The organism is Candidatus Binatia bacterium, from assembly GCA_026415395.1.
Lineage (GTDB): Bacteria > Desulfobacterota > Binatia > HRBIN30 > HRBIN30 > HRBIN30.
This window is the reverse complement of sequence record JAOAHD010000007.1, coordinates 519,044-980,416: the sequence shown is the minus strand read 5'-3', so window position 1 is coordinate 980,416 and position 461,373 is coordinate 519,044. Positions and strand designations below refer to the sequence as shown.

Genomic DNA, 461,373 nt, shown 5'->3' with positions numbered 1-461,373 from the left:
GGCAAGATCCTCCCGCGTGAGATCCTTGAGATTCCACCTCATGGATGTATCAACGTGCACGCGTCCCTGCTACCCCGCTACCGTGGCGCTGCACCCATTCAGTGGGCGCTCATTCGCGGGGAGAGCGAAAGCGGCATCACGATCATGTTGATGACCGAGGAAATGGACGCCGGGCCGATCCTTTTGCAGCGGCGCGTGAGCATCGCCTCGGAGGAAACTTATGGCGAGTTGCAGAAGCGACTTGCTCATCTTGGCGCCGCGTGCTTGCTCGAAGCCCTGCACGCCTGGCATAAGGGCGTGCTCCAACCTCGTCTCCAGGATGCGGCGCAGGTTTCTTTTGCCCCTTTGATCCGCTCCGACTTAGGGAAGATCGATTGGCAGAAACCAGCGGCGGAGATCGCCCAATTAGTTCGGGGACTTAGCCCATCCCCCGGAGCATACTTCTTATGGAAGGGTCGGCGCGTGAAGGTCTACCGGGCACGGGTCCAGAGCAGCGAGGAACAGCTTCGGCTCGATCCCGGCACGATCGTACGTGTAGACCCACGACTCGAAGTTGCCTGTGGGGATGGGGTCCTGGAGCTCGTCGAAATCCAGGTTGAAGGACGTCGCCAGGGCAAGGGCAGCGAAGTTGCCCGCGGTTTGCGCTGGCAACCGGGGCATCGCTTGGCCTAAAGGGCCTCCATGAGCGGGGAGCAAAGGGCGCCCACGAACACAAACCCACGGCTACTCGCCTGGCGCGTGCTCCAACGCGTTGAAACGGGTGCTCACGCCGACGCCGTCCTGGGGCGAACCCTCTCGGCAGCGTCACTCACCGCCAAAGACCGCGCACTCGCGGTTCGCCTCGTGTACGGGACCCTCGCGTGGCAGTTGTATCTCGACTACTTGCTTCAGCAGTTTTGCCATCAGCCGCTGGAAAAATTGGATCCGCCAATTCGCGTCCTGCTGCGTCTTGCGCTCTTTCAAATCTGCTTTCTCGACAAGGTTCCGCCGTTTGCCGCGGTCGATACCGCGGTGGATTTGGCGAAAACTCACAAACACGGCGCCGCCGTGCCGCTCGTCAACGCTGTGCTCCGCCGTGCCGCTCGAGGATGGAAAGATGTTCCATTGCCAGAGCGAGAGCGTGATCTCGCCGCCTACCTCAGCGTCCGCTACTCGCATCCACGCTGGCTCGTCGAAGCCTGGTTAAGCCAGTACGACGAGATAGAAACGGAGCTCCTGTTGGAGGCAAACAACCAGGTGTCCCCCACCGCCCTGCGGGTAAACCGGCTGCGGGGAACACGAGAGCATCTTCTGCGGGAGTTCCGGGCTCAGGGTCTAGAGGCGGAGCCGGGGAATTACTCCCCGGATGCGGTGCTGGTGCGCGGCTTCGACCCGTTGCACCATCCCCTCTTCGAGCAAGGCGTGTACTCGGTGCAAAGCGAGGCCGCACAACTGGTCAGCTACTTAGTCGCACCGCAGCCAGGCGAGCTCGTGTTGGACCTGTGCGCGGCACCCGGAGGGAAGGCAACACACCTGGCCGAGCTGATGAGCAATCAAGGCATCGTCGTCGCGGTAGACGCGAGCCGCCCGGGCATCGAGCGAGTGCAGCAAGAATGCAGCCGTTTAGGCATCGGCATCGTCGAACCCTACCTGGCCGACGCGCGGCTTTGGGAACCCCAAGCACAGCAGCGATTTGATCGCGTATTGCTCGATGCCCCCTGCTCGGGGCTTGGCACCTTACGGGAGCATCCAGAAATCCGCTGGCGGCGCACTTCGGAGTCGGTACGAGAATTGGCGCAACTGCAACGAGAGCTCTTGCAGCAAGCCGCCCGTTGGACCCGGCCTGGAGGTCTTCTTGTTTATGCGACCTGTACGCTGCTCCGGGAAGAAAATGAAGAGGTAATCGCGCACTTCCTGGCGGAGCGACGGGATTTCGCCCTCTCCCGCATTCCCGAGCAGCTCCCGCCCTCAATCCAGGCACTCGTCGATTCGCAAGGTTTCTTTCGCACCATGCCGCATCGACACGATGTCGATGGCTTTTTTGCTGTGCGGTTGCAGCGCCGCCACGACGAGGGTAACGTCGCGCCGTGATTCGCATTGCCGCTTCGATTCTTTCGGCTGACTTTGCTCGCCTAGGCGAGGAAGTGGAGGCGGTCACCCGTGCCGGTGCTGATTGGATTCATCTTGACGTGATGGACGGCCACTTTGTGCCCAACCTGACCATCGGGCCAGACGTGGTTCGGGCTGTACGCCGCCACACACCGCTTCCACTGGACACGCACCTCATGATCGAGCATCCCGAGCGCTTTCTGGATGCGTTCGCCGAGGCCGGGAGCGACTACATTTCGGTGCACGTGGAAGTGGCGCACGACACCCGGGCACTCGTCGAGCACATCCGGGCGCTCGGGAAGCACCCGGCGGTCGTGGTCAACCCGGAAACTCCCTTGCAGCGAGCTTTCCCAGTGTTGCCCATTGTCGATATGCTCCTCATCATGAGCGTTCATCCGGGCTTTGCCGCACAGCAGTTCATTCCGCAGGCGTTGGACAAAATTCGTGCGGCAGCCGAGTTTCGCGCTCGCCACGGTTTGTCGTTCCTCATTGAAGTTGACGGCGGAGTCAAAGCGCACAACGCGGCGGCCGTAGCGGAAGTAGGAGCGGATGTATTGGTATCTGGCTCCGGCATTTTCGGAACGCCCGACTACTCAGCGACGATTGCCGAAATGCGGAGGCGGGCTGAAGAGGCTCAGGCCAAGAGAACTTCCTAGGGGGCAATGCCTAGACCATGACGAGTCAGACGTGTCTCGTTCCACGCGGCAGCGGGAGTGGCTCACGCAAAACATTGGCTCGCCAATACGGAACTCGCCGGCCTGCCGCGTCTCTCTAAACAAATCGTTGCTCCATCGCTTGCCTGGGGTTGCGTAGAGTGGCGCCTCCACTGTCCTCTGATCGCTCACGCCTAACGAGTGCCCCTTCACCAGCACGAGGGAGACCAAGAGCACGGCGACCGTAGCCAGTTCGGTCACATCTGCCCTTTGCCGACTCGTTGCAAATTCTCACCCCTATGTTATGAGCGCCCGTCGTTCCTGTTCGCCGGTTCAACATCGCGCTGCAACGGGGTGTAGCTCAGACTGGTAGAGCGCACGGTTCGGGACCGTGAGGTCGCTGGTTCAAGTCCAGTCACCCCGACCATTCTACAGATAGTGTCTCTTCTGATGTCACAACCGAGCCCACGGATGACCAACCAGGCACGATCGGAGCGATGGACCCAGCGGATCCAGCGTCACCTTGTTTCCCTGATACTGTGGTGCCTTGCCGCTCTCGCTTCTCTGCACGCCGGTGCGAACCCTGCTCAAGCGCGCACAGCAATTGTGACCGGAACCGAGTGGGTGTTCATTCGGCGAGGACCGGGAAACCAATTTCCGCCATTTGCGCGGATCCCCAGCGGGAGCACAGTTGAAGTGCAAGAGGTACGCGACGACTGGGCGCAAATTATCACTGCGAGCGGCCAAGTGGGCTTTATCCACACGCGTTTTCTTTCTTTCCCGGAGGCGCCCCATCCCGGCCTGGCGACCGTGACGCCGCGGGACCAACCCGCAGGAATGTCGGATCTTCCACCCACGCCTTGGCACCAAGGCGTGCGTTCGGAGGTCGCGACGATCATGCCGACCCCTGTCCCCACCCGCACGCCACCGCCAACGCGCACGCCGCGTGCGACACGCACCCCGTTTCCAACGCGCACCCTCACTGCAACACGCACCATCACGCCCACCCGTTCCCCGAGTTTGACCCGCACGGCTCCGCCCACACGAACCCCTTCGCCTACCGTAACCTCTCCAGCGGTCGGCAACATCACGCCAACTGCTCCCGCTACACAGGCAACCAGACGAGAAACTGCTACTCCAACGGTAATCGGCGAAGCATTGCAGCAACTCAGCGAATTAGAGGCAGAGTTGCTGGCCACCCGCCAGCAATTAGCCGCTTGCCGACAGCAAAACCCCTCATCTTCCCTGGCAACTTGCCCGCAGGAACTCCGCGAAGAGCTCCTGCGTTTGCGCGCGCTGATCGAGCAGCGTAACGCAGGCACCGAGCTCATGCACCAAGATGGTGGAGGTAACGCAGGGGGCACCGGTTCCCCAGCCGCAAGTGCAGATAACCACGTGGTGACGCCGCTCGCCGTGCTCCTAGGGTCGGTCGGTTTCATGCTCGGGTGGTTTGGCGGCAGCCGCTATGCCCGCCGGGCTGAACGACGCCGCATCGGGCGCTTGCGATTCCAATGACTGAGAGCCTGCTCTGGCTAGTAGTGGGCTATGCCTGCGGGAGCATACCGTTCGGGTGGATCCTGGCCCGCGCTCGAAGCGTGGACGTGCGGCGGGTTGGCAGCGGCAACATCGGAGCAACCAACGTCGCGCGAGCGTTGGGGTGGGTTGCCGGACTGGGCACGCTGCTCGCGGACGCTGCCAAGGGCGCCATTCCCGTCCTGTTAGCGGAACGGAGCGCTGCCGATCCCGCTGTCGGGGCTTACGCCGCACTGGGTGCCGTTGGCGGGCATGTGTTTACTCCGTTTCTCAAGTTTCGCGGTGGCAAAGGTGTGGCGACTGCGGCTGGTGCAATGCTGGTGGTCGCGCCGGGCCCTCTGCTCGGTGCAATGCTTGTCTTCTTCGGAACCGTGTATTGCACCGGCTACGTATCCGCTGGCTCTTTGAGCGCCGCACTCGTGCTACCCTTGTTCGCGTGGCTGTATGGCTGCCCGAACATGATCGTGCTGGCCTCAGCGCTCATGTCAACCCTCATTTGGATCCGCCATCGCGACAACCTCTACCGCATTGCGAACGGCACGGAGCCGAAGATCGCGTTCCGACACTCCTAGTCACCCTGTCGTCTGCTCTTACCGCGGGCACTGCCTGTTGGTTGGGCAGCACTTTGCTTTGTGAGCAGCACCTAGCTCAGTATCGAGGACTACGCCCTCCCGTGAACAGCTTTGGCCCTCGATTTGCAGCTCCCGGGAAACCCGGAGGACGGAGCTGAACGAGAGCGAGGAAGGTCATGGAAAAAAAGCGCACGCAAGTCGTTGGACAAGTGCTCACTAGTGTCAGCGTGCAATTCTTGCTTGCTGCGGCCGTGCGGGCCGAAAGCGGTGTGGACTCGGGAGACACTGCGTGGGTCCTGACTGCCTCAGCCCTCGTGTTGATGATGACGTTGCCGGGCCTCGCGCTCTTTTATGGAGGGCTGGTACGCGCGAAAAACGTCCTCAACGTCCTCATGCAATGTTTCATCTCCGCTGGGATCGTCGGTCTCCTGTGGGTGTTGGTGGGTTACAGCTTGGCGTTCAGCGGCGGTGGGCCGTTCATCGGGGATCTTGCCAAGGTCGGGTTGCGGGGGGTCACGATCGACTCCACTTGGGAAAACCTCGCGTCTCCCCCGCGACAAATTCCCGAGTACGTGTTTGTGATGTTTCAGGCGATGTTTGCCATCATCACCCCAGCGTTGATCCTTGGGGCAATCGCGGAGCGGATGCGCTTTAGCGCTTGGGTGGTGTTCCTCACGTTGTGGTTTCTTTGCGTTTACTGCCCCTTGGCCCACATGGTGTGGGGTGCGGAAGGATGGATCTTCAAGTCCGGCGCGATCGACTTTGCTGGTGGCCTCGTCGTCCATATGTCGAGCGGGTTTTCGGCGCTAGCGGCTGCCATCGTACTTGGTGCCCGGCGCGGCTACGGGCGCGAGCCACTTCCCCCGCACAATCTACCACTTTGTCTCACCGGAGCAGGCTTACTGTGGACGGGGTGGTTCGGCTTCAATGCTGGCAGCGCTCTTAGCGCCAGCGGGCTTGCCGCGCTGGCCTTCACCAACACGAACACCGCCACGGCAACCGCCGTCGTAGCATGGGTGCTCCTCGAATGGCTTCATCGCGGTAAGCCCACCGCCCTGGGAGCGGCAACTGCGGCCGTTGCTGGTTTAGTGGCCATCACACCCGCGTGTGGGAACGTCAGCCCTCTCGGAGCCATTGGCGTGGGGCTTGGAGTCACTTTCATCTCCTACTTTGCACTCACTTGGCTCAAGCCCGCCCTCGGCTACGATGATTCACTGGACGTCTTCGGGGTGCACGCCCTGGGCGGGGCTTGGGGTGCCCTCGCCTCAGGTATCTTCGCTGTCACCCTTGGCAGCGGGATCGAGAGCAATTGGCAGCAAATTGGCGTGCAGCTCAAGGGAATCGTTTTCGTTGCCATTTTCGCGCCTCTCGTCTCGCTGCTTCTCCTAGGAATCACCCGGTTAATTCTGGGCTCCCTTCGTGTGGCGGACGAAGAGGAAGTCGAAGGACTCGATTTCTCACAGCACGGCGAGAGTGCGTACTCCCTGTGAGGCTGCCGAACTTTACTCCACCACAGCCCTGGCGTATGTGAGGGTGCAACACAAACCGTATCGGCTGCAAGCCCAGAGGAGGCAGCATGAAGAAGGTCGAGGCAATTATCAAACCGTTCAAGCTCGACGAGGTGAAGGAAGCTTTAAGCGCTGTCGGCGTGCAAGGAATTACGGTCAGCGAGGTAAAAGGGTTCGGGAGACAAAAGGGCCACACGGAGCTCTACCGTGGTGCTGAGTACGTCGTCGACTTCCTGCCCAAGGTGAAGTTGGAGATCATTGTCAAAGACGAAATGGTGAGCCAAGTCGTGGAAACAATCATGAAGGCGGCCAAAACAGGCCGCATCGGAGACGGGAAGATCTTCGTTCTGCCCGTGGAGGAAGTCGTTCGCATCCGCACCGGCGAACGGGGGCCCGACGCCCTTTAATATCGCGCGAAACCGCCTGACGGCGGCGCATTTCATAACCATCGAATAACTTGGCAAAGGAGGAGGAAGCTCGGCATGACGCCGAAAGAGGTGATCAAGTTTGCAAAAGAGAAAAAGGTCACGATGGTCGACATTAAGTTCAACGACTTTCTTGGGATCTGGCAGCACTTCACCATCCCGGTGAGCGAGTTGGACGAAAAATTGTTCGAAGAAGGATCGGGCTTCGACGGCTCATCTATCCGTGGTTGGCAGCCGATTCATGCTAGCGACATGCTCGTCGTCCCGGACCCCACGACCGCTGTGATCGACCCGTTTTTCCAGGAACCGACGCTGTCCTTGATTGGGAACATTGTGGATCCGCTCACCAAAGAAGATTACTCCCGCGACCCGCGGAACATCGCGCGCAAGGCAGAAGCGTACCTCAAGTCCACGGGCATTGGCGATGTTGCCTATTTCGGCCCAGAGCCCGAATTTTTCATCTTCGACGACATTCGCTACGCGCAGGACCAACACTCGGGCTACTATTTCCTGGACTCCATCGAGGGGCAGTGGAACACCGGGCGCGAGGAGAAGCCGAACCTCGGTTACAAGCCGCGGTACAAGGAAGGCTATTTCCCCGTTCCCCCCACCGACAGCCAACAGGATATTCGCTCCGAAATGGTGCGAGTGATGGAACAGGTTGGCCTGCGCGTTGAAAAGCACCACCATGAGGTGGCCACTGCGGGCCAAGCCGAAATCGACTTGCGTTTTCTTCCTCTCGTCAAAATGGCCGACGCGCTGAACTGGTACAAATATATCGTCAAGAACGTCGCGCGACGGCACGGGAAAACCGTTACTTTCATGCCCAAACCGATTTTTGGCGATAACGGTTCCGGCATGCACACCCACCAAAGTATTTGGAAAGGCGAGACACCGCTATTCGCGGGCGACCGCTACGGAGGCCTCAGCGAACTCGCCATGCACTACATTGGGGGGATCCTCAAACACGCGCCGGCCCTGGCAGCTTTCACGAACCCAACGACGAATAGCTACCGCCGGCTCGTGCCGGGGTTCGAAGCACCGGTGAACCTCGCCTACTCCAGCCGCAACCGCTCGGCCGCCGTACGCATCCCGATGTACAGCCCGAGCCCAAAAGCGAAGCGCATTGAAGTTCGCTTCCCGGATCCGACTGCCAATGGTTACCTGGCATTCGCGGCGATGTTGATGGCTGGGCTCGACGGTATCCAAAAGCGCATCTCTCCTGGGGACCCGCTGGATAAGGACATTTACTCGCTCACACCGGAGGAACTCAAAGACGTTCCGAGCATGCCGGCAAGCCTGGAAGAGGCTCTGGAAAATCTCAAGCGCGACCACGAGTTCTTGCTGCAAGGCGATGTCTTCACCGAAGACGTGATCGAAACGTGGATCGAGTACAAAATGGCTAACGAAGTGAGCGCCATGCGGCTACGCCCACATCCGTGGGAATTCGCGCTCTACTTTGACTCGTGATTTGAACGATTCCCAAAGTACGAAGGGGCGAGAGCGCGCAAGCTCTCGCCCCTTCTTTTTTGCTCAGCACGCGCTCCAAGACGCTCAGCGGGCGTAGCGCAGGAGGAAATCGATCGCACGCCGGTGCCAGCGGCGGTACGGCGGGTACATGAGCCGCAACAGGGAAAACCGCGGCGCGTGGAATACCGGGCGCAACTTGCTGAATTCTAAGAAGCCTTCGTAAGCGTGATATTGGCCCATCCCACTTGCGCCGATGCCGCCGAACGGCAGGTCGTGCTGCGCCACGTGCAAGATGGTGTGGTTGATTGTCACCCCGCCGGACAACGTTCGATACAGGATTTTTTCCTGTTTCGCCTTGTCGTGTGTAAAAATGTAAAGGCCCAAAGGCCGGTCGCGCTCATTGATGTAGGCAATCACTTCGTCCAGGTCCTCGTACGTTTTCACCGGGAAGAGCGGTCCGAAGATCTCCTCCTGCATGATCCGCATATCGTCGGTAGGATTCAGCACCAAGGTGGGTGGAATCTTGCGCAGCAACTCATTGAAGCTTGCCTTAGGCACCAGCGGGACGATTTGCGCACCCTTGCGCTCAGCATCCTCCAACGTCGCTCGCAGGCGCCGGAACGAGCGCTCGTCGATTACCGAAGTGTACGACTCGTCATCAGGATCCGGGTAACGGCGACTCATGATTTGCTTGGCGATGTTTACGAACTGGTCCCGCTTCTTCGCGGGCACGAACAGGTAGTCGGGAGCCAAGCAAGTCTGCCCCGCGTTGATGTACTTGCCGTAAAGAATCCGCTCCGCTGCCTCTTCTAAGTCGAAGTCATCACAAACAATCGTCGGCGACTTGCCGCCGAGCTCCAGGGTGATCGGAGTCAAATGCTCCGCCGCGTTGCGCATCACGGTCTTTCCAGCATCCGCCGAGCCCGTGAAAATCAAATGGTCGAACGGCAACGTCGAAAACTCCTGAGGCCGCACCCCAGGGAGAATCGCCACGGTATCTTCGGGAAATACTGCGCGAAATTTCTCCGCCAACAGCCGGCAAACGGTTTGCGAGTTGCTCGCCATTTTGATCATCGCACGGTTGCCAGCCGCGAGCACACTCGTCAGCGGGCTGATCGTGAGGAACACTGGATAGTTCCACGGCGAAATAATTCCCACGACACCCTTTGGCTGAGGAATCACGCGATTGCTGCCCGGAAAAAACATCGGCGAGACTTTTCGCCGTTGCGGGCGCACCCATTTCTTGAGCATCTTGCGGGTGTACCGGATCCCGTCCACACAACCGAACAACTCGAGCATTTTGGTTTCCTCTGCACAGCGGTGCCCAAAATCCTGCCGCACGGCGTCGGCAATCGCGTCCGCGTGATCAAGCAAGATCCTCTCAAGCTTGCCCAGGTTCTCCAGCCTTTCCTCGAGGCTAGGATACGGTTGCCGCAAATACGCCTGCCGCTGCAGTAAAAAAATCCGTTGCGCCTCGTTTTCTACAACCTCGAGTTTCCGAACTTGTGCCGTTTGCGCCATGGTTCGCCTCCTTGCTCCGGTGGTCGCTCGCCGCCTGTGGCAAGCCTACACATGGACTCCCCTTTGCACTGCTGGGGTTCAGACTCAAGCAGACCAAGGCGTTAACGATCCGCCGATTCGGCCGAGCAGTCCCGCGCCCCCACGCAGCCGCGCTATTTTCGGGAACGACACCAAATCTAGAGGCAAAGCTAACCGTTTTCCTTTGAGGCGGCGGTCTCCGTCCGCCCGGTGCGCAAGGATTGCCACACCAGTACCGCGACCCCGATGGAAATAAACGAATCGGCCACGTTGAATGCTGGCCAGTAATACTCCCGCCAATGCAGGGAAATGAAATCCGTCACTGCACCCACACGGACACGATCAATGAGATTGCCCACCGCCCCACCCAAAATACTGCCCACCGCAAACAAAACCCCTTTTTCCTCTGAACGTGCCCGCCGGACGACTTGCCACAACAACAATATGGCGACGAGCGAGGCCCCCAAGAAGAACGGGAGCCGCCATGCTTCATGAGCTCCGGCCAAAAAGCCAAACGCGCCGCCGGTATTTTTCACATGGGTCAATTCGGCAAACCCTGGGATCACTGGAATCGTCGTGTGCAATGGTAACCAGGCCACCACCATCCACTTCGTGACTTGATCGAGAACGGCGATCGCCGTAGCGAGCCCCAGAACGAAACCGTACTTACCCATGCGGCAGGGCCCTGACCACTTCGACGCACCGCTGGCAGAGTCCAGGATGATCCACATCCTGCCCCACGGACTCGCTGTAATTCCAGCACCGCTCGCACTTCCGACCTCGCGCGGGCTCAACTCGGACACGGACGCCTTGGAGCACGGGACTCGCGGCGTCTGCATCCAGCTCCGGAGCCCATTCTACTTGCGACACGATAAACACGGCAGGCAACTCCGGAAGATAGCGCTGGACAAGGTCTCCTAACGCCCCACCAGCGTACAGCCGAACGCGAGCATCCAGCGAGTGCCCAATCATCTCTGCCCGGCGGGCGTCTTCCAATGCCTTGGTCACTGCAGCCCGTACCTCGAACAATTTCTCCCACCGCGCGTTGAGCTCTGCGTCTCGCGGCAAATCTTTACGGAAACTGAGCAGAAACACGCTCTCCCCTTTCCGGCCCGGAACATAACTAAAGACCTCTTCCGCCGTGAACGACAGGATCGGTGCCATAACCCGAACTAACGTATCCAAAAGTTCGAAGAGCACCGTTTGCGCAGCACGACGGGCACGCGACGCAGGAGCGGCTGTGTACAGGCGGTCCTTCACAATGTCGAGGTACAGGGCACTCAAGTCCACCGCGCAAAAGTTCACTAAATTTTGCACGACCTGGTGGAACTGGAACTGCTCGTAGGCACGCTGCACCCGCTCGTTGAACTCGGCGGCGCGGTGCAAAATCCACCGATCGAGCTCTGGGAGATCGCGCACAGGCACGCGGTCCGTTTCGGGATTAAAGTCGTACAAGTTCCCCAACAAGAAGCGGCACGTGTTGCGAATCTTCCGGTACGATTCCAGCAGTGGCGCCAGTAAGGCTTTTGAGAACGAAACGTCTGCCGTGTAATCCACGGATGCAAACAAGAGGCGGAGCACCTCCGCACCGTGCTGGCGAATAATTTCCTCGGGCGACACCACATTGCCCAACGACTTAGACATCTTCTTCGCCGCTTCATCCAGAATAAGCCCGTGCGTGAGCACTGCTCGATACGGCCCAGCCCCCCTCGTCGCAACCGAGGTCAAGAGCGACACTTGAAACCACCCGCGGTGCTGGTCGACCGCCTCGACGTACAGCTCTGCCGGCCAGTGGAGCTCTGGGCGGCGCTCCAACACTGCCACGTGCGAGCACCCAGCGTCGAACCAAACGTCGAGGATGTTGTGATCCTTTTCAAAGGAGCTGCCCCCACAGCGGCAGGTTTTCCCTGGGGGAAGCAGCTCGTTAGCCGGGAGCTCGTACCAAGCGTCCGAACCACGCTCGGCAAATACGCCCTCGACGTGGCGAATTGTGTCCGGGTCGAACAGAAACTCGCCACATTGCACGCAACGGAAAGCTGGGATCGGCACTCCCCAGGCACGCTGCCGCGACAAGCACCAGTCGGGCCGGTGCTGCACCATGTTGTAAATCCGATCGTGCCCCCAGGCGGGAATCCATGTAACCTGGTCAATCTGCCCGAGCGCACGCTCGCGCAACTGTTGATGATCCACGCGGAAAAACCACTGCTCGGTGGCGCGAAAAATCAACGGCTCCTTACATCGCCAACAGTGGGGGTAGGCGTGACTCAGCCGCTCTCCTTTCAGCAGGTGCCCCTTCTGCACCAGCAAGCCCACAATGTCATCGTTGGCCTCGAACACCTGCCGCCCGGCAAACGGCCCGGCCTCATCTGTGAACCGGCCAGCGCCGTCCACAGGTGTCAGCACCGGCAAACCATACTTTTGACCGACCGCGAAGTCCTCGTAGCCGTGGCCGGGCGCCGTATGGACACATCCCGTGCCCACGTCTGCCGTCACATGGGATTCGAACACCAGTCGGGCCGCACGATCGAAGAAGGGGTGGCGGAAGATGTCCCGCCCATCGAGCGATCGTAAATCTACAGGGATGCGGGCCTTGGCCGAGCGGCCGACTGCGGCGAGAAACGCATCGGCCAGCCGTTCGGCTACGACGTACAAGGCGTCGTCAATTGCCAGGGCTACATAGTCCAGGTGCGGATTCAAACAAACGGCCAGGTTTGCAGGTAGGGTCCAGGGCGTAGTCGTCCAAATGACCACGAAGAGATGGTCTGCATGGTCCCGCAACAGGGGGCGATCCTCCGGGCGCTTGGCAAGGGCTTCCGCATCCTCGCGTGAGCCAATAAACGGGAAGCGCACGTAAATCGAGGGAGATTCATGCTCGTGATATTCAACCTCGGCTTCGGCCAGCGCCGTCCCGCAGGTTGTGCACCAGTGCACTGGCCGCAAGCCGCGGTAGATATATCCGCCCTCGACGAGCTCACGAAACACGCGGACAATCTGTGCCTCGTAATCCGGAGACATGGTCAGGTACGGCTGTCCCCAGTCCCCAACCACGCCTAAGCGCTTAAATTCTTCACGCTGAATGTTGACGAACTTTTCCGCGTACTCCCGGCAACGGCGACGAATTTCCAGTTGGCTCAACGATCGCCCCTTCGCACCGAGCTCTTTCATCACTTGGTGCTCGATGGGCATACCGTGGCAGTCCCAACCCGGCACAAACGGCACCCTGTACCCGGCCATGAGCTTCGATTTGAGCACAATATCTTTGACAACCTTGTTTAGAGCGGTACCCAAGTGCACATGCCCGTTGGCATAGGGCGGACCATCGTGCAGAACGTACAGTGGTCGATCAGCGGTGGCCTGCAACAGCCGTTCGTACAAGTGCTCCTGCTCCCATCGCTCCACCCACCCAGGCTCGCGCTCGGGGAGGTTAGCACGCATGGGAAAGCTTGTCTTCGGTAGGTTAAGGGTCTCTTTGTAATCCATCCCGGTGTCTCGCCATCGCGAACCAGCAGGAAAAAATCTGAAGCGCGCGTTCTAGCAGGGCGGCCGCCGAGATTTCAAACGCATCATGGCCAAGGCTAGGCATAGTATCCGACATCCATCTCGCGGCGTTGTACCGGTAGGGATCCTACAAAAGCTCGTCGCTGATCCTGAACCCTGATCCCTGATCCCTGATACCTCGGGAGCCGCGCACCTCCATCGATTCGCCGTGCAACGAGACCACACCCACCATCTCCTTGTCTCCTTGGGGTTTTTCTTGGTAGTACGCCGAAGTCGTGAAAGAACATCGCCTCGATCTCCTGGAGCAAGCCGTTCGCTCCACCTTCGGCAGCTACACCCAAATTGATCAGCGACACCCGCTCGCCGGCGATGCTTCCACTCGCAGTTACGAGCGGCTCCGGCTCTCCGGCCCTGAGGCACCACCAACAGCCGTGGTTATGTGGCTTGCTGACCGAGGCGTTTCCATTTCCTCTGATGAGCTCGCCATGCTGCCCGAAACCCTCACCGAGTTGCCCTACGTAAATGTGTACCGCTTCCTGTGCCGGGTGGGGGTGGATGTGCCCCTCCTCTATGCGGATTGGTCGCACGAGGGCCTTCTTCTACTCGAAGATGTCGGCGACCGCACACTGTGGCATGCTGTTTCCGAGACTTCGGAAGAAGACCGCATCACCGCCTACTTTCAGGCGGCGATCGACCAACTTCTCCTTCTCCAAATCAAGGGAACCGCGCAGCGGACGGCCGACTGTATCGCCTTCCAACAAGAATTCGATGCCCGCCTCTATCTTTGGGAGTGCCATCATTTTCTGGAGTGGGGCCTTGATCGGCAGGAACGCACACTCTCCCCGAGCGAGCGACAGTCTCTCGAGACTGAATTCGAGGAGATAGCGTCGCGCTTAGACGCTCAACCGCGCTATCTTGCCCATCGAGATTTTCACTCCTGGAACCTGTTCGTTCAGCCCGAACAAAGGCTACGCGTGATCGATTTTCAGGATGCCCTGCTCGCCACCCCAGCTTACGATCTAGCCACGTTACTGGGAGATCGAGACACGCCCACGGTACTCACAAGCGAACGCGAGCGTCGCTTGATCGACTATTACCTCACGCAATGGCACGCACACGGCGGGCCACCACTCGATCCCACCCATTTCACGCAAACCTACTACCTCTGCGCCTTACAAAAGGCGCTCAAGGTTGTCGGACGGTTCCATTACCTGGCAGAGGCGAAACGCAAGCCGCAGTATCTGCGCTACATCCCCGGGACGTTGAGGCAAATTCGTCGCCTTTTGCCCCGCTTCCCGGAATTTCCCACGCTGGCTCGGGCCGTCCACGTCCATTTCCCGCACTGAACTATGCGCGCCATGATTCTCGCCGCGGGATTCGGCACGCGGCTTCGCCCCCTCACCGAAAAAGTGCCTAAACCGCTCCTCGAGGTTGCCGGCCGCCCCATGATCGCATACGCGCTCGAGCTGGTTGCGGGCGCGGGCATCCACGAGGTCGTCATTAACCTGCACTATTTAGGCGACCAAATTCGGGCGCTTCTCGGCAACGGTGAGAGGTACGGAGTGAAGATTTTCTATTCCGTCGAGCCCCAACTCCTGGACACAGGTGGAGGCATCGCAGCGGCTCGAGAGTACCTCTGTGGGCAACCCTTCGTTGTCGTGAACGCTGACGTCTACCTCGAAGGCGATCTCCGTAGCCTCATTGACTTCCACCACCGCTCCTCTGCACTCACGACTCTGTGGGTGCGGCCCGACCCAACGGGTCGCCGTAAGGACGACGTACGCGTGGATGCCGATGGGCGGGTGCGCGGCATTTTGGGCCATACACCTGCTCCCGACCTTGCGCGCCGCTGTCAACGCTACTTTTACGCTAGCGTCATGGTGTGTAGCCCAGAAATCTTCGAGTTTTTGCCTTCGGGCATTTACAGCCTCACCCGCGACGTCCTACCCCACCTACTTGCGGAGAACAAACCGGTGTTTGCCAAGGAGCACACTGGCTACTGGCGGGTTCTCGATACTCACGAAGACTTTGAGATTGGCTGCCGCGAAATCGCCGCGCGCCGCGCCGGATTGCCCCCGTCTTGACACACCAGATGGCGAGGCCGAAGTTTTGCATTGCTGTTGCCTAAAGAACAGCGAGGTTTCATGGGAATCACCATTGTTCAAAAAAGCAATCTCAGCGAACGCAAGCGTAAGGCCAAGGTGGCCCTGGTTCTAGCAGGAGGGGCTGTCACTGGGGGCGGGTTCAAGCTGGGCGGGCTCAAAGCCCTGGATGACTTCCTTGTAAACCGGAAGACGACCGACTTTGACACCTACGTTGGCCTGAGTGCTGGTGCTGTGCTCTCCGCACCTTTGGCTGCGGGGGTGAGCCCAGCGGAGATGATGCGCAGTCTCGCAGGGGAGTCGGAGCACTTTAGCCCGCTGCAAGCGTGGGACTTTTACTACCCAAATTTGCGCGAGTTCCTCAGCAAGCCCGCGCAATTTGCACTCGATGTGGCCTGCTACCTCCCGAATCTGCTGGCTGACGTATTGCGCTCCTTGCCGCGCCTCAAACTTGAACTCGAGGACTCCCTTGATCGGGTATGGAAAAAACCATCGGTGAAAAATCTACAAGCGGCACTAGCCCCGATTGGCACCCTACTGGCCAAACAGCGCGGACTTCCCTCCCCGCTCGATTACCTACCCTCGGGGTTGTTCGATAACAGCCCGATTGAGCGCTACTTGCGGCGCAACTTCGAAGCTGCCGGTATGCCGAATGATTTCGTGGGGCTCTATCGGCGGACCGGCAAAGAACTCTACATCAGCGCCATGAATCTGGACACCGCCGAGCGGGTGGTGTTCGGGCATGATGAAGATACGTCTTTGACGATCTCCGAGGCAGTGCAAGCCTCTACGGCATTGCCCGGATTCTATAAGCCCGCTCGCATCCGGGGAGTGGACTACGTCGACGGTGGGGTACGCCGCACGGCGAACATCGATGTTGCCATTGAGCATGGGGCGGACTTGGTGATTTGCTACAACCCCTTCCGCCCGTTCAACAACCGCGTGCGCCGCATCCGCGAGAACGGTACGTACCGCATGGAGGGAAAGCCTCTGGCGGATATGGGTTTGTTTACCGTCATCAACCAAGTGTTCCGCACGCTACTCCACTCACGCCTGCAGTACGGGCTGCGGCAATATCAGGACGACCCCAACTTCCGCGGAGACATCGTGGTGATCGAACCGCAGGAGACCGACCTGCACTTCTTCGAGCTCAGCGCACTTGCCTTCTGGCAACGAGTGGCGGCCGCGAACCATGGGTACATTTCCGTTAGCGAGTCCATTGAGCACAACTACGATCTCATCAAGCAAATTCTTGCCAGCTACGGCATCTCGATGACGCGCAAGCAGGTGCGCGCAGGAGTCGAGCGCATTCGGGAGGCGGGCGAGGAAGAAGCCTCTCCGGTCCTTACCGAAGAGTCGCCACGGCGCCAGCTTCATGTCGCCTAGCTGTCAGCGTGCGGTCTCCGGGTCAGCTTCTTCGCAAAATTTTCCGCCGGGACCACGCGAACACTGCGGTTCCGGCCGGTTTATTTACCTGCTTCCTCTCTCCGCGCCCGACTCAGAAAGCCTCGGGTGGGCCGTATGGCAGCACATGAATCGCGCGGCGTTCTTCGGTAAACGAGGAAGGCTACGAAAGTTCTTCCTGACCCGCTGGTGCGGAAGCGGGCGGCCTTCGGAACGACCCGCGCCCGCGCTTTGAGGGAACCACCGTTCAGCCCGCACCCAATCTCCTCGGTTCACCAGTCTTTTGGCAGAGACTGGTCACACACGCTCAATGATCGTGGCAATGCCCATGCCCATGCCGATGCACATGGTCACGAGCCCGAAACGCTTGTTTTGACGCTCGAGTTCATCGAGCACCGTGCCGATCAACATCGCGCCTGTGGCTCCCAATGGATGCCCCAAAGCGATGGCGCCACCGTTCACGTTGACCTTTTCGGGGTCCATCCCCGTCTCCCGCATCACACACAAAGGCACCGAGGCAAATGCCTCATTGATCTCGATCAGATCGATGTCGTCGATCTTCATACCCGCCTTGGCCAACACCTTTTTTGTCGCCGGGATCGGCCCGGTGAGCATCAAGATCGGGTCGGAACCCACAATCATTTGTTCCACGATGCGAGCCCGCGGGCGCAGCCCCAGTTCCTGCGCCTTCTTTTCCGATGCAATGAGTACAGCCGCAGCACCGTCGACGATCCCGCTCGAGTTGCCCGCCGTGATCTTCCCACCGGGTTTGAAGCTCGGTTGCAGCGCAAGCAAGCCCTCTAAGGTCGATTGCGGGCGCACATGCTCGTCGGTGTCGAACAAGCGGGACTCTCCGTTTTGGCTCACCGGTACAGGGACAATGCTTTTTTTGAACCGTCCCTCTTGGATGGCCCGCCACGCTTTCTGCTGACTACCTAAAGCAAATTCGTCGAGTTCTTCGCGGCTCAAGTTCCACTTGTCAGCAACCAACTCGGCCGACAAGCCCTGCGGGATTAGATTGTACTTGTCGAGCAACGACGCAGGTAACGGCCCCATGTCGGAGCCCATGGGCACACGGGTCATGCTTTCCACGCCACCTGCAACAACCAAGTCCTGCGCACCCGAGCGCACGGCCATCGCCGCAAAATTCACGGCTTGCTGTCCGGAGCCGCAAAAGCGGTTGAGCGTCACCGCCGGGATATCTACCGGCCAGCCAGCCGCGAGCACGGTGCCCCGGGCGATGTTCGTGCCTTGCTCGCCCGTTTCCGTAACACAACCGATCACCACATCGTCGATGTGGTGGGGATCGAGTTGGTTGCGCTCCACGAGCGCTCGCAGAGGAACGCACAACAGGTCAATCGGATGGACCTCCGCCAGGCTTCCCTTGCGCCGCCCGCGCGGTGTTCGACAGGCATCGATAATCAAGGCTTCTCTCATGAAATGGGCAACCTCCCAAAATCAGTTCTCTAAAGCTGCTGCCAACGGGGCATCGCTCAGTCAAGGAAGGGGGGTGGGAAAGGACTCGCTAACGACGCAAGGTACGCATCTCGGCCAATGCCTCACGAATTTCCGCACCGCGCTCGCTATCCCCTGGCCACAGTGGCAAGGCCCTCTCCCAGTAACTGACCGCCTGCTCCAGGTCACCGCGCAAGTAAGCTGCTCGGCCAAGGTAATACAGGCCTTTCGCTTCCTCGCCTCGCCTTCCAGCTAGCGTTCCCAATGCTTGTGTCGCCTCCTCGAAGTTCGGCACCAGGGCGACCGCTCGCTCTAAAGCATGCTCCGCCGACCCATCTTCCCCCAATGCGCGCAGCGCTTGCGCGAGCTCGTAATGCGCGACGGCATCTTGCGGATCCTTTTCCACCGCCTGCAGTAGCCACTGGGCTGCCTTGGCTGGATCGCGGCGCGCGAGCCAAGCGCGACCAATTTCTCGCTCTCCATTGGTCAATCCGAGCTCCCGTGCTTTCTCGAAGGCCGTCATGGCCAGGTCGGGCTGTCCAGCGAACAGCAATGCCAGCCCCCACAGGTACTGGCTCGCGGCGTCCTCAGGTTTCTCCGCAGCGCGCCGCCGGTATTGCTCCACAACGTCCGCCGCGGGCTCTAGCAATGTCCGCAATCGAACCTGCACGCGGGCAAGTAACAGATTCGGCGAGCTCTGAGATGTGCCCTCCCAGCCATGCTCTTTGAGCAGCGCCTCGAGATTCGCGAGGCGCGTTTCTGTCAGCGGATGCGACAGCAAATACGGCGTCGCCACTGCTGCCGACCCACGCTGGTCCTCCGACAACTTTCGGAAAAACTGCAGCATGCCGCGGGGGTTGAACCCTGCCTGCTTCATAAAACGGGCACCTTGGTAATCTGCCTCTTGCTCGAACTCGCGTTGGTAACGGAGTTGCGTTGCCGCCTGCAGGGCGACGGCTCCAGCACCGACGGCGGGCTGCACCGTCGACAACAATATGCCCAGCAATGAAGTATAGTTAAGAATCTGGGTTGCCTCCTGCTGGCGTGCCAAATGGTGCGCGTGAACGTGCGCGATTTCATGGCCGAGAACGCCAGCCACTTCGTCGTCCGACTCGGCGCGTAGCAGCAGGCCCGCGTTGACGTAAATGACCCCTCCCGGTACCGCGAACGCGTTCACCCGCGCATCGCGGGTCACGTAAAACCGGTAAGAAATCGGTTGCGGCCCCAAACTAGCCACAATGCGCCCACCGATTCGGCTCACGTACTCGAGTGCCTCGACGTCCGAAACCAGCGGCAGCCGAGCCCGAGCTTGCAACTCGAACCGCCGGGCGAGACGAATCTCCTCGCCCGTGTCCCACGCCCCAACTCTCACTGCGCCCCCCAAGCTCCCGACGGCACACACAGCAACGACCGCAAAACGAGTCTGTGCGGAGCTCCACCTCATAACCAACGCTCGGCGTAGCGCAGCAGTCCGTCGAGGACGGCAACCCGCCGGCGCCACACGTCTTGCTCAAAGCCCACGGCGACTTCACACATCTGCCGAGCAAACGCGCAATTGCACCGGAGAATTCTCACGCATTCTTCGTGCACCCCGCGTGCTTGCTGGCGCGCCCGTCGTTCGATTAGTTGCTGAAACGGAATGATCGTGGCCATGATCGCTAGCCCCTCTGACTCAACTGTTGTCACCCGAGTGCGCACGCGCCCCCTGATCCTGTGCGCCTTTTCGCACCTTCCAGCCCCCCGCACCGTACCATTCAATCTGCCGCGCCAACCCGAGAAGGATTTTGACGTCCCGTGCTTCCAAACCCGCCCGGCCGAGGATGCGGCGGAAGGCAAACAAAATGTGATCGGGATTTTGGGGGTGCAAATAGCCAATGCGTAGTAGCGCCGCACGCAGTCGCTGGAACATGAACTCGACATCGCGCGCGGGGGCGAGCTGAAGCGCCGGCTCTACACTTCGCCCCTCCTGTGCGGCAAGAAACAACTCGTAACAGACGACCATCACTGCTTGCGCCAAGTTGAGCGATGGATAGGCTGGGCTTGCCGGGATCGTGAGCAAGCGGTGGCACAGTTTGATGTCTTCATTCGGAAGACCATGATCTTCGGGTCCGAACACCAGCCCGACTAGGTTGTTTTGGGCACAGCTCACGATCTGTCCGGCCAGCTCCCGGGCTGTTCCGGTGGGCGTTCGGTAGAGGCCAGCCCGGCAGGTCGTCCCAACCACCAACCCGCACTCCCCCACCGCCTCCGCCAGGTCGCTCACCACGCGCATCTGCTCCACAATGTCGCCTGCGTGCACCGCCATCGCTCGCACCCAAAACCGATTGCGAAAACGCGGCTGCACGAGCACGAGTTGGCTCAGGCCCATGTTCTTCATCGCCCGCGCCACTGCACCCACATTGGCAGCCCCCGCGGGACGCACTAGGATGATTCGTACACGGTCTAAGCTCATCGACGAGCTATTTAGCACGATCCGTGCGTGGCGCAGGCATGGGCTCAGTAATGGCGCGCCGACTACCGTACTCAAACTGATCCAGCCACGGGATCACGGCCCGCAAATCGTCGATCCATTGTCCGCGCGCAGGGCGCGTACGATCCACGCAGAGGGCCCACATCCGGGCAGCCTCCGCACCACCGACGTCGTCACCCCAGGAGTCACCGACATGCAAGCTCTCCTCGGCACGGGCTCCAAGTTCGTTCAATGCCCGGCGGAAGATCCCGGGGTTCGGTTTGGCAAAGCCCACCCGTGACGACACCACAATTGTGCGGAACACGGGCTCCAAGCCCAGTTCCGCGCATACGTTGAATAGGCGACTATCGAAGTTGGAAACAATGCCGAGGACGGCGCCCCGCTCCTGAAGGGCCTGCAGCGTGGGCCAGACGTCAGGGAACACGTGCCAAGCGGCTCCTTGTGCGTAGTGGGAAAACAAGCGCTCGAAGACAACGTCCACTTTGGCGGCAGGGAAGTCGGCGAACACACGGCCGACAATGTCGCGCCACCAACGCCGCTCGGCTTGCGCGAGTTCTGCCTGTGGAAGGCGGGGAAAACACAATGGTGGAGCGCTGCCATAGGCTTCGCGAAAGCGCGTCTCCAAAAGCTCCGCATCGACCGCGAGACCGCACGCGCGCGCGATCCGGGCGTATGTCTCCCCCACCGGTTCGCTCGGCTCGATCAATGTGCCGGCGGCGTCGAACGTGACGGCTCGAATCCGCAGTCCGCCTCCACGCAAACTCAAGGAATGACCTGTGTCTCCTTCAAGCGAGCGATGTCCTCCCAAGAGTAGCCGTGCTCCAGCAAAACCTCTTCGGTGTCTTGCCCCATCTCCGGAGCTACGCGACGGACCTCGGTCGGCTCCTGATCAAATTGGACCGGGCTCGAGACGACCTGAAATGGGCCGTGCTGCGGATGCACGTAATCCACCAGGTAGCCATTTGCCTTGACCTGCGGATCTTCGAGCACCTCCAAGGGCGTCTGCACCGGGGCGTGTAAGGTGTCAAACTGCAACAGCCGCTCGATCCAAGCAGCGCGTGGACGCGTGGCGAAGTGACGGTCGAGCTCCCGCACGAGTTCTTGGCGCACGGATTCATCCACCCACCGCGGAAGGGGGTATCTTTCCAACAAATCGAGCCGTTCGATCGCCTTGCAAAATTCCTCCCAATGCCGGATAGGGGTGAGCATCATGAGCATGAGCCACTTCCCGTCCTGGCAAAGGTAGGTGTTCATCAACGGGTTTGGGGCGCGACTTCGATCGCCGTGGGGCAGCTCCCGGCCCAAGGCGCGCGCGGCCAAAATGTCCGGGGCCATCAACCAGACTGCGGTGCCCAATAACGAAACGTCCACAACCGTAGGCTCTCCTGTCTTCTCCCGGTGATACAAGGCAGCAGCGATCCCGCCAGCGATGAAGGTGGCCCCGATCGTGTCGCCGAACGCGGCACGCTGCATGACCGGCGGCTTGCCGGGCTCCGTCAGCATGTGCGCCACACTGCCGCGACACCAAAACGATCCAGCATCGAACCCGCCGCGCTCGCCCTCGGGGCCGAGCGGGCCCTGCCCAGTGCCGCGCGCATAAATCAGCTTGGGATTGATCCGACGGAGATCGTCGACGTCGATCTTTAGCCGACGGCGTGCTGCGGGCAAAAAGTTGGTCAAAAAGACGTCCGCCTTTTCCACCAGGCGATACAGCACCTCGCGGCCTCGTTCACTGTTTAAATCGAGGCCTACACTGCGCTTGTTGCGGCTGCCGTTTTCAATGAAGAAGTTGAGGCCGCTCGCACCGGGAACCATACCAGAGTGGATCAAGCCGCGCAGAGGGTCGCCACGCACTGGGTGCTCGATCTTGATGACATCGACTCCCCAATCGGCCAGAACCGTCCCCGCGCCAGGAACGAAGAACCACTCGGCAACCTCGATGAGCCGAACCCCCTCTAACACCTTGCGCATGTGCACCTCCCGAGCACATTCGCACCCTGCCACAGTTCCGCCTGCGTTTGAAGAGAGCAGGAGACAACGCAACCCTGGTCCCCAGCATTCGCGGTTGTGCTATGGCGGGGCGTGGAGGTGGACATGCAACTCAAAAAGATTTTGGTGCCCGTGGATTTTTCCAAGGACTCTTTGCGCGCAGCCGAGTACGCCCGCAATTTCGCCGCCCCCTTCAAAGCCCAGCTCGTACTCCTGCACGTGATCGAACCGATTTATTACGCATCCCCAGCAGATATGTACGCGGCAAGCCCGAACCTCGCCTTGTTAATCGAAGAGCAACGCAAAGCGGCCGAGGCACAGTTGCAGGACCTCGCCACTAAATTCGCCAACCAGGGAGCCAAGGTGCAGACACTGATCAAGAGCGGCTCACCAGCGCAAGTTATTGCCGATACCGCCAAGCGCATCAAAGCCGACCTGATCATCATGGCCACACATGGCCGCACCGGCCTGGCTCATGCGTTGTTAGGAAGCGTCGCTGAGCGCGTGGTCCGGCTGGCACCTTGCCCCGTGCTGACCGTTCGGCGTGCTCGTCGCCGGTGAATTTCCGTAGCCTCGCGGCGACGCTGGGATGACCGCCCTCGGCAACCCTCAGTAAGCACCGCCTGCGGAGTTTGCTCCTCCTCGAGCGGCAGGAGCAGTCTGCGCTCCTTGCGCCCAGGTGGCGAGCGGCGACCTCTGCTTGATCTCACGAGGAACGGTGGGTCCAGCAGGCGGAAGTACGGCATCTCCTCTGGGCCAGGGCTTCGGCTGACCTTCGGTGCGCCCGGAACCTACTTACGTGCCGTGCGCCTCAAGCGGCGCTTCACACTTGCAACTTTGCTCTTCATCGTCACGACTTTGTCCCGCCGATCGTCCACGACGATCGTACTCAACACGCGCAAGGCCCCACGCTTGAAGGCGGCTTCGTGCATCTTTTGGATCAGCGGCAGGGCTTCCTTTAAAGTGGCCTCGAACAGAGTACCCATCGCGGAAATTTCGTAGGGCACACGAGCGTCATCCAACACGCGCACGGCATCCGCGATATAATCGCCGATGCTCGGGCTATTCGTTCCCACGGGTACGACACTCACTTCGATCAGCGCCATGACCACCCTCCTTAGAGCCAGCTTTACGGCCCCCAAGCAACGCCGTCAATTCGCAGTCCCACATTCCCGCACGGCATCTTGCCACAAACCCGCACCCCGCGTAGAGGAACACGCAACTTCACTTGGCTCACGCACTGAGCATGGACGTGCGAAATCTCACCGGAAAGACTGCCTTAGTGACCGGCGCCGCCAGCGGCATCGGCAAGGCCACTGCACTCGCTTTAGCAAGGCGCGGGGCCAACTTGGTGCTGTGCGACGTAGATGAATCGGGTCTCGAAGCCACTGCGGAGAGCATCCGTGACCTCGGACGCGAGGCGTATTTCCAACGGGTGGACGTGGCTTCGCGTCACGACATGCGCGAGTTCGCCGCGGCGGTACACGAGCGCGTCGCCGCCGTGGACATTTTGATGAACAATGCCGGAGTGGGCCTGGGAGCCAGCTTCCGCGACACGACGCTGGAGGATTGGGACTGGATCGTCGGCATCAACTTGATGGGAGTGGTGCACGGTTGCCATTTCTTCCTGCCGCAGATGATTGCCCGCGGCCAGGGTGGCCACGTGATCAATGTCTCTTCTGCAGCCGGCTACGTAGCCACCGAACCGTTGTGTGCGTACGCAACCACGAAGTTCGCCGTTCTCGGTTTGAGCGAAGCACTACGCGAGGAGCTTGCGCGCTACGGCATCGGGGTGACAGCGGTGTGCCCGGGCATCATCAACACGCCCATCACCCGCACGGCGCGTTTGCGCGGCCCCGGTGCGACCGAGGAAGCACGGCAACGCATGGTCGCCTTTTACGAACGGCGGAATTATCCGCCGGAACGTGTGGCAGAAAACATTCTCAAAGCGGTGCAGCGCAACCGTGCGGTGGCGCCCATCTCACCCGAAGCGTGGATCATGTATTACCTCAAGCGGTTGAGCCCCACACTCCTTCGCTCGCTCAATCGTTGGCTAGCACGACTCGCGGGTGCGCCTTCACCCTGACGAAGAGATCAGCGCGAGAGAATTCGCCGACCACGAGGCACTACGAATCGTCTCGCCACCGCGGCACCTGATAAATGCGGATGGTCGGACCGGCCACCGTCGCGCTCGGTTGAAACTCCGCGACCAAGGGAAGCAGGGCAAACACGAACTCGTACAAACCAAAGATGCTCGGCACCTGCCGGTAACGCTCATAAATTAGGCTACTGACGACGATGTAGTCGACACCCTCGCCGAGAAACCAACCATAGGGGCGCGTGCCCAAAACCTGAACAAAGGTTACTCGATGACGGCTACCGGACACTTGCGGGGTATACTCCTCACGAGCGATGTGCGCTCCGCTCGGCACATGTTCCTCAATCCACTGGAGAGCAAGCGTACGTGTGTCGGGAAGAAGAAACCGCTCCACCAGAGCCTCGCTGTGCCGCAGCGGAAGCCACGCCACAGCCACAAAAAGCAGCGCCAGCACGGCGCGCAGGCGGCGCCCAGAAACGACGACTAACTCGAGACGGGCTACTGCCAAGCCAAGGAACAGCAAGGCAAAGGGCAGGACTGGCAGAAGATTGCGCTCGAACCGCACCGACCAAGTCGACAAGTACACCACGTAGAGCCAGGGCAAGGCTGCACCCGCTACACGGCACGCCCCGCCGCCAACCGAGCGCGACCGCCACCAAACAATCATGCCAACCAGCGCTAAAACCGAGGCCGCTGGCCCTAACGCCGTGTGCCAAAGGTACGACAAGTAAAACCACAAATTCCAGGGCGACCAAGGACCGCTTGCGTAGTTGTGGCGTACGATGGAGAGATCGGCCCACGCCCGTCGTGGATCGAGTACGACATACGGGCTCGTCAGTGCAAAGGCAGTTACAAAGCAAACGAAGGATACGACCACCGCCTGCCATGGGCGCTGACTCGAAACCGCGGAAACGAGGACCACAAGCCACACCATCCCCGCGGGATACTTGGTTGACGCTGCCAACCCCGCAGCCACGGCAGCCGTTGCCAACGCCCTCGGCTGGTCCCTCCCGTAGGCGGACCAGAACAGTGCAAGCAGGACCCAAAGCATGGCTGGCACGTCGGTGGTCAGGTAGTGGCTGTGCTCCACATGGAGCGGGGACACCGCGAGCAACCCCGTGGCGAGCAGCGCCGCCGCAGAGCCGAACCACCTCCGCCATAACCACGCAAGCAAGATCACGGAGGCAATCCCGGCCACCGCGACGACCGCTCGACCAGCGAGAATGAAGGGAAAGTGCTCCGGGGGAACGTCCCACGGGCCCAATCCCCGCGCAGTGGGGTCGATGTGCAAGTCGACCTTCAACCACGGTTGCAACAGTGCCACCAGCGAGGCCTGCATGTACAGCAGAAGCGAAGGGTACTGGAAAAATCCCGGGTTGGGCGTGCCCTCCCGCACCATGTGGAGAGCGGCGTTGAGGATATAATGTTCGTCCGCGTGATAGACATACGGTGCGCCCCAAGCCAAACCGCGCAAGCGCAGCCACGCCGCGAGCCCCACCAGGAGCCCGTAAGCCACCCACGTCAGGGCCTTGTCCGGGAGTCGTTGACTCTGGCTTACGGGACTCATGGAACCTCGAGCTATTCCACCAGGTCTTCGAGCGGCATCTGCGGGAGGCCGACGGCGGCGGCAACGGCCGAGTGTACGACGTGCCCATCGAACACGTTGACTCCCCGCCGCAAGGGTTGATTTTCCCGCAACGCGCGCATCAACCCCTTGTCGGCAATTTCCAACGCATAGGCAAAAGTCACGTTGGTGAGGGCAAACGTCGAGGTGCGCGGAACGATGCTCGGCATGTTGGTCACACAGTAGTGCACCACGTTCTCCGCGACGTACGTGGGTTGATCCAAGGTCGTCGGTCGAGAGGTTTCCACGCAGCCGCCTTGGTCGATGGAGATGTCCACAATCGCCGATCCTGGCCGCATGCGCCGCACCATGGCGCGGGTAACCAGCCTGGGAGCACGAGCTCCTGGCACCAGCACAGCGCCAATCAGCAGGTCGGCACTGCGTACTTCCTCTTCAATGTTTGCACGGTTCGACATGACTGTCGTGATGTGCCCGCCGAGAATGTCATGGAGATAACGCAACTTGGCGGGGTTGGAATCAATCACACTCACGTGCGCCCCAAGTCCAAAGGCAATTTGCGCGGCGTTACTGCCCGCTGTCCCGGCTCCGAGCACGACAACCTTACCGGGGCGCACGCCCGACGCACCGCTCAGCAAAATGCCAATCCCCCCACTTTGTTTTTGCAGGCACCATGCGCCCACCTGGATGGCCAAACGGCCGGCCACCTCGCTCATCGGTGCGAGCAGGGGGAGCGAGCCGTCGTCGAGTTCCACGGTCTCGTAACCGAGCGCGCGCACCCCGCGACGGCAAAGCTCGCGTGTCAGCTCGGGATTCGCCGCGAGATGCAGGTACGTGAACAGCACCAGCCCGGGCCGCAGAAAGCGATATTCTGGGGGAAGCGGCTCCTTAACCTTGAGCATCAACTCGGCGCGCTGCCACACCTCGCGGCTCGAGCGCGCCACGTGCGCGCCTGCTTGCTCATATTCGCGATCGGACAAGCCACTGTTCGCACCGGCGCCGCGCTCGATCCACACCTCGTGGCCGTGTTGCACCAGCGCTGCAGCTCCGCTCGGCGTCAGCGCGACACGATTTTCCTCGGGTTTGATTTCCTTCACCACACCGATGATCATGGGTGCAACTTTGCCCGAAACCTGGGCGCCGAGCTAGCAAGATACTCCACGACCCTAAAGGAACTGCAACGGCTCATCGTCACGCGGCGACCTCGAGGAGACCACCCGCAATTTCCGCCGGCGGCCCGCACTTGCAGCAACGTCGCTGTGCGAGGCCCAATCTCGCGCTCCAGCGCGAAGAGCCCACTGCGCCGCTTTACTCGCTCCGGCACTTTCACTATGGCCGGGCACAATGGCAGAGCTCATCGACGGAAAGGCCGCTGCCCAAGAGGTGCGGGAACAAGTTCGGCAGCAAGTGCTGGAGTTCGAAAGCCACCATGGCATGCCGCCGGGACTTGCCACTGTTTTGGTGGGCTCGGATCCCGCTTCCGCCACTTACGTGCGGAGCAAACGACGCGCGTGCGCGGAGGTGGGCATTGCTTCGTTTCCCTACGAACTCCACGAACACACTACGCTCGACGAATTGCTCGCCTTAATCGGCGAGCTCAACGAGCGGGCGGATGTCCACGGCATTCTCGTGCAACTGCCGCTCCCCGCCCACCTGCCGCCGCAAACAGTGATTGGCGCCCTGGATCCGCGTAAAGACGTCGATGGGCTTCATCCCGTCAACCAAGGAAGACTTTTACAAGGGCTTCCAGGGCTGCGCCCGTGTACGCCGCTTGGAGTCATGGCTTTGCTAGACCGCACGCGGGTCTCGCTCACGGGAGCACACGCGGTGGTCGTTGGCCGCAGCACACTCGTCGGGAAGCCCACGGCTTTGCTTCTGCTCGAGCGCGACGCCACCGTCACCCTTTGCCACTCACGCACGCGCGACTTGGCGCGCGTCGTCCAAGGGGCTGAAGTCCTAGTGGTCGCCACTGGGCGGCCGGGTCTTGTCCGCGGCGACTGGGTGCGCATGGGCGCCGTGGTCATCGACGTCGGCATCAACCGCCTGCCCGACGGAACCTTGGTGGGCGATGTCGACTTCTCCTCTGCATCCGCCCGCGCAGCCTTCATCACCCCCGTTCCCGGTGGGGTGGGACCCATGACCGTCGCCATGTTGCTGCGCAACACCGTGCAAGCGGCAAAGTGGCAAGCAGAGGGGACACTCTAACACTCCGGGGCTTCGATACGGCCACCTCACTCGACTCATGACCGTACGCGAGAATACGAGCCTTGCGCGCTCACCGCTCCACGAACGCCACCGCGCGCTCCGGGCTCGCTTTATTGCCTTTGCGGGCTGGGAGATGCCGCTCCAGTATCGCAGCGTCACCGAAGAGCACCTCGCGGTGCGGCAAACGGCTGGCCTGTTCGATGTCAGCCACATGGGTGAGATCGAGCTTTGCGGCGCTCACGCTCTGGCGGCCGTACAACGTCTGGCAACGAACGATGCCGAGCGGCTCCAACCTGGCCGGGGGCAGTATTCGCTCCTTTGCCTTCCTAGCGGTGGAGTCATCGACGACCTCGTGGTTTACCGGCTCGAGATCGATCGCTTTCTCCTTTGCGTCAACGCCATCAACACCGAGAAAGACGTCCGCTGGCTCCAAGAGCACGCCGCCGCAATCACCTCGGTTGTCGATCGCAGTCGGGAGTATGCCTTGCTTGCATTGCAAGGCCCGCGTGCAACCAGCATTCTCTCCGCGGTGGCAGGGAATACGACACTTGCACAGACTCCACGCTACGGCTGCGTTACGATCGCGCCCGCCGGCAAACCAGCCTTCTGCTCCCGTAGTGGCTACACGGGCGAGGATGGATGGGAAATCTTCTGCTCGTGGGACGATGCACCCGCCATTTGGGATGCGTTGCTGGATTGTGGCGGCCCACTCGGGCTGCTCCCTTGCGGGCTCGGTGCGCGTGACACTTTGCGTATTGAAGCTGGGCTTCCCCTCTATGGCCACGAGATCGATGAGACCACCACTCCGATCGAAGCACAGTTGCAATGGGCCGTGCGCTGCGAGAAGCATGAATTCGTCGGCAAGGATGTCTTGTGCAGGCAGAAAGCTTGCGGCGTGGCTCGCAAGCTGGTTGCGCTTCTATTGACCGAGCCTGGTATTCCGCGGCAGGGATATAAGATCGTGAAAGACGGCAGCAGAATTGGGGTGGTGACCAGTGGTTGCAAATCTCCTGTGCTTGGCACAGGAATCGGCCTTGGCTATGTGGCGAGCGCCGAAGCTGAGGTGGGCAATCGCGTGCAGATAGAAATTCGCGAGCGGTTGGTGCCTGCAGAGATTGTGGCCCGGCCGTTCGTGCGACCGGATCGTTAAGGAGGTTTGGCGATGGAGTTCCCCGAAGACCTGCGGTACTCAAAAGAGCACGAGTGGGTGCTCGTCGAAGGGAACGTGGCAACCGTGGGCATCACCGACTACGCCCAAGAGCAACTGGGCGAAATCGTCTATGTCGAGCTTCCCGAGGTCGGTGAAAAAGTCAGCAAAGAAGATGCTTTTGGTGTGGTCGAGTCGGTGAAAACCGTCTCCGATGTGTACGCGCCCGTGAGTGGGTGCGTGATCGAAGTGAATGACGACTTGCCGAATAATCCCGAGCTCCTGAACGAGGATCCTTATGGCGACGGCTGGATGCTCAAGATTGAAATGAGTGATCCAGCGGAGCTCGAGGAGCTCATGACTGCCGAGGAATACGAGCGCTACGTCGCCGAACTCAAAGAGTGAACGTTGCTCTACCCCCGGCAGGGTCAATTCACGCGAGAGCGCTGCGCCGCCTCGGCCCAGCGCTCTTGAACGGAGTGCCAAACCTTGCGTTTTTTCCCCCACACACCTGCGGACATCCAAGCAATGCTCGACACCATCGGGGTGGCAAACGTGGAAGAACTGTTCCACGACATCCCTGCCGAGCTACGCGAGCGCGCAAAACTCTCGCTGCCACCGGGCTTAAACGAAATTGACTTGCGCTCGCGCTTCGAAGAGCTCGCCAGTCGCAACTTCGTTGCAGTGGACCGCTGCTTTCTCGGTGCGGGTGCTTATGCGCACTTCGTTCCCGCAGTGGTCGACCACATCCTTCAGCGCGCGGAGTTTTACTCCGCCTACACGCCGTACCAGCCAGAGGTCAGCCAAGGCACGCTGCAGGCGACGTACGAATTCCAGACGCTAGTGGCCATGCTGTTCGGCATGGAGGTAGCCAACGCCAGCATGTACGACGGCGCATCGGCAACCGCGGAGGCAGTCCTCATGGCTTTGCGTTTGCGTACTGGCCGCAATCGCGTGCTCGTCGCTCGCAATCTCCATCCCCAGTACCGACAAGTGATTCAGACTTACCTCGACGGACATGCCGGTTGTCATCTCGAAGAGGTACCGTTTGCACCTCAGGGGACAACGAATGTCGAGGCTCTCGAGTCGCAAATTGGCGAGGATGTAGCGGCGGTGGTGCTCGGTTACCCTAATTTCTTCGGAATTATCGAAGATTTAGACGCGCTTGTTGCCACCGTGCACTCCTCTGGGGCGCTGGCGATTACGGCGACAGCAGAAGCCCTGGCTCTCGGCATTGTGCGGCCGCCGGGAGAGTTCGGTGTGGACATTGCCGTGGGAGAAGGGCAAAGCTTCGGGATCCCACTCTCATACGGCGGTCCCGGTGTGGGGTTGTTCGCGACGCGCTTCGACTTCGTGCGCATGATGCCCGGACGCTTAGTAGGTGAATCCGTCGACAGTGCAGGCAGACGGGCCTTCGTGCTCACGTTGGCCACGCGCGAGCAACATATTCGGCGAGAACGAGCAACATCGAACATTTGCACGAATCACGGGCTTATGGCGTTGGCGTTCGCCGTTCATTTATCGTTGCTAGGGAAGCGTGGGCTACGAGAGCTCGCGCAAACCAACCTGGCGCGCGCCCATGCCGTGGCCGATGCACTCGAGCAACGCGGTTGGCAACGACGGTTTTCCGCTCCCTTTTTCAACGAGTTCGTCGTGCACCACCCGCAAGCCTCGGCTCGCTACCAGCGCGCCCTGGCACAAAATCTCCTTCCGGGAGTACCCCTTTGGCGCTGGTATCCTGAGTGTCCAGGCGCGCTGCTGCTGTGCGTTACGGAGCTAGCGAGCGCTCAAGCGATCGAAGATTTAGTCGCGGCGCTCGGATAGCAGGGTCTGAGGCAGGCTATGCGCGGACATAAGCAAGAAGGCTTGCTTCTCGACGAACCCCTCATTTTCGAACGCAGCCGTGCCGGGCAGTGCGGCATCGATCTACCGGCCTCGACCCCAGAAGCAGAGCGATTCCTTCCACGCCAATTGATTCGGGGTCCAATCAAAGGATTTCCGGAGGTATCGGAGCCCGAGGTTCTGCGGCATTTCTTGCGGCTTTCGCAATGGAACTACGGGGCGGCGACCACCTTTTATCCGTTGGGCTCGTGTACGATGAAGTACAATCCGGTGGCGAATGAGGGCTTTGCCCGCCTCCCAGGGTTTGCGCACCTGCATCCGCTCACGCCCGATGAACTTGCACAAGGCGCCCTGGAGCTTCTGTACGAGCTCGAGCAGTGGCTTGCTGAGGTTACCGGTATGGCGGCGGTCACGCTTCAACCTGCCGCGGGCGCCCAGGGCGAGCTCACCGGGATGAAAATGATCCGGGCGTTTCACCGCGATCGCGGGAATCCCCGGCAAAAGGTGCTCATTCCTGCCAGCGCGCACGGCACGAACCCCGCCAGTGCTGCTCTCTGCGGCTACACGACCGTAACTCTCGAGGGGAACCAAATTGGCCTCATCGAGCCAACTGCGGTGCGTAAAGCGATGGATCGCGAGGTGGCCGCCCTGATGATCACGAATCCGAACACCCTAGGGCTATTTGAACGGGAGATCGTCCAAATTGCCCAAATCGTGCATGAACAGGGCGGGCTCGTTTATCTTGACGGGGCCAATCTGAATGCACTCCTCGGAGTGGCGAAGCCGGCGCACATGGGCGCGGATGTCATGCAAATCAATTTGCACAAGACATTTTCCACTCCCCACGGAGGAGGCGGCCCAGGTGCGGGCCCCGTGGCCGTCGCCGCAGCGCTCGAACCCTATCTCCCGATCCCTCGCGTGGTCCGCGCGGCGGATGGATGGCGGTGGAGCGAGGACTTCCCTAAGTCGATTGGCCGGGTGCGTACGTTTCACGGCAATTTCGGCATGCACGTGCGCGCCCTGGCCTATATGCTGGCACTCGGCGGAGACGGGCTCGCACAGGTCAGCCGCCTGGCCGTGCTGGCCGCCAACTACCTGCGGGTGCGATTGTCCGAGGCTTATCACTTGGCCTTCCCCGGGGTGTGCATGCACGAGTGCGTGTTCAGCGACAAAGGCTTTGAGGGCACGGGGGTCAAAACCCTCGATGTCGCCAAGCGCTTGCTCGATCTCGGCTTTTATGCACCCACCATTTACTTTCCGCTCGTTGTGCCGGGGGCTTTGATGATTGAACCAACGGAAACCGAGAGCAAGGAAACCCTCGACGCTTTCATCGAAGCGATGCTGCAAATCGCACGCGAGGCGCGCGAGACACCCGAGACGCTCAAGGCAGCTCCTGTGCACACGCCAGTCGGGCGCATTGACGAAGCACGCGCCGCGCGGCGCCCGGTGCTACGCTGGTGGCCACGCAACGCACCTGCCGCAATCGGCAACCCGCCCGCTTCTTCTGAACAGAAGGAAGCCAACTGATTCCGAGCACCACCCGCCCGCTGAGTTGCCGACAGCTTCCACAGTGCGCTCGGAAGGCGTTCGACGAACTCAACCTAACCTGGCCCCACGCACGGCTCCAACGTTCCATTAGGGGACCACGTGAATTCGCAAGCTCTCGCCACCAATCGTTACGACGTAATCTCGGTTCGGCGGACCCGCTATCGCCCACCTCGCATGGAACTCGCCATCCCCAGCGACCTCGTCCGGCGGCAACCCATCGTCACGAAAGTTGAGCCGGGCAACAGATCCAATGAAGCCGCTGGCTCTTTGTACCTCAATGTCGCTGAGAGCAAGCGGCTCTGCGCAGTTGATGCTGAGTACGCGCAAATCCAACGTGTCGCCAGGCCGCGCAACGATATTGTCATCGACGGGGAGCAGGCGGCGGACCACAATTTGCTGCCTACAACTCAGCGCACCGTGGCCATCTGCACCCCATGCTTGTACACGGCGGCCCGTAACTAACGCACAAATCGGCTGATTCGCACACGTTACGAGCGGACCACTGCTCAATAATAAATTGCGCACCTGCATCCAAGTGCGACTTGGGTTCTGCGCATAGAGCAACGCGACCAGACCCGTCGCATGTGCTGCCGCCGGAGAACTCCCGCCAGGTATGACGCTCCGCCCGCCCCCGGGAGTGAGAACGGGAATGGCTATCCCGGGAGCCGCCACGTGCACGCGCCGCTTACCGTAGCGGTACAACACGTTTCCGTAACTGTCGGAACCGGTTACCGCCACGACATTCGACAGCGGGTAGCTTGCGGGGTAGAAGGGGCAGCTCTCCGCAGCATCGGCGTTTTTCCTCCCGTTGCCGGCCGAGGCAACGAACAACACACCGCGGTCGCGCAGTCGTGCCACGGCGCGCTCCATCTCGCAATCGCAGCAGTCGGAACCAAACGAAAAATTCACTGCGACAATGGGCACGCGCTGCTCGTCCATTAGCTTTTCCAACCACGCGAGACACGCGAGGGCCTTGGGCAGGGTGCCATTGTTTCCGCCGCCAACCTTGCAAGGGATCACCTGTGTACCCCACATGATCCCGTGGATCCCCACCTCGCCGTTGTCTCCGCGTGCAGCAATGATGCTGCTCATCGCAGTGCCGTGCGCGGAATCGGAGCTAACATCATCGCTCGGCTGCAATTCGGCAAAGCTTATCTGCCAAGGTGCGATGCGGCCCGACAAATCGGGGTGCGATGTGTCGACTCCGGTATCCACCACAGCGACGTACACCTTGTGCTGCGCCATCGCTGTCTGTGGCCAGCCCAGTGCCCTCCACGCTGGCTCGGCCCCGATCTGTATGAGGTTCCATGCCGCGCCCGGTAGGGGTGTGGGAGTAGATGGCAGGTTCTGCGGGCATTCTCCTTCGGCTACGGCCGGCGCCTGGTCCGTCGCCACTCGGCCCGGGTCCCCGAAGCGCGCGGGGGAGTTTCTGCTGCCTTGGCCAATCAGTGTGGCGGCGTCGAGCGGCGGCAAGATTTGACGCAAACCTACACCGTAGGGCTGATCCTCGGCGCAGCGGCAGCGAACCGGACAACTGCAAGTTGGTGTGGCGGTTGGCGAGGTCGTTTCCGCCTGACTAAAGCTCGCGCCACCGCTCCCAAGCTGCGGCGTGGGCGTCACCGTAGCCACCGCTATCGCACCCCCGGCACTTAGGACGCAGGCCGCAACCCTCACAACAACGAGGGTGGCCGCAGCCACGCCGCATAAAGGGTGGCTCATGTGCGCTCCTTTCCGGTGGCGCGACCCGCTCATACCGTCCCTACTCGGTGGTGCTATTCGAAATCGCGAGGAAAGAGCGCAAGATCGTCCACTCGAATGTTCTTGTAGGACGGATGGCAGCCCGGCGGCAAGGACCGAGCGGGTTTTTTGCCCTCTCCCATTGGCGTGCCTTCTAGGCGGAGCAAGAGTGGCAACGCGGGGAAAAAACACAGGCGTTCTGTTGTAGGCCACAAGCTCGGCGTGATAGCTGCAACGCAGAAGCAAATTCCCCGGAAAGGATGGACCCGATGCCCCTCACCCCACTCGCACTGCTCGTCACCAAGCTTACCGCGAACCCGCATGCCAGCGGGCTGACCAACCGCAAGCAGTTCAACCTCGACCCTGGAGCGGATCTCTCCAAGTTGTCGCCAGCGGAGCTCGATGCCTTCTTACAACTGCGGAAAGGCCCGATCAGCCTCCAAGTCCTCAACGATCTTATTGGCACAGATCCCACGTTGCGCGGCAATGCAGAAGACATTCGCGACTACGTACTTTGGCTCTACGAGTACTCGCGCTGGGACTGGGATCCGAACGAGGATACAGAATACGAAAAGGGTTTTTCTGCTCCTCAAGCGATCGTCGCCAGCTACCCCGACCCCGTGTGTCAGATCGAAGCCGTGGTGGTGCGCAAACCCAGTGCTGCCGGACCCACAAGCCTTGAAATCTATGGCGAGGGATTCCTCCCAGGACGCACGACGGTAGAAGTGCGCGCCGCCGCTTCTGGGAGTCCTGTGTATCAAGTCCGACGCGACCCCGAGCCCGGCTCCACATTCCGCGGCGGGAAGATTGTGGTGAGTCCTTTGTCCCTTCCTCCTGGGTCGTACCACGCAGTGGTCAAGATTGCACTAGGCAACGGCTGGGACTTTACGATCGACTCGCCCGTGGCGCAAACCCAGTTTTCGCTCTGATGCGCTCGAAGCCCTTCCGCCTTCTCACGCAGGCGTAAAGCACAACGATGGCCGACCCGCTGGCTTGGGTCGCCAAAGTCCCAAGCGCACTCTGCAGCTCGCGGCGCAAACCGGAGATCCGGCGTTTCCTGCAGCGATTGCCGGCGTGCAGTGAGGACGTCGGACTTGAATGCGGCTTGGAGAGACCAGGGACGCTTTACGCGGTCGGCATGGCAGTTACACCCCAGGCGCCGGCTACGCGCACACTTCTCCCAACGGGGGCGAACCTGCAACTGCATCGACTCGCTCTCCGATTTGCGTGCTGGCGGCGTCTGAGCGCCTTTATCCTACTGTGGTTGCAACGCGACCAGACCGCGCTCCGTGCACGAGTGCCGTTCTTGTTTCTCGAATTCGATCGGGGCCGGAACTGGGAGGCACAGCCCGGCGTGTTCCTTGCCCTCGACTGGCCCCTTGCCGAACTTGAGCCTGCACTCCGGCAGAACGCCTTCGCGGTTCCGGGGTTCCAGTTCATCTTACGGCTTTTGAGTCTGCTCGGCCGCCGGGCAACCGCTGAGGAGGCATCGCAGCTCGCCCGCGTGTGGCAGGAATTGCCTGAGGGCGGCGTGTGGGCACACGCGGGTGTTCTAACAAGCCGGCCTGCGGCCGGCCATCGCGTGTCGCTTCTCCTCCCGGCTTCAGCAGCACCCGGCTATCTGCAGCGCGTTGCACCGGGGGCAAACACGGCCGCGATTGCCGCGCTGATCGAGCGTTACGCGCGCGTGACCTGCTTCGGCTCGGGAGCCCAGCGAGCGCAACTCGACATGGATGTTGCGCACACCGTTTCCCCACGCATCGGCCTCACACTGCTGCCGCCTGCAGCGGGAGATTGGCTGGACTTGCTGGCTGCTTTGGTCCGCGATGGGCTATGCCACCAGCGCTGTGCTGAGGCTGCTCAGCACTGGGTTCACCAACCACTCGGGGACGATCCTGACGATGTGCACGTCGGTAGGCCCTACTTGAGTCACCTCAAGGTTGTCGTGCACGGCAACCACCCGCTGACCGCAAAACTCTACCTCGGCGCGCGCAGCCCACGCTCTGGGCAAAACAGCCCCGACACGAGTCCGGCGTGAGTGGGTTGAGCTGCAGCTCGGTGTGCAGGGGCAACGAGCCGAACACGGTTAACGGAGTACAGCCGCTCAGGTGCCGGCAAGCATCCAGTTTTCCGCTCCTACGAATGGGTACTGCCGATTTCCGTCCGTCCCTGCACCCCGGTGCGTCATCGCTGAATCAACCGTCGAGCCCATCTCCGCAAAGGCCAGGAGCGAGCATATGCACGAAGCGGCGAGGAGAAGCGATGTTGGCTGTGGAAAACAACGCTGAAGACTGCTGCCTGAGTTTTTCTGCCACCGGAGCCGCGCACTTCTGGGCAGCGCCGTAGCCACCAATGGCTGCTCCCACGCTCATACTGGCCGACTCGAACTTTTGTTGGGCTGCCGTGAGCCATTCCAGAGCCCGCTCCCCCTCGTCGGTCCAGTTCGCCAAGGTAGCGCGCAACACGAGCGACCAAGCGCTGCTATCCACGCGGCCCTCCTGGGCGAGCTTGTTGACCACGCGCTCCACCCGATGGCGAGCACGCGCGCTGCGTTTCTGCTCGTGCGCCAACTCTGCCAACAAGAGGCGGGCGCGCAAGGTTAACGCATCGATTCGGTAGATCGTGTGCCGCAAGAGGCCGCTCTGTTGCATCGCTCGCCAAGGCGCGGCGAAGCTGCGCACAGCTTCATCTGTGTGCCCTTCGTAGAGGGCACAGAGGCTTTTCAGCCGGGCAGCGTAAAAGTGCTGGACGTGAAACCCCTCTGTTTTCCACCGCCGGCTGCTCTCGTCAGCGAGGCGCCACGCTTCCACCGGGTCGCCCTGAGCCAATAGGCAAAAGCCCTCGTTTAAAAGACCCGTAACCTCAGCATAAAGGTTGCCGGTGCGCTCGGCCTCTTGAATCATGGCGACCGCCTGCCGGTGGAGTTCGGGCAAATGGCCCAACTCTTCCAAGGCACGCAGCGCGGCCATCGTTGCCACACTGACTTCCCAGGCTGAGCCCGGACACTGCTCCCGGAATATTGCACGCGCGCGCTCACAGAGGGTCAACATCTCTGCCCAGCGGCACTCCATCATGCGCATTTGGGCAATCGCTAATGCGGTCGTAGCTTCGAGGTAAGGCTCGTCGCTCATCCGAGCCAGGGCTCCCGCCCGCTCGATCATGTGGCTTGACCAACGCGCAAAGAATCCTCCCATGGGCAAGAGATTGCTGCCGACGAACGACAGTCCACGCGCCATGCGCCGGGGCCCTCCAGCAGCCAACGCCCAGCGCAGCGCGTGCATAGAAAAGTAGAGCCCTCGCGGTGGGTCCACAAACGACAAACCCTTGGCGGCAGAGTGGCACGCGTCACATCGCGCATCCGCTTCCGGAAGCACGGCTTTGTGCCCTCCCCGCCGCGCCCGCCTCTCTGCGAGCCAGAGCGGCAAGAGCCACAACAGGGAGCGCACCAACGCGCCGGCGGGGGACGCAGGCATGTTCACACCCACGCGCTGCAGCACAGCGCGCAATGCCGCTGTGCCCTCCCGCAGGTGGCCGCTCATCAAGTATTCTTCCGCTGCGCGGCGGCGCAGGTCGTGCGCAAACGCGGCGTCGCTCGCCTGCTCTGCCAACGCCAAAAAGATCGGCGCGGCGGCGGCTCCGCGACCAGCGTTCGCAAGCATCTCCGCACGCTTGCGTTCCACGTTGGCACGCTGTTCTGCGCCTCTGACACAACCCAATGCCAGGGCTTCTGTGTAAAGCTCCACCGCTTTTTCGAAAGCGAGTTGCCGGCCAGCTCGCTCCGCAGCCAACAGGGCCCACTCTGTCGCTTCGGTCAGACGGCCACCCGCGCGCCAGTGGTAGAACACACGCTCCTCTTCGACCACAGACTCGGTAGCCAAATGTTCAGCCAACAGCGCGTGGCATCTCTCCAATTCTGCTCTGGACAAACGCGAGCGAACCGCATCGCCAATGCGCTGGTGGTACGGCTCTACACACACCTCGCCACCTACGCGGGTACTCTGAAGTAAGCGGACTGCGTCCAGCAACGACACGAACCGCCGCCCGCCTTCGCCAAGCCCGGCCACGCGCAACAGCAAGCTCGAATTGATCGGACGCACAGCCACGGCCGCCAGGTCCAGAATTCGCCGCGCGGCCGCTGGTAAGCTATCGACACGCACACCCACCACCTGCGGTAGCGCCAATGAGGGCGATGGTGAGCTCATCGCAGACCTTCCCACGTGCTGCGCGAGTTGCGCAATCAGCAACGGCGACCCTTCCGCTTCTCTCAGGATCTGATCAGCTTCGAAGGAATTCTCCGCAAGTTTCGGAGAGCAGCCCAGCGCAAGCTCCCTTGCGGCATCCGCCGACAATGGACCCACAGGCACTTGCCGCACGAGCTCCGCCCAGGCGCGTGCGGAGGCGTCGTCGAGCAGGGGAAGCACCTCATCGGCTTGTTCCGAGCGCTGGCAAACGAGGATCAAGGCACGCGGTGCATCCGGCGACCGAAACACCGCGCTCAGTAGCGCCGCGCTGTCCGCGTCGGCCCATTGCCCGTCGTCAATCCACAGCACGAGCGGTCGCACGGTCGCAAGGTGCGCGAAGAGGAGCCGCATTGCTTCGAAGGCAACGCGCCGCACCTCGGCGGGGTGAAGCTGCACCTGCGGCTTTTCCGACAACTGTGGTGCATCGGGACCAAGCACCGGAAACATCCGCGCGAGGCAATCCTGCTGGAATTCTGTCAGTTCTCCGAGCAGGCCCGGATCGTGCGCCCGAAGCCAAAGTGCCAGCTCGTCCACAATTCCGTCTACGGCGTTGAACGGCACGGACTCCTGCCAATGGCAACGGGCTCGAAGGATCAGGGGTGATTCAGCGAGCGGAATCTCGCCCAGGAACTGCCGCACGAGTTCGGTTTTGCCGATCCCGCCGGGACCGCTAATGCGCGCGATTACGGTATGCCCTCGAACCGCTTGCCGGTAGGCATCAGCAAGCTCGTCGAGCTCAGCCGCGCGGCCAACAAACAGCCGATTCGAAGTTGCGGTGGCCGCTGCGCCAGTAAAGGGCGTTAAACCGGCAGTCGGGCTACGATCAGCCTCCGCCAACGCACGGCTCCAGCTTGCCCCGTCTGGCCGAGAGTTTGGATCTGGATCGAGTGAGGCCACAATGACTTCAGCAATGCCTTCCGGTACGCGTCCCGCCAAACGCAGACAGGAGGGGATCAGGCCCCGCTGCTTTGCTTGCCAAACTTCCGCAGCCGTTCCGGCAAACGCGGGCTGTCCAGTAATTGCCTCGAACAACAAAACCGCCAGGCTGTACCAATCGCATGCTGGAGTGGCAGCTCGCCCCAAGATCGCTTCGGGAGCCATGTACACCCATGTTCCTGCCAAGCCACGCTCGACCAAGGTGTCGATGCCGTCAGGATCACGGTGGGCGGCTAGGCCAAAGTCGAGGAGCACAACACCGCCGGCGAGCCGCTTAAGAATATTGCTCGGTTTGACATCGCGATGCACGATGCCCGCGGCGTGCACTAGGTTTAAAGCATCAACGAGCTCGCGGGCAGCCGCCAGCAGCTCTGCACAAGCGCTAGGATCCAGAGGCCGGCTGGTCGGCGATGGACCCGGAGCTGACGCTGCCGTACTCTCGCCCAAAAGCGGAGCCCCATCGACGAATTCCATCGAGAAGAACGTTCCCCGGCTCGGGCTCGAAAATAATTCGTAAAACTCTACTAAAGACGGGTGACGCAATGAGCGCAGCAGGCGGAACTCACGTTTGAGGCGATAGAGCTCCTGGGGGTTCCATCCTTCCAAAACCTTGAGTGCAACCTCTGTGCGTGTTTCGCGGTCGTAAGCCCGGTATACCACACTGTACGCGCCGCGCCCGACAACGCCACGAATTTGGAATCGGCCTTCCTCCGACTCAAACCAGGCTACTCTATGCGGGCTCATCAAGAGCCCTGCGCTTCTTCGGTGAGACCGAAATGGCGGATCAGTCGATGGACATGTGAGCGCGCCAGATCCAGACGGCGAGCTGCCTCGGTCACGTTCCATCCGGTGGCCTTCAAGGTACGGCGCAACAATTCCGTTTGAAATTCGCGCGTGGCCTGATGAAACGAGCCCTGCCAGAGAGAAGCCGCTTCGGTGTCGCTTCCCGGCGTTTCGATTTCCGCGCAGGCGGAAGCATCGGGGAACAAATGGAGCACCTCCACCGCGGAACTGCCCTCGCTCACCGCGCGAATAACCGCGGCTTCTACTACGTTAGCGAGCTGGCGAATATTGCCGGGCCACTCGGCTAGCTCGAGCCTCCGCACTGCCGTCGCTGACAAGCACAAGTCCCCGAGCTGATGTCGCTGACAAGCCTCGGTGCAAAAATACGCGGCCAGTTCCGCAATATCCTCGCGGCGCTCGGCCAAGCTTGGAAGCCCAATCGGCATGACCTCCAGGCGGTAAAACAAATCCTCGCGAAACCGGCGATCAGCAACTGCTTGCCGCAAATCCATGTTGGTTGCTGCAATGATACGCACATTCGCCCGAGCCGGACGGGCACTGCCCAGCGGATAGTACTCGCGGGTTTGTAGCAGGTGGAGAAGTTTCCCTTGCGCGCTGAACGGCAGATCGCCAACTTCGTCCAGCAACAGCGTTCCTCCCTCGGCCGCTGCCACTTTGCCTTGGATGGCGCGATTTGCGGTCGAATGGGCACCAGGTACGGCCCCAAAGAGTTCGCTTTCGACCAAGGTTTCCGGCAACGCGGCACAATTCAGCTCCACAAACGGGGCGTCAGCACGCGGACCGTTCGCATGAATGATGTGTGCCAATTGGCTTTTGCCTGTTCCCGACTCACCAGTGAGCAGCACGGTCACATCTAATGGTGCCACCATTTGTGCCTGTTGCAAAACCCGCGCGAGGGCTTGCGAGCGGCCGATGACTCCCGGAAGAGTCAGCTTGGTACGACTAGCGGCAGTCGGATCACCAATTTTGGCGTCCCGGTAGCCTTGAAGAATGCGCTGCGCCAAAGGGGCAAGCAAGCGGGCCACAGTCTCCACCGCATGGCAGCAGTCGTCAGACAACATCGGCAAATAATCCCCACCCTGGAGGTACACCACCCCAACAGTGGGATCGGTGCCAATCGGAGCGCAACACACTGCGCCAATTTGTGCCGAGGACACGCTGGCCCTTTGGTTGAACCGTGGATCGAAAACCGCCGCCGGAGTTAACACCGCTTTACCCGAGGCCAGCACTTCGGCAATGATCCCGCGGGATACCAACACACGCACCTGCTCGATCTCGACGGTGGAGAAGCCATGGGCACGGAACCACACACACTCGGCTTGCGCGCTGGCATCCGTGCGGTCCACGAGTTCCAAGTAACCTTGCCGCGCGCCGGTCATTCCGACGAGCAACAGCAATGCCTCTTGCAAAAAGGGTTCTATGGCCGTCTCGCGCCCAAGTTCGAGCAACCGTAGATAAAGGTCGCGTTCGCGTCGGACATGGGCCAGCTCCTCGCTGCCCGTCAGATTCATACGTCGTGCATCCTACGCCGATTGTTCCGCGGCCACAAGAGAAACGCGAACAATATCTGTAGGGCCAACACCAACCTCAAGGCCGCGCACGGACTGCGAACAGGAAAACCCCACGGAAACTCGAAAGTCGTTGCCACAAGCCTAAAATTGCAGGCCGGCCGCGGCTCCCGCAGTAATTCACCCGGAAGCAATACTCCTCCAATTCGGCCACAAGCGAACCGAAGGCGGAGCAAAATAGAGACAACCGCTGGCGAGATTCATTGAATCATCTCCTCCGTGCACCAGGTGATCAGTCGCCAGCGAGGCAGCACTCCCAAGTTTCGTTGGCACGATAGTTGATTCATGTTCGAGCATCGCAACCGGCTCCCACCGAGCAAACACTCACTGGCCAGACGAGATGCAAGGCGAGCCCAACGACCCAGAACAATCGAGGAGAAGGAGAGAGCCAATGAAACCAGCCACGACCCCAGTTCACCGCATCAGAACCCTGTCGACCGGAGCGCTCGTTGCCGCCGCACTGGTTGCGGTTGCCACCGCGGCCAGCGCAGCCGAACCACTGGGCTGCCAGGCCGCCAAGCTCAGCGCGCAGGTCAACCACGCCCGTTGTAGCGTACGCTGCGGGCAACGCCCGCCGGAGCGGGTGCAAGCGTGTCAAACCCGCTGTGACGAGCGGTTCACCCGCAAAATCTCGGTCTTGTCCGCATCGCCTATCTGTACGGGGCAAACGAGCGGCTCGGCTGCCAACAACGGCATTTGCGATTTGCAACTTCTGAAAGCGGCTTGGAAGCAGGTGAAATGCTACTTGCGCTGCAACCGCTTGGCGCAAAACTCAGACACCTTTGACAGCTCGCGCTGCAACGACCGGTGCGAGAGCCAGTTTGACCGCGCGAAGGCGCGTGTTCTGGCGCAACCGGTCTGCAGCCGCCACTCCGGACTAATGCCAAGCATCAACTAACCCCTCGCGCCGCGCAAAGCACCACTGCAACTCAAGCCACGTCGAGCATCATGCTCGGCGTGGCTTTATTTTTGGCTTGGCTAAAATTTGTGACCCGCAACGAGACCCAGCTCGCGCGCGACTTCCTGTGCCGGCCGTTTCTGCCCGCTTCCGAATCGCAGTTTCCTCACGATGATGGAGCCACCGTTCGCCGCAACCTTGAGACCGTCCGGCCCTACCTCGATCACGGTCCCAGGCGGGTCCCCGGAACTACCTTCAACTTTCCGAGCATCGAAAAAGCGCAACTTTTCGCCGTTCAGCAAGCTGTAGGCCCCGGGCTGGGGATCGCAGCCACGAATTAAGTTATAGACCTCGCCGACGGGCTTCGACCAATCGACAGCGGCATGCTCGTCGCGACAAAGCGGATCGTAGGTGGCCTGCGACTCATCCTGCGGCACGCGCGGAGCTACGCCGCGATCAATCAAACGCACCGCCTCAACGACGGCGTCCACCCCCAAGGGGAACAACTTGTTGAAGTACAGGGACGCCGCAGTGTCGTCCGGGTCAATGGTTGCCTCTTTCTGCAACAGGATCGGGCCAGTGTCGATTCCTGGATCGACCCAAAACACAGTGACACCAGTTTTTGTCTCGCCTTTGATGATTTGCCACGGGATTGCGCTGCCGCCGCGATACTTCGGCAGCAACGATGGGTGAAAACAAATGCTGCCCTGTTTGGGAACGGAAAAGACTTCGGGCGGTACAATTTGCGTCACGTACGCAAGCACGGCGAGATCCGCATTAAGCTGCTTCCATTCCTCGCGCACGGCTGGATTCTTGAGCGAGGGGTACTGGCGAACCGGTATCCCGAGCCCAAGCGCGCGCACCTTCACCGGGTCTGGCTTGTCTGGCGCAGCGTCCGGAGGGCAGTATACGGCCAGAACTTCGTGACCACCTTTCACAAGTCGATCTAACACCTCGGCGGCAAACGCCGCCTGCCCGACGAGAATGATGCGCATCGGTCGATTACTCCTAACCTAACTCTGGCATCCCTGCGCTGTGGATCGGAACTGCCGCGTGCAATTTTATGCCTTCACAAGTGACGGGCGAAAAATTCGAGCAAGCGCTTCCATGCATCAGCAGCGGCGTCGGGCCGGTAGGAGTCACGCTCATCGCAGAAAAAGCCATGGGGGGCACCCGGATACACCACAACGTCGGCTTGTTTTCCAAGCTCTTTGAGTCGGGCCTCGATGCGGCGAACGTCTTCCATGGGAATCAACGGGTCCGCCTCGCCAAAGAAGAGCAAGATGGCCCCGCGTAACTGCTCCGCATAATCCAAGGGTGCCTTGGAGCCTTGGTCATTCGGATTCATGACACTGGCGATGCCGCCGCCGTAAAACGCCACTGCAGCCCGTACATTTGGATTCCGACACGCGGTGAGGAAGGTCACTCGCCCACCCATGCAAAACCCTGTGACACCGATCCGATCGCGCTTCACCTCGGGCAATTTCTGCAAAAAGCCGATGGCGGCATTCATGTCACGAACGATATCGTCATCGCGTAAACTGGTTAGCAACCGAATTGCCTCTGGAACGTTGTCGTAAGGCACCACTGTGTTGGGGGCGATCCGGTGATAAAGGTCAGGAGCCAAAACGACGTAGCCCTCCGCGGCCAAGCGCTCCGCCACCCTCTTGATGTGCCCGTTCAGGCCAAACGCTTCCATCACCACGACAACTGCCGGGTACGGTCCGGCTCCACGCGGCTCGACCAAATAGGCGGGCATCGCCTCGCCATTTACAGCAACAGAAACCATCGTTCCGGACACTTCCATCGCTTGCCTCCTCGACTGGCGGGCGGGTATACGGCTGGTCCCGGATCAATGCAACACCCCAGCAAAACCCCGTTTGCAAGACTGCAGGCCCTCGACTACTAAACCGCGCTCGGCCACTCGGCAAGGAGGCTCACAGTGCGACGTGACAAGACCAACTACGTGATCCAGTCAGTGTCTCATGCCTTGGACGTCTTGGAGCAGTTTGCCGGCAACCAGGAGGAGCTGGGGGTCACGGAATTGAGCAAGCGCCTCAAGCTGCACAAGAACAACGTCTTTCGGATCCTGGCCACCCTCGAGGCCCGTGGATACATCGAGCAAAACAAGCTTACCGAGAACTACCGGCTGGGGGTTCGTTGCCTTTCGCTCGGTCAGCGGTACCTAAGCCAAGTGGGTCTGCTAAAGCCGGCGCGGCCAGTGCTGCAACAGTTGGCACAGGCCTCCGGAGAGACGGCTGTTATCGGGGTTGTGCGCCTCGGGATGGCCGTGGTGCTGGATGCTGCTCATGCGGAGCAACCGGTACGGGTGGTGGCTCGGATGGGGGAACCCATTCCGCTGCATTGTTCTGCGATCGGAAAGGTTGCCTTGGCCTTCGGCGAGACATCCCTGCGCGAGGGATTGACAGAGCCCCTGAAGCCGTGCACGGAGAAGACGGTTGTGGACAAAGAGCGGCTGTTCGCGGAGCTTGACCGTGTAGCCGCCCAGGGCTTTGCGACGGAGGAAGGCGAGCACGTGGCAGACGTGACTGCCGCAGCCACGCCGGTCCGGGACTACACTGGTTGTTTTGTCGCTGCTCTCGCCCTGTTGGGTCCAGTTCACCGGATGACCGAGCAGCGTTTGCGCGAACAAATCGTGCCGCTGCTTGCGCGTGCGAGTGAGGAGCTGTCCGCCCGCCTGGGGTTCGAGCCAAAGAAGTAGCTTCGCCGTCGCTCGCCGTGAGTTCCTTGAACGACTTCCAGCCCTATGGTACCGGGTGGGAGTTTCGCAATCCGCGTGAAAAGGAGGCACGTCTGTGAAGGTTCTCGTTACCGTAAAGCGGGTGCCAGATCCTAATGCGACGATTAGGGTCAAGCCCGACGGGACAGGCATTGTCACGGAAAACCTGAAATACGTCGTCAACCCGTTCGACGAAATCGCTATCGAAGAAGCGCTACGGATCAAAGAAAAAGGCGGCGGTGCTGAAGTGGTTTTGGTGAGCATTGGGGCAAAGGTCGCGCAGGAGCAATTGCGTACTGGCCTCGCCATGGGTGCTGACCGGGCCATTCTGGTGGTTGCTGAGCAAGAACTGGATCCGTTGGGTGTTGCTCGGATCTTGCAGAGGATCGTAGAGCAAGAAAAGCCTGACCTCGTGTTAATGGGCAAGCAGGCAATTGACGATGATGCGAACCAAACCGGGCAAATGTTAGCGGCGCTGCTCCAATGGCCGCAGGCGACATTCGCATCGAAAAAGGAAAGTTTGGAGTCGGAGGCGGAAAAAAGCGGCCTCCCCGGGATCCAACTTGCCAACGGTCGGGCTACCGTGGTGCGGGAGGTAGACGGGGGTTTGGAAACCGTGGAAATCCCGCTCCCTGGTGTGGTCACGGTCGACCTCCGGCTCAACATCCCGCGCTATGCCTCGTTGCCCGGCATCATGAAAGCACGGAAGAAGGAGCTTAAGGAGATTCCCGTGGCCGACCTCGGGGTCGACGTCACTCCGAAGCTCCGGGTACTCCGGCTCGACCCACCACCTAAGCGCAAGGCGGGCCGTAAGGTGAGCTCAGTGCAGGAGCTCGTTCATTTGCTGCACACCGAAGCAAAGGTCATCTGAGGAAATCTTCAATCCAGGGAGAAGCGATCCATGGGTAACGTATTGGTGTTTGCGGAGCATCACGGCGGAAAGCTCGTCAAGCCGAGCCTGGTCGCGATCCAGGCGGGAAGGACCTTGGCAGCAAAGTCGGGGGGCCAGTGTCAGGCGGTGATTCTCGGGAAGGCAATTGACGCGCTCGCGGTCGAGTTGGCTGAGTACGGCGTGCAGCACGTGTTCGCGTTAGAGCACGACGCGTTTGAGCATTACACAGCCGATGCTCACGCTGCCGCGCTTGCGCAATTGGTCCGGGACAAGAACGTAGAGACCCTCTTGGCTACCTCTACGGCGGTGGGCAAGGATCTGCTTCCTCGGGTGGCTGGCCTCCTCGGAGTTGGCATGGCCAGTGACGTACTTGCCTTTAACGACGATGGCACCATGACACGCCCGATGTATGCCGGTAACGCGGTTGCCACTGTCCGTCTCGAAAGTTCTCCGCGGGTGATCAGCGTGCGCGCCACGGCTTTTGATGCAGCAACGAAGGACGCACAAAAAGCACCTGTGGAGAAGCTGGCGGTGAACCTGGATGCCAACGCGCAGAAAATCCGGTTCGTCGAATTCAGCGAAACCAAGTCAGACCGCCCGGTGCTCACCGAGGCCCGCATCGTCGTATCCGGTGGACGCGCGCTCAAATCAGGCGAAAACTTCAAGACGATCCTCGAGCCCCTCTGCGATGTTCTCGGGGCCGCAATGGGAGCAAGCCGTGCGGCGGTGGACGCGGGCTTCGTGCCCAATGACTTGCAAGTCGGCCAGACGGGGAAAGTGGTCGCTCCGGAGTTGTATATTGCTGTTGGCATTTCTGGCGCCATCCAGCATCTAGCCGGAATGAAGGATTCAAAGGTGATCGTCGCCATCAACAAGGACGAAGAGGCGCCGATCTTCCAAGTTGCGGACTACGGCCTGGTGGCCGATCTGTTCAAGGCAGTGCCCGAGCTCACCGAGGAGATCAAGAAGCTTAAATCTTCTTAAGCCCCCCTCGCTGGTAACGAAGCGATTGCTGGGAGCTAGCCGAGCAAACGGCTAGCTCCCAGCAACGTTTTCTGCACCTGCATCGTAGAAAGCTGCGTGCTCTACTGGGACGGCATGCCTTCGCTGCTTAAACCGGCCCCGGTGACACAAAGGCAGCGGATCGGCCGCAATTACGACGCAGCGCTCTCCATCCGTTCGGCAACAATCTCCATGACGTCGAGGGCCTGCACCTTCTCTTCCAAGTTTTTCGACTTGATCCCGTCGTCGATCATGGTCATGCAGAACGGGCAAGCCACAGCCACAGCATCCGGATGGGTTTCGAGGAGTTGATCAACGCGGCGTAGATTGACGCGCTTATCCGGATCCTCCTCCATCCACATCCGGCCGCCTCCTGCACCACAACACATCCCGAAGCGGCGCGACCGTACCGGCTCTTTGAGTTGCACCCCAGGGATGCTCTGCAGAATCTGCCGCGGAGCCTCGTACACTTCGTTGTAACGTCCCAGGTAGCACGAGTCGTGGTACGTGACTGTACGAGTTCCGTTCGGAGCAAAGCGCAGCCGCCCATGGGCGATCAGCCGCTGCACAAATTCCGTGGCGTGGTACACCTCGTAATTGCCGCCGAACTGTGGGTACTCGTTCTTCAAGGTGTTGAAGCAATGGGGACAGTTGGTGATGATTTTCTTCACGCCGTACCCATTGAGCACCTCCACGTTCATTTGCGCCATAGATTGGAACAAGTATTCATTGCCAATGCGGCGCGCGGTTTCTCCATTACACAGTTCTTCTTTGCCGAGAATCGCGAAGTCCACGCCTGCTTGTTTTAGAATCTTAGCCACCGCCTGCGTGGTTCGTTTCGCGCGCTCGTCGAAGGCACCCGCGCACCCGACGTAGTACAGGTACTCAGCATCCGGCTTTTCAGCCATCGTGGGGATCCCTAAACCCGCCGCCCAAGCATCTCGCTGGCTCGCGTCCACCCCCCAGGGATTGCTTTGTGTCTCCATGGCTTTGAACGTGCGCGTAAGTTCGCTCGGGAATCGAGCCTCTTCCTGCACCAGGTGCCGGCGCATGTCGACGATCTTGTCCACGTATTCGATCAGCACCGGGCACGCCTCCTCGCACGCGCGACACGTGGTGCAAGCCCACAACACCTCATCGAGGATCAATCGCTCGCCGACGATGTTCTCGCCAACATTTGGCGCCTCTGACGGCCCGTTCGTGCCCAAAGCGGCATTGGGGAGCGCCAACATCGCGTCTTCATGCTCGTACAGATAATCGCGCAAGTTCAGCAACAATTGGCGAGGCGCCAACAACTTGCCGCTCTGAGTCGCTGGGCAGTGCGACGAACAGCGCCCACACTCGGTGCACGAATACATGTCGAGCACCTGCTTCCATGTGAAATGGTTGATGAAGGACGAACCAAAGCGCGTGGCGTTTTCTAAGTCTTGCTTGGAGAGAGCGCCCTTCGGTTGCGTTTTCAGGAAGAACACGTTGGGTAACGAAGTAATAATGTGGAAGTGCTTCGACAGCGGGAGGAGGTTCAGGAACACCAGGATGATCGTGTTGTGCAGCCACCAACCAAGGTCGCTGAAAAACTTCGCACCCTCGGTGCCGAACCAAGCAGCGAGGGCGTGCCCGACCATGCTGCTAAATGGTTGCCAAGCTGCCTCTTGTTGGACTTCAGGATTCGCCCCCGCGTAGATCATCCGCCCGCCATCGTAGAGTTTCCCCCCGATCATGATCCCGCCAATGAAACAAAGAATCACGTAGGCTTCCCAGTGCGACTGTTTGGCGAGCCGTTCTTCCGCTGGTAGAAAGCCGTACAGCCGTTTCGGGTGCGTCACTGCCCAACGCGTGAGGAGAAAGATGATGCAAATCAGCACCACCACCTCCATGATGTCCTTCAGCAAAAAGTACGGGCCTCCAAGCAATCCCGGGCTAAACAGGGGAACGTAAAAATGCTCCGAGTAGGCGCGTCCAAACATGGTAAGCACTTGAATGGCGAGGATCATGAATCCCCAGAAGACAAAGAAATGCAGCCACCCGGCTTTCCATTCGCTGATCGGCGAGGTGGGGGGCGGATCGGGGACGATGAACTTACGCTGTCCAAAGGCGTATATCAGTACCGCCTTGATGCGCTCCGGAATGTTATCGAAGCGCGAATCCGGCTGTGACTTGAGCAAGATCATCACTCGCCGGTACATGGTTCGCCCAAACCAACCGAGGGCGATCAGCATCATGACGCTGAAAATCAGCGCAGTCATGCAGAACCTCCATGGAGAGAGAAACAGTGGTGAGTAGGCCGAGTCCTAAGATAAAGGCATCCCAAACACAAGGTCGCGAGCCGCGTCCGGTCGTTCGTGCGGCGATTGTCGTTGCGCTCTGGTCGCTGTGCAGCACTGCGAGCGCCTGTGAGCAGCGTCCTGCGGTGATCATCGACACTCCAGATGGAGCGGTGAGCGTACCCGTCGAGATTGCCGACACGCCCGCGGAGCGGGCCCGCGGCCTCATGTACCGGCGAGACCTCCCAGCCAACGCGGGGATGCTGTTCGTGTTCCCCAAAGCCGAGGTCTTGCAGTTTTGGATGAAGAACACGCCCCTTTCGTTGGACATGATCTTTTTCGACAGCGAGCGGCGCATCGTCGGCATCGTAGAACGCGCCAAACCGTTTAGTACGCGCGCGTTGGGACCCGATACGCCCGCACAATATGTGCTCGAAGTGCACGGCGGCTTTGCCGCTCGACATGGAATTACAACGGGCCAACAAGCGCGGTTCGTAAACGTGCCTGCGGCGGTCGAGTAGCCGCTCAGCGGCCCTGCCTTGCGACTGTCAACTGACAAGGGCAATCGACCACACCCCGACCAAGCCGTACGGTGACCCCAGCGCTCGACAGGCAATCCTCGGGCTATGGGGGGCAGACAGAGCGCACGGTGCCGCTACGTAACGGTGCTTTGCGCGTGGCCGCCAAGCCTCCGCCCTCGATCCTCGATCCAATTTTTTCGCAGCCACCTCTTCTTTTTTTCCTCGAAACGAGTTCCCTTGCCGAATCCTCTGAGCTTGGTAAAGTAGAAGCTCCGCATGCACCTTTTTGGTGAGGAGGCTCGGGACCGACACACCGCGCGGATTCGGGTGCAAAGCTTGATTCCGAGGTGTGGCTGGGGCAGGGGATCTTTTTTCCCATTCTTGAGCCCGCGGTGCTGGTCTTTTTCGGTCGGAGTGTTGCCGGCCGCGCAGCGACGCAAAAAGAAAGGAACAGCGTATGGCGATCGCACCAAGTAAAGCAAAAGAGCATCGACTGCGAGCACGCGAGAAACTCGCGCTCGTGCCACCCGCGTTAGATGACCCATTAAGCGAACCGACGTCCCCCACAACGAACAAACCTGGGGGCCTTTACGAGGAAGCTCTCGAACAAGGCGAGGAACTTCGGCGTCGGCCCTACATTGCGGGGGGCGTTCTGCAAGTCATCCGCCAACATTCCAAAGGACGGATGACGGTCTGGGAACGGATCGAGGTTTTACAGGATAAAGGGGTGCAACCCTTCATCCTGTATCAGAACTGGGGCCGCAACCTCGATGGTGCGTCCATCGTCACCGCAATTCTCAAAATTCGCGGGCGCGATGTTGCCCTTTATGGGCACGATTTCACCGTACGTGCTGGCTCGATGGACGCGACCAACGGTCGCAAGCTTGCCAATCTCATTTACCTGGCGGGCAACCGCGGCATTCCACTCATCGGAATGAACGACAGCGCTGGCGCCTTTGTACCTGCGGGGGTCGGCGGGTTGGATGGTTATGCCGAAGCCTTCACCGCGCTGCGGAAAATTAGCGGCGTGGTGCCGAGCATCATGTGCATGTTCGGCTTCAACGCGGGCGGTGGCGCCTACCTGCCGCGCCAAGGGAGCTTCATGATTCAGCCGGCCAATACGTTTTTTGGGCTCACCGGTCCGGGCGTGGTGAAGAGCGCTCTCGGTGAGGACGTTACTCCGGACGAGCTCGGCGGCCCCAAGGTGCACGGTGCGAGCGGTGTGACAGACATTACGGTGGCGGACGAAGTTGCGGCCCTGCGCACGGCCCAGCGACTGTTAAGCTACTTGCCCGATTCCAATCGTGTCAGCCCTCCGTATCAGCCGACAAGCGATCCGGTGGATCGACGCACGGTGGAGATCGACACCCTGCTGCGCAAGGCCTTCAACTCACCGACGGGTTTCAATACGCCTTTCGACTCTTCGATCATCATCCAGCAAGTCTGTGACCACGGGGACTACTTCGAGCTTCAGCCTGACCGAGCTCGCAATGCGATTACTGCCTTTGGCAGGCTCGGTGGGCATGTTGTGGGCTTTGTCGCCAACAACAGCGCCGTCGCAAGCGGGCAAATCGATATTGACGCCGCCTACAAGATCGCCCGCTTCGTCCGCTTTTGCAGCATTTACAACATCCCGGTCATTTTCATGGAGGACACCACCGGCTTCCTACCGGGCCGCGATCAGGAAAGCCGCGGCATTGTGCAGGCTGGCCGCGCCATGCTCGACGCAATTATCGATTTGCGCACCCCGCGGATCCTCCTGATTTTGCGCAACGCCTTTGGCGGTGCCTATGCAGCGTTTAACTCGTACGCCACCGGGGCGGACGTGGTCCTGGCCCTACCCACCACCCGCGTCGCCGTGATGGGCACTGCGGGCAAGGAGTACACGTACAAGAAGGAGCTGCAGCAGGTACGCGCCGCGGCCGCCAAGATGGCTGAAGAAGGCACCCTTCAACGCATCGAAGCCGGTATCCCGGCGGACGAAGCAAGACAAGAAGCGGAACGCGAGGCCACCGAGTGGCTACGTGCCCAAGAGGCAGAATTCAATCGGCGCTACGAAAAAGAACTCATGAATCCCCGCGAGGCGCTGAGTCTCGGCTCGATTTCTGAAATCGTCATGCCGACAGATCTCCGCTGGGTTCTGTGGCGCAATTTGCAGTTCCTACTGGATCATTATCAACCTGGTCCGTGGCAATCCGTACAAAGGGAGTTTCATTGATGTTGCCGGCAACACCAATTCAACAGCCCGAATACTTCAACCCATTAGTCCACCGCGATCGCCGTTTGAGCTTGTCGCCGTCACCGTGGGTGCGCTCGTTTTCTTGCGAAGACATGCGCATTCTCATCGTGTGCCGGGGGCCGATTCGCAAAGAGGCGATCGACGTGTTCCGCGAGATGGGCGTGGCCAAGGTGGGAATGCTGCTTTCGGAGAAGGACAGCATTGTGTTCCCCCGCGCTTTGTCTCCAGAGCTGCGCATCATGGACCCGAAGTGCGTCCACCCCGTGCCCGATTACACGGGGGCAACGAAAGAGGAGCGCGAAGAGCGCATCCAACAAATCATCCAGATCTGCAAGGAACACGGCTACGAGTACGTGTTTGCGGGCTACGGCTTCATGGCCGAAGATGCCCATTTTGTCCGCTCACTCGAGGATGCTGGCATCAAGTTCATCGGCCCCTGCTCCTACACGCAAGAAGCGGCTGGTGCCAAAGACGAGGCAAAGCGCACGGCCATTGAAAACCGGGTATCCGTGACTCCCGGAATCAACAACGCCACGGCGCGGTTGTTGCTCCGCAAGTACCCCACCCGCGAAGCGCTAGCCGAAGTGGTGCAAAAACACGGACTCGACGTACCTCAAGTGCGCTCGACGAAGCTCCGGCTGGAGGAAGTCGCGGACTTGGTGCTCGACGCCGCCTATCGCAAGCACATCGACCTGTACACGATCGATGAACTCGCCGAGCACATCCAGCTTGAGGCGGAGGCGTTATTGCGGGAGTATCCCGGCCGCCGCTTTCGCTTAAAGGCCATTGGCGGCGGGGGTGGCAAGGGACAGCGGATTTTCTCCGACCCCAAGGCCGTGCCGAGCCTGGTGCGCGAAGTCCTGGCCGAGGTGAAGGCCACCGGCGTGGGCGACAACAAGAACATGTTGATCGAACTCAACATCGAAAGTACCCGCCACAACGAGATCCAGATGGTTGGCAACGGCGAGTGGTGCATCACACTCGGCGGGCGCGACTGCTCCTTACAAATGCACGAGCAAAAGCTCGTCGAGGTCTCGATTACGGTTGAAGGGCTGCGCCAGGCCATCGAAGAGGCCAAAGCACGAGGGGAACACCAAAAGGCAGCCGTCTTGGAAAGCGACCTCGGCGTGCTCCAACGGATGGAGGCAGAAGCTGAGCGGTTTGGCCAAGCGGTAAAGCTGGACTCTGCCTCCACCTTCGAGTGCATTGTCGAGGGCGACCGCCACTACTTCATGGAGGTCAACACTCGAATCCAAGTGGAGCACCGCGTCTCGGAGCTGTGTTACGCACTCCGCTTTACCAACCCGGAGGATCCGAACGATTATTTCGACGTGCACTCGCTCGTTGAGTGCATGGCGCTGATTGCGCGACACAAGCAACGGTTGCCGCGACCTACGCGCGTGCCGCGAGAAATGGCGGCAATTGAGGTGCGGCTCAATGCGACCGACCGAGCCCTGCAACCGGCTGCTGGAGGTGTAATCGTCTCCTGGTCAGATCCGATCCCAGGGGAAATTCGGGACGACCAAGGGATTTGCATCAAAAATCCCGACACGGGGCTGTTCATGCGGTACCGCCTTGCCGGTGCCTACGACTCGAACATCGCACTGCTGCTTGCTACGGGTCACAACCGCCGCGAGAGTTTCGAGCACATCGCCGAGGTGCTGCGGTGCACCACGCTGAGGGGCATCGACCTCTTTACGAACCGAGAGTTTCTTTACGGCGTGGTCATGTGGTTTTTGTCGCGCGACGTATGGGCAAAACCGACTACGAAGTTTGTCGTCCCCTACCTCACTGCCGTCGGTGAACTGGCCCAGGAGGCAAATCAGCTCGATCTCGACCATGCCTTCCAACGGATCGCTGAGCACTTTATCGACTTGCACGCTGCCGCCGGTGGTAAGGAGGCTGCGGCCGCGGCACGACAGGTGATTGAACTCAAAGAGACGCTCTTGGAGCGGCCGATCCAGGCTCTCTTCGAAGAGCCGCACTTTCTGTCCGCATGGTTGAGCCAGCATCGTCGAGACTTCGAGTATGTCGGCGACGGGATTCGCTGGCTGCGGAACCCGGTCGAGGTTCTCGCCGATACCTACCACCTGCTGCACCTCGATGACCGCCCAGGCGAGCCTGCCGCGCACCGGATTTGGAACCATGACCAAGCCTTGCTGGACAAGGCGCGCAGCTTTTACAGCAAGCTTGCTGCGCGTCCCGGTGTGCCCCAGAGCTGGCCGGAACTCGACTCCTTGCTGCGCCAAGCGGAACCGGCGCTTGGCTTTGCACCTGAGCTCTGGCAGCGAATCCGCGCGGCTCACGAAGGCCATCAAGCCGGATTGGAAATTTTGTCCTTGCTGCCACTAATCGCGAAGGCCACGGGCTTTTACGATTTGCGCCTGGCCGACGACCTCACCGTGCTTATTCCCGAACGGCTGCTGGATCCGCACCACCAAGACGCCATGCGCAAAGTTCTCGTGCCACCTCCCGCGGCAGCTTCCGACGAAATCGTCGCCGCGATGGGCGGAACGTTGTACCACCAGGAAGCGCCTGGGCTACCGCCATTTGTCCAAAAGGGCAGTCACTTCGAGCGCGGCGATCCCCTGTACATCATCGAGGTCATGAAGATGTTCAACAAAGTCTATGCGCCGTTCTCGGGAACTATTTTAGAGGTGCTGGTGCCCGAAAGCGGCGTGGTTGTTCGGAAGGGTCAGCCGTTGTTCAAAGTCCGGCCGGACGAAGAGATCCAGCAGGAGGACCCTGAAACCCAGGCACGTCGGCGACGCGAGCACACAGAGCGGTATCTCGAACGCATGCTTGGTTGAGCCCGACCCGGGCTCGACCAAGCCAGACTCGCTGCCCACCCTACTCGCGGGTGAGGTAGGTATATGCCTGCAGCCCCTGCTCGTAGTGGCGCCGCAAACGGGCAGACTCCTCCAAGCTGATCTGGCCTGCACGCATCGCGTCCTCAATGGTACGGCGCACCCGTTCAACCAGTGCACCCTTGTCGTACTCAACGTAGCGAAGAACGTCCGTAACTGCGTCGCCTTCGACCACGTGTTCCACTTCGTAGCGACCGTCAGCCCCGAGGCGCACGTGCACCGCGTCAGTATCCCCGAACAAATTGTGTAAGTCACCGAGGATTTCCTGATAGGCCCCGACCAGAAACACGCCAATGTAATACGGCTCGCCATTCCACGGATGCAATTCGAGGACGTCACGAACGTCCCGCGGGTCGATGAAGCGATCAATTTTCCCGTCGCTATCGCAGGTCAGATCGGCGAAAATCCCCCGGCGCGTGGGCTTTTCGTCTAGGCGGTGAATCGGCATCACCGGAAATAGTTGCTTGACCGCCCAGTGGTCCGGCGCGGACTGGAAGACGGAAAAATTTCCGTAGTACGTATCTGCCAGGCCTTTCTCCAACGGCTCCAACTCCTCCGGCACGTACGGGAGATCGCGGACGATCCGTAGGATCTTCTCGCAACAGTCCCAAAAGAGCCGCTCGACCCGGGCCCGTTCCCTAAGATCGAGGAATCCAAGCGTGAAAAGATTCGTGGCTTCCTCCTTTAACTGCAGGATGTCGTGATATGCTTCGAGGACGTTCTTTTGTGAGATCGTCGCGTAAACCTCAGCAAGGTTTTGCAGCACCCGCGGATCGCTCTCAGACACCGGCTCCGGTGGCCGCCCCGAGATCATTTCATGCACGCCGAGCACGTCGAAGATCAACACCGAGTGGTGGGCGGTCATCGCTCGGCCGGACTCCGTGACGATATCGGGGTGCGGGAGACCCTTGGCATCACAGGCTTCTTGGATGGTTGCCACCACGTCGTTCGCGTACTCCTGCACTGTGTAGTTCATCGAGGAGTGGAAATTCGTTTGCGAGCCGTCGTAATCCACCCCAAGCCCTCCGCCAACATCGAGGAAGCGCGGACGGGCACCCATCTCATGGAGCCCGACAAAGATCATGGAGGCCTCTTTGAGCGCGTCCTTATGTGCCCGGATCGCCGTGATCTGCGACCCGATGTGGAAGTGCAACAACTCCAGGCAGTCGAGCATCCCCTCCGCACGCAGCTTCTCCACAGCCTCCACGATCTCCACCGCGGTCAGCCCGAATTTCGACCGATCCCCAGTGGAGTCCACCCACTTTCCGGCTCCCCGGGTGCTGAGCTTGGCCCGCACCCCAATGTGCGGCCGAATGTTCAGCTCACCAGCCACTCGTAAGATGAGGTCGACCTCGTGCGCCCGATCAACGACGATAATCGGTGTTCGCCCAAGCCGTTGCGCCAAGAGCGCCGTTTCGATGTAACTCCGGTCCTTGTAACCGTTACACACGATCAAGGCTTCGGGCGTGTCCAAAATCGCCAAGGCAATGAGCAGCTCAGGCTTGCTCCCGGCTTCCAACCCAACTTTCATCGGAGCCCCGTACTGGACGATCTCCTCTACGACGTGGCGCTGTTGGTTCACCTTGATGGGGTAAACGCCGCGGTACTGTCCTTGGTAGCCATATTCCAGCATCGCGCGCTCGAACGCAGCGCACAGCCCCCGCACACGCGCCGCCAAGATGTCCGAAAACCGGATGAGCATCGGGGTACGGACGCCCCGCCGCTGGAGGTCCTCGACCAACTCCAGCAAATCCACCGCCGGCCCTTGTTCTCCCTGAGGGCGAACCTCAACATGGCCTTTGGCATTCACCGTAAAAAAGCCCGCACCCCACGCCGATACATTGTAGAGCTCGATGCTGTCCCGCACGGTCCAGCCACGAATCACCGTCCCGTTGTCCCGCACCCGTAGATTCATGCTCGCCCTCTTAGCACATTTCTGAAATTTGTGCGGTGGCTAAAACTGTTTCTGCCGAAAAAAAACGGGGACCGGGCTCGCGCCCGATCCCCGCAAGCTCCAAAAACCAAGGCGTGTTACAGGCCGGTCGGTTGTGCTGCAGGGAGAAGGATCACATCCGGTTGCCTACGCAACCCACGCTGGTGCACAACATTAGCGTCGCTCCCCCGGATCCCCTGGCCAGTACGGAACTGCTCGGTAATGGCCAACAAGCCGGTTCCACGCACTGGATCCGTCGTCTGTACGCCCCGAATAATTGTTTGCCCGGTGAACGTACCCTGCACAGCCACGTTGAAAATAGAGAACGCATCATCGCCAGCACCGGGCCGCGTATCGATATCCGACAATGCTATTTCCTGGAAGCAGGTAACACTACGGCTGGTGGAGAAACGCTGCTCGAACTCGTTGAACACCAGATACTGCGCAACCACCGTCCGCGGCGCCTGGAAGTTAAAGTCCTGCGAGCAAGGCACAAGCGTAAGGTCCGTATTGATCCTGCCGCCACCCGGCAAAACGCCGGCAACGCTAACTCCATCGAAGAAGTGGCTCACCAGCAGTAAGTTGGGACAGCCGTTGTACTCCTGACCAAGCACCAGCGTGTTGTCGCGATTGTTTGCACCCTCGATGGCCTGGATTCCATAGGCGTTGTAGGTACGAGTGTCGCCTTGCTCCACAATGCCAGCCTCGCCGATCAACGAGTTTTGGTCGACTGGTAACTCATCGTCACCCACCTGCACGCACTTGAGCTCACCAAGCATGGGGTCATCCGGAGAGGGCGGAATCGACCCCGAGTTAAACTCGCCCTTTGGGCCAGGCCGGTTTGCGAGCGGCAGATCCGGCAGGCCTTGCGAAACACGCCAGTAGATGGGCTGCTTTGAGGTCAGCCGGAATGCAAAATCTGTCTCCTGCCACCCCGGAACACAAATGCCTCCGGTGCTGCAGTCGTTGACCCCGTACGGATTACACACCTGAAACGGAAACGTGCTGCAGCGCCCGTTGGCGTTCACATAAAAGCACCGGACGTTGACCGGCTGATCCGCCACGTTCGAAATTTGCACGAACGTATCGATGCCGTTCGAAGTGTCCACAACGAGCTTTGGGAAAACTAGAATCGCCGCTGGATTGGTGGAACTCACATCGGCCCAGGCCGCCACCGCGGCATAGCCCAATATCCCCGCAACACCTGCGGCTACAGCGAGTTGCTGCATCCAACGCACCCTACGCATTGCCCTTCTCCTTTCGCTTGGCTGGGAGCCTTCAGCCACCATCAACCCCTCACCCTAGATGCTCGCGCCTCACTCGCGGGGCGCGAGAAAGATCGTGTCCGGTCCTGCGGGAGGCACAAAACTCCCGGTGGTGTGCAAGCTATACGCACCCGAACGGGTGCCACCGAAGACCTGCGCCACACCGATTACCCCACCAGAGGTTCCGTCCGTTTGAATGACCGGCGTAATCTCGGTCATCGCCACGTCGGTTCCAAGGACGTTTCGGTGGAAGACCGACGTCACCGGATTCGTTGGCGCATCAATGTCCGAGAGTTGCGTGTTCAGGTAGCAGGTCACCGTAGTGCTAGCCGAGAACCGCTCCTCAAATTGGTTGTAAACTAGGAACTGCAACGTCACGCTCCGAGGAACCTGGTTCTCTAGGTCCTGAGAACAAGGTACCAAGGTGAGTTCCGTGCGTGCGCCATTAAAACCCTCGGCCGGGTGATTCAGCCAGAGCTTCTCCGGACACGCTGCGTACATGTCCCCATCGAGCACCAATGGGTTCGTAGGCGAAACGTCAGGGTTACCCTCGATACCAATGGCGTTATAACGGGCCAGGTCGCCATTGGCCGAAGCCAGCACCGCTTGCCCGCGCAGGCGATTGCCCGTGACCGGCTCACCAGAGGCGCTGACCTCGACGCATTTCAGCTCGCCTTCAAAATCCGGCTTTGGAGGGATATGTCCTGGGTCGAACCCGGAGCCGTCGGCATTGAAACCGTCGGTCGGATCTACCCTGCGGCCACGCGCTACGGACCAGTGTGTCGGCTGTTGGCGAGTGAGCCACAAATCAAAGTCGGTTTCTTGCCACAGTGGCCGACAGGTCGCACTTTGCCGCTCGCATTCCTCACCCGTGACGATGTCGAACAAGCGCGCATCGACGTAGTTGCAGTGCACTTGGATCAGCGAGTTGCTCGCGTTCACGAGCATGATCACAGTGTCGGTGTTTTGATTTGCGACGACCTTTGGAAAGACGAGGATTGAAGCCGTCTTTTCCGATGTGACGTCGGCGCGCACCCCCGACGCCCCAACTCCCAGGACCGCCCAGGCACAAAGCCCTGAGAGGAACACATTCCACTTCACCGTTCGCATTGCCCTCCTCCTTTCCAGTCGACCGAACCTGCCTCACTCCCTCCGCCCATCTTTCCAACCCAGAGCGGATGCGCCACCCTCGGCACCGCGGAAGTGCGCGCATACATACTCAAAAAATCGCGGGCTTGTCAAGGAAGAATCGCAGGAAAAACACCACAATGCACTGCGACGGGCGCTGTGCGACCGCCACCACCGAACCACAGCTTCACCGGCACCTCGAAAACTTGCCAAGTGCCTACTTCTCCTTCTCCAACCGGCCCTCGCCCACATCAAGCACGCACGACTTTCTCCCGGCCGTTGCGCACATGGCGAGTCGCATTGCGCGTATCGATGACAAGCTGACTTGCCTCGACGATGAACTCATAGTCGAACACCGAATGGTCCGTCGCCACCACCACCGCATCCGCACGCTCCAGCTCATCCCGAGTCAATGGAACTGACGCCATGTTAAAATCATAATTTCGCGACCGCTTCAAGTACGGAACGTAGGGATCGTGGTAACTCACCCGCGCTCCTTTGCGGAGCAAGAGATCGATCAGTCTCAACGCTGGCGACTCGCGGGTGTCGTCGAGATCCTTTTTATACGCCACACCGAGCACGAGGATGCGCGCGCCCTTTAGGCTCTTTTGCCGCTCGTTCAACGCATCGGCCAGCTTCCCGATGACGAAAGCCGGCATGGCGTGGTTGATCTCACCAGCGAGCTCGATGAAGCGCGTGGTCAACTCGTACTCCCGCGCTTTCCAACTCAAATAAAATGGATCGATGGGGATACAGTGCCCGCCCAAACCCGGCCCAGGGTAAAAGGGGGTGAACCCGAAGGGTTTGGTTGCCGCAGCATCGATGACCTCCCAGATATCGATTCCCATGCGGTCGAACAGCACCTTAAGCTCGTTGACCAAGGCAATGTTCACGCACCGATAAATGTTCTCCAGCAACTTCGCCGCTTCCGCCACCCTTGCTGATGACACCGGCACCACCCGCTCGAGCACTGCCCCATATAAAGCCGCTGCCACGCGCGTGCAGGCCTCGGTAACGCCTCCAACCAGTTTTGGAATCGTGCGGGTCGTGAAGTGCGGGTTATTTGGATCCTCCCGCTCTGGCGAGAACGCCAGGTGCACGTCGACCCCGACGCGCAACCCGGATCGCTCCAGGATCGTTTTCAACACCTCGTCCGTGGTCCCTGGGTAAGTGGTGCTCTCTAGCACAACCAGCTGCCCAGGGCGCAGGTATTCCGCAATGGTCTCCCCCGTTTTCTCTACGTAAGACAGGTCGGGATCCCGGTTCGGGCTCAGCGGCGTCGGCACGCAAATCAGGATCGCATCGCAAAACCGGAGAAGCGCAAAGTCGGCCGTCGGGTAAAACTTCCCCGGCGAGGGTCGCGGCCCCTGATGGGCAACAATTTTCCCGAGCCGCTCGCTCTCGATGTGCCGGATGTAACTTCTCCCTGCCCTCAGCTCCTCCACTTTGCTCCGATCGATGTCGAAGCCCAAAACCGCCACGCCGCCCTCAGCAAATGTGGCAGCAAGCGGCAACCCCACGTAGCCGAGGCCGATGATGCCGACCAAGCCTTGCCGGCGCTCGAACCGCGAGATCAACTCCTCAACTGTCGGTCGCTTGTCCACCTCTGCGACCACACCCTCGCCCCAAACCGAGCGCCACGGTAAGTCGGACATCACCTCACCTTCTACCAATGAGTTCGCTTCACGCTACACCCAAGCGCCGGCGCCGCCACCTCAGGAAAAGAGCCGGCAGCAAGAGCCACGCAGACGACCAACCCGCACCCGGAGTGCCAGCCACGTTGCAATCACAACCGTTGCCTCCCTCACTGGGAGCAGGCCCCGTCGCCGTTCGCGTCGCGGTCGGGCTCCCCAGCGTTCGCGTGGACGTGGGCGTACCGATTGTTCCCGTTCCGGTTGGCGTGGCCGTTCTCGTCGCGGCCGGCGAGGTCACGGTCGCCGTCGGGCTCGGCGGCTGAGGCGTCGCGGTGTTGGTAACCGTCGGTGTGGGAGTGGGCGGCGGCTCCACACATATAAACCCGTCGCGACTACCGACTCCTGGAACCGGATCCCCGTTTGCGTCGCTCCCCACCACACCGGTCACATCGACACGCGCCTCCACATCCGTCAGCGTCGCTCGGCATGTGTACAACACCGCTCCATCGGGAATCGGATCCACGTTGTCCAGCGACACAACGACCGCACGGATTCCTGTGCACGCATCACCGCTGCATCCAGGGGGCAGGAACCCAAAGGTGGAACCGTTCTTGTTCAGCTCGGGATTCACTGTGCAGTCGGGGCGGCCGCCGGTACCGGCGTCGATGCGAATGCCACCAGTCAACGCCAGGTCGTTCTGTGTGGCCACAATCTGACGGTCACCTGCGGCGAGCTTGACCGTCACCGTCACGGGGCCACTCGCGGCAAGCACTACATCCTCGGCGTACACCGCGGGGCCTCCCGGCGCCGGGCGTGGCGAGGGACACGGCGTGCGCGGGATCGGCGTGCCGGGGGTAAGCGATTGCGTAGGAGTCGGCGTCTCCGTCGCCAGCGTGCCCGTTGGCGTTGCGGTGGGCCCAGTCGCAGTCGGCGTGGGCGAGGGCGTCGGTGTTGCTGTTTTTCGTGCTCCGGCCACAATTTGACCCAATTGCAAGACGATCTGCGAAGGAACCTCTCGCGCGGGCAACTGGTTGTCCGCCACCTGCAGCCTCTGGTAGGAGATGACCTGCGGGCCTGGTGAAGCGCTAGCCTGCGGCGGAAGGCTACACGTGAGCAACACCCCGTCGTCGATGACCGGCAAGGGGTTCGAGAAGGTCGTCGTCACCAATGCAAAGCGCAACCGATACTCCCCAGCCGGCACGTTCTGAAAATCCGGAGGTACAACTTCCAAGAGATGGTCCGCGAGCCGTGGATCCTTCTGACATCGAACTGGAACGAAGCGGCACGTTCCTCCATTGGGACACGTCTCTGAAAGCTGACACGGCGACTCATCCTCGCATGCTCCGGACAAATCGAACTGCGCTGTGCGAAAGATCAGGTCGAAGTTGACGGTCGTTGCCACCTCGCTCGAGTTTTCCCGCTCCAGACGTACTGTCATGGTTGCCGCCTCGGGCGGAGCACCATCCCCTCCCGTAAACGCATCGGATGTGGTGACACGAATCGTGACCACCCCTAGTGCCGGCAAGGCAAAGAAGCTCCAAATGCCAGCACAAGTCATCGCGGTCAAAAGGCTTGGCTTCCGTATCCCGTTTCTGCGAGCCTGCTGCGGCTGCACTTGCTGCCTCATTGGCGCCTCCTCCTGCCTAACACACCCACGCCTTTTCAACCTTCGCAGCCACGTCATGGACACCCCCGTGCTAAGCGGATGACCGCTTTGGTCACGTCGCCTACCGTGACCTCACCATCACCATCTGCATCCGCGTTCGGGCACGCACTCAACGGCAGGCGCGAAGCCATAATTTGCACCACCGTGGTGATCTCGTTGCCCATGACCTGACCATTGCCATCGCAGTCACCGGCACAACTCATTGTCGGTGTCGGCTCAGTGACCGTGGGAGCTTCCAGAGTAATCCCACCCGAAACAACAACAACACGATAGGTATCGGCTCGTTGGTCACCCACATTCGTACGGTCTGCACCAAATACTGCTTCGCCTGCGCCTCCCTGCACCCGGGAGAACGTACAGTGGAACACCGGGCCATCGGCAAAAGTCTGAATCGGGAACGCGAGATCGCCCGCGAACAGGCGCAATCGCTTGCGCCCCTCCGGTGCTGGCGGGTTTTGCGGCTGTGTGGCCAGCAACACGTGAGAGCCGCGAATGCGATCGTCCAAGCGACACGCGCGCCCTGGGTCCGCAATCCCCAACAGGGCGGGATCGTACAGCAAATCCAACTGCACGGTCGCTAGCTCGCCCTCGCCGCCGCTAGCCTCCACGCTGACATCCACCCGATCCTCGCCTGCGGCACGCGCGGTGATCATCAGCGTCACCGTTTGCCCGCGGTCGTGCGCAAAGGTGAGGGGCCTACCCTCCTGCACGCAACCTCGTGCCAAGTTCAACACGATCTGCGTAATCTCGTTACCCATCACCTGCCCATCTCCGTTGAGATCGGCGGCTGCACATTGCGAGAGCGGCAGCACATCGCCAAGGATGTACACAGCGTTCGATACCTCGTTCCCGAACACGAAACCATCGCGATTACAATCCCCGCCACACTCGCAAAGGCCATCGACACAGGCTTCGCGGTCAAAGCAATTCAGTCGGTCAATCGTCGGGTCGTTATCGTCACACTCGCGTTTCTTCTTGCACGTACCGCCACGGCAATGATGGTCCGGAGGGCAGTCAGCATCCGTCTCGCAGGGGCGGAAAGTGGGTGTTGGCGTGCGCGTATTCGTCGGGGTGCGCGTTTGCGTCGGCGTCGGGGTTCGCGTCACAGTTGGTGTGCGCGTCGGGGTCACGCAGAATCCCTCCACGCAAACCAGCCCCTCAGGGCAAAGCCCGTCGGGGCACGCGCCCGGGCCGAAAAACGGATTCTGAGCGACGTACGCCTGCCCTGTCGAGGCACCGCCCGGCACGAGATTGGTGGCAAACGAGACGAAGGCCACACGCGTGCCAGGCCCCGAAATCGCCGGCGCCGCATCGGGAACGCCGCCATTAGCCAGCTCGCCACGGTCGTTCACATCCACAATCAGCGTGCGCCCAATTTGGCGATCGCGCACGAACATATCCGACACGTGGTTCGAATCGTTAAAGATCAAGTTCGTTGCGGACGAACCGAAGGCCACGAACCGACCATCCGCCGAGATCGTCGGCGGGAAAGAGAAGTCGTCTGCGTTGCCCCCACGTACATTCACACTCACCCGCTCTGTCGTGCGGCTCTGCCGATCGAATACAAACACATCCACGACACCATTCCGATCATCCGGCACGAGGTTGTTCGCGAGCGACTTAAATGCGACGAACCGACCGTCCGCACTAATGGCCGGCAAGATGCTGTCGCCGTTTCCTTGAGTGCCGTCGGAGGCAATGCTCACAAGCTCGACGCTGCCGCGAGTCCGGTCGCACACAAAAATATCGAGCCGCCCATTGGTGTCGCCGTTGACCAAATTCGTGGCCGCCGAGGAGAACGCCACCACCGAGCCATCCTCGCTAATCGCCGGGTTGGAGCTCGGCCCGTTCGGCTGGACGTTGCACAGTCGCTCCGTGGTGCCGTTCACCAGGTCGCGCACGAAAATATCGGTGACGCGATTTGTATCGGCGGGGATCAAGTTTGTTGCTTCCGACTGAAAGGCCACCCAACGGCCATCGGCACTGATCGCTGCGTAGGTGCTGTGCCCGTTCGCCTGAGACCCGTCACTCGCCACACTCACCCGCTCCGTCGTTCCCGCATCTCTGCGGCGCACAAACACGTCTGCGCGAGCATTGGTGTCTCCCGGCACAAGGTTGGTCGCCGCTGAATAAAAGACCACGAGGCTACCATCGCCGCTCAGGGACACGTTGCCACCTTGTGCATGACTGGGCCCGTTCGCTTGGGCCCCAGTGGAACTTACGCTCACCCGCTCCGTCGCACCCGTCACAAGATCGCGCACGAACACGTCTCGCGTCTGGTTCGTATCAAGGACGACCAAGTTGGAGGCATCCGAATAAAAGCCGACCACCCGCCCCTCACGGTCCATCCCCACCCCGCCAGCGGTACCGTTGGACGCTTGGCCGGCGGGATTGACACTCACCAGCCGCAACCGCTCCCCTAGCTGCGCACTTCCCCGAGCTGCCACCACCGCCAACACGGCTACCGCGAAGGCACGCCATAAACGCAAGGATCGGCAAATGCACCCGACCCGGAAGCATCGATCGTGGACCGCCATGTCTTCCTCCTTACAATTCACCACACCCCGTGCATTACCCCCTTTGCGGTTCGAACCACTGGTCAAGAACCACTGCGTACAATCCTGTTGACGTACCCAACCTGCTAGCCGATGCCTACACGAAGGCCAGCACGAGCAACCTGCCATTCAAAAAAGACGAAGTCAATCGGAGTTTTGGTCTTGAACCCGCTAAATCAACAAGCACACAAGCGGCTTCGCTAGCTCTTCTCAGGTTCCCAGCCTCAAGGCGTCGAACGGCGAGGAGTGACTCGGGAAAATAAACAAGCAACGCGGCCGAGGAATTGACAGTAGGTGGACCAACTACCCGGCTGGCCGCGTGGGGTCGGGCGCAGAGAGGGTTCGGAGCTTGCTCTCTAGCTTACCATCCCCCCTAGGTAAAACCAGCACACTCGTGATACACGTTGGTAGCGGATTGTTTGCTTGGGAGGGCAATCATGCGCGCGAGCCAAGAAATTGTCGTCGCCTTTTGTGAAGCGTGGCGGGAGCGGAACATCGATCGTCTGCTGGAGTTCTTCCACCCAGACGCGGTCTACCACAACATGCCGCTGCCACCCTTACAGGGCTTAGATGCAATCCGAGCCACCCTCGAGACTTTTGTCGGCCCCGCGGAGTCCATCGAATTCGAGATTCTGCACCTCGCCAGCAAGGACAATGTCGTCTTCACCGAGCGGATCGACCGCTTTCGCTTCCTCGGCAAAGACGTGGAGTTGCCGGTTGCCGGGGTCTTCGAAATCGAAAACGGGAAGATCCGGGCGTGGCGGGACTACTTCGATATGCAAACGTGGCTCCGACAAACCGCGCCGGACTCCACCGGAAACCAATGAGGGGAGTGGCCGCCAAGCGGCCGTGCACATACCACGCCTTGCCGCCACGGCTGAACCTCGCGGCCTCGGAGCGAATCTACCCCTCGCCTAAAACTTCGCCTTGCGCGGGCTGGCTCAATCGCAGCGGGCGCTCCTGGAATGACCGGTGCCGAATTACCGACCTCGGATCGATGGCGTGCAAGCTAGCTGACGGTCACCACTTAGCATACTGCCACTCGGCATATCCGAGTTGGCGCTCCAGGTGCAGCGTGTCGCCATTTGCCCGCATTAACTCCCCGCTGTACCGGCCGATCAGTTGGCAAAAGTTCAGGCCGAGTATCCCCAAACGCATGCGCTCGCGATGGCATGCCTCGGGTTGGAACGACAGTTGGCAACGGCCATCGTTGGATGTCATTCGCCAAGGTCGCATGAAATTGGTGCGCTCGAAGTCGAAGTGCACCAACCACAGGTCCTCCCGCTGGCCGTCGACCCAGAAACAGTTCTCGGTAAAGCTCGTTTCGTTCACGCCGCACGAGATGTTGAGTCCAATCGCCTCCCCCGTGTTGGCACGTCCAGCCAAACACCCCCATAGCCAATGCGTTTCCCGGCGCATGTAGCCGGCGCTCCAATCGCGATGACCGAGCGTGCCCACACTAGCCAGGTCGACGCGACCATTTTTGGTCTCCAAGGTGCCGCGTACTTGCTGACCCGCAGTCTTGCGCGCGAACACCCAGCCGGCCGCGCCCGAACGCGTGCAAATGCGCATCGGCTTAGTGGGCGGGCTCTCTTCGTCCCACTCGGCCTCGATAACCAGGCGGCCGGGCAGGTCCGCGATCAGTTGCCGGCTTCGCGGAAGCCGACCCGCAGAGAAACGAATTCTGGCCCCGCCGCTCGCAAACTCCGCAAGGCCGTCCTCGGGGCGTTGGTCCATGGTCACACCCAGGGCCAGCGGACGCACGAAACTGAATTCGTCGAGGAGCTTTTGTCTCGGCCAATATACATACAAGAATGCCGAAGCAGCGTAACGCACATTCACTAGGGCGCAGCCAAAGACGACCTGTTCGCTGACCCCGCCGAGGAATTCGAATTGCTTAAAGCCAAAGTAACGGCGCCACCGTCCAGCGGGGCGATCGTACTCATCGATCAACCGGCAGCGGCGATAGTCGATTTCCTCCACCGGCTCTTCAAAGCGGCCGTAACGAACCCCACCGCGGTCATCACAGAGAAAGCGCATTTAACGGATCCGCGGCCACACTTCGCGTTCGAACAAGCGTAGGCTCTCCCAGGCTAACTCCGGCGCAATCCCTCCCATCAGCGGGTGCAACACCAGCCGCCCTTGCTCCCGTGCAAGCGCCACGCACTCTTCCGGGGTGAGCACCTGGTAAACCCCGGAGCGACGAACATCTTCGAGCGTACTCCCGTGCACATGCACCTGCGAGCGCTGATCCGGCGTTTGCCACGCAGCGTAGGTTGTGGCGTCGTACAACGCGTGCGGTCCGATGCGCTCCCAATCCCGCTCTGGATCCTGCGAAACATGTACGAACCCCGGCCCTCCTGGCATCATCACGAAACCTTGGTCGAAACCCACGCGCACACATTCCTCTTGGTAGATCGTCGCCAGTTGGGGATCCGCGATGGCGGGGAGAAACGCCGTCCGCAGCCGCGCCGCCCGGCGCGCCGCTGCAGGCGTGGAGCCACCCAAGAAGATCGTAATGGGATTGGCGGGCTTAGGTGTCACGCGCACCGTGCGGCCGCGGAACTCGAAGGGTTCACCCGTCCACGCTTGACGCAACACCTGGATCCCTTCTTCCAGCAGCTTGCCCCGCTGGGCGCGATCCACTCCAGCCATGGCGAACTCCTCCGGCCGGTAACCAAGGCCAGCAACCACGCTGACTCGTCCGCTGCTTACGAGATCCAACACGGCCAACTCTTCAGCCAAGCGAATCGGATCATGCAGCGGCACCAACAGTGCGGCAACATTGATCGGCAACCGTTTCGTCGCGCCCGCGATGGCTGCTGCTAATGTGAGCGGCGCTGGCAAGAAGCCATCTTCCACTCCGTGGTGCTCGGACAATACGCACATGTCGAGCCCCAATTCATCCGCCCAACGGCACATCTCCAGACAAGCCGCGTATTGCCGGGCGTGATCCGTGGTCGCAAAGGGCGGCACCCGCAAGTCAAAGCGCATGACGACGATCGCCATAGTTGCCTCCCGTTCCCTCAGTCCGCCGCGAACGCGGCGTTTGTTCCACCGCTGTTAACGATCGAGCAGTTCCAGTTTCTCCTGAGCCGCAAACTCGCGCCGTAAGCCCTCGTAGTCGTCGCGAGTAAATGGCCGGAACGTCGTATCGCCCCGGCGGCGCCAGTAAATGCGCGCATCAGGAATGCGATTGAGATCGAAGTGAACCTTCTTGTAGTTTCGCACCAACACCTTCTGCGTCTGCGTGTATTCAAAATCGTCGACAATCCGGACAAAGTCCGGGAACCATTTCCGATCCATGCTGCCGTGCGTGACCTGTTTCTCGCACCAATTGAAGAAACCCTGCGGATCGAATTCCGCTCCATCGCGCAGCTTGATTGCCGCCATCACCAACTCGTCGGAAATTGGGCAAGGTACGCCATAGGCGACAGCAAGTTGGATGTCCGGGTGCTCGCTCAGCAAGCGGCCTACTTGCGCGGCCGAGAAATTTTCCCCGTCTTTGCGAATCCAGTCATCCGTCCTGCCATCGAAGTACAAGTACCGCCGCCCATTGACGATCAGTATGTGGCCCAAGTCGCCGGAGTGGTACACCCCGTCGCGGTACTTTTCCTGGTTGGCCTGCGGATTGTCGTAGTAACCTTGGAACAGCGCAGTATCCGGCGCCACGCGGCAAATTTCTCCCACAGCTCGGTCGTAGTTGAGGAGCTTCCCGTCGGGGCCCAATTGCGCTGGCTCGCACTCGCTACCGTCTGGCGCCAAGATCTTCACGGCCGGATCGGTAATCTCACCTACGCACCCACGTGGATCCCCTTTTCGCCGGAACGTACTAATGGCCGCCTCGGTGGAGCCGTAAAGCTCGAACATGTCTTCGAGCCCGAGCCACTTCATGAACTTATCGATGTCTGGCGGGGCCGCTCCGTTGCCCACAGCATAGCGCAATTTGTTCCGAGGATTGTTGGTCACTTCCCGCGCAATCACCTCTTCGTCGCCGCCATAGCGCTTCTCGATTGCCGCCAGCACATAATGCACGGGCTCACCGACGTAATTCCAGAACGTGGAGCCATACGTAAAGATATCATCGAGAAACTGGCTCGCGCTAAAACGCTCGCGCAACCCCATGCTGCCCCCTACCCAAAACGCCGGCATAAAGCCGACGAACATCGAGTTCGAGTGGAACAAGGGCATGCAACCGTACCCGACATCCTCATACGTCAGGCCGAGGTTCGAAGAGACGCCGAAGCCGACCGCACAAAGCTTCATATGGTTGTTCAAGATCCCCTTCGGCAAGCCAGTGGTTCCGGAAGTGTAAATCACCATCAGGTTCGTGTCCGGCGAGACGGCGACATCCGGCGGATCCAATTCACGCTCGCTCGGCCCCACCTCGCGGTCGAGACACGCCACATAGTCCCGGGTGGCAGGCACCTCGCCGCCTTGCGTGCGCAACACCAAGATATTTTCAGACCCAAGATAGCGAAGCTGGTTTTGAATTCGTTCGACTTCCGGAAGAAACTTCTCGTCTACAACCAGCACACGAGCCCGCGCATGATTCAACACTCCAGCCAACACCTCGCCGCGCAGCCCAGTGTTCACACCGAACAACAGCAGGCCACCATAAGCGCACCCGCCGTACAGTGAGAGCAGCTCGAGGTGATTTTCGAGCAACATGGCAACGTGGCCGGGATGGTCACTGTCAATTTTACCGAGCCGCTGAAGCAAAAAATGCGCAGTGCGCACGCTTTCGTTGCGAAACTGCCGATACGTCCAACGCCGATCTCGGTGCATCAGCAATACTTTGTCCCGTGTTACCGGATGACGAGCACGGGCTTCGATGTGAGCGCTTACAGTGAATGTGGGTGCATCGAACATCAATGGTTCAGCCATTCGTCGGTGTGCCTCCCGGAGCAAGTTTTGAATTGCTGCTTTTAGTGGCGAGGCTGCTGTTCAGTCAATGCACCGCTGCCAACCACGGGCCCAAAGGCTCGCTGCGGGCCTGCCCCGCGCAGCCCTCGGCCATATCTCAAGTCCTGCGTGCAGAATGGAGCGCAGGCGCAAGGTCCCGCGGAGAAGAGGCCGTAAGCACTCAAGCGAGCGCTTCGAGGTGCCGCCGCAAATTCTCCGCGCGCTGGCGCAGCGCTGTTGCTTTCTCGCGCTCCTTCTCGACGATTTCGCGCGGTGCCCGGGCAACGAAATCCTCCCGAGCTAACTTACTTTCGACGAGCTCTAAATCTTTTCTCAATTTCCCGAGTTCCCGTTCCAAGCGCTGCCGCACCTCGGCGGTATCCACAAGGCCGCGCACCGGGAGAAATAGCTCGCCGAGCCCATCGACCATGACCGAAGGTTCCCCCACTGGGTGCTCACCCTTCTCCATGCGTTCGATGCGTTCTGCCCGTGCCAGCACTTTGAGATACGCACGCAACAGGGCTTCCATCTCGGGCGACACGCTTGCAGGAAGGCGTACCGTCAGGGCTTGCCCGGGAGGTAGACCCAGGTCCGCACGCAAATTTCGCACGCCGCGTACCGCCGCAAGGATTTGCGCAACGCACTCCTCGGCGGCAGAATCTCGCCAAGCCTGATCCGCCCGCGGGAATGGCGCCACCATGATACTGGCCGCTGGTCGCTCGACCGGCAAATGCTGCCAGACCTCCTCTGTGACAAACGGCATGATCGGGTGCAGGAGCCGCAACGCCTGATCCAACACCGCCACCAATACCGAGCACGTACGCCGAGCTTCTGCGGAGCCAGTGTTGGAAAGCGGCAGCTTGGCCATTTCGATGTACCAATCGCAGTACTCGTGCCAGAGAAACTGGTAGATTCCTAATGCGGCATCGTTGAAGCGGAACTGATCGAGAGCGCTCCGCGTGTTTTCGATCACTTGTTGCAGGCGGGAGAGAATCCAACGGTCTGCAACCGCAAATTCCTGCGAGCGGTAGGCCGCAAGCGGAGCCACCTGCTCCCCCGGCTTCACCTGTCGCAACACGAAGCGCGCGGCGTTCCAGATCTTATTGGCGAAGTGCCGCCCGAGGTCGGTTTTCTCCTTTGCATAGCGGACATCCTCACCGGGAGGCGCCAGAGCCACGATCGTGTAGCGCAGCGCATCGGCACCGAACTCCTGAATCACCTCCAAGGGGTCTGGGGAATTGCCCAGCGACTTCGACATCTTACGGCCCTGCAGGTCGCGCACGATGCTGTTGAAGTACACCGTGCGGAAGGGCACCTCCCCCATGAACTCGCACCCTGCCATGACCATCCGGGCCACCCAGAAAAAGATGATGTCTGCTCCCGTCACGAGAACATCCGTGGGATAGAAGCGCTCCAGAGTCCGCGTGCGCTCCGGCCAACCCATGGTCGAAAACGGCCACAGCCAAGAACTAAACCAAGTGTCGAGCACGTCGGGATCTTGTACGATCTCCGTCGAGCGACAGTGAGCGCAGGCAGTCGGGTCCGTGCGGGCGACCGTCTCCTTGCCGCATTGGGCGCAATACCAAACCGGGATTCGGTGCCCCCACCAAAGCTGGCGGCTGATGCACCAATCACGGATGTTTTCCAACCAATGGAGGTACACTCCAACCCAACGTTCCGGAATGAGCCTCAGCTTGCCCGACCGCACCGCTTCGATCGCCGGCCCCGCCAAGGGTTTCATGCGCACGAACCATTGAGTCGATAGATATGGCTCGATCACCGTCTGGCAGCGCTCGCAGCGCCGCACCGGCACACGGTACGGCTCCTCCTTCACCAGCAAGCCGCGCTCGCTGAGGTCGGCCACGATTTTCCGCCGCGCCGCGAAGCGCTCCAAGCCTCGGTAGGGGCCTCCGTTCTCGTTGATCTTGCCCTCGGTATCCATCACCACCAACGGCGGCAAATTCTGGCGCTGCGCAATCTCGAAATCGGCGGCATCGTGCGCCGGGGTTACCTTCACTGCACCGGTGCCGAAGCTCGGATCCACCGCCGGATCGGCAATCACGGGAATGGGCCGCTCCAGCAATGGCAGCACCACCCGCTTTCCGATGAGGTGCCGGTAACGGACATCGTCAGGGTGAACGGCAACCGCCACGTCGCCGAGCATGGTCTCCGGACGCGTCGTGGCCACCACCACACCCTCCCCGCCATCTTCGGCTGGGTAGCGGATGTGCCACAGCGAGCCAGCTTCGCCACCCTCTACGGTAATCGCCTCTTCGTCAGACAGCGCGGTGTGGCAACGAACGCACCAGTGGATGATTCGCTGGCCGCGGTAAATGAGCCCTTTTTCGTACAAGCGCACGAACACCTCGCGCACGGCAGCAGAGAGCCCAGGGTCCATGGTGAACCGCTCTCGCCGCCAGTCGCACGAAGCGCCGAGCTTGCGGAGCTGAAGCAAAATGGTGCGGCCATATTTTTCCTTCCACTCCCAAACGCGCTGTAAAAATGCCTCGCGGCCGAGGCGATGCCGATCCAACCCCTCCTTCGCGAGTTGCTTTTCAACCGCGTTCTGTGTGGCAATTCCGGCATGGTCCGTTCCCGGAAGCCACAGGGTCACGAAGCCATCCATGCGCTTGTAGCGCACCAAAATGTCTTGCAAGGTGTTGTTCAGGACGTGCCCCATCGTGAGCACACCGGTGACGTTCGGCGGTGGGATTACGATGCTAAAACGCGGGCCCGGCTGGTCTTCCTCAGCCCAAAAGTATCCCTGTTGTTCCCAGAAGGCGTACCACTTGTCCTCGACTTGCGAGGGGTCATAGGTTTTCGGGAGCTCCTTCATACGCAACACAGCGCCAGGCAGCCCGCCTCGGGGGCCGACCCGCAACGAGTCCAAGTCGGTAACGCAAAGGCCTTATCGGCGCAACGTGTTCGGCCGTCCGAACACGTGTAGATTTCTCGCTTCGGCCACTGCCGATTGCGGCCGCTTTACTCCACGAGTTCGAAGCGGTACTCGATGACCCCGCTGGTCGTGCGGCCCGACGCGTCTGCGGGTAAGCGAAATCGGCTGTTCTTTGCCGCAGCCAGTGCCTCCCGATCAAGAACCTCATGCCCGGACGACTGTTCCACCCGCGCTGTGCGCACCGTTCCGTCTCCCGCTAGCTCCAGCCACACGCGCACCACTCCACTCCAATTGCGCTGCCGCGCCATCACGGGGTACACAGGCGGCGGACAACGCAGGCAGTACGCACGGGCATCGCCCACTCCGGTCCCAGCGACTCCGCCTCGCCCCCCCATTCCCCCGGCTGCACCACTGCCGCCGTTTCCTTCCCCCTTGCCTCCCGCAGCATTCGCGCCAGCACCGCCCGACCCTTCGCTCGCCCCCAAGTGGGAACCCAGGTCGTCCTCGGCTTTGTTCGGGACCACCGAACGGGTTGCGCTCCGCTCCGTGTTTGCCTCGGCTACCTTCGCCCTTTGGTTGCGCGCTGGCGCCGGCCTTCGAACCTTCGGTTGGTGATTTCGCTGAGGCGCCGGATCTGCAGGCGGTTGTTCACCCGCGTCGGGCGACGACCGCATTGCTCCCATACCAGCTTCTTCTCGATGTTCCGCAGCGGGCCCTCCGGGGGGCGCGCCTCCACCGGAACGCAGCCCGACAATGGTCACCCGCAATGGTGGCTCGCCCACCAACGGCAACACCTGCACAGGTATGTGCGACAAGGCCCACACCAGTATTGCGTGCGAGACCATCGCGGCCGCAAGCCACGGCCCGTAATCCAGCCACCGGTGCCGCGGAAACCCGAACAACTCAGGCGGCCCCTTGCACGCAAGATTCATAGTGAGCTCAAGCTGCCTAACGACCCCGTTGCGCGCCGGTCAAGGGCAGCAATCGGTATTCGAATTCATGTAAATGGCTGCGTCATGACAACGAGAATTCCCCAAAGGCGGCGCAGCTCTGCGACCTCCTCTCCCCCCACTCGCCCGAAGCTTTACCCACTCCTTGCACTGCTACCCTTCCTCATCGGCGCCCCTGCGTGCGGGCGCGAGGGGCGCCTTACGGCTTCTGGCGCGGAGTTCCCGCCCGCTCCGATTGCGCTCGGCCGCTGGTCCATCCGCTGGGCCGGCTCAACTTGGAACGACGCGGCGCTCACCATCACGCAGCCCAGCCGCAATCAAACTCTCTGGCACACCTTGCCTGGTCGCCCATTTGTAACCGCCGCCAAGGCAACGGGACGCGTACGCGAGCAGCGCAGTTTGTTCACCCTCGATCAGGCGGTACACGAGTTATGCCTAGACCAGGCGATTCAAGCTATCCGAGCCACTGCGCAAGAGTATCAAATCCTTGGGGTGCTACACTGCCCGGGCAATTCCGTCGGCTACTCCTTCACGTTGACCGTGCGCGACGACAACGTCCTCGCCATTGAGGCGCGCATCCAAAATCCCGCTTACAACCGCGTGCGCTTGTCCTTCGCCTCCGAACCCGACGAGCGGATCTTTGGGTTTGGCGAACAATTCACCTACTTCGACTTCAAGGGCCACCGCGTTCCGATCGTTGTCAGCGAGCAAGGGATCGGCCGCGGAGCGCAACCCGTAACGGCGGTGCTCGACCTCATCGCCGGCGCCGGGGGGAGCTGGCACACTACCTATGCACCTGTTCCGCATTACATCACCTCGAAACTCCGCTCTCTCGCACTGAACAATACCGAGTATGCCACCTTCGACTTGCGCAACCCCGAGCGAGTCGATGTGGAAGTTTGGTCCAGCAGTCTCCGCGGGCACCTCTACGCGGGCGCCACACCTCTAGAACTTATCGCTGCGCACACTTCGGTTGCCGGTCGGATGCGCGCGCTCCCCTCCTGGGTACTCAAAGGGGCCATCGTCGGCATGCAAGGCGGAACCACAGCCGTGCGCCAGGTGTGGGAACAGCTCAAAGAGCGCCATACACCCGTGGCTGCATTTTGGTTACAGGACTGGGTGGGCCAGCGCACCACTGCTTTCGGAAAGCAGCTTTGGTGGAACTGGGAACTCGATCGCGACCGTTATCCGGAGTGGGAGGCGCTCGTTGCCGACCTCAGCGGAGACGGCATCCGTATGCTCACCTACCTGAACCCCTTCCTCGTCGATGTGGCAGAGAAGCCCAACCACCGGCAGAACTTGTTTCGCGAAGCTGCCCACGCCGGTTTCCTCGTTCGCCAGCGCGATGGCCAGCCGTACCTGATCAAGAACACTACGTTTTCTGCCGGACTTTTAGATTGGACCCAGCCCGCGGCCCGCGAGTGGTTCATCGACGTCGTTCAACAGAATCTCGTCGCCATCGGCATTTCTGGTTGGATGGCCGACTTTGGCGAGGGACTCCCCTTCGATGCCCAGCTCGCAAACGGTGATGCATCCGCCCTGCACAATCAGTACCCGGTGCTTTGGGCGGAGGTGAACCTCGATGCTCTCGACCGCAGCGCTCTCGGCAACGAAGGCCTGTTTTTCATGCGCTCAGGTTTTACCCAAAGCCCGCGCTTCGCCACCCTGTTTTGGCTCGGAGATCAAATGGTAACGTGGGATTCCCACGACGGCATCAAGAGTGCCGTCACGGGTCTACTTTCCTCTGGTCTTTCCGGCTTCGCCTTCAATCACGGGGACATCGGGGGGTACACAACCATCGACCGCCCACTGCTCCGCTACCGCCGCAGCCGCGAGTTACTCTTGCGCTGGCTGGAACTCGCCGCCTTTCAAGTGGTGTTCCGTACGCACGAGGGCAATTTGCCGGAGGCCAACCATCAGTTTTACTCCGACCCCAACACGCTAGATTGGTTCGCTTACTTTGCTCGCCTGTTTGCAAGCTGGCAGCAATATCGAGAACGCCTCGTTCGCGAGGCAGCGGAACGCGGGTCACCCGTAGTTCGTCACCTGTTCCTGCACTATCCCGAAGACCCGCGCGTGAGGAAGATCACCTTCCAGGAATTTCTCGTGGGGCCAGACTTGCTCGTTGCTCCCGTTCTCGATCCTGGCCAAGAGGAAGTTCCCGTCTACCTACCCGCGGGTTCGTGGATCCACCTTTGGTCGGGCGTCACACATGTGGGTCCGAAAGATCTCGTCGTTCCCGCTCCCATCGGTCAACCCGCGGTGTTCTTCCGCGAGGGTTCGCCCGTGGGCACGGAGTTGCAAGCCTTCGTGCGGAACGACCGTGCGCCCCACACCTCCGGGCCACGGTGAGGGACGGTACTCGCGCCCCAACGCGCGTGGGTCTACTCAACGTTCCTGCGGTTACCCGCGCTGCCCAAGCCGGAAAGGGAACGAACGGCACCTACCCGTCGAATCATCGTCTGCAGCGCGCCGTTGCACCCGCCGCGTGGGCCGCGCCTGAAGACCTGCGGCCGGGCACCACCCTGCTTAGGAGCGGCGCCTGCGATAGCCCCGGATGCCCGCGGAAGTCTCGCCGCCTAGACAGTAAATATGTGAATCGTGCAGGCAGAGCCTAGGCCGATCACATGCGCCAGGCCGACCTTTGCTCCCTCCACCTGTCGTTCTCCGGCCTCACCACGCAGGTGCGTGACAATCTCGTAAATGTTTGCCACTCCGGTTGCACCGAGGGGGTGCCCCTTGGACAAGAGCCCGCCGCTCACGTTCACTGGCAAGCGACCACCCCATTCGAACCAACCTTCGTCGACCGCACGCCCTGCTTCTCCTTCGGCACACAATCCCAAGTTCTCGTAATGGAGGAGTTCCGCCGTAGCGAAGCAATCGTGCAGCTCGACCAAGTCCAAATCCTTCGGGCCAATGCCGGACTTCTCATACGCCTGGCGTGCCGCGTTGCGGGTTAGAGTGTTCACGTCGGGCAAGGTCAGATCGCGCTCCGTCCACGGATCGGAGGTGAGCACCGAGCACGCCACCTTCACCGCCTTGCGATTCGACTTCTTTTTGATGTCCTCCGACACCAACACCGCCGCTGCCGCACCATCACCCGTGGGGCAACACATGTATAGGGTGTTCGGGTAAGCCACCATTCGAGCGTTGAGCACGTCCTCCAAGCTCACCTCGACCTGATACTGCGACAGCGGGTTCTTCACAGAGTGCCTGTGGTTCTTCACCGAGATCTTGGCGAAATGTTCCACTTTGGTGCCGTACTGACGCATGTGCTCCACACCCGCCTGGCCGAACACCGCGGGCATCAGACCACTACCGAGAATGCCCTCGACCGACTCGCGCCGCTCTCCCGCACCCAACAGCCCGGCCTTTCCCATTTGTTCCGAGCCCACTGCAAGCGCGATGTCGTACTCTCCACTTCGTACGGCCAAATACGCTTCACGAAATGCCGTGGAGCCGGTAGCGCAGGCATTCGAGACGTTAATGACCGGAATTCCGGTTTGGCCAATTTGCTGCAGGATGCGCTGGCCCACCATAGCATGCGCTTGAAACAAATTCCCCGAGGCCAGCAGTTGCACGTCGTCGATCGTGAGATCGGCGTCGCGCAAGGCGAGCAGAGCCGCTTCGGCGGCAAGCTCCGCCACGTCGCGGTCGGGATAACGCCCAAACTTGATCATTCCTACACCGAGCACATACACGTCACGCATCGTCGTTCTGTTCTCCTCTTCGTGCCTCTCTGAACCTTCTAACCATTGGTTGCGGGCCGGAAGAAGAAGGCGATGACATCGTTGCCCTCTTTGTCTTCCCGTACCTTCCGAGTGATCATCTCCACAGGCATGCCAAACTGGAGCTTGGCCGGATCCGGCTCCACGTCAACCAACGTGCAACGCACAGAGATACCTTCTGGCAAGTCGACAATCGCCGCAACATAAGGCACCGGGATGCCAGGCATCGACTGGTGCACGATCGAATACGTCCACAACGTTCCCCGGTTACTCACCCGCACTTCGCTGAACCCCGCGGCTTGCCGGCAGCGGGCGCAAGCGACGCGGTTGCCCCAATACAGCGCACCACAATTGTTGCACTTGCGAGCCACCAAATAGGGCTGTTCCTCGCCTTCCCCCAAACGCAAGAACGGCACAATTGGCCGCCGCCGAGGGCGAGCTGTGGTTTCCTGAGCTGCGTTTGCCATTAGTTCGCGCATCCTCCATTTAAGATGTTGCTCTCGCGACTGCGCCCGCATTGTTCATGGTTGCACACGTCGGTCAAGTAGAGCTGACCGCTCGTGCCAAAGCGACCGCAGACCCTCGGCGCAAACGCCCTTGTCACGCTGGCCGACGCCGGGATAGCATGCGACCGCGTAGCACAAAAAGGAGGAGCGGCGATGGCAACGGCACGGGTGACGGAAATTGTGGCTTCGGCCAAAACAATCGAAAAGGCTATTGAAGAAGGCGTCAAGCGCGCAACGAAAACCCTGCGCGGAGTCACTGCCGCCGAGGTTACCCGGATTCAGGCAAAGATCGAGAAGAACAAGATCAAAGAGTACCGCGTCTCGATGAATCTCACGTTTGTGCTCGACACTTGAGCGGCTCTAAGCCACAAACAATTCCCGCCTGCACCCACTCCGCGAGCCACGTTGCCAGTCGTTGCGCCACAGCCTCTTCGCCCCACTGCGCCGCTAGCCGTTCGGCCAAAGCGCCGAGGCTCTCTTGCTCTTTAAGGATGTGGGCCTCTTCCTGGCTCACCGCAGTTACGAACACACGCTCATCTCGCCGCCAGATACGAAGCCACGTCTGTGCTGCGGAGACCTCCCCCGGTTCTTCGTCGTTCTGCCAGCGTTGCCACGGGAGGTGCACCGGGTAGCCACAGGCCAGGACGCGCAGCGAGGGGTGCCAGAGCAGGGTGCACTGCCCCCATACTTCAGCCGGAACCCGCGCCAATTCAGCCTCACCAGCCGGCGGACGATCGGCTGCGTCAAACGCTTCGACCACCGCCCACTCGAGCTCCGCCAAATCCGCAAGCCAGGGCCACTCGTGCAACAACGAGTGCTGGCGCAAAAACGCAGGCAGCGCTCGACCGACATCGCGCAACGTAAACGAGCGTGAGGGGTGTTCGAGCAAGTAGTCGGTCATGAGGTTGTGAAACCGCTCCGCTCCGATCGTGGCACGCAGGGTCGGGAAATCATCCGCCACAGCATCGCGGATGCGGAAGAAGTACATGTTGGCGTAAATGTCGAGCCGCGCCACTGCGTCGAGCTGGCCGTAGGGCCGCACAAGCCCCTCCCATAAGGCTCGCGCGTCCGGCGAGAGCCCAGCCACGGCCGGGGCCACTCCCTCCGGCGCGCGGATGAGCTCACTGAGCAACCACTGCACACGCTTGAGCTCGACCACCGCGACCCAACACTTCCTGCGCTATCGCCCGCGCTCGCTCCGCCTCAGCCAGTACGGTGGCAAGCGGGGGCAAGGCAGCGTCCCACTCGATCAACGTTGCAACTGCCCCAAAGCGGGCAATGGCCTCACGGTACAAATCCCACACGGCGGGCCACACCGGGTGGTCGTGGGTGTCGTGCAGGAACGTTCCGCGGTCGGCATACCCGGCCAAATGGATTTGCCGCACCCGCTTCGCGGGCAAGGCCGACAGATATTCGAGGGCATCGAACCCGTGATTGAACGCGTTGACGTACAGGTTGTTCACATCGAGCAGGATGCCACAGTCCGCTTGGCTGGCCACCGCGGCCACAAATTCGGCCTCGCTCATCGTCGAATGCGCGAACTCCAAGTAAGAAGACACGTTTTCGAGCAAGATTTGCCGCCCCAAGAAGTCTTGCACCTGTTGGATGCGAGTGACCACGTGCCGCAAGCTTTCTTCGGTGTAAGGCAAGGGAAGTAAATCGTGGAGATTCACACCGCCGACGCCTGTCCAGCACAGATGATCCGAAAGCCATTCAGGCTCAATCCGCCTGGCGAGATCGCGCACCTGTCGGAGGTAGTCGAAGTTCAGCGGATCCGCCGAGCCCACCGACAAGGACACACCATGCAGCACTAGCGGGTAGTGGGCTCGCACCTGCTCCAAAACCCGCCGCGGGCGGCCGCCCGCGACCAGGAAATTTTCGGTGATCACCTCGAACCAATCTACTTTAGGCCAGTGACCGAGAATTTCCGGATAATGCTTCGGCCGCAAACCGACGCCAAAACCCAAAAACCCCAAGGCAGCCCCGGCCGCAAGAATGCTAGCACGTGTTCAGTCCTGCTTGATCTTGCCACCCTTGGCCTTGCACTCTTCGGCCGAAATTTCCACCCAGCCTTTACCCTTGCACTCGTTCTTGCCCGCGCAGTCGTGGGTGGCACCACCACACTCGCCCTTCCCCTTGCACTCGTTCACACCCTCGCACTTCACTTTCTTCGCTTCAGCCGCACCTTCGTGAGTTCCCGCACTTAAAGCTTTGGAAGCAAACAACGCCGCTGCGGCAGCCGCAATCGCCAGACCCTTTGCGCCCTTCATCGTTCTCGTTCCCTCCTCGTCTTCTACGGAGCATCCGCACCTTACTCTCACGCCGAGGGTGAGGCAATCATTGGTCGCGTGACCCCCGCCCTGCTTACAACGCCCGTGTTCTTCAACCGTCCCCGATCCCGATCGATCGCTCCGAGCGGCGCGGACCACGAGTACCATCTCCCGGCGGCGACCACTTCGGGCCGGATGAGAGGTTGGAAGCTCTGCTTGCCATCGGCCACCGCGCATTGTTTAAGCTGAAGACACACAACGGCCGAGGAGGGCATATGCAGAGTCATCGGTCACGCGCGTGGCTGGCAGTGCTGCTTATCGGCGGGACTTTCTCCGTCTCAGGGTGTTACGTGCACCGTTCGGGTTGGTTGGCAGTGCGCCAGCCTACACCCGGCCAGCTCAGTCGCACAAGTCCGGTTGTGTGGTTGTCCTTTGAGTCGGGCGGTGCGGGCCACCGCCGCGATCCGCAGCATGGCCGTTTGCGTGCCGCCCTTGTTACGGCGCTCCAAGACGCGGGAGCAATCGTAGTCGACCCGGGAGCGACGGAGGGAAGGCATCTCGCTCTAACCGTCCGCCTGAACCGCGGGGCCCCGCCTTCAACGGCTGCCATGCTCGCCAACGCTGTGCTCTTTGGAATGAGCATCGGCATCATCCCCCTCCGGGAATCAACTACGCTCGAGGTCGCTGTACAAGCGGAAAGCGTAGAAGGGAGGGAGCACGCATACACGTACCGCGAGCGCATCACAATTTGGCATTGGCTCCCCTCGCTTCTCCTCCCACGGCAAGACCCGGTGTACGCCGATCAACGTTTGCTTGCGGAACTTGCGGGCACCGTGGTGGCGGACTTGCAAAGAGACGGCCTCCTCCCCCAACCTATTGCCGCCCATAAGCCCTTGCGGTTAAGTTCCCTCGCACATTTTCGCAAAACGTGGAGGGACCGTCTGGATGAGCCTTAATGAACGCGCGGATATCGACCGGAAAGTCGCAGGACAAACCGTCTGCACGTTATTTCAGAACGCCGTGGAGAGCTACCCGGAGCTCGACGCTCTCAAGTGGAAGGCAGACGGGGCTTGGCATGCTCTCAACTGGCGCGACTACGGCAAGCGTGTGCGTGCACTCGCTGCGGGCCTGATCAAACTGGGGGTCAAGCCCGGAGAATTTCTCGGCATCTTGGCTTCCAATCGCCCGGAGCATTACTTGATCGATCTTGCCGCCCTGCATGCCGGGACGATTCCGGTCACGGTCTACAGCACGCTCGCTCCTCCACAAATCGAGTACATCCTCAACCACTGCGAGGCCGTGGTCTTTGTGGCGGAGAATCCGGACGTGTACCGCAAGGTGGCGTGCATCCGCTCCCAGCTTCCCAAGCTCCGGCACATTGTGGTGATCGACCAGGGGGAGAGTTTGGCGGGCGAAGCTGGTGTGGTCACGCTCTCCCAACTAGAGGCACGTGCGGACTCCCAAACGCTCGCCGAGGTCGAGACGCGCGCGAAAGCAGTGAAACCCGAGCACCTCGCAACCTTGATCTACACCTCGGGTACAACCGGTCCCCCCAAAGGCGTGATGGTGACGCACTATAATGTATGTTGGACGGCTGAGTCCCTCGACCGGCTGTTCCCCCGTACCCCGGGCATGCGCCACATTTCCTACTTGCCATTGGCGCACATCGCGGAGCGCATGGCTGGCTATTACCTGCACCTGAAAAGCGCCTCCACCTGCTACTTCTGCCCGAACCCCCAACAAATTGCTGAGTACTTGCGTGAAGTCCGCCCGGAGTTCTTTTTTGCAGTCCCACGGATCTGGGAGAAACTGCACGCGGGACTCGTTGCTGCCATTGAGAAGCTCGACGAGCCGCAGCGGTCGATGGTCAAGCACGCCATCGAAGTAAACCTGCAGAAAATTCGCCTCGAACAGAAAGGCGAACCGGTCCCTGCCGAATTGGCCGAGCAGGTGCAAAACACCGCCTTCATCACCGCCATGATCCGCGAGCGCGTCGGGCTCGACGCAATCAAGATTGCCAGTAGCGGGGCAGCTCCGATTGCCCCGGAACTGATTGAGTGGTTTTGCGCGATCGGTGTGCCGATTGCGGAAGTGTACGGCCAGTCGGAGGATACGGGTCCGACCTCTTGGAACCGTCCTGGCGCCATCAAGATCGGCACTGTGGGCCAGGCGATACCGGGAGTCGAGGTCAAACTTGCCGACGACGGGGAACTCCTCGTGCGCGGTGGCAACGTAACTGCGGGCTACTACAAAGATCCGGAGCTCACCCGGCAAACCTTCGATGAGGACGGGTGGCTGCACTCCGGTGACATCGCCACGATCGACGAGCAAGGTTACATCCGCATCGTCGACCGGAAAAAGGAAATCATCATCACTGCGGGCGGTAAGAACATCGCACCGTCCAATATCGAAAACATGCTCAAGCAGAAGCCGCTGATCGGGCAAGCGTGCGTGATTGGTGACCGGCGGCCGTTTGTGTCCGCACTCATTGTCCTCGATCCCGAGACCACCCTCGCCTGGGCCCAGCAAAATGATCTGCCAGCCGACTTGAGCGTGCTCGCTCAGCATCCGAAGGTGCAAAGCGTCGTGCAGGGGTACATCGACGAAGTGAACCAAAGTCTCAGCCAGGTGGAACGCATCAAGAAGTTCACCATCGTGCCGCAGGAGTGGACGGTGGACTCCGGCGAACTCACCCCGACGATGAAAATGAAGCGGCGAGTTGTGCATGAGAAATACGCTAGCCTCATCGAGCAAATGTACAGCGGCTAGGCCGCCGTGGCGGGCCAGGGGCCCGTGGTGCGCGGTCCTCAGTGTCATCCTGACGTTCGGCAGTTCTGGGTGCTCCGACCGATCCTACGCGGCACGCGCCGAGCAGCACTTGGGTCGGGTGACCACCGCGGCCGTGGATCTCTTACGAGCCGTGGAGGAAAAGGGCGACGTAAACGAAGCGCTCGAGCGCTATAGTCGCGAAATTCAAGAAGCTGAGCAGTTTCTCCACAGTCAAGAGGGAGGCGCTCCCCGGGCTTCCTTACGGAAGTTTGGTGCGCTGCTCGAACGCCACAAGAATTTTCTCACCGCTGTGCGTGATGGGCAGAACCCCACGGAACAACAGGCCGACACCGGAAGCGATGAAGACCATCGATCCACGAGCGCACCCGCGCGCCCTTGGATCGTCACGATGAACGAGCTCCTGCGGGAGACCGGCGAAGTTCGATCCCTCCTGCGGCAAGGTAGTTGACGAATGTGACCCAACTGTCTGGGCAACCCATCGCTGCCGACGTCCTCACGCTCGGCCGGGTGTTCGCTGGGCCCCTCTTCGCTTGGTGCGTCTGGCAAGCAGAGCGCGGCTCGCGCGCGGCCAGTTTCGCCACGGCAGCTTTGTTTGCCTTTGCCGCATGGAGCGACATCGCCGACGGCCGCTGGGCGCGTCGCAACCCCGTGGGTCGCACCTACGGACGATGGCTCGATCATGGGGCCGACATTGCCTTCCTCACCTGCGCTTTTGTTGCGTACGTGCTTCTCGGTCTTGTTCCTTGGTGGGTGCCGGCAAGCATCCTCTGCGCATTTAGCGCTTACGTCGTTCGCTCCCGCGGCGGGGCCGAGGCTGATGAGCAACACAGGATGAGCAACCGCATTGGGCATTGGGGCGGCGTGGCCAATTACGTGCTCTTGGGTGCTTTAATTGGCAACTTCTCCCTTGGGCTCCGCTGGCTCCCTGACGCGTTCGTGCACTCACTATTTCTGCTCGTGCCTCTCTACTCCACGGCACCGCTCTGGATCGACTGGCTCCAGCGAGACCTCTATCACCGGCGCAGGCAGCTCTAGCCTTTTGTCCACTTCCCCGTGCCTCACGACTCGCCCGGCGCGGCGGATGTCAGCCCAGCGTAAGCCCAGCACCATCGCTCCCACAATCCCTTGCGCAACAATGGTGAGGACTTGCAAAGCGTTCAACAACAGCCCGAATGCCAGCCCAGCATTTTCTTCGATGCCGTAAATGCCCAAGGCCAAGACACAAGCATACTGAAAGGTTCCCACCATGGCAGGCGGATTCGGAATCGCCGTTGCCAGGCCGATAAAGAGGAACACCAACAACGCCGCCGAGAACGGCACCGGGAAGCCGAATCCCTTCAGCACGATCCAGCTCGACAAAATCGGCAAAAACCAGAGCAGCAAAGACAAGACAAACACTTGCGCCAAAAGCCGAGTGTCGGGCAGCACCCGCATGCCCTCCAGCACCGCGCGGACCACCCGACTCAAGCCCTCGCCCACCCGCTCCGGCAACGCCAACGCCACACGCCGGGTAACGAACTGCTCTCCCTTCGTATAGGCGAGCGCGACCAAAACAGCGAACACCACCGTCACAACCGCTGGGACCACCGCGCCGCGACGGGCCCAGTCGGGAAGTTGCTCGCTGAGCAGCAGCGCAGCCAAGGTGTACGCAAGGATGCAAAACGAATCCATGAGCTTTTCAACGACTAAACTGCCCACTGCTTGGGACATGCGTACGTTCGAGAACTGCGCAACGAGCCACGGCCGCACCACCTCACCCAGCCGCGCGGGGATCAGATTGATTGCCGAATAGGCCACCGAGGTTACGGCCCAAAGCCGGCCGAAGGGAACGCGCTCCAGCGGCCGGAGCTCGAGCTGCCACCGCCACGTGCGCAGCACCATGAGCAGCAAGCTCACGCCGAGCGCGGGAATCAACCATGGCCAATGGAAGCGGCCGAGCGCCTGCCCCAACTCACCGAGCGAAACATTGCGAAACGCCAGCAACAAAAACACCGCCCCCGCGAGCAAGCTCACCCCGACCTGCACCCTCTCTCGTCGCGTCATAGGACACACCTTACCACGGCACCAGCGCGCCGAAATGGGTCAATGTCATCACGGTGTGTCGGCCCGACCAACGAGACCCGCTCTCCACGGGAGCGGAACTCCCGGACGGCCAATGTCGGCCTCGCCCCAGCGACGGGCGTCTACCTTCTCCAGTTACCTGCAGTAGACTGGCCGAGGCTCTACGTGTTCACAAGGATTCAACCCGACGTAGCCATTGTGCCAGCACCACAACAACGGTCTGGTGTACAAACTGATCCATACCCAACGACCGATTCCTTCCGCAGCGACCAAGAGCCCGAGTACTGGATGACTCGGCGCCTGAGCGGCCGCAAAAGCCAGTGGCAAAACGTTCACCATCATTCGGTGACTCCGGCCGGCCGCTCCTTCCGAGAAGATATCCGGCGTCGTCGCGGCCAAAGCGGCAATGCCAAACGGCCCCTTCATCGCCCCCCAGAGAACAAACGGAACTGCGGTTAAGGGGAGGGCCTGGACACCTTCATGCGAGGCGGTTGTTTTGACCCCGCCTCGCGGGTCGACAAGCGACCGGAGGCTCAGGCTCACGTCGCCTAGCGCCGGAATCCGATAGCTCCCAGTGGTCAGGTGTCTCGGCAGAAGCCTCCACTCAACGGGCTGCTGGACGTATTTTCGTAAAGCAACGAGCGTAAGGAAAAGGGGCACACTGAAAAGGAGGTAAATCATCAGAAGCGCCCTGGGCCGCTGCCACAACCAGAGCACGGGAAACACGTACGTGATTCGCATGGGCAAATATCCCCACGACAAGTAACTGAGGCAACCCAGAGCACCGAGGGCAGCCTTCCAATTCCAGCGCTCCCGAAGGACCTGTAGGCAGCCGATCAGACCAAGCTTTCCCAACAGCAGCGGAGCCCCTTGCATGTGGCGCGAAGCCCACAAAAGGCTTGGGGCGCACGCAATGAGAGCGAGCCCTGTTAGCAAGCCACGACGCGGAAGCAACGCACTCGCCCCAAGGACGATCAGCAGATGAAAGATGAGCCCAACAACACGCTCACCATAAAAGTTCCGGAACACTCGGTTAAACACATACACTGGTAGAAAATCGAAACCTTGCCCCATGGGTGCGCGACTCTCCAAGAATAGAAACGACCAATGAAAACGCCCGGTGTTGTAAAAAATCAGCATGTTCTCGTTTGTGTCCATGCAGCAGACCCCAGGTGGCGTCTGCCCGAAGCGCCACAAGCTGGCCCCGAGCGCGACCGTGCAGGCAAGCAGCCCGTACACTTTGCGCTCTCGGTCTGACCCAAAAAACACAATTAAGGGCCAGGCTGCCATAGCGATATATGCCGCCACGGCGAACACCGGGAAGCCATCGACCGGCACGTCCCCCGCCTGGTACACAGCGAAGACCTCTTTGATGGACTCCCGCACCAATTGTCTAGGCTGGCATTGATCGTTGCCTCCGAGGCAGGTGCTGCTCGCAATGTCACGAACCGAGTTCTCCCTTGTCAACCGTGAGGCGACTGAGCACCGCACCAAAGCAAAGAATCCGTCTCCGAGGATGGATCGTGGCCAGCACACCGCGGCGTCCTCCGCTCGCCTGGGCAATGAGCGTTCACGACTTTCCTGGCGGCAAGCCTAGCTTGTCGTGTACCGTGCTTAACCCAGGTCCCCGTGTCTTCCGCAAGCACCCACCGGCAACGACTCGATTGATTCGCGCGTGAACGGTCTGGAACGAGTGCTGCGGCTATGTCACACCGGCAGCGTGTTTGTTGACGATCGCCATCCGCAGGACCGTTTGCATCGAGAGCTCGGCCTTTTCGACACAACGATGTTGTGCGTTTCCTCGATCATCGGTGCGGGAATTTTCCTCACGCCCGGTCCGATTGCCGCTTTGCTCCCCCATCCCGGGCTGTTTCTTGCCGTCTGGCTCGTCGGCGGCTTGCTGTCGCTTGCCGGAGCACTCGCCAATGCCGAACTCGGTGCGATGTTTCCCCGCGCCGGTGGGGATTACGTCTATTTGCGCGAAGCGTACCACCCATTTGCTGGATTCATAGTGGGGTGGCTGTCCTTCTTCGTGATTTACGCCGGCACCGTAGCCACTCTCGCCGCCGGCTTTGCCGAGGGTGTGAGCCGGTTTGTTGGGCTCGACCGAGGCGGCACCCTGCTACTCGCCTCGGCAACGATTACGGTGGTGTCCGCAATCAACTACGCAGGAGTCCGCCGCGGTGCGCGCCTCAACAACATCACTGCGCTGATCAAAGTGCTAGCGATTGTGGGCCTCAGTGCCTGGGCGTTTTCCACTGGCCGCGGGTCGTGGGCCCATTTCGTTGGCCCGCAGCTCGAGGCTAATGCTCTTTGGACGAACTTTGGACTGGCCCTCTCCCCGGTGCTGTTCAGTTACCTCGGCTGGAATGCTCCAGTGTACGTCGCGAGCGAAATTCATCGTCCGGGTACAACCATCCCCCGCGCGCTCTTCCTCGGCCTCGGGCTGTGTATTGGCGCGTATTTGCTTTTGAACGTTGTGTATTTGTACGCTCTTCCTATCCACGAGCTGAGCCATCAACCCAATGTGGGCGAAGCAGCCGCACGTGTGCTCCTCAGCGACGTTGGGGCTACCGCCATCGCACTTCTGGTGCTGGCCTCCGTGCTCGGCTGCCTCAACGCCACCGTACTCGTCGGCCCGCGCATTGCCTACGCGATGGCACTCGACGGGTACTTTTTCCCTGGCGCCGAGCGCGTGCACGACCGTTACCGCACGCCCCACGGCGCCATTGTTGCCCAAGGAGTAACCGCGATCGCGTTGGTGCTGGTCCTGCAAGGCTTCCCGCGAATTCTCGATTACACAACCTTCGCGATCGTACTCGCCACCATTGCCGATACTGCAGCCCTCTACACCTTGCGGCGCAAGCAACCGGAACGGCCGCGCCCTTATCGCGCTTGGGGGTACCCGTGGCTACCGGCCCTTTATCTCGTGGCCAATGGGGCAATTGCTGCGAGCCTGCTGTGGGGGAGGCCGGTGGAATGCGCCGTGGCACTCACTATGACCGCCACTGCGCTCCCGTTTTATCGCTACTTCCAGCGCCACACCGCCAACGGGGTTTCCGTCGCTTCGTAGCTTACGCCTGCCCGCCCTGAACCACACGCACCCGCTGAGCCTCGCGCAGCGGCACGTTATTCACCACGACCCGCTCGTTGCCTTCCAGGCCGGCAAGCACTTGCACGCGTCCGCTCACAGTCGGGCCGAGCCTGACCGCTCGCGGGTGTACGCGCTCTCCGTTCACGACCCACACAAAGGCCTCACCACGCTCATTGCGCCGCACCGCGGCACTCGGCACAAACACCAGAGGTTCACCGTCCCCGGCCGCGGCAACATCGGCAAGGAAGGTCACCCGGGCACTCATGTCGGGGAGGAGCTTGTCGTCAGGAGCGAGGATGCGCACCTCGATGCGCAACGTCCCCTTCGAGCGATCCACCTGTGGGTAAAACTTCACGACCTCAGCCTCGTATTTCGCATCGGGGTACGCGTCCGGCGTCACCAGGGCTTTCTGCCCCAAGAACACGCGATTCAGATCCGCTTCGTTCACGTCCACCTGAGCGCGAAGGTCAGACAAGTTCGCCATGCGGATGAGGTCGCCGGAACCCGCAAATCCACCCGGGATGGCAATCTCGCCGACCTCTTTGGTCTTGGCCAAAATCACCCCGTCCGTCGGGGCGCGCAGCACGGTGTAGTCGAGATTCACTCGCGCTTGCTGCAGTTCTGCCTCAGCTTGCTTCACCGTGGCGCGCGCCACCCTGGCGCGGCTTTCCACAACGTCGAGCTCTTGCTGCGAGGCCACACCTTGGCTGCGCAGCGTCCGTACCCGCCGCAGTTCTGCCTCGGCCAACTCCGCCTGGGCGCGCGCCAGTGCCAGTTGCGACTCCGCTCGCGCGACCTGGGCGCGATAGTCACGGTCGTCCAATTGCACCAAGGGGTCGCCCTTGCGCACGCTCTGTCCTTCCTCGACGAAGTAGCGCTCGATCCGCCCAGGCACCCGCACGCCGATGGACACGTAACGCTCCCCCGTGACGATGTACCCAGAGCCCGACAACACCGGCAGAGGGCCTGCTTGAGAGGGCCTAATCCGCGTCACTTCGGCAACCGCCACCTCTACCACCCGCCCCTGGCACCACCACCACGGCAGGGCAACGAGGGCGACCAAGGCGAGCACCATCCACAGCCAGCGGCGGCGCCGGCGAGGAAGCACGCTAGAGTCCTCACGCGGCAGGCGCAACGCCGCCAGTGCATCGCTCAGCGACTCGTGTGTCGTTTTGTCGTCAGCCACGATGCATCCTTTAACAAGAAGTGTTCTGAGCGACGAGGCTGCCGCTTCGGGCGCACCTCACCCCCGGCGCAGCGCCTCGATCGGCGGCAGTCTGGCCGCACGCATCGCCGGACCAAGACCCGCAATCAATCCAATCGCCAGCGTGAGGCAAAGGCTCACAATCAGGTCTCCAGCACTGATACGCAGTTGCACGACATTGGTCGTAAACGTAGCGGCCCCGAATCCAATGCCGCGCAGCCAGCGACCGAGCGAATCGGCCAGGACCACCGCTCCAACCGCGCCCACAGCAAAGCCACTCACCGCTAGGAACAGCGCTTCCAATTGAAAGGCGAGCAAAATGCTCGTGCGCGAGAACCCCAGGGCGCGCAGCGTGCCAATCTCCGCGATGCGGTTTTGCACGGCCGCATACATTGTATTCGCCGCCCCGAAGCCGGCGCCGATGCCCGAGAAGAGCGCAATCGCCACTACGAGCACGTAGAGGGAGTTTGCCGACTCGGATTGCTTGGCGTAGTACTCGGTTTCGCGCTCAGCTTGTAACGCGTAGCGCGGGTCCGCCTCGATCCGCGCCTTCAGGGCCCAAAGGTCGGCTTCCGTGTTTGCCCGCAGCCGAATGGCGGAGTATGGCAGCGGACGCTTGGCATCGTTCGCGAGCTCGCGCACGTCCACCCACACCTCGCTCTCGAAGGACGAGCCCTCCGCACTGAACACCCCGACCACTTTCCAACCGCCGCGTCCGAAGCGCAGCTCGCTTCCCAGCTCGGCTCCCTGGTACCGGCCGATGAGCGACTTTCCAACAATCGCCTCGGCTGCGCTCGGCTGAAACATGCGCCCGGCAATGATCTGCACTTGGTCGTGCACTTCGAGAGCAATTGGTTCCACACCCCGCACGAGCACATTTTCCCGGCCGCCCTCGATGGTCCAAAAAAACGGCTGCACCACCAGTTCCGGCGAAACCAAGGGCTGATCCGCCGCATTCCGCGCAATCCCGTCGTAAAAGCGAATCGCTTGATACGCTGCCTGTGAGAGTGCACTAGCGCCGTCGTTATCCGATCCTTTGCGCATCACCACCAAGTTCAAAGGATGCCCGGTGCTCACGAGCGTGCGTTTTAAGCTAGTGATCAGCCCCAAAAATAAGCTCGACGCGACGACGACCAGGGCAACCACGGTCACGGTCATCGCCGTCCGCACCGGCCGACTCCAGAGATTCTTGATGCTGTACGACAGCGGCAACAGCCCTCCACCGAGCATCGTTCCCATCCGCGCTAAAAAATTTCGTGCAGCGTCTCCACCAGCGGTTTGCGGGCCGCGCCCCAAGCGGGAACCAACCCGGCAAGGAGGCCAACAACCAGGGAAAGAGCGACACCTTGCGCTGCCACTCCGGGGGTAACGAGAAAGCTCCCCAGCGGACCGAGCGCCGGAATTACAGCAGCAAAGCTTCGCAACCCGTGGGTAAAGCCATAGGCCAGCACCACTCCCGTGAGCCCCGCCGCGGTGCACAACAACGCTGACTCAGCCAACAGCGCAGCAAATACCGCACGGCGCGGAAAGCCCAGCGCTTTAAACACGGCAATTTCTCGCCCTCGTTCCCGGATCGACATCGAGGCAGTGTTTGCGGCTATCACCACCACGCAAATGGCAACCAAGAAGGTGACCAACAAAACGATCGTCATGAAGCCCTTCAGGGAACCGAAGAAGTTACCAAAGAAGCTTTTCTCTGTTTCCGAAGCAGTCTCGGCTTCGCTGTTGCGAAACATGTCGTCAATCGAACGCATCACCTCGTCGACGCGGTTGGGGTCCTGCACCCGGACCCACACCACATGGACGATGCCTAGCCCCTGCCCACGCTGCGCAAGCAAGGCCTCGTCCAGGTAAGCCCGCTGGATCCACACAACCGGAGAGCGTTCGAGCGGGATTTCGCCCACGATGCGCAAATCGAGGTCGACGGCCCACACGGTGCTCTTGAGGGTAATGCGGTCGCCCACCTTCCACCCGTAGCGCTTCATCGTTTGCCGCCCCACGAGTGCGCCATCCCGGTAACGGCGGAAGTCGTCTAAGGCTTGTGGGGCGATGCCATAATCGGGGTAGACCGCGCCCACGTGTTCAGCTTCCACAACGAAGTTGGGAAAGGTGACACGCCCTTCCTCTTCGTAGGCGCCGCCGAACCAGGCAGTTCCCACCGCAGCGGCCACACCTTCGACCTGGCGGATCTTGCGGGCATATGCGTAGGGCATCGAGTAAACAATACCGGCTTTGTTGTGCACAGAAACCCGGGTGTTGCTGGCGATGGAATTCAGGAGCGCGTCCATGCCCGCCGGCATGGTGAGCAGGAACACCACGAGCATCACCGCCAGGCTCACGGCCCCGAACGTAAGCGCAGCGCGGAGCTTGTTGCGTAGCAAATTGGCGGTAACCAACTGCACGTAACTCATGGCACACTCCCTTACCCACGAGGGCCAGCCCCTGCTGCCACCAAGATCGCCTCGTGCGCGCGTGCCGCCTCTTCACCCTCCAACAAAGTGCCCTTGTCGAGGTGAAAGGCCATGTCCACAAAGCGCAGGGCGCGGGGGTCGTGGGTCACCATGATAATGGTTTTCCCAAAGTCGGTTCGCAGCCGGCGCAAGAGCCCCAACACCGCCTCGGCATTGCGGGCATCGAGATCGCCGGTGGGCTCGTCGGCAACGATCAAATCGGGGTCGGTCACCAGCGCCCGTGCGATGGCCACCCGCTGCTGCTCCCCACCCGAGAGCGTGCGCGGATAATGATGCATGCGATCCCGCAGGCCGACGATGCGCAGCGCAATTTCCGCCCGCCGCAGTCGTTCACGCTTGTCGAGAGGTGTGAGTAACAGGGGGAGGGCGACGTTGTCCCGCGCGGTGAGTACGGGAATCAAGTTGAAGAACTGAAAGATCAGGCCCACATGCCGCGCCCGCCAAGCAGCGAGCTGGTCTTCGTCCAAGACGTCCAGCCGCTGGCCGGCCACCCACACTTCGCCGGAGGTGGGGCGATCGAGGCCGGCTAACAGGTTCATTAGCGTGGATTTGCCCGAACCCGAGGGTCCCATAAAAGCCACGAAACGACCGGCCGGAATTTGCAACGTTACGCGTTCGAGCGCGCGGATTTCATCTACACCCCGGCGGTACACGCGGGAAACCGCAACCGTGCGCACCAGGATCTCTTGTTCGCTGTCGACGACCCGAGTCATGTTCGTGTGAGTGTATCCGTCCCTCCGAGCCCAAACGAGGGTGGTAAACTGAGTTGCTTTGCTGCCGTTTTCCCTGCACACTGATTTGTGCCCAGCTACATGGGGCTCGTTTGAGGCTTATGGAGAGTCAGAGTCGCAGCAGTACAGGTCCGGCTCGCGAATGGGTTGTTTACGACGAATACAGCCCGTGCCCGTACCTCCCTGGTCAGATTGCCCGGATGCCCCTGCGCTTGCCGGTACGCCCGCTGTCGCGCACCGCACTCGCACAACGGTTGGAAGCGGGCGATCGCCGTCAGGGCGCCCTGCTCTACCGGCCGCGGTGCCCGGGCTGCCAAGCCTGCCAGGCCATTCGGTTGCCGGTGTCGGAGTTTCGCCCCAACCGGACACAACGGCGCATTTTCCGTCGTGGCTCTGCCCTGTTGGAAACGCGGATCGGACCGCCGCGGGCTGACTTCGAGCGGGTGCGTTTGTACAACCGACACAAAGTCGAGCGCCGCCTGCTCACAACGGATGGGCTGATCGACCGGCAATTATACGAGGAGTTTCTTGTCGACACCTGCGCCGAAACGTTCGAACTCAGCTACTGGCTCGACGGCCGCTTGGTGGGCGTGGCGATTACCGACCGAGCAGAGGATTCTCTGTCCGCGGTGTATTGCTACTACGATCCCTCGCTGGCGCGCTTGAGCATCGGGACGTACTCAATTCTCAAACAACTCGAGCTGTGTCGTACTTGGGGCTTGGCGTACTTGTATCTCGGCCTTTACGTCGAGGGCTGTGCGACCATGGCGTACAAAGCTCGCTTCTTCCCGCACGAGCGCCTGATTCACGGCCGCTGGCGGCGCTTCTCCGGCCCCGACGAGCCGGACCGGAGCGTGTGCTGAGTCTTCAGTCGCGGTCCGCCGCGGTGTGGTTTCCCTCGATCGCGAGGGCCGATCCACCTTCTTCATTGCATGAAGAATAGCTCTCTTGCGCGTTCAGATTTCTGTTGGCACGGCTCCTGGGATTGCTTGGGCGCCAGGTCTTTTGCACACTCTTTGGCGAATCGGTAAACAGACGCGTTGCAGAAGCATACTCCTGCTGGCCAATACCCACGGTGTGAGGGAAAACCATGCCGCTGTTCGAATACCGCTGCCAAAGCTGTGGAAAAACTTTCGAGGAGTTAGTCTCCGGTCGCGAGCGTGACGGCGTTGCTTGCCGGCACTGCGGCAGCGCGCGGGTGGACCGGCTCCTCTCCACATTTGCCGTGGCCCACAACGACACGGCTCGGGCGGCTGCAGCCGAGCCCGGTCCGTGCGGAGCCTGCGGCGCTCCGCAACGGGGCGCCTGTGCGATGGAAGGCGGCGAGTGGTAAGGCCGCGCCTTAGCGCGAAACCACCAACGCCCATTTTGGTTGGCATCGACACTGGCGGTACGTTCACCGACTTGGTTGCCGTCATCGATGGCGAGTTGCGCCTTCATAAGGTGCCGTCGACCCCGGCGGACCCTGCGCAAGCAGTGCTTGCCGGTTTGCGCCATCTCCTCGGCGAGCGAGCCGGTTGCACCGTGACCTACAGCTCGACGGTCGCCACCAATGCGTTGCTCGAGCGGCGAGGAGCGCGGGTGGCACTGCTGACCACCGCGGGCTTCGAGGATGTGATCGAAATCGGCCGCCAAAATCGGCCGGACCTTTACGACCCTGAGCCCAAGCGGCCGGAGCCTTTGGTGCCGCGGAAGAACCGCATTAGCGTGCAGGAACGAATGCTACACACGGGGGAACCTCTCGTCCCCCTAAGCGAGCGGGCCATCGCGAACGCGCTCGGGAAGCTCGCACAAAGTGGAGCGGAGTCGGTGGCGATTTGCTTCCTCCATTCGTATGCCAACCCAGTGCACGAACGTGCGATGGAACGCGCCGTGCGCCAACGTGGTTTTGTGTTCGTCTCGGTATCGCACGCGCTGGCCAACGAGCATCGCGAGTACGAACGCTTCAGCACCGCCGTTACCAACGCGTATGTCCAGCCGCTCATGCAGCGCCATTTGGAAACCCTGCAACAGTCACTGGCATCGCGTGGTGCACGCCTGCGCGTGTTGCAGTCGAGCGGGGGTGCAGTGTCTGCGTCGCTCGCCGGGCGCGAGGCCGTGCGCACCTGCCTCTCCGGACCAGCCGGTGGGGTACGCGGCGCGTGGGCGGTGGCCCGCAGCTTAGGCATCCGGCAAGCGATTAGCTTCGACATGGGCGGCACTTCTACGGACGTGAGTTTGCTCGACAGCGGGGTGCCCACGACGACGGAGTGGAGCATTGCTGGACTTCCGTTGAAGGTCCCCGCAGTCGACGTGCACACGGTTGGCGCTGGTGGCGGGTCAATTGCCGCTATCGATGAAGGCGGCCTGCTCAAGGTCGGGCCGCAGAGCGCTGGCGCCGATCCCGGTCCTGCCTGTTACGGACGCGGAAATCTCCCTACGGTAACCGATGCGAACGTGGTGCTCGGGCGCGTTGTGCCGTGGCTGTTCCTCGGCGGGAGCATTCCGCTCTCGCAAACCCGTGCGAGGTCGGCCGTCGGTGCGCTAGCGCGCCGGTTGGGCAAGAGTGTGGAAGCAACGGCCGCCGGCATTATCGATGTCGTCAACGCCAGTATGGAGCGCGCGATCCGCGCCGTCAGCATCGAACGCGGGCACGATCCCCGCGGCTGCGCACTCATCGCCTTCGGCGGCGCCGCCGGTCAGCACGCGTGTGCGCTCGCTGACGCACTGGGAATGTCGCGGGTGGTGATCCCGCTGGCACCAGGCCTATTGTCCGCATGGGGGGCGCTAACTGCACCCGTGGAGCGCACCGCCGTGCGTTCCCTACTGTGGAGGGAGCCAAGTTTCGCGGCGCTCGAGCATGCTGCCAGCCTGCTCGTGGCCCAGGTACGCCACGAGCTGTCAGCCGAGGGCATTCCCCCCGCCCGGCAGCGCATCGAGACCAAGCTAGAGGTTCGTTACGCGGGGCAATCGTACGAGCTTGCCGTCGACCTCGCACCCGATTACCGCGCGCGCTTCGAACGGGCGCATCAGCAATGGTACGGGTACCATGATCCCGAACGCGCCGTGGAGGTCGTGAACCTACGGGTGTTCGGGCGCGAACGGCCGTTGCCCCTTCGCTTTGTCGATCGCTCGGTCGTGCTCGCCGGAAAGACCGCCACGAAACATCGGGTGTTTTACCGAGGTCGCTGGCACACCGTCGTTCTTTATGAGCGCGATGCGCTTCGCAGCGGCGAGCTCGTGGTGGGACCAGCACTGATTGTCGAGCTCAGCAGCACGACTTGGATTCCACCACGCTGGAGCGCCAGGCGCCACCCCACAGGACACTTACTCCTGCAGCGCGCCGCAAACGCGGCCACGCGGTGGTCTTAGCGCGAGGGCCGACAACCGGGCATTTCCGGGCAGGTGCGACGCCGCGCGGCAAGCCGACTGAGGGAGAGTGGGCGGCCGGCCCTCACCTCGTCATGATCACTTGACGGGGGGCACTCTTATGATGCAAGTCTCGCTGCTGCATATGCTGAAGAATTTTGTCAGAAATAGTGGCTCTTCTTGTACAAGCTTTCCGCGCATATCGCCAGGCGACATCCTGTGCTTTGTCGAGCACAGGGTCTGCGTGGCGCACATCACATTGAGCTGCGGAGGAATTTCGGTCACTGGCATAGCGCCTCCTTTACCCGTGTCTCTCGCAAGTCCACTTTCAGAAACGCTGTGATTGCAAATTCGTATGCAAAGGAACGCTCTAGGCCTGAGTAACAACGAACTCGAAGAACTCGCCAGGCGCGTCGCCTGGTTACGCAAGCAGCGCGGCTGGACACAAGCGGAGCTCGCGGAGCGATGTTCTTCGTTGCGCTCCCAGCTTTTTCCTCCGGTGCAGCTCCCTTACGTTCCCCACATCCGGCGGGATCGGATTGCCAAGATCGAATTAATGGCCAACAACGGCAGCGGTCGCACAGCGGCACGCCTCATCTCCGAATACGAGCTCCGTCTTCTTGCGGCTGCGTTTGGGGTCGAGCCGTGCTGGCTGCGCGGTGGCCAAAACAGCGGCACGGTGTTCCTCTGGGAGCTTTCGTGGCCGGACGCCAAAGCGCAGCAGTTTGCTGAATTGATTGCGTATCACGAAGCCCGCAGCTGCAGTCGCTGGGTATGGAGCGAACCCCTTCCCTGCACCTTGCAGGCCCCGGCATTTAGCGAGCGGTACTTCGCTGTCCGCGCAGCGAGCTGGGCCGTCACCTCGCCGCCCGTTACCGAGAACCATCCTGCTGTGGCCATGAATGCCGTTGCTACCGCGAACCGCGAGCGTACCTTGCAACGCCTCGCCGATGGCTCGTTACAATTTTTCGCTGCTGTACCCATAGCGACCGTGGAGGCAATCGTTGCTGCCTCGGACACGTACGGTGCACTGCCGCGAGCGCTGCGCAGGGAATGCCTGGAATGGGCTCTGGAACAAATCCGCCAGTTTCCTCACACCCTCCACGTCGTGTTCCTCGCGGCAGCAAACCTAGTCCCTTTTCGGTTTTGGACGCATTGTTACGAATCCCACTACGTCAGTGGGGGCCTGAGTTCCTGGTCCGACCGCTCCGGGGCGACGTACTTCGCCGAAAACACCAAACTCGTGAAACGCCACCTCGCCCTCGTGCAAGCCATCTACCGCAGTGCTGCCGTCCGCGAGCCGGCAGAGGTTCGGGAGCTCCTGCAGCGCTGCGTGCGGTCGCTAGGGACGATGCGCACCTCCCCATTGCGTTCGAGAGAACCAACGACGAGGCGAAAGCGAGAGGGCCGGCGAGCGCAACGGAGCAAGCAAGCGGCCGCCGATTAGCCGCTGCTCGCAACTCGGATACTTTTCGCCTGTCGGCAACGAGCAATCCGCCAACGCAACCACGAGCGAGAGCAAGCCGTGCGTGGAAAAGCTTGAGCCATTAACCTTGCCCCTTGGCAGGGTTGGCCACGTTTGAGTCGAGCGATCCTTAGCTGAAAGTCACTGGTCGCGTTGCACTCCTCCGCTCACACCCGGCTGACAACCCGAGGGCCTTCTCCAACAGTTGCCCTTGTGCTGTGCTTGCGTTCCGCGACCCCTGCGAATAGCAACTAAGGTTTCGGTGGAGGAAGGCGATGACAGCGAACGGACCCCTAGCTTGCAACCCCACACCTAGCAGTGCAGAGGCTACGGTCGATCGGCTGCTTGGTCTCGTTTACCGCGTGCTCGCATGGACCTTTGGCCTCGTCGGTGCGCTCTTTTTCCTCTTTCCTGATGGCACGGTGGATGCGCTCAACGCTGTCGGCCGGCCTTTGGGCTTCCCTCCCGCGCCGCATCTCGCGCATCGCTTTTGGTTGAGCCTCGGTGTGGCGTACATGGCGGCGGTGACTGCGCTTGCAGCGCTGATTGCAAAAGCGCCTACAGAACGGCGCTTGCTCATGGTGCCGCTTGCCATCGGCAAAGCCACAAGCAGCCTAACTTGCCTATGGTTTTTTGCCGCGTTCGACCGTTACTTCATCTATCTCGCAAATTTTCTGGTCGACGCCTCGCTCGCTTTGCTCGCGTGGCTCACTTACGCGGCCACGGCGGCACCGGCGACAGGAGCTCTGCCGCCACGTGGACGCCGCACTCTGGAGGCCGTTGCTGAGACACTTCTTCTGCCGCCGCCCGGAGGCTCGCCGCCGCTGGCCCCCGGGAAGCTAGCGAGCGCCGTCGAGAGCCAACTAGCGACGCAAGGAGCATGGACCCTCAAAGCATTTGGTTGGCTGCTGGCGTTTGTGGATTGGAACCCGCGGCTTTTTCACGGGCGGCGCGAGCGGCTCTGCGAACTTTCGTGGGAGGACCGCGTGCCCGTGTTGGAATCGATGGAGCGCAGCCGCTTGCTGGTTCGGCGGCAAGCCGCGCACGCGTTGAAACTCCTCCTCGGCTTGCACGCCTATGGCGAGCCAACCGTGCGGCAGGAATTCCGGGTCGACGACGACTGGCTACCTTCGCGCCTCGAACTGGCACGGCTTCGGCGCGAACGAGGCGAAAAGGGGCCATACCCCGAGCCTACCCTGCCGGAGTGATCGGCAATGATGGCCTACGATGCCGCGCAGCTTCAGCGCCACCATCGTGTCAGTGCCGATGCGGTGGTGGTTGGCAGCGGCGCCGGCGGCGCCGTCGCAGCGGCGGAGCTCGCTGCCGCCGGCTGGCGCGTCGTGCTCCTCGAGGAAGGCAGCTACTTCACCGGCGTTCGTCTCACGGGCGACGTGCGGTTTGCCTTCTCGCACCTCTATCGCAATGGTGGACTTACGGGCACACTCGGAGTCCCACCCATCATCGTTCCACTCGGCCGCTGCGTCGGTGGCACAACCACGATCAACAGTGGCACGTGCTACCGCACGCCCGACTTTGTGCTGCAAATGTGGGAGCACGAATACGGACTCGAAGGCGCTACCGAACTCGGCGAGCACTACGCCGCGATCGAGCGTGACTTGCGCATCAAACCAGTACCCGACGAGCTTTACGGCCCGGCCAACGGCCGCATTCAGGAAGCCGTTGAGCGGGTGCTGCGCTGGAAGGGCTCGCGCATCCCGCGCAACGAGCATGGTTGCCTCGCCACTGGGCGGTGCGCATTCGGGTGCCCGAGCGACGGCAAGTTGGCCATGAGCGTGAGCAAAGTTCCGGAAGCCCTCGCAAGCGGGGCCACGTTGTGGGTGCACGCGCGGGTGCGCCGGATCTTGTTCGACCGGCGCCGCACCCTAGGGGTGGTTGCCGACGCTGTCACCCCGCACGGGCGGAGCACAGGCGTCCAGCTCGACGTGTTTGCACCTCTCGTCGTCGTGGCCGCTGGCGCGCTCCATACGCCAGCACTCCTGCAAGCCTCGGGAGTGCAAAACGCGTGGCTTGGCCGCAACTTGCACCTTCACCCCGCTACCCGCGTGGTCGCGCTGTTTCCCGAACCAATTCGCGGCTGGCGCGAGGTGCCGCAGGCCTACAACATCGACGAGTTCATCGACCAAGGCGTGTTCATCCAAGGGCAGTTCGTTCCCCCCGAGGTGCAAGCGGCCGCGATTCCCGGCTTCGGGCATACCTATGCCGAGCGGATGCGCGCCTTCGAACTGATGGCAAGTTTTGGGGCGCTGATTAGCGACGAATCGAGCGGGCGCGTGTGGAGCATCGGGAGTACGCCGCACCCCGTTGCTTGGTACCGTCTCGGCACCCGCGACGTGCGCAAGCTCCTCTTTGCCATCGCCCGCACTGCCGAGGCCTTTTTCGCTGCCGGAGCCGTGGAGGTTTACTCAGGTGTGAGCGCTTTACCCGTGCTGCGGCGGGCAAGCGATGTGGCCGCGCTGGAAAGAGCGCGCGTGCGACGGAGTCAGCTCGAAGTCATGGCTTTTCACCCCATGGGCACGGCGCGCGCCGGCAGAGCGCAGCTCTCGGTGTGCGATCCTTGGGGCCGCGTGCACGGGTACCACGGCCTGGCTGTGGCCGATGCGAGCTTGTTCCCCACGTCGAACCGCATCAATCCCCAACTGACGATCATGGCCCTCGTGCGCCGCAATGCCCGCGCATGGGTCGCCCGCGGGGGGTGAGGCTCGACCTGAGGAACCTAGGCTTTCCTGAAAAACTCCACAGTGGTACCGAGGGCGGCCAGAGGATGACGACATGACGCGCCCAACCAGCGTGCGGGTGGAAGTGAACGGTCCGGTCTGGACGGTGGTTTTGTCACGGCCGGAGCGGCGCAACGCTGTCGACCGTGCCACCGCAGCCGCACTGGCCGACGCCTTCCGCAGTTTCGATGCCGACCCGAAGGCGAGCGTTGCGGTGCTGTGGGGCGAGGGCGGAACTTTTTGTGCAGGCGCAGACTTGAAGGCTGTGGCCGAAGGTCAAGGCAACGTCGTGCAGGAGGATGGCGATGGTCCCATGGGCCCGACGCGCATGCTGCTCGGCAAGCCGGTGATTGCCGCCGTTGCGGGCTACGCCGTGGCTGGCGGGCTCGAGCTCGCACTGTGGTGCGACCTGCGGGTGGCGGAAGAGTCGGCCGTGTTTGGTGTGTTCTGCCGGCGCTGGGGAGTGCCCCTCATCGATGGGGGTACGGTGCGTCTCCCCCGGCTCATTGGCCTCAGTCGCGCACTGGATCTCATTTTGACCGGGCGGCCGGTGTCGGCGCGCGAAGCTTTGGAAATGGGGCTGGTCAACCGCGTCGTTCCCGTCGGCCAAGGTCGTGAGGCAGCGGAGACGCTTGCCCAGGAACTGGCCAAGTTCCCGCAAACTTGCTTGCGGCGCGACCGCTTATCGGCGTACGAGCAGGAGGGCTTGAGCTTCGAAGCAGCGTTACGCAACGAATTTCGACGCGGCTGGGTCACGCTCGCGAGCGGCGAGGCCGTCGCTGGTGCACAGCGCTTCACCGCCGGCGAAGGGCGGCATGGTCGCTTCGATTGAATGCGGAGGAATCTGCCAGCACACATGTTCGACGAGAAAGGAGCAAACCTATGAAAATTTACGACTCGCAGTTAGCACCGAATCCACGGCGGGTGCGGATTTTCCTGGCGGAAAAGGGCATCGAAGTGCCGTATGAGCAGGTCGACATCGTCGGCGGGGCCAATCGCTCGCCGGAGTTCCGCAAGAAGAACCCACTCGGCACCGTGCCCGTGTTGGAGCTCGACGACGGCACCTGCATCGCCGAAAGCGTGGCCATTTGCCGCTACTTCGAGGAGCTCTATCCCGAGCCCCCCTTGATGGGGCGCGACGCACGCGACCGAGCGATTGTGGAAATGTGGCAGCGGCGCATGGAGCTGCACATTTTCATTCCGATCACCATGGTGTTCCGCAACTGCCACCCGTTTTTCGCCGGCCGCATCCGTCAAGTGCCAGAGTGGGGTGAAGTCAATCGGGAGTGGGCCGTGGAAGGTCTGCAATGGCTCGATCGGGAGCTTGCCAATCGCCGCTTCATTGCCGGCGACACGTTCACGATTGCCGACATCACCGCGCTGTGCGGCATCGACTTCGGCCGGGTATCGGACATCCGCATCCAGCCCGAGCAAAAGAACCTCAAGCGCTGGTACGACGAAGTCTCCGCACGCCCAAGCGCAAAAGCATGAGAAGAGCGGAGGCGAACACATGAAGTTCGGGGTGGCATTTACCAACGCTGGACCACTGGCTTATCCAGAGCCCTTTGCCACGTTGGTGCAAACAGCCGAAGAATGCGGCTTTGATTCCATTTGGACGGTGGAACATGTGGTCGTGCCGGTCGGATATCAGTCGCGCTACCCTTACAGTGCCGACGGCAAAATGCCCGGCCCCGATGATGCGCCGCTGTCTGACCCGCTCCTACCCTTGGCTTTTGCCGCCGCCATCACGCGCAAGGTGAGGCTCGGCAGCGGCATTTTGATTTTGCCCCAGCGCCACCCTGCCTACGTGGCAAAGGAAGTGGCGACACTCGACGTGTTGTCGGGGGGACGCGCGATCCTGGGCATCGGCTCGGGCTGGCTTGCTGAAGAATTTGCCACGCTCGGCGTTCCGTTCGAGGAGCGGGGTGCCCGCACGGACGAAGCCATTCGCGCCGTGCGCACTTTGTGGAAACCCGGTCCGCAAAGCTTCGACGGCAAATTCTTCCGTTGGGGCCCGGTGGAGTCGAATCCCAAACCCATTCAGCAACCCGGAGTGCCGATTGTCATCGGTGGCCACTCGGCTCCCGCAGCCAAGCGCGCGGCGCGTTTGGGCGATGGTTTCTTTCCCGCCTTCGGCGACCCACCGAAACTCAAGAGCCTGCTGGACATCATGCGTGCCGAATGCAGCCGCATCGGGCGCAACCCCGACGAAATCGAAATCACCACTGGATCTTTTGTGGTCGACCAGGAGCTGGTTGCCCGTTACGCAGAACTCGGAGTCAGCCGTGTCGTGATTGCTCCCCCAGGCTTCGACCCAGACAGCATTCGAGACGGTCTCCGCCGCTTTGCTGACACGGTGATGCGCGGCAGCGCAAACTAACTGCCGCAAGCGGCATTGTATTACGGCGCGCATGGCAGCGAGGTTGCGTGTGCGTCGCTTGCACCCGCGTGGGTGGCATCGGCTTGCGGACAAGGTGGGAAGGAGCCTGGATCGTTCGCAGTGCTTACTCACCTCGCATGCTCGCGCACCGACTGAGTCTCGCGCCTCCGTGCGAAACAATGGCTCGTCTTTCACAACCGCGCGTTGTTCGAGCCCGGTGCGCCACTCGAGCCACACCGAGAAGCAGCAAGCAACGGTCAAGCAAAACCAACGTTGTCCCCACCGGACATTCTTGTGAAGACTAACCCTGGGTTCGAGCCGCTGGTGCAAAGGGTAGTGATTGACGAGCAAATCGCGAAAGCGAGGTCGGGAAACATCGACTCCAGTGACTCGGCTGCTGCCGCGGTTGACCGATGCTTCCGCCGGCATGACGCCCCGGCCCCCGGCGGGCACGGCCGCTGGTGGGTGCGCTCCCACAACGCGGCTTCTCTTCATGCAGTCCGGCCGACGCGATACAACCAGCAACCGAAGCCTTTGCGTGCAAGAACCACCGCGCGAGCCACGGTTCGGCGCCCATTCGGCAGCAAATGCGTGTCGTCAACTTTTTCGGTTGCAACATCTGCTTCCTCCTGGCACCATCGGCAGCCGGGCGGAAGCGATGTCTTTTAAACGGGCCGTTTTTTCTTTCTGATCGCCTTTTTCCCACTAATCCTAACCGAGGGGCAGTGTTGGGCAGGAGCACTCGCGTTCATCACCAACTTTGGCGACGGAACCGTGACTGTCATCGATACCGCGTTGGACGCCGTGGTTACGACTCTCAGTGTCGGGGCTGGGCCGATAGGTGTAGCCGTGAAGCGCGCGGGCGATGAAGTGTATGTCGTCAACACCGTGAGTCGGTCGATATCCGTGATCGATCCGCTCACACTGACCGTCACCACTCCACTCTCGGGCACCGACGTGGGCAACGGCGCCGTTGCAGTGGCCGTGGCTCCGGACGATTCACAGTTCTACGTCACCAATCGCGTTGCCGACACCGTGTTCGCGTATTCGACTACGATCCATTCGTTTATCGGTGCGGCGAGCTACCCTCGCATCGCAACCGCTCGGCATTGTCGTGGACCACGAGGGGTTGCTGTATGTGGCTGTCCTCGGCGGGCCGGGAGGCTCGGGGGCAAACGGACCGGGTTACGCGGAAATCGACCCTCAGGACTTCGGCTGGAACCTGATTACTCGCGGTGTCGCGCCGACTGGCATCACAGTCACAGGCGGTGCGAGCGGCGGGCACCGGCAAGTGTATTTCACTGGCGAGGCGGCCAATACCGTGGTCACGTACGACCCTACGCGGTACCCCTACCCTTACCAGAAATCGATTGCGGTCGGAACGCAGCCCTACGGAATTGCCGTGAGCCCCGATTCCACGCGCCTTTTTGTAACCAACAGCGGGATCCGGCACGGTCTCGATCGTTGACGTGAGTGCCGATGCGGTCATCGCTACCGTGCCGGTGGGAAGCCAGCCTCGAGGCGTGGCGGCGCATCCTGATGGGCGCAGGGTTTGTGTCGCCAACGCCGGAGATGGCACCGTGTCAGTGTTCGATGCGCCCACCGCTACCGTGGAAAAAACGATTGCCGTCGGGAGCGCGCCCTGCGCGTTCGGCCAGTTCATCAAACCGTTTTGCACCCAAGATGCCGACTGCGACGACGGGCTTTCCTGCACCACCGATTCTTACAATCTAGCTCAAGGACTGTGCACCCATAGCGCGAACTGCGCAACGCCTACCGCCACCCCGACCTCGACACCGACACCCGCAAGCTCAGATAGCCACGGCGACGGCATCGCTGACGGCGCAGACAACTGCCCCACCGTCTTCAACCCGGATCAAGCAGACCTCCATGGCGATGGGCTCGGAGACACTTGCGACCCGCAAGATGCCGCCTTGAACCTCGAACACATCACCTTGCGCCCTAACTCCAGTATGACCTCCGACAATGGCTCTGTACGGGCGCGAGGGACGTATCTTGCGCAGCACAACGATGGCCTGGAAGCCAATGCCGGCTTGCGGGTAACCGTGAGCGCAGTTGGCAACGTGGTGGACACCCTCGAGTGGGCAGCCAGCGAATGCAGCCCTACCTCCCGCGGCGGCCTTCGTTGTGTGAGCGCTACCAGACGGTATCGCATCGCGCTGCGCCCCGTGTCCCGTCAACCCGGCACGGTTCGCTTCCGCTTGCAAGCCACGCGGCGCGCCTTCACTGGCCTGTTGGCTGGTCCGGCCACCCTCACCCTTGAGCACCTGCAGTCGGCCATCGATCGTGTCGGCTCCGCCTCATCGTGCACTTCCTTCCGCCAAACCCTCCACTGTTCGCTGTGAACGGGTAAGCTGCTCTGGGCCGAACAAGCGGCTGCGCTTTGTTGCGGACGCTACTGCTCCATCTGGGTCCTGCCATGCAGAGCTGACTAACGGGGTGAATGCGGAATTCCGTGTTTTGCAACCGCTTCCTTCCTGCACGGCGGCCAAGACAACGGGGAGCTGGGGTTGGTGGTCCGCACTTCGCTGGCGTTCTTGCCACCGTGAACGAGCGCCTACCTCCCAAACTACTCTTCGCCGTGCCCGGGCTTGTTTTACACTGCGCTTAGCCTTCGAGGATGGGCGCCTGTCGAAAAGGCGCAAAAAGCGCAGGTTGTTGCGGCTTAGGTGCAAAGCAGGCCCCCTGCAGTGAGTGGCACGCGCGTGTGTCAACTCGTAACGCAGGCTGGGCCTGGCGAGCACGCTCAGCGCTGCCGACATGTTCGCAAACCGACAAGTCTGCCCTGGAAGCCCTCCGATCGCGGCAAAAAAGCATTGATTGGGGAGGCACCAACGTACACGATAATGGCCATGCATTGGCTAATCGAGCTCGCAACGCGCGTTGTTCCACCACTTAGGACGTTCATCCGGCTTGTCTGCCTAGCGGTGTGGTGCTCAGCCCTTTGGTGCGGGGGTGCGCAAGCGCAGGGCTATTCACTCCGCTTTTACGGGCATGGTACCGGTGACATTGATCGCGTGAAAATCAAGATCGATGCTCCCGCGGTGCCGGCCGACGTCGGTCGCTCTTTCACCATCGAATTTTGGATGAAAGCGCAGTTGAGCGAGAACACGAGCCCTGACTGTGTACCCGGCGGCGTCAACTGGATTGTCGGCAACGTCATCGTGGACCGAGACGTCTTCGGCGACGGGGACCGTGGGGATTTCGGGGTGTCCCTCGCCAATGGAAAGATTGCCTTCGGTGTGGCCAAGCGCAGCGAGGCGCAAACCATCTGTGGGACGACCGCTGTGGCCGATGGGGAGTGGCACCACGTTGCGGTGACGCGCAATGCCAGCACCGGAGTGATGGCAATCTTCGTGGATGGGGTTCTTGACGCATCCGGCGTGGGCCCGCGGGGAAACGTCTCTTATCGCAACCGACGTCCGACCTCGTATCCCAACTCGGACCCTTATTTGGTCTTGGGAGCGGAAAAGCACGATGCCGGCCCGAGTTATCCCTCATATTCCGGATTCCTCGACGAAGTCCGCATCTCCAAGATCGTTCGCTACACGACGAACTTTGCTCGTCCAACCGCTCCGTTTCTGAGCGACCGGCGCACGGCTGCGCTGTACCATTTCGACGAAGGACCCGCCGGTCCTTGCACCGGTGCAATCGCCGACTCCGCGCCACGCGGGCGCAGTGTGGGCATGTGCTCGTTTGGCGGGAGCGCTCCGGCTGGGCCGGAGTTCGCCACCGACGTTCCGCCGATCTACCCGACGCCTCCTGGCCCGGGCAGCACTAATGAATGGACACAGCACGCAGCCAACGCGCAACGCACAAGCTTCCAGCCCGACGCCGTGCCCACCCCGTGGCGTTGGAAGTGGGCGTGGAATGGACCCAACAGCTCCGGCCAAGTGCGCAGCGGTAAGTTCGGTCTGCCCCGCAATAGCCAGCCGGTTACTGGTGGCGGACGCGTGTACATTGCTGCTGGTACCCGTGGCGTGTTCGCCCTCAACGAAGCGTCTGGTACAGAGATCTGGAATTTCGATCCTCCGGCCGCCATCAACTCCACTCCGGCCTATGACCCCGACTCCGGAGCTCTGTTCGCACTCTCCGCCAACGGAGTCCTTTACAAGCTCGACGCGGCCACCGGTAGCGTCCTGGGCAGCTATTCCACCGGATCAGCGAGTTCCCTGCCCTTGCCTCCGGCAATTGCCGGAGCTCGAGTTTTCGTGTCGATGGGCAACCGCGTTTTTGCCATCGACAAGCATTCCCTGAGCGTGGCTTGGAATTACGATGCCGGTTCGCCGGTCGACACGCCGCCCGCGTACTCTCCCAGTCGCGACCTCGTCGTCGTGGCCTCGCGCGATCTTTATGTGCATGGCATCCGCAATAGCGACGGGACGCAAGCCTGGCGCACCAAGGCGACGCCGCGGCTACCTGGCGATCCCGGCGCCAACAGCAATTACGCAGAGGTCTCCTATGGCTGGCCGGTCATTGCCGAGCAGCACGGGATCGTATTCATCAAGCTCCGCCTCGATTGGAACACGATGTGGACCTGGTCGCCCTGGCCGAGCACCAACGCGGCGATGCGTGCGAACCTCTCCGCTCAACCGAATCAACAAGCTTTGCTTGCGCTCGACCTAGATGACGGGAGTACCGCCTTTGTGCCCAACGTGGGCCACGGAGGCTTTGGGGATGGTGACTACATGCCCATGGGGCCGATGCCGGTCATCGCCACAGCGGGTGGGCAAGAACTTGCGTACGTAGTTATGCGTGGAAGCCCTTGTTTTGTGTCGCCATGCGATGGTCGGGCAGACTCGCGCTTTGGCGAGCTCGTGCTCGACGACACGAGCATACCCGGATTTGTTGCGGGCGACGTGCGCTTCATGGAAAACACCTTCTTCCCCACTGACGAGCAAGCCTACCTCGCTGCCGCTGGCAACCAGGTCTTCGGTGCGCACTGGATGGTCGGCATCGCCCACGAGATCCTCGACCGCGGCGCCAGCCGCGGGCAAAGCGCCACACAGCCGATCACGGTGGCGAATCTACCCCACATCGTCACCTCAGCGAGCAACTGCGGCTTTAGCGCGAGCCATTACTGTGCGTCTGGTCTGGTGCAGGACGGCGACCCCCGCAGTTTCCCACCCGGTTTCTACATCTACTACGACGAGGGACCGGTGTACGACCAATATTGGAGCGAATATGCCGCCTGGGTCATCAGCAACAACACCGTGTACTTCTTGAGCACCGACGGTGCCTTGGTTGCGCTCGAGCACGGAAGCCCCACCGCTCGCTTGCAGCCTGGGTTAAGCGAAGAAGAGTCTCGACCACCGCGAGTGGCTTTGGTGAGCCACGGCGTCTTTCCCCACACAGCGGCTCGTGAGCTTGCCGGGCGTGTGGCAACCATCGAGGGCGTGGTGCAGGAAGTGTTTAACAATGGCAAAGCAGTGTACTTAGGCTTCCAAAGACCCCACCGTGGCGCGTTCCTCGTACGCATTCGCAAGCCAGATTGGGGCGCCTTCGGCGGAAGCCCCGAGAAACTCTACCACAAAGGCGACCGCATCCGCGTCACTGGCCAAATCGAGTGGTATCAAGGGGACCCGGTCATCTATGCCCGCTCGCCCGCGCAGATCGAGCTTGTTACCCCCTTGATCCTTACTCAGGTCGAATCGGCCATGCCGCGCTGACTTGCGGCATGCGGCACTGGCCGCGCACTTGGCGGAACGTGCATCACCGCAAGCACTGCAGTCGATGCGGGGCGTAGGGTTCATGCAACGAGGAGTGCCCGAACCCGCGCGAGCCAGGGTGGTTCCGGGTGGCAACTCACAGTCGAGCAACCTGACAACGTCTCCTCTAAACGCTCCCGCACCGGACGTTAGCCTGCCCCCGCTGCTCGTCGCTCTACCGCTTTCCCAACGCAGTCTCACACCACAAACTCCCTGTCGACGACGCGGGCAACTGCCCGCGCTCACAACTCTGGCTGCCTTCGGGTGTTTGACCGACGCCTGGCGTGTGCCGTGTTCCTCCACCGGTCCCCGACGCCAACAGCGCACAGCATTTGCGCGTTACAAAATTTGACACGACTGTTGCTTTTGGGTCGCAGCAGCAACCTGGCTGATCGCACCGTACTTGCCGAATTCACGACAACGAACTCCCGGTAGCGTGGTGCGAACTTTGCTGCCCAGGCAGCTCGGAGTTGTATTCTTGTGTGCATCCTCGGAACTGCTCCCACTGCTTGCCGCGCCTTAAGAGCGCTCCGCTCGCTCATCGTCATCGCAACGCTCGGGGCGAGCATCACCCCTAGGGGCACGCGGGCAACCACGTTTGTGCTCGGGGAGCCGGAAGAGCTGTTTGCAGCCGCCGATGCCGTGGTGGTGGGGAGGGTCGAAGGAATCGAGTCGGTGACGAACGAGATCGGCACCTTTACCAACGTGACCATTGCTGTCGAGGGTGCGATCGGAGCTTACCTGGGCAAGCGGATCGTGCTCGCCGAAGCCGGGGGTGAAACGTCCGTACAGCAGCGCTGGGTCTTTGGGGCACCTACCTATTACACCGGGGAGCGAGTGTTAGTGTTCGTTGGCCGCACCCGCTCTGGTTATTTCCGCACGTTGTACCTCGGGATGGGGAAGTTCCGCATCGTGCGCAGCCGGACCGGACAGGAGTACGCCGTGCAAAACCTCGCGGACGGCGTCGCTTGGAATCTGCAGAAACGCCGCATCGAACGCTCGTCGAGCCGCGGCTATCGGCTCGACTTGCTTCTCGAGCGCTTGCGCACAGCAGAGCGCAAGCAGCCGCGGCGCCTCACGGCGCTCGTTGGCCGCGCCATGCAAGGGACTGTGCGCCGGCCTCGTTTTACGTTCTCCGGACCCGCTGCCGCTCGTTGGTTCGAAGCCGACGCAGGCACACCCGTTACTTTTCGCATCGATGCGACAGGCGACCTCGCCGTCGGGCCGCACAACTCTATTCAGGCAGCAAAAGACGCCCTGGAAGCGTGGAGCGAGCCCGCTTGCAGCGCGCTGCGCTTTGCAGTCGAGGAGCAGGTGGAACCAGCACCCTTTGCGAGGTGCGATGGCAAGAGTCAAATTCTATTCAATGATCCGTTCGACGACATTACCGACCCGGTGGATTGCATCGGGGTGCTCGGTGTGGGCGGGATTTGTGGAGTTCCCGGGGAACCACGTTCCTTCGCTGGAAGCCCATTCTTCCCAATCTCCGAGGGTGATGTGGTGATCGCCAACGGATTTGCGGCATGCCCCTTCTGGAACATTCCTGGCCTTGCCGAGGTGCTGACGCACGAGATCGGCCATGCAATCGGGCTCGCCCACTCTTCCGACGATCCGGGTGAGCGCGACCGACTCCTGGCCGATGCCACGATGTACTTCCGCGCTCACTTCGACTACCGCGGCGCGGCCCTGCGCGAAGACGATCGAGCCGCCGTGTGTAGCCTCTACCCAGAAGCCACCGGCGCCAGCTTGACCTTTGAACGAGCTGCCTTGGTGCTTGACAAGAGCGACGAACCCGCGCGGCACCGCCTGCTCCTTCAAGGCACCTTTCGTACCCACGATCCAGCCTGGCAAATTCTCCACGACGCCTTTTTCTTTTCTGTGCGGAACGGGGCTCAACTGCTGCTATCGGCCGGCATCAACCCCGACGAATGGCTGCGCAACACAAGAAACAACCGCTTCCGCTGGCGCTCGCGCACGGCACAAGGAGTGGTGGCTATCGACCTGGTGCAACGAGACGAGCATACGTTCGAATTTTCGGTCCTGGCACGAACCGATGCCATTCAACCCAGTGCGAGTGGTTCCTTAACCGTGTCCGTCACTCTCGGTGAGGCCAGTGTGACCACCGCATTGCAGCTCCGCCCCGGCGCGCGGTCTCTTCGCTACCCATAGCCGCGTGCTACGCGGGCAGAAAAACTCGTGCGGCCAGATCGAACCTCGAGCTACCGCTGCCCGCTTGCAATGGCCCGCGCGTTCGTGGTGTAGGAGGCGGCCATGATGGAAGTCTTCTCCCCAACACAGGGATCCGAACCGACTGCGCAACGCTATGAGGTTCTCGGGCAAACGGTTGTCATGCCGTGCCGTGTTCGTGCGGCCAAGGCGGCCAACGTGGTGTATTCGGTTCCAGCAGAGGCGGCACGCTCGTTCATCGGACCCGCCTTGGAGCCCTTGGAGCACGAGCGCGGGCAATCGCAACTCGTGCTCGGCTTCGTCGACTACACGGACAACGACTTGGGCCCGTACCGCGAGGTGATGGTTGTGTTTTTCGTTCGTCCGCGCGTACACTCGGCGGTGCAGCCAGGGACGTTCATTTACCGCCTGCCCGTCGATGGCGAGTTTACCTGCGCAGCGGGCCGGCAAATCTGGGGGTTCCCGAAAACCGTCGAACGGATCGACCTCGACTACACTGCAGACCAGGTTTGTTGCCGCTTGTTCCTCGATGGCGAGTTTGCCGTCGGACTGACATTGCCGCGCACCGGAGGGATGGAAATGCCCGAGGACGAAAGCGTGATGAACACCTTCACGTACCACCCGGACCTGTGCGTGGTGGAGTTCTCGTCAGGAATGCGCGGTGCGCGGATGTTCCCTGCTGGGGCAGGAGTGGAGTTGGAACTCGGAAGCCACCAGTTGGCCACCGAGCTGCGTACGCTGGGGCTGCCGAGCACGCCGCTGTTCGCAACCTGGGCGGAACACTTTTTCGGCGCGTTCGGCCCGCCCAAACGGTTGCCGCAGCTTTGAGCGTTTGCTCGTTTTCGGCTCGGGCCGATCAATCCACGCCAGCCGGCCGGCCCCAGTCCCGCAATCGCAGTTCGTCTTCCAGCGACCAAATCCGCTCGTGTAACCCCTCGACGAGTTCGGGGTCGTAAAACAGGTAACGGCGCTCGCGTGCGGACAAAGCGCGGGGCCCACCAGCCACAAGCTGCTCCAGCCACTGTTGCCGTCGGGCACGCACCTCGGGAGCGAGGCGCCGCGGCACACCCAGCAACGCACGATGCCAGGCATTCATCCACGGGTCCACCACAGCGCGCACAAAGCCATCGTGTTCTCCCTTCGGTAGCGCTGCGGCCTCGCGCTGCAGCCGTTGCCAGTATTGCTCCAAAATCACCAGCTCCACAGGTGGAGACACTTCTTCCGGAATCAGGAACAGCCCTAAGCGCCGCGTGCGCTCACCCCAACTTACGCGGCTCACCCACACGGACAGCGGCACCGATAAAATCAGCGCCACGATGATCGGAGTCAACCACCAAAAGTACCCTGGATTCAACCAATACAGCCCCAAACCCCATCCGCTCGCCCACAGGCTATCCCAAGCATGGTGCCGAAGTGCGTCGCCCCAGGTGGTTTCCGCATCCTCCCGCCCTTGCGACTTCCACTGCACGGTGCGGCCGAGGAGATTTTGCACCACAAAGCGGCTGTGAAAGACCATGCGGATCGGGGCAAACAAGCTCGACAACAAAATCTCTAGCAACACGCTCACGAGCAACCGCAGCGTGCCACCGAACTCCTTCGCTCGTTGCCACACGACCGTCACTAAGAACACGCTAAGAAGTTTGGGGAGGAACAAGATCGCGAGCGTCACTGCCATCAGGGCGATCGCCCACTCTGGCCGCCAAATCGGCCACTCGGGGAAGAGCGCGGGCCCGTGGGGGAAGTACTCCGGCTCCCAGAGCACGTGCGACACCGCCTCGATCGTACTCAGGCTCAAGAAGGCGAACCACAGCAAGGCCGACACATAGGACAGCACGCCATTGAGGAACAGCACCCGATGGGCGCCGAACAGCCCCTCGGTAAATAACAAGCGCAAGTGCTGCAGATTCCCTTGGCACCAGCGCCGGTCGCGATTCATTTCTTCGAGCAGGGTCGAAGGCACTTCCTCGTAAGTTCCTTCGAGATCGTAAGCGAGCCAAATTTGCCAGCCAGCGCGGCCCAGCAACGCGGCCTCGACAAAGTCGTGGCTCATAATCTCGCCGCCCAAAGGCGGCTTCCCCGGCAGTCGGGGGAGGCCACAGTGGCGGGTAAATGGCTCCACGCGGATGATGGTGTTGTGCCCCCAGTACTGGCCGTCTCCCAACTGCCAAAAGTGTAGCCCGGCGGCAAACATGGGTCCGTAAAGCCGGCTGCTGAACTGCTGCACTCTGGCAAGCAGAGAGCGCCGATTCACGGCTCGGGGCGCGGTTTGAATCATGCCGGCGTTGGGGTTTGCGTCCATTAGCTTCACAAGGCGCACAATGGTGTCGCCGCTCATGATGCTGTCGGCGTCGAGCATCACCATGTACTCGTAATGCGCCCCCCAGCGGCGGCAAAAATCCGCGACATTACCGCTCTTCCGTTTCAGGCGTACGCGGCGGCGCCTGTAAAAAATGCGGCCAAAGCCATCCACTTCTTGGCACCAGCGAAGCCAGGCCTCCTCCTCCCTCACCCAAGTGCCTGGATCCGCGCTATCGCTCAGCACGAAGAAATCAAAGTGTTCCAGAGCGCCGGTGCGTGCCAGCGAATCGTAAATGGCACGCAGGCCGGCAAACACACGCTCCACGGGTTCCTCGCAAATCGGCATGACGATGGCCGTGCGCCCGCGCGGTCGAAATGAGCGCGAGTCCACGGGTGGCAGGCGGGTGATGGCGTAACGGTCGCCCAAGAGCAGCGTGAAGAAGCCGAACACCGCCGTCCAAAATCCGATGGAAATCCAGCCAAAGAGGGCGCCGAAAAACAGCACAATGAAAAACTCGAGCCACGTGCGCCCTTGATAGGGGAGCACCGTTTGCATGAAGCCGCTGGCGACGATCGTCGGCAACAAGACGAGTGTTGCCAAGAAGACCCGGCGGATCCGCGCTGCGCGAATCCACGGCAGGGCAGAGCGGCGCCGGCGCAATTCGCGCCCGCGCAGCACGTTCTCATCGCGCACCCCACGCAACCGCTTCCACAGTCGCCGCCACACGCGACGCTCCACCACCTCAGGCCGCATGTGACGACGCCGCAGCACCTGATGCGAGGTGGGGAAACCGTTGCGCAGCGGCACTTCCTTGAGGCCCGCGGCTTGCAACCACCGACAGAGGCACCAACGGAGCTGTTCCGGCAAGGCGGGAAGACAATCAGCCGCAACCCGATTCCTTTCTGCAGCCAGTTCGCGTAGCGCACGCAGGGTTTCCGCAATCGCATGGCTTCCTTCCGGCCAATGCGGACGCTCAATGGCCCGTTGCACGGCGCGCTCGGCCAGCAGCTCCACTTCTTCACGGGGAACACCGAGAGCCTGCGCGTACCGTACAGCGCGTGCACGCGCAGCCGCCCAATCCTGGTACAGTCGTTCGGGCGGAACCGCCAGCACTTGCGGCACAAGCCCGCGTCCTATCTTCGCTGGCTCGCTCATGGCACCAAGAGATACGACCAAGTTTCGGTCAACACCCGCTCTCCCAACACCAGATACGCGCGCAATTCGATTGGTTCGCTACGCCGCGGGCGGATTTGGAAGGCCAGACGCCAGCCTCCGGTAACCTCGTTCTTTACCACCTGCTGGTCAAGCAGCTCGGCGGACTCGGCACCGGAGGCAATTGTCACTGCCCCATGTAAGACCGTCTGTGCCGGGATCGACTCGAGTTCACCACCCGCGAAGTCCACAACCAGACGATACACATCCTCGCGATTGCCGCGGTCTCGACGCGTAGCCACCACTCTACCGCCAGGTGGGCGGTTGGGATCCTCCCCGTACCAATACAAGCGATAGCGCGCCTTGAAGGGCGTATCGGGCTTGACCTTGGCTTCTGGGACCCAAAAGGCGACGATGTTGTCGTTGGTGTCCGACTTGGTGGGAATCTCCACCAGCATGACCCGTCCGGCGCCCCAGTCATCCAGCGGCTCCACCCACGCGCTCGGGCGCAAATCGCGCCGCGTCTCGAGGTCCTGATAATGGTCGAAGTTGCGATCTCGCTGCAACAACCCGAACCCTCGTGGGCTCTGCATGCGGAAGCTGCTGATCAGCAAGGAGCGTGGATTCATCAGCGGCCGCCAAAGCCATTCCCCATTACGGAAGTGCAGCAGCAAGCCGTCGGAATCGTGCACCTCGGGGCGAAAGTCCTCAACCGGGCGCGGACTGTTCTCGCCGTGGAAGAACATACTGGTCAGGGGCGCGATCCCTAACTGCTGGACTTCACGGCGAAAGTACAAACGCGCTTCCACATCGACGCGGGTTTGCTCGCCCGGGCGTACAACAAAGCGGTAAGCCCCGGTGGCGCTTGGGCTATCGAGGATGGCGTACACGATGAGCTCAGTCGACCACGGCTGAGGACGCACTAGCCAGAACTCGCGAAACGACGGAAATTCCTCACCACTCGGCAACCCCGTATCGATGGCCAGGCCACGCGCCGAGAGACCGAACACTTGCTCGCGGCCTACGGCGCGGAAGTAGCTTGCCCCGAGAAATACAATGACCTCATCGTAGTAGTCCTTCCGTTTAATGGGCGCGTGGACGCGAAAACCAGCAAACCCGAGGTTGTGGGGCACGCGGCTGGCGAAATCGTTCCGCCCATAGTCAAAGTCGCTCGGGGAGAAGGCAACGGTGTGCACACCCGCTTCATCAACCACGTGAATGGCCACCGTTTGCCGATAGTAATAGCCGGGGTGAAAAAATTGGATCTGAAAGGGCAATCCCGCATCGTGCCAGAGCGCTCGATCGCGGCGGAAGCGGATGTCACGCCACTGGTCGTAACTGATGCGCGTGAGCCATTCCGGAACCGTTTCTTGCGGTTGGTAGGCCTGCCCGGCCAGCTTCTGCGCGCGTTCTGCCACCGATTCAAAATGAAAGTGCGCCCGCGCAGTGCCTGCCAAGGCCACCGCCAGCAGCAAGAGGCTGCTGCAGGCCGGCACAACAACGCACCCCGCTCGCGCCCAGCATCGCTCCCACATGTCCGAACCTTCGAATTGCTCATTTCTATGCAGACGGGCGGCGTCTGACCAGTCCGGCAAGCAATTTTCCGTTCGCCCACTGGCCCACGGCACAGACGGGCTGAGCATGCGCCTTCCTGCCTCCCCACCTTGTCGAACGCCGACAATGATGGGAAAAAGCGCCCCACCCATGGCAAAGAGAGCGAGGAAAGGTTGGCGCGAGTGGCCGCGCTCCGTAGCACTGTTTGCGGCTCTTTGCGTTTTGGTCGCCGGCTGCGGCGATGATGGGGAGAGCGCTTCTCCTGCATCCTCGGGCCCACAAGCACGTCGCATTTGGACCTGGCGCATTGCCCGCGCTGGCGGCGAAGTCGACAATTTTGCGCTTTCGGCTGGTCGCGAGTTCACCGCCGAAATCTATGAAGTGCCGGCCTTCCCTTGTGTGCGCACGGACACCACTGACTACTTGCACATTCCCGAAGCCACCGAGTCGCCCGGCCCGCCCGCTGTGTTCTTGGCTGTGCCGCCGCAAAACCCTGGTGCACCAGTGCTCATGCTGTTTCACGGCAACGGCTTGGACTTTATCGAGGCACTCGCCTCTTTGTTTGTCCACGCCGCTCCGCGGACCGCGCTGCAACTCTTGCAAGACCTACCCAGCTTTGTCGGCTTTATCGAGATTTTAAGTCGCGGCGGTGCGGTGCGCGGGTTGCGCGGTGAGTCGAGCGGCCCCATTGCGGCCGCTGCCTTGGAGCGAGGGTGGGGCATCGTGGTGCCAGGAAACTGCTGGGGCGATGGCGGTCATCACCGCGGGGAGGTCATTGATTACTACATCAAGGCCCCGCGATATGGGCGCAGCATGGACGATTTCGTGTGGGACTGGTACCGGCAGCGCTTTCCACACGACGGGAGTCGAGAGTACTCCTTCGGCTGCAGCGGCGGCGGCCAGCGCACCGCCCAGCTCTTGCTTGCCAATCCACATGGGGTAGCCGCAGCGGCTGTGGACAGCCCTGCAGACTACCTTCTCGGATTCAAAGAAGATCCGCCGGGCCTGTTCGGTTTATTGCAAGGCATCCCCGGCTACACGGATGTTCTCGACGCGTTTTATCTCGCCCATTACGGAACGTGGGAAAATGCAGCCGCGCAAAGCCTGGGAACGCAACTGCTCGCGCGTGGCATCGACACACCGATTTATTTAGCTTACTCGACTCGCGACCCTTTGGTTACAGCAGGCATCACCCGAGCCTTGGCGCAGGCGCTTGCGCAGCGGCAGCCGAGCAACCGGCAATTCGTCTGGGAAACTGGCGAAGCCATCCACTGCCAAATCAACAGCCGCGCCCGCGCCGAAGCGGTGCTCGACTGGTTGCTGCAATGGCAACGCTAAGGGGTTGGAGATGAATCCACCATCTTGTCGCACTGCCGGCGGGACAATCTGGCACGCGCATGAAGTTCGGCATCGACCACCTGCTCGCTAGCTCCGACTGGCAGCGTCGTCTCCACGGGCGGCGCGTGGGGGTGCTCGCGCATCCAGCTTCAGTAACGCACGAACTGGTGCACACACTGGATGCCGTGGCACAAATTCCTGGGGCCAAACTCACCGCGGCCTTCGGCCCGCAGCATGGGCTGCGCGGTGAGAAGCAAGACAACATGGTGGAGTCGGAAGATTTCACCGATCCGCTGCACGGCATTCCGGTATTCAGCCTCTATGGCCAGCACCGCCGCCCCACGAGGCAAATGCTCGAGCATTGTGACGTCGTGCTCGTCGATCTGCAGGACCTTGGTTGCCGCGTATACACATTTATCACCACCTTCCGCTACCTACTTGAAGAGGCGGCGCACAGGGGCACGGAGGTCTGGGTACTCGACCGGCCCAACCCGATCGGGCGCTGGGTCGAGGGACTCAGACGGCGGCCGGGATGGGAGAGTTTTGTTGCTGCGGGCGATTTTCCTCTCCGTCATGGCCTCACGTTGGGCGAACTCGGGCGCTATTTCTGCGTACGCGGGCGTCTCGATGTGGCTTACGAGATTGTGCCACTGCAGGGCTGGCAACCGTATGCCTCTCCCGGGTACGGCTGGCCGCTCGAGGAACGCTGCTGGGTGAACCCGAGTCCGAATGCCCCCAACCTGTGGATGGCCCGCTGTTACCCTGGAACCGTTATGCTCGAAGGCACACACTTCTCCGAAGGCCGTGGCACCACCCGCCCGCTCGAGCTCGTGGGTGCTCCTGGACTCGATACTGCAAAAGTGCTCGCGGAAATGCTCGCACTCGCACCAACTTGGCTCACTGGCTGCCGCCTACGATCGTGCTGGTTCGAACCCACCTTTCATAAACACGCGGGCAAGCTTTGCGCAGGAATCCAAATCCACGTCGAACCTGCGGTGTACGACCCGACGCAGTTCCGCCCGTGGCGCCTCGTCGCGTTGTTCCTCAAGGCCGTCCGCCGGGTACATCCTGACCAGCCGTTGTGGCGGCATTTCCCTTATGAGTACGAGTTCGAGCGTCTCGCCATCGATCTCATCAACGGCGGCGAGGAGCTCCGAACTTGGGTGGAGGACACGAACGCAGAACCCGGCGATCTAGACGCTCTCGCGCAAGCAGAAGAAGCGAGTTGGCTTGAGGAGCGACGCGAGTTTCTGTTGTACCCTTGATTCGGCAGGAAAGTTTGGCAGCAACGGGGAAGAAAAGGAGGACAACGCATGGCGATTGCGGAGGGCAAAGCAGCGCCCGATTTCGAGCTCACCGATGCGCAAGGCAAAAGGGTTTCCCTCAAGGATTTCGCGGGCACAGACCTTATTTTGTACTTTTATCCGAAGGACGACACCCCTGGGTGCACCAAGGAGGCATGCGGCTTTCGTGATGCGTGGAAGGAGTTGCAAAAGCTCGGGGTCGTCGTTGTTGGCGTGTCGGCCGACGATGCAGAGTCGCACCAGAAATTCATCGCCAAGTACAAGCTACCGTTCCCCTTGCTCAGCGACCCGGACCACAAAGTGATGAAGAAATACGGTGCCTACGGGGAGAAGACCATGTACGGCAAGAAAACCGTGGGCGTGATTCGCTCTACCGTTTGGATTGGTCCAGACGGGAAGGTGAAGAAACATTGGGCCAAAGTCGCCAACGCCGAAAAGCATCCGGAGCAGGTATTGGCCGCGATCAAAGCGGCGCGAACACAATCGTAACTCAGCAGCCGGCACCCGCACTTGCTCCGCTGCTCGGTTACGTTTCTCCCTGGCAGCGAGCAGAGTCCGCCCAAGGCTGGCCTTGGGTATATCCACAAACGTCCACGGCCAGCGGCGCATCTTCGAGCACGTCGTCATTCCGGGGGGAGCAGCGGGCGGAAGAAGTCGACCAAGTTCGGGCCGCGGCGCAATGTGTGGCCGCCGTCTACCGGAATGCACTGCCCCGTGATCCAACTTGCTTCGTCGCTCAGCAGAAACGCCACCAAATGAGCAACGTCTTCCGGCTTGCCGATGCGGGCGATGGGCATACAGCGCAAGTAGTCTTCGCGGGCTTCGGCAAGCTGAACCAACGGGGCTGCAAGCTCGGTATCGACCAAGCTCGGCACTACAGCATTGACGCGGATGTTGTATTCGCCCAGGTCGTCGGCAGCGCAGCGTGTCAGCATGTTCAAGCCAGCCTTGGACACGCAATACGCGGTCATGCCGCGGTGGGTCAGCACACTGGCAATCGAGCTGATGTTCACGATGCTGCCGCCCCCGTTGGCTTTCATCGCTCGCGCTTGATAGCGCATGCAGCGGTACACTCCGAGGAGGTTGGTGTTGAGCGTATCGAAAAATTCCTCCGGCCGGGCATTGAGCACAGAGCCAATGGTCGCTGAGCCCGCAGAGTTCACGGCCAAAGAAAGCGGCCCGAGTTCTCGTTCCGTGCTCGCTATCGCTTGCTCCACTTCCTCCAGATTCGTCACGTCGCAGCGCACCCAACGCGCCGCCTCGCCGAGACTTTCCGCCGCCCGGCGAAGAACATCCTCACGCCTGCCAGCCAACATCACTTTGCCGCCGCCATCTACCACCGCACGTGCACACGCGAGGCCGATGCCACTCCCTCCGCCGGAAATGAACGCCACGCGACCTTCGAACCGCTTCATCGTTCCCTCCTGAGTCGACGATCCCAAAAGTACCCGTCACGGTGTACCGTTCGTTCCGCCGTCGTGCCAGCAGTCCAGGTTCCTGCCGTCAGCTACCGCATTTGGTGACCTTGCAGCGAGTAACCCGGCTCCTGCCCCTTGTGCTGCTCTCATGCGCCCCGGCGACATAGGCGGGACAAAAACTCCACCTGGTTGGCAAAGTCGTGCGCCACCCTGCCATCCTTCGAGGACGGTCTCGCGGCCCGTGCCGGCGGGCGCTGCATGGAACACGCCACTGCCGGATCCGTTAGATCCCTCGTGGCGTGCTTCCGGTGAGTCCGCAGCCGGCCAACCGGCATGTGCGGGCGTGTGGAGCAATCCCACAAATGTCTTTTTGCTTGCAAAACCTCCTGCGGTCGGGAAACGATGTCGCCGTTCGGGTCGATGCCTGGCGGGGAATTCAATCTTTTGCCGCAAGTGCGCACGGTTTTCCGCGTCAAGTCAGCGTGTCTCGCGGCAATTGTGGGTTTCATCTGGGTTCTCCGCCTTTACGTTTCGCCGAGCACGCTAGCGTGGGAAATTAGCCAGGTGGTGGCCATTGCCATGATCCCAGCGCTGCTGATCGCGCTGCGGCGAGAAGATCCAAGCAAACCTTGGGTATTTTTCGCCCTGCTTTGCGACCTGGTGGCGCTTACGATCGCGATCCACTTTGGCGGCGGGGCCGATCAAACGAGCGGTCCGATTTTATACGGCGTCGTCATTTTATTGGGCGGGTTGCTCGTCTCCGAGCAGGCCGGAGTGGCACTGACTGGAGCGGCCATTGTTCTCTATTGCGCGATGATTGCGGCGGAATACTTCGATTGGGTTCCCCACCACGTCGCCTACCGAAGGCCTCCGGATCGGCAAGCGGCCACCGCGCTCATGGTCAGTGTGTATCTCGCCGTTCACGGTTGGCTCGTCGCGTATGTGGTCAATCTCATTGCGAAATCGCAAAAGTTCGCGCAGGAAGCTCGAGGTGAAGCCGTACGCACACTCTCGCACGATCTGAAAAATGCCCTCTTTGCCATCTCCGGCTATGCCCAGATGATCGCCGAGGAGGGCGATGCAGCCAGCGCCGAGCGTGCGCGCCGGGTGGCGTTCATCGCGGCGGAAACAGAGGACCTGCTATCCAACATGATCGACGCCACCAGTGCGGACGTACGGCCGCTGGTCGTCCGCGCGGAAGTCTTCTCTCCCGCGCGTCTCGTCGACCGGGTGAAGAACTGGTACGAGGGAACAGCCGCAGACATCGGAGTTACGATCGCAACCGACATCTCCGGAGCTCCCGCCTCGTGCTTTGCTGACGAGCGGCTCCTGCAGCGCGCCCTGAACAACCTCGTCGGCAACGCGCTGCGGCATGTGGGTCGCGGAGGGAAAATCGAAATCGGCTGCCGGCAAGACGGTCTCGTGGTCACCTGGTGGGTGGAAGATAACGGGGATGGCATTCGACCAGAGCTGATTGCACACATCTTCGAGCCGTTCTTCAGCGGGGAACTGCCGCAAGCGATGGACAAACGCTCCGGACTGGGTTTGTTCGTCGTGCAACGTGTGGCGCAAGCACATGGCGGAGAAGCAACGGTGCACTCCGTTCTCGGGCGCGGCAGCCGTTTCTCAATTACATTCCCCGCACGACTACCTCCGCCTGCGGCAACGTGATTTGGGGAGCGCCCTGGCCACGGTTGCACGAGCCGACAAGGCGCCGGCCACGGCGCCCACGCGACCGCCTCTAAGCACGCAGCGATTGGTGGGCGGTCCACAGGCCACATCCGCTCCGCGCCCCTCGTGCCTCAGCGCTTGCGGATCTGGGTGCTCCCGAAGACATCGTCGCCACCTACCCTCACACAACGGCCTCAGCCATGCCGGGTGCGCCCTGGCCGGAGTTTTTGCTTCTCGTTAAGAGCGTCCAACATGCCTGCTCTCACACCGGTGCGCTGCACGATTGAATCGCAGTGGGAGGAAGTTTTCTCTGAACTTCGTAGCGCCACGGTGTTTGATCGGTGGGGTCGGATGGCGCTCGCAACTCGCTTTAGTCAAAGCGAGTTGCGCCTATATGAGGTTCGCGATGCCGGCCGCACGGTTCGTGCTGATGCCTCTACTTTTCTCTTGCTGCGGCCCGGTGCAACTCACGGCTTCTCCTCCCCCCGCAGGCGGCAGCGCCTTACCTCGGTCCGGTGGTGGCTCCCGAACTCGTGGCCGCAGTTTTGGACGCCGCCGCCAGGGAAGCCAAACGCCAAGGTGATGCTTATGCAGAATTTCGTGTCCAAGGACCGCCGCCCGTGGAAGAGCCGCAGCAGCGCGGGTTTTTGTTCGAGGCACGCAGCACGTTTCTCGTAGGTCTCAGCAGCGGGCCGGACGCCTTGTGGACGCAATCGCTCGAATCCGCTTGTCGCCGTGCGATTCGTAGGGCACAAAACAGCGGAGTTACAGTGGAGGAAGCGGATTTGGGCGAGCTTGCCGAAACCTACTTCAAGATGGCCCGGGAAGTGTTGGCAGAGCATGCCCCCCGGCCGCCGCTTAGTCTGGAATTAACCGGTCGTGACTCCCGTGTTGCGGAGCGGGAAGCTTGCCAAAGTTTTCGTTGCGCGACACCAGGGGAAGCTCCTCGCCGGGGGCATCTTCCCCTTCGACCAGCACACGATCTACTACCTGGATGGTGCGAGCGCCGTAGAAGTCCAGGCGCTGCGGCCCAACAACCTCTTGCACTGGGAGGTTATTCAGTGGGCGGCCGAGCACGGGATCCGCATCTACGATATGGTCGGTGCAGGCATTGCTGGGGTGGCGCGTTTCAAACGTACCTTCGGGCCCAAGGAAGTGCCTTACACGTACTCCTGGCGCGCGCTCGCGCCATGGGCGCGAGCGGCGCGCCATACCTACGCGTTCTTGGCGCCGGTGGGACATGCCCTCCGGTACCTCTAGCAACGAAGGCTGGGAGTGCACGATGACAGCGTCTGAACTCGCAAACGCCTCGCCCTCGCCCGCAAGGACCAACGGACAGGCGGGCCCCGAGCCGCAGCAGCAGCACATACACGCAGTTTCGATTGCCGAGCTTTTGATTCTGCTCGACACCGACGTGCACCGTGGCCTCAGCGAGGAAGAGGCTGAGCAACGGCTCAAGCGCTTTGGGCGCAACGTCCTGCCCCCGCCGCGCAAACTCGAGCCATGGCAACGCTTTCTCCTACAGTTGCACAATCCGCTGATTTACGTGTTGCTCGTTGCGGGCACAATCACGCTTGTTCTCGGGGAGTTCACCGATGCCAGTGTGATCTTTGGGGTGGTACTGGTGAACGCAATTGTGGGATTCGTTCAGGAGACCCGCGCTGAGCGCGCGCTCGAGGCACTCCAGCAATACCTACAAAATAATGCTGCAGTCGTGCGCGACGGTCGCAAGCGCAAGCTTCCGGCAGAGCTCTTGGTACCGGGCGACTTGGTGGTGTTAGCACCTGGCGACAAGGTTCCTGCCGACCTGCGGCTCATTTCTACTCATGAGCTGCGCATCGACGAGTCGTTGCTCACCGGGGAGTCGATGCCGGTGCTGAAACACGCCGCAGTGCTGGATGCGGAAACACCACTCGCAGATCGAGGCAACATGGCTTTTTGCGGCACGCTAGTGGCTGCGGGCACGGGCACCGGGATCGTGGTCGCTACCGGTGGAGCCACCGAGCTCGGGCGGATTCATCAGCTTGTCGCGGCAACCGAAGGGATCGACACGCCATTGATCCGCCGCATCCGCGGGTTCAGCCGAGTGCTCACCGTCGCCATCCTCGCCCTTGCCGCGGTGACCTTTGCCGTCGGTCTTTCGCGCGGACAGCCAGCGAGCGACGTCTTTCTCGCCGCGGTTGCGTTGGCGGTCGCGGCGATACCAGAGGGGCTGCCCGCGGCCATGACCATTACGCTGGCACTCGGAGTCAGCCGCATGGCCCGCCGCAATGCCGTCATTCGCCGCATGCCTGCAGTGGAAGCGCTCGGGAGCACCACCGTGATTTGCTCCGACAAGACCGGCACGCTGACCGAGAACCAAATGACAGTGACTCGCATTTGGGCCGGCGGCGAGCTGTTCGAGCTTACTGGCACGGGCTACAAACCGGAAGGCTTCATTGTCGGCGAGGTTGGCGTACCGCCGCCTTCCTTCTCTAATGCTCTGATTGAGTGCCTCCGTGCCGGCGTGTTGTGCAACGACAGCCGAGTGGAGGAGCGAGGAGGGCATTGGTCTGTGGTTGGCGATCCCACGGAAGGGGCGCTGATCGTCGCCGCCCGCAAGGCAGGGTTCGACACCGATGGATTGGCGCAAGCTTTCGTACGACTCGGCACCCTCCCCTTCGAGTCAGAGCGCCAGTTCATGGCCACGCTCCATCGCGCTCCGACAGGAGGAACGATCCTGTACGTGAAAGGGGCCGTCGAGAAAATTCTCGAGTTATCGGCAACCATGCTGGATCCAGACGGGAACGAACTCCCGCTCGACCGAGAACGCGTGCTCCAAGCGGTCGAGCGGCTTGCTGCCGAGGGATTACGCGTGCTCGCCTTTGCGCGGCGCATCTGGTTCGAGCCGCTTCGCTCCTTAGAGCCGGCGGCGCACGTCGGCCGCCTGGTCTTCGTCGGCTTGCAAGGAATGTTCGACCCACCGCGGGTGGAAGCCGCTAGCGCTGTTCGCTCCTGTCACCAAGCCGGCATTGCGGTGAAAATGGTCACCGGCGATCACGCGGCAACCGCTGCGGCCATTGCCCGTCGTTTGCAATTGTCCGGGCCGAATGGCACGGAACCCGTCGTGGTTACCGGCGCCGAGCTCGCACAATGCGGCGAGGCGCGCCTACCAGAGCTGGTGGACCGGGCGCACGTGTTCGCACGAGTGACCCCAGAGCAGAAGCTCCAACTCGTTCGCGCCTTGCAGGCGCGGCGCCATATCGTGGCCGTGACGGGCGACGGAGTGAACGACGCTCCCGCGTTGAAGCAAGCAGACATTGGCGTGGCGATGGGCAGCGGCACGGAGGTCGCCAAAGAGGCGGCGGCCATGGTTCTGACCGACGACAATTTCCGCTCCATCGTTGCCGCAGTCGAGGAAGGTCGCGCGATTTTCGACAATCTAACCAAGTTCATCGTGTGGACTTTGCCCACCAACCTAGGCGAAGGTCTAGTCTTGCTTGCCGCTCTTGCGCTTGGCACCGTGCTCCCGATCCTGCCCGTGCAGGTTTTGTGGATCAACATGGCCACCGCCATCTGCCTAGGCATGATGCTCGCCTTCGAGCCGAAGGAGAGGGATATCATGAACCGGCCGCCACGCGATCCGGACGCGCCCATCGTGACCCCGCTGTTGCTGTTTCGCATGGTGGTGGTCTCGGTTCTCATGCTCGCCGGTGCATTCGGCGTGTTTTTGTGGGAACAAACCTATGCAGGCGCAACCGTCGCTCAGGCGCGGACGGCGGCGGTCAATGTGTTCGTTCTTGTCGAGCTCTTTTACCTCTTCAATTGCCGGTCACTGAGGGATTCTCCGTTTTCCTATGGGCTGTTCTCCAACGTCTGGGCCAACGTCGGCGCCTTAGCCATGATCCTGTTGCAACTTGCTTTCACTTACGTGCCCCACATGCAGTACTTTTTTCATTCCGCGCCGATCTCCTTGGACGCATGGATGCGGGCCACGGCAATCGGCTTGCTCGCCGCCGTTGTGGTGGAATTCGAAAAAGGACTGCGCCGACGTTTTGCGCGCTGATTGCCTTGCTGTGGTGCGGCTGCGCATCGTGGTGGGTCTGGACTCCGCTCGACTGACAAGATTCTTCCCCGGACGTGCAGAAGCAGGGCCAGTTCGGTAAAAGCTGCCCCTCTCGTACCCTCGAGGGGATCAAAGCATGTCATTGCGATCACCTACTCCATCCAACCTCTCAGAAGAGGCGCATTGCCGCGAGGCTGCCACCTCGGCAAACAGTCTCGGGCAATCGGCGGAGCTGTCGTCATGGTCGCAAGCGCTGCAACGTGAGGCATTCCTGTGGAAACTCCTGCCTAGCGCTCTGATCCTGCTTCTCGTTGCGGCGCTTTACCTGCTCGGCCTGGGGCGTTCCGCTTTGTTCGATCCGGATGAAGGGCGCCACGCTGAAATAGCGCGCGAAGCGCTCGAAACCGGCAATTGGATTACGCCAACGCTGAACTACGAGCCATACCATCACAAGCCGATGCCGTTTTACTGGCTAGTGGGTGCTGGCCTTCGGGCCTTCCCTCACGACCCGGAATTTGGTGCCCGCCTGCCTTCAGCGACCGCCGCCATCCTTGCTGTAACTGCAACCACAGGGTGGGCTACCGCGCTTTTAGGACCAATGGTCGGACTCTTGTCGGCCATCATTCTAGGGACCGCTGGCGGCTTCTTTGTGGCTGGGCGGGTCGTGCTCGTTGACATGAGCTTTACCTGGTGGGTCACGGCGAGCCACCTGGCCGTCGGTTGGCTTGCTCTATCGCGTAGCGCCCGCTTCTGGTGGCTCCCTTGGGCGTGCGTTGGCGTAGCCGTGTTGCTGAAGGGACCGGCTGCGCTTGTCCTGCTCGCAGGCTCCATGCTGACCTTTAGTGTCGCCACGCGGGGCTGGGGGTGGTTACGCAAGCTTCGCCCAGTCCCCGGTCTTGCCGTTGCCCTCATGGTCGGGGGCAGTTGGTACGCCCTCGCCGCCATGAACGCGCCGGATTATGTCAGGGATTTTCTTTGGCTCCACAACGTGGAGCGATTTGTCTCTGGTGCACCGGGGCATCCACGCAATCCGTTCTACTATCTTTACACTTTGCCGGCGATTTTTTTGCCGTGGTCCTTATGGTGGCCACTGGCGCTATCGCCAGTGCTCCAAAAGATTCGCGAGAAAGACCGTGTGTACCTATTTTGCGCCAGTTGGGCACTGGTTGTCGTGCTCTTCTTCAGCGCTTCGAGCAGCAAACTGCCCACCTATGTTTTGCCGGCATTTCCGCCGCTCGCCATACTGACAGCCGCTGGTCTAGCCACTCTCCTCCACTCGGCGGATTCTCCGGCATGGGCATCAACTTGGGCGAAGGGTGTCCACTATGTCCTGGCCGGGGTGGCTCTGGCGGTAGCTCTGATGGGCTGGCTGCTTTTGCGTCTCTTTGGTGAGGCCGAACTTGCCGAGGCAGTGCTCATGGTCAGCGGGAGTGCGGCCCTGCTATCGGTGGTCGGGTGGTGGCTCCAGCCCAAACCTTCCACTCGCTTTTCCGTCACCTTCGTGACCCTCGCCTGTGTAGCCAGCGAACTGGTCTTTAGCCTTTTTGCCGCTCCCCACTTGCAGTCGCGCTATAGCCTCCGTGATGCGGCGCAAGCCTTGGCAGCTCTGCCGGAGATCGCCGAACTCTACAGCTATCGCGCCGGGTACCACTCCCTGTTGTTCTACTCGCAGCGGCAAATTGTCACCCTAGAGGACATCGCCGCGGCAGCCAGACTCCTCGCCAGCGACCACCCCGCTGCGCTGCTCACGAAGCGGAGCCACGCAAGAGACGTGTTGTGCGCGACACAAGCGCCGCTTTTCCAGTTGTGGACAGGCGAACGCAACAAGATTTTACTCGCCAACGCGGCAGCGGCACAGAAAGCAGGAAGCGGCTGGAGCTCGCCAGCCGCGTGTGACGGGCCCGCACAGGGGCAGGGGGCTATCGATTAAGGCTTGCGTGCGTTCGGCAACACGCTAGAAAGTAGACCACTTAGGTCTTCATTCGCCGACTCGAGGAACCGCTGTGGTTCGAATCAGCAGACTTACAGATTATGCAATTGTCCTTTTAGTGCGGATGGGTGCCGAGCCGCAGCGCCTGCACCGCGCCGGGGAGCTAAGTGCAAGCACGCACTTGCCGCTGCCAACCGTGTCCAAGCTTCTGCGGATGCTAACCCGCAAAGGACTTTTGCGGTCGCAGCGAGGAGTACACGGCGGTTACCAGCTCACCAGCAAACCGGAAGACCTGCACCTGGCAGAAGTCATTGGCCGGCTGGAAGGCCCACTGGGGCTCACGGTGTGTACCCACGAAGGGCCGGGTCGGGAGTGTCGACATCAACTGCTCTGCCCGGTGCAAGGGCACTGGCAATACATCAATCGCGCCTTTGTAACGGCGCTTCAAAATGTAACGTTAGCGGACTTGGTGGGTGGGGCGGCCGTTCCTCCGACAAGCGGGAGCGGTCCGAACCAGGTTCCGGAAGTACCCTCTACCGCACCGTGTCGCGCCTGAATATTCGAGGAGGACAGCGATGCCCACGAGCACAGCGAAAATCGAAGAACTGGTTAGCCGCGAGTACCAGCACGGGTTTTACACCCCGATCGAAGAAGAGACTGTTCCCCCTGGTCTAAACGAAGATATCATCCGACTGATTTCGTCCAAGAAGAACGAGCCGAGCTGGCTCACCGAGTGGCGCCTCAAAGCCTACCGGCACTGGCTGACGATGAAGGAGCCAACTTGGCAAAACGTGCGCTACGAGCCCATCGACTACAACGCCATTCACTATTACTCGGCGCCGAAGATGCAAAAGCGTCCGAAAAGCCTGGACGAGGTCGATCCTGAGCTTCTGAGGACTTACGAGAAACTGGGCATCCCGCTCCGCGAGCAGGAAATGCTGGCGGGCGTGGCGGTCGATGCGGTGTTTGATTCGGTCTCCGTGGCCACCACGTTCAAAGAGAAGCTTGCCGAACATGGCGTGATCTTTTGTTCCTTCTCCGAAGCGGTGCAAAACCACCCTGACCTCGTGCGCCGCTATTTGGGATCGGTTGTGCCCTACAATGACAACTTCTTTGCAGCGCTGAATTCGGCGGTCTTTAGCGACGGTTCCTTTTGCTATGTGCCCAAGGGCGTGCGCTGCCCGATGGAGCTTTCGACTTACTTCCGTATCAACGCAGCGAAAACCGGGCAGTTTGAACGCACCCTGATTATCGCCGACGAGGGCGCATATGTGTCGTACCTCGAGGGCTGTACCGCCCCGATGCGGGACGAAAACCAATTGCACGCCGCGGTGGTCGAGCTCATTGCCTTGGAAGGGGCCGAGATCAAATACTCGACCGTCCAAAACTGGTATCCGGGCGACAAGGAAGGCCGCGGGGGAATCTACAACTTCGTTACCAAGCGCGGGATTTGCTTAGGCCGGCGCTCGAAGATCTCCTGGACGCAAGTGGAAACCGGGTCGGCAATCACCTGGAAGTATCCCAGCGTGATTTTGCGGGGCGACGAATCCGTGGGCGAATTTTACTCCGTGGCCCTTACCAACCATTACCAGCAGGCAGACACGGGAACCAAAATGATTCATTTAGGTCGAAACACCCGCTCGACGATCTTGTCCAAAGCGATTTCCGCCGGACACGGGCAAAATAGTTATCGTGGTTTAGTCAAAGTGATGCGCGGCGCTGAGAACGCGCGCAATTATACGCAGTGCGACTCGCTGTTAATCGGCGACCGTTGCGGAGCCCACACCTTCCCCTACATGGAGGTGCGCAATTCCACGGCAATCGTGGAGCACGAAGCAACGACATCGAAAATTAGCGAGGACCAACTCTTTTACTGCCAAAGCCGGGGCATTGCTCTGGAAGATGCCGTGTCGATGATTGTCAGCGGATTCTGCCGCGAGGTTTTCCAAGTGCTGCCAATGGAGTTTGCGGTGGAAGCGCACAAGCTGATGGGCGTGAGTTTGGAAGGAGCAATTGGGTAACGATGGCAAAGCAACCGCTGTTGGAAATTCGCAATCTACACGTGGCGGTGGACGGTACACCGATTTTACGGGGCATCAACCTCGTAATTCACCGTGGCGAAGTGCACGCCATCATGGGGCCAAATGGCTCCGGCAAGTCGACTCTCTGCTACGTGCTCGCGGGCAGAGAAGGCTACACGGTAACCGACGGAGAGGTGCTGTACGACGGCCGAGACCTGCTGGCAATGAGCCCGGAGGAACGCGCTCGCGCGGGGCTGTTTCTCGCGTTTCAGTATCCCGTGGAGATCCCTGGCGTGGCTAACATGTACTTCCTGCGCACGGCCCTGAATGCCGTGCGCAAAGCCCGTGGCCTCGAGCCAATCGATGCCATGGACTTTTTACAGTTGGTCCGTGACAAAGCCAAACTCGTTGGCATCGACGAGCGGCTACTGAAGCGCTCCGTCAACGAGGGATTTTCCGGCGGCGAGAAAAAACGCAACGAGGTTCTGCAGATGGCCATTTTGGAACCTACGCTGGCGATTTTGGACGAAACCGATTCCGGACTGGACATCGATGCGTTGCGCGTGGTGGCCGACGGCGTGAATGCCTTGCGCAACGACCAGCACGCCGTGCTCGCCATTACCCACTACCAACGGCTGCTGGAGTATTTGGTTCCAGATTTCGTGCATGTGCTGATTGGCGGCAGGATCGTCCGCTCTGGTGGCCCCGAGCTCGCCCACGAGCTCGAACGGCGCGGCTACGCCGAGCTCGAATCCCACGCGTCGGCCTCACTCCTATGAGCACCCGAGCCACCACGGCGATCCCGCGCCCGCTTCCCCGTGATGCGCGCTCCATGCCGCCAGCCCATGGCTTCACCCTCTACGAGGAAGCTATGCAGCAACTCGAGGTCGCGAGCCCATCCTGGCTGCGAGCGCTCCGTGCTCACGCCCTGGAGGCGTTTCGTCGCATGGGCTTTCCAACAGCCCGCGTGGAAGACTGGAAGTACACCGATGTTTCCCCCATCGCCCGCGAGCCCTTTTCCCTGCCCCCTCCACCGAGCCCAGATCTGCTCGCCGAGACATCCCGAGACCGGTTCGGGATCAACGCGTCCGCCACACTCCGGTTTTTGCTGGGACAAGCCACGCACGAGGGAGTGCAAGGATGCGAGCTGCCAAACACCGTGCGGGTGCATCCGCTGCGGGTAGCACTGACGGCAGAGGAGGCTCTTGTCCGCCGCTCTTTAGGAAGCTCCATTGCGAGCGACGAAGCCCCCTTTGCCGCCTTGAACACAGCACTGGTGCAAGACGGCGGGTTCGTGCACGTTCCCGCGGGCACGCGAGTGGCTGCCCCTATCCAGTTGCTCTTCGTGAACACAACCGTGGCGCGACCGACGATCCTTTGCCCGCGCAACCTGATTGTCTTGGAGGATGGCGCGGCAGCAACCGTGGTTGAGTTTTGGGCAGGTCATAGCCCCGTGGCTGTGTTCACAAATGCGGTAACCGAGATTGTACTCGGTCGAGGGGCGACCTTGACCCACCTGCGCATTGTCGAGGAGAGAGACGGGTTGATGCACATGGGCACGACGGCTGTTCGGCAAGCAGCCGACAGCGTTTACCGTTCTCGCGTGTTCACCTTCGGTGGCCGCTGGGCTCGGGTGGAAATTCAGACACGGCTCGAAGACGCTGGCGCGGCGACATACCTGGATGGCTTGTTCATTGCCGACGGGCCGACACTGGTGGATCACCACACGGCGATCGACCACGTCAGTGGCCGGACGACGAGCCGGCAATTGTACAAGGGCGTTCTCGATGGTTCGGCGCACGGGGTGTTCAATGGCAAGGTGTTCGTTCGTCCCGGCGCTCTGAAAAGCGATGCCCAACAAATGAACAAGAACCTCCTGCTTTCGGACGATGCCGAGATCGACACCAAACCGCAGCTCGAGATCTTTGCGGACGACGTGAAGTGCAGCCACGGTGCTGCCATTGGCCGCCTCGACGAGAGCGCGCTCTTTTACCTGCAATCCCGAGGCATCGCCGCCGAAGACGCCCGCCGACTACTCATCTACGCGTTCGCCAACGAGATTGTCGAGCGAGTGGAACTGGAGCCTGCGCGGGCCACCTTACAAGGTATCCTACGGCGGCGGCTTGCCGCAGCACCGGAGGAGAATGCCGCATGATCCAAGCCACCTCACCGGTTCGCCGGGGCAGTGAAGCCGCGTTGGATGTCGACCGGATTCGCGAGGATTTTCCCATCCTTCATCAAACCGTCTACGGTAAGCCGCTCGTTTACCTAGACAACGCAGCCACCACGCAGAAACCGCGGGCGGTGATCGAAACAGTTTCCAAGTTTTACGAGCAGGTCAACGCCAACATTCACCGCGGGCTCCATTACCTTTCGGAGAAGGCGACCGAGCGGTACGAGGCTGTGCGGCAACAGGTGCAGCGGTTCATCGGTGCGGAGGACGCGAGCGAGATCGTGTTCACGCGCGGCACCACCGAGGCGATCAATTTAGTGGCTGCGAGCCTCGGCAAGCTCCTGCTGCGCCCCGGTGATGAAATCGTGCTCACAACGTTAGAGCACCATTCCAACATCGTGCCGTGGCAACTCGTCTGCGCCGCGACTGGGGCGAAAATCCAGGTTGTTCCGGTCGATGATGCGGGGGATCTTTGCCTCGAGGCCTACGAGCGACTGCTCGGGCCGAGAACGAAAATCGTCTCGGTCGCACACGTTTCCAACGCGCTGGGGACTGTAAACCCAATTCGGGAGATCGTGCGCTCCGCAAAGGAGGTGGGCGCGAAAGTCGTTGTGGACGGAGCGCAAGCGGTGTCGCACTTGCCAGTGAACGTCAGCGAGCTCGGGTGTGATTTCTATGCCTTCTCTGGCCACAAGCTGTTCGGGCCCACTGGGGTCGGCGTGTTGTGGGGACGGGCAGAGCTGCTGGACGCCATGCCTCCTTACCAAGGGGGTGGCGAAATGATCCGAACCGTGACTTTTGAGGAGTCTACCTGGGCCAAGATTCCCCACAAATTCGAGGCTGGAACGCCACCCATTGCCGAGGTGGTTGGCCTCGGAGCGGCGATCGCTTACGTCCAGCAAATTGGGTTTGCCGCCATTCACCGGCACGAACGCGAACTCTTGCAGTGTGCAACTCGTGCCCTGGAGGCGGTTCCAGGAGTCCGCATTCTTGGCACGCCGCGTGACAAAGCTGCCGTGATTTCGTTTACGTTGGACGGAGTTCACCCGCACGACATTGGGACGATCTTGGATCGGGAGGGAATTGCCATTCGAGCTGGCCATCATTGCGCCCAGCCACTCATGCGGCGTTTTGGCCTGGCTGCAACTGCCCGGGCTTCGTTCGCCTTCTACAACACGTTGGCCGAGGCAGAGGCGCTTGCTGCTGCGGTGGAAAAAGTGCGCGAGGTGTTTGCATGAAGGTCGCCCCAGAGCTTCGCGAGCTGTATCAAGAGATGATCGTGGACCATGGCCGGCGGCCGAGAAACTTTCGCCGACTGGAAAATGCATCGTGCCGGGCCGAAGGGTTCAACCCACTCTGTGGGGACCGAGTTACCGTCTACCTAGCGTGCGACAACGGCACCGTGCGCGACGCCGCATTTGAGGGACAAGGTTGTGCCATTTCGATGGCTTCCGCTTCGATGATGACAGAAGCAATCAAGGGCAAAAGTCGCGCGGAAGTGGAGCGGATGTTCGAGGCGTTCCATCGTTTGCTTACTGAAGAGGAAGCGGTGGCAGCACCTGAACTTGGAAAGCTCGAAGTGTTCGCTGGTGTTCGCGAATTCCCTTCGCGTGTCAAATGCGCAGTGCTGGCCTGGCATACACTGAAGGCCGCCTTGTTCGGAGCGAAGGAGCCAGTATCGACAGAGTGAGGTGACGAGCTCGAACTATGTGGAACAGCGAAGAACTGATCTCCTTGCGGCGCGAAGTCGCGGCTATACAAATCCCCAGTGGAGCACCTCTGACGCTCCCGGCCGGGACCGAGGTCCGCATCACTCAGTCGCTCGGTGGAACATACACCGTGCTCACGCCGTGGGGCTTGGCTCGAGTCGAAGGCAAAGACGCAGATGCGCTTGGCCTACAGCCGGAGCCCAGTTCCACGAATGCCCAAGCTGTCAGCGAACCTACGTCGGCCGAAGAGGTGCAAAAGGCGGTGTGGGAGCAGCTCAAGACCTGTTACGACCCGGAAATTCCGGTGAACATCGTCGACCTCGGTTTGGTGTACTCGTGCCAGGTCAAGCCTCTCGAGGGCGGCGGGTACCGCGTGGAAGTTCGCTTCACCCTAACGGCCCCAGGCTGTGGAATGGGCGACTGGCTGGCTCACGATATCCGTCAGAAAGTGGAAAGCATCCCCGGCGTCAAAGAGGCAGACGTGCAGGTAGTTTTCGATCCGCCCTGGCACCACGACATGATGTCGGATGCGGCCAAACTCGAGTTAGGCTGGTTCTGATCTCTGATTCGAGTTTACAGCCCTTCGGCCAGCATTGCGGTGCTGAACTTTGGCAGCACCCGGAACCTTGAATTTGGGCGAGCAACCTGCATGCAGATGCGTCCTTTATGTGAGGTCACCAGAAAGTCCCGTCGCCTAACAGATGAGGTGGTTTCGTAGGCCTATAGTAGCTTGCTCCCCAACCAAGCCGCTCAGGCGGCATCGCGCAACTGACGCACGGTACTCAGCACAGCGCGGAGTTCCTCGGCGGAGCAGGGTTTGGCCAGCACCGGTTGATCCGGTAGCCGAGCACGCCACCCGCTTCCCCGCCAAAGCCCGCCACTCACAAATACAACGCCGCGAGCCACGTCGGGACGGTGCTCCGCCAACCAACGGTAAACATCCAGCCCGCTGATATCCGGCAAACGAAGGTCGAGGAACACCGCATCCCAGTAACGACTCGCGCAGCGGTCGATCGCTTCCTGTCCACTTGCGGCTCGTTCCACTTGCAATCCTTCCCGTTCGAGCATGGAAGCCAAGCCCGTGGCTACAAGGTCATCATCGTCCACCACCAAGGCGTGGCGCACCGGCGTTGGACTGGACGCAACCACGCGCACCGCCGCACTTGCCGGCTGTGCCACAGGGAGCTCCAAGCGAAACGTACTGCCAGAACCTAGCTGGCTATGAACCGTAAGATTCCCCCGGTGTTCGCGGGCGATGGCATAGCTCACCGAAAGGCCCAGGCCCGTGCCCGCCTTTTTCGTGGTGAAAAATGGGTCGAAGATTCGCGGTAACAACTCCGCCGGAATGCCCGTGCCATTATCCTCGACTTCGATGGCTCCGAAATCGCCCGCACGGATAACACGTACAGTAATGTTGCCGCCAGGCTCCTTTCGCAAAGCGTGCAACGCATTTGTGAGCAAGTTCATGAGCACCTGCTGAACCTGTGCTGGGTCAGCCTCCACCTTCAGGCCGTGAGATTGATCTTCCACCCGCATCTCCACGCCCCTGCGCAGACACTCCGGGGCAAACAGCTCCACTGTCGCCTGAGCAAGCTCGCTCAACCGAACGCGTTGGAGTTGGGGCGGCTTCGGTCGCGCAAAGCCGAGGACGGCAGAAACCAACCCTGCCATCCGTCGCGCCTGCCCTTCAATTCGATCGAGCGTTCGCTTGAACAAGGCAGGGTCAGGGGTTGCAGCAGAAAGCGCCATTGAGGTTTGGCTCAGGATGGCGGCCAAAGCGTTGTTCAGCTCATGAGCAAGACCAGCAGCAAGCTCTCCAGCCGCAGCCAACCGGTTGGCGCGCGTGAGCTGCTCCTGGATCTCTTTTTCTGCGCGCACGTCTTCGACAATGGCAACGACGCCTTCGATGTTTCCCTGCGGGTCGACAATACTGTTGGCGTGCAAACGGACAGGCACGAGTGTCCCATTTCCGTCTCGCACCTCAATCTCGCCCCGCCAATGGCGCCGTGACACGATCGACTCATTCAGCGCACTCCAGCCCAGCGCCGGGGGCTGGGCAAAATCGGTGGCGACACGACCACGCACGGCCTCCCAGTCGTAACCGAATACTTGCAGAAATGCGCGATTCGCAAACTGAATCCGACCGCGGTGATCGAGTATCAGCACCCCCTCCCCCGTGCTTTCGACGGCGCGAAGCAAACGGTAGCTCTGCTCGACCAGGCGAGCTCGCTCCAAGGCGAGGGCAAGTTGTGTCCCCAAGCCGTCAGCCAACCGGATTTCGTATTGGGTGAATGGACGTTCGCGAGAGCGCACAAATTGGAGGACCCCATGGAAGTGGTTCTCGACCTTGAGCGGCACTAAAAGGACCGATGTGTCCGCACCTGCTTGGCTCTCAAAACCGATCCGCGCTCCCGCGATGACGCAGTGCCCCAAACTGCGCGCCCATTCGAGGTCCTTGGCGTGCTCGCCGCTGACCTCTCCTCGAAGCTCATCCTTCCCCGCCCCGAGCCCGCTCGCGGCCACTTCCCGATAGGCCCTCGTCTCCTCGTTCCACAGCAGCGCCGTACCGAAGTCAGCGTGCAACAGCTCTCGCCCGACCTCCAAGGCGGTTTCGAGCAGTTCGCGAGGCTCGGCCAATTGCGAGAATGCGTTACTTACACGCAGAAGGGCATGAGTCGTTGCCAGGGCTTGGCGCTCGCGTTCCACCGCACGGCGTGCCCTTTGCGCCTCAACCCGACTTTCGGCTGCATTCGTTGCCAAATGCAGGGCAGCCCATACGAAGGCCGTCACTGTCACCCCGTAAGCAAGGCAATATGCCCAGAAGAACTCCCCGTGCAGCGCCACCAACTCCTCAGCCCGAGCGCCGACCAGCCGGTTCATGGCGGCAAAACTCCCCAAGAACATGCTAGCGAACCCAGCGGCCACCGCTCCGGTAGCTGCGCCAAACATCAGACCGGATATGGCCACTTTGGCCCCAGCGAGCAGGGCAACCGGACTCGCCACTCCTCCCGTCGCAACCCCAATCCACAACAACACCGCCAACGTGGTCAGGATGTCACACGCCACGGTTCTCGGGCCGAACTCGCCGCTGCGGTACCGCAAGCAGGTGAGGACGGATACCCCCAAGTACAACCACAGGAGTGCTTGGCTCACGGCGAAAAAGAGCGGCGGCAGGTATTCGTGGTCCTTACCCACTTGATACAACAGCACTCCGGCAACGATCCCCGCGGCGGCATTGAACGCAAGCAAAGCGCCCGCCGCTGAACGGACCCGTTCCCGTTTTCCCAAAGGGAAGGGCTTGAATAGTCGCCTGCGGGGAGAGGCCATCGGTTAAGAGATTACGCCCAATCGAACTCCCCAAGCAAGCAACGAGTGGGCACGGCTGTGACCGCCGCTACTGCCACACGAACCTTTCTCGCACCACCGCTCTCACACCACCGCGCTGCAGGCTACTTGCAAGCCGCAACCCCTACAACCAAGCCCTGAGCTTCCTTCTTTCTTGCCCAAAACGCCAACACCGCGAGAGCCCCCTCGGTGGAAGACAGATACTTCAGGCGCCCGACCTCGGGGCGACGTCGCCTCTATCCAATCTTCCCCAACGGCGCAGGCACGCGCAGAGCTCGCCACCTCACACTCCCTCCGTGTTGCAACGAATTCCGCACGAAGGTACGGGCAAGGCCAAGCGCTTCAGGAGGAAGATTCATGATCGAGTGGAGCGAGCAGCACCGCATGATCCAGGACATGATGCGGCGATTTATCGAGGCCGAGGTTCTTCCCAACCTCAAAGAGCTCGAGCATGGCGATTTGCCGCCTTACGGCATTATGCGCAAATTGGTGCAGCAATTCGGCATCGCGGAAGCTGCTCGGGCACGTTATGAGGCACAAAAGGCCAAGGCTCTTCGCGGGGAGAGCGGTAGCGAGGATGGCCCACCTAAGGCTGGGCCGCAAGCTGCCGAGGCCATGGCCATGCAAATCATCCCCATAATCGAGCTCAGCAAATATTGTCCAGGCTTAGTCACGGCCATGGGCGTAAGCATGGGTCTGACTGCCGGGGCGATCATGAGCAAAGGAACCTGGGCACAAAAGGATCGCTGGGGATTGCCCCTGCTCACTTTGGAGAAGATCGGGGCTTGGGCAATCACGGAACCCGGCTCCGGATCCGATGCCTTTGGTGGCATGAAGTCCACCGCGCGGCGCGATGGGGATACGTACATCCTGAACGGGCAAAAAACCTTCATCACCAACGGCCCCTATGCGGATACCATCGTGTTCATTTGCAAGCTGGACGACGGAGTCACACCGCCCCGCGATCGCAAAATTGTGGCGTTCATCCTCGACCGCGGCATGGAGGGCTTGGAACAATCGAAGCCGCTCAAGAAGATGGGTATGCACTCGTCGCCGACGGGCGAGCTGTTTCTCGACAATGTCCGCGCTGGCAAGGAACGCCTCCTGGGCGAGAGCGAAGATGCTTACGGCGGTAAAAGCGGAGCCAAAGCGACGTTTGGCGCCGAGCGTTCCGGTGTGGTGGCGATGGCGTACGGCATCGTGGAGCGCTGCATCCAACTCTGCACGGAGTACGCGCGCACACGTGTGCAATTCGGGCGGCCGATTGGCGAGTTCCAGCTCATCCAACTCAAGCTCGCCAAAATGTACGTAGCGCGGATGAACATCCGCAACATGCTCTTCCGGCAAATCGAGCTTGCCGCGCAAGGAAAGTCGCTAAGCTTTGCCGAGGCCTCAGCCAACAAACTCTACGCAGCGCAAGCGACGATGGAGGTGACCCTCGAAGCGGTGCAGCTGTTTGGCGGCAACGGCTACATGGCCGAGTTTGGTGTGGAGCAACTCTGCCGCGATGCCAAGGTCTTGCAAATTTATGGCGGCACTGACGAAATCCAAGTGTCGCAAATCGCTCGCTCAATGCTCGCCGGCGAAGCGTGAGGTCCGCCGCGATCTCTCCTAGGGTGAATTGGCTGAGCAGCCGGGGCGGTGCTCGGCAGTGGGGCGAGGCCCCCGGCTAGCTTTCCGAAGCAGCGCATAACACGACGGACGGGAAGAAGTCGATGGCACCAAAGAAGACAAACGCCAAGCGCCCGATCGAATCCTACGAGCAGCGGGACAAGGAGCGCGTTAACAACCTCCGGTTGGGCTGGTGACGCCGAACACCGCCCCCGACGCGGGCCAAAAGAAAAAGCGCTATCAGTACGATCCCCACCTCGACCCGCAACTGGTCTGGGCCGGCAAGACCGAACACACCTCGTTCGAAGTGCCCACCGTCTCGCTGCACGTTCACGAGGGCATCGACCCGCGCATCATCATCGAAGCGGTGCGCAAGAAGAACGGCAACGGCGGCTCGCAGCAGCTCGGGCTCTTCGAGGAAGAGCCCAGGGAACCGCTGCGGCAGGCGATCGAGTTCTATCAGCACAAGCACGGCTGGACCAACCGCCTCATCGCCGGCGATTCGCTGCTGGTGATGAACTCGCTGCTGGAAAAAGAAGGCATGGCGGGCAAGGTGCAGATGATCTACATCGACCCGCCCTACGGCATCAAGTACGGCTCCAACTTCCAGCCCTTCGTCAACAAGCGCGACTTGAAAGACGGCAAGGACGAAGACCTCACCGCCGAGCCGGAGCAGATCCGCGCTTTTCGCGACACCTGGGAGCTGGGCATCCACTCCTACCTCACCTACCTGCGCGACCGGCTGCTCCTGGCGCGGGAGCTGCTCAGCGAGAGCGGCAGCATCTTCGTGCAGATCAGCGATGAGAACGTGCACCACGTGCGTGAGTTGATGGATGAGGTGTTTGGAGCAGCCAACTTCGCTGGCCTGATCACTGCCCGAAAGACGGGGGTCTTGGCTCGGCTGGTCTTACCGCTATTGCTGATTTCATCGTTTGGTGTGCCAAAGATAAAGCCCGGCTGAAGTATAGACAGCTCTATTTAGACAAAACGGATAGCGGCGTCGCAGGGCAGTACCGCTACGCCCGACTTCCAAACGGAAAGGACATCGCAATCGCTGAAGCCCACGAGCTACCAAACTACGCTCGGGTCTTCCAGCCGACCGCCCTGCACACGATGTTCGCTGGTGTGGAATCCTGCCTCTACGATTTCGAGTTGGAGGGTAAGAGGTTTTCGCTGCCGCCGAACCGTCAGTGGTCAACGACGAAACCAAACATGATGCGACTAGCGACCGCGGGGCGGATCTACACCTCCGGGAAGACCCCGCGATTCATCCGTTATCTTGACGATTTTCCAGTAGCATCGATTACGACATTGTGGGCGGATGTCATGGGCTCAGACGACAAGACTTACGTAGTGCAAACGTCATCAAAAATCGTTGAACGCTGCCTCCTCATGACCACTGACCCTGGCGAATTGGTCTTCGACCCGACCTGCGGCAGCGGCACGACCGCTTACGTGGCCGAACAGTGGGGCCGGCGCTGGATCACCTGCGACACCTCGCGCGTGGCGATCACGCTCGCGCGTCAGCGGCTGATGACCGCCGTCTTCGATTACTACGAGCTGGCGCATCCCAAAGAAGGCGTGGGCAGCGGGTTCAAGTACAAGACCGTGCCGCATGTGACGCTCAAGTCCATCGCCAACAATCGGGAGGTCGACGGCATCTATGCCCGCATGCACCCGGCGATCGAGCGGGCGCTTGCCGATCTCAATGCCGCGCTCAGGGGCAAGCCGCTCAAGCTCAAGGTCACGCAGGGCGGCCGCGCCGGGCAGTTCGTGGATTTCTTCGCGCCCGACTCGGCGACCTTCACGATGCCGGGCGGCCAGGTGGTGAAGGTCAACGAACTCGTGGAATGGGAAGTGCCCTTCGAGTTTCCCGCCGACTGGCCGAAGGCGGCGCGCGAGCCCTTCGAGGCTTTCCACGCTGCCCGGCGTGCGATGCAGCAGGAGATGGGCGAGGCCATCGCCCGCCACGCACCGCAGGAGACGCTTTGCGACCAGCCCTACGTGGACCGCAAGAAGGTGCGCGTGACCGGTCCCTTCACGGTGGAGGCGGTGCCGGCGCCGGTTGTCAAGTCGCCGGACGAGATTCTCGAGGACAAGCCCCAGCCGGCGGACGCCTCAATCGCCCGCTCCGGCGCGACGCTGCGGCAGGCCGAATGGCGCGATGAATTGCTCAAGACCGGTATCCGCGGCAAGAACGGGCAGTACATCCGCTTCGCCCGGCTGGAGCCGCTTCCCGGCTGCCGCTGGCTGCATGCCGAGGGCGAAACCAAACCCAACGACGAAGGCGCCGATTTGGTGCGCGAGACTGGGCCGGCGTACAACCCAATGCGCGTGGTCGTCTCCTTCGGCCCGGAGCACGCGCCGCTCGAGCAGCGGCAGGTGGCCCAGGCCATCGAGGAGGCGCAGACGCTGGTACCTAAGCCAAAACTCATCGTCTTCGCCGCCTTCCAGTTCGACCCGGAGGCCGCGAAAGACATCGACGAGACGAACTGGCCGGGGGTGACGCTGCTCAAGGTGCAGATGAACGCCGACCTCTTGACCGACGACCTCAAGAAGAAGCGCGCGAGCAACGAGTCCTTCTGGCTCATCGGCCAGCCGGACGTGCAGGTCGAGCGCATCGCCGAGGGCGAAGACAAGGACAAGCTCCGCGTCTCTGTGCACGGATTCGACTACTACAACACCAAGAGGGGCCAGATCGAATCGGGCGGCGCAGACAGGATCGCGGTCTGGATGCTCGATACCGACTACGACGGGCGCAGCCTCTACCCGCGGCAGGTCTTCTTCCCGATGGCCGGAGACAACGAGGGCTGCGCGCGGCTGGCAAGGAACCTCAAGGCCGAGATCGACGAAGAGCGCATCGAGGCCTACCGCGGCACGGTGTCGCTCCCCTTCGAGCCGGGCGAGCACAAGCGCATCGCGGTCAAGATCGTGGACGACCGGGGGATCGAGAGCCTGAAGGTCATCGCCTTGGATAGGCAAGCCTGATGGACTACGTGCTTACGGAACATGCCCGTGATGCTCTGCAGAAGCGACGCATTCAGACCGTTTGGCTGGAAAAGGCCTTGACCGCGCCGGAGGCGACCGAGGTGGACCCGGTGGACCCGGACCTGGAACATCGCCTTGCGCGCATCGGCGTTCCGCGCGGGTATTGCGGGTGATCGTCAACTGCGAAAAAACGCCGCCGCACGTCGTGACGGCATTCTTCGATCGAAGGAGGACGCTCCCATGAAGCTGAAAGTGGACCAGAAGGCCGATGCCCTGTATCTCACTCTGAGCGAAGCGCCCGCGCACCGTTCGGAGGAAGTTTCGCCCGGCATTATTGTCGACTACGACGATCAGGACCGCGTCGTGGGCATCGAGATGCTCTACCTATCGAAACGCGCTCCCGGGATCGACATCCGGCGGCTGTTGTTCGAATCCGTCCCCGAAGTCGCCTGAAACAGCTAGAGGCTATCGCGGCGCCGCGCACCACCATCGACCGCCTGATTATCAACTCGCCTTACGAGGAGCCGGCACGGCACTGGCGCTACGACCGCGAGACACGCACCTTCGATTTGGTGGAAGGCCGGCGCCCGGCGGGTTATGTGGTGGCGACGCCGGGTTCACGCTCCTTTGATGACCCCGGCATATTCGTCGAGATTCCGCTGGTCAACCAAATCCGTCCACGCGTGAAGGCCTGGCGCAAGAAGGGCTATCCGGATGTCACCAGCATCACCAAGCGTCTACTCGGGCACTGGCGCGATGCGGAGCGCGACCAGCGGTTCTTCTTCTGCCAACTGGAAGCCGTCGAGACGCTCATCTGGCTCACGGAATCGCCGGCCGCCGAGCGGGTCGGCATCGAGATTCCCGGCGACGGCGGGGATTTCGTGCGCCAGTGCTGCAAAATGGCCACCGGCACGGGCAAGACAATCGTGATGGCGATGGTGATCGCCTGGCACATCCTGAACAAAGTCGCTGCACCGCAGGATGCGCGCTTTTCCAAGAACGTGTTGGTGATTGCCCCGGGCCTGACGGTGAAAAAGCGGCTGGAGGTGCTGGAGCCGGCCGCAACCGGCAACTACTACGAGGCCTTCGACATCGTGCCCTCGGCCCTACTCGACAAGCTGCGGCAGGGGAAGGTCTTGTTGCGCAACTGGCACGCGCTCGCGTGGGAGAGCGAGGAGCAGATCAAGAAGCGCAAGAGCGTGGACAAGCGGGGGGCGAAGAGCGACGAGGCCTATACCCGCGAGGTGCTGGGCGAAATGGCCAAAGCCCGCAACATCCTGGTTATCAACGATGAGGCGCACCATGCCTGGCGCGTCAATTGGGAGGCTGAAGGCAAATACCTGCGCCAACGTGACCTCAAGGACAGCGCCGAGGAAGCGACAGTGTGGATCGGTGGCCTAGATCGGCTTCACCGCTCGCGCGGAATCCTCAAGTGCTACGACTTCTCCGCCACACCCTTCACGCCATCGGGCAAGCAAAGCAGCGGCGAGGCGCTTTTTGGCTGGATCGTCAGCGACTTTGGACTGAACGACGCCATCGAATCGGGCTTGGTGAAGACCCGCGCGTCGTGGTGCGCGATGATGCGGGGCCGGATGCGAAGACCTACAAGTCACGCCTCTACCACATCTACAACGACCCGGAGGTCAAGGACGACCTCAACCGTCGCGCCAGCCCCGAAGAACCGCTGCCCGACCTGGTGCTCAACGCTTACTACCTGCTGGGCTACGACTGGAGCGAAACGATGGAGGCATGGCGCGCAGCCGGAATACCCACACCGCCCGTGATGATCACCGTCTGCAACCGCACTGAAACGGCCGCACGCGTGAAGCACGCATTCGATTCGCGGCGCATTCTCATCGACGAGCTGTGCGATCCCGAGCGCATGTTGCATATCGACTCGAAGGTACTCGGTGAGGCCGAGGCGCAAGAAGCGCCGCTTGTCGCTGTGCAAGGTTCAGAAGAAGACAGCGCGGCGGAGGATGAGGTCGTCACCCCGGCGGCGCGCAAGTTGACCAAAGCGGAGCAGGCGGAGCGGCTTCGCCAGATTGTTGACACGGTGGGCAAGGTAGGACAACCCGGGGAGAAGATACAAAACGTCATCTCCGTCGGGATGCTCTCCGAGGGATGGGACGCCAAGACCGTTACCCACATCATGGGACTGCGGGCCTTCACCAGCCAGTTGCTTTGCGAGCAGGTGGTGGGGAGGGGCTTGAGGCGCACCTCCTACGAGGTGAACCCCAAGACGGGGCTGTTCGAGCCGGAGTACGTCAACATCTTCGGCGTACCCTTCACCTTCTTGCCGCACGAAGGCGGGGAAGAAGGTCCACCACCGCCACCAATGCCCAAGACCGCGGTCGAGCCCGATCCTGCGAAGGCAGAGTTCGAAATCTGTTGGCCGAATGTGGTGCGCATCGAGCGCGTGTTTCAGCCCAGGTTAACGCTGGACTGGTCGAACGTGCGTCCGCTGGAACTGGACGCGGCGCAAACGGCGCAGGTAGCCGAACTGGCGCCCATCCTGGAAGGCAAGCCGGACGTGACCAAGATCAATCGCATCGAGCTGGAGCGGCTGGCGCGTGAGATCCGCACCCAGCGCATCATCTTCGAGACCGCGCGCGACGTGTTCGACCAGATGAAGCATACCTGGCGAGGCAGCCGCGAAGTGCTGCTCGCGCAACTGGTGCAGATCGTCGAGCAGTTCATCGCGTCGGACCGCATTGCGATCACGCCGCCGCCCTTCGATCAGGATGAGTTACGCCGACGCCTAATCATCACGCTAGATATGTCCCGGGTCGTCCAACACGTGTGGGAGGCGGTGCGGCAGGAGAACACCGAGCGGCTGGAGCCGGTCTTCGACCACGATCATCCCATCCGTTCAACGGGGGACATGCGCACCTGGTCCACGGGCAAGCCGTGTGAGCGGACGAAGAAATCTCACATCAATTTCTGCGTCTATGACAGCACCTGGGAGGCGTCCGACGCTTTTGTGCTCGATCACAGCCACGTGGTGGCCGCCTGGGTCAAAAACAACCACCTGGGCTTTGAGGTGCTCTACGTGTATCGCGGCGTCGTGCGGAAGTATCGGTCCGATTTCTTGGTGCGGGTCAAGAACGGTGAGTACCTCGTGTTGGAAACGGAGGGTCAGGATACGGAACAGGACGAAGTCAAGCGCCGCTATCTCGACGAGTGGACAAAGGCAGTGAACACCCATGGTGGGTTCGGCCTCTGGCACTGGGCGGTCGCGAAGCATCCTGGCGAGATTCGGGACTTTGTAATGAAATACCAGGAAGCGCGGACGGGAGGCTAAGGACAGCATGCATTGGATGGTGCGAACCGCCGTGGGTGCTCCTGAGCGTACGATGGTGCACGGTTCTTGCCCCTACCGCTTGCGCTCCTCTACGCCGTGTTGGTCGCCAACGAGAACCACGCTGGCGAGGCCGAGAAATAGGCCGGTTCCGACAACGCCAGGGATGGCGCGGATCGCAAGCTCGAGCTGTGGGGGATCATCGATGGGTCCGATGGGACAATCGAGAATGTAGTTTTCTCCGTCGCTCACGTAAGGTCGATTGCCGTCTTGACGCAATAAAGGTTCCTGGCCGAGCAGTTCCCGCAATTTCCTACGGCAAAACGGCCAGGCAAACGGCACGACCTCTACTGGCAACTTTCCGCGCATGCCCAGGCGAGGCACTAATTTGTCTCGTGTGGCGACAATGACCAGCTTGGCGGAGGTCGCCGCAACCACCTTTTCACGGACCAACGCCCCTCCGTAACCCTTAATCAGGTCGAGATTGGGTGCCACCTCGTCGGCACCATCGATGGTCACGTCCACCGACTCCACATCAGCCAAAGTCACGAGCGACAAGCCCACCGATCGGGCTAGTTCGGCAGTGGCCTCGGAGGTGGCCACGCAACTCAGGCGTCGCGTTCGCTCTACGGGCAAGGCGCCCAGAGCACGTACGAATGCAGAAGCTGCCCGGCCAGTTCCTAACCCCACCGTTCCGGCTTGGGGAACAAAGGCCAAGGCACGTTCCGCCAGGGCAGTCAGAATTTGGTCATTGTCGGAGTCTTGCACCGTCAAATCACCCCCAACTTACGCAGTTGTTCTTGCTCCTCTGAGGAGAGGCCCAACAAGCCACCGTAAATCTCGTTGTTATGTTCTCCTAAACGAGGTGCACCCCGGGTAATCCGCCCAGGTGTTTCCGAAAGGCGCGGGTACACCCCCTGCATGCGAATCGTGCCGACCACGCTATCCTCGACCGCCGTAAGGCTTCCCCGGGCACGGTAGTGGGGGTCGGCAAAAATGTCTGCAATCGAGTAAACCCGCGACACCGGAACCTCGGCCGCTACCAAAATTTCCTCGATCTCTGTCGCGGTATGTTGGCCCACCCACTGAGCCACGATGGCATGAATTTCCTCAGCGTGAGCGGCACGATCCTGTAACGTCGCAAAACGCGGATCGTTGACCAGCTCCGGCTGTCCCATCGCTTGCGCTAAGCGACGAAACAGCACGTCACCCGCAGCCACGATGCAAATGAACTGGCCATCTTTCGTCTGCCAATTGTCGAGCGGAGCCGAATTCCGCAGCCGGTTGCCCTCGCGCTCGCGCACCAAGCCCAGCCGGTCGTAGGCAGCAGCCGTGTACTCGAGAACACGGAATACGGATTCGTACAGCGCAAGGTCGATCCATTGCCCCGGGCCGCCACGTTCCCGGTGGAACAGGGCCAACAGGATCCCGAAGGCATTGAACACTCCCGTCAAATAATCGGCCACGAGGATTCCCGGGCGCACAGGCGGATGCTCGGGATACCCAGTGAGGTACAAGAGCCCACCAAAGGCAATTCCGATACGATCCAAGCCCGGCCGGTCTCGATACGGGCCCGTTTGTCCGTACACCGACACACGCGCCAAAATCAGGCGCGGGTTGCGCTCGCGTAGCGTAAGAAAATCCAGCCCCCACCTCTCTAGAGTCCCAGGCTGAAAATTTTCGACAATCACATCGGTGTGAGGAACCAAACGTAAGAACAGCTCTCGTCCCTCCGCTTTGCGCAGGTCCAGCGTGATCGACTTCTTGCAGCGGTTGTCCACCGCCCACCAAAGGGAGTAGTCGCCCTCGAACGGGCCAATCTGCCGTAGGAAGTCCCCACTCCCTGGAAGCTCCACCTTGATCACCTCGGCACCGAACTCGGCGAGCAGCGTTGCTGCAAATGGCGCGGCAATGCGGGTGCCGAGGTCGAGAACTCGAATCCCTGCTAGCGGAAGCTCGTTGCTCACGGTCGCCTCGCGCGGCGGCTGGCTTGCAGGCCCGATAGGGTCCCCTTAAACTCGCTCGCCGTGAGTGCCCCATTCGCGACGGGCGGTGGTACGGTAGTCAACTCGCAACCACCCGAAGACGAGCGCCGACGGCGTCGCCGGGAGACATGGCTGCTCATCGTCGCCGGCTGCTTGTTCGTGGGCCTGGCTTGGTGGGAGGTGTCCCACGATCCGGCGAGGAATGCAGGCCCGATGAGCAACAACGTAGTCTCGTTCTTGCTCATCAACGTCAACCTCTTGCTGCTCATTCTTCTCGTCTTCCTCGTTACACGAAATGTTGCAAAACTCGTTTGGGAGCGACGGCGAGGGATCTTCGGCTCACGCCTGCGCACGCGCCTGGTCTTAGCCTTTGTGGCCTTGACCCTGGCTCCCAGTATCCTGCTGTTTTGGGTGGCGCAAGGTTTCCTCCAACTCGCCTTCCAAACGTGGTTCAACAGTCGCGTGGAGGCAGCGTTACAGGGCTCGGTCAGTATTGCGCAAAGCTACTATCAGTTTGCTGCAAACCAGGCGTTCCGCTTTGCGCGGGAGTTGGGTCGGCAAAGCCAAGCTGCCGGGCTCTTGGCGACGGATCCGACAGCAGCCTTGCAACAATGGGTCGAGGCAAAGCGCGCGGAATATGGACTAGCGCACATAGAGCTGCGCGGCAGCGACCAGCGCCTTCTCGCGCAAGCGAGCGAGGGCGATGCACCGCGTTTACCGGAGGTACCCACCGAGGCCGCACGGAGGGTTGCGCGGGGCAATGACTTTGCCGAGACCCACCGCTGGGGAAAGGCCGACGTGGTGCGGGTAGGGGTACCGATCCACGGCGACGGCGGTCAGGTCATCGGCTCGGTCTGGGTCGCTTACGTTGTCCCTCGCAGCGTGGCGGAAACGGTACGAACGATTGCACGGTCGTTCGAGGAATACCGGCAGCTCAATATCATGCGCCAGCCGGTCAAGAATAGTTACATCCTGACCCTCGCTTTGCTCACCCTGGTGCTCATCTTCTCTGCCACCTGGTTCGGCATTCGCCAAGCACGAAATATCACCCGCCCGCTGTTACAACTCGCGGAGGGAACACGTGAAATTGCGCGCGGCAATTGGAGTTACCGCATCGAGCCAGCCACGGACGAAGAGATTGCGGTGTTGGTGGACTCGTTCAACCAGATGACCAACCAGCTAGAGCGCACCAACTTGGAGCTGGTTGAACGCAGAAACTACGTGGAAAGCCTGCTCGCAAATATTGCCGCGGGTGTGGTTTCCCTCGATCGCGAGGGCCGCATTTCGTCGGTGAATCCTGCCGCGGAGCGGATGCTAGGGATTCGGCTCGCCCAAGTTGCCGGAGCTCGCAGCGAAGAAGTATTCGTTGGAGAGCAATGGACGCCGCTTCTGGAGATGGTGCAAGAGGTGTCCGCATACCCGCAGCGTGACGTCCAACAGCAACTCCGGCTCGCAAGCGGGGAATCTCCTTTGGCCGCCCTCGTCACTGCTCGTTCGTTGGGCGACGCGCAAGGGCGCCCGAACGGCGTGATCCTGTTCTTCGAGGATGTCACCCATCTCTTGCGCGTGCAGCGCATGGAGGCCTGGCGTGAAGTTGCCCGGCGCCTCGCTCATGAGATCAAGAATCCACTTACGCCGATTCAATTATCGGCCCAACGATTGCAGAAGCGCCTCGCCGTGGCGCTCGATGCCGAGGGTCGTGCCATTTTAGACGAGTGCGTGCGGGTGATCGTGACACAGGTGGAGGAGGTCAAGAAACTCGTCGACGAGTTTTCGCGCTTCGCTCGGCTGCCCGCAATTCGCCTGGAGGCCAGCGACTTGAACAAGCTCGTGGAAGAAGCCGTTGCTCTGTTTCGGCAAGCACATCCGGACCTCGAATTTGTGCTCGTCGCGGATCCTCTCTTGCCTCCGCTCGATCTCGACCGCGAAACGCTGAAGCGCGCACTCGTGAATCTCTTGGATAACGCCGTGGCCGCATGCCAGGCGGTAGATGGCGAGGCCAAGGTTACCGTGAGCACCTTGTGGCTCGGGGAGTTGCAGACAGTGCGCCTTGAAGTTGCCGATACGGGCTGCGGAATGAGCGCGGAGGTCAAAGCGCGGCTATTCGAGCCATATTTCTCGACCAAAAAGGATGGGACGGGATTGGGCCTAGCGATCGTTTCCTCGATTCTTTCCGAGCACCAGGCGTATATCCGCGTCTTTGACAATGTTCCCCGCGGAACGCGATTCGTGATCGACTTTCCGGTACGGGCCTCGGATCGGGCGCAGGCGGTACGCGTTCGGCTCGCCCAGAGCTGACCGTGCAGCATTGGACTGCAGGCTGCGTCTCTGCACAAGCGGTGCTGGGAGGTAGCAAGGCTATGAGCAACCATGCTATCGCGGTGTGTGGCCGTCCGTTCTAGGGCGTGTGAGAAGTTCGGGAGGAGGTTGTCTATCGATGGCAACGGTTTTGGTGGTGGATGACGAGCCTGAAATTCGGGCTACGTTGAGGGGCATCCTTGTCGAGGAGGGATTGAACGTCGTCGAAGCCGAGGACGGGAAATCCGCACTCACCGCCATTCGAAAGACGGCGCCGGACCTGGTGATTGTCGATGTCTGGATGCCGGAAATGGATGGCTTGGAATTCCTCCGCGCCTTGAATGCGGCGCCAGATGTGCCCCACCGCCCCGCTGTCGTCATGATTTCCGGACACGGGAACATCGAAACCGCCGTCAAGGCAACGAAACTCGGAGCCGTCGACTTTGTCGAAAAGCCGTTTTCTCTCGACGGGTTCCTCTCGACAATTGAGCGCGCCCTCCAGCACCAACGAGAGCACAGAGATGCTGGTTCCCCCCGCGCGCTTGGATCGGGGCAAATTCCAGACGCGGTTGCCGCGAACCGTGCATGGCGGCAGGGACAACAGACCGCGCAGCGAACCGTAGCGCGCAGCGTGGTGCACACGGGAACCGGGCTACATAGCGGTGCGAAAACTGGCCTCATTTTACAGCCTCTTCCAGCGGGATCGGGAATTGTGTTTTCCAACCTGTCGGCCGAGGCGACCGTTCCCGCGCATTTGGACTATGTTGATTCCACGGGTTACGCGACCACGCTACACCGCCACGGCGTCACCATCCGCACGGTGGAGCACCTCCTCGCCGCGCTCCACGCTTATCGGGTCACCAATTTGTTGGTGAAGGTCCAAGGGGAGGTGCCGATCTTGGATGGGTCTGCCATTGGCTTTTGCCACCTGCTGGAGAGCGCCGGGACGTTGGAGCAGGACGAGCCCGCAGAGGAGATCGTGATCGATGACACGATCGAAGTGCGCCGCGAAGCCAACGAGTGGATACGCATTGAACCCTTCGACGGCTTTGCGATCAGTTACTTGCTCGAGTATCCGCCGCCAGTGGGCCAGCAGCTGTACCACTACGTATACCACGGGCCGGCATCCTTCCGTGATGAAATTGCGCCGGCGCGCACCTTCGGCTTCGTGCGGGACCTTGCCCAAATGGCGGCGATGGGGCTGGCGTCGGGTGGCCGCCTGGATAATTGCATTCTCATCGACGACGAGAAGGTCGTCAACACAACTCTACGCTTCCCAGACGAGCTCGCCCGCCACAAGATCCTCGACATTATGGGCGACATGTATTTACTAGGCCGACCGCTGCGAGGCAAAATCACGGCACGGCGGACGGGTCATTCGGAGAACATCGCGCTGCTCCGCGAGATCCAGCGGCGCTATTTGGCATCGGGGGCGCAATAGCCGGGCCGTTGGCCTTGGCGTTCTCAGGGTCAAGTTCTAACGAAGATCGACACTCGACCGTCAACGCTGCACGACGGCAACACCCACACGATGGTGGCTGCGACGTAAGTCCTGAGCCACCTTGTGAGCTTCGCGCGGGTCAGCAAAGCCACCCACAGTTACCTGGTACAAAGCGCCACGCTTACGCCGCCGCCGCTCCAAGCGTACGGAGTACCCCCGTTGCTTGAGCGAAGCACTCACCTTGCGCGCCGCGTCGTAGTTGCGGAAGCTGCCCAAACGAACCGCATAACGGCCACGAACGCCAGGTTGATCGGCCTCATCTCCTCCGTCTACCGCTTCTGCGCCAGTTTGAGCCGTCTGCAAGGCACGAGGATGCACCTGAGGCCATGGATCATGCTCGAACACAGCGGCCAACAGCTTCTTAATGTCGCCCCAAAGGTCGGTCGCACCGAGCACAGCAAATGTCACTCGTTGGCCGTTCCACTGCGCAGCTCCGACAAAACAGCGCTTGGCCGCGCGTGTGTAGCCGGTTTTGCCTACCACCTCGATCGGATATTCCCCGAGCAACCGGTTATGATTGCGCAGAGCAATCGGGCGTGTGCCGCCACTTTCCGGGCGAATTTGGCCTGAACGGGTCGAGACAACCTCCATAAACACCGGGTGCCGAATTGCGTAACGAAAGATCGTGGCGAGGTCGCGTGCGGTAGAGTAGTGATCGTCGGCAGGCAATCCGTTGGGGTTGACGAAGTTCGTTCGTTCCGCCCCTAACCGGCGGGCGAGCGCGTTCATTTGCCGCGCAAAAGCCGGAACCGATCCAGCTAAGCCCTCCGCAATCACAATGCTGGCATCGTTCGCGGAGTTCAACATCACGGCGTAGACGAGATCCCGCAGGCGCAGGGTCATGCCAGGTCTCAGCCCGATTTTCGACGGTGGTGCCTGGGCTGCGGTGTTTGACACCACAAACGGCTCGGTCAATCGTCCACTTTGCAACGCCAACAAGGCGGTGACCACTTTCGTCGTACTCGCTGGAGGCAAAGGTTCATCGGGATTGTGGCTCCACAATACGGCTCCGCTCTCTGCGTCCATCACAATAGCGGAACGTGCTGTGAGAGAAGTGACCCGAGCTACCGGCGCCGCTTGAGCCAAGAGCGGAAGGACCATGCACCCTGCAGCCAAGGTCAGCACGATGATGCTTTTCTTCTTCCTCATCGCCACACCTCCGACGAATTTCCGCCATCCACTCCCAAGCACAACATGCTTGCAACGGGCCCGCCTTGTCAACCGCAAACCGCACAGGATGCCCCGCTTCTCGCAGTCGCCCTTGCAGCGGTCAGGACTCTTCCAATGCCAACCGCACCTCCGCCGTTTGTGCCATCATGTTGCGGAAAAAGAATACGCTGATCACAAGCGGCAGCAAGTAATAGGCAACGCGAAACAGGAGGACCGCAACAACGGCCGCCTCGAAGGGTACTCCCAAACTCGCGAAAATTGCCGCCATCGATCCCTCCATCACGCCGAGGCCGCCCGGAATCAGAGAAATCAAGGACAACACGATGCCAACAGCAAACCCGACGACCACGAACGTGATCGGAACCGAGACGCCAACACACAAAAAGGCCGTAGACAAAATGTATAAGGTTCCCAACCAGTCCACCACGATCCAAAATACCGGCCCGATCATGTGACGTTTTCGTGACAGCAGAAAATCAATGCCGCGATCCAAATTCCGCTGAAAGCGCCAAATGCGCACGCGGCGCGGCTTATGGCGTGGCGCTACGTGCCGTAAAATCCAATCACCCAGTTCGGAGAGCACGAACAACGTTCGCCGCCGAAGTTGCCGGTGGAGCAGAAGAAAAAGAGCAATGATCATCACAACGCCGAAAAGCACGAGTAGGGCCGCGATCACCGCCAAGGTGACTCCTTGCAGCTCGTGCGTGCGCAACAAGTAGTAAACCCCTCCTACGACAAAGAACAACAACACCAGGTTGGTGACAAAGGTTTGCACTAAAGAGACGGTTACGGCTGTGCCGGAGCGCATCCCCATGCGCAGAAAAAAGAACATCCGAACAGCAAAGCCACTGAGGCCGCCCGTGGTAATCACGTAATTGACGGAATTGGCCACGAACGTAATTTTCACCATCTCCCAATACGGCACGTGACATCCGGCTGCGCGTGCGATTCCTTGATACGAGCGCGCCATCGCCGCATAGCTGAGCAGGGAACAGACCACCGGCAAAAGCAGAGCCTTCAAATTCAAGCCGGCGGCAACGCGCCATAGTTCCCGCGCGTCCGAGAACACGAACAGAGCGACGAGCGCCGCTAAACCAGCAACCAGGAGCCAAGAAATCCATTGAGGCCTCCCAGTCAGGCGCTCTGTCAGCTCGGCTTCGAAGGCATCTCCACTGCGCAAGTGTTTATCGGCCATGCATTCGCCTACGGAGAGCTGAGCGCAAATAGTGGGGTCCTACGGTGCCGTCAAGCGGGCATTGCCGGCTTGTTCCACTCAACAGAGCCAGCTAAACGCTCCTCGCCGCTGATCCCATCATGTTCGTGATTGCCAACCTGATTCGTGCACTCGCTCAAGTGCTGGACCTGCTGTTGCACCTCTACTCCATCATTTTGATCGTCAGGGTCATTGTGACCTGGGTCAATGCTGATCCCTTCAATCCCATTGTTCGCTTTCTCTACCAGTCAACCGAGCCCGTGTTGCAACGCGTGAGGCGCACTCTGCCTGTCACGTATGGGGGCTTTGATCTTTCGCCGTTGGTCGTGTTGTTGGGCATTTTTTTCCTGCAGGCCTTCCTGGTCTCCAGCCTGTACGACGTCGCACGGCGGCTGTAGTCGGAGTGTTGGCGGCGACGCTCGGTTGACACGGTCTGCACGCGTGGTTAGTTCGGCGACTCGTCACTACCTCAGCCGAAGGAGGGTTTCCGTGCCGATTTACGAGTATCTGTGCCCAAAATGTGGGGAATTTGAAGTTACGCAACGCATCACGGATGACCCCTTAAAGCGCTGCCCAAGGTGTCGAAGCAAGGTGCAGAAGCTGATTTCGGCAAGCTCCTTCCAACTGAAAGGCTCGGGTTGGTACCTGACGGACTACGCCCGCGCAGGGAGCAATCAAACGAAAAGCGACGGCTCCGAGAAAGCTGGCGAAATAAAGTCGTCATCTGCGGAGACGTCCAGCAGTAAAGCGAGCGATCAACCGGCCGCCTGACACGCGTTGCACCTTGGCTCCTTCCGGCGCTCCGCGTGGGGCGTGAGAGCGTGTGCACGGCCCGCTCGCTAGGCTGCATCACGCTTTCTGGGCCAGCCCTGCCACCGGCCATGGGTGCGTCCACGCGCCCGTCGAGCTAGAAGTGTGCGCAGTTGGGCCGCAAAGCCGAGCTCAGGCTGCGGGGAACGACGCGAGATGCGCCGTGTTTCCTTTGCCTTAGGGCTCCTCCCACTACCTGGAAGTGGCTTGCGACTGCCCCCGCGGCGGGTTCTCCAGCGCCTTGACGCGACTTGGGTGCCGCAGCTTGCGCAACGCTTTAGCCTCGATTTGCCGAATCCTTTCCCGCGTCACTGCAAAGCGCTGCCCGACCTCTTCCAGAGTGTAGTCGGATTTTTCTCCGATGCCGAACCGCATCCGGAGAATTTGTTCCTCCCGTGGTGTTAGCGTCGCCAACACTCGGCGGGTTTGTTCCTCCAAGTTCGAATACACCGCCGCGTCCGCCGGGGAGATCGTTTGTTGGTCCTCCACGAAGTCGCCAAGCGAGCTTTCGTCCTCGTCCCCGATCGGGGTCTCCAGCGACACCGGCTCTTTAACGATGCGGAGCACCTTGCGGACTTTATCGAGCGGCATTTCCATTTTTTCCGCAATTTCCTCGGGAGTCGGTTCGCGGCCCAACTGGTGGATCAGGTAACGTGAGGAGCGAACAACTTTGTTAATCGTTTCGATCATGTGGACCGGGATGCGAATCGTTCGGGCCTGATCCGCAATTGCCCGGCTCACGGACTGCCGGATCCACCAGGTGGCGTACGTCGAGAACTTGTAGCCACGCTGATACTCGAACTTTTCCACCGCGCGCATGAGACCGATGTTCCCTTCCTGCACGAGGTCGAGAAAACCGAGCCCGCGGTTCGTATACCGCTTCGCAATGCTGACGACCAAGCGGAGGTTGGCCTCGATGAGTTTCCGCTTTCCTTCCTTGGCCTTGTACTCGCCCGCGGAAATCACGCGCAACGCTTCTCCAAGCGCCTCCGGTTCCATCCCGACTCGGTCCGTCACCTCGCGAATTTTCTTGCGCGCAGTGCGGATGGCTTCGGCTGCTTGGCGGACCTCTTCGGCAGAACGGCGGCTCCTTCGCTCTCCTGCGTCGCCTTCGATACCGAGCCCTCGCGCCGCTAACCGCAGAATTTCTGCCGCTCGCTGGCCAAAGCGCTGCTCGTACTGCCGGATCGTTCGTTCGTTGTCTTGAATGGTGTCATGGGCTTTGCGCAGTTCCTCGATGATTTTCGTGAAATGTCGACGGCCGATTTCCAGCTCCTCCAGAGCTTTGCGCAGGCGTCGCTCTGCTTCCCGCAGGCGCCGCTCGGCTGCCGCCTGAGCACGGCGCTCCTGCCGTCGTGCCACTTCCTTGGCCGCAGCGTCTCGAGCCTCTGCCGAGCGGCGAAAGCGCTCAAGCTTCTTCAAAATGGCGCCGTCCGGCTCCCGCTCGGCTGTGTCTTCCTCTTCCTCTTCACCGTCGACCGGCTCGACTTCCAACGACTGCTCTTGCTCCTCGTCGAGCAGGGCACGTTCAGAAATTTCTCCGTTCCGAATCCGCTCCTCCAGCTCGAGGACGTACCGAACGGTGAACGGCAAGGCGAGCACCTGGTTGCGGACTTCGTTCTCGCCCGCTTCGATTTGTTTTGCGATCTCCACTTCCTGCTCGCGCGTCAGCAGAGGAACGGACCCCATTTCTTGCAGGTACATCCGCACTGGGTCCGAGGTGTCTTCTAAAGCCGGTTTTTCTTCGACTTCCTCGTCCGCCGTCCAGTCTTCTTTGTCGTCCTTCAAACCGGCATCCAGGGCCTCGTCCGCATCGACCTCGATATCGCCGAGTACGCTGAGCGCACCCTCGTAATCATCTGCTTCATCGGGAGCCAACTCTCCCTCGAGTTCTCCCTGCGGAGGCCCCGAAACAGGCCCTTTCGCCGAGGACCGCACATCAGCCTTTTGCGATCTTTCGCCCTTTCCCCGCTTCTTCCCGACTTGCCGCTTGCCCTTCACCCCGAGCTGCTCCCTTGCCTGCATACTTGTCCCTCACCCGCCGGCAACACGAAGTTTAACGTCGCTGCCAGTCGCTGCGTTAGGTACTGGCACGAGCGCGCACAACCGCTCTGCATCGTTCGACCCCCGGTTGTGGCCACTCGAGAGAATCGCACCTAACGCTCTTTGATCTCTGGGAAACGTCACCGGCCCCGGAAACCCGTCGCGCCGTTTAGACTCGGCCGATTAGGTCGTCAAGGCACTAGACGACTTTTCTCCCCGCTCGCCTTCGCTCGCTACGTTCTTTTCCTTACTGCCCGCAGTCTCAAACCGCCGCAATCCCTCTGCCAGGCTGCGCAACCGCTGCGCAACCAAGTAGTGAACCGTCCCGGGCTCTTCGATGGAGCCGGCCTTCACCCCCGTAAGTATCTCGATTCCCTCATCGATGGTACGGATGGGATAAAGGTGAAACTGTCCTTTCCGAATGGCCTCCACCACCTCGGGGCGCAGCACCAACTCCTTCACGTTTTGAGCAGGTAAAACCACGCCCTGCGACCCGGAGAGTCCAACAGCGGAGCAGGTCGCAAAAAATCCTTCAACCTTTTCATTCACTCCGCCGATGGGCTGAATTTCGCCCCACTGGTTCACGCTACCGGTCACCGCCAAGTCCTGCCTGAGGGGAAGCCCACTTAAAGCCGACAAGATCGCGAACAGCTCGGTGGACGAGGCGCTATCCCCGTCGATGCCGCTGTACGACTGCTCGAAGCAAATGCTGGCCGTGAGGCTCAACGGGAAGTTCTGCGCGTAAGTCCTGCGCAGGTACCCGGTGAGGATCAACACCCCTTTGTCATGCGTTCGCCCACTGAGCTGAACTTCGCGTTCGATGTTGATGATTCCTTGACTTCCCATCGACACGGCAGCGGTAACGCGGGACGGCCTTCCGAAGTCGTAGCCGCCAACATTGAGCACCGCCAAGCCGTTCACTTGTCCCACACGTGCTCCTGTAAGATCCAAAAGGAGTGTGCCGTCACGCACCAACTCGCGGATCTTTTCTTCCACACGATTGAGCCGAAAGATGCGTTGCTCCACGGCCCTCGTCACATGTGCACCGTCCACTTCCGTGGCACCATCTTGCTCAGCCCAGAACGCAGCCTCACGCATGACGTCGGCAACTTCGGCGAACTGGCTCGGCAGTTTGCGCCGATCCCCAACCAGCCGTGCGCCGTACTCCAGCAGCCGTGCGACCGCCCCGGCGCGAAACGGCGCCAATCCTTCTTCGCGGGCGACACGGGCGACCTGCGAAACGAAGCGATCGCGAGCAGTGTCCGCGTCGGTTTCGTAGCCGAAATCCGCACGAATCTTGAAAATGTCGTGAAACTCCTCGTCGAGAAAGTACAGAAGCTGAAACACATCGGCCGGGCCCACGAGGATGACACGGGTCGAAATCTGCATCGGCTCCGGCTTCAGCGTCGTCGTCGCGAGCAGCGCGAACGGGTCGTACGCTTCGATTTCCAACCGCCCGCTCTTCAAGCACCGCTTTAGCGCCCGCCACACCAGCGGCTCCGACAAGACGTCCACCACGTTCACCACAATGCACCCGCCGTGAGCCCGCAAGAGCGACCCCGCCTGCACCCGCGTGAAATTGGTCACGAGCTTGCCAAAAGGGTCAACAATGCGCTCCACGGCGCCAAACAAGTTTTTGTATGTGGGCGAGGTTTCCACGATGACCGGGGCACCAGTGCTCTCGCTGTTATCAACGAGAACATTGACTTCGTAATCAACAAATGCGCTCTCGGCGAACACCGCGGGAGACATCGGGAAAGGAAACGGCACCGGCGGGGACATTGCCGCCAATTCCTTGACGGGCTCGCGGAACAAGTCGAGGTGATCCAGGATGTGTTCCCGAACCTCTTCCAAATACTGCCGGACCTCGGGGCTTTGGTAATGCTGGGCAATTTCCTCGATCAGAGGCGCCACGACCTCGGCTGCAACCCGGCGCTCAATTGCCTTAATTTCCCGCGCCAGCCTTCTCCCAAGTGCTTGCTGCCGGCGCAGCATCGCTTTGAGTTCGCGCGCCACCTCGCGCTCACGCCGTCGCAGTTCCTCTTGCTCCGCCGGGGATAGCCGCTCCAGCTCCTGGGGGCTCATCGGCTCGCCGTTAGGCTTGAGGGGGATAAATAAAATTCCTCCCTGCGGATGCGGTTGCAGCGCGAACCCTTGTGCGGCGGCCCGCTCTTCAAGGGCGCGGGCAATCTCCTCTCCCTCTTTGCCAAAGCGTTCGGCGAGCTGTTCTTTTTCTTCCTCAAAGGTTTCTTGGCGAAAGGTTTCCGGCAGTAACCGCTGCAAGTCTTCGATCAACTCCTGCATATCGCGCCGCAGTTGCTTGCCCTGCCCTGCCGGCAAGTAAAAGGCGCGCGGGCGGTCGCGGTTCTGGAAGTTTTGCACCAACACCCGATCGCCAGGCACCGGCTTATTGCGGGTGAACTCCCGCAACAGTTCTCCAAGTTTTTCCTCGCGCTGGGTGCCCGCGAGGCCAACGGCGTAAACGTTGAAGCCGGAATCGTTCACGTTGACCGCGAGCTGCAAAGCCGCCAACGCGCGCTCCTGGCCGTACCATTCCGGCAGCAGCGGCAGTTCATCCGTGGTGCGAAAACCCAACGTAGCTGGATCAACGACAAAAGCCGCTTCTTCGGCCGACAGCGGCCTGGGTGTCGGTGCGGAAATTGCTGTGACCGCTTCCGCGCTCATCGGCCTTCCCGCCTGCGAATGTGGATCTTCAGCACTCCGTCCTCCAAACGCGCGTCAACATCCGCTGGATCCACGGTTTGCGGGAGGAGGAAATAGCGCGTCAGACTCACGTTCCTCGACATCCGCGCCCACGAACCCACACCGGCCCGGTGTTCGGATTGGCGGCTCGACACCCCTCGGATCCACAGCTCACGCCCCGCCACATGCACGTCAATCTCTTCAGCCTTGAGGCCTGGCACGGGGATCTCGATTTGCCAGCCATCCTCCAACGTTTTCACTTGAGCTGGGGTTAGGCCCGTTTTTGTGCCCCACCGGCGATGCACGAGTTCGTCAAACAGACGGTCGATTTGCTCCGATATGCTGAGAAGTTGAGCCATGTTCGTTCGGTTATCACCCGGTCTCTGGCCAGGCAATCCGTTGCCCCTGGTGGAACCGCGACTCACACAGCGTTGAACAGAGTTCCTGTCGGAAATGATTAGACGAAGTCTTGTCCGACCACGTTGCCTCGACACCGCCGGCATGCAACGTTGTTCGTCGGCGCAGAGTTGGTTACGCATAGCATGCTCACCAACGTGCAATGGAGAACGTGTATGGCCATTGGGACAGATACGCGAAACCACACCACTGAGGGATTCCTCGCCCGCCTGCGGGCAGCCACGGGGCAGCCGCTCGCGGATGCGGATGCTTTTGGTGAAAGTTTTCTCCTCACCAAGCTGGCGGACGCGGTACAGTGGGCACGCAAGTACTCGTTTTTCCCCTACCCGTTCGTCACCGCCTGTTGCGGAATGGAGTACATGTCTACCGCCGGCCCGCGGTTCGATATCGACCGCTTTGGCGCTGCACTCCCACGGTTCACGCCGCGTCAGGCCGACCTCCTGATGGTCGTCGGAACGATCACGCACCGAATTGCGCCAGTGCTCCGCCGCGTCTGGGAACAAATGGCTGAACCGAAATGGGTGGTGTCATTCGGGGCGTGCACCTCGTCAGGCGGCCCGTACAATAACTACGCAGTCGTCCAAGGGATCGACACGATAATCCCCGTGCACTTGTACATTCCCGGCTGCCCACCGCGCCCAGAAGCGGTGCTCGACGGGCTGATCAAGCTTCAGGAACGGGTGCAGCGCGAGCGTGGGGGGCAGCGCGTCCCCGAGCGACACGGGAGTGGACGCCCCTTGTAAGGCGCACCTGGCCAGATCGAGGACGCTCTATGGTTAAGATCAACGTGGACGGACGCGACATCGAGGTTGCCGCGGATGCGATGCTCTTGCCGGCACTCATCGAGGCGGGGATTCACGTGCCGCACTATTGCTGGCATCCAAAGCTTTCGATCGATGGCAGTTGCCGCATGTGCCAGGTCGAGGTGGAGGGAAGCCCGAAACTGGTCATTGCCTGTAACACGCCGGTTCGTGAAGGGATGGTCGTCCGCACCAATTCGCCGCGCGTGATCAATGCCCGCAGGGGAGTGATGGAGCTTCTGCTCGTCAACCACCCGATCGACTGTCCGATTTGCGACAAGGCGGGTGAGTGCCTGCTGCAAGACTACTCCTACAACTTTGGTACGCGCGAGTGCCGCACCGAGGAGCCACGGCGTAAGCTTGAGAAGCGCAAGGACATTGGTCCGCGCATGATCCTCGACCAGGAGCGCTGCATCCTCTGCCGGCGCTGCGTGCGCTTCTGCCGCGAGATCACTAAGACGAACGAGCTCGGCGTGTTCAACATGGGAGATCGCTCCGTGCTCGATGTGCTGCCGGATGCACCCCTGGCCAACGACTACTCCATGAACACGGCTGACATCTGCCCGGTGGGTGCCCTGGAGACCAAAGACTTCCACCACAAGCTCCGGGTGTGGTTCCTCAAGAAAACCGCCAGTATCTGCCCGAGTTGCAGCAACGGCTGCAACATCACCATCCAACATTACCGGAACCAAATTTGGCGCCTTATGCCGCGACGGAACGATGCCGTCAACGACACTTGGATGTGCGACCATGGGCGGCTGCGGTACGCCTTCGCCCACGATACCAATCGGTTGCGTTTGCCCATGATCCGCAGGGGCGACAAGTTGGAACCATGCGGCTGGGAGCAAGCCTTAGATGCCGTTGCGCAAGCCCTACGAAGCGCGGTGAAAAAGCAGTCCTCGGAGCGGATCGCATTGTTGGCGTCGCCCCACTTTACCAACGAAGAGTTGTACCGCTTCCGCCAGTTGGCGGATGTTCTTGGTGTAGGGCACGTGGACGTTCCTGTGGTGGTGGGGAAGGGCGACGGCTTCCTGATCCAGCCGGAGAAGGCGGCCAACTTCACCGGCGCACGAGTCATCGGCCTCGCCCCACGGCAGAATGGTGGCGATGTGCACGGCATTCTCTCGCTAGCACGTCAAGGTCAGTTGGATGTGCTGTACCTCTGCGGCTCGGATATCACCCAGCTTTTCCCTGCCACCGAGTGGCAGTCCGCACTCCGTGCCGTGCCCACAGTGATTGTTCAAGACCTGTTCGAAGAGCCGCTTGGTCCATTTGCCACTGTGCTCCTGCCATCTCTGAGCTGGGCAGAGAAAAGTGGAACGTTCACGAACCGGAAGCGCCGAGTGCAGCAAATTCATCGCGCCCTTGAACCTCCCACCGGGCATCTCAGCGACGGCGAGATCTTTTCCCGCATCTTGAGCAAATTGGCCGAAGGGACATGGGATTTCGATCCCGCTGCGGTGTTCGTGCAACTGACGCAGGAACTCCCAGCCTTTTCTGGCTTGTCGCTCGCGACTCTTGGCCTGCACGGACAAGAGCTTGCCGCGTGAAGGGAGAACGCCAATGGCAACACGAACCGTCACGGTTGAGCGACCCACACCGATGAGCGCACCACAAGGCGTGGTGCGGAGCAGCGCTGCCGTACTCAAGGGCATGTGGATCGCGAGCCGGCACTTTTGGCGCAATCTCCTGGGGTTTTTGCGGGGAAAGCCGACTGTATTCACGGTGCAGTATCCAGAAGAGCGCCTCGAGCAACCCCCAGCTTTCCGGGGCATGCCGGTCCTCGTGCAAATGGAGAACGGCAAGGAGCGTTGCGTTGCCTGCGGGCTTTGCGAATGGGCCTGCCCGACCGACTGTATCACGATCTACCCAGCAGAAACCGAAGACGAAATCGAACGCTACCCACAAGTGTTCGACATCGACATGTCCCGCTGCATGTTCTGCGGCCTGTGCGAAGAAGCGTGCCCCGAGGAGGCCATCGTGATGAGCCACAATGTGGAAATTGCAGCCTTCTCGCGACGGGGAACGGTATGGCACAAGTCGGATCTCTTGGTGCCAGTCAAGGAACTCGAGAAAACCCGCTTCCGGCACATCCGCAGAACCTACGAGCGATCCGCCAACGTGCAACAAAGAAAACCCTAGTTGTGGAAGATTGCTGGAGCCATGCCTGACAACGAGCGTCTTCTCGCCATTGTTCAAGCTCGGTGTGCCGATGCCGTACTTCGGAGCGACGTTTACCGCGGAGATGCTGCCGTTACCATTCGTCGCGAACGCTTGCTCGAGGTAGCGCGGGTTTTGCGCGACGATCGGGAGCTCGCGTTCGACTTGCTCCTGGATGTCACTTGCGTGGACTACCTCGGCCAAGAGCCTCGATTCGAGGTTGTGTACCATTTTTATTCCACCCGCCATCGTCACCGGCTGCGCGTTAAAGCACGGGTGCCGGAATCGGACCCAACGATCGATAGCCTCGTGCCCTTGTGGGTGGGGGCGAATTGGCTGGAGCGAGAAACGTACGACATGTACGGAATCCGTTTCCGCGGTCATCCCGATCTTCGGCGAATCTACCTTTACGAGGAGTTCGAAGGGCACCCGCTGCGTAAGGATTATCCCAAGGAAAAGCGGCAACCGTTAATCGGCCCGGGCTCCAAGGGCACCTACCGACCTCGCCCCCCAGAAATTCCCAATGCAAGCCGGGTCGAAGGAATGCTCGGTGCGGAGCTCATGCGCGTACAACTCGGGCCTTCGCACCCGGCCACGCACGGAACCGTGCGAATTGTCCTCGACTTGGATGGAGAAACCATTGTCAACGCTGACGTCGAGATCGGCTACCTCCATCGTGGTTTCGAAAAGGAGTGCGAAAGTGGCTTCTACTACCAGGCGATCCCGTACACGGACCGGCTGAACTACAGCTCCGCGATCCTGTGCAATGTCGGGTATTGTCTTGCCGTTGAAAAACTCTTCGGCGTCGAGGTTCCCATCCGTGGGCAATTCGTGCGGGTCATCGGCGGCGAAATTTCGCGGATTGCCGACCATCTCCTGTGCATTGGAGCAACGGCGCTCGAACTGAATGCCTTCACCCCGTTCCTTTACGCGCTCGAGGCGCGCGAGCTCGCGTGGGATCTCATCAACGCGCTGTGTGGCGCGCGTGTCACGAGCAACTTCGTACGGATCGGTGGCGTGAGTGCAGATCTTCCTGAGGGCTTTGCCGAACTTTGCCGCCAAAATTTCAAGCGCATCTTAGAGCTCGTTGGCGACGCGGAAGGGATGTTGTTGGAAAACCCGATCTTCCGCGCGCGGATGGAAGGTGTGTCGATCATGCCGGCAGAGCGCCTGATCGCCTATGGCGTGACCGGCCCCTTGCTACGGGCAGCAGGAGTCGACCTCGATCTTCGTCGTGCGGAGCCGTATCTCATTTACGACCAGCTCGATTTCGACGTCCCGCTCGGCTCGCAAGGCGACAATCTCGATCGCTTCCTGGTTCGGTTGGCGGAACTCCGCCAGAGTATCCGCATTGTCGAGCAATGCCTGCAGATGTTGCCTCCCGGCCCCGTGGATATCGACGATCCGGCGTTGCGCTTTCCGCCGAAGGGCCGGGTATTCACGCGCATGGAGGACATGATCAACCAGTTCAAGTTGGTGACCGAGGGCCCCAAGCCGCCCCCCGGAGAGGTGTACTTCGCGGTCGAGTCGGCCAATGGTGAGCTGGGCTACTATCTGGTGAGCGACGGCAGCGGAAAGCCGTACAAGTGCAGAGCACGAACACCGAGTTTCTCGAATACCCAGCCCTTGGCGGAGATGGTTCGCGGCCGGCTACTCGCCGACATCGTACCGACATTCGACATGATCAACATGATCGGAGGCGAATGTGATCGTTGACCATCCTGCAGCAAAAAAAGTTTCGCCACCGCCGCGGCGTGATGGCCAACTCTTGTCCGACGCGGTCCGAGAAAAAATTTTGTCCGAAGCGAGTAACTATCCGCAGCCACGCTCGGCGCTGCTTGCAGCCCTCCACCTGGCGCAAGCAGAGCATGGCTGGATCTCCCCCGGTCTCGTGCGGGAGATTGCAGAGCTCTTGGGCCTGCAACCGATTCAGGTTCAGGAGGTTGTTTCGTTCTACCCCATGTTTTCCAGCCGGCCTAAAGGGCGCTGCCACATCCAAGTTTGCACGAACATTGCCTGTGCGGTCGCTGGCGCCCGCAAGTTGGTTCGCCAAGTGGAAGACGCGCTCGGAATTCGTGTCGGGGAGACCACGGCGGACGGCAAATTTTCCCTCGCCGAGGTCGAGTGTTTAGGCTCGTGCGGTACCGCTCCCGTAGTGCAGGTGAATAACGACCCGTACATCGAACAAGCATCGTCCGAAGACATTGCCGCTATTCTTCGCGGCGAGCGTGTCGAGCGCCCGAGCCCGATGGTTTCCCTGATCCCTGAGGGTGTCGAGGGCTACTTGCTTCCGCCAAACGGCGTGAACCGCACTGCGATCGAGGACTACCTCGCGGCCGGTGGCTACGAACAAGCCCGCCGTGCTTGGTGCGAGCTCGATCCCGACACGATCATCGAGACCGTGAAAGAGTCAGGCCTGCGTGGTCGCGGAGGAGCCGGGTTTGTCACCGGGCTCAAGTGGGGGTTCATGCCGAAGAACTCCGACAAGCCTTGTTACCTGGCCGTTAACGGCGACGAAAGCGAACCGGGAACGTTCAAAGATCGGCAGATCCTGGAACGCAACCCGCACCAATTTATCGAGGGAGCCTTGATTGCGGGCAGGGCAATCCGCGCGGTCGCCGCTTACGTGTACCTGCGCGGAGAGTATACCGTTCCCTACCTCAAGCTCATGCGTGCCATCGAAGAGGCCTACAAGCGCGGATTTCTCGGGGATAACGTGTTTGGTTCCGGACACTCTTTTCACATGTTCGTTCAACGTGGTGCGGGAGCATACATCTGCGGCGAAGAAACAGGCATGATTGAATCGATGGAAGGAAAAAAAGGCCAGCCGCGCAAACGCCCGCCGTTCCCCGCAGCGTACGGCCTCTGGGGTTGCCCCACGACAGTGAATAACTTGGAGACCCTGACTCATGTGCCCGCAATCCTTCGTCATGGGCCGGCGTGGTTTCGCCGCCACGGCACGGAGCGAAGCACGGGCAATACCCTCTTTGGAATTAGCGGTCATGTGAAGCGTCCGGGCGTCTACGAGCTCCCCCTTGGAACTCCACTGCGCGAGATCATCGAGAAGTATGCAGGGGGGATGGCCAACGGGCGACCACCAAAAGCAATTATCCCCGGGGGCGTTTCCATGCCGGTACTCACGGCAGAGCACCTAGACGTGCCCATGGACCACGATTCACTCCAACGTGCGGGGAGCTTACTCGGCACGGCGGGGATCGTCGTTTTGGACGACTCTGCCTGCCCCGTTCGGGCTGCCGGAGTGATCGCCCGCTTCTTCCGCCACGAAAGCTGTGGACAATGCACGCAATGCCGGGAGGGTACGGGTTTTCTCTACAAGCTACTCAAACGAATCGAAGCCGGACAGGGTACAGAAGCGGACCTACAAACGATCGCCGATGTGTGCGGGTACATGGAAGGGCAAACAATTTGTGCTCTCTCGGACGCTGCAGCTTGGGCAGCCGGAAACTTTTTGCGGCGCTTCCGTGCTGATTTTGAGGCACACCTGTCCCATAAGGCATGTCCATTCCCCGATAGCTTCGAGATGTAGACCGTTACCCTCGGCTCCAACCGTCGCGCTCCCAGGCAAGGAGGACGCTCTTCGATGCCCGAAGTCATTGGGCCAACCTCACATTACTACTACTCGCAGCGGCTGAAACTCCACTATGTGGACTGGGGCAACCCAGAGCTGCCGCCGATGGTGTTAGTTCACGGTGGCCGGGACCACGCCCGCAATTGGGATTGGGTGGCCCTACAGCTTCGCAACGAGTACCACATTATTGCTCCCGACCTTCGCGGACACGGTGACTCCCAGTGGGCAATAGGTGGCTCGTACTCCGTCGCCGATTACACCCTGGACCTCGCGCAACTGATCAACGCACTCGAGCTCCCGCCATTTGTCCTGATTGGACATTCGCTCGGAGGCTCAGTCGCCCTCCATTTCGCCGGCACTTACCCGGAGCGAGTGAAAAAAGTTGTGGCCATCGAGGGCCTCGGCCCCCCTCCGTGGCTCATCGTTGAACGCCCGGCCCGGGAGCGCATGAGGGAATGGATCACCGAAATGCAAGCGCTGGCGCGTCGCCACCCGCGCCGGTATCCGTCTCTCCAGCAAGCAATGGATCGCATGCGGGAAGCCAACCCACGACTCACAGAGGAGCAGGCACGGCATCTGACGGTCCACGGCTGCTACCGTGCCGAGGATGGCACCTATCTTTGGAAGTTCGACAACTACGTTCGTGCCACTGCCCCCTATCTCTCCGCAATGCGCGATGCTCGGGAACTTTGGGGTGAGATCACTTGCCCGGTGTTGCTCGTGCGCGGCGAGGAGTCGTGGGCATCGGACCCGGCGAAAGATGGACGTGCTGCCGCCTTCCGCAACGCCACCGTGGTCAACGTGCCTCATGCCGGGCACTGGGTACACCACGATCAGCTCGAGGCGTTCCTTCGAATCGTGCGTGACTTCCTCGCCCAGCCCTAACCGAAGTTGGCCGTGAGGGGGCGGTCCGGCTGAATGATCTCTTCCAAGGTCATCGCCTGACGCTCGCGGAAGGGTTCCACACGGATCGGACAATCGGGCAACTCACATTGAGCACAGTAAAGCCGCCGACACGGATCCGTGTGAAATACGATCTCGCCGGATAAGGCTCCTGCTGCAATCACGTCGCGTTCGAAAGCGTCCGCTTCGTCATGCGCCCGCTTCACCGTCCAAAACTCCGGCACAACCAGATGCGCATCCACGTGCGTCGAACGCCCATAGCGAATCGCACGCGTATTGTGGACGCGAATGATCCCGGGCCGCATCACAGTGTTCATCGCCTGCACCAGCTTCTCGAGGAGCGGTCGATCCTCTTCGTCGAGTAACCCGCCAGCAGCGTAACGAACCAGCCGAAACCCAGTAAATCCTAAATGCACCGCGATAGCAGCAGCCACCAGGGGATCCAGCCAAGGAATGCCCGTGAGGGCCACGACCGCGAGTCCAAGGACAACCCCGGCACTGGTCCAAAAGTCGGAAATCACATGCTGGCCATCCGCCACCAACGCCAGCGACTGGCAACGCCTCCCGGTATGAACCAGATAAAGACCCAGCAGCAAGTTGGCCACCCCTGCGCCCGCCGTGATTGCAATTCCGACGTCCAACTGCTTCGGCACCACTCCTTCGATGAGTGCGCGCAGCGCCTCGTACAAAATCATGACGGCCGCAAAGGCAATCAAGCCGCCCTCGAAGGCAGCGGAAAAGAACTCAATTTTGCCGTGGCCGTATGGATGGCTGCGGTCTGCCGGCCGACCCGCAAAAACGAGGCCACCCAACGCAAAAACCGCAGCGACAACGTTCACAATGCTTTCGAGCGCATCCGAGAAGACGGCGGCCGAGCCAGTCAACTTATATGCGAGAAATTTCGCACCCAAGAGCACGCTGCCGACAACGAGCGAAACTAACCCGGCGATGATGCGGGAGCGTTGCTCCGATTGAGTATCGACAAGAGCGAGAGTAGACGCTGACGGAATCGCCATACCGCTTCAGTCGCAAGAGGCGCCTTTTCCCGCATTATACGGGGCGGACGAGGCCAAGGCTAGCACCGGATGGAGGCAGCGGCTCTTCTCCCAGCGCACGCCGGGCGTCGTTCATCGCTGCCCGATAAATGCCCTGCGCCATAAGGGAGGTTTCCTCCGCAAGGCGCTGGGCGTAGACATCGCGCTTGAGCTCTTGGCCCGCACGACCACTCGGATCGGCTCGAGTCACCCACTCGGCCAGGTGTGCGGCCAGCTTTGTCTCCCCTGCAGCCAGCAGCTCCCGCCCGCGCGCCACCACGGCCTCCGCGCCACCCGCGAGGCGCACGACTTCCCTCGCTTGTTCTTCCCATCGAGCAGGTAGGAGGTCCGCAGCGTTTCCATTCCACCAACCGCCCCACAGCCGCAGCAAATTCCGCACGATGAACTTCGGATGGTCATACGTGGGCCGCAAGTAGGGGCGCTGACTCAGCTCTGGATCCGGCTCGACGCCGTGGAAGATCTCTTCCGGTTGTTCCCCTCGATTCATCCGCTCGATGACCTGCTCAATGAGCACCCGCAGGTAACGCGCGGTGTCGAGCAGCACAGTCCGCACTGCGTCTTCTCCGCACACAACCAGTCCGTGCCCCGGGAATAGGTACTCAGCCCCAAGCCCGGCCATTGCCTCCAGTGCTTCCGCCCACTCTTCAGGGTAGCGTTGTACCTTTTGGGGATTGCCGCAGTTTGGAGACATCCAAATGATCAGGTCGCCACAAAACAGGTAGCGCTTCTCCGGGACAAACAAATAACAGGCATCGTCGGTCTCACCGCGTGCTGCCGTGAACTCTAGGCGGTGTTTGGCAAGCTGATAGATCAACCGCCGCTGAAAGGTGAGGTTTGGCCAAACAAAGGAACGCGGGAACATAGGTTGGGGCAGACTGAACTGCCTCTGGTTGATGAAGGCGTTCCACCCGTGCGTCCGCTCATAGCGCCGGAAGCGCGCCATGCAGTTTTCTTGAGCCACGATTAAAGGCCGTTCACCGGCCTCCAAAAACGGGCGCAGCCCAAAGGCGTGGTCCGCATGGCCGTGCGTGTACACGGCCACAACGAGGGGTGCTTTGGTCCACGCCCGCACGGCCTCGTAAAAGGTCGGCGCCAGGTGCTCGAAGCCGGGGTCAACCAAGACAAGCTCGTCCCCGAGCACCAGCGCGTAGTTGTTCACGAAGTTGGCAAACATCAGTACACCGGGTGCCACCTCGTGCGCCTCGCAAAAGAAGCACGGCTCGGCAGCCCTCGGGTCGCGTGTAAGCATGAGCGGCACTTGGCTCCTCCTCTCTTTACTTCTTCTTAGGCGGGGCAACGCGAAGCTGCTCCCGGCTCCCTCTCGAGGTTTTGGGAGGCTCTAGTCTGGTCTTGTCCGGATAAGGGCACAAGTCGGCGATCACGCACTCGTAACATTTTGGCTTCCTAGCCAGGCATACGGCACGCCCATGAGCCTGCATCAGGATGCAAAACCGAGTGCGCTCCTTCACCGGGACCAAGCGATTCAAATCCTCCTCGACCTTGTCTGGATCGTCATGGCGCGAGAATCCGAGCCGTTGTGCGAGCCGGAGCACATGGGTGTCCACGCCGATCGCTGGTTTGCCGAAGGCATTGCCCAACAAGATATTGGCTGTCTTACGGCCCACGCCTGGCAAAGCCAGAAGGTCTTCCAAGTCATCTGGTACTTCCCCGCCAAAGCGTTCCATCAAGGCAGCGCAGCAAGCTTGCAGCGTTTTCGCTTTCTGCCGGTAGAATCCGGTGGAGTAGATTGCCTTCTCGAGCTCCTCTCTTGGGGCACGGACAAAGTCTTCGGGTTTCTTGTAGCGCTGGAACAATTTTGCCGTGACCTGGTTCACTTTTTCATCCGTGCACTGTGCCGCCAAGATCAGCGCCACGAGGAGTTCGAACGGCGAATGATAGTTCAAAGCCAATTTGGCATTCGGGTACGCTCGCTTCAGCCGGCGCAAGATCTCCAACACCCGGCGCTGCTCGCTGGGATTCCCCATGCGAGCGTCAAGTATGCCAGCGCGCGCCTTCTTGCAATTCTTCTGGCCTTGACCCATCACACGTTCAAAGCGAAGATACCGTCCCGTTGTGATTGACCACTCACGTCGACGCGCTCTTTGGCCGTGGCTGCTTGCCGGACTAGTTCTTTCCGTGACTTTCCCCCTCGGCTTCTGGAACAACCGGCAGCAAGCCGAGGAGGCAGCTCCGGTAGCAACGCCAACGGTAAGTCCGGGAGAATTAGAACGGTACATTGCCGTTTACCAAGCGATGCACGCCGATCACAGCCTCACCATCGAGGATGCTGTGCGGCCACACGGGGTCACCGTTGAGGAGTTCCGAGCCCTAGAGCGGCGTATTCAGGACAATCCCCGGCTAGTGGAAAAGGTCCGGGAGGCGCTCTTGGAATACGCGCGGGCCAACTCAGCCATTGCGCTTGTGCCTACACCCACTCCTACGAAGCCCGCGCCAGCCAAGCAGCGGCGGAAATGAGCAATAACTAGGCAGCACTCTGAATGCGAGGTTCCAAAAGTTGCTTCGATTGGGCATGGGCCAGTGGCAGAGGCTGAGTGGCGAGCGACCATGCAAGCAAGTTTTCTTCGACCGGGCGCTGTCATCTGGTAAGCGCAATTGGTTTTGCCGTTACGCGTTCCGAGAATGAGCACTGCCGACGGCTCGGCAACGCGCGAGTTCGAGATAGTAAGAGCAAGGAGACGAAGATGGCGCAAAAACCCCAGGACCCGGTGGTGTTGGATCCGCAAGAGGTTTTGCGGCTGATTGACGAAGCCCGCAGTCGTTTACGCACGGCGATTTGGGCGCTTCACGGTATGCACCAAGACATCTCGGCGCTTACCCCGGAGGACTTGGCCGACGTCGAGCACATGCTCACCGAGCTGCTCGACGGGGCCCTTACCCCAGCTTACGAGTCGTTGAGCCAAATCGTTCAGACGAACCCCGACGGTACGGTGACGACGCACTGAGGCGGTTTTCGGCAAACATTGGCTCCTGTAGGCACGCTCCTGCTCGCGTACTCATGGCCGACGGCGCCAGCGCTCTCCAGCAGTTGCGCGAACAGGTCATTCATTGTCGCCTTTGCCCACGGCTCGTCGCTTATAGGGAAGAAGTAGCGGCGAAAAAACGCCGTGCTTTCCAAGACTGGGAGTACTGGGGCAAGCCCGTCCCCGGTTTTGGCGACCCCAAAGCCCGGCTGTTGGTCGTGGGGCTCGCCCCGGCGGCGCATGGTGGCAATCGCACGGGGCGCATCTTCACCGGTGACCGCAGTGGCGACTGGCTCTACCGGACACTCTACCGCTACGGTTTCGCGAATCAGCCCACGTCCACCCATCGTAACGACGGACTGGAGCTACGCGACGCGTACGTCACCGCGGTGGTGCGATGTGCTCCGCCAGGCAACAAGCCGACCCCCGAGGAGATGCGCAACTGCCGCCCGTATTTGAAACGGGAGTGGGAGCTCCTTCCAACCAGGGTTGTCATCGCGCTCGGGGAAGTTGCGTTTCGCGGCATACTGGAGGCGTGGGAAGAATTGCAGGGAACAAAAGTACGGCCACGCCCAAAATTCGCTCATGCGGCGATGTACCGACTCGGCAGCATCTTCCTTCTGGCTTCCTACCATCCTAGTCAGCGCAACACCCAAACTGGATTCCTGACGCAATCCATGTTCGAACGGGTATTCGCCAAAGCGGCCGAGCTGCTGGACGCTCAAGACGAAGAAGTTCGAAAGGAACGTAGAAGAAAGGACCACGGATGAAGCGGAAACGTTTGGGACGGAGCGGTTTAATCGTCTCCGAGATCTGCCTTGGGACTATGACCTTTGGCAACCAGGCGGATGAGGCAACGAGCTTTGCCATTCTTGACCGAGCCTTTGACGCGGGTGTGGACTTCCTGGACGTGGCCGAGGTCTACCCAGTTCCGCCGGAACGAAAGTGGGCCGGGCGGAGTGAAGAAATTGTTGGCAAATGGCTGCGTTCAAAACCGCGTGATGCGGTCATGATCGCCACCAAGGTCGCCGGTCCTGGCGGCGGGTGGTTCGTCAGCCCAGTGCGCGAGAACAAGGGAACATTGGACCGCCACCACATTCGCCGCGCGGTTGAGGCAAGCCTCCGCCGCCTAGGTACGGACTACATTGATCTTTACCAGACCCACTGGCCTGACCGCGACTTGCCCCTCGAAGAAACACTCGAGGCGCTCAGCCGTTTAGTCGACGAGGGAAAGGTTCGTTACGTCGGCTGCTCCAATGAAACCGCCTACGGACTGACGAAAAGCCTGTGGGTATCGGATCTCAACGGGCTGGTACGGTACGAAACGATCCAGAACAACTTCAGCTTGCTGAACCGGCGCTTCGAGGACGAGCTGGCGGAGGTTTGTCGGCGCGAACAGGTAAGCTTGCTGGCTTACAGCCCTCTGGCCGGCGGGGTGCTGAGCGGGAAGTACAGCGGTGGCGTGTGGCCGGAAGGCGCTCGCTTTACCCTGTATCGTGACTACAACGAGCGTTCACAGGCGATGACCCGTCGATTCGTCAACGAACGAACGCTGGCGGCAACGAAGCGATTCGCTGCGTTAGCCAAGGAGGCCGGCCTTGCGCCGGCCACTTTAGCGATTGCCTGGGTGTTGTCGCGCGATTTCGTCGGCAGCGCCATCATTGGCGCCACGCGACCGGAGCAGCTTGAGCCCACACTAGCAGCGGCCGCGGTCAGCTTAACTGCCGACCTTTTGCAAGCCTGCGACCGTGTAAGCCGCGAAATTCCATACCCGATGGGCTAAAGCGGCGGGCCAAACATGCGCGAAGGGAGGAACGGAACATGCCCGAGTCTCAATTCATCGTGCAGAAAGTGGACTGGTATCAACTGCGCACAGCCGAAGGCGAGCCTATTTTGATCATGGTCGCCTCATTACCCAACGGATTTTACACCGCGGTGCCCTGCCGCCTTGCCATGACCTTGGCAACCCACGAACACATGGCAATCGGTAGCTCTATTGACGAGGCGTTGAGCCAGCTACAGAAAACGTTGGCTGGAAAGGCCATTGACGCGATTTTCGCCCATAGGTGACTTGGAACGGGACATGCCGCCGGCGACTGACCCCGGGCGGAAGCCGTCGTAGGCAGAAGACACGCGCCGAGCTCACACCGCCACGCTGTAACGGCGCACAAGCTGCTCGAGGCTACGGCTGACCTCGCTCAGACTCTGAATCGACTGTTCGATGTCGCGCACACTCTCTAAGTTCGCTCGGCTCGCATCATCGATCAGCTTCATGGCCGCCGCCACCTGCTCCATGTCCACGAGTTGGCGCTGGCTCGTCTGCGTAATCGCGGCAACCGAGGCGGTGGCCTCCGCCAAGCTCTGTGCCAAGGTGCGGATCGCCTCACCCGAATCGAGACTCTGCTGGATGCCAGCCTCGGCAGCCTTAGCTGCCTGTTCACTCGCCAAGATGACGTCGTGCGCAGCTTTCTGAATATCGCTCAGGATGCTGGTGATCTGCGCTGTGGCTCGCTTTGAGCGGTCAGACAAGTTTTTCACTTCCTGCGCCACGACGGCAAACCCTTTCCCGTGGACACCGGCCCGCACAGCTTCGATCCCCGCGTTCACAGACAGCAGGTCGCTCTGATCCGCAAGGTCATTGACGGTCGCGGTAATCTGGGCAATGGCCCGCGTTTGCTCGCTCAACTGTGCGACCTTCTTAGCAATCACCTTCATTTGTTCGCGAACGTTCTCGATCCCAGCAACCACATCTTGAACGGCTTTCTCGCCGATTTCCGAGATGGCCACCGCTTGCTCCCCCGCTGCTGCGACTTCACTTGCGCGTTTGCTTGCCGCTTCTGCAGTCTCCTTCACCGCCTCAACCGTTTTCCCCGCCTCGTGTACCGCCTGCGCAGCCCGGTGAGCCTCGCTCATTACGCGCCGCAAGGCCTCTGTGACACTGCGGTTTGTGGCTCCTAGTCGCTGAATGCCCTCGAGCAACAATCCGATTTGTTCTTGCAACGTATTGACCATGCGGGCCAGAGCTTGCCCCAGGACATCTTGGTCTGACTGCGGCCGGATGATTACCGCAAGGTCGCCTCGAGAAATTCGGTCGGCCGCCTCCGCCACCCCCTGCAGCGATCCTACCATCCGTTCGAACGCGTTTGCCAACGCCCCCACTTCGTCGCGCCGCCCATTCGCGCTCAAGCGCACGGCAAGATCGCCGATCGCTAGGCGCTCCGCAGCCTGCACGGCTTCTTGAAGCGGGCGATCCAAGTCTCGGATGATGGCCACAGCCAACGCCGCCACGGCGATTCCGCCAAGGACAAGTAACCCGATGGTGAGCGCCAACTGCTGTTGTAAGGTGGCGAGCCGCGCTTCGAGCACTTCCCGCAACACGGGCACGGCAGAGTCGTGGAAGGCGTGCGCAGCCTCAATCGCCTGCGTGGAAAGGTTCCACCAATCTGCCGGCGGGATCTTGGCGTACTCGACATTGAGGAATTCTCGGTCCAAGGCGTTCAGGAAATTTTGCGCCGCATCTCTCACCTCGACGAGCTTGCCCTCTAACCGCTGTCGCAGCGCGGGTTCTGCGCCATACACCTTCGCCAAGTCGGCCTGGAGCCGATCCGTAAAATAGTACACGTTCGCGTATCGGCGGCTAAACGCCTTAAGTTCCTCCTCGCGCACGGCGCCACCCTGCACCGCGATTTGCAGCGCGAGGTCCCGCACCTGGCCCATGATCTCCGCAAGTTCGGGGACAACCACCCGCGTGGCGTCAGAAAGGTAGTACGACGCCGCATTCGGATCGAAAGCGAGGTTCGACGCATCCCCCACTCGGGCAACAAACGCCACGGTGTCTTCGTTCACTGCGGTGTGCCGCTCGAACAGCTCACGACCGTATTCTTGCCAATGCTGCAACAGGTTCTCGATTTCTGCGCGCAACTTCGACCACTGGCCAGCGATCCCCAACGTTGCACCATGCTGCTTGTTCACTTCGTCTATTGTACGGATTCGGTCCTGAACCCTCGTCGCCACCGCTTGCCGCTCGGCCACAAACTGACTTTCCCCCTGAAGAACCGCCATGGCCAGCCCACGGTGGGCCTGTAAATCTCGGAGTAAACTGACCAGCGGCATTTGGTAATCCAGCCCAATCAGCTCCTTGTGGGCGAATTCGGTGCCCAGCGCCCGCATGCCCGCCACCATGCGGTAGGTGACGATTGCGAGGGCGATGCCAAACACCACACCCATGAGGACGAACTTCTGGGGGATGCTCAGTCGCGCCAACATAACTCAAGCGCCTCGCTGCGTGATGAGCAGAGCAACATTGTGCCCTCTGCCTGAGCTACTTGCTGAATCGCACCAACGATCCAGCATCGAAGATGCTCGGATCGATCTTCACCCGACGGTCAAATGGAGACTTGGCGTCGAGCCGCGCGCCCGCCAAGGAGGCACGTTTCATCTTGAAGTTCTCCGCCACCGCCCAGGTTTGTGTGGACACGGGAACGGTTTCCTGCCCGTCCGGCGTTTGATGGTTGGGTAGGCCAAGCACGGCGTACGTCAGGACGTGCTCGCCTTTCCAATTGAACTTCTGGTGATACGCGCCGCTGTAAGTTTCGGCGTCAATCCAGAGGACTAAACGACCGTACAGGTAATATTTGTCCCGCGGAATTGCTTCCACCAGATACATGGGTCGGAGCGCCAAGCCTCCTTGGGGCAACGCCCAAGGGAGCCCTTTCCAGCCCGGGATTTCGTACCCGTAGTAGTTCGATCGGTCGAGCAGAGAATCCCACCCCCCTTCCTTGCCCGGCCGCGGCTTGAGAGAATTCGGCGGGAGGGATTCTGGATCGACAACGCGCAATCCTTCGCGCTTTTCCAACAGTCGCCACTGGAACTCCTGGGGCTTGCCGTCGAACAAGTAGCCGTCATCCGAACTGATATCTGAGCCTAAGTAACCATCCGAGCGGTTTGCGGGCGAAACGGCCCGCACTCGCCGCAGCGCGGGAACGAAGGCCCACTGCGAGTCGCGCACATCCGGATCTCGATACCGCCAGAAGAGCACCGCTGTTCCCTGCGTATCGAGCGGCGACAGTGCCACTGCGAGAAACTGGTTTTGCAAGTTCATCGGGTTCGGGTGGCGATACTTGGGTGACTGACCATCGTAGAACATAAACCAGCCCTCGGCACCCAGCTCGCGCTCGACACCTCGACTGTTCATCATAATCAAGCGAGTGCGCGTATGGGCATTTCCGCCATACCAAGTCGCCAGAAAGTAGTTCCAGATTACCTTGACTCCGGCCTGCGGATCGGAAGGGTCGATGTCGGGAAATGGCAGGCCATACAAATAATCGGGCATCTTTCCTGTCGACTTGTCGATGATCGTTCCCTTCTCATCGACGGTTAGTCGGTGAGCGTTTTCCTTGGTCGCTTCGACAAAAGCCTTCTCCCAGTTTGGGTTTCCGAGGGGATAGCTGACGATCTTGCTCACGTACTCGCCACGCGCGTAGTGCTCCCAAATCTCTGGAGGGAGCAAGCCTTTGGCCAGCTCAGCGGTGTTGGCATCGAGAATAAGCCCTGGCTTTAATCCATCTCTCGCCAGTGCAACCTCCGCAGCGACGCGTGGAGGTGTCGGCTCTTCGCTCACCTTAGCAAGGGTTGGTGTTGCTGGAACCGCCGTTGCTGTTGGCACCTCGGGAACCCCGCCTTGCTCGCGAATTTCAACCGTCGGTGTCGCAGGAGGGGCCTTGGCGATTTCCACCTGGGGAGGGGCAACTCCCGCAGGTGTGGGGGCAGCCGCTCGTGGCACGGGGGGCATTTCAGCAACCTCCGCCCGGCGCTTCGCGCCAAACACAAGGTTTTGCCCCCAGACCCAACCCTCTTGGCCACTTTGAGTTCGCACCCGGTAATACCCGTTTTGTGGTTCGCCTTCGACAATTTCGAGCTGAGTCCCAGCGTCTAAGACTTCCACTGGAGGCTCGGCCGTACTCGGGCTAGGCCGTAAGTTGCTAGCCTGAGCAACCTCCGCCAGCGAACCGGCGGCCACTCCTACCTTGATCACCCGGAGGTTTCGCGCCCACAGCCACCCTTCTTCACCTCGCTCCGTTTTGACTTGGTAGTACCCATTGCGGTACACCAAGCCCGGCACCTCGACTCGTTCCGGCGGCGTGACCACTCGTATTGGCGGTTGGCTCATCGACGGGTCCGGCCGCAAATTGGAATTGCGGCGCACCTCTGCCACCTGAGCTCGAACCGCAACCGCAACGAAGGTTGCCGCTCCCACCATCAATGTCGCCTTCGCAATTCTCCTGCTCATCTTCCTCCCCCCGCCCCCTAGTCCGGCATTTTGATACCCGGCTGGGGGCGCGGTGGACCAAAGCAAGGCATGGGCCAAGGTGAATGCTTTATCATTCCACCCAGAACGAGCGCCGCTACGGCCCAAGCGTCATTTTTGAACAGGGAGCTGGCGAATTCCTGTCACAGGCCGTATTGTCGGAAAACAAGCCCTTGCTACACTGGATCTCCCCCCGGCTAGCCGGGAACGAGACCTCAGGGGAAAGGGAGGCGAAAAGCAGTGGCGGCAGGAGTGCGGGTAGTCCTCGGGGCGTGGTTGCTCCTACTGGTCGGATTTATCAGCAGAACAACTGCGGAAAACAGCGGATTAGCAACCCTCGACGCTGAATATGGCTTCCGCGGAGTGTTGTTCGGCACCGACGTGGACCGCGTCGCCGGCCTAAAAAAGATCGGGGAACGCGGCGAATGCGAGATTGCCTACAGCCGCTCCGGGGACAAGCTCGAATTCGATGGGGTGCCGCTCACGGGAATCGAATATTCCTTTCAAAACGACCGCTTCACCCTAGTATCTCTCACGGCCCGCCCGGAACACTGTGCACGTTTGTATTCGGCGCTGCGCGCCCGCTATGGCGAAGACCAGACCAAACTCGGCACCGAAGGCACGCAGAAGCCGTTTTGGACCGCAACCTGGGAAGGAAAGCGCGTCAAGGTGGACATCACCGGCCCCACCGGGTGCATTGTGACCATGAGCGCACCCGAGGAGGCGATCCTCGAAGAGCGCCGGTGTCGAGAGGACGACCGCGTGAAAGCCGGCCAGGGCGACTGAGCAGGGCCAGGCTCGATTGTGTCCGAGCGCTAGCGGGCTGGGCGCAACCTGACAGGATAGGTGCCCAGAACGCGAAACAACGATTGGCCCCAGACGATCTGATCGCTCAGCGGCTCGATCTCCGCAAACCGCGCAGCCATTCCTGCAAACGCCTCTTGCGCCTCCATCCGGGCTAGATGTGCGCCCAAGCAAAAATGCACGCCCCCTCCGAACGCCAAATGATCGATATCCGAGCGAGTAATGTCGAAGCGATCCGGTTCCGGGAAATGCTCGGGATCGCGGTTTGCGGCTGCGAGAAAACACATCACCGGTCGGTCGTCGGGGATCACGACATCGCTAAAGCGTGTATCCCCGCGGGTGACCCGCATGGTAAGCACGATCGGACCATCGAACCGCAAACACTCCTCGACAGCATTGGCAACCAATTCCGGACGTGAACGGAGCAAGCGCCATTGCTCCGGGTGTTCCACGAACGCCCGCAGCCCGTTGCCGATGAGCCCGATGGTCGTTTCAAAGCCGGCAATCAGCAAACCGACTGACTGCGCCATCAGCTCGGGTTCGCTCAATCGATCGCCTTCCTCCTCGGCCCGAATGAGGTTGCTCAGGATGTCCTCACCCAGGTGGCGGCGCCGATCGGCGATCAGGTCGCTAAAATACGCCACCAGTTCCTGCACGGCGCGGATTGCGTCTTGGAGTTGCTCCGGCGTCAAAAACGCGGCCGCCAACAAGTGAGTGGCTAGAGCGGTCCAGCGGGTAAACTTGGGTCGGTCGGCCACCGGAACGCCCATCATCTCGCAAATCACAGTGCTCGGCACAGGCAAAGCAAGATCAGCAATCAAATCCATCTCGCGCCGCTCTTGCGCAACACTCAGCAACTCGTCGACCAACGAGCGTACGCGCTCCCGCAACCGTTCGACGGCCCGTGGCCGAAACGCTTGATTCATTAATTTGCGAATGCGCGTATGGTCCGGCGGATCCAAGCGCAAAACGAATTGTCCGGGCCCACCGGTTAGATCAGGAAGCGAGCCCCACACCGTGCCGTCTCGCCGCCGCACGGCGGACGGGACCTCCTTGAGCATGCGGATCACGTCGTCGTAGCGCGTCAAACGGAACACACCGTCCGGAGTTTCGTGAACGGGGGCGTGTGCCCGCAGCCTTGCTAAGAAGGGGTAAGGATCATGACGAAACGCTGGGTCCGCAGCATGGACCCCAAGCCAAGGGTCATCACGCCAAGTTTCTTCGGGCATCGCCGAAACCGCATTCATCGAAGCTTCACCTCAGTAGGCGTGGATACGCCTAGGGCACCGCTGCGTCAACCCAGGACCAGATCGCATCTAGTCGTCCCAAGCAAACGCCGAGGGCTGTCCTGCTTCGACGCTCTACCTAATCTTCAGGCTCCTCCGGCCCCTCGAGTGCGAGCGCCGGAATTTCAGGCAAACTCGATCCGATGATGCCGCGAATCGCGCCGTACATCCCCACGGTGTTTAAGGTGAGCCGTTCAATTTGCTTTTCCCGTTCCTTCCAGAGCTTCTCCATTGCGCGGCGTTCGCGGAGAAGCTGGGTTTGCATGGCCTGGAAGGTTTCGACAATTGCCCGCACGCGTTCGCGAAACTCATCGCCAGCGAGATAGCGGTACAGCATGTCCATTTTCTCGCCCTTGCTCTCCGCCGCACTGCGAGCGAACTCCACGTGAATCAGTTGTTCGCGCAACGCTGCAGCCAGGGGCAAAAACGAGTGAATATCCGTCACCCAAACACCCTCGATGCATTCAAACGAGCGAACTCCATCGGGGAGGACGAGGGAAACCAGAACCGCAACGCTGGCGCCGACTGCGCGTTGGTCATCTTTCAGCTTCTGCAACCAATTCGCCTGCCAGTGCTTGGTGTTCTTCGTTTCCCAAATAATCGTCCCGCAGTTGCGCGACGTCTCCGAGCGCACTTCTTGGATAATGTCGGCGCCGCGAACGCCGCGTGGAACCGGCCGCAGCACATCCTGCGGAAAGCGACTTTGCAACGCCTGTTCGATGTCCAGTTCTAAAACCTCGCCTTGCACCTCTTGCGACCCCTGCTGGCTTTTGCGCTGCAACTCCGCAATCTCGCGGCGCAGATCTTCGATTTGCTTGTCCTTCTCCCGCAGTTTCAACGCTTGCTGCTCCGCCGCGATGCGCCGCACCTGCTCCTCCACCTTGGCCTTCTCGGCTTCTACCCGGCGAGCCACCTCGAGATCGAGCTCACGCGCGCGCTCTTCGAGCGCCGCCTTCTCCTTACGCAACTCGAGCTCCACGCGGCGGGCTTCTGCTGCTTTGCGCCGCTGCTCAGCAAGCTGCTCCCGCAGCGCCTGGATCTCCTGCGCAACCTCTTCCCGACTTTGTTCCTTCGCGGCTTGGATCTTCTTCTGTAGCTGCTCTCGCAGTTGCCGAGTTTCTTGTTCCCATTGCGCCCTTTCGGCTTGCACCCGTCGCGCGATCTCGAGGTCGAGCTCGCGCGCCCGTTCCTCGAGCGCCGCCTTCTCCTTACGCAGTGCTAACTCGGAGCGCCTCGCCTCGGCGGCCTTACGCTCTACCTCCTGCAACTGTTCGCGCAGGAGGTGCACTTCTTGTTCGGCTTGTCTACGGGCTTGTGCCTTGGCCATCTCCACAGCTTTCTGCATCCGCTCAGCCATTTCCCGCTCGAGCGAGTCCTCCAGCTCGGCGCGAATCTGAGTGGCAAGCGCGGCAGAAATCGGGATCTTGGCGCCGCATTTCGGGCAGCGAATGATATCCCCTTCGAGCTTGGACGCTTTTGCGGTCCTGCGTTTCATCAGCCCCTCCGTCTCCCTGTTCGTGCGTAACACGCTGAAGCTTATCACGCACGCGGGTGTCTCTAATTGCCCAAACCAAGCCGGGGCAACGGGTACATTGCACATGGCAATGTTGCCCCAGGCTGCGCTGCGCCGCCCCACGAGCGAGCAATCGAGTGGCCCGCTCGATTCTTATAGAGGCGTCATGTACGCGGGCTCGTCGGATGCCTCGCCCCCATCCTCACCGCGACTTCGCCCCCGCGCTTCGTTCAAAAGGAAATCACGCACCTGATCCGGAGTAGGTCCAACACGCCCACTAGCACCAAAGCGTTGCTGCTCGACCGCTTGGAGTGCATCGACAAGCGAGCGCAAATGCACGTAGCGCTGTAGGTTGCCCCTTGGTTCCGTGCGCCGGAGAAACTCGCTCGCTTTCCAATAACAAACAACCGGCCAGTAAAGGCGGTACCACACTAGCTCCTGATCGATTTCGTATTTGCGGACGACGTAGCCGACCTCGTCGAGAAAGCGGAGAATCTCCTCTACTGCGACTGCCCCACGCTGTTCCAGCAAGGCCGAGCCCGCCTCGGCTCGCCTGTCGATCATTGCCTCGGAGTCCCACTCCGCCTCGAGCTGCCACAGGATTTGCAGCTCTTCACTGTTCGTGCCGCGTTCCAGCGGTTGGAGTGGGTGACCGAGCAGCCAGAGGGTGACCGCTAGCGCCGCGAGTGCACCGCCAGCAGCGGCAATGAGGAGAACGCCTGCTCCCCAAAGAAACGCTTTACTCGCTGGGGATTCCGCCGGAGTCGAGAGATTCATCCTCATGCCCAGCCAGCAACCTTCCAAGATGCACGAGCTGCGGAGTCGCGGCCCCTAGCGTAAACTCGATTTGCTTCAACCAGAGAAAGTACCTGTGAATCGGGTAATCCACATCGATGCTGATCCCCCCGTGGATGTGCAGGCTAGCGTGGCCAATGCGGCTCCCCGCCTCCGCAGCCCAAAACTTGGCCGTCGCCACCTCCTTTGCCGAGGGCAGCTCCTCAGCCAAGCGGCTAGCTGCCTGCCACATGGTGAGTTGCACCGCTTCGTTGTCGATGTACGAATCCGCCATCCGCTGCCCGACCGCCTGGAACATGGCAATCGGCTTATCAAACTGCTTGCGGTTCGAGGCATACTCTGCCGTAATTCGCAGCGCGCGCTCACAAGCTCCTGCGGCGATGGCACACAAGCCAACTGTGTACCGATCCACCATCCACTTAAGCACCTCGCCACCGTTTTCTTCGGCGCCAATCATCGCAGAGGGGGGCACGGCAACATTGTCGAGTACGATGCGAAAGTGTGGCTCCCAGTTCATCGTATGCTGGCGCTCCATCCGTAGCCCGCGAGCATCGGCCGGAACGAGGAACAACAACGTGTTGCCTTCCACCGTCCGCGCTGGCAGCACAATTGCGCTTGCTCGATGTGCCCATGGCACGGCCGTTTTGACGCCATTTAGGCGCCACTGACCCTCAATGAGGCTCGCCATCGTCGTCGGCGACCGCTCGCTCGCGCCGAGCTCGGAAAGGCCTGCCGTCAGCATCGTCTCCCCTGTGCACACACTCGGCAAAAACTGTTGCTGCTGCTCGTCCCGCCCAAAGCGCACCAACGCCATGGCACTGACGATGGTGGGCAACAACGGGAGCAACGCGGTGTGACGCCCTTGCTGCTCGAACAACAAACACGCCTCGATAAAGCCGCCCCCGCTCCCCCCGAACGATTCCGGGATGGCAGCACCCAACAGGCCAGCATTCGCCAGCGCCGACCACAGTTCGCGGTCGTAGCCATCGTCGCTTTGTTCCACTGCTTTCAGCCGGTCCAAGCTGCATCGGTCGCGGAAAATATCACCGGCCAAATTCGCGAGTGCCTTTTGCTCATCGGTAAACGAGAAATCCATCGGTGAACTCCTCCGAAGGCTGTCCCTCAGAATCTGGGTTGCACTGGCATTCCCAGACCAAAGAGGCAGATCAGGTCGCGCTGCATCTCGTTTGTACCGCCGCCGAACGTAAGGATATGGATCGATCGCAGGAGCTGGCCTACGCGCCCGTTCAACGCTGCATCCGGCGACCCAGGCCGGAAGGTTGCCGCCGTACCCAGGATTTCCATCAGCAGCCGACAGGCCTCGAGATAGAACTCGGTGCCGAACACTTTGATCGTGGAGGCATGAGCAGGATTCAGGGGCTCGTTTTGCTCGGCAAGCCACGCAACCTTAAAGTTCATCAAGCGGAGGAAATCCAGGCGAGCGTAGATGCGCGCGAAGTTGGTTTGTACCCACGGGAGGTCAATGACCCGCTGCCCGGTGGCGAGCCGTGTATTCTTTGCCCACTCCAATACATCTTCCACGACCCCCTCGATGAGCCCTGAGCTACAGAGGGTGACGCGTTCGTAATTCAGTTGGTTCGTAATCAGTTTCCAGCCTCCGTTGACCTTGCCGACAAGGTTCGACACCGGCACCCGCACATCGTCGTAGAATGTGTAGTTCGTGTTAAGATCGCCCATGTTCTTAATCGGCACACAGCGAAAACCAGGCACATTCGTGGGTACGATGATGATCGAGATCCCTTTGTGCTTGGATTTCGTTGGGTCGTTCGGGTCGGGCCAAGGGTCGGTACGCACAGCTAGCCAAATGTAGTCGGCGTCAGTCGCGAGGCTGGTGAAAATTTTCTGCCCATTGATCACCCATTCGTCTCCATCCCGCACTGCGCGACACTGCAGCGAAGCCAAATCGGTACCCGCATTCGGTTCGGTGTACCCGATCGCGAAGAAAATCTCCCCACGGAGAATGCGCGGCAGGTAATATTGCTTTTGTTCCTCAGTCCCGTACTGCATGATGGTGGGCGCAACTGAGTTAATCGTCAGCATGGGAACAGGTGCGCCGGCACGCATCGACTCGTCAAAGAAGATAAACTGCTCAATTGCGGTCATCCCGCGGCCCCCGTACTCTTTCGGCCAGCCGATCCCCAGCCATCCATCCTCGCCCATTTGCCTTACAATGCGGCGAACGGTGGGGCCGACTCCTTCACTACGCCGAATCTCCTCCTTAATTTCTGGTGTTAACAGCTTCGCGTAGTAGTCGCGCAGCTCTTGCCGTAGCCGCTCATGCTTAGGTTCTAACGCCAACCGCATCGTCTCCTGTGCTCCCTTCTTACCCAACGGTTACTCAACCTGAGGTTGTTTGCGCCATGAGCTGGCACCGCGCAACAATCCCCATCAAAAGGCGCGTCCTTAGTACAGGCCCCCAGCTAAAGAAACCGCTGGTGGACTGTTGCTAAACCTATGCATTTCTGCAAAGAGTTAGCGCGTTGGCTCGCGTACCCTTGGAGGGAACGGGGGCGCAAGCCGTACAGCTAAGGGTTTAGCGGCCCACCTTCGGTGGCAGCCAGTGTCAACAATTGTTCTCCTCACATGCTGAGGGTGTTTAGCGGCGTAGTGCAGCAAACGGCGTGAGCCTCACGGTGTTCGCTTTCTCTTGTTCTTCAAGGTCGTCGGGCCGTTTACTCACGAGCAACGAGCGCACGCCAAAGGGTGGCAGGTGAGAGGTGAGAAAGGTGCCACGCAAACGAAAAACGACACCGCAAGACATCGACCAGACCACCACCGCCAGCGGAGAATCCCCAGATCCAGAGCGCAATCTGCCCGTGAACGAGGGCGGTGCGGCAAACGCGAGCGAGGCACAACCAAGTGAGCGGCCTCGCCGACGTTCGCGGCGGAAGAAGGCTGCGTCAGCCTCCGAACCCCACGCCACGAGCGATGAAGCCGCAGTCGAGCAACGTACGCAGGCGCCGGATGAGTCCACGGCAGCGACGGTTTTTAGCGATGGCTCGACGTTTGTGAGCGCTCCTACTGCGACCGACGGGGAGGATCAAGCCGAACCACCAATTCTTGAAGTACACGAGGAAGCGTTGTTCGAGGAGATTCCCGAAGACGCTTCATCCCCCGACGAGGTCTCCTTAGAAGGAGCCGCACTCGAAGGAACCGAACAGTTCGAGGAACTTCCGGAAGGTTTGGACGAAGACAGCGAGGGTCGCGAAGAAGAGGCGGACGAAGAAGAGCCCGTACTTGCAGAGAATGTGCTGGCTGCGCCACCAGTGGGGGACAATCTCTCTCCCGAGGAAATCGTGCGCCGTGCGCAAGTACGCGAGGCTGCGCGGCGGCTCGGAATTCAGCAGCTCTACCCGGAACAAGAGCGCGCTATTTTTGCCGCGATGGAAGGGCAAGACGTGCTTGTCGTGCTGCCGACCGGTTTCGGGAAGTCCGCTTGCTACCAGATTCCATCTATGATTCTGCCCAAGCCCGTCGTTCTCGTTTCCCCGTTGTTGGCTTTGCTCCGAGATCAGCACGAGAAGCTTTTGGCGCGTCGCATCCCGGTTGAGCGAATTGATGGCACAGTACGCGGGCGTGCGCGCAAGGAGGCGCTCGATCGCATTGAAGCCGGCGGCTCCCTCCTGGTGATGACCACGCCAGAAACTTTGAGCAGCGAAGAACTCGGCGAAGTCCTTCTGCGTTGTGGTATCTCGCTCGCGGCGGTTGACGAAGCACACTGCATCTCTGAATGGGGGCACGATTTTCGGCCCGCCTACATGCGGCTCGGGGAGCGGCTCCATGAGCTCGGAAACCCACCCGTACTTGCGCTCACGGCTACGGCCACACAAGCCGTGCGCGACGACATCGTTCGGTACTTAGGGATGCGCAACCCGGCAATTGTCGCCTCCTCGCCGCATCGGGCAAATCTGGCATTCGAAGTGGTCCATGCCACAGGCAACGAGCGCCTGCGCGCGCTGTTCCGCTTCATCAAGCGCCTGCGCCGGCCGGGGATCGTGTATTGCGCAACAACCAAGGAGGTGGACCGCCTCTACGGCGCCATGGCGCGCATGCGCCTGCCGGTGCACCGTTACCACGGGCGGATGGCCGCCAAGGATCGGAACCGCGAGCAAGAACTCTTCATGCGCAAAGGGCGCCGCACAATCATGGTGGCGACGAGCGCATTCGGCCTCGGCATAGATAAGCCGGATATTCGCTACATCATCCACTACCAGGCACCCGCATCCCTCGAGCAATACGTGCAGGAGGCAGGCAGAGCCGGTCGGGACGGGAGGCGCGCAAACTGCATCCTGCTGTTCGATCCCGGCGATCGGGAGGTTCACGAAACCTTACAGCAAGCAAGCAGAATTCGGCCTGACCAACTCTACCGCATTAGCACGGCGCTGGCTGCTTACGCTGCCGAACAACGTGAGCCGGACATGGAGGCGCTGACTCTGGCTGCGCAACTGAACGAGCGGCAAGCTAAAGCCCTGCTTGTCGTACTCGAGGAAGCCGGTCTCGTACGTCTGGAAGAGGACAAAATTCATATCGTGGTGCCAGCCGACGAATTCGAGGAGCAAGCTCGTGCCTTGGCGGGCCGGTTTGTAACGCTGCGAACGCAGGATGTACGGCGGTTGGACCGGATTGCCGAATATGCGCGCTCGAAAGAATGCCGCGCGGTGTTCCTGCGGCGTTACTTCGGAGAGGAAGACGGCACTCCTTGTGGCCTTTGCGACATTTGTCGCGGGGCAAGCGAGCGCCCGGTAACGTTCTACCAACCCATTGCCCGACCTGAGAAACCAAAAAAGAAAAAACGCAAGCGCAAGCGGAAAAAGTCAAAACAGGGTAAGGCAACGTTGGTGATCACTGCAGGCCACAGTAGCGGTGCACCCCCGCCGCCTGAGGAACCGCTGCCTGACATGGTCACGGAGCCCGAGCCGTTACCTCAACTGCCAGACGAGCCCTGATAGGCGCGAGGCCGCCTGACCTCGGCTCTTTCTTCGGCTGCACGGTGCCGAGGGAAATTTCGGTACGGGCAGCGCCCAACCTCTGCAGCGCGCACGGGAGCCAACCCTCAAAATTGCTACTCCACGAGCTCGAGGACCCGCTCCGGCGGGCGCCCCAGCACCGCCTTTTTCCCCCGCACGACGATCGGTCGCTCCATCAAGATTGGGTAACGGGCCATGGCAGCAAGAATTTCTTCGTCCGTGCTGTTTGCGCTTAAACCGGCCAGAGCAAACTCTTTTTCTTTCTTGCGCACCCACTGCGACGCTGGCATCCCGAGCTTCTGCCTAAGCGCCTTCAGTTCCTCGAGCGACAACGGCTGTTTCAGGTACTCGACGACTTCGAGAGGGACCCGTCGCTCTTGCAGTAACGCGAGCGCTTGCCGGCTCTTCACGCAACGCGGGTTGTGGTAGATCACTAGCTTGCTCATCACCTCCCACGCTACCAACAGAAGCCCCTCGATGTCGAGACAGGCGAGATCCTGTTTCCCCAGAACCTCGGGCGTACGGGGCGGTGCCACATCAGGCTGCTCGGCCGCGGCGGCCTCGGCGCGCACGGGGAGCTGGTTCTGGCCGCGGCGGCTGGGAGGCACTCCAACGCCGCAGCCGCAGGCGGATGTCGTCCGGGTCGAGCCGCAAGACATCGCAAACGTACTGGAACGAAAATGCGCCCTCACGGGGCGGGGCTGGATCGGGTTCCATCAGCCACTGCTCAGCCTCCCGAAAGAGGCGTTGCCCGACACGATCACGCGCAGAGTAGTTCCGCTGATAACAACGAATGGCATCCGCCAGCAATGCAGCCAGCAAGTGACACTCTCCGGACCTCAACGGACGATCCGCCGCCAAGTCGCGAAAATACTGCGAAGGCAACAATACGTCCTCTGCAAAGAGCTCTTCGAAAATCCACCGCTCTGAAGGCGACATTGCCGGAACCTCTCTTCTCGGGGATGCAGCAATTGCCGCACCACCAGCGCACGTCCGCAAGTGCCAAAGGAAGCCCGCCGCAGAGCTCGCACCGTTTCTCACACCCGGTAGTCAGGGCGAGTCCGTGCCGTTGCGCTTTTGCAACCAACTGTCGCTATACAGCCGAGCACGATTCTGGTAGGAAGCGAACGCAAATTCCTCGCAGGAGAAGGAGAGCGGCCATGGCTGACAAGGGGCGGAACGACCGAATCACACAGCTTGTGCGCGAGGTTGAGAACGTTGCCAAACAACTGCGCAACGAGATCCGCAAGCGCGTCGAGGGCACGGGCATCCTGAAGCAATGGCAATCCACCGCGAACGAATTGCGCAAACGAGCTGCAGCAGTTGCTGCCCAGGTGGAAAAATACGCGCGCGAAGTCCGGCAAGATTTAGAGAAGGCAACAAAGGCCAAAGCGAAACCAGCTCCTAAGGCTAAGGCGGCAAGCCGGCCGAAAAAAGCTGCCCCGAAGGCTTCGCCTTCGACGATGTAGTGTTTGTCCTGAGTGCGGACAGTCTGGACCGCGATCGTGAATGTGGTTCAGCCTGTCCGCACCTACCCTTCGAGGTCGGTCCTAAGACAATTGCGGCTTCAGAAGTTTAGAGCGCGCACAGCAATCTTTGCGGTTTGCAGCACCTACCGCGATTGCGGGCCATCATTAGCGAGCTTGGGCAAGAGTACCTCAACTTTAGCCTTGGCGCGGAGATCTTCGATGAGCGCTTCCTCCGCTTCCTCCCGCTGATCGTCTTCCAACATGGAGCGGATCTCATCCGCCACTTCGTGTAACGGCGCTCGGCCAGCGGGTCGGCGATCGGTCACTTTGATGATGTGAAACCCATACGGGCTCTCCACGACGTCGCTAATCTGGCCAAGCTCGAGCTGGAACGCGGCTTGGGCCACAGGTGTCGGCCGCTCCGGAAAAAAATCCAAATCGCCGCCCTTCCGGGCTGTGTACGCGTCCTGTGAGTATTGTTTCGCAAGCTCCCCAAAGTCTTCGCCCTCACGAGCCCGTGCCAGAATCTCTTCAGCCTTGCGGCGCGCTGCTTCTCGATCGTTCCCCTGGATGCGAATGAGAATGTGGCTTGCACGGACCATGGGTGGGCGATCGAACCGTTCCCCGTGCTCGCGGTAATACTCTTCCACCTGGGCCGGAGTGATCCTCACCTTGATTCGTTGATCGAGGAACTTCTCAATCAGGAGACTCCGTTGCAGCTCCTTGCGCGCTAAAACGGGATCCGTTTGGCTGAGCCATTCGTTCATCGGGTGCCCCGGACCCGCTGCCCGCGCTTGCTGCAGTTCGGTTTCAACCTCTTTGTTCGTCACCCTAATCCCTGCAGCAACAGCCGCCTGAACAAGCAGTTCCGTTGTCATTGCTTGCTCCAATGCATCGCTCCACGCGGCCTCTACAGACACCTGCGCGTTCTTGGCAATCTCGCTGGCCAAGCGATAAACGTCCGCAGCAAGGATCGGCTTGCCATTGATCCGCACGGCCACTTGGTCGGGTGCGAGCGGGGCGGCAGCCAGTCTCGCAAGCGGCGAACAACACATCGCCACCACTGCAACGGCAATCATCGAACGCCCTTGAAACACTTTCATTTCGCTCGCCCTCATCGTGCCCTCGCGACGCCCCGGCGTGTAGCAGCAGTGGCCAGCCGCCGGAAAGGGGCCCCAGCGAATGCGGGCACGCCACCCTGCGCCATTGCAGCGGTGAAGGCCGTTGCTTAAACGAGAACGTTCGCATTATGCCGCGGGTCTATCTAGAAAGCTTGGGCTGCCCCAAAAATCGCGTGGATAGCGAGATCATGCTGGGATTGGCGCACCAGGAGGGGGCGGAAATTGTCACCGATCCCGAAGTGGCCGACCTCGTCGTGGTTAACACCTGCGGGTTCATCGACGCCGCCAAGCGCGAGTCGATCAACCGTATTGTCAGTTGGGCACAGTGGAAAGCAGAGGCCCCTCATCGGCGCTTAATTGTGACCGGCTGCCTCGTGCAGCGCTACGGCGAGGAACTCGCTGAAGCGCTCCCCGAGGTGGATGCCTTTCTCGGCACCGGAGACTTCCTGCGACTCCCAGAGCTCTTGCAGGCAAATTCCCAACGTCGTACTGCAATTTACCGAGGAGCGGCGCATCTCCTTCCGGATACCAACCTTCCTCGGCTCCGTACAGGCGACTTTTTCAGCGCTTATCTTAAGGTTTCGGAAGGCTGCGATCACCGCTGCAGCTTTTGCATCATTCCGAAGATCCGTGGGCAGCATGAAAGTCGGCCTCTCGATTCCGTCCTCTCCGAAGCCGAGCACTTGGTCCGCGAGGGCGTCGTGGAGATCAACTTAGTCGCGCAAGACCTCACCGCCTATGGGCGCGACCGGCGCGATGGGACGACACTCGCGAGGCTTTTACGAGAACTCGCCAAAATCGCGGGGCTACAGTGGATCCGCCTGCTGTACAATTACCCTCGCTACGTCACCGACGAATTACTCGAAACCATCGCGAGCGAGGAAAAAGTCTGCCCCTACATCGACATGCCCTTGCAACACGCAAGTACCCGGATCCTGCGGGCCATGCGGCGGCAGCGCAGCGGCGAAGAACTGCGGCGCCTTCTTACACGAATTCGAGCAGCCGTGCCTGGGGTGGCGATTCGAACTGCCTTTATCGTTGGCTTCCCCGGAGAAACAGACGAGGACTTCCGCACACTGCTCGACTTCGTACAGGAGCAGCGTTTCGAGCGTCTTGGCGCATTCGTTTATTCGCAAGAGGAGGGCACGCCAGCCGCTGATCTGCCTGAGCAAGTGCCTGCGCAAATCAAACGCCACCGCTACCGAGAATTGATGCAAACCCAGGCTCAGATTTCTGCGGAGTACCAGAAGTCACAAATTGGCAAAGTCCTTCCCGTGCTGGTTTGCGGGCAGGACCACCGTGGGAGGTGGTTCGGGCGAACACCGACTCAAGCGCCTGAGATCGACGGAGTGGTGTACCTATCGAATCCGGCGCCAGTGGGCCGGATCGTTCCGGTACGGATCGTCGGTGCTTCGACGTACGATCTTCGCGGCACGGTGCTGGAGGCAGACGGTGTTGACAGTTGCGTCGTTGGCCTTTAACTTGCGTGCCCCTTTTTGCGCGAGACTGCCATGAGAAAAGCATTCCTCAAACAGATGCAAGCGAAGCTCCTGGAAATGCGCCGTCAGCTGCTGCGCGAAATCGACAAGGAGCGCCAGGTAGGCCGTGAGGTCACAAAAGAAGGCGGCATGGATAGCTATGACCTCGCCAGCGAGGAACGCGATCGCGAAATTTCGTTCTTGTTGACAGACCGCGATCGGGAAAAACTCCAGGCGATCCAAGAGGCGCTCGATCGGATCGAGCAGGGCACCTATGGAATTTGCGAAAGCTGCGATGCCGAGATCGCCGAGGGCCGGCTGCTCGCGATGCCATTCACGCGGCTGTGTGTCTCCTGCCAGGCGCAAGAGGAGAAAGAAGCCAAGCTCCAGCGGCGTTACGACGATGAGCGGGCTTACCGGCAGCTCGGCGCCGCCGACGTGGAAGAAGAGAGCTAGCAGTCGAGCATATCCATTGGGTTTCAGTCCCTCAGCGCTCGCCTTGATGCCCGTGAATCTCTAGCCTCCCTTCATGCCAACTTGGCGGGAGGAGCTGGTCGCAGTCTTTTGGCGAGGCGTCGAAACGGTGCGGCCTGAGGACTGCGTAGAGCGGGCGCTGCATGTGGAGCGCGAGGAGGTATTCTGGGAAGAACCAGGCGGAATCTGCACTCAACTTCCCCTGCCAATTCTCGTCCTCGGCGCGGGCAAAGCTGCGGCTCGCATGGCCCTGGGCCTGTCGAAAATTCTGCCACCCTGCCAATACCGCGGAGCCATTGTCACCTCCGAGCGCCACACTGCCGACGTGCCTGGCGTCGAAGTTCTTGTCGGCTCGCACCCTCTTCCCGATCACCGCTCGCTGTCAGCGGCTAAGCATTTGCTGCGCTTAGCCCGCTCGAGCCGGGAACCCGTTGCGATCTTCCTGGTGAGCGGAGGGGCTTCGAGCCTTTTGGCAGCCCCATGGCCGCCAGTGACTCTGGAGGAGAAAATCGCCACTCACCGTTTGCTCCTTACCAGCGGCGCCAACATTGGCGAGGTCAACACGGTCAGGAAACATCTTTCGCGGATTAAGGGAGGCCGGCTACTACAACAGCTTCAGCGGCCGGTTTTTACTCTCGCAATCTCCGACGTTGTCGGCGACGATCCGGCTACGATCGGGTCTGGCCCTACGGTCCCAGACCCGAACACCTTTGCAGATGCCCAGAGAGTCCTCGCCAAGTACGAACTCTGGGAAACCGTGCCGAGGTCTGTGCGCACGGTCATCGAGGATGGCTTAGCCGGACGAATCCCGGAAACTCTGAAACCCTGGGAATCAGCAAGTCGCCTGGCTCACTACCGGATCATTGCCAGCAACAGAGAGACACGCTCAGCCTGCGCCGCGGCCGCGCGATCCAAGGGCTGGTTCGTCGAGGTTATTGAAGAGCCCATCGTCGGTGAAGCGCGAGAGGCGGCTCGCCGCTTCGCTACGCGAGTACAAATGGCTGCGGCGTGTGCCAACTCAGGCCCACTCTGTGTGATTGCCGGTGGAGAAACCACGGTAACAGTTCGGGGACGGGGCCTAGGCGGCCGCAACCAGGAATTTGCGTTGGCCTTGGCGCCCCTTCTGGCGGGCCTGCCGGTGTCCGCTTTGATAGCGGGTACCGACGGGGTCGACGGGCCCACCGAAGCGGCCGGGGCTTTCGTCGACGGCACGACTCTAGAGCGTGCGCACGCGCTGGGTCTCAACGTCGAGCACTACCTGGAGGCGAATGACTCCTATCATTTCTTTGCGGCACTCGGAGACCTTTTTATTACAGGGCCTACGGGCACCAATGTCATGGACTTGCAGATTGCCGTCGTCCACGGGTAAGGCCGCGTCTTGCCAGCGCACTTCCAGCAGCTACGTGGACAAAGCCAATGATCGGTTTTTTGAGCGAGGTTTTCGTTTCCTTCCAAGGGGAAGGCGCCCACGTCGGGGAGCGCCACCTCTTTGTTCGCCTCGCCGGCTGTAACCTCCGTTGTCGGTACTGCGACACACCCGGCAGCCTTGAACGCCACCCAGTTTGGCGCTGGCACGAGCCCAGCAGTGGCCGAGTCGAGGAACGCCAGAACCCGGTTCCCGTGAACGAACTGTCGCAACTGGTTGCTTACTGCCGGGAGCGCGATCGAGCTCTCCAAATGCTGGCGCTCACCGGCGGTGAGCCCCTTTTACAGGCCAAGTTCCTGCGCGCGCTCCTTGCTCAGGGACACCTGGCCTTACCTGTTCTCCTAGAAACCAACGGGGTCCTCCCCGACCAACTCGCCCTTGTGCTCCCTGGTGTACGCGTGATCAGTATGGACATCAAATTGCCGAGCAACAGCGGGGAGCGAGCGTTCTGGGACCAACACCGCGCCTTCCTCAAACTGGCAAAGCAGTGCGAGTGCTACGTGAAGGTGTTGGTCGACGAACAGACTTCCCCAGACGAAGTGGAAGCGGCAGCAGCGCTCGTCCACGAAGAGGCACCGGCGGCGCCCATGTTCTTGCAGCCGATTGTCGATCCGGAGGGTCGCCTCTGCATCCGAACGGAGACGCTCTCTGCTCTCTTTTCCCTTGCCTATCGCCGCCACGCGCAGGTGCGGGTCCTTCCTCAAATGCACAAATTCCTGCGCATACCCTAGGGGAGTGGAAGCTGCCCCGGGTCACACCGGTTGGGCAACAAGCGCTCCCGCTCTCATCCAACCTTGCTGCGCCACGGGCGACGCTTTTAAGCGAGGGATTGCCCCAGCCCACGCGCGTAGCGCGGACTCCCGTTGACGAGCAACTACAGGCACAATGGGTTTCTCCTGAGCTGCGCAACCAACCGCGGGGGCGAACAAAAGACGAACATTTTATTGACTTCAATGAACGTAGTACCGTATGGTACCCTAGCGTCCAGCCCGGAGCGAAATGAGCAGTGCGCCAGGCCAGGCGGTGCGCGCATGGAATGCGTTGAAACGAAGGCCAGACTCAGCACTACCGCGATTGCCGCAGCATTTGGCCTACGGCGGGTGATTCGGGTTCGGCGACTGCGCAACTCTCCTTTAGGCACCATCTTGCTGGAAACCGCGCGGGGGCGCTTCGTCGTTCGACGGCTCCCGCCGCGCTCGGACCACGAACTCAAGCGCAATGCCCAATTCTTAGTCTACATGCGTCAGCACGGGTGTCCGGTGCTCGCCCCATTGACGGACCGCAACGGCCGCTACTGGTACGGCTTGGGTCCCGTACTGTGGAGCGTACATCCAGTGCGCGAGTGGCGGCTGCGGCCTCTCGACCCAAACCACCCACCGCACCTCCGTGCTCTGGGCGAAAGCATGGCGCGGTACCACCTTGCGGGTAGGGGGTACCGCAAAAGCGGAGAAACGCGGCACACGCCGGAGCGACTTACGCAATTGTGGGCGGCCATACGCCCCTTGATGCCATCGTTTCTCGCTCGAACGACCCGCGCCTTGGATGAAGAAACCGAGTACCTTGCATGGGCCCTCGACCTCACAAAGCTGCCGCGCGGCCCGCTCCTGTTGGATATGGACCCACAGCGATTCTGCTTTCAAGGCGACCGCCTGATCACCGTTCTCCACTGCGACCCCGATTGCCGCGGACCCTACATTTTCGACCTGGCGCAGGCCGTGAACCGTTTGTGCTTTAGTCAGGGATCGTACGACCCTTCGCGCTTCGAAACCCTCGTGCGCGCTTACGATGCCTTCCGTCTCCTCGCTCTGCTCGAGTGGGATGTTTTTCCTAACGCCCTGCGGTTCAGCGCAGCGCGCTTCCTGATCGTCGGGCTTCAGCGCGTTTTCTTAGACCAAACCGAGTCCTGGGCAGCGTTCGAGTCGCGGTTTCACCCATGGTTCGAGCGTCTACGCATCCTCCGCCGCGAGGTCGACGGGCGCTTCGGCACCTTGCGCAATTTCATGGCCACGGGATACGAGTACCGGCGGTACCAACGAATCCGCGAGATTCCGTGACAAATAACGGATCGACGTTGGTTGCTTCGCTGGCTCGTTCCGTTAACGTTTTGGGCCATGGCAGAAGAAAGTCGTTTGGAGCAAGTGGTTGCCGAACTGCTGCGGCTGATCGGAGAAGATCCAAACCGCGAAGGTTTGCGCAAGACCCCGGCTCGGGTGGCGCGAGCGCTCCAATACCTCACAAAGGGCTACGCTGAGGACCCCAAACACGTCATCAACAATGCCCTGTTCACTGAGGATTACTCGGAGATGATTGTCATGAAGGATGTGGACTTTTTTTCGTTGTGCGAGCACCACATCCTGCCGTTTTTTGGTCGAGCCACAATCGCTTACATCCCCCGCCACAAGATTGTTGGGATCAGCAAGCTTGCTCGGTTAGTGGATGTGTATGCCCGGCGCCTGCAAGTGCAGGAGCGCATGACAACACAAATTGCCAATACACTCATGGAGGAGCTCAATCCGCTGGGAGTGGGCGTGGTCCTGCGCGCTGAACATCTCTGTATGCGGATGCGCGGTGTGGAGAAACAAAACTCCGTGGTGGTCACCAGTGCGATGCTGGGTGTCTTCCGGACGCACCAAGAAACGCGCGAAGAGTTCATGACGTTGGTGAACGGATCCCGCTAATATCCGCGTGCTTGACAGCTCCGAGGGACTTCACTATCGACGAGCCACACATTGATTGGTCTGCACGACTGGCGTTGAACGTGGAATTAACCACGGTGGAGTGCTGACCTTCAGTGGGCCGTACGCCTGGGCCTCTGAACGCGAGAGGTTCAGGTTTTTTTGTTTACGGGAGGTAAGACCCATGATGAAGCATTACTTGCTCGCACCCGGACCTACACCCGTTCCTGCGCGCGTACTTCTGGCCATGGCGCAACCCATCATCCACCATCGCACGCCGCAATTCAGCGAGATATTTGCGCAGGCAAAAGCAGGATTGAAGTGGCTCTTCCAAACCGAGCAAGACGTTCTCATGCTGGCTTCCTCGGGCACCGGTGCCATGGAGGCGGCTGTGACCAACCTGTTCTCCCCCGGCGAAGAAGTCTTGGTGGTCAATGGCGGCAAGTTCGGCGAGCGCTGGGCGAAAATCGCAGGGCGGTACGGCCTTACGGTACACGAGCTCCGCGTGGAGTGGGGCAAGGCGGTCGAGCCCGCAGAGGTGGCCCGCACTTTAGAGCGGCACCCTGCCATTCGCGGTTTATTTGTCCAAGCAAGTGAGACTTCTACGACGGTGTGCCATCCCGTAGCCGAACTTGCAGCCCTCACTTGCAATCGGGACACCCTGCTCATTGTCGATGGAATCACCGCAGTCGGAGTGTACGACCTACCGATGGACCGGCTGGGCATTGACGTTCTCGTCACCGGTTCACAAAAGGCACTGATGTTACCGCCTGGTCTTGCTTTCATTGCCCTCAGTGAACGAGCCTGGGAACGAACGAAAACCGCCAAACTCCCGCGCTTTTATTTCGACTTGGTCAAGGAGCGAGAAAATCTCGCCAAAGACACGACGGCGTGGACACCAGCCATCTCCCTCATTATCGGGCTGCGCGAAGCGCTGGCCATGCTGCGCGAAGAAGGGCTCCAACAGGCCTTCGCGCGCCAGGCGCGGCAGGCAGAAGCGACTCGCGCCGCAGCTCGAGCACTGAACCTCCAGCTTGTTGCGCCCGAGCACCCAAGCCCGGCCACCACTGGGATTTATGTTCCGCCTGAGCTTCCGGGAGGGAAACTCGTGGCGTACTTGCGCGACCGCATGGGGGTCACGTTTGCTGGAGGCCAAGACCAGTTTAAAGGCAAGATCGTGCGCATTGCGCACTTGGGCTTCATTGACGCCTTCGATACCATTGTTGCGATTGGGGCATTGGAAATGGCGCTGAAGAAGTTTGGTTACTCGATCGAACTTGGCCGTGGTGTTGGCGCCGCCCAACAAGTGTTGATGCAAGGCCTACCGGAGTGACTCATGTATCGCGTCTTAGTTGCTGACAAATTGGCAAAGCCGGGGCTGGACATTCTTCGCGCTTGCCCGGAAATCGAGGTCGAGGAGACGGCGAGCCTAAAGCCCGCAGAATTGCGCACCAAGATCAGGCCTTTCCACGGCTTGATTGTCCGCAGCGGAACAACAGTGACGGCTGACGTCATTGCGGCCGCTGAGAACCTCAAGGTGATTGGCCGCGCCGGAATCGGTGTGGACAACATCGACGTCGAAGCGGCAACGAAACACGGCATTGTGGTGATGAACACGCCAGCGGGCAACAACGTCACCACCGCCGAGCACACGATCAGTATGATGCTCGCGCTGGCCCGACTGATCCCCCAAGCGACGGCGTCGATGAAGGCTGGCAAGTGGGAGAAAAGCAAGTTCGTTGGCTCCGAGGTGTTCAATAAAACTCTCGGCATTATCGGCCTCGGCAACATTGGGAGCCTGGTTGCCGAGCGTGCGCTCGGTCTCAAGATGAAAGTGCTCGCCTACGATCCGTTTATCTCGCGGGAGGCTGCGCAGCGACTCGGGGTGGAACTTGCCCCCTTCGAAGATGTTCTTGAGCGATCCGACTTCATCACCATTCACACGCCGCTGACCAACGAAACCCGCGGGCTCGTCGGCCGCAGCGCTTTTGCCCGGATGAAGCCGGGAGTACGCCTCATCAATTGCGCGCGCGGCGGCATCGTCGACGAGGAGGCACTGCACGACGCGATCACCGCGGGCAAAGTCGCTGGCGCCGCTCTCGATGTCTTTGCGCAAGAGCCACCCCCACCGGACCATCCACTCCTCAAGCTCGATCAGGTCATTTGCACGCCCCACCTCGGTGCAGCGACGGAAGAGGCCCAGATCAATGTTGCGGTGGCGATTGCGCAACAAGTGGTAAACTACCTCACCCGCGGGGTGATTCAGGACGCGGTGAATGTTCCGTCGATGAGCCCCGAGCTGCTGCAAGTGCTGTCCCCGTATTTGACTCTGGCGGAAAAACTCGGCAGCCTGCAGGGGCAAATGCTCACCCAGGCGCCGAGGGAACTCGCCATCGAGTATGCGGGGGAGATTGCCGAATACGACGTGAAAGCGTTGACGTTGGCGATCCTGCGCGGGCTCCTCAATCGTGTGCTTGAGTCGAGCGTGGTCAACTATGTAAATGCGGCAACCATCGCGCGCGAGCGCGGAATTCGCGTGGTAGAAGCAAAGACGGCCCAACCCAAGGGTTTTTCCAACCTCATTACGGTAGCGGCGACGACTGAAAGCAGCGTCAACGTGGTTGCGGGCGCCGTGTTCGGCCAAAAGGTGGTCCGCCTCGTGCGCATCAACAATTTCTTCCTCGATGCCGATCCTGAGGGGTACATCTTGATGTTGCACAATCGCGACGTTCCTGGAGTGGTCGGAGCTGTGGGAACGTTGCTCGGTGAGGCCAAAATCAACATTGCGCGCCTTGAACTTGGCCGCGAGCACGTGGGTGGTCTGGCCGTTTCCTTGGTTCACGTAGACGACCCCGTGCCCCCAGCCATCCTCGAGAAACTCCGGCAACTCCCTAACATTATCTCGGCCGTACTCATTAAACTCTGAATCTACATGCCAGCAGTTGTTGTTGTTGGAGCCCAGTGGGGCGACGAAGGCAAAGGCAAAGTCGTCGACATCCTCGCTGAACACGCTGACGTCATCGCCCGCTATCAGGGTGGGAATAATGCAGGGCACACCCTAGTTGTGGGTGGCGAGAAAACGGTGCTCCATTTGGTGCCCTCGGGTGTGCTGCATCCCGGCAAAGTCTGCGTTATCGGCAACGGAGTGGTGGTCGACCCCGCTGTGCTGTTGGAAGAGATCGCTCGCTTACGACAGCGCGGCTACCTACTCGAAGATCACTTGTTGAAGATCAGCGACCGCGCGCACTTGGTCATGCCGTACCACCGCGCCATCGATCTGGCGCGCGAGCGCTTGCGCGGCGAGGGGCGAATTGGCACGACGGGCCGCGGGATCGGTCCGACTTACGAAGACAAAATGGCACGGATCGGCATCCGCTTCGCCGATCTCCTGGACGAAGCGTCGTTCACCGAGCTTTTACGCTCCACGCTGGCTGAAAAGAACGCCTACATCCGCGCCCTGCTCCGCGAGGAGCCCTTCGCGTTCGAGGCCATCCACGAACAGTATGTGCGCTACCGAGAGCAGCTCGGAAAGTATGTGACCGACGTGAGCGTGTACTTGGCTCAAGCGTTAGCGAAAGGGCAACGTTTGCTGCTCGAAGGTGGGCAAGGCACGATGCTGGACGTGGATCACGGAACTTATCCCTTTGTCACCTCGTCCAACACCGTTGCGAGCGCGGCATGTACCGGCGTGGGAATCCCGCCGAGCCGGATTTCCTGCGTGGTGGGAATTGTGAAGGCCTACACCACCCGAGTGGGCAGCGGCCCCTTCCCCACCGAGCTCAACGACACCATTGGCGAGAAACTCCGGCAAGACGGCGATGAGTTCGGTGCCACCACGGGACGGCCGCGCCGTTGTGGCTGGTTCGACGCCGTGGTGGTGCGTCATGCCGTGCGCATCAACGGCATTCAAGGCCTTGCATTGACGAAGATCGACGTGCTCACCGGCGTCGATCCCATCCGCATTTGTGTCGCCTACGAGTGCAACGGCAACCGCTATGAGCACTTCCCCGCGAGCATGCACGTGCTTCGGAACGCGCGGCCGGTTTACGAGGAGCATCCGGGTTGGCAAGAACCTTTGAGCAACGCACGCACCATCGAAGATCTGCCGCGCAATGCCCGGCGCTACATCCAGCGCTTGGAGGAACTCACGGAGACCCCGATGTACCTGATCTCCGTCGGAGCAAACCGTAACGAAACGATCCTGCTCCGGAACCCGTTCCACTTATAACGTGGGGCGAACCCTCCTGGTTTGCAGGTAAATGTGCCGCAGGTCGTGCGCTGGCAGCGCACGCGGTCGACGAAAAGTTTTTTCTTGCAAGGGGTCTGCACCGCGTACATAGCATGGTGGTGTGGACCAAAGTCGGTATGGACAAAAGATTTGCCCCACTCGCCCGAAGTCAGTCTCGCTTAACGGAACTTGAACGAATCGTTCTCCAGCTTCGCTACAGGGTCACGGGTCGAGTGCTCAGTTACTCCGCGATTGCCCGGAGGTTGGGCCTTACCGCCTGGGACGTACGCCACCTGGAACGGGTTGCCCTCAAGCGGCTCCGGCATGCGTTCCGCAACGATCCCTTAGTGTGGGACGAGGCTTAGCCCTCCTCGGGTCACTTCAAAGAGCGTCCGCCGCGACGCCGCCCTCGCCCTTTCAGAGGTACACGCCACCGTTGGGGCTGAGCACCTGCCCTGTTACGTAACTCGCCTCGGGTGAGAACAGGTAAACAACCGCCGCGGCAACATCCGCTGGCTGGCCCACCCGGCCAACCGGAGCCCGGCGTGCGTACTCCAAAATCGCTTCTTGCGGCATTCCGGCACCACGCACAAGCGGCGTATCGATCAAACCGGGAGCCACTACGTTGGCCGTGATTCCATCGCCACCAAGCTCGAGCGCCAGCGCTTTGGTGAAGCCCACAATTGCGGCCTTGGCTGCGGCGTAGTGAGCGATCCCACGACCGCCACCGTTTAAACCGGCAACGGAGGCGATGTTCACGATTCGCCCCCAACCCAATGCTCGCATGTCGGGAATGACAGCACGCGCACACAAGAACGCCCCCCGCGCGTGCACAGCCATGGTGCGGTCGAAGAGCTCAGGATCCAATAAATCCAGGGGGCGGAACGTACAGACGCCCGCAGCGTGCACGAGGCCGGCAAAACGACCCACTTGTTGGCGCACCGCGGCCGCCGCCTGGTCAACGGCCCGAGGGTCGGCGACATCCGCCTGTGCGAATGCCCAACGGTCCCTTGCGAATCCTTCCCCCTCTGCCCAAGAGGTGCCTCGATCATCGATGTCGATCCCTGCAACCTTCCACCCCAAGTGCAGCAAACGGATGGCTACAGCCCGCCCTATTCCCGACGCTACTCCTGTAACCAACGCCGCACCCGGCGGTGCTTGTACTCCATGCTGCTCCAGCTCTCTATCGCTCGCCATCATCGCCTCTCCCCGCCATGCGTCTCTGACCCCCTTCGCTAGTGGGGGATGATGTGCCCTTCCAACCCTCCAGGAATCCGCTGGCTCAGTCGCTCCCAACCGCGGACAATCCGCAACGCCTCGTCGCGGTGGCTAAGGCCGGTCGCAACGGCAACGTTAGTGTGAATATCCACCACTTCCCACGATTCTTCGCCCGTGCGTCGCCAGCGCACCAGGCGCACGCGATAATTGGGCGACGCCTGCTCATCACGCAACACCTCTCGGCCCACTGTCATGGCCCTGTCCTCACCAAGCTCGCGCTTGTCCCACTGCTGTTGCTTATTGTGCAGAGCAATCACCCGGCAGAGAAGCAATCCACTCGCGAATGACTTCGATGGCCTCCTCGTGCACACGCCGCCGACCGAGCTCTGGCATGGCAATACCCGGGTCCAGCGAAATCATCCGGAACAGCAAGATTGACTGATCCGGCTTGCCCGGTTCAATATCGTAACGGAACCCACCCGTGCCCCGCCCCGCAGCTACCGGAGACTTACAAATGCCCAAGCGCAAGGGCTCGGTTTCCGAGATGCCTAAGTAGAGCCCGGTCGTCCGTGCAGCTCCAGCGGGGTTGTGACAGTGCGCGCAATTCACATCGAGGTAAGTTCGTGCCCGCTCTTCCACCGTACCAGTGCTCGGGTCCTCCAGTACTGCGGCTCGGGGCACGGTCTCTGGATCTACCGGAGCTCCTTGCAGGATCCCAATCCGCGTCCAGTACGTAAGCTGATTTTCAGGCCCGCTTGGGTAGTTGAACGTCTTGTTCAGGTTTCGTGCTTTCGTGCCGATTGGGCCCGTGTTCTTGAAACTCTCGCGGTGGCATTCTTTACACTGGTTTGCGTTCGGAACGTTATAGTCAAACGTGCGCTCCTGCCCGTCCTGCTGGATGGCTGACACACGCAACGGCGTTCCCAGAACGCGCAGCCGCGCTTCGGTTTCCTCTGCATTCCACACATAAGGCAAGCCAATCCAGCCATCTTCGCGCCGCACGAGCAAACGCGTCTCCAGCAAACGCTCTCCTGCATGCGGGGCCCTCATGTCGTAGGGATAGGCAAAGTTCTTAATGATCACGGTTCCCACCGGGAAGTCGAACGCTGCCTGCGAGTCGTAGTGGGCCTTGGTGCCAGGGGGCAAGTACACGAAGCGATGTTTGTTCGTGTAGTCGGAGAAGAGTTGTGTGTTGAGGTCGTACGGCACCACGCCCCGATTGGGCTGCAACTCGCGCATCCGGCCAACAAAGAAGCGATAGCTGGAGAGGAATTCACACGGCTCATCCTGCACGTCAAAGTTCACCCCGTTTCCCGGACCGACGGCACATCGAGTTTCCACGTTGCCCGCAACCGGCGTCGGCGTGGCCGGTGGTGGCGAAGGGAATGGCAAGGGTTGGGGCGCTTCCTCACCTACGCCCAGGATGACTACCTTCGGCAACAAGGGAAAACGGCAATCGTAGGGCGCTCGGTCACTACTCGCTCGGCCTCCAAAGCGCGGGAGATCCACGTTGAACAAGCGTGCCTGAGGGTCTTGGACACAAATCCGCAACGCATCCGGTAACTTCCCATCCACGTACTTGCGTGGATCCTCGAAACCGTCGATCAAGATGTCGGGCAGGGGCACACCGGTGATCGGACCGATCAGCGCTCCCGTGTCGGGATCCGGATCCGCTCCGCCATCTTCGTAGGTGTTGTCGTAAATGAACAGCGTTTCCGAATACTTGTCGTAGCGCGGATCGTTGCCGCGCAGGTTCCCAATAATTTGCGCGGTGTTGTAACTGATGATCAGCACTTGGCTTGTGCCGTTACCTCGAAAGCGGTTGCCAAACACCTGCACCTCATCGTTAGCGAGGATCATCAATCCGGTCCCCTTCGGTACCGCACTCACCGTCGTCCCTGGCGCGGCAAAATTGGCGGTGTTGTTTTCGACAATGTCGTTGTCGAAGACGCGCGTGCGTCGGCCATCGATAAACGGCAATCCCGGCAGGTTGAACACGAGAATTCCACCGGTATTCCTCGTGGCTGTGTTTTGGTAGACATCCGCGTCCGTCGAGTTCTCGATCTCAATACCAGCCACGTTTTCGTATACGTAGTTTCGGCGCACGATGATATTGTGGCACTGACCGACGTAAATGCCGGCATCCGACGCGCCGCGCACCACCGAGTCCTCGATCAATACGTTGGTGCACTCGATTGGATAAAAGCCGTAGGCTCCGTTGTTCGTATTGGGCCCCCGCGTCCACTCCCCGCGCACTCGACGAATGGTAATGTTGTTGCCGCCGAGAATTTTGAGCAAATCCCCAGGACTGTCCTCGAGCGCCAGGTCCTCAATCGTAAAATCATTGGCGGTCACCAGAAACCCCTCAGCGCCCGCAGCCTGATTCCGGAAGGACAGAACGGTCTTGTCGTGCCCCTCTCCACGAATGGTCACATTGTCCACGTCCAGCGAAAGCTGGCCAGTGAGGTTATACCTCCCGGCGCGGAGCAAAATCGTATCGCCCGGCCGCGCTTCGATGAGCGCACGCTGAATCGTTTCCAGGTCGTCATCTCCAGGAGACAAAATCACGCAGCGCTCGCCACATGCGTTTGCTCCTCCCGGAACGCCTACGGGACCAGCAGGTTCTCCGTCGCTCCCGCACCCCGCTCCGGCCAGCAGCAGCCCAATCAAAAGCAAACACCGCCACTTTGAACACGACATTCTTCGATCCTTCCCTCCAGACACGTCGGAAACGCAACTTACCTTGCCCTGCTAGATCGTGGCAAGGATGCCTACCCCATCCCATCGCCCCATCCCCCGGGGTGCAACCGCTCGACCGGGTTGGGCTTGGAGGGAAAGCTCCCGTGGAGCCTTGTTCCTGAGCACCGTTGTTGAATGACCATGCGTTTCCTGATTTACGGCGGCGCAGGGTCCCCATGTTGCTCGCGCAAAAGGTCGTGCTGGTATCGGGTGTCGGGCCAGGTCTCGGGCGCAGCGTTGCGCTTGCCTGCGCGCGTGAAGGGGCGCGTGTGGCGTTGGCGGCCCGCAACCGGGAATACCTCGAAGAGGTTGCTGGTGAAATCAGTCTGCGCGGCGGGCAGGCTGTGGCGCTACCGGCGGACATTGCGTCATCTTCGGCGTGCACCGACCTGGTGGAAGCAGTGATCGACAAATTCGGGCGCATTGACGTGCTGGTCAACAATGCCTTCCGTGGCGGCGTGGAACCCCGTTTCGAAGAAGTCGATTTGCAGCAGTGGCGGGAGGTGTTCGAAGTCAATGTGTTCGGGTCGTTGCAGCTCACGCAGAGCGTGGTGCCACACATGCGCAAACAAGGCGGGGGCTCGATCATCTTCGTCAACTCGATGTCAGCCCGGGTGATTGAGCCGGGCATGGGTGGCTACGCAGCATCCAAGGGCGCTCTATTGATCGCAGCCCGCACACTCGCGAAAGAACTCGGGCCTTACGGCATCCGGGTGAACTCGATCGTACCCGGCTACATTTGGAGCGAAAAGCTCGCCGGCTATTTCCGCTGGTTAGCAAAGCAACAAAATCGCACCTTCGAGGAAGTGCGCGACGACATCGCTAGCCGCACTTGCTTAAATCACATTCCCGACTCGGATGAAGTGGCGGACACCGTTGTGTTCTTCGCCTCCGATTTGTCGCGTGCTGTCACTGGCCAAGCCCTCGATGTCAATGCGGGGCACTACTTCGACTGATCCCCAATCCCTGCCACCGGCAGCCGTGTCGACGTTGTGGGGCGAGCCCTTGCGCTCCTGGCTCTTGCTCGCTGTTGGGGTGTGTGCCGTCAGCGCCCAGTCCGCTTCCTCGCTCGCCTTCGCCGTGCTGATGAAGCCTATGACCCAGGCATGGCAGATCGACCGCACCACGTTCGCCTCGGCAATGAGCCTACGCATGCTTCTCATGGTGGGCGCGATGAGCCTTGCTGGGCTCGCCACAGACCGGTTTGGGGCACGGACCGTGCTCGCCAGCGGCGCGCTAATCGTGGGAACGTGCACGCTCGCGTTGGCGTGGATTCCGTCGGTGTCGTGGCTGTACCCCACCATGGCGCTCATCGGGCCGGGGCAAGCAGCGATCGGCTCGGTTGCAGCTTCAGCCTTAGTCGTCCGCCACTTCACCAAGCGGCGCGGATGGGCTGTCGGCGTGCTCAACGGTGGGGACAACTTGCTAAACGCGATGATCCCCCTGGCCATCGCGGCAATTCTCCAGCACCGTGGTTGGCAAGCCGCGCTCTTGGCGTTGGGAGGGGCCTACCTCGCCCTTGCTCTAATCGTGCTCGCCACCATGCGCGCAGATGACGGCCGCGACCAACACGTCCGTGCTCAAACCTCAACCCGCCAAGCAACAGAACCGGCCACTCCTTGGCGCTCGTTTCTACTTTTACTCGTGGTCTACGCCGGCGTGTACGCCTTCGTGACCTCTGTGCAGCTTCACTTGCACGCGCACCTCACCGACCTCGGGTTTGCCCAGGCTCAAGCCTCGCAAGTCTTGAGTACGCAGCTTCTTGTCGGTGCCCTCGGCGCGCCGCTCGTTGGCGGCATCTCGGGCCGCTGGGGTGCTCGCCCCGCACTCGTAGGCACCATCGCCGGGTTGACGCTCGCTTCCGTCCTCCTGTGGAACTTACACAGCTCCGCTGCCTGGTTCGCGTGGGCAATCTTCTACGGACTCGTCAACAGTGGCATCGTAGCGCTTCTCGCCCTGCTTCTAACCGAACTCTTCGGCGCCGCCCGCATCGGCCGATGGCTTGGGGTGGCCATGATGGTGTGCATGGGCAGCACCATGCTGGCAAATGTGTACTCCGCCGCCATGTTCGACCACTTCGGCAGCTACGCGTTGGTGTGGAGGAGTTACTCCATTTTGATGGCGGCGGTATTACTGCCCGTCGTCGTGCTCGCCATGGAGAAACGGCCCCGAGCGGCTGCGCTTTAGCGCGTGGAGCCTTCCAAACCACGGCCCTTTGCCGTGAGGGAAACGTACCTACACGACGCAGAGCTACCGAGCCCCGCTCGAACGTATTCAGTCCAGCCTTTTCGGACGATTCCACCAACGAGCAGCTCTCGGCTAACCGAGCTTAGGCCCAACCACGCGCGGTTCAGGGCATTGTGACAATCGCCACACCACAAGTTTGCGGAGCACCGCCCAGGTTGTGGCTCAACGCCACGGTGGCGTTTTTCACCTGCCGGGGTCCGGCTTTTCCCTGAAGCTGTTTATAGTTCTCGTACAGCATGCGAATTCCGGTCGCACCGGTCGGATGGCCGAAACTCTTCAATCCACCGTCGGTGTTCACCGGCAGCGCCCCACCCAGTTCGAAGGTTCCGGCGGCAATGTGCTCTTTTGCAGAGCCCTTTTCCGCAAACCCCAAGTCCTCATAGGTCAGCAACTCGGTCAGGGTAAAACAGTCGTGCACCTGCGCCACGTGGATTTCCTTAGCCGGATTCGCGATGCCTGCTTGCCGGTAAGCGTCTTGCGCTGCATAGATCGTTGGTTTCCAGCGGAGGAAATCAAACGACGGATCCGACTGCGGGTTCGGGCCCAAGGCGATGGAAATCGCCCGAATGAGGACGTAATCGTCGCGAAAACTTTTCGCCAAGTCGCGACGAGTGAGAATTGCTACGGCCGCTCCGTCCGACTGTGCACAGCAATCGTAAAGACCGAAGGGCCACGAGATAATCGGCGCCTGCAACACATCTTCGACCGTGATTTCTTTCTTGATCATCGACTTCGGGGCCAGTGTGCCGTTATGGTGGTTCTTCACCGCGATTTTGGCCAAATCCTCGCGGGTAGCCCCGTAAGTTTCGAAGTAACGTGCGGCGCATAAGGCAAACCAGCCCGCGGGTGTCATGGGGAGCCCCCGCACCCCGGTGGTGACTGCGCTCGGACCGCTCACACCGCGGTCTTTCGGCTTATCGAAGCCCACCACCATCACCGTGTCGTACATCCCGCACGCGACGGCGAACACTCCGTACCGCAGGGCGTCGGTTCCGGTGGCACAATAGTTTTGGACCATGCTCACCGGACGCCCGAAAAGCTTGAGGGCATCGGCCACCTCCGCTGTGCCTTTCGATGGATACACCGCCCCGCAAAACACGGCTTCGATTTGCTTTTGCGGGTCTTCGATGCCCGCATCTTCGTACGCCTCGAAGGCCGCCTCGACAATCATGTCTTCCGGGGCCTTGTCCCAGTTCTCCCCGAACTTGCAACAGCCCATGCCAACGATCGCTACCTTGTCGCGGATTGCTTCTGCGTTCATCGTTGCCCTCCGCTTGCGCTGGTCACTTCCTGGTTACCAGGCGATATTCCTGACCGGGGTACACTTCCAAAAATAGTTGGGCGTGCCCCCATACTCGTGAATCTTCCGAAAGGTGAACTCCACGGGCATATCCAGCTTGACCTCTGTCGGTGTGGCATCGGTCATTTGCAAGTACACCCTCGCGCCGCCGTCAATTTCAATGGTCGTTACGATCAACGGTGGGTCAGGGCTGCCTGCGAAATAGTCGAACGTATACGACATCACCTTCCCGTGGCGCTCCGCCAAGCGGATTTCGTCGAAGTCGTCGCGCGCAAAACACTGAAAGCAGACTCGCTGAAACGGGAACTGCTCCGTCCGACAGCGGCGGCAGCGGTAACCGTGGAAAGCGATGTCCTCGTTGCGGTCACGATAATGCACCGTTGCCGACACACCTTGGCCGGCGCGCCGGTCGCTCTCGCTTGGGTAAAGGTTCCGGTAATTCAAATAGCGGTCGTAGTCCGCGAACTCGCGCCGCCGCGCCAGGTGCCACTGCACGCCACGACGTTTACCCAAACTCGCTACCTTGTCGGTAGTACGCACCAGCATTGCATCGGCCCCGTCGCCATAATTCGCCCACAGCAAACGCTCGCCGTCACGAGCTTGTTCTAAGGCCGCGGCCAGCAGCAGCGGAGCAAAGGCGGCCCCGCAGTTTCCCACCTTGCCAAACAGCGCATCTTGCACCTGGGTCTTCGCCTCGAACCCGGTCGCCCGTGCCACACCCGCCAAGCTGCGGGCATCCGGGGTGTACGCTACGAGCTTCGAGAAATCTCCCGGCGCGGTTCCAGTTTTCTTCAACAGGGCGCGAATGGCCTCAACGATGTTTTCGCTGTAGCCGCGTTCCACGACAAAGCGGTCTTCCCACGAGCGCACGAAGCGATCCCACTCCGTGCGCCACACATCGATGATCTCTTCAGCCAGGAACACCTGCTCTTCGAACACCGCTGCAAGGTCGTCGCCCCCGATCAAAAAGGCGGCTGCAGCATCACCGAAGTTGCGTTCCAGTGGGCTCCGGGGAGGAGCCGGGCGCGCGTCCGCCGCAATCACCAGGGCATTGCGGGCACTGCCAGCCCGCACCGCATCCATCGCAGCCCGAACCGCTGCGGTGCCCGCACGCGTGGAGTCCGTCAGGTCCGCAGTCATCACATCGCGGCGCAAATCCAAAGCCTTGGCAATTAATGCCGCTCCTTGCTTCTCCCGGTACGGGTAGGAGGTAGAAGCAAAATAAAGAGCGTCCACCTCCGTGCGGTCGATTCCCTCAAGACAAGCCATACCGGCTGCCACGGCCATGGTGACGGGATCTTCATCAAAGTACACCACTGCCCGCTCGCCACTCCCGCCACTGGCCTTGCGCCCGCCGCTGATCGCCCCCAGCGACAAGCGCAACATGGGGATGTAGGCGGCTTGCGACCGAATTCCTACTTCACGCATCTGGCTTCCCTACTTCTTTTCTTCCTTTTTCTCTTCCTTTTTGTTGTCGTCGCGACGCAACTGCGGGATGCCAATGGGCTGCAAATGTTCGAGGAAGACCCCATCGAAGTTGGCCGCAATTTCCTCGGCCGTGAGCCCTCCCGGCTTGTACATCATGGCAATCGGCCGCAGTTGCTGGAACAGGGTAAATCCGTACCCCCGCCGCCCAAAAATTTGGCCGTTCACATGGGCGGCTTTTTCCGATGCGAGAAACGCCACCATGGGGGCATTGCGATCCGGGTGCATTTCGTGCGGCGGCTCCTTGTTTTCCATTCCCGGCATCGTTGCCACCATTCGGGTGAGGCCAGCTGGCGCCATTGCGTTCACGGTGATGCCGTAGCGAGCAAGCTCCAGCGCCCAACACAGGGTCAGGCCCATGATCCCAGCCTTCGCCGCCCCGTAATTGCTTTGCCCGAAATTCCCCCGCAGCCCCGCGCTCGAAGTGATATTGATGATGCGGCCGTAGTTTTGTTCGCGCATGTGCGGGATCGCGTGCCGGCCGCAATTCCACGTTCCCTTGAGATGGACGGCAATGACCGCGTCGAAATCCTCCTCCGTCATTTTCACCATCGTGCGGTCACGCAAAATACCGGCATTGTTCACAAGGATGTCGATCCTGCCAAAATTTTCGAGCGCCGTATCGATAATCCGCTTGGCCCCTTCGAACGAAGCCACGGAGTCGTAGTTGGGCACCGCCTGCCCGCCCATCGCGCGAATCTCTTCCACCACTTGCATGGCCGGGTCTTCTGCCTTCCCTTGGCCATCGACCCCACACCCGAGGTCGTTCACAACGACCTTGGCTCCGTTGCGCGCTAACTCCAAAGCAATACCGCGACCCACGCCGCGGCCCGCTCCAGTGACTACAGCAACTCGACCTTCCAGCAGCATGACCCTTCCTCCCGTGAAAATCTGGCAATTTGACTTCGGCTACCATTTCGCATATTTCGCGTCAATCGATTGATTGACTCACGCCGCCATGGATTTTGAACCCCTCGAACGCGTGGAGCAAACCCGCTGTGAGTTTCGCCGGTGGCTCATGGCGCACCAAAGTGCGTGCGCGGAGTGGAGAGGCTTGCGCCACAGCCAGGACATGGGCGCGCGGGTGGAGTTTCTCCGCGCCTGGCAGAGGGCCTTGCAACAAGAGCGTTGGGTCGCCGTCCACTTTCCAGAGGAAGTCGGCGGACGAGGGGCTTCGCTGCTCGAGCACTTGGCTGTGCAGCAAGAATTAGCGCGTGCTGATGGACCTCCACTGGTGAACGGTGCGGCCGTCAGCATTTTCGCTCCCACCTTGCTCGTGTTCGGCACTCCTGCACAGCGCCAGCGGTATCTACCGCCGCTGTTGTCCGCCGAGGAACTCTGGTGCCTCGGCTTCTCCGAACCCAATGCTGGCTCGGATTTAGCCTCCCTCCGAACACGCGCCGAGCAGCGTGGAGATGTTTTTGTGGTCAACGGTCAGAAGGTGTGGACGACTTATGCCAAGCAAGCCGATTACGGGCTCTTTCTCGTGCGTACCGGCCCGCAGGCCGCTCCACACAAGGGCATTAGCTGCCTGATTTTGCCCATGCGCAGTGCAGGAGTAACTGTGCGGCCGCTGCGTGAAATTACCGGAGACAGCGACTTTAACGAAGTGTTCCTTGAAAATGTGCAAGTGCCGGTCACCAACTTGGTCGGCGAATTGCACAATGGATGGCAAGTCATTCTCACCGCGCTCGGCCACGAGCGCGGTACGTTGTTGCTCGTCGATCACGTGCGGCGGCAAGTAGAGCTCGAAGAGTTACGCCGATGGTTGCAGTCCAGCGGTCGGGCAGGTGATCCACTCGTACGCCAGCGCTTTGCCGAGTTTTGGACCGAGGTGGCAATTATGGGCTTTCACGGCCTAGCGCTGGTCAGCGACCTACAACACGGCCGCACGCCCACCGATGTGTCGCTCCTTAAGCTTTATGGATCAGAGCTCGCCCAGCGCTTTCTCGACTTCGCCCTGACCGCACAGGGACCCTACGCCCAACTGTGGCGAGGAGACGAACGGGTGCTGCGCGACGGCGCGTGGCAGCATGCCTGGCTGATGGCCCGGGCCATGACAATCGCGTCCGGCACTTCGGAAATCCAGCGCAACATCATCGCCCAGCGCCTTTTGGGGTTACCCCGCGGGTGATCACACACCACTACGCCGCAGGGCCGCCTTTTTCGCCGTTGTTCTCGACTTTTTTCGGCTCTTCGTCTCGACCTTCAAAGCTGCGCTTGAAGTCGCGGATACCACGGCCGAGTGCTCCCCCAATCTCCGGAAGTTTACCCGGCCCAAAGATAATCAACGCCACCACCAGGATGATGATGAGTTCGGGAACCCCTAATCCAAACATGGGCGGCCTCCTTTTGTGCCCGTGTTAGCTAGCAGGACAAGCCACGAGCGGAAACAGTCCCACGCTAAAAATACCCATGGGCTTCGCCGCTACCGTGTGGCCGTGGCTTGCACGGGCTCGAGCTGTACATCGATGAGGAGTTCCGCCGCAGCCCGCTCGAGATCGGCGCGCAGCCTCGCTTCGTCTGTGCGCGCCGGCACATCCATGGCAATCGACATTTGGTAAATCGGTGTCCCGGTACCCGGCTCCGGGCGCGACGTTGTTTCCATTTTGGTGATGTTCACCCCGTGCTCGGCCAGCACACGGGCGATGCGCGCCACGATTCCTGCCTTGTCCACACCGGTCGCCTGCAACGCGTAAGGCCGGGCCCCTGTAGCCAAACGGTAGGGCACGGGTTCCCCTTCGAGCGGCCGGAAGAAGACGGTGAGGCGTTTCTCCCACTCCAAGCGCTTACATGCCGACGACAACCGCCGCTCCAAGTCTTCTCCCTCGCCCGTGAGCAACAGCAACACGGCAAATTCGCTGCCCAAAACGGTCATGCTGGAGTCTTCGAGGTTGCAGTCACACTCATAAATGAGCTCCGCTAGATCCGCGACGATTCCGGGGCGATCGGGTCCGATTGCCGATAAAGCAAACCAACGCTTCATAAACTCTGGTCTCGCCCGGTATCGGCTACCACATCGACCGCGGCACGTCGACATCGTGGCCTGACCATCTACCCAGGCGTGCCGTTGCATACGGTGCCCGACTACTGGTTGCGGGCAGTCCACCAGTGACCGCTCGACCACACCGGCGCTGCGACCTCTCCACACGGTCCCGCAACACGAGCCTTCGCGCACGCCGCTGCTGGCAACCCGTGGCTCTGCCACTCATCGCGGCACCCTTCTCGTCGGGCGCTTCCGCCCAGTGCTATCGAGCCTGACACTGGGCCGAGTCGCTCTGCAGTGCGGCGAGCATGGCTGCCATGCGTTCGTGCACGAGCTGGATCGCTTTGAGGGGCCGCAGCATCACCTTGATTTCCACGAGCTTACCGGCGTCGTCCCAGGTGAGGATGTCGACTCCGTTGACGTATACACCGTCGATCGTGGTCTCGAATTCCAACACCGCACTATGAGGGCCGACAATTTCTTTCACGTAGCGGAAGTTCTCATTGGCAATGACTTGCATGGCGCCCGCAAGGTACAGCTTCACGAGCTCTCTTCCCCGTTGCGGAGTGAAGACGATCGGCGAAAAGAACACCGCCTCGTCCTCCAACAACTCCTCAATCTCGGCCAGTGATCGCGCCTCCACACCCGTATGCCAGCGTTGCAGTGGTAATGGCTTCATTCACATTCTCCTTCCTGTGGTTCCGCACGCCGTTAATCCTGCTTGCACGCTCTCGCGCAAGGGCAGTGGATGCCGCTTGTTTGGCACAAAAAACTTTCGCACACGCAACCCAGATGAATCCAAACCAACCGTAGCCCCTCGGCGTCAGGCGACGCCCGTTGCGAAAATGTAGCCCAGCCACGCGCCGGGGCGCTCATCCACCTCGACCTTGAAGTCCGTGCGCCGCAATCTTTCTGCAATCTCCCACGGACCATGCCCCTTCACGCGATGCCATTCCAGGGCGATCCGGCCAACCCTCCTCAATACCCAGTCGGGCGCGGTTAAAACGATCTCATATTCAGACCCCTCGCAGTCCACCTTCAGGAAATCGCACCATTCGATTCCTTCGTCCCGAAAGATGGCCTCGAGCGTGGTGGTGGGCACTAGCACTGCCTGTTTGTTGGCTTCACCTGAGGCAACGATGCGATTCATAACCTGCGACTCGGTCACAGCGAACGCGCGCGTGTCACGGGATCCGGCCACGGCCATGCGGCGGATGAAAACCTTGTCCTCGAGCTTATTCGCTGCCACGTTCGCAGCTAGGTCATCGGCAGCTTGAGGGCTTGGTTCAAAGGCATAAACCCGACGCGCTCGAAGTTCCGTGGCCACGAGCACCGCAAATACGCCGACGTTGGCGCCGATGTCGATGACCGTGGCCTCCCCCGCAAGCGGCGCTTGGCGAAGGCGGTAACAATCGTGCCGCCACACTTCGTTAAAGAGCCCCATCAACGGCACATTCCCGTGGGCTTGCCATCGCACTCCGCTCCGCAGCACTAAACGTTGCACATCGCGGTTGCGGAGGTAGGCGCGAAACACATCCGGCCAATTGGCCACTTGCCGCGCGTAACGCAGGGCTCTCAGCGCCTTGAGCGGACGCAGCCTTTCTTTCACGCACTGCCTGCTACAGCACGCGACGCCAAACCGCAACCAATCCACCGGCCCGCCCGCGCTCCCGTCGCGGGCGAGGCTGCCCAGGCCATCCCGTCCGCGGCGCCCTCCGGCCGCGGCTATACGCACGCTTCCCCGCGGGGCGGGAAGGGCCGGTCGCCTTCAGCACGTTCCTTGCGGTCCGGAATGCAGGAGCTTTCTCCGCGCAGGGACTCGCTGGCTTTCGCTCGCAGCGAGGGCCGCGTGGGCGGACACAGGCGCGGCTAGCGCATCACCGGAACGGAGATAAACAGCGTAATGACCGCCAGCGCCACCAGGAGAAGCGCAACCCAAATCTGCTCCCGGTGCTCCTCGGGAACAACGTGCACTTTGGCAAAGGTGCGCTTTAAGGTTTGAGGCATGTGCATGATAGTGGCCACGGGATGCAGAATCCGTTCCGCATAGGCCATCCCCGGCAAATGCACACCAGCGCCAAGCGCCGCAGGTACGATCGCGGCAAAAATGGCATCACTAAGAGTCCGATCGGCATCAGTGTGACGCAGGGAAAGGTGTGGTTCATGCGTCGCTTGTGAGCTCAGAGGAGGTGAGTGCCTGGGAGAGCGCAAGGCGATGCAATCTTTGCGCACGAACGTGAATGACCCCATCGACGTGCTGCAAATAACCTTCTACTTCCAGCAAAGGTGCGGTGAGCAACAAGGTACGGTGCCGTTCGAAGAATGCCGGGGTCAGAACCACATTGGCCAAGCCAGTTTCGTCTTCCAGCGTGAGAAAACAAAAGCCCTTGGCTGTACCTGGGCGTTGGCGGACGATGACATGCCCCGCCACTTTCACCCACTGTCCGTGGTGGCAGTGGGGTAGAGTGCGTGCCGGTACAAAGCCTCGTGCCTCGAGCTGCGCTCGCCAATGTGCCATGAGATGCGGGCCAACGGTAACGCCACTTCCCTTTAAGTCTGCCAAAGTACGCTCCACGGGGAGCATCTCTGGCAGAGGGCTCGGCTCGACTTCATTATTGTGGTCTTGCTCGGTTGCAGCGGCAAACAGCGGGCCACGCGCAACAGCAGCGGCTTGCCACAAGGCACTCCGGCGCGTGTGTCCGAACGCTGCCAATGCCCCGATTTCCGCCAGCGTGGCAAGCTCGCTCTCGCGCAAAGCACAGCGATGAACAAAATCCTCCAGCGAGGCAAAGGGTTTTGTTTCTCGTTCCCGCACAATGCGCTCGCCTGCTTCTGCGCGCAAACCCCGCACGTACTTGAGCCCGAGCCGCAAGCAAAGCCGGCTTCCCTCCCCAGCCGCCATCCGCTCCAAGCTGCACCGCCACGTCGAGCGGGTCACATCGATCGGCAGCACCCGCACCCCGTGGCGTTGGGCATCCTTCACAATGGTAGCGGGGTGATAAAAACCCATGGGCCAATTGTTCAGCAAGGCGCAAGTAAACGCTGCGGGATGGTGTGCCTTGAGGTATGCCGAAGCATACGCCAACAAGGCAAAGCTGGCAGCATGTGATTCAGGGAACCCATAAAGAGCAAACGAGGTAATGCTGCGCACGATTTCTTCCGCCGTTTTGCCGACGATGCCGCGGGCAGCCATGCCGGCACGCAGTTTGGCTTCGATGGCGCGCATCCGTTCGAGCGAGCGCTTAAACCCCATGGCCCGCCGGAGCTCTTCGGCTTCGCCACCCGAGAAGCCGGCCACCGTCATGGCAATACGTAGCAACTGTTCTTGAAACAACGGCACCCCAAGGGTGCGCCGCAGAATAGGTTCGAGCGACGGATGGGGGTACGTAATCGGTTCGCGTCCGGCGCGGCGGCGCAGGTAAGGATGCACCATTTGACCAACAATCGGTCCGGGGCGGATCAGGGCCACCTCCACCACCAAGTCGTAAAAACACCGTGGCCGGAGACGCGGCAACGTGGCCATCTGCGCGCGGCTTTCTACTTGGAAGACGCCGACCGTGTCGGCTTGCTGCAGTTGCGCGTAAGTTTTGGGGTCGTTGGGGGGCAAGTGAGCGAGGTCGATCTCCACGCCTTCGTGCTGGCGGACCAGCGGTAACGCTTCCTCCAAAACGGCCATCATGCCGAGGCCGAGCAAGTCGACCTTGATGATTCCAAGGTCGGCACAATCGTCCTTGTCCCACTGCACGACCACACGCCCGGGCATGCGCGCGGGCTCCAAGGGCACGATTTCGTCGAGCCGCCCGGCCGCGATAATCATTCCGCCAGAATGCTGACCCAAGTGGCGCGGGAGGTGCAAAATGCGCTCGACGAGTTGCACGAGCAAACGCGATCGGGGGGCCTGTGGGTCGAGCCCAGCCGCATGCATGTGAGCCGGGAGGTCGTTGTCGTGCGCATCACGGAATTCGAAGCGGTGAAGGAACTTGGCCAAACGGTCGAGCTGCTCCAACGAAAACCCCAACGCTTTCCCCACTTCCCGCACGGCACTGCGCAAGCGGTAGGTGATCACATTGGCGGTCATGGCAGCGCCATGAGGACCGTAACGGCCATACACATACTGCAGCACGCGCTCGCGCTGGTCGCCGCTTGGAAGGTCAATGTCGATATCCGGCCATTCACCCCGTTCTTCCGAAAGGAAGCGTTCGAAGAGAAGCTCCATCCCCACCGGATCGACTGCCGTGATCCCCAAGGCGTAACATACGGCACTGTTGGCGGCAGAGCCGCGCCCTTGTGCGAGGATTCCTTGCTCGCGGCAAAAGCGAACAATGTCCCAAACGATCAAAAAATATCCTGCTAACCCGAGTTTGCCGATTACATGCAGCTCGTGTTCGAGCTGGCCCCGCACTTTTGCCGTCAGGCAACGGTAACTTTCACGCGCACCGCGGTAGACCAACTCCCGCAAATGCTCTTGCGCTGTTTGCCCTGCCGGCACGGGATATTCCGGGAAACGATAACCCAAGTTGGCGAGGGTAAATTCGCATTGCTCGGCAATCGCCCGTGTATTGCGGACGGCCGCCGGAAAATCGCTGAACAGTTGCTCCATCTCTGCTGGCGGTTTGAGGTAACGCTCGGCATTGCGCTCGAGCAGCCATCCGGCGGCATCGATCGTGGTGTGGTGGCGAATGCAGGTGAGCACGTCGCAGAGGGATTGCAGCTCGGGTACGGCGTAACGCACGTCGTTGGTGGCCACGAGGGGCACACCGAAGCGGGCTGCCACGTCGCACAGAATGCGGTTGTGGCGCTCCTCTGCCGGATCACCGTGGCGGTGGAGTTCGAGATACAAACGGCCAGGGAACAAGCGGCGAAGTGTTTGCAGGGCTTCGGGGGCAAAGCAAAACGGTTCGGGAAACAATGCGTCGCGGGCCAGACAAATGAGCCCATCGGTAAACCCCGTCAATTCTTCCCATGTGAGCACGGCTGCCCCCTTGGGAAACTTGCGCTTGTTCTGGGTGATTAAACGGCACAGATTGCTGTAACCTGTGCGAGTAGCCACCAACACATACAAGTGTGTGGGCGGGCGGCGCGTGGATTGGCCTTCCTCACCCCAGCGCCGTAGTGTCAACTCACAGCCCACTAACGGCCGGATCCCAGCCTCGCGTGCGGCCCGGTAAAAGCGCGGGGCACCGTACACGCCGTCGGCATCGCCTAGAGCACACACGTCGTACCCGAGAGCAGCCGCGCGGGCAACGAGGTCTTCCGGCAAGGAAGCGGCGGCGAGAAAGTGAAATGCCGAATGACAGCGGAGCTCGACGTAGTTCATCGTTGCTGCCCTTTCCGGCAAAGCATGTCCCGAACACGAGCGCTGTCAGTCATACACCCCATCCGCAAACCATTGTTGCCGTTGCTCATCGCGAAAGAGGCGGTAAAGCCCACCGTCGCTCAGTTGCACGTCGTAGTAATCGCGCACATACGTCGCTTCGCTCCACCACTCCGTACGGATGCGCCACGGGCCACCCCAGGACACTACGCGACCACCGAATCCAGGACCGCGCACGAACTCCGGCCGTTCACGCTCGGAAAACACTTTCACGGGAAGCGGCGGGCGAAAACGGCGCAAGGCCAGTGGTGGTAGTGCGCTCGGGGGAGGCGCGGCGCTCTGCCAGTTCCCGCGCGTGCCGAAGGGGACCATGCCGTCACCGTCGAGACGATGCGTGGCCAACACCGTTGGGCTTCCCACGCGCTCGCTGCCACACAAAGCGGAAAGTTGTGCGAGCATGGCGGCCAGGCTAGCCGAGGGTGGGCCTGGCGGGCGAAATAAGTCGAGCTGACTTGCACGCAGCATCTCGGGGCGCGCCCGCAACCGTACGGCATCGATGGCATTTTGCGGAGGCTGCTGCTCGAGATGCACACGCAACAAGGCGAGCAGGGCTTTGACCTCGTTGTTTGGGTATGCCACGGCAACTGTGCGATCCTCCCAACCTGTGCCCGACAAATGCATGCCCAGTTGCAAGGCTGCACAGGCAAACCCACGTGCTACCAGGCGCGCCGTGACTCGGTCGAGCAGCGCTCGCAGCACGAAGGTTAAAGGTTCGAGAGAGTCGATCTCGTAATCGAACTCCATGCCCTCCTCAAACACCATTGGACACGGACGCGGTTGCAATGGCTGGAGCTCTTCTCCGCGAGCGCGGCGGATCAGCGCAATCCCCTCCGGCCCCAAGCGCGTGCCTACAGCCTCCAAGGGGAGTTGCACGAGTTGGCCGATGGTGTGGATACCCCAGCGCTCCAAGGTAGCAAGCAAGGGTGGGCTCGGGCGCAAAGCCGCAATCGGTACCGGCGCAAGAAAAGTGGCTTCTTCCGCTGGGTCCAACACCGTTACGCCTTCTCGGCGCATCGCAGCCAGCAAGGCTGCCGTTTTCGTGCTGGCTACTGCTACGCGGGCCGGCACGCCGAGGCGTTCGCAACGTGCAGAGAGTTGGCTTGCCCATTGGGTCTCCGTACGACACCAGTGGCCAATGAGCCCTTCTAGACCGATGTACACCACGCCGTCCTCTGCGGGCTCGACCAAGGGAGAGCAAGAACTAGCGGCGTCCATCAGTGCGGCGCGGGCACTTTCTTGCAACAAGCGACTGCAGGGCCGAACCACCAACGTGCGGCACAGGCTCTGTGCTTGGCTGAGTCGCATGCCGGGGCCAATGCCCCAGCGCCATGCAGCGCGCGATGTTGCTAACAGGGGGCTGCGCGGATCGAGTCGCTCCACAACAACGACTGCTTGCGTGCGCAGTTCGGGTTCGGCGCGCAGCCACGCAGCCAAGGGAAATTCGGGAACATAAAGACAGGCAATCCGCACAGCCCCTGCCTCCAGGAAAACACCTCGCGTGCACGCTTACACACCCAGCCCCGCGCTACCGACAGCAGACGGCCAACGCACCTCCCAACCGAGCCGCTGGTTTTCACGCCCGATGCGGTTGCGCTCGACAACAACAAAAGCCCGCAGCCCTTCTAAAAACTCTCTCTGGCCAGCCCGCACCCACTGCCCTCCATTGGCTTGTAGGCGCAAGCGCAACGCAGCAAAACTGCCAGCCAAACTGTGCGGCGCAAGCAGCAACAACACAGCGTGCGACCGTGCTGCGGCACGTTGCAACCGCAGCCAAGCGGCACGACTGGGGAAACGCGCTGCGCGCTCACCGCAGTCGAGAACCACTAATGCAATCCCCTTCGTAGAAAGTACAACCTCGGCACTGCGGAGCGCTTCCGGGAACGAACGCGGACGCACCCAAAGCACGCGGGATAAATCCACCCCCGCAGCCACGAGCGACAACGGATGAACAGCATCGGCCGCATCGATCCATGCACCGATTTCTCTCCGGCCCGTCACTGCCGCAAGCAGGTGCAAAGCCAAAGTGGTCTTCCCACAGGAACGCGTGCCGTAAAGTTCGCTCAGCCGCCCGCGCGGCCAGCCACCTTGGAGCAGGGTATCGATGGCTGCCACACCACAGGGCAAGCGGGCAATCGGTTCCTCCACCAATCCCCGCTGTACCTTGGCAATTGCCCGAAGCAGCTCTTCTCGCGATTCCGCTGGAGCAAACTGTGGTAACGTGGGCATGTCCCAGTTTTCGCCAAATTTTCGCCCTCAGGCAAGAGGGGCTCTATGAAACACCCCACCCTACCCTCGCCCTATCCCGATCCCGCGTGGGCAGCACAGCGGGCCAGCATCTCGAGCTACCCCCTGCTCGCTCAGCCTATCTTTTTCCTCTGAATTTCAACGCCACGCGCCACCACCGGCGCGGCGCGAGTCACCACCACTCTAACCTTTCGCCCACAGTTTCCGCTGCGCCACCAAGAGCAGCGCAAGCACGCCGAGCACCAGCGCGAACAAGCTCTGCACCGGAACACGAGCAGATAACGCACGGCGGAACTCGAAGGCACCCATATCCACCACTGGAGGCAAGCCCTGCCCCGTGTCGAACGTGAGCGGATCCTCCATGAACCTAAGCCCACCCGCAAAATCGGTGGTGATACCGGCCAGTCCAGGGGCGCTATTATTTCCGGCGTCGATCGCTGGTGACCCGGATCGTAAACGCAAATCGTCGTCCAACGTGCCCGGCGTGTTGTCTGCTCCATCAGGGTCGGAAAACAGGGGGTCCGCATCCAAGTTGCCCCCACCATCTGCACCAAAGGCAGTATTCCACCCAATCCCGCTCCCACCCGAGCCCTCGACGAGACTGAACGAAATTTGCGGCATACTGCCCCCGACGTTCGACATCTCCTTGGCGCTCGCCGCAACATTCCCCCACAAAATGACATTCACGAGCACAGGCTGGCTAGCGTTCCCATTCAGCATCCCTCCACCTTGCTGGATGGACCCCGCAGCCACATTGCCCGCGATAGTGACGTTGGTCAGCACCGGACTGCTGCTGTTGTTCAACATTCCCCCGCCGCTACCGCCCCCAGAGCGAAACGCCAAGTTGCCCGAAAACACCACGTTCACCAGCTCGGCGTCGCTGCTCCCGAGGTTGTAAAGCCCACCACCGAAACTCGCCCTGTTGCCGAAAAATCCGGTATTCTCGAGCGTTGCAGCGCTGCTGTTTTGGTTGAACATACCCCCACCATTCACGAGCGTCTCGTTGCCGACAAAGTTCACGTTGGTCAACTGGGGCAGGCTGGAGTTGAGGTTGAACATCCCCCCCCACCGTTCCCCCCGCTGCCGACTTGGGCCAAATTGCCCACAAACACCGCCTGACGGAGCACTGGGCTACTCCCGTCCAAATTTGCCATCCCGCCCCCCTTGCCCGGCGCGGTTCTGAAAAAACCTCACGTTCGTTAAAACCGGGCTACTGCCATTGACATTCGCCATGTCCCCACCTGCATTGGCCGCGAAATTACCCGCAAACACGAGATTGAACAGAGTCGGACTCCCGTTGTCGTTCAGCATTCCCGCCCCGCACACGGTACCACACGGAGTGACACTCCCGTTGGCCAGTCCGCCCGTGATCGTGAAGCCATCGACTGTGGCGGACGCGTTCGTGTTGCTGCCTCTAACGACCTGATAACTGTTGTCCCCGGCAATGTCGGCATGTGACAACACGATGCCATTCGCATCGACGGTGTCGTTTTGGTCGATGTCCCCACTGAGAACAGTGATGTTCACGGCTTGGTTGCGTTGGGCGAGGCTACTTTCCCCGCCGGCGAAGCCGCCCACCCCATTTTTGAGCTGGAAGGTGGCGAGGCGGTCGTTGTTGGTTTGCCCCCCACCTTCGTCCGGGTAATACACGCCGCGGGCAACCCAAATGTCTTGCCCAGCGGAGGCCGCGGCAAGAGCATCTTGCAGCTTGGTAAATGCGTCGCTCCACGTCGATCCATTATTGGCCCCACTTGCGGCCGCGTTCACAAAAATTAGCTGACCTTCGGCTACTGCCGCCAAAACAAAAGACACAGCGAGCACGGCAACGAAGCCTCGCCAACGAGGCGCACAACGCGCTCTACTCCCCTCCTGCACCAAGAGCTGGGGAACCCACCTGCCTTCCTGGCGATCGTGTCCCAGCAGCACAAAGGACGTGTCCACACCGGCACCCCGTGCTATCTGCTCACCTCCCGCCATGCTCCTATCCTTTGCCCCTAGAAAGTATTGGCCTCCCGAGCCTCTGTGGCGGGATGCATAGGCCGGCGGCCACGCCCATGTAATGCAAGTTCGCGAAAAAATTTCGTCTAGCCCGGCGCTCCAGTGCCAACCGCATCACCAGAGGCAAGTCAGCGCCCCGAACGAAACTAAAAAACAAATTGTCAGCGGGCGCCACTTGTGCGCTGGATGTTGCCCAGCACTCGAGCGCACCATGAGGGATGGAGCAGTGACTCGTGTACGGCAGAACCGTCGGATCTCGGGTCAGAGCCCAACGCCCGGCAAAGCCCTGGGCCGGCAAATTTTTTACCTGATCGTTGCTATCGTTGCTCTCGTGTGGCTCGCGTCGGCCACATCGCTGGCTACGAACAGCGATGACGAAATCGTCGCCTTCAACACGAGCTCGCTCAAATACCACTGCTTGAAGTGCGAGTGGGCGCTGAAGTGTACGCGCAACTGCATCAAGATCAAACGCGCGCAGGCGAAAGCAAGCGGTGGCGTACCGTGTAAGGTGTGCGGTGGCACCTGCGCGGACACCGAGGTCGAACCGCCCTCATCCGGCAGCGGGGACGACCCGAGCCGTTAGCCCCAACTAGCGCTCCGAGCGACAGGCAAACGTTTGCCTCTCGCCGTCAAACGCTGGCGCGACGATTCGGGCAATGGGTCGGTGCGCCTGGCGCTGCTCTTTGCGGCAGGGAGAACAGCTGACGGAGTGCCTTCGTGGAGGCGGCGGTGTTCGGTCCCTTGCAACGCACGGCAAAATTGCGTTCTCTTGGGGTTGCAGGCAAACGGAAAACTCATGCGGTTGGCCGAGGTTTTAGACGAGCGCGCGGTGGTTGTCGGGCAATCGTGGCCGGACTTCGAGAGTACTGTCCGAGCTCTGCTGGAGCGGCTCGTTGCCACTGCGGAACTGCCGGCCGATGCGGTGGAAGAAACCCTCGCATCGATCTGTCAGCGTGAGCGCCAAAGCAGTACGGCGATGGTGGACATTGGCGTAAGCATTCCCCACGTCCGTACCCCTGCCGTGCAACGCATTACTTGCGCATTGGCGGTCGCTCCGCGAGCTGTGTACGAAGTAGCCTTTGGCCTACCGATCTCCATCGTGGCGCTCGTGCTCTCGGCGCACAGCTTGGCAACCGAACACCTGCAGTTTTTGTCGTCCTTGTCGCTGCTCCTGCAGTCGGAGCGCTGTCGGGCAGAACTGAAACGGTCGTCGTCGCCAGCCGAGGTTTTGGCCGTCGTGCGCAGCCACGATGGCCATGGAGGCAAGCTGCTTTGATTGCGTTGGCCGCTGCTATGTTCGGGAACCGAGGAGGCAAACGGTGACAAAGCTCGACTTCCTTTCCCGCGCCAATGCCGAATACATCGAGGAGATGTACCAGCGCTACCAACGTGACCCGAATTCGGTGGACTCGTCATGGGCGCTGTTTTTCGCCGGCTTCGAACTGGCTCGCCGCGAGCCGGCCAGACGGCCGGCCGAGATCGCGGTTCCGCCCGCGCAGCACATCGGCGTGTACAACCTCGTGCACTCCTACCGCGAAATTGGCCACTTAATTGCCAACCTCGACCCTTTGGGGAACAACCTGTCCTCTCATCCTTTGCTAGAACCAGCGGAGTTCGGTTTTTCTCACGGCGATCTCGACCGAGTGGTGGAAACGCCCATGCTGAAGGGCTTTCCCCGCGGGCGCCTGCGGGACGTGATCGAGCGACTGCGCGCCATTTACTGCCGCACCTTGGGTGTGGAGTACATGCACACCGACGACAAGGAACAGCGCACTTGGCTGCAAGAGCGCATGGAACCCTCGCTGAACGAACCTGAGCTGTCCAACGAGGATCGCAAATACATTCTCCAGCGCCTGACCCAAGCGGAAAGTTTCGAGCAGTTTTTGCAAGTGAAGTACCTGGGCCAAAAGCGCTTTTCCTTAGAAGGTGCCGAAGCCCTGATCCCGCTGCTGGACGAGATTGTGGAGGAATCCGGGCGGCAGGGCGTAGAGGAAATTGTCATGGGCATGCCGCATCGCGGCCGGCTCAATGTACTCGCCCACATTTTGCGCAAGCCTTACGAGATGATCTTTGCCGAATTCGAGGGTACGCGCCTGCCGGCGCACGTGCCGGGCGATGGCGACGTGAAGTATCACCTGGGCTACTCGAAGGACATCGTTACCCGCAGCGGCCACAAGATGCATCTTTCCTTGTGCTCGAACCCGAGCCACTTGGAAGCCATCGATCCGGTGGTCGAAGGCATCGTGCGCGGGAAACAGCACTACATGGGCGACACCGATGGCTCGCGCGTGCAGCCGGTCGTGCTGCACGGGGATGCCGCGTTTTGCGGCCAGGGAATCGTGGCAGAAACCCTCGCCCTTTCCGAGCTCCGCGACTACCGCACGGGCGGAACCATTCACATCATCATCAACAACCAAATTGGCTTCACGACGCCGCCCGAGTACTTCCGGCCCACCCGCTACCCCACCGACCTCGCCAAGTTCCTCCACGCACCGATTTTCCATGTGAACGCCGACGATCCTGAAGCAGCGATTCAAGCCGCCCGGTTAGCCGCAGCGTTCCGGGCACGGTTTAAGAAAGACGTGTTTATTGACCTGGTGTGTTATCGTCGACACGGTCACAACGAAACCGACGACCCCACCTTCACGCAACCCACTCTCTACCGCCAGATCGAGGCACACCCTACGGTGCGGAAATTGTACGCGCAGCGCTTGCTGGCCGCCGGAGTGGTCCAAGAGAAGGAATTGGAAGGATACGCTGCCTCGCTACGCGAGTTGTTCGAAGACGCCTTGAATTACGCGCGGGACTTCATGCCCCGGCAGCAAGTGTTTGTGTTCGGCGGCGTTTGGAAAGGCATGCGTTGGGCCGGTGATGACTGGAGCGCGCACACCGCGGTGCCGCGCGAGCGGCTCGAAGAAATTGTCCGCAAAGCGGCCCTCGCCCCGGAGGGATTTGCGGTGCATCCCAAAGTGCGCCGCCTATACGAACAACGCATCGAGATGTTGCACGGCGAAGGGCAAGTGGACTGGGCAACGGCAGAGATGCTCGCCTTCGGCTCCCTGCTGTTGGAAGGGACCCATGTGCGGCTCGCCGGGCAAGACAGCGGGCGCGGCACATTCAGTCAGCGCCACGCCGTTTGGTACGACGTGCAAAACGGCTCCCGCTACGTCCCCCTCGATCACCTGGCGGAGCGGCAAGGGCGCTTCACGGTGATCGATACGATGCTATCGGAACTCGCCGTTCTTGGGTTCGAGTACGGCTTCAGCTCTGCTGACCCGCGCAACTTGGTCCTGTGGGAAGCACAGTTTGGCGATTTCGCCAACAACGCCCAGGTGATGATCGATCAATTCATCGTGGCGGCCGAATCCAAGTGGCAAAAGATGAGCGGGCTCGTGCTCCTGCTACCGCACGGCTACGAAGGCCAAGGACCCGAACACTCCAGCGCACGGCTCGAACGTTTCCTGCAACTCTGCGCTGAGAAAAACATTCAAGTATGCAACCTCACAACGCCGGCACAGTACTTCCACGCACTGCGCCGACAAATTCATCGCAATTTCCGCAAGCCGCTCGTGCTCATGACACCGAAGAGCTTGCTCCGCCACAAACTGTGCGTCTCCCCGGTAAAGGATTTCACCGAGGGTACCTTCCAACCGGTTCTCGGCGACGTCGACCCGATCGACCCCGCCAAGGTGCGCCGAGTGATTTTGTGTTGTGGCAAAATTTTTTACGACCTGCTCGTCGCGCGCCGCGAGCGCGATATCGATGACATCGCCTTTGTTCGGATCGAACAACTCTACCCCTTTCCGGAAAAGGAGCTGCGCACGTTTCTGGACCTCTACCCCGAGCGCGCTGAGCTCATGTGGGCACAGGAAGAGCCGCAAAATATGGGTGCGTGGAACGAAATGTTTCGACATCTTTTGCGCATGGTCGGGAAAGATCGACCGATCCTCTACGCGGGTAGGAAGCCAGCGGCGAGCCCCGCAACCGGCGTCTACAAGGTGCACCAAAGCGAGGAGCAGGAGCTGATCAACGCTGCGTTGCGGAGGACCTATGCCCGTTGAGGTACGGATTCCGTCGTTAGGCGAGTCGATCACCGAAGGCGTGATCGTACGGTGGATCAAGAAGGAAGGGGAGCGCGTTCAGGTTGACGAGCCCATTTTGGAGCTCGAAACCGACAAGGCGAGCGTAGAGATTCCGGCAAACGCCGCCGGCGTGCTGCACATTGTTCAGCCGGAAGGATCCACGGTGCAGGTGGGTGCAGTGGTCGCAACCATCGACACCCAGGCGGGAGAAGGCCTTGCCACGTCACCGCCAACCGAGCTTGCGGCTCCGCCGAGGGACGTAGCGCGAGCGCCAGCCTCGGCAGAAGCAACCCAAGGCCCCCCAAGCGAGGGAAGAAGTGCGGCACACTTGCTCAGTCCAGCCGTGCGCCGGCTCATCGAAGAGCATGGGCTCGATGCCAGCCAAATTCCCGGCACTGGCAAAGGAGGCCGTCTGACAAAAGCCGACGTACTCGCCTACCTCGACCAACGACGTGAGACTGCGCCTGGGCCCAAAGTGGCGGCCGCCGCGCCAGCGGCGCCGGGCTCACCCCCTCCAAGCCCGGCGCTCTCCGGAGAGCCCTCGCGGGCGGAAGCCCCACCTCAGCCCCCACCACCATCTCCAACCATCCCGCGCCCGGCAGCCGCAGAGGAGGAGCGCGTACCCATGACCCACCTGCGCAAGCGCATTGCCGAACGATTGGTGCAAGCGCAGCACACCGCCGCCATCCTCACCACCTTCAATGAAATCGATATGAGTGCGGTCATGGCCTTGCGTTCCCAATACCGCGAGCGATTTCAAAAACGCTACGGAGTTAGCCTCGGCTTCATGTCGTTTTTCGCCAAAGCCTGCGTGGCCGCGCTGCAAGAAATTCCCGTGGTCAACGCGTTTATCGACGGCGACGACATCGTCTACCACAAGCACGTGCACCTCGGCATTGCCGTGGCCACGGAACGTGGCCTGGTCGTGCCCGTGATCCACTATGCCGACCAGCGATCGTTTGCCGAGATCGAAGCCGAAATCGAGCGGCTAGCCACACGAGCGCGCGAAGGGAAACTGAGCATCCAAGAAATCAGCGGCGGCACCTTCACCATCACCAACGGCGGCGTGTTCGGCTCGTTGTTATCTACGCCAATTCTCAACCCACCACAAAGCGGGATCCTCGGGATGCACAAAATCGAAAAACGCCCCGTGGTAGTGGACGACCAAATTGTCATTCGCCCGATGATGTATGTAGCGTTGTCCTACGACCATCGGCTCGTCGATGGAGAGCAAGCGGTGACGTTTCTCGTCCGCGTGAAGGAACGCATCGAGGATCCGGCGCGCTTGTTGCTGGGCGTGTAACCCGGAAGGCACGCCCAGGCTGCTGGCAGCGCCAACGTGAAACCTGAGTTGGCGAATGCGGGGAGAAGGACGAGGTGACAGAAATGGCGCAGAGCAACCGCAGCAAAGCGACGCAAGGGTTTGATCTTGTCGTCATCGGCGCAGGACCTGGTGGCTACATTGCCGCCATTCGAGCCGCCCAATTGGGGATGCGCGTGGCCTGCGTGGAAAAGGAAACGCCGCTCGGGGGCACCTGTTTGAACATTGGCTGCATCCCCAGTAAAGCGCTGCTCGACTCAAGCGAGATCTACTACCAGACGAAGCATCAGTTCGCAGCGCACGGTGTTCTCGTGCGTGATGTGGAACTCGACCTCCCTGCCCTGATGGCGCGCAAGGAGCGCGTAGTCAAGGTGCTCACTCAAGGGATTGCGGGCTTGTTCAAGAAGCACGGGATCGAACGAGTTCATGGCGTCGCCCGCATCGCGGCCCCTGGGAGAGTGGTCGTAAACAGCAACGGCAGTGAGCGGGAACTGACTGCATCGCGGATCCTCATCGCCACCGGCAGTGTGCCAGCCGCGTTGCCTGGTCTCCCATTCGACGGGGAACGGATTGTATCGTCCACCGAAGCCCTGGCCTTTACCCAAGTGCCGCGCAAACTCCTTGTCGTCGGTGCCGGCGCGGTGGGCCTCGAGCTCGGCTCGGTGTGGTCGCGTCTCGGAGCCGAAGTGTTGGTTGTGGAATTCCTCGATCGCATCCTTCCCGGGATGGACCGAAAGCTGGCCGAGCTATTGCACAAGAGCTTGCAACGGCAAGGATTGCGGATCCAGTTGCAAACCACCGCGCGCTCGGCCGAGCCAGTGGAAAACGGGGTGCGCGTCACGTTGGATCAGCGCGGGCAAACCAGCGTGGTCGAGGTGGACCGCGTGCTCGTGGCTGTGGGCCGGCGACCGTACACTGACGGCTTGGGGCTAGAAGCGCTCGGCGTTGAGCGCGATCGGCGTGGGTTTATCACGGTCGACGAGAACTACCAAACGAGCGTGCCCGGAATTTACGCCATTGGCGATGTCATTCCGGGGCCCATGTTGGCCCACAAGGCCGAGGAAGAGGGCGTCGCCGCGGTGGAACGGATGAATGGAATCGCCGGCCACGTGAATTACGACGCGGTGCCGAATGTGGTGTACACGGCGCCCGAGCTAGCCGGCGTGGGGCTCACGGAGGAGGCGGCGCAAGAACGAGGGCTCGACGTGCGCGTAGGCACCTTTCCCTTTCTTGCCAACGGGCGCGCGCGCTGTTTGGGCGAGACCGATGGTCAGGTCAAAGTGATTGCCGATGCGAAAACGGATCGCATTCTCGGCGTCCACATCCTCGGCCCCCGCGCTTCCGACCTAATTGCCGAGGCTGCGTTAGCCATAGAGTTTGGCGCCAGCGCCGAAGATCTCGCACGCACGTGCCACGCGCACCCAACCTTGCCGGAGGCCCTGCGAGAAGCGGCGCTGGCCGTTGATGGCCGTCCGTTGAACATCTGATTTCCGACGCCCGCTGAGCTTCGATCGCGGTTGCCCCGTCGAGGCGCGCTGCCAGGGCCTCGCCGTGCTCCCTGGAAACGAGTTGTTGCCCTGCAAATATGGGGACCGTACGTGGCAGCGGTAGCGCATGGAGGAAGAGCCCGATGGAAAAGAAGATGGGAATCTTGGTTGGTGGTGGTCCTGCCCCGGGAATTAACAGTGTCATTGGCGCTGCCACCATCCGTGCTGTTCTCGAGGGCGTGCCTGTGCTCGGCATCCGCGACGGCTTCGAACACATCATGCAGGGGCGCACGGATCAGGTGGAGCCCCTAACAATCGACAAAGTCAGCCGCATGCACTTCCGCGGCGGCTCGATGATCGGAATCTCACGCGCGAACCCGACGAAGAGCACCGAGCAGCTCGAGCATTGCGTACACGCGCTCGACGCCCTGGGCATCGACCGGCTCATTACCATCGGCGGCGACGACACTGCCTATTCCGCAATGCGCCTCGCGCAGCAAGCGGCCGGTCGATTGCGCATCGTGCACGTTCCGAAAACCATCGACAACGACTTGGACTTACCACCGCACGTCGACACCTTTGGCTTCCAAACCGCGCGCCACGTCGGCGTCGAGTTGGTAAAAAACCTCATGGTCGACGCCTACACCACCTCTCGCTGGTACATCGTGGTCACAATGGGGCGAAAAGCCGGCCATTTAGCACTTGGCATTGGGAAGGCGGCCGGGGCAACGCTGACGCTGATCTTAGAAGAGTTCCTGGGCCGACCCATTCGCCTGCAACACATCGCGGACATTTTGGCGGGCGCCATAATCAAACGTCTGGCCGACGGCCGGCGGGATGGTGTGGCCGTCATTGCTGAAGGGGTGGTGCTGGATATGGATCCAAGGGACGTAGCAGGTCTCGAACACGTGGAGCGCGATGAGCACGGCCATGTGCGCCTTTCGGAAATCGACCTTGGAGACACCGTCAAGCGCGCGGTTGCTCAGCGCCTCGCCCAGCTTGGCATCAAAATTACGCTGACCGCCAAAAACATTGGCTACGAACTGCGATGCGCAGACCCCATTCCTTACGATTTGGAGTACACGCGGGATCTTGGTTACTGCGCCGCTAAGTACTTGCTCGAGGGCGGGGACCAAGTGATGGTGTCGCTGCAGGCAGGGCAGTTCGTGCCAATTCCGTTTGGACACTTGCTCGATCCGCAAACCGGTCGCACTCGTGTTCGCCTCGTCGACGTGTACTCGACTCGCTACGCGATTGCTCGACGCTACATGATCCGCCTGCGGCGTGACGACTTTGAGCGCGACGAGGAAATTGCGCGCTTCGCACGTGTGGCGCACCTCACGCCCGAGGAGTTCCGCCGGCAGTTCGAGTATCTGGTGGAACTCGAACCCCCACCTTTGGTGCTACCTCGGCCGACCTGGGGCGGCGGAGCAATCTCGGCGGCAGCCCGCTAGCGGCTAAGCTTCAGCCAAGTCTGAAACCCAGGACAAATCCGGCTGCAAAGGCACTGCCGAACGGCAGATTCCCAGTCACGATCCCCCAAGCTTGCTCTAGCCAGCCTTGGTGTTGCGCCTCGCGCCACACTTCATCGGCGGTGCGTTGCACCTCTTGCCAATGGATGGTGATCCAACCCTGATAGGCGAGAATCTGCAAAGTGAAAAATAGCACGCCCAAAAGCAGCGCGATCAGCTTGGCAACTTTCTTAGCTGCATAACCGGCAACCAAACCGGCCAAGCCACCGAATCCGAGTTGACCTGCAGGCAGTTCGGCAAGCAACCGATACACATCGAAGTTTGCAGCCGGCTCACCCATGGCCGGTTTGCCGCCTCACGGGGTGGTCGCACCTGAGGTAGGCGGAGCTGATGATGCCGGGGCTGAGGAGGCGTCGCCCCCTGGTCCGGCGGGGGCGACCGTCGAGCCCACGGCCCATTCTTCCGTGCGACCCACCGACAAAGCCGCTGCTAGCAGGGCAACACCCAAAGCGGTCTCGATAATCACTCCAATCCAGCCCCAGAGCCCGGGGCTTCCCGCCACATACGCACCCCCGAGTCGACCGGCCGCAGCGCCGAGAAAAAGCGTGGCGGCAAACAGTAGGAGCTGGCGTGATTGCATGAAGGCGGCGTACATGATCCACATCGCCAACACGACAAACAGCCCCCCGTAAATGGCCCGCGTCTCGGCCGTGGCCTGCGCAAGACTGGCAGTGGAGGCCACCGCAAAGCCCGCGTAGTGCATGACCCGCTCCGGGTATAGCAATCCTGCGAGACCGAAGGCGAAAACAACCAATCCGACTACACCCGCAACCAAGCGTCCGTTCACTCCCCTACTCCTTGCAACTCTTCTCGATCGGGCTCAGCCACCGATCACCGCCTGGAGCGCGGGGCGGTAGCCGCTTTCCACTAAAGCTCGGTCGAACTTCCCGGATTCCCGTAAAGCGCAGTGCAACGCCGGCAAATTATAATGAGGCACCCCCGGGTAGAGATGATGCTCCAAATGGTAGGCAACGTGATGGGGGTTCAAAAAGAACTTCGCAATCGGATTCCGAGTGACAATCGTGCGGGCGTTGCGCAACGGGTCGCCGCGGTCGGGCACCGCCGCGTGCTCCAACACGCCGCGCACCCGCAAAATGACTTGGTACACGGTCATCAGCGGAAGCCACCACAACACGACAAACGCGAGCCCGTATCCCAGCCAAAACAGCAACCCCACACTCGCAGCAACGAGCGCACGTTGGGTCCCCGTCGACCAACTCCAGCGACGCAACAAGTTTCCGGGGCCAAGGCGCAGCTTGCCCGTGGTGCGGTCCACCACCAGATAGCCGCGCATGGTCAGAGCAGAAATCCCTGTGGCGTCGCGGAGGAGCTTCCGCCACCAACTCGCGCGGCCGCAGGGAAACGGAAGCGACAGGGATAAGTCAGGATCGCGCTCCGTGAGCAAGTATTTGTGATGCCGCAAGTGAACCGTTCGGTACGCCAACAGATGGCTGGCGATGGGGCGGGCACAAAGCCAATGCCCGATAAAGTCGTTCCACCAGCGATGCTGGAACAAGCGGTGATGCGCTGCATCGTGCATCAGCACCGCAAGCGCATGTTGGCAGCGGCCGACAATCAAGCATGCCAAGATCCAGGTCACTGGATGCGGGATCACCAACGCGGCTCCCACGCTCGCGGCGATGAGTCCCCACGTCGAGGCGAGTGCCGCGCAGGCACGGAACGGACGCACCTGCTGCAACGGCCGCAACACTGCCGCCGGCAGACGCACGGCAACGGGGGACTCCGCTATGCCAGCCAGAGCTCCTACGCCGATCGTTTCCGCAGTTTCTCCCTCGCCTGCGGCCATGGTGGCTTATTCCCTAGCACCGCGCACCAACCTAAGGGAAGCATACGCGCAATGCTCGATTCAGCATTCGGAGCAAACCGAACGTGCTTCCTGGCACAGCGCACTCGGGCAATCGACGTTGTCCCCGCACGGCGACTATTGAGGGTCGCACGGCGTGTGATCCGGCGCCAACAGGAACAAGGCAAAGTAACGGTCGTTCGAATCTTTCTGCTGATCGACGATTCGCCCTAAGTCCACAACGATGGGCTCATTGGACTTCCGGTCGCCCACAGCACCAATGATAATGCGAAACTGGCCGTCGGGCCGCGTAGCGGTGCGATGCCCCCACCCATTTTGCACGAAGAGCTTGACGAAGCGGTCCTTCACCGGTGCGCCCTGGCTATCCACTAGCGTGCCGACGAAGTGCACGTCGTAGGGCACCGGCACGAGCTTCCCGTAATTTTTGTCGACGAAGCACTTGCCGCACGGCCGGCCGTTCAGCCAGCCGCTTTCCGCACCATCAAAGCAGTTCGCCTCGCCAGGATTTTTGCAGTCGTTGCACACCACCACTTCAGCCCACACCTTGCCGCTTTTGTCCCGCACCGGAACCGGGTCCCGCGCTGCGACTCGTCCCGCGAGAGTACCCACTGCAACCAGAACGACAGCAAAACTCCACCAACGCTGACCCATAAGGCTCCTCCACGTCCAAAAAACAACACAAGCTTGCAGCGGCTTGCCCGTATAAACGACATGAATTAAGCGCTCAATGCACGGCTTGTTGAAGGACTTCCTATGCACAACGACGAAATCCAACGCGCGGCTCAAGCGATTCACAAAGCAAAGTACGTCGTGGCCCTCACCGGAGCGGGGCTCTCTGTGGAAAGCGGCATCCCGCCGTTTCGGGGGCCAGGCGGGTTGTGGACCAAATATGGCGAGCCACCCATGAACGGCTTTCAGCGGTTTTTGGCGGATCCGAAAAGAGCCTGGGAGGAGCGCCTGAACCCGAGCGGGCCCATGCGCGAGCTCTGGGAAACGTTGGCGCGCGCCGAGCCCAATTCCGGGCATTACGGTTTGGTCGAGCTCGAGCGCATGGGAATCCTGCGCTGCACGATCACGCAAAATGTGGACAATTTGCATCGCCGCGCCGGCAGTGAACGTCTGGCCGAAATTCACGGCAATGCCACGTTAGTGCGCTGCTTGTCGTGCTTGCATCGCATGCCCTTCGAGGCAGTGGATTTGACTGAGCTCCCGCCGCTGTGTCGGGAGTGCGGTGGGCTGTTGAAAAGCGACACGGTGTCGTTTGGGGAACCGATTCCGAGCGATGTGCTAGGCCGCTGCCAAGCGGAGACCGCTCGGGCAGACTGTATGCTCGTCGTCGGCACCTCAGCCACCGTGTACCCGGCCGCGGGCCTTCCCTTGGACGTTCACCAACGCGGCGGTGTGCTGGTGGAGATCAATCCGTACGAAACTGACCTCACGCCGTTTTGCAGCGTGGTTATCCGCACTCCGGCTGGAGAGGCGCTCCCCGCGTTAGTCGAGGCAGTGCGCGCGTTGCGCGCGCGGGGCTGAGTCTGCAGCCGCGCCACCGCGCACTTCTCAGTCTCCGTTGCGGAGTGGTCAGTCCGGGAAGTAGGCCCGAGCATTGGGGGTTCGAGGCACCGCCCCCGACGCGCTCGGTGTCGGGCGATTTGGCAAACGCGCTCATTCTCGCTAAACGGCGCGGTTCAGTTTGCACATCGCTATGGCACAGGTGCACCCACCGAACAGGCCGGCCATCGCCCCTCGGGCAATGGCCGAGACGAGAGACCAAGGATCGAGGCTGGCCGTGGCCGTCGCGGTGTTGATCCTCGTCGTGACTGCCTGGGCCTTCACGCATCGGCTCGGGAGCTTCCCACTGCTCGACGACCCGAACGAGGCCCAGTACGCAGAGGTCGCACGGGAAATGATCGAAAGCGGCGACTGGCTGAGCCCGCAGCTCAATTACGTAATCTTCTTGAACAAGCCGCCGCTCGCCTATTGGGGGATCGCCTGGGTGTACGAGCTCTGGGGAATCCACGAAGCTGCCGCCCGCTTGCCCGGGGCGGTTGCCGCGTGGCTAACCATTCTGATTGTCCTGGTGTGGGGCTGGCGCGCATTCAACCCGTTTGTCGGCTGCCTGGCCGCCGGGATCTTGGCTTCGATGGGCGGCTTTTTCGTGGAAACGCACCTGGTGCGCCCCGACCTTTGGCTCGTGCTTGGTCTCACGCTGGCGATTTCCGCGCTGTGGGAGCTTTTGGAACGACCTGAGGAGCGCTTGTGGCGCTGGTCGACACCGCTCGCTCTATGGCAGGTGGGGCTCGCCATCGGGCTCCTCGCCAAAGGCATGCTCGCGCTCCTACTGCCCGCCTTCGCGTTACTTGCAGCCGTCGTGGCGGAGCGCCGTTGGCGGCTTCTCCTTCCTTTCTTTCATCCGCGCGCTTGGTGGTTGTGGCTTGCCATCGTCGGACCGTGGCACGCGGCAATGAGCTTTGTGCACTCGGGCTTTCTTTGGGACTATGTGATCAACCAGCACCTGTTGTTTTTCTTCGACAAAAAGTTTCCGCGCGACTCGATCCCGATCTCGTTACCCATGTTTTGGGCAGCTTTCGCCATGCGTCTCTTTCCGTGGAGCGTGTTCGTTCCCGCAGCCGTTGGCGTGGCGGTGGGCAAACTCCCGACACGCGAGGAGCGGACAATTGCCGTTCTCCTCCTCGCCTGGAGCCTCGCGGTGCTTGCCCTGTTCTCGGCTGCATCGTCGCGCTTGGAACACTACTCTTTGCCGGCGCTGCCACCCCTGGCGCTGCTTGTGGCAGCATACCTCGGGCGTGCCGAAACGCTTTCTCCGCGCTGGGCGGCCGCAACCTGGGTTCATTGGGTTTTCGCTGCATTCGTTTTCGTGAACGGGCTCTGGGTCGTGCCGCGTTTACTGCGGGAAGAGGAGTGGCTGGGGCCTACGCACGAGTTTATCGGCATTGCAATTCAGGCGTTTGGCGGTTTGAGCTTGGCTGGCGTGGTCGCCCTCTTGCTCTGGTGGATCGGGGCACGACGCTTGGCACCGGTGGCTGTTGCCGTGACCTTTGCCGCGGTGGTCCCCTTGTTTTGCCGGGGGCTTGCCCTCGTGGCCCCCAACAATTCTACGTTCCCGTTAGCTCAGCAAATCAGCCCACACTTGGAAGGGGCAAACGTGACGGTCGTTTACCAAGCTCCCGAGGAGTACCAAACGTGTGCCGGGCTCAACTACTACTTGCGCCGGCGCATTGAAATTTTGCCGCCGCGTGATTTCGTGCTGCCGACATACCTCGAGCCTCACGGCGACCGTTTGTTCATCGACGCCGCCACGCTCCAGCGCTGGTGGGAAGAGCGGCCGCTCATCTGGATATCGGATCCACTCCGGCCGGGACAAAATCTCGACGCAGTACTACCAGGACACTACGAGGTCATCGCTCGGGATGCTACACGCGTGGCGGTACGTAACCAACTTCTCCCACCAGCCCAGGTTGCACGCCTAGAGCCGGCTCCACCCTCTAACTGCGCGCCGCTGATGGCGAGGCCGGGCTACGCACCTAACGTGAAGTAGAAGCAAGCCCCCTGGCCGACTTCTCCTTCGGCCCAGATCTCCCCGCCGTGCCGTTCGACAATCCGCTTGGCTAACGCCAGCCCTAGCCCGACGCCCTCGAATTCGGCGCTGGAGTGCAAGCGGCGCAGGGGCTTGAACAGCTCTTGGGCCTGCTCCTGCGGAAAACCTACTCCGAAATCGCGCACGTAATACACGCGGTGACTTCCGCAAAGCCGCTCCCCAACTTCGAGCGTCGTAGTTGGCCGGGGTTGCGCGTACTTCCATGCATTGTCGAGAAGCGCGTGGAGGAGGAGATACGTCAAGTCTGGGTCCGCAGAGGCTTCGAGATCGCCGCGGAACGTGACTTGGGTTACGCGCTGTGGGAAGCGGCGTTGGAATCTGGCCAGGATGGTCAGCACCATCTGCTTGAGGTCCACGCGCCGGCGCGCCAACGGGGCATGGCCCGCGCGGCAGAGGCGCAATAAGGCCTCGAGCAATTCCCGCATGTCGGCCACCGCATTTCTCAGGCTTACCAAGTACGACTGCGCAACCGCGCTCGCGTCGGGAACCTCCTTTTGGATCAAGTGAGCGAACGCTTCGATGTGACGCAGCGGTGTACGCAAGTCATGGGCCACAGCGCATGCAAAGTGGTCAAACGCGCGGCGGGTCTCCTCGAGCTCTGCACGCAGCCTCTCAATCTCGGCTTCTCGGGGCGTGAGGTCCGGTTGTGCTGCTCCCCGCTCCTCGTCCGCGTGGGTTTCCCGGAGATTCGTCTCAGCATTGTTTTGCCAGCGATTTTGCGGGTCCGCTTGTTTGCCGTTCGACATTTTCCTCTGCTTCGTTCCGCGCTGATTTCAATCACTTCTTTGGCTTGGCAGACGTCGGCCTTGGCGGGGGCAACAGGGCTGCGAGCTGGCTGAGGTCGACCGGCTTCCACAGAACATGCTGCGCGCCAAGTGATCGTGCCATTCGCTCCACTTCGGCATCCCGCAGGGCCGTCACCACCACGGCAAGTGGCGGCTTCCGCACCTTGCCGCCGCGGAGATAACGGAGAACCTCCGCCCCCTCCGCTCCGTCCGGCGTTAGCGACCAATCCAACAGAACCGCTGCATAAGACCTCCGAGCGATATGCCGCAGCGCCTCCGCCAAGCTGCTCGCTTCGTCGACCGTATAGCCACGGTTCTGAAAGAACTCTCGCATCGCAAAGCGAAGCGCGTCCGAGTCTTCAACCACCAGCAGGCGGCTCATGAATTCGCCGCCTTGAACTCATCTGAACAAGGCTCATGCGGCGACGAACATCCCGCTGCTGACACCGCACGCTGGATGAGTTCCAGCACGGACTGAACCAACAAGGAGTTGGCTCCGCGGCAAGCCAGAGAGCGCGCGCGAAACGGTGCCGCCTCGCAACACTCGTCGCCCGGCCCGCTTGTGCAGCCGGAGATCTCGATCAAGCCTGCTTGTGGGCGGCGACGGCGAACGAAGCGGGCCAGCTCTGCCAGCATTTCGCGTCGGCTCCGGTCGATGCGCTGGTGGCCAACGACGATATCGTACCGGACCAGATCAACCCGGGCGAACGCCTGTTGCGGGGTTGGTGCGACATCCACCACAAATCCCTCGCTACGCAAGCGCCGAACAATTGCCTGCGTAGCCGAGCACCGTGGCGCAATGACCAGAATCCTTGTTCTTTCGTCCCAAATATCTTTCATGGTGAAACTTGGACCTCTGTCCACCGACAAGAGCGACCAACATGCCAACCAGCCCGTGCGCTGCGGGCCCGCGTCTTCTGGCGGCGATTTGCGCGAACGCTTCTCACTTCTGGAATCTGGAATCTGGGAGAGACCGGCAGGGAGGTGCCGTAGCAGCGGGCGATACCGGAACATGGCTGCGACCCTCCGATTCCCCGTTGCCCAGTTCCAGCCCCGCCGCAGCCGCGGCAGGATTGCGGTTAGGAACGCCGGGCCTTGCGCGGACGCCGCGGCTGCACTCCGTAGCTTTGCAACCGCTGATACAGCGTGCTGCGCGGCACCCCTAAGCGCTCGGCAGCTCGGGCCACATCCCCCCCCACTGCATCGAAGACCCGCAGAATGTGGCGCTTTTCCACTTCGGCCAATGGCAGGTCCGCGTTCTCCTCTACAGCCATTACGTTCGGGGCGGCCACGAAGCCAGCCACCCCAACGGCTAAGTGTTCCGCGCCAATGGTGGGCCCATTGGCGAGTAACGTCGCTCGTTCGAGCACGTTTCGCAGCTCCCGAATATTTCCCGGCCAGGAATACCTCACCAGAGCCTGAATCGCTTCCGGCGAAAGTCTCCAAGGACCATCCCTTCCTGCTGGCGCGAACTGCCGAAGCATTTCCTCGGCCAACAAAGGAACGTCTTCCTTGCGCTCGCGGAGGGGCGGCAGCTCGAGTGTGACCACGGCGATGCGGTAGTATAGGTCCGAGCGAAAACTGCCACGCACCACGGCCTGTGTCAGGTCATGGTGCGTGGCACTGATCAAGCGAATGTCGACTTGGACATCGGCAACGGCGCCCAAGCGCCGAAAGCGACGCTCTTCCAGCACCTTGAGCAATTTCGCCTGCACGGCCAGGTCCATGTCGCCAATCTCGTCGAGAAACAGTGTGCCACGGTGGGCAAGCTCCACCAGGCCAAGCTTACGTTCCACCGCCCCTGTGAAGGCACCCTTTTCGTACCCAAACAGTTCAGCGTGGAGCAACTCGCCACCCAGTCCAGCGCAGTTAATGTCGACAAATGGGTTCCCTCGGCGCGGGCCTTGAGCATGTAGCCAACGCGCAAGCACGCCTTTGCCCGTACCCGTCTCGCCAGTGAGTAACACCGCCGCATCGGACCGAGCAATTTTCTTTGCCAACTGTTCCACACGACGGATGGCCTGGCTGGTCCCGACAAACGGATTGGCCTCGCGGCGCACCTGCGACTCGCGGCTAACAAGATACAACGCCTCCGCTCGCCGCTCGCTATCCACCCGCTCAATGAGCGTAGCCAAGGTCGGCAAATCGAGCGGCTTGGTCAGAAACTGTTTTGCCCCCAATTGCATGGCCTTAACCGCAAGTTCGATCGAACCAAATCCGGTGAGGATGATCACCGGTACCGTCGGGATTCTTTCCCGTAGCGCCGCAAGAATGTCGAGCGCAGTAGCATCCGGGAGCTGGTAATCGAGCAGGACGACATCTGGCAGTCCCTGTTCGATTGCCCGCCAGAGTTCTGCCGCGCTCCGTGCCTCTGTGACCTGCCAGCCTCGCGATCCTAAATATTCTCGCAAGGCAAACAGCACTGTATCTTCGTCGTCAGCAACGAGCACCCGCAAACTCATTCGCTTGGGCCTGAGCTTCTTCTTTCTCGCGCCACCGGAATTTCTATGCGCACCCACGCCCCGCCACGCGGGCGGTTGCCCACGCGGATGGTTCCCCCGTGATCGCTCACGATCCGCGCAGCGATGGCCAGGCCAAGACCGGTACCCCCAGAGCGCCGCGAAAAGAACGGTTCGAACACGTGCGGGAGGTCCTCGGGGCGAAAACCTGGGCCGGCGTCCCACACCTCGCACACCGCCATGCCTCCGCCTTTTCGCTTCAACACCGACGTAAATGCCGCCACTTCGCTCCCTGGACGCGAATGCTGGACGGCGTTTTGCACGATGTTCTGCACCGCCTGCACCAAATGTTCCTCATCCGCATTCACGCGGGCGCTCGCGGCACGGTGCACGATTTTTAAGGTAACACCTCGTTCCTTGGCCAGTTGCTCACACTGCCGCATCGCCTCCCCAACGACGCCGCCGAGCTCCACAATCTCGCGGCGCCGGGCCCTCCCCCCGCGTCCGAACGCGAGCAGCTCCTCTAGCAACCGGTTCAAGCGGTGCCCCTCGCTCCGCAAGACGTTGAAATACTCTTGCACATCAGGCGCGCCAATCTTGGCTTCCAGGGCATCGATCGTGGCCAGCATTCCAAACAGGGGGTTGCGAATGTCATGAGCCACCCGCCCCACCAACGTACCCAGTGCGGACCAGAGGCTTTGATCCCGAAGCTCCGACTCGGCCTTTTCTCGGGCGGCCCGCTCCTTCTGTAATTCCAGGGTGACCTTTTCCGAGAGTTGCCGAGCGCATGCCACAACCAGAATGGCTCGTGGTCGAGCCGGCAGGAGGGAGGCGAACATGACCAAGAACAGGGGCCGCCCGTCTACATGCCGCGCTTCCACTTCCAAGGGTCCCTCCGCCGAGGTCCCCATCGCGTCCCCTCGCAGTGGCAACTTGCGGTCAAGGCAAGGGTGAACCCGTCTCCAAGCCTGTTGCAACTCCTCGAGGGAGCGCGCTCCAAATGCGGCGATCGCCGCCTGATTCGCGTGCAGCAATTTGCTCTGGGACTCAACCCAAGCCGGAATCGGCAACCACTCGAACCAGGTTTTCCACTGGCGCTGCTTGGGCTTAGCCCGGCCAGTTCCCTTTGCACGGCTCCTCGCTCGCAACCGACCGACCCCCAGTTCGGAAGACTGCCGCGAAGCTTAAGCCACCAGCCGCCACCTAGTCAAAGCAAATTTTTCTGCTTGCGGTCGACGAGGGCGGATCCGTCGCCAACTGACGGTATCAGCATTCCGTCGTTCAACGACGTGGGGTGCGTTCCTTAGCAGCGCGAGCAGCGCGCACGAGCCGGTCGGGCGTGACGATTAGGGACTCCTTCGCCCTCTCCGCTTCCGCGAGCTCGCGCTCATAAAGCTCAATAAAAATCAAGGTTTCTACTGCCGCCCGACAAAACGCTACCTGTTTTGGATCGATCCCTGGCTTCTCCAACGCAAAGGCCGTCGCCGCAAGCTCACGGGCAACGGAGCTCTTGCCCATGAGGTGCACGTAGTAGCCCACTTCTCGTAGACGATGGACCCACGACGGGCGCTCCGCAGGCGCAAAAACGGTGTCGATGGCCTGCGCAACGATTTGCGCTTGCCGTTCCTGCTTTTGAACGTCGGTTAACACCAGTGGGCTTGCCTGCACCTCGCGAATACGCTCGACGAACTCCCTCAACCGGTCCAGCAGGCCAGCGGCAAGCGAGAGAACGGCCTTCTCGTTCAAGAGTCTCTCACCGATTTGCCTCGCGGCGATCGGGACCTCTGCGAGTTCTGCCTCTGGATAAATCTGGGTGAGAGGGTGGGAAGCGGTCGCGAGGGGCGGGCCCTGAAAGAATTCGCTGCGAACGGCGGCATAGTCCACGCTGATTGGCTGCCCTACAGAAGACACGTTCTCATACGCGCGCCACAGCAGGGCGTCGCAGTGGGCAGCATCTCCTTTCGCGAGCGGGTAACCGCCGCGGGCGCTGTCTTCGAGAGACGCTCGCCACTGTTTTCTGGATAGCTCAACCCGCCTGAGCTCCCGCAAGGAGTGATCGTAGTCGCGCGTTATGGCAAATAAGACGAGCAAACGCGCCGATCCCTTGCGCACAAAGAACAGTTCACGTTCACCCGTGCTGAAATATTGGGAGAAATATGCCTCGGTTACCGCTGGTTCTGCCTCCAGAAACGGCCGCGCCACAACCTCCTGGGGCGCAGCTCGCGAAACCAGGCCACGTTGCTCGAGCCGGTACAAAGCACGGCGCGCTTCGCGACGTACCGTTTTATCCTCGGCCGCAGCGAGCTTTTCTAGGAGCGCCACCGCTTCAGCCTCCGGGCGGCTTCCGAGCCAATGCGCAAGAGCCGCATCCGCGGCTGCATCACGCCCCATTCTCGCGGCCAAGTCGCTCAACGGCGAGGATGGGTGTAACCCCCACGAGCGCAACAGCCCTTCTCCTTTTTCCAACACCCGTTCATGTGCTTGCTTGCTCATGGACTCCCTTGCCCTTCACTCACAGAGGCGCGAGGAAACGCTTCGATTTTTGCCAGCAGATGCTTGCGAATCCAACTCCCGTCCCACCACTCGACGGGATCGACATGCACGCCCCACAGCATCACGGAAAAGTGCAAGTGATCGCCCGCGGCGAGGCCGGTCTCTCCCGTGAGGCCAAGCTGATGGCCCCGTTCCACCAAATCCCCTGGCTTCACATCGATGGCTCGCAAGTGCCCGTACAACGTAAAAACGCCGAGCCCATGATCGACGACGACCGTGTTGCCGTAAATTCCCAAGTTGCCAGCAAACACCACGGTGCCCTTCTGGGCCGCCTCGACCGGGCTGGCCTTGATCGAAGCTAGATCGAACCCCAAATGCACCTGGCGGTCGATCTGCTCACCCCGATACACGTACGTTCGCCGATCGGCAAAGGAACTCAGCGGCGCAGTGTTCGATTGCCGGTGAAAGGTGCCAAACCAGTGGGGCGTCGCCTGACTCTTGCTTGCAAGTTGCCGGAGGGTCGTTTCGTTTTGTCGCCGCAGGTCACGGTTGATGCGCAGGTAGCGCTCGACCAGCGTGCCTGTGGCCGGCAACTGATTGGCGGCCTCGATTTCCGGAACCTTACGGGCAAGGAAGTCGTCGTCTAGGTTCAACATCCTCTCGGCAAAGCGGCGCATCTGAATGACCACTGGAATCGCAACTTGGCTGCGATTGCCGGCGTGATCCCATGCAACCACGCGCGGTTGCGCAGTGCCATCGAGATCCTGCGGAATCGCAAATAGTCCCATTGTCAACTGTGCGTCAGCAAAGAAGCCACGGACTGCAGGGAAGAAATATTCTCCCACCTCCACGCCACTTTGCACGGCGTCCGCCGACTGGCGCCAAATGGCCAGTTCCACCCCGCCCAAACGGACATTGTGCTGGCTGGTCAAAAGCTCCAACCGGGGCGGCGTGGTGTCCAAAACAATTTTGCGCTGCCACACCAGTACCTGTTCCGCTCTCCACAAGTGCCACCCGTACGTGGAAGCCCACAACTCCACTTCCAGCTCGCCGTCTCCCACGCCCAGCCCGGCCCAATTCGGTACCGTGTCGATCACGCATTCGTTGACTCCGCTTCCGCGCCACGTGCTCCGAACAAACAGCCGCTCGTACAGTGGCCAAGTGTGCTCTCCCCGCCGCGCAGTGAGCCGCACGGCCTCCAGTCCCGGTCCCGGGCTCCGCACACTCAGGCGAACAGGAGCGGCAGCACCGATTACCGGACTCGTTTCGTCGGCGATCACCGTGGGCGCGCGGTCCCACTGCATCCAAACCAGCCCGGCGCCCATGGCGATCAAACCAACAACAACAATCGTAACAAATCGGCGCATGACTCGAGGCGGGACGCCCAATGCAATGAAGGGCGCCTTTTGGAGTTCACAGGGAACAAAGTCAAGTTGATGCCGCAGCGAGTTGGCTTTGTTTTTGGCTCTCGCTAGCAAACATGTTCGATCATGGATTTGGAACGAGCCGCGAGCGAGACCCTAGCAGCATTTCAGGAGCGAGGATTGTTGCGCGCGCTGCGGCCCGTCGGCAGCGCTGTCGCTCCGTGGGTGGATCTGGCCGGCCGGCGCACTTTGCTCATGTGTTCGAACAACTACCTCGGGCTCGCAAATCACCCGGAGCTCGTGGCTGCGGCCGCCGATGCTGCAGCCCGCTGGGGGGTGGGAGCGGGGGCGTCGCGGCTGATCTCCGGCTCGCTCGCGCTACACGAGGAACTCGAATCCGAACTTGCCCGCTGGAAGGGTACGGAAGCGGCCGTGCTGTTCAATTCCGGCTACCACGCCAACGTCGGCACGATTGCCGCCCTCGTTGGCGAGGGCGATGCCGTGTTCAGCGATGCGTTGAATCATGCCAGCATCATCGACGGCTGCCGGCTCTCCCGTGCACGCGTGGTGGTCTACCCGCACAATGATGTCGACCGATTAGGGTACGAACTTGCGCACACGCCTGCTCGCCACCGCTTGATCGTCACGGATTCGGTGTTCAGCATGGATGGCGATCGCGCCCCATTGGTCGAGATTTGCGAAGTGGCCCAGCGCTTTGGAGCGTGGGTCATGGTCGACGAAGCGCATGCCACTGGGGTTCTCGGTCCCACCGGCGCGGGTCTGGTCGAAGAGCTTGGACTGCACGGCCGGGTTGCGGTCCAAATGGGAACCTTGGGAAAAGCCTTAGGTTGTTTCGGTGCGTATGTCGCTGGTGCGAGATCTTTGATCCAACTGTTGATCAACCGCGCACGCTCTTTGGTGTACACCACGGCCTTGCCCCCACCGGTAGTCGGTGCAGCGCTGGCGGCCGTGCGCCTGGTGCGCAGCCGGCCCGATTTGCGGCAGCAACTCTCTGCCAATGCTGCCTCCCTTCAGCGTGCTCTTCGCGCCGCCGGCATCCCTACCATCCCGTACGCGAGCCATATCCTCCCGGTGCTGATCGGTGACCCGGCACGCACCATGCGGATCTCTGCGCGCTTGCTCGAGGAGGGTGTGTGGGTGCAAGGAATTCGTCCGCCCACCGTACCCGAGGGCACATCACGGCTGCGCATCACCGTGATGGCAACGCACTCGCCACGCGATCTCGAGTTTGCCGCACGCGCGTTCACCAAGGTTTTCAGCGAGGAAGAGCAAAATGGCCCGGATCGCTCCTGACACGTTAGCCGAATGGGACCACCGTTTTCTTTGGCACCCGTTCACCCAAATGGCGGAGTGGCTGAACGAATCGCCGCTCATCATCGAGCGCGGCGAAGGACCCTACCTCTTCGACGTGCACGGCAACCGCTATCTCGACGGCGTCGCCTCGCTCTGGTGCAACGTGCACGGGCACCGGCATCCGGTGCTCGACGCTGCGTTGCAGGAGCAGGCCAACTTGGTGGCCCACTCGACCATGCTCGGTCTCAGCAACGTGCCCGCTATTGCGCTTGCCAAGGAACTTGTCCAACGCACACCTGCATCGCTCACGCGGGTTTTCTATTCCGACTCGGGGGCGACCGCCGTTGAGGTAGCGCTGAAAATTGCGGCGCAATACTGGCAGTTGGTCGGCGAGCCGCAGCGAACAGACTTTGTGTCGCTTACCGAGGCGTATCACGGCGACACCATTGGGGCGATGAGCCTCGGCTACTCCGAGGCGTTTCACCGTTTCCACAAGCCACTCTTATTCCCCTGCCACAAGCTGGACCCTCCCCATGTATTCCGGTGGCAGCGGGGGCTCGATGCCGCAGCAGCGCTCGACGCAGCCATTGCTGAGGCGGAGGCATTGTTTCGCCGTCACGGGGCTCGGCTGGCAGCATTGATCGTCGAGCCACTGGTACAAGGCGCAGCAGGAATGTGGACGCACGATCCCGCCTATTTGCGCGCGCTCCGCGAGCTAACCGCGCACCATGGCGTGCTGCTCATTTGCGACGAAGTGGCCACGGGCTTCGGACGCACCGGGCGCTTGTTCGCGGTGGAACACGCCGCCGTCGAGCCTGACCTGATGTGCCTAGGCAAGGGCATTTCGGGCGGCTACTTGCCGCTCGCGGCCACGCTCGTGCGGGAGGAGATTTTCACCGCGTTTCTGGGGCCATACGATGCTTTTCGGGCGTTCTTCCACGGGCACACCTACACCGGGAATCCACTTGGCTGTGCAGTGGGGATCGCGAGTCTTGCCGTGTTCGAGCAAGAAAACGTGCTGGATCGCGTGAGGACTCGGGCCGCGGAGTTGGAACGGCTCCTCGCCGAAGAGATTGCGCCGCTACCGCACGTGGGCGACGTCCGGCAGTGCGGGCTCATGGTCGGAATTGAACTCGTGGCCGATCGGGAAACCCGCGCGCCCTATCCCGCAGGGCTGCGCATCGGCCATCGAGTGATTCTCGCGGCACGGCGGCGTGGCGTTATTTTGCGCCCGCTTGGTAACGTGATCGTACTTATGCCTCCGCTTTGCATCTCCGCCGATCAATTGGCAGAGCTGTGCACAGTCGCGCGGGAGAGCATCCAGGAGGTTACAGAGCAGAGCCGCCCATGAGGCGTTTTCGCCCTACTACGTTTTAACGAGCGAGACTCCATGAGCACACGTATTGTCTTTGTTACGGGCACAGACACCGGCGTCGGCAAAACAACCGTGAGCTGCGGGTTGGTGGCTGCGCTGCATGCGCGGGGTTTGCGGGTCGGTGTGTTCAAGCCAGCCGAAACTGGCTGCAGCACGGGCACCGATGGCAAGCTGGTGCCGGCGGATGCCGTCCGTCTGCGCGGATTTGCCGGTGCCGTGCAACCACTGGAAGAGGTCTGTCCCTACGTTTTCGCCGAGCCGCTGGCTCCGGCAATTGCTGCTCAGCGGGAGGGACGATCGATCGACTTTCGCTGGCTTTGCCAGCACATTACATCGCATGCTGGAAGTTACGATCTTGCGCTAGTCGAAGGCGCAGGTGGTTGGCTGGTACCGCTCACCGAGCAACTGACCTTTGCCGATCTCGCCCTTGCTCTTGGAGCGCATGCGCTCGTCGTGGTGGCCAATCGGTTGGGCGCTCTAAATCACGCGTTGCTCACAGTACAAAACATTCGCATGCATGGGGCGCGTTGGCTCGGCTACGTTTGGAACCACCCCATCCCAGTTACGGAGGTGGCTCAAAGAACCAATGTTGACGCGTTGCGGGCGTGGCTTGGGGAGCCACTCGGCGCGGTGCCTTACTCGGAAAACGCGTTGCTCGACCCGCAGGAGGCGGCGCAGGTGACGGAAACCAGCATCGACGTCGACCGCTTGCTCGCGACCATCAGCGGCCTCGCGACGAAGTGACATCGCGGGGTGCTTTTGGCATAGAGAGCGCCGATGACCGCCCTTACCTCGACTTCTTCTGTGAAAATCGGCGTCGCACTCAGTGGTGGCGGCGCGGCCGGAATGGCTCACGTGGGTGTGCTCGAAGAGCTCGTCGCCGCCGGGCTACCGATTCGCTGTGTGGCTGGTACCAGTGCCGGAGCAATGGTCGGGGCGGCATTTGCCAATGGGCAACTGGAGGCATTCCGCAATACCATGTGCGAACTGACCCGCGCCCGTGTGTTGCGTTTGTTCGACCCCATTTGGCCGCAAGCCGGATTGCTCGAAGGGCGGCGCTCATTAGAGCTCGTTCGCCCGCACCTGGGCACGACGATCGAAGCATTGCCGATCGCGTTTGCTGCAGTGGCGACGGACCTCGACACGGGCGAGGAGGTCGTGTTGCAATCTGGTTCGGTCCTGGAGGCTGTGCGGGCCAGCATTGCCATTCCAGGCTTGTTTACCCCGCAGCGCTTGGGGCCGCGGATTCTGGTGGATGGTGGCCTCGTGAACCCCATCCCCGCAGACGTGGCCCGCGCTCTGGGGGCGGACTTTGTGATTGCCGTGAGTGTGCTGCAAGTTCACCCAGCGGTTTTGCCACGCCGGGTGACACGCTCGAGCCTAACCGAGCAATGGAGCGAGCGCTTGCGCCGGCGCTGGAAGAAACCGCCGCTTTCGACCAGCCGGTTGCTACCCGAAACCAACGGCACCCCCGCCACCGAGCTTGGCCTCGTTGAAATCCTCTCGCGCGCCAGCACTATCGTGCAGGCGCGGATTGCCGCTGCCCGCCTGCGTGATGACCCACCGGACTTCCTGATTCACGTTCCTGTTCGTCTCGGCCTGTTCGACTTTCACTTGAGCCGTGAAGCGATCCACGCCGGACGTTTGACCGCTCGGCAGGCACTCCCTGAACTCAAACGAGCGTTGATGAGCGCCTTGCCTTGGGCCGAACGGCTGCAGCGTTGGCTTGACACGGCGGCCACAAGGTGGTCAGCGAGTCGTCGCTAGCTCTCGCGAGCAATCGAACGGTCGCCAACGCACGTGTCCACCGTGCCGCAGTGCGCCAACCCCTCTGGCTAGACTTGCGTGCGCCCCCGCCGTACACTGCCAAGAACACAGGAGGCGGCTATGGACCAGCAACAGTGCAGTGCTTGCGGCGGCGAGCTTCAGCTCCGCTTCGTACAAATCAAGCGGCCCTATGTTTGGGCTCTGTACGCGCTCGGGCTCTTCCTCGCTTGGTGGCTGGGAGGGAATCTGTTGCACGATCTCGTCGAAGGCGTGCAGCGAAGTTTGCTGCCCTGGTGGCATCTCGCCATCCCGTTGGTGTGCTTCTCTGCGGCAATGGCCTTGCAGTTTTTCGCTTGGCGGGTGCCTGTGTGTCTGCCCTGCGGCTTGGGCGGAAGAGAACGCTGGATCGAAATCGCTCGCTCCCTCGACACTGCCGAAGCGCACCAGCTCGGCCGGCGTCAAGCGCTCCGCGTGGTCGCAGCCGCAGGAACGGAGATGGCCGCAATCATCGGCGGGGTCGGGGTGGCTGTCGCCCGCAATCGCGGCTGGATTGCCGTTGGGCGTGACTTCTTCAGCGCCAAGGTCGAAACCATTGCCCCGCAGGCGCGACCGGAGTGGAGCGAAGCCCGCGTGCGCAGTTATCGCCGCCTCGGACGCACCGGCGCCATGGTGTCCGATATTTCTCTCGGCTCATCGCGCATCAACAACGCCAACGTGGCGCGGTATGCGATCGAGCGCGGAATCAACTACTTCGACACAGCACCCGACTACGCCGACACCAACTCCGAGCGTGTACTTGGCGAGGCCATGAAAGGGCATCGAGACAAGCTGTTCGTGGCCACCAAGTTTTGCGTGGCTGACGGCCACCTACCGAACGATACGCCGGTTCCCAAAATTATCGAGGCAGTCGAGGGAAGTTTGCGGCGTCTGCAAACCGACTACGTCGACCTCATTCATATCCATTCGTGCGACCGCCTCGACCGGCTGTTTGCACCTAACATCCACGAAGCGTTCGATCGCCTCAAGGAACAAGGCAAGGTCCGGTTTTTGGGAGTCAGCACGCATACGCCGAACTTGGAGGAGATTGCCAACGCCGCGATCGACTCGGGCCGTTTCGACGTGCTCATGTTGGCCTATCACTTTGGCATGTGGCCGAACTTCGATCACATCCTCGCGAAAGCCAAATCGCGAGACGTCGGGGTGGTGGCCATGAAGACACTCAAGGGGGCTAAGCACACCAACCTTGCCGAGTTTCGCCGCGAGGCTGACTCGTACGCTCAAGCAGCCTTTCGCTGGGTGTTGTCGAACCCGAACGTCTCTTGTTTGGTGATTTCCATTTACGAGCAGCGGCAGGTCGACGAATACTTGTACGCCTCGGGCACACAGTTGCGGCCCGAAGATGTGGCCTTGCTGCGCCGGTATGACCAACTCGTTTCGGGCGATTATTGCCAGCCGCACTGCGGGGTTTGCCTGGATTCCTGCGAGCACGAACTGCCGATTCACGACATCTTGCGTTACCGCATGTATGCCAAAGACTACCACTGGGAGTACGAGGGACGTCGCCTTTACGCTCAACTCGAGCGGAATGCCTCGCTTTGCGTTTCGTGCGCTGCGCCTTGCGCTGGCAAGTGCCCACTCGGGGTACCGATTCAAGAAAAGATGATCGACGCCCACCGGTGGCTAGGCTGAACTCTTGACGCTACGGTTCCGTGGCAACCGCGCAGCGAAGCGGCCGCGCGGGCAAGAGATCGCAACTACGGTCAGCCAAGGTGTCCGAAAAGCATTGTCGCGAGGAAGGCAGCATCCCTCTGGACGACTTACCCGTCGGCCGTTGGGCTCGTTTGAGTGACAACTTGGCACGAAACGTTTCGCATCGTTTGCTCGACCTCGGCTTCGTGCCCGGCACACGGCTCAAAATCGTGCGCCGCGCACCGCTGGGCGACCCAGTGGAAATCGAAATCCGCGGAACCAGGCTCTGCTTCCGCCGCCGACAACTCTGGGGGTTCCGTGTGATTTTGGAGGACGATCCACCCGCACCATGACGGCCACAGCACCTGCTGCCCAACCCTTACGCCCGGTCCGAGTCGCGCTCGTGGGTTCTCCGAACGCGGGCAAAACCACGCTGTTCAATGCACTCACTGGCTCGAGTGCGCGGGTCGGCAACTACGCTGGAGTAACCGTGGAGCGTCGCGAGGGCACACTGCGCGGCAGCAATGGCCAGGTGATCATTTTGGATTTGCCGGGCACGTACGCCCTGCGCGGTGAGTCGCCAGACGAACGCATTGTGGAAAAGGTGCTCGACGGCAAGCTGGCAGGAGAGCCCGAGCTGGACGGCGTGGTTGCAGTGGCCGATGCGACCACACTGCGGCGCGGTTTGGGATTGGTGCGGCAGCTTCTTGCACATCGGCGTCCGATGGTCCTGGTGTTGACCATGATCGACGAGGTTCGCGCTCGCGGCGGCCGGCTCGACATCGCTGGCTTATCGCGTCAACTGGGCATCCCGGTTGTCGGCGTGGTCGGCCACCGAGGAGTGGGGATCGATCAAGTGATCCGGCTGGTGCGCGAGCCCTGGAAATGGCCACGGCCAAAAGTACGCCCTCCGCTCGACGAAGACCCAGTTCGCCGCTTCGCCTGGGTAGACGCGGTGTGCAAGGCTGTCGGCGCCGATCGCCTCGCACCGGACCGCCGCACGGACCGGATCGATCGTTGGTTGCTCCATCCGGTGTACGGGCTTCTTACGCTTGCCGTGGTGCTGCTGATTTTCTTCCAAAGCATCTTCACGTGGGCGGCACCGGCCATGGATGCCATCGACGCACTGTTTACGGAGCTCGCTGCACTGTGCCGTGATGTACTGCCACCGGGTTGGCTCACAGAGCTCTGGGCTGGCGGCGTAGTTACTGGCGTCGGGTCGGTGCTGGTCTTTCTCCCGCAAATCGTGATCCTGTTCACGTTTATCCATTTGCTCAATGACCTTGGTTACATGGCGCGCGCGGCCTTTGTCGTCGACCGGGTGATGGGTTGGGTCGGACTGCAAGGTCGGAGCTTCGTGCCCCTACTTTCATGTTTTGCTTGTGCGGTGCCCGGAATCATGGCTACCCGCACGATTGCATCCCCACGAGAGCGGCTGGCTACCATCTTGGTGGCTCCCTTCATGACCTGTTCCGCAAGGTTGCCAGTTTACACTTTGTTGATCGCAGCATTCGTGCCCGCGCGCGCGATCTGGGGTCCGATTGGGCTCCAGGGGCTGGTGATGTTCGGCCTCTATCTTTTAGGCGCGTGCACTGCGCTGGCGTCGGCAGCTCTGCTGAGTTCGACGCTCTTACGAGGCACGCCCTCGGTATTTTACATGGAATTGCCCCCCTACCGGTGGCCCACCCTTCGTTTATTGCTCCGGCAGGTTTGGGGCAGCACATCGGCATTTCTCAAGCGAGCAGGAACCATCATCTTGGCGGTCAGCATCGTGATGTGGGCACTGCTCTCCTTTCCGCGGGCGCAGCAAATCCCTGGCGCGTCTACCGCTGAGCAAGCGCGTGCGAATTTGGAAGAGAGCGTGGCAGGCCGTATCGGCCATGCCATTGAACCCATGATCCAGCCGCTTGGCTTCGACTGGAAAATCGGCGTGGGGCTCGTGGCGAGTTTAGCCGCGCGTGAGGTGATTGTGTCGACCTTGGCGCAGATCCACGCCGTCGGCAATCCTGATGACTATGACGGACTCCGCGAGGCACTGCGCCGCGATGTGGATCCAGTAACCGGGCGCCGACACTTTAGTTTACCTACGGCACTGAGCCTCATGGTGTTCTTTGTCTTCGCCCTGCAGTGTACCTCCACGATGGTCGTCATGGCTCGGGAAACAGGCAGTTGGCGCTGGCCGGCCTTTGCCTTCAGCTACATGCTCGCGCTGGCGTGGGCCGCCAGTTTCCTCACCTACCGCGCAGCCACCGCCCTCGGTCTGAGCTAGCGCAGCTTTCCGCTCCCCGCGTGGGCAACGCCCGGTGCGGACCATCCCCAAACTGCCGCACCACGCAAGGGCACTGCTGCCGGGGAAAATTCGAGCGGGAGTCCGTAGCTGGGTCATACGCCGCGGGGCAAAATCATCGCCCCTTACGCTAGAGCGCGGGAATCCGCCCGCTCGGCTGTGGCAAAGGTGTCTGCGCGGGGAGAGTGCCGCTCGCTCAATCTACGGGCGCTTATACATCGCAACCACGCAGGCCCCGCCGAGACCGAGGTTGTGCTGCAAGCCAATGCGGGCGTTCTCCACTTGCCGGCGGTCCGCTTGCCCGCGCAACTGCCATACCAACTCTGCACACTGCGCCAAGCCAGTCGCACCGAGCGGGTGTCCTTTCGACAACAAGCCACCCGAGGGGTTCACCACCCACTTGCCCCCGTACGTCGTTGCCTCGTCTTCAACCAGCTTCTCTCCTTCCCCTTCCTTGCACATGCCGAGGCCTTCGTACGTGATCAGTTCATTTGTGCTGAAGCAGTCGTGGAGCTCCACGACCTGCACGTCTTCGATCCCGATGCCGCTTTGCTCGTACACAGCACGTGCAGCCCGTTCCGTCATACCCATCCCCACCATGCCGATGCGACCGCGCGACCAATCCTCCATGCGATCCGTGGCCATCGCCATCGCGCAAATTTCTATCGCACCTGGATGCGGATGACGGCGGAGAAACTCCTCAGACACGACCACTGCTGCAGCGGCGCCGTCGCTGGTCGGACAGCATTGCAGCAAGGTCAGCGGGTCATAGACCATGCGAGAGGCGAGAATTTCCTCGAGGGAGAATGCCTGCTGGTACTGCGCCCGCGGATTGTTCACCGAGTGGCGGTGATTTTTTACGGCAATCTTGGCGAAAGTTTCAGGTTTCGTGCCGTACTTTTCCATGTGATCGCGCCCCGCATCGCCAAACATCCGCGCGGCAATTGGAGGTTTATTTTCTTTCTCCGCTTCTTCTTTGAGCTGTTCGAGGCCTTTGAGCTGGTTTTCGAGGGGTCCCTTTTGCATCTTCTCAAAGCCGAGAGCCAACACGGCCTGGTTCATTCCCGAGCGCACCGCGTTATACGCCAAGTACAAGGCGGTGGACCCGGTGGCGCAGTTATTGTTGACGTTGTAAACGGGGATCCCGGTCATGCCGATGCCGTACAAACTGATCTGGCCGAGGCAACTCATCCCGTTGATGTAGCCGCAAAACGCTTGCTCGATTTTGTCATAATCGATGCTTGCGTCTTTTAGAGCCTCAAGCACGGCCTCCTGGGCCAACTCACGGGCATCGCGCTCGCAGCGTTCGAACTTGGTCATCCCGACTCCGATGACGAACACACGATTGCCGGCTGCCATGACACTGCCTCCGTTTGCGTGCTGGTGGTGCAGCTTTTCTACTGTGGGAACACCGACCAGTAAAGTAGGCCCAGCCCGACCCGGCGGCCGCCAGGCTTGAGGTTGCTCTTAGGTCGACGTGCCTGCCGACAGCATGCGCCGCAGCTCTATCGGGAGGCGCACCGGGCGACCCTGCTCGTTGACTACTGCGTGCCGCGTAAAACCCGTAGCAACAAGCTCGCCCCCTGGCTTGCGAATCTCGTAATCGATGCGCAGCCTCACTCCGCTCACATCTACGATGCCGGCAAGAACTTCCAACTCGTCGTCGTACACTGCCGGTCGCACGTAACGGCAATGGGTTTCGATCACGGCTAGATAAAGACCGCTCGCAATGTACTTCGGGAAGGGATGGCCAAGCGTTCGAAACAGCTCCGCGCGGCCGAGCTCGAACAGTCGAAAATAGCTCCCGTAGTACATGATTCGCATCGGGTCGCAATCGGCAAACAGCACCCGATACCTCGCCACGCGCTGCAATTTGCCCACGGGTTCTCTCGTCAAAGCTGAGGCCAATCTTTTGCCCACGGCAAAATTTGCTCGAATTCGGCCGCCACTTGCAAAAGCAAATCCTCGCGAAACCGTGGCGCCACGAACTGAATCCCAATGGGCAGGCCGGCTGGACTAAGTCCGGCACGCAAGGAGATTGCCGGGTGACCCGAGAAATTGAACGGATACGTGTAGGCGATCGCACCGCCCGGCGTGCTGACGGGTTCGCCGTCGACCTCCAAGGGAATGGGGCCCTCCGCCGCGAACGGTTCAACAGCCGTCGTCGGCGTGGCCAGAAGATCGTAGCGCGCCAAAATTTCCTCCAAGGTGGACACCAGGCGCGCACGCTGCCGCAACACATCGCCCAAGTCCGCCGGCCGCAAGTGCTTGGCCAACTCGACACCCATGCGGTAGCCAGGGTCGAGGAGTTCTTCGTCATGAAAGTGCGCGCCGTGAAACGCGTAGTCTTCCACCGACATGAGGCGTGCCCAGTCGAGCACGATATCCTCAAGCTTCACCTCCACGGGCTCCACCACGTGGCCCGCCTTCTCGAGCGCGCGCAGCGCCGCCTCCACAGCGTTCTCGACCGCCCGCGCCGGACGGGCATACCCAAGCGTGAGCGAGTAGCCGATGCGCAGCCGCGGCGGCTCCCGACGAATCACCTCTTGGTACGAGATACCTGGGTGCGGCAGCGAGAAGGGGTCCTCGGGGTGAGGGCCGACAGTAACGTCGAGCCACAAGGCAGCATCCTCCACCGTCCGTGTGAGCGGCCCGCTGACAATGCAGTGCGAGAACCGCAACGCCTCTTCCGGCCCCCATGGAATCCTCCCTTGCGACGGCTTGAGCCCGACCAAGCCAGTAAAGGCCGCCGGGATACGCACCGAACCGCCACCGTCGGAGGCAGTCGCGAGGGGCACCAGGCCACCAGCAACGGCTGCAGATGATCCCCCGCTGGAGCCACCGGGTGTTCGTTCTAAATCCCATGGATTGCGCGTGGCTCCGAAGACGCGATTACTAGAAAACGCGGTGTACCCAAACTCTGGCGTATTGGTTTTGCCCACCACGATTGCGCCCGCTTGTTTCAGGCGCGCCACTTGGATCGTATCCCGCGTGGCCACACGATCACGAAACAGGAGTGAGCCGTGCGTCGTGGGTAAGCCGACAGTGTCTTCCAAATCTTTGACGCCAAGCGGCAGTCCCGCCAAAGGGCCCACTTCTTCTTTGCGTGCAAGGCGCGTCTCCACCGCGCGCGCGGCCTCTAGCAGACGCTCCGCAGGATGCTGCGCCACGAAGGCATTGAGCTTCGGGTTCACTTGTTCCAGGCGCTCGAGGGTGAACTGCATCAGTTCTACTGGCGAGAGATCCCCACGGCGAATCATGCGCGCCAGGTCAGCAGCGGAGGCAAAGCGTAAGTCCATATCGGCGAAATCCTTTCCTCAGTCGTGCGTGGGCAAAAGCGATAGTCTCCGCCCTACGGACCATGCAAGGTGTGGTCATGAATCGGCGTTGACAGTAGCGTTGAGGGAGGCCGCCGCGCGTGCTTGATGCTCCGCATGGTTGTGTTCGTGCACGGCTACGACGGATCTGCCCCCGGCCACTGGCAACGCTGGCTCTTCGCGGAGCTCCAGCGCCGCGGCATTCTTGCGACGTTTCCGGAGCTTCCCGACCCGCAGTGGCCAGAATGCAACAAATGGGTCGAGCAGTTACAGGCCATTGTTGCCGAGGCACCGACCCCAGTGCTGTTTGTCGCTCATTCTCTCGGCTGCTGGGCAATCGATCACTTATTCGCGCAGCACGGCAGTCGTGGAGTTCGCGCGGCACTCCTAGCGGCGCCGCCCTCGCCGTATCTCCTCTTTGAGCCGGTGCAGAGCTTTTTTCCAGCACCGCAAGTGCGCAGCGCCTGGGAGGCAGTTGCCGCGCGCAGCCTCCTGGTGACGTCGGACGACGATCCGTACATTGAGGTCGGAGAAGCGTACGAAATTGCCCAGAGGCTCGGCGTGCCGATTCAGATCCTTCCCAACGCGGGGCATATCAATATCGAGTCCGGCTTCGGCGCCTGGCCGTTTGCCCTTGAGTGGGTAATGCATACTCTGGCGCAGGCCTCGGGTGCGTGAGATCGCCAAACACATTCCCACCTCTTGTGGCGCTGATGTCCAGGCACCGGCAACAAGGATCGGGTGGAGGAACAACGGTTGGGCGACACGTCGGCGGGACGCGCACGTTGCGCAAGCCGTCGGGCGGGACGGCAAAGCACGTAGCACTGGCTGCGGCGCGCGCAGCGGTAGTGCTCACGGCAAGCCGAGGCCCCTGCGAAAGGCATGAAAGGTAGCTAAGAAGAGCACACTCTTTCGGCGCGCGGCGGAACACGGCATGGAACACCATTGGATTCTCTGGGTCGGCTTCAACTGTTTCGTGCTCGCGATGTTGGCGCTTGACCTTGGTGTCTTCCACCGCCGGGCACACGCAGTGAGCCTCCGTGAAGCAGCCATCTGGAGCGTGGTTTGGGTGGTGTTGGCATTGGCTTTCAATGGCCTCGTTTATTGGGCCTGGGGATATGAGCGAGCACTGGAGTTTCTAACCGGATACCTCATCGAAAAGTCCTTGAGCGTCGACAATCTCTTCGTCTTTCTCATGATTTTCAGTTACTTTGCAGTCCCCGCCATATATCAGCACCGGGTACTGTACTGGGGAATTCTCGGTGCCTTGGTGATGCGGGGCATCTTCATTGCGACGGGTGTGGCGTTGATGAACCGCTTTCATTGGATGATCTATGTCTTCGGCGGCTTCTTGGTGGTTACGGGCATTCGCCTCTTGTTTTCTGGGGACAAAGAGGTCGAGCCCGCGCGCAACCCGGTCGTTAAGCTCGTGCGCCGCGTGATTCCCGTGACTGAGGACTACCGAGGGCAGTCGTTTTTTGTCCGAGACCAGAGGCGGCTGTGGGCAACGCCTTTGCTCCTCGTCCTCATCGTCGTAGAAACCACGGATTTGGTATTCGCTCTCGACTCGATTCCAGCCATTTTTGCCGTCACTAAAGACCCTTTCATTGTGTACACCTCGAACGTCTTTGCGATTCTCGGGCTCAGGGCGCTGTACTTTCTGCTGGCCGGAGTGATGGACATGTTTCGTTTCCTACAAATCGGGCTTGCCGTGGTTCTCACCTTTGTGGGAACAAAGATGCTCGTGTCGGAGTTTTACAAGATCCCTATCGGTTGGTCACTGGCCGTCGTCGCGGGAGTCTTGTCGGTAGCCGTCCTGGCATCGCTGCTGTTTCCCAAACGCGAGGGTGGAGCCGAGGTCGAGCGGGTCGCCGGCACAAAGCCTGGCGGGGAACGCGTCGGGGCTCCGGAAGCCACTCCGTCGGCAAAAACGGGGTCACTCACATAAGGGCGGCAAGATGAGAATTGTCATTGGGTACGACGGTTCAGACAGTGCGCGCCACGCGGTGGACGATCTTGCCTATGCCGGGTTGCCGGCAGGATCGGTTGCCAAAGTCATCACGGTCGCCGACGTCTGGCTCCCACCGGAGCCGGAGAAAAACGAGATTCCGCTGCCCGATCCGGTTTCCAAAGGTCGAGCCCTCGCCAAGCAAGCACTGGCCGAAGCTGCGGCGCTTGCAGAAGACGGGGCGAGGCTCGTGCGGGCAAAGTTCCCGAGCTGGGAGGTTCAGTGGGAGGCGCGGGCCGACTCACCCGGATGGGGCCTGATCAAAGCGGCAGAGGAATGGAATGCGGATTTGCTGGTGGTGGGCTCCCACGGCAAGGGCGCTGCCAGCCGGCTGTTCTTGGGCAGCGTTTCCCTGAAGGTGGCTACCGAAGCGCACTGCTCCGTGCGCATTGGCCGGCCTCGCCCACAGCCAGTAGCAAACGAGCTCCGCCTTCTCCTGGCGTACGATGGCTCGCCGTACGCGGAAGCCGCCCTCGCTGCGATCGCCCAGCGGCATTGGCCGTTGGGCACCACGGTGCTCGTCGTGGCGGTGATCGAGCCGCGGACGATGAGCGATCTCGCATCCGAGGACTCTCCCCTGCGGCAGTGGCTCGACCCGCGCGATCGAGATGCCCGCGCCCCTTTCGAACGCATGATGCAAAGCGTGCAGCAACGCCTCCGGGAGGCCAACATCACGGCCTCATCCCACCTCATTGAGGGAGATCCCAAACGGGAGCTAATTGCAGAGCAGGAGCGCATCGGAGCAGACTGTATGTTCGTCGGAGCGCGCGGCCTGAACTTTCTCCAACGCTTTTTGCTCGGCAGCGTTTCTGCCGCGATGGCAATTCGAGCACGCTGCTCGGTGGAAATTACCCGCCCGCGGAACTGACCTGGGTGCGACGAGCCAAGGTGCCCTCAGGGCGATCCATCAAGCAGCCATCGCGCACGAGACAATCCGGCAAGCGGTTCCCATTGGCTGTTCCTCTCATAATCGGCCTGTTGTTCCTTTATTATGCTTTGCCCCTCTTGTGGCCTCCTCCAGCACAGTTCACCGAGTGGAATCCGCAGGCGCACGTACTCGGCAGGCTGTTCCCAGGCGTGCCGACGTGGTGGATCGCAACCCGGCTCAGTGCACTACTGCTCTGCACCTGCTTGTTTGCCCGCTTCTATCTTCGCCCTTTTGAAGACGCGGCCGAGTTCCACCCAACCCCGAGCGTGGCGGCTTGGCAAGAACGCGTGGCACTAGGTCTCGCGGTTGCCTTGTTCGTCGCTGCCCCTTGGGTCAAGCACGCGGGGCTACCCGGTCAGCTCGCGTTCCTGGCCGGCCTCTTTGTGCCGGCGCTCTGTCTTTGGTCGCCGTCGCCACGCCCACAACAGTCTGCGCCAACCGCAGTCGCTCTCCTGCGGCCTCAACTTCCGGTCGTCCTCGTCACCGTCGCTTGGGTCGGGTTCTTTGTCGGCGTGGAACTCGGCAGCCTAGAGGCGACGCGCGCGGTCGACCAATGGCGCGCTTTCGTCGATGCTTTGCAGTTCGCGGCCCGCAACGGCAAACTGTTCGGAGAGCGATACGATGCGGAGCTTCCCAATCTCGGTGCACTACCGTTTCTCTTTCAGGGGGTTCCCCTGTGGCAACTCGGGCTTGTGGAGCCGAGCCTCGCGAGCATGCAGCTGGCACAGATGAGTTGGCTTGCGGTAGCTGCCGCTGGCCTCGCTTTGCTCGCGACGAGGATCGGAGGCGCACTGCCGGCCCTGATTGGGACCACAGGATTTCTATTTTCGCCGTTCACTCATTATCTTGCAGTTCTACCTGCGCCGTTTGTTTTCGCCCCCGTGGTTACGGTGGCCCTGCTTCTTGCCGTATGGCGATTTCGTCTCAACGGATCGCGGGCTAGCCTAGTGTGCACTGGTCCCCTCGCAGCCTTTGGCCTTACCTTTCCAAGCGTTGTTCCCATTGTTGGCGTCGCCGGCCTTGCCGTACTCGCGCGCTGGCCCTCCACATGGCGAACGCATCGGCTCACTTGGGTTGCCGGTGCACTGATTTTTTCTGCTGCGCTGTTGCCTGCAATACCTGAGGTATTTTCCCTGCGGGAAGGTACACATCACTTCTCGTTCCACGGGATTGCGGCCTCGCTCGATCGGGCACTGCTCGGTCAAGGCTCGGTGCTGCTAATGGAGCGAAGTCGCAGCGTCGATATCCGTCGCCCCCTCGATATTGTTCTCGGCGCGCTGCTCGCGCCCTTTGCTCATCCCCGGTTACACATCCGTTTGTGGACCGATGCAATCTTCGACCCCTTCACAGCCACCCTCTTTGCCCTTGGCTTGCTGGCCTGCGTGCACAACTTCAAACGCAGTGCCACAGCCCGCGAACTGTTGATCTTGTTCCTCGCAGCGTTGAGCCCCGCATTCGTGTCGCCCGTAGATTTGGTCGATATGGTGCACGCTGTAAGCTTGGGGGTTCCGGTCGCGTTGATTGCAGCTCTCGGCGCGGGGCAAATACTGGCGCACATCCCTGATGCCACGCGCCCCCTCGTCGCGGCCCTTACCTCGCTCGGCTGCTGCACCGCCGGCGCGCTGCTCAGTCATGAAATTCCGCAGCGGTGGTTGTGCGCCTCTTCTACGGGGATTGCATTCGAAAGCTTGGCTCCCAGGGATGCACCGCGCGCGGTGGTGATCGACTACCCCGCGGGCTTCCACCACGATGTCCGTTGGTTGTACGTGGGCCCGATGACGGCGTACGGCTGGGCCTTGCCGGTCGGCTACTTGCGCCTCGAACAGCCGCATCTGCCCGTGGATCAACTCGTTGCCGATGGCAAGGACTTGGTGTTTTGGAGCCCAGGCCTGGAGGAAGATTTCAATGTGCGCAAGTCCCTGTGCAGGTTTTATCCGGGGGTGGTGTTGTTCCAAGTTTGGGATCGGGCTGGACTCGGTCACGTGTGGGCAGCGCGGCTAAGCGAGGCACCTTGGGAGCCGCGTGTCCATGCGCGGCGCTGGCGGCTCGTAGCGTGCGGCTAAAAGAGTTTACGCCCACTCATTTTGGCGGATCCGGCGTAGCCGTTTGAACAGCAGCGAAGCACGTGCGGCAAGCGCCACACCGTAACCGCCCCACCAAAAGTTGAGCGAGACGGCATCGTTCAACAGCCGCGTGTGATGCCACCACCCGCGGGGAATAAACAAGGTTTCGCCGGGCTCTACGATGGCCTCGAAAGCTTGCACCGAACGAAACCGAGGGAAACGGCGAAGATCGGGCTGTTCTGGATCAACCCGAGAAAAGTTCGCCATTCCGGAGAGCAACCCGCGAGGATACAGCGCCAACCAAGCTGACCGAGGAAAAAGCAGCCAGCGTTTGCGACCCACTAATTGCACGATCAGATTGTGCGGCACGTCCCAATGCAGCGGTGTCACCGTATGCGCGCGTCCGAGCCACAGTTTTGCTCGCAAGTACGGCGCACTCTGGCAATAGACCGGGATCCGGTAGTGGCGCTTAAGCTCGACGGGAAAATTCCACACGGGCGCCATCACGTAGTGTGACTCCCGGCGGGTTGCCACGTTGCTCATGAAATCCCGCAAGAGGATACGTTCGAAGATGACACCGGATCGGGGATCCTCCTTGAGGGTGCCGCCCGAAAGCAACGCCGCCACCACGAGGGCATCGCCGTAACGCTCCGCCAGGGAATCGAAAGTCCAGAACGCTGGCGGGGACCAGTCTACCGTGAGCCCGCGCAAAACCACCGGCTTGCGTTGCCGTAGGTAAAGTCGCCGGAAGTCCTCCGCACTGACCGCGTCGACCCGCGGTACCTCTGTATGCCGGGGCATGCCCACCGTATCTGGCGGTTGTAACTGAACTGTCAATGTTGTCCCTTCATGAGCAAGCATGGCTGGTTGCAGCAAGGCCATCCCCGCTTTCGCGGCATTTCGGCCGCAGTGCATCCTCGGGACACTGCATGGCTCGGCACATGCGCACCCTGCATGGGGAGTGGCAAAAGGTCAAGGCGACTCTTGATTACTTATCTTGTCAAGGCATAGCATGGCTGTCCGATGGCCTCGGTGCTCGAGTCGGCGACGAAAAGTGGCGCCCAGCGCGAAGGCGCCAGCGATGCGGAACTTCTTGGGGCAGCTCGTGCCGCGTTCGCAATCCTCGGTTCGCTCGCGGAGCGGATCAAACGCTTCGAGGGGGCATTGCTCGCGATCAACTTATCCCTCCTGGCAGTGGCCAGTGGAACCTTGGCGGCGAAGGCCCAGTTGGCAGCCCTTTCGGTACTGACCCTGGCTGCGCTTTACGGCTTCAACGACTTCTGGGACGCGAAAGCCGACATCCACAATCCCCGCAAGCAGCGTTGGCTCGTCGAGTTGTATCTAGCGCAGCGTACGGCCACTGCGGCCGCACTGGTCGGGTTACACTTGCTCTGTGCCTTGCTCGCTCTCACGGCAGGAGGCACGTCACTGCTGCTGGCGGTGGTCGCGCTGTTCGCTGTCAACGTGTCGTACTCCCTGGTCCTCAAGGGCGTACCCGTCGTCGACGTGATTTGGTGCGGCATTTGGGGCGCCACCTACACCGCCATGATCGGCACAGGCAGCGAGATCCTTGTGCTCGTCGGCATTATGACTGCGGTGTGCCACGTGTATCAAACCCTCGTCGATCGCAGCGTGGACGCGCGTAACGGCATCGGCACGATTGCCGCCCGCACCGCGACGGCTGTACCGATCACACTCCTCGTACTCTGTGGGTTTTTGGCAGTCGTGCTCTCCGGCTACTTCCAGTTGCCGTGGGGAGGGGCATTGTCGGCCTTCACACCGGTGGCCCCCTATTATCTCGTCGCCAGCCGCAACGCAGCGTGGCTACTCACCAAAGTTTACTTTGGTGGGTTGTGGCTCGTCATTTTGAGTCGTTTGGATGTCGGTGTTTAACACAGTTGCGCTCGCCTCTGCCTACGCACGGAGCCTGTTGGCGTTTTACATCGACGGTTCCCCCCGCCCGTTCTCTGCCACCTTCGCGGTCACGAATCGCTGCAACTTGCGCTGCAGTTACTGTAACTCCCCATTTCTCGATCCAACCGAGCTCGATCTCGGGCAAATTCGCCTGCTCTTTCAGCGGTTACGCCGCATGGGCATCCGACGCCTAGGGTTGGCGGGAGGCGAGCCCTTGCTCAGAGCCGATTTTCCACAAATCGTGCGTACGGCCCGTGAAGTCGGCTTCTGGATCAGCGTGAATTCGAACCTATCGCTATTCGAGCGGCGAGGAAGTTGCCTGTACGATGCCAACCTCGTGTATACGAGTTTGGATGGCCCACCGGCGGTGCACGCAGCAACACGGGGCGACCCGAACGCCGGCCGTGTCGTCAACGCTGCCCGCACCTTAGTTCGCGCTGGCGTGCCGGTGGTGGCGATTTGCGTCGTAACGGAACGGAATCTCACGGCGGTCGAGCCGCTGCTCCAAATTGCCGAGGATGCCGGTTTTCGAGTGCATTTTCAGCCGCAGTGTGTCGATACCGAGCTGGTGCGCGGCAAGCCGACAGGATCGGTGTCACCGGCGGAGTGGCAACAATTTTGGCGCCTGCTGGCCGACGAAAAACGCCGCGGCCGCCCGATCGCAAGTTCGACCCCGTACCTGGAGGCATTGAGTGCCTGGCCCGACTTCGCAGTCTCGGCAGTCTATCAGGCTCACGTCCGTTGCGCGGCAGGACGCGGCTACCTGTACATCGACCCGCAGGGTGTCGCTTACCCTTGCGCGTACACCAAGGGCAAGACCAAAGGCATCGATTTACTCACGGAGGAGTGGACGCAGAGCTGGGACCGAGATACGCCGTGCACGCAGTGTGTGGTTGGCCCGATGCTGGAATTCAATCTGTTGTTTCGCAAACCGCTGCGCACTGCCTGGGAGCACGCACGCACGACTTTAAGCTTCTCTGGCCGACTGATCGCCAAGCACGGCAGCCTTCCGACCGCCGTGTTACCGAGCCGCAAACAACAGGGACGGTAAGGGGAGGGCAGTCGGGCCGTCGTCCAGCGCAGCTCTTGGCTTCGCACCGCGATCGCCGGCGCACCATGCCCGGGCCCGACGAACTCGCCTGACACTCCTCGCCTCCATTTGACTGAGCTCACCTGGTACGGCAACGCGCCGTCGGTGACAGGCGTGTGCACCGTGGGTTCCATGACTCGCCGCCCCATTTGTTGGCAATCTAAGGCCCAGCTTCAGGCGGTGGATTCACTCAGCGAGGCGAAACACGCGACAAGCGTTTTCGCCCAGAAACAGTCGGCGCGCTTGCTCGTCGAGTTCCAGAGAATCGATCTCGGTGAGGCAGTCGGCAGGGAAAATCATTGGGTAGTTGCTCCCAAAGAGAACCTTGGAGCGGCCGTGCCCGCGCAAAAACTCGCGCAATGCCGGTGGATACCGTTTTGGTTTGTAAGCCGAAGTATCGATAAAAACATTCGGGTACTTGGTCGCGAGCGCGATCATCTCCTCCGTCCAGGGGTAGCCAATATGGCCGGCGACGATGACAAGCTCAGGAAAATCCAGCGCCACCTCGTCCAGATATGGAATGGGCCGTCCAGGGTCTGATGGTCCCAAGGGCCCGGTGTGCCCCACCTGAAGGCAAAAGGGGATGCCCAGCTCAATGCACTCCACATAAAGGGGGTAGTACCAGCGGTGATTCGGCGGGCGTTCCCACAGCCAGGGCAGAACGCGAAGGCCGCGCATCCCCAGCTCGCGCACGCAACGACGCAACTCGCGCACCGCAGCCATCGGGGAGCGCAAGTCCACGGACGCAATGCCGACGAGACGCCCGGGCGCACGGCGCACGAGCTCGGCAACTTCATCGTTGCTGATGGCCGGCCCTTCCGGCCCCCACCATGCAGTGATCAGCGCACGGTCCACACCAGCGGCATCGAGCGCTGCGAGCGTAAATTCCAGCGGGATTTCGTCCGGCAGCTCAGTGGCACCCACCCAGCGCCGCAGCGAGGCAAAGCGCGGGTGCCGTAGGAACTCGGGGCTCGGGTGCTGGATCCATGCGTCAACAATCATCGGCCCTACCTGCCTACGGCTGCGCCGCAACCAATGTCAATGGCCGGCCGAGGCAACTCCACCGTGCGGCACACCTCGCCAGCGCTGACAAACTGCTGCCGGGATTCTACCTCGAGCGTGATGCGCTCGAGGAAACATGCCGTGACGCGCATCTGCTGCTGTTCGTTCTCAAAGCCCTCGCTCGCAAATTTCAGCGGATTAGCGTCCCCGAGGTTCCACCACATTGGTCGCCTTTACTCGAGCAGGCCCTTGGCCCATGGGACCTGCCCAGCACGACCTCGGGTGCGCGTGGCGCGAGGGCCTCACCGTCGGGGACTCGGCCTGAATCCGCTCGGCGAAATTGTCCGGCGCAAGATCGGGCCGGCCCGAGAGTATTGAACCGGGGCGTACGAACGTGGTCTTGTCCGCCCGAAGAGCGCGGGCACGCATTGCTCGCAGCATCACGCGTCCGGGCGCGTCAAGCGCGTGACAGCACGGGGACGGAGCGCAGCCGAAGGAGGCGATTCCGTAGCCCGCAGCAGGATGCAGGATGATTGTCGTGCTGCGGGCAGGACGACTGCACTCCTACCGAGGCAAGACCTTCGCTGAACAGCACACAAAAAACCGCGTCCCAGCTAGCTCCCCGGGCCTTGTTGCGGGCGGCTCGCCTGCCGCTCGCTAACCGGTTTTTCGACCGGAAATGGAGGCGGGGGGAATCGAACCCCCGTCCGGAGGCGGTCGGCGGCGGGGTCTACGTGCGTAGCCGCGTGTTTTGCTCTCGCCGGCAGGGCTCCCACGGGCAGGATCCCTGTCGGCCAGCTCTGGGGTTTTCGTCGGCAGCGGATGAGCAACCGCTGCCGCTTAGCCCGAATTCTGTCGCCTCAGCCAGCCCTACGGGCGCGGGCTTGGTGAGACGTGACTGCGCTTAGGCAGCCAAAGCAAGTGGTTCGTCTGCGTTTAAGCAGCCCTGGGGTTGTTGACCGGTACCCAGGATCCCGAGCACGCAACCGCAACCTTCCTGACCCCCGTCGAACCCAAATCGCCCCCATGTCAAAGAACAATCTACCGGCACTTCCGAATTGCCAGCAGGAAACACTTTTTCACTATATCCCTCGCATCCCAATCCGCAATCCCCAGCGCGCGCGGGCTTCTGAGTCCCACAACCTAGCGGCGGGTGGGGAGAGGATTCTCATTGCCAGCAACGTCCTGCACCGTCGGTCCTACGGCCTCGCGAAGCAATTCATTGCTTCGAAACGTATCCGTGAAAAAGAGTTCAGCGCAGGAATCCCTTTGCAGCCAAACGAGTCAAGCCATGGCAGCACGGCCCGGAACAATCAACATACGCACACCCCGCGTTCCCACCCCGATTTCCGAACGCGGCGACTCCAATGGCTACGCAACGGAGGCAAATGCGGCCCCGCTGTTCCGAGATCTCCCCACGGCACACAGGGGAGGGGCTCGCCGTCAACGTACTCGGGCGTTAGGCGACCTGATCCAAGTACTCCGACCACCCGTACCCGATTTGGTTGCCAACCTGCCAACGGGTTAACCCTTCGGCGATGCGGGTGACCTTCCCGTCACGCCGGTTACGCAGGGGGAGCATGGTGATCACCTCACCCGTGACCTCCACCGCACCGCGGCCGGTGTGTAATCGCGCGCGCAGCTTGCGGTGGTAACCCGTGGCCGGATCGCTCTCGGTCTCGATGTCGACACGGTCGACGAGCTCATTGCGGCCGTTGCGGAACAAGAAGCCCGACTGTAAGTCCGCGCCGCTTTGTAAATGAATGAAAGAGCCCATGAAACCGAAGGACTCGTCGAACTCCGCCGTCAGCCACCGATAGTACGCCGGCGATTGCCACGAGCGTGGCCCCCAAGAGTGATCGCGCAAGCCAAGGGCGTTGATCGGTACCGTTTCGCCATCGACGGTAACCACCCCCACGGCACGAACGTGCTGCTCGGTGTGGCCGCGCGCGAACACAAGCTCGGTATTCTTCGCGTCGCTCGGACTCTCTCCACCATACATTGGGCTCAACCCGTAATAGTCGAGCTGCAATTCGACTTGCCGCCAGGGATTGGAAGTAAAGGCCTGCCGAGGATTTTCGAGATCCAACGGCCGCTGCAAATACACCGCCGCCCCCGCGTAACTCACTCGCAAATGCCGGGCTGGCTCCAGCACCTCGAACCGCATCCCGCCCGCGTCCAAAGCCTCGTGGCCGGTAATCGCGGGGCGTTGATACTGAAACAGCGCTGTACCGTCGGGGCGATAAAGCGCGAGCGTGACCTCAGCATAGCCCTCGTTAGGGCGATTCCCGATGCGGAGGAACCCGCCCCAGCCACAGCCGCGGTCGTAAAAGTTGAAATACATGCTCTCGTTAAAGTTGGGCTCTCCGGTGTTCGTGTGCAAAAAATCGTGGTGCGACTGGATTTCCATCGCTGTCCTCCTCCCCGACGAGCTCTAAGTCGCTGACTCCTCTTGCTTCCGACTGTCCTTAGGCGCAAGCACTAGCCAGAGCCTTGCCTACTGCGCGGTTTGCGCATTCCCAAGTGCTCTCGAAGCTACGTGCGCCCACTGCCCGTTCAGCTTGAGCGGAAACTCGGCCACAGCCCGGCGAGGCCGCCAGGAATTTAGGCCTCACAATCAGGCTCAACGCCGGGATGATCGTCACCGCCCCCAGAGCGCTTACAGCTACAATCGTCGCGGTCAGCGCCCCCAGCCGGATCCACAAGCTAAACCCGGAAAACGGAAGCACCATGTAGCCCAGCGCCACGGCCGAGGACACGAAAAAGATTGCCTTCCCCGAGGTGCGCAAGCTCGCCCGCACAGCCTCGTGCAAGTCGCCCAATTTGCGCAATTCCTCGCGAATCCGAAAAATCAGGTAAATCGCGAAGTCGGCACCAATGCTCACGCCCATCGCAGTGATTGCCGCAGTGGTCATGTCGAGCCAAATCCCGCACCACCCCATCAATCCAAGATTGAAGGCCACCGCTAGGGAAAGCGGCAGAAGCACGAACAATCCTCCGACGGCAGAGCGCAACACTAAGCTTGCCAAGACAAAGATGATCGTGGCAATTTGCGCGACGTTTACGATCTTGTCGTGCACCACCGTGTCGTTCATCGCGGTCTGCACGCCGAGAGTGCCACCAACCAATCCGACTTTCACGGGTAAGCCACGGAAGCGCTGCTCGATGAAATCACGCAGGCGGGCGATTAAGGCATGGGAGTACGCGGCGGTGTCCGTCTTGCTTAAGGAACGAATCACCGCACGCTGATAGCCCGCGTCTACGAATGCGCTCAAGCTGTCTGGACCAGCGGACATGCCGTACAGCAACAAGTACTGGCTAATGAGACGAGGGTTGTCGGGAATGCGGTAAAACGCCGGATCGTCATGGTTCATCGCTTGATGCATTCGCTTCACGTGGCCCGCAATGGAGCTGATCCCGCCGAGGGTCGGATCGGCAGCGAGGAAATCCTCCAAATCGCTAATGGCCTGCAACACCGCCGGCTGCTTGAGCACGCCCTCTTGCTCTCCCTCGATCAGGATTCGCAACGACGCTGTGCCCGGAAGCTTCTCGTTCAGAAAAGCATCGTCGAGGCGAACTTGCGTAGCCGGAGAGAACCAGTAGCGGAAGCTGTTATCCACTTGGACACGCAATGCTCCGAGTATGGCAACGATGAACAAGGCGAGAGCAATGGCCAGCACGGTGCGAGGGCGCTGAGAGACAAAATTGGATAAACGCTCAAGCAGCTGATCTAACCAACCGTGGGTCTTCTCCCGCGTTGTTTCCCGCAGCTTGGGTGCGGGCAACAGCGCACGACATGCTGGCGTAAACGTCAGTTCTACAACTAAAGCACTGAGAATTCCGCTGGCCATGAGCATGCCGAAGACGCGCACGCTCGTGATGCCAAAGGTTGTCAGCGAGGCGAACCCGGCGGCAGCAATCACGCTGGCAATGACCATCACTGGGCCTACGGCCACGATCGAACGGACAATAGCCTCATGGCTGTTGCGCACGAGGTCGAATTCTTCGTAGTAACGCTTGAGAATTTGCACTGCGTGCCCGGCGGCTACTGCCAAAATGACCACCGGTGTCAGCGCACTCCACGTATCCATCGGATATCCCGCCAGGCCCATGAGCCCGAGGGACCAAACAACTGCCAGTACGGCGGTGACGAGCGGCAGCACCATGCCTTGAATGGTGCGAAAGGCCTCAAAGTGCACCAACCCGATGACAACAACAGCCAGCGGTAGCAAGACTCCGATCAGCGCGGTATACTTTGCCAGCCAGGCTCGCAGTACGGGAGCTCCCGCCAAGGCGAAGCGCACCGAATCGTCACGCTCAGGGGCAAGAATTTGCTCGATCAAGGCGAAGATTTGCTTGTCATTCAGCCGGTCGTCGAACTCGACGACAATGACCGTCGCGGTTCCGTCGTGCGACACGAGGTTATCTCGAAGAAAGCGATCTGCCTCCACGCGGCGACGAATTTCTTCGGCTTCCTCCGATGTTGTCGGAACCCCTTCCATCAAGGGTTGCACATCCATGGAGTCATCGGCCCCAGCCCGCACGGTTTTCACGTATGGCGCTCCCATGCAAAACAGGCTCGTTTGCAGCACCCCGGGCGTATCGCGAAGCTGCTGACAAACGCGAAACACTTTGCCGAGAAATTCCGGTGTGTAAATCGTGCCGCGCGTAGCGGCCGCTCCGATCACAACCACCGCTTCGCCACCGAACAAGTCGGTAATGCGATTTTGCACCTGCACATACGGGTGTGCTTCCGGCAAATTCGCTCGTCGGCGAATCTCCAAGTGCAGTTTGCCTAACTGTGCGGCAAAAAAGGCGGTAACCGCCACAGTGGTCAGGATCACCCAATAACGCCGAGCAACGATAAAGCGGATGTATCTTTCCACCGATGCAAACTCTCCCCAGAGGTCACTGGAAGTATCTGAAAGTTGCTCAGCTTTTCGTCCGGATAAGTGATCATTGTCAAGTACACGTCTCATGGGGCCTTTCGGGTACCTGAAGACACTGTTCTGCTCCCAAGGCGGCAACTACGGCACAGCGCGGGCAAGCTAGTTGGATTGTTCTGCGCGTGCTTTCAGGGAACGAAGCGCGAGCGGAAGTACTGAGCGTCGTTGCGGCGCGCCCCTGTGAATGTGCTCTCCCAGCAAGCTCCGCCGTTCTTGAGTAACTGGACAACCACTTGCGGATCGGCAGCAAAATATTGCGAGGGGCTTTGCGGGGGAGACAAAGTAAGCAACGGACCCGACGCGCGCACAACAAGTTTGCCCTTGCTGATCCCCTTGCCTTGGAGAACAACGCGGCGAAGTCCAGAGACTGCTCCACTACGGTCGCCGTATCGATACGTGTGGCCACGGTACAGCCGCCACGACGAACCCGTGGGCAGAGCGAGTTGCCACGCTAAGGTGGGAGATCCTGCGGAATAGTCGTAAACGCACATCGCGTACGTCGCGCTGCCATCAGTCGGGTCGGAGAAGTCCGCCACAAAGGCATCACCAGTCCACCATTGCCACACGATGCTTCGCCGATTCGGGTTCGTTGCGCTCCGAAAAATGGAAAGTGAACCGCGGGGCGCTGTGGCACAACCTGTTGCTGGTATCGCTCCGCACGTGGGGGGCGGCGGGGAACTGAAGGGAGTGGAGGTCACGTATACAGGTCCGGCGGGAGCGCTGCCCCCATACTTACATTCTCCATTACTCGGTCCACCGGAGGCACCCGACGAATCCAAGACCGTTCCTGTACATGGGCCAGCGGGACCTTCGTCGAAGTGGTACAAAGCAGCCGTATCCCCGTCACTTACAAATGGTGTCGACGGCGGCGAAAAATTGGTCGTATAACGTAAAACGTTCGACACGCGGACCTCGTCGACGTAGCCACTGAAAGACGGGTACGACGCTCCTGCATCGTGTTTCTCCGCACCGATCACTAGGTACGGATCGCTATTGGTACATGGTCCTCCACAGTAATTTCCCGGCACGCCGTCGTCCGGGTACGAAATGTCACCGTCCGGGCCATCGGCACTTGCTTGCAAGCTACCATCCACAAAAATCCACAAGTACCCATCACTGCGACGGCGCTGCACAGCGATGTGATGCCAACTATTGTCGAGCACGTTACTCGTCCCGCACAAAGTAAAATCGCCGGTTCCGTCGCCGCTGACTCCGAATACCACCCGCCCGTTTCCAAAGGAGAGGCCGAACTTGCGGTCTTGGTTAAAGCGATCGCGGTCGAACAAAATGTTGCCGTAAATCCAGTTCACGTTGTTCCCGCAGGTGATAGCCGGCGCGGAATTTTCTGAGGTCGATCCCCTCACCCAGAATTCAAGGGTGAAATCCGTGTCGCCCACATCCACTGGTGGTCCAGGGCTGTTGTTGTTCGGGTCGTCAACTGGAATCTTCACGCGATCGAGATCAGGAGCTTGTACCCCGTGTCCGTAAAACCGAAGCGCGAAGTCCGTAGCCGACGCACCGTGCGCGCCCACCACCACCCCGACGATTAACAACACGAAAGCTCGGAAGAGCACCATAACAAGATCCCTCGAACACAGGCACTATCCGAAGTCGATCGAACCGAAGCAAGCTGATTTTCACTTAGAGGTGCAATAGTCATCGGCGCTGCTCCTTGCCGCCCGGCTCCACAAGAGAGCTCTACAGCGGCCGAGCCGCTAACGCTTGGGTCACCTTCCCGCGGCCTGCAGTTCGCCTTCCAACAGGCTTTGGTTCCGCGGCTTACCGCTCGTCCTCTCTACAAATGCTCAAGCTGGTTAGGAGCGACGACTCCGCAAATACTCGCGGCCAGCTTCCGTGATCTCCCATACGCCGGTAGGTGATGTTGCGGAAAGGAGCCCTGCTTGCACCATTTTAAAGCGTGCCCAATTTGCTGCCTTGCGCCAACGAATATCCCCGCTGGGTAGGACAATCGTGTCCTCAGGCCCCAGTTCATCCGAAAGCAGAATCTCAAGCTCGTCTAAAACCTCCCCAGCTCGAGCGCGGCCCCCCTTCCTCTCAAGTACCTCAAGGATTGCGACGAAGTAAAATTCTTGAGGATGGAAGCCACCGCCTGGGTCGTGATCGGACTGAGCCCACTCCGAGGCCACGGCGTAGCCTTTCTCGGAGCGCACGGGCCCCGGATTCACAACCAGCCGCCGCTTCGACGAGCGCTCGAGGATTTCGACCTCTTTCATCACCTGAGACAAACGCTCCGCCAGCCTGGAGAGCGAGCCAAGGCAAAGTCTTGTCGATGCAAAGCCTCCTGATTCTGACTCGCCACAGCCGCGAACATTTGCTCCAACTGGTCTCTCCAGCGCTCAAGCTCCTCGTGCAAGTCCGCCATACTCGTGAAAATCTCCAAGTCCCCAACTTTCACGGCTGGAGGATCGGGTCAAGAGAGGCATACCTGACAATGCCCACACGAGTCCCGAAATCCGCGTCGCGGCCTGGGGCCTCGGAGGAAAAAGCACGCACCGGAGCTGTTGCGTAAAAGCCACACGTGCCGTAACACCTTGATCGCCAACAGACCGACCGCTTGCAAACTCAAGCACGCTGTCGGTAGCGTGAGGTCCACAAGAGCCAGATTGCGCATCGGCAGCAATTGAACGAAGGCACGGAGCAACCCGAACAGACCACAGGTGAACGCCAAGCAGGCCGTCATTCGTCGACGGGTGCACGCTCAACCCGGGGCTTCCCGAACAGCGGTGGCGGGCAGGTATGAGGATGCCATGAAAGTGCGCATTAACGCAAAGGACCATGGCAGAGAAGCGAACAAAGAACTCCTCCGTTTTCTGGCAAGGCTGTTGCAGGTGCCGCCCTCCGCACTGGAAATCGTCTCCGGGCTCCACAGTCGAGAGAAGGTAATCGCCGCGCACAAAGTAAATCCCAGTTTGCTTCAGGAGCGCCTCCAACACCTCATCGAACGAGAGTCACCGGCCTAGTGACCTAGGCCGACGGGAGTTCCCTTGCCTACACTTTTCCGATCCGGCCCCGGGAACCCTCACCCTTGCAAACGTGCAAGGCAAAAACGGCAAGTGCTTTGTTTGGCACCGCTCAGAAGAATCAGACCGCCGTTCGCGCCCTAAAGAAGGCCCGCCATCCGGGTGGGAAAATCGCCCGTTTCCGGCAATTAATTTAAGGTAAGCTTGCGAAATAGCGAGTTTTCCGATATTTATGGCGAACACGCCTGCAAGCGGATCCCTAAAACTTCAAGGGGCCAGGGAGGAACCGATGACGTTCAAGGTTGGCGAAAAGGTGGTCTACCCGGCTCACGGAGTGGGAGTCATTCAGAGCATCCAAACTAAGGTAATCCAAGGGAAAGAGCGCACGTTTTACATGCTCCGCATCCTGGACAACGAGATGACAATCATGATTCCCACCGATAACGTGGAAGCGGTTGGCCTGCGCCGGGTCATTGGTAAGGACATGGTCAACAAAGTGTATCAAATCCTGCGCGACCGGAAGAAGAAAAAGCCCGTCGACCAGCAGACCTGGAATCGGCGTTACCGAGAATACACGGAGAAGATCAAAACAGGCTCGGTGCTGGAAATTGCGACCGTTTTGCGAGACTTGAGCGTCCTCAAATCCGACAAAGAGCTTTCCTTTGGCGAACGGAAAATGTTGGACCTAGCCCGGAACCTTCTGGTCAAAGAACTCTCGATTGCAAAGTCCCATCCAGAGGAAAAAATCAAGGCCGAGCTGGAGGAAATTTTTTCGCAGTAACTATTGAGTGGTTGCGCCGGATCCGCCGGCCAAAGCCCTGCCGCGCCCCGCGGCGGCGGTTTGGCTCTCCAGTAAGAACGGATCTTGAATGGTTGCCGTTGTTATCGCCGCGGCGGGGCAGGGTGTTCGTCTCGGCGCCGGAAGCCCCAAGGCTTTAAAGCCGCTAGCCGGGCGCCCGCTCTACCTGTATAGCCTAGCTACCTTGCGAGCAGTGAGCGGCGTCGGCGGGGTTTGGCTGGTCGTTCCTTCGGCTGCGCAAGAGACAGTCTCAGCTGAGCTATCCAAGCCAGGGGAGTACCCTTTCCCGGTGCAGGTGGTCGCTGGAGGCGCCGAACGACAGGAATCGGTTGCCAAAGCACTAACCGCGCTGCCCCCTGAAACAGCTATCGTGGCTGTGCACGATGCTGCTCGGCCCTTCGCCTCAGCACAGCTGTTTCAGTCGTGTATCGCCGCAGCCCGTTTCCATGGTGCGGCCATTGCTGCGTTGCCAGCTTCGGACACAGTCAAGCTTGTCGAAGCTGGCGTTGTCCGCGAAACACTCGATCGAAGCCGCACGTGGCTTGCGCAAACCCCTCAGGTGGCGCGCGCAGATTGGCTCCGCATAGCCCTGGAGCGAGCCGTCGCCGCAAAGCTCCTCTTCACTGATGAAGCGGGCGCGCTGGAACATTGTGGCTATCCCGTGCACATCGTCCGTGGTGAAGAGTGGAACCGAAAGCTCACCACTCCCGAAGACTGGAAGTGGGCCGAATGGTTCGCCCTGGAGCGGTCATTCCTCGCGTAGCGCGGGTGTGCCCCCTCACGCCGGGACGGGTCAGCGAGGGCAGTGCTGAAACAATGCGGGCCGAGCCTCGCCTCCTGGCCGCTACACTCTGTGAGGCTCAGGCACAAGCTAGCCGAGCGTGGCCTGTTTCGTCCTCGCACGTACCCTGCTAATCGCTGATCGCATGTCGAGTTCCGAAGTTGAGGCGTTAAGCCCCATCGGCGAGGACATATGGGTCGCAAAGCGAGACTTGCCTCTCCTCGTCGGGAACCTTGGCGCGCGCATGACGGTGATTCGCCTGCCCTCAGGTGGCCTCTTCGTACACTCACCAGTGCTTCCCGACGAGAATACTCGCGCTGCGCTGGTGGCACTGGCACCGGTCACCGCGGTGGTGGCGCCGAATAAGACGCACCATTTTTTCATTCGCCGTTTTCGCGAGGCGTTTCCCTCGGCGGAGTACTGGGCCGCACCTGGATTGCGGCAAAAACGGGCAGATTTGCAGTTCGATGGGGTTCTCACCGACAATCCTCCGACAACGTGGGCAGAGGATCTAGACCAAATCCACATCCGTGGGGTTCCCACCTTGGAAGAAATCGTATTTTACCACCGGCGCTCGCGCACGTTGATTCTGACCGATCTCGCATTCAACTTCCGGCGCAATTCTGCACAAGATTGGCGAGCACGGATCTTCCTGCGGCTTACCGGGGTCGACGGTCGTTTAGGCCCGCATCGGCTGGTGCGTGCGTTGGTGCGCGACCACGAGGCCTTCACTGCATCGCTGCGACGAATGTTCGACTGGGACTTCGAGACAGTGGTCGTGAGCCACGGCGACGTGCTGCACACAGGTGGTAAGGCTGCCCTCGAGCGAGCGTTCGCCCGCTGGCTCCGCCGCTCTGCCTAACTGGCCACGGTGCGTGACTCGCAAGAGTCACTGCTTTTTCGCGACCAACCCCAAGACCTCATTCAGGCTTCCGCTGCGGAAACCCTCTAGGTCCACGGTAACATGCTCAAAGCCAGCGGCACGGAATCCTTCAACGACGCAAGCACGAATTTCAGGTTCCAGCAGCCGCGGTAAGTCAGCCAGCGGCACTTCAATGCGGGCCAGCTTTTGGTGGTAGCGGACACGACAAACCCGAAAACCCAAATCGTGTAGCACTTGCTCTGCCCTTGCCACGCGCTGCAAAGCTTCGTGAGTAATGCGCGTTCCGTACGGAAAACGGGAGGACAAGCAGGGGCTCGCCGGTTTACTCCAGGTGGGCAGTCCCAAACGCCTACTCAACTCGCGCACGTCGGCTTTGCGCAAGCCAGCCTCCACCAACGGATGGCGCACACCCCGTTCCGCGGCGGCCTTGAGACCGGGGCGGTAGTCACCCAAATCATCGAGATTAGCCCCATCGACAATGATAGGGATTCCCCGCCGACTGGCCTCGGCAGAACAGATTTCGAACAGGTGCTGCTTGCAGAAGTAACAACGGTTAGTGGGGTTTGCCGCATATTCCGGAATCTCGAGTTCGTCGGCATCAACGACGATGTGTTCCACCCCCAAGGCCTGGGCAAGCTCAACCGCTGCGCGGTGGTCGTATTCCGGGACAGTAGGCGACCGCACCGTGAGTGCAACAACCTTGGCGTCCAAAACATCGTGGGCCACACGGAGCACAAACGACGAGTCAACGCCTCCCGAAAACGCCACGAGCACCTGCCCATACTCGGCGAAGAGGTGTCGCAGCGTTTGGAATTTCGTTTCGAGCTCCGTCATAAGCCCTCTCCCGGATCGAACAAGTCGGTACTCAGATACCGCTGCCCCGTATCGCAAAGCACGGTCACAACCACCTTGGCCGGACCCAACTCCCGCGCCACTCGCAAGGCGGCAGCCACATTCGCTCCAGAGGAGATGCCGACCAAAATTCCTTCCTCGCGCGCCAGACGACGCGTGTAGTGAGCTGCCTCGGCGTCAGACACTCGCAGCACTCCGTCGTACACGGAGCTATCGAGGATTTGCGGGATAAAGCCAGCTCCGATGCCCTGAATCCCGTGGTAGCCTGGTTCTCCGCCCGACAGCACCGGAGAGGCTTCCGGCTCCACAGCGTAAATTTTGATTTCCGGCATCTTTTCCCGCAAAACTTGCCCCACTCCCGTAATTGTACCGCCGGTTCCCACGCCCGCTACAAATGCATCGATGCGTTCAAAAGCTTCTAACAATTCCAGTGCAGTGGTTCGCCGATGTGCCTCAGGGTTGGCCGGGTTCTGAAACTGCTGGGGCATAAAATAGTTCGGGTTCGACCGCGCGATCGCCTCCGCACGGTCCACCGCCGCGTGCATTCCTTTTGTGTCCGGTGTCAGCTCCAAATACGCCCCAAAAGCCGTCAGCAAGCTGCGGCGCTCCTCGCTCATCGTGTCTGGCATGGTCAAGATGCACCGGTAGCCCTTGACCGCCGCCACCAATGCCAAGCCGATCCCCGTGTTCCCACTGGTCGGCTCCACGATGGTTCCACCCGCCTGGAGGCGGCCGTCGCGTTCGGCCGCCTCCACCATGGCAAGGCAAATCCGGTCCTTCACGCTGCCGCCGGGGTTCATCGACTCAAGCTTGCCCCAAATTTCGGCACAACCCGGTTCCACAATCCGGCGCAAACGCACAACGGGTGTATCCCCGATCAAATCCAGCACTGTACGAGCAGGAGCAGTTTCCATGATCTCGGCGGCGTCGGTTGCTTTGCGAGAGTAGAAGGGCGCAACGAATGAGTCAATCAAACAGCTCCGCACTCGTTCTCTTTCCCGGCGCTCTGGGCGATTTCTTGGTGTTCTTGCCCACACTGGTGGCGCTGGCGGAGCGTCACGAGCAAGTCGTTCTTGCCGCGCGCCGAGACTGGACCGCGCTGCTCGCGCATCCCCGCATTGAATGTTGGTCGATCGAGCACCCGGTCATAGCCGCGTTGTTCCGCGAAGACCCTCCAGACGAGCATGTGGGCGACGTGCTCATGCGCTTCGCGGTGGTATATTCGTGGACCGGCCATGGAGCGGACCACTTCCCTACAAACCTCGCGAGGTTGGTGGAAAGACCGCCAAGAATCTATCCCTTCCGTCGATTCGCACCCGGCGAACACGCGGTGGAGTACTATGCACGGTGCGCTCGGGTGACGCCCGCACAGCCCGCGCACATCCGGCCGCATCTGCGGGTTGAGCCCTCACCACTGTGTCGCCAACTGCGTTCTTTTCACGAGCCACTTTTGGCCATTCATCCGGGGAGCGGAGCACCGCGCAAAAACTGGCAAGGATTTCCAAGGCTCGTTGCGCTATGGAAACGAGCGACGGGGGGCCGGGTGGTGGCAATCCTTGGTCCTGCGGAACTAGAGCGGAACACCTGCGCTGGCGAAGTCGACTTTGTCTTGGAATCTCCTCCGCTCACAGAAGTGGCTGCTCTCCTCGAGCTCGCGCCGATGTACGTGGGAAACGATTCGGGAGTGAGCCACCTGGCTGCTTTGCTCGCCACACCTGGAATTGTCCTCATGGGTCCAACGAGCTCGCCCGAGCACTGGCGCCCATGGAGCGACCAGATGTCTGTCATCTCTGCCTCCTCCCCCTGCGGGCGTTGTGGCCCTGAGGTGTTTTGCGAGCACCTCGTAAGCGCCGAGCTGCTCCTGGAGCTCATCGAGCAACGGCGCAAGAGTCGAGGCTCAAAGCAAGCTTAGTTGTCGATCTCGCTGGGGACGCCGAAACGCCCCGGTATTCAACGGAGGCAGGGGTCGATCTAAGCCCAGGCGGCGGGCCGTCACGCGAAAAAGTTCGGCAACATGGTCAGCGTATGGTCCCGTTCCCGTCTTCCGCTGGTCAAACTCCGAGCTGTAGAGTTTCCCCTGACGGCACTCGCGCACACGTCCCAGCACCCGCCGGACGCGCTCGGGAAAGTGCTCACGGAGCCAATCCGCAAACAAGCGATCGACGGGCCGCGGCAAGCGCAACAGTACGTAGCTAGCCCCCATCGCGCCCACCTCGCGGGCCGCCGCTAGAATCCGCGGGATTTCTTCATCGTTCAGGCCCGGAATCACTGGGGCCGCCATGACGGCCACTTGCACTCCCGCCGATGCCAGTGCGGCAACCGCTTCGAGGCGCTTCTGCGGTTGGGCGGCCCGCGGTTCTAGCCGGCGCGCAAGGTTGCCGTCCAACGTGGTGATCGAAATCGCCACGCGCACCAAATTGTCTCGGGCCAAGTCCTGAAGCAGGTCGAGATCGCGCAACACGAGCGTGCTTTTGGTCACCACCCCAACGGGGTTCCGAAATTCGGCAAATACCTCCAAGCAACGCCGAGTGATCCGCAAGTGGCGCTCAATGGGTTGGTAACAATCCGTGTTTCCCGACAAGGCCACAACTTCCGGTTGCCAGCGGGGCGAACTGAACGTTGCCCGGAGCAATGCCGGTGCATCCTCCTTCACCATGATGCGCTGTTCAAAGTCGAGCCCAGCACTAAACCCTAGGTACTCATGTGTCGGCCGGGCATAGCAGTAAACGCATCCATGCTCGCAGCCGCGGTACGGGTTGAGGCTAAAGCGAAAGGGCACATCCGGACTAGAGTTCTCGGCGAGCACGCTTCGGCTAGCGTCTCGAAAGTATTCCGTGGGCCGTAGCCGCTCGCCCTCGGCGTACTCATCCTCCCAGGCAACCGCCAATTTTTCGTAACGATTGACTGGATTCGAGGCAGCACCTCTGCTCGGAAGCTTTTTGTTCGCCATATTTTCGCTGAGCAGTCCCCCCATGCCTCATGGACTCAGCTAACGCAAGAGCCGTCTAACAGGTTGACCGAGACGTTGAGCCTCCAGTATCACCTTCTACATGCCTTCTAAGCGCACTTCAGCGATTGCGGTCCGCCGCCTTCCTTTCGTACTGCTCTGGCCCATCTTCGTCTTCATCACCGCTGGCTGTGGTTCGGACGGCGAGGCGCCGGAAGCGCTAATTCGGCCGGCAACAACCGAAGAACTGCTCCGGCCGGGGCCCTATGGGGTCGGCTTTGTCGAAACCGTACTCGAGGATCGAAGCCGGCCCACGATGGCAAATAGGAGCTTTCCCGGATCCGACCGCAGGGTTCTACCGGCCACGGTCTGGTATCCGACGACGGACAGCAGCCGCGGACTGGGAGAGCAGCGCGCGGCACCTTTTGCGGCTACGGCAGCGCCTGCTCCGGTGGTGGTGTACAGTCACGGCTTCCTCAGTAATCGACGCGGAGGAGCGTACATTGCCCAGCATCTGGTCACACACGGCTTTGTGGTCGCGGCAGTGGACTTCCCCTTAAGTTCCTTCAGTGCTCCCGGCGGTGCAACGTTGGGGGATCTCGCCAATCAACCCGGAGATGTGAGTTTCCTCCTAAACGCACTCTTGCACGGCACTGAAGCGGCCTTTGCATTCCTCGCAGGGCGACTCGACCCGCAGAGGGTCGGCCTTACCGGGCTCTCGCTTGGCGGTGCAACCACTCTGCTGACCACCTTCCACCCCACGCTCCGCGATCCGCGAGTGCGCGCTGCTGTGGCCTATGCCCCGCCCGCTTGTTTCCTTGGGCCCCGCTTTTACGCCACAGCGAGTGTACCGCTTGCCCTGGTCCACGGCGATCTCGACGCCATCGTTCCGTACGCAGAGCACGCTCTCTTTGCGTTCCAGCAGGCCGGACCGCCGAAATACCTTTTCACACTCAAACGAGGAAACCACACTGCGTTTACTGACGGTGCGGATGTACTATTTGGGCAAATGCAAAATGCCGACGACTTAGGTTGCTCCGCTCTGGGTTCGGCGCTGGCAAACGACCCGGCTGCAGTGAACTTCGCCCAGAACCTTGGCGGAGCCGAAGCAGGGATCGTTTCGGGAAACTGCCCCATTCCCTGTGCACGTGGACCTAGCAATCCGCCGGCCATGGCACCGCAGCGCCAACTCGCACTCGCCAAAGCCATCGCGCTAGCCCATTTCGAGGCCTGGCTTCGCGGCTCTGTGGCGGCGCGCCTGTGGGAAGAGCAGCAAGCGCAGGCGGAAAACAGCGACCTCGAAGTGTTCTGGACGCGTTAGCGAGCTTAGGTCGTAAAACAATGGGCACCGAAGAGGATTGTCAAGCCGTAGAACCGCTGCAGGAGCAGCGTCTCGTCGAGCGCGCTCGGGCTGGAGACCGCGCAGCTCTCGAAGCTCTTTTGCTCCGGTACCAAAATACGGTTTACCGCTTCGGGGCGCGCATGTGCGGTCACCCAAGCGACGCGGAAGAAGTTGTCCAGGAAACCTTGCTCACGGCGGCGAAGGCTATTGGCCAATATCGTGGCGAAGGTGCGTTCTCCACGTGGCTCTACCGGATCGCCCGGAGCCTTTGCCGCAAAAAGCGTAGGCGCAGCAAGTTTGCACCCGCTGCCGACGAGCAGTTGGACGTCAGCTCTGCCCGTGCTGTTCCTGACCCCAGTTCAGCCCCTGAGGAGCTTCTGGCTCGCCGAGAGATTGCAGCAGCATTGAAACACGCGGTTACCGCGCTTCCCGGACCCTTTCGCGAAGTGTTCCTGCTGCGCGATCTTGAGGGTTTATCCACGGAAGAGACAGCGAAAGTGCTGGGGTTGCGACCCGCCACGGTCAAAACCCGCCTCCACCGGGCCCGACTCGCCATCCGCAATGCGCTGGCACCGCTGCTACTCACCGAATCGCCGGCAAGCAGCCCGTCGCCCGGTTGCCCCGACGCGGCCCTTCTGCTCTCCCGTTACCTTGAGGGCGATCTCTCCCCACGGGTGTGCGCACGCATGGAAAAACACTTGGAAACTTGCGCGCAATGCCGCGGTGCCTGCGATGTGTTGCGACAGGTTTTGTCTTTATGCCGGTCGCATCCTGGTCCCGAAGTACCGAGCGAGCTCCGCGAGCGGCTTCGGCAAGCCCTGCGTGAAGCGCTTGCGGCTGCACACCGTTGATTGGGGAGAGCGGGGCTTTGACTTTTGCATCGGTCGAAGCGACAGGACGACGCGTGATTCGCACGGTAGAATGGCGTAACGGCGCCGTAGTTTTGCTCGACCAGCGGCTTCTTCCTTGGCGTGAAACCTATCGCGTTTACCGGAGTTACCGCCGGCTCGCAGAGGCAATCCGCGACATGGTGGTACGAGGCGCTCCTGCCATCGGCGTTACCGCCGCTTATGGTGTCGCGATGGGGATGCAGAACGTACGACGCCAGCCAGACGCCGCCTTCGAGGCAATCTGCTCCACACTAGCAGCAAGCCGCCCCACTGCAGTGAACTTGTTTTGGGCTCTAGAGCGGATGCGCAGTGCTTATGCTGAGGTTCGGAACGCACCACTGAACGACATCAAAGATCGCTTGCTTGCCGAAGCACACGCCATTTACCGAGAAGACATTGAAACCAACCGGGCCTTGGGGATGCAGGGAGCACGTCTGCTCCCAAATCGCGCCCGTATCTTGACCCACTGCAATGCTGGGGCCCTCGCTACGGCAGGATACGGCACGGCATTAGGGGTCGTACGCGCCGCGGTCGAAGCAGGCAAAACCGTGCACGTATTCGCAACCGAAACTCGCCCGTTCTTACAAGGTGCTCGCCTCACCTGTTGGGAGCTTCTGCACGACGGCATTCCCACGACACTGCTCACCGACAACATGGCTGGTGATCTTATGAGCCGCGGGGAGGTAGATTGTGTGATTGTCGGCGCCGACCGCATCGCCGCTAATGGCGACGTCGCGAACAAGATCGGCACGTACGCACTCGCCGTCCTAGCGAAGGCACATGGCATCCCCTTTTACGTGGCCGCCCCTTTTTCCACGGTTGACCTCGAGTGCGCCACCGGTTCCGCCATCCCAATCGAGCAGCGCGCGGCTGAAGAGGTTACCCACATCGCGGGCAAGCGCATCGCGCCCAAGGACGTCGGTGTTATCAATCCCGCCTTCGATGTCACGCCGCACCGCTACGTGACAGCCCTGATCACCGAGCGCGGGGTGCTGCGTCGGCCGTTCCGTCACGCGCTCCAACAAGCCGCCAACCAAAGCACGGCACACGTGGACGTTCGGCGAGCAGCCGCGAATCCGGCCTCAAAGCGCCATTAACTAGCAAACGACCCAGGCTTCCTCTCACAAACCTCCCGAAGTCGTTTTCAAAATTGTCCCGCGAAAGCCGACCGCCCAACCTGTGGTCCCATTGGCGAAGAACACGCCGTTCAACAAATCCGTCGTTGGGCTGACTTGCGGTTCCCACCGGGTGCCGTCGCGGGTGGCCAAAATGGTCCCCAAGTCTCCCACTGCCCACGCAGTGCGGGCATCGCGTGCGGCAACCCCGAAAAGAGGATCCGGACATCCAGAATTATCTGGAACCTGCGGGTTGCTGCCACAAAAGACAGGCTGCGGCACCCAGCTTTGGCCACCGTCAGTTGTTTTCAACAACACTTGTACGGGCGCACTCGCAGTGGTTTCCACTGCACCACCCACTGCCCAGCAAGTCGTTTGGTCGACGCAAGCAATCCCGAAAAGGTCCTCACTCGTCCCGCTGGTTTGCCTCGTCCACGTTCGCCCGCCATTCGTGGTATGCAGGATCACGCCCGCGCTGCCGACGATCCAGCCGGTGTTGATGTCGAGGAAGGCCACAGCATTTAAGTCCTCCGTCGTCCCACTTGCCTGCGCAGACCAGGTCAGGCCACCATCCGTCGTGGCACGAATCGTGCCATCCGTCCCCACAACCCAACCGACAGTGCCAGTCACGAAGCGAATCCCGAAGAACGTCACCGTCGTTCCCGTATTCTGAGCAACCCAACTGTTGCCGCGATCCCGCGAGGCCAAAACCGTGCCGTCTCCACCGGCCGCCCATACCAGTTGGGGGTCGACCGTGGTGACCGCAAACAGTCCGGCCGTTGTGCCCGCATCCCGTGCATACCACGTGTTTCCCCCGTCCTCAGTCACGGCAATTGCCCCCCAATCCCCCACCGCGAATCCGACGTTCGTCTCTCCGGGAGGGAAGGCCACAGCATAAAGGTCATTCGTCGGTGCCGGATTGCGGAGTGCCCACTGACTGCCATCCTCTGTACCGAGCAGCGTCCCAGCACCACCGACAGCGTGGGCGGTAAGCCCGTCGCTGGCGCGCACAGCGTACAAGGGATTTGTGTTTGCACTGCTTTGCTGGGTCCAAGTTTGTCCACCATCGCTCGACTTGAGGATCAGCGCTTCGAAGTCGTCCGTGAGATCGCCGACCACCCACAGCGTTTGTGCGTCGGCCCAGGCAACTCCGTACAGCGGAACAACGACTGGACTCACCGAGGCGAACCACTGCTGCCCGCCGTTTTCCGTACGCAAGATCGTGCCGTTGTCCCCCACAGCGATGCCACGGTTGGCGTCGAAAAAGGCAATCGCGTACAAGGCACTACCCGTGTTGCTCGCTTGCGGCGACCAGGTCGCCCCCCCATCGCGGGTGCGAAGGATTGTTCCTGCATCGCCAACGATCCAGCCGTTTTGACTATCCACGAAAGTCACAGCGAACAGGTCCCGCGTTGTCCCGACTCCTTGCACCGTCCAGGAATCGCCGCCGTTGTCGGTGCGCAGAACGACTCCCCCCGCTCCAACTGCCCATCCGTGAGCGATGTCAGTAAACGCCACCCCATTGAGATCGGCCTCAGTTCCACTGGCTTGTGGGTTCCAGTTCTCTCCCCCGTCGAGAGTCACGTAGATCTTCCCGGACTCACCCACCGCCCAGCCTCGGTCAGCGTTGATAAAGAACACCCCGTAAAGGTTCACGAAATCATCGATGAACAGCGATTCCCAGGTGCTCCCCCCATCCTGCGTGCGCAGTGCTTCCGCGTAACTTCCGACCGCGTACCCGCGGTCGCGCGTGGGGAAGGAGACGGCAAACAGATCCTCACCCGTCGGAGCGGGGTTTTGGAAAAACCATGCATCCGTGCCCGGGGTCGGTGTGGGGGTGGCATTGCAGCTTCCCAAAGCGTTGTTCACCGCGCGTACGATCTCATCGACCGTTACCTCCCCGTCCCCATTGCCATCGAACACCGGGCAATTCGTCACCGTGCTCGTGCCGAGCGCGATGTTCACCCCGAGGATGATTTCATCGATGGTAACCTCGCCATCGTTATTGCAGTCACCCACGCAGCTTTGTGCGCGCACCATTCCAGCCCCAAGGCAAACGACCGCCACCAACGCAGCGGCAATCCCTCTACGCAAAGCGCTCAACGTCACGAATCCTCCTTACGCCGACGGCTACAATCCCCAGGCAAACGACTTTTCCGGGGTCACCGCAATGATCACCGACTCCCCTTCCTCGATCGGCTCCATTTTTCGGTACTGGCGGTATTTCCGATACAGAGCGAGGCGCGCCCGGTGAAAGGTTGCACCTTTCTCGATCACCGTGGCTTTTCCGACAAGCATGAGGCCGCGCAGTTTCGTCCAATCCTCGTCATACTCGTCGAACACCAACGCCACTCGTGGGTTCCTGCGGATGTTTCTTACCTTACGCGCACTCGCCTCCGACGCAAAGTAAAGTTTGCCACCAATGGCTGCGGTGCACACCGGAACGTTGTGTGGCTCGCCCCCTTCACCCACAGTTGCCACTCTGGCCACCCGTTGGGCGCGAATGAACGCGAGTTCCTTTCCCCTCAGTGAGTAGGCCATACCCGCACCCTTCTTCTACTGTCGCCTCGCGAGCTCGATCCCATGCCCCGCTACGACTTCTTCCCGAGGACCTGTCGCAGTGTCCACAACAGGGCGACGCTATCCTACGCCTTCAAATCACTCAAGCACTATAGGTTTCCAACTCCGTAAGGATCGTTACTCGGAGTCGCGGTGCGTTTCTCCTCACTTGTCGCTCCCCCGACCGGGGGCTGGCCCGCGAACCCGGCGCGCCGTTACCACCACTGGGGAGCGGGGTGCCCCACCAAGATCGCTAGCGAGCAGGGCACGACATGTTATGGCTGGGGCATGCGCGTGCTATTCGTGCTCGATCCCCTCGAGCAGTTGCAACTCGAAACCGAAACTTCATTGCTTTTGGCCGCGGAGTTTCGCCGGCGCGGACACGAAACCTGGTTCGCCATCGAAGACGACGTAGTCCTGGCCGGAGAAGGAGTCTTCGCGTTCGTGCGCACGTTGGAGGTGGATGCTCTTGGAAGACCGCAAGCCGGTGCTCCACAACGAGCCCGGCTGACGGACTTCCAGCTTATCCTCATGCGGCAGGACCCGCCGGTCGACGCCCGCTATCGTTTCACGGCCCAGGCGTTGAATGCCGTGGCGTCACAAGTCCTAGTGGTGAACAACCCTGCCAGTGTCCTCACTTGGAACGAGAAGCTCTTGCCCCTTCGATTCCCGCAATATGCCCCGCCTACCTTGGCGAGCCACCGCGAGGAGGAACTGCTGCGATTTGTGCAACAGCACGAACGGGTGGTTGTAAAGCCCCTTTCCGAGTGCAGCGGACGGGGCATTCGCATTGTGGATCCCACAACAGCTGGCGAAGCGATCCAGGCCACCAAATCTGCTTACCCAGGCGAACCCGTGGTCGTGCAGCGCTACCTACCCGAGGTCATGCAGGGAGACAAACGCATCTTTCTTGCAAACGGCCTCGTTGTCGGCGCCGTGAACCGCATTCCGACGGCACCCGATCGTTTGGCCAACATCCACCAAGGGGCGAGAGTTGCAGCCACAACCCTGACGAAGCGCGAGCAAGAAATTGCCTGCGTGGTCGGCCGATTCTTGCAGGAAGAAGGAATCTGGCTCGCCGGACTCGATGTCATCGGCGGTTATCTTACCGAGGTGAATATCACCAGCCCTTCGGCCCTACGCCAAATCAACGACGTCAACGGCAAGCGGCATGAGACTGATGTGGTCGACACGTTAGAGCAGCTTGTTTCGAACCGTTTGCCCAAAGCCCAAACGATGCCTACTTGACCGTCCTCCCCTTTCGCACGGGGAGAGCGTTCTAGCAATCGTCCGACCCTCACAGCATGCGTGCGCCGGCCTTTCGCTGCGCGCACCAGACAATGGTGGTCTCGCCGGGCACCTGCCCTCGCGCTCGTAGCAAAGAGTCTGACAGCGAAATGAGCCCTCGCGTGAGTCTTCGCATCGCGGAACTCAAACCTCGCCTGCCCGGTACCAACAAGGTATGGATTTTCGTGCGTGATGTTCAGCTCGTCGGAAACACCCCCCGCGCCCGGCCAACAGCAGCGGACACTCTCTTCGTGCCAACGTGCGTTGTACGCCACGGGCGACTTTACGGTGAATGCGGCACTCAATGCACTGGCGTTCGTGTTTACGGCCTACTTTCTCATTCACGTTGCCAACCTGCGCCCCGCCCTTGCGGGGCTGGTACCGCTCATTGGCAGAGCCGTCGACGCGTTTACCGACCCCTTGATGGGTCGGATCTCGGATCAGACTCGTTGGCGCTGGGGCCGTCGTCGCCCTTACTTTTTGATTGGCGCTCTTCCATTTGGGCTTTGCTTTGCGTCCTTGTGGACCTCGCCGCCCTTTGAGCAGGAACTCTTTCGCTTTGCTTACTACGCGGCGATGTACTCGCTGCTCACCACAGCAATGACGGTACTCTCCATCCCGTACTTGGCTCTGCAGCCGGAGATGGCTCTCACCTACGACGATCGGACGTCCCTCAACACCTACCGCGCTGCGGGGGCAATCCTCGGTGTCTTCGCAGCCATTTCCGTCCGCCCTTTGGCGGAACTCCTGGGAGGCGGCCAAGAAGGATTTGAACGGACCGGAATCATTCTCGGCGTCGTGTTCGCCGCGCCGTGGGTCGTGGTGTATTTGGTTAGCTTCGAGCGCCCTGAGTTCCACGCTCGCTCGGGGACTGAATCCTTCTTCGCCGGCCTCGCGAGCGTATGGCGACATCCCAACTTCCGCCGTTTGCTTGCCCTGTTCCTCTTCAGCCGGATGGCTATCGACGTCATCAGCACACTGCTCATTCTCTACTTCACGCATTGGCTGGGGCGGTCATACGACTTCGAGCGTGGCATGCTGCTCTTCTTACTCGCTGTCGTGCTAGCTTTGCCCTTTTGGCTTTCGGTGGCGCGCCGAACAGAGAAAACCACACTCTTTATGGCTGGTGCGAGCATCTGGGCGGCGGTGCAATTTACCCTGCTCTGGGTCGAACCGGCGTCGCCCCGGTGGTTGTTATTTGGGCTGATGATGATCGCCGGTGCAGGCTATGCGGCGGTAGATGTCATGCCCTGGTCCATGCTCGGCGAAGTCATCGACGAAGACGAACTTCGCACCGGGCAGCGCCGCGAGGGACTTTACAATGGCGTGTTTACCTTCGTACGCAAGTTAGCCGGCGCCACCGGGGTTTTTCTGGTTCTTGCTGCTTTGGACCTTCTTGGCTTCCACAGCGGCGACGCATCCGACAGGGCACCACGCAACGCGATTCGGTGGCTTGCCGGCTTGGTCCCCCTTGCTTTTCTCACCTTCGGGATCGTCAGCGCGCGCTGCTACCCCCTTACCCGTGCAGCACACCGCGAAATCCTCGGAGAGCTTTGGACTCGCCGAGGGATAAGGAACAGCGGCGAATCTGGGTAAGGTTCGCCCCGCGCCGCTACGCTCAGAAATAGCCTGGCGGAGTTTCCGTGGTCTTCGGTCCCTTATCCCGGCTCGGGATGAACTTGCCGGTGATCATGTCCTTGTAGCCCATGCCGGGCCCCACCATCGGGTAAACATGCGCGTTGGGATCGACCATGACTTCGAGAAGCGCTGGCCCCGGATAGTTCACGAATTCCTCCAAGGCTGGGCGCACCTCGGGGATTTCCGTAATCCGCTTGGCAAAGGCAAAGCCGTCCGCTTCCGCTGCACGGACGAAGTCCTTCTTGTGAAGGCTCTTGTCGGAACCCGAGTAGCGATTGGCGTAAAACAGGTCTTGCCACTGCCGCACCATTCCATCTCCCAAGTTGTTCAGCAGCAAAACCTTCACCGGGATATCGTATGTGGTCAACGTTTCCAGTTCTCCGAGGTTCATGCGCAAGCTGCCATCGCCGTCCACATCGATGACCAGCACTCCCGGATTGGCAAGTTGCGCACCCACGGCCGCTGGCAGCCCAAAACCCATGGTCCCCATGCTGCCCGAAGTCAGCCAGGTTCGCGGGCGATGGAAGTCGAGGTACTGCGCTGCCCACATCTGATGTTGACCGACTCCCGTGGTCACGATGGCTTCGCCGCGGGTAATTTCGTTCAGCGTTGAAAGCACGTACTCAGCCTGGATCCGGGGCGATTCCCGGTTCCAGTTCAGTGGATACTTCCGCTTCAGTTCCAGCACATAGGCGCGCCAACGGCTGAAATCCTTCTCGAAGTCGCGCCCAGCTTCCAGGAGCTGCTGGAGCCCACGCTTCGCATCGGCAACGTGAGCCCAGTCGACAGCTTTGACCTTGCCGATCTCGGAAGCATCGATGTCGAGGTGAGCGATTTTCGCGTGCGGGGCAAACTCCTTGACCTTACCGGCCACGCGGTCGTCGAAGCGAGAGCCAATGGCGAAGAGAAAATCGCAATCTTCAACCGCGTAGTTCGCGTACGCGGTGCCGTGCATTCCCAGCATGCGCAAGGAGAGTTCGGCGCTGGTGTCGTACGCCCCGATGCCCATTAAAGTCGTCACCACTGGGATGCCGAAACGATCCGCAAACGCGCGCAGCTCTTCGGCCGCATTCGCATTGATGACTCCGCCCCCCACGTACAGGAGCGGGCGCTCGCAACTCTCCAGCAACCGGAAGAACGCCTCGGCATCGCGGGGGGACAACGTCGACCGTTCGAGCGCGGCAAGCCGTTCGTCGTATCCCCGCAAGCGCAAGACACCGCTGCCACGAAACGTGCATTTCGCCAATTGCACATCGCGCGGGATGTCCACCACCACAGGCCCAGGCCGGCCACTGCGGGCAATACGAAACGCAGTGCGAATCGTTGCCTCCACTTTGGTTTCGTCGGTCACGAGAAACACGTGCTTGGCACACGCGGACATGATGTTAAAGACCGGTGCCTCTTGAAAAGCATCTGTTCCCATCGCCACGCGCGGAACTTGCCCCGTAATCAGCACGACCGGTACGGAATCAGCCTGGCAGTCGCGAATCGGCGTCACCGAATTGGTCGCCCCTGGACCTGAGGTCACAATGAACACCCCCACGCGACCGCTTGAGCGCGCGTATCCTGCTGCCATGAAGCCCGCCCCCTGCTCCGTGGCGGGCACGATTAAGCGCATCTCGTTGTCCCGGTGTTCTTCGTTGTAACGAAAAATCGCGTCGTAGGTGGGCAAAATCGCCCCGCCGCTGTAACCAAATACAGTGTCCACCCCCTCGTCGGCGAGTACCTGCACAATGGCGTCGGCATTCGTCATCTCCACACCCGCGCGGGGGTGCGGAGCTTGCGCGACCTCGCTCAAGTGTGCCGCTTCGCCACGAGCACGCTGCATCGATCGAGAGGGTTTCGCTGTTGCCATAGCTTCTGTCTCCTCGCTTCCGAAAAAACGAGCAGCAACGTAGCGTACATTTTCACTCTTTGCGAATGCAAACTGCCAGCAAAAAACGACGGGTCCGTTGGCCCGAAGACCAACGGACCCGTCGCGGGGGTCGGGGGGAGGGAACGGTCAGGCAAGGCCGATCGCACGGTCCGCAGCTTCGGGATCCATGTCTTCGAACTGCAGAATGCCGAGTTCGTCGAAGTGGCGGCGCACGTACGGAGTCAGCAACCCGAGCTTCTTCAAGTTTGGCACGATGCGGGAGAACAGCGATTCGCGGAACATCCGCATCACTGGCGACTGCAAAACAATTTCGCGCACTTCATGCTTGTTGAACCCAATGTACTCAGAGACCTCTTCCGCCAGCAAACGATCGCGCATCAGCCGACAGGCTTCGATAACGAAGTCCTCCCGATCGCGTAACTCGTTTGCGGCCATATCGAGGTAATAACCCCTCAAGGACAACACCCCAAACGCGACATGGCGGGATTCGTCACGCATGACGTAGTGTACGAGGTCCTTAATCAGCGGCTCTTGCGCAAGCTGATACATATTCGAAAACGCTGCCATGGCGAGCCCCTCGACCAAGATCTGCATGCCCAGGTACTTCATGTCCCAGCGGCGGTCGCAAATAATCAAGTCCAAGAGGTGCTTGAGATTCGGGTTAATTGGCCACTGCCATTCCAATTTTTCTTGCAGGTAGCGACTAAACACCTCGACGTGGCGAGCTTCGTCCATCGTCTGCGTGGCCGCATACAACTTTGCATCCATCCAGGGAGCCGCTCCGGCCAACTCCGACGCCACAATCAGCGCCCCCTGCTCCCCATGCATGAATTGCGAGAGCTGCCATGCAAGCTGGGCATGACGCAGATGCGCAACTTGCCGCGGCGTTAGCTTCTTGTACGGACCGTAATCTTCCAGCGGGTTGTACGCCTGCGGGATGATTTCCGCCTCCGGATCGACCGGAGTATCCCACTTCAACTGTGTCGTCCCGTTCCACTGTTCGCGCTTGGCCTTTTCGTAAAGGTCACGCAAGCCTTCCTTGACGCTGCCATAGTTCCAGACGTATGTGATGTCGTATGCAGCAAGCAGCGTATCGTTCGGCATCTCCGCGCTTTGCGGCCGGTTACCCACTTTTTCTGCGGCAAGCCCCATGATCTTCCTCCCTGGACGGTGCTTCTGTAGCGAGCGTGCTTCGCAAATTACGGCAAGACGACTCTAAAGTCAATAGGAATGTGAACTCGATTTCGCTTCACATACAGGACTGAATGGCCATGGCCCGCAAGCCAAAGTTACGCCGCACCCCGATTCGCACCCCCCAGCAAGCGCGAAGCCGACGTACGCGCGAGGAGATCCTCAAGGCGGCGGTTGCCTGCTTTGAAACCAAAGGATACGACGAAACCACGACGGCCGCGATCGCCCGCAAGGCCCGCATTGCGGTCGGCACGTTGTACGGGTATTTTCCCGATAAGCGGGCCATCTTGCTCGAGCTGCTCGACGGCACCACGGAGGAAATCACCGACTACGTGGTGCAGAGCCTCGACCCGTCGCGCTGGCAGGCAGGAGACTTGCGGGAAAGTGTGCGGACACTCATCGACACCTTGTTCCATACGCGCCGGATTCAACCCGGTATTCAACGCATTTTGTGGGAACGGTACTTCAAAGATTCAGAGTTCCGTAAAGCCGTCGAAGCGATTGAAGAGCGCATCAAGGGGGCAATGATCCAGTTGTTCGAAGCGCTCGCTGCACAGGGAAAGCTGCGCGTCCAGGATTTGTCTACGGCAGCGTTTGTGATCCACGCGGCGGTGGAATGGACGACGTCGCGCGTGGTGCTCAGCGGCTTAGAGGAGCAAATCAACCCCACAGTGGAGGCGGTCACCGACATGGTGTGCCGCTTCTTGTTCCGCGACGACAGGGAGACCACGGCCGGCAGAGTCGGCGTTCCTCTCGATGAGCCCGCTGACGGAAGCGTGGCTGCTGAAGCAACCAACACCAGCGCAATCCCCGGCGGAGTCACTTCAAGCCAAGACGAGAGCGTGTCATGATCGATGGGCTGGTCCAGCGCTGCCGGATTCCGGAAGACCTGAACACCGTCACGCAAATCGGCGAAGAGGTTGCGCCACACGAGGTCGGGCTCACCACGCGCAGCGTGGATGCCATTTGGCAAGCGGTCACGGCGTTCTTCGCCACCGGCATGCACCCAGCTTTCCAAATTTGCTTGCGCCGCAACGGGCAAATCTTTTTACACCGTGCGCTCGGATACGCCCGAGGGAACGCACCACAGGATCCGCCGAGCGTCCCCAAAGCGACCTGCACCATTGACACCCCGTTCACCATCTTTTCTGCATCCAAGGCTGTGACCGCCATGGTCATCCACCTCCTCGACCAGAGACGGCTCATCCATCTCGACGACCCGGTAGCGGAATACATCCCGGAGTTCGCTCGCCACGGCAAAGAATGGATCACGATCCGCCACGTGCTCGCCCACCGAGCAGGCATTCCGAACCTTCCGCCAGAGGCGATGGACCTCGGACATCTGGAGCACCCGGAAACAATCGTTGAGTTACTGTGCGAGCTGAAACCGGTTTGGCCACCCGGGCGGGTGGTGGCGTATCACGCCATTACGGGAGGCTTCGTGCTCGGCGAGGTGGTGCAACGGGTCACCGGTACGGGCATCCGCACCTTCCTAACCCACACGATCCGCGAGCCCTTGCATTTCCGCTGGATGAATTACGGTGTGGAAGAACGAGACCTCTCCCGAGTCGCGCACAATGCGTTCACCGGCCCGCCACCTCTGCCGCCCTTCTCGACCCTGCTGCACAAAGCGCTCGGAACCGACGTCCGTACCGCCACCGCAATGTCGAACGACCCGCGCTTCTTGCGCGCGATTATTCCCGCCGGAAACATCGTCACGACTGCCGAAGAGCTGAGCCGCTTCTACCAACTCTTGCTCAACGGCGGTGAGCTCGATGGTGTTCGCATTTTCGACCGCCGCACAGTGCGCCGGGCGACCTTGGAACAAACCAGTTGGGAGATCGATCTCAGCTTCGGTTTGCCGCTGCGGTACTCGTTGGGGTTCATGCTTGGGGCCGATTATGTGAGCTTGTACGGCCCTGACACCCGACACGCGTTCGGGCACCTAGGGTTCACCAATATGATCGGTTGGGCTGACCCAGAGCGACAGATTGCCGGCGCGATCCTGAACAGTGGGAAGCCCCTACTCTATCCCGAAATCTACTACGCGTGGAATGTGATGCGGGTGATCGCCTCGGAGTGTCCTAAAATATCCGGGCACTCCCAACCGTTCGGCGCGCAACCACCGTCCCGCCCGCAGCGGCAATGCACCAGGCAGGCTGCGAAGCGGCGTAAGAAGCCGCGCGCCCAAACACCACAACGATCGTAGAGACGACCCTGCATTTTTCTTCGTGACCAAGGTCGGCGCGTGGGCGAAAATAGGCATCGTGAAGGAAGCTCCGCACACCTCCCCAAGAAATCATTCCTCCAAGTTTTTATCAGTCTCGATTCTCTGCCCGCTGTTGCCTCCGGGAGAGGTTCCACGCGATCTCGCCCGCCTTTTGGATGTTCTGAGCCCGTGGACAGAGAAGCGTGGCCATTTTGTCGAGCTCATCGTCGTCGACGAGGGAAGCCGCACCACCGAGCAAAGCAAGACGAAAACCCTTGGACCAGTCAAATTGATTCGCCGCGGCCTCCGTGAACACTGGGGCGAGTTTTTAGCTCGAACCGTGAGCTCGGCCAAAGGTGATTGGATCGTAGTGGCGGGAACCCCCGCGCTCGAACACGCACACTACCTCGACAGCATCTTACATACCCTCGATTTTGCCCGGCAGCCCATTGTCGGAGTCGTCAGCGACCGCCTGGGCACAGCGTGCCAATTCGGTGGCGATCAACTCAACCCGCGGGACCGCACCATCGCCGCCTTTGCGGCACCGAAGGCTGTCGCGTACCGCGCCGCAAAACAGTTGCCCGGCATGGCCCCGCAAGTTCTGCTGGCATCGTGGTGGAACGCAATCGTGGCGGCACAGCGGAACCCCGATGGCGAAAACCAAGTTATTCTCGTGGCGTTACCGGAATGGGTACCCATCGTGGAGCCGCGCCAAACTACCAATTCTGGCGCAAACCTGACAGTTCCGTCCACGGGATCGCTGAACCCAGCAGGGCACCGCGCCGTGCGCGATATCCGCATCCTCACCGCAGTCACGTTGCTTGCTGCTCTCACGTCACTGCTCGTCTCTGGGCGCTTTGCCTACGCAGCCAGCTGGCTTGGCGGCTGCTCCGGCTTCTCCGCTTTCTCGCTCTGGGCTTTGCAAAAACTCGTTCTGCCCATTCTCGCTCGGGTGTCCGTAGCGCTGAAGTTTTCCGCTTCGGCCCTTGCCCCGCCTCTTCGCGTCGCCGCCTGGCTCTACCTTTCCGGCGCCGTCGTTCTCGCGCTCGTCACCTTTGGATCTGGGCTCGACCTAAGAGCGCTCGGTATCGAAGCGCTGGTGCTGGCACTTGCAAGCGCGGTCATGGTGATCGGCATCCACCTGCTGAGTTGGTCGGGCATCCTGGAAGCCCTCACAGATTCTCGGAACGGGACCTGAGCAGCCGCGGTTTTCTTGAGGGGCTACTCAAGCTCCGTTTCGGGGCGCCCACAAGCCATGCTGCAAAAACTCGCCCCCGCAACACCAGGCGTGCTTGCGGTTCAGGGCCCGGTGTGTCAGCTCAGCACACGATGTCCGACGTTGTTCTGCGCACCATTGACCCCAATGAACGCGACGCAGTCCTCGACCTGCTCGCCGAGTGGTACAACGATCGCGAGTTTTTCGCCCGCTATCTCCTTCACGATCCAACATTTACCCCTGACTTGTGTTTCGTTGCCGAAGTCGAGGGCAAGCTCATCAGCACCTTTCAAGTGTTCCGCAAACAGATCCGTTTGGACAGCGCCGTGCTGGACGTTGCCGGGGTCGGGAACGTGTTTACGACGCCCGCCTATCGCGGCCGCAGCATTGCATCGCGACTACTCGAATTCGGCATCGCCCAACTTCCCCGGCACGGCTTCGACGTCTCCCTGCTGTTTGCGGTGCGGATCGCGTTTTACGCTCGGCTCGGGTATCGGAGTCACCTGCGGTACTTGTTCTACTTTCCCCCGAGTGGCCCCTGCCGAGAAATCCCCCGCTACAACCTGCGGCCGTTTACCGCGTCGGACCTACCCGCCGTGCAGCAGATCTACGATGGCTACAGCTCGCGCTTTCGCGGCCCCACTCTCCGCAACCCCGCGTATTGGGCGGGTCAGTTGCGCTACGCAGGCAATCCCAGCGAGCGCTTCCTCGTCGCCGAGCAAAACGGCGAAGTTGTCGCCTACGCTCGCGCAACCAATCTGTGGGATTTCTACGTGGTCAGTGAATACGGCTGCCGTGCCGGACACCTCGAATCCCTAGTCGCCTTGCTTCTGCAGCACCAGGCCGAGGGCAGCCAAAACTACCCGGGCATGCTCGTTCAGCTCGCACACGATCCCGCGCTGCTCCAACAACTGGAGCAACACGGCTTGGTAGGGAGCCGCATCGACGATGTCTTCTGGATGTGGCGCGTGGTCTCGCCCGAGCAGTTCGCTGCCAAACTGGGAGTTACGACTGCCGCGCTACAACGAATGGAGTTGTGGCAAGAGTTGTTTCCGCCCGAGTCTACCGTATATTGGATCTCCGACCGGTTTTAGGCTGCTGCGGTCGCCTTCCACTTGATATTGCAGCCTAAGCTGGGCTTCTGGTTGGTCGGCACCGGGCGGCCCTCCAAAACCGCATCGACCGCTTCTCGCAGATCTGCACCAGTCGGTGGCAGCGCCGTGCCGGGGCGGCTGTCGTCGAACTGCCCTCGATACACGAGCTTCCGTTCGCGATCGAACAGGAAAAAATCCGGCGTGCATGCTGCGCCGTACGCTTTCGCCACTTCCTGGGTTTCATCAAACAAGTAGGGAAAGATATACCCCGCCTCTCTGGCTTCTTCGGCCATCTTTTCCGGGCTGTCCTCTGGGTACTGCGAAATGTCGTTCGAATTGATGGCCACAATGGCGAGTCCCTTAGGGATGTACTCGCGCGCGAATTGCGCCAGCGCCGAACGGATATGCTTCACGTAAGGGCAGTGGTTACAAATGAACATGACCAGCAACGCTGGCTTGTCCGCAAAATCGTCGAGCGAGTAGTACTTCCCGCTCGGGTCCGGCAAGCGGAAGTAGGGAGCCTTCGTACCCAGGGGAACCATTTTCGACGGTGTCGCTGCCATGGTGACCTACCTCCTTTCAACACGACCCCATCCATTGCTGAAAGGGGCCGTTTGGTGCAAGGGGCGTGGGACTGCGCCTTTCTCCATTGACTCTTTCGGAATCCCGCACGATGGTGCGGGTCGCAGAAGGAAGCCCCCATGAAAAGCCGCCGTTCTTTAGGTTTGCTCCTCGCTGCCGCGCTTCTTCAGCAGCCCTACCCCGCGCACTCGCAAAACCTTTGCTCCGCCGGTTCCCGCGATGGTGAAGCTTGCGTCCAGGCCGCCGATTGCCCGGGCGGGGCATGCGTCAACGTCCAGGGCATCTGCGACGGTGGCACCGACGACGGCCTCGACTGCGACTGCCCCCTCTCTACCTGCAGTGCCACACTTGCCTGCGCGACCGACCCGGTACTGGGCACCTGCCTTGCCGGTCCGCTGAGCGGGCAGTGTTGCGACCCGGCCTTCAATTGCTCTGACGGGAGTCCGTGTACGCCGACACAAAAGATCTGCTTGGACGGTCCGCTCAAAGGGTTTGCGTGCTTGCGCAACGAGCATTGTGAGGGCGCAGTTTGTTGGCCCGTTGGCCGAAGATGCGACGACGGCTACCCATGCGTGGACGATGCGGACTGCCTGACAGGAAGTTGCCAAGGCATGGGAAGTTTTCCCACGCCCACCCCGACGGTAGCTGCCACGCCCACGCCCTCGCCCACGCAATGCGTCGGTGATTGCGATGGTGATGGAGCGGTAACCGTCGACAACATCTTAGCCATGGTCAACATCGCGCTGGGACAGGCACCGACCAGCACTTGCCGCGCAGGCGACGCCGACAGGGACGGTATCATCACCGTGAACGAGATTATTGCGGCGGTGAACGCAGCGTTGCTTGGCTGCTTCTAACCGGAGCTGGTTGTGCCCGCATTCGCCACAGCCCTTTCCCCTTCCGTCCCGGCGGCCGCGAGCTGCAAGAACACGTCCTCCAACGACGGTTCCCGCACGCGCCACTCCCGTACAACCACACCCAACTGCTCCGCCGCCCGCACCCAGGCCGCCGGGTTAGGATCATTTCGGGGCATCGGTATGTGCAAGTGCTCTCCGAAGGGCGCCACCTCGGGGAAGCGCAAATCTTGCGCTAGTCTCCTCCTTGCTCGGCGGGCATCCGCACAGTGAAGATCCAAGACGACTGTCGGCGAGCTCGCCCGCAGCTCGCTCGGTGTGCCGGTTGCCATCAAGCGCCCGCCGAGAAGAAAGCCCACCCGCGTACACCGCTCTGCCTCATCCATATACGGCGTGGAAAGGAGGATGGTCGAGCCGGCCTGCAAGAGCTCGTACAAAATCAGCCAAAATTCGCGCCTCGAAATCGGGTCGACACCAATCGTCGGCTCATCCAGCACCAAAATTTGTGGTTGGTGGATCAGCGCGGCACACAAGCTGAGCTTTTGCTTCATGCCTCCGGAGAGATTGCGCGCCAAGCGATCCTGGAAGGGCTCCAGTCGACTAAAACGCAACAGGCGCGACACCCGCTCCCGCCGCTGCCCGGGCGGCACATGCCAGATCTCCGCAACGTAGAGTAAATTCTCGGCCACCGTCAGCGTTTCGGACAAACTGAAGCGCTGCGACATGTAGCCAATGCGACTTTTCGCCAACGCCGGGTTGCCCACGACATCGACACCATCGATCCGCACCCGCCCCTCGCTTGGCGCCACCAAGCCCACAATGGTACGGAGGAGCGTCGTTTTGCCCGCGCCATCGGGCCCGACCAGGGCGAACAGCTCCCCCCGGCGCACCAGGAAGCTCACGTCTGCCAGTGCCCGCGTGCCTCCTGGGTACACTTTTCCCAGTCGCTCGACCTCAATGGCAAATTCACCGCCGCTGCTCATCGCGGAGAGGCATGTTGCTCCACTTGGTCCAAGGGAATCACCGCATCGGCGGGCATGCCCGGCTTCAAAATTCCCTCCGGATTCTCGACTTCAATCTTAACGCGATACACAAGCTTCACTCGTTCGTTTTGCGTTTGGATGTTCTTCGGCGTGAACTCTGATTTGTCCGATACGTACACTACTTTCCCTTCGAACGGCCGATTGGGGTAGGCATCTACATAAACCATGGCCCGCATGCCCAAGCGCACGCGACCCAAATCCCGTTCGCTCACATACAGATTCACCCACGGGCGGGAGAGATCACCCATGGTGACAATCGGGGTTCCGGCCATGACGGTTTCACCCACCTCCCGATTTCTCGAGAGCACCCGGCCAGCAATCGGTGCATAAAGCTGGCAGCGAGCCAAGTTCAGCTCGGCGATCGCCAGAGCCTTTTCGGCTTCGCGTAGCCGGGCCCTTCCCTCTTCGATCTCCTCGGTGCGGAAACCTTCCTTGAGCATGTCCAACCGGGCGCGCGCTGCATCCCGCGCCGCTTGAGCCGCGTTCAGTGCGGCACGTACCCGATCCCATTCCGCCTGTGCGGCTATTCCTTGGCGAAACAGCTCGTCCACCCGAGTGAAGTCGCGCTCGCGCATGCGGAGCTCGGCCTCTGCAGACTCTAATGCGGCTAACGCCTGGTCCACTTCCTGCCCTCGCGCGCCTCGGGTCAATAGGGCGTAGCGTGCTTCCGCTGCCGCTTTCGCAGCCTGCGCCCGCTCGACCTGCAAGCGGAATTCTCTCTCGTCCAACTGCGCGATCGGTTCCCCTTTGTCGACCATGGCCCCCTCATCGACAAATCGGGCGATGATCGTCCCCGGCACTTCAAAGGCAACATCGACTTCCGTTGCCTCGACGATCCCCGAGCCACGGATGGCCGTCTCGCGCTCTTGCTCCCGCTCTTGCCAAAGCCACCACACACCCACAGCTCCGGCAACCACGAAGACAACTGCCACCCGCACTAAACGCCACATGCATTCGCTTAAAGCATAGGGTCTGGTCCGATGTCACCGCCCCTTCGGTGGCCTCCACACGCACTCAGGGCTCCACTGGCCCAATTGTTGTCGGGCAGGCAGCGCACTATAGTTCTGCGTCGTGGCTCGCCAAGCGCCTACGCCGTCAAGTTTACAAGCATTGCTCGAAGAGCTGAGCAGACCCCGTGCAGAGCTAGTGGAGCGGCTGCCGGACAAGGCGCTCCGTTGCCTTGCCTGCGGGCACCGTTGCTACTTACCCGAGGGGAAGATCGGCATTTGCAAAGTGCGCCGCAATCAGGGAGGCGAGCTATATGTGCCGTGGGGCTACGTGGCCGGACTCCAGTGCGATCCCGTGGAAAAAAAGCCCTTCTTCCACGCCTACCCTGGCTCGCTTGCGCTCAGCTTTGGCATGCTGGGCTGCGACTACCACTGCTCCTACTGCCAGAACTGGATCACCTCGCAAGCGCTGCGCGACCCAGTGGCAGGCGTAATTCCCCAACGAGTGGGGCCAGAAGATATTGTGCGCCTCGCTCGGAAGTACGGGGCAAAAATTGTGACCAGCACCTACAACGAACCCTTAATTACCTCGGAATGGGCCGTGGAAATTTTCCGCCACGCCCGCGCCGCAGGGCTCGTCACCTCGTACGTGTCCAACGGGAACGCCACCCCCGAGGTGCTCGCCTTTCTGCGACCGTGGGTGGACCTTTACAAGGTGGACCTCAAAGGCTTCGATGACCGCCACTACCGGAAGCTCGGCGGTTTGCTGGAAACCGTGAAGCGCACCATTCGTGACTTGGTGGAGCTCGGGTTCTGGGTCGAAGTCGTGACCCTGTTGGTGCCAGGCTTCAATGACTCGCCACAGGAATTACGGGCCCTCACCGAGTTCCTTGCCAGCGTGTCGCCCGACATCCCATGGCATGTCACAGCGTTTCACCCAGACTACAAAATGACCGATCGGGATGCGACCACGGTGGAAAAGCTGTTGTTCGCCGCGCGCCTCGGTGAGGAAGCCGGCCTTCGCTACGTGTACGTCGGCAACGTACCCGGGGCGGTGGGAGAATACGAAAATACCCGCTGCCCGCAATGCCGGCATACGGTGGTCGCGCGCCATGGCTACCGCATTTTGCGAGTGGATCTCCGCGACGGCTACTGCCCAAAGTGCGGCACACAAATCGCCGGCCGTTGGGGAGACACGGCGCACATCCACCAACCTGAAGGCGCGTGGTGGCCACGTCCAGTTGCGCTGTGAAGAAGCGACTCGGCCGGCACGATTTTGAAGGATCCACCGAGGAAGTCGCCAAAAGGCTCCTCGGGTGCTTTCTCTGCCACCGGATTCATGGCCGGATTTACCGCGGTCGCATCGTAGAAACCGAGGCCTACACGCAAGACGCTGCCTCCCACGCGGCCAACGGCAAGCGCACCAAACGCAATGCGGTGATGTTCGGGCGCCCGGGCCTTCTCTACGTGTACTTAACCTACGGCATGCACCATTGCGTCAACATCGTCACCGAACCCGAAGGCACGGCTGGGGCAGTGCTACTCCGCGGCCTAGATGAGATCGAGCGCGCGAACGGTCCGGCACTGCTCGCACGTGCGCTCCACCTCACTCGGGCCGACAACGGGCGCGACCTAGTGCGGGATCCGCACATTTGGGTCGAACCCGGATTCGTGCGGCCGGAAGAGAAGATCGTCACCAGTACCCGGATTGGGGTGCGTTTGGCTGCGGATCTGCCGCTGCGCTTTTACCTTGTGGGCAGCCCGGGAGTGTCTAAGCGCGACCGCCGTGCCGAACAGGACCTCGCCAGACCTTGACGCTACGAACTTCGAACTCCATGGTAGGGGCGTTTTATGGGACAAGCACGTCGGCCGACTACAGCCTCCGAAGCAATCCAACCGAGAAAATCCCGCCTGCGGCAGAATATCGAATCTCTGGCGCTGGCACTGCTCGTGGCGCTGGCAATTCGGGCCACGGTGGTGGAGGCATTTTGGGTGCCGTCTGGCTCGATGCTCCCCACGATTCAAATCGGCGATCACTTATTCGTGAACAAGCTCGCCTACGGTTTCCATGTGGACGTGCCGTTCACTGGCATCGTGATCCCGATCACGCAGTGGTCACACCCGAGGCGGGGCGACATTGTCGTCTTCGTTTCGCCGAACGACGGGAAAACGGACTTGATTAAGAGAGTGGTTGCCGTGGCAGGGGACAAGGTGGAGATGCGGCAGAAGCGGCTGTTCATTAACGACGAACCCGTTGAAGAGCCTTGGGCACACTATAAGTACCCCAACGAGGTTCACGCAGTACCGCGAGATAACTTCGGACCAGTCGTGGTGCCGCCAGGCAAATTCTTCGTGATGGGTGACAACCGCGACGAGAGCTTGGACAGCCGTTATTGGGGCTTTGCCGACGAGAAGGCGATCAAAGGCAAAGCAACCTTCATCTACTGGTCAGGCTCGAAGTTCGACCGGCTGGGCAAGTTTCTCCACTAAGCCCGAGCGCATCGTCAGGCACGGCCATTTGAAGCACACTCTGCCTGCCCTGGTAAGAGGTACGGCTTGCCCTCGCCCGAGCCGATCGGTCCGACCTTGGGGGACGCCGAGTCGGCTCCGAAAGGTACTCGCACGAGCCCGCAGAGCGAGAAGTCACGGACGCTCGGACAATCATCGACGCGGGTTGCGAACGAGCACGAGTCCGCGCGGGGCACACGGGAACGCGGCGAGTGTGCCCTGACATGCGGGGCACACTCGCTCTATACGGAAGGCTTTTCCACCTACGGACCGCACAACCACTCCCGTGCGAAGGGTTGCATGAGCACGCCACGCTTTCGGCGCCCCTTCACTGCGCGAGTAGCTCGCGGGCGATTTGCCGGGCATGCTCTTCGACAACTTGGGGTGGGCAGAGTGCCAAAAACAACTTCCAGGCAAACAGAAGCAAGAGCAGGTCGTCAACTTGCCCCACAAGCGGCAACGTGTCCGGCAACAAATCGAGCGGCAGAAACACGTATACAATCGCGCCGACGAACACGGCCTTAGGCAACCAGCCCACGCGCCCATCGCGCAGCAACCGCCAGCCCAAACGCACGTTGTTCCACAGTTGCCAAAGCCGGCGGGGATCTAGCGCTGCCACCCGGCGCCCCAGTGTTCTCACCATTGCAGCCGCCGTTTAACAGCGAAAACCCGCGAACCTCAAGCGGAACGCGCGATGATCGCGAGGCTAAAACCCCATCGACCTAACGCGGATGCTGGGCGGCCTCTTTTCTTTCCTTCTTTGCTCGTGCGCACCTTGTGTGCCCCACTGCCCGGTGTCGAAGAGCAGTGACCCGCTCGATGGGTCCAGGTCCGCCACACGGGAGGGTTCAGCGACGAGGGTTCAGACGGTTCAGGACGGTTCAGGGACATCCACTCAAAGCGTTGCCTACGGCGAGGAGGAGTTCGTCGACCGTGACGGCGCCGTCCGCAGTCACGTCGAAGTACGGACAGGCATCCAACGCCCTGACCTCCAGGGCAATGTTCACCCCTAGCAAGAGCTCATCGATGGTCACAACGCCGTCACCATTGCAATCACCCGTGCAAGGACGCGGTGCCACCAGTCCATCCACAACGATTGCGCTGCTCGGCTCCGATTCCCGGCCAAATTCGTCGACGGCAGTAATGCGGTACGACAGCTGGCGGCCCAAGAGCAGTGCACCTGGATCTCGTAGTTCGGGGGCAAGCGTCGCCGTCCACAGCTCAAACGGCTGCCCGCGGTCGTTGGCACGATACACCCGGTACTGCGCGGCATCGCCCACCTCGAGCCATTGGAGCACCACATCGCCGGACGATTCATCCGCGCTGTACCCCACCCACTGGGGCGCTTCAGGACGGGTGTCGACACGCAACACATTGTTCCCCTTTTCCGACTCCGCCACCCGATTCTCTTCGTCGACCACGACCACGAACTGTTGAGCCGCGCTGCTGGGCCCAGGATTCAGCGTGATCTCCGTGGCAGCCCCTGGCGCGAGGGGTGTGCTCACGTGCGCCTCGCCCACCACTCCCTCGCCACTGCGTAAACGCACGGAAAACGGGGAACCGCTATCGATCAGCCCCTGATTCACAATCCGCACGACCAGCGCCCTGCCTTCCCTCAGTGGACGCTCACCAATTCCCGCGCCAGTTGGCGGCTCCCACCGAGCGTCTTCCAGAGCCAAGTCAGGAAGCAAAAGCCAACGGTGCACGACCACCCGCGGGAGTTCAGTGGGGGCGCGTTGGTGCACATCGGCAATCACTACCTCATCGGATCCGCGTTGTACCGCTACCGGGCTTACGTGGCCGGCGCCGTCCGAAGTTAATCGTACCAACGCCTCGGGTGCCGCGTCCTTTATGGTCATCGCCCACAGGTCGCCGTTGCCCTCTGACAGGGAGCCACCACCGGTGTTGCGGAAAAACACGTACACTCTCAGGCCGCTCACGAGTGGCCAAAACTCATCTACGCTGTGGTCCTCCGTCAGCTTGCGCGTCGACCACCCCTGCGTTCCTCGCTCCACCCAATAGAGATCGCCGCCGGGCCCGCGCGTTCCTTCCTGGTGGGCGCGCACCAAAACCGCCGGCCTTGCGCCGCCCGCCACAAATCGCAACAGAGTTGCCCTTACCCCCCGCGGCAGAACGACCTCTTCGGGAGCCATCCAGGTGTCTCCACTGCGATGTCGAATCCGCACGGCGCTTCCGCCGCTCGAGCGATCTTCCAACCAGGCGACCACAACCGTGCCGTCCTGCAACTCACCAGCAGCCAGATCTCGAATGGTGCCCGCGCTGGCGGACGACAGCGGGCCTTCCAACTGCCAACCCGTGCCCCGCCCGTAGCGGCCCCAGAACACGCTGGCCGCAGCGCTGCCGAGCGGAGGCCGTTCCGCGCGCAACCAAAACAAGAGTGCGCCCTCCGGTGCACGCACGAGCACAGGCCGGCCGTCGGCAACGTCGTCCTGCGTGAGCAATCTGGATGCGCTCCAGCCCCCATCTATCCACTCCGCCGTCGCCAACTCCGCGCTCGCATTGAGGGCTCCAAGTTCGGCCTCGAGTGCAGCCTGCGGGTGGAGGCCACTCTCCACCCAGACGGCGACCATTCGGTCGGGACCTACCGAGGCCAATGCAGACCGGTCGACAAACCCGCTCCCCACGCCGAGGCTCCCTGTTTCCCCGGCTTGCGCGCCGCCAAGCATCTCCCAAGCCACGGTGGAAGGAGCTCCCGCGGGAGTCGACGCCGGTGCGACCGAGAGGAGCAACGCCCACCCGGATTCGTCGACAGCCAGAACTGGGTTTGGGTTCTGCGTGAACGCACTTGCGCGATCCGTTGCCACTGGCAGTGCACACGGCGCGGTGGCCATAAAATCCAGCTGCGGGCCAACGAACATCCTCCCAACACATTGCACGCCGGCAATCCAGCGCTCGCTCAGCGCCAGACACGGCGCCTCTGGAACGAACACCGCCGGGGACCGGCTGGAATTGTAGGATACGCTAGCTCGCGCTCCCAAGCTTTGCTTCGCCCACCATCGCACCTGACACAGTCCTGCTGGTTCTTCCAACGACCGCACACCGAGCGGCGCGAACTCCAACGCGAATCGCCCGCTAGCGTGAAGGTTAGGGGCAACCTCAAGTTGCAGGCTGCCATGAGCTTCCACGCACGTGCTCGAAGAAAAGTCGCGGGCAAACACTTCGCGCGGGCAGTTTTCGCAGAGTTCGAGCGGCAACGTCGCTGTCGCCGGCCGCTGCCGAACATCGAAACACCGTTCCCATTGCAGATTTCCCGCAACCCGATAAGCCGCGCCCGTCAATCGTGCCCCGCGAAGCAAGGAAAGCGACAGATTCGACTCCGCCCGCCGCTCCGCCAGGGTCGAAGTCATGCGTGCACGCGCTGTTCCTTGCCAATCCAGCTTCGTACCCCACGACTCCACAAGCTCAACGGAAACTGTGCCCGACCATGGCACCATTTGACCTCCGCCCTGTTGAAGGACCAAGTCCCACGTCCATTGCGGGCGCGGAGCTATGGTCGCGAATTGCACTTGCAACACATGGTCGTCCACAGTCGCCTCCACCGCACCCTCCCCACTGCGCACGGGTGGTCCCCAACGAAGCGCGAGGGGCTCGCCCGCAAGCGGAAACGAGCGCGTCGTGCCTCCCGTCGGTTGCACCTCCAAGGTCACCTCGCCGCCGGGCAGAGACCCAAGATTCACATCAGCCACGAACGCGGGAAAATTCCATTCCGGGTCGAGCGCGTACACCGGCTGCGGCCGTCGTGCAGTGCTCCCCAGCAGTAAGCCGCGAGTGCCTACGACCCGAAAATCCACGGCCCGGTGGTTACTCGCGGGCGGAGCACTAGGGATTCCCCAAAAGCGAACGATCAGCGGAGGGAGTCCAAGCCCTTCGAGGCTCGGGAACGCCCACGGGTCTCTGACGAGGAAGGGCAGAGCCAGGGGCCGAGTGCTCGCCACCAGTCCTGCAGGCAAAACAAGAGCACCAACCCACTCCATCTCGCTCCTCGGAGGCGGCGTGACTGTCCGCAAAGCCACCGCGCGCCTGCTCCCCGGAGCGAGGACAATCTTGGACGGGGGAAAGTAAAGCCGTGCGGAGCAAGAGCTGTTGTCCTCGCACACGGCGCGGACATCGTACACGCCCGCCGCTACCGCCAAGAACTCAGCGATGCCGACCTCATCGGACTCCGCACTCGCCGCCACTGCACCGCTGGCGGCGTGCAAGTGCACACGCACACCTGGTTGAGGCACACCGCCATCCAGCGTGAGAACCGTGAGTGACGCCGTCGCCGATTCTAGGGCCAAGGGAGCACACACAAGGTCGCGACCTTCGACGCCCGGGTCGACCGCCGCCGCGCAGATGCGGTACATTCCCGGCTCGGCGCTTTCGGGAATGCGCACCGTCGCCGCGAAGGCGCCCAATGCGTCTACACGGAGGTCGCCAAGTGGAACCCACCCTCCAGTGTCATCGAACCATAGCCGCACACCGCTATGTCCGCTTGCCACTCTACCATGTACAACAATCCGCGCACCCGGCTGCGCCTGGGTTGGGCTCACCGTCAGCGCGCTGCTCACCGTCGCTGCGGGAGTCGACGAGGGCAACGGGGTTAAAGTGGGGCGAGACGTCAGGGTCCGCGTCGGCATCGCGGTGATCGTGCCAGTCGGGCTCATCGGAGGGCTGCAACGCGCGGATGTGCAGGCATCCACAGGAAGAGTCATACCACCGCGGCCGTGGCATTCAGCGGCACCGAGCAGCTCGCAGCGCAAGAGACTGCCCAAGGGAAATTCACAGCAAACCAGCGCGGTTAGGGTCGCAGTGGGCGATGCCGTGGCACTCGGACTCGCTACCGGCGTGCGGCTCGGTGTGGGCGTGCCCGAGGCCGTGGCGGTCGCGGTCGCCACCGCCGTTGCCGCAGGCGTGTTCGCCAAGGTCGCTCGCGGAGTCGCAGTCGCCGTGAATGAGCGTGTAGCTGTAGCCGAGCGCGAAGAGGTGGCAGTGGCGCTCGCCGTCGGAGTTGGACTTGGGGAGCGTGTGAACGACGGCGTCGGCGAGTTCGTTGCGGAGGGCCGAGGGGTGAACGAGCGCGTGGCGGTGGGCGTGCGGGTCCGCGTGCGCGTAAATGTCACAGTCGGGGTGAAGGGCACCCCCGTTCCGCTGAGCACGAAACGGCCGCTTGCGGAATCCTTCCCCGCCACGACCAGCACCACGGTCTGCCCTATGGCCAAGTCCACTCGAAGCCGAGAGGCGACGCTGCTCCCCCCAACGACGTCATCGTTACACCGGAGTTCGACGCCAGAACACGTCCCGAGTCGGACAGCGAGCAAAGTGTCGAACTCGGAGCCCTCGGTACTGAACTCGAACGTGCCGGAGAACGGCGCGGTATAGACGAAGGTCGACCCGCGTCCCCAGGTCACACTGCTGCACCCTTGCGCTGGCAGCACCGCAGGCGCGCAATTCGTAGAGCCGCTCACAACCCAAGTTGCTGCATTGCCAACGTCGCGGGCATCGGCACGAAACGGCAATGGGCAGTCGGCGTTGACCCGCAAAACGAACTCACCACTCTGCGTGCTGAAGCCATCGACAACGACCTGCACGGTCTGACCGGCAGCAAGCGTGACCGCCACGCGCGACCAGGCATCGACGCCGACTTGGACATCGTCGTTGCACGCAAGCTCCGTATTGCTGTGGCTCAGCACGTACAGCACTGTATCGAACGACGAGCCCAACGTGTCGAAGGTGTACGCACCCGCCCGCGGGGCAGTGAACGCGAGCACGGCTTCCGGCGCTTCTCCGCCCCCGCAAGAGCCCACACGGGTGCTCGAGCCCGAGGTCGACCCGTTCACCTGCGCGCTGAAGTGGCCCGCGAGGTCCGTGCAGCCCTGCGCCCAACCGAGGTCCGCAACACCGCCGAGCAAGCCGCACACAGCGGCCAGGGTCGCCAAGGACCGTGCCGCCCGTCGCCAGCCACCCTCGGCCATGCCCCCAGCTCCCGTTTACTTGCCAAGCTCCACTTCGCAATAATCGCCGAGTAGCACCCGCAGGCCCGAAGTCTTGGTAGTGCCGCGCAGAAGTACGCGGCGACCGATCAAGCTATCGCACACCGGCTCCGCAACCTTTTCGATGAGCGAGTCTTCCATGATCACCGAGTTGCGCACCACGCTGTGAAGAACATGTACTCGGTCGCCCAGAGACACATACGGGCCCACTTGAGCATCAAACACGCGGGCGTCCTTGCCAATAATCACGGGGCCGTGGATTCGCGAGTTCACAATTTCCGCCCCGGGCGCAACAATCACCGTTCCGTTGAGTTCCGAGGTTGCGTCCACTTCTCCCTCGATGGCGCTGCGCATGCCATCCAAGATCACCCGGTTCGCATCCAAGATGTCCTCGGGTTTTCCTGTGTCCTTCCACCAACCCGGCACAATGTAGGGCACTACGGTGAAGCCGCGATCGACCAAGTCTTGGATTGCGTCGGTAATCTCGTACTCGCCGCGCCACGACGGCTTGATGCGGCGGATGGAGTCAAAAATATTGCGATCGAAAATGTATCCGCCGACAATGGCGAGGTTCGACGGTGGATTCTCCGGCTTCTCTACCAAGCGCACGATGCGCTGCCCTTGGACTTCGGCGATGCCAAAGCGAGACGGATCATCCACCTCCTTGAGGAGGACCACAGCGTTCGCCTTACTGGTCCGGAAGAGCTCCACTGGCGCTCGCAAGCCATTGGGCAGCAGGTTGTCCCCTAAGTACATGATGAAAGGTTCGTCCCCGACAAACGTCTCCGCACATGCGCAGGCATGAGCCAGCCCCTGCGGCTTCTCCTGCTCGATGTACGTGACTATTGCCCCCCATCGACTCCCGTCGTCGACAGCGTTCTGAATCACGGGCCGACTTTCCCGGCTCACGACAATGCCAATCTCGCGCACCCCAACTTCCACGAGACTTTCAAGCCCGTAAAACAACACCGGCTTATTCGCCACAGGAATCAGGTGCTTGGCTGTGCTGAAGGTCAAAGGACGCAACCGCGTTCCTAGGCCCGCGCAAAGAACTACAGCTTTCATGATAGGACCGGCTTTCTAGCCACAAATCCACCAAAGAGAAACAGGATGGCGCTCGGAATCCGAGGGCGTGGCCGGTGGCCGCCGGCAGACATACTGGTCTCAGGTTTTCCTCGAAGGGCTGCCCACTCCGCCGGCACTCCAACTATTCACTCGAATAACAGTCAGCGTCACTGGGTACGGCAACCGCCGAGGCGCGCGCCCTCGCTGCAGTGAGCTCAGCGCCGCCCTCCCTCCCGAAGGGGGGCTAAGAGAGGGAGAGCGGGCGCCAAGCCCCGCGGGGCGAACCCCGCGAGTTCGTCAATGCGGGCTCAAACTAACAACCCGGTGACCCTTAAACAACGGAGTTTTCTTCACTGTCCAAACCACCTCTTCGCTGTTCAAACCACCGCACCGGCTAGACGCATGCGCCACTCGGTGGATTCTCGGAAAAAAGAACAGCGTGCAGCAAACGTGTGCCTGGGACGCAAGGAAAATTTTTGGCTTCGGAATTGCGAAGCACTTGCGGCGGACACGAATCGAACAAATCTTGGCAGCGCGAAAAAAAGAAAGGAGGATGACGTACATGGCAAAGGCCAAAGCGAAGGGAACCAAGAAACAAAGCAACCGCGGGGGCGAAGTTGTCCCGGTACGCGCGGCGCCCGTCGAGCGGGTAGTCGTCGACCCGTTCGAGCGCTTTGTGGAGCGCTTCTTTTCCGACTTACCGAGGTTCCCGTGGCCACGGATCGAGTGGCCAGAGGTCTGGCGGCCGCTTCGTGAGTTCGAACTCAAGGTCCCAGCGGTTGACGTTTACGAGGAAGGAGATGACGTCGTCGTCAAGGCGGAACTTCCGGGCCTAACCAAGGACCAGATCGAGGTCAGCCTGACGGATAAGACGCTCACGATTAAGGGCGAAAAGCAACGGAGCGAGGAGGTGAAGGAAAAGGACTACTACCGTAGCGAACGAACCTTTGGCTCGTTTACGCGCACGATTACTTTGCCAGTTGAAGTGAAGGCTGACGCCGCCAGCGCAACCCTCAAAGATGGCGTCCTCGAAATTCGTCTGCCGAAAACCGAAGAGCCTGGGAAGCGGCCGAAGAAGATCGAAGTGCAGGCCGCATAAACGGTTTTTGCGAATCGGTTAACAGCGGTGCGGAACGCGCTCGAAGGCAGTTCCGCACCGCCTCTGGATGTGCGATGATGCTGCCGCCGAGAAACCAAGTTGGCCTGAGGCAGGTTGCACTGAGGTAAGTCAAACCAGCGTTCGCAGCGAAAGACTCAGAAGGAACCCTGTTATGAAAGAAAGCGAGCTATTGAAACTGGCCCGAGAGCTGCGCAAACAACGTGCGGCCTTGCTGCACGCCGTGGCCGAAACCGAGGCCGACCTGGCAGCCATTGCTGCCGAGCGGGAGGCCGAGCTCGAAGAACTCGCTCAGGAGGAACGCGCAGCGCGGCTTTACGATCGGCTCGGCGAACACGAACGCCGTGAGCTTGCCCTGATTGAGGATGCCCTCCGCCGCATTGCCGAAGGGAGCTACGGGGTTTGCGTCGACTGCGGCGGAAAAATTCCCATCGCTCGGCTGCGTGCCATCCCGCAAACACCTTACTGTGTTAAATGCGCCGAACGTCGGGAAAAAGAAGTTCCCGAAGCGACGGAAGAAGAAGAGGAGGCCACGCCTAAGCGCGGGGGGCTGCCCGGTGATCTCGAATTGCTCTCCGACCGCGAGCTCGAAGAGGCTTTGCGCGACACTGTGCGCGAAGACGGGCGCGTCGACATGGAAGAGCTTCGCATCGTGGCTCGCCACGGGGTGGTGTATCTCGAAGGCGCCCTACCGAGCGAGCTTGAGCACCAAATCCTGCTGAAGCTGTTAACCGATGTCGCCGGCGTGCAGGAAATTGTCGACCGGTTGCAAATCAGCGAGCTCCTGTGGGAGCGAGAGGATCGGGACAAGCCGGTCGTCCCACCGGCGGTCGAGGTGCGGCCGGAGCCGCCGCAAACCGAGGACGTGGTGGAGGCCATCGAAGAAGGTAAGGAGTACGCCCCACCGGCCGAACCCTTGCCCGACGAGGACTGAGCCGAGGCCCTGCGCAGTTCCGTCCTTCGTTGCTTGCCGCCGCCCGTCGCACTACACTGGTAGCCATGAATCCCTACCGCAGCCGGGTGACCACCCAAGGGCGACACATGGCGGGGGCGCGTGCGTTGTGGCGTGCCACCGGCATGCAGGATGCTGACTTCCAAAAGCCGATTATCGCGATCGCCAATAGCTTCACTCAGTTCGTACCCGGCCATGTCCACCTGCACGATGTGGGCCAGCGGCTGAAAAAGGTGATCGATGCTGCTGGCGGCTGGGGCGTGGAGTTCAACACCATCGCCGTTGACGACGGCATCGCCATGGGCCACGGCGGCATGCTTTACTCGCTGCCGAGCCGCGATTTGATTGCCGACAGCGTTGAATACATGGTCCAAGCCCACGTGGCTGATGCCCTCGTATGCATCTCGAACTGCGACAAGATTACCCCAGGGATGCTCATGGCAGCCATGCGGCTGAACATTCCGACCATCTTCGTCTCCGGTGGTCCGATGGAGGCGGGCACCTCAGCCGGCACCCACGACGAACATGGAAACCCTCTGCCTCCGCGCAAACTGGATCTGATCGATCCGATGATCGCGGCGGGGGACGATCGTGTGAGCGACGCGGAACTTCTCGAAATGGAGCGATCCGCATGCCCCACCTGCGGATCCTGCTCCGGGATGTTCACGGCCAACAGCATGAACTGCCTGAACGAAGCCTTGGGTCTGGCCTTGCCGGGAAACGGCACCATCGTGGCCACCCATGCAGCTCGCTGGCAACTCTTCGAAACCGCTGGCCGGCTCATCGTCGAGATGGCGCGGCGCTATTACGAGCAGGGTGACACTAGTGTGCTCCCCCGCAGCATCGCGACCTTCGAGGCGTTCGAAAACGCCATGACCCTAGATATCGCCATGGGCGGCTCGACGAACACCGTGCTGCATATCTTGGCGATTGCGCATGAAGCGGGCGTGCCGTTCACGATGCGGGATATCGACCGCTTGTCGCGCCGGGTGCCCAATATTTGCAAGGTCGCCCCTTCCTCGCATTACCACATCGAGGACGTGAATCGCGCTGGCGGCATTTTCACCATCCTCGGGGAACTCGATCGTGGCGGGCTCATCCATCGTGACGTGCCCACGGTCCATAGCCGAACGATGGGAGAAGCCATCGACCGGAATGACGTTCGCCGCCCCACGGCTTCACCCGAGGCACGCCAGCGCTCGCTTGCTGCTCCCGGCGGTGTGCGCACGACAGTGGCTTTCTCGCAGGCAACCTATTATGCCGAACTCGACAGCGACCGGGTGAGCGGTTGTATTCGCAGCCTGGAGCACGCGTACAGCCAGGATGGTGGGCTTGCCGTTCTTTACGGCAACCTGGCTCCCGATGGTTGCATCGTGAAGACCGCGGGTGTCGACGAATCGATCTGGACGTTCGAGGGACCGGCTCGCGTGTTCGAGTCGCAAGAGGAAGCCTGCCACGCGATCTTGAACGACAAGATTCGCCCGGGCGACGTCGTCGTCATTCGCTACGAAGGGCCCAAGGGTGGGCCGGGCATGCAAGAAATGCTGTACCCGACCTCCTACATCAAGGCCAAACAACTCGGTAAAGTGTGCGCATTGGTTACCGATGGTCGTTTCAGCGGCGGCACTTCGGGACTGAGCATCGGGCATATCTCACCGGAAGCGGCCGAAGGCGGCGCGATCGCGCTCGTCCGCGACGGGGACCGCATCCGCATCGACATTCCCCAACGCAAGATCGAACTGCTTGTGGACAAGGCCGAACTCAAACAGCGGCGCATTGCCGAAATCGAGCGAGGAGCCGCCGCGTGGACGCCGCGCAACCGCCAGCGCGCGGTCTCGCCAGCGCTACAAGCGTACGCGCTGCTCACGACCAGCGCAGCGCGCGGTGCGGTGCGCGACTTAAGCCAAGTCCGCCGCAACGGCCGGCGCTCGAACAGTAACGGTCGGAAGTCGGCCCGGTAAAGTCCGACGGGCTTGTTCCTCCGCCGCATCTTGCCGACAATGGCTCACATGAGCGAGCCACACACTGCCCTGCCTTCGTGGAAAGAGTTTCCCCTCTATGCGCCCACCGAGGAACACCGCTTACTATTGCGCACCGTCGAAACCTTCGTGCGCGAGGAAGTGGAGCCCCAGGCGCAGGAGTACAATCGAGAAGAGCATTTTAACCGCGCACTCTTCCGCCGCGCGGGGGAACTCGGGCTCCTTGGCTTGACTGTTCCAGCGGAGGACGGCGGAGCCGGATTAGATGCTACCGCGGCAGTCATCGTGCACGAGGCCTTGTCGTGGTCGGACCCCGGCTTTTGCCTGGCATACCTAGCCCATGCGGTGCTGTTCGTGCACAACTTTGCCACCAATGCGAACGCCGAACAAAAACGACGTGTCCTCCCTAAGGTCATCTCCGGCGAATGGATTGGCGGGATGTGCATGACCGAACCGGAGGCCGGTACCGATGTGCTCGGCATGCGCAGCACTGCCGAGCGGCGCGGGGACCATTACGTGCTGAACGGGCGTAAAATGTTCATCACCAATGGCGCACTGGACGATCACACGTTGGGCGACGTCTTCCTCGTTTACGCCAAGACTGGCGGGAAAATTAGTACCTTTCTCGTGGAGAAGGGCTTTCCTGGCTTCAGCTTAGGACAACGGCTGCACGACAAACTCGGCATGCGAGCCTCGATGACTGCCGAGCTGGTGTTCGACCAGTGCCTCATCCCGGCAGTAAATCTGATTGGGGAAGAAGGCGCGAGCCTGCAGCATATGATGCGGAACCTAGAAATCGAGCGGCTAGCGCTGGCGGCGATGTCGCTCGGCATTGCCATGCGCTGCCTCGAAACCATGGTCCGTTATGCAAACGAGCGGCGCGCGTTCGGCGTGCCACTACGCGAGCACGGGCAAATTCAGCGCTACATCGGTGACTCCTATGCCGAATTTCGAGCCGCCCGCAGCTACGTCTACGACGTGGCGCGCCGCCTCGATTTGCGTTCCCTGGGCAACCGCGCGGATGCTGATGGCGCGAAACTCTTCGCGGCTCGGGTGGGGAAGGACATTGCCGACCGCGCCATTCAAGTGCTGGGTGGCTACGGGTACATGGGCGAATACGTCGTCGAGCGACTCTGGCGCGACGCCAAGCTCATCGAAATCGGCGGCGGGACGATCGAAGCGCACGAGAAAAATATCACCAAAGACCTTTGCCGCGCTCCCGAGTGGATCCGTCGCTGACCGCAAGCTTTGCAAGTTGCCATGGTGCGTTTGCCCCCCAAAACGAGTTGGGTGCTCCTGTGGCTTCTGCTGCCACTTGCCGTGTTTGCCGAAAGCGGGCGTGAGCGTCGTGCCGGAGATGATCGCCAGCCGCTTCGCTTTTTCTTTGCCGGCACGGGGCAGCTCGAACTCGAACACGCGCACTTTTCCGAGCAGCTCCGCATCCAGTATCGACACGCTGACGGCTCGTACAACCCGCAGGCGCTCGCGCAACTGAACCGCTTTTTCCGTTCGCGCGGCGATGGTCGTATGCAACCTATTCCCCTGAGGCTGGTCGAGCTCCTCGCCTACATTCAGAGCCGCTATCGGGCGCGTCCGATGGTGCTCCTTTCCGGCTACCGGAGTCCAGAGTTTAACGAAGCTCTCGGGGAGCAAGGCCGAGCGGTTGCCCTTGCCTCGCTGCACACGCAGGCCTTAGCCGCCGACATCACCATGCCCGGCATCGACTTGCGCAAGCTCTGGCTGCGCCTGCGCACCGAGCAGGTTGGCGGCGTTGGCTTTTATGAGCGCCAGCGCTTCTTGCACGTCGATGTCGGCCCGCCCCGGTTTTGGGAAGAAAGTACCTCACGCGTGGGCGAAAATCTTTCTGCGGGCAATGCCCGGATGTTCGCCCGAACCGACTTCGACCGCTACGCGTCACTCGGCAACGCCCAGATTCGCCTGCACAGCATCACCGCGCTGCCCGTGCGGATTGCGGCTACGGTCACCGTCGCCGACTCGCAAAGCGACTGTGTTGTTGGCGAGCTCGTGGCGCTCGATTCGCGAATTGCACTCGAGGACCACTGCTGGCTTATCCGCGAACCAGCCGAGCGCTACAACTTCGAGCTCCGCACCGTCGATCCCCATTGTTCCCTGCCTAAACGCCAGCGTATTCGCCTGCGGTTGGTCACGTGCGAGCCGCGCATCGAGCGCACCCCCGATGCAGTGCTCACAAATCCCATTGAGCTGCGCTAGCGGTGTGCCAACACCCACAACCCAAGCACGGCTACGCCGCAGGTCACCACTAAGATTCCTGCCAGGTCGAGAAGAGCACCGTAGCGGATCATGAACGTCAACGGCACTCGACCCGAGCTGTACACGATGGCGTTCGTCGGCGTGGACACGGGCAACAAAAATCCCAGCGAAGCGGCCATCGTGGCCCCGAGTGCCGGCAACACCGGATCGGTTCCGGCCGCTCGAGCAAATGCAATCGCCACCGGCACGACCATATTCGCAGCACTCGTGTTGCTCGTCGTCTCCGAAAGCGCGGTCGCGGCTACCGTCGCGGTGAACAACAAGCCTAAGGGTCGCTCGATCCCGAGCGCTTGCGTGAGCGCCCGCCCGGCCGCTTCCGCGAGCCCCGTATGAAAAGCCAAGTTGCCGAGGGCTAAGCCGCCGCCATAAAGGAACACAATCCACCAGTCGATGCGTGCCGCTTCCTCCCAAGTCAATGTGAAGCGGTTGCGTCGTGCATCGATGGGCAAGACAAACAACAAGCTCGCACCTAGGAGCGCGGCCACTCCTTCTGGGAACGTCGAGATGAGCCAGATATAGGCTGGATGCTCTCGGCCGCAGAACAGCGCCACGACGCCGGGAGCAATCCACAAGCTCACCGTAACCAGAAACGCCAGCACGGTGTTGCGCTCGCCAGCACTCCACGAGCCCAAGGCCTGCCGCCGCTCCACAAGTTCGCTCCTGAGCGCCATGAGCGCCGGTTCCAAGCCGCGCCCCAGATGGCGAAAGCGAAACACCATCCAGAACCAAAGTACGAAAACCACCGGCATCGCCACCAACATCCAACTAAAGAACGGGATTTCCGCTGCGCCGCTCCGTCGCAGGAAGCCCAAGCCAATGAGATTGGGAGGCGTTCCCACCGGCGTGGCGAGGCCGCCAATCGATGCGCCGAATGCACAGGACAACAACAAGCCCGCACCAAACCGACGTACGGCTCGCGGTCGGCCACCTTCTTGTTGCTCCAATGCAGCGAGGATGGAGAGACCGATCGGGTACATCATTGCTACCGTGGCCGTGTTGCTGATCCACATCGAAAGCAACGCGGCGGTTCCCGAGTAGGCCATCAACAATGACCACGGGCTCTTGCTGGCAATTCGCCACGACAAGATTCCCAGCGCCAGACGCCGGTCGAGCCCGTGCACGAAAATGCTGCGAGCCAAGATGAAAGAGCCGACAAATAAGAACACCAGGGGATCGGCAAAGGGTGCAAAAGCCTCGCTAGCGGGAGCAACGCCGACGACGACCGCCACCGAAACACCGACGAACGCTGTCATCGCCATCGGGATTGCTTCGCTCACCCACAACACCCCCACGGCAGCCAAGATGGCAGCTAAGCGGTGCGCAGGTAACGGTAAGCCGAGCGGGGCCCACCATACAGCGAGGAAAACGAGCGGGGCAAAAACGAAACCCAGACGCGCCCGCCACACGTCGAACCGCGATTGCTCGATCCCGCTCGCCTCGTCCGGCTGCAACCTTTCCTCCGCTACTCGGACCAAGGACCAAATCTGCCGCCGCCACGCAAGGGAGTGAGCCCCGCTGGCGGCTCATCCCCCCGATGCCTGCACCTCGCTGCCGGGGCCGACCCACGCTATGGTCGGAACACCATGCCCACGCCGCAAGAAATCCTCGATCAGTTGAAGCGGGTGAAGTACCCCGGCCTCGGTCGCGATATCGTTAGCTTTGGTTTCGTACGCGACATCGAAGTGGGCTCGTTTGGCGTGACCGTGACCTTAGCTCCCACCACCCGCGACGCCAACATCATTGAACAACTGCGCCAAGCGGTAGCGACCACCGTAGCCGCGATGCCCGGAGTGGGGCAGGTAGAGGTGGTGGTCACCCAACCAGCTCCCGCATCACGGCCCTCTTCCAGACCCAGCGGCACCATCCCGGGCGTCGAACGTACTCTCGCGGTGGCCAGTGGAAAGGGTGGAGTGGGCAAGTCGACCGTTGCCGTCCACCTGGCATACGCCCTCGCCGCCAAAGGACACCGTGTAGGCCTGCTCGATGCCGACATATACGGCCCGAGTGTCCCGCAAATGGTGGGGGCGCATGGCGGCCCTGCGGTGACACCTGACCGGCGTATCGTGCCCGTGGATGCCCACGGAGTGAAAACTATCTCCTTGGGTTTCCTTATCGATCCGGGCACTCCTGTCATTTGGCGGGGCCCGATGATCACCAAGGTCCTGACGCAATTCTTCCAAGATGTGGTGTGGGGGGAGCTCGATGTGCTCGTGCTCGACCTCCCGCCCGGGACTGGTGATGCGCAGCTCACCATCGCGCAACAACTTGCCCTCACGGGTGGAGTGATCGTCACCACCCCGCAAAGCATGGCCCTGGAGGACGTTCGTCGCGGCGTCGCGATGTTTCGCGAACTACGGGCGCCGGTGCTGGGGGTGATCGAGAACATGAGCTTCCATGTGTGCCGGAGCTGCGGCGGGAGAAGCGAACCGTTCGGTCATGGCGGAGGCCAACGCATGGCAGAGGAGCTGGGCATCCCGTTTCTCGGAGCGCTGCCGCTCGTCGCCGAACTGATGCAGGCCGGAGAGCGCGGCGTCCCGCTCGTGCTGTCTGCGGCAGAGCATCCCGCCAGCCAAAGTTTCCTTGCCCTTGCGGACACGGTTTGGGACGCGCTCGAGGCACGCGGACAAGTCGCGCTTCCACAGGTTTCATGAAGCGACTGCTGCGCCTCAGCTTTGCCTGTAAAAATTCAACGGATCCTAAACTTCTGCGAGGACGCGGCCTCGCATTCACCCTCGTGCTCGAAATTTGCCTCCTTGCAGCTGTTTCCGCAAAAGGGCTCAATCTCAGCGGCGTGCTTCTCTACGGAGCCGATGAGCGGGCGGAAATTATCGGCCCTATCTGGCAAACGGGCAACGCGGACGGAACTCGGCCTTTAGGTTTTACTCGCTGGCCCCTTCCCGGAACCCGAGGTATGCCCTTCCCACTCGCGCCGGACGGAAGCTTGCGCGACCGAAGCGGCAGGCTGGGGCTACCTCTTTGGTCTGGTGCGCACGTCACGCATCTCTTCTGGCAGTTCCGCCCTGGCGAGTTTCCCGCTGCGCTGGTTTTGAACCTTTTCTTCGATGGCGACTTGCTGTCGCCAGGGATCAGTGTGTTGGTGTACGGTCGATACGGCCTGACGAACTTCGTACCCAATCCTGCTCCTTACACACTATCTTTCGACCTCAACACGGTTCCGAATCCGACCAGCGCTGAGTTCACCGATGGCAGCACCATCGCACGGATTACGGCAGCCTTCTTTTTCTCCAGCTCGCCCGCGGAGCCCGAGTCCCTCCAGTGGCGTCCCGCGGATCTTGTGAATGTGGACCGTGTGGGACTCGACCGTCTCGATCCCGACGGCCTGCCGGACGGCGTGTTGGTATTTCAGCTCGATGTGCTGCCGGTCCAATCGCCAGCCACCAGCACCACCGGCAGGAGGGATCAGCCGCTTGCGGGAGTCAGGCCTACCGCACCGAGCGGAGCTTTCGGCTGGCTCGTAGCTCCGGAACAACCGCAACCTCGTGCGGCTTCGGCAAGTTCTGCGAGAGCCTCCCTCGAGCAAACACCTGCAGCGCTCGCCACTGTGGCTCCGACACCACCGCCGAGTGCTGCCGCGAGAGAGACCCCCGAAAGCACGCCCGAAACCGAGTCAGCGCTGACACCTTCAACTCCACAGCCTACGCCGCACGCCACCGCTTACACAACGCGCACGGCTTCACCCGCCGCACGCCGCTCGACACCCACAGCCAAACCTACAGCCAGAGGTACGGCCTCTCCGGCACCGCCATCTCCACGGCTAAACGAGGAGCCCGATCCCTCACCGGTCAGGACACCAACGGGCGACTGAAGTCTCTGCGGAAGAACGGCCGGCCACGGTCGCACCCACCCCTTGTCTGGCAGAAGCCTGCGGAGTTGCGTAAACAAGCTTCGCAATGTCCAACGGTGAACCTGGCCTGCCGCCAGCAGACGTCTTGGCCGAACGTTACGCGAGCCCGGAGATGACGGCCATTTGGTCGCCACGGGGCAAAGTCATTCTGGAGCGAGAGCTCTGGATCGCCATTTTGAAGGCGCAAAAAGAACTTGGCCTGGACATTCCTGACGAAGCCATTGCCGCTTACGAGCGTGTGAAGGAACAAGTCGACCTCGACAGCATTCGCCGCCGCGAGCGGGTGACCAAGCACGACGTCAAAGCGCGCATCGAGGAGTTTTGCGCTCTTGCGGGCTACGAGCACATCCATAAGGGAATGACCAGTCGCGACCTCACGGAAAATGTCGAGCAGTTACAGATTTTCCGCGCGGCAACCCTGGTGCTCGAAAAGGCGGTGGCGGCGGGGGGATGGCTCGCCAAACGAGCCGAAGAGTACCGAGACACCGTGCTCCCCGCCCGCACCCATAACGTGCCTGCGCAGCCCACAACCTTTGGCCGTCGGCTCGCCATGTACGGCGAGGAGTTGCTCCTCGCCATCGGCCACTTGGAGTGGTGGATCGAGCACTACCCGCTGCGGGGGCTTAAAGGGGCTGTGGGCACGCAACTCGATTTGCTGACTCTCTTCCACGGGGACACAGCGAAAGTCGAATGCCTCGAACACGCAGTGCTCCGCTTTCTCGGATTCCAGCGGTTGCTAGGGGCAGTCGGGCAAGTCTACCCGCGCAGCCTGGATGCCGCTTTGGCCGGCATCTTGGTGCAGCTCGGCTCGGCACCGAGCAGCTTTGCGAAAACTTTACGCCTGATGGCCGGGGCCGAACTCGCCTCGGAAGGTTTTGCCCCTGGCCAAGTTGGCTCCTCGGCCATGCCACACAAGATGAACGCGCGCAGTTGCGAGCGCCTCAATGGCCTCCACCTCGTGCTGCGCGGCTACACAATGATGCTCGAGGGCCTGGCCGGCGATCAGTGGAACGAAGGCGACGTTTCGTGTTCGGTCGTGCGGCGAGTGGCATTGCCAGGGGTGTTTTTTGCGATCGATGGTTTGTTGGAGACCTTTCTCGCTGTGTTGAAGAATTTCCACTTGTTCCCTGCAGTCGTTGCCACGGAATGGAAACGGTACGCACCGTTTTTGGCGACGACGACGCTGCTCATGGAAGCAGTGCGTCGCGGCGCCGGCCGCGAGCGCGCCCATGCCCTCATTCAACAAGCGGCACAGGCAGCGGCTACTGCCCTGCGCGAAGGGCATAGCCGGTGGGACTTCGCGGGTTATCTCGCCGCTCAATCCGAATTACGTCTCGACCGCGCCACCATCGAGCGGATTCTGAGCGAGGTCGAGCAACTCACTGGTGCCGCGCGACATCAAACAGACGCTTTCCTCAAGGCAGCAAGGCAACTGTTGGAGAAGTACCCGGCGGCCAAACGACACGAACCGCGAGACGTGCTGTAACAACGCCAGCGCTGCACAGCGGGCAAGCGCTACTCAAGGTTGCAGCGACACCATCGCTGGGCGCAGCGATGTGGGCAACGCCGCCACCATGGTTGACGCTACCGGGGGAGCCGGGCGCACGAGGGCAGAAATTTGCCGCAAGAGCGTGCGCTTGGCTTCGGCAAACCGCGCTCGATCTTTGACCTCGCGGCGGAGTTCCACTTTCGCCGTCAACGGGTTCTGGTACTGGCCGTTACGAAACAGAGCAAAGTGAAGGTGTGGGCCGGTGCTCAGCCCGGTTTGCCCCACCCACCCGATCACTTCGCCTTGGCGCACAGCTCGACCGGCCTTAATGCCAGGCGCAAACCCTTTCAGATGAGCGTACGTGGTCGACCAACCATTTTCGTGCCGGATCTCCACTTGGTTGCCGTAATCCCCCTGCCACCCCGCAGACACAACCACGCCGTCGCCGGCCGCACGCACCGGGGTGCCAATCGGGGCCGCAAAGTCGACACCGTGATGAGCGCGCGCCACATGCAAGACCGGGTGAAATCGCTGGCGGGAGAAATGAGAGGAAATCCGGGTAAATTCTACGGGAAATCGTAAGAAGCCGTTCGCAATAGTACGGCCCTTCCCGTCAACGTACACGCCTTCCCCGCCATCGTTGTAAAAGAAGGCCTGCACTACGTGCTTCCCGCTACGAATCTCGGCGGCCAGCAGCTTGCCCGGCGATAGCGGGCGCCCATCCACGCTGGTTCGCTCCTCGTAAAGTACGCGGAATCGGTCGCCTGGCCGCACGCGACGAAAATCGAACTCCCAACCCAACACGTCGGCCATTTTTGAAAGGATCGCCTCCGGAATCCCAGCCTGCCGGGCCGCCGCGGAGAAGGATTTCGTCACCACTCCTTCACGCGCCACCATACGTACGCGCGCTTGCAAAGGCTCGGTTTTTCCCAAGAGATGTTTCCCGCGCCGCGTCACGGTCACCCGCACACAATCGTCAACTTCGTAGCTCAACCCCATCAAGGTCGGGCCGCGAAACTCCAACCGCAAGACGTGCCCTGGGCTCAACAGAAACTCCCCGGCAGCGGCATGCATGGCCTCGTCCCAGCGGAGAATTTCGCTTGGCTGTAAACCCCGCTCGGCCAAAATGCCGGTGAGAGTTTCCCCGCTCGCCACGACGTGTCGTTCGAACTTCACCGCCTTGTTTGCCGCTGGATGGGTTGCGGCGCGTGGCTTCGCGGCGATTGCTGGAGTTCCCAGCAGAAGACAGGAGATCACCACCGGTACAGCAAGCCATCCTTTCCGTCGTGCGTGGTTCACCGTCGTCCTCTCCTTTCCGCGACATACCGGGAGAGGCCACGTCCCACCGCACAACTGCTTGCTGCCGGCTCTGACAAAGGCGTGTGACCCGTGCCAGTTGTCGGCGCCTCTCCTTGAAGGCCTACGAGGTTAGCTGCCGGGTTCGGGCTCAAAGAGTTACCCTACCTTCGGTCGAGTTTTCTACTCGGCCTCGGGATTCACCCCAAAATCTTGGGTCCCCCGCTCCCTGTCTCCAGGGACTCGGCCTATGTCGCAGGTCGCCGTGTACCTATCTTGGCCGCACAATGCAAGCCCATGCGAGCGAGGATCGAGACCGCCTCTTGGTGTTGACTTTCTTGCCCCGTCGTAGCAGCGCGCCGCAAAATTCTTGGGGTGGTGTCGAACCGCACCAGCTAGAAAAGGGGATGAGGCCATGAAAAAGCGGGTCACGCAATTCAGCACCATCTTAATGACCTTCGTGTTTCTCGCACAAAGTGGATGTTCCTTCATGGGTCCGGGAACCCAGACCATCACCATCCAGGCGTCGGATCCAAGTGCGCAAATCTCGATCGACGGCTGTCCCGTGGGCCGGGGCACAGTGAGCGTTAATCTTTCCACGAAAAAGTCTCATAACGTCATCGCCCAAGCCGGAGACCGGACAGGATCGGCCACGATCAAGCAACTTGCGTCGACTTACGGCATGCTGGACCTGGTCGGGGGCTTCGTCGTGCTCGTTCCATGGCTCGGGGTGCTCGCCCCTGGCTTTGGCAGCTCGAACCGGATTTCGTCCACGTAGCCGTTCCCCCATCCGCAGAGTTGAACGCACGCTCTCGTTAAGCTCGGGGGCATCGATAGCAACGAGTGTGCAACGCCCCGCGCTTGAATCCCACCGTCAGTCTGAACGGAGGCGAGCAGGCGCAGGAAACAGGCGAAAAGGAACCGTTGCGGACAGCCGGCGCGGTTTCCGGATGGTTCCAACGAGCCCGCTTGAGCGGGTGCTGCCAGCTATCTCCGCGGCAAGCTCGCGAAAGTCCGACGCGGAGGTCGCTTCCGATACCTACCCACGGCCGCTAGGAGCCTGCTTATGCCCGTTGAAGGCCCACCTCCGGATGTCACAGTCGAGTTCGTCTCCGAGGCGCATGTGCGTGCGTGTCGGCAGCGGATTCAAGAAGTCCGCGAGCAAACCGGCAGCCGGGTCGGCGTTGCACCCTCTCGTTTCGATGCCCGCTACTGGGAAACTTGGTTCGAAACGAATGCCGAAGAGCTGCTGCGAGCGTTTCCGTCTGTGCAACTCTCTCCCGATTACCACGTTCGCTATCGCTGCTACGGGCAGTTCGGGGCTGACCTGCGAGTGCGTCCGTTTGTGGCGCGTAAGGGCACGCCAGTGGATGCGCTACAACGCCTCCTCGAGTGGCACCCACCTCCCGATACGATGGGAGCGGTGGAACGCGGCACGCCTACCCAAGATGTGCAACTGTTGTACCGGCACTTCTCGTTCCCCCGCACCGCTGAAGGATACTTCGATTACTGGTTCGTCATGCAGGAGCTGTGGGCCAGCGCGCGCTGGGCGTACTCGCACGTCGTCGCTAGTCTCGAGGAACTGGCCCAACTCACAGCCGCCCCAGAGTGGCAAGTGCTGCGGGCGGTCGACCGCTACGAACCCGCAGTGGTGCGGCACGAATCGGGGGCCACGCTTGCTGTGCTGATCCACTGCCCCCTGCAACGCTTCGAGATCACTCTGCAACGTATCGAAATCGACGCGCAACAAGCCCTGCATTACAGCGATCCCATCCTGGTCGCCGCCGGGCCGCGCGGCTACGTCTTGTAACACGCGCAACGTCAGATATTGAAGATCGGTAGGCGAGGGTCCAATGATTCAACAGGGTCGGGTGTGGTTGACGGCTGCGCTGGCGATTTGCGCAAGTGCGGTCGCCGGTGGCTGTGTCATGGGGCGAGTCTATCGAGACCACCCCTTGGACGAAGCCAAAATCGCCCGCTTACAGCGCGGTGTCAGCACGAAAACCGAAGTGCTGCAAATGTTCGGGCCCCCGCAAGAAATCGATGCCCGCGAGCTCACGGCTATTGGCGTGCCTTTCGAGCCGTTCCTTACCCGCCGAGGGGAAAAACCGCCCGTGGAGCGGATCGTTACCGCGCGCTGGTTCCGCTACACCTACTCGCGCGCGAATGCCATGGCCCTCGTGCTCCTGCTGTTCAATTACGCGGAGTTCGACCAAAAGAACGATACCTTGGTGATCTTCTTCGACGGAGATAACCGCGTCGAAGACTTCGCCTTCCGCAAAGGAACCGCGGAGTTACCGCGTTTCGGCTTCTTGTCTCGCTCGGCGCGTTGAGGTCGATGGCAGCACACAGCCTGACGCTTCTGCTTGCACTGTGCATCAGCGCACTGCTGGCGAGTGGTTGCACGGTTGCCCGGACGTACCAGGACTCACCTCTGCGCGGGAATGCGGCAAACATCGTTCCCGGGAAATCCACGCGCAGCGACGTGTTACGCGAATTCGGACCCCCTACGCAAATTTTCCACCAAACGAACGGTGATGCTTTTGTTTACACCTATGCGCGACTGAACTACTCCGCATTCCGCCTGCGCGACCCAATTACCGGCACGAACTGGTTCACCTACACGCGCCGGTTCGAAACCCGAGACCGTGTTCTGGTGATTTTCGACTTCGACGGCGTGGTCCGCGACATCGCGTGGGATCGCCACACCCAAGAACTGCCTCCTCTGTAATCATGCGTTTGCCTCTCAGGATGTTGCTTTTGATCCCAGCACTTGTTGCTAGCATGCTGGCGAGCTGCACCGCGGCACGTCGCGAGGTGCAGCGTCATGGTCGCGGCCCCGTCAACGTGATTTTGCTCATTGGCGATGGCATGGGCGATGCCGAACTCACCGCAGCCCGCAACTATCTCGTCGGCGGCTCTGGCCGCTTGAAAATGGAGCAACTTCCGGTGCACGGCCGGCTCTCCACCTTTGCAGTCGTCGAGAACAACCCCCGCCTGCCCGACTATGTAATCGACTCAGCAGCGAGCGCAACAGCGTGGTCGACAGGGCACAAAACCAGCGTCGGGCGCTTGTCCACCGCGCCCCAAAGTGGAGAACCGCTGCCCACACTCGTGGAGCTCAGCCGCGCAGCGCACGTTCCCGTGGCGATCGTGACCACCTCCGAAGTCACCGACGCCACCCCCGCTGCCTTGCTCGCGCACGTCAACCAGCGGCTCTGCCAAGGCCCCGCCGACATGAAACTGTGCCCCGAGTTTCGCCGCGAAAACGGCGGGCCAGGCTCGATTGCCGAGCAAATCCTCGACCAGCGTGCCGAAGTTGTGCTCGGTGGCGGGCGGCAGCGGTTCGAACAACGAGTCGGCAACGGGGAGAAGGAGTCGACCCTCCTCGAACAAGCGCGCACACGCGGCTTCACCCTGTTGACTCACAGCGACGAGCTTGCGCAACCGCTCACGCCACCGATTCTCGGCCTGTTTGCGCACGGAGACCTAGACCGGTTGTGGAGGGGAGATCCGGCCAAGCTTCACCCCGGCAGTGGCCCACAACGCTGCACTGCAGCAGGCCGGCAACCGGGGCAACCCACACTCGAAGCCATGACCCGCAAAGCTCTAGAAGTGGTCGAGCGCCTGGCCGCCGAGCGGCGCCGTCCATTTTTCATCCAAGTCGAAGGCGCCAACATCGATAAATCTGCGCATGCCGCCGATCCGTGTGGCCAAATTGGCGAGACCGCCGAACTCGACCGTACCGTGGAACTCGTGCTGGCCTATGCGCAGGAGCACGGCAACACACTGGTGATCGTCACTGCCGACCACTCACACGCCACACAAATCGTTCCCCATCCGCTGGCTGGCGCGCACTATCCCGGCCTCCTAAGCACACTCATCACCAACGAAGGCGCCTTGCTCACACTCGGCTACGCCACCAATGCTCCCGGCGGCTCGCAAACCCATACGGGCACCGATGTGCCGCTGTTTGCCTTCGGGCCGTTCAGCGAACGCCTTCAAGGCCCGCACGATCAAAGCGAGCTGTTCGGCGTTGTCTCCGCCGCTCTCGGACTTCAAGCCGAACCTTAACTTGCTCTTAAGGCAGCGTGCACACGAGCACCTGCGGGTCGAAAATGGCACCCAGCACCATCGTCCGCCCCCACACAGCAGCCGTGCTTGCCGCTGAGAGCGGATTCCCATCGGACAAATAGACTTCCGACACGTTGCCGCTGTGCGGGTCGATGCGAAACACCTGTGAGGGCGCACGCTTTGCCGCATCCTCACTATGCGCAACGAGGTCGAACAGCCGCGGGTGAGTAGCGACCCACAATTGCCCCTGGTCGTCAACTTCGATGTTGTCTGGACAAGCGGGGAGGTCGATGCGCTTGAATTCAGACAATGCCCCCGACTCCGGCTGCCGCCGCATGACGTGAATCGCCCGGCCTAAGCACTCGGCAATGTAGAGCGTCGTGCCGTCGCTGCTGCGGGCAATGCCGTTCGCCAACGCCAGCCCCCGCATGACAATCCCACTGTGCCGCCCATCGAAGTATGACACGGTCGACCACGGCAAGGCCAAATAGAGCTCCAACGTCTGACGCCATCCCGGCTCCGGCACGCCGCGATCGTTGGTCGCGAAAAAGCGCTCGCGATCCACGGCAACGAGGTCGTTGGGCGAGATGAGTTCCTGATACCGCACCGTGCGCACATGCTCGAGTTCCTCGGCGCCTACCTCGAAGACTTCCACCGTGTGGCTACCGTCCGACCTGTGGTTGATGACAAACAACCACCGCTGGCCGTCGTCGCTTCTCCACAACGACAACCCGTGGGGATGAAAGTCCGCCGGCTCTCCACGAGTCAAGGCACGCGGCCTCGCATCCGCGGCGTTCAAATCCAAAGCGTAAAGTTCCCCACGGGGTCCTTGGCCTCCGCGCCACGCTCGGCGGTCTTGCGCGGAAAGAAACGCCACCATTGCGGGCCCATCGATGGTCACGTCTTCAGCTCCTATTACTCCGGTAACCACCCGACAACTGCCGGCGAAATGCGGTTCGATGCGGGTGAGCATGCCAGAACGTGTGACAATTCGGTAAGCAACCGCCAAAACGAAGACGAGGGCCACAGCCATCGTGCTGCGCACGAACCTGGTTGCCACGCCTCGCTCCTTCCCCACCCAGAGTCCTATTTTCGTTCTGCCGGAAGACTCCTGGGCGCCAATTTCAACGGGCCCGTGCTAACCCTTTTTCACCGCTAACGCCAGCGCGGGCGAAGTCATGGCTCAACGAGCGCGCCCCCGAACGCGCGCTGGTTCTTCCCAGTCAAGCCGCGCGCGGCTGCGCTTCTGCACGGGCCTCGACAGCTTGCGGCAAAGGCACTCGCCGGCCCAGGTTGAGCCGCGCTTGGAAGGATGGCGCAAGCTGGACCAACGCTGGCATCGCGCTATCGAGCCCCAAGATTGCCAGGCATTGGGCCATCGGCTGCAGCCGCGCACCCAGATGCAGGTGGAACGTTGGGCTGCGCAGTACGCTCGCCATACCGCGCAAATCGACCTCCGTGCGCACAAGCGCTGGGCCCAGCCAGCTATACAGGAACAGCGAACGCAACGGCAGGCGGCTACCTCCGGCCGCATAGCCTACCAGCGTGACCATCGGCTCCCCGCTCACCGGGTCGCACACAGACGCCTCCGACCGCTCACCCTCCCACGCAATGGGAATGTCGGTCACGAACTTCGGGAGCCCCCAAAGCTCCCGGCCCGCCGCATTCGCCACTGGCGTCGTCACTGGAAGGTCGAAGATGTAAAGCCCGAGCCGCCGCCAGCGGACGGGAAGGAGAAGGTCCAGCAGCGGGTGCTGGGGGCTCGCCATGCCCCGGGGCACCACTACCGCGGCGGCAGCGGCCTCGTGATACGGGCCGATGGTCGTGTCACGATAGTCAAAGAAGGCGACCACGATCACCGGTCGGCCCGAGAACACCGGTACTGCCTGCAGTCCAACTGGTTCCAACACAGGTTCGAGTACCGCAGGGTCTACCGGGAATACCGCCAGCACCGACCGCGCCTGCCGGTAAAGAATCGGAACCTCGATCGGCCCGGTGCTGATGGGCACCACCGCTTGCGGAACCGAGAGGAATCCCAAACCCATAATCCACCTTCCTTTCTCGCGGCCTCCCTCACACACCGTCCGGCCACGACCAAGGCTGGCCGTGGTTTTTTCGTTCGAACACAGCCAGCCGGTTAATCTCGTTCGTCCCCTCGTAAATTTGCGTCAAACGAATGTCCCGATAGAGCCGCTCCACGCGACAGCCGCTCAAACTGGCCTCCAGGCCCATCCAGTCCATCACTTGCGACACGATCTTCATGGCCGTGTCGGTCGCAAAAAACTTGGCCATCGCAGACCACTCCGGAAGCGGCGGGATCATCCCCACGGCACGCACGACGAGCGCATGGGCCGCGGCATACGCACCGATCAACCGAGCGATTTCGTGCTGAAGGAATCGATCGCCCGCCAAGCCGGAGCGCTCCGCCCAAGCCAAGGACTCGTGAATGGCCGTGCGCGCTCCACCGAGGGCAATTCCGCCCACGAGCGGTCGCGATAAATCGAGCGTCGCCGGATTGAGCTGCCAACCGGATCGCTCGCGCCCGATGCGGTGGCTATCAGGAACGAAGACCTCGTCGAAGCAAAGCTCTGCCGCTGGGCTGATTCGCTGCCCCATCTTGTCCTCCACATGAACAACTTGCACCCCGGGGCTGCTCATCGGAACCGCGAAACAGGTCCAGCCGCGAATCCCGTGGTCAGGTTCGAGAGCGGCAAACACTGTTGTCAGCGCTGCCAAGTTGCCTCCCGAAATGAAGCACTTGCGCCCGTTCAATACGTAGCCTCCCGCTACCCGGCGAGCCGTTGTTGCCAGGCGAGCGTACTCGCCTCCGACGGGATCTTCCACGTCGGAGCCAGCCTCCGGCTCGGTAATCGCGAAAGCACAAATTGCCGGCTCTCCAGCCCGTAGGCGTTCGCACAAAGGGCGCAACACGCGCCGCTGTGCAGCCAAGTCGAACGACAGCAAAATTGGCATCACACCGAGGTAGTGCGCACCGAGCAGTGTGGCCAACCCGGGAGAGACGGCAGCCAGTTCCTCTATGAAGATCAGCATCGGTAGCGTGCCACGGCGTTGGAACCCCATCACCCCTGCTTACCCCCCAACCCACACCGGCAGGAAGCGGGTAAGCCAGCCAGCTTCGGCAGCACGCTGCAACGCCTTGCGTGCGAGCTCCACCTACGTGCCCTGGCTCCCTTCGTCCGCGGCGACGACCAAGGGCTCGAGCTGCTGAGCGAAGCTCCCCACTCGCACCGCAAAGCGCCGCAGCGCCGGCACATAAAGGGCGGGTTCTGCCACCTCTCGCGTTTGCTCGAAGCGATCGAACAGGCGCTGACCAAACTTCGCGGACCACCCTTCTGCACCCATGAGCAAACTCCGTCTTTAGGTCGCTTTCTCGGCCGCGCCCCTCGTCGTCTCTCGGCTCGTGGGTTCCATGCCTGCACGCGCGCACCACATCCGTAGCACCTGCACGCGCATGCGCGCGCTCACACCTTGCCGCCAATGCGGCCATTTTCACATCGCGCACGCAGCGCTCCACCGGATAAGCGCGCATGTAGCCATAACCACCGAACACTTGCTGGGCGGAGTGGGCGGCTCGCTCGCTCATGGCACTTGCCATACTCGCACCACTGACAAGACCGACCCAATCTCCGGCAAACCCTTGCGCAAGCAAAGCCTCGGCAGCCGCCAACTCCTGCAACGCTCGCCCGAGCATTTCCTGAACAATCTCGTGCCGCAGAAGGATCGCTCCGCCTTGGTGGCGCTGTGCCGCATAGTCCAGCGCGCTCCAAACCGCCGCCCGAGCTCTGACCAACGCAATCGTCGCCCACCACGCGGCAACCGCGGCACGCCACTGCTCTACCCCATCCACCGAGGCAGCCTCTACTGCGATCCTCTCCCCCGCGCGCACGCGCACCCACGCCGATGCACAGTCGCGCAAACCCAAGCGTTTGTGTTGTGCCACAAGTTCGACGGCCTCGGCAGGAACAAGCTCGAAACGCCATGCACCGCCGTCTCGCACACACACACCGTCATCGCTGCCGCGGCACGCCAACCCCACGCCCAAAGCTGACCATCCGGCGCGCCCTGCAACGGACCGGAACTCCAACCATCCACGAGCAGCCCCATGATCTCGCGGCTGCCGATCCATGGCAGTGCCCCGGCCACCCGAGCCAAATACGCCGCGGCCAAGCCGCCGTCACTTTCGGCCAGAGCCCCGATCACAACGGCGGCCAGGGACGGGAGCGCCTCGCGAATTACTGCACCAGACTCCGAAAACCAGTCCAACAGCCCCGCCCGTAGAAACTCTTCGTCGAGCCCACCCACGAGATCCCCACTCGCTAGCGGCGCGTCGAGAACCGCCGCCCACTGCCGTGCAGGGCGATTGCCAACTACACGAGCTACGCCTTCCAAATCGTGCTGCAAGGCACTCGCCTCGCTCGCGCGCTGCGGGTTGCGCCCGTCATCGGCCAACCCTTCGGGGACAACTCCAAGCCAGTGACCCATCGCCCGTCAGCGGCTGTGCATCTGCCGTACCACGGCCCAACGCCCAAGCTGCGCACGGGCGAAGCGCCGTACGTACCCAATTCAGCAACAGCGACGGCCCGACCCTTTGTAAACTTGCGCAAGTACAAGGCGACGCCAGCGAATGGCGAATGGGGAGTGGCGAATGATGGTTGTAGGGGCCACGCATGCCTCGCCCGTGGCGGCGCCGTGGTACCATCCTACCCCGCCCCGGCGCAACCTTCCATCGCAACGCGTGCGGAGTGCGGTGGCAGCGGTCACGGATGCACCTCTTGCGGCACGATGCCACCGAGGCCGCTGGCACCGCTGTCGTTGTCCGCTGCGCAAAGGGGCGGGCAGCCCCGCCCGCCCTATCGCGCGCAGCGTGGCACCCTGGCGAGGGGCGCTAGCACGAATCGGGGGACGGTGGACGAAGAATATTCGCGAGCCGCAACTCAACGAAGGTCGAATGGATCAGCGACTCGCGAGTGGTCGGAATCGGCATTGGGAAACGGGCGTTGGCCGACAGCAAATGATGGAGGGCACAGAGGGGTGCGCGGCCGGTCGCCTCTCCGTGCACGAGGAGCGAACGCCGCCGGTTCAGGGCTGGCAGTCGGGCCCGCAGGCAACCTCAGCTCGTCTCTGCACCAAAGAAGCGAACGAGCTCCTGTTCGGCAGCAGCAGCGTCTTTCCAGCCCAGCTCGATGAGATGGGCAGCGTAGCACGAATCGAAGTACACGTATGACAGCAAATCGGCCTCGCCGATCGTGCCGCGACTCACCGCCCAGGCCAAATTGCGGCTCAGCCACTCACGCATCGACGAAGCCCGCGAGCGATGGCGCATGCACTCCGCGGCGACTTCGCCGAGGTCGCGCGACGGGTGGATCAGAAAGTCGCGGACGATGCGATATGGGCTACTGCGGTCCGCACCCAAGGCTGCGTTCAAGCGTTGCAGGAAGTCGCTTCCGTAGAGCGCCGTTCCTTTCTCGAAAATGGCATTGAGCGCGCGGAGGCGCTGCAGGTCTTGCTCCACCCGATCGATCAGCAAGGCGTTGAGCGCCTTACCGGCCAGATACGATAGGCTATTGTAAGCGGCCTCCCGTTTTCTCGCCAAGCGATCCTCCTCGGCAGGCGGGCGACTGTGGCGCAAGCTGACGACCAAGATCCGATCCGCACCCAAGCGAACCGCAGGCGCAAGTGGCGTGTTCAAACGCAGGCCGCCATCGCAGTAATACGTACGATCGATCCGCAGCGCGGGGAAGAACAGCGGGATTGCGGCCGAGGCCAGTGCATGGGCAGGCCCAATTTGTGTCGCGCGGGCGACAACAAAGGGATCGTAGCTCCAAGGAACCAAAGGCCGACCCCCACGGTCGATGAACACCACCGAACGGCCGGTGGCAATCTCCGTCGCCGCCAAAGCGAGAGCATCCAAAGCTCCGGAGTCGATGCGCTCGCGCAGCCGTGCCCAGTCGATATTGGTCAAGATGATGTCTTCGAGCCAGCCAGTGTCGAACAAGCCCGGAAGTCTTTCCGGAACTCCGCCGCGGGTGGGCGGCAATGGTGGAGGCTGCTCTCCCAAGCCGAGAAGCCGCAACGGTGCCCGCACCAAATCGCCAAGCCGCCGCGGAGTGAACACGCGGTCGAGCGACAACGACAGCCATACCTGACGGAGCCGCCGCGCCACATCCGCGTCGTCTTGGTGCGCGGCCAGGTAAACCGCGTGTACCGCGCCAACACTGGTCCCGGTGATCAGTTCGAATCGTACTCGGCGTCCCAGCTTCAGGGGCAGTTCCTCGAGTAGGTAGGCGAGCACACCCGCCTCGTATGCGCCGCGCGCACCACCGCCGGACAGTACAATCGCCGTTCGCGTTGTCTGGTTCCCATGCATACGGGTTCCTCGGCTCGCGCGAGTTTGTCGACGGCACTTTCATCTCTGTCAACGGCTGACCTTGTACACGGCCAGCACTTCAGCCAGATAGATGGCCCCATGTGGTGGCGGTGCATCGCCCTTGGTCTTGCCCTCGGGGCAGTCGTGGAAGCGGTCGCTTGGCTGTTCCGTTTGTGGGAATTTCGCCGACCGCGCTTCGCCTTCGCGGCCATCGTGCTCATGTACGGCATCGTCATGGGCAGCCTCGCGGCCCAAGTGCCGCGCGCCGGTTGGCTGGTAACCTTCGTAGTCGCGGCGCTTGTCGGTCTCGCGGTCGAACTCTGGAATCTCCAGTTCGGCCGCTGGTGGACCTTCCCGGATGGGCGCGACGACCACAGCCGCCATCGTGCCGGGATGTTGCTCGTGCTGGCTTTGCTCTGGGGGATCGCTCCCCTTGCAATCGCCGAGGGCGAGCGAGAGTTGCAGCGGCGATGGGTCGGGCCAATGCCACCCCTCGTGCGGCTTCAGCAGCGCGAGGCCGCGTTGCAGCAACGCCGCGAGATGTTGTTGCAGCGTTTGCAAGACGTCGACCACCGTTTACAGGATGTACAACGCCGGCGCCGCCGACTTGAACGCAAGCTAGGTCCGCTGCCACAAACGCCGGCTAGGGAGGATGTACAATGAAGGCTGTCGTGTGCGATCGGCCGGGAGCCGAATACGTGCTCCGGATCGAAGAGGTGCCGGCTCCGGATCTCGGTCCGGAAGACATCCGCATCCGCGTGTTCACCACCTCGGTGAACCGCGCGGACATCTTGCAACGACAAGGGCTTTACCCACCACCACCGGGGGCATCACCGATTCTCGGGTTGGAGTGTGCGGGAGAAGTCGCCGAGGTCGGCAGCGAAGTTCGCGGCTGGAAGGTGGGCGAGCGTGTCATGGCCCTTCTCGCAGGCGGTGGCTACGCCGAGGAGGTCGTCGTGCATCATGGGAGCGTGCTCCCAGTTCCCTCCTGCCTCAGTTGGGAAGAAGCCGGAGCCTTTCCGGAGGTATTTCTCACCGCGTTTTTAAACCTGTTCCTGCTCGGACATGTGCCGCCTGGCGGCAGAGCGCTCGTGCACGGCGGTGGCAGCGGCGTGGGAACGGCAGCGACCACACTCCTCAAACTTCGGAACGTGCAAGTGTTCGTGACCGCCGGCGGCGAAGAAAAATGCCGGCGTTGCCGGGATCACGGTGCCGATGTCGCCATCGACTATCGTAGCCAAGCGTTTGCCGACGTCGTCCGGGAAGTGACCCGCGGTGAGGGTGTACACGTAGTGCTCGATCACATTGGCGCCAAGTATCTCGAGGGCAATTTAAATTCCCTGGCGAACGATGGTCGCCTCGTCATCATCGGGCTTATGGGCGGCGCCAAGGCCGAACTGAATCTCGCACCCCTGCTCACCCGCCGCCTCAGTATTTTCGGATCGACGCTGCGCACCCGCTCCGTCGCAGACAAGGCGCGGATTGTTTCTGCGTTTCGCGAGCAATTCGGCAGAGAATTGGAGGCCGGTCAAATCCGCCCGGTGATCGATTCCGTGTTCCCGCTGGAACGAGTCGCCGAGGCCCACCGCCGCGTGCAGTCGAGCCAGCACTTCGGTAAGGTGGCATTGCGCGTGCGTCCGTAGCGCTCGTAACGCCACCCCCGCTGGGAATGGCGGCGCACAGCCGCCCGCAAGTTCGCGCCGACCAAAATGCAGCGCCGGTACGCAGCCCTTGTTCCTCAGGCGGGCGAGCGCGGATCCGCCGCCAGGCGAACCCGGAACGTGGAACCCTGCCCTGGTTGCGACTCCACGGTGATCGATCCGCCTAACAAGTCGAGCAGGCGCCGCACCACGTACAAGCCGAGTCCGACACCGCCGAAACGACGCGTGGCTGCCGGCTCGCCTTGCCGAAACGGCTCGAAAATCACCGGCAGCACCGTCGGGTCGATCCCCACGCCTGTATCCTTCACAGTGATCTCGATCTCTGCACCTTCCCGCCGCGCATGTACCTCGACGCCGCCCCGTTCGGTGAATTTGATGGCGTTAGCCACAAGATTTTTGAGCACGAGCTTGAGCTTCTCGCGATCGGTTTGCACCTGCGCCGCGCCCGCTTCCACCGTGACAGCAAACGACAGGCTGCGGCGGCGGCGGTGGTGGGCAAGCTCACGATCGATCTCGTCGAGCAACGCAGCGAGCGACACGGATTCGATCTCCAACGCCACCTGCTGGCTCTCGAAGCGGCCAAAATCGAGCGTGGCGTTGATGAGATCGAGCAGCTCGCGCGCGCTGTAGCCCATGCGCTCGAGCACTTCCGTCTGCTCCGGTGTGAGTGGGCCGAATTCTCCACAGGCAAGCAGATCGGTGTAGCCCATGAGCGTGTTGAGCGGCGTGCGCAATTCGTGCGACATCGTGGCGACGAAATCCGACTTGAGGCGCGCCGCTTGCTGCGCTTCGAAGGCAAATTGCGTGGCTGCAAACCACAGGGAGGCCACCAAGCGCACAACTTCGAGCAACGCGGTGTGCGGAGCCGGAGCCTCCGCACACCAGTCCAAAAGCAACACCCCGCGCTCATCGAGCCGCAAACAAAGCTGCGCTGCTACTCCGGGCGCGTCGAAATCGCGCGGCGGGGCAATCGGCTCGCGCACCGCTTGTACGGGGAGGTTATCTTCGAGGGGCAACAGGTGCGCTGGCACCTCCAGGACCTGCAGGGCGGCACTTTCCTCAGCAGCAAAACCCCACTGCGCTGCCAAGCGGCAAACTTTCATTCGCTCGTCGACAATCCACACGTGCGCTCGCTCCGCCCCACACGCTGCCGCCACCGCGGAGCAAAGCTCCTGCAGCGAGGGTCGCTCGGGATCCGATCGCGCTGCCTGTGCCGCGTGCAAAAGACCGAGGAGCCGTTGCCAAAGCGCCTGCTGGGCAGTGAGCGCCCATTCGGTGACGACTGCTTCGAGTCGGCGCAACAACTCCTCCACCGCGGGCGACCGCCACCTGGCACCATGGGCGCTGGCCGGAAGCCCGCGCAGGCGAACGGAGGCTGGTGGCTGTGTCCCCAACCCAAGGGAAAGTTCCTGCTCCTGTTGCTCGAACGCTCCCCGCGGCTCTTCCACCCGCGGGCTACCCTCCGCTCCCTGCTCCGCTGAAGCGTACACCGCACACTCGCCGCCGAGCGCGCCGTGCAACACCAACTCTACGGTTTCGCAGCCCACCGTATCCCGCAGCGACGACAATAAGCCGGTAACCTGCTGCACATATCCCTGGTGGGTCGAGCCGCGCGCGACATCGTGCACAAGCGAGCGGGTCGACGGCGCCGGGCTCGGGCCGGCGACGAGGAACACGAGGGTCACCTCGTCGCGCGCTCCTGGCTGGGAAGGCAGTGCCAGCACACAAACTTCGTGTTCGGAGCCGCCTTGGTGGCGCATGCGCACGTTCACCCGCACCGCCGTTCCCTCGCGTGCGCGCTCGAGCGCCTGCAGCAAAGTGTCTCGTTCCTCCGGGATCATCCAGCCGGCCACCGTCTCGTATTCCGAGCCCGGTTCTACGCGGCGCCCGAGAAAATCCCTGGAGTTTGGCGTGCCCGCGCGCCAAGCCCCCGGCGGCTGCCAGCGCCAGGGCCAAACCAAATCCGCCAAGGAAAGCCACGCGCGCAAGTTTTCCGGGGGCTTTCGACTCGCCCGCTTCGGCCCCCCTGGTCGCTTCCCTGAGCTCTCCGGCATCGACCCTGAACCTTTGGGAACGACTGGCATGATTTCTCACTCGCCAACGTCTGCGCGCCCTATACAACCATTGGTTGCGGGCATAAAGCGCAAACTGCACAGCGAGCGTGTCTTCGTGAGCGCACCTGCGCCGCCTGGTCGCACCACGCAGCGCCGGAGGTCGATGCAGGGACGAGCGAGTGCCCGTGGGCTCGTGATCAACTCGGCTGGTCTTTTTCCCACCACGGCACCCGGCGGATCAGGCTCGGCATGTCCTTTTCCTGCCAGATCTGCTCGAACACGCGCCGGTAACTCGTGAACGCAATTCTCCAGTCGCCGCCCACGCGCACGTACTCGTCTTCGTAATACGCAGCACCTTGCAGCACGGTGCCGCTGCGGCGGTCGATAACCAAATCGTCTAACGCCCACCGTCCGCGCGCCCGCTCAGCACCGTCGAACTGAATTTCCGGATGATGGCAGCGGTGCAACGAAAGCCGATCCGTCGATCCGAGCACCTCGCGCAGGAAGTTCACGATGGCATCGCGGCCGTCGAACGAGTACTCCCCGTCGGCATAAGCGGCACGAGCGTCCGTCGAGAAGCACTCCCGCAACTGCTCCCACTCTTTCAAATCCAAGTGGCGCAAGTAGCGGTATTTGAGTTGTTTGATCGCTTCCAAGTCGAGCAGTTCCTGCCAAGTGCGGGCTGGGTCCATCGTTCTCCCTCCAAAGCGGTGTTGAGGCGGAGGTCTCACTGCACGTGCACGAGTAGACCCTTGAGGTAATTGCCTTCCGGGTGAGAAATCAAGGTCGGGTGGTCGATCCCCGGCCCGAGTGTGCGTACGACCTGCACGACTCTCCCCGTGACTGCCGCTGCGCGTTCGAGCGTGTGGGCAAACCATGGCAGCGTAACATGCTGCGAGCAACTAAACGTGAGCAACCAAGCTGGTGTTTTCCCCCGGCGCAGCGCCCAGGTGTGCAAGTCGTAATAGGCGCGCGTGCCGCGCGATAGCTCAGGCCGCCGTTTTACCAGCGCCGGCGGATCGAGCACGATGAGATCGAAGGTCTCGCTGGTGTTGCGCAGGTAGGTGAACACGTCGTCGACGACTACCTCGTGCGGCGTGGCCAACCCATTGACTTGCCAATGCCGTTCGATCAGCGCTGCCGCGCGCCGCGAGCTTTCCACCGACACCACGCGCCGCGCGCCGCCCGCGGCGGCGTACACAGAAAAGGCGCCGGTGTAGGCAAAGGCGTTCAACACCTCGCGATCGAACGCGAGCTCGCCGGCCAGCGCCCGGTTGTCTCGTTGATCGAGGAAAAAGCCAGTTTTTTGACCAGTTTCGATATCCACGCAAAAGCGGTGGTCGTGCTCGCGGACTTCGAGCGGCAACTCTGGCATTTCGCCCCACAAACAACCGCGGGCATCTTCCAAACCTTCTTCGCGCCGCACGGCACCGCTACTGCGTTCGAAAATACAGCGGAGAGGCAGAGTGGCAGAGAGCGCCTGCACCAGCAGGGGCTTGAGCCGTTCTGCGCCCGCGGTCAGGCACTGCACCACAGCCGTCGCTCCGTACACATCGACAACGAATCCAGGCAAACAGTCGCCCTCGCCGTTGACGAGCCGATACGCATTTGTCTTGCCGCTCCGCAGCAGCGGGTTGCGCAGTTCCAACGCTGCCGACAAGCGGCGGGTGAAGAAGGCAACGTCAAGTGCCTCCCGCTCCCGCGTGAACACGCGCACCGCAATCGTGCAGCGCGGGTGAGCGGTGCCCACACCGAGGAGGCGATCGTCGGCGGCTCTCACCTCCACAATTTGCCCGGGCTCTGCGATGGCTTCAGGATTGGCGACGGCGCCGGCAAACACCCACGGGTGCCCTTCCTTGAGCGCGCTCTCTCGCCCGGGCTTCAGGTGTACCACTGGGTAGTCCATGAACTCAGCCTGCTAGCAGAGGCGGAGAGCATTTGCGCACAGGCCAGCCATCTAAGCCCTCGCAGGAGCACACGCACCTTCCATGGGCCCGCGCCGGGGGGCTGCGAACGACGGTACGCGCCCGCGCGGTGTTCGCGCCGCTACTCAATCACGTGGAGCTCGACGCGGCGGTTTTGCGCGCGGCCTTCGGGAGTGTCGTTGCTCGCCACCGGGCGCGATTCCCCGAAACTCACCGCCTCGATGCGTTGCGGAGCAATGCCCTTACCGATCAGGTACGTGCGCACCGCCTCAGCGCGCCGCTGGCTGAGCCGCAAGTTGTAATCCTCCGAGCCGACGGAGTCGGTGTGTCCCTCGGCACGCACGCGGATTTCCGGCTCGTCGCGCAAGATGCCGTAAGCTTCGTCGAGCACGACGCGCGATTCCGGTTGGATGCGCGCTTGATCGAACTCGAAATACACGCTGCGCAGCACCACTTTCCGTTTGCTCGGCGGCGGTAACGGTGGCGCCGGCTGAGCCGCAGCGGGTGTGGGCGCGGGAGGCGGCGGTGCTAGGGGTGGTGGTGGCTCAGCCTCAGCAAAGGCGTAGCGCACGGAAAAGCCATACGAGAGCCAGCGGATGTTCTCGGCGAAGCGCTCCTCGGGATCCTGCCGGGGACCCAAATCTTCCGGCCGCGGCCCCATGTAGGCATATTCGTAGCGGGCGAAGGCACCGAGCGAGAGCCGTTCGTTCAGCCGGTACTCGAGCCCACCCCCGCCGAACACCCCTGGAGCACTTTGGCTCAGTCGCCCGCTCGTGCCCACGTAGTAGCCGCCGGCGCCGTAAATGTAGGGGACGAGCGTGCCAATTTGTGTCTCCAGGGGGTACTGCAGGCGCGGTCCGCCGCTCATGGCGAACATGGTGGTTTCCTCTCGCCCTTGTCCCGGCATGCCCGGGAACGAGCCTCCTTGGCTGAAAAAGTAAAAGGTTGGGCTCGCTTGGAATCCCACGTAGGGATGGAGCTGCAACCCGACGTACGGGCTTACGAGAAACCCTAAATTCACGTGGCCGCGAAAGTTGCCGTTGAGCGGCTCGGTGAGGCCAACATCGACACCTGTGTACGGCTCCAAGGCTACAACCTGCGCCGCAGCGAACCACCCCCCGCACACAATCCCCAACAATCCGGCATAAACTCGGCCCATAAAGCAGCCTCCTTCTCACCTTCGCACGCCACCCGCGGCGGGCGGCTTTGCGCCGGCACGTTACTCGAAATTGTTCTTGCCTTCCAGCAGAAATTGCCTTAGGGGCCGAGCCGCCGCCGCGCGCGCCACTCCGCGCGGCGCGCGGTGCTGCACGGTGCCGGTCGGGCACGACCTGTGCGGCGTTTTGGCGCACCATCCTCGTTCGCGTCGTGCCCGGAGGCTCCTCCGCGCCGCCGCAAACTTGAGAACGAGCCGTCTTGCGATCGCGGCCATGGGCAAACAGGCTTGGCGTTTCGTTTCGCCGCCGTTCTGGTAGTTTGGAGCCGAGCAAATCAGGAGGACGCCACCGATGGATTTCCAACACCTGCGCACCGAAGGCGGTGCTATCTCTCGTGTCACCCTTTGGCGGCCCGAGCGCCGTAACGCCCTGTCGATGGCCATGATGGACGAGTTGATTGCGGCCTTCGAAACGCTGGCCGAAGCGCCGCAAACTCGTGTGATCGTGCTCGCCGGCGAGGGGCCCGCGTTTTGCGCTGGCCACGATCTTCGCGAAATGCAGGGGCGCGATGCTGGCTTCTACCGCGCCCTGTTCGACCGGTGCACGCGTCTGATGGAGACCATTCAAACCGTTCCCCAACCAGTGATTGCGCGCGTGCACGGCATGGCCACGGCGGCCGGGTGTCAACTGGTCGCGAGTTGCGACTTGGCGGTGGCCGCCGACACGGCCAGTTTTGCCACTCCCGGCGTGCGCATCGGGCTCTTTTGCAGCACACCCATGGTTGCATTGACTCGCGCCATCGGGCGTAAACGGGCAATGGAAATGTTGCTCACGGGAATGACGATCGATGCAAACACTGCTTGTGCGTGGGGCTTGGTGAACCGTGTGGTGCCGCTCGCGCAACTCGACAGCGCCGTCGAGGAGCTGGCAGCGCGCATCGTCGAGGCGAGCCCGCGCACCGTCGGTCTCGGCAAGCAGGCGTTTTACCGGCAAATCGAGCTCGACCAGCACCAGGCATATGCCTACGCGAAGGAAGTGATGAGCCTGAACGCGCTGGCGAGCGATGCGCAAGAGGGCATGGCCGCGTTTCTCGAAAAGCGCCCTGCGCGGTGGAGCGGGCGCTAATCCTACCAGCGCAGCGGGCGATGTCGAGTTCGAAACCAGCAAGTCGCGCTCCTCGCACTGCTACAGCAGAGCGGGTGGCAAGCGGGAGCACAGCACCGTTACCCACCGAAGCCGAGCGCATGACGCCCTATCTCTGGGCGCTGCTCGGGATGCTGCTTTCGGCCACGGTGTTCGATGCTTTCAACGTGGCCATTCTTTCTACCGTGGCGCCGCAAATTCAGCAGCTTTACCAGCTCAACCACACCGAGTGGGGCTTAGTGAATCTCGTGATTCGCGTTGGCGCAATCATCTCCTTCTTCGTGCTCGCCCTGGCGGATCGTTTCGGACGACGGCCCATCATTACGCTGACCATCTTCGGCTACGCAGCCTTTACGGGCCTTACCGCGTTTGCTGCCGACGTGTACAGCTTCACCCTGTGGCAGTTTTGTGCGCGCATCTTTCTAGCCGCTGAGTTTGCGCTCGCGCTCATCATCATTGGCGAAGAATATCCTACTCGGCTGCGTAGCTTTGGCGTCTCCCTGCTTGCCGGCATGGGGGCGTTCGGAACCATCCTCTCGTTCCTCACTGCCCGCTGGGTGCTCACGCACTACGATTGGCGCACTATGTACTTGCTCGGGCTCGTGCCGGTGGCACTGGTGGTGCTGGTGCGCCTGGGGATGCGCGAGACCCACCGCTTCGAGCAGCTCAAGAACGACGGGCACGTGAAACAGTCTTGGCGTGCGCAGTTGGCCGCGCTCAAGGTGCCGTTCCAGCGCCGCTATCGCGCGCGGTCGTTGCTCGTCACCCTCATTTGGAACTGCAACCACCTCGTAACTTCGCCCGCGGTGACGTTCTGGACCATCCACGCGGCGCGCAACTTAGGCTTCTCGCCGCAGGACTACACCGTCGTCGTTGCCGGGGCTTACATTGTTGGTTTCCTGCTCGGTGCGCCGCTCGCAGGTTTTCTCATGAATCGGCTGGGTCGGCGGCTATCGTGTGCGCTGTATTACTTTGGCGCCGCCGGTTTCATCTTCGCGCTGTTCATGGTGCCCACCCCGAGCGTGGCGCTGCAGACAGCGCTCATGTCGGCGTGCATTGTGTGCTTCCTCGGAGCAAACTCCGTTACCGCCACCTATGCCACCGAGCTTTTTCCCACCGAGATTCGCGCCACGGGGTACAGTTGGACAACGAACTTGTTCGGGCGCATCACGGAAATGGTCACACCTTTGTTGATCGGGCTCTTGGCCGACCGCATCGGCATCCCGCTGTCGGTCGGTATCATGGCCATCGGCCCCGTCATAGGCGCGCTGCTCGTCTTGCGCTACGCCCCCGAGACCAGCGGCAAGACCCTTGAACAAATCGCCCAGGAACTCGACCAAGCCGCCCTAGGCAAGCCCTCCACACCATCGCTGACCCACCGCGCCAAGCCGTAGGGAGCGATGGGGGTGGCCGCTACTCCCCCGAAACCAGCGCACTTCCAAACCCCTACGAGGCCGGCCTGACGCTGCTGCGCGTGCGTTCAGCCGCGGGTTCGTGACAAAGCATCTCCGCCGGCTGTGCCATTGCCAACCGAAGCCACGCAAGCACCAGCTTCCATAGCCAGACTGCGCGTGTGCTTGACAGCCCGACTTTTGCCGTGGTAGCGAGCCAGCCACCCAAACCGGGCCAACGGGAGCGCTGCCATGAGCGAAAGGCCAAGTTCCCTCGGGGTGCTCGCCGCCGTAGCGCTCGAGCACCGGAAACGGGCGCGGACGATCCGATGGCCGTGCATCCTGCGCGCGAAGCTGGGGCGCCGAGCCCGGCGCGTGCATGCGATCGACCGAGGGCTTTGGACCCGCGTAAACTTCGCCCGGGCCCCGACCGCTGCCCGCCCCACTCGTGGATGCCTGTGCCGACGCAGTCGCGGGCAAAGGTCTGGCTAGCCCCGTGTTGCTTGCGCTCGTTGCTCGCCCCTTAACGGGCCAAGAACTCCCGCCGACGCCGTCGCCCACGCCGCGGCCGCCGGGCCAAACGTTCGTCGTAAGCACATTGGGAGACCGTGCCGATCAGGTGCCCGGGGACGGGGTATGTGCGGACGCCAGCGGCGAGTGCACGTTGTGGGCAGCAATTACCGAAGCGAACGCCTGGCCGGGCGACGACGAGATTACCTTTGCCGTCAGCGGCACCATCGTGTTGCGCGAGCAGCTCCCCGCAATTGCCTCGGCGCGCACCGCAGGCAGCTTGCGCATCGACGGTGGGCAGCGCGTCACCGTCAGCGGCAACGACAGTGTACGGGTGCTGGTGGTCTCGAGGGAAGCGGAGGTCACGTTGAGCGACATCCGCATCGAGCGCGGCAGAGCCCATCCCGGGGGAGCCATTTCCAACGACGGCACGCTAACCGTCTCCAACAGCACCTTCTCCAACAACAACAACAACAACTTTCCTGGTGCTCGCGGCGGCGCCATCTACAACACAGCCACACTAACCATCTCCAACAGCACCTTCTCCAAAAACACCGCCACTAGCGAGGGCGGCGCCATCAACAGCGGTGGGAGCCTGGTCGCCAAGCGTGTCTTGTTGTCGGAAAACGTGGCCAATGGCGGCGGCGGGGTTTTTCATCGGCGGAGCGCAGGGTAGGATCGCCTCCTCCACCATCGAGCGCAACCGCGGCCGAAACGGCGGCGCCATTTACAGCACCGCACCGACATGGGTGGTGAGCAGTAACGTGTTCGACAATTAGGCCAGCGCCGACGGCGGGGCAGTGTACAATTCTTCGCCTGGCCTGCGTGTTTGGGACAGCACCTTGGCAGGCAATCAAGGACAGCGCGGCGGCGGGGTGTTGAACGTCGGCAGCGCTTGGTGCGTGAACGTTACCTTCTCGCAAAACGTGGCCGATAGCGATGGCGGTGGCTTCTACAACAATCGGGACAAGGTTGCCGAGTTGTCCTTCGTTACCTTTTACTACAACTCGGCCGGAGCTCGCGGCGGCCAAATTTATGACGACTTAGGCCTGGGACGGATCAAGAACTCGCTGCTTCTCGGTGACGGCAGTCTGGCTAACTGCGATGGTTTTTTGCCGCGCGTGGACGCAACTACAGCACCGACACCTCCTGCCGCGGAATGACGCAAGTGGATGCAGAGTTGCTGGCAGTGGCGGCACTTGCCGATAATGGAGGAGAGACGTGGACACACGGGCTAACTCCCGGCAGTGTGGCCGTGAATGCGGCCACCGACTGTACCGACCTCGACAACTTGCCGGTCATTTACGACCAGCGGCGGGCCCCTCGACCCCGTGGGAATGCTTGCGACTTAGGGGCCTTCGAACTCGGGGGTGCGCCTCCTCCGACGGCCACCTCCACGCCCACAGCCACTCGCTCGCCGAGCCCGGTAGGACCCTCCGCGACACCGTCGTGGACGCCGTCGCCGACACCGACGCCTACCCGCACGGCAACCCGTCCCCTATGGCGAGTCCTCCGGCCTCGTTCACCGCCACGCCCTCGGGTGCCGCATCCAGCACCCCCACCGCGACGCCGACTATCTCCGCGACCCCGACGGTAACCGCGAGCCGCTCGGCCACAGCGGCCCCTACCCACGCACTCACCTACACGGAGCCCGACCCCCGCTGCACCCGAACTGCTCCCCTCGCCAGCACAGCGCGAGCCGGTAGATTCGGCCATCAATGTGCCCACCAACGTCACCTTCCGGTGGAACCCCGTGGCTGGGGCCACCCGCTACTGGCTCACGGTAGCCCCGATCCGGCCAGGCTACCTACGGATCCGACTGCCACCAGTTGCGACGCGTGTGTCATCTCTTGCTCTGTGGACCAGACAAGCCACACCGCCGGCAGGAGTGCAGAATGCGTAGTCGGCCGCACTACCGCCCTGGCCCACAACACGACGTATTACTGGAAGGTGCAAGGATACGTACCTAGTCCGCGTCGCAACGGTCAGTTCTCCCCGGTGCGCACGGTGAGCACCGTCCTGCAGGGGCCCACATTGCAAGCGCCCGCCAATGGAGCCATCCGTGTGTCGCTTACCCCCACCTTACGCTGGACTGCGGTGCCTGGTGCCAACCGCTACTGGATTCTCGTCGCCCGGGATCCGGCCGCGTTCCCCAGCGACCTGAATGCCAGGACCTGCAACGGCTGCATCGCCGCCGGTTACACGGATACGACCAGCTACTTGTGGGGCCGGCCGTTCCCGAACGGGACAAGCCCGGGTTCGCCTACGCAACCAGCCCCTCTCGAGCGCAGCACTCTATACTATTGGCGCATACAGGGCTCAACAACAGCGACCGCAGCGCGCTCCGCCTCGGCGAGTATTCGGCAACGAGCTCGTTCATGACCACCGATGTCGACCTGCTCGCCGAGCACCTAGAGATCACCCAAGGCATCCAAGACCTTTCCAACTCAGTGGAACTTATTGCTGATCGACGGACTTATGTGCGAGGCCATGTGCGGGCCGTCGGTGGCTCCGCAAGCAACATTGCCACCAAATTCACCGTGAGGCGCGGGGACGACACGTATGGCCCTTACAATGCGCTCAACAACCCGATTACGGTGTACACCAATCCCGATCGAGCACAAGTGAACCACAGTTTCCTCGTCGAGCTGCCGTCCGCCGTCCTTAAAGCTGGAGAGATGGACGTGTGCATGACCATTAACGACGATCGCACTGTCGAAGGGTACGACTATACGAACGACCGAGTGTGTAAGCGCGTTTCTCTCGAAACCGGTCCACCCGTCGGCGTGCGGTTTTACCGTGTTTCCTAAGATGTCGAAGTTACACGTAACGGGCGACAGGTCCGCGAAACGCGTCAAGTACGCCCAGAGATAGTCGACGGGATTGTCGCCAGGTTAGAAGGTGCCCTCCCTGCCCCGACCGTAGAATACCAGGTGCGGGACCTTCGGTGGACGGAGGTTTGGTCGAACCCTGACACGAACGAGTGCAGAGACCTGGTGATTCCCCGGCTCGCCCGACAACGAATGCTCGATCTCCGCAGCATCCACCCGGAAATGCGCTATTACGGAGTGGTACCTAATGAGGACGGGCTCGTCACTGCTGCGATGGCCGCGTGGGTGCCCAGTTACGTGGCTTGTGGGTGGGACCAGGCTGGCGGGTTTGAGGCAGGGATGACCGCTGTCCACGAACTGGGGCATTGTTATGGACGGTGGCACTCGACTTTTTGCGGTGCGGTAGCTCCCGATGGTGCGGAACCCTATCCTTACCCCGAGGGCAAAATCGGCGGGACACCCGACCGCCCCGGCGCCCCAGCGGAGCGGTATTTTGGCTGGGATATCGTTCGTCGAGTGGCGTATCCTGGGAACGACTACTACGACTTCATGAGCTACTGTTGGCCAAGATTGTGATCCGACTTTACCTGGAATCGAATTCTCAAGTACCTTGGAGACAACGAGCCACAGGTTCCTCCTGCGCGAGTCAAGCGCGGCACGCGCCCAGCAGCGCAAGAGATCGTTGTAGTCGGCAAGGTCAACTTGGATCGTGGTACCGCTGAACTTGGAAATCTCTATGTTGTCGAAGGCGAGTCCACGCAGCCGGGGCCGGTGGTCAGCGACTGGGCGATCGCCCTTTACGACCAGGCAGGGAACGTGCTCTCCCTTACCTACTTCCAACCGCAAGAACAGACCGATAGCGAAGCCGATCAGGAGCGCATCGGCCTTATCGCAGAGCGGGTACCCTGGGTACAGAGAACCCGCCGGGTCGCGATCTTGTACCGTGGAGCCGTGGTGGCCGAGCGCGCCGTGACTTTTGGTGTGCCCACCGTAGAAGTGTTGTATCCCAACGGCGGGGAGCAGTTGGGGCAGAGGTTACCGTACGCTGGGCAGGCTCCGACCCGGATGGCGACACCTTGCGTTACGCGCTCCAGTACAGCGCCGACGGGGGAGCGACGTGGGAGACGCTTGCGGCCGATCTGGAGGGAGAGGCTTACGTGGTCAACCTTATCCACCTGCCCGGTGGGCGCAATTGTCGCTTCCGAGTAATCGCTACTGACGGAGTGAACACCGCGGCCGATGAATCCAATGCTGCTTTGGAGGTTGGACGCAAGCCCCCACAAGTCAGCATCGTTGCGCCGGAGTCAGGGGCCGTACTGACTCTGGGTAGCCAGTTCATCTTCGTGGGCCAGGGCACCGACCCCGACGGCGATCCTATCCCTGAAAGTAGTTTCGTTTGGACTTCGAGTCGGCAGGGCGAGTTCGGTATCGGCGCCCGCGTGGACGCATCCAACTTGTCGCCGGGTGACCACGAGATCGTCCTCACCGTCACGGACAGCGACGGGCTTACCGCTCAAGCAAGAATCACGGTGACGGTGAGGGAACGCGAACCGGTTCCAGCTTGTGTCGGTGATTGCGACGGAGACGGGCAGGTGACGATCGAGGAAATCATCAAAATGGTTAATGTGGCGCTCGAGCTCCAGCCAGTCGGTTCTTGTGCTGCTGGAGACGCCAATAGCGATGGGGCGATTACGGTCGACGAGATCATTCTTGCCGTGAACAAAGCGCTCAACGGGTGCTGATGCTGGCCGGCTGAGCGTGGGGCAGGATTGTTCGTTTACCCCACGCTCAGACGTTCCGGCCTTTCCGGAGCTCCCAATGCTGAGAAGGCGCCGCCGATTGGTGCAAGCGGCGGCGCTGCGTCTACCAGCACCCAGGCATAAGTTCCGCCGGCGACGGTCTTGCCGGCGGTCGGGCGAACACGCCACAGCGAGCGGGCGACCAGCCGTAATTCGATAATTCCATTCACACGCGAACGGTGGACTGCGATCGCGGCGAGGGCCCGACCCTACTACCGTCGCGCTATTTCTCAGCCGCGCAGGCAAACCGAGTGAACGTCGACACCTTTTCGGAGTTCCACCGGGGCAAGCACCGCCGTCAACAGCGTCCGAGTGCTTTGGTGACTGCGAGTATGATCTCTTCCACAGTCACTCGGCCGTCTCCGTTTGCATCGCCGGGTCTGCAGGCGCTGGTTGGGCGGAGATCAAGGGCGATGTTCACCATCAGGATGATTTCGTCAATGGTCACAACTGCGTTCCGATCGCAATCGCCTGCACAGCTCGGAGTCGGAGTGGGAGTCCTCGTGGCTGAGGGAGTTCGGGTAGGGGTAGGAGTCCGCAGCAGGATCGCATCTTCAAGTAAACACGCTCTGCCCTCGAAGGCAGTGAAGCTGGCGATACTAAGCCCGGACGGATCGGAGGCGCGCGCGCGACTCAACGCCAGGGTGCCGCTACCTGTTGCCGTGATATCACAAGTGTACAGTACCGCGCCGTCGGGAATCGGGTCGACGTTGCTCTGGGAGGCCACGAGCGCGCGCATGCCGGTACACGCGGTACCAGAGCACCCAGGCGGCAAGAAGGCGAATAAGGTCAACTCCTTACCGATGTCCGCGTTGGGTCTACAGGCAGGCAGTCCATCCGGACCTGCTTTTACCCTCACGGATACGTCGAACGAGATGTCATTTTGGGTGCCCGCGATCAGGCGGCCGCCCGTTGCGAGCTTCACCCGAATCGTCCCGGCTCCCGGCTGAGGCAATACAACCGGCTCGATGTAGAGCCCCACTCGCCCAGGTGCGTGCGCTCGGGGGCGAAGCACAGATCCCTCCGATCGGGGTCGGCGTGCGGGCGGGTGTCCGCGTTGGAGTGTGTCTGTCCCGGCGTCCTGCACAGGCACGGGCCGAATTTTTTGGTGCGGCTCGCGAACGGGGAGCGGCTCGTGCTCGAAACTAACGGTAAGGACGGCAGGCACCGATCGGGGCAAACTCCAGTACTTGCAGGAGTGGGCGCAGGCAGTGAGCAACCACGCTGGGCTTTGTCGATGGCAATGCGCGGTGGCGAGGAATCCTGGAGAGAGCAGGAATCTTCTCTTCCGCATGCCCGCACGTGTCCGGGCGTAAACTCAGGCCAAACGCTCAATCCATCGAGGGTCTGCCAACACGCACTTGCGACGCCGAGCAACTGAAACCCTGGCGCCTTCGTTCGCAGCCCGTGGCGGAAATGGTGCGTGTCTAAGAGTTTCTTACTTAGTCCCTTGCTTAGTCCCTTGGCGGCGGCGTAGATTGTGGCTCAGTTCCATGGCCCCCATACCCGACAAGGGTGGGAGCGACCCAAGGAGGGCGCGTGACCCACACGGTTTCGGGCATCCGCGGTGGGTGCGACAAGGGTGGTCGTACCTGGAGGCCGGGACCGATTGCATGCGCGCGGGTCGCGTCCCGGGCACCGCCATGCCGCAGCACGCCATCTATCTCCCACGCGCATCCCCCAAGCCTGAAAAGAAGCGCGAGTTCGCATGCAAGGGAAGGCAACAAACATCCACGGAGGAGGTAAGTACAATGAAACGAGGCACGATCATGATTGTGTTGGGCAACACGCTCATGGTAGCAAGCATGGCGTGGGCAGGGTTTCCGACGGCGCCACTGACGAAGTGTCCGCCGGACGCCGTGGTGGCGGGGACGGTGTGCCTGGACAAGTACGAGGCCAGCGTGTGGCGGGTGCCGAACCCGACAACGACCAACGCGAAGCTGGTCAAGAAGATCCGGCGGGGCAAGGCGACGCTGGCTGACCTGACGGCCGCGGGTGCCACGCAGCTAGAGTTCTCCTATGAGCCGTGTGCGAGCGACGGGCAGACCGGCTGCAGCGACATTTTCGCTGTGAGTTTGCCGGGAGTGATACCGTCCAGGTTCATCACCTGGTTTCAGGCCCAGCAGGCGTGCAAGAATTCGCGCAAGCGGCTGCCGTCGAACGCGGAGTGGCAGGCGGGCGTCGCCGGCACGCCCGACTCTGTAGTAGATGTGACCACGGACTGCCGCATAAGCAGCTCGCCTCCCCCGGAGGCGCCGGTACCGACCGGCTCGCGCAGCAACTGTGTGTCGAACGATGGTGCCTTCGACATGGTGGGCAACCTGTGGGAGTGGGTGGCGGACTGGGTGCCTCTCTCCACGGGCTGCGCGTCTTGGGGGAGCTTTACCAATGATTCGATGTGTCTCGCGGGCGCGGACACCACGAGCGGCCCTGGTGCGCTGGTGCGTGGCGGAGCATTTGATCCTCTTTCGGGCGCCGGCCCGCTCGCGGTCCTTGGCTATCTGCTGCCACAGAGCTCGTACGGTGATGTCGGCTTTCGTTGCGCCCGTTAGTTCTGCTGACCGGGAGGAGGCTTTGCCCGTCAGTCCACCGGTATCGCCTTGCCGGAGATAATCGCTGTGCCGATGAAACGGCGGGCTCGTGTCCGCGTGCCGAATCGCCTGGGCGGGGGCGTTGCTGGTAGGCCTACCGCGCGTCGCACCGCCCCCGTGTTCCATACCTCGAACTGCCCGTCGGCTCTCCGAGGCGAGCGACGCCAATGCGCGGAACGTTCCGCCGGAGGGATCAACGCATTTTATCCTTGCCCCGTGCCGCGGTTGCAGTGTATTCGGCTGCGCCCACGGTCCGCGTACCGAACCGCTCGCGTTGTCGCGTGCTGTGGACCGCGAGACGTGCGGCAGAACCGTTGCGCTAGAGGGTAGAGCGCGTGTTCTGCCGGTCTCAGTGGCAGAACCATCGGACAATGCCTTTCGTAGTGACTTGCACCGTGGGTGCGATCTTTGGGTTTGTTTCGTTCGATGCAGCTCCTGCACTGTGTTCCGGAGACATTGCAAGGGCGATGGCGTTACAACGGTCGAGGAACTCTTTCTCGGTGCGAGCAGCGCGCTCGGAACAACAGCGGTTGCGAGGCACCTCGTGGTCGACGAGGCCGGCACTCGCGAGCGCACGGGCAATTGTCCGCAGCGTGCAAATCTCGATCTTCGCAGTGCCCAACAGGTTCGCGCCCGGACCGCACCCGGTTGCGCCGCTGCTCGGAAAGAGGAGCTATGTGGACACCTCGGATCCCCAACGGCCAGGCATCTGGCAGACAATCGGGGCCACGATGGTGATCGATTCCGCGTCGAGACGCGAACTGTTATTCCACATCGCGCCTGCCGGTATGGTGCCGCATACCGCGATTCCGAGCGATCCGCCGCGACGCGCTAATTCACGGTACCTCCAAGGTGCCTGGTACCGGAACCATCAACGGATGCCAAAACTGCTGCACAACGCCCGGCGCGCGGCCGGTCTCGGTGCCAGAAGCAACCGGCGGAGTAGCAACTGCCGAGCGGCGGGGGATTGCGGGAAACGTAGGGGGCCGGTTCCCCGGCCGTAGGGTGGCGGGGGACAATGCGCCACGGACCGCTCGAATCCTTCGAGTGCGACGCAGCGGGGGCACACGGAGGAGCGATCGGCCGACGCCCCTGCGATGCCTCGGCGGAACCTCGTGGCATACACGGCACTTCTCAGCCGCGGCGAGTGGCCAGTCACGCACGGGGCGCGGTGGGTGAACAGGGAAAGGGGAATCCAGAATTGGCAGGGGAGTCAGACGCGTGTAGAAAATTGACAATGTGAACGGGCTCTGGACGAGGCGTGATCGCAAGGAATTTCGAGCGAAGATCGCAACGAGCTCGAAAATCGGGGGTTCGCGGCCACCGTGTCTCCCCGGCGGGGTGACTCCTCACCACCCGCGGGTACACGTAAGCTCCGGGGCAAAGGCCAGCTCCGCAGTGGCCCGACACCATCTTCTCTTGCTCGTGCTCTGCCTTTGTTGGTGCGCAGCCTGCCCCCGACCGCGGGTGGAGCCGTTCTCCAGCCGACCGCAGCCCGTGGACGCCGAGGAGCGATAACTGTGGGCGGACGCCGCGGATCTGCTCCGCATCATGGAAGAGCGGAAATATCTTCGGGCAGACCCGCAGCTCGAAGCTTACCTCGACGGGATCGCGGCGCGGCTTCTGCCTTCCTTCGGGCTCGACGCGAGCACGGTGCAGCTTCGTGTCGTGGAGGATCCGTTTCTCAACGCCTTTGCTTTACCCAACGGCACCCTTGTGATCAGCGATGGCCTCCTCGCGCAACTGGACAACGAGGCCCAGCTTGCCTGCGTGCTCGCGCACGAACTGACCCACTTCGTCGAACGCCATGCCTACGCGCGGCGCGTGCACGACGCGCAGGCACTGGCGACCGCGCAAGGGTCTTTGCCGCCTTGGTCGTCGGCACAGGCGGCCTCGTCGCTCTCCCCGGGCCATCCTTAATTCTGGACTTGCTTGCCGGACCGCGCGCCTTCCTGCTGGTGTGGCAGGTACAGGGCTTTGCCCGGGAGCTCGAGTACCGCGCTGATCGCCGTGGCTGGGAAGCCGTGCGCCACGCGGGTTACGGTGCAGGAGAATGTGTGCCCGCGCTCGAGCGCCTGCAGAGCGACGAGCAAGAGTTGTTGGCAGAAGCGCAGGTTCGGGAGCCCTATTTTTACGGCGACCATCCGGCCACTGCCGACCGGATCGAGGGCATGCGCACCTGGCTGCAAGCCGAACCGGTTCCGCTCGTGAACGACGAACGTTCCCGCCAACGAACCGTGTATCATGAGGAAACATTCGCCGTCCGACTCGAGGTGGTGGCAACCAACATGACCGTGCGCCGCTTCGAGCGCGCGCGGCTTCTCATCGACCAGGAGATCGCTGTCTCTCCGCAGCGCGCGGAGGTGCACGTGGCACTCGGCGACTGGCATCGCCGCAACCCGAAGCAGCGCGACTTCGAAGCTGCTGCCGCGGCCTACCGGCACGCACTCGAGCTCGATGCGCACTTCGCCCCGGCACACCGAGAACTCGGCTTGCTCTGTTGGGAGGAACACAACGCAAGCTGCGCCCGCACGCACTTGCAGCGCTACCTCGAACTCGCACCCACTGCGCTAGACCGCGGAATTGTCGAGGGCATCGTCCGCACCCTCGCCGAAGGCTCGCCCTGAGCCCGCCCACGGCGACGCGCCACTCGCGCAACCGTCAATGGCATTAACTACCGGGTCACGCCTGCGCCCGTGAACTGTTCGCCCGGAAGCAGGCACTAACGCAGACAGGTCTGCGTCCGGTAGCCTGTCCCTCGAAGCTTGTTGACAATGATTTTCAAAATCAGTATAACGCCGCGCCGTGTGGTATCGGCGCTTTCGAAAAATCAATTGCGCAGGCCCGCTCCTTCGGGCAGCGGCGGCTCCCTGGCTGCCCCGCGGCACCACCGGGCACGAAGCCGTATGCCCGTCCGGCAAGCCCGTGCCGATCCGCCAGCGGCCGGGCGAGGCGCGGCGGGCTCCAGGCGCCTACTGCTCGACGACAACGCAAGGTTGCGCCCCCCGGAGAGGAGTGGGTTAACGTGCAACGGGAACGGCCACCCACCAGCCCAAAGAGCCACTCCAAGGAAACGTGCGACGAGCTCCGCTGCTGCTGTGGTTCGTTGCTCGCGCGGCTGATGGATGGTCGGATCGAGCTCAAGTGCCGGCGCTGCAAGCGAGTCATTGCGCTCGACCTGGCTGACACCGAACGCGCCCACGGACGTGCGCCACCAAAACCTACTCTGCGGTGAGGCATCGAGAGGCCCGCGGTCCAGAACCCAGAGCCCAGTCAAAACGAAAAAGCGTTTCCTAACAACTTTATCGGAGGGTTCTATGGAATTTCGCAGGCTTCAAACACTCGTGGTAACAGTTCTTCTCGGTTTTTCCCCGCTCGCACCGGCGTTCGGTGCAACCTTGATCATCGATGACCAAACCCCGGGCACGGCGTACGATGCGATTCTAGACGGTTACCCGGGCTTCTATACCCAAGACGGCGTTCCTGACGCCGGCAACAACAATCTAGCCGTCGCGCTCAAGGCGGGCGCGGTGGAGATACGATCAGTGGCCGAGTTTCCGCTAACCGGACTTGCGGGATACACGGCAAGCGACATCGTCTCTGCCAAGCTTCGCTTCAACATCGACGACGTGCTCGGTTACCTGGGAGCTCCGCTGAGCGGTTGTGCGGCCGAGAACCTGGCCATTTGGGTGCGCACAGGTGATGGCAACATTCCACTTTCGGACTTTATCGTTGCGGGTCCGCCCTCGGCGGTCGTCAATACGGGCCCCCCTTGTTCGATTACCGACACGACCTTGGGCACTACCGGCCCTGTTTTCTTCGAGGCCGATATCACGACGGCTCTGCAAAGTCTCGTAAGCGCCAATGCGCCGTTCCTGAATGCGGTGTGGGCGACAAACACGGACAACACGGGGACATCCCTGGATAATCTCGGCTTGAACAGCACTGGGCCTGCAGGCGTGCGCGGTGCCCGAATGCCCTATCTCGTCATCGAACTTGCCGAACTCCCCCCGCCCAACCTCGACGCGAAGACGCGCCGCTGCCAACAAGTGCTCGCAGCTCGGTCCCGCGCCTTCGAGAGCACAGTGCGGGGCCATCTCGCAGCCTGCGTCGACCGGGTGCTTGCGGACATCGCCAAGGGCAAGGGTCTCACCGCGGCAATGCCATTTTGTACGCAACGCCTCGATCTCACGGTAACGCCGCCTTCCAAGATCCAGAAAGCACGGCAATCCGCGAGCGCAGCAATCGTCAAGGCGTGTGCTCCGCCCGCAGTGTTGAGCGATCTCGGCCCGCCCTGCGACACTTCGATCACCGACGCCAACGCCTTGGCCTCGTGCGTACTCGATCGCGCCTTCGAGGCTGCCCAAGAGGCGTCCCGCGATTCCACCGCACTGTTGTGCCGGGTGCTCACTGCTGTCGGGCTTCAGTTGCAGTACAACACAAGCTGCACCACGCGTTAGCCAGGCCAACTCGACACCAGCGCAGCGGGGCCGCTCCGGCGCCGCTGCGCTTCCCAGGCAGGAGGTTCTATGCGAGCGCCGCACACAGTCTGTCACATCGCGATCGTGGGAATTGCCTGGACCCTTGCTTTGACAGGGTGGGCGCAATCCGTGGTTCGCGTCGGCGAGGAGGAAGGGGCCCTCTATGATGGGATCCTCGACGGGTACCCGGGGGTCGCTTTGTTCGATGGCACGCCCGATTTGGCCGGGAATCCTCCCTCGGCCGCATTGAAATTCGGCGTGCTGGAGATGCGCACGGTGGTCGAATTCCCACTCACGGCGTTGCACGGATACACGCTGCAACGGGCCACTTTAGCTTTCAACATCGACGACGTGATTACCACCTTTGGCCCAGGAGCTGACTTTTCCGGCCGCGCCGCAAGCCGCATTCTGGTGCACACCTACTGCGCCGACGGGCAAATCGAACTCGCAGATTTCGCGCGCACCGCACGCGACCCTTGGAGCGTCGATACTACTTCTTACGGGACGATTACGGACGCTTTGCTCGCGCGCCTCGGGCCGATCCGTTTTTCGCTCGACGTCACGGCGGCAATCACGGAACTCGCGAACGCCGGTTGCGCCTGGGCGGGGTTTGTGTTCCGCACGCTTGACAACAACACAGCAACCTCCCTCGACGACCTGGGGGACGGCGGTAGCTACGGGGGTACCAAAGGTGCCAACGGGGCTGTCCTCCCCTACCTCGAGCTCGCGCTGGCCCTCACCATGCCGACGCCAACACCAACAGCGACAGTCACCGCAGCAGCAGCTCCAACGTTCACCTCCACACCCACTGTCGCACTCCCTCCGCCGAGCATGCCGCCCACGGCGAGCCCGCCCCCGTCGAGCGATTGCGCGGGCGATTGTGACCGTGATGGCCTCGTCAGCATCTATGAGATTCTGACGTTGGTCCGCATCGCCCTGGATCTCGATTTGTTGGCGACTTGCCCGGCCGGCGATGCGGACCACGATCAGACCATCACCGTCGCCGATATCGTCGCTGCGGTGGAGAGAGCCCTCGCGGGTTGCCCCCAGCCTCTGACCTTCAACCCTTAGCTCGTGAGCAAGCCACCGATGCCTCGCTGTCCGAAGAAAGGCTTGGCCATGAGCCTGCTTGCCTTGGTCTTTACGCCGACAGTTGCAGCCGCTGAAATGAACCGAGACGATGCAGCCCAGAACGCTGCACCAAAAGCCTTCCGCCTCGAGGAGATCACCGTCACCAGCACCCACCCCGCCGAAACGGTTTCCGAGCGCACGGTCCCCAGGCAGGACATCGATCGACCCACCATCGAAGCCACGACCGCGCTTTCCGTGGAACATGTTCTCGAAGAGATCCCCGACCTTTATGTGCGGCGCAATGAAACATTTCGACTGGGCGCGAGCACCGTGCGGCTACAAGGAGCCGACCCCAACAAGGTTGCCATCCTTATCGACGGCAAGCGGCTGCTGGGAGGTGTGGACGGCGTCGTCGACGTGCGCGACATTCCAGTCGAGCTTATTGAGCGCGTCGAAGTGCAACGCGGCATTGCCGGCAGCTTCGTCGATAGCGAAGCCATGGCCGGCAGTGTGAATATCGTGACCCGTACGCCCGAGGAACGTCCCTCGTGGTCAGCCAAACTGGCCGGTGGCTCGTTCGACCGCCTCCTCGGCGCGTTCTCCCTTGCCGGGCGCCATCGAAGTTTTAGCTACCTATTGGCGTACGAGCACGACGAGTTCGCTCTCGCACAACAATTCGGCGCGATCAGCCGCCAATTCGAAGGCTCCAATTCCGATGCCAAACAAGTGCGCGACAACGTTTTTCTCCGAGCAAATTGGCAGCACCCGTCAGCCTCTACGCTCAGCGGCACGCTCCATTTTCTACCTGTACGCGAGGGGCCCGAGAGCCGCCGCACGAACCTCAGCACTGACCTGGGTTGGACTTACCGCTTCGTACAAGCTGGGGAGCTCGCGGTTCTTGGCGGACGCTACGGGTTCGATCGTGAGAACAGCTTGCCCGGATTCCAAGAAGACGTCGACTTCGAACAATGGTTCTTCGAGGCTGACTTTTCCTCCAACCCCATTTTGGTCCTCGATTCTTCCAACACCTTTTCCTTCGGTTACCGGGCTCGGCGTCCCCGCCTCGAACAACACGCTCTGCCGGGTGTGGCCACGAGCAGTCAGCTTGTGAGCATCCCCCACGGCGGGGGAACGGCAACGGTGCAAAGCCCCTACATTGAACACGAATGGAACAATCTCGGAGCGCTTTCCCTTGCCGATGGTGTGAATTTCGACCTCCACAGTTTATTCCCCGTGCAGGTCACCCCCCGCCTCGTCATTACTTGGCGACCCAGCGACCGCTTTCGCCTCAGCGCTGCCGGAGGACGGGGTTACCGGGCGCCCGATCTACTCCAGCTCTATGACGTCGACCTGAACAACGTCGTTGCCATCGGCGATCGGCCCACCGGCTACGCCATTCTGGGCAACCGTTCCCTACGGCCAGAATTCGACTACGCGTTCAACCTCGAAGCAGAGTGGATTCCGCTGCGCGGAATGCGTCTGGAAGCGAATGCTTTCCGCCACGATTTCCGCAATCTGATCGATGTTGTTCTCCTCTGCGCCAGCAGCACTCAGTGCGTAGGTGGCTTCCAACACCCATTCCCCTCCCTCGCCGGCCAAGTATTCCAGTACGCTAACGTCGCCCGCGCCGAAACCGCTGGCGTGGACCTGTCGGTCAAATGCTCGCTTGCCGAGCTTTCCGGCTGGGCGCCTCGCCGGCTCCAGCCCACTCTCGGGCTCGCCTATGGCTTTCTGCACTCGCGCAACGCTTCCGAGCGACCCGGTGAAATGGGCAAGGAGCTGCCGTTCCGGCCACCCCACCGTTTCATTCCAAGCCTGCTGCTGGTGGCTCCGGAACAAGCCGTGCAGGCCAAGCTATGGGCGGAGTATGAAGACCGCACCTTCACCGACCTCCTCAATACCCCGGATCAAATTGCCCGCTCGCATTGGACGGTGAACACGCGGCTGCAAGTCGGGCTGCAGCCTTGGGTTCGGCGCTACCTGCCCTCCACCAGTGCGCAATGGCTGTCGGGCACCGCTCTGTTCATCGAAGCCACGAACCTATTGGATGTAGAATACGGCGTGGCTGGTCCACTGTCGCGCCTCGCTGGGCGTCGCAGCGTCTTGTTCGGAGTGCACACTCGCTCATGACCATTCTGGCAAGTCGCTTTGGCCATTTTCTAACCTTCTCGTTGGCTGTGCATGCTGCCGTCGGGCTCGCTTTGCGGCAGTCAATTTTTGTCTCGCCCCGCCCACCGGCGATTGTGCGCGTGCAGATCTTGCCCGAACAGGCGGAGCCTGCGGCCGCTGGGCCTGTGCGGTCTTCTCCCTCGTTACCAGTCGCCGGGCAAAGCCCACCGACGATGCCGAGCGCGCCAACGGCGCCTACCCGACGGCAAGTGCGCCGGTCTGGCCAGCGGCGCACGCAACCGGCAGAAGCGCGCGCCGCCCGAACGGTGCCGAAGACTGCCAGCTCCCCGGCCGAGCTTGCGGGTTCTGAGCCAACCGGTTCGTCTGAAATTGCAGGCTCCGCCAACACCGGGGCTGGATTTGCGGCCGGGCTTTCCCCGGGGCAGGCCGAAGGGAGGCCCGCACCCGACCCAGTGGCAACCTACCTTGCACAGGTGCGCGCGCTGCTTGATGCCCACAAGCGGTATCCCGAACAAGCGCGGCGGCTCAAGCTGCAAGGCATTGCAGTCATTGCCTTCGAAATTTCGCCTTCAGGATCCGTACGGAACATGCGCGTCGTCAGCGCCGACGACTCCCTGCTGGGGCTCGCTGCCCTGCACACGCTCAAGCAAGCCGCCCGCGCCATCGGTCCGCCTCCAACTAAGCGAACGGTGCCCGTGGAGGTCGCGCTGCGCTTCGAGCTGCAACCGGAAAGGAGCATGCCGTGAAATTGAGTTGGACACATCGTTACTGTGCACTGCTCGTCGTTCTTGCCGCTACTGCCGGACTCGCCCAACCACCGCTCGCCGAAAAGCAGGAGCACACCAATGGTGGGCAGCCACGTCCGCAGCGCGTCGTCGTGCTGGGTCCCGTGCTCACAGACATCGTCTTCGCCCTCGGCGCGGACGAACAAGTCGTGGCGGTCGACGCAGCGAGCGTTCACCCTCCCGCCGCGGCTGCCAAGGCCTACCTCCCGTATTACCGCAATCTCAACGCTGAAGGTGTGCTCGCCCAAAGACCCGACCTCGTGCTCGCAGCCGAGGATGCGGCTCCGGCGCACGCCGTCGCCCAACTGCGCGGCGCTGGCTGTCGGTTTGTGCAATTGAGTCCCGCCGAGACCTTCGACGAACTCTGGACGTTGATCCCGCAAGTAGGGAACTACCTCGGTCGACAACAGGAAGCGTCCAGCTTGGTCGCCGCGCTGAAGACGAAAATCGAGGGGCTCAGAGCTCTTGCCCTCCGCAGCCACGCTCCACCACGCGCGTTAGTGCTGTTCGCTCCCGGCAGCGGAACGGTTCTTGCCGCCGGACGTCTCACTGCGGCCGACGAACTTCTGCGGGTCATTGGCGCAACCAATGCGGGAACCAATTTTCTTCATCTCAAGCCTCTAGGCCCAGAAGCCATCCTTGAAAGCGATCCAGACTGGCTCATCGTCACCGAACAAACCGTGAGGACCTTGGGCGGAGTCGACGCCCTCTGGCAACTTCCTGGGGTCGTGCGTACGCGCGCCGCTCGTGAACGACACGTCTTTACTGCCCCCGACGTTGCGGTGCTCAGCCTCGGTCCTTCGTCTGTGGATTCGGCAGAACGCCTCCTGCGAGCCTTTCGGGGGCACGACCTCTTGCAAAGTCAGGGTCTGCAATGATCTCGGTCGCGCCATCGCACTCGCGCGCTCTCAACGGCTACCGCGCCGGGCTGGCTCTTCTAGCCCTGACGGTTGCGGCTTTGGTGTTCCTATCGTTGTTTCTCGGCGCCCAGAGCTTGTCCGCGGGTGTGATCTTCCGCGCACTCTTTCTGCCCACGACCTGTGGCGACCCCCACGAGTGCGACACGGTTCGCTACGTGGTGTTCCAATTGCGACTACCGCGATCCTTGGTGGCGCTAGGCACCGGGATCGCCTTGGCCGTAGCCGGAGTCGTGTTGCAAGCTTTGTGGCGCAACCCCCTGGCAGACGCAGGCGTGCTCGGCGTATCGACCGCGGCCGCACTCGGTGCTGCAGCTGCCACCTATTTCGGGACATTCACCGTCGTGGGCCCGTGGATTCCCAGCCACTTGCACATGACGGCTGGTGCGTTCGCCGTCTCCCTGGCCACCCTCACGGTCCTGTACAAGCTTGCTGGGCAGCGGGGCGGAACGAACCTGAGCGCGCTGTTGCTCCTCGGAATCGCCTGCAATGCGATCGGCTCCGGAGTGCTGGGCTTGTTTCTCTTCCTCTCCTCGGACGCCCAATTACGCGCCTTGACGTTCTGGACGCTGGGCAGTGCAGCAGGAGCAAACTGGCTGGTGGCCGCGTCGCTGTGGTCTGGCATTCTGACCCTGGCGCCGATTTTATACCGCCTGCGCACGGCTCTCGACGTTTTGCTCCTCGGTGAGCACAACGCCTTTTACTTGGGGTTCAAGCCCGCGCGGGTGCAACGGGTAGCTCTCGTTTCCGTCGCCCTGCTTCTGGCTCTCGCAATCGCGGCCACGGGGCCGGTAGCCTTCGTCGGTTTGATCGTGCCGCACACGTTGCGCCTTCTCACAGGGGCTCAGCACCGAACGCTTTTGCCCCTCGCGTCACTCGCCGGTGGCCTGTTCGTGCTTGCCAGCGACTTGTGTGCGCGGACGCTAGCCAGCCCGGCGGAGCTGCCGTTGAGCTTGGTCACTGCCTCCGCCGGCGGCCCAGCTTTGTTGTTGTTTCTCAAGCTCAACTCTTCCCCGGAGCATTGGCGATGATTTCGCTCAGTCGCGTTTCCGTTCGCGTCGGCTCGCGGCATCTGCTTCGTTGCGTGTCGTTGTCCGTGCCCACCGGTTCGGTAACCGGGATCCTCGGGCCCAACGGTGCGGGGAAAACGACCCTGCTCCGAGCGTGTTCCGGGGAACTCAAACCGACGGATGGCTGTGTCACGTTACTAGGCAAATCCCTCGCAGCCTGGACCGATCGAAAACGCGCGCGCCACGTATCCTTCCTTTCGCAAGATCAGCCGCTGAACTTTCCTCTGCGCGTGTGGCAGGTGGTTGCCCTCGGTCTGCTGCCGTTTCCAGAGCTCGATGCGGCCGGCGTCCAAAGTGTGGTCGGTAGAGCCCTCGACACATTCGCCCTCCGCGATCTCGCAAACCGGACCTACCCTTCGCTTTCGGGTGGAGAACGCCAGAGAGTGCATCTCGCTCGCGTCCTTGCGCAACATTGGCGCGGAGGGGGCCACGCACTCGGCGTGCTCCTGCTCGACGAACCCACGAACCACCTTGACCTGGAACACGAACAGCGACTTAGCACCTTGCTCCGCGAACTCGCCACCGCCGGCGCCAGCGTGTTGATCGCGAGTCACAACATTCCGTTCCTCAGCGCCGTAGCGGATCGCATGGTGCTGTTAAACCGCGGGGCCGTGCAGGCTACCGGCCCGACCAAAGAGATTCTGCTCAGCCCCCTTCCCGAACGCATCCTCGGCGTACGCCTCACAGCAGTTTCCATCGGCGGCGTTGCAAAAAACCAGAGGCCCATTTTCGTGCCGCGCTTCGAATTTCAACAAACGAGAAAGGAGGTTTGAAATGCCCACCTTGGGTAAGGAGAAGATTCCCTCGATTCAGACTCGCTATTTCCAATTGGTCGCGACTCGAGGCCGGGTACGCACACTTGACGCAGCGAACGCCCTCGGTGTCACCGAGCTTGACCTGCTCGATGCCTTCCCCGAACAGGTGCTGCCATTGCGGCCCCATTTCAAAGACATTTTTCTAACCCTAGAGAAAGCGGGGCCGCTTCTCGGCCTGACTCGCAACCGCCTCGCGGTGATCGAACGGGAGGGCCGTTACGCCCCATTTGCTTACTCCGAGCGCGACGCGCTCGTGCTCGGTCCCGAAATCGACCTGCGCTTGAACTTGACTCGCTTTGGCTTCGGCCGACTCGTCGTAACTCCGAACCCATTGCAATTACGCCCTGGCGTTTTGTTTTTCGATGCGTGGGGCAATGCGTTGCACAAGGTTTTCTTTATCGAGGGAACGGACGTGCAGCTCCAGGACCGACTGCGCATCGACTTTGCCGACCCGGAGGCAAGCTCGGTCCGAACCGCGGCGTTACAAATTGCAGAGGAGCCCGAACAGCCATCGTTATTCGAGACCGCCGTGGACTCTGTGGCGCTCCGCGAAGCTTGGGCCGCCATGCGTGATACCCATGACACCTTTTCCGTTCTTCATCGTTTTCGCATCTCGCGGCTCCGCGCCCTGCATGCCCTGGGTGCCGAGTGGGCTGAGCGCGCCCGGCCCGATGCTTTGTGGTGTCTCCTCCAACATGTGGCCGCCTCCGGCCAGCCGATCATGATATTCGTCGGCAACCGTGGCGTAACGCAGATTTATAAGGGTCCGATCGAACATGTGCGCCTTGCCGGCGAGTGGTGGAATGTCCTCGACGAGAAGTTCAACCTGCACGTGCGCTACACCGGCCTTGGCCAAAGTTGGGTGGTCCGCAAGCCGGTCCCCGGAGGCTTCGTGACCAGCCTGGAGACCTTCGATAACGAGGGCAATCTGACCGTACAGGTGTTCAGCTACCGTGAACCTGGGAGGGCAGAGTCGTCGACCTGGCGTAAAACCGTGGGTGCTTTGACCGCTCATCGGTAACGCCGGCAAAACCCAGGGCAACGCAGCTTTTGCCCGCCGGCCGCACATCGGCTGCAAGCGCCCCAGTGCCAGTTGACTCAGCGCGACCCCGCTTTGTCTCTTCCTCCGATACGACTTCCTGGAGGCCGGAGAAGATGCAAACCACGTCCGACTTCGAACTTCCTTAGCTCCATCCGAAGGGGCCTGTTCAGGGGCACGGCATGGTCGCGAGAAACGCGTTGGCAGCGACGGCGGCGTTTGCGGCTGCGTAGCGGTAGTAGGCGGTGAACTGCAACAGGAAGTTGCGGAGTCCGAGGGGATCGCCGGGCCCGTCCGACACAGCTCGAAAGGCGATGAACGGGATCCCGTACTCCGAAGCCACCTCGGCAATGGCGGCGGACTCCATGTCATTGATCCACGGCCCCTCGTCGTTGCGCGGCACATGAGCCGGCTCGTTCGCTGCCTGCGTTCCTGTGCCTCCCATAATGCGGCTTGGGGGTAGATCGCAGCCGTACAGGTCGTCCCCGCCTTCCTGGCAGGGAAACGGTTGGCCAGCGAACGGATCGTCGCTGAGTGCAACCTCGAGCGCGAGCAGGCGCGGCGGCTCGGGCATGCAGACCGGCATTGCGCCGCCGGCCAAGTACGCCATGCCGCAGCGCGCCAGCAGCGGATCGACATGCAGGGCATTGGCTTCCACCCACTGCCACCACTGCGGGTCGACCACGAACTCCCGCCCGTCGCTCAAACGCCAACGCCGCGGCACGGCAACGCTGCCAATGGGCACGCGACTGCTTCCGGCAACACCGACGACCACCACCCCAGCGGGGCCGAACTGTTCCAGCGTGAGCCGTGTCACCCGCCGCGCGTTGGCGAGGCCGATCCCAGTCATCGCAATCACCACATGCCGGCCGCCGATGTCAGCGAGGCGGTATTTGTGCCCCCCGGCCTCCACGACCCGGACTCCGCGAGCATGGGCGAGCATTGCAGCCATCTCTGCAGGAAAAGCACTAAGCACCGCTAGCGGCGCCGCGCGGGTGCAAACGCGCTCGCCATCGTCCCCACAGCCAGCTACCGCCAAAGCCGTCGCCACACACACGCTGAGGCAACGCTTTTTCTTCGAACCGGAGCTCCCCGCCATGTCGTCTCGAGCCCCTCACATCACGGCTGTTCCTCCTCCGCAAGACGGCCACGTGAAACTGCATGCCAACGGAAAGCGGTATTTCTCCCTCGCGGAGGAGGCGCGCTGCTGCCCGACCCGCCTGGCGAGACAAGCAACCTTGCCGGGACTTCGATGCTCCTCGTTGCGGCCCTTCAACACCCTCGGCGATCCGAACCTTTCCCCGCCACTCGGCGCACGGGAGGTCCGTCAGCCAGAACGCCGCGACAATGCGCGCCATGCAACAACCAGCAGAGCCAACACAGAAAGGCCGAGAGCCGCCGGAGTGGCCGCCGGGGTCGCCGCTGGAGCCGGCAACGCGGGCCCACCTTGATCGACAATGAGGCCATCGTCACCGGTGTCGTCACCGATGGCGTTGTTTTGCAAGGCGAACTCCACTGCACCCACGGGCACCCCGTACGGATAGGCCGAGCCAAAGGTGGCGTTCCCGAGGAAGTAAATCACGTCGGTTGGCGATCCGGGTGGGTTCGGCCCGCGCTTCAGATAACGGAAAGGCGGACTCTCCAAGTTGCTTACGCCGTGGTAGTAAACCGTCACCATCGTCGACTCGCACTGCAAGGTGAACGCCAGGGCCCCAAAGGGCAGGCGATTGTCCGCCGTGGCGAGTCCGCCAGGACCGATTGCGGCAACGTTGCTCTGTGGGCAACTCGGTTTCGTGAGCAGAGTCAGGTAGGCGCCGGTCACCGCGTCCGGCAATGATGTCACCTCTGACTGCTGCGAGTCGGCAGTGCCATCGCCGTTGGCGTCACCTCCGTTGGGCCCGGCATTCTCGATGGCATCGCACACCCCGTCGTTGTTGGTATCTACGAAGGTATGCACGCACGTTCCCGCACCATCGCAGGAGCCAACTGTGCAGGGGTTGCCATCATCGGCGCACGGCGTCCCGCCGGCAACGAAACAGTTGCCTGCATCCTCGTTGCAAACGTTGTTGCACGCACTGCCGGTGGCGCAGGGATCGCCCGGATGCACACAACTGCCTCCTTGGCAGACATCCGCGCCATTGCAGAAGATCCCATCGTCACAAGGTGCATTGTTCGGCGGGTGGCTGCAGCTTCCAGTGGGGTCGCACACGTCGTCGGTGCAGGTGTTGCCGTCGTCGGTGCAATTGGTTGCCGTCGTCGGTGCAATTGGTTCCCACCGTCACCGGAACACACTGATCCGCACCCTCGTCGCACACTTGACACTCTTCCCCCGCACATGGATCGCCTTGGCCAAGGCAGGAACGTGTTTCAGCGTCACAGACATCGTTCGCTGTGCAGAAGAGCCCATCGTCGCACGCAGCACCGGCTGTAAAGGTGCAGGTCGCCGAGCAGCAATTACCGTCGTCTCGGGTATTCCCGTCGTCGCATTCTTCCGCCGGGTGCTCCACAATGCCGTTGCCGCACTCACCGCCTACGGTAAAGATGTAAGCCGCACCTTGACTCGAATGGGAGCCGACATCGACGCCGGGTGCCCCCACAACCACCAGGGAGCCAAAAACGGATGCGGACCGACCAAGTCTGTCCGAAGCTGCTGCGTCTGCAGCCGTGAGTTTGGCATCGAACGTGGACGTGGTGGCCCACCCGGAGCTCGGCTTGAAAAAGACGTAAGCTGCGCCAGCATCCGACGCGGAACCAACGTCGCGTGTCCGTGCTCTCACCACGACGGTGTCTCCCTCCACCGCAACCGAAGATCCGAACTGGTCGCCCTCGGCTCCTTCCCCGACAGTAAGCTTGGCATCGAACGTCGACGTGCTCGCCCAGCCGCCCCCCGGCTTTAAGAACACGTAAACGGCGCCGACGACCAGGTCTGATCCACGCTCTTGCCCCGGCGCGCCGACAACCGCCATCCCACCGCTCGCGGCTACGGCCGAGCCAAAGGTATCGAAGGCAGTTACATCCGAAGCCGTGAGTTTTACTGTCTGTGTGAGCGAACCTGACCAGCCACTGGCCGGCTTGGTGAATACGTACGCGGAGCCCGAATCCCCAACAGTGCTGTCGTCGTCCGGGGCCCCAGCCACGACCGTGTCCCCCTCCACGGCCACTGCCGAGCCAAGGTGATCGGACTGCGCGCCATCGGATGCTGTCAACTTTGCGGTCTGGAACATCACCGAGCCGCTACCCCAACCGCCGACCGGCTTTTCGAACACGTAGACGGCGCCGCGGCCCGAATCCTTGTACGGCGCCCCGGCAACGATAGTGTTCCCGCTAATGGCTACAGAGAATCCCAAAAAGTCACCTTCCTGCGGGTCGGAGGCAATGAGCTTGGCGTTGAAGGTCGATGTGCTGGCCCACCCTGAACCAGGCTTGGTGAACACGTAAGCCGCTCCGATAAATTCCGGCCCGCCGCTGCCGCCGCTACTATTCCACGGTGCACCAACTACGATGGTGTCCCCGCTAATCGCTACCGAGGCGCCAAAGACATTATCCACCGCGCCATCGGAGGCTTCGAGCACGGCGGTGGACGACTACGTGGTGGCCCAGCCGGAGGCCGGCTCCTCGAAAATATACACAGCACCCGTGGATGAATCCTTAAACGGTGCGCCGATGACCACCGTGTTCCCGCTCACGGCAACAGCAAATCCGAACTCATCACCCTCCTGGCCGTTCGACGCTGTGAGCTTGCCCTGCTGGATAAAAGGATCCACCACAATCGGATATGCTGCGTCGGTGTCTTGGATGTGCAGGAGTAAGACGTTGCCGCGCACCTCCATCCACGCCTCGAGCTCTTTCCCAGTTGCGTCGTACACAAAGAGCCCCCGGTATCCCAAAGCGCTTGCGGACACTGCGACGCCGCGGCGCCGTCCCGCCGCCGGCAAGCCCTCGGTTCCTTCGTCGAGGACGAGGGCGGCATCGCGCCCGCCAGCCTCGGTCTTCGGATGGACCGATCCGCGCAATTCGACTCGGAAGGTCAACGGCAACGCGAAAAATCCTCCGCCTGCACCGCAAGCTCCACACGCGGACAGCTCGCCGCTCGCCAAGCCAAAGGCGTGTCTAGCAAGTACGCAACCGTGCGATGCAATCGAGGCTGGTCGACCAGGAGGCTGCTCGATGGTGAAGCCTTGTTGCAAGCCGAGGGGGCCATTCACGTACCATTCGCTGAGGGTGCCCCGGCGAAACGTTACTCGGTTCTGCGTCGCCTCTACCTCGACAGGAGGGAGCCCCCCACTTCCTCACCGTACCCCACTCCCTTGAGTACGATGGCAACCTCTCCCTGTCCGATGCGCAGTTGTACGCCACCGTCGACTCCGAGTGTCGCTTCGAAACCGTGGGCCTCGTTCACGAAATGAAACCGCCCGTTTTTCCGCAGTACATGATAAGCCACATGTTGCTGGCCGATGCTGGCCGACACCACCATTCGGGCCGCGGCCGGCAAATTGTCCCAAGCGCCACCGGCGCTGGCCTTGACCGCCGCCACTGCCGCGCCGCCGGTACCGAGAAGAAGCAGCGCACCAGTGTAGGGAACCGATCCTAAGATCAACGCAAGCGCACAGCGGGTGCAGTTCGCCACCGTCGTCTTCACCGCGTGCCTCCTCGGCTCGCTGCTTCTCTCGCGCAGCTAGCCTCAATTTGTCCTTCCGCTTCCTTTCCGCGCACCCGCGAAGCCATAGGCCGCGATGTTGTGCCGTCCTGCCTATTCCCATCGGGGTCGGCGGCGAGACGAGTGCACTGAATGAGGCAGTTACTTTTCACGCCAAACCTTTGTCAAGCACGTAAAGCCGGCCCACGTGCTCCCGCAGGGCATCCGCCCCAGACCAGCCCATGGGCCGCAATTCAGCAGCAAATGGCTGAGCAACCGTTGCGCGCCCTACGCACGCCAACCGTAGCCTCCGCACCCCGTGCCCCGCCCGACTCCTATGACAGTGCCCGCCTAGGCAGCCAGGGCGTTTCGCGGCATAGCTGGGAACGTGGAGAACTTTGCCCAGTCAGTTTGTCGTTGGGGACGCGGCTTTTGGCGCCTGGCCGACCCGCGAATCACGTTGGCGTCGATGGCCTCGATTGCCGTGGCAGGAGCGGCCGCTTGGGCAGCGAGAGTACCGTTGTGGCCTTGGCTCGGCGCGATCGTTCTCGCCATCTTTGCTCTCGAGTGGGCGAAAAATGCCTCCGGCGAAATTGTCGACTTCCGCTCCGGCGCCGACCTCAAAATCGCGCCAGAAGATCGCAGCCCGTTTTCAGGCGGAAAACGGGTGCTGGTCGAGGGCATCCTCACGGAGCGAGAAACTGCCCTCGTCGCTGCCGTGGGCTACGCCATTTGCGGCCTCATTGGCGTAGTCATCGTTGTCCAGCGCGAGCCGGTGGCTTTGCCCTTAGGTGTTGTCGGAGCTCTCCTCGCCTTTTTTTATCACGCGCCCCCGCTTCGCCTTGCCTACCGCGGCTTCGGGGAGCTGGCCGTGTTTCTCGCTTACGGGCCCCTGCTGATGAACGGGAGCTACCGGGTTCTTACCCGCCTGTGGTCCGGGGAGGTGGCATGGCTCTCGGTTACGTACGGACTCTTGGTGGCCGCTTTTCTTTGGATCAACGAGTTTCCCGATGCCAAAGCCGACGAAGCTGCGGGCAAACGCACTTGGGTGGTGCGTTTAGGCAAGGCGCGTGCGGCGCGAGCCTTCGTAGTTTTACTGCTTGCCGCGTGGCTTTGGTTCGCTGCAGGCTTGCTCGGCGGCGTTTTGCGCTGGCCAGTGGCCCTCGGTTTTGCGGGGACGCTCCCGGCTCTGCTTGCCGCACGTAGGTTGTGCACCTCGTGGCAGGAAACGCAAAACATCGTGTTGGCACAAGCGAACACGCTCTTCACCTTCGTCGCGTTTGCTGCAGGCGTAGCCCTCGGCTTCGCCGCTAGCGCTCGCTAACGAGGGCAGGCGAACACGGGCCCGCGTGCACGACAGCCGAGGGACAGGCCCCTGCTTTCCGTCGAAGCGACTGAAGGATCGACACGGCCCAAACCCGCAAGTGGGGGATGATGGTGAGTTCCGGCCATTTCCACCCTTGCCGTTCGCGCAGCAGTGGGGAGCGCCCGCGCGCAGGCCATTTCGGCTCGAGCGCAGCCTCCGCACAACCGCTGGGGCGCCCGCAGAGCGGCGGCTGCCGGCGTGAGAAGGGTTGTCGGGTTGCAGCACCGGTGCCGCTCATCCGGCAATTGCCGCTCGCGCTGCACGGGTGTTGGTTTCAGGACCAGTCGATGTCAAGTTCCGGTAACGCTTTCGCTGACACTCACGCAGGATTGCGCAAGCGGTGAGAAAGCAGCGCTCGGCGTGTTCTTGAACGGCTTGCGGAGTTGCCCTCCAACTGGCGAGGTAACTCTTCGTCCCTTGCATGCTGTCAATGCCGCACCATGCGAGAAGCAAAAATGAGGTAAGCTCTGCCTCCAATTCGTGAAGGTCGCGGCTGAGCGGCTGGCCTTGCTGGTCCACCAAGAGCTGGTTCCCGCGATCGTCGCGGTGGAAGTGCATTCTCACGTGCGCGATCTCGTGGGCGAGCGTCACCAAGCGTGCGCTCGGATCGAGGTCTGGGCGCAACCAGATTACCTTTCCGTCCGTTGCACCGTCGATCAGCGTGTTCACCGCCGGTGATCCGATCACGAGTTTGATTCCCGAGCATTGCACCCACTCCTCCAGATCGCCGAGTAGGCGCAGGATTCGCTCGCGGTCGCCGTGAGCTTGCGCCGAGGTAGGGACTTTAAACGGCGGTCCTTCGGTGTCGGAAACATCGTAGACCCTTGCCGGGGTGAAAAACATCGTCGGGCCGCGCTCTCGCGGATTCAATGCCGGGGCGACGATGAAGATTGCCCGCGCCCCGCGCCGCACACGCCGCCCCTCCTTTTCCCACTGCCTCCTGCCCTTCACGAACGTGGCATCGGGCCGTTGGAGGTAGATCAACATTCGATTCAGCGGCGAGTAATCATGGAATCGGATCATGAACTCTCGGGCTTGCTCGGCAAAGCTCGGGCCGTCTTCATCCAGGGCCTTGACCAATTTGGCCACAGCACGGCCAATGCGGGAGCGCCGCGAGCCAATTTTGTCGAAAACGCTTTGGCCCTTGCGCGTTGGCTTCGGTGCCTTTGCCCCTTGGCGGCCGTGCCGTCCCTGCCTCATTGATCATCACCGTAAGTCAAACGGCGGGAAAAACCAATAGGTTTGCGAGGTGGGCGCCTAAGGCGGCCCAACGTAGCTGTGCAGAGGAGCCCGTCCTTCCACACGCGTTTTCCTGTGCCGTGGGCCCTGTATCCGTGGCTACCGCATGCGACTCGCGGCTCAAAAAGGACTTGCACCCTCTGGAAATTTCCTGCACAAACCATCGTCGTACGAAACGTTGGTTACCACCTCGGGGGACAGGGTGGGGCAAGACAGGGAGAAGATGGAGATAACTCATATCATTTCGCGTCATTTCATCGGGAAGTGGCTTTCCGTTGCCAACTCTCTTAGGTCGCTCGGTGGGCAACTTTTTCGCGCCGCTTGCACAGTGGGGATCGTGCTTGCGTTTGGTGGCCCTCCGCTAGCAGCACAAGAACGGTGAAACGGAGATTGCGACCAGAACGGAGCGGTGACGATAGAAGAGCTTATCCTTGGCGTTCGCATGGCCTTGGGCGACGCTGGCCCACAAGCGTGCTTTGACGACAACAGCGATGGAGTCGTAACGGTCAATGAACTCAGCCTCGCTGTCAACCGGGCCTTATCCAATTGCCCGACCGGAGGAACCTTGTTTGGTGAATGTCGGGCGCCCGCAGGGAGCTACCCGCCACGCACCGTCGTTCGCATCTACCGATGCGAACAGCGCGCGGGTTGTTTGCAACCGGGCGGACCGTCATCTGCGCGCGTGCTCCTCGCGATGAGCGACGTGGCCAGCGACGGTGCCTTTCCTCTGCCCGCGACGCTGCGCTCGCTGGGCGCGGGGATCATTCTTCTCGAGGCAGAATTGCAAGGCGGAACGGTCTAACGCGCGATTCTGTTTACACCTCTCGCCGAGTCCTTGCGGTGGGGTTCCATCCAGAACCAATCGGAGACAGCCGCGGTTGTTTTGATCGATCCTTTTTCGAAGGCAGGAGTGCGACTGTTGGAAGCCCGCGGATTCGAAAACTTTTCCAACAATGAAGTGCAAGAGGTGCTCGACACCGTGGGTGAACAGTTAGCGGACGAGCCCCTGCCGGACGATCCCGCACAAGCAGTGGACGTTTTGCTCGCCGCAGCGCTGGCGAATCCAATCATCCAACAAACGCTCGCGCAACTGGCCACCCCAACACCCACCCCCACCTCTACCCCTACGCCTCCCGTTACGCGCCTCCCCGCCACGGCCACACCCAGCAATACCCCGTCTCCAACTCAGACGGCTTCTGCCACCCTTACATCTTCGCCAACGCCACACCGACCTCCAGCCGCACACCCACTGTGACCCCCACAGTAACTAGAACCTTTACCTTTACGCCGACCCTGACTCCAACCCGCACTCGCACCCCCTCACTCACACGTACCCCGACCGCTACTCCCACTCTTACCCGTACAGCCACTGAGACCGCTACAAGAACGGCTACGCCAACAATCACCGCCACGCCTACGAGCACTCCCACCCCGTTCGCTGAATGCCCTGCGCCGCGATCGGCGCCTGCTGGCCCTGCCGTTTACGTCGACGATCGGACGCTCATCACTAGCGGCGAGCCCGATGAGATCCGGGACATCGTTGTACCGGTGAAATTGGCAACCGGGGGTTACGCCATTGCAGCAGTGGAGCACGATCTTGTCTTTCACGACTACGTGGCTGTGGCGGCGGGCGAAGATGGTCAACCGGACTGTCAAGTAACTCCCGCCATCCGCAAGGACATGACCACGTTTGCTTTCCGTCCCGCAGGCTGCGATCCCACCGCCGGCACTTGCACCCACCTGCGAGTGAACGTGTTCTCACTCGTCAACCCCGAGCCAATTTCGGATCAAGCAGTGCTCTACACCTGCCGTGTGCGCGTGCGAGCATACGGTGCCCCGCTAGGTGTTGCACGCGTTACCTTGCGTGATCGCGACGAAAGGGCAATTGCGCAATCCAACGGTCGCGGCGGGAACGTTTGCCTCCGTCTGCAACCCTCCCCACCGCCCGTTTGCGCGAGCCCCCGTCCTGCACCCCATGCACCCGCAGTGTACGTTGAGGACCTGAGTGTGGCAACACTACCGGCCGAAATTGCTCAGGCAGCGGTAAAACTTGCCAGCGGAGACTTTGCGGTCGCGGAGATTGTCCACGACCTCGAATTTAGCGAGGGCGTGACCGTGGGTGCACGTTCCGACGGAACGCCTAATTGTAGGCCCGGGGCCGGTTTGAACAAGGAATTTGTGTTGTTCGCTTTTCGGCCAACCGGCTGCAGCCCGCTCGCGGGAAATTGCACTCGCGTGCGGGTGGTCATCTTTTCCCTAGAAAACCTCGACCCCATCTCTGACGGCTCGCTCTTGTATATCTGTAACGTTCGAGTCAGCGGAAACGGTGGTCAGCTCCTTGTGACGAACGTGGAACTGACCGATCCGAATAGCGACCTCATTCCCCAGGCAACGGGTAGGGCGGGAACTATCTGTGTCGACCAGCCCCTATTGCCGGGATGCACAGGGTTACAGCCTCTACCTTCTGAACCGACCGCCGTCCTCCAGGACGTCGTTCTCCCACAACCCGGCGCAGGCACGCTGATTGGGTGGCTTGCCGACGGCAGATCCGAGATTCAATCTGCCAGTTTCGACATCCAACTCGACTCCGGCGTGTGCGTGCGGGCAACGACGAATGGTCGCCCCGACTGTTCTGTGAACCCAGAACTTTTGAAGGACGGCAGCCTCTTTACATTTCTCCCGGCTGGCTGCACGCCGGCGAGCGGCACCTGCACGGCGGTGCACGTAGATATCCGACCAGAGGCAGAAAACTTTCTATACCGGTTGCCCCATGGTGCCAAGCTGTTCACTTGCAACCTTGAGGCAGGGCGCAGCGCCGCACTGCGAGTCGGTAATCTTTCACTGTTGACTCGCGCCGGCACTGGGGTCCCAGGGGTTTACGGGTCGCGCGCCAGCGTGTGCATAGGTGGCAACGTTCCGCCTGCGTGCCCGCTCCCACGGCCCGCACCTTTTGGACCGAGCGTGTACGTCGAGGAGCTGCGTTTGGACCAACCCGGAGATGCAACGATCACGGTGCGCCTATCTACCGGTGGCCAGCAAATCAGCGGGGTACAGAACGACATCTTGTTCAACGACAAGGTGCGAGTGAAAGCGCGCCCGGACGGACAACCGGACTGCACCGTAAACCCAGCTCTTCTCAGGGACGGAAGCCACTTCGCGTTCCAACCGTTCGGCTGTAACGGAAGCGCATGTAGCGGCATCCGCGCGGTGGTGTTCTCCTTGCAAAACGTGCAACCAATTCCAGACGATGCCATTCTCTATCGTTGCGTCGCGAGCGTAAGCGCACCCACGGTGGTCTTCGCAACGAACGCGCGGGCGAGCACGCCCGCCGGTCAGCCAGTCGAGAGCTTGTCTGCTCGCGAGGGGGTCGTTTGTGTAGGGAGTGGGCCTTCACCGCTTGAGTGTCCCGCGCCTCGCGCCGCCCCATCGGGACCCGCGGTATACGTGGACGACACAGCAGTCGCCTCGTGGGGGGACGGGACAATTCGAGTGAAACTGTCCACCGGCGGACAGGAGATTGCGGCCGTTCAGGTGGATCTCGTTTTCGCCCCGGAGATTCGGGTGCGCGAGCGGGCGAACGGCCGTCCAGACTGCAGGGTCAACCCGTCAATTGATAAGCCGTCCACGGCGTTCGCCTTCCAACCTTCTGGTTGCTCTGGAGCCGCGTGTACGGGCGTGCGCGCGCTTGTCTATGCAGTGAATAACAACTCGGCGATTCCCGATCAGTCCACACTGTTCACCTGCAACATTACCATCCTACAGAGCGGCCGCTTGGAAGTCAGGAATGCCCGCGGCTCCAATCGACAGGGAGGGCCGGTTGAGGGCATGAACGGCCGCGACGGGTTCTGTGTAAACCCCCCTTTGGCCCTTCCCAGCACCCGGCTGCGGTGACGGGCTTATCCAAGCAGACGAGGAATGCGACGATGGCGGAATCTGCGTCGGCACAGCGCGCGCCGGCCAAGTGTGCACGAGTGATGCCGACTGTTTCACCGGGAGCGACGAGTTCCGCGGCGTATGCGACGGCGGCATGCGGGAAAATTTCTTCTGTCGCGGCGACGAAGACTGCCCAGGTGGTGATTGTGTAGCGTGTCGTCCGTTCGGAGGAGATGGCTGCGCAGCAAACTGCACCTGGGAAACCGCGCTCCCGTTCTCGCTCGTGGGTGGAGTCGTGTTCCCGGATCAAACCCTCGTGCCTGGCACCAGCGGTGCGGTGGTTTGGGGTGACCCCCTGGTGCTCGGCCTGCCCATGCAAGGACGACAGCAACTCATCCTCGGCAAACCACGAGCGGGCCTTGTCTCTGCGGTAATCCCAGCCTCGGGGATGGACTTCCAACAGATCCCGATTTCCACGTTGGCTTGTGCTTGCGTTCGTGGAGCCGAGTATCGCACTTGTGGCGGGGCAATTTTCCAACCTGACGGTTCGCTCGTCGAATCGTGCACCACAGGCTTTGCCTCCTCTGCTACAAGTTGCCCGGCCAATCGTCCGTGCGCCCCGGCGTTCGGTCCTGGCAACGCGGCGTCAGGGACCTTTGGTTGTGCAGGATTGGTTGGAGTGAATACCAGCGTCACGCACAACAGTTGCATTGGTGATCCTGGCGGCCCCATGGTGCTCTCGTTCTCTGGCTCGGGCCCCGAGGGAAGTGCCCGCATGGCAGAAGCTCTAGCTATCGGCACATCGATCGGGGCTTGTCAGCCCTCGTTTTGCACCGATGCTGACCTTGCCGCCGCTCGTGGCACGCCTCTTCCGTTGCAACTCACCACCTGTCAGGCCTGCGCTACGGTGTTTTGCAAGAACGACGACCCAACTTACCCAGCAAGTCCGAAGTGCATCGCGGGCGCGCCGGTAAGTTGCACGAACGTTCTAAATGGCAACATTGGGGGTCTAACGCTGGCCGGGGCATACACTGCCCTTGGCCAACAGACACTCGGAGACATTGAGGTTACGGTGAGGTTCGTGGCCCAGTAAGCATGGGCACGTGGCTAGCAGATCTGCGGCGCGACACTCGCGGAACGCTAGGGAACAGCGGCGTGCTGTCGCCGACCGCACGCCGCTGTGACTCGCTGGCCACTTCCTGCGCGAGGCACGACCTTGAGTGCAAGCTACGCCGGGTCCGTAACAACTGGCAGGCACAGTCTTCATCCTCGCTTCGGCGTTTGACGGCCGCTGCCAGATCGGAAGGCGGGCACTTCTCGGTCGAGAAGTTGTTGCTCGGGCTCAAAACGTAAAGCGGCGCATACTGATGTTCAGCAAGAGCCCCACGCCCACCATGCAGGCCAAAAGCGAGGATCCGCCGTAACTCAAAAACGGCAGCGTCACGCCGACCACCGGTAGCGCGCCCGCAGCCATGCCCACGTTGACCAGCACCTGAACGAAAATCATCGCGGTGACTCCGAAGCCAAGCAGCACCCCGAAAGAGTCACGCGCGCGGGTAATCGCCACCCAGCACCGGTAGAGCAAGAACGCGTACAAGCCCAGCAACACACAACCGCCCACAAAGCCCCACTCCTCGGCAAACACGGCAAAGATGAAGTCCGTGTGCTGCTCCGGCAGAAAGTTCAGGCGGTACTGCGTGCCGTGGAGAAAGCCCTTGCCGCTCCACATCCCCGAGCCAATGGCAATTTTCGATTGAATGATGTGGTAGCCGTGCCCGAGTGGGTCTTGCTCCGGATCCAGGAACATCAGCAAGCGGCGTTGTTGGTACGGCTTCAGATGGTGCCACACGTACGGCAACACCGGCACGGCACTGAGCAACGCCGCCGCCACCCACCGCAGCGAGAGTCCGGCAACGACGAGCATGGCCATCGCAACAGCAAGGACTACCAACGCGGTACCGAGATCGGGCTGCCTAAGGATCAGGAGGGACGGCACTCCGGCAATGAGCAACGCCACGAAGACAGACTTCCAGTGCAACAGCTCCTCGCTCACACGATGGTGGAGGAAGCTCGCCACCATCACCACCACGGAGAGCTTCGCAATCTCCGAGGGCTGAAAGGACACCCCAGCAAAGCTGAGCCAACGACGCGCGCCGCCCACCTTCACGCCCGCTAGCGCCACCAACACGAGCAGCACAAGGGCGATCGCATACAGCAGCCACCCCCAGCGCTTGAGGGCGTTGTAATCGAACGACAGAGCGGCAACCATCGCAACACTGCCAACCGCTGCCCATGCCAGTTGGCGGAGAAACAAGCCACTAACCAATTGTTCCGCGTTATGCGTGGCGCTCAACACCGTGAGCAGCCCAACGCCGAGCAGCAAACACACGGCAAAGAGCAGCGGCCAGTCAAAGTGTGCGATCAGCCGGCGATCGATCCTGAGCATACGAGCGCCTCTCCCTCTGTTCCTTCAGTGCAAAATACTCGCTCAACACTTCGCGGACGAGCGGCGCAGCCACTTGCCCTCCTCCACCATCGGCATGCTCGACAATGGCAGCCGCGGCAATCTCCGGGTCGTCCGCCGGCGCATAGGCGACGAACCACGCATGATCGCGATGGTGGCGCGGCAGGCGCTCGGGTTTGGTGCGATCCTTGCCGAGCTTGACCACTTGCGAGGTGCCAGTCTTCCCCGCCACCGGGATGCCCCGCAGCCGCGCTTTCTTCCCTGTGCCGCGTTCGCTCTCGACCACATCGCGCAGCGCATCGCGGATTTGTTTGAGGGTGGTGGCACGGAGGTCAAGCCGCTCCACCTCTTCGGGTTCCTCGCGAGCAACGACTTCTCCTTCCGGACTTTCCACCTGCAGCACAAAGTGCGGGCGAAAGCGTTTGCCGGTCGCGAGCATGGCCACAGCGTTGGCCATCTGCAGTGGAGTTGCGGTGACGTAACCCTGCCCGATGGCCACGGACAAGGTTTCCCCTGCGTACCACGGTTGGCGAAAGCGGCGCTGCTTCCATGCGCTGTCAGGAATCACACCGCCGCGCTCATGTTCCAGAGCGATCCCCGTGGGGCTCCCCAAGCCGAACTTGCGGGCATAAGCGGCGATCACATCGACCCCGAGTCGTTGCGCAACTTGATAGAAAAACGTATCGCAAGATTGCACCAGGGCCTCGTGCACGTTGACGCTCCCGTGGCCACCCTTGCGCCAGCAGCGGAAGTAATGGTTGCCGAAGGACAACCCCCCAGGGCAATTCACGTGCGTAAATGGGTTCACCACCCCTTCCTCCAAAGCCGCCGCCGCCACGATGAACTTGAACGTCGATCCGGGTGGGTACTGGCCTTGAATCGCCCGGTTCATCAACGGGCGCGAACGATCGCTAATCAACGTTCGCCACTCTTGTGGGCGAATCCCGCGGGCAAAGGTGTTCGGGTCGAAACTCGGGTGGCTCACCATGGCGAGGATCTCGCCGTTGCGCGGGTCGATGGCCACGACGCTGCCGTCGCGCTCTCCCAACGCGCGATGGGCGGCGTGTTGCAGGTCGAGATCGATAGTGAGTTTGACCGTGTGCCCCGGAATCTCAGCAACCTCGCTCAACACTTTGAGGCGTCGGCCCAATGAATCGACCTCCACCTGTTGCCCGCCATCGACACCGCGAAGAAACCGCTCCCAGCCGCGCTCGAGGCCGCTTTTTCCCGCCATGTCGCCCATGCGGTAGCTCGGGTCGCGTTCGATCTCTTCTGCGCTCACCTCGCCCACATAGCCCGTCAAGTGCGCCAACAGCGGACCGTGCGGGTAGCTGCGCCGCGGCGTAATCTTCAGGCTCACACCGGGAAGATCCCATTGGTGGGTCTCCACCGCCGCCACCTCTTCGAAACTCAAATCGCGCTTGACGACAACCTCTTGGAACGGGCGGATCCCCCGCTTTTTGACCGCTTGCTGCAGCTCTGCGGAATTGAGGCCCAACAGTGCAGCCAAATTCTCGATCGTGCCTGCTGGGTCGTCAGCGTCCTCCGGCACGAACACGGCATCGAACGAGGGTCGGCTGTCGATGATCACGCGGCCAAAGCGGTCGACCACGGTGCCGCGCGTGGCTTGCACCCGATGGAGACGGATCCGGTTGTTGTCGGCCAACAGGCGCATTTCCTCGCCGTGCAGGACTTGGAGGTACCACAAGCGGGCCGTGAGCGGCACGAAAACCAGCGCCGCCGCCACCAAGCACCAGCGCACGCGCCGGCGGAGTAAACTCGGAGCCTCCCGATGTTTGAGCGTTGTCCAAGTCACGTCAGCCCTCTTCTTGAAAGGCGAACTCGTGGATGCGCTCCAAAAATACGAACACCACGGGGCTCACCACCGCGGTCGCCAAGACGGAAACGGAGGCCATTTCCATGAAGGCCGGCAATGCACCCGTGCCCCACACGGCAGCGAGGATTAATCCGGTGGCCAACTGCTTGAGGGCGTCGGCGAGCCCGACAACGACAACCTGGCTGACCGTGTTCTCCACCCACACGTGACGAGATGTACGGTAGACCGCCAGGTACACGAGCGTCATGGCGAAGGCGTTCAGCCCGTACAGAGTTCCGGACACCGTGTCCTGCAAGTAGCCGAGTAGAAACGCCCCCACGACACCCCACACAGACTGCCGGCGCATGCCGAGGTACACCACGTAAATGGTGAGCAAGTTCACGGTGAACTTTCCGCCGGTCAGCAAAGGGACGAGCGAGGTTTGCAGCAGCAGCGCGACTAGCGCGTAGCCAACGAATACTGCCGCTCGTCGCACACTCACGACCTCGGTGCCGCGCCATCTCCGTACAATTCTTTACTTTCGGCTTTGAGGCGGGTTCCCGGGTTGAGAATCAACACTTCTTCCAACCGATCGAGGGGTGCGGCGGGGCGCACTTCCGCCACTTGCAGCAAGCCACGGGTCCCGCGGGTTACGTGGGTGACTTCGCCAATCAGGAGCCCTTTGGGAAACACTCCATCGAGACCAGAGGTGATGATTTTGTCTCCGACCGCAACGTCTTCTTCCCGGCGCAAGTACTTCATCGAACAGCGCCCTTCGGGAGAGCCTTCAACGATTCCTCGGGCTCGCGTGCGTTGCACGAGCGCATCCACACCGCTGTTATGGTCGGTAATCAGCAGCACCCGCGCCGAATGGGCGCTCGTCATCAGGATGCGGCCCACCACGCCCTGCGGCGACACGACGGGCATGCCCCGCTTTACCCCGTCGGCCTCTCCCTTGCTGATGGTCACCGTGCCAAAGGCGGGAAAGGTATCGCGGCCAATGATCATCGCTGCTTGGGCATCGCCGAGGAAATTCGTACGGAATCTGAGGAGCTCGGCCAAGCGACGGTCGGTTTCGAGAATCTCTGCAATCCGCAGGTTTTGATGCTCGAGCTCCGCCACTCGCTGGCGCAAGCGCTCGTTTTCCTGCCGCACGCCCACGAGGTCCACGTACTGCTGCCAAATATTGCGCACGGCAACCCAGCCCGTGGCGATCGCACCCTGTAAGGGGCGGAGGCTCTCCAACACAAGGTAAGCCAACGGATCGCTCCGGTACTGGCGGATGCTCGACGTTAAAAGCAGCAGGGAGATGGCCATCAGCACGGTGGCTGTCAGCCCGATGCGGTTACGCTGTAGGAATTCCCACATAACCCTCGCCCACGCTGCCCATCGTTCTGCGCCCGCAACGGCGTGGACTTCGATGCCGCCCCATTCCCTGAGGTGCCGCGACACCCCGGGGCTTTCCTTACTGGATGGTCACATCCTTGAGCAGCGACAGCTCGTCCAAAACCTTCCCCGCACCCATCACCACCGCCGTTAGCGGGTCTTCCGCCAACATCACCGGGAGCCCGGTTTCCTCCCGTAACAACACATCCAAATTCCGCAGCAACGCCCCGCCACCGGCCAGGGTGATTCCACGATCGACAATGTCGGAAGCCAGCTCCGGGGGCGTGCGCTCCAACGCGATCCGTACGGCGTCGACAATTTGGTTAATTGGTTCGAGCAGGGAGTCGCGGATTTCTTCGTCGGAGACCTCCACCGTCTTCGGAACGCCCGCCACGAGATCCCGCCCTTTGATTTCCATTGTTTGAATCTCATTGCCCGGGTAGGCCGAGCCGATCGTGATCTTGATGAGCTCTGCCGTGCGCTCGCCGACGAGCAAGTTATATTTCCGCTTGATGTACTGAACGATGGCTTCGTCCATTTTATCCCCGCCGACGCGGATGGACTTGGAGAACACCACTCCCTTGAGCGAAATCACCGCGACCTCCGTGGTGCCCCCACCGATGTCCACGATCATATTGCCGGTCGGCTCGGTAATCGGCAGGCCAGCACCGATTGCAGCCGCCATCGGTTCCTCGATCAGGTACACTTCGCGAGCCCCGGCCGACTCCGCCGACTCGCGCACCGCTCGTTTCTCCACCTCGGTCACCCCAAAGGGCACGCAAATGATGATGCGCGGGCGTACCAGGGCTTTCCGATTATGGATCTTGTGGATGAAGTAGCGGAGCATCGCTTCGGTAATCTCGAAATCGGCAATGACTCCATCCTTCAACGGACGAATGGCCACGATGGAGCCCGGAGTTCGGCCGAGCATTTTTTTCGCCTCCGCCCCCACCGCCAGCACCCGCCGCCCGCCGCGGGCATCCTTTTGCACAGCCACCACCGAAGGTTCGTTGCAAACGATCCCCTCTCCCTTGACGTAAATCAAGGTGTTGGCCGTGCCCAAATCGATGGCCAAATCGTTAGAAAACATCCCGAACAAGAAGTCGAGAACCATCGCGGCCTTCGTGTATCGGAATTGTCTGCACGGGGCAAGTTAACGACACCGATCGTGCTTCGTCGGCGAGTTGTGCCCCTCCACAAGTTTGTGCCAAAATTCGCGCCGTGCTCAGGATCCCGCGCATCTTGCTCACCGCCGTTTTGTGCGGAGCCGCTGTCCTGGTAGCGGACACCCTGTTTCGCAGAAGCATCGTGGCCCATGTGCGGCCGTTGGTGCTCACTCCTGTGCAGGGGCGGGTGTATCAGCCTCCCGTGGAGGTCCACTGGGAGGGGCCCGCAAAAATGCGCGTGCTGCTGCGGCCTGCGGCCAGCGATCCGATCGACCTCGGCCTGCGCACCTCTCCAACCACGCTGCCCACCCACGTGTTTCCCCGCGACGGCAGCTACACGGTTGAGCTGTACTCGCCGCGCTTTCCCTCCTGGATTTATGCGCAGCGGCAATTCGAAGTGTTCCCGCGCGCGGCCCCCTCGACCCAGCCGACGGAGGCGAGTGGGGCCACCAAAAAGGAGAGGACGATCGGCCTCAAGGAAATCCTCCGGGCGATCAAGGCCTCGCGCGCGGCACGCGAGCGGGCGAATGAGCGCTTGCGCTCCCTGGCCGAGGAAAACGCCGTGCTACGCGAGGAGAGCGAGAAGTTGCTTGCGCAACTGGAGAGCTTGTCGAGTAGCCAAGACGAGGACTCCGACCACATTGCCCAACTCGAGCGCGAGCTCGACCAACTCCGCCAACAAAACCGGGCAATGTCGGACGAGCTCCAGGTTTTGCGTCTCCGCTTGGGAACACTCCCCCCCTGCACGGTGTGGGGCTACTACTCGTTTCCGCGGCCCAACACCTATCCGGCTACGCGCCGAGTGGTCGTTGTAAGCGACAGTGCCGGCCGCATTTTCCGCAGCCTCCCGGAATGCGAACTGGGGCGCCGGGTAGATCCTACTGCCGGCTCGCCGTGTTTTTGCACGGCTGGGCCGTGGGGGTAACTTACGTAACGCCCGCTCACCGCCAAGCGGGGGCCACTCAGGGGACGCTCTCGGCTCCGGCAGTAGACCTAGTCTGAGATTCCAAGCGCGCGCGGATATCCTCACGCGTGACGTCGGTGGGCACACCATTTTGCCGGAGCACGGCGTCTCGCACTTTGTCAGCATCGGCTAACGCGGCCACTCCCCACTTCTCCAACACCCGCCGCGCTTCGCGGTGCAGCGCCAAGGTGTGGTCGTAAATGTCCTTGTGGACCTCGATGAACACGCGTCCATCGCGCACGCCGACTTTTACCGGCTGGTAAACGAATTCACCCGGAGTGCCCACTGGTACGAGCGGAAAGAGGTGCTCGATATCTTCGGGGTACAACCGCACACAGCCATGACTCACCTGCATCCCCACGCCCCAGGGGATGTTTGTCCCGTGAATCCCGTACAGCGGCAAACTCAAGCGCAGTCGGTACTTGCCTAAAGGGTTGTCCGGGTGCCCGCCGGGAATAAAATCCGGAGCGGGCCGGCCGTCGCGCCGGTGTTCTTCCTTAATGGACTCGGGCAGCACCCACTTCGGGTTCACTGTTTTTTCTACGATGGTGAACTTGCCCACCGGGGTCTTCCAATCATCGCGGCCGAGCCCCACGGGATACGTCGTCACGACCACGGAATCCGAACCCGCCGAACGAAAGTAATAGAGGCGCATCTCCGGGATGTTGACGACAATTCCCTTGTACTCCACGTCCGGCAGCACCCACTGGGTCGGCAACAAAATCGGCTTCCCCGGGGGTGGCAACCAGGGATCAATGCCGGGGTTGGCGTCTTCAAGTTCGTTGATTCCTAAGTCGTAGTAACGAGCGATATCGAGAAACGTGTCGCCTTTTTGCGCTTGGTAATACCGAATAGAGCCAATCACCGTGTTGGCGCGACGAGGATCCCGACCGGGGACGGCAATGTACGGCCGTCCCAAGGGTTTCCGGAAGAAAACTTCCTCGGCCCACCTGGACTTATCGGCAAACACTCCCGGGTTCACCAGGTCCACGGCGAGAAGCAGTCCGCCACTCATCGCGGCGACAACATACCAGCGGCGCTTGGCGTGTTGCGTCAAAAACATTTCGTTGATGAAAGCACGCCGGCATCGTGCTGCAACCCGTCACGGAAGCGAACATCGGCAGTGGGCACGCGATCGCACGGCGGCAGAGTTTGTCGGCCTCGTCCGATCCTTGGTGCAGCGCCGGTGAGCGTTATAACGGAAAGCCGGCACCTGGAGGCAGCCGTGTATGGATGCGGAGCGCAATCCTACCTAGTCGCACGCGGTTCGCAGCGGGCGCGGAATACCGCCGGTGTTCGGACCAAGAAATCGCCCTTGTGCGCGTTCCACCCTGTCACGGTTGCCTGCGCGCAGGCTCGACTAGCGCAGGCAAGCAATCCGCGGCATCATGAGGCCATGCAAGAGCCGGCTGGCAGCAAGGAACACGAGCAAGCAGCGAGCACGGCGGAGCCGCAGCTGCCCGGGTTCATCCGTGCGATGTTGGAGCCGTCCTTCTACCCGCATCGCCCGCCGTGGGTAAGGCTCGAGCAGACTCACATCTCTTACGTGCTGCTCGCACCCCCGGTGGTCTACAAAGTCAAGAAGCCCGTTCGCTTTCGCTTTCTCGACTTTTCCACGCGCGACCTGCGCCGCCGCTTCTGCGAGCAAGAAGTGCGGCTCAACCGCCGCTTGGCACCCAACGTTTACCGCCGCGTTGTCGCCATCGTGCGCGAAGCAACTCAATTTCGCTTGGCGCCAGTGGAGACAGCGCCCGCCGCCGTCGAGGATTACGCGGTCGAAATGGAGTACCTACCGGACGACTTACGGCTCGACCGCCTCCTCCTCAGCGGTCGGGTGCAAAACGAATTCATCGACGAGCTGGCGCGCTTACTGGCACAATTCCACCGCAGCGCCGGATCGGGACCGTCGGTGGTTCGGTTTGGCGCCCCGGAGGAACTCGCCGCCACCTGGCAGGAAAACTTCGCCGACACCGAGATTATGCGCGGCGAGCTCATCCACGAACACGATGATGAGCAGATTCGCGCCTTCGTCGAGAGGTTTTTGCGGGACAACGACACCGTTCTCCGCCGCCGTCAGGCCGAGGAACGCATTCGAGACGGACACGGCGACCTCCACGCCGATCATGTGTACGCCACGCATCCACCGGCAATTATCGACTGCATCGAGTTTAGCGACCGGTTGCGCTGCTGTGACGTGGCTTCCGACGTAGCGTTCCTCGCCGTGGACTTCGATTTTTTCGAGCGGCGCGATCTACATGACCGCTTCCTCCTGGCATACAATGCCGTGATGGCCGATCACGACTTGCCGCGCCTCCTTCCCTTCTACAAGTGCTATCGCGCCTACGTACGCGGCAAAGTCGAAGGGTTGAAAAGCCGAGAATCCGACGTTCCCGAAGCCGAGCGCGCCCGGGCGTGCTCCTTGGCGAAGCGGCGCTTTACCCTCGCCTACCGCTACACCTGGGAGCCGCTCCGGGCGATTGTGGCTCTCGCCGGTCCCAGCGGAACGGGCAAGTCGACACTGGCCTCTTTGCTCGCCGAACGCACCGGGTTTCACTGGATCCGCTCGGACGTTGTGCGCAAAGAACTCGCCGGTCGGGAAGCAACACAAAAGAGTGCGGCACCGTTCGGCCAAGGGATTTACAGCGCGGACATTACCGCGCGGACCTACGCAGAACTCCGCCATCGCGCTTTGCACCTCTTCGACCGCGGCCAAGGCTCGATTCTCGACGCCACCCACCTCCACCGCGAACAGCGCGATATTCTCCGGGCCGCAGCCGAAAAATTTCAAGCTCCGCTGTTGTTCGTTTGGTGTACTTGCCCGGAGGACGAAATCCAGCGACGCCTCGAGGCACGCGCCACCAAGGCAGACGAGCCTTCAGACGCTGACTGGGGAATTTACCTGCGCCAGCGAGAGAAGCAGGAACTCCCAGGGGAGGATGAGCCCGACGTGCTTTTCGTCGATATGACCGTGCCCCCGATGGCCGCCGCCATGCAAGTGGAAGACCTTTTGCGAAAGCGAGCGGTTCCGGTACCTCTGGTGTCGCCACTCGCACCCCGACTCCCCCTTCCCTTTCCATAAAACCGCGGCCGCATCGCGCAGAATCGCACGTTCCCCAGGCTTTGCCCTTCCGAATTGGTGCCATGGCTACGATTGTTCCCGCGGATGCGAGCTGCCGGCGTCCCCTGCTCGCGGCCAGTGGGGTTCGCGACTGATCCACTCAACAGCCGCTCCAAACACCACACATTTTTAGTCCCCGATTGCCCCGTGTTCGGCGCGATAAACAATTCTGTCGGAACACTAGGCCGCAGCCGCAAATCGTGGTAGCTTCCGTCGAGCGGGTTCAGGGAAAGGAGGTCGGAGCCATGCCAGTGCTCACGGAGCTTAAGGAGTTACTCGACCGCGCCGGTGTGCCCTACCAAGTTTCGCAACACCCTCCAGCGTACACGGCGCAGGAAGTTGCAGAAGCCGAACATGTTCCGGGACGGGAGGTGGCCAAGGTTGTTGTCATCCGCGGTGCGCAGGGCTTTGCCTTGTTTGTCGCTCCTGCCCCGTACAAGGTCGACCTCGCGCGGGTGCAAACCATCCTGGGAGATCCCCAAGCGAAGCTCGCCACCGAAGACGAATTCCGCCATCTGTTTCCCCGCTGCGAGGTCGGAGCTATGCCGCCTTTTGGCAACTTGTTCGGCCTGCCGGTCTACGTAGACCCGGAACTCGCGCGCGATGAAACCATCGTCTTCAACGCCGGAACCCACACGCAAACGGTGCACATGCGCTACGCGGACTTTGAACGCTTAGTGCAACCCACCACCGTTGCTTTTGCCCACAGGAACTAGCGTCTCCGTGCCGGCCCGCAGCCTGCGAACAGCCGCCAGCGCCGAGCCCCAAGGTTGCCAAGTGCAAAAGTGTGATTAGGTTGCGCGAACGATCGGAGTCCATATGAATCTCGCACGTTTCACCGAAAAGTCTCAAGAAGCGCTGCGCCAAGCGCAGTCCCTCGCGGCGCGGCGCAATCACCAAGGCATCGATGTCGAGCACTTGCTGCTCGCCTTGCTCGAACCGCAGGACGGCTTAGCGACGGCAATCTTGCGCGCCGCCAATGCGAACATCCCGCGGCTCAAGGAGCGCGCGCAACAAGAGCTGCAAAAACTACCGCAGGTCACGGGTCCCGCCGCAGCGCCGGACCAAGTTTACGTGACGCAACGGTTGAGCCGCGTGCTCACCCGCGCGGAAGAAGAGGCGCAAACACTCAAGGATGAATATGTCAGCATCGAGCACTTGCTGCTCGCCATGCTGCAGGACCGCACGAGCGAACGCATGTTCCAAGAGGCCGGGGTTACGCGCGATTCGCTCATGCACGCCCTGCAAAAAGTTCGCGGAGGTCAACGAGTGACGAGCCCCAATCCCGAGGCCACTTACCAAGCGCTGGAAAAGTACGGCCGAGATCTCACCAAGCTTGCCGCGCAAGGCAAGCTCGACCCAGTGATTGGCCGCGACGAGGAAATTCGCCGTGTCATTCAGGTGCTTTCACGGCGCACGAAAAACAACCCGGTGCTCATCGGTGAGCCTGGGGTGGGCAAAACCGCAATCGTAGAAGGCCTCGCCCAACGCATCGTGCGGCAGGACGTGCCCGAGGGTTTGAAAAATCGCCGCATTATCGCGCTCGACATGGGCGCCCTCATTGCTGGCGCCAAGTTCCGCGGCGAGTTCGAGGAACGGTTAAAAGCCGTCCTCAAAGAGGTGCAGGACTCCCAAGGCGAGATCATCCTGTTCATCGACGAGTTGCACACGGTCGTGGGTGCCGGAGCCGCCGAAGGGGCCATGGACGCCTCCAATCTTCTGAAGCCGATGCTCGCTCGCGGCGAACTCCATTGCATTGGTGCGACCACGCTCGACGAGTATCGCAAGCACATTGAGAAAGACCCGGCTCTAGAGCGCCGCTTCCAGCCGGTGTTCGTCGACGAGCCTTCGGTGGAGGATACGATCTCCATCCTGCGCGGTTTGCGCGAGCGCTACGAAGTGCATCACGGCGTGCGCATCAAGGACAGCGCCTTGGTGGCCGCTGCGGTCTTGTCGCACCGCTACATCACTGACCGCTTCCTCCCCGACAAGGCGATCGACCTCGTCGACGAAGCCGCCGCCAAGCTGCGCACGGAAATCGATTCCATGCCGAGTGAGCTCGACGAGGTATCGCGCCGGGTGATGCAACTCGAGATCGAGCGCGAAGCCTTGAAGAAGGAAACCGACAAAGCCTCGCAAGCGCGGCTCGAACGGCTGGAAAAAGAGCTCGCGGAACTCAAGGCCCAACAAGAAGCCCTGCGCGCCCGCTGGGAGGTGGAAAAGGCCGCCATCCAGCGCCTGCGCGAGCTGCGCCGAAAAATCGAGGAAACGAAGGTGGAGATCGGCAAGGCCGAGCGGCAATACGATCTCAACCGCGTCGCTGAGCTCAAGTACGGGGTGCTGGCGCAACTGGAAAGACAGCTCGCCGAAGAAGAGGCCAAGCTCGCGCAGCAAGACGGGGGCTTGCGCTTGATCAAAGAAGAGGTGGACGAGAACGACATTGCCGAAATCGTTTCACGGTGGACCGGCATTCCCGTTAGCCGCTTGATGGAGGGCGAGACGCAGAAGCTCCTGCGTCTCGAGGAGCAACTGCACAAGCGGGTGGTGGGGCAGGACGAGGCCGTGCGCGCAGTAGCCGACGCGATCTTGCGAGCCCGCGCCGGCATCAAAGATCCCAACCGACCCATTGGCTCCTTCATTTTCCTCGGCCCCACAGGCGTGGGAAAAACGGAACTCGCCCGGGCGCTAGCAGAATTCTTGTTCGACGATGAAAACGCCATGGTGCGCATCGACATGTCCGAGTACATGGAGAAGCATACCGTGTCGCGGCTGATTGGCGCACCGCCGGGGTACGTTGGATACGAGGAAGGTGGGCAACTCACCGAAGCCGTGCGTCGCCGGCCGTACTCCGTGATTCTCTTCGACGAGATCGAGAAGGCACACCACGACGTCTTCAACATTATGCTGCAAATTCTCGACGACGGTCGCCTCACCGATGGCCAAGGGCGCACGGTGGATTTCAAGAACACAGTGGTCATTATGACCTCGAACATCGGCAGCCACTTGATCTTGAACTACCGCGGCGACGACCCTGCGGCATACGAACGGATGAAGGAAGAAGTGTTGGAGGCTCTCCGCCATCACTTCCGGCCCGAGTTCTTGAACCGGATCGACGACATCGTAGTGTTCCACAGCCTCACTCGCGACCAGATCAAGCAAATCGTGCGTATCCAGCTCGAACGGCTGCGCAAGCGTTTAGCGGAGCGGAAGATCGAACTGGAACTGTCCGAGGCAGCGGTCGAGCACTTCGCCGAAGCCGGCTACGATCCGGTGTACGGTGCACGTCCGCTCAAGCGGCTGCTCCAGCGTGAGTTGGAAACTGCCCTCGCCCGGCAGATCGTGGCGGGCAAGATTCAGGATCACTCGCGCGTGTTCGTGGATTATCGCAACGGCCAGCTCACGTTCGAGGCCACTCCGCTGGCGGAAGCCGCGTAACGGTTCCGGCCAGGCCCGAAGACCACGACCGGGGCTCACCCTGGGCTTCGGTCGTGGTCTTTTCCCAATGCCCTGGGTTCACGTTGCTGCTGCACTACGCGGCTCGCGCTGGCCGTGAGCCTCGGCGCACTGCTGGAGCAAGGCACGTAACTGGTCCCCATCCAAGACCTCCTTATCCAACAACCACTCCGCCACCGTTTCCAGCTCCCGGCGATGAGTTTGCAGGAGTTCGCGCACCCGCTGGTGCGCATTTTTCAACACCCGTTCGACTTCGGCATCGATGGCGGCTGCTTTGGCTTCGCTGTAATCGCGGCGGCTGGCCACCGGTGACTCGAGGAACAACGGCCGGCGCTCCGACTCGAAAGTACGCAGCCCGAGGGCATCGCTCATGCCGTAACGCGTGACCATCGCCAGCGCGATGTCGGTGGCCTTCTGCAAGTCGTCCTGCGCGCCCGTGGACACGTCGCTGAACACGATCTCTTCGGCCACGCGGCCGCCCAAGAGCACGCACAGGCGGTTTTCCAGCTCCGAACGGGTCATGAGGTAACGATCCTCCGTCGGCAACTGTTGCGTATAACCGAGTGCCCCGATCCCGCGTGGGATGATGGAGATCTTGCGCACCGGATCCACGTTCGGAAGCAACGAGGCCACCACCGCATGGCCAGCCTCGTGGTACGCAACGATACGCTTTTCCCGCGGACTCATCACCCGCGACTTGCGCTCCAGGCCGGCAATGATGCGGTCCACGGCATCATCGAAGTCCTGCATCGTCACGTATTCGCGGTTGCGCCGTGCGGCCAACAACGCAGCCTCGTTGACCACATTGGCAAGGTCCGCCCCGACAAACCCTGGCGTCCGCTGCGCGACGACCTGCAAATCCACGTCGGGCCCGAGTTTCACGTTGCGGGTATGCACGCGGAGGATGGCCTCGCGACCTTTGACGTCCGGCCGGTCGAGCACCACGTGACGGTCAAATCGGCCCGCACGCAGCAGCGCCGGGTCGAGAATTTCCGGCCGGTTGGTGGCCGCCATGATGATCACGCCGACGTTGGGATCGAAGCCATCCATTTCCACAAGCAACTGGTTGAGCGTTTGCTCCCGCTCATCGTGCGTGCCGAGCGGATTGATGGCCCGCGATTTCCCGAGAGCGTCGAGCTCGTCGATGAACACAATACAAGGCGCCTTCTGTTTCGCCTGCTCGAACAAGTCGCGCACGCGCGCAGCACCGACACCCACGAATAGCTCGACGAACTCCGAACCGCTGATGCTAAAAAACGGCACCTTGGCTTCGCCGGCGACAGCCCGAGCTAGGAGCGTTTTCCCAGTGCCCGGCGCCCCGACCAGCAAAACTCCCTTCGGGATCTTGCCCCCTAAGCGGCGGAAGCGCTCCGGCGTTTTCAGAAATTCCACGATTTCACGCAACTCTTCTTTCGCCTCGTCGATGCCGGCAACGTCGGCAAACGTGACCTTCGTCTCGTTCTCCACGTATACCTTGGCGCGGCTACGCCCGACGGCCATGAGCCCACCTGGTCCTCCCGAGCCAGCGAGGCGGCGGAGGACAAATAGCCAGATACCGATAAAGAGCAATGCGGACAGTACCCAAGACAAGACGTTGGTGAGCCAAGTATTCGGGGTGCGTCCAGCAAATGGAACTCCCTTGGCTTCTAGGATCTCCACAAGCTTCGGATCCTCCACACGCACGGCCTTGAACCTCGGTTGCCGCTCGCCGGTGTGCTTGAAGCGCGCGAGCTGCTCTGCAGTGAGCAAATCACCGACATCGAGGTCGTTGAGCCGACCTTGCACCTCTTCGGGAGTGAGGACCAAGTCGGTGACCTTCCCAGCATTCAGGAGTGCCTTGAACTGGGAGTACGAAATCTCCTGTGTGGGCTCGTAGGAGCCGTACGAGTAGGTGAGTACCAGCAGGAACACTGCCGCAAGCACGTACCAAAGCGAAATTTGCCAACGTCGTTCGGGCATGCCTCCACCCTTTCGTGGCCCTCACCTTAGCAGGGCTTTGAAGAAGTTCCCGAATTTGATCGGATTTACGAGTTGCGACTAGAGGGCGGCTCCCAGTATATGCGCACGAGCAGGGAGCGGAAGAGACATTTCGGGCCGTTCGTGCCCCCAGAGATTGGCGACCAGGAGGCAAAACTACCGCGTTCGAAACTCGCGGCGCACGATGTCGATCGTCACTCTGGCTATCATCGCGAACGGCTCCGCCACCGCAACGGCGACCCCGGCCATCGTGGGCGAACTCGGCGGTTAGAGTGTTCTTCTCTGGAACACAGCACCGGGCATACCGGCGGCGCAACGGACCTGCACTGCTCCCGCGTCGTACGTGATGGACAAGGCTGCCGAGGGGTGGGAATGCCCGTGCAATCCGTGGGCAGCGGTGCATGGCGAGACACGCCTCACGGTCACCACCGCCGTTACGCGAGAGTGCCACGACGGGCAACTTAGCCCACGCTGAAGAGGTGAACGCAAACTGCGAACCACTGCCCCAGAAAGTATCGAACAATTCACGCTTGCGCTCGGGGTTTTCCCGGAGACCACCAGCCCGCTCCCCTTTGCCGCGTCGAGAACTTTTCACCGACTCATTTTCCGGCTGACTCTTCCGGACACTCTTAAGATGCGTGACGAACTTTCAAGGATCGTGCCCGCAGTTATCGAGACGGACTCTAGGAACACAATGATTGAGCCGAAGATAAACTAACCTGGCAATTGAACCTACTCGGACATGGCGGAAAGAATTAAGGTCGTCACCCTGGCGACCGTGATCCCATCTATCCCGTCGCTGAAGCTCGCGCGGAGGCTGCCCTCATTCCGGGTGCACGACTCGAGATTATTGAGGGGACGGCCCACCTATCCGGCTGGGAATCTTGGGAGCGAGTCAACCCCCTCATCCACGCCTCCGTCGATACGCTCCCTGTGCCTGCACGCATGCCCCACGTATCCTAATGAGTTTCCGGTCTGATCAATACTTGGCCCGTTGTGCCGGTGGCCGCGATCCGAGCAGCCTGGTTTTGTGATCTCCAAGGAAGCCCCCAGTTCAGGGCCCTTTTCGCGCCACTGAGGTCGAGAGTGCTCTCGGCTGCGTCACCGCTCCCCATCGGATTGCACAGGATCTGTTTTACCGCGGGGCCAGACAACGAGTTGCAGCGAAAGCTGCACAGTGTAGGTGGAAACGTGCTTGCGAGGCCATTTGGGCCCCGGCCGAACGGCAGCGTCAAGGTGGCCCTGGGTTTCCTGGAATGCAGCACCCGCTTTGGGATACGCCGGTTCGAGAGCGCCGGTACCGACGGGACCGACGTCGAACCCGATTGCGGTTGCCCGTGCAACTCATGGCGTGGCCCCCTGCGCATGTGTTGCGTTCGTAGATCCTGTGGCAGGGTCCACGACAGCATTCGGCGCCATCCGACTTGCGCACGACCGAGTTGGGACACCGAGACCAAGCAGTCCGCAGCCCGCAGTGGCGCGATCGTTAGACGAAGGCGGACATCTTCTGCGGCTCATCTGAGTTCACCAACGACGAGACGAGAGTCCGTCTCCCCGCCCGCGCTCACGTCCCTCGGGAACCCTGCGGCTCGCGAGTTTCGGGGCTTGTCCCCTCCAGCCGCTCCAGCCGTGAGGAGCAAGCGCTAAGGCACGCAAATGACCGGACAATGGCTTGCGCGGAGCACCCGTTCAGCGGTGCTGCCAGTGAGCAACTCGCCCAAGCCGCGGGCAACCGCGTGCATACCCATGACCACGCAGTCGACATCCAAGTCGCGCGCGAGCTTAACGATCTCCACGAACGGGCTTCCCTCCACGATCATGGTGTCTACCTTGCCGGATTGACACTCCGACACCAGGTTCGCCAACTCGCTTTCCGCATGGCTGCGCAATCGCTGAATCACTTGCTCGCGGCTTGCGATTCCTTCGGCATCGACCCGTTCGGCGAATTCGGTGTCGATCACGTGCAACACGGTGATTTCCGCCTCCGGCAGCCACGAAAGTGCCAGTTCCAGCGCTCGGCGTGCAGGTGCCGAGAAATCCATCGCGACCAATGCCGCCCGCGGCGGCGAAACGGCCTTGCCTGCTTCCGCCATACTGACCTCCGTATGCTCACTGCGCGGCCAGTTTACCGGCTGCGGCCAAACTTGTCACCGCACGGGTCCGCAGACCTCACCTCGCTTCCGAGGCACCACGCTTCCCCTGTACGTGGCGGGAAATTTCCGCGCGCGCCAAACGATCGCAGCGTTCGTTTTCCGGATGACCGGCATGACCACGCAGCCAATGCCAGCGCACGCGGTGACGCGCGCACAAGCGATCGAGTTCACGCCACAAGTCGGCATTTTTCACCGGCCGGCGATTGGCCGTGCGCCAGCCATTGACTTTCCAGCGTGGCAGCCACTCTCGCATGCCTTGCCGGAGATACTCCGAGTCCGTGTACACATCGACCATTGCTGGCCGCTTCAAAAGGCGCAGCGCCTCGATCGCTGCGCGGAGTTCCATTCGATTGTTGGTGGTCTCCGGTTCGAAACCGCTGATCTCCCGGCGGTGAGGCCCGGACACCAGCACCGCTGCCCAGCCACCCGGCCCGGGATTCCCGCTACAGGCGCCGTCGGTGTACACCCTGACGTGCGGACGCTGCTCCTCCGCTGCCCCCGCTTCGGTGCTATCCCGCTCCGTCATCGCAAAACCCAAGCTGCATCCGCTCTCGGAACGGGGATGGACTTCCGCACCAACATGGGCTCCCGCTCGGAGTTCGCTATGCGAACACGACCGCTGGCTCGGCGGGCCGCCGTCGCACGACCTCGCCAATCACCCACGCTTGCACTCGCTGCCGGCGCAACGCCCCGACGATCGAGTCGACCGCATCGCAAGAGACCACCAACACGAAGCCGACTCCCATATTGAAGGTGCGTAGCATTTCGGCATCCGGAATTTCTCCGAGTCGTTGGACGAGCTGAAAGATCGGTGGCACTGGCCACGAGGATCGGCGGATCCGCACCAGCAACCCACGTGGCAACACGCGCGGGATGTTTTCCACCAAGCCACCGCCGGTAATGTGCGCCATGCCGTGAATGCTGGCCCGCGGCAAGGAGCGCACGGCCCGCACATAAATGCGGGTTGGCTCCAGCAGCTCTTCGGCAAGCGGACGGCCGAGTTCAGGCAATTCCGCCGCGACATCGAGCCGCGCGCGCTCGAACAGCACGTGCCGAACTAGGGAAAAGCCATTGCTGTGCAACCCGCTCGCGGCCAAACCCAGAACGACGTCGCCCGCGCGAATCTTGCGACCGTCGATGACCTGTTTTTCCTCCACCACGCCGACCACGAACCCTGCTAGGTCGTACTCACCCGGACGCATACACCCAGGGTGTTCTGCCGTCTCCCCGCCCACCAAGGCACAACCGGCCAAGCGACAGCCACGCGCAATGCCGCGAAGCACCTGCTCGGTCACCGCTGGCTCCAAGCGTTCGGTAACGTAGTAGTCCAAAAACACCAGCGGCTCGGCCCCGAGGGTCAGGATGTCGTTGACATTCATGGCCACGAGATCGATGCCGATCGTGTCGTGCTTGCCGGCCATGGCGGCCACCGCCAGTTTCGTTCCCACCCCGTCGGTGGCCGCAACGAGCAGCGGACGCCGGTAGCCGCGCGGAAGACGGAAGAGCGCGCCGAATCCGCCGACGCCGGCCACCACTTCCGGGCGCTTGGTTTGCCGCGCAACGCGCGCCGCCACGCGGGCAATTTGCTCTCCTTTGTCGATGTCGACTCCGGCATCCCGGTATGTCACTGCCATGGGCATCTCACTCCCACAGCACGGGCAGCGAGCGGTCTTCCCCCGCCCAGCGCGCGCATTTCGCTAGCGGCTCCTGCACCGTGAAGCCGATGGTGGCAACGCCATCCAAAGCCACGCACAAGACGTGGTCGCCAATCGCGGGGCTCACGTTGAAAATGGCGTTGTCGTTCTCGGGGGCAGCAGCCCGCACTTGTTCGTACCCTTCCTCAGGCGCGATGAGATAGCCGAGTTGGTCGTTGGCGAGCCCAAAAATGAAGTGCTTTTGCGCTGGGACCCGTTGCTGCAGCTCGAAATGGATGGCCGGGTAACCTTCGCCGGGAACAGCCGTGAACAACAATTCGCCGACCCGCGCAACTGATACGACAGTGCCAATGGATGTTCCCTCGACCCATGGCGGGTTCAAACTCCGCGAGACTAAGGTTGCTAACAGCGTGTATTCCACGAGCGGATTGCCATACGGCTCGCGTAGAAAGAACTGCTGGGCGTCTACCGTTGTCCCGCGCACCGCGACTAACGACTGCATCGCCGCCCGCACCTTGGCTTGCACGCGGTTCGAATACTCTTGCAGCCGCTCGACGTCTTCCAGGTCGCCACGGTCGGCAGGTTGCGTACGCCCAACGTCGGCGACCATGACAACTGCACCGTCGAGCCCGAACTCGGCCTCGGTCATATCGGCCACCACGCCCGGCCAATCGGCCGACAGTAGCGTGTTGCTTGCCCCCATCACCGTCGCATGGGCTGCAAAGTTGATGAGCACTGCACGGGGCCGCTTGGGATTCTCGGCGTCGTAGGCCGCGAGTACCCGCAGTTCGCCGTCGACCCGATCGTTGGGTGGCTCACCGAACTGACTGCGCAACAGCTCCGTGGCATCCACGGCCCCAACGCGTAGTTCTGCAGGCCGCAAAGCATTCCAAGCATCGACGATGGCTCCCACCGTTTGGTCGAACAAAAACTGCATGTAACTGTTCGGCAGTCCGCCCCACACGCCCGTCGTGTCGGGGCCCGCGTGACTGTGATCGGAATTGACGACAATATGCGTTGGCGGAATCGCGCCACTGGTCGCCTGTGCCACCGCGGCCCGCACGTCTGCGAGCCCGAACGGGCCCCGCTTGTATGCGGCAAACGTTCCCTGCGTTTCATTGGCAGCGAACGCTACCGTACGCACGCCATCCGAGATCACTAGGGCGCGCACGTAAATCGGCGACAACACGCCCGTGGAGCGGCGAGCTGGTCCGAGCCCGTAGCCGCCGAGAAATACCGGCGTATCCGGCGTGATGTTTCGTTTGGCCACACCCACATAAAGCCCGGTGCCCGACGGCGGCAAGGACGGGGTCGGCGAACCGAGCGGGCTAGGAGTCGCGCTCGGAGAGAGTGTGAAGGTGGCGGTAGGTGCGAGGGTCGGACTGAACGACGGGGTTAGTGGTGCTGTGGGCGTGGCGGATGGGGAGGCGGTGGCGGTCGGAGACGCGGAGGGCGACCGCGTTGCGGTGGCAGTGGCGGATGCCGTCGGTGAAGCGGTAGGGGACAATGCCTGCAGCGTGGGCGTAACGGTCGGCTGCGGGCGCGGGGTGCTCGTCGCGGTTGGGCTCGACCTCGGAATCGCTGAGTTAGAGCCGTTGCCGGCACAGCCAAGAAACGCAGCGAACACAAGCAGAAGCGGCACGGGCGGCGGGCCAAAGGTTTTGCGGAGCGTCGTGAACAACATGGTTTGCCACCGTTACCAACACTGGCAGGAAATGAAAAGCACGGCTGCGATGCCGCGCCGCCGAAGGCTCGCCGCACAACGTTTGTGGGCAGGTATTTTCGCTAGCAGTGTGTGCGCGGCGGAGCCGTGCACAGCCTCCTGATCGCGGTTTACGGCAAGTTGTTTTCACAACCACGGCAGCGTAGCCTGCTCCTTGTGGCGCAAACGCCCTCCCCCGCTCAGGCTCCCTACATCGTTTTTTACGACGGCGAGTGTGGTCTGTGTCAGCGCAGCGTGCGCTGGCTTCTCGATCACGACCCCTACCAACGGCTTGTCTTCGCTCCACTGCAGGGTGCCACCGCCGCTCGGCTTCGCGCCGCGCTCGTGCCACTGCCGCAGCAGTTGGAGAGCGTGGCGGTACTGATACAAACTGAAGCTGGCCGCCGCGTGTTGTTGCGCACCGAGGCCCTGCTCGCCCTCTGCGAAATTCTAGAGCTCCGGCCATGGTGGGCCCGATTGTTGCGCTCGGTCCCGAGGTGGTTTGCCGATCTCGGTTACCGGCTAGTGGCACACACTCGTTATCGGGTGTTCGGCCGGGCAACAATCTGCCCGTGGCGAGACGCTTCGGAGGCGCAACGTTTTCTGGATTGACCAGGGAATCTTTCCCAGGCTCTATTTCCGTGCGCGGTACCGTCGCCGAAATGTTCCCGATGCCTGCCACCGCGCCGCCCCGGGGCACGTGGGGCTCCAGTTCGCCCCGGATCATGTCCGTGGAATGGGAGCGAGATGCCTCAGCGTTCCCGCTCTTTGAGCTCCGCCTCACGACTGCACGGAATCTCTGCCGAGTGCGACCTGCAAGCGCTCCAGCACTTGCTTTGCCGAAATCGCTGCCATGCACGCGCGGCCAATCGGGCATTCTTTGCGATAGCACGGGCTGCACGGCGCGGCGCCTTCGATGACCAAACTTTCGCTCCCCCATGGTGCGGAACGTTGGGGGCTCGTGGCGCCCCACAGCGAGACCACGGGAATTCCTGCGGCGGCGGCAATGTGCATCGGCCCGGAGTCGGGGCCAAAGGCAGCTGAGCTTTGCTGAAACACCGCATAGAGCTCCCGCAAGTTTGTCGCTCCCGTTAAATCCAACACAGGTGCTGCCGTCTGCTCCCGCACTGAGGCCGCAAATTCCCGTTCGCGCTGCCCGCCCACCAACACCGTCGCAACTCCCTGAGCGTGCAAGGCATCGATCACCCTGGCGGTACGCGCTGGGAACCATAATCGGCTCGGAGCGCTCGAGCCGACAAATGCGGCCACGAAGGGCCGCGGTACATTCCTCAGCAACTCCTCCACGCGGAGCTCCTCCGCTGCGGTGGGCACGATGCCAAACGACACCGGCAGCACTGGTGCACCGAGCCAATCGGCAAAACGTTGGAATTGGCCGAGCTTCGAGCTCAGATGCGGCTGCGGCTCGATGGTGTGGGAAAGACACAGAAAGTTGCCCTCGCGTGAATTTTTCCGATGAAAGCCGAGGCGCGTTTTCGCACCGCTGGCGAGCGTAATCACTCCGCTTTTTGCGTGCCGTTGGAGATCGAGGGTGAGATCCGGAGCAAAGCAGCGCACCGCCCGAAGAAACGATACAAAGGCGCGCAATCCCTTCGGCCGCTCGAAGAGAAAAACTTCATCGATGTGCGGATGTCGCTCTACCAACGCCAAACTGGCTGGCTCTACTGCCCAGCCAATCCGCGCGTTCGGGTAGAGGGCGCGCAGCCGCGGCAGAATGGGCAAGGCGCGCGTCACGTCGCCGATGGCGCCGAGCAAAACAATCAGAATTTTCTGCACGCCCGCAACACGCGGCGCCACTGGGGTCATCGGCCAGCAAACCGGACCTCAACAGCGTCTTCTAACGCTTGTTGGTCGGCCCTAGTCCAGTAGCGTTGCTGCGGATCGAGTTTCCTAGCCGAGCGCCACAGCCGCGCTAAGCTCGGCTGCGGGTTTGTCGGGGTGCGAGCGAGGGCGACACGATCCAAGTCGACGAGCCACACCCGCAGCTCCTGGCCGCGGGATTGGACGAGCACGTTGTGTAGATTCAAATCCGGGTGTCGTGCTCCGGTTCGGTGGAAGTTCGCGAGAACGCGACCAAGGTCATCAATCACCTGCCGCCGTTCTTGCGCTGGGGGGCACCGCTGCAGCCATTCCCACAAGCTGCTGCTTCCTTCCACGTACTGCGTGACCAACCAAGCCTCGTAAAACCACGCCGGGCGCCAACGCACAGCAGCCCCCACCGGCGGCGCCACCGGGATGTCGCGCTGCGATAACTCGACGAGACAACGAATCTCCGCGAAGCAGCGCGGCCGCCAGCCCCAATACGTGCTCCTCACCACCTTGCCCACCGCGCCTCCGCGCCGGTACGGCCGGATCACCGCTTGCCTGTGACCTGCCCCCAATGGAGCAATCACGATGAAGTCGCGCCCGCAGGAGCGCCGTTCCCATGATGGAGGGTAGCGGTCCGCGGCCACGGACCGAACCAAGCCTGGCAACGGCTCGCTCCACTCCTGCAGCGCAAGAAAGCTCCACCCACCCTCTCGCCACTCGACGAGCTCGCCCACTGCTCGAGTGCGCTCAGGACTTACCGAATAGAGCCGAACTCGGAGATTGGGGACCACCACGACTCACGTCACAGCGGTTTCGCTTCTTCGATAATCATCACGGGGATGTCGTAGTCGTCGATCGGATACAGCAACTTGCACTTGTAGCACGCAAGGCCATCCTCATTCGGAGTTAACGACACCTCGCCCTTGCACTTCGGGCAAGCCAAAACCTGCAACAGCTCTTCACTAATGCGCATACCGTTCCCCTCCGGCAGTTTGCTCAAATGTCTGCAGCCGCGGAGCGCGCACCGCGACGATCGTTTTTTCCACCAGCGTTAACAGCTCCTCCTCGCGCTCGACCACTGGCTCTACACGCAACGCCAACAGCTTCCCGCGCGCAAACGGAAACTGTTCGAGCTTCACCAGGTCCTTTTCGGTCGTCACCAAGTGATCGAAGCGCTGCGCACTCCGGCTCAATGCGTGCCAGTCAGCGAGCGAATACACGTGGTGGTCACCAAACTCGAAAATTTCGCCGACCCGAACTTCCCATTGCTGGAGTGCCAAGTAAAAAGCCTCCGGTTCGGCAATACCGGTTACCGCGGCCACCTGTCGCCCCGAGAGCTCCTGCAGGGGCCGCACGTTCCAGCGCCCACCATCGGACTCGACCAATGCCGTCGGTTGCAAGCGGATGTAAAACAAAGGCTTTCCCGCCGCGCTGCGTGGCGGGCCGAGCGGCCGCAGGTTCAAGCCTTTGTCCACCACTGCCAGAGCATGTGCGCGGGTGAGGCTCCGGAACGACTCCCGCAGCGGACCCGCCGGAAGCAGGCCACCGAGACGGCCCGAGAGAAGCACCAAGTCAAAGTCGCGCGCCAGTGCGCGGTGTTGAAAGCCATCGTCGAGCACAACCACATCGTATCCGACACTTCGCGCGAGCTCCGCACCCTGCGCTCGTTCAGGACTCACAATCACCCCGCCGGAAAACGTCTTCGCGTACACAATCGCTTCGTCGCCCGCATGTCGCGCATCGACCTCCGGCCCGCGACCGCGACTCACCAACACCGGGCCACGCGCCGCGCCACCGTACCCGCGGAGCACCACCGCCACTCGGTAACCGCGTGTTTGCAATTTCTTGGCAAGCCACAGTGCGATGGGAGTTTTGCCCGTACCCCCAACTGCCAGGTTTCCCACACTAATCACGGGAACATCGACACGAACGCTGCGGAGAAGACCAAAGTCGTACAGCCAGTTGCGCACGGTTACCGCACAGCCGTAAGCCGCGCTTACCGGTTGCAGCGCCACGTTGGCGAGCCGCCCGGCCAGCCCGCGCCGGCGCCACACAACGTCGCGCAACAGTCGCGCGATGGTTTCCTTCACGGGCTCGTTCGGCCTCGTTCGATACATTGGCAAATCTCCACCGCGTAGCGCGCGGCTACGTCGCGCTGCTCCGCTACAACCTCGCGGCCACGCAACCCCATCTCTTTGGCAACCTCAGGTTGCCGAAGCAAGTGCAGCCAGTGCGCCGCTAAATCTTCCGCACTCCTGACGCGCTCCCCGGCACGCGCTGCGAGCAGCCGTTGCGCTGCTTCCGCCACGTGCTCGGTGTGCGGACCAAAGGCAACCGGCTTGGCAAACAACGCGGGTTCGAGCACGTTGTGGCCGCCGATGCTGGGGTCGAACGTACCGCCCACGAACACGGCCGTTGCGCACGCCAAGAAGCTAGGGAGTTCACCGACAGTGTCGAGCAGCACCACTGAGGCATCGCCAACCGGCTCGCGAAATTTGCTCCGGCGCAACGCCGCAATGCCATTGTGCTGCAAGAGCCCGGCCACTGCCTTGAACCGCTCAGGCCGCCGCGGCGCCAGCAGCAACCGCGCCTGCGGGTAGTGCTGCCAAACCCGCATCATCGCCTGTAGAACCAGCTCTTCCTCCCCGCGATGCGTACTGGCAGCTACGAGGAGCGGCTGCTGCCCGAGCCACCGCGCCAGCGGATTGTCGCAGCCCTGCGCCACGACCATCGACGCCTGCCGGGCAAATTTGAGATTGCCCACCACCCTCACCCTTTCTGGCACGGCACCCAAAGCACAAATGCGCTCGGCGTCGAGCGCCGACTGCATGAGGCAAAGATCGACGCAACGCAACACCGAGCGCATGAGTTTCGGGATGCGGGCGTACCGTCGGGCCGCACGTTCAGAAATCCGGCCACTGACGAGCACAACGGGAACTCCTGTTCTCCTCGCCGAGCGGATCAAGGCGGGCCACAGCTCGGTTTCGATCAGCACGAGCGCTCGCGGGCGGATTTTGCGCACCGCCGCATCCGTCAGCCACGCCACATCCAGGGGTGCCAAACTCACGGCGTCGGCGCCGACGTGATGGGCTGCGGCTTCCCGCCCAGGCACCGAAGTAGTCGACACGAAAATTGGCAACCCGGGCCGTCGTTGGCGCAACTCGCGCACCAGTGGTTCCGCAGCGAGCACTTCTCCCACCGACGCGGCGTGGATCCACACGGGTGCCTCGGCCATCGGCGCTGCCTGCGGCGTGCGTCCCAGCCGTTCCAACCAGTACTTGCCCCAGCGGGTCCAGGCTAAAAGCGGCCAAGCGGGCACCGCCATCGCCGAGACCACGGCGCCGGCAACGTCGTAAACAAGGTATGAAAACGGCAACGATTCACGTTCGGCGGAGTCGGTCCTCTCCGCGCGCTTGTCGGCGGTTCCGGTCATTGTGGCAGTTGCCGAGCGGTTTCCCGGTCGGCCCTTTCCGTCAAGCTGCACAACTGTTGCTCGAGTTCTCTCCGCACGCGCTCCAAGGCATCGCCCGACAAGTCCGGCGTAACCTGTAGCGGTGTGCCAACATAGTAACGAACGTCTGCAAAGGGGAGTGGAACCAACAGACGATCCCAGCTGTGCAACTGCAAGAATCGCGACGCACTGTAAGTCACGGGAAAAATCGCAGCGCCGGTTGCCCGTGCCAGATGAATGACTCCGAGTTTGACCTGATAACGCGGCCCGCGCGGCCCGTCGGGTACGACGGCCAGGTGAAAGCCCCGCCGGTACGCACGCACCAACTGAAGAAACCCGGCCGTGCCCCCGCGCGATGCCGAGCCGCGCACAGTGGCAATACCCCAACGGGCCAAGGCGCGCGCAGCCAGCTCACCGTCGCGGCTGAAACTCGTGAGGATGCAAATCGGCTGACCTTGCGCTGCCAAGGGCATGAGCAAGACGCGATTGTGCCAAAATGCCAGGATCACCCTTTCGCGCCGCCAGCGCTCGAAGAGCTCCTCGGCTCCCACGAACTGAATCCGCAAGCTCTGCTGCAACGCTGCCAGCCCGCCGCTGAACAGGCGCGGGGCAATCGCAAGCAACGTGCGCTCCCAAAACGGACTCATCCCACCACACCGAATTGCGTTCGCTAGTGCACCGTGTTTGTTGCCGGCAACATGGCCTCGTCGCGGAACTGCAAATCGTAGAGTTTGCGGTATTCCGCATTGAGAGCCAGCAACTGTTCATGCGTGCCCTGTTCCACGATGCGGCCATCGACGAGCACGTAAATCCGATCGGCCTTACGCACTGTCGACAAGCGATGGGCAATCACCAGGCTCGTACGATTCTCCATCAAGCGCTCCAAGGCATCTTGCACCAGGCGCTCCGCTTCCGAGTCCAACGCCGAAGTCGCCTCGTCGAGAATGAGCAGCGGCGCGTTTTTCAGCAAGGCGCGCGCAATGGCAATGCGTTGCCGTTCGCCGCCGGATAGCTTGACGCCAAGCTCGCCGACCACGGTGTCGTATCCCTGCGGCAGCCGCTCGATGAAATCATGGGCGTTCGCCGCGCGCGCAGCCGCCACGATCCGCTCCATGTCGGTATCCGCACTGCCGTACGCGATGTTGTTGCGCACGGTATCGTTGAACAAGAAGGTGTGCTGCGTCACCACGGCAATTTGCCGGCGCAAGCTCGCCAGCGTGTAGTCGCGAATGTCGACTCCGTCGATGTAGATGGCCCCCTCGGTGACGTCGTAAAACCGCGGAATCAAATCGGCCAACGTGCTCTTGCCGCCACCGCTCATGCCGACCAAGGCGACCACCTCGCCACGCCGGAGCTCCATGTTGATATCACGCAACACCCAGTTGTGTTCGTAGCGGAAGCTGACCCGCTCGAAGCGAATTCCCTCCCGGATATCCGTGAGTTCCCGCGCTCCTGGGCGATCGGCCACTTCCGGGGGAGTGTCCAACAACTCCGCCACCCGTTCCCCTGCACCCAGGGCCTGCTGCACCACTGAGTTCGTGCGCGCCAGCCCTTTGAATGGCTCGTAGAGCAGGAACAGCGCCGTCAAGAAGGCGAGGAAGGCACCTTGCGTTCGCCCGCCCACGATGACGCTGTAGCCGCCGTACCACACCACGCCGGCAATGCCCAAGGCAGCCAAGATCTCCATCATCGGTGTGGTGAACGCACGAATGCGCGTCGTCTTCATCGCCAAGCGGAAAAGCCGTTCGTTCTCCTCGTTGAAACGGCGCTGCTCGTACTCCTCCATGTTGAAGGCCTTGACCACCCGGTTTCCCTGAATCGTCTCTTGCAGCAGCGCAGTGAGTTGGCCCATGGTCACTTGTCCGCGCCAGGCAACTTGGCGCAACCGCCGCGATAGCCGCAGCAACGGCAACACCGAGGCAGGAAAGACCACAAAGGCAATCACGGCGAGCAACCAATCCTGGTAAAAGGCAACGGCGACCAGGATGACCAGTGACGACGCATCCTTCAAAATTGCCGCCACCGCATCGGTCAGCGCCGAGCGCACGAGGGCGACATCGTTGGTGACCCGGGAGACAATGGTGCCCGTCGGCGTGCGGTGGAAGAACGACAGCGGCAAGCGTTGGATGTGGTCGTTCAGCTCCCGCCGCAAGTCGGCAATAATACGCTGTCCGACGTACTCGGTGAGGTATGTGCTGCCGAAGCTAACCAAGCCACGAAACAGGAACACACCAATGATCACGAACGGCAAGAGTTGCAGCGCCACCCGGTCCTTGGCGGTGAACACGTCATCGAACACGTGCCGAATCAAAAACGGCATGGCGCCGTTGGTGGCGCTGAACAAGAGCATGCACACCACCGCCACCGCGAAGTGCGGCCAAATGTACGGCTTCAGATACTTGAGCAGCCGCCGATAAATCGATGTGCGATTCATGCGACCAGCTCCCATGCCAGGGCCGCGGCGCGGCGAGCAGCGCCGTGGGCACCCAGCCGCTCGCGCAGCTCCTGCCAAGAGCGTGCAAATGCGCTGCGTTCTTCCCATGCACGTTCCACCGCGGGAATGAGCACCTCAGGGCGAACGTCCTGTTGCAAAAACTCCGGCGCTACCCGCCGGCCGAGAATCAGGTTCGGCATGCCGATATGATCGACGCGAATGAGCATTCGGCCCAACAGGTAAGTGAGCGGAGACACCCGATACACAATCACCATCGGCTTGCCAAGCAACGCCACTTCGAGAGTGGCCGTCCCGGAGGCGACCAGCGCGGCGTCACACGCGTGAACAAGGTTATAAGTGTCACCGTGAACAACAGGCATTCCCGCCATGGCGCCAGCGGCAACGAATTCCTCCAGGTCCGCCTGCCGCAATGTGGGGGCCAGTGCCAATGCGCTTTGCCAACCGCGTTCCGCCAGTGCGCGCGCGGTGGCCAGCATTGGACCGAGCAGCGCCCCCACCTCTTTGCGCCGACTGCCAGGCAGCAAGGCGAGCAGCGGTCGGTTGCGGTCCAAGCCATACAGTTCGCGCGTGTCCGAAGCCGCACGCGTCGGCACAACCAAGTCGAGCAACGGATGGCCGACGAACACTGCCAAGCGGCCGCCGCCATCGTTGTACAGAGCTTCCTCAAAGGGGAAGACAACAGCCAAACGGTCAACCACGCGGCGCATGAGCCGCACGCGCCCACGCCGCCACGCCCATACCTGCGGACTGATGTAATAAAACACCTTGAGGCCCAGCTTCTTCGCCCGCCGTGCGAGCCGCAGATTGAAATCCGGGTAATCGATGAGGACGACCAAATCGGGCCGACGTTCCCGCAAGCTTTGCCGCGCCAAACGATAGGCGCGCAGCACGCGGCGCAAACTCCCCAAGGTTTCCGTTAACCCCATCGTCGCCACTTCATCGGTGGGCACGAGAATCTGCAACCCCTCGCGAACAAGGTGCTGGCCGCCGATGCCGTACGCTTGCAAGTTGGGATCATGCTCACGGAGAGCGCGGAGCAACGCTGCGCCGTGCAGATCTCCCGATGCTTCGCCGGCGACGATCATCACCGTCCGCTTCATGCCGTGAGCATCCCCGTGCGAATCTTCTCCGCCACTTCCAAGGCGCGCAGCGCTGTGGCTCCATCGACCAACGGGCGCTCGCGCGTGCGCACGCAATGCAAGAAGTGGTCGATTTCCGCATACAATGGGTCCGCCTCCCCCAAAGCTAGCTCTTCCACGTCGATCCGCGGCGTGCCGTTATCAACGATGCGGCGCACGATGCGAATGTGGCGCTCGCCGTAATCGAGGGCCACGTAGGTGTCGGCTTGGAACAGCCGCAGTTTGCGCTCGCGCTTCAGTGCCACGCGGCTCGCAGTCAGATTGGCAATGCAGCCGTTGGTAAACCGTAAGCGGGCATTGGCGATGTCGATGTGTGGGGAAAGCACGGGCACGCCGACCGCTTCCACATGCTCCACCTCGCTCGGGACCAAACTCAACAACACGTCGAGGTCGTGAATCATCAGATCCAGGACCACATCCACGTCGCTGCCCCGTTCCACGAATGGGCCCAGGCGATGACACTCCACAAACCGTGGCTCGGTCAATATGCGGCGCACGGCCTGCAGTGCCGGGTTGAACCGTTCGAGGTGGCCCACTTGCAAAATCCGTCCGTGCTGGCGTGCCAGGTCGACGAGTTGGCGGCCTTCGGCGGCCGTTACCGTCAGCGGTTTTTCCACGAGAACGTCCACTCCCGCCAAAAGCAAATCGGTAGCGAGCGAGCAGTGCAGCGGTGTGGGCACGGCAACGCTCGCGCAATCGATTTGCCCTAACAGCGGGCGGTAATCGACCAGTGCTTGCGTGTTCGTTTCCTTAGCCACGGCGGCGGCGCGCCCCGCATCGACATCGACGACCGCCACGAGCTCCACCTCAGGCATGCTCGCGTATTTGAGAGCGTGGAAGCGGCCGAGGTAGCCCGCCCCAATCACGGCAGCACGGATGCGCGGACTCATGGCACAACCCCCACCACGGCGATTCCCGCCTCATCCGCCTTCGCCAGCAACGCCTCTTTGTCGAGCAGCAAGGTTTTCCCTGCTTCCAGCGCCACCACGCTCACGCCGACTGAGGCACACACGTCGATCGTGTTCGGTCCAACGGCAGGAACATCGAAGCGCAAGTCTTGCTGGGGTTTACTCACTTTCACGACCACCGCACCAGGACGGCCAGCCCGCGCAATCGTGGCGTCCGTCCCTTCGATCGCTTCCACTGCAAGCACGATCCGGTTTTGCACCACCACCGTTTGCCCGATATCCCACTCACCAATCGCCTTGGCGACGCGCACTCCTAAGCGAATATCCTCCCACTGCTCCGGCGTCGGGGCGGTGGACGTCAGCACGTCAGCCGGGGTCAGCAACGATTCCAGGAACAGCGTGGATGGAAGAATCCGGATCCCCTCGCCTTCGAGTTCCTCCGCCAAGCCGCGCAGCACGGCATCGTCACCAAAATGCGCTAGCCGGCCCAAGAAGGCCAAGCCGCGCTCGTCTGGCGCGAATTGCTCCAACAGTGCCTGCTTACGAATGCCGCCAACGAACACCGCTTCGGTAACCTTTGCGGCGCGAAACACGTCGATGATGCGCCCGAGTTGTCCCACTTGAATCCAGGTGCACTGGTCGACCTCTCGCTCCAGCGCTGGCTCCGTTTCCCCGCGATGGGCCACGGCCACCACCTCGTATCCGAGCCCGCGCGCGGCACCTGCGAAAATTCGAGGGAACCGCCCGTTCCCCGCAATCAAGCCGATCCGTTGCATGGGCAGGCTTTCAACGTAACTTGCCACGCCAACGTTTGCACGCCCGCGAGCCAGACGGCGCAGCAGCATCCCACCTCTGGCCCGCACTTTTCCCCGCGGCAGCGAGCGCACACCTCGCGGTCGATCTCGGCGCACACCGGCACGCGCGCGGACGGACCTCAAACAGCGGCCCCTAACGACACACGCCGCGTGTGGAACTTTCGACAAAGCGAATGAAGCGCTCCACTTCAGGAATGCCGGCAAACTCCGCACGCACGCGGGCTGCGGCTTCGGCCACCGTGAGCCCGGAGCGAAACACGATCCGGTAAGCGCGTTTGAGTTGCTGGATCAGCTCCTTGCTAAAGCCACGGCGCGTGAGCCCAACAATATTCAGCCCATGCAAGGTGGCGCGGTTACCGGTGGCGTTGCAAAACGGCGGCACATCCTGCGAAACCATCGAACCCGCTCCGACGATTGCCGACTCGCCCACGCGCACGAACTGGTGAACGCCACTGAGTGCGCCGAGCACCGCATAATCCTCCACCACCACATGCCCAGCCAATTGCGTTCCGTTGGCAACGATCACCCGGCTCCCGATCTGGCAGTCGTGCGCGATGTGCGTGTAGTTCATCAGCAGGTTGTCGTCGCCGATGCGGGTCACCATGCCGCCAACTGCGGTGCCCAAATGCACGGTGGCAAACTCGCGGATGGTATTGCGGTTGCCGATTTCCACGCGGCTCTCTTCGCCGCGGTATTTGAGATCCTGCGGAATGTGCCCAATCGAAGCGAACGAAAAGATGCGATTGTCTTCCCCGATCACGGTGTTGCCGGTCACGACCGCGTGCGCCCCAATCTGCGTTCGGGCACCGATGCGCACGCGGGCGCCAATCACCGCAAACGGGCCGACCTCCACGCCGGCATCCAGCTCTGCACCCGGTTCCACAACTGCAAGCGGGTGAATTTTGACCTCGCTCACAAACGCACCTGTTCAGTTTCGGTGAGCAGCAGCTCGGCCTCGGCCACCACGTGCCCGTCGACCTTGGCCACTGCCTGAAACTTCCACAACGGCGGCCGGCGGCGCACAAGCTTGACATCCAGGATCAGTTGATCACCTGGCAACACCGGCCGGCGGAAGCGTGCGCTATCGATCCCACTCAAGACGACGACCTTCTTGCTCTGCTCCCCTCGCAGCACCCGATGGGCAATCAGCGCGGCTGCTTGCGCGAGGGCCTCACAAATCAGCACCCCCGGCATCACCGGCTGGTCGGGAAAGTGGCCCGGAAAGTAGGGCTCGTTAAACGAAACGTTTTTGCAAGCGAGAATCTGCTGACCCTCGACGAGGTCGAGCACGCGATCCACGAAGCAAAAGGGATATCGGTGCGGCAGGAGCTCGGCGATCTCGTATGTCTTCAGCGGCGTGCCCATCGTGTGGCCCGTCCTCGGAAGTTATCTCTTCTTGCGGTTGTACTCGTCGAGGATCTGGTCGGTCAGGTCCGCACCCTTCGCACCGAAGAGCACAGCACTGGAGCCAGCTTCGAAGATCATCGTGTAGCCCTCGCGCTCGCCGAACTCTTGAATAACCTCTTGCAGCTCTTTGAGGATCGCGCCGGTGAGTTCAGCATCCTTACGTTGGAGATCGGCCTGCGAGTCTTTGTAGTCCCGCTCGAAGTCTCGGAGTTTCTTGCGGTACTCCTCCTCCAAGTTGGCGCGCTCCTCCTCCTTCATCACCGCGCCCTTTTTCTCCAACTGTTCCTTCAGGTTGTCGAGTTGGTCTTTCTTTTTCTTAAGCTGCGCTTGCAGCTTCTCGACCTCGGTTTTGAATTCCTCTTTAGCTTTTTTGCCGCGGTTCGACTCGTTCAAAGCCCGTTGCAAATCCACGAAGCCAATCTTCACGTCGGCTGCTCGGAGTGGCGGCGCAAGCAACAAGAGGAGCAGGATCAGCCAATAAATCCGAGTTGGTCTCATACGGTTCTCCTTCAGCAAACATCCGAAGCTCGGGTCTATCGAGAAAACCGGACGCAGGTGCAAGCAGGGTCATGGCGGGCCGCCGAACGAAAACATCACGGTTTGCCGATCGTCACCCACGCGCGGATTGAGCGGGAAGCCAACTTCGATCCTCAACGGACCGATGGGCGAGAGCCAGCGAATGCCCGCACCGCTCGCCAAGCGCATCTCGCCAAGGTCGATCCCCCGCGAAGCGAGGAACGCGTTCCCTGCATCGAAGAACACCACACCTTTGAGTCCGATCGCTTCCACGATGGGAAAGATGAGGTCGTTGTTGAAGATCAACTGCTGGCTTCCGCCAATCGATGTCCGCCCCAGGTTGTTGCCGAAGGGATCCATCAAGGGCACGCGTTGACCCAGCGACAGGATGCGAAAGCCACGCACAGAATTGATGCCGCCGGGGAAGTAACGTTCGAACAGCGGTAACTCGACACGCTCTCCAAAACCCCGGCCATAGCCGAGCTGGGCCCCGAGCGAGTACACGAAGGTGCCCCAGTTTTCGCTGCGATAGAAGGGGTAATAAAAACGCGTGCGTGCCTCGAAGCGGAAAAATTTACTTTGGCCTCCCAAGCCCGCGAATTCGAACGAGATGTCCTGCAGAGAGCCGGCCGTCGGGTCAAACGGGTGGTTGCGGGTGTCGCGGTACAAGCGGGGGGTGAGGCTGCTAGTCAAGCTACTGCCTTGTTCTGCGGCAATTTGCGAGGGCGCGAGCGCGGAGACATCGGTAATCTCAGCGTTTTCCAAGCGGTACTCGAGCCCGAGCCGGGTGTCTTCCAGCGAATATCCCCAGAGTTGATCCCACCCGAGCGCCGGGAGCGGATAAAGGAGCCGAACGGCTGTGCCGGTTCCGCCGCGCGTGAATTGATCGAAAATCAACTGCCAGTTAAACGCCGTGAACCCCAGGGTGAGCTCGGTGTCCAGGAAGTACGGCTCCGAGATGTCCAAACTGATGTTGCGGCGGATCGAACCGAAATCGGCGTTGAGTATCAACCGCTGCCCTCGCCCCAAAAAATTCAGCTCCGAGAGGCGCACGTTGAACAGGTACGTCTCACCACTGGAGATACCCGCCCCGGCGGAGAATGCGCCCGTCGACCCCTCCTTCACATCGACAAGTAGGTCGAGGCGATCCTCGCGCGCGGCCTTGCGCGTGGTGATGTTGATGTCCTCGAAAAAACCCAAGCGACGCAACCGCTCTTGGCTGCGTTTCAACTTCGTGCCCGAGAACTTTTCTTGTTCACCCAAGCGCAGTTCGCGCCGGATCACTTTGTCCCGCGTCTTGGTGTTGCCGCTGATGATGATCCGATCGATGAAGACCTCCGGACCCTTGCTGACCTTGTAGGTCACGTCGACCGTCCGGCTGTTTGGGTCGACGTCGGTATCCGGGGTGACGTTAACGAAGGCGTAACCAGCATCGCCGTAAAAGTCGGTGAGCATCGAGATGTCTTCGCGCAGCCGGCTGGTGCGAAAGCGCTCGCCGGGTTTAAGTTTCAAGCGCTCCCGGGCCGGCGACATGTCGGACAAGAGGTCACCGGCAATCTCGACTTTGCCGACGTTGTACGGCCGGCCTTCATCGATGCGAATGGTCACGTGCAGCCCATCTTTGCGCCGCTCGACCTTTGGCTCATCGATTTTCACATCGATGTACCCGTGGTCGTAGTAAAAGGCGGTGAGGCGCTCCAAGTCAGTTTTCAGAACTTCGCTATCCAAATTGCCCGCTCCCGTAACGAACGAGAGAAACCACTTCTCTTGAGTCTGCATTTGTTTGAGAAGCTGCCGCTTCGAAAACGCCCGAGCACCCTCGAAATGAATCTCCGCGATGCGGACGATTTTTCCCTCGTCCACGTGAAAGCGGAGGCGCACCTGGTTATCGGGCAGCGGCTCGGTTTTGTATTCCACGCGGGCGTCGAGATATCCCTTCTTGGCGTAAAGCTTTTTCACTTCCTCGATGCCGCGCTGGATCTTGTTGACGTCGAGAATCGTGTTGGGGCGAATTTTGAGCGCTGCGTCGATATCTTCCTTGGAGATTTTCTTCTGCCCCTCGATCACGACTTCTTTGATGTAAGGCCGCTCGCGGACCCGGTAGGTGAGCACGTGCTGGCCGTTTTCCACCGACCAGTCGGCTTCGACGCGGTCGAAAAACCCCGTGCGCCACAGGGCTCGGATGTCTTCGTCGACCATCGCCTCGTCGAAGTTCACCCCGGGGCGCGCACCGAGTTGCACACGAATCGCTTGTTCCTCCACGCGTTGGTTCCCGCGAATCTCCACGCGGTCGATGCGCTGGGCCTGCGCGGGCGGTGCGGTTGCGAGGCTCAGCAGGAGCGCAAGCCCCAACACCACCCATCGCCAGTGCATGTTTTCCCCTCGCTCTCCGCCTCGCGCCGCACCGCTAGCAAACCCCACTCGGCGAGTAAACCACGCCGCCATCCCAGCTAGCTCGCCTGCGCTTTTTGATTTCGCCTTCTCCTTTAAAGCCGCCGGTTCCGCGCTAGAGCTGAGCCTCATCCCTTGTCCCCGCGGTCGCGCCACCAGCAAGGGTTTGATCGTCGGCACCAAGGGCCGACTCGCCACCAGTTGCGGCGCAGTGTTGCCTGAACCGCCCCTTGCCAGGTGAAGAGAAAAGGGACAGTGGTTGGCCACAACGTGTTTCCGGAGTGCGGTCCTGATGAATGATCGGCCCTTCTACCTGTGCTTTCGCGACCATCCGGCAAATCCTATCATCGAACCGCCGCGGGGCACGTGGCTGATTGGCGATCCGACGATTGTGCCGCCCGATGATAGCCCCGACAGCCGGTGGCACCTCTTCTGCAACACGCTGACCGCCATTCACCATTATGTCAGCGACGACGGAATTCACTGGCAGAAGCAGGGAGGGCCATTGTTCCGCGGGATCCGCGGCTGTGTGCGGCGCTGGGAAGGTCGGTTCTTTTTGTTTTACGAGACCTTCCTGCGCTGGAGGCGCCGCGGTATTGCCGTGCGTTCCTCGCTCGATCTGCGCGACTGGAGCGCGCCGCGCCTCCTGCTCGAGCCCGAGCACGCTTGGGAGGGCACGGTGTTGCCTGCAACGAGTAATCCCTGCGCTGTACGTGGGGAATTTGGCTTTCGGCTGTACTACAGTGCGGCCAATGTCGTCCTATGGGACACTTGGGTCGTGGAGCCGCGCTACATCAGCGTTGCCGAAGCCGATCATGTACAAGGCCCCTACCGGAAGTTGGGGAGGCCGATTTTGGCCCCTGCGGCGCATGACCGCTACGCCAACCTCGGCGCCGGAGCGATCAAAGTGTACGCGAGCGGGAAGAGCTTTCTCGGCTTTCAAAATGGCATTTACCGCGACGATGCGGGCCGCAGCCGCTCGGCAATCCGCGTGCTCCAATCGGCAGACGGTATTGCCTGGGAAGCGGCTTCGCCCGGACCAATTCTCGCACCGACCGACCACGGCTGGAAACGTGCGTTCGTTTACCAGCTCGAGGTGGTCCGCTACCGCGACGAGTACCGCCTCTATTACAACGCGCGCGACGGCTGGCGACGCGCGACCGAGCGGATTGGCGTTGCGGTCGCACCAATCGACGACCGAACCAGCGACTGATGCCGGTTGCTTCTGCACGGTACGGGCGCGTGCGGAGCGTTGCTCTTCGTTTGCTCTGCCACCCCTGAGCCACGCCCCTGCGCATTTCCGGGCTACTCTCCCCGATCTGCAGCTTGTCCTATTCCCGACCCCGCACGAACGCCAGGCGCTGGTACCGCTCCCCAGGGCAACCGCGGGTGCCGCCACGGGTTTGTTCGACGAGCCGCGATCGAACAAGCGCCGCCGTCGGGCCGTGGGTTCAAACCGGATGCAATTTCCCGTGATGCAGGCGCAAAACGCGATGCGCCAAGCCAGCCAGCGCTTCGTTGTGGGTGACGAACACGAGCGTCGTGCCGCGCTCCCGGTTCAAATCGAGCATTAAGGCGTGCACTTCAGCCGCGGTTTCTGGGTCTAAATTGCCTGTCGGTTCATCCGCCAGGACCGCCTTCGGTTCGAGCATCAGCGCCCGGGCAATGGCGACGCGCTGCAGCTCTCCACCCGACAGTTGCCCCGGCCGGTGATCGAGCCGCTCACCCAAGCCCACCCGATCTAACAGCTCTCGGGCGCGAGCGAACGCCTGCGAGCGCCGCATCCCCGCAATCAACGCCGGCATCATCACATTCTCCGCCGCATCGAAATCGGGCAGCAAGTGGTGGAACTGGAACACGAAGCCAATCTCCCGATTGCGGAACTCTGCTTGTTGCTTTTCGTCCAGCGCAAACACATCCCGGCCCTCGAACCACACGCGCCCAGCCGATGGCTTGTACAGCGTGCCCAAGCTCTGAAGCCGCGTGCTCTTGCCCACGCCCGACTGACCAACGATGGCGAGCACCTCGCCTGGAGCAACTTCCAGCTCGAGCTGGTCCAGCACGGTGATGCGGTGCCCATCGCCGTACACCTTGCACAGTCCCTCTGCTCGAATGAGGACTTCACTCACTGCGCAGGACCTCGACGGGCACCACGCGGGCCGCGCGCCGCGCTGGGTAAATCGTGGCGAGAAAACAAATCGCGAGCGAGGCGGCGGCAACCACGGAGAAGTGCGACCAATGCATGCGCACCGGCAAGCGATCGACGTAAAAGACGTTTTCCGGCAGCGGCACAATCGGATAGTGCTGCAATGCTCCTCCCAACAGCAACGCAATCAAGCTACCGGCAAGCGTGCCTGCGATGCCGATTACCAACCCCTTGTAATGGAAAATGCCAGCAACATCCGCCGCGGTTGCGCCGAGCGATTTGAGCACGGCAATGTCCCTACGCTTCTCCAACACCGTGAGTACGAGCATGGCCACGATGTTGAACGCCGCCACGAGGACGATGAGCAAGAGAACGAGGAAGTACACCGTCTTTTCCATTTGCATGGCAGCAAAAAGCGTGCGGTTGTTGTCCATCCAGTCCCGCACCTCGTAGCCTGCACCGAGCCGTTGGCGAAGCCGATCGCGAACCGAGCGCGCGTGGTCGAGCGACGTTGCCCGCACTTCGATGGCCGAAACGCCCTGACCGAGGTCAAAAAAGCGCTGCGCGTCGCGCAGGTTCATGTACACGAGCGCTGCATCGTACTCCGCCATGCCGGACTCGAACCAGCCAGCGACAGCGAACCGACGCACCCGTGGCACCAAGCCCACCGCCGACGGTGTTGCCAGCGGTGAAACTACACTCACGGGATCCCCAACGACCACGCCCAGTTGCCGAGTGAGTTCGTGTCCGAGAAAGATCGCCGGCAGCATCACTTGTCGCCGCGGCTCGACATCGCTGAGCACTGGCCGCGGCTGAAAAAGGTCACCGAACTCGCCTCCTTTGATCTGCTCCGCCAGCGGCCACACGTTTCTTGCCTGCTCGTCGATCCCCCGCACTTGGGCGCCAGTGACCCCGGCCGGGGTTGTCAGCATGACCTGACCCGTCACCACTGGCGCCGCACCACTCACCCCCGGGGTGGAGCGTACCACAGCGAGCACTGCGTCAGGATCGGCCACCGGCCCCTCTTTGGCCTGCACGACCACGTGGGCTTGAAAGCCCAAGATACGATCCCGCAAGTCCTCTTCGAAGCCCGTCATGATGCCCAATACGAGGTTCAAAGTCGTCACGCCCAAGAACACTCCGCCCAAGGCGATCCAAGTAATTAGCGAAATAAACCGCTCGCGCCGGCGCGCGCGCAGGTAGCGAAGCCCAATCAGCAGTGGAAATGGCAAACGCTCCCGCAAGAAGCTGCCCATGTGCGTCATTCGAAACGGATCACCTCGACCGGCGAAAGCCGCGACGCCTGCCGGGCGGGATACAACGTTGCGAGCCAACACAACAACAAGGCGACCACGGCGACCACCAAGAAGTACTCCGGGTAGATTCGCACCGCCAAGCGGTCGATCGCGTACACGTCCGCCGGCAACTCGATGAACCGATAGCGCTGAATCAGTAGGCACAAGAGGTATCCGGCCACGCTGCCCGCGATCACGCCCACCGCGCCAATAATCATCCCCTTGCTCACGAAGATCCGCCGCACTCCGGCACGGGTGGCCCCCATCGACAGCAGGATCGCCAAATCCTTGCGCTTCTCCATCACGACCATGATCAGCGTAGAGACGATGTTGAACGCGGCCACCAAGACAATCAGGAGCAAGACGATGGAGTACACAATTTTCCCCAGCGTGAGGGCGGAAAACAGGTTGCGGTTCAGGTCGATCCAGTTGCGCACCCGGTACGGAAACCCGAGGGAATCGGTGAGCTCGCGGCTCACGCGGGGCGCGGCGTACACGTCCGCCAAGCGCACCTCGAGGCCTGTGATGCGTCCGTCAAAATGAAACAACCGCTGCGTGTCCGCGAGGTTCGCATAAGCGAGCACTCCATCGTACTCGCCAAGGCCGGAATCGAAAATCCCAACCACGCGCACGGCCTGCATGCGCGGCACCAGCCCGACGGCTGTGCTCTCTGCTGCGGGGGACACCAGTTCGGCCACATCACCGACGCGCAAGCGCAGCTTCTCGGCCACTCCTTTGCCGACGACAATCGCCGGGGGGGCTGTGGGTGATTCCCCCTGCTGGCCATACAACGGCGCGAGCGACCCCTCGCGGAGGAAGCGACTGAGCGGCATGACCTCTTCGGATGCTGCGGTCACGCCGCGCAACAGCACGCCAGTGACGGATGCCCCCGAAGTTAACATCGCCTGCGCTAAGACAAACGGAGCCACCGCCCGCACTTCAGGATTGCGTTTGACCTTTTCCGCCAAAAGCTCCGGCTCGCTTACGGTACCGGTAAAGCTCACGACCACCAAATGGGGGTGGAAATCCAAAATGCGCTGGCGCAGTTCTTCCTCGAAACCGGTATACACGGCCAAGACTACGTTGAGGGTAAGAACGCCAACGAAGAGGCCCAAGGCGGACACAATCGTCGTCCACGAGCCTAAGAATCCCTCGCGCCGCGGATGCAAGTAGCGCCAAGCAATCAACAGCTCGTACCGCATGGACTCTCGCTCCTGGTCTCGCCGACGATCGATGCGCGCCGCTTACTCCGGCCGCAACTGCGGGAACAAGATGACGTCGCGGATCGATGGCGAGTTGGTGAACAGCATGACCAGGCGATCGATGCCAATGCCCTCGCCGGCCGCAGGCGGCATGCCGTGTTCCAGCGCGCGGAGGAAGTCTTCGTCCATGGCGTGCGCCTCTTCGTCGCCGGCGGCACGCGCACGCAACTGCTCCTCGAAACGCGCGCGCTGGTCCAACGGGTCGTTCAGCTCGGAGAAAGCGTTGCAGATCTCCCGTTGCGCGCAGTACAGCTCGAAGCGATCGACGAACGTCGGGTGTTGTTTGTTTCGCCGGGCAAGCGGCGAAACTGAGGCGGGATAGTGGTACACAAACGTCGGCTGCACGAGGTCCGGCAACGCCGCCGCCTCGAATAGGTCAACGAGCATGTGCCCCGCAGCAGCCGGGCCATAGTGGCCGGCGTAGTCCTTTTCGAGTTGCACTCCGAGTCGGACCGCGGCTTGCCGAATCGTTGCTTCGTCGAGGGCGAACAATGCCTCTACATCCACACCGGCACGCTCGGCCAAGTACGCCGGAATGGAAAAGCGGCGGAACGGAGGGGTGAAGTCCAACATCCAGTCGCCGTAGGGTAACACGCGCGTGCCTTTGAGCTCGTCTGCAAGGGTGACAAACAGCTCCTCGGTGAGCACCATGAGGTCCTCGTACGTTGCGTACGCCCAATAGAATTCCAACATGGTGAACTCCGGGTTGTGGCGGACCGAAATGCCCTCGTTGCGAAAGTTGCGGTTGATTTCGTACACGCGCTCGAAGCCACCCACGAGGAGCCGCTTCAAGTAGAGCTCCGGAGCAATCCGAAGGTACAAGTCCACGTCCAAGGCATTGTGGTGGGTGATGAACGGTCGCGCTGCCGCCCCGCCCGGGATGGGGTGCATCATCGGGGTTTCTACCTCGATAAACTCGCGCGCGTTGAAGAATGCCCGCACGCGCTCGATCAACCGCGAGCGTAACAAAAACACCTGGCGCGACTGTGGGTTGGCAATCAAGTCCAAGTACCGCTGCCGATAGCGTGCCTCGACATCGGTCAACCCATGCCACTTCTCCGGCAGCGGACGCAGTGCCTTCGCCAGCAAACGAATTTGCTGCGCCTCGATCGTAAGCTCGCCCGTGCGTGTGCGGAACGGGCGACCCACCACGCCGAAAAAATCCCCCAGGTCGGTTAGCTTGAAGAGCTCAAATGCCTCATCGCCGACCAAATCGCGGCGCACGTACACCTGAATCGTGCCGCTGCGGTCGAGCAAGTGGAAAAAGGAAGCTTTGCCAAAGTCGCGCCGCCTCAGCATGCGGCCCGCAACGCTCACGACATCCCTGCATTGCTCCAGCGACTGCGCGTCGTAAGTGCCGTACCACTCGAGCACCCGTGCCGCACTGTGGGTGGGACGAAAGTCATTGGGATACGGATCCACTCCGCGGGCACGGAGCAGTTCCAGCTTTTGGCGACGAACGCGCTCCTGATCGGACAGCTCTTCGGACACGGCGATCTACCCTTGAAAGTTAAGCGGGTTAACGAGCACATCCAAACGAGTCAAGGAAAGGCACCTTTCCAAAGTGTCCGAACCTTAGAAGGCGCGGGATCGCGCCCGTGCGCCCTGTGCAGCTTCTCCGACACTGCAGTCGGCACGGTGCGGAGCGCTCACTTCCGTCGTCGCGGCAGACAGCCAAGCCCGGCGCAAAGCCAGGCGCTGATCGCTCCCGTACGCGGCGGAAGGCAACAAACCGGCGCACACGGGAGGCGCAGCGCGGGCTAGTGCCACGCAACGGGCAACGACTCGAATCCGACGATGAAGTTCGACGGCCGGCGAGGTGGGGGCTCCGAGCACAACAGCTCGAGTTGGGGCTTGCGTTTTGCCAGTTCGTCGAACAACACCCGCAGCTCCAAGCGGGCGAGGTTCGCCCCTAGGCAAAAGTGTGTTCCGTAGCCACCGAAGGCGACGTGGTCGTTGGGTTGGCGGGTAACATCGAAGCGAAACGGTTCCGGGAACACGCTCTCATCCCGGTTTGCCGATGGGTAGAGCAGCAAAAGTTTCTCGCCAGCATGGATGGTTTGCCCGCGCAGTTCGACGTCGCGCGTGGCCGTGCGCGCCATGTTTTGAATCGGGCTCACCCAGCGCAGCATCTCCTCCACCGCCACGGGGATGCGTGCTGGCTCCTGTTGCAGCAGTGTCCACTGATCCGGGTTGCGTAAGAGTTCGTACATGCCGCCGCTGATAACGTGGCGGGTGGTTTCATCCCCGCCGATCAGGATCAACAGCGATTCGTGCAGCAGTTCATCTTCGCTCAAGCGATCGCCATCGATCTCAGCGTGCACGAGTACACTGATCAGGTCCTCGCGCGGGCGCCGGCGGCGATCTTCGGCGACCCGCTTGTGGTACTCAGCGTACTCCTCAAAGGCACGCTGCGCAGCTTCAATATATTCCAGGGGGGCGGTCATGGTGGATCCGAGAATCAACTCGTCCGACCAACGCAGCAGCATTTCATGATCTTCTTCGGCCACGCCGAGCATGTCGCCAATCACCAACATGGGCAGCGGCCGGGCGACCTCGCGGACAAAGTCGAACCGGCCCTTTTCTTGTGCGCGATCGAGGAGCTGGCAGCACCAACGGCGGATCTTCTCCTCTTGTGCCCGCACGCGACCCGCAGTGAAGCCCTTATTTACGAGGCTGCGACGGCGCTTGTGCTCCGGATCGTCGAGGTTGATCATCGACGGCATCGGTGGAGAGTCCGGCCGCATTCCATACCGATTGCTGAACGTCTCCCCATCGCGAGAAATCCGCATCACGTCTTCGTAAAGGGTGATGCCCCACACTTTCCCTTGTTCGTCCCAATACACCGGCGCATGGCGACGCATCCAGGTAAAAAACGCATGCGGATCCTGCGCGTAAAAATCCCCATGCACCAATCGAATCCGCTCATCGACCGGGTGATGCGCCTCTGCCATCACGACCTCCTTTCTCGCCCGCTCGGCCGGGTGCGAAGCTTTCCGTTCACTCTGCCCACTTGCAGCCTCCGCCCGCCTCTCGATGGGTACAACCCCAGGGCAACGCCCCACGGACTCGCGTAAGCCGCGTTCGAGGCATTCCTACGCTGCTCCTAACACTTGTTCGCATCTATATACCCTCGAGTTTCAAGCTTGCCAACGCAGTGGCCACGGAGTGGGGGACCATGCGTGCGATCCGCACCGCCGGCAGCGCAGAGTCTTCCGTAGGAGACACGCCGCGATGTGCGTCAAAGTGTTTGCCCGAATTCAACCCATACCGCGCCACTCTCGGGAGGCCGCGCGAGTGGGGCAGCGAGCTGCCGGTCAGCGCACTCTTAACCAACCGGAGCCTGCGGGCCGTTTGTCGCCACCGTGAGCTTGCTGGCCCTTTCTTGCCTCCGGGCGTTGCCCCCGATCACTAACAACGGTTGCAAGTCCTAGGGTTTCGCCAGTGGGTCGGGGTAACGCACGGCGCTCAGACACAGCCCGTGTGCCGGTGCCGTCGGTCCCGCCAGTGTGCGCTTGCGGGCAGCGAGGAGTTCGTCCACCTCTTCCGGTGCACGCTTCCCGAGGCCGACCTCGACCAAGGTGCCCACCAAATTCCGCACCATGTGCCGCAAAAAGCCATTGGCCTCGATGCTGTAGACGAGGATCTCGCCTTCCCGCAGCAAGCTGCTGCGGAGCACGCAGCGCACGGGATGACGCGCTTCGCAGCCGGCGGCACGAAAAGCAGAAAAATCATGCTCTCCGCACACCTTTGCGGCTGCCGCTTGCATGGCCTCGACATCGAGCGCGGGCACGACGTGCCACGCATAGCGGCGCCAAAATGGGCTCAGCACGCGGTGGTTCCAGATGCGGTACGTGTACAACCGGCTGATCGCCCACCTGCGCGGGTGGAAGTCTTCCGGCACCACGTCGGCCGCAAGCACGGAGATATCCTCCGGTGTGAGCGCGTTGAGAGCACGAACCAACACCCCGGGTTCCCAAGCACGATCGAGAGCAAAGCTGATCACTTGCCCCGCCGCGTGCACCCCTGCATCCGTACGCCCGGCTGCCAGCACGCGCACTGCCTGTCCAGTCAACGTCGCCAAGGCACGCTCGAACTCGCCTTGCACGGTGCGCGCTCGCGGTTGCACTTGCCATCCCGCGTAAGCGGTACCTTCGTACTGAACCACGAGCCGGTAGCGCATGCGCGCCTACAGGTAGTCGCGCACGAGAAGCTCGGCAATTTGCACGGCGTTGGTGGCCGAACCCTTGCGCGTGTTATCCAGCGCGAGCCAGAAACTTGCTGCCGGCACCTGCGGGTCCACCCCGAGACATGTCACATGCGTGGCATCGCTTCCGACCACCGTGGCCGGGCTCGGCAAAGGGAGCCGCGGCTCCCCGGGCCTCCCTACACCGCCTCTGGCCAGCAGCAAGCCCGGCGCGGAACGGAGCATCTCTTCCACCGCCGTCAGCGTCACGGGAGAGCGCAGCGTAACGTCGACACTCAGGCCCAGCCCAAAAAACACGGGCACGCGCACGCGCACGATTTCGACGGCTAACCGTGGATCCCGCAAAATTTGCCGCAGTTGACTTGCGATCTCCTGCGGTTGCGGAAGCTGTCGGGCACCCTCGCCTCCCGGCAAAGCCGGAAACACGTTGAAAGCCACACGTTGCGAAAACACTTCGGGCTCCTCAGGCTCGATGCCATTGAGCAGGGCGTGCACCTCGTGTTCGAGAACGTCTACGCCCCGCCGCCCGAGGGAGGACACCGGTTCGAGCACCGTGGCGACAACGCGCTGAAGAGCTGCGAGCTCCCGCACAGGTGAGAGCAGCACGGCCAAGGCAAGGGCGACGGGGTGAGCACTTCCGGCAACGCGGTGCTCGAGGCTATGGGCCAACCTCTCTGCATTGACCTCCGGGACCACGAGTTCCACCTTCGCCCCGCGACAACCCGCGGTCACATCGATCACAAAGGCGCCAGCAGCACGCGCGCGCTCGCTCCAATCCTCGGCAACTGGCGCCGGGCAGGCGAGGAACACAAGATCAGCGCCCTTGAGGTCGGTATCTGCGCGCAACGGTTCGACGGCGGACTCGCACCCCTCGAGCTCGCTACCCTCGGAGGCGGAAGTTGCGTAGAGTCGGAGCTCTGCCAGCGGGAAGCCGCGCTCGAGCAATACACCCACAAGCTCGCGGCCCACCGTGCCTGTGGCCCCGATCACCGCAACGTTGTAGCTCGCCTTTTTCATCCCTCTGCTCGGGAGTCCTCCAAAGCCCGCAAGACAGCGCTGCCCATTTCCTCGCAGCCCACCAGCCGGCAACCGGGCTGCGCAATATCGGCCGTGCGCCAACCGTCGGCGAGCACCCGGGCAACAGCGTTCTCCACCGCCTGCGCCGCAGCCTCCTGCCCACACGAGTGGCGGAGCAACAGCGCCGCAGAAAGGATGGCGGCAAGCGGATTTGCTTTGTCCTGCCCCGCAATGTCGGGCGCACTGCCGTGGATGGGCTCGTACAGCCCTTGGGGTAAGCCAAGCGCGTTTTTGTTCTCCCCCAGGGAGGCCGAGGGCAACAAGCCCATCGACCCGGCGAGCACCGAGGCTTCGTCCGTCAGGATGTCGCCGAAGAGATTTTCCGTTGCGATCACATCGAAGTCCCGCGGCCGGCGCAGCAGGTGCATCGCCATCGCATCGACGAGCACGTCCTCATACGCGACGTCGGGGAATTCCTGGCGCACCTCGTGTGCAATCTCGCGCCACAAGCGTGATGACGAGAGCACGTTTGCCTTGTCCACCGAGGCCAGGCGCCGCCGCCGTTGGCGTGCCAGCGTAAATGCCGTGCGCATCAAGCGGGCGATCTCGTGCTCGTTGTAAATCATGGTATCCAGCGCCTCGCGACCTGCGGCACCCACCCGCCGCTCACTCGGCTGGCCGAAGTAAATTCCACCGGTGAGCTCGCGCACGACAACCAAATCCACGCCGCGGAGCACATCTGCCTTAAGGGGGGAAGCCTCGAGTACTTCCGGAAACGGCTTTACGGGCCGAAGATTGGCGTACAATCCCAGAGCCTTGCGCAAGCCTAGCAGCGCCTGCTCGGGGCGCACCGGTGCTTGCGGGTCATCCCACTTCGGGCCACCCACCGCACCTAGCAGCACGGCATCGCTGCGCCGTGCCGCTTGCAACGCAGCTTCGGGAAGGGGGTTTCCCCAGCGATCGATCGCGGCCCCGCCGACAATGGCGGTTTCAAACTCCAGCCGAAAACCAAACCGCTCCGCACATCGCTCCAACACCCGTTGCGCCTGGGTGGTCACTTCCGGACCAATCCCATCGCCGGGCAACACCAACACCCGCACCGAACGCCTCCCATGTTCTAGCCGCTTACGGCTCTTCGCCGGAGATTTGGCGATAGCGCGTGCGGCGACTGTGAATTTTGTTGAGCGCGTTCACATAGGCGAGGGCGCTAGCGTGTACAATATCAGTATGTGCCCCTTGGCCGGTGGCGGTGACGCCATCGAGACTAATCAAGCACGACACTTCGCCCATGGCGTCGGTTCCCCCCGTGATGGCTTTCACTGCGTAGCGCTCCAAGCGCGGGTGCACGCCCACCGAATCGGAAATAGCTTTGAAGCAGGCGTCAACCATGCCATCGCCCTCAGCCGCCGCTTCCCTCACGGTGCCATCCACCCGCATGCGAACCTGCGCAGTGGGCGTTTTGCCGGTGCCCGCGCTGACCTGCAGTTCGAGCAGCTCCAAAAAGTCCGGTCCGCGCACGGCCTCTTCCGTGACGATGGCAAGAATGTCTTCGTCGTACACGAACTTCTTGCGGTCGGCCAATTCCTTGAACTTGGCGAAGGCCTTGTTCATGTCGACGTTGTACAAGTCGACCCCCAGTTGCTTGAGCCGCTCGGCAAACGCATGGCGCCCAGAGTGCTTGCCCAACACGAGCTTGTTGCTCGGCAGGCCGATCGATTCGGGCCGCATGATTTCGTAAGTCAGCTTGTCTTTGAGGACACCGTCTTGATGGATCCCCGCCTCGTGGGCAAACGCGTTGTCGCCGACGATGGGCTTGTTGGCCGGCACCACCAAACCAGTCACTTGAGAAAGCAAGCGGCTGGCAGGGTAGATTTGCTCGGTAACGATGTTGGTCCTGAGCTGGAAGAAATCGTTCCGCGTGTGGATGGCCATCACCACTTCTTCGAGCGACGTGTTACCTGCTCGCTCGCCGATACCGTTCACGGTGCACTCCACTTGCCGGGCCCCGTTCTTCACCGCTGCCAGCGAGTTTGCCACCGCCATGCCCAAATCATTGTGGCAGTGCGCGCTCCAGATGACCCGCTCGCTTCCCGGGGTATTGGCAATGAGGTACCGGAACAACGCGCCGAATTCCTCGGGAACGGCGTACCCCGTGGTGTCGGGCACGTTGACCACGCAAGCGCCACAACGAATGACCTCGCCAAATACCTGGACGAGGTAGTCACGGTCGGACCGCGAGGCGTCCTCAGCGGAGAACTCCACGTAGTCCAAGTACTTCCGGCAGTACTCCACCGCCCAACAGGCAGCATCGATGACTTCTTGCCGGCTCATCATGAGCTTGCGCTCCAAGTGCAGATCCGAGGTCGCGATGAACACGTGGATACCGGGGTGACGGGCCTTTTCCACCGCACGAATCGCTTGCACGATGTCGTGCTCGCGGGTGCGAGCCAAGCTGAGCACCACCGGCTTGGTCACCGTGGCGGCTACCTTGGCGACCGCCTCGAAGTCACCGGGGGACGACGCAGCAAAGCCGGCTTCGATCACGTCCACCCCGAGCCTTTCCAACTGCCGCGCCACCAGCACCTTCTCCTCCACATTCATGCTGGCACCGGGCGACTGCTCCCCGTCGCGCAAAGTGGTGTCGAAAATCCTCACGACGTTTGGATCGTGTTGCTGCATCTTAGCCACTCCCTTCTAGTCATTTTTCGCTGTTTCCCACGCCACGCTCGCCAGCCCCGCGGGAGGGAGTTGCCCGCGGCGCAAATAAAAAACGCCACGGGCAGCAGCTCCCGCCCGTGGCGTCCTGCGAGTTCGTGGCAACCCATCACGTCCCCGCAGGCGCACCGGGCGGGCAACGAAGCAGCAGCTCCGCAAGTAACCCTAGACCCAAGGCGTTGCGGGAAACGTTTTGCACCTTCATGGAACCAATTCCAACCTCAAGAACGCCTTTCAGGACTAAACGGGCCGAGGCCGCTTGTCAAGCGAAACTCCTCGTGACCGACAACGCCTCACCACTCGGCCTCAAGTGTTTCCGGCGGACCCTAACAATCGCGCAGAACGTGCACGGGCTCGAAACGTCTTCGATGTGCTCTCGTAGCGTTCGTCATACTGTCAGTGGCGCGCCCTCAAGCGCGTGGGCCTTCCGAGCGCGGTTATGTCCCGCCCGATACGCATTTTGTCCCGTCTTGCTTGTCAGGGAGGAGGCCCAACATGCAGCGCAAGTGGGTCGTACATTGTCCCGACCGACCACGTTGGTCGCCGTGCTACCTAACAGTGGCGGCCTTGTTGATCCAGCTCGCCCGGGGCGCCAACGCGGCTCCGGTAATCCAGGTGGGCACCGTAGAAGCGCAACCAGGCTGGGTCGTGGAGCTACCTGTCACTTTCTTGGCGAACGGGTCAGCCGTTGCAGCCGTGAGCCACAACATTTTCTTCGATTCCCGCTACACGCCCAACGCGCAAAGCTCAGCCGGAGAGCCTGAGTGCTGGGTAAACCCCGCCATCGGCAAGGAGGGCAGGTTCGCCTTCTGGCCCGGCGGCTGCTGGCAATGGCCGGAGACCTGCGACATGGTCGCCGCGGTGATCTTGAGTTTCGAAAATACGCAACCGATTCCCGACGGGCCTCTATTCACCTGCCGCGTGAAAGTCTCGCCGCACGCGCCCGCAGGTTTGCATGCTGTGGCTAGCGATTACGCGGATGCGGCGAACCTGACGGCTTCGAACTCGTGCCCGAGCATTTCGGGGGCGGAGTCCGCGTCGTGAACCCTGCCGGCGGGGGCGGTGGGGGCTGCGCTATTGTCCCCGGCGGCTGGGCCCGCTGGCCGCTATGCGCCCTACTCCCGTGGCTGGCGTGGCGGGCCGGTTTGACAACACGGCGAAAATGGCCGCTCGGCGGCGCAGCGGCTTTCGTTGCGCTGGCGGTCAGCCCCTCCTCAATGCATCCTCAAGTTCCTGCAGGCACTGGCAGCAGGGCTCAAGTCCTCGCCATCGCTGGTTCGGTACGCCGCGCGGATTCCTCGGAAAGCGGCCTGTTTCGGGGAGAGGTGGCCGTTTTCGTTAAAGGCGGAGTGAGCGGCTCGATTCAAATCGAGCTGAAGGATCGCATGGAAACCGTGAATCTCTCCGTACCACTACGGAGAGGCGCTCTTCGCGAGGGGCGCTTGCGGGCACCGCAAGGTACGCTGAAGGAAGTGTTTGCCGGAAAGGTGGTTGCGAATGGCAGCGCCCTGCAGGCTCGACCGTCAGGCTCGCTCCGTTGGCGCGACGGGTCCCGTTACATTTGGCAGCTCGAGCAGCTTCGGGTACTCGCTAAGCAGGCTCCAGGAGAAGTGCTTGATGCTTTGCAAAGAGGGGAACAGCCCACTGTGTTCCTGCACTTGGACACCACTCTCGTGGATGGCAAGCTTCGCTTACGCTTCCGCGACAAAACGAGCCCGGCCTGGATACGCTCCTAAGAGGTCGAGGCGTCGGCGCTGAAACGCCGGCTGCTGGGGGAGCAGCGTGCTACGCTCACGAGCCAGCTTGCGGCACTCGGGATCGGGGTGGTTTCCACACCGTCGGGGCCACCGAATCGCAACGGAATTCCGGTGGTGCTCCGATCCTTCCAGGATCTGGGGGCAGTTCTCGATCTCCCGGACGTCCGCGCGGTGGGGCTTCAGCGAACTTTTCGTATCGAGCCGTTGCTCAGCGAAAGCCTCCCTCTCATCCGTCAGCCCGAGGTTTCGGGGCGCTTGGCCGGGGGGCGGTCGATAGCCGTTCTTGAGACCGGCCTCATCTTCGACCTTTTCGGTAGTCAGTTTCTTTTCGGAGAGGGGTGCCGTGACGGTTCGGGCCGGTCGGGCTGCAGGGTTCTCTGGACGAAGGACTTCCTTTGTCCCCACCCAGACAACATTTCCGTAGACCTCCCCCCTTCCATGATACCTACGTCGCAGGAATTGCCAGCAGTGTGGCACCGGCAGCCGGAATTATTGGACTCAGGGTTTTGGAGGGGGCTTTTCCTCCCGCAGAGTGTCAACCCTCGGACGAACCCCTCACGCGCGTCCTCAATGCCCTAGACTGGATTTTGGACCACGGTGCCGCGCTTGGCGTGGCGGCCGTCAACATGAGCTTCATGCTTGTCCCGACAGACGGGTCGCCTGCGCTTCACTCTGAACCCTGTGCGGGCTTTGCTGATTTGAGCAGGCGCATCGTCGACCTCTGGCGGCTCGGTATTCTGCCGGTAGCGGCGAGCGGGAGCTCCGGTCTCGCGGGAGTCACAATCCCGGCCTGCATCCCAGGGGTTGTGAGCGTGGGAGCGGTATACGATGCTGTGCTGACCGGGCAAGAGAACAGCGCCTGTCCTGGTGACCCGAGTGCCCCGGACCGCGTGTGGTGTCGGTCGAGCACATTCCCGTTCCTCACAGTTCTCGCGCCGGGAGCACGAATCCTGTGGGATGCATTCGTGAACGCCGGTGTCGGCGCGCCCGGAGGGGGCAGCGGCACCTCGGCTGCGGCGCCGCATGTGAGTGGGGCAATTGCCGCACTGCGCGGGCAAGGTGGAGTTGAGGATGACCGGCCAGAGTGCACGCTGGCGCGCATCGTGCGGACGGGCGTGAGAGTGGTGGATCACCGCACCGGTCAAAGTGTTCCCCGCCTGGATCTCGCCGCGGCGGCCGGCACGAGGCCCAACTTCATCGGTGACTGCAACCACGACCGGATCGTGACCAGCGCGGAGCTTACACGAAGCGCGCGTATTCTCCTGGGAATCCTCGCGCTTAGCCACTGGCCGCCTTTGGATGCCGACGGCGATGGCATACCAACCATTGACGAGCTCATTTCCGCAGTCAACTTTCGGCTCTATCGTTGTCCCCTGCCTCCGGTTGTGGCAATTTGATGGTGGTCGATTCTGCTGTCGCCACTCGGAGCCGATGATGGAGCTGCTACGGTGAGGGCCCTCGAGCGGAGAGCGCAAGAGCCTGGCGCGACAGGTAGGAGCGACGCCGCGAAACCCAAAGCGCCTGAGGTTCCTGTGTTTGCTCGCATTCGTTTGCCTGGCCGTGGCCGGCTGGGCATCCGCTACGGTCTTGCCGCTGCCGTCAGATCGGCGAACATCAGCTGATGGAGAGCTGTCGGCTGTCGACGTGCCTGTCTCAAGTGCGCAAGGCAGCTCCGTCGACGAGGCACAGGATCAGCGAGGAACAGCACCTGCCCGCTTGCACGCCTCGGCTACCGCCTGCTGCCTTTTGGTGGCCGGCATCCTCAACGGCACGTTGACTGCAGTCGACCCCGCCCATCCGGATCGTGCCTTTTGGCGTCTAGCGCTCTTCCGGCAAGTGTCTCGTGAATTGATGTGGGCAGCGTCCCACACGGTCACGGAGCTGAACTACGATGAGCAACTTCAGCGTGTGTACGTTTCCGCGGTCGTCTCTCGGACGCCGTTCGACGTCGGAGATCACATTGAGTCGGGAGAAGCTGCCGGATTTTTAGCCGCTTACGAGTGGCCCTCTCTCCGAAGACTGTGGCGTATTTGGGCTGAGGATCGGGTGGGGCGCGGAGTCGTGCGCGACCCCGTCGATGGGCTAATTTACAGTTTTGGTCCAAAGGCCGTGGCCGCCATCGATCCCGCTACAGGTCAGGTGCTTCGCGAGCTCACGAGGCCGGACACCGTTGCGGCCGTCTTTGTGGACCCAGACCAACCAGAGGCGATTTACGTGGTCGCACAAAGCGAACTCGAATCCGTGCGCTTGCTGGTGCTGCGGAGGGCGACCTTCGAAGTGACGCTCGCGAACGAGTTCGCTCTACCGTCAGCCACTCGGCTCATCCTTGCGAGATTCGATTCACGACAGAAGCTCTTGCATTTCTTCACCTCGAATTCGCGTTGGCGAGTTGTCGATCTATCCGGATCACTGCGTGTGGAGACACAATTCCCGCTCACCCCGTGGCAATGGCTCGTCGCGCCGGCCTAAGAGCAAGCCCTCCTGCTCACCTGTTGTCCTCCCATCGGGTCAGGAAAACGCTCCCAACTGCTGGCGCTGGAGCCTGACGGTACCTTGGGCGTTGTTTGGAAAAGCGAACCCGAGAGCTTCGCGTTGGGAGCGGCCCCTTCGACAGACGGAGGAACAGTGCTGGTGGCCAGGTCGAGCCCCTGGTTCTCAGGTCGAAAACCGACCACGGAAATTGTCCGCGTCGATGCCGCAAGTCGGGATTCCGACATTGTCGCGAGCTTCGGCTCGTGGCGTGACGCAGGCCCATTGGTCGAGATCGTGGGCCCTTGCCCCGAGGCCAGCGTGCCGGTGGGCGACTGCGACGCAGACTCCGAAGTGACCGTGGAGGAGATAGCTCGTTCCGTGAGCATTGCTTTGGCGGGCGAGAGCGTCGATTTGTGCCCCGCGATCGATCAAGATGGCAGCGACAGCGCCACCATCGAAGAACTGATTGCGGCGGTACGGTGTGCCCTGGTTGGTTGTGGTTGACCACAGACTGTTTAGGGACGAGCTGTGCCGAAACGACAAGGCGTGCACGAGTCTCCTTGCACTCCAGTGCGCGGCAAGAGTAGCAGGACAAATAGTGGGCTGCGGCCAGTGCACAAAAGTTCGTCTCCCGTCGGTCTTCCGCATGCGAAAATCTTCTCCGATGGCGGCATCGAAGCAGTGCCCCCGCAGCGACCTCCTCGCCTGTCGGCCCCGAGGCAGTTGCGAAGCTGAGGCGCATCACCCGGCTGCTCCATCTCGTATTGGAAAGGCTGGAAACGCTCATGACCGGCGGGCGGCGACGGAGGGACGTTTTCGTGCAGGCCTCGGCTGGTCAGCCCGCTCGCACGCTAGCGGGGCCGTTTTCAAATGGGTGAGGGAAAAGGAACATTGGCTGATCACGTTTGGAGCCGAGGTAATCCATGCCAGGGACTCTATCGGATTACGTTAACTAGGCCATTTGTTAAGTCGGCCCTGGCAACCGATTTATGTTGGGGAATTGTTTGCCGCGGAACATCGCGGCACAGAGCCTCGCGCGGCGTTACAACCGTCCGAGCTCGCCGAGAGGGAGCAATGCCAGACGGTGGACCCGCCACTCGACAGCCGTGCCCTTGCCGAGTTTCGCCGGCGGCTGCACGACATTGGCACGGAACTCGACAGTGCCGAACGGCACAACGACCTTGGACTGCTTCGAGCGCTAACCGAGGAACGCGAGTGGCTGTTGCACGAGCTCGGGCGTGCCCAACGGGCCCGCGTGACGTCCCCCGAGGCGGAACGGGCTCGACAGGCCGTAAGCAAAAGCATCCGGCGGGCCATCGAAAGGCTGAGCAATCATTGTCAGGCGCTCGCGCTTCACCTCCGGGCCACTGTGCACTGCGGCGTTCAGTGCTGTTACCGGCCTCCGCCGGAAAGCCAAATCCGCTGGCATGTCGTTCTTCCGCAGTAAAATCCCCCGAACCACCGCGCCTCAAGATGTGCGAGCCCGCCAAGGCTTGACCGTGGCGCGTAGCGCAGCTCTCATCGAGGTCTCGTCGGCCACCACCCGTGCTTCCCCTCGCTGGCTTGAAACGATGCAGCCAGTTAGAGAGCGAGGCCATGGCCCATATTCGCATACAACAAGAGCTTTATTCGGGGCGGCACGGGCACGACTATCCACCGCTCAATCCGGACAAGGCGCGCGCCATTGCTGCTCGTTTCAACGAGGACAATCGCTTCTTCCCTGCCCTTCTCGGCATCCGCGTTGTGGAGTTGCGGGCAGGATACGCTCGTCTCGAACTCGAAAATCGCCAGCAACTCATGCAGCCCGCCGGGGTCATGCACGGGGGCGCCAGCTTTGGCCTTGCCGACACGGCAGTCGCAGCCGCCTTGGCCACCGTTTATGAGCCGGGAACCGTGTTTCTGACGATCGAGATGAAGATCAACTACCTCGAGCCGATCCCCCTAGGGGTCGCAATCGCTGAAGCGTTCGTGCTGCGGGCAAGCAAGCGCAGTGCATACGCAGAAGTGGACATCTGGGCGAACGGGCAGCTCGCAGCGCGAGCCACCACCACGTACATGATCCGCCCGCAAGTGGCACAGCCGTAACTGGGGGATGGGGCTTCCGGAGGCAGTCTGTGGGAGTCGGACGGCGTGCACGCGTGTCGGGGCAAGCGGCCTACCAGTCGCCCTCCCTCGCGCTCCGGAGTTCAGCGGTGGACTTCGCTCGCGCCCTATGGCTAAACGGCGCGGGTGAACCCATCGGCGAAAGGAACAATCATGCCGGCACGGATGAGCTGGAGTTTACTCGGTTCAGCGCTTTACTTGCTCGTTCTCCTCGAAGGCTGCGGAGGTGGGGGCAACGGTGGCCCGGCGGTTACGCCCGCAACACCGACGCGGACACCCACGCGTACCTTGCGCCCCGGTGAGCCCACATTCACCCCCACGCGCACCGTGCCGCCGCCTTCACCTACACCAACGCTCACGCCGGTGGAGGTGTTGCCTGGCACGCGCAGTATCGTCGACACGGTTCGCATCGCTCCGCCGGGGGCGCTCGTGGCTGTGCCTGCCGGGGTGTACGAACCCTTCCAGTTGGGCGCGGGGGATGTCAACGGCTCGGTTCGCATCGTTGCCGACGTGACCGGGCAACTCACTGGCTCCGGCGCTGGCGAGGTGGTGATCAATGCCGCTGGAGGCGCCACAGCGATCAGCCTAGACGGCGTTCAAGGAATCACGTTGGACGGGTTTACGGTCCGCAATGCCGCGCGTGCCGGCATCGAGGTGCGCAACAGCAGCGATTTGACCCTGGTCAATTTGATTGTTCGCAACAACACGCGCGACGGCATCCGCATTATTGGCTCCACCCAAGTGAGGGTTTGGAACAACCTGCTGCTGAGCAACGGCGGGGCAGGCTTGGCCTTGCTCAACTGTTCCACCGTCGCCGTGCTCAACAACACGTTTTACGGCAACCTCGGCAGTGGCTTGCAACTCGGTGCGCCGGATTTACCCGCTTCCGATGTGTTTACCCGCAACAACATTTTCATTGCCAACACCCCCTTCGGCATCGTCGCCGATGCCGCGAGCGTGGGCTTCGATGGGAATTACAACCTGAACCGCGATGGTGTCTTCAACGTCAGTCCAGGGCCCAACGACCTGAACGTCGATCCCTTCTGGATCAACCCTGGGGCACAAGATGGATTCCGCATCCCCGCAACGAACGACGAATGTTTGGGCGGCAGCGCGATTATGGATGCTGGCGATCCAAACACCGATGCCGAGCTGGTCGGTATCCTGGCGCAACGCACTACACAGGTGGACAACAAACCGGATTGCACGGGGCTCGGCTGCTGCCCGCCGGGCTGCGCGCCAGGCACCGAGCTCGAATGCGTGCGGGTAGGGGCAGTGGACCTGGGATACCACTACCCGATTCGATAACTGTCCCGGTTCGAACGCTGATCCCGCGCACCCCAGCAATCAGCTCGCCCGCGCCGCTACCCACGCCAAAGCCGGAGAGCGGGGCGCTAGCCACCGTTGGGGACAACGTCGTTCGGCCTAGCAGCTCACACGATCAAACACCGGGGCTTCCCAGCGGTCTGCCCGTGTGGAGAAGCACAGGACGAACAACCACAATGCTTCCACGCGCCCTTGTTTCTCCCGAGGTAGGACAACGCCTGCACACGCCGTTCAGTCGGTGGATGTTCCCGGCGGCAGCTCGATTTCCTCGTCCTCTGGGGTTGCACCCGTTTTCTTGGCTTCCCGCCGTTGCAGGCGCTTGCGCATTTTCTCCTCTTGCTTAAGTTTGCGCGCCATTTCCTTGCGGCGTTTCTGGTCTCGCTTGAACGTCCTTCCGCCTGCCATCCTGGGGTGCTCCTTTCCGTGCCCGCGATCTACCGATACCGTCCCAGCACAGGGACACCGGACTGCGCTGCGGACTCCGAGCAGGCGAGACGTTACCACCATTCCGTTTCGCTCGCAAACGCACATGCCCGCGCAAGCCCGTGCCGCTGAGTTCGCGCGCGCGCCAATGGTTTGCAGACTTCGCCCGGCACCCGCGCTATAAGCCGCGGCAATCGCAGCGAGGATGAATGGTATGACGCGAGATGAAAAACTCCGTTTAGCCGTAAGCGTGGCGCGCGCGGCGGCGCGCTCTGGGGAGTACTGCCGCCTGGAGAAGCTCATCGAAGTGGTGTTCCGCAAGCTCGATGAGTTGTCTCCCTCGGAGGACGAAGAAGAGGTCGACCGTGGGTTCAAGCTCTAAGGCGCGGGAAGGGTTCGCGAGGCTCCTCGGTCGCCTTCTCGTTGTGGCCGGATTCTGCGTTACCGGCCTGGCAGTGTTTGCTGCGCCACCACTGATCGACGTAAGTGTTGTTCCGCTGTACGTCGGCGAAGAAGTGACCGTGGAAGCCCTTGTGAAAGCGGGTCGGCGCGAGGCCAACGTCGTGCGGCTTGAGGTCGGCCACGCCCCCACGGCGGTGGATGTGGTGCTTGTCGAAGGGCTGCTGAGTCGTTTTCCTCCGCATGCCGAGGAGTACTTTGTGGGCAAAACGATTCGCGCCAGTGGCCGAGTGCGGGAGTTCCGCGGCAAATGGGAAATTGTCGTTCGTGACCCGCAAAATATCGCAGCCGTTCTCAGCAGCGGTCGAGGAACGGCTGCGTTGCCGACCAAGGAGTCCACGGTGCAGGCGTCGCCCGGTGTTCCGGCACCCGACTGGCAACAAAAGTACGCTGAGTTGCAAACTCGGCTGCAGCTCTTGGAAGCGAGGCTGGAAGCGTTGCAGTCTCCGCCTGCGCCGATGGTCCCTTCTGCGGCGGCCGGAATAGAGCAGATTTGCGAGGAACGCTTGCGCAAGGTGGAGTTCCGGCTGCGGCAACTTGAACGCAAGATCGAGGGGAGAGAGTAAGCCTTTGGTGCCAACGGGAAACCAACGCCAGCGACTGCGCTCGCTACTCTCTTTCACACTCAAGTTCGCGGTCACGATTGCTGCTTTCTACGTGCTGCTGCAGCATCCGGTGCACTCGTCGAGCGGCGAACAAGTTTCCGCGCTGCAGGCGATCTTAAACTATCTCCCGCGCATCGATCGAGCCACGTTTTGGTGGTTTGCACTGCTCGCCTTCGTGGTGCGTACAAGCGGGATGGCCTGCTCCATGCTGCGGTGGAATTTGTTGCTCCGCGGGCAAGGGCTGTGCTTTCCCTTCTGGCACGTGGTGACGACCTTCCTCATTGGCCGGTTTCTGGGGACCTTCTTGCCCTCGACTATCGGCTTGGATGGCTACAAGCTTTACGATGCGGCCAAGTACAGTGGCCGAAGCGCGGAAGCCGCCGCGGCCACGGTGGTGGAAAAAGGTCTGGGCATCGTCGGGATTTTTCTTTGCTTTCTCGTCACCTTCCCCCTCGGCCAAACCATCCTCGGAGCGCGTGCGGCGATGGTGGGGTGGGTGACTATCCCCGTCGCCGCGGCGCTGACGCTCATGTTTTTTGCCGTCCTTTTCCATCCCCGCTGGTTACTCTGGTGGCTCGATCTGATCCCTGGATTGCAGCAAGGCCGCATTGGAGGCTTCGTCACGCGGCTGCATTCCGCCGCTGCAGCTTACCGAGGACAAAAACAACGGCTGGCGATAGCCGCGGGTTTGAGTTTTTTCGTGCACTTCCTGACAGCGGTGACGTACTTCTTCACGGCCATCGCCGTGGGAGCACACCACGCGGAATTCTGGGAGGTAATCTTCGCCTCCACCATCCAAATCTTCGCCACGGTCATGAGCCCGTTTACGATTGCCGGTGAGGGGGTGCGGGAGATTGTCCAAGCGCTCCTGCTGGCCCACCGGATTGGTTTGGAGACGTCGATTTTGTCTGCCGCCCTCGGATTTTGGGTGGCAGAGGCACCCACCCTCACCGGCGGAATTTTTTACCTCATGCGGGATGCCTCCTATCGCCCTGCGGTTCGCATCCAGCCGCCAGCCGCAGTGGCTGCAAGCGGCAATGGAACCGACGCGCCGCCAGTACTTCGCGAGTCGAGCTCGCGCTAACCCGGCTGCCGAACTGTTGCTTTACAAGCTTGGCAGCCTCGAGTAAGAGCAAGCGCGCGAGGAACGCGTATGCAGCTTGCGGTGGATGAAGCGGATGTTCGGTTGTTGCTTTCCGTCTTGGAAGCACACGCACTCACGCTGTCTCACGAGATCCACAAGACGGCGACACGCGAGTTCCGCAAACGCCTCGAAGAGGAAGAGGAGCGCACCAAAGCGCTGATCGAACGGCTGCGCGCGCTCACCGACCAAAACAGTTGAGCGGGGCGTCGTTCCTTCCCAGATTCTGCAACAGATAAAGCAGCCAGCCACCAGACGCGGTGTCGCCAGAGGGTCCTTGGCATGGGCGCCGCTTGGGGTCTCGGCTCTACTCCTCGTCACCCGAGCCGTCGTACCTGGCTGGAAAGGTCCTCGTGCGAGGCGAGAACTGCGGTGAACCGCCAGGGCCCCGAGAGTAACGAGGCCTTCGCCGCCGAGGAACGCCGGTTTTCGTGCCGTCACCCTTTGCAAAAGTCCTGCGCCACATTGAGTAGGCAAACGAATCGCGATAAACACTGCGCCCGTGTCGACGCAAATTTCGAGCGAACTGAGGAACTTGGCCCGTTACCGTGAGGCGTTGCGCAAGTTGTTCCGCGCCACCGAGCTCGCCGCCCGGAAAATCGGTCTTACTCCCCAACAACACCTGCTGCTGGTCGGCGCGGCTGGCCTCGGAGGCACCGAGGGGGTCACCATCTCGCGCCTCGCTGAGTTTCTCCAGCTCCGGCACCACACCGTGGTCGAGCTTGTCGATCGAGCCGAAGCTCAGGGGTACGTGATCCGCAAAGAAAACCCCCGCAACAAGCGGGAAGTCTTCGTGGTCGTCACCCCAGCAGGCCTGCGCAAGCTTCGCCAATTGGCCACGGAGCACCGGCGTGAATTGCAGTTCATGCGCCGCCGCATGGACATCTTGGACATCGAGAAAGTCTCCACCCGCGGCCCCCGCCGCCCATGAGCAGGCACGGGCGGCTGCACTTTCGATGTGTCTCCACGTGTGCGCGGCTGCCCTAGGCCGCTTTCTTCGTTCCCGCACACGGCATCGTTGCGCAGTGGGTTGGACAGCACACAGTGATCCACGCCACTCATTCGCGGCAACGCGGTGGTCGCGAATGCCGAGCTTATGCTTTGGGCGTTTCTGGTCCCCACCGATCCCCACGGGCGGTTGGGTTGATGCGGAAACCGAAGCCTTGTTGGTCTCTGCTCCCAAGCGAAGGCCACGTGTCAACTTCCAAAGTTATGACGAGGCCGCCCCTCACCGCCAGAAGCCGTCCGGCAAGGAGGTGGTGCGAAAGATGACGATTCCGGTCGAGCGGCCACCGGGAACATCGATAAAAGTCAGGTCGCGGTTCCGCGTCCATGAACTATCTGCGTCTCCACGCATGTGCCAACGCACGGCCAACGAGGCTCTCCACGAAGTTAGCGAAACTCAGCTCGGCACTCGGCTTCACAGAGTTGCCGGATTCTCGTCCGGCTCCACGCGGTGAAAGGATCAAGCATGTCGCGGCGTAAAGTCGCTCGGCGAAAACCCGCGCACCCATTCGCTCACTCTTGAAAGTTAACCGCACCATCGCATGACGGTGCGTCTGCGCCCACCGGCACAATCCCTCCGTAGCCATCCCTACATCGCAGCGCCGACTTTCGCACCTAGGACCCCTCACGGCTAATCGGCGATCCGGGCATTGCGAGGCTATACCCCGCGCCGATACACGGCCTGGTACCGCAGGTAGTGGGTCCAGACGCGTTTGACGTAGTCGCGGGTTTCCCGGTAGGTGATCTCTTCCACGAATTCGTCGGGCGGCTGGCCACGGGTCCGAGCGGCCCAGCGCCGTGCAGCTTCTTCCCCGCCGTTGTATGCCGCCATCGCCAGGAGCGGGTCGTCGGCAAAACGGTCGAGCAGCTCCCGCAAATAGCGCGCGCCGAGCGCGATATTTTGCGCGGGGTCGAACAGGTCGATCGCCTCGGGGCTCAGCCCCACGGCTCCCGCAACTTGCGCTGCCGTGCTGGGCAAGAGTTGCATGAGCCCGCACGCTCCCGCAGATGAGCAGACTTGCGGATCGAAGAGACTTTCCTGCCGCATGACCGCCCAAACAAGCAAGGGATCCAAGCGCTGGATGCGCGCCGCTTCGGCGACCAACGGGTAAAACGCTAGTGGATATTCTATGCACTGCCGTTCCTCGCCAGTAAAGTCGCGCCAGTAGCCCACCGCCCAGAGGGCATCGGCCCATGCATTGGTTTTCGACCACGCCGCAATCAGAAATTGCCGCCACGCGGGATCGCTCGGTACTGCATCTCCAGTAACGGCCCGGAGCTCCTTGCGAGCCAACCCCTCAACTCCTACGGCCAACAAGTGCCGCCAGCGTAGCAAGTGAAATGGATTCGCACCCGCCGGCGCCTCTGCAACCAGCTCCGCTGGCGGGGGCACACTGAGTCCAGCCAGGCGGAACGGCAGCGATCCTTGGCCACGGAGTCTCCGTTCCGCCAGGTAGGCGTAGTAACGCGGGCGCCCTCCCGCCAGTTGGCGATAAAGTTGATGGGCTCGCCGCTCTTCGCCGAGGGCCTCGCGCGCCCGCGCGAGCCAGTAGCGCCCGCGCTCGTCGTCAGCGCCCAGCGCTTCGAAATGGCTTGCAGCCGCAGCAAAATCGCCCGAGCGATACGCGATCCACCCCTCCCACCAGCGGATCTCGCGGCGGGCGTCAGGATTCAAAACGAGGCGTTCGCCCTCTTTGAGCCGCGTGCGCGCCCGATCGAAGTCTCCACTGGTGTAAGCAATCCGCGCGCGGGCGACTAAAGCCTTCGGTGCCTGGTCCGACGCTGGGTAGCGACGCACGAGCTCGGCAAACACACGGTCGGCCGCGGCATCACGGTTTCGGTTCCACAACACCGAGCCCATGCGGAACAGCGCCGCCGGGGCGGTCCGCGTGTCCGGAAACCGCCGTGCAACCGCCCACCAGCCACGGAGAGCGTCCTCCCACTGGCCGAGACCATAGGCCACTTCCGCCAGCAGCAGGACGGCCCGCGCCGCAACCTCGGCGTCCGCCGACTTGGCCAACGGCTCGGCGAGCGCACGCGCGAGTTGCCAGTCGCGGTCGCGAAGCGCCCACTCGGCTTCGGCCAATGCGTCACCCGCGGCTGGCTGCAAAGTGGGGAAGGTGGTGCGCAAGGCGGACAAATACCGGCGTGCCCGTTCACGCACGCCGGCAACTCGCGCCTGCTCCCACACCTCGCGATAGGATCTTGCCGCGGCCGCGTAGTTGCCAGCACGTTCGTCGCAGCGGGCCAACACCAGGGCTGCGCGCTGGCGAAGCTCGGGGGCAGACGCCGACGATTGCACGCGCCAAGCCCAGCCCTGTGCTCGCTCGCACGCACCCGCCTCTTCGTTCCATTCCGCCAGCAAGGTTGCGGCTTCAGCGAAGAACACACTGGCCGGATAGTCTTCGGCCACACGCGCCATCGCTCGCTTGGCATCGCCTCGCCGACCCAAGCGTTCAGCCGCCAGGCCGGCGTGAAACCAACTGTGATCCGCCAACTCGGGATACGCGTACGCGAGCCGCAAGAACGCTGAGTAGGCCTCACGCTCGCGCTTTTTCTGCCACGCCTGCCAAGCCGAGCGGAACTCTTGCTGCTTGACTTCCTCTCCCTGCCAGCGCAGCCACACCACCCGGGGGTCGCTCCAACGGAGCGCCCCGGTCCACTGGCAACCGACACTGGCGATTGCCAACGCCAACAACCCCAAGCGCCACATGAGCGCTGGCGTTAGCAAAGTGCTTCGCTTGCAGCGATCCACCGAGTTTGCGAACAAAGTTTCGACATGTCGACGCGACTCGTATTGGCTTCTGCATCGCCACGCCGGCGGGAACTCTTGACGTCGCTCGGCGTGGACTTCACCATCGCTCCCGCCGACCTTGCCGAGCAGCCCCGCACCGGAGAGCGGATCAACGACTATGTGGTGCGACTCGCCAGCGAAAAGGCGTTGGCGATCGCACACCGATTCCCGGAAGCCTTCGTGCTCGGTTGCGACACAGAAGTGGAACTCGACGGCGACATTTTGGGCAAGCCGAGCGGAGAAGAAGAAGCGGCAGCGATGTTGCGCCGCCTAGCGGGTCGTACTCACCGGGTGTGCACGGGTGTTTGCCTTGCTCGCAGTGCGATGGTCCTCGAATCCTTTGCCGTGGAGAGTTTCGTGACCTTCAAGAACCTGGATGGCGCGACGATTCGAGCCTATGTCTCCACCGGCGAACCGCTCGACAAAGCCGGAGCGTACGGAGCCCAGGGGCAAGGCCGGATGTTGATCGAGCACATCGAAGGTTCCGTGACCAATGTGATCGGCTTGCCGGTTGAGGAAGTCGCGCGCTTGTTGCGGCGCCACGGGCTGCTCCGGGCTGCCGTCTGGCCTGCAGTGGGGGAATGACCCAGGACATCCCCGCTCGCATCCGTGCGATTCGCGACCAAATTGCTCGAGCGGCTGCTCGCGCTGATCGCGCCCCGGAGGATGTGCGGATCGTCGCTGTCGCCAAGACCCAACCGCCAGCCACGGTGCAGGCGGCAGTGGATGCCGGGATCGAAGACATCGGAGAAAACTACGTGCAGGAGGCACAAGCCAAGGCTGCGAGCGTTCACGGCACGGTGCGCTGGCACCTGGTCGGCCGTCTGCAACGGAACAAAGTGAAAGCTGCCCTGCAGCTTTTCTCCCTGATCCACAGTGTCGACAGCGTTGCCTTGTTGAACGCTTTGGAAGCGCGGGCACGGGACGCAGGACGGACCTCGGTGGACGTGCTCTTCGAGGTCAATCTTGCCGGTGAGGCGAGCAAGGCCGGGGTGGCGCCGGACGCTCTTGAAGCGCTGTTTGCCGCTGCGCTCCGCTGCCCCCATGTGCGCGTGTGTGGGCTCATGTGCATTCCCCCACCGCCCACCAAGCCCGAGGATAGCCGCCCCTATTTTCGGCAACTGCGCGAGCTGCGCGACTACTGGCAGCGGCAGCTTCCCAACGCGCCATTGCACGAATTGTCGATGGGAATGAGCGATGATTTCGCGGTGGCGGTGGAAGAGGGAGCGACGTTGTTGCGGATCGGGCGGGCGATTTTCGGCGAGCGGCGCTCGGCGAGGTAACTCTTCCACTAGAGCCGAAGCCAGTCAGGCGCGAGGAGATCGAGCACGGAAGGAGGCAAAACACCATGGCGCAAGCGCGAGCAAACAGCCGAACGAAAGCGGGAAGCAAGCCCGAGAAAAAGCAGTTACCGAACCTCGGCTTCATTGGCGCTGGCAACATGGCGAGTGCGATCATGCGAGGCTTGCTCAGCGCTGGGCTGGCATCGCCCTCTGCAATCGTGGCAAGCGATGTCGACACAGCCAAACTCACCGCGCTGAAACGGCAACTGAAAATCCAACCAGCGGCCTCGAATCCCGAAGTGGCCGACCGCGCAACCGTGATCGTGCTGGCGGTGAAACCTCAAGACATCGACACCGTGCTCAACGACCTCCGCGGTGTCGTGACTCCGCGCCACCTGCTCATCAGTATCGCCGCCGGCGTAGGAACGACGAAAATCGAGCATCTGCTCGGCGAAGAGGTACGGGTGGTGCGCGCCATGCCGAACACACCGGTGCTGGTGGGAAAAGGCATGACCGTACTCGTGCGCGGCCGCTTTGCCACCGCCGCCGATCTCAAACTTGCCGTGCGAATGTTTTCGGCAGTCGGTGACGCTGTCGACGTGCAAGACGAGCGCATGCTCGATGCGGTCACCGGCCTCAGCGGCAGTGGTCCCGCCTATGTCTATTTGCTCGCTGAGGGATTGATTGCCGGCGGGGTGGCCGCCGGGCTCACGGCAGCTCTGGCGGCACGCCTGACCTTCCAGACGATCGCCGGGGCCGCAGCTATGATGCAAGAAACCGGACAGCCGCCCGAAGCGCTGCGGGCACAAGTAACCTCTCCGGGCGGCACGACCCTGGCGGGCTTGAGTGAGCTCCACCGTCGCGGATTCAAAGACGCCTTGGTCGCAGCAGTGGTGGCCGCCACGCGCCGCTCGCAAGAACTTGGGCGCAAATAACCGGTCCCCCATGTTCCGCAGCCAACGGCCATTCGGAATTGGATTTTGCGCCCAGCGCTCCCTCGTGTTGGCCCAGCGCGGCATGGTGTGCGCAAGCCAGCCACTTGCAGCGAGCGTCGGGCTGCAAGTGCTGCGCAGCGGAGGGAATGCCCTCGATGCGGCGATTGCCACAAACCTCGCACTGTGCGTGGTCGAGCCCTACAACACTGGCCTCGGCGGCGATTGCATGCTCCTTTACTGGCATGCCGGGGAACAAAAGCTCTATGCCCTAAATGGAAGTGGACGTGCCCCACAAGGCCTAACCGCCGACCACCTTGAGGCTCTCGGTTACACGGCAATGCCGTTGATCGGGCCCCTCAGCATCACCGTGCCCGGGGCCGTGCGCGCCTGGGCCGATGCGCACGCGCGCTTCGGCTGCATGCCATGGACACGCCTGTTCGAAGGAGCGCTCGACTATGCCCAAAACGGATTTCCCGTCACCGAAGTAATCGCTTGGGAATGGCAAACGATTTTGCATGCCGGCATCCTGCAAGACGAGCACGCGCGCCAATGGTTTTCCATCCACGGTCGGCCACCGGAGCTCGGCGAGATTGTGCGACTCCCGGCTCTAGCTCGTTCGCTGCGCGAATTGGCACAAGGCGGACCCGACTGGTTTTACAGCGGGCCGTTTGCCCACGCAGCCGCTCCCGCCGTGGGTGAGCAAGGGGGCGTGCTCACGGCGGCAGACTTTACCGACCATGCATCGCAATGGGTGGATCCCGTGGAGACGAGCTATCGCGGCTATGTGCTCGTTGAGCTGCCACCGAACACGCAGGGACTAACTGCGCTCCTCGCCCTCAACATCCTCGAAAACTTCGACCTCCCCCGTTACGAGCCGGGCGCTCCCGAAGTGCATCACTTTCGCATCGAAGCCGTCAAGCTCGCGTTTGCCGATCGCAATGCCCATCTCGCCGACCCGGAGTTCGCCCCCGTTCCCGTGCAAAGGTTGCTCAGCAAGGACTACGCGCAAGGTCGCGCCGCGCTGCTCAAACCCACGCGGGCCCTTGCCCATGCTCTTACCGGCAAGCTGTTGTCGCAGGGCGATACGGTATACCTCACCGCCGCGGACAGGAGCGGCAACGTCGTGTCGATGATCAGCAGCTTGTTCTTTCCGTTCGGCTCAGGCGTTGCCGTGCCCGATGCTGGCGTGGTGTTGCAAAACCGCGGCGCCGGATTCGTCCTCGACCGCAACCACCCCAATTGCGTGGCCCCGCGCAAGCGCCCGCTGCACACGATCATTCCCGCCATGCTGCTGCGCGATGGTCGCCCCGTGGTGTCGTTCGGCGTCATGGGTGGCGACCACCAAGCGCAAGCTCACGTGCAAGTCGTTTCCCAGTTGGTCGATTTCGGGGCGAACATTCAAGAAGCACTCGACCGCCCTCGCTTTCACGTGCTCGAAAGAAACCGCGTGGCGTTGGAAGAAGAGTTCGAGCCGGCGCTTGGCCAAGCCTTGTCGGAGCGCGGCCACGCACTTGCCGACCCCAACGAAGTTCGCCTGCGCGGTGGCTTCGGCGGCGGGCAGGGGATCATGATCGCTCCGCACACGGGAGCGTACTGGGGTGGCTCGGACCGCCGCAAAGACGGCCTTGCCCTCGGCTTCTGAGCCGCAAACGCCTTGATTTGGCGCGGGCTTCTAGTCCAAGTTGCCAGCGGAGGGTTCGGCCATGTGGACTGATCAGGAAGCCAAGGAGCAAATCATCCAAATCACCAACGAGCTCTTCGCCCACGGTTTGCTTACCGCTACCGGTGGCAACATTAGTGCGCGGGCCGCGGACGGCGAGACGATTTGGATTACACCCAGTCAGCTTTACAAGGGCGGCCTCCACGAGGAGGACTTAGTGCGGATCCGCCGCGACGGCTCCGTCGTCGAGGGCGCACGGCCGCCATCGGTCGAGTGGCAAATGCACTGGGGAGCTTACGAAGCCCGGCCCGACACAACCGGTGCCGTACATACGCATGCCCCCGTGGCCACGGCCTTTGGGATCACCAACCAAGTGTTTCCCCCGATTAACACCGATGCGATTTTCCTCCGCGATACGCCGCTCGTGCCGTGGTACATGCCAGGCTCCAAGGAATTGGCCGACGCAGTACACGAAGCCCTGAAGCAAAGCCGTGGGTGCATCTTGCAAAATCACGGGCTCATGACCGTCGACAAAACCCTGCGGAAAGCCGCCACCCGCGCCATGATGATTGAGGAGACGGCAAAAATCGTGCTGTACGTCAAGCAGTTCGGCGGCACGGTGTCGTACATCCCCGACGAATGGGTAGAGCGCTTGGCTCCGCTCGCGGATTTCATCTAACCGCTCGCCCGCCGCGCTGTGGCGGGACTACCCCCGATGCCACGCACACAAGCGTTGCGCTCACCCCGGATACTCTCTCGTCAAGTCCCGTGCCCGCACACCGGCAGTAAGCCGCATGCTTGCAAGCCTACGCAAATTCGGGAATGCGATCTTAAACCAGGAATGAAGCGATCGCACGAACTACGCGAGCTGACCAGGCTGCGGAAGCAAGGCAGCGAGGGCATCGGGGGCGCTGACCGGTGCCGAACACGTAAACCCCTTACAAACGTAGGCCACTGCGGTGCTGCCTTCGGCAAGGGATTTTCCCTCCACGACGGGCAAACGATTCTTCCCGTCACCCGGCCAGGTGACCACCAGCAACCGGTGCGGCAGGTAGCGCGCGCGCACCACGCCGGCGAGCTCGTCGCCGCTGCCGCGACTCGCCACCGCCACGATCACCTCGCAGGGCCCAGTCAGATACATCGCCGCTGCGCTCAGGAGGTTCGCAAAGCCGGAAGGCTGAACGCGCATGGTGGCCGCGTAGGCATCGAGCAACGCCTTGGCGCGTTGCTCGTAGATGTCGTTTCCGGTCAAATGCGCCAGGCGCAGCAGCGCCTGACAAGCCACGGAATTTCCCGAGGGGATGGCGCCATCAAACGCCGGCTTGCTGCGTACGATGAGTTGCTCGTGACGATCGCTGGTGAAGTAGAAACCAGCCCGGTCGTGGTCCCAAAAATGCTCCAGCAGCTCGTTGGCTAAGCGTTCAGCGCGCTCGAGGTAAGCAAGCTCCTGCACGGCTTGAAACGCATCCACGTACGCGGCGCACAAGAACGCCACGTCGTCGAGGTGGGCAGGGTATTTCGCCATGCCTTCCGCGTAAGTGCTGTGGAGACCGCTCGGGAGCCAAAGCCGTTCTTCAATAAACCCTAACGCATCCCGCACAATCTGGGCGTAACGCTCCTCCCCCAACACCTCCGCAGCCAAGGCAAAGGCAGAAATTGCCAAGCCGTTCCATGCGCACAGGATCTTGTCGTCGCGAGCGGGCGGCACACGCCGCTGACGAGCGGCAAACAAGCGCTGACGGGCAACCTCGAGCGCCCGCGCCACCTCTTCCGGCGGCCGCCCGAACAACTTCGCTAATTGCCCCACATCCAACGTAACGTGGAGCACGCTGCGGCCGTGTTCGAAGTTGCCCACCTCGCTGATCCCCCAGTAACGACAGGCAAGGGCCCCGACGTCTGGGCCGAGCAAGTCCATGACCTCTTGGGGCGTCCAGACGTAGAACTTGCCTTCTTCGCCCTCGCTGTCCGCGTCTTGCGCGGAGTAAAAACCTCCTTCCGGAGAGCGCATCTCACGTACCAAGTAATCTAGAGTTTCCCGCGCAATCCGAGCAAACAGCGGCTCCCCGCTGGCTTGAAACCCGTGCAGGTAGAGGCTGGCGAGCAATGCGTTATCGTACAGCATCTTTTCAAAGTGGGGCACGAGCCAGCGCTCGTCGACCGAGTAACGGTGAAACCCACCCCCGAGCTGATCGTAAATGCCACCGCGCGCCATGCTCCTGAGCGTGTGCAGCACCATGTCGCGATAGCGCGAGTCGCCAGACAACAAGAAATGATGCAGCAAAAACTCGAACACCGAGGCGTTGGGGAACTTCGGCGCCCCTTGCAATCCGCCGTACTGCGCATCGTAGAGCGCGGACAGTCGAGCAGCAGCATGATCGAGGAGCTCCCGCCCCCACGCTGCATCGCTCGCTTCCGGCACTTCCACTCGCTGCAGCGCTTGTACAAGCTGATCGGCTGTTTTGAGGACCTCGCCGCGCTTTTCCCTATAGGTTTGCGCTACCGCTAAGAGCACGCGGCGAAAGGCGGGCAAGCCGTGACGATCCACCGGCGGAAAATAAGTTCCACCGTAAAACGGCCGCCCGTCGGGACATAAGAACACCGTCAAGGGCCAACCTCCGCGACCGGTGAGGAGCTGCACCGCGGTCATGTAGATGTGGTCGACATCCGGGCGCTCCTCTCGATCCACTTTGATGTTCACGAACAGTTCATTCATCAGCCGCGCCGTTTCCTCATCTTCGAACGACTCGCGCTCCATCACATGGCACCAGTGGCAGGCTGAATAGCCGATGCTGAGAAGAATCGGCTTATCTTCGCGGCGAGCGCGCTCGAAGGCTTCGGGGCCCCACGGGTACCAATCCACGGGATTGTGCGCGTGCTGGCGCAAGTAAGGGCTCGTTTCCTTTGCCAATCGGTTGGTGTGGTGGGTCATGCGCTCGTCCTTTCGGAGGACTCGACATCCTCGGTCCAACGATCGCACCTTCCGCTGCCAAAGCAAGTAGAAGTCCGGCACAAATCTCCTCACCGTGGTTTCCGCGTTTGGGACGGTTCCGTATTTGCGAAAGCGAAACGGTACTCTCTGCACGGGCAGGGTCTTCATCCTCGCGGTGAAGCGGGAGCGAGTTTCACGCCCGACCACAGCAGTCAAACTCCGTCCGGTTATTCCTTGCACGGCCCCCTCCGCCGGGCTGGAATTGGCGATGCATTTGTGACCAAGTAGAACGCGACTGCAAAGGAGGACACGTGGGATTCCGTCCGCTGCCAGCCGTCGAGCCACCCACTGCCGCGTTCTGGCGTGCCTGTCGCGAGGGCCGCTTAGAGTTTCGCTACTGCCCTCGCTGCCGCTGGTATATCCACCCGCCGCGTCCACTTTGTCCGCACTGCCATTCGCGCGATCTCACGGTTCGCAGCGTCTCGGGCAAAGGCTGGGTATACTCGTTCACGGTTAACCACAAAGCTTGGTTCCCCGGGCAAGAGGTGCCCTACGTAATTGCGCTGGTGGAACTCGTCGAACAACCGGGGCTTCGCCTCACGACGAACCTCGTTGAGTGTGCACCCGACGAGGTTCGAATTGGTCTTCCTGTGCAGGCGAAATTCGAGCCTCTGAGCGATGAGGTTGGTTTGCCGTTGTTTGTGATCGACCGCGAGGCGCAGCTCGCATCCGCGCACGGGACTGCCCCGTCTCCACCGCAACCTGTTTCGGAGCCGACCCCTGCGCCAGCGGTCAACACGCGCGGCGAACCCCTCGAGCGTCGTGCGGTGCTCTCGGGTGTCGGGCAATCGGCGATTGGGCGGAGGCTATTTCGTGACGATCTCGACCTTACCTGCGAGGCAGCTTTAGCGGCCATTTGCGATGCTGGGCTCGAGGTGCGCGACATCGACGGAATTGCCGCGTATCCCGGGCCGGTGTCCAATGTCCCCGGATTTGCCGGGCCGAGTATTTACGATGTGCAGGATGCTCTCGGGCTGTCGGTGCGTTGGCATTTGGCCGGGCTGGAGGGTCCGGGTCAAATCATGCCGATCATCGCTGCGGCACTGGCGGTGGCGTCTGGACTCGCCCGCCACGTGCTCGTGTACCGCACTGTCACCGAGGCCACGGCGGCCGCGGATACCGGCCGCCGTGGTATCGGCGCTGGGGCGCGGGAAATCACTGGCTTTGCCGCCTTCCTCGTGCCTTTCGGGGCCATGTCTGCCGCCAACTGGCTAGCGCTGTATGCGCGGCGGCACATGCACGAGTACGGCACGCAGCGCAAGCACTTAGGCATGATCGCACTCACGGAACGCGAACACGCGCGCATGAACCCAGCCGCGGTGTACCGCGAGCCACTGACTTGGGAAGATTATTGGAGTGCGCGTCTCGTGAGCGAGCCGTTTTGCCTGTACGATTGCGACGCCCCGGTGGATGGCTCCACTGCGGTGATTGTCTCCGCAGCGGAGTGCGCGCGCGACCTCGCCAAACCGGCCGTGCACATTCAAGCGGTAGGTACAGCATTGGGCCGCCGGCCGATTTGGGATCAGTGGCCCGACCTCACGACCATGGCGGCCCACGACGCCGCGCAGCACTTGTGGAGCCGCACCACCCTCAAACCCAGCGACGTCGACACGGCACAGCTCTACGACGGGTTCAGCTTTTTGACCTTGGCTTGGCTCGAGGCCCTAGGATTTTGCGGCAAAGGAGAGAGTGGCCCCTTCGTCGAGGAGGGCCACATTCGGCTGGGAGGCTCGCTGCCGCTGAACACCTGGGGCGGGCAGTTATCCGGCGGCCGACTGCACGGCTTTGGTTTCGTCGCTGAGGCCATCCGCCAACTGCGCGGCGAGTGCGGAACGCGGCAGGTATCGGACTGCGAGGTGGCGGTCGTGGCGGTCGGTGGCGGCCCCGTGGCTGGCTGCATGCTGCTCACGCGCGGATAACCGTCAGCGGGTCTTGCGGGAACTGGACTGCTTTTGCGGTGGGCTCTAGAGAGGGGCGTTACGAAGGAGTACCAACCATGAACGAATTCGTGCGGGTGGCATCGGTGAGCGAAATTCCTCCGCAACGAGGCAAAGCATTCGAAATCAACGGCCGCTCCATTGCCGTGTTTCACACTCGCGACGGTAAATTTTACGCCATCGAGAACACGTGTAAGCACAAAGGTGGTCCACTTGCCGAAGGGGATTTGGACGACCACACCGTGTTTTGTCCGTGGCACGGATGGGCGTACGACGTCGTCACTGGCGAGTGCCTCGAGGATCCCGAGTCGTCGGTCGAACGCTTCGAAGTCAAAGTCGAAGGTGACAACATTTGGGTGCGTGTCTGAAGGCACCCGCCAGCGCGGACTGACCTGAACAACCATGCACACTGCTGGCGCCTTGATCACGATGGGCATCCCCGGCCCGCAACTGGACGGCGCCACGCGGGAGCTCCTCGAGCGGGTGAAGCCGGGTTGCATCGTGCTGTTCCGCCGCAACGTGGATGCAGGCTTCGATGCGCTGCAGCGCCTCATCGCCGATCTTCACGCGCTGCCCTGGGAGCCGCTTGTGGCCATCGACCACGAAGGTGGCCGGGTGGTGCGCTTGGGGGAACCATTCACGCACTTTCCGCCGATGGCCGTGGTCGGAGCGCGAAACGACCCCGCGCTCGCCCACGATGTCGCGTTCGCCATGGGACGGGAACTGGCCGCCGTGGGATTGGACCTGGTCTATGCACCGGTCCTCGACACTCTCAGTTGCCCGGCGAATACCGTGATTGGCGACCGTGCTTTCGGCAGCGAGGTCCAACGGGTGGCTCGTCTCGGTGCGGCGCAAGTGCGGGGATTTCTCGCTGCGGGTATCCTCTGTTGCGGCAAACATTTTCCTGGGCACGGCGACACCGACGTCGACTCGCACTTTGACCTGCCGCGCGTCACCGCCGACATCGACGTGCTCCGGCGGCGCGAACTCGTGCCGTTTCGCACCGCGATCGAAGCCGGGGTGCCGATGCTCATGACCGCCCACGTGCTTTACGCGGCAATTGGCCACGACACGCCAGCAAGCTTCGATTCCTTTTGGCTGCGCACCGTCTTGCGCGACCATCTCCGCTTTCCCGGAGTCGTCGTCAGTGACGACTTGGAAATGGGCGCAGTAACGAAACGGATGCGTCCAGCGGAAGCCGCAGTCCGTGCCATCTCTGCCGGAGCCGACGGTGTGCTGATCTGCCAGAGCGGAACGGCAGCTTTGGAGGCTGTAAAGGCCCTCACTGCAGCGATCGAGAGCCAGCCTTCCTTGCGCACGGGTGCAGAATCCGCATGGCAACGCTGGCACGCGCTGCGCGAGCGACGTTCGAAGCTACCGCGCCACCCTTGCCCGCTGCCGTGCGCCGAGCATCGCCGTCTTGCCGAGTCGCTTGCGTGAGTGGCGGCGGAGGGCGAGAAGAGCGGCCGCACACCACCGGGTGCGGGGGACTCGTGGCCAACGAGCCCGCTAGCGCGAACGCTACCCGGAACAGCTCCTCCGCGCGGCGTATACGGACCGCGGATCTTTGCCGTCCCCGCAGGAGAAGCCTTGGGCCCGAGACGGCAATTCTCGCCTCGCAGCGGGACTTGTTTCCACCCGTGCACCGTGCGAGCGGAGGCAGCAAGGAGACGATGCGATGGCGGACCTCAGTGGAAAGTTTGCCTTGGTCACCGGATCCTCGCGCGGCATCGGTCGGGGCATTGCCTTGGAATTAGCCCGTGCGGGAGCCAACGTTGCCGTTCATTATCGCCGCGAACGGGAGGCGGCAGAGGCAACGGCGCGCGACATCGAAGCCCTCGGGCGAAAGACCGTCGTGGTGGGGGCCGATGTGAGCGAATGGACGCAAGTGCAAGCGATGGCGGAGCAAGTGCTTGCCGCGTTCGGCCGGCTGGACATCGTGGTGGTCAACTCTGGCGTTGCATCTCGTCCAGCACCCGTTTGGGAGATGGATATCGACCACTGGCACCGGGTAATTGCCGTCGACCTACACGGCGCTTTCTATACCTGCCGCGCCACCGTTGGCTATCTCGTGCGCCAAGGCTCTGGAGCCGTGATTTTAGTTTCGTCAGTCGGTGCCGATCTCTGTGCGCCGTTTGGCGCACCGTACTACGCCGCCAAAGCTGCGGTGAATGCGCTCACCAAGACTCTGGCAAAGGAGTGTGCGCCTGCAGGAGTCCGAGTGAACGCCATTGCCCCTGGCCTTATCCACACCGACATGGGCGAACGGATGCTCCGCGCCCACGGCGACGCAATTCTGTCCACCATTCCCCTCGGACGGGCTGGCACGCCGGAAGAAATCGGCAAAGCCGCGGTGTTTTTGGCTAGCGACGACGCGGCCTTCATCACCGGAAAAATTTTGCGCATCGACGGTGGCGCCTGGATGTGACTTGCGTCGGCCTTAGCGCGGCTCGCAGTGGCGAGGGCGGATACGGTCGAGTAACATCGCCGGGCAACGGTTCGCTGGAGCAAACCATGCAGCACGAATTTCGCATCCGCACACAGCGCAAAACCGAGCTGGTGGACATCACCGGACGAGTGGCGGACATCGTGCGCCAAAGCGGGATCGAGGAAGGTATCTGCCACGTTTACGTGGCCCACGCCACGGCTGCCTTGGTGATCAACGAAAACGACGACCCCAACGTGTGCACGGACTTCCTCGAGTGTCTCGACAAGCTGATCCCCCACGGCATTTGGCGGCACGACCGGATCGACAACAACGCTGCCGCCCACATCAAGGCAGCGCTCTTGGGGCCGAGCGAAACGGTTCCGGTGCACGCCGGGCGGCTGGTGCTCGGCACCTGGCAAGCGATCATGCTGGCGGAGCTCGACGGTCCGCGCGAACGCCGGGTGATTGTCACGGTTCGATGATCCGCCGATGAGCACGGCCCGCCCCGACCGCCCCGCAAACTTCGCCGACCGCCTGATCGCACGTGTGCGCGAGCTCGGACACCCGCTCTGCCTCGGGTTGGACCCCCATTTGCCGCTCATTCCGCCGCTTTTCCGCCGCGGCACGATGGAGGCGCACGACCCGGCCACTGCTGCGCAAGTGGCCCAGTTCCTTTGCACCGTGTTGGATCGCTACCGTGGCTTTGTTGCCGCCGTCAAACCGCAAGTGGCCTTTTTCGAACAAATGGGGGCACGCGGGTTTGCGGCACTGGAACAGGTGATTGCTCACGCCCGCTCGCACGATTTCTTGGTCGTGCTGGATGCCAAGCGAGGAGATATCAACTCCACTGCCGCAGCGTATGCGCAGTGCCTGAGGCCTGAGTCGCCGCTGCGATGCGATGCATTGACCGTGAACCCCTATCTCGGCAACGACGCACTCGAGCCCTTCGCGCAAGCAGCGAGCGAGTGCGGGGCCGGCGTGTTCGTGCTGGTCAAAACCAGCAACCAAGGTGCTGCGGACCTGCAAGATCTCGAGTGCCGGGGCCAGCGCCTGTTCGAACGGGTGGCATCGTTGCTTGCCCCAAGGTCGCTAGCGTTTCGAGGTGCGAGTGGTTGGTCGTCCTTCGGTGCCGTGGTCGGAGCACGCTATCCCGAGGATGCCCAACGAGTGCGCGAGCTTCTTCCGCATGCTTTGTTCCTCGTGCCGGGCTTTGGCGCGCAGGGGGCCGATGCCCACGCCGCCCTCGCCGGGTTCGTCGCTGGTCCGCACGGGCGCGAGGGCGGCATTGTCAACTCTTCGCGGGCGTTACTTTTCCCATCCGGGAGCAACACCGACAACGCACGGGCGTGGGAGCAGGCGATCGACACCGCTCGCGACCGCACCATTGCAGCGCTGCACGCTGCGGTCCAGCGCATCAGCTAATACCCGCCGGCTCTCGGCTCAGGTAAGCCCCACAATTTCCCCTCCGCGCAGGTCGATGCGGGCGGCCAAGGGTGTTTTCGGCAACCCGGGCATACGCAAAATGTCGCCGAGTAACACCACCAAGAAGCCGGCCCCAGTTGCCGGATAAATCGCACGCACGGTCACGTCGAAGTCCGTCGGCCGTCCCACCCGTTTCGGGTCATCGGACAACGAAGTCGGAGTCTTCGCTAGGCAGACCGGAAGCTTGTCGAAGCCGCAGCGTGCAATCAGTTCCAAGTCCCGCTCTGCCTCTTTCGTGTAAATCACGCCGCGCGCTCCGTACATCGCTTGCGCCACTTTCAAAATCTTCGTGGGCACCGGCTCGCTCCAATCGTAAAGCGGGCGAAACGGCTTGCTGCGCTTTTCAGCATGCGCCATCACGGTTTGGGCCAGGGTCACGCAGCCCTCGCCACCTCGAGTGAAAGGCTCGGCCACCGCCATGGGCACCGCAAGATAACTACAACGACGCCGCACAACCTCGATTTCTTCCTCCGTGTCGGTCGCGAAGCGATTGATCGCTACCACCGGCGGCTCGCCAAATTGGCGGATGTTCTCGACATGCTTGTCCAAGTTCCGCAGGCCACGGGCAACCGCCGCTGGGTTGGGACGAGCGACCTCTGCAGGGGACACACCGCCGTGAAGCTTCAGCGCGCGCACCGTGGCGACGAGCACGACCGCGGCGGTGTCGAAGCCAGCAGTGACGCATTTGATGTCGAAAAATTTTTCCGCGCCCAGATCGAAGGCAAAGCCGGCCTCGGTAATCACCCAGTCGGCGCAGTCGAGCGCCAACTGCGTAGCGATGATGCTGTTGCAACCGTGCGCAATGTTGGCAAACGGCCCGCCGTGGACGAGGACAGGGGTTCCAGCGCGGGTTTGCACCAGGTTCGGCAAGAGCGCGTCGCGCAGGAGGGCCAACATCGCCCCGGTTGCCTCGAGCTGCTCGGCGAAGACGGGTTCGCCCCCGTAGGTAAAGCCGACCAAGGTGCGCGCTAACCGCTGACGCAAATCCTCGGCATCGCGCGCCAAACATAACATGGCCATGACTTCCGAAGCGGCAGTGATGTCGAAGCCCGCCTCGCGCGGCACGCCATGCGCAGGCCCGCCGAGGCCGGTAACGATAAAGCGCAAGCTGCGATCGTTCATGTCCATCACCCGCTTCCAGGTGACCCGCCGGCTATCGATCCCCAAGGAGTTTCCAAAGTAAATGTGGTTGTCCACCAATGCGGCCAGCAAGTTGTTCGCAGCGGTGACGGCGTGAAAGTCGCCGGTGAAATGGAGATTGATTCGCTCGGCTGGGACCAAGCTTGCAGCTCCTCCGCCCGTCCCACCGCCTTTCACGCCAAAACACGGTCCCAACGAGGGCTCGCGCAGTGCCAGGCACACGGACTTGTCCAGCAGCCGAAAGGCATCTGCCAGGCCAATGCTCACGGTGGTTTTGCCTTCGCCGGCCGCGGTCGGCGTGATGCCCGACACCAGCACGAGCCGAGGCTGACCCTCTCGTCGCCGCCCTCGACGCAAAGCGTGGGCCTCGACTTTGGCCATCTGGCGCCCGAACATCATCAGGTCATCGCTGCCCAAACCCAGATCCGCAGCGACTTCGTCCAACGGTCGTACCTGGTAAAGCTCTCGCTCCAGCATCGTCATACACCCTTTCTCGTGATAGCCGTGAGTCCCCCGCTCAGCCTTGCCACTTCCAGTCGCGAATTTCGGGCAAGTCGTCGCCGTACTTGGTGATGTATTCGCGATGTTCGACCAGCTTATCGCGGATTGCTTGCTTCACGTAAGCTTTGCGCGCACCGAGAAACGGAACGCGGTCGATGACGTCCTCCACCAAGTGGAAGCGATCCAAGTCGTTGCGCACGCACATGTCGAACGGCGTGGTTGTGGACCCCTCTTCCTTGTATCCGCGGACGTGCAGGTTGGGGTGGTTCGTGCGCCGGTAAGCCAGCCGATGGATGAGCCAAGGATAGCCGTGGAAAGCAAAAATGATCGGCTTGCTCGTGGTAAACAGCACATCGAATTGGGCGTCCGTAAGGCCGTGGGGGTGCTCGCTGCGCGGCTGTAACGTCATCAAGTCGACCACGTTGACCACGCGCACCTTGAGTTCCGGCATGTAACGGCGCAACAGCCAGGCAGCAGCCACCGTCTCCAGTGTGGGCACGTCACCACAGCAGGCAAGCACGACATCCGGCTCGCTGCCCTGATCGTTGCTCGCCCAGGGCAAGATCCCGATACCGGTCGAGCAGTGTTTGATTGCTGCATCCATGTCGAACCACTGAGGGGCAGGCTGTTTGCCGGCAACGATCACGTTGATGCAGTCGCGGCTGCGGAGGCAACGATCGGTCACACACAGCAAGGTGTTTGCATCGGGCGGCAAGTACACCCGGATCAATTCCGCCTTCTTGTTCACCACTAAGTCGAGAAAGCCTGGGTCTTGATGGGTGAATCCATTGTGGTCTTGCCGCCACACGTGCGAGGTGAGCAAGTAGTTCAATGCAGCAATTGGCCGGCGCCAGGGGATGTGGCGCGCCACTTTAAGCCACTTGGCGTGCTGGTTGAACATCGAGTCGACGATGTGGATGAATGCCTCGTAGCAATTGAAGAAGCCGTGGCGGCCCGTGAGCAAGTAACCTTCGAGCCAGCCTTGGCATTGGTGTTCGCTGAGAATTTCCATCACCCGACCGTCGGGGCTCACCGCTTCGTCCTCCGGCGTGATTTCGGCCACGGAACACCGTGTGGTCACCTCGAACACATCGTTCCAACGGTTGGAGGTCGTTTCGTCCGGGCTGAACACGCGAAAGTTCCGCGCCTCGGCGTTGAGCCGCAGCACGTCGCGGATGTAAGCGCCTTGTACGCGGGTGGCCTCAGCCGTCGTGCTTCCGGGAGTAGGCACGCTGACAGCGTAGGCACGGAAGTCCGGCAGACGCAGGTCGCGCAGCAGCACGCCGCCATTGGCGTGCGGATTGGCGCTCATGCGCCGGGGCCCTCGGGGTGCAAGGGCGCGCAGGTCGGCGCGCAGACGACCCGTGGAGTCGAACAGTTCCTCCGGGCGATAACTGCGCAGCCAGTCTTCCAGCATGCGCAATTGTTCTGGGTCGTCACGCACGCGCGCCAAGGGCACCTGGTGGGAGCGGAAAGAACCTTCGACGGGTTTGCCGGCGAGTTGCTTCGGACCAGTCCACCCCTTCGGGGTCTGCAAAACAATCATCGGCCACACTGGCCGCCGCAACACACCGCGGTGGCGCGCCTCTTCTTGGATTTCGCGAATGCGCGCCACACACCAGTCGAGCGCAGCCGCCATTTCTTCGTGCATGCGTGCTGGATCGCTGCCGACAACGAACCGCGGCTCCCACCCGTAGCCACGCAGCAAAAGTTCCAGCTCTTCGCGCGGAATGCGCGCGAGCACTGTGGGTCCGGCAATTTTAAACCCGTTCAAATGCAGGATCGGCAGCACAGCGCCGTCCCGAGCCGGGTTGAGGAATTTGTTCGAATGCCAACTCGTGGCCAAGGGACCCGTTTCCGCTTCGCCATCCCCAACGACGCAAGCAACGATCAGGTCGGGGTTGTCGAACGCCGCACCGAAAGCATGTGCCAACGAGTACCCTAACTCTCCCCCCTCATGGATCGATCCAGGAACCTCCGGGGCGACGTGGCTCGGCACTCCGCCGGGGAAAGAAAACTGCCGGAACAGCCGCCGCAGCCCCTCTTCGTCTTCCGATACGTCCGGGTAAAGCTCGCTGTAGGTCCCTTCGAGGTAGGTATGCGCTACGATTGCCGGACCACCGTGCCCTGGCCCGATCACGTAAATCATGTTGAGGTCGTGAGCAACAATGGCGCGGTTGAGGTGGGTGTAGATGAAGGTGAGGCCGGGCGACGTCCCCCAATGGCCCAGTAACCGGCGCTTGATGTGGTCCGGCTGCAAGGGTTCGCGCAACAGCGGGTTGTCGAGCAGGTAAATTTGCCCCACCGTCAGGTAGTTCGCGGCACGCCAATAAGCATCGATTTTTTCCCGCAACGGTTCACTCAGCACTGCGGCCATGGCTGGACTCCCTCCTTTGCGTATGCCCGACTTGTGTGCGCCTGCGAAGCGGACGAGTTGTGTTGTCGCGTCTGCCCAGATAGAAGAAAATGCAATGGCAGCCACACACCGACGACGCAATGCAACCAGCGTGCGGCTCCTCGTCGCGGAATTGCGCAGCGTTGCAGAGCAACTCGGTTACACGGTGCGCGAAGAGAAGCTGCTGCGCGAGGTGGGCTACCGAGTCCGCGGTGGGGGTTGTGTGGTCCGGGGCACAAAAATGATCTTCCTCGACCGTGAGGCCACGCCCGAGGCCCAGCTCGACGTGCTCGTGGACGTGCTGTCGGATGATGCCATCGAGCAAGTCTACATGTCGCCTCACGCACGGAACCTGTTTCGGCAGCGGCGGCTGCGTATCGGCGGTACGGACGAAGCTGCTTGACGGGAGTCTCATGGGTCAGCGAGCAGCGGGGCGCGACGAGTCCGTGGAGGAGCGCTTCAAAATCTTCCGGGAACATCTGCACCGCATCGGCCTCAAATGGACTGCCCAACGCGACGACATCGCCAAGGTGTTCTTTTCAGCGAAGCGCCACATTAGCGTGGACGAACTTTACCGCGAGGTAAAAAAAGTCAACCCGCGGATCGGCTACGCCACGGTTTACCGCACGATGAAGCTGCTCAAGGAGTGTGGCTTGGCGTCGGAGAGCCACTTCCTCAACGGCGAGGCGCGTTACGAGAGCACAGAGGGACATCATCACGACCACCTGATCTGCGTGCAGTGCGGCAAGATCGTGGAATTCGAGGAAGAGCGGATCGAGCGTCTTCAAGCCGAAGTGGCTCGGCGGGCGGGCTTTGTGTTCACTGGCCATCGTATGGAATTGTACGGTATCTGTGCCCAATGCCAGCGCTCGCCAACCAAAAGTGGAGGAGGAATCGATGACACCGCTGCCGCAGGAGCTCTCGCCAGCGGAGCTGGCTCAGCGCCTAGCGCGCGGAGAGCCCGTCTGCCTGCTCGACGTGCGTGAAGCAGAAGAGGTTGCCCTTGCGGCGCTCCCCGGTGCCGTGCACATTCCCCTGCGATCGTTACCCGCACGGGTGGGGGAGCTCGATCCGCGGGCAACAATCGTGGTGTACTGCCACCATGGCATGCGCAGCGCCATGGCAGCGGAGTGGTTGGTGGAGCGAGGGTTCCAGTCGGTTCTGAACCTCGCCGGCGGCATCGATGCCTGGGCACGCGAGGTCGACCCCACGATGCCGCGCTACACCTAAGGGCCAGCCGCCACTCGCGTTTGCCCCGATGGGCATCCCCACCGCTAACCGACCGTCACGAGGAGGGCGCGGCTTCGGGGTTCGGAATCGTGCGTTACCACGGGCGCCAACGCCGCTCCGAGGGAGGCCGGTTGAGCACCACCAAGACTGCGGGCACCCACAGCCGAAGTCCCACAGGGGCCTCGTCGGCTCAGCGAGCCGTGGCCTACTCACAGCCACACAACCCAGTACCAGACGCGAAGTGGTCCCGGAGGGCACTATCGGGCGGTGCGCACCAACTCGGCAAATTGGCGGAGGTGCGGCACCAGTTGCTCATAGACGCCGCGTTTGAAGTCCACCACGAGCTCGTGGCAGACGTTCGACTTTCTCCCAGCGCCAGCGGCCAAATTCGGCTTTATGCTGGCCCCCGCCCGGCCGGCGAACGTCAATCTCATCGTCGCTGCCGATGAAACGGAAGGCAAACCACTTTTGCTTTTGGCCACGGTAGCGGCCGCGCCAAGCAGTTGCGCGCAAGTGTTCCGGAAGGTCGTAGGTAAACCATCCTGGCAGTTCGCCGAGCAAATGGACCAAACGGATCGAAGTCTCCTCCCATAACTCACGGCGTGCGGCCTCGCGCGGATCCTCACCTTCTTCCAAGCCACCTTGAGGCATTTGCCACCATGTTCCGAAGCCCTCCTCCACGTCGGCAGCGGCCATACGCTTGCCAATTCACACGCACCCATCGTACCGAAACACCGCTATCCCCACACAAAGCCGGTACGGACGCTGCTCGGGGCCATTTGACCTTCCGCTCATGCGGGTAACCTAACAAGTTCGCCTGCCTCCAGCGATTTGACATAGGCTTGCCTAACAGACCTCAACGTTGCATATGTGTGGAATTGCTTCATAGACTCGCGTAGGTGCCTACGTTGGAAGAGGATACGCTTAACAAAACAGCGTGGATCATCATCGGCCGATACGAAAACTGGATCAAAGCTTTGAACCAGCCCTTGCCATTGTGGGGACTGAAACCGAGTTACCGTGCGGAGTTCGCTTCTCTCTCCCCGGGCAGTCTGGCTTGGGTTTACGTTAATAAACCTATTGCAGGTGTGGTTGGCCTCGCGATGATTCGCGACAAGTATATCGATGAGCACACACCCCTCTGGCCAGAGGAACTAGAGGAAAACAAAGTCATTTGGCCCTTGCGCTTTCGGCTCGAAATCATTCGCATTTTCCCTGAACGGAGGTGGGCTGACCGCGCGATCCCAGTGAGCCACTTTCGCCTGTACATGCAAAGGGGCTTTCAACGTCTCAGCTCGCAACAACACCTCTGGCTCCGCGAAGAGTTCAACGGAGCCTTCGGCTTGCCACCCGAAGCGTCTCTTGACGGAGGTCCTACCGTTTGGACACCTAAAGTTGCGGACCGTAACGACGAAGCAATGGTCTCGCTCCACCGTAGCTTACAAGAACTCGTTGCAGAAATGGGCCGCCTCCAGCACTATCATTCACAAATTGAATTCCCCTTAGATGACGACTCCGAAAAGCTGGACGTTGTTTGGAAGCGCGAATTGGGTGGCGTACCTACAATCGCTTTTGAAGTGGAAGTTTCCGGCGTGACTACAAATGCGCTTGACCGTCTCCGGATTGCTCACGAACGGTGGGCGGCGCGACCATGCATTGTCGTCGGGGGGGAGGACGTGACTTTTGTGGAGCGCAACCTCACTCAATCCGACGACCAGTTTGTTCGCTCCATCCGTGTATGTCCTGAACGGCAAATTCGAGACGTCCATCGTCTGAAACGCCGGCTCCGCTCTCTCGAGGAAACTCTGGGCATTTATTGACCAGTCGGTGTGCTCCGGGACAGCTCGGAGTGAGCCTTGCGCTTCTGAAGAGCACCAGATCGTACGTTTCTGTCCGAAGGCCGGCCTCCCGCAAACGCCCGTTCTCGGCGTTTGGCACGCGTTGTCAATACATCAAGCGTCCATCGGGGCCAGGAAAAACGGGCTAGGAACGGGCACTTCGCTGTTGGGATTTGTACTGGTTTGCGGTAAAAGGCAGCGGCGAGCTGCTCGGCACCCGCAAAACGCGGCGGGGCACAACGATGGTGACGGAGGTCGTATGGGTTCGGTTAAGGGATGGGTTGGGCATGACACACAGCGACGTTTGCCACGATGGTCGTATGCACTGTGGTTGCCAATCGCGATGTGGGCCACGACCTCGCTCGGGCAGTTAGGCGGATCGGCTCCCGAACTCGTGAGTGTGAGCCGGAGCGGACAAGCGGGCCGAGCTGCCAGTGCCGGCCCGGCGATGAGTGCTGACGGACGCTTTGTCGCTTTCTTTTCGGACGCGTTCGACCTGGTGACCGGCGACACAAACGAGGCGCGAGACATTTTCGTGCGCGACCGTGAGGCTGGCCACACGGAGCGGGCGAGTGTGAGCAGCTCAGGCGAGCAAGCAAACGGCCCTAGCCATCGCGGCGGGGATAACCCTGCGATCAGCAGCGATGGCTCGATTGTGGCGTTCGACTCGGACGCAACCAACCTGGTTGCCGGTGATACCAATGGAGTCACCGACGTGTTCGTGCGCGTGCGCACGGTAGGCCGGACCGAGCGGGTGAGCGTGAGTAGCTCCGGGGAGCAAGGCAATGGCGCAAGTTCGTCCCCGAGCATCGATGCTGCTGGGCGGCTGGTCGCCTTTCAGTCGCTCGCCACCAACCTGGTCGAGGGCGACACCAACCGGGTTGCCGACATCTTCGTTCGGGATCGTGAATCCGGTGTGACCGAGCGCATTTGCTCTGCGGTGCAAGGGAACGGTCCGTCGTCCCAACCCGCAATCAGCGCCAACGGCCGCTTCGTCGCGTTCGTGTCGGCAGCAAATAACTTCGCGGCCGACGATACCAATGGTGCGCTGGACGTATTCGTGTGCGATCGCGAAACCGGCACCCTCGAACTCGTGAGCCGCAGCTCCTCAGGCGAAATTGGCAACGGCGACAGTATCCTTCCCAGCATCAGTGCCGATGGCCGGTTCGTCGCCTTCAAGTCGATCGCTACGAACTTGGTTGCCGATGATCGTAACGGTCTCGTCGACGTTTTCGTACACGACCGTTCGACGAAGCAGACGCAGCGTGTCAGCGTGAGCTTCCTCGGGCGCGACAGCAATGCTGCTTCCTTCGCCCCGACGATCGACTGCAGTGGTCGCTATGTCGCGTTTGGCAGCGAGGCAACGAATCTTGTGGGCGACGATTATAACCAAGTCGCGAGCTTGTTCGTGCGCGACTTAGGCTCGCAACGCACCTTCTTGATCGACCGCAATGCCAATGGAGAGCAGGCCAATGCGGCTGTGCTCGATATCGCGCCGGGATTGTCCTGCCAGCCGCTGTATGCGGCTTATTCCACGTTGGCTTCCAATCTCACCCCTGGAGATTTGAACGAGCACAGCGACGTCTACGTGCAAACCAACCTGCTCCCGACTTGCCGCGTCGACGCCGATTGTCGCGACGCCGATCTGTGCACGACGGAGCGCTGCGGTGCCGACGGAAATTGTATTTTCACACCCACGGTGTGCACGCCCCTGGACGCCTGTCACGATACTGGGGTGTGCGACCCCGCAACGGGTTTGTGCTCCAACCCGCCGAAACCTGAGGGCGCTAGTTGCGACGACGGCAACTCGTGCACCGAGAACGACCGCTGCGTGGCTGGCACTTGTATCGGTGAGGAAGTCCAGTGTACCGGTGCGGATGGTTGCCACGACGCGGGTGCCTGTGACCCGCGAACGGGGCTCTGCCCCAACCCGCGGCCCGACGGCACCCCTTGCTCGGATGGCAACCCGTGCACCGAAAACGACCGTTGTGTTGCGGGCCGTTGTCGTGGCGAAGCGATCGACTGCTCCACGGCGGACGGTTGCCACGACCCTGGTGCCTGCAATCCGGAAACCGGGCTGTGCCCGAATCCTCAGCCGGATGGGACCACGTGCGACGACGGCGATTTGTGCACCCGCAACGACCAGTGTGTGCAAAGCCGCTGCCGCGGCACGCCGGTCGATTGCTCGCAAGCCGATGGCTGCCACGACGTGGGAGCATGCGACCCCAGTACGGGCCTGTGCCCCAATCCCCGGCCGGACGGCACCCCGTGCTCCGACGCCAACTTGTGCACCACCGGCGACCGCTGCGAACAGAGCATTTGCGTGGGCACCCCCAAGGACTGCTCCGTGACCGATGGCTGCCACGACGTGGGGGTGTGTAACCCGGCCACCGGGCTCTGCCCCAACCCGCGGCCCGATGGCACGCCCTGCTCCGATGCCAACCTGTGTACGATCAACGATCGGTGCGTTGAGAGTGTTTGTGTAGGAACACCGCGCGACTGTTCCACCACTGGTGGTGGGTGCCACGATGTTGGCACTTGCGACCCGCGTACCGGCCAGTGCCCCAACCAGCGTCCAGATGGCACCCCTTGTTCAACCGGGCTCTTCTGCGTGGTTGACGAGGTCTGCACGGGTGGCTTCTGCGGGGGCGGGCAAAGCCGCAATTGCGACAATGGGCTGTTTTGTGACGGCGTGGAAGCGTGTGATGAAAATTCACGGCAATGTGTCTCAGCCGAGACGCCGTGCTCTAGCGGTGAAGTTTGCCTCGAAGCGGAAGACCTCTGTGCCACGCCCACTGCCGGCACCGGGGTGACGCCAACTCCCACGGCAACGCAGCCGCCAAAGACTCCCACCAGCCCCACGCCGACGTCCACAATCCTTGGGCCACTCGATCGCGATGCGTGCACGTGCGACCTCGACCCTCACGCTCCCCGCTCGCGCAGCGCCGGCCTCTTGTGGCTTTCTGGCGCTCTAGCGCTTTGGTGGCGCCACCGGCGCCGGACGCGCTCCGTATTCTTGCGTTCGCGTTGAGCTAATTCAGAGCACCCCTGCGCGTCGCTGGCCGCGCGCATACGTCCTGCAAGCGCAGGTTGCTGCCGTCGCCAAGCAGCCCGCGCTTGCAGCCTTCCTCGAGCGTTGCGAGCATCGCTGGTTGTGTCGAACAAGGAACGCGCCGCACGGAAAATTGCCCAACGGCTCCGGCAAGCAGGGCACACGGCTCTGTTGGCTGGCGGCTGTGTGCGCGACTTGCTCCTCGGGCGGGAGCCAAAGGATTTCGATGTGGCTACCGATGCCCCCGCAGAAGTCGTCCAGCGGCTGTTCCGGCGCACCATTCCTGTGGGTGCACAGTTTGGGGTGGTGTTGGTGACCGACTATGGTCCGCCCATCGAAGTCGCCACTTTCCGGCAGGACGAAGTGTATCTCGATGGCCGGCGACCGTCGGCAATTCGCTATGCCGGGCCGGAGGCTGACGCTCAGCGTCGGGATTTCACGATCAACGGCATGTTTCTCGATCCCGAAACAAACCAGGTGGTGGACTATGTCGGCGGGCGGGCCGATTTGGAGGCCCGGGTGATTCGTGCGATTGGCGACCCGGCGAGCCGCATTGCGGAAGACCGCCTGCGGATGCTCCGTGCCGTACGGTTTGCTGCTGTGCTCGGTTTCGAGATCGAACAGAACACGTTCGAGGCGATCCGGTCCAACGCGGCGTTGATCACCGGCATCGCCTGGGAGCGAATTGGCGACGAGATTGCGCGCATGCTCACGGAAGGCGAGCGAGGTGCGGCGCGGCGCGCCTTCGAGTTGCTCGACGCGACGGGGCTGCTCGTGCACGTGCTTCCCGAGGTGGCCGCGATGAAAGGGGTCCAGCAGTCGCCCGACTACCATCCTGAGGGCGACGTTTGGACCCATACGTTGCTCCTCCTCGAACAGCTCGATCACGCCTCCGTCTCGCTGGCGCTCGGCGCTTTGCTGCACGATGTGGGAAAACCCGTCACGCAAGCCCACAACAACGGCCGGATTACATTTTACGGCCACTGCGAACGCGGGGCGGAAATGGCCGTAGAAATTTGCCAGCGCTTGCGCCGGAGCCGCGAAACCTGGGAGCGTGTGGCATTTCTTGTGCGCGAGCACTTACGACACATCCATGCCCGCGAGATGCGGCCGAGTACGCTGAAGCGCTTCCTTGCCCAGGAGGGAATCGACGAGCTCCTCGAACTCGTGCGCATGGATATTCTGGCCTCCAACCGCAACCTCGAAACTTGGGAATTTTGCCGGCGTAAGCTCGAGGAATTGCGCAACCAAGGCCACCTTCCCCCGCCCTTGCTCCGCGGGCGGGATCTTTTGCAGGAAGGTTACGCTCCGGGGCCCAGAATCGGCGAAATTTTGCGGATCGTGCGCGACTTGCAACTCGACGGGCAGCTCCACACTCGCGAGGAGGCGCTCGCTTGGGTGCGGGAGCACTATCCTGCGCAGGCGGATTAGATCACCTCCCGTTCCTTGAGAGCGGCCACCTCGTCCCAGGTGTACCCGAGCAGGTCGATCAGCACCTGCTCCGTGTGTTGTCCGAATTCTGGAGCCGGCAAGCGAATGCTTCCTGGGGTCGCACTCAGTTGCACCGGCAAGCCAACGACTTTCGTGGGCCCAAACCGCGGGTGGTCGAAGGGAACGATGTAGTCGTTGGCAACCACTTGGGGATCATCAGGTAAGTCGTCGACCGTATTCACGACAGTAAAGATAAAATCGCCCCCCTTGCGGAGAATCTCGACCCACTCTGCGCGTGGCCGTGTGGCAAAGATGCGATCGAGGAGATCTACTGCTTCCGCGGCGTGAGCGGCGCGGGCGCGCAAGTCGACAAAGCGGGGATCCGTGGCCAGTTCCGGATGGCCAAGGGCGCGGACGAAGTCGGCCCAATAGCGGTCTGGCTGCAGCATTCCCAAGCAAATCCACAAACCATCCTGGCATCGATAGTGGTTCCACAAGGGGTTGGCCGCGTACTTCCGGGGGAGCCGAGGAATCGCAAAACCCATCATCGCGCGCGAGGACACCGAAAGACCTTGGAGCCAAATCATGCTTCCCAGGTGCGAAGCATCCACTTTTTGGCCAACGCCAAACCGTTCGCGCGCCAGCAAGGCAGCGAGAATTCCGTAGGCGAGCATGATGGCGCCCATCTGGTCGGCAATGCCTCCGGCAACTTGCAACGGCGGCATGTCGGGCTCACCCACTGCGTACATAAACCCAGAGCGCGCAAGGCCCATCTGATCGAACGAGGGATCTTCCGCCTCCGGACCGCGCGGGCCGTACCCGGTCGCGCATGCGTAAATCAGGCGTGGGTTCCGCTGCGCGAGATCCTCGTATCCGAGGCCTAAGCGCTCGGCCACACCGAGGCGGAAGTTCTGCACGAAGACATCTGATTTCTCCACCAACCGGTACACGATCTCCCGCCCCTCAGGTTTCTTTAGATCGATGGCGATTCCCAGCTTATTACGGTTGTTGGCCTCGAAATAAAAATTCGGTCGATCGCTCAAATCGATCCCGCTCATTTTCAAGATGCCCCGCCCCGGGTCGCCGCTCTCCCGCTGCTCGATTTTGATGACTTCCGCCCCCAAGTCGCCCAGCATCACCGAGGCCACCGGTCCCTGCTGCCAAATGGTCCAATCAATCACCCGCACGCCTTCCAACGGCATCGGCATCGTAAACTCCTCCTCACGGCCTATCGAAGATCGGCTGACGCGTTACTGGCACATCGGCCCAATGCAGTCGAGTACCGCCAGCGGCCTTTCCGAGCCGCGGCCTGACGAAGAGCCGGAATTCGCCAGCCTTAACGTGTCTTCTTGAGCGGACAGGGGCCAAGCGGTCCTTCGATGGAAGCCTCCAAGGGGCCAGGAGGACAAATCAAGAATCCATTCCCTACGTTCTCGGACGGGTTCTTCGAGCGGGCATCGCGACCGTGAAAAAGGGGCAGGCGGACTGCAGCCCGGTCTCGGCGTCGAGGGTGGTGTTGAGCGTTCAGAGCCGGCCTAGCTGGACCCTCGGCTGTGAGGCGTGAGACACCCCGTTCGCCGTGCGGCGGGGCATGTCGTCACCACAAGTATTGCATCGGGCGGATCCAGTCGCGGGTGAGGGGGTCAGCAAGGGTGAAGCCGAACAGGATGGCGAGGAACAGGATGCCGATCAGGACGGAAAGCTTCACTAAATGGTCGCTGTAGCGCACGTGCATGAAGTACAGAATCACTAAGCTGGCTTTGGTGCAGGCAATCCCGAGCGCGACCACGTTGTTAAAGATCCCGAGGTCCACATAGGCCACCGCCACAGTGATGGCGGTCAGCACCATCAGCGCGAGAAAGATGGCAAAGTACACCCGCGTAGGAACCACGTGCGATGCCATAGAACGGCCTCTCCTCAATGATGCGCAAACAGGTACAGCAGAGGGAAGAGGAAAATCCAGACGATATCGACGAAGTGCCAGTACAAGCCAAACATTTCCACCGGGGTGTTGTACTCAGCGGTGTACTTCCCCTGCACCGCAAAGAACAGCAAAACGATGAGCCCGATTGCCCCGACAATCATGTGCAGGGCGTGCATGCCCGTCATGGCGAAGTAAAGCGAGAAGAAAATCAATTGCTGCCGTGCGTCCGGCGCGTCCACCCGCCATTGCAGTCCTGGCACCAGCCCCTCGTGCCACTTGTGACTGTACTCGATCACTTTCACGCCCAAGAAGGTAGAACCCAACGCCAGCGTCAGGAACAAAAACAAGACAAGTTGGGCACGGTGGCCGGTTTGCGCCGCATGAACCGCGAGGGCCATTGTCAGGCTGGAAGCAATCAGCACAGCCGTGTTGAACGCACCCAACGTGACATCCAAATGATGGCTCGCGTGGGCGAAAGCATCAGGATAGGAAGATCGGTATAACGCGTAGGCCAGAAACAGGCCGCCAAAGAACATGATTTCCTGGATGAGAAAAGCCCACATGCCGAGCACGGCAGCACTGTACTGCTGCTCGGCGTCATCGAATTGATGATGCACGTGTGCGTGGCTCGTGGCCACGGCAGATGCTGTGCTAGCCAACGGCAACCTCCTCCAAGTCGTAAGCGTAAGCCGGGCGGGTCACCACCGGCGGCGTCTCGAAGTTTTCCGTCGGCGGTGGTGATGGGGTCTCCCACTCCAAGCCAGTTGCACCCCAGGGATTCGGCGAGGCTTGTTCGCCGTACCGCATGGACCAAGCGAGGTAAATAAACGGCAACAAATAACCCACCCCGAGGATCGACGCGCCCGCCGTGGAGAGAACATTCAGCACCTGAAACTCATCCGGATACACGTGGTAACGCCGCGGCATCCCCAAGTAGCCGAGAATAAACTGCGGGAAGAAGGTCAGATTGAAACCCAGGAACACAATTGCCGCAGAAATGCGCGCCCAGATTTCCGGATACAGCCGACCGGTCATTTTGGGCCACCAAAAGTGCAGCCCGCCGAGATACGCCATGATGGTTCCACCCACCATGACATAGTGGAAATGTGCCACGACGAAGTACGTGTCGGTCACGTGCACATCCACTCCCAGCGTAGCCAGGAACAATCCCGTCAATCCGCCGATGGTGAACAAGCCAATGAACCCCAACGCGTACAACATTGGTGCCGCGTAGGAGACCGAACCCTTGTAGAGCGTTGCGGTCCAATTGAACACCTTCACCGCCGACGGGATGGC

Annotated in this window: 389 protein-coding genes, 1 tRNA gene, 1 other RNA gene, 5 pseudogenes and 2 riboswitches (2 of these 398 only partly in view); of the genes and pseudogenes, 216 read left to right on the top strand and 180 right to left on the bottom strand. The window is 61.5% G+C overall.

Annotation, left to right across the window (positions count from 1 at the left end):
• The 9 genes from fmt to glnA form a co-directional block, all read left to right on the top strand.
• A protein-coding gene (gene fmt / locus N3C12_08715; GenBank protein MCX8072518.1) for a methionyl-tRNA formyltransferase crosses the window boundary here: on the top strand, positions 1-672 show its 3' portion. Its footprint begins 327 nt before the window's first position; 672 of the gene's 999 nt are visible here — the last part of the coding sequence; the start codon falls outside the window, past its left edge; its stop codon occupies positions 670-672.
• Between the two features lie 9 nt (positions 673-681).
• A complete protein-coding gene (rsmB, locus tag N3C12_08710; protein MCX8072517.1) occupies positions 682-2,070 on the top strand; it encodes a 16S rRNA (cytosine(967)-C(5))-methyltransferase RsmB in 1,389 nt (462 codons plus the stop codon).
• Entirely contained in the window at positions 2,067-2,744 is a 678-nt protein-coding gene (gene rpe, locus N3C12_08705) for a ribulose-phosphate 3-epimerase (GenBank protein MCX8072516.1), read from the top strand. The genes rsmB and rpe overlap by 4 nt, the downstream gene beginning before the upstream one ends.
• A 347-nt stretch (positions 2,745-3,091) precedes the next feature.
• A tRNA-Pro gene (locus N3C12_08700) sits at positions 3,092-3,168 on the top strand.
• A 44-nt stretch (positions 3,169-3,212) separates the two neighbouring features.
• Positions 3,213-4,256 carry an SH3 domain-containing protein gene (locus tag N3C12_08695; GenBank protein ID MCX8072515.1) on the top strand — a complete coding sequence of 348 codons (1,044 nt, stop codon included), beginning with the start codon at positions 3,213-3,215 and terminating at the stop codon, positions 4,254-4,256.
• Entirely contained in the window at positions 4,253-4,846 is a 594-nt protein-coding gene (plsY, locus tag N3C12_08690; GenBank protein MCX8072514.1) for a glycerol-3-phosphate 1-O-acyltransferase PlsY, read from the top strand. The genes N3C12_08695 and plsY overlap by 4 nt, the downstream gene beginning before the upstream one ends.
• A gap of 176 nt (positions 4,847-5,022) precedes the next feature.
• Positions 5,023-6,336: an ammonium transporter gene (locus tag N3C12_08685; protein MCX8072513.1), complete on the top strand. Its 1,314-nt coding sequence runs from the start codon at positions 5,023-5,025 to the stop codon at positions 6,334-6,336.
• An 86-nt stretch (positions 6,337-6,422) separates the two neighbouring features.
• Positions 6,423-6,761, top strand: a complete 339-nt coding sequence (locus tag N3C12_08680) for a P-II family nitrogen regulator (GenBank protein ID MCX8072512.1) — start codon at positions 6,423-6,425, stop codon at positions 6,759-6,761.
• Positions 6,762-6,836: 75 nt separating this feature from the next.
• A complete protein-coding gene (glnA, locus tag N3C12_08675) occupies positions 6,837-8,249 on the top strand; it encodes a type I glutamate--ammonia ligase (GenBank protein MCX8072511.1) in 1,413 nt (470 codons plus the stop codon).
• Between the two features lie 84 nt (positions 8,250-8,333).
• Here glnA and N3C12_08670 read toward each other — a convergent pair whose 3' ends face one another.
• The 3 genes from N3C12_08670 to ileS form a co-directional block, all read right to left on the bottom strand.
• Positions 8,334-9,770 carry a coniferyl aldehyde dehydrogenase gene (locus N3C12_08670; GenBank protein ID MCX8072510.1) on the bottom strand — a complete coding sequence of 479 codons (1,437 nt, stop codon included), beginning with the start codon at positions 9,768-9,770 and terminating at the stop codon, positions 8,334-8,336.
• Between the two features lie 188 nt (positions 9,771-9,958).
• Positions 9,959-10,462 carry a signal peptidase II gene (gene lspA, locus N3C12_08665; protein ID MCX8072509.1) on the bottom strand — a complete coding sequence of 168 codons (504 nt, stop codon included), beginning with the start codon at positions 10,460-10,462 and terminating at the stop codon, positions 9,959-9,961.
• A complete protein-coding gene (gene ileS, locus N3C12_08660; protein ID MCX8072508.1) occupies positions 10,455-13,268 on the bottom strand; it encodes an isoleucine--tRNA ligase in 2,814 nt (937 codons plus the stop codon). Before ileS ends, lspA begins: the two co-directional genes overlap by 8 nt.
• 293 nt (positions 13,269-13,561) lie before the next feature.
• Here ileS and N3C12_08655 point away from each other — a divergent pair, with 293 nt between their 5' ends.
• Genes N3C12_08655 through N3C12_08645 form a run of 3 tightly spaced genes read left to right on the top strand, consistent with a single transcriptional unit; the run spans position 13,562 to position 16,774 of the window.
• A complete protein-coding gene (locus tag N3C12_08655; GenBank protein ID MCX8072507.1) occupies positions 13,562-14,632 on the top strand; it encodes a phosphotransferase in 1,071 nt (356 codons plus the stop codon).
• A 12-nt stretch (positions 14,633-14,644) separates the two neighbouring features.
• Positions 14,645-15,370 carry an NDP-sugar synthase gene (locus tag N3C12_08650; GenBank protein MCX8072506.1) on the top strand — a complete coding sequence of 242 codons (726 nt, stop codon included), beginning with the start codon at positions 14,645-14,647 and terminating at the stop codon, positions 15,368-15,370.
• Between the two features lie 60 nt (positions 15,371-15,430).
• The gene (locus N3C12_08645) at positions 15,431-16,774 is read left to right on the top strand and encodes a patatin-like phospholipase family protein (GenBank protein MCX8072505.1); all 1,344 of its coding nucleotides are present in this window, start codon (positions 15,431-15,433) and stop codon (positions 16,772-16,774) included.
• A gap of 315 nt (positions 16,775-17,089) precedes the next feature.
• Here N3C12_08645 and N3C12_08640 read toward each other — a convergent pair whose 3' ends face one another.
• The 6 genes from N3C12_08640 to N3C12_08615 all read right to left on the bottom strand — a co-directional run bounded on the left by N3C12_08640 (position 17,090) and on the right by N3C12_08615 (position 22,688).
• Complete coding sequence (locus tag N3C12_08640) at positions 17,090-18,229, bottom strand: acetyl-CoA C-acyltransferase (GenBank protein ID MCX8072504.1); 1,140 nt, start codon at positions 18,227-18,229, stop codon at positions 17,090-17,092.
• An 88-nt stretch (positions 18,230-18,317) separates the two neighbouring features.
• Positions 18,318-19,691: a M48 family metalloprotease gene (locus tag N3C12_08635; protein MCX8072503.1), complete on the bottom strand. Its 1,374-nt coding sequence runs from the start codon at positions 19,689-19,691 to the stop codon at positions 18,318-18,320.
• Entirely contained in the window at positions 19,688-19,900 is a 213-nt protein-coding gene (locus tag N3C12_08630) for a hypothetical protein (protein ID MCX8072502.1), read from the bottom strand. Before N3C12_08630 ends, N3C12_08635 begins: the two co-directional genes overlap by 4 nt.
• Positions 19,901-19,919: 19 nt before the next feature.
• The gene (locus tag N3C12_08625; protein ID MCX8072501.1) at positions 19,920-20,699 is read right to left on the bottom strand and encodes an RNA methyltransferase; all 780 of its coding nucleotides are present in this window, start codon (positions 20,697-20,699) and stop codon (positions 19,920-19,922) included.
• A gap of 7 nt (positions 20,700-20,706) precedes the next feature.
• The gene (locus N3C12_08620) at positions 20,707-21,483 is read right to left on the bottom strand and encodes an HAD-IA family hydrolase (protein ID MCX8072500.1); all 777 of its coding nucleotides are present in this window, start codon (positions 21,481-21,483) and stop codon (positions 20,707-20,709) included.
• Positions 21,480-22,688 (bottom strand): CoA transferase, encoded by a 1,209-nt coding sequence (locus N3C12_08615; GenBank protein ID MCX8072499.1) that lies wholly within the window; start codon positions 22,686-22,688, stop codon positions 21,480-21,482. The genes N3C12_08620 and N3C12_08615 overlap by 4 nt, the downstream gene beginning before the upstream one ends.
• A gap of 123 nt (positions 22,689-22,811) precedes the next feature.
• Here N3C12_08615 and N3C12_08610 point away from each other — a divergent pair, with 123 nt between their 5' ends.
• The gene (locus N3C12_08610) at positions 22,812-23,267 is read left to right on the top strand and encodes a universal stress protein (protein MCX8072498.1); all 456 of its coding nucleotides are present in this window, start codon (positions 22,812-22,814) and stop codon (positions 23,265-23,267) included.
• 230 nt (positions 23,268-23,497) lie between these two features.
• Here the strand turns inward: N3C12_08610 and N3C12_08605 are convergent, their stop codons facing one another.
• The gene (locus N3C12_08605; GenBank protein ID MCX8072497.1) at positions 23,498-23,812 is read right to left on the bottom strand and encodes an MTH1187 family thiamine-binding protein; all 315 of its coding nucleotides are present in this window, start codon (positions 23,810-23,812) and stop codon (positions 23,498-23,500) included.
• 140 nt (positions 23,813-23,952) lie between these two features.
• On the opposite strand from N3C12_08605, the gene N3C12_08600 reads away from it, so the two are divergent.
• The gene (locus tag N3C12_08600) at positions 23,953-24,792 is read left to right on the top strand and encodes an SDR family NAD(P)-dependent oxidoreductase (protein MCX8072496.1); all 840 of its coding nucleotides are present in this window, start codon (positions 23,953-23,955) and stop codon (positions 24,790-24,792) included.
• 40 nt (positions 24,793-24,832) lie between these two features.
• Here the strand turns inward: N3C12_08600 and N3C12_08595 are convergent, their stop codons facing one another.
• Positions 24,833-26,371 carry a glycosyltransferase family 39 protein gene (locus N3C12_08595; protein MCX8072495.1) on the bottom strand — a complete coding sequence of 513 codons (1,539 nt, stop codon included), beginning with the start codon at positions 26,369-26,371 and terminating at the stop codon, positions 24,833-24,835.
• A gap of 11 nt (positions 26,372-26,382) precedes the next feature.
• Entirely contained in the window at positions 26,383-27,498 is a 1,116-nt protein-coding gene (gene ald / locus N3C12_08590) for an alanine dehydrogenase (protein MCX8072494.1), read from the bottom strand.
• 232 nt (positions 27,499-27,730) lie between these two features.
• Between ald and folD the strand changes: the two genes are divergently transcribed.
• From folD to gcvPB, 5 genes are all read left to right on the top strand, one after another.
• The gene (gene folD / locus N3C12_08585) at positions 27,731-28,591 is read left to right on the top strand and encodes a bifunctional methylenetetrahydrofolate dehydrogenase/methenyltetrahydrofolate cyclohydrolase FolD (protein ID MCX8072493.1); all 861 of its coding nucleotides are present in this window, start codon (positions 27,731-27,733) and stop codon (positions 28,589-28,591) included.
• Positions 28,592-28,628: 37 nt separating this feature from the next.
• Positions 28,629-29,741 (top strand): glycine cleavage system aminomethyltransferase GcvT, encoded by a 1,113-nt coding sequence (gene gcvT, locus N3C12_08580; protein MCX8072492.1) that lies wholly within the window; start codon positions 28,629-28,631, stop codon positions 29,739-29,741.
• Between the two features lie 12 nt (positions 29,742-29,753).
• Complete coding sequence (gene gcvH, locus N3C12_08575; GenBank protein ID MCX8072491.1) at positions 29,754-30,143, top strand: glycine cleavage system protein GcvH; 390 nt, start codon at positions 29,754-29,756, stop codon at positions 30,141-30,143.
• 84 nt (positions 30,144-30,227) lie between these two features.
• The gene (gcvPA, locus tag N3C12_08570) at positions 30,228-31,562 is read left to right on the top strand and encodes an aminomethyl-transferring glycine dehydrogenase subunit GcvPA (protein ID MCX8072490.1); all 1,335 of its coding nucleotides are present in this window, start codon (positions 30,228-30,230) and stop codon (positions 31,560-31,562) included.
• A gap of 18 nt (positions 31,563-31,580) precedes the next feature.
• Positions 31,581-33,107, top strand: coding sequence for an aminomethyl-transferring glycine dehydrogenase subunit GcvPB (gene gcvPB, locus N3C12_08565; protein MCX8072489.1), 1,527 nt, complete (start codon positions 31,581-31,583; stop codon positions 33,105-33,107).
• 108 nt (positions 33,108-33,215) lie between these two features.
• Here gcvPB and N3C12_08560 read toward each other — a convergent pair whose 3' ends face one another.
• Entirely contained in the window at positions 33,216-34,847 is a 1,632-nt protein-coding gene (locus N3C12_08560; GenBank protein MCX8072488.1) for a S8 family serine peptidase, read from the bottom strand.
• A 287-nt stretch (positions 34,848-35,134) separates the two neighbouring features.
• On the opposite strand from N3C12_08560, the gene N3C12_08555 reads away from it, so the two are divergent.
• Positions 35,135-35,794, top strand: coding sequence for a hypothetical protein (locus tag N3C12_08555; GenBank protein MCX8072487.1), 660 nt, complete (start codon positions 35,135-35,137; stop codon positions 35,792-35,794).
• 209 nt (positions 35,795-36,003) lie between these two features.
• A complete protein-coding gene (locus N3C12_08550; protein MCX8072486.1) occupies positions 36,004-36,903 on the top strand; it encodes a hypothetical protein in 900 nt (299 codons plus the stop codon).
• 157 nt (positions 36,904-37,060) lie between these two features.
• On the opposite strand, the gene N3C12_08545 is transcribed toward N3C12_08550, so the two are convergent.
• Complete coding sequence (locus N3C12_08545) at positions 37,061-40,786, bottom strand: AAA family ATPase (GenBank protein ID MCX8072485.1); 3,726 nt, start codon at positions 40,784-40,786, stop codon at positions 37,061-37,063.
• Complete coding sequence (locus N3C12_08540) at positions 40,786-42,357, bottom strand: sigma 54-interacting transcriptional regulator (protein ID MCX8072484.1); 1,572 nt, start codon at positions 42,355-42,357, stop codon at positions 40,786-40,788. The genes N3C12_08545 and N3C12_08540 overlap by 1 nt, the downstream gene beginning before the upstream one ends.
• Before the next feature lie 448 nt (positions 42,358-42,805).
• Here N3C12_08540 and N3C12_08535 point away from each other — a divergent pair, with 448 nt between their 5' ends.
• Positions 42,806-43,312 carry a hypothetical protein gene (locus tag N3C12_08535; GenBank protein ID MCX8072483.1) on the top strand — a complete coding sequence of 169 codons (507 nt, stop codon included), beginning with the start codon at positions 42,806-42,808 and terminating at the stop codon, positions 43,310-43,312.
• A gap of 80 nt (positions 43,313-43,392) precedes the next feature.
• Here the strand turns inward: N3C12_08535 and N3C12_08530 are convergent, their stop codons facing one another.
• Together N3C12_08530 and N3C12_08525 are read right to left on the bottom strand one after the other, a co-directional pair.
• Positions 43,393-44,307 (bottom strand): methionyl-tRNA formyltransferase, encoded by a 915-nt coding sequence (locus N3C12_08530; protein ID MCX8072482.1) that lies wholly within the window; start codon positions 44,305-44,307, stop codon positions 43,393-43,395.
• Between the two features lie 74 nt (positions 44,308-44,381).
• Positions 44,382-45,119 carry a dienelactone hydrolase family protein gene (locus N3C12_08525; GenBank protein ID MCX8072481.1) on the bottom strand — a complete coding sequence of 246 codons (738 nt, stop codon included), beginning with the start codon at positions 45,117-45,119 and terminating at the stop codon, positions 44,382-44,384.
• Positions 45,120-45,254: 135 nt separating this feature from the next.
• On the opposite strand from N3C12_08525, the gene N3C12_08520 reads away from it, so the two are divergent.
• The 3 genes from N3C12_08520 to N3C12_08510 all read left to right on the top strand — a co-directional run bounded on the left by N3C12_08520 (position 45,255) and on the right by N3C12_08510 (position 47,928).
• Entirely contained in the window at positions 45,255-46,034 is a 780-nt protein-coding gene (locus N3C12_08520) for an IclR family transcriptional regulator (protein MCX8072480.1), read from the top strand.
• Between the two features lie 94 nt (positions 46,035-46,128).
• The gene (locus N3C12_08515) at positions 46,129-46,923 is read left to right on the top strand and encodes an electron transfer flavoprotein subunit beta/FixA family protein (protein MCX8072479.1); all 795 of its coding nucleotides are present in this window, start codon (positions 46,129-46,131) and stop codon (positions 46,921-46,923) included.
• A 30-nt stretch (positions 46,924-46,953) separates the two neighbouring features.
• The gene (locus N3C12_08510; protein MCX8072478.1) at positions 46,954-47,928 is read left to right on the top strand and encodes an electron transfer flavoprotein subunit alpha/FixB family protein; all 975 of its coding nucleotides are present in this window, start codon (positions 46,954-46,956) and stop codon (positions 47,926-47,928) included.
• A gap of 170 nt (positions 47,929-48,098) precedes the next feature.
• Here the strand turns inward: N3C12_08510 and N3C12_08505 are convergent, their stop codons facing one another.
• Entirely contained in the window at positions 48,099-50,192 is a 2,094-nt protein-coding gene (locus N3C12_08505) for a (Fe-S)-binding protein (GenBank protein ID MCX8072477.1), read from the bottom strand.
• Between the two features lie 11 nt (positions 50,193-50,203).
• Between N3C12_08505 and N3C12_08500 the strand changes: the two genes are divergently transcribed.
• The 3 genes from N3C12_08500 to N3C12_08490 all read left to right on the top strand — a co-directional run bounded on the left by N3C12_08500 (position 50,204) and on the right by N3C12_08490 (position 55,780).
• Entirely contained in the window at positions 50,204-50,731 is a 528-nt protein-coding gene (locus N3C12_08500; GenBank protein ID MCX8072476.1) for a DUF192 domain-containing protein, read from the top strand.
• A gap of 457 nt (positions 50,732-51,188) precedes the next feature.
• Positions 51,189-52,949, top strand: a complete 1,761-nt coding sequence (locus tag N3C12_08495; protein ID MCX8072475.1) for an acetyl-CoA carboxylase carboxyltransferase subunit — start codon at positions 51,189-51,191, stop codon at positions 52,947-52,949.
• Positions 52,949-55,780 (top strand): biotin carboxylase, encoded by a 2,832-nt coding sequence (locus N3C12_08490; GenBank protein ID MCX8072474.1) that lies wholly within the window; start codon positions 52,949-52,951, stop codon positions 55,778-55,780. Before N3C12_08495 ends, N3C12_08490 begins: the two co-directional genes overlap by 1 nt.
• Positions 55,781-55,820: 40 nt before the next feature.
• Here the strand turns inward: N3C12_08490 and speA are convergent, their stop codons facing one another.
• From speA to N3C12_08460, 6 genes are all read right to left on the bottom strand, one after another.
• The gene (gene speA, locus N3C12_08485) at positions 55,821-57,752 is read right to left on the bottom strand and encodes a biosynthetic arginine decarboxylase (GenBank protein MCX8072473.1); all 1,932 of its coding nucleotides are present in this window, start codon (positions 57,750-57,752) and stop codon (positions 55,821-55,823) included.
• Positions 57,753-57,868: 116 nt separating this feature from the next.
• Positions 57,869-59,017: a hypothetical protein gene (locus N3C12_08480; GenBank protein MCX8072472.1), complete on the bottom strand. Its 1,149-nt coding sequence runs from the start codon at positions 59,015-59,017 to the stop codon at positions 57,869-57,871.
• 69 nt (positions 59,018-59,086) lie between these two features.
• The gene (locus tag N3C12_08475; GenBank protein MCX8072471.1) at positions 59,087-60,145 is read right to left on the bottom strand and encodes a hypothetical protein; all 1,059 of its coding nucleotides are present in this window, start codon (positions 60,143-60,145) and stop codon (positions 59,087-59,089) included.
• A gap of 269 nt (positions 60,146-60,414) precedes the next feature.
• The gene (locus N3C12_08470) at positions 60,415-61,818 is read right to left on the bottom strand and encodes a nucleotide sugar dehydrogenase (protein MCX8072470.1); all 1,404 of its coding nucleotides are present in this window, start codon (positions 61,816-61,818) and stop codon (positions 60,415-60,417) included.
• A 28-nt stretch (positions 61,819-61,846) separates the two neighbouring features.
• A complete protein-coding gene (locus N3C12_08465) occupies positions 61,847-63,424 on the bottom strand; it encodes an MYXO-CTERM sorting domain-containing protein (protein MCX8072469.1) in 1,578 nt (525 codons plus the stop codon).
• 53 nt (positions 63,425-63,477) lie between these two features.
• On the bottom strand, positions 63,478-66,000 hold the full coding sequence (locus tag N3C12_08460) for a hypothetical protein (protein MCX8072468.1): 2,523 nt from the start codon (positions 65,998-66,000) through the stop codon (positions 63,478-63,480).
• Between the two features lie 455 nt (positions 66,001-66,455).
• On the opposite strand from N3C12_08460, the gene N3C12_08455 reads away from it, so the two are divergent.
• Positions 66,456-66,845, top strand: coding sequence for a nuclear transport factor 2 family protein (locus tag N3C12_08455; protein ID MCX8072467.1), 390 nt, complete (start codon positions 66,456-66,458; stop codon positions 66,843-66,845).
• A 193-nt stretch (positions 66,846-67,038) separates the two neighbouring features.
• Here the strand turns inward: N3C12_08455 and N3C12_08450 are convergent, their stop codons facing one another.
• The 5 genes from N3C12_08450 to N3C12_08430 all read right to left on the bottom strand — a co-directional run bounded on the left by N3C12_08450 (position 67,039) and on the right by N3C12_08430 (position 74,751).
• Positions 67,039-68,058, bottom strand: a complete 1,020-nt coding sequence (locus N3C12_08450) for a DUF2804 domain-containing protein (GenBank protein MCX8072466.1) — start codon at positions 68,056-68,058, stop codon at positions 67,039-67,041.
• A complete protein-coding gene (locus tag N3C12_08445) occupies positions 68,059-69,027 on the bottom strand; it encodes an LLM class flavin-dependent oxidoreductase (GenBank protein ID MCX8072465.1) in 969 nt (322 codons plus the stop codon).
• Positions 69,028-69,081: 54 nt separating this feature from the next.
• The gene (locus N3C12_08440) at positions 69,082-70,905 is read right to left on the bottom strand and encodes an AMP-binding protein (protein ID MCX8072464.1); all 1,824 of its coding nucleotides are present in this window, start codon (positions 70,903-70,905) and stop codon (positions 69,082-69,084) included.
• 199 nt (positions 70,906-71,104) lie between these two features.
• Entirely contained in the window at positions 71,105-73,759 is a 2,655-nt protein-coding gene (locus tag N3C12_08435; GenBank protein ID MCX8072463.1) for a valine--tRNA ligase, read from the bottom strand.
• 146 nt (positions 73,760-73,905) lie between these two features.
• Positions 73,906-74,751, bottom strand: a complete 846-nt coding sequence (locus N3C12_08430) for an energy transducer TonB (GenBank protein ID MCX8072462.1) — start codon at positions 74,749-74,751, stop codon at positions 73,906-73,908.
• Positions 74,752-74,835: 84 nt separating this feature from the next.
• Here N3C12_08430 and N3C12_08425 point away from each other — a divergent pair, with 84 nt between their 5' ends.
• Positions 74,836-77,121 carry an alpha-glucosidase gene (locus N3C12_08425; protein ID MCX8072461.1) on the top strand — a complete coding sequence of 762 codons (2,286 nt, stop codon included), beginning with the start codon at positions 74,836-74,838 and terminating at the stop codon, positions 77,119-77,121.
• 227 nt (positions 77,122-77,348) lie between these two features.
• On the opposite strand, the pseudogene N3C12_08420 reads toward N3C12_08425, so the two are convergent.
• Positions 77,349-78,503, bottom strand: a pseudogene (locus tag N3C12_08420) (thiolase family protein).
• A 14-nt stretch (positions 78,504-78,517) separates the two neighbouring features.
• Positions 78,518-78,964 (bottom strand): Zn-ribbon domain-containing OB-fold protein, encoded by a 447-nt coding sequence (locus N3C12_08415; GenBank protein MCX8072460.1) that lies wholly within the window; start codon positions 78,962-78,964, stop codon positions 78,518-78,520.
• A 192-nt stretch (positions 78,965-79,156) separates the two neighbouring features.
• Here N3C12_08415 and N3C12_08410 point away from each other — a divergent pair, with 192 nt between their 5' ends.
• The gene (locus N3C12_08410; GenBank protein MCX8072459.1) at positions 79,157-79,357 is read left to right on the top strand and encodes a dodecin family protein; all 201 of its coding nucleotides are present in this window, start codon (positions 79,157-79,159) and stop codon (positions 79,355-79,357) included.
• Here the strand turns inward: N3C12_08410 and N3C12_08405 are convergent.
• From N3C12_08405 to N3C12_08395, 3 genes are read right to left on the bottom strand one after another with little or no spacing between them, the layout of a single operon-like run.
• The gene (locus N3C12_08405; GenBank protein ID MCX8072458.1) at positions 79,335-80,162 is read right to left on the bottom strand and encodes a DNA-binding domain-containing protein; all 828 of its coding nucleotides are present in this window, start codon (positions 80,160-80,162) and stop codon (positions 79,335-79,337) included. The genes N3C12_08410 and N3C12_08405 overlap by 23 nt on opposite strands.
• On the bottom strand, positions 80,125-81,000 hold the full coding sequence (locus N3C12_08400) for a DUF692 domain-containing protein (protein MCX8072457.1): 876 nt from the start codon (positions 80,998-81,000) through the stop codon (positions 80,125-80,127). The genes N3C12_08405 and N3C12_08400 overlap by 38 nt, the downstream gene beginning before the upstream one ends.
• A 12-nt stretch (positions 81,001-81,012) precedes the next feature.
• A complete protein-coding gene (locus N3C12_08395) occupies positions 81,013-81,273 on the bottom strand; it encodes a hypothetical protein (GenBank protein MCX8072456.1) in 261 nt (86 codons plus the stop codon).
• 275 nt (positions 81,274-81,548) lie between these two features.
• On the opposite strand from N3C12_08395, the gene N3C12_08390 reads away from it, so the two are divergent.
• From N3C12_08390 to N3C12_08375, 4 genes are all read left to right on the top strand, one after another.
• Positions 81,549-82,229: a hypothetical protein gene (locus tag N3C12_08390; protein MCX8072455.1), complete on the top strand. Its 681-nt coding sequence runs from the start codon at positions 81,549-81,551 to the stop codon at positions 82,227-82,229.
• On the top strand, positions 82,219-84,042 hold the full coding sequence (locus tag N3C12_08385) for an AMP-binding protein (GenBank protein MCX8072454.1): 1,824 nt from the start codon (positions 82,219-82,221) through the stop codon (positions 84,040-84,042). Before N3C12_08390 ends, N3C12_08385 begins: the two co-directional genes overlap by 11 nt.
• Before the next feature lie 118 nt (positions 84,043-84,160).
• Positions 84,161-84,511, top strand: a complete 351-nt coding sequence (locus N3C12_08380) for a hypothetical protein (GenBank protein MCX8072453.1) — start codon at positions 84,161-84,163, stop codon at positions 84,509-84,511.
• Positions 84,512-84,516: 5 nt separating this feature from the next.
• On the top strand, positions 84,517-85,098 hold the full coding sequence (locus N3C12_08375) for a CDP-alcohol phosphatidyltransferase family protein (GenBank protein ID MCX8072452.1): 582 nt from the start codon (positions 84,517-84,519) through the stop codon (positions 85,096-85,098).
• Here N3C12_08375 and N3C12_08370 read toward each other — a convergent pair.
• Complete coding sequence (locus N3C12_08370) at positions 85,009-86,106, bottom strand: flippase-like domain-containing protein (protein MCX8072451.1); 1,098 nt, start codon at positions 86,104-86,106, stop codon at positions 85,009-85,011. The two genes, N3C12_08375 and N3C12_08370, sit on opposite strands and share 90 nt — an antisense overlap.
• 153 nt (positions 86,107-86,259) lie before the next feature.
• Positions 86,260-87,480: a hypothetical protein gene (locus N3C12_08365; GenBank protein ID MCX8072450.1), complete on the bottom strand. Its 1,221-nt coding sequence runs from the start codon at positions 87,478-87,480 to the stop codon at positions 86,260-86,262.
• A 319-nt stretch (positions 87,481-87,799) separates the two neighbouring features.
• Here N3C12_08365 and N3C12_08360 point away from each other — a divergent pair, with 319 nt between their 5' ends.
• Positions 87,800-89,197 (top strand): APC family permease, encoded by a 1,398-nt coding sequence (locus N3C12_08360; protein MCX8072449.1) that lies wholly within the window; start codon positions 87,800-87,802, stop codon positions 89,195-89,197.
• 1 nt (position 89,198) lies between these two features.
• On the opposite strand, the gene N3C12_08355 is transcribed toward N3C12_08360, so the two are convergent.
• Genes N3C12_08355 through N3C12_08340 form a run of 4 tightly spaced genes read right to left on the bottom strand, consistent with a single transcriptional unit; the run spans position 89,199 to position 93,606 of the window.
• On the bottom strand, positions 89,199-90,404 hold the full coding sequence (locus tag N3C12_08355; protein ID MCX8072448.1) for an efflux RND transporter periplasmic adaptor subunit: 1,206 nt from the start codon (positions 90,402-90,404) through the stop codon (positions 89,199-89,201).
• A 57-nt stretch (positions 90,405-90,461) separates the two neighbouring features.
• A complete protein-coding gene (locus N3C12_08350) occupies positions 90,462-91,652 on the bottom strand; it encodes an ABC transporter permease (GenBank protein MCX8072447.1) in 1,191 nt (396 codons plus the stop codon).
• A 14-nt stretch (positions 91,653-91,666) separates the two neighbouring features.
• The gene (locus N3C12_08345) at positions 91,667-92,833 is read right to left on the bottom strand and encodes an ABC transporter permease (protein ID MCX8072446.1); all 1,167 of its coding nucleotides are present in this window, start codon (positions 92,831-92,833) and stop codon (positions 91,667-91,669) included.
• Positions 92,834-92,844: 11 nt separating this feature from the next.
• A complete protein-coding gene (locus tag N3C12_08340; protein ID MCX8072445.1) occupies positions 92,845-93,606 on the bottom strand; it encodes an ABC transporter ATP-binding protein in 762 nt (253 codons plus the stop codon).
• A gap of 119 nt (positions 93,607-93,725) precedes the next feature.
• On the opposite strand from N3C12_08340, the gene N3C12_08335 reads away from it, so the two are divergent.
• The 14 genes from N3C12_08335 (at position 93,726) to N3C12_08270 (ending at position 112,296) form a co-directional block, all read left to right on the top strand.
• Positions 93,726-94,487 carry an arginyltransferase gene (locus N3C12_08335; protein ID MCX8072444.1) on the top strand — a complete coding sequence of 254 codons (762 nt, stop codon included), beginning with the start codon at positions 93,726-93,728 and terminating at the stop codon, positions 94,485-94,487.
• Positions 94,488-94,714: 227 nt separating this feature from the next.
• Complete coding sequence (locus tag N3C12_08330; protein ID MCX8072443.1) at positions 94,715-94,957, top strand: zinc ribbon domain-containing protein; 243 nt, start codon at positions 94,715-94,717, stop codon at positions 94,955-94,957.
• Positions 94,951-96,975, top strand: a complete 2,025-nt coding sequence (locus N3C12_08325) for a hydantoinase/oxoprolinase family protein (GenBank protein ID MCX8072442.1) — start codon at positions 94,951-94,953, stop codon at positions 96,973-96,975. The genes N3C12_08330 and N3C12_08325 overlap by 7 nt, the downstream gene beginning before the upstream one ends.
• Before the next feature lie 352 nt (positions 96,976-97,327).
• Positions 97,328-98,419: a helix-turn-helix transcriptional regulator gene (locus tag N3C12_08320; GenBank protein MCX8072441.1), complete on the top strand. Its 1,092-nt coding sequence runs from the start codon at positions 97,328-97,330 to the stop codon at positions 98,417-98,419.
• Between the two features lie 293 nt (positions 98,420-98,712).
• The gene (locus tag N3C12_08315) at positions 98,713-99,645 is read left to right on the top strand and encodes a hypothetical protein (GenBank protein ID MCX8072440.1); all 933 of its coding nucleotides are present in this window, start codon (positions 98,713-98,715) and stop codon (positions 99,643-99,645) included.
• 6 nt (positions 99,646-99,651) lie between these two features.
• Entirely contained in the window at positions 99,652-101,154 is a 1,503-nt protein-coding gene (locus N3C12_08310) for a GMC family oxidoreductase (protein MCX8072439.1), read from the top strand.
• A gap of 73 nt (positions 101,155-101,227) precedes the next feature.
• A complete protein-coding gene (locus tag N3C12_08305) occupies positions 101,228-102,004 on the top strand; it encodes a crotonase/enoyl-CoA hydratase family protein (protein MCX8072438.1) in 777 nt (258 codons plus the stop codon).
• A 50-nt stretch (positions 102,005-102,054) separates the two neighbouring features.
• Positions 102,055-102,663 carry a glutathione S-transferase family protein gene (locus tag N3C12_08300; protein ID MCX8072437.1) on the top strand — a complete coding sequence of 203 codons (609 nt, stop codon included), beginning with the start codon at positions 102,055-102,057 and terminating at the stop codon, positions 102,661-102,663.
• A 19-nt stretch (positions 102,664-102,682) separates the two neighbouring features.
• The gene (locus N3C12_08295; protein MCX8072436.1) at positions 102,683-103,552 is read left to right on the top strand and encodes an LLM class F420-dependent oxidoreductase; all 870 of its coding nucleotides are present in this window, start codon (positions 102,683-102,685) and stop codon (positions 103,550-103,552) included.
• Positions 103,553-104,624: 1,072 nt separating this feature from the next.
• Complete coding sequence (locus tag N3C12_08290; GenBank protein ID MCX8072435.1) at positions 104,625-105,020, top strand: hypothetical protein; 396 nt, start codon at positions 104,625-104,627, stop codon at positions 105,018-105,020.
• 1 nt (position 105,021) lies between these two features.
• On the top strand, positions 105,022-105,918 hold the full coding sequence (locus N3C12_08285; GenBank protein MCX8072434.1) for a hypothetical protein: 897 nt from the start codon (positions 105,022-105,024) through the stop codon (positions 105,916-105,918).
• Between the two features lie 507 nt (positions 105,919-106,425).
• Positions 106,426-109,242, top strand: a complete 2,817-nt coding sequence (locus tag N3C12_08280) for a PQQ-binding-like beta-propeller repeat protein (GenBank protein MCX8072433.1) — start codon at positions 106,426-106,428, stop codon at positions 109,240-109,242.
• Positions 109,243-109,761: 519 nt separating this feature from the next.
• Entirely contained in the window at positions 109,762-111,450 is a 1,689-nt protein-coding gene (locus N3C12_08275) for a M10 family metallopeptidase domain-containing protein (GenBank protein ID MCX8072432.1), read from the top strand.
• 102 nt (positions 111,451-111,552) lie between these two features.
• Entirely contained in the window at positions 111,553-112,296 is a 744-nt protein-coding gene (locus tag N3C12_08270) for an acetoacetate decarboxylase family protein (GenBank protein ID MCX8072431.1), read from the top strand.
• A gap of 28 nt (positions 112,297-112,324) precedes the next feature.
• Here the strand turns inward: N3C12_08270 and mdoH are convergent, their stop codons facing one another.
• Entirely contained in the window at positions 112,325-114,922 is a 2,598-nt protein-coding gene (gene mdoH / locus N3C12_08265) for a glucans biosynthesis glucosyltransferase MdoH (GenBank protein MCX8072430.1), read from the bottom strand.
• On the bottom strand, positions 114,919-116,415 hold the full coding sequence (locus N3C12_08260; GenBank protein MCX8072429.1) for a glucan biosynthesis protein: 1,497 nt from the start codon (positions 116,413-116,415) through the stop codon (positions 114,919-114,921). The genes mdoH and N3C12_08260 overlap by 4 nt, the downstream gene beginning before the upstream one ends.
• A gap of 208 nt (positions 116,416-116,623) precedes the next feature.
• Between N3C12_08260 and N3C12_08255 the strand changes: the two genes are divergently transcribed.
• The 3 genes from N3C12_08255 to bcp are packed head-to-tail and all read left to right on the top strand — an operon-like array spanning position 116,624 to position 119,604.
• Positions 116,624-117,811, top strand: coding sequence for a hypothetical protein (locus N3C12_08255; protein MCX8072428.1), 1,188 nt, complete (start codon positions 116,624-116,626; stop codon positions 117,809-117,811).
• Between the two features lie 59 nt (positions 117,812-117,870).
• Positions 117,871-119,076: a DUF1343 domain-containing protein gene (locus N3C12_08250; protein MCX8072427.1), complete on the top strand. Its 1,206-nt coding sequence runs from the start codon at positions 117,871-117,873 to the stop codon at positions 119,074-119,076.
• Between the two features lie 48 nt (positions 119,077-119,124).
• Positions 119,125-119,604: a thioredoxin-dependent thiol peroxidase gene (gene bcp, locus N3C12_08245; protein ID MCX8072426.1), complete on the top strand. Its 480-nt coding sequence runs from the start codon at positions 119,125-119,127 to the stop codon at positions 119,602-119,604.
• Between the two features lie 134 nt (positions 119,605-119,738).
• Here the strand turns inward: bcp and N3C12_08240 are convergent, their stop codons facing one another.
• On the bottom strand, positions 119,739-120,530 hold the full coding sequence (locus N3C12_08240; protein MCX8072425.1) for an SDR family oxidoreductase: 792 nt from the start codon (positions 120,528-120,530) through the stop codon (positions 119,739-119,741).
• Positions 120,531-120,935: 405 nt separating this feature from the next.
• Between N3C12_08240 and N3C12_08235 the strand changes: the two genes are divergently transcribed.
• The 11 genes from N3C12_08235 (at position 120,936) to sufT (ending at position 134,641) form a co-directional block, all read left to right on the top strand.
• Positions 120,936-122,204, top strand: coding sequence for a HAMP domain-containing histidine kinase (locus N3C12_08235; GenBank protein ID MCX8072424.1), 1,269 nt, complete (start codon positions 120,936-120,938; stop codon positions 122,202-122,204).
• Positions 122,205-123,083: 879 nt separating this feature from the next.
• On the top strand, positions 123,084-123,464 hold the full coding sequence (locus tag N3C12_08230) for a GNAT family N-acetyltransferase (protein ID MCX8072423.1): 381 nt from the start codon (positions 123,084-123,086) through the stop codon (positions 123,462-123,464).
• Between the two features lie 22 nt (positions 123,465-123,486).
• Positions 123,487-126,249: an HAD-IC family P-type ATPase gene (locus N3C12_08225; protein MCX8072422.1), complete on the top strand. Its 2,763-nt coding sequence runs from the start codon at positions 123,487-123,489 to the stop codon at positions 126,247-126,249.
• 136 nt (positions 126,250-126,385) lie between these two features.
• Positions 126,386-128,179: a glycosyltransferase family 39 protein gene (locus tag N3C12_08220; GenBank protein MCX8072421.1), complete on the top strand. Its 1,794-nt coding sequence runs from the start codon at positions 126,386-126,388 to the stop codon at positions 128,177-128,179.
• Between the two features lie 73 nt (positions 128,180-128,252).
• On the top strand, positions 128,253-128,735 hold the full coding sequence (locus N3C12_08215) for an SUF system Fe-S cluster assembly regulator (protein MCX8072420.1): 483 nt from the start codon (positions 128,253-128,255) through the stop codon (positions 128,733-128,735).
• A gap of 19 nt (positions 128,736-128,754) precedes the next feature.
• The gene (gene sufB / locus N3C12_08210; GenBank protein MCX8072419.1) at positions 128,755-130,200 is read left to right on the top strand and encodes a Fe-S cluster assembly protein SufB; all 1,446 of its coding nucleotides are present in this window, start codon (positions 128,755-128,757) and stop codon (positions 130,198-130,200) included.
• Positions 130,201-130,217: 17 nt separating this feature from the next.
• Positions 130,218-130,979, top strand: coding sequence for a Fe-S cluster assembly ATPase SufC (gene sufC / locus N3C12_08205; GenBank protein ID MCX8072418.1), 762 nt, complete (start codon positions 130,218-130,220; stop codon positions 130,977-130,979).
• Positions 130,980-131,032: 53 nt separating this feature from the next.
• The gene (gene sufD, locus N3C12_08200; protein MCX8072417.1) at positions 131,033-132,355 is read left to right on the top strand and encodes a Fe-S cluster assembly protein SufD; all 1,323 of its coding nucleotides are present in this window, start codon (positions 131,033-131,035) and stop codon (positions 132,353-132,355) included.
• 41 nt (positions 132,356-132,396) lie between these two features.
• On the top strand, positions 132,397-133,611 hold the full coding sequence (locus N3C12_08195; GenBank protein MCX8072416.1) for a cysteine desulfurase: 1,215 nt from the start codon (positions 132,397-132,399) through the stop codon (positions 133,609-133,611).
• Complete coding sequence (locus tag N3C12_08190; GenBank protein ID MCX8072415.1) at positions 133,608-134,063, top strand: SUF system NifU family Fe-S cluster assembly protein; 456 nt, start codon at positions 133,608-133,610, stop codon at positions 134,061-134,063. The genes N3C12_08195 and N3C12_08190 overlap by 4 nt, the downstream gene beginning before the upstream one ends.
• 17 nt (positions 134,064-134,080) lie before the next feature.
• On the top strand, positions 134,081-134,641 hold the full coding sequence (gene sufT / locus N3C12_08185; GenBank protein ID MCX8072414.1) for a putative Fe-S cluster assembly protein SufT: 561 nt from the start codon (positions 134,081-134,083) through the stop codon (positions 134,639-134,641).
• 191 nt (positions 134,642-134,832) lie between these two features.
• Here sufT and N3C12_08180 read toward each other — a convergent pair whose 3' ends face one another.
• Entirely contained in the window at positions 134,833-137,331 is a 2,499-nt protein-coding gene (locus tag N3C12_08180) for an ATP-binding protein (GenBank protein ID MCX8072413.1), read from the bottom strand.
• A gap of 453 nt (positions 137,332-137,784) precedes the next feature.
• On the opposite strand from N3C12_08180, the gene N3C12_08175 reads away from it, so the two are divergent.
• The 6 genes and pseudogenes from N3C12_08175 to N3C12_08150 all read left to right on the top strand — a co-directional run bounded on the left by N3C12_08175 (position 137,785) and on the right by N3C12_08150 (position 145,330).
• Positions 137,785-139,020: an acyl-CoA dehydrogenase family protein gene (locus N3C12_08175; GenBank protein ID MCX8072412.1), complete on the top strand. Its 1,236-nt coding sequence runs from the start codon at positions 137,785-137,787 to the stop codon at positions 139,018-139,020.
• 211 nt (positions 139,021-139,231) lie between these two features.
• A complete protein-coding gene (locus N3C12_08170) occupies positions 139,232-139,999 on the top strand; it encodes a site-specific DNA-methyltransferase (GenBank protein MCX8072411.1) in 768 nt (255 codons plus the stop codon).
• Positions 139,996-142,026, top strand: a complete 2,031-nt coding sequence (locus N3C12_08165; GenBank protein ID MCX8072410.1) for a site-specific DNA-methyltransferase — start codon at positions 139,996-139,998, stop codon at positions 142,024-142,026. The genes N3C12_08170 and N3C12_08165 overlap by 4 nt, the downstream gene beginning before the upstream one ends.
• Positions 142,026-142,199, top strand: coding sequence for a DUF4258 domain-containing protein (locus N3C12_08160; GenBank protein ID MCX8072409.1), 174 nt, complete (start codon positions 142,026-142,028; stop codon positions 142,197-142,199). The genes N3C12_08165 and N3C12_08160 overlap by 1 nt, the downstream gene beginning before the upstream one ends.
• Positions 142,200-142,266: 67 nt before the next feature.
• On the top strand, positions 142,267-142,479 hold the full coding sequence (locus tag N3C12_08155; GenBank protein MCX8072408.1) for a DUF2283 domain-containing protein: 213 nt from the start codon (positions 142,267-142,269) through the stop codon (positions 142,477-142,479).
• 14 nt (positions 142,480-142,493) lie between these two features.
• Positions 142,494-145,330, top strand: a pseudogene (locus N3C12_08150) (DEAD/DEAH box helicase family protein).
• 72 nt (positions 145,331-145,402) lie between these two features.
• Here the strand turns inward: N3C12_08150 and rpiA are convergent.
• Together rpiA and N3C12_08140 are read right to left on the bottom strand one after the other, a co-directional pair.
• Positions 145,403-146,095, bottom strand: coding sequence for a ribose-5-phosphate isomerase RpiA (rpiA, locus tag N3C12_08145; protein MCX8072407.1), 693 nt, complete (start codon positions 146,093-146,095; stop codon positions 145,403-145,405).
• Between the two features lie 2 nt (positions 146,096-146,097).
• On the bottom strand, positions 146,098-147,294 hold the full coding sequence (locus N3C12_08140) for a CoA transferase (protein ID MCX8072406.1): 1,197 nt from the start codon (positions 147,292-147,294) through the stop codon (positions 146,098-146,100).
• A 60-nt stretch (positions 147,295-147,354) separates the two neighbouring features.
• Between N3C12_08140 and N3C12_08135 the strand changes: the two genes are divergently transcribed.
• Both N3C12_08135 and lpxC read left to right on the top strand, forming a co-directional pair.
• Positions 147,355-149,610, top strand: a complete 2,256-nt coding sequence (locus tag N3C12_08135) for an ATP-binding protein (GenBank protein MCX8072405.1) — start codon at positions 147,355-147,357, stop codon at positions 149,608-149,610.
• Between the two features lie 139 nt (positions 149,611-149,749).
• Entirely contained in the window at positions 149,750-151,051 is a 1,302-nt protein-coding gene (gene lpxC / locus N3C12_08130; GenBank protein ID MCX8072404.1) for a UDP-3-O-acyl-N-acetylglucosamine deacetylase, read from the top strand.
• A gap of 60 nt (positions 151,052-151,111) precedes the next feature.
• On the opposite strand, the gene N3C12_08125 is transcribed toward lpxC, so the two are convergent.
• Positions 151,112-152,260 carry a D-alanyl-D-alanine carboxypeptidase gene (locus N3C12_08125; GenBank protein MCX8072403.1) on the bottom strand — a complete coding sequence of 383 codons (1,149 nt, stop codon included), beginning with the start codon at positions 152,258-152,260 and terminating at the stop codon, positions 151,112-151,114.
• A gap of 121 nt (positions 152,261-152,381) precedes the next feature.
• Positions 152,382-153,476, bottom strand: coding sequence for a flippase-like domain-containing protein (locus tag N3C12_08120; protein MCX8072402.1), 1,095 nt, complete (start codon positions 153,474-153,476; stop codon positions 152,382-152,384).
• A 119-nt stretch (positions 153,477-153,595) separates the two neighbouring features.
• Here N3C12_08120 and N3C12_08115 point away from each other — a divergent pair, with 119 nt between their 5' ends.
• Together N3C12_08115 and N3C12_08110 are read left to right on the top strand one after the other, a co-directional pair.
• Positions 153,596-153,892, top strand: a complete 297-nt coding sequence (locus tag N3C12_08115) for a YggT family protein (protein ID MCX8072401.1) — start codon at positions 153,596-153,598, stop codon at positions 153,890-153,892.
• The gene (locus N3C12_08110) at positions 153,792-154,265 is read left to right on the top strand and encodes a hypothetical protein (GenBank protein ID MCX8072400.1); all 474 of its coding nucleotides are present in this window, start codon (positions 153,792-153,794) and stop codon (positions 154,263-154,265) included. Before N3C12_08115 ends, N3C12_08110 begins: the two co-directional genes overlap by 101 nt.
• A 231-nt stretch (positions 154,266-154,496) precedes the next feature.
• Here N3C12_08110 and rpoD read toward each other — a convergent pair whose 3' ends face one another.
• From rpoD to N3C12_08095, 3 genes are all read right to left on the bottom strand, one after another.
• Positions 154,497-156,329: an RNA polymerase sigma factor RpoD gene (gene rpoD, locus N3C12_08105; protein MCX8072399.1), complete on the bottom strand. Its 1,833-nt coding sequence runs from the start codon at positions 156,327-156,329 to the stop codon at positions 154,497-154,499.
• Positions 156,330-156,530: 201 nt separating this feature from the next.
• On the bottom strand, positions 156,531-159,032 hold the full coding sequence (locus N3C12_08100; protein MCX8072398.1) for an AAA family ATPase: 2,502 nt from the start codon (positions 159,030-159,032) through the stop codon (positions 156,531-156,533).
• Positions 159,029-159,409: an Hsp20/alpha crystallin family protein gene (locus tag N3C12_08095; GenBank protein MCX8072397.1), complete on the bottom strand. Its 381-nt coding sequence runs from the start codon at positions 159,407-159,409 to the stop codon at positions 159,029-159,031. Before N3C12_08095 ends, N3C12_08100 begins: the two co-directional genes overlap by 4 nt.
• Positions 159,410-159,622: 213 nt before the next feature.
• Here N3C12_08095 and nuoB point away from each other — a divergent pair, with 213 nt between their 5' ends.
• Genes nuoB through N3C12_08065 form a run of 6 tightly spaced genes read left to right on the top strand, consistent with a single transcriptional unit; the run spans position 159,623 to position 166,901 of the window.
• Positions 159,623-160,210 carry an NADH-quinone oxidoreductase subunit NuoB gene (gene nuoB / locus N3C12_08090; GenBank protein ID MCX8072396.1) on the top strand — a complete coding sequence of 196 codons (588 nt, stop codon included), beginning with the start codon at positions 159,623-159,625 and terminating at the stop codon, positions 160,208-160,210.
• A gap of 29 nt (positions 160,211-160,239) precedes the next feature.
• On the top strand, positions 160,240-161,817 hold the full coding sequence (locus N3C12_08085; protein ID MCX8072395.1) for a molybdopterin-dependent oxidoreductase: 1,578 nt from the start codon (positions 160,240-160,242) through the stop codon (positions 161,815-161,817).
• Positions 161,818-161,830: 13 nt separating this feature from the next.
• Positions 161,831-162,409, top strand: coding sequence for an NADH-quinone oxidoreductase subunit I (locus tag N3C12_08080; protein MCX8072394.1), 579 nt, complete (start codon positions 161,831-161,833; stop codon positions 162,407-162,409).
• A 21-nt stretch (positions 162,410-162,430) separates the two neighbouring features.
• Complete coding sequence (nuoD, locus tag N3C12_08075; protein ID MCX8072393.1) at positions 162,431-164,143, top strand: NADH dehydrogenase (quinone) subunit D; 1,713 nt, start codon at positions 162,431-162,433, stop codon at positions 164,141-164,143.
• Positions 164,133-165,974 carry an NADH-quinone oxidoreductase subunit NuoF gene (gene nuoF / locus N3C12_08070; GenBank protein MCX8072392.1) on the top strand — a complete coding sequence of 614 codons (1,842 nt, stop codon included), beginning with the start codon at positions 164,133-164,135 and terminating at the stop codon, positions 165,972-165,974. The genes nuoD and nuoF overlap by 11 nt, the downstream gene beginning before the upstream one ends.
• 54 nt (positions 165,975-166,028) lie before the next feature.
• Positions 166,029-166,901 (top strand): alpha/beta hydrolase, encoded by an 873-nt coding sequence (locus tag N3C12_08065; GenBank protein MCX8072391.1) that lies wholly within the window; start codon positions 166,029-166,031, stop codon positions 166,899-166,901.
• Here N3C12_08065 and N3C12_08060 read toward each other — a convergent pair.
• The 3 genes from N3C12_08060 to nth are packed head-to-tail and all read right to left on the bottom strand — an operon-like array spanning position 166,898 to position 169,959.
• A complete protein-coding gene (locus N3C12_08060; protein ID MCX8072390.1) occupies positions 166,898-167,935 on the bottom strand; it encodes a cation diffusion facilitator family transporter in 1,038 nt (345 codons plus the stop codon). The two genes, N3C12_08065 and N3C12_08060, sit on opposite strands and share 4 nt — an antisense overlap.
• A gap of 34 nt (positions 167,936-167,969) precedes the next feature.
• Positions 167,970-169,223 (bottom strand): MBL fold metallo-hydrolase, encoded by a 1,254-nt coding sequence (locus N3C12_08055; GenBank protein MCX8072389.1) that lies wholly within the window; start codon positions 169,221-169,223, stop codon positions 167,970-167,972.
• A gap of 25 nt (positions 169,224-169,248) precedes the next feature.
• Positions 169,249-169,959, bottom strand: a complete 711-nt coding sequence (gene nth, locus N3C12_08050) for an endonuclease III (GenBank protein MCX8072388.1) — start codon at positions 169,957-169,959, stop codon at positions 169,249-169,251.
• Between the two features lie 151 nt (positions 169,960-170,110).
• Between nth and N3C12_08045 the strand changes: the two genes are divergently transcribed.
• From N3C12_08045 to N3C12_08025, 5 genes are all read left to right on the top strand, one after another.
• Positions 170,111-170,449, top strand: a complete 339-nt coding sequence (locus N3C12_08045; protein MCX8072387.1) for a hypothetical protein — start codon at positions 170,111-170,113, stop codon at positions 170,447-170,449.
• A gap of 227 nt (positions 170,450-170,676) precedes the next feature.
• On the top strand, positions 170,677-170,937 hold the full coding sequence (locus N3C12_08040; protein ID MCX8072386.1) for a hypothetical protein: 261 nt from the start codon (positions 170,677-170,679) through the stop codon (positions 170,935-170,937).
• Between the two features lie 53 nt (positions 170,938-170,990).
• Positions 170,991-171,725 (top strand): uracil-DNA glycosylase, encoded by a 735-nt coding sequence (locus N3C12_08035; GenBank protein MCX8072385.1) that lies wholly within the window; start codon positions 170,991-170,993, stop codon positions 171,723-171,725.
• Complete coding sequence (locus N3C12_08030; GenBank protein ID MCX8072384.1) at positions 171,722-172,738, top strand: aldo/keto reductase; 1,017 nt, start codon at positions 171,722-171,724, stop codon at positions 172,736-172,738. Before N3C12_08035 ends, N3C12_08030 begins: the two co-directional genes overlap by 4 nt.
• Before the next feature lie 38 nt (positions 172,739-172,776).
• Positions 172,777-173,025, top strand: coding sequence for a hypothetical protein (locus N3C12_08025; protein ID MCX8072383.1), 249 nt, complete (start codon positions 172,777-172,779; stop codon positions 173,023-173,025).
• 72 nt (positions 173,026-173,097) lie between these two features.
• On the opposite strand, the gene N3C12_08020 is transcribed toward N3C12_08025, so the two are convergent.
• Positions 173,098-175,221, bottom strand: coding sequence for a methyl-accepting chemotaxis protein (locus tag N3C12_08020; protein ID MCX8072382.1), 2,124 nt, complete (start codon positions 175,219-175,221; stop codon positions 173,098-173,100).
• A gap of 55 nt (positions 175,222-175,276) precedes the next feature.
• Positions 175,277-177,244, bottom strand: coding sequence for a DUF1329 domain-containing protein (locus tag N3C12_08015; protein MCX8072381.1), 1,968 nt, complete (start codon positions 177,242-177,244; stop codon positions 175,277-175,279).
• A 258-nt stretch (positions 177,245-177,502) separates the two neighbouring features.
• Between N3C12_08015 and N3C12_08010 the strand changes: the two genes are divergently transcribed.
• On the top strand, positions 177,503-178,048 hold the full coding sequence (locus N3C12_08010) for a hypothetical protein (protein MCX8072380.1): 546 nt from the start codon (positions 177,503-177,505) through the stop codon (positions 178,046-178,048).
• A gap of 29 nt (positions 178,049-178,077) precedes the next feature.
• On the opposite strand, the gene N3C12_08005 is transcribed toward N3C12_08010, so the two are convergent.
• The 5 genes from N3C12_08005 to N3C12_07985 form a co-directional block, all read right to left on the bottom strand.
• A complete protein-coding gene (locus N3C12_08005) occupies positions 178,078-179,313 on the bottom strand; it encodes a cytochrome P450 (GenBank protein ID MCX8072379.1) in 1,236 nt (411 codons plus the stop codon).
• 118 nt (positions 179,314-179,431) lie between these two features.
• Positions 179,432-180,847: a DUF2130 domain-containing protein gene (locus N3C12_08000; protein MCX8072378.1), complete on the bottom strand. Its 1,416-nt coding sequence runs from the start codon at positions 180,845-180,847 to the stop codon at positions 179,432-179,434.
• Between the two features lie 171 nt (positions 180,848-181,018).
• On the bottom strand, positions 181,019-181,648 hold the full coding sequence (locus N3C12_07995; protein ID MCX8072377.1) for a hypothetical protein: 630 nt from the start codon (positions 181,646-181,648) through the stop codon (positions 181,019-181,021).
• Positions 181,605-182,756, bottom strand: a complete 1,152-nt coding sequence (locus N3C12_07990) for an acyl-CoA/acyl-ACP dehydrogenase (protein MCX8072376.1) — start codon at positions 182,754-182,756, stop codon at positions 181,605-181,607. The genes N3C12_07995 and N3C12_07990 overlap by 44 nt, the downstream gene beginning before the upstream one ends.
• Positions 182,757-182,782: 26 nt before the next feature.
• Complete coding sequence (locus N3C12_07985) at positions 182,783-183,985, bottom strand: acyl-CoA dehydrogenase family protein (protein ID MCX8072375.1); 1,203 nt, start codon at positions 183,983-183,985, stop codon at positions 182,783-182,785.
• A gap of 422 nt (positions 183,986-184,407) precedes the next feature.
• Between N3C12_07985 and N3C12_07980 the strand changes: the two genes are divergently transcribed.
• Positions 184,408-186,627, top strand: coding sequence for a RecQ family ATP-dependent DNA helicase (locus N3C12_07980; protein MCX8072374.1), 2,220 nt, complete (start codon positions 184,408-184,410; stop codon positions 186,625-186,627).
• Positions 186,628-186,743: 116 nt separating this feature from the next.
• Here N3C12_07980 and arsC read toward each other — a convergent pair whose 3' ends face one another.
• Entirely contained in the window at positions 186,744-187,094 is a 351-nt protein-coding gene (gene arsC / locus N3C12_07975) for an arsenate reductase (glutaredoxin) (GenBank protein ID MCX8072373.1), read from the bottom strand.
• Positions 187,095-187,185: 91 nt separating this feature from the next.
• Positions 187,186-187,587, bottom strand: a complete 402-nt coding sequence (locus N3C12_07970) for a hypothetical protein (GenBank protein ID MCX8072372.1) — start codon at positions 187,585-187,587, stop codon at positions 187,186-187,188.
• 221 nt (positions 187,588-187,808) lie between these two features.
• On the opposite strand from N3C12_07970, the gene N3C12_07965 reads away from it, so the two are divergent.
• Positions 187,809-188,117, top strand: coding sequence for a hypothetical protein (locus N3C12_07965; protein ID MCX8072371.1), 309 nt, complete (start codon positions 187,809-187,811; stop codon positions 188,115-188,117).
• 143 nt (positions 188,118-188,260) lie between these two features.
• On the opposite strand, the gene N3C12_07960 is transcribed toward N3C12_07965, so the two are convergent.
• Positions 188,261-189,235: a peptidylprolyl isomerase gene (locus N3C12_07960; GenBank protein MCX8072370.1), complete on the bottom strand. Its 975-nt coding sequence runs from the start codon at positions 189,233-189,235 to the stop codon at positions 188,261-188,263.
• A gap of 131 nt (positions 189,236-189,366) precedes the next feature.
• Between N3C12_07960 and rimO the strand changes: the two genes are divergently transcribed.
• The 10 genes from rimO (at position 189,367) to N3C12_07910 (ending at position 199,884) form a co-directional block, all read left to right on the top strand.
• Complete coding sequence (rimO, locus tag N3C12_07955; GenBank protein MCX8072369.1) at positions 189,367-190,719, top strand: 30S ribosomal protein S12 methylthiotransferase RimO; 1,353 nt, start codon at positions 189,367-189,369, stop codon at positions 190,717-190,719.
• Between the two features lie 15 nt (positions 190,720-190,734).
• On the top strand, positions 190,735-191,172 hold the full coding sequence (locus N3C12_07950) for a TraR/DksA family transcriptional regulator (GenBank protein ID MCX8072368.1): 438 nt from the start codon (positions 190,735-190,737) through the stop codon (positions 191,170-191,172).
• Positions 191,173-191,245: 73 nt separating this feature from the next.
• Positions 191,246-192,559 (top strand): DUF4147 domain-containing protein, encoded by a 1,314-nt coding sequence (locus tag N3C12_07945; protein MCX8072367.1) that lies wholly within the window; start codon positions 191,246-191,248, stop codon positions 192,557-192,559.
• 47 nt (positions 192,560-192,606) lie between these two features.
• Positions 192,607-193,347, top strand: coding sequence for a 7-carboxy-7-deazaguanine synthase QueE (locus tag N3C12_07940; protein MCX8072366.1), 741 nt, complete (start codon positions 192,607-192,609; stop codon positions 193,345-193,347).
• A 300-nt stretch (positions 193,348-193,647) separates the two neighbouring features.
• The gene (locus N3C12_07935) at positions 193,648-194,670 is read left to right on the top strand and encodes a phosphotransferase (protein ID MCX8072365.1); all 1,023 of its coding nucleotides are present in this window, start codon (positions 193,648-193,650) and stop codon (positions 194,668-194,670) included.
• Between the two features lie 57 nt (positions 194,671-194,727).
• Complete coding sequence (folE, locus tag N3C12_07930; protein ID MCX8072364.1) at positions 194,728-195,294, top strand: GTP cyclohydrolase I FolE; 567 nt, start codon at positions 194,728-194,730, stop codon at positions 195,292-195,294.
• A 54-nt stretch (positions 195,295-195,348) separates the two neighbouring features.
• A riboswitch (ZMP/ZTP riboswitch) is annotated at positions 195,349-195,433 on the top strand.
• Between the two features lie 42 nt (positions 195,434-195,475).
• The gene (locus N3C12_07925) at positions 195,476-196,624 is read left to right on the top strand and encodes an alanine--glyoxylate aminotransferase family protein (GenBank protein MCX8072363.1); all 1,149 of its coding nucleotides are present in this window, start codon (positions 195,476-195,478) and stop codon (positions 196,622-196,624) included.
• A gap of 3 nt (positions 196,625-196,627) precedes the next feature.
• Positions 196,628-198,217, top strand: a complete 1,590-nt coding sequence (gene serA / locus N3C12_07920) for a phosphoglycerate dehydrogenase (protein MCX8072362.1) — start codon at positions 196,628-196,630, stop codon at positions 198,215-198,217.
• Positions 198,218-198,223: 6 nt separating this feature from the next.
• Positions 198,224-199,519 (top strand): adenylosuccinate synthase, encoded by a 1,296-nt coding sequence (locus tag N3C12_07915; GenBank protein ID MCX8072361.1) that lies wholly within the window; start codon positions 198,224-198,226, stop codon positions 199,517-199,519.
• A gap of 113 nt (positions 199,520-199,632) precedes the next feature.
• Positions 199,633-199,884, top strand: a complete 252-nt coding sequence (locus N3C12_07910; protein MCX8072360.1) for a hypothetical protein — start codon at positions 199,633-199,635, stop codon at positions 199,882-199,884.
• Positions 199,885-199,936: 52 nt separating this feature from the next.
• Here the strand turns inward: N3C12_07910 and N3C12_07905 are convergent, their stop codons facing one another.
• The 3 genes from N3C12_07905 to N3C12_07895 are packed head-to-tail and all read right to left on the bottom strand — an operon-like array spanning position 199,937 to position 203,437.
• On the bottom strand, positions 199,937-200,719 hold the full coding sequence (locus tag N3C12_07905; GenBank protein ID MCX8072359.1) for an SDR family oxidoreductase: 783 nt from the start codon (positions 200,717-200,719) through the stop codon (positions 199,937-199,939).
• 35 nt (positions 200,720-200,754) lie between these two features.
• Positions 200,755-200,991, bottom strand: coding sequence for a hypothetical protein (locus N3C12_07900; GenBank protein ID MCX8072358.1), 237 nt, complete (start codon positions 200,989-200,991; stop codon positions 200,755-200,757).
• A gap of 43 nt (positions 200,992-201,034) precedes the next feature.
• The gene (locus N3C12_07895; protein MCX8072357.1) at positions 201,035-203,437 is read right to left on the bottom strand and encodes a right-handed parallel beta-helix repeat-containing protein; all 2,403 of its coding nucleotides are present in this window, start codon (positions 203,435-203,437) and stop codon (positions 201,035-201,037) included.
• A gap of 215 nt (positions 203,438-203,652) precedes the next feature.
• Here N3C12_07895 and N3C12_07890 point away from each other — a divergent pair, with 215 nt between their 5' ends.
• The gene (locus tag N3C12_07890) at positions 203,653-204,432 is read left to right on the top strand and encodes an SDR family oxidoreductase (GenBank protein MCX8072356.1); all 780 of its coding nucleotides are present in this window, start codon (positions 203,653-203,655) and stop codon (positions 204,430-204,432) included.
• Positions 204,433-204,457: 25 nt separating this feature from the next.
• Positions 204,458-205,663 (top strand): MFS transporter, encoded by a 1,206-nt coding sequence (locus N3C12_07885; GenBank protein MCX8072355.1) that lies wholly within the window; start codon positions 204,458-204,460, stop codon positions 205,661-205,663.
• Positions 205,664-205,826: 163 nt separating this feature from the next.
• On the opposite strand, the gene N3C12_07880 is transcribed toward N3C12_07885, so the two are convergent.
• From N3C12_07880 to N3C12_07870, 3 genes are read right to left on the bottom strand one after another with little or no spacing between them, the layout of a single operon-like run.
• On the bottom strand, positions 205,827-206,984 hold the full coding sequence (locus N3C12_07880; protein MCX8072354.1) for an acetyl-CoA acetyltransferase: 1,158 nt from the start codon (positions 206,982-206,984) through the stop codon (positions 205,827-205,829).
• A gap of 33 nt (positions 206,985-207,017) precedes the next feature.
• The gene (locus N3C12_07875; protein MCX8072353.1) at positions 207,018-208,451 is read right to left on the bottom strand and encodes an OB-fold domain-containing protein; all 1,434 of its coding nucleotides are present in this window, start codon (positions 208,449-208,451) and stop codon (positions 207,018-207,020) included.
• Positions 208,452-208,460: 9 nt separating this feature from the next.
• Complete coding sequence (locus N3C12_07870; GenBank protein ID MCX8072352.1) at positions 208,461-209,378, bottom strand: SDR family NAD(P)-dependent oxidoreductase; 918 nt, start codon at positions 209,376-209,378, stop codon at positions 208,461-208,463.
• A gap of 88 nt (positions 209,379-209,466) precedes the next feature.
• Between N3C12_07870 and N3C12_07865 the strand changes: the two genes are divergently transcribed.
• Positions 209,467-210,642, top strand: a complete 1,176-nt coding sequence (locus N3C12_07865; GenBank protein MCX8072351.1) for an acyl-CoA dehydrogenase family protein — start codon at positions 209,467-209,469, stop codon at positions 210,640-210,642.
• A gap of 10 nt (positions 210,643-210,652) precedes the next feature.
• On the opposite strand, the gene tatA is transcribed toward N3C12_07865, so the two are convergent.
• The 10 genes from tatA to N3C12_07815 all read right to left on the bottom strand — a co-directional run bounded on the left by tatA (position 210,653) and on the right by N3C12_07815 (position 221,089).
• Positions 210,653-210,847, bottom strand: a complete 195-nt coding sequence (gene tatA / locus N3C12_07860) for a twin-arginine translocase TatA/TatE family subunit (GenBank protein ID MCX8072350.1) — start codon at positions 210,845-210,847, stop codon at positions 210,653-210,655.
• Positions 210,848-210,936: 89 nt separating this feature from the next.
• Entirely contained in the window at positions 210,937-211,494 is a 558-nt protein-coding gene (locus tag N3C12_07855; GenBank protein ID MCX8072349.1) for an ACT domain-containing protein, read from the bottom strand.
• Between the two features lie 262 nt (positions 211,495-211,756).
• Positions 211,757-212,173, bottom strand: coding sequence for a nuclear transport factor 2 family protein (locus tag N3C12_07850; protein ID MCX8072348.1), 417 nt, complete (start codon positions 212,171-212,173; stop codon positions 211,757-211,759).
• 144 nt (positions 212,174-212,317) lie between these two features.
• Positions 212,318-213,103, bottom strand: a complete 786-nt coding sequence (locus N3C12_07845) for an FkbM family methyltransferase (protein MCX8072347.1) — start codon at positions 213,101-213,103, stop codon at positions 212,318-212,320.
• A 260-nt stretch (positions 213,104-213,363) separates the two neighbouring features.
• Positions 213,364-213,564, bottom strand: a complete 201-nt coding sequence (locus N3C12_07840; GenBank protein MCX8072346.1) for a hypothetical protein — start codon at positions 213,562-213,564, stop codon at positions 213,364-213,366.
• Between the two features lie 91 nt (positions 213,565-213,655).
• Positions 213,656-216,811: an error-prone DNA polymerase gene (locus tag N3C12_07835; protein MCX8072345.1), complete on the bottom strand. Its 3,156-nt coding sequence runs from the start codon at positions 216,809-216,811 to the stop codon at positions 213,656-213,658.
• Between the two features lie 45 nt (positions 216,812-216,856).
• Positions 216,857-218,338, bottom strand: a complete 1,482-nt coding sequence (locus N3C12_07830) for a DNA polymerase Y family protein (protein ID MCX8072344.1) — start codon at positions 218,336-218,338, stop codon at positions 216,857-216,859.
• Positions 218,339-218,374: 36 nt separating this feature from the next.
• Positions 218,375-219,094: a DNA recombination/repair protein RecA gene (locus tag N3C12_07825; protein MCX8072343.1), complete on the bottom strand. Its 720-nt coding sequence runs from the start codon at positions 219,092-219,094 to the stop codon at positions 218,375-218,377.
• A gap of 201 nt (positions 219,095-219,295) precedes the next feature.
• Positions 219,296-220,171 (bottom strand): hypothetical protein, encoded by an 876-nt coding sequence (locus N3C12_07820; GenBank protein ID MCX8072342.1) that lies wholly within the window; start codon positions 220,169-220,171, stop codon positions 219,296-219,298.
• 72 nt (positions 220,172-220,243) lie between these two features.
• Complete coding sequence (locus N3C12_07815) at positions 220,244-221,089, bottom strand: hypothetical protein (GenBank protein ID MCX8072341.1); 846 nt, start codon at positions 221,087-221,089, stop codon at positions 220,244-220,246.
• A 247-nt stretch (positions 221,090-221,336) separates the two neighbouring features.
• Between N3C12_07815 and N3C12_07810 the strand changes: the two genes are divergently transcribed.
• From N3C12_07810 to pfp, 6 genes are all read left to right on the top strand, one after another.
• Complete coding sequence (locus N3C12_07810) at positions 221,337-221,693, top strand: hypothetical protein (GenBank protein ID MCX8072340.1); 357 nt, start codon at positions 221,337-221,339, stop codon at positions 221,691-221,693.
• A gap of 213 nt (positions 221,694-221,906) precedes the next feature.
• The gene (locus N3C12_07805) at positions 221,907-222,386 is read left to right on the top strand and encodes a PTS sugar transporter subunit IIA (protein ID MCX8072339.1); all 480 of its coding nucleotides are present in this window, start codon (positions 221,907-221,909) and stop codon (positions 222,384-222,386) included.
• Between the two features lie 43 nt (positions 222,387-222,429).
• Complete coding sequence (locus N3C12_07800; GenBank protein ID MCX8072338.1) at positions 222,430-225,171, top strand: 2-oxoglutarate dehydrogenase E1 component; 2,742 nt, start codon at positions 222,430-222,432, stop codon at positions 225,169-225,171.
• Positions 225,161-226,495: a 2-oxoglutarate dehydrogenase complex dihydrolipoyllysine-residue succinyltransferase gene (gene odhB, locus N3C12_07795; protein ID MCX8072337.1), complete on the top strand. Its 1,335-nt coding sequence runs from the start codon at positions 225,161-225,163 to the stop codon at positions 226,493-226,495. Before N3C12_07800 ends, odhB begins: the two co-directional genes overlap by 11 nt.
• Before the next feature lie 83 nt (positions 226,496-226,578).
• The gene (gene lpdA / locus N3C12_07790) at positions 226,579-228,000 is read left to right on the top strand and encodes a dihydrolipoyl dehydrogenase (protein MCX8072336.1); all 1,422 of its coding nucleotides are present in this window, start codon (positions 226,579-226,581) and stop codon (positions 227,998-228,000) included.
• A 143-nt stretch (positions 228,001-228,143) separates the two neighbouring features.
• Positions 228,144-229,454, top strand: coding sequence for a diphosphate--fructose-6-phosphate 1-phosphotransferase (gene pfp / locus N3C12_07785; protein MCX8072335.1), 1,311 nt, complete (start codon positions 228,144-228,146; stop codon positions 229,452-229,454).
• Between the two features lie 10 nt (positions 229,455-229,464).
• Here pfp and N3C12_07780 read toward each other — a convergent pair whose 3' ends face one another.
• The 4 genes from N3C12_07780 to N3C12_07765 all read right to left on the bottom strand — a co-directional run bounded on the left by N3C12_07780 (position 229,465) and on the right by N3C12_07765 (position 232,008).
• Positions 229,465-229,812 carry an FUN14 domain-containing protein gene (locus N3C12_07780; protein ID MCX8072334.1) on the bottom strand — a complete coding sequence of 116 codons (348 nt, stop codon included), beginning with the start codon at positions 229,810-229,812 and terminating at the stop codon, positions 229,465-229,467.
• A 15-nt stretch (positions 229,813-229,827) separates the two neighbouring features.
• A complete protein-coding gene (locus N3C12_07775; GenBank protein MCX8072333.1) occupies positions 229,828-230,319 on the bottom strand; it encodes a DUF4345 family protein in 492 nt (163 codons plus the stop codon).
• A gap of 33 nt (positions 230,320-230,352) precedes the next feature.
• Positions 230,353-231,339 carry a fatty acid desaturase family protein gene (locus N3C12_07770; protein ID MCX8072332.1) on the bottom strand — a complete coding sequence of 329 codons (987 nt, stop codon included), beginning with the start codon at positions 231,337-231,339 and terminating at the stop codon, positions 230,353-230,355.
• Positions 231,340-231,474: 135 nt separating this feature from the next.
• Complete coding sequence (locus N3C12_07765) at positions 231,475-232,008, bottom strand: hypothetical protein (protein ID MCX8072331.1); 534 nt, start codon at positions 232,006-232,008, stop codon at positions 231,475-231,477.
• A 102-nt stretch (positions 232,009-232,110) separates the two neighbouring features.
• On the opposite strand from N3C12_07765, the gene N3C12_07760 reads away from it, so the two are divergent.
• Together N3C12_07760 and N3C12_07755 are read left to right on the top strand one after the other, a co-directional pair.
• A complete protein-coding gene (locus N3C12_07760; GenBank protein MCX8072330.1) occupies positions 232,111-232,887 on the top strand; it encodes an NAD-dependent deacylase in 777 nt (258 codons plus the stop codon).
• Between the two features lie 256 nt (positions 232,888-233,143).
• Positions 233,144-234,913, top strand: coding sequence for a glycosyltransferase family 39 protein (locus N3C12_07755; protein MCX8072329.1), 1,770 nt, complete (start codon positions 233,144-233,146; stop codon positions 234,911-234,913).
• Here the strand turns inward: N3C12_07755 and N3C12_07750 are convergent.
• The 7 genes from N3C12_07750 to N3C12_07720 form a co-directional block, all read right to left on the bottom strand.
• A complete protein-coding gene (locus N3C12_07750; protein MCX8072328.1) occupies positions 234,892-235,719 on the bottom strand; it encodes an ATP-binding protein in 828 nt (275 codons plus the stop codon). The genes N3C12_07755 and N3C12_07750 overlap by 22 nt on opposite strands.
• A gap of 31 nt (positions 235,720-235,750) precedes the next feature.
• Entirely contained in the window at positions 235,751-236,140 is a 390-nt protein-coding gene (locus N3C12_07745; protein ID MCX8072327.1) for a response regulator, read from the bottom strand.
• Positions 236,137-236,598, bottom strand: coding sequence for a hypothetical protein (locus tag N3C12_07740; GenBank protein MCX8072326.1), 462 nt, complete (start codon positions 236,596-236,598; stop codon positions 236,137-236,139). Before N3C12_07740 ends, N3C12_07745 begins: the two co-directional genes overlap by 4 nt.
• Before the next feature lie 239 nt (positions 236,599-236,837).
• Entirely contained in the window at positions 236,838-238,220 is a 1,383-nt protein-coding gene (locus N3C12_07735) for a sigma-54 dependent transcriptional regulator (protein MCX8072325.1), read from the bottom strand.
• The gene (locus N3C12_07730) at positions 238,217-239,128 is read right to left on the bottom strand and encodes a HAMP domain-containing histidine kinase (GenBank protein MCX8072324.1); all 912 of its coding nucleotides are present in this window, start codon (positions 239,126-239,128) and stop codon (positions 238,217-238,219) included. Before N3C12_07730 ends, N3C12_07735 begins: the two co-directional genes overlap by 4 nt.
• A 370-nt stretch (positions 239,129-239,498) precedes the next feature.
• A complete protein-coding gene (locus N3C12_07725) occupies positions 239,499-240,710 on the bottom strand; it encodes a hypothetical protein (GenBank protein MCX8072323.1) in 1,212 nt (403 codons plus the stop codon).
• Positions 240,707-242,077, bottom strand: coding sequence for a M23 family metallopeptidase (locus N3C12_07720; protein MCX8072322.1), 1,371 nt, complete (start codon positions 242,075-242,077; stop codon positions 240,707-240,709). The genes N3C12_07725 and N3C12_07720 overlap by 4 nt, the downstream gene beginning before the upstream one ends.
• A gap of 123 nt (positions 242,078-242,200) precedes the next feature.
• Here N3C12_07720 and bioF point away from each other — a divergent pair, with 123 nt between their 5' ends.
• The 7 genes from bioF (at position 242,201) to feoB (ending at position 250,488) form a co-directional block, all read left to right on the top strand.
• A complete protein-coding gene (gene bioF / locus N3C12_07715; protein ID MCX8072321.1) occupies positions 242,201-243,388 on the top strand; it encodes an 8-amino-7-oxononanoate synthase in 1,188 nt (395 codons plus the stop codon).
• Complete coding sequence (gene bioA, locus N3C12_07710; GenBank protein ID MCX8072320.1) at positions 243,369-244,739, top strand: adenosylmethionine--8-amino-7-oxononanoate transaminase; 1,371 nt, start codon at positions 243,369-243,371, stop codon at positions 244,737-244,739. The genes bioF and bioA overlap by 20 nt, the downstream gene beginning before the upstream one ends.
• A gap of 39 nt (positions 244,740-244,778) precedes the next feature.
• Positions 244,779-245,507 carry a dethiobiotin synthase gene (bioD, locus tag N3C12_07705; GenBank protein ID MCX8072319.1) on the top strand — a complete coding sequence of 243 codons (729 nt, stop codon included), beginning with the start codon at positions 244,779-244,781 and terminating at the stop codon, positions 245,505-245,507.
• A gap of 33 nt (positions 245,508-245,540) precedes the next feature.
• On the top strand, positions 245,541-246,530 hold the full coding sequence (locus tag N3C12_07700; GenBank protein ID MCX8072318.1) for a patatin-like phospholipase family protein: 990 nt from the start codon (positions 245,541-245,543) through the stop codon (positions 246,528-246,530).
• Positions 246,531-246,650: 120 nt separating this feature from the next.
• Positions 246,651-248,219, top strand: a complete 1,569-nt coding sequence (locus N3C12_07695; protein ID MCX8072317.1) for an aldo/keto reductase — start codon at positions 246,651-246,653, stop codon at positions 248,217-248,219.
• 80 nt (positions 248,220-248,299) lie between these two features.
• Positions 248,300-248,572, top strand: a complete 273-nt coding sequence (locus N3C12_07690; protein MCX8072316.1) for a FeoA domain-containing protein — start codon at positions 248,300-248,302, stop codon at positions 248,570-248,572.
• Positions 248,569-250,488 (top strand): ferrous iron transport protein B, encoded by a 1,920-nt coding sequence (gene feoB, locus N3C12_07685; protein ID MCX8072315.1) that lies wholly within the window; start codon positions 248,569-248,571, stop codon positions 250,486-250,488. The genes N3C12_07690 and feoB overlap by 4 nt, the downstream gene beginning before the upstream one ends.
• A gap of 219 nt (positions 250,489-250,707) precedes the next feature.
• On the opposite strand, the gene N3C12_07680 is transcribed toward feoB, so the two are convergent.
• From N3C12_07680 to N3C12_07670, 3 genes are all read right to left on the bottom strand, one after another.
• Positions 250,708-251,865: a lipid-transfer protein gene (locus N3C12_07680; GenBank protein ID MCX8072314.1), complete on the bottom strand. Its 1,158-nt coding sequence runs from the start codon at positions 251,863-251,865 to the stop codon at positions 250,708-250,710.
• A 108-nt stretch (positions 251,866-251,973) separates the two neighbouring features.
• A complete protein-coding gene (locus N3C12_07675) occupies positions 251,974-252,387 on the bottom strand; it encodes an acyl-CoA thioesterase (protein ID MCX8072313.1) in 414 nt (137 codons plus the stop codon).
• 11 nt (positions 252,388-252,398) lie between these two features.
• Positions 252,399-253,805 (bottom strand): amidase, encoded by a 1,407-nt coding sequence (locus tag N3C12_07670; protein MCX8072312.1) that lies wholly within the window; start codon positions 253,803-253,805, stop codon positions 252,399-252,401.
• Between the two features lie 126 nt (positions 253,806-253,931).
• On the opposite strand from N3C12_07670, the gene N3C12_07665 reads away from it, so the two are divergent.
• The 4 genes from N3C12_07665 (at position 253,932) to N3C12_07650 (ending at position 258,822) form a co-directional block, all read left to right on the top strand.
• Positions 253,932-254,501: an alpha/beta fold hydrolase gene (locus N3C12_07665; GenBank protein MCX8072311.1), complete on the top strand. Its 570-nt coding sequence runs from the start codon at positions 253,932-253,934 to the stop codon at positions 254,499-254,501.
• Between the two features lie 256 nt (positions 254,502-254,757).
• Entirely contained in the window at positions 254,758-255,771 is a 1,014-nt protein-coding gene (locus tag N3C12_07660; protein MCX8072310.1) for a TerC family protein, read from the top strand.
• 10 nt (positions 255,772-255,781) lie between these two features.
• Positions 255,782-256,699, top strand: coding sequence for a universal stress protein (locus N3C12_07655; protein ID MCX8072309.1), 918 nt, complete (start codon positions 255,782-255,784; stop codon positions 256,697-256,699).
• Between the two features lie 5 nt (positions 256,700-256,704).
• A complete protein-coding gene (locus N3C12_07650; protein MCX8072308.1) occupies positions 256,705-258,822 on the top strand; it encodes a hypothetical protein in 2,118 nt (705 codons plus the stop codon).
• Between the two features lie 6 nt (positions 258,823-258,828).
• Here N3C12_07650 and N3C12_07645 read toward each other — a convergent pair whose 3' ends face one another.
• Positions 258,829-259,737: a cupin-like domain-containing protein gene (locus N3C12_07645; protein MCX8072307.1), complete on the bottom strand. Its 909-nt coding sequence runs from the start codon at positions 259,735-259,737 to the stop codon at positions 258,829-258,831.
• A 108-nt stretch (positions 259,738-259,845) separates the two neighbouring features.
• On the opposite strand from N3C12_07645, the gene N3C12_07640 reads away from it, so the two are divergent.
• Together N3C12_07640 and N3C12_07635 are read left to right on the top strand one after the other, a co-directional pair.
• Positions 259,846-260,715 carry a UbiA family prenyltransferase gene (locus tag N3C12_07640; protein ID MCX8072306.1) on the top strand — a complete coding sequence of 290 codons (870 nt, stop codon included), beginning with the start codon at positions 259,846-259,848 and terminating at the stop codon, positions 260,713-260,715.
• Positions 260,702-261,787: a radical SAM protein gene (locus tag N3C12_07635; protein ID MCX8072305.1), complete on the top strand. Its 1,086-nt coding sequence runs from the start codon at positions 260,702-260,704 to the stop codon at positions 261,785-261,787. The genes N3C12_07640 and N3C12_07635 overlap by 14 nt, the downstream gene beginning before the upstream one ends.
• A 225-nt stretch (positions 261,788-262,012) precedes the next feature.
• Here the strand turns inward: N3C12_07635 and N3C12_07630 are convergent, their stop codons facing one another.
• The 7 genes from N3C12_07630 to N3C12_07600 form a co-directional block, all read right to left on the bottom strand.
• Positions 262,013-262,828: an amidohydrolase family protein gene (locus N3C12_07630; GenBank protein MCX8072304.1), complete on the bottom strand. Its 816-nt coding sequence runs from the start codon at positions 262,826-262,828 to the stop codon at positions 262,013-262,015.
• 5 nt (positions 262,829-262,833) lie between these two features.
• Positions 262,834-263,052, bottom strand: coding sequence for a hypothetical protein (locus N3C12_07625; protein MCX8072303.1), 219 nt, complete (start codon positions 263,050-263,052; stop codon positions 262,834-262,836).
• 453 nt (positions 263,053-263,505) lie between these two features.
• Positions 263,506-263,854, bottom strand: a transfer-messenger RNA (tmRNA) gene (gene ssrA, locus N3C12_07620).
• 433 nt (positions 263,855-264,287) lie between these two features.
• Positions 264,288-265,238: a hypothetical protein gene (locus N3C12_07615; protein MCX8072302.1), complete on the bottom strand. Its 951-nt coding sequence runs from the start codon at positions 265,236-265,238 to the stop codon at positions 264,288-264,290.
• Positions 265,239-265,296: 58 nt separating this feature from the next.
• Positions 265,297-267,807: an MMPL family transporter gene (locus tag N3C12_07610; protein ID MCX8072301.1), complete on the bottom strand. Its 2,511-nt coding sequence runs from the start codon at positions 267,805-267,807 to the stop codon at positions 265,297-265,299.
• 95 nt (positions 267,808-267,902) lie between these two features.
• On the bottom strand, positions 267,903-269,351 hold the full coding sequence (locus N3C12_07605; protein ID MCX8072300.1) for a LamG domain-containing protein: 1,449 nt from the start codon (positions 269,349-269,351) through the stop codon (positions 267,903-267,905).
• Positions 269,352-269,588: 237 nt separating this feature from the next.
• Positions 269,589-270,008: a winged helix-turn-helix domain-containing protein gene (locus tag N3C12_07600; GenBank protein ID MCX8072299.1), complete on the bottom strand. Its 420-nt coding sequence runs from the start codon at positions 270,006-270,008 to the stop codon at positions 269,589-269,591.
• Between the two features lie 477 nt (positions 270,009-270,485).
• Between N3C12_07600 and N3C12_07595 the strand changes: the two genes are divergently transcribed.
• From N3C12_07595 to N3C12_07580, 4 genes are all read left to right on the top strand, one after another.
• Positions 270,486-270,755 (top strand): DUF167 domain-containing protein, encoded by a 270-nt coding sequence (locus N3C12_07595; protein MCX8072298.1) that lies wholly within the window; start codon positions 270,486-270,488, stop codon positions 270,753-270,755.
• A gap of 289 nt (positions 270,756-271,044) precedes the next feature.
• A complete protein-coding gene (locus tag N3C12_07590) occupies positions 271,045-271,536 on the top strand; it encodes a CarD family transcriptional regulator (GenBank protein ID MCX8072297.1) in 492 nt (163 codons plus the stop codon).
• An 88-nt stretch (positions 271,537-271,624) separates the two neighbouring features.
• Complete coding sequence (ispD, locus tag N3C12_07585; GenBank protein ID MCX8072296.1) at positions 271,625-272,317, top strand: 2-C-methyl-D-erythritol 4-phosphate cytidylyltransferase; 693 nt, start codon at positions 271,625-271,627, stop codon at positions 272,315-272,317.
• A gap of 163 nt (positions 272,318-272,480) precedes the next feature.
• A complete protein-coding gene (locus tag N3C12_07580) occupies positions 272,481-273,197 on the top strand; it encodes a DUF4336 domain-containing protein (GenBank protein ID MCX8072295.1) in 717 nt (238 codons plus the stop codon).
• A gap of 27 nt (positions 273,198-273,224) precedes the next feature.
• Here the strand turns inward: N3C12_07580 and larE are convergent, their stop codons facing one another.
• Positions 273,225-274,052 (bottom strand): ATP-dependent sacrificial sulfur transferase LarE, encoded by an 828-nt coding sequence (gene larE / locus N3C12_07575; GenBank protein ID MCX8072294.1) that lies wholly within the window; start codon positions 274,050-274,052, stop codon positions 273,225-273,227.
• The gene (gene cysK / locus N3C12_07570) at positions 274,049-274,984 is read right to left on the bottom strand and encodes a cysteine synthase A (protein ID MCX8072293.1); all 936 of its coding nucleotides are present in this window, start codon (positions 274,982-274,984) and stop codon (positions 274,049-274,051) included. Before cysK ends, larE begins: the two co-directional genes overlap by 4 nt.
• A 47-nt stretch (positions 274,985-275,031) precedes the next feature.
• Between cysK and N3C12_07565 the strand changes: the two genes are divergently transcribed.
• Positions 275,032-275,982, top strand: a complete 951-nt coding sequence (locus N3C12_07565) for a glycosyltransferase family 9 protein (GenBank protein ID MCX8072292.1) — start codon at positions 275,032-275,034, stop codon at positions 275,980-275,982.
• On the opposite strand, the gene N3C12_07560 is transcribed toward N3C12_07565, so the two are convergent.
• The gene (locus N3C12_07560; GenBank protein MCX8072291.1) at positions 275,968-277,020 is read right to left on the bottom strand and encodes a PA0069 family radical SAM protein; all 1,053 of its coding nucleotides are present in this window, start codon (positions 277,018-277,020) and stop codon (positions 275,968-275,970) included. The genes N3C12_07565 and N3C12_07560 overlap by 15 nt on opposite strands.
• Before the next feature lie 100 nt (positions 277,021-277,120).
• Here N3C12_07560 and N3C12_07555 point away from each other — a divergent pair, with 100 nt between their 5' ends.
• Genes N3C12_07555 through mtnA form a run of 3 tightly spaced genes read left to right on the top strand, consistent with a single transcriptional unit; the run spans position 277,121 to position 280,346 of the window.
• Positions 277,121-278,338, top strand: coding sequence for a hypothetical protein (locus tag N3C12_07555; protein ID MCX8072290.1), 1,218 nt, complete (start codon positions 277,121-277,123; stop codon positions 278,336-278,338).
• Positions 278,339-278,358: 20 nt separating this feature from the next.
• Positions 278,359-279,210 (top strand): sigma-70 family RNA polymerase sigma factor, encoded by an 852-nt coding sequence (locus N3C12_07550; GenBank protein ID MCX8072289.1) that lies wholly within the window; start codon positions 278,359-278,361, stop codon positions 279,208-279,210.
• Between the two features lie 53 nt (positions 279,211-279,263).
• Positions 279,264-280,346, top strand: coding sequence for an S-methyl-5-thioribose-1-phosphate isomerase (gene mtnA, locus N3C12_07545; protein MCX8072288.1), 1,083 nt, complete (start codon positions 279,264-279,266; stop codon positions 280,344-280,346).
• Between the two features lie 24 nt (positions 280,347-280,370).
• On the opposite strand, the gene N3C12_07540 is transcribed toward mtnA, so the two are convergent.
• Both N3C12_07540 and N3C12_07535 read right to left on the bottom strand, forming a co-directional pair.
• On the bottom strand, positions 280,371-282,473 hold the full coding sequence (locus N3C12_07540) for a YCF48-related protein (protein ID MCX8072287.1): 2,103 nt from the start codon (positions 282,471-282,473) through the stop codon (positions 280,371-280,373).
• Positions 282,474-282,494: 21 nt separating this feature from the next.
• Positions 282,495-282,905, bottom strand: coding sequence for a pyridoxamine 5'-phosphate oxidase family protein (locus N3C12_07535; protein MCX8072286.1), 411 nt, complete (start codon positions 282,903-282,905; stop codon positions 282,495-282,497).
• 306 nt (positions 282,906-283,211) lie between these two features.
• Here N3C12_07535 and gshB point away from each other — a divergent pair, with 306 nt between their 5' ends.
• Both gshB and N3C12_07525 read left to right on the top strand, forming a co-directional pair.
• Positions 283,212-284,171 carry a glutathione synthase gene (gshB, locus tag N3C12_07530; GenBank protein ID MCX8072285.1) on the top strand — a complete coding sequence of 320 codons (960 nt, stop codon included), beginning with the start codon at positions 283,212-283,214 and terminating at the stop codon, positions 284,169-284,171.
• A gap of 231 nt (positions 284,172-284,402) precedes the next feature.
• Entirely contained in the window at positions 284,403-285,806 is a 1,404-nt protein-coding gene (locus tag N3C12_07525) for an MFS transporter (protein ID MCX8072284.1), read from the top strand.
• A gap of 22 nt (positions 285,807-285,828) precedes the next feature.
• Here the strand turns inward: N3C12_07525 and ilvB are convergent, their stop codons facing one another.
• Positions 285,829-287,676, bottom strand: a complete 1,848-nt coding sequence (gene ilvB / locus N3C12_07520; protein MCX8072283.1) for a biosynthetic-type acetolactate synthase large subunit — start codon at positions 287,674-287,676, stop codon at positions 285,829-285,831.
• Positions 287,677-287,850: 174 nt separating this feature from the next.
• Positions 287,851-288,876, bottom strand: a complete 1,026-nt coding sequence (locus N3C12_07515; GenBank protein MCX8072282.1) for a ferritin-like domain-containing protein — start codon at positions 288,874-288,876, stop codon at positions 287,851-287,853.
• Between the two features lie 119 nt (positions 288,877-288,995).
• On the opposite strand from N3C12_07515, the gene N3C12_07510 reads away from it, so the two are divergent.
• The 4 genes from N3C12_07510 to N3C12_07495 all read left to right on the top strand — a co-directional run bounded on the left by N3C12_07510 (position 288,996) and on the right by N3C12_07495 (position 293,434).
• On the top strand, positions 288,996-289,766 hold the full coding sequence (locus tag N3C12_07510) for a TetR/AcrR family transcriptional regulator (GenBank protein ID MCX8072281.1): 771 nt from the start codon (positions 288,996-288,998) through the stop codon (positions 289,764-289,766).
• Positions 289,763-291,124: a beta-lactamase family protein gene (locus N3C12_07505; GenBank protein MCX8072280.1), complete on the top strand. Its 1,362-nt coding sequence runs from the start codon at positions 289,763-289,765 to the stop codon at positions 291,122-291,124. The genes N3C12_07510 and N3C12_07505 overlap by 4 nt, the downstream gene beginning before the upstream one ends.
• Positions 291,125-291,182: 58 nt before the next feature.
• Positions 291,183-292,322 (top strand): hypothetical protein, encoded by a 1,140-nt coding sequence (locus tag N3C12_07500; GenBank protein MCX8072279.1) that lies wholly within the window; start codon positions 291,183-291,185, stop codon positions 292,320-292,322.
• A gap of 131 nt (positions 292,323-292,453) precedes the next feature.
• Positions 292,454-293,434: a GNAT family N-acetyltransferase gene (locus N3C12_07495; protein ID MCX8072278.1), complete on the top strand. Its 981-nt coding sequence runs from the start codon at positions 292,454-292,456 to the stop codon at positions 293,432-293,434.
• Here the strand turns inward: N3C12_07495 and N3C12_07490 are convergent.
• The gene (locus tag N3C12_07490) at positions 293,431-293,997 is read right to left on the bottom strand and encodes a thioredoxin family protein (protein MCX8072277.1); all 567 of its coding nucleotides are present in this window, start codon (positions 293,995-293,997) and stop codon (positions 293,431-293,433) included. The genes N3C12_07495 and N3C12_07490 overlap by 4 nt on opposite strands.
• A 630-nt stretch (positions 293,998-294,627) precedes the next feature.
• Here N3C12_07490 and N3C12_07485 point away from each other — a divergent pair.
• Positions 294,628-294,873 carry a hypothetical protein gene (locus tag N3C12_07485; GenBank protein MCX8072276.1) on the top strand — a complete coding sequence of 82 codons (246 nt, stop codon included), beginning with the start codon at positions 294,628-294,630 and terminating at the stop codon, positions 294,871-294,873.
• Here the strand turns inward: N3C12_07485 and N3C12_07480 are convergent.
• Both N3C12_07480 and N3C12_07475 read right to left on the bottom strand, forming a co-directional pair.
• Entirely contained in the window at positions 294,870-295,853 is a 984-nt protein-coding gene (locus N3C12_07480) for an ABC transporter ATP-binding protein (GenBank protein ID MCX8072275.1), read from the bottom strand. The two genes, N3C12_07485 and N3C12_07480, sit on opposite strands and share 4 nt — an antisense overlap.
• Positions 295,850-296,863 (bottom strand): efflux RND transporter periplasmic adaptor subunit, encoded by a 1,014-nt coding sequence (locus N3C12_07475; protein ID MCX8072274.1) that lies wholly within the window; start codon positions 296,861-296,863, stop codon positions 295,850-295,852. The genes N3C12_07480 and N3C12_07475 overlap by 4 nt, the downstream gene beginning before the upstream one ends.
• A gap of 121 nt (positions 296,864-296,984) precedes the next feature.
• Here N3C12_07475 and amrS point away from each other — a divergent pair, with 121 nt between their 5' ends.
• From amrS to lepB, 3 genes are read left to right on the top strand one after another with little or no spacing between them, the layout of a single operon-like run.
• Positions 296,985-298,112, top strand: a complete 1,128-nt coding sequence (amrS, locus tag N3C12_07470; protein MCX8072273.1) for an AmmeMemoRadiSam system radical SAM enzyme — start codon at positions 296,985-296,987, stop codon at positions 298,110-298,112.
• Complete coding sequence (locus N3C12_07465) at positions 298,109-298,675, top strand: DNA-3-methyladenine glycosylase (protein ID MCX8072272.1); 567 nt, start codon at positions 298,109-298,111, stop codon at positions 298,673-298,675. The genes amrS and N3C12_07465 overlap by 4 nt, the downstream gene beginning before the upstream one ends.
• A 36-nt stretch (positions 298,676-298,711) precedes the next feature.
• Positions 298,712-299,350, top strand: coding sequence for a signal peptidase I (gene lepB / locus N3C12_07460; protein ID MCX8072271.1), 639 nt, complete (start codon positions 298,712-298,714; stop codon positions 299,348-299,350).
• 346 nt (positions 299,351-299,696) lie between these two features.
• Here lepB and N3C12_07455 read toward each other — a convergent pair whose 3' ends face one another.
• The 3 genes from N3C12_07455 to N3C12_07445 form a co-directional block, all read right to left on the bottom strand.
• The gene (locus tag N3C12_07455) at positions 299,697-300,011 is read right to left on the bottom strand and encodes a DUF1232 domain-containing protein (protein ID MCX8072270.1); all 315 of its coding nucleotides are present in this window, start codon (positions 300,009-300,011) and stop codon (positions 299,697-299,699) included.
• A gap of 238 nt (positions 300,012-300,249) precedes the next feature.
• Positions 300,250-305,343, bottom strand: a complete 5,094-nt coding sequence (locus N3C12_07450) for a hypothetical protein (protein ID MCX8072269.1) — start codon at positions 305,341-305,343, stop codon at positions 300,250-300,252.
• Between the two features lie 15 nt (positions 305,344-305,358).
• The gene (locus tag N3C12_07445) at positions 305,359-306,426 is read right to left on the bottom strand and encodes a glucose-1-phosphate thymidylyltransferase (GenBank protein MCX8072268.1); all 1,068 of its coding nucleotides are present in this window, start codon (positions 306,424-306,426) and stop codon (positions 305,359-305,361) included.
• Between the two features lie 562 nt (positions 306,427-306,988).
• Between N3C12_07445 and N3C12_07440 the strand changes: the two genes are divergently transcribed.
• The 5 genes from N3C12_07440 (at position 306,989) to N3C12_07420 (ending at position 312,706) form a co-directional block, all read left to right on the top strand.
• Complete coding sequence (locus tag N3C12_07440) at positions 306,989-307,525, top strand: Hsp20/alpha crystallin family protein (GenBank protein MCX8072267.1); 537 nt, start codon at positions 306,989-306,991, stop codon at positions 307,523-307,525.
• A 172-nt stretch (positions 307,526-307,697) separates the two neighbouring features.
• Positions 307,698-308,477 (top strand): TraR/DksA C4-type zinc finger protein, encoded by a 780-nt coding sequence (locus N3C12_07435; GenBank protein MCX8072266.1) that lies wholly within the window; start codon positions 307,698-307,700, stop codon positions 308,475-308,477.
• A 65-nt stretch (positions 308,478-308,542) separates the two neighbouring features.
• Complete coding sequence (ilvD, locus tag N3C12_07430; protein ID MCX8072265.1) at positions 308,543-310,456, top strand: dihydroxy-acid dehydratase; 1,914 nt, start codon at positions 308,543-308,545, stop codon at positions 310,454-310,456.
• Between the two features lie 48 nt (positions 310,457-310,504).
• Positions 310,505-311,713, top strand: coding sequence for an acyl-CoA dehydrogenase family protein (locus N3C12_07425; GenBank protein MCX8072264.1), 1,209 nt, complete (start codon positions 310,505-310,507; stop codon positions 311,711-311,713).
• Between the two features lie 21 nt (positions 311,714-311,734).
• Positions 311,735-312,706 carry a DUF882 domain-containing protein gene (locus N3C12_07420; protein MCX8072263.1) on the top strand — a complete coding sequence of 324 codons (972 nt, stop codon included), beginning with the start codon at positions 311,735-311,737 and terminating at the stop codon, positions 312,704-312,706.
• Here N3C12_07420 and N3C12_07415 read toward each other — a convergent pair.
• The gene (locus N3C12_07415; GenBank protein ID MCX8072262.1) at positions 312,703-314,217 is read right to left on the bottom strand and encodes a DASS family sodium-coupled anion symporter; all 1,515 of its coding nucleotides are present in this window, start codon (positions 314,215-314,217) and stop codon (positions 312,703-312,705) included. The two genes, N3C12_07420 and N3C12_07415, sit on opposite strands and share 4 nt — an antisense overlap.
• Before the next feature lie 132 nt (positions 314,218-314,349).
• Here N3C12_07415 and N3C12_07410 point away from each other — a divergent pair, with 132 nt between their 5' ends.
• The 3 genes from N3C12_07410 (at position 314,350) to purB (ending at position 318,117) form a co-directional block, all read left to right on the top strand.
• The gene (locus N3C12_07410; GenBank protein MCX8072261.1) at positions 314,350-315,417 is read left to right on the top strand and encodes an Mrp/NBP35 family ATP-binding protein; all 1,068 of its coding nucleotides are present in this window, start codon (positions 314,350-314,352) and stop codon (positions 315,415-315,417) included.
• A complete protein-coding gene (locus N3C12_07405) occupies positions 315,414-316,592 on the top strand; it encodes a hypothetical protein (GenBank protein ID MCX8072260.1) in 1,179 nt (392 codons plus the stop codon). The genes N3C12_07410 and N3C12_07405 overlap by 4 nt, the downstream gene beginning before the upstream one ends.
• A 106-nt stretch (positions 316,593-316,698) precedes the next feature.
• Positions 316,699-318,117, top strand: a complete 1,419-nt coding sequence (purB, locus tag N3C12_07400; protein ID MCX8072259.1) for an adenylosuccinate lyase — start codon at positions 316,699-316,701, stop codon at positions 318,115-318,117.
• Positions 318,118-318,150: 33 nt separating this feature from the next.
• On the opposite strand, the gene N3C12_07395 is transcribed toward purB, so the two are convergent.
• On the bottom strand, positions 318,151-319,419 hold the full coding sequence (locus N3C12_07395) for a peptidoglycan DD-metalloendopeptidase family protein (protein MCX8072258.1): 1,269 nt from the start codon (positions 319,417-319,419) through the stop codon (positions 318,151-318,153).
• A 102-nt stretch (positions 319,420-319,521) separates the two neighbouring features.
• A riboswitch (cyclic di-AMP (ydaO/yuaA leader) is annotated at positions 319,522-319,675 on the bottom strand.
• Between the two features lie 156 nt (positions 319,676-319,831).
• On the opposite strand from N3C12_07395, the gene N3C12_07390 reads away from it, so the two are divergent.
• The 5 genes from N3C12_07390 (at position 319,832) to N3C12_07370 (ending at position 323,490) form a co-directional block, all read left to right on the top strand.
• Positions 319,832-320,194: a hypothetical protein gene (locus N3C12_07390; protein MCX8072257.1), complete on the top strand. Its 363-nt coding sequence runs from the start codon at positions 319,832-319,834 to the stop codon at positions 320,192-320,194.
• A gap of 288 nt (positions 320,195-320,482) precedes the next feature.
• Entirely contained in the window at positions 320,483-321,226 is a 744-nt protein-coding gene (locus N3C12_07385; protein ID MCX8072256.1) for a hypothetical protein, read from the top strand.
• 43 nt (positions 321,227-321,269) lie between these two features.
• Entirely contained in the window at positions 321,270-321,749 is a 480-nt protein-coding gene (locus N3C12_07380; GenBank protein MCX8072255.1) for a hypothetical protein, read from the top strand.
• A 5-nt stretch (positions 321,750-321,754) separates the two neighbouring features.
• Entirely contained in the window at positions 321,755-322,147 is a 393-nt protein-coding gene (locus N3C12_07375; GenBank protein MCX8072254.1) for a hypothetical protein, read from the top strand.
• Positions 322,148-322,200: 53 nt separating this feature from the next.
• Positions 322,201-323,490, top strand: a complete 1,290-nt coding sequence (locus N3C12_07370; GenBank protein ID MCX8072253.1) for an alkaline phosphatase — start codon at positions 322,201-322,203, stop codon at positions 323,488-323,490.
• A gap of 7 nt (positions 323,491-323,497) precedes the next feature.
• Here the strand turns inward: N3C12_07370 and N3C12_07365 are convergent, their stop codons facing one another.
• The 6 genes from N3C12_07365 to N3C12_07340 form a co-directional block, all read right to left on the bottom strand.
• The gene (locus N3C12_07365; protein MCX8072252.1) at positions 323,498-324,550 is read right to left on the bottom strand and encodes an SMP-30/gluconolactonase/LRE family protein; all 1,053 of its coding nucleotides are present in this window, start codon (positions 324,548-324,550) and stop codon (positions 323,498-323,500) included.
• A gap of 163 nt (positions 324,551-324,713) precedes the next feature.
• On the bottom strand, positions 324,714-325,535 hold the full coding sequence (locus tag N3C12_07360) for an acetoacetate decarboxylase family protein (protein MCX8072251.1): 822 nt from the start codon (positions 325,533-325,535) through the stop codon (positions 324,714-324,716).
• A 28-nt stretch (positions 325,536-325,563) separates the two neighbouring features.
• Positions 325,564-326,571 (bottom strand): acyl-CoA dehydrogenase family protein, encoded by a 1,008-nt coding sequence (locus N3C12_07355; protein MCX8072250.1) that lies wholly within the window; start codon positions 326,569-326,571, stop codon positions 325,564-325,566.
• A gap of 93 nt (positions 326,572-326,664) precedes the next feature.
• Positions 326,665-326,853: a hypothetical protein gene (locus tag N3C12_07350; protein MCX8072249.1), complete on the bottom strand. Its 189-nt coding sequence runs from the start codon at positions 326,851-326,853 to the stop codon at positions 326,665-326,667.
• 516 nt (positions 326,854-327,369) lie between these two features.
• A complete protein-coding gene (locus tag N3C12_07345; GenBank protein ID MCX8072248.1) occupies positions 327,370-327,993 on the bottom strand; it encodes a hypothetical protein in 624 nt (207 codons plus the stop codon).
• A gap of 628 nt (positions 327,994-328,621) precedes the next feature.
• Positions 328,622-329,878, bottom strand: a complete 1,257-nt coding sequence (locus N3C12_07340) for a patatin-like phospholipase family protein (protein MCX8072247.1) — start codon at positions 329,876-329,878, stop codon at positions 328,622-328,624.
• Positions 329,879-329,977: 99 nt separating this feature from the next.
• Between N3C12_07340 and N3C12_07335 the strand changes: the two genes are divergently transcribed.
• Entirely contained in the window at positions 329,978-330,541 is a 564-nt protein-coding gene (locus tag N3C12_07335) for a hypothetical protein (GenBank protein MCX8072246.1), read from the top strand.
• Positions 330,538-331,521, top strand: coding sequence for an NAD(P)H-quinone oxidoreductase (locus tag N3C12_07330; protein MCX8072245.1), 984 nt, complete (start codon positions 330,538-330,540; stop codon positions 331,519-331,521). The genes N3C12_07335 and N3C12_07330 overlap by 4 nt, the downstream gene beginning before the upstream one ends.
• A gap of 95 nt (positions 331,522-331,616) precedes the next feature.
• On the opposite strand, the gene N3C12_07325 is transcribed toward N3C12_07330, so the two are convergent.
• From N3C12_07325 to N3C12_07310, 4 genes are all read right to left on the bottom strand, one after another.
• Positions 331,617-333,593: a HAMP domain-containing histidine kinase gene (locus N3C12_07325; protein MCX8072244.1), complete on the bottom strand. Its 1,977-nt coding sequence runs from the start codon at positions 333,591-333,593 to the stop codon at positions 331,617-331,619.
• Positions 333,594-333,790: 197 nt separating this feature from the next.
• On the bottom strand, positions 333,791-334,285 hold the full coding sequence (locus tag N3C12_07320) for a nuclear transport factor 2 family protein (protein MCX8072243.1): 495 nt from the start codon (positions 334,283-334,285) through the stop codon (positions 333,791-333,793).
• 35 nt (positions 334,286-334,320) lie between these two features.
• Complete coding sequence (locus N3C12_07315) at positions 334,321-335,499, bottom strand: class I SAM-dependent rRNA methyltransferase (GenBank protein MCX8072242.1); 1,179 nt, start codon at positions 335,497-335,499, stop codon at positions 334,321-334,323.
• A 140-nt stretch (positions 335,500-335,639) separates the two neighbouring features.
• Positions 335,640-336,179 carry an OmpA family protein gene (locus N3C12_07310; protein MCX8072241.1) on the bottom strand — a complete coding sequence of 180 codons (540 nt, stop codon included), beginning with the start codon at positions 336,177-336,179 and terminating at the stop codon, positions 335,640-335,642.
• 847 nt (positions 336,180-337,026) lie between these two features.
• Between N3C12_07310 and N3C12_07305 the strand changes: the two genes are divergently transcribed.
• From N3C12_07305 to N3C12_07290, 4 genes are all read left to right on the top strand, one after another.
• Positions 337,027-337,800 carry an enoyl-CoA hydratase gene (locus N3C12_07305; protein ID MCX8072240.1) on the top strand — a complete coding sequence of 258 codons (774 nt, stop codon included), beginning with the start codon at positions 337,027-337,029 and terminating at the stop codon, positions 337,798-337,800.
• A 119-nt stretch (positions 337,801-337,919) separates the two neighbouring features.
• Positions 337,920-339,212: an MFS transporter gene (locus N3C12_07300; GenBank protein ID MCX8072239.1), complete on the top strand. Its 1,293-nt coding sequence runs from the start codon at positions 337,920-337,922 to the stop codon at positions 339,210-339,212.
• Between the two features lie 493 nt (positions 339,213-339,705).
• On the top strand, positions 339,706-340,395 hold the full coding sequence (locus tag N3C12_07295; GenBank protein MCX8072238.1) for a hypothetical protein: 690 nt from the start codon (positions 339,706-339,708) through the stop codon (positions 340,393-340,395).
• Positions 340,396-340,519: 124 nt separating this feature from the next.
• Entirely contained in the window at positions 340,520-340,882 is a 363-nt protein-coding gene (locus tag N3C12_07290) for a hypothetical protein (protein MCX8072237.1), read from the top strand.
• Between the two features lie 312 nt (positions 340,883-341,194).
• Here the strand turns inward: N3C12_07290 and N3C12_07285 are convergent, their stop codons facing one another.
• Complete coding sequence (locus tag N3C12_07285; GenBank protein MCX8072236.1) at positions 341,195-341,359, bottom strand: hypothetical protein; 165 nt, start codon at positions 341,357-341,359, stop codon at positions 341,195-341,197.
• A 738-nt stretch (positions 341,360-342,097) separates the two neighbouring features.
• Between N3C12_07285 and N3C12_07280 the strand changes: the two genes are divergently transcribed.
• The 4 genes from N3C12_07280 (at position 342,098) to N3C12_07265 (ending at position 344,292) form a co-directional block, all read left to right on the top strand.
• Complete coding sequence (locus N3C12_07280) at positions 342,098-342,529, top strand: hypothetical protein (protein ID MCX8072235.1); 432 nt, start codon at positions 342,098-342,100, stop codon at positions 342,527-342,529.
• 186 nt (positions 342,530-342,715) lie between these two features.
• On the top strand, positions 342,716-343,126 hold the full coding sequence (locus N3C12_07275; GenBank protein ID MCX8072234.1) for a hypothetical protein: 411 nt from the start codon (positions 342,716-342,718) through the stop codon (positions 343,124-343,126).
• A 126-nt stretch (positions 343,127-343,252) separates the two neighbouring features.
• A complete protein-coding gene (locus N3C12_07270; GenBank protein ID MCX8072233.1) occupies positions 343,253-343,759 on the top strand; it encodes a hypothetical protein in 507 nt (168 codons plus the stop codon).
• The gene (locus tag N3C12_07265; GenBank protein ID MCX8072232.1) at positions 343,708-344,292 is read left to right on the top strand and encodes a hypothetical protein; all 585 of its coding nucleotides are present in this window, start codon (positions 343,708-343,710) and stop codon (positions 344,290-344,292) included. Before N3C12_07270 ends, N3C12_07265 begins: the two co-directional genes overlap by 52 nt.
• Before the next feature lie 355 nt (positions 344,293-344,647).
• Here N3C12_07265 and N3C12_07260 read toward each other — a convergent pair whose 3' ends face one another.
• Positions 344,648-345,364 carry a hypothetical protein gene (locus tag N3C12_07260; GenBank protein MCX8072231.1) on the bottom strand — a complete coding sequence of 239 codons (717 nt, stop codon included), beginning with the start codon at positions 345,362-345,364 and terminating at the stop codon, positions 344,648-344,650.
• A gap of 736 nt (positions 345,365-346,100) precedes the next feature.
• Here N3C12_07260 and N3C12_07255 point away from each other — a divergent pair.
• The 11 genes from N3C12_07255 (at position 346,101) to N3C12_07205 (ending at position 359,230) form a co-directional block, all read left to right on the top strand.
• Positions 346,101-346,901: an SUMF1/EgtB/PvdO family nonheme iron enzyme gene (locus tag N3C12_07255; GenBank protein MCX8072230.1), complete on the top strand. Its 801-nt coding sequence runs from the start codon at positions 346,101-346,103 to the stop codon at positions 346,899-346,901.
• A 1,590-nt stretch (positions 346,902-348,491) separates the two neighbouring features.
• On the top strand, positions 348,492-348,860 hold the full coding sequence (locus N3C12_07250) for a M48 family metallopeptidase (protein MCX8072229.1): 369 nt from the start codon (positions 348,492-348,494) through the stop codon (positions 348,858-348,860).
• The gene (locus N3C12_07245) at positions 348,812-349,567 is read left to right on the top strand and encodes a hypothetical protein (GenBank protein MCX8072228.1); all 756 of its coding nucleotides are present in this window, start codon (positions 348,812-348,814) and stop codon (positions 349,565-349,567) included. The genes N3C12_07250 and N3C12_07245 overlap by 49 nt, the downstream gene beginning before the upstream one ends.
• 690 nt (positions 349,568-350,257) lie before the next feature.
• On the top strand, positions 350,258-351,400 hold the full coding sequence (locus N3C12_07240; protein MCX8072227.1) for a hypothetical protein: 1,143 nt from the start codon (positions 350,258-350,260) through the stop codon (positions 351,398-351,400).
• Positions 351,401-351,469: 69 nt separating this feature from the next.
• Complete coding sequence (locus N3C12_07235) at positions 351,470-352,492, top strand: hypothetical protein (protein MCX8072226.1); 1,023 nt, start codon at positions 351,470-351,472, stop codon at positions 352,490-352,492.
• Between the two features lie 48 nt (positions 352,493-352,540).
• Positions 352,541-354,622, top strand: a complete 2,082-nt coding sequence (locus tag N3C12_07230; GenBank protein ID MCX8072225.1) for a TonB-dependent receptor — start codon at positions 352,541-352,543, stop codon at positions 354,620-354,622.
• A complete protein-coding gene (locus tag N3C12_07225) occupies positions 354,619-355,368 on the top strand; it encodes a TonB family protein (GenBank protein MCX8072224.1) in 750 nt (249 codons plus the stop codon). Before N3C12_07230 ends, N3C12_07225 begins: the two co-directional genes overlap by 4 nt.
• A complete protein-coding gene (locus N3C12_07220) occupies positions 355,365-356,285 on the top strand; it encodes an ABC transporter substrate-binding protein (protein ID MCX8072223.1) in 921 nt (306 codons plus the stop codon). Before N3C12_07225 ends, N3C12_07220 begins: the two co-directional genes overlap by 4 nt.
• Positions 356,282-357,355 carry an iron ABC transporter permease gene (locus N3C12_07215; GenBank protein ID MCX8072222.1) on the top strand — a complete coding sequence of 358 codons (1,074 nt, stop codon included), beginning with the start codon at positions 356,282-356,284 and terminating at the stop codon, positions 357,353-357,355. Before N3C12_07220 ends, N3C12_07215 begins: the two co-directional genes overlap by 4 nt.
• Positions 357,352-358,167: an ATP-binding cassette domain-containing protein gene (locus N3C12_07210; protein MCX8072221.1), complete on the top strand. Its 816-nt coding sequence runs from the start codon at positions 357,352-357,354 to the stop codon at positions 358,165-358,167. Before N3C12_07215 ends, N3C12_07210 begins: the two co-directional genes overlap by 4 nt.
• A 1-nt stretch (position 358,168) precedes the next feature.
• The gene (locus tag N3C12_07205) at positions 358,169-359,230 is read left to right on the top strand and encodes a hemin-degrading factor (GenBank protein ID MCX8072220.1); all 1,062 of its coding nucleotides are present in this window, start codon (positions 358,169-358,171) and stop codon (positions 359,228-359,230) included.
• Positions 359,231-359,417: 187 nt separating this feature from the next.
• Here N3C12_07205 and N3C12_07200 read toward each other — a convergent pair whose 3' ends face one another.
• The 5 genes from N3C12_07200 to N3C12_07180 form a co-directional block, all read right to left on the bottom strand.
• On the bottom strand, positions 359,418-360,347 hold the full coding sequence (locus N3C12_07200) for a hypothetical protein (protein ID MCX8072219.1): 930 nt from the start codon (positions 360,345-360,347) through the stop codon (positions 359,418-359,420).
• Positions 360,348-360,575: 228 nt separating this feature from the next.
• Complete coding sequence (locus N3C12_07195) at positions 360,576-361,355, bottom strand: hypothetical protein (GenBank protein MCX8072218.1); 780 nt, start codon at positions 361,353-361,355, stop codon at positions 360,576-360,578.
• A gap of 49 nt (positions 361,356-361,404) precedes the next feature.
• Positions 361,405-362,820: a hypothetical protein gene (locus N3C12_07190; protein MCX8072217.1), complete on the bottom strand. Its 1,416-nt coding sequence runs from the start codon at positions 362,818-362,820 to the stop codon at positions 361,405-361,407.
• A 12-nt stretch (positions 362,821-362,832) separates the two neighbouring features.
• Complete coding sequence (locus tag N3C12_07185) at positions 362,833-363,285, bottom strand: FG-GAP repeat protein (GenBank protein MCX8072216.1); 453 nt, start codon at positions 363,283-363,285, stop codon at positions 362,833-362,835.
• A gap of 221 nt (positions 363,286-363,506) precedes the next feature.
• Entirely contained in the window at positions 363,507-363,887 is a 381-nt protein-coding gene (locus tag N3C12_07180; GenBank protein MCX8072215.1) for a hypothetical protein, read from the bottom strand.
• A gap of 385 nt (positions 363,888-364,272) precedes the next feature.
• Here N3C12_07180 and N3C12_07175 point away from each other — a divergent pair, with 385 nt between their 5' ends.
• Positions 364,273-365,208 (top strand): prenyltransferase, encoded by a 936-nt coding sequence (locus N3C12_07175; protein MCX8072214.1) that lies wholly within the window; start codon positions 364,273-364,275, stop codon positions 365,206-365,208.
• Between the two features lie 276 nt (positions 365,209-365,484).
• On the opposite strand, the gene N3C12_07170 is transcribed toward N3C12_07175, so the two are convergent.
• Positions 365,485-366,450 carry an ImmA/IrrE family metallo-endopeptidase gene (locus N3C12_07170; protein MCX8072213.1) on the bottom strand — a complete coding sequence of 322 codons (966 nt, stop codon included), beginning with the start codon at positions 366,448-366,450 and terminating at the stop codon, positions 365,485-365,487.
• 448 nt (positions 366,451-366,898) lie between these two features.
• Here N3C12_07170 and N3C12_07165 point away from each other — a divergent pair, with 448 nt between their 5' ends.
• The 4 genes and pseudogenes from N3C12_07165 to N3C12_07150 all read left to right on the top strand — a co-directional run bounded on the left by N3C12_07165 (position 366,899) and on the right by N3C12_07150 (position 371,455).
• Entirely contained in the window at positions 366,899-367,291 is a 393-nt protein-coding gene (locus tag N3C12_07165; GenBank protein ID MCX8072212.1) for a hypothetical protein, read from the top strand.
• Positions 367,292-367,585: 294 nt separating this feature from the next.
• Positions 367,586-367,923, top strand: a pseudogene (locus tag N3C12_07160) (hypothetical protein).
• A 114-nt stretch (positions 367,924-368,037) separates the two neighbouring features.
• The gene (locus tag N3C12_07155) at positions 368,038-370,380 is read left to right on the top strand and encodes a hypothetical protein (GenBank protein ID MCX8072211.1); all 2,343 of its coding nucleotides are present in this window, start codon (positions 368,038-368,040) and stop codon (positions 370,378-370,380) included.
• A gap of 70 nt (positions 370,381-370,450) precedes the next feature.
• The gene (locus N3C12_07150) at positions 370,451-371,455 is read left to right on the top strand and encodes a hypothetical protein (GenBank protein MCX8072210.1); all 1,005 of its coding nucleotides are present in this window, start codon (positions 370,451-370,453) and stop codon (positions 371,453-371,455) included.
• 249 nt (positions 371,456-371,704) lie between these two features.
• On the opposite strand, the gene rodA is transcribed toward N3C12_07150, so the two are convergent.
• The 5 genes from rodA to N3C12_07125 are packed head-to-tail and all read right to left on the bottom strand — an operon-like array spanning position 371,705 to position 377,142.
• A complete protein-coding gene (gene rodA / locus N3C12_07145) occupies positions 371,705-372,808 on the bottom strand; it encodes a rod shape-determining protein RodA (GenBank protein MCX8072209.1) in 1,104 nt (367 codons plus the stop codon).
• On the bottom strand, positions 372,771-374,642 hold the full coding sequence (gene mrdA, locus N3C12_07140; protein ID MCX8072208.1) for a penicillin-binding protein 2: 1,872 nt from the start codon (positions 374,640-374,642) through the stop codon (positions 372,771-372,773). Before mrdA ends, rodA begins: the two co-directional genes overlap by 38 nt.
• 1 nt (position 374,643) lies before the next feature.
• The gene (gene mreD / locus N3C12_07135) at positions 374,644-375,144 is read right to left on the bottom strand and encodes a rod shape-determining protein MreD (protein ID MCX8072207.1); all 501 of its coding nucleotides are present in this window, start codon (positions 375,142-375,144) and stop codon (positions 374,644-374,646) included.
• Positions 375,141-376,094 (bottom strand): rod shape-determining protein MreC, encoded by a 954-nt coding sequence (mreC, locus tag N3C12_07130; GenBank protein MCX8072206.1) that lies wholly within the window; start codon positions 376,092-376,094, stop codon positions 375,141-375,143. Before mreC ends, mreD begins: the two co-directional genes overlap by 4 nt.
• Positions 376,095-376,107: 13 nt before the next feature.
• Positions 376,108-377,142 carry a rod shape-determining protein gene (locus tag N3C12_07125; protein MCX8072205.1) on the bottom strand — a complete coding sequence of 345 codons (1,035 nt, stop codon included), beginning with the start codon at positions 377,140-377,142 and terminating at the stop codon, positions 376,108-376,110.
• Between the two features lie 107 nt (positions 377,143-377,249).
• Between N3C12_07125 and N3C12_07120 the strand changes: the two genes are divergently transcribed.
• Positions 377,250-378,119, top strand: coding sequence for a hypothetical protein (locus tag N3C12_07120; protein MCX8072204.1), 870 nt, complete (start codon positions 377,250-377,252; stop codon positions 378,117-378,119).
• Between the two features lie 37 nt (positions 378,120-378,156).
• Here N3C12_07120 and N3C12_07115 read toward each other — a convergent pair whose 3' ends face one another.
• A complete protein-coding gene (locus tag N3C12_07115) occupies positions 378,157-379,215 on the bottom strand; it encodes a L,D-transpeptidase family protein (GenBank protein MCX8072203.1) in 1,059 nt (352 codons plus the stop codon).
• 339 nt (positions 379,216-379,554) lie between these two features.
• On the opposite strand from N3C12_07115, the gene N3C12_07110 reads away from it, so the two are divergent.
• The 3 genes from N3C12_07110 (at position 379,555) to clpB (ending at position 384,711) form a co-directional block, all read left to right on the top strand.
• On the top strand, positions 379,555-381,237 hold the full coding sequence (locus N3C12_07110; protein MCX8072202.1) for an AAA family ATPase: 1,683 nt from the start codon (positions 379,555-379,557) through the stop codon (positions 381,235-381,237).
• A gap of 284 nt (positions 381,238-381,521) precedes the next feature.
• The gene (locus tag N3C12_07105) at positions 381,522-381,992 is read left to right on the top strand and encodes a YbaK/EbsC family protein (GenBank protein ID MCX8072201.1); all 471 of its coding nucleotides are present in this window, start codon (positions 381,522-381,524) and stop codon (positions 381,990-381,992) included.
• A gap of 103 nt (positions 381,993-382,095) precedes the next feature.
• Positions 382,096-384,711, top strand: coding sequence for an ATP-dependent chaperone ClpB (clpB, locus tag N3C12_07100; protein ID MCX8072200.1), 2,616 nt, complete (start codon positions 382,096-382,098; stop codon positions 384,709-384,711).
• 78 nt (positions 384,712-384,789) lie between these two features.
• On the opposite strand, the gene ftsH is transcribed toward clpB, so the two are convergent.
• The 5 genes from ftsH to N3C12_07075 all read right to left on the bottom strand — a co-directional run bounded on the left by ftsH (position 384,790) and on the right by N3C12_07075 (position 391,784).
• Positions 384,790-386,688 (bottom strand): ATP-dependent zinc metalloprotease FtsH, encoded by a 1,899-nt coding sequence (gene ftsH / locus N3C12_07095; GenBank protein ID MCX8072199.1) that lies wholly within the window; start codon positions 386,686-386,688, stop codon positions 384,790-384,792.
• A gap of 1,661 nt (positions 386,689-388,349) precedes the next feature.
• Positions 388,350-388,799 (bottom strand): universal stress protein, encoded by a 450-nt coding sequence (locus N3C12_07090; GenBank protein MCX8072198.1) that lies wholly within the window; start codon positions 388,797-388,799, stop codon positions 388,350-388,352.
• A gap of 76 nt (positions 388,800-388,875) precedes the next feature.
• Positions 388,876-389,385 (bottom strand): ribonuclease HI, encoded by a 510-nt coding sequence (gene rnhA / locus N3C12_07085; protein MCX8072197.1) that lies wholly within the window; start codon positions 389,383-389,385, stop codon positions 388,876-388,878.
• Positions 389,386-389,461: 76 nt separating this feature from the next.
• Entirely contained in the window at positions 389,462-390,493 is a 1,032-nt protein-coding gene (gene purM, locus N3C12_07080; protein MCX8072196.1) for a phosphoribosylformylglycinamidine cyclo-ligase, read from the bottom strand.
• 7 nt (positions 390,494-390,500) lie between these two features.
• On the bottom strand, positions 390,501-391,784 hold the full coding sequence (locus N3C12_07075) for a neutral/alkaline non-lysosomal ceramidase N-terminal domain-containing protein (GenBank protein ID MCX8072195.1): 1,284 nt from the start codon (positions 391,782-391,784) through the stop codon (positions 390,501-390,503).
• An 82-nt stretch (positions 391,785-391,866) separates the two neighbouring features.
• Between N3C12_07075 and N3C12_07070 the strand changes: the two genes are divergently transcribed.
• Positions 391,867-392,340 (top strand): hypothetical protein, encoded by a 474-nt coding sequence (locus tag N3C12_07070; protein MCX8072194.1) that lies wholly within the window; start codon positions 391,867-391,869, stop codon positions 392,338-392,340.
• On the top strand, positions 392,325-392,828 hold the full coding sequence (locus N3C12_07065) for a DUF393 domain-containing protein (protein MCX8072193.1): 504 nt from the start codon (positions 392,325-392,327) through the stop codon (positions 392,826-392,828). The genes N3C12_07070 and N3C12_07065 overlap by 16 nt, the downstream gene beginning before the upstream one ends.
• Positions 392,829-392,996: 168 nt before the next feature.
• Here N3C12_07065 and N3C12_07060 read toward each other — a convergent pair whose 3' ends face one another.
• The 14 genes from N3C12_07060 to bamA all read right to left on the bottom strand — a co-directional run bounded on the left by N3C12_07060 (position 392,997) and on the right by bamA (position 407,107).
• Positions 392,997-394,031, bottom strand: coding sequence for a glycosyltransferase family 9 protein (locus tag N3C12_07060; protein ID MCX8072192.1), 1,035 nt, complete (start codon positions 394,029-394,031; stop codon positions 392,997-392,999).
• Between the two features lie 5 nt (positions 394,032-394,036).
• On the bottom strand, positions 394,037-394,834 hold the full coding sequence (locus tag N3C12_07055; protein MCX8072191.1) for a hypothetical protein: 798 nt from the start codon (positions 394,832-394,834) through the stop codon (positions 394,037-394,039).
• Between the two features lie 11 nt (positions 394,835-394,845).
• Positions 394,846-395,016, bottom strand: a complete 171-nt coding sequence (locus tag N3C12_07050) for a Trm112 family protein (protein MCX8072190.1) — start codon at positions 395,014-395,016, stop codon at positions 394,846-394,848.
• A complete protein-coding gene (gene lpxK / locus N3C12_07045) occupies positions 395,006-396,160 on the bottom strand; it encodes a tetraacyldisaccharide 4'-kinase (protein MCX8072189.1) in 1,155 nt (384 codons plus the stop codon). The genes N3C12_07050 and lpxK overlap by 11 nt, the downstream gene beginning before the upstream one ends.
• Entirely contained in the window at positions 396,130-397,476 is a 1,347-nt protein-coding gene (locus tag N3C12_07040) for a 3-deoxy-D-manno-octulosonic acid transferase (GenBank protein MCX8072188.1), read from the bottom strand. Before N3C12_07040 ends, lpxK begins: the two co-directional genes overlap by 31 nt.
• Entirely contained in the window at positions 397,473-398,141 is a 669-nt protein-coding gene (locus N3C12_07035) for a lysophospholipid acyltransferase family protein (GenBank protein ID MCX8072187.1), read from the bottom strand. Before N3C12_07035 ends, N3C12_07040 begins: the two co-directional genes overlap by 4 nt.
• Before the next feature lie 23 nt (positions 398,142-398,164).
• A complete protein-coding gene (msbA, locus tag N3C12_07030; protein MCX8072186.1) occupies positions 398,165-399,928 on the bottom strand; it encodes a lipid A export permease/ATP-binding protein MsbA in 1,764 nt (587 codons plus the stop codon).
• Complete coding sequence (gene lpxB, locus N3C12_07025; protein ID MCX8072185.1) at positions 399,925-401,049, bottom strand: lipid-A-disaccharide synthase; 1,125 nt, start codon at positions 401,047-401,049, stop codon at positions 399,925-399,927. Before lpxB ends, msbA begins: the two co-directional genes overlap by 4 nt.
• Positions 401,046-401,978, bottom strand: a complete 933-nt coding sequence (locus tag N3C12_07020) for a Gfo/Idh/MocA family oxidoreductase (GenBank protein ID MCX8072184.1) — start codon at positions 401,976-401,978, stop codon at positions 401,046-401,048. The genes lpxB and N3C12_07020 overlap by 4 nt, the downstream gene beginning before the upstream one ends.
• Positions 401,975-402,772 (bottom strand): UDP-2,3-diacylglucosamine diphosphatase LpxI, encoded by a 798-nt coding sequence (gene lpxI / locus N3C12_07015; GenBank protein ID MCX8072183.1) that lies wholly within the window; start codon positions 402,770-402,772, stop codon positions 401,975-401,977. The genes N3C12_07020 and lpxI overlap by 4 nt, the downstream gene beginning before the upstream one ends.
• Positions 402,773-402,944: 172 nt before the next feature.
• The gene (gene lpxA, locus N3C12_07010; protein MCX8072182.1) at positions 402,945-403,727 is read right to left on the bottom strand and encodes an acyl-ACP--UDP-N-acetylglucosamine O-acyltransferase; all 783 of its coding nucleotides are present in this window, start codon (positions 403,725-403,727) and stop codon (positions 402,945-402,947) included.
• A complete protein-coding gene (gene fabZ / locus N3C12_07005; GenBank protein MCX8072181.1) occupies positions 403,724-404,164 on the bottom strand; it encodes a 3-hydroxyacyl-ACP dehydratase FabZ in 441 nt (146 codons plus the stop codon). Before fabZ ends, lpxA begins: the two co-directional genes overlap by 4 nt.
• A 33-nt stretch (positions 404,165-404,197) precedes the next feature.
• On the bottom strand, positions 404,198-404,716 hold the full coding sequence (locus tag N3C12_07000) for an OmpH family outer membrane protein (protein ID MCX8072180.1): 519 nt from the start codon (positions 404,714-404,716) through the stop codon (positions 404,198-404,200).
• Positions 404,717-404,785: 69 nt separating this feature from the next.
• Positions 404,786-407,107, bottom strand: coding sequence for an outer membrane protein assembly factor BamA (gene bamA, locus N3C12_06995; GenBank protein ID MCX8072179.1), 2,322 nt, complete (start codon positions 407,105-407,107; stop codon positions 404,786-404,788).
• Between the two features lie 310 nt (positions 407,108-407,417).
• Between bamA and N3C12_06990 the strand changes: the two genes are divergently transcribed.
• Positions 407,418-408,338, top strand: a complete 921-nt coding sequence (locus tag N3C12_06990; GenBank protein ID MCX8072178.1) for a glycosyl hydrolase family 43 — start codon at positions 407,418-407,420, stop codon at positions 408,336-408,338.
• A 238-nt stretch (positions 408,339-408,576) separates the two neighbouring features.
• Here N3C12_06990 and N3C12_06985 read toward each other — a convergent pair whose 3' ends face one another.
• The 9 genes from N3C12_06985 to N3C12_06945 form a co-directional block, all read right to left on the bottom strand.
• On the bottom strand, positions 408,577-409,254 hold the full coding sequence (locus N3C12_06985) for an ABC transporter ATP-binding protein (protein ID MCX8072177.1): 678 nt from the start codon (positions 409,252-409,254) through the stop codon (positions 408,577-408,579).
• On the bottom strand, positions 409,247-410,536 hold the full coding sequence (locus tag N3C12_06980; protein ID MCX8072176.1) for a lipoprotein-releasing ABC transporter permease subunit: 1,290 nt from the start codon (positions 410,534-410,536) through the stop codon (positions 409,247-409,249). The genes N3C12_06985 and N3C12_06980 overlap by 8 nt, the downstream gene beginning before the upstream one ends.
• Positions 410,533-411,768, bottom strand: coding sequence for an ABC transporter permease (locus N3C12_06975; protein MCX8072175.1), 1,236 nt, complete (start codon positions 411,766-411,768; stop codon positions 410,533-410,535). Before N3C12_06975 ends, N3C12_06980 begins: the two co-directional genes overlap by 4 nt.
• Before the next feature lie 42 nt (positions 411,769-411,810).
• On the bottom strand, positions 411,811-413,319 hold the full coding sequence (gene lysS / locus N3C12_06970; protein ID MCX8072174.1) for a lysine--tRNA ligase: 1,509 nt from the start codon (positions 413,317-413,319) through the stop codon (positions 411,811-411,813).
• A gap of 269 nt (positions 413,320-413,588) precedes the next feature.
• Complete coding sequence (locus N3C12_06965) at positions 413,589-414,782, bottom strand: cytochrome P450 (protein ID MCX8072173.1); 1,194 nt, start codon at positions 414,780-414,782, stop codon at positions 413,589-413,591.
• A 476-nt stretch (positions 414,783-415,258) separates the two neighbouring features.
• Complete coding sequence (gene truA, locus N3C12_06960; GenBank protein ID MCX8072172.1) at positions 415,259-416,011, bottom strand: tRNA pseudouridine(38-40) synthase TruA; 753 nt, start codon at positions 416,009-416,011, stop codon at positions 415,259-415,261.
• 6 nt (positions 416,012-416,017) lie between these two features.
• Positions 416,018-417,052 (bottom strand): Asd/ArgC dimerization domain-containing protein, encoded by a 1,035-nt coding sequence (locus N3C12_06955; GenBank protein MCX8072171.1) that lies wholly within the window; start codon positions 417,050-417,052, stop codon positions 416,018-416,020.
• A complete protein-coding gene (leuB, locus tag N3C12_06950; protein ID MCX8072170.1) occupies positions 417,049-418,152 on the bottom strand; it encodes a 3-isopropylmalate dehydrogenase in 1,104 nt (367 codons plus the stop codon). Before leuB ends, N3C12_06955 begins: the two co-directional genes overlap by 4 nt.
• 25 nt (positions 418,153-418,177) lie before the next feature.
• Positions 418,178-419,731 carry a 2-isopropylmalate synthase gene (locus N3C12_06945; GenBank protein MCX8072169.1) on the bottom strand — a complete coding sequence of 518 codons (1,554 nt, stop codon included), beginning with the start codon at positions 419,729-419,731 and terminating at the stop codon, positions 418,178-418,180.
• Between the two features lie 531 nt (positions 419,732-420,262).
• Here N3C12_06945 and N3C12_06940 point away from each other — a divergent pair.
• From N3C12_06940 to N3C12_06905, 8 genes are all read left to right on the top strand, one after another.
• Positions 420,263-420,811, top strand: coding sequence for a hypothetical protein (locus N3C12_06940; protein MCX8072168.1), 549 nt, complete (start codon positions 420,263-420,265; stop codon positions 420,809-420,811).
• Between the two features lie 281 nt (positions 420,812-421,092).
• Positions 421,093-421,503 carry a hypothetical protein gene (locus tag N3C12_06935; GenBank protein ID MCX8072167.1) on the top strand — a complete coding sequence of 137 codons (411 nt, stop codon included), beginning with the start codon at positions 421,093-421,095 and terminating at the stop codon, positions 421,501-421,503.
• Positions 421,504-421,994: 491 nt separating this feature from the next.
• On the top strand, positions 421,995-422,921 hold the full coding sequence (locus tag N3C12_06930) for a S8 family serine peptidase (protein MCX8072166.1): 927 nt from the start codon (positions 421,995-421,997) through the stop codon (positions 422,919-422,921).
• A gap of 247 nt (positions 422,922-423,168) precedes the next feature.
• Positions 423,169-423,993 (top strand): hypothetical protein, encoded by an 825-nt coding sequence (locus N3C12_06925; protein MCX8072165.1) that lies wholly within the window; start codon positions 423,169-423,171, stop codon positions 423,991-423,993.
• 162 nt (positions 423,994-424,155) lie between these two features.
• Positions 424,156-424,500, top strand: a complete 345-nt coding sequence (locus tag N3C12_06920) for a hypothetical protein (GenBank protein ID MCX8072164.1) — start codon at positions 424,156-424,158, stop codon at positions 424,498-424,500.
• 457 nt (positions 424,501-424,957) lie between these two features.
• On the top strand, positions 424,958-425,443 hold the full coding sequence (locus tag N3C12_06915; GenBank protein ID MCX8072163.1) for a hypothetical protein: 486 nt from the start codon (positions 424,958-424,960) through the stop codon (positions 425,441-425,443).
• Positions 425,444-425,592: 149 nt separating this feature from the next.
• Complete coding sequence (locus N3C12_06910; protein ID MCX8072162.1) at positions 425,593-426,081, top strand: PaaI family thioesterase; 489 nt, start codon at positions 425,593-425,595, stop codon at positions 426,079-426,081.
• 171 nt (positions 426,082-426,252) lie between these two features.
• Positions 426,253-427,407: a right-handed parallel beta-helix repeat-containing protein gene (locus N3C12_06905; GenBank protein ID MCX8072161.1), complete on the top strand. Its 1,155-nt coding sequence runs from the start codon at positions 426,253-426,255 to the stop codon at positions 427,405-427,407.
• 249 nt (positions 427,408-427,656) lie between these two features.
• Here the strand turns inward: N3C12_06905 and N3C12_06900 are convergent, their stop codons facing one another.
• Positions 427,657-427,830 (bottom strand): hypothetical protein, encoded by a 174-nt coding sequence (locus N3C12_06900; GenBank protein MCX8072160.1) that lies wholly within the window; start codon positions 427,828-427,830, stop codon positions 427,657-427,659.
• 232 nt (positions 427,831-428,062) lie between these two features.
• Between N3C12_06900 and N3C12_06895 the strand changes: the two genes are divergently transcribed.
• The 5 genes from N3C12_06895 (at position 428,063) to N3C12_06875 (ending at position 430,984) form a co-directional block, all read left to right on the top strand.
• A complete protein-coding gene (locus N3C12_06895; protein ID MCX8072159.1) occupies positions 428,063-428,230 on the top strand; it encodes a hypothetical protein in 168 nt (55 codons plus the stop codon).
• Positions 428,214-428,873 (top strand): hypothetical protein, encoded by a 660-nt coding sequence (locus N3C12_06890; GenBank protein MCX8072158.1) that lies wholly within the window; start codon positions 428,214-428,216, stop codon positions 428,871-428,873. Before N3C12_06895 ends, N3C12_06890 begins: the two co-directional genes overlap by 17 nt.
• A 7-nt stretch (positions 428,874-428,880) precedes the next feature.
• Entirely contained in the window at positions 428,881-429,996 is a 1,116-nt protein-coding gene (locus tag N3C12_06885; GenBank protein MCX8072157.1) for a flippase-like domain-containing protein, read from the top strand.
• 69 nt (positions 429,997-430,065) lie between these two features.
• Positions 430,066-430,254 carry a hypothetical protein gene (locus tag N3C12_06880; protein ID MCX8072156.1) on the top strand — a complete coding sequence of 63 codons (189 nt, stop codon included), beginning with the start codon at positions 430,066-430,068 and terminating at the stop codon, positions 430,252-430,254.
• A gap of 301 nt (positions 430,255-430,555) precedes the next feature.
• Positions 430,556-430,984, top strand: coding sequence for a MarR family transcriptional regulator (locus N3C12_06875; protein ID MCX8072155.1), 429 nt, complete (start codon positions 430,556-430,558; stop codon positions 430,982-430,984).
• Positions 430,985-431,281: 297 nt separating this feature from the next.
• On the opposite strand, the gene N3C12_06870 is transcribed toward N3C12_06875, so the two are convergent.
• Positions 431,282-431,410 (bottom strand): hypothetical protein, encoded by a 129-nt coding sequence (locus N3C12_06870; GenBank protein ID MCX8072154.1) that lies wholly within the window; start codon positions 431,408-431,410, stop codon positions 431,282-431,284.
• A gap of 306 nt (positions 431,411-431,716) precedes the next feature.
• The gene (locus N3C12_06865) at positions 431,717-433,771 is read right to left on the bottom strand and encodes a transglycosylase SLT domain-containing protein (protein MCX8072153.1); all 2,055 of its coding nucleotides are present in this window, start codon (positions 433,769-433,771) and stop codon (positions 431,717-431,719) included.
• Between the two features lie 66 nt (positions 433,772-433,837).
• Here N3C12_06865 and N3C12_06860 point away from each other — a divergent pair, with 66 nt between their 5' ends.
• The 5 genes from N3C12_06860 to N3C12_06840 all read left to right on the top strand — a co-directional run bounded on the left by N3C12_06860 (position 433,838) and on the right by N3C12_06840 (position 438,409).
• The gene (locus N3C12_06860; protein ID MCX8072152.1) at positions 433,838-434,437 is read left to right on the top strand and encodes a Maf family protein; all 600 of its coding nucleotides are present in this window, start codon (positions 433,838-433,840) and stop codon (positions 434,435-434,437) included.
• Complete coding sequence (locus tag N3C12_06855; protein ID MCX8072151.1) at positions 434,434-435,135, top strand: YggS family pyridoxal phosphate-dependent enzyme; 702 nt, start codon at positions 434,434-434,436, stop codon at positions 435,133-435,135. The genes N3C12_06860 and N3C12_06855 overlap by 4 nt, the downstream gene beginning before the upstream one ends.
• A gap of 65 nt (positions 435,136-435,200) precedes the next feature.
• Positions 435,201-436,070, top strand: coding sequence for a pyrroline-5-carboxylate reductase (gene proC, locus N3C12_06850; GenBank protein MCX8072150.1), 870 nt, complete (start codon positions 435,201-435,203; stop codon positions 436,068-436,070).
• 10 nt (positions 436,071-436,080) lie between these two features.
• Complete coding sequence (ggt, locus tag N3C12_06845) at positions 436,081-437,712, top strand: gamma-glutamyltransferase (GenBank protein ID MCX8072149.1); 1,632 nt, start codon at positions 436,081-436,083, stop codon at positions 437,710-437,712.
• Positions 437,713-437,773: 61 nt separating this feature from the next.
• The gene (locus tag N3C12_06840) at positions 437,774-438,409 is read left to right on the top strand and encodes a class II aldolase/adducin family protein (GenBank protein ID MCX8072148.1); all 636 of its coding nucleotides are present in this window, start codon (positions 437,774-437,776) and stop codon (positions 438,407-438,409) included.
• A gap of 180 nt (positions 438,410-438,589) precedes the next feature.
• On the opposite strand, the gene N3C12_06835 is transcribed toward N3C12_06840, so the two are convergent.
• Positions 438,590-440,659, bottom strand: a complete 2,070-nt coding sequence (locus N3C12_06835) for a thioredoxin domain-containing protein (GenBank protein ID MCX8072147.1) — start codon at positions 440,657-440,659, stop codon at positions 438,590-438,592.
• A gap of 311 nt (positions 440,660-440,970) precedes the next feature.
• On the opposite strand from N3C12_06835, the gene N3C12_06830 reads away from it, so the two are divergent.
• From N3C12_06830 to pyrF, 6 genes are all read left to right on the top strand, one after another.
• On the top strand, positions 440,971-442,638 hold the full coding sequence (locus N3C12_06830) for an OB-fold domain-containing protein (protein MCX8072146.1): 1,668 nt from the start codon (positions 440,971-440,973) through the stop codon (positions 442,636-442,638).
• A 77-nt stretch (positions 442,639-442,715) separates the two neighbouring features.
• On the top strand, positions 442,716-443,024 hold the full coding sequence (gene nirD, locus N3C12_06825) for a nitrite reductase small subunit NirD (GenBank protein ID MCX8072145.1): 309 nt from the start codon (positions 442,716-442,718) through the stop codon (positions 443,022-443,024).
• A gap of 34 nt (positions 443,025-443,058) precedes the next feature.
• Positions 443,059-444,096 carry a beta-N-acetylhexosaminidase gene (gene nagZ / locus N3C12_06820; GenBank protein MCX8072144.1) on the top strand — a complete coding sequence of 346 codons (1,038 nt, stop codon included), beginning with the start codon at positions 443,059-443,061 and terminating at the stop codon, positions 444,094-444,096.
• Positions 444,097-444,334: 238 nt separating this feature from the next.
• Positions 444,335-445,084: an SDR family oxidoreductase gene (locus tag N3C12_06815; protein MCX8072143.1), complete on the top strand. Its 750-nt coding sequence runs from the start codon at positions 444,335-444,337 to the stop codon at positions 445,082-445,084.
• Positions 445,085-445,170: 86 nt separating this feature from the next.
• Complete coding sequence (locus tag N3C12_06810; GenBank protein ID MCX8072142.1) at positions 445,171-445,566, top strand: secondary thiamine-phosphate synthase enzyme YjbQ; 396 nt, start codon at positions 445,171-445,173, stop codon at positions 445,564-445,566.
• A gap of 7 nt (positions 445,567-445,573) precedes the next feature.
• Positions 445,574-446,506 (top strand): orotidine-5'-phosphate decarboxylase, encoded by a 933-nt coding sequence (gene pyrF, locus N3C12_06805; protein MCX8072141.1) that lies wholly within the window; start codon positions 445,574-445,576, stop codon positions 446,504-446,506.
• An 18-nt stretch (positions 446,507-446,524) separates the two neighbouring features.
• Here pyrF and N3C12_06800 read toward each other — a convergent pair whose 3' ends face one another.
• Both N3C12_06800 and N3C12_06795 read right to left on the bottom strand, forming a co-directional pair.
• On the bottom strand, positions 446,525-448,189 hold the full coding sequence (locus N3C12_06800) for a formate--tetrahydrofolate ligase (GenBank protein MCX8072140.1): 1,665 nt from the start codon (positions 448,187-448,189) through the stop codon (positions 446,525-446,527).
• Positions 448,190-448,223: 34 nt separating this feature from the next.
• Entirely contained in the window at positions 448,224-450,584 is a 2,361-nt protein-coding gene (locus N3C12_06795) for a phosphoketolase family protein (GenBank protein MCX8072139.1), read from the bottom strand.
• 94 nt (positions 450,585-450,678) lie between these two features.
• Between N3C12_06795 and N3C12_06790 the strand changes: the two genes are divergently transcribed.
• From N3C12_06790 to N3C12_06780, 3 genes and pseudogenes are all read left to right on the top strand, one after another.
• Complete coding sequence (locus tag N3C12_06790) at positions 450,679-451,005, top strand: hypothetical protein (GenBank protein MCX8072138.1); 327 nt, start codon at positions 450,679-450,681, stop codon at positions 451,003-451,005.
• Between the two features lie 10 nt (positions 451,006-451,015).
• A pseudogene (locus N3C12_06785) lies at positions 451,016-451,471 on the top strand (transcriptional repressor).
• 28 nt (positions 451,472-451,499) lie between these two features.
• Entirely contained in the window at positions 451,500-451,832 is a 333-nt protein-coding gene (locus tag N3C12_06780) for a rhodanese-like domain-containing protein (protein ID MCX8072137.1), read from the top strand.
• A gap of 257 nt (positions 451,833-452,089) precedes the next feature.
• Here N3C12_06780 and N3C12_06775 read toward each other — a convergent pair.
• A pseudogene (locus N3C12_06775) lies at positions 452,090-452,627 on the bottom strand (RNA pyrophosphohydrolase).
• Between the two features lie 113 nt (positions 452,628-452,740).
• Between N3C12_06775 and N3C12_06770 the strand changes: the two are divergent.
• The 3 genes from N3C12_06770 to N3C12_06760 all read left to right on the top strand — a co-directional run bounded on the left by N3C12_06770 (position 452,741) and on the right by N3C12_06760 (position 458,153).
• Positions 452,741-453,652 (top strand): hypothetical protein, encoded by a 912-nt coding sequence (locus N3C12_06770; GenBank protein MCX8072136.1) that lies wholly within the window; start codon positions 452,741-452,743, stop codon positions 453,650-453,652.
• 277 nt (positions 453,653-453,929) lie between these two features.
• Entirely contained in the window at positions 453,930-456,701 is a 2,772-nt protein-coding gene (locus N3C12_06765; GenBank protein ID MCX8072135.1) for a hypothetical protein, read from the top strand.
• 123 nt (positions 456,702-456,824) lie between these two features.
• Complete coding sequence (locus N3C12_06760; protein ID MCX8072134.1) at positions 456,825-458,153, top strand: CCA tRNA nucleotidyltransferase; 1,329 nt, start codon at positions 456,825-456,827, stop codon at positions 458,151-458,153.
• Here N3C12_06760 and N3C12_06755 read toward each other — a convergent pair.
• The 4 genes from N3C12_06755 to ctaD form a co-directional block, all read right to left on the bottom strand.
• Positions 458,150-459,361, bottom strand: coding sequence for a CoA transferase (locus tag N3C12_06755; GenBank protein MCX8072133.1), 1,212 nt, complete (start codon positions 459,359-459,361; stop codon positions 458,150-458,152). The genes N3C12_06760 and N3C12_06755 overlap by 4 nt on opposite strands.
• Positions 459,362-459,750: 389 nt before the next feature.
• The gene (locus N3C12_06750; protein MCX8072132.1) at positions 459,751-460,056 is read right to left on the bottom strand and encodes a cytochrome C oxidase subunit IV family protein; all 306 of its coding nucleotides are present in this window, start codon (positions 460,054-460,056) and stop codon (positions 459,751-459,753) included.
• 14 nt (positions 460,057-460,070) lie between these two features.
• A complete protein-coding gene (locus N3C12_06745) occupies positions 460,071-460,736 on the bottom strand; it encodes a cytochrome c oxidase subunit 3 family protein (GenBank protein ID MCX8072131.1) in 666 nt (221 codons plus the stop codon).
• A protein-coding gene (gene ctaD, locus N3C12_06740; protein ID MCX8072130.1) for a cytochrome c oxidase subunit I crosses the window boundary here: on the bottom strand, positions 460,729-461,373 show its 3' portion. 966 nt of this gene lie beyond the right edge of the window; the window shows 645 of its 1,611 coding nt (coding positions 967-1,611); the start codon falls outside the window, past its right edge; its stop codon occupies positions 460,729-460,731. The genes N3C12_06745 and ctaD overlap by 8 nt, the downstream gene beginning before the upstream one ends.

Excerpts from the sequence above, each read along its gene's own strand:
- N3C12_06750 (MCX8072132.1), bottom strand. The coding sequence starts at position 460,056 with ATGGCATCGCACGTGGTTCCTACGCGGGTGTACTTTGCCATCTTTCTC.
- N3C12_07825 (MCX8072343.1), bottom strand. The coding sequence starts at position 219,094 with ATGCCCACGTTACCACAGTTTGCTCCAGCGGAATCGCGAGAAGAGCTG.
- N3C12_07300 (MCX8072239.1), top strand. The coding sequence starts at position 337,920 with ATGACGCCCTATCTCTGGGCGCTGCTCGGGATGCTGCTTTCGGCCACG.
- bioF (MCX8072321.1), top strand. The coding sequence starts at position 242,201 with ATGGATTTGGAACGAGCCGCGAGCGAGACCCTAGCAGCATTTCAGGAG.
- N3C12_08525 (MCX8072481.1), bottom strand. The coding sequence starts at position 45,119 with ATGGAAGTGTCCGGAACGATGGTTTCTGTTGCTGTAAATGGCGAGGCG.
- N3C12_07740 (MCX8072326.1), bottom strand. The coding sequence starts at position 236,598 with ATGAAAGATATTTGGGACGAAAGAACAAGGATTCTGGTCATTGCGCCA.
- N3C12_07455 (MCX8072270.1), bottom strand. The coding sequence starts at position 300,011 with ATGGTGAGAACACTGGGGCGCCGGGTGGCAGCGCTAGATCCCCGCCGG.
- N3C12_07435 (MCX8072266.1), top strand. The coding sequence starts at position 307,698 with ATGAAAGAAAGCGAGCTATTGAAACTGGCCCGAGAGCTGCGCAAACAA.
- N3C12_08110 (MCX8072400.1), top strand. The coding sequence starts at position 153,792 with ATGGGGGCTTTGATCTTTCGCCGTTGGTCGTGTTGTTGGGCATTTTTT.
- N3C12_07865 (MCX8072351.1), top strand. The coding sequence starts at position 209,467 with ATGGATTTTGAACCCCTCGAACGCGTGGAGCAAACCCGCTGTGAGTTT.
- N3C12_06880 (MCX8072156.1), top strand. The coding sequence starts at position 430,066 with ATGCAGCTTGCGGTGGATGAAGCGGATGTTCGGTTGTTGCTTTCCGTC.
- N3C12_07895 (MCX8072357.1), bottom strand. The coding sequence starts at position 203,437 with ATGTCGTGTTCAAAGTGGCGGTGTTTGCTTTTGATTGGGCTGCTGCTG.
- N3C12_07670 (MCX8072312.1), bottom strand. The coding sequence starts at position 253,805 with ATGGACTTACGCTTTGCCTCCGCTGCTGACCTGGCGCGCATGATTCGC.
- N3C12_08505 (MCX8072477.1), bottom strand. The coding sequence starts at position 50,192 with ATGACTGCGCTGATTTTCAGCGTCATGATGCTGATCGCCCTCGGTTGG.
- proC (MCX8072150.1), top strand. The coding sequence starts at position 435,201 with ATGGCGCAAGCGCGAGCAAACAGCCGAACGAAAGCGGGAAGCAAGCCC.
- N3C12_06910 (MCX8072162.1), top strand. The coding sequence starts at position 425,593 with ATGGCCCATATTCGCATACAACAAGAGCTTTATTCGGGGCGGCACGGG.
- odhB (MCX8072337.1), top strand. The coding sequence starts at position 225,161 with ATGCCCGTTGAGGTACGGATTCCGTCGTTAGGCGAGTCGATCACCGAA.
- N3C12_07720 (MCX8072322.1), bottom strand. The coding sequence starts at position 242,077 with ATGCGCCGATTTGTTACGATTGTTGTTGTTGGTTTGATCGCCATGGGC.
- lepB (MCX8072271.1), top strand. The coding sequence starts at position 298,712 with ATGGGACAAGCACGTCGGCCGACTACAGCCTCCGAAGCAATCCAACCG.
- N3C12_07695 (MCX8072317.1), top strand. The coding sequence starts at position 246,651 with ATGGACCAGCAACAGTGCAGTGCTTGCGGCGGCGAGCTTCAGCTCCGC.
- lspA (MCX8072509.1), bottom strand. The coding sequence starts at position 10,462 with ATGGGTAAGTACGGTTTCGTTCTGGGGCTCGCTACGGCGATCGCCGTT.
- N3C12_07660 (MCX8072310.1), top strand. The coding sequence starts at position 254,758 with ATGGAACACCATTGGATTCTCTGGGTCGGCTTCAACTGTTTCGTGCTC.
- N3C12_08030 (MCX8072384.1), top strand. The coding sequence starts at position 171,722 with ATGAAGCGGAAACGTTTGGGACGGAGCGGTTTAATCGTCTCCGAGATC.
- N3C12_07900 (MCX8072358.1), bottom strand. The coding sequence starts at position 200,991 with ATGACAGTGGGCCGAGAGGTGTTGCGTGATGAGCAGGCGTCGCCCAAT.
- cysK (MCX8072293.1), bottom strand. The coding sequence starts at position 274,984 with ATGGAAACTGCTCCTGCTCGTACAGTGCTGGATTTGATCGGGGATACA.
- N3C12_07770 (MCX8072332.1), bottom strand. The coding sequence starts at position 231,339 with ATGGCCGCAGGCGAGGGAGAAACTGCGGAAACGATCGGCGTAGGAGCT.
- N3C12_07360 (MCX8072251.1), bottom strand. The coding sequence starts at position 325,535 with ATGGGTTTGGGATTCCTCTCGGTTCCGCAAGCGGTGGTGCCCATCAGC.
- gcvH (MCX8072491.1), top strand. The coding sequence starts at position 29,754 with ATGGAGTTCCCCGAAGACCTGCGGTACTCAAAAGAGCACGAGTGGGTG.
- N3C12_08560 (MCX8072488.1), bottom strand. The coding sequence starts at position 34,847 with ATGAGCCACCCTTTATGCGGCGTGGCTGCGGCCACCCTCGTTGTTGTG.
- rnhA (MCX8072197.1), bottom strand. The coding sequence starts at position 389,385 with ATGACGGAGCGGGATAGCACCGAAGCGGGGGCAGCGGAGGAGCAGCGT.
- N3C12_07355 (MCX8072250.1), bottom strand. The coding sequence starts at position 326,571 with ATGGGGTTCCAACGCCGTGGCACGCTACCGATGCTGATCTTCATAGAG.
- ispD (MCX8072296.1), top strand. The coding sequence starts at position 271,625 with ATGGTTGCCGTTGTTATCGCCGCGGCGGGGCAGGGTGTTCGTCTCGGC.
- N3C12_06855 (MCX8072151.1), top strand. The coding sequence starts at position 434,434 with ATGACCCAGGACATCCCCGCTCGCATCCGTGCGATTCGCGACCAAATT.
- N3C12_08645 (MCX8072505.1), top strand. The coding sequence starts at position 15,431 with ATGGGAATCACCATTGTTCAAAAAAGCAATCTCAGCGAACGCAAGCGT.
- rsmB (MCX8072517.1), top strand. The coding sequence starts at position 682 with ATGAGCGGGGAGCAAAGGGCGCCCACGAACACAAACCCACGGCTACTC.
- N3C12_07580 (MCX8072295.1), top strand. The coding sequence starts at position 272,481 with ATGTCGAGTTCCGAAGTTGAGGCGTTAAGCCCCATCGGCGAGGACATA.
- speA (MCX8072473.1), bottom strand. The coding sequence starts at position 57,752 with ATGAATCTACGGGTGCGGGACAACGGGACGGTGATTCGTGGCTGGACC.
- plsY (MCX8072514.1), top strand. The coding sequence starts at position 4,253 with ATGACTGAGAGCCTGCTCTGGCTAGTAGTGGGCTATGCCTGCGGGAGC.
- N3C12_07205 (MCX8072220.1), top strand. The coding sequence starts at position 358,169 with ATGCCCACCTTGGGTAAGGAGAAGATTCCCTCGATTCAGACTCGCTAT.
- N3C12_08390 (MCX8072455.1), top strand. The coding sequence starts at position 81,549 with ATGCAGAGTCATCGGTCACGCGCGTGGCTGGCAGTGCTGCTTATCGGC.
- N3C12_07480 (MCX8072275.1), bottom strand. The coding sequence starts at position 295,853 with ATGAGCAGCGGCGGTGAATTTGCCATTGAGGTCGAGCGACTGGGAAAA.
- N3C12_08335 (MCX8072444.1), top strand. The coding sequence starts at position 93,726 with ATGGAGAGTCAGAGTCGCAGCAGTACAGGTCCGGCTCGCGAATGGGTT.
- N3C12_08125 (MCX8072403.1), bottom strand. The coding sequence starts at position 152,260 with ATGAGGAAGAAGAAAAGCATCATCGTGCTGACCTTGGCTGCAGGGTGC.
- N3C12_08155 (MCX8072408.1), top strand. The coding sequence starts at position 142,267 with ATGAAGCTGAAAGTGGACCAGAAGGCCGATGCCCTGTATCTCACTCTG.
- N3C12_07090 (MCX8072198.1), bottom strand. The coding sequence starts at position 388,799 with ATGGCGGAAGCAGGCAAGGCCGTTTCGCCGCCGCGGGCGGCATTGGTC.
- N3C12_07960 (MCX8072370.1), bottom strand. The coding sequence starts at position 189,235 with ATGAGGGCGAGCGAAATGAAAGTGTTTCAAGGGCGTTCGATGATTGCC.
- N3C12_06810 (MCX8072142.1), top strand. The coding sequence starts at position 445,171 with ATGCAGCACGAATTTCGCATCCGCACACAGCGCAAAACCGAGCTGGTG.
- N3C12_07940 (MCX8072366.1), top strand. The coding sequence starts at position 192,607 with ATGATCGGTTTTTTGAGCGAGGTTTTCGTTTCCTTCCAAGGGGAAGGC.
- N3C12_08410 (MCX8072459.1), top strand. The coding sequence starts at position 79,157 with ATGGCAACGGCACGGGTGACGGAAATTGTGGCTTCGGCCAAAACAATC.
- N3C12_08085 (MCX8072395.1), top strand. The coding sequence starts at position 160,240 with ATGGTTAAGATCAACGTGGACGGACGCGACATCGAGGTTGCCGCGGAT.
- N3C12_07615 (MCX8072302.1), bottom strand. The coding sequence starts at position 265,238 with ATGGAAATCCAGTCGCACCACGATTTTTTGCACACGAACACCGGAGAG.
- N3C12_06865 (MCX8072153.1), bottom strand. The coding sequence starts at position 433,771 with ATGTGGCGCTTGGGGTTGTTGGCGTTGGCAATCGCCAGTGTCGGTTGC.
- N3C12_07510 (MCX8072281.1), top strand. The coding sequence starts at position 288,996 with ATGGCCCGCAAGCCAAAGTTACGCCGCACCCCGATTCGCACCCCCCAG.
- N3C12_08020 (MCX8072382.1), bottom strand. The coding sequence starts at position 175,221 with ATGTTGGCGCGACTGAGCATCCCCCAGAAGTTCGTCCTCATGGGTGTG.
- gcvT (MCX8072492.1), top strand. The coding sequence starts at position 28,629 with ATGACCGTACGCGAGAATACGAGCCTTGCGCGCTCACCGCTCCACGAA.
- N3C12_07905 (MCX8072359.1), bottom strand. The coding sequence starts at position 200,719 with ATGATGGCGAGCGATAGAGAGCTGGAGCAGCATGGAGTACAAGCACCG.
- N3C12_06990 (MCX8072178.1), top strand. The coding sequence starts at position 407,418 with ATGAATGATCGGCCCTTCTACCTGTGCTTTCGCGACCATCCGGCAAAT.
- N3C12_07655 (MCX8072309.1), top strand. The coding sequence starts at position 255,782 with ATGAGAATTGTCATTGGGTACGACGGTTCAGACAGTGCGCGCCACGCG.
- N3C12_07495 (MCX8072278.1), top strand. The coding sequence starts at position 292,454 with ATGTCCGACGTTGTTCTGCGCACCATTGACCCCAATGAACGCGACGCA.
- N3C12_08310 (MCX8072439.1), top strand. The coding sequence starts at position 99,652 with ATGATGGCCTACGATGCCGCGCAGCTTCAGCGCCACCATCGTGTCAGT.
- N3C12_07665 (MCX8072311.1), top strand. The coding sequence starts at position 253,932 with ATGCTCCGCATGGTTGTGTTCGTGCACGGCTACGACGGATCTGCCCCC.
- N3C12_06965 (MCX8072173.1), bottom strand. The coding sequence starts at position 414,782 with ATGGCAGAGGCGCATCACCCGGTCGATGAGCGGATTCGATTGGTGCAT.
- N3C12_07610 (MCX8072301.1), bottom strand. The coding sequence starts at position 267,807 with ATGAGACGTGTACTTGACAATGATCACTTATCCGGACGAAAAGCTGAG.
- pfp (MCX8072335.1), top strand. The coding sequence starts at position 228,144 with ATGGAAAAGAAGATGGGAATCTTGGTTGGTGGTGGTCCTGCCCCGGGA.
- N3C12_08080 (MCX8072394.1), top strand. The coding sequence starts at position 161,831 with ATGGCAACACGAACCGTCACGGTTGAGCGACCCACACCGATGAGCGCA.
- N3C12_07965 (MCX8072371.1), top strand. The coding sequence starts at position 187,809 with ATGGCTGACAAGGGGCGGAACGACCGAATCACACAGCTTGTGCGCGAG.
- N3C12_08350 (MCX8072447.1), bottom strand. The coding sequence starts at position 91,652 with ATGCTCGGTGGAGGGCTGTTGCCGCTGTCGTACAGCATCAAGAATCTC.
- rpoD (MCX8072399.1), bottom strand. The coding sequence starts at position 156,329 with ATGCAGGCAAGGGAGCAGCTCGGGGTGAAGGGCAAGCGGCAAGTCGGG.
- N3C12_08255 (MCX8072428.1), top strand. The coding sequence starts at position 116,624 with ATGGCAAAGAGAGCGAGGAAAGGTTGGCGCGAGTGGCCGCGCTCCGTA.
- N3C12_07310 (MCX8072241.1), bottom strand. The coding sequence starts at position 336,179 with ATGGGGCCGCGGCCGGAAGATTTGGGTCCCCGGCAGGATCCCGAGGAG.
- N3C12_07110 (MCX8072202.1), top strand. The coding sequence starts at position 379,555 with ATGCAAGAGCCGGCTGGCAGCAAGGAACACGAGCAAGCAGCGAGCACG.
- N3C12_08295 (MCX8072436.1), top strand. The coding sequence starts at position 102,683 with ATGAAGTTCGGGGTGGCATTTACCAACGCTGGACCACTGGCTTATCCA.
- bioD (MCX8072319.1), top strand. The coding sequence starts at position 244,779 with ATGAGCACACGTATTGTCTTTGTTACGGGCACAGACACCGGCGTCGGC.
- N3C12_07020 (MCX8072184.1), bottom strand. The coding sequence starts at position 401,978 with ATGAGTCCGCGCATCCGTGCTGCCGTGATTGGGGCGGGCTACCTCGGC.
- N3C12_08225 (MCX8072422.1), top strand. The coding sequence starts at position 123,487 with ATGACAGCGTCTGAACTCGCAAACGCCTCGCCCTCGCCCGCAAGGACC.
- N3C12_07370 (MCX8072253.1), top strand. The coding sequence starts at position 322,201 with ATGCTGGCGAGCTGCACCGCGGCACGTCGCGAGGTGCAGCGTCATGGT.
- N3C12_08300 (MCX8072437.1), top strand. The coding sequence starts at position 102,055 with ATGAAAATTTACGACTCGCAGTTAGCACCGAATCCACGGCGGGTGCGG.
- N3C12_06940 (MCX8072168.1), top strand. The coding sequence starts at position 420,263 with ATGCAGCGCAAGTGGGTCGTACATTGTCCCGACCGACCACGTTGGTCG.
- N3C12_06975 (MCX8072175.1), bottom strand. The coding sequence starts at position 411,768 with ATGCGGTACGAGCTGTTGATTGCTTGGCGCTACTTGCATCCGCGGCGC.
- N3C12_08445 (MCX8072465.1), bottom strand. The coding sequence starts at position 69,027 with ATGGCGATCGTCGTCATGCGCTTTGACTTGCGGGTGCCGCCCTTTGCG.
- N3C12_08625 (MCX8072501.1), bottom strand. The coding sequence starts at position 20,699 with ATGAGCTTAGACCGTGTACGAATCATCCTAGTGCGTCCCGCGGGGGCT.
- lpxI (MCX8072183.1), bottom strand. The coding sequence starts at position 402,772 with ATGCAACGGATCGGCTTGATTGCGGGGAACGGGCGGTTCCCTCGAATT.
- N3C12_07910 (MCX8072360.1), top strand. The coding sequence starts at position 199,633 with ATGGTGGTGTGGACCAAAGTCGGTATGGACAAAAGATTTGCCCCACTC.
- N3C12_06790 (MCX8072138.1), top strand. The coding sequence starts at position 450,679 with ATGGCAGCCACACACCGACGACGCAATGCAACCAGCGTGCGGCTCCTC.
- N3C12_07870 (MCX8072352.1), bottom strand. The coding sequence starts at position 209,378 with ATGCTGCTGGAAGGTCGAGTTGCTGTAGTCACTGGAGCGGGCCGCGGC.
- N3C12_07425 (MCX8072264.1), top strand. The coding sequence starts at position 310,505 with ATGAGCGAGCCACACACTGCCCTGCCTTCGTGGAAAGAGTTTCCCCTC.
- N3C12_08540 (MCX8072484.1), bottom strand. The coding sequence starts at position 42,357 with ATGAATCTGACGGGCAGCGAGGAGCTGGCCCATGTCCGACGCGAACGC.
- N3C12_06800 (MCX8072140.1), bottom strand. The coding sequence starts at position 448,189 with ATGACGATGCTGGAGCGAGAGCTTTACCAGGTACGACCGTTGGACGAA.
- N3C12_07490 (MCX8072277.1), bottom strand. The coding sequence starts at position 293,997 with ATGGCAGCGACACCGTCGAAAATGGTTCCCCTGGGTACGAAGGCTCCC.
- N3C12_07235 (MCX8072226.1), top strand. The coding sequence starts at position 351,470 with ATGCGAGCGCCGCACACAGTCTGTCACATCGCGATCGTGGGAATTGCC.
- N3C12_07240 (MCX8072227.1), top strand. The coding sequence starts at position 350,258 with ATGGAATTTCGCAGGCTTCAAACACTCGTGGTAACAGTTCTTCTCGGT.
- N3C12_07200 (MCX8072219.1), bottom strand. The coding sequence starts at position 360,347 with ATGGCGGGGAGCTCCGGTTCGAAGAAAAAGCGTTGCCTCAGCGTGTGT.
- N3C12_08450 (MCX8072466.1), bottom strand. The coding sequence starts at position 68,058 with ATGCGCTTTCTCTGTGATGACCGCGGTGGGGTTCGTTACGGCCGCTTT.
- purM (MCX8072196.1), bottom strand. The coding sequence starts at position 390,493 with ATGGCAGTGACATACCGGGATGCCGGAGTCGACATCGACAAAGGAGAG.
- N3C12_07565 (MCX8072292.1), top strand. The coding sequence starts at position 275,032 with ATGAGTCAATCAAACAGCTCCGCACTCGTTCTCTTTCCCGGCGCTCTG.
- N3C12_07765 (MCX8072331.1), bottom strand. The coding sequence starts at position 232,008 with ATGGGTCAGCGTTGGTGGAGTTTTGCTGTCGTTCTGGTTGCAGTGGGT.
- N3C12_06835 (MCX8072147.1), bottom strand. The coding sequence starts at position 440,659 with ATGACCCACCACACCAACCGATTGGCAAAGGAAACGAGCCCTTACTTG.
- N3C12_07555 (MCX8072290.1), top strand. The coding sequence starts at position 277,121 with ATGCCTTCTAAGCGCACTTCAGCGATTGCGGTCCGCCGCCTTCCTTTC.
- N3C12_08430 (MCX8072462.1), bottom strand. The coding sequence starts at position 74,751 with ATGAATCTTGCGTGCAAGGGGCCGCCTGAGTTGTTCGGGTTTCCGCGG.
- N3C12_07890 (MCX8072356.1), top strand. The coding sequence starts at position 203,653 with ATGTTGCTCGCGCAAAAGGTCGTGCTGGTATCGGGTGTCGGGCCAGGT.
- N3C12_07970 (MCX8072372.1), bottom strand. The coding sequence starts at position 187,587 with ATGTCGCCTTCAGAGCGGTGGATTTTCGAAGAGCTCTTTGCAGAGGAC.
- truA (MCX8072172.1), bottom strand. The coding sequence starts at position 416,011 with ATGCGCTACCGGCTCGTGGTTCAGTACGAAGGTACCGCTTACGCGGGA.
- N3C12_07750 (MCX8072328.1), bottom strand. The coding sequence starts at position 235,719 with ATGTCGAACGGCAAACAAGCGGACCCGCAAAATCGCTGGCAAAACAAT.
- N3C12_08280 (MCX8072433.1), top strand. The coding sequence starts at position 106,426 with ATGCATTGGCTAATCGAGCTCGCAACGCGCGTTGTTCCACCACTTAGG.
- N3C12_07550 (MCX8072289.1), top strand. The coding sequence starts at position 278,359 with ATGGGCACCGAAGAGGATTGTCAAGCCGTAGAACCGCTGCAGGAGCAG.
- N3C12_07330 (MCX8072245.1), top strand. The coding sequence starts at position 330,538 with ATGAAGGCTGTCGTGTGCGATCGGCCGGGAGCCGAATACGTGCTCCGG.
- tatA (MCX8072350.1), bottom strand. The coding sequence starts at position 210,847 with ATGTTTGGATTAGGGGTTCCCGAACTCATCATCATCCTGGTGGTGGCG.
- N3C12_07315 (MCX8072242.1), bottom strand. The coding sequence starts at position 335,499 with ATGGACTACCCAGTGGTACACCTGAAGCCCGGGCGAGAGAGCGCGCTC.
- folD (MCX8072493.1), top strand. The coding sequence starts at position 27,731 with ATGGCAGAGCTCATCGACGGAAAGGCCGCTGCCCAAGAGGTGCGGGAA.
- N3C12_08545 (MCX8072485.1), bottom strand. The coding sequence starts at position 40,786 with ATGAGCCCGCATAGAGTAGCCTGGTTTGAGTCGGAGGAAGGCCGATTC.
- N3C12_07835 (MCX8072345.1), bottom strand. The coding sequence starts at position 216,811 with ATGAACTACGTCGAGCTCCGCTGTCATTCGGCATTTCACTTTCTCGCC.
- lpxC (MCX8072404.1), top strand. The coding sequence starts at position 149,750 with ATGGCAACGGTTTTGGTGGTGGATGACGAGCCTGAAATTCGGGCTACG.
- N3C12_08395 (MCX8072456.1), bottom strand. The coding sequence starts at position 81,273 with ATGAAGGGCGCAAAGGGTCTGGCGATTGCGGCTGCCGCAGCGGCGTTG.
- N3C12_07535 (MCX8072286.1), bottom strand. The coding sequence starts at position 282,905 with ATGGCCTACTCACTGAGGGGAAAGGAACTCGCGTTCATTCGCGCCCAA.
- N3C12_08175 (MCX8072412.1), top strand. The coding sequence starts at position 137,785 with ATGATCGAGTGGAGCGAGCAGCACCGCATGATCCAGGACATGATGCGG.
- N3C12_06840 (MCX8072148.1), top strand. The coding sequence starts at position 437,774 with ATGTGGACTGATCAGGAAGCCAAGGAGCAAATCATCCAAATCACCAAC.
- gcvPB (MCX8072489.1), top strand. The coding sequence starts at position 31,581 with ATGCGCGGACATAAGCAAGAAGGCTTGCTTCTCGACGAACCCCTCATT.
- N3C12_08250 (MCX8072427.1), top strand. The coding sequence starts at position 117,871 with ATGAAGTTCGGCATCGACCACCTGCTCGCTAGCTCCGACTGGCAGCGT.
- N3C12_08305 (MCX8072438.1), top strand. The coding sequence starts at position 101,228 with ATGACGCGCCCAACCAGCGTGCGGGTGGAAGTGAACGGTCCGGTCTGG.
- N3C12_08345 (MCX8072446.1), bottom strand. The coding sequence starts at position 92,833 with ATGAGTTACGTGCAGTTGGTTACCGCCAATTTGCTACGCAACAAGCTC.
- N3C12_07280 (MCX8072235.1), top strand. The coding sequence starts at position 342,098 with ATGACCACCGATGTCGACCTGCTCGCCGAGCACCTAGAGATCACCCAA.
- N3C12_07320 (MCX8072243.1), bottom strand. The coding sequence starts at position 334,285 with ATGGACCCAGCCCGCACTTGGCAGGAACTGCTCGACTTGGAAGCGATC.
- N3C12_08040 (MCX8072386.1), top strand. The coding sequence starts at position 170,677 with ATGGCGCAAAAACCCCAGGACCCGGTGGTGTTGGATCCGCAAGAGGTT.
- N3C12_07230 (MCX8072225.1), top strand. The coding sequence starts at position 352,541 with ATGAGCCTGCTTGCCTTGGTCTTTACGCCGACAGTTGCAGCCGCTGAA.
- N3C12_07515 (MCX8072282.1), bottom strand. The coding sequence starts at position 288,876 with ATGGGGCTTGCCGCAGAAAAAGTGGGTAACCGGCCGCAAAGCGCGGAG.
- N3C12_06895 (MCX8072159.1), top strand. The coding sequence starts at position 428,063 with ATGACGCGAGATGAAAAACTCCGTTTAGCCGTAAGCGTGGCGCGCGCG.
- N3C12_07125 (MCX8072205.1), bottom strand. The coding sequence starts at position 377,142 with ATGGTTCTCGACTTCTTGTTCGGGATGTTTTCTAACGATTTGGCCATC.
- N3C12_07350 (MCX8072249.1), bottom strand. The coding sequence starts at position 326,853 with ATGGGTGCAGAAGGGTGGTCCGCGAAGTTTGGTCAGCGCCTGTTCGAT.
- ileS (MCX8072508.1), bottom strand. The coding sequence starts at position 13,268 with ATGGATTACAAAGAGACCCTTAACCTACCGAAGACAAGCTTTCCCATG.
- bioA (MCX8072320.1), top strand. The coding sequence starts at position 243,369 with ATGGCCCGGATCGCTCCTGACACGTTAGCCGAATGGGACCACCGTTTT.
- N3C12_08615 (MCX8072499.1), bottom strand. The coding sequence starts at position 22,688 with ATGCGCAAGGTGTTAGAGGGGGTTCGGCTCATCGAGGTTGCCGAGTGG.
- N3C12_07600 (MCX8072299.1), bottom strand. The coding sequence starts at position 270,008 with ATGAAAGAGGTCGAAATCCTCGAGCGCTCGTCGAAGCGGCGGCTGGTT.
- N3C12_07605 (MCX8072300.1), bottom strand. The coding sequence starts at position 269,351 with ATGGTGCTCTTCCGAGCTTTCGTGTTGTTAATCGTCGGGGTGGTGGTG.
- glnA (MCX8072511.1), top strand. The coding sequence starts at position 6,837 with ATGACGCCGAAAGAGGTGATCAAGTTTGCAAAAGAGAAAAAGGTCACG.
- N3C12_08315 (MCX8072440.1), top strand. The coding sequence starts at position 98,713 with ATGACAGCGAACGGACCCCTAGCTTGCAACCCCACACCTAGCAGTGCA.
- N3C12_07815 (MCX8072341.1), bottom strand. The coding sequence starts at position 221,089 with ATGGCGGGAGGTGAGCAGATAGCACGGGGTGCCGGTGTGGACACGTCC.
- N3C12_07590 (MCX8072297.1), top strand. The coding sequence starts at position 271,045 with ATGACGTTCAAGGTTGGCGAAAAGGTGGTCTACCCGGCTCACGGAGTG.
- N3C12_07410 (MCX8072261.1), top strand. The coding sequence starts at position 314,350 with ATGCCCACGCCGCAAGAAATCCTCGATCAGTTGAAGCGGGTGAAGTAC.
- folE (MCX8072364.1), top strand. The coding sequence starts at position 194,728 with ATGGCAGAAGAAAGTCGTTTGGAGCAAGTGGTTGCCGAACTGCTGCGG.
- N3C12_06905 (MCX8072161.1), top strand. The coding sequence starts at position 426,253 with ATGCCGGCACGGATGAGCTGGAGTTTACTCGGTTCAGCGCTTTACTTG.
- N3C12_07700 (MCX8072318.1), top strand. The coding sequence starts at position 245,541 with ATGACCGCCCTTACCTCGACTTCTTCTGTGAAAATCGGCGTCGCACTC.
- N3C12_08095 (MCX8072397.1), bottom strand. The coding sequence starts at position 159,409 with ATGGCTCAACTTCTCAGCATATCGGAGCAAATCGACCGTCTGTTTGAC.
- arsC (MCX8072373.1), bottom strand. The coding sequence starts at position 187,094 with ATGAGCAAGCTAGTGATCTACCACAACCCGCGTTGCGTGAAGAGCCGG.
- N3C12_07640 (MCX8072306.1), top strand. The coding sequence starts at position 259,846 with ATGGCCTCGGTGCTCGAGTCGGCGACGAAAAGTGGCGCCCAGCGCGAA.
- N3C12_08455 (MCX8072467.1), top strand. The coding sequence starts at position 66,456 with ATGCGCGCGAGCCAAGAAATTGTCGTCGCCTTTTGTGAAGCGTGGCGG.
- N3C12_07375 (MCX8072254.1), top strand. The coding sequence starts at position 321,755 with ATGGCAGCACACAGCCTGACGCTTCTGCTTGCACTGTGCATCAGCGCA.
- N3C12_08500 (MCX8072476.1), top strand. The coding sequence starts at position 50,204 with ATGGAGAGAGAAACAGTGGTGAGTAGGCCGAGTCCTAAGATAAAGGCA.
- nirD (MCX8072145.1), top strand. The coding sequence starts at position 442,716 with ATGAACGAATTCGTGCGGGTGGCATCGGTGAGCGAAATTCCTCCGCAA.
- N3C12_08600 (MCX8072496.1), top strand. The coding sequence starts at position 23,953 with ATGGACGTGCGAAATCTCACCGGAAAGACTGCCTTAGTGACCGGCGCC.
- N3C12_07625 (MCX8072303.1), bottom strand. The coding sequence starts at position 263,052 with ATGTGGTGGAACCTCGGGGACGCTAATCCGCTGAAATTTGCGAGCGAG.
- N3C12_07990 (MCX8072376.1), bottom strand. The coding sequence starts at position 182,756 with ATGGATTTCTCGTTTACCGATGAGCAAAAGGCACTCGCGAATTTGGCC.
- N3C12_08115 (MCX8072401.1), top strand. The coding sequence starts at position 153,596 with ATGTTCGTGATTGCCAACCTGATTCGTGCACTCGCTCAAGTGCTGGAC.
- N3C12_08330 (MCX8072443.1), top strand. The coding sequence starts at position 94,715 with ATGCCGCTGTTCGAATACCGCTGCCAAAGCTGTGGAAAAACTTTCGAG.
- N3C12_08385 (MCX8072454.1), top strand. The coding sequence starts at position 82,219 with ATGAGCCTTAATGAACGCGCGGATATCGACCGGAAAGTCGCAGGACAA.
- N3C12_07380 (MCX8072255.1), top strand. The coding sequence starts at position 321,270 with ATGATTCAACAGGGTCGGGTGTGGTTGACGGCTGCGCTGGCGATTTGC.
- N3C12_08035 (MCX8072385.1), top strand. The coding sequence starts at position 170,991 with ATGGCCGACGGCGCCAGCGCTCTCCAGCAGTTGCGCGAACAGGTCATT.
- N3C12_08470 (MCX8072470.1), bottom strand. The coding sequence starts at position 61,818 with ATGTCCGACTTACCGTGGCGCTCGGTTTGGGGCGAGGGTGTGGTCGCA.
- N3C12_07450 (MCX8072269.1), bottom strand. The coding sequence starts at position 305,343 with ATGGCCGAGGGTGGCTGGCGACGGGCGGCACGGTCCTTGGCGACCCTG.
- lpxK (MCX8072189.1), bottom strand. The coding sequence starts at position 396,160 with ATGTATCGAACGAGGCCGAACGAGCCCGTGAAGGAAACCATCGCGCGA.
- N3C12_07035 (MCX8072187.1), bottom strand. The coding sequence starts at position 398,141 with ATGAGTCCGTTTTGGGAGCGCACGTTGCTTGCGATTGCCCCGCGCCTG.
- N3C12_06870 (MCX8072154.1), bottom strand. The coding sequence starts at position 431,410 with ATGCGTGGAGACGCAGATAGTTCATGGACGCGGAACCGCGACCTGACT.
- N3C12_08465 (MCX8072469.1), bottom strand. The coding sequence starts at position 63,424 with ATGAGGCAGCAAGTGCAGCCGCAGCAGGCTCGCAGAAACGGGATACGG.
- N3C12_07040 (MCX8072188.1), bottom strand. The coding sequence starts at position 397,476 with ATGACCGGAACCGCCGACAAGCGCGCGGAGAGGACCGACTCCGCCGAA.
- N3C12_07855 (MCX8072349.1), bottom strand. The coding sequence starts at position 211,494 with ATGAAGCGTTGGTTTGCTTTATCGGCAATCGGACCCGATCGCCCCGGA.
- N3C12_07725 (MCX8072323.1), bottom strand. The coding sequence starts at position 240,710 with ATGAGCAAGCAAGCACATGAACGGGTGTTGGAAAAAGGAGAAGGGCTG.
- N3C12_08495 (MCX8072475.1), top strand. The coding sequence starts at position 51,189 with ATGGCGATCGCACCAAGTAAAGCAAAAGAGCATCGACTGCGAGCACGC.
- N3C12_07745 (MCX8072327.1), bottom strand. The coding sequence starts at position 236,140 with ATGAGCCGCCTGCTGGTGGTTGAAGACTCGGACGCGCTTCGCTTTGCG.
- N3C12_07475 (MCX8072274.1), bottom strand. The coding sequence starts at position 296,863 with ATGTGGCGTTTAGTGCGGGTGGCAGTTGTCTTCGTGGTTGCCGGAGCT.
- ilvD (MCX8072265.1), top strand. The coding sequence starts at position 308,543 with ATGAATCCCTACCGCAGCCGGGTGACCACCCAAGGGCGACACATGGCG.
- N3C12_07505 (MCX8072280.1), top strand. The coding sequence starts at position 289,763 with ATGATCGATGGGCTGGTCCAGCGCTGCCGGATTCCGGAAGACCTGAAC.
- N3C12_08670 (MCX8072510.1), bottom strand. The coding sequence starts at position 9,770 with ATGGCGCAAACGGCACAAGTTCGGAAACTCGAGGTTGTAGAAAACGAG.
- gshB (MCX8072285.1), top strand. The coding sequence starts at position 283,212 with ATGCGCGTGCTATTCGTGCTCGATCCCCTCGAGCAGTTGCAACTCGAA.
- N3C12_08550 (MCX8072486.1), top strand. The coding sequence starts at position 36,004 with ATGGCAGTTACACCCCAGGCGCCGGCTACGCGCACACTTCTCCCAACG.
- lpdA (MCX8072336.1), top strand. The coding sequence starts at position 226,579 with ATGGCGCAGAGCAACCGCAGCAAAGCGACGCAAGGGTTTGATCTTGTC.
- N3C12_08000 (MCX8072378.1), bottom strand. The coding sequence starts at position 180,847 with ATGAAACGCAGGACCGCAAAAGCGTCCAAGCTCGAAGGGGATATCATT.
- N3C12_07560 (MCX8072291.1), bottom strand. The coding sequence starts at position 277,020 with ATGGCGAACAAAAAGCTTCCGAGCAGAGGTGCTGCCTCGAATCCAGTC.
- N3C12_07250 (MCX8072229.1), top strand. The coding sequence starts at position 348,492 with ATGGAAGAGCGGAAATATCTTCGGGCAGACCCGCAGCTCGAAGCTTAC.
- N3C12_07730 (MCX8072324.1), bottom strand. The coding sequence starts at position 239,128 with ATGGGGACCTCGGCGGAGGGACCCTTGGAAGTGGAAGCGCGGCATGTA.
- N3C12_08440 (MCX8072464.1), bottom strand. The coding sequence starts at position 70,905 with ATGGCTGAACCATTGATGTTCGATGCACCCACATTCACTGTAAGCGCT.
- N3C12_07935 (MCX8072365.1), top strand. The coding sequence starts at position 193,648 with ATGGAATGCGTTGAAACGAAGGCCAGACTCAGCACTACCGCGATTGCC.
- N3C12_07445 (MCX8072268.1), bottom strand. The coding sequence starts at position 306,426 with ATGAAAGCTGTAGTTCTTTGCGCGGGCCTAGGAACGCGGTTGCGTCCT.
- N3C12_08555 (MCX8072487.1), top strand. The coding sequence starts at position 35,135 with ATGCCCCTCACCCCACTCGCACTGCTCGTCACCAAGCTTACCGCGAAC.
- N3C12_08240 (MCX8072425.1), bottom strand. The coding sequence starts at position 120,530 with ATGAAGCGGTTCGAAGGTCGCGTGGCGTTCATTTCCGGCGGAGGGAGT.
- N3C12_07345 (MCX8072248.1), bottom strand. The coding sequence starts at position 327,993 with ATGGGTCACTGGCTTGGAGTTGTCCCCGAAGGGTTGGCCGATGACGGG.
- N3C12_06980 (MCX8072176.1), bottom strand. The coding sequence starts at position 410,536 with ATGACGCACATGGGCAGCTTCTTGCGGGAGCGTTTGCCATTTCCACTG.
- N3C12_07385 (MCX8072256.1), top strand. The coding sequence starts at position 320,483 with ATGCCCGTTGAAGGCCCACCTCCGGATGTCACAGTCGAGTTCGTCTCC.
- N3C12_06780 (MCX8072137.1), top strand. The coding sequence starts at position 451,500 with ATGACACCGCTGCCGCAGGAGCTCTCGCCAGCGGAGCTGGCTCAGCGC.
- nth (MCX8072388.1), bottom strand. The coding sequence starts at position 169,959 with ATGGGGAATCCCAGCGAGCAGCGCCGGGTGTTGGAGATCTTGCGCCGG.
- N3C12_07210 (MCX8072221.1), top strand. The coding sequence starts at position 357,352 with ATGATTTCGCTCAGTCGCGTTTCCGTTCGCGTCGGCTCGCGGCATCTG.
- N3C12_07985 (MCX8072375.1), bottom strand. The coding sequence starts at position 183,985 with ATGCGGTTGGCGTTAGAACCTAAGCATGAGCGGCTACGGCAAGAGCTG.
- N3C12_06755 (MCX8072133.1), bottom strand. The coding sequence starts at position 459,361 with ATGCCGATGCCGTTGGAAGGCGTGCGGGTGATTGATTGGACCATTTGG.
- N3C12_07945 (MCX8072367.1), top strand. The coding sequence starts at position 191,246 with ATGCCAACTTGGCGGGAGGAGCTGGTCGCAGTCTTTTGGCGAGGCGTC.
- N3C12_08640 (MCX8072504.1), bottom strand. The coding sequence starts at position 18,229 with ATGAGAGAAGCCTTGATTATCGATGCCTGTCGAACACCGCGCGGGCGG.
- N3C12_07405 (MCX8072260.1), top strand. The coding sequence starts at position 315,414 with ATGAAGCGACTGCTGCGCCTCAGCTTTGCCTGTAAAAATTCAACGGAT.
- N3C12_07440 (MCX8072267.1), top strand. The coding sequence starts at position 306,989 with ATGGCAAAGGCCAAAGCGAAGGGAACCAAGAAACAAAGCAACCGCGGG.
- N3C12_07735 (MCX8072325.1), bottom strand. The coding sequence starts at position 238,220 with ATGAGTTTGCGGGTGCTCGTTGCTGACGACGAAGATACAGTGCTGTTT.
- N3C12_08475 (MCX8072471.1), bottom strand. The coding sequence starts at position 60,145 with ATGCGAACGGTGAAGTGGAATGTGTTCCTCTCAGGGCTTTGTGCCTGG.
- N3C12_08490 (MCX8072474.1), top strand. The coding sequence starts at position 52,949 with ATGTTGCCGGCAACACCAATTCAACAGCCCGAATACTTCAACCCATTA.
- bcp (MCX8072426.1), top strand. The coding sequence starts at position 119,125 with ATGGCGATTGCGGAGGGCAAAGCAGCGCCCGATTTCGAGCTCACCGAT.
- msbA (MCX8072186.1), bottom strand. The coding sequence starts at position 399,928 with ATGAATCGCACATCGATTTATCGGCGGCTGCTCAAGTATCTGAAGCCG.
- N3C12_08610 (MCX8072498.1), top strand. The coding sequence starts at position 22,812 with ATGCAACTCAAAAAGATTTTGGTGCCCGTGGATTTTTCCAAGGACTCT.
- N3C12_08635 (MCX8072503.1), bottom strand. The coding sequence starts at position 19,691 with ATGAGGTGGAGCTCCGCACAGACTCGTTTTGCGGTCGTTGCTGTGTGT.
- N3C12_07170 (MCX8072213.1), bottom strand. The coding sequence starts at position 366,450 with ATGAGGCAGGGACGGCACGGCCGCCAAGGGGCAAAGGCACCGAAGCCA.
- N3C12_08320 (MCX8072441.1), top strand. The coding sequence starts at position 97,328 with ATGCAAAGGAACGCTCTAGGCCTGAGTAACAACGAACTCGAAGAACTC.
- N3C12_08435 (MCX8072463.1), bottom strand. The coding sequence starts at position 73,759 with ATGAAGGAGCTCCCGAAAACCTATGACCCCTCGCAAGTCGAGGACAAG.
- ftsH (MCX8072199.1), bottom strand. The coding sequence starts at position 386,688 with ATGCCCGAACGACGTTGGCAAATTTCGCTTTGGTACGTGCTTGCGGCA.
- N3C12_07000 (MCX8072180.1), bottom strand. The coding sequence starts at position 404,716 with ATGAGACCAACTCGGATTTATTGGCTGATCCTGCTCCTCTTGTTGCTT.
- N3C12_08100 (MCX8072398.1), bottom strand. The coding sequence starts at position 159,032 with ATGAGCGCGGAAGCGGTCACAGCAATTTCCGCACCGACACCCAGGCCG.
- N3C12_07215 (MCX8072222.1), top strand. The coding sequence starts at position 356,282 with ATGATCTCGGTCGCGCCATCGCACTCGCGCGCTCTCAACGGCTACCGC.
- N3C12_07645 (MCX8072307.1), bottom strand. The coding sequence starts at position 259,737 with ATGCACTGCGGCCGAAATGCCGCGAAAGCGGGGATGGCCTTGCTGCAA.
- nuoB (MCX8072396.1), top strand. The coding sequence starts at position 159,623 with ATGGCCATTGGGACAGATACGCGAAACCACACCACTGAGGGATTCCTC.
- N3C12_07390 (MCX8072257.1), top strand. The coding sequence starts at position 319,832 with ATGAAAAAGCGGGTCACGCAATTCAGCACCATCTTAATGACCTTCGTG.
- N3C12_08235 (MCX8072424.1), top strand. The coding sequence starts at position 120,936 with ATGTCGCCGTTCGGGTCGATGCCTGGCGGGGAATTCAATCTTTTGCCG.
- lpxB (MCX8072185.1), bottom strand. The coding sequence starts at position 401,049 with ATGAAGCGGACGGTGATGATCGTCGCCGGCGAAGCATCGGGAGATCTG.
- rimO (MCX8072369.1), top strand. The coding sequence starts at position 189,367 with ATGCCGCGGGTCTATCTAGAAAGCTTGGGCTGCCCCAAAAATCGCGTG.
- N3C12_08595 (MCX8072495.1), bottom strand. The coding sequence starts at position 26,371 with ATGAGTCCCGTAAGCCAGAGTCAACGACTCCCGGACAAGGCCCTGACG.
- N3C12_08650 (MCX8072506.1), top strand. The coding sequence starts at position 14,645 with ATGATTCTCGCCGCGGGATTCGGCACGCGGCTTCGCCCCCTCACCGAA.
- sufT (MCX8072414.1), top strand. The coding sequence starts at position 134,081 with ATGTGGAACAGCGAAGAACTGATCTCCTTGCGGCGCGAAGTCGCGGCT.
- N3C12_07630 (MCX8072304.1), bottom strand. The coding sequence starts at position 262,828 with ATGATTGTTGACGCATGGATCCAGCACCCGAGCCCCGAGTTCCTACGG.
- N3C12_07880 (MCX8072354.1), bottom strand. The coding sequence starts at position 206,984 with ATGAACGCAGAAGCAATCCGCGACAAGGTAGCGATCGTTGGCATGGGC.
- serA (MCX8072362.1), top strand. The coding sequence starts at position 196,628 with ATGTATCGCGTCTTAGTTGCTGACAAATTGGCAAAGCCGGGGCTGGAC.
- pyrF (MCX8072141.1), top strand. The coding sequence starts at position 445,574 with ATGAGCACGGCCCGCCCCGACCGCCCCGCAAACTTCGCCGACCGCCTG.
- N3C12_08680 (MCX8072512.1), top strand. The coding sequence starts at position 6,423 with ATGAAGAAGGTCGAGGCAATTATCAAACCGTTCAAGCTCGACGAGGTG.
- nuoD (MCX8072393.1), top strand. The coding sequence starts at position 162,431 with ATGCCTGACAACGAGCGTCTTCTCGCCATTGTTCAAGCTCGGTGTGCC.
- N3C12_07525 (MCX8072284.1), top strand. The coding sequence starts at position 284,403 with ATGTTCAGCTCGTCGGAAACACCCCCCGCGCCCGGCCAACAGCAGCGG.
- N3C12_08630 (MCX8072502.1), bottom strand. The coding sequence starts at position 19,900 with ATGGCCACGATCATTCCGTTTCAGCAACTAATCGAACGACGGGCGCGC.
- N3C12_08370 (MCX8072451.1), bottom strand. The coding sequence starts at position 86,106 with ATGACGCGACGAGAGAGGGTGCAGGTCGGGGTGAGCTTGCTCGCGGGG.
- feoB (MCX8072315.1), top strand. The coding sequence starts at position 248,569 with ATGACGGCCACAGCACCTGCTGCCCAACCCTTACGCCCGGTCCGAGTC.
- N3C12_07850 (MCX8072348.1), bottom strand. The coding sequence starts at position 212,173 with ATGAAGCCATTACCACTGCAACGCTGGCATACGGGTGTGGAGGCGCGA.
- nagZ (MCX8072144.1), top strand. The coding sequence starts at position 443,059 with ATGCACACTGCTGGCGCCTTGATCACGATGGGCATCCCCGGCCCGCAA.
- N3C12_06765 (MCX8072135.1), top strand. The coding sequence starts at position 453,930 with ATGGGTTCGGTTAAGGGATGGGTTGGGCATGACACACAGCGACGTTTG.
- N3C12_06900 (MCX8072160.1), bottom strand. The coding sequence starts at position 427,830 with ATGGCAGGCGGAAGGACGTTCAAGCGAGACCAGAAACGCCGCAAGGAA.
- N3C12_07875 (MCX8072353.1), bottom strand. The coding sequence starts at position 208,451 with ATGCGTGAAGTAGGAATTCGGTCGCAAGCCGCCTACATCCCCATGTTG.
- sufD (MCX8072417.1), top strand. The coding sequence starts at position 131,033 with ATGCCGCCAGCCCATGGCTTCACCCTCTACGAGGAAGCTATGCAGCAA.
- N3C12_08425 (MCX8072461.1), top strand. The coding sequence starts at position 74,836 with ATGACAACGAGAATTCCCCAAAGGCGGCGCAGCTCTGCGACCTCCTCT.
- bamA (MCX8072179.1), bottom strand. The coding sequence starts at position 407,107 with ATGCACTGGCGATGGGTGGTGTTGGGGCTTGCGCTCCTGCTGAGCCTC.
- N3C12_08190 (MCX8072415.1), top strand. The coding sequence starts at position 133,608 with ATGAAGGTCGCCCCAGAGCTTCGCGAGCTGTATCAAGAGATGATCGTG.
- N3C12_08005 (MCX8072379.1), bottom strand. The coding sequence starts at position 179,313 with ATGAATGCGGTTTCGGCGATGCCCGAAGAAACTTGGCGTGATGACCCT.
- N3C12_07915 (MCX8072361.1), top strand. The coding sequence starts at position 198,224 with ATGCCAGCAGTTGTTGTTGTTGGAGCCCAGTGGGGCGACGAAGGCAAA.
- N3C12_08025 (MCX8072383.1), top strand. The coding sequence starts at position 172,777 with ATGCCCGAGTCTCAATTCATCGTGCAGAAAGTGGACTGGTATCAACTG.
- N3C12_08510 (MCX8072478.1), top strand. The coding sequence starts at position 46,954 with ATGGGTAACGTATTGGTGTTTGCGGAGCATCACGGCGGAAAGCTCGTC.
- N3C12_07340 (MCX8072247.1), bottom strand. The coding sequence starts at position 329,878 with ATGCATGGGAACCAGACAACGCGAACGGCGATTGTACTGTCCGGCGGT.
- ald (MCX8072494.1), bottom strand. The coding sequence starts at position 27,498 with ATGATCATCGGTGTGGTGAAGGAAATCAAACCCGAGGAAAATCGTGTC.
- N3C12_08530 (MCX8072482.1), bottom strand. The coding sequence starts at position 44,307 with ATGCGCATCATTCTCGTCGGGCAGGCGGCGTTTGCCGCCGAGGTGTTA.
- clpB (MCX8072200.1), top strand. The coding sequence starts at position 382,096 with ATGAATCTCGCACGTTTCACCGAAAAGTCTCAAGAAGCGCTGCGCCAA.
- N3C12_07680 (MCX8072314.1), bottom strand. The coding sequence starts at position 251,865 with ATGGCAGCCGGCAATCGTGTGTTCGTCATCGGAGTCGGGATGACCAAG.
- ilvB (MCX8072283.1), bottom strand. The coding sequence starts at position 287,676 with ATGCAGCGTGCTCGTGGCGAAGCGGCACACTTGAGCGAGGTCGCGCAA.
- N3C12_08535 (MCX8072483.1), top strand. The coding sequence starts at position 42,806 with ATGAAACCAGCCACGACCCCAGTTCACCGCATCAGAACCCTGTCGACC.
- N3C12_08460 (MCX8072468.1), bottom strand. The coding sequence starts at position 66,000 with ATGGCGGTCCACGATCGATGCTTCCGGGTCGGGTGCATTTGCCGATCC.
- N3C12_08605 (MCX8072497.1), bottom strand. The coding sequence starts at position 23,812 with ATGGCGCTGATCGAAGTGAGTGTCGTACCCGTGGGAACGAATAGCCCG.
- N3C12_08695 (MCX8072515.1), top strand. The coding sequence starts at position 3,213 with ATGACCAACCAGGCACGATCGGAGCGATGGACCCAGCGGATCCAGCGT.
- N3C12_06815 (MCX8072143.1), top strand. The coding sequence starts at position 444,335 with ATGGCGGACCTCAGTGGAAAGTTTGCCTTGGTCACCGGATCCTCGCGC.
- N3C12_08055 (MCX8072389.1), bottom strand. The coding sequence starts at position 169,223 with ATGCTTACACGCGACCCGAGGGCTGCCGAGCCGTGCTTCTTTTGCGAG.
- N3C12_07820 (MCX8072342.1), bottom strand. The coding sequence starts at position 220,171 with ATGTTCAACCTCAACTCCAGCCTGCCCCAGTTGACCAACGTGAACTTT.
- N3C12_08480 (MCX8072472.1), bottom strand. The coding sequence starts at position 59,017 with ATGCGTAGGGTGCGTTGGATGCAGCAACTCGCTGTAGCCGCAGGTGTT.
- N3C12_07925 (MCX8072363.1), top strand. The coding sequence starts at position 195,476 with ATGATGAAGCATTACTTGCTCGCACCCGGACCTACACCCGTTCCTGCG.
- N3C12_07050 (MCX8072190.1), bottom strand. The coding sequence starts at position 395,016 with ATGCGCATTAGTGAAGAGCTGTTGCAGGTTTTGGCTTGCCCGAAGTGC.
- rodA (MCX8072209.1), bottom strand. The coding sequence starts at position 372,808 with ATGCTCAGGATCGATCGCCGGCTGATCGCACACTTTGACTGGCCGCTG.
- N3C12_07780 (MCX8072334.1), bottom strand. The coding sequence starts at position 229,812 with ATGGGTGAGCCGGCTGCAAACTTCGATGTGTATCGGTTGCTTGCCGAA.
- ggt (MCX8072149.1), top strand. The coding sequence starts at position 436,081 with ATGTTCCGCAGCCAACGGCCATTCGGAATTGGATTTTGCGCCCAGCGC.
- N3C12_07805 (MCX8072339.1), top strand. The coding sequence starts at position 221,907 with ATGCGGTTGGCCGAGGTTTTAGACGAGCGCGCGGTGGTTGTCGGGCAA.
- sufB (MCX8072419.1), top strand. The coding sequence starts at position 128,755 with ATGCCCACGAGCACAGCGAAAATCGAAGAACTGGTTAGCCGCGAGTAC.
- N3C12_07485 (MCX8072276.1), top strand. The coding sequence starts at position 294,628 with ATGGGAAGTTTTCCCACGCCCACCCCGACGGTAGCTGCCACGCCCACG.
- N3C12_07635 (MCX8072305.1), top strand. The coding sequence starts at position 260,702 with ATGTCGGTGTTTAACACAGTTGCGCTCGCCTCTGCCTACGCACGGAGC.
- N3C12_07335 (MCX8072246.1), top strand. The coding sequence starts at position 329,978 with ATGTGGTGGCGGTGCATCGCCCTTGGTCTTGCCCTCGGGGCAGTCGTG.
- N3C12_07255 (MCX8072230.1), top strand. The coding sequence starts at position 346,101 with ATGAAACGAGGCACGATCATGATTGTGTTGGGCAACACGCTCATGGTA.
- mdoH (MCX8072430.1), bottom strand. The coding sequence starts at position 114,922 with ATGAGCGAGCCAGCGAAGATAGGACGCGGGCTTGTGCCGCAAGTGCTG.
- N3C12_07995 (MCX8072377.1), bottom strand. The coding sequence starts at position 181,648 with ATGAGGATGAATCTCTCGACTCCGGCGGAATCCCCAGCGAGTAAAGCG.
- N3C12_07225 (MCX8072224.1), top strand. The coding sequence starts at position 354,619 with ATGACCATTCTGGCAAGTCGCTTTGGCCATTTTCTAACCTTCTCGTTG.
- N3C12_07305 (MCX8072240.1), top strand. The coding sequence starts at position 337,027 with ATGGATTTCCAACACCTGCGCACCGAAGGCGGTGCTATCTCTCGTGTC.
- N3C12_08685 (MCX8072513.1), top strand. The coding sequence starts at position 5,023 with ATGGAAAAAAAGCGCACGCAAGTCGTTGGACAAGTGCTCACTAGTGTC.
- N3C12_08160 (MCX8072409.1), top strand. The coding sequence starts at position 142,026 with ATGGACTACGTGCTTACGGAACATGCCCGTGATGCTCTGCAGAAGCGA.
- N3C12_07420 (MCX8072263.1), top strand. The coding sequence starts at position 311,735 with ATGGTGCGTTTGCCCCCCAAAACGAGTTGGGTGCTCCTGTGGCTTCTG.
- N3C12_07760 (MCX8072330.1), top strand. The coding sequence starts at position 232,111 with ATGCACAACGACGAAATCCAACGCGCGGCTCAAGCGATTCACAAAGCA.
- N3C12_06945 (MCX8072169.1), bottom strand. The coding sequence starts at position 419,731 with ATGCAGCAACACGATCCAAACGTCGTGAGGATTTTCGACACCACTTTG.
- N3C12_06955 (MCX8072171.1), bottom strand. The coding sequence starts at position 417,052 with ATGAAAAAGGCGAGCTACAACGTTGCGGTGATCGGGGCCACAGGCACG.
- N3C12_06795 (MCX8072139.1), bottom strand. The coding sequence starts at position 450,584 with ATGGCCGCAGTGCTGAGTGAACCGTTGCGGGAAAAAATCGATGCTTAT.
- larE (MCX8072294.1), bottom strand. The coding sequence starts at position 274,052 with ATGACGGAGCTCGAAACGAAATTCCAAACGCTGCGACACCTCTTCGCC.
- N3C12_08340 (MCX8072445.1), bottom strand. The coding sequence starts at position 93,606 with ATGACTCGGGTCGTCGACAGCGAACAAGAGATCCTGGTGCGCACGGTT.
- N3C12_08015 (MCX8072381.1), bottom strand. The coding sequence starts at position 177,244 with ATGAGCAGGAGAATTGCGAAGGCGACATTGATGGTGGGAGCGGCAACC.
- N3C12_08270 (MCX8072431.1), top strand. The coding sequence starts at position 111,553 with ATGATGGAAGTCTTCTCCCCAACACAGGGATCCGAACCGACTGCGCAA.
- N3C12_07105 (MCX8072201.1), top strand. The coding sequence starts at position 381,522 with ATGCCAGTGCTCACGGAGCTTAAGGAGTTACTCGACCGCGCCGGTGTG.
- N3C12_07325 (MCX8072244.1), bottom strand. The coding sequence starts at position 333,593 with ATGCCGGAGAGCTCAGGGAAGCGACCAGGGGGGCCGAAGCGGGCGAGT.
- N3C12_08060 (MCX8072390.1), bottom strand. The coding sequence starts at position 167,935 with ATGGCGATTCCGTCAGCGTCTACTCTCGCTCTTGTCGATACTCAATCG.
- N3C12_06860 (MCX8072152.1), top strand. The coding sequence starts at position 433,838 with ATGTCGACGCGACTCGTATTGGCTTCTGCATCGCCACGCCGGCGGGAA.
- N3C12_08065 (MCX8072391.1), top strand. The coding sequence starts at position 166,029 with ATGCCCGAAGTCATTGGGCCAACCTCACATTACTACTACTCGCAGCGG.
- N3C12_08120 (MCX8072402.1), bottom strand. The coding sequence starts at position 153,476 with ATGGCCGATAAACACTTGCGCAGTGGAGATGCCTTCGAAGCCGAGCTG.
- N3C12_08220 (MCX8072421.1), top strand. The coding sequence starts at position 126,386 with ATGTCATTGCGATCACCTACTCCATCCAACCTCTCAGAAGAGGCGCAT.
- N3C12_08415 (MCX8072460.1), bottom strand. The coding sequence starts at position 78,964 with ATGGCAAACGCAGCTCAGGAAACCACAGCTCGCCCTCGGCGGCGGCCA.